Genomic DNA, 414,573 nt, shown 5'->3' with positions numbered 1-414,573 from the left:
GTTCGGGTTCGGGTTCGGGTTCGGGTTCGGGTTCGGGTTCGGGGGAAGGCTGAGGCACAGGCGAAGCAGGCGCAACAGGCTCAGGTTCGGGCTCCGGCGTGGGATCGGGCTCGGGCACCGGGATCGGGTCCGCCTCGACCGGGATGTCGGGCTCCGGCGCGCGCGGCAGGCCGTCGGCGTCCGGCGCGTCGGAGGGCTCCATCGGAACGGTGGTTTCTTCGACCAGGTGCGGTGTGTCGTCCGTCGGCGCCTCGGACGGGTCGGTCTCCCGCGTGGCGGGGAAGCTGTCGACCGGGGGCGGGGTGTCGCCGGGGTCCGGGACGGGATCCTCGGGCACCGCCGGGCGTGGCTGTGCCGGGGGCGCGGCGCGCGGGGGATCCTCCGGGGACGGATCGGCCTCGCCCCCCTCCTCGACAATCGCATCGAGCCCTTCCTCCAGCTTGGAGGAAGATTTGAACATCCGGCTTTTGAGCTTCTTGAAAAACGACATCGGGGGCCTTCTCGCGGGTCTGCGCTTGCCACTGACACCTAATCCCACATGGCCGCGAGGGGAAGAGCACGCGGGCCTCCGCCTGCGGGGGATCGACGCCGACCCGCCCCTGTGGCAGGCTGATCCGATGATCCGCCCTGTCCTCGCCTGTCTCGCCCTCACGCTCCCCGCCGCGGCACTGGAGGAGAGCCCGCCGCTCTCCGGTCCGGAATTCGCCGCACGCGTGACCGGCAAGACCATCTATTTCGAGCAGCACGGGTTTGCCTATGGGGCGGAGACCTACAAGCCCGACGGCAGGGTCATCTGGCGGTTTTCCGGGGAAGAGTGCCGCTTTGGGCAGTGGTACCCGCAGGGGGACGCGATCTGCTTTGTCTACGAATACGCGCCGACCGAGCCCCAGTGCTGGCATTTCTTCGACCAGCCCGACGGCTTGGTCGGGCGTGCGCTGGGGGCCGATCCCGCGGACGATCTGGTCGGACGGCTCGAAAGCCCGGCGCCCCTGATCTGCGACCGGCCTTATTTCGGGGCCTGAGCGCGGGAGGGGGCGCTGCCCCCGACGTGCTGCGCGCGCCTCCCCCGGAGTATTTGCGCAAAGATGAAGATGCGGGTTTCGGTCAGAAAAGCGAGCCTTGGTCGTCCTGGGCGGATTTCGACCGGCCCTTTCGAGGCCGGGCGCCCTCGGGGGAGGCGTTCGGGATCACGGTCACGCGGCCATCGGCGAATTGTACCTCCAGGCTGGGATGGGTTGCCGCGGACGCGGCGGTGGTGATGATGCTGTCCTGGTCGCGGACAACGGCATAGCCACGTTTGAGGGTCGCCTCGTAGCCCACGGTGGCGCGCACCCGGTCGAGCCCGTCAAGTGTTCTGCGCCAGGTCCGGACCTGGGCCGTGCCTGCCCGGGACAGGCGGGCCGAGAGGGCCTCCAGCCGCTGCTGATCGCGGGCGCGTCCCTGGGTCAAAATCTCGCCCCGCAGCCGGGCCACGCGTGTTCTCAGGCGCTCCGCCTGCGCGGCCACCGCGCGCGGCAGGGCCGCGTCGAGCCGCGCGCTGGCCGCACGCAGATCCTTGCGCTCGGCCTCGATCCGGCCCGCGAGGAGCCGGGGGCGCAGCACCGCCGCGGCCTGGGTGAGCGCGCCGCGCTTGGTCTGGGTGGCACTGCGCAGCGCCGCGGGCAGGCGCGCCGTTGCATGGTCGAGCCGCTGGCGCGGGGTGCTCAGCAAATCCTCGCTGCGCGGCAAAGCCCGCGACAGGTCACGCACCCGCTGCGCCCGCGCGCGCACCCCGCCGGTCAGCCCGGTCAGCATCCGCGACCCCAGGCTGTCCAGGGCGGCCAACAGGTCGAGCCGCACCGGCACGGCGCGCTCGGCCGCTGCCGTGGGCGTGGGCGCGCGCCAATCGGCGGCGTAATCGATCAGCGTCGTGTCCGTCTCGTGCCCCACGGCGGAGATCAGGGGGATATCGCTCTCGGCCGCCGCGCGGACCACGATTTCCTCGTTGAACCCCCAGAGATCCTCCAGGCTGCCGCCGCCGCGCGCCACGATCAGCAGGTCCGGGCGCGGCAACGGCCCGCCGGGGCCAAGCGCATTGAAGCCGCGGATGGCATTCGCCACCTCGGGCGCGCAGTTCTGCCCCTGCACCGCCACCGGCCAGATCAGCACCTTGCGCGGGCAACGGTCGCGCAGCCGGTGCAGGATGTCGCGGATCACCGCGCCCGAAGGGCTGGTCACGACCCCGATCACCTCGGGCAGGAAGGGCAGCGGCTGCTTGCGCGACGCCTCGAACAGGCCCTCTGCCGTCAGTGCGGCCTTGCGCTTCTCCAGCATTGCCATGAGCGCGCCGACCCCGGCCACCGCGATCCGGTCCACGTTGATATTGTAGCGCGAGGCGGGCGCATACGCGCTCAGCTTGCCCTCGGCCACGACCTCCAGCCCCTCTTCGGGCATCACGCCCAGGCCCGACACCTGCCCTTTCCAGGTGGTGCAATTGATCACGGCGCGGGCATCCTTGAGGTCGAAATAGAGGTGGCCCGACTTGGCGCGCATCACCCGCCCGATCTCGCCCCTGACGCGGACGCGGCCAAATTCGCCCTCCAGGGTGCGCTTGATCGCGCCCGACAACTCGGACACCGTGAATTCCGGCGCGTTCTGCCCCGGCTGGGGATCGTCGATCAGATCGAAATCGGACATCTCGCCTCGCTTGCCTCGCCCTTCCGCGCACCTTAGAACGCCGCAACCTCCGGCGAAAGACAAAGGACGCAGGCCCCATGAACATCCTCATCCTCGGCAGTGGCGGGCGCGAGCACAGCCTGGCCTGGGCCGCGGCCCAGAACCCCAAATGCGACCGGCTGATCGTGGCGCCGGGCAATGCGGGCATGGCCGAGATCGCCGAGTGCGCCATGCTGGATATCGAGGATCCGGGTGCCGTGGCGAGCTTTGCCGCCGATGCGGCCATCGATTTCGTGATCATCGGGCCGGAGGCGCCGCTGGCCGCGGGCGTGGCCGACCGGTTGCGCGAGGCGGGGGTCTTGTGTTTCGGGCCTTCGGCCGCCGCAGCACAGCTGGAGGCATCGAAAACCTTCACCAAGCAGATCTGCGATGCCACCGGGGCCCCGACCGCCGCCTATGCCCATTTCACCGACGCCGCCGCCGCGCGCGCCTATGTCCAGGCGCAGGGCGCGCCCATCGTGGTCAAGGCCGACGGGCTGGCCGCAGGCAAGGGGGTGATCGTGGCGATGACCGAGGCCGAGGCACTGGCCGCCGTCGACGACATGTTCGGTGGGGCCTTCGGCGGCGCGGGCGCCGAGGTGGTGATCGAGGAATTCATGACCGGCGAGGAGGCGTCCTTCTTCGTGCTCTGCGACGGCGAGACGGTGCTGCCGATCGGCAGCGCCCAGGACTACAAGCGCGCCTTCGACGGCGACAAGGGGCCGAACACGGGCGGCATGGGCGCCTATTCTCCGGCGCCGGTGCTGACCGATGCCATTGCCGCGCAGGCGCTGGACGAGATCATCCGCCCCTGCATGGCCGAGATGACGCGACGCGGCATGCCCTACCAGGGTGTTCTCTACGCCGGGCTGATGATCGCGGACGGGCGCGCGCGGCTGGTGGAATACAATGCGCGTTTCGGCGACCCGGAATGCCAGGTTTTGATGATGCGGCTGGGGGCGCAGGCGCTCGACCTGATGCTCGCCTGTGCCGAAGGGCGGCTGGACGCCGCACAGGTGACCTGGGCCGACGATCACGCCCTGACCGTGGTCATGGCGGCGAAGGGCTATCCCGGGGGCTACGAGAAAGGTACGGAGATCCGCGGGCTGGACGATCTGGTCGAGGACAGCTTCCGCATGGTCTTTCACGCCGGCACGAAGCGGGCGTCCGGTCGGCTGGAGGCCCATGGCGGGCGGGTGCTGAACGTCACCGCCCGGGCCGATACCCTCGCCGAAGCCCAGGCCAGCGCCTACGCGATGGTCGATGCGATCGACTGGCCCGAAGGGTTCTGCCGCCGCGATATCGGCTGGCGGGCGCTCTAGGGGGGCACTGCCGAAACCGGCTGCGGACTCCGCAACGTAGTGCCCTGCGCAAAATGGCTGCCGTGCGCATGTTCGCGCATGCAGGTCCGGGTTGCGCGCGGCGCGCCAGCGGCAATGGGGTTGAATGGAGGATCGGATTCGCGTCCAATTCCGCGCGTAGCCTGCGAAAGTTCAAAGCCTGTGAAGTACGCCATTACCACACTCTATACCGGACGGTCCCGGAAAGCGGTCCGGTTCCGGTATGGACTTATGGTGTTCGACCTGCTGACGGTCGTTTACTTCATTCTTGCCACACCCTTTCCGGTCTCGCCCGCGCAGAGCCTCTTGCACATGCTGCTCGCGCTGATCATCGCGCTGGACCTCGCTTGCCGGGTTCTGATCGCGCAAGATCGGGTGCGCTACATGCTGCGGATCTACGTTCTGGCCGATATCGTGGTGTTGGGAGCGCTGCTGCTCAACCCGATCACGGCGGTCAACCTCGCCTTCCTGCGGATCTTGCGGGGACTGCGGTTGGGGCATTCGGAGTACCTTTTGGCGGATCTCCGGCGTGACTGGCGGTTCTTTCGCGAACATGAGGACGCCCTTGGCGCGGCGCTGAACCTCGTGGTGTTCGTGTTCGTTACCGCGGCGGGGGTGTTCACGTTTTTCGTCGGGCTGCAGGGCGGTGTGCCGGGGTATATCGACGCGATCTACTTCACGGTGACGACCTTCACCACCACGGGCTACGGGGACATCACCCCGACGACCGTAACCGGCAAGCTGGTCTCCGTCGGGATCATGATCATCGGGGTCTCGCTGTTCTTGAACCTTGCGCGGGTGATCTTCCTGCCGAGCAAGGTGCACCATGTGTGCGGCGGCTGTGGGCTGAGCCGACACGAGCCGGACGCGGTCCATTGCAAACATTGCGGCGCCGGGATCACGATCGAAACCCGCGGGTTCTCGTAAGACCGGCACCCGGGGTCGGGGCGTGCCATCCACACCGCCGGCTCAGCGGTCGGCACACGCGAGGGCTTGCGCAAAGCCGTCCGATGAAGGCACAAAGGGTAACGCGGTCTCGCGAAGCTGCCCGTCGATCAGGTCAAGCGCGACCGTACCGCGCCAATCGCCCCGCGCCACGATCATTTCCGGCCCCGCCCCGCAATCCCGAATGCCGCCCGAGATGAAATCCTCGCCGATGCGATGGTTGGTCAGACCCGGCTGTTGCGCGACCTCGGACAGCCGCCCTTCCGCGTAACGCCAGACACGCAGGATCCTGGCCAGGTGCGGGCGGTCGATATAGGCGATCTCGATTGCCCCATCCCCGTCCAGGTCTGCTGCCCCGATCGGGGCCAGCCATCGGTTGGTCTGGCCGATATGCGGGGTCGCCGCGATCTTGCCACCGGGGCCATAAATCGCCAGCTGCGCGCCGAGATCGCGATGGCTCTCGACCACGATCACCTCTGCCTTCCCATCGTCATCGAGATCCACGACCCGGGGCGCAAGATCCTCGAACACTGAATGCGCCGGCAGCACGATGCGCAGGCGGCGCCCCTCGGAGGTGTCGAGGATGAGCGCGCCATACTCGATGGCATCTCCAAGCACGCCATGGGCGTAGCGCGTCGTTTCTTCGGCGTACCGGGCGCTCACAACGCCCTCCGCCGCCACCGGAGCGCCTGCAACGCCCGCCAAGAGCGCCGCGGCCTGCAGCGCGCCGCGGGCGATCCGGTGCCATGGGCGCCACGGGCGACGCGGCGCCCGGGTCGGCATCAGATCTGCTTTTCGGGCATCTGGACCACGAGCCCGTCCAGCGCCTCGGACACCTTGATCTGGCAGGTCAGGCGCGACCGGACCGGGTCCGGCTGATAGGCAAAATCGAGCATGTCTTCTTCCATCGCTTCCTTGCCCGGCAGCTTGCCGACCCAGTCGGGATGGACATAGACATGGCAGGTCGAACACGCACAGGCGCCGCCGCAATCGGCCTCGATGCCGGGAATGTTGTTGTCCCGCGCGCCTTCCATCACGGTCAGGCCATTGGCCACGTCAACCACATGCTCGGTGCCGTTGTGTTCCACGTAGGTGATCTTCGCCATGCTGGCCCCATCCTCATTCTGCATTGGACATTCCGGTTGGACATAATTCAGTGCGCAGGGATTTGCCAGCCTTGCAACGCAGGACAAATGTTCTTTATATGTTCCGAATGTCGATCACTCTCGCCCCGGCCTCCTGGCCACGCCCCCCGGCCTGCGTTCCGGCGCAGCTGCTGGACCGCCCGCCGAACGGTGCGCGGGTGCGGGTGGCCGGGCTCGTCCTGCTGCGCCAGAGACCCGGCACCGCCCATGGGGTCATCTTCATCACGCTGGAGGATGAGACCGGCACCATCAACGTGGTGGTCTGGAACGCGATCTACGAGCGGTTTCGCCGGGCCGTGATCGCGGGTCGGATGCTGCGCGTGACCGGACGCATTCAGCGCGAGGGCGCGGTATTGCACCTGATCGCCGAGGATATCGAGGATTGCTCGCACCTGCTCGACGACCTGCTGCGCCCCGAGATCTGTCGCGCCGCGGATCAGCCCTAGCCGCGCCCGGCTCCGGTTCACGCGCCCCTTCTCTGCCCGGATCGGCCATCGACCCAAAGAAAAACGCCCCCGGCAGGACCGGGGGCGTCTGCGTCACCTGTCTTGGCCGCGATCAGCTCAGCGAAAGGGCCACGAAACGGGGGTCGCCATCCCGGCGCACCAGCACGAGGATGGACTTGCGCCCCGCCTCCTTGGCGGCCTCGACCCGCTCTTCGAACTCTTCGATGGTCGTCACACGGACCTGTGCGGCCTCGACGATGAGATCGCCCGCGCGCAGACCCTTGTCGAAGGCCTCCGAGGTCTCGTCGATATCGGCCACGACAAGCCCGGTATCGCTCGCCGCGATCCCGAGCTGCTCGCGCAGCTCATCGGTCAACTCGCTGACGGTCAGGCCCATGATCTCCTTCTCGAGGATCTCTTCATCCGCAGGCGCGGAAGCCGGGATCGCCCGCTCCGCCTCTTCGCGACGCCCAAGGGTCACCAGCAGGGTCTGGGTTGCGCCGTCGCGGAACACCACGACGCGCACGGCCTTGCCGACCGCTGTGTTGCCGACGATCTGGACCAGCTCACGGGTGTCCTCCACGTCGCGCCCGTCGAAGGTGAGGATCACGTCCCCCGCCTCCATCCCGGCATCGAGCGACGGGCCGTCCGGCACATCGGTCACGAGCGCCCCGGCGGCCTGCTCCAGCCCGAGGGCTTCGGCCACGTCGTCGGTCACGTCCTGGATGCGCACGCCCAGCCAGCCGCGGCGGGTCTCGCCGAATTCCTTGAGCTGATCGACCACGTTGGTCACGACACCGGCTGCCATGGAAAAACCGATCCCGATAGAGCCACCGTTGGGCGACAGGATCGCGGTGTTCACGCCGATGACTTCACCGTCCATGTTGAACAGCGGTCCGCCCGAGTTGCCCCGGTTGATCGCCGCGTCGGTCTGGATGTAATCGTCATAGGTGCCCGAAAGCGCCCGGTTGCGCGCCGAGACGATCCCGGCCGAGACCGAGAAACCCTGGCCCAGCGGGTTGCCCACGGCCATCACCCAATCGCCCACGCGGGCCGCATCGCTGTCCCCGAAGGTGACGAACGGCAGCGGCGTGTCGCTTTCGACCTTCAAGAGCGCGATATCGGTGTTGGGGTCGGTGCCGACGACCTCTGCCGCCAGCTCTTCACCGGAGAAGAACTCGATCAGGATCTCGTCGGCCTGCTCGATCACGTGATTGTTCGTGACGATATAGCCGTCCTCGGAGATCACGAAGCCGGAGCCGAGCGCGTTGGAGCGCCGCTGCCGGGGTGCGGGGCGACCATCCTGCTCCTGCCGATCCATGAAATCGCGGAAGAAGTCTTCGAGGGGCGAGCCCTCGGGCACCATCGGTTGCGGGCCGCCCGGGGTGGCGACATTGGTCGAGGTTGTGATGTTGACAACCGCCGGGCTCACACGCTCGGCGAGGTCGGCAAAACTGCCGGGGATTTCACGGGCCTGCACGATCAGCGTCTGCGCGAGCAGCAGGGCCAGCGCAAGCAGCGCCCCGGCGGCGGCCTGCGCCGCACGGGGCACGCCCGCGGGCGTTGCGACCTTCGCCAGGATCCGGGCCTGGGGTCGCTGAGGGTCTGTTCTATTCACTCTTGGGGTCCTCCTGAAACTCCGCCACGGGAAAGCGGGTCATTTTCGTATTCCGGGGATCTGGCCCGGATTGCCACAGATATTCTCATCGTGGCGCGTCGTTTCAACCTTGGCAGGTCTCTCGGCCCGTCACGTCGGTGTGAAAAGAGTGTTCCACGGCGGGATCATCCCGCCAAGGTCTTTCCAAGTGCTACGATCAGAACACCTAGGGCGATTGCGCCCAAACCCAAGGTGCGGCGGGTGCTCAGGGGCATCCGCGCGAACATTTCCAGCAGGTCCTCGATACGCGAAGGGGCCAGTGCGAACACCAGCCCCTCGATCACAAGCACCAGCCCGAGGGCGGTCAGAAAGACGTCCATTACGGGACAGGACGCCCCGACACGGCGTCAGAGCCGTCGAGATAGTCGAAGAACTCGCTGTCCGGCGCGATCACCATGGTGGAGTTGTTGCCCTGCAGCGCCCGCTCATAGGCGGTCATCGAGCGATAGAACTCGAAGAAGTCAGGGTCGGCCCCGAACGCCGCCGCGAAGATGGCGTTCCGACGGGCGTCGGCCTCACCTCGGGTGATGTCCGCTTCCTTCTGGCTCTCGGACACCAGTTCGACCACGGTCCGGTCGGCCTGGGCGCGAACCCGCTGTGCGGCCTCTTCACCGCGCGCGATCTCGTCCGCGGCCTCCCGTTCCCGTTCCGCCCGCATCCGCGCGAAGGTCGCGTCGAGGTTCTGGGTGGGCAGGTTGGTCTGCTTCAGCCGCACGTCGACGACCTCCAGCCCGATATCCGCCGCACGGCTGCGCACCCCGGCAGTGATCCGCGCGGCAAGCGTGCCACGATCCGCCGAAAGGATGGTGTTCGACGTCACCCCGTCCGAACCGAGAACGGCCCGGATCTGCGGGTTGAGGATGCCTTCGAGCCGCTGCTCGGCCGCCCGCATGCCGCCGACACCGACCGCCTGCCGGAACTGAACCACATCCGCGATCCGGTAGCGCGCGAACGCGTCGACCACGAGGCGCCGGTCATCCGAAGGCGTGACTTCGATCTGCTGTGTATCGAGGCTCAGGATCCGGTCATCATAGCGCACGACTTCCTGGATGAACGGGATTTTGAACGCGAGTCCGGGCTCTTCCTTCACGGCCTTGATCTGACCGAACTGCAGCACCAGGGCCTTTTCGCGTTCGTCCACGATAAAGACCGAGTTGATCGCAACGAAGCCGACGACGGCCAGGGCGATCAGGCCAATGGGTCCCTTTTTCATCAGTTCGTCTCCCCTGCACTGCGGCGCAACTCGTTGATCGGCAGATAGGGCACAACGCCCTGGCCGCCCGACGCGCCCTCATCAAGGATCACCTTGTCGATCCCGCCAAGCACACGTTCCATCGTCTCGAGATAGAGACGCTTTCGGGTCACTTCCGGTGCGTTCTGATACTCGGCCAGAACTGCGGTGAAGCGGCTGGCTTCACCCTCGGCTTCGTTGACGACCTGCGCCCGGTAGGCTTCGGCCTGTTCGAGAAGCTGTGCAGCCTCACCCCGCGCGCCCGCGAGCACCCGGTTGGCATAGGCATCCGCCTGCCGTTCGAGACGGTCGCGTTCCTGCTCGGCGGCCTGCACTTCGCGGAACGCATCGATCACCTGCTCGGGCGGGTCTGCCCGGTCGAGGTTGAGACGCACGATGTTGATGCCGCTGTCGTAACTGTCGAGCGTGGTCTGGATCAGGTCCTGCACCTGTTTGGCGATCAGTTCGCGATCGCGGTTCAGGATCGGTGCCAGTTCGGATCGTGCGATGACCTCGCGCATGGAGGCCTCGGAGACCGCGCGCACGGTCTGTTGCCCGTCACGCAGGTTGAACAGGAAAGCCGCGGGATCGGAAATGTTCCAGACCACGTCGAAGTCGATGTCCACGATGTTCTCGTCCGTGGTCAGCATCAGACCGTCCTCGCCACGTGCACCGTTCCGCGACGTGCCGATCTCTTCGGTGTTTTCCCGCGTGACCGGCAGCACTTCTGCGGTCACCAGCGGCCAGGGCGCGAAGTTCAGACCCGGGTTGCCCACCGCGGAGAACTCGCCGAGGAACAATTCCACCGACTGCTCTTCCGGACGCACCGTGTAGAACGAGGAATAGAGCCACAGGCCCAGGATCGCGATCCCGGCCAGCCCGACCGTTCCCTTGGTGATCCGCGGACCGCCGCCGCCCGGGCCACGCCCGTTCGACCCGCCGCCGCGACCGCCCATGAGAACCCGGAGCTGCTCCTGGCCCTTCTTCATGATTTCGTCGATTTCGGGAATCTGACCGTTGTCACCCGGTCCGCCAGGCCGTCGCCCGCCACGATTGTCTCCGCCTCGGTTGTCTCCACCGTTGCGACCACCCCCGCCGCCCCAGGGTCCACCGTTGTTATTCGCCATCCGATTTCCTTGTCGTAGTCATAACTTCATCAGTCCCTTCAGGACATGGTTGTGCGCGCCCGATTATCAAGCACTTCGCACCGGTGATTTCATTGTGACCAGTTCCTCCGAGATCGTCGGATGCACGGCGCAGACCCGGTCGAAATCCGCCTTCGTGGCCCCCATTTTCACCGCGATACCCGCAAGCTGGATCATCTCGCCCGCATGCTCGGCCACGATGTGGCAGCCCAGCACCTTGTCGGTGGCCTTGCTGACCACGAGTTTCATGAGCACGCGGTCGGTCTTGCCCGCGAAGGCTTCGCGCATCGCCCGGAAGGAGGTGCAGTAGATATCCACCGGCTCCTGTTCGCGGGCTTCCTCCTCGCTCATCCCGATCGTGCCCAGCTCGGGCTGGGTGAAGATCGCGGACGGGATCAGGTCGTGGTCGGGCTTGGTCGGGTTGCCCTTGAACACGGTCTCGACGAAGGCCATGCCCTCGCGGATCGCCACCGGGGTCAACTGGACCCGGTTGGTCACGTCCCCGATGGCGTAGATCGACGGCACGCTGGTCTGGGAATAGGCATCGACCAGGATCTCGCCGCGACGCCCGGTCTCGACCCCCGCGGCCTCCAGCCCGAGCCCTTCGGTCGACGGATCGCGCCCGGTGGCAAACAGCACCTGGTCGTAAACTCCGGTCATGCCGTTGGTGGCCTTGACCCAGATCGGCCCGCCCTTTCGCGCCTTCGGCGTCAATGCCTCGGCCTCCTGGGCGGGCGCGCCCATGGCCGGGTCGGTCCCGGTCAGGGTAGTGGCGTTTTCTGCATCCGCCGCCGCGCGCATCTCGACGATATTGGTGCCCAGATGCAGCCCGATCCCCTTCTCGCGCATGGATTCCGCGACGAGCCCGCGCGCCTCGTCGTCGAAGCCCCGCAGAACCTGCGCCCCGCGGTAGAATTGCGTGACCTCCACGCCCAAGCCGTTGAGGATGCAGGCGAACTCGCACGCGATATAGCCCCCGCCGATGATCAGGATCGACTTGGGCAGGGTTTCGAAATTGAAGATATCGTTGGAGGTGATGCCCAACTCCGCGTTGGGAATGTCCGGCCGCACGGGGTGGCCGCCGGTGGCGATCAGGATATGCTTGGCGGTCTTCGTGCCCCCATCGGCCAGCGCCACGGTATGCGGATCCTTGAGGGTGGCGCGGGTGTCGAAGACCTCCACTTCCGAGCCCTTGAGCAGGCCACGATAGACCTGCTCCAGCCGGTCGAGCTCGCTGTGCAGCTTGTCCCGGAAGGGCACCCAGTCAAAAACCCCGTCTGGCACGTCCCAGCCGTACGCCCGCGCCTCGCCCGGCATTTCGCGATAGCCGGACGCGAAAACCATCAGTTTCTTGGGCACGCAACCGCGGATCACGCAGGTCCCGCCCATGCGGTACTCTTCGGCCAAAGCCACCTTCGCCCCTTCGGCGGCGGCGACCCGCGCGGCCCTGACGCCGCCGGAGCCTCCTCCGATGACGAACAGATCATAGTCAAAACTCATGGGGCCGCTCCTGTCTTGCCGTGCCGACCCGCCCGGCCTGCCTCTTTACAGGTCGGAGAATACGTTGCCGGTCGCGGTGACTTCAACCTGCTCTTGGTGCACCGAGCCCTCGTTGATATCGCGCAACTCCACCGACCCGTCGCTCTTGCCGATGACCACCACGTCACAGATGTCGAGGAAAAGCCCGTTCTCCACCACCCCTGGCAACTGGTTGAGCACCAGCGAGACCTGCCGGGGGTTGCCGATCCGCTCGAGGTGCAGATCGACGATGAAATTGCCCTCGTCGGTGACATAAGGCATGCCGTTTTCCATCCGCAGGATAGCCTCGCGCCCACCCACATCCACGTTGACGAGGGTTTCCTCGATCAATGTCCGCGTCGTTTCCCAGCCGAAGCGAATCACCTCCACCGGCAGCGGGAAGGCCCCAAGCGTGGCGACCGCCTTGGACGCATCCGTGATCACGATCATGCGATCGGATGCCGTTGCGACGATCTTTTCCTGCAAGAGCGCCCCGCCACCGCCCTTGATCAGGTTCAGGGTCGGGTCAAACTCATCCGCCCCGTCGATGGTCAGATCGAGCCACTTCACCTCGTCCAGCGTCGTGACATGCAGCTTGAGATCCCGCGCCAGCTCCGCCGTGCGGGTGGAGGTGGCCACGCAGGTGATGTCCATCCCCTCCTGGTCGACGGTCTCGGCCAGGTGGCGCACCATCCAGGCCGCCGTGGACCCCGTCCCGAGTCCGACCCGCATCCCGTCCTCGACAAAGCCCACCGCGCGCTTCGCGGCGACGTACTTGGCGCGGTCGATGGGGGACATTTCTCCGGACATGGCGGGGGCTCCTGACTGTGCGTGACGGCTTTATGCGCGAAAACCGGATGGGGCGCGAGAGTGTGTATGGATTTCCGGAAGGTCAAGCGCGGATGGGGCGAATTTTCAGCCCATGTCCCGCGACCACGGCGGCGCACTCAGCCGCATCTCGACCAGGGCCCGCACCTCGCTGGCCGGCACGATGATCAGGCAGCAGGGCGCCGAGACTGCGAAAGTGACCTCTCGGGCCGTTGTTTCATTGGAGGTTCCGACCCGCCGCAGCGGATCGAGCACCTCGCCCGCCAGCGGCCAGCGCACGCCCGCGCTTGTCACCTCCACCGGAGCCAGGGGAAACAGCGACAGCCGCGTGCCCGGCGGCAGGCGCATCCGCCCCTCGGGGGGCATCAGTGTCACCGCATCGGTTTCCGACAAAAGCACGACGCGACGCGACGCATGCACGGCCAGGCTATGCAGGCAGGCCAACTCGTGATCCACGCGCCCGCCCAGGAACCCGACCCCAACGCTCAGGTCGCAGTCGGTGCTCCGCAACGCCTTGTCGAAATCCGTGCTGTCCTGCTCGGCGATCCGGGTCACGGGGACCTGCGCGAATGCCTCGGGAAGCGCGGCGGGCTGGCTGTCCAGATCGCCGATGATCCGCGCAGGCACCTGCCCCGTCGCGACGGCATGGGCCACACCCCCATCCACGGCGACGAGAATCGGTGCGATCGCCAACGCCCGCGCAATCACCTCCGGCGTCGCCGGTCCGGCCCCCAAATGTGTCACGAATGTGGCCGGGTTTTCATTGTTTTGCCGCATTCGGCGATAATTTGGAGTTCCTTAACGAACTGCAACCACATTAGAGCGCGATCACCACCGGTTTCCGGTTTTTGTTTGTGAAATGGAAATAGCCGCGGGTAGATTCTCGAGGCTGGCTCGGGGGAAGGAAGTGAGCAGGCAGATGGTTGGACAGAGCAAGATCCTGACAGTGTCGTACGGCACCTTTTCCTGCACGCTCGAAGGGTTCGACGATCCGTTTTCGGCCATGAAGGACATCGCGGAGTATTTTCGCGACCTCGCGGCCGACGACCGGTATTTCGGTGCCGAGCCCCCGACACCGGATGTGCAGATGCTACACGCCATTGCGGAAAACGCCTCCCGCAAATCCGTAAAGGCCGAAATGCAGGGTGATGCCGTGCATCTTCGCCAGGCTTCCACCCACCCGACCGAGGAACAGACCGAAGCGCGCATGCCAGACGAGGCCGACGACAGCGCGACAGGGGATGACACGGCGGTCGCTGACGTCGCTGACCTGGTCTCCGAGCCCGCGGTATTTGTCGAGAGCGATATGCCCGATCTCTCAGACCTGGCAGCGGGCGAGGTCGCGCTCTGGCAGCAAGATGCCGCCGCCGAGATGCCCGCTGCCGAAAGCTCCGAGGCGCCGGCCTCCCCGGCGGCGGAGGTCTCGCAGCTGTTCCAGATGCCCTCGACGGACCTTCCGGAGCCCGCCCTCAATGCGCGCAGCATCGCCGATGACAGCGGCCTGAGCGCGACCAGCATCGCCGCGAAGCTGCAGCGGATCCGCTCCGTGGTGGCAGCCAATGTGACAACGTCCCCGGCCTCGGCAATGCCCGGTTTCGAGGACGTCGAGACGGACGATCTGACCGACGAGGTCCCCGTTCGGACCAGCCCGGCGGCACAGGCAATCGACCAAGAGGACGAAGAGGCGGGCCGGGCGGCGCCCGACCCCGAGACCGTGGCCGGGACCGACCCGTCCCACGCCGAAGAGGTCGACGTGGCGGCGACCGTGGCCCTTCCTCCTGCCGCGGACGAGGACGACCAGTCCGCGCCTGCGGCCTTTCGTCCCGAAGAAGACGCGGTCGACGTGGACGATCCAGAGATCGCGTCGGCGCCCCCTGAAACGCCGGACCATGCCGATTGGGTCTCAGAGGTGCAGGATGACAGCCACGAGGATGCGATCGAGACCGCTCCGGCACCCGTGGGGGACACAGAACCCGACGCATGGGAAGAGGACGCTCCAGACGTGCTCTTCCCCGCGTCGCGCGGACTGACGGAAGAAGACCTCGAGGCTGCAGCGCGCCTGACCAGGGGGCGCGGCGCCCCCCGGCCAGAGGCCTTCCAACTACATGTGACCGCTTCCGAGGGCGCGGATTTCGACGACACCGAAACCGCCCCCGATGAGGCAGATGCCGAGAACATCGGCGCCGATCAGGACGAGAACGTGGTTTCCGAAACGCCCGGCGACGCGCTGGTGGATCGTCTCCTCGCGCAATCCGAAGGTGCCTTGCAGGAGGACGGCACGCAGCGCCGGCAGAACGCGCTATCGCACCTCAAGGCCGCCGTTGCCGCGACCCTGGCCGACCGGCTTGGCTCCAAGCGCAACACGGACTCGGCGCCCGAACCGGACAATGATCATGCCTTTCGCGAAGACGTGGCGGCCATCGTCGCCACGGACGCAGCCACAGATTGCGAGAGCAATATCGCCCCGCTCGTCCTGCGCCCACAGGCACGTGTGGACAGCGACCCCGAGGCAAGCGCGGTGCGCCCACGGCGCATCACCCGCTCTGCCCTGAATGCCCAGGACAGTACCCGCGCCCAGGACAGCGGCTTTGCCGAGTACGCCGAGACCGTGGGCGCGACGGAGTTGCAAGACCTGCTGGAAGCCGCGGCAGCTTATCTCAGCACCGTCGAGGGCAAGACTCATTTTTCGCGTCCGGAAGTCATGCACATGGTCATGCGCCATGACCGCGACCGTAGTTTCAGCCGCGAAGCCTCCCTGCGCAGCTTCGGCGACCTGCTGCGCAACGGCACGATCGCCAAGATCGACCGGGGCCAGTTCGTGATCTCGACCAACTCGCAATTCGTCGCCAACGGCTGACCGCGCCCGGCATTGGCGAAAACCGTCCTCAGGTCAGGCCGGTCAGCGACCGTCCGTTTCCGGCGGCGCATCCGGGTCGGCCTTGCCCACCCCCTTGAACACGAACTTGAACGGCAAGGCCCAGACGATTCCGAGTGCCACGTAGATCAGCAGCTCGACCAGGATCGAGGGGCGCTCGAACAGCTCCACCACGTTCACCGCCGCGACGATGTAGACGGGCAGGCCCACCAACAGGATGACCAGCGACCACCGCTTCCGCGCCTTGTAGGACAATGCCATGTTGGGGTTCGCCTCCTGCCGGTCTCAGTCCGCGAAGGGGTCGGTCACCAGGATGGTGTCGTCCCGTTCAGGTGACGTGGATAGTAGGGCCACGGGACACTGGATCAACTCTTCGATCCGGCGAACGTATTTCACCGCATTCCCAGGCAGGTCCGCCCAACTGCGCGCGCCCTCGGTGCTTTCCGACCATCCGTCCATCTCTTCGTAGATCGGGGTGCAGCGCCCCTGCTGGTCCGCGGCCGTGGGCAGATAGTCCAGCACCTTGCCATCCAGATCGTAGCCCACGCAGATTTTCAGCGTCTCGAACCCGTCCAACACATCGAGTTTCGTCAACGCGATCCCGTTCACCCCGGAAGTGGCACAGGTCTGCCGCACCAGCGCCGCATCGAACCAGCCGCAACGCCGCTTGCGCCCGGTGGTCGTGCCGAACTCGTGCCCCCGCTCGCCCAGCCGCTGACCATCCGCATCGTCAAGCTCGGTCGGGAACGGCCCCTCGCCCACCCGCGTGGTATAGGCCTTCACGATCCCCAGAACGTAGTCGATCGCCCCCGGACCGATCCCGACCCCGGTAGCCGCCTGCCCGGCGATCACGTTCGACGAGGTCACGAACGGGTATGTCCCGAAATCGATGTCCAGAAGCGCGCCCTGCGCCCCCTCGAACAGGATCCGATGCCCGGCCTTGCGCTTCTCGTTCAGCACCTTCCAGACCGGCGCTGCATAGGTCAGGATCGCCGGGGCAATCTCCTTGAGTTGCGCGATAAGCCCATCGCGGTCCACCGCTTCGATCCCCAAGCCGCGCCGCAGTGGGTCATGGTGCTGCAACGCGCGGTCCACCCGCGCCTCCAGCGTGGCATCATCGGCAAGATCCGCGACCCGCACGGACCGCCGCCCCACCTTGTCTTCATAGGCCGGACCGATCCCGCGTCCGGTCGTGCCGATCTTGGTGCCTTTGGAAGCCGCCTCTTCGCGGGCGCGGTCCAGCTCGCCATGGATCGGCAGGATGAGCGGCGTGTTCTCCGCGATCATCAGCGTCTCGGGCGTGATCTCCACCCCCTGGGCGCGCACGGTCTCGATCTCGGCCACCAGGTGCCAGGGATCGAGCACGACGCCGTTGCCGATCACGCTCAGCTTGCCGCCGCGCACCACGCCCGAGGGCAGCGCATGCAGCTTGTAGACGGTGCCGTCGATGACCAGGGTATGGCCCGCATTGTGCCCCCCCTGGAACCGCGCGATCACGTCCGCACGTTCCGAGAGCCAGTCCACGATCTTGCCCTTGCCCTCGTCGCCCCATTGCGCGCCCACGACCACTACATTCGCCATCTCGGCCCTCTTGCGTTGTGTCTTGCAAACCCGCGTTGGTATATCGACGCGCCGAAGAGGTGGAAACCGCTAAATCCATCGCAACGCGCAAGCCGAGCCGCGAATAGCGGAGATCTGGATACCCGGGGCATCTCGGGGCTTGCGAGCCGCACCGCAACGCCTTAGGTAGCCGGGGTCCGCATAACGAGGCCGAACCGTCCATGGAAAACGTCATCCTGATCGTCCACCTGCTCCTTGCGCTCGCGCTGATCGGCGTCGTGCTGCTCCAGCGGTCCGAAGGCGGTGGCCTGGGCATGGGCGGCGGCGGTGGCGGCGGGGCCATGACCGGCCGGTCCGCGGCGACGGCCCTCGGCAAGATGACCTGGATCCTCGCCGTCGCATTCATCGGCACCTCGATCACCTTGACAATTCTGGCGGCGGCGAACTCGAACAACGCCTCGGTGCTCGACCGGCTGACCGACCAGCCTGTCCCGCCCCCGGTCGAGAGCAACGAGCTTCTCCCGCCCGCATCCGATCTGCTGCCGCCGGCAGCAACGGACCAACCGGCGCTGCCACCGCGGGCAGAGTAACGCAATCCCTAGGGAAAAAGTTAACGCGGGCCGCAGGATATTGCGGTCCGGTTGCCAAACTCGGGCGAATCTTCTATAGGTCAAATCCCGTGGAGACACGGGTTCGGGGGTGCGAAACCCCCGCGTCCTTTCCAGCAAAATCATCGGAAGACCCCGGCTGACGGGGCAGGACTTGGGGGACTCGGGCCCATATGGCACGCTTTGTATTCATCACGGGCGGAGTCGTCTCTTCGCTGGGCAAGGGACTGGCCTCGGCAGCCCTCGGCGCACTCCTTCAGGCCCGCGGCTTCTCGGTCCGCCTGCGCAAGCTCGACCCCTATCTGAACGTCGATCCCGGCACCATGAGCCCGTTCGAGCATGGCGAAGTCTTCGTCACCGATGACGGCGCCGAGACCGATCTGGACCTCGGCCATTACGAGCGCTTCACCGGCGTGGCCGCGCGCAGGACCGATTCCGTCAGCTCCGGCCGGATCTATTCGAATGTTCTCGAAAAGGAACGGCGTGGCGACTACCTCGGCAAGACGATCCAGGTCATCCCCCATGTCACCAACGAGATCAAGGACTTCATCTCGATCGGCGAGGACGAGGTCGATTTCATGCTCTGCGAGATAGGCGGCACCGTGGGCGACATCGAAGGGCTACCCTTCTTCGAGGCGATCCGCCAGTTCGGCCAGGACAAGCCCCGCGGCCAGTGCATCTTCATGCACCTCACCCTGCTGCCCTATATCGCGGCCTCGGGCGAGTTGAAGACCAAGCCGACACAGCACTCGGTCAAGGAGTTGCGCTCCATCGGCATCGCACCCGATGTGCTGGTCTGCCGCTCCGAGGGGCCGATCCCGCAGAAGGAGCGCGACAAGCTCGCACTCTTCTGCAACGTCCGGCCCGAAAGCGTGATCGCTGCGCAGGACCTCAAATCGATCTACGAAGCCCCCCTCGCCTATCACCGCGAAGGCCTGGACCAGGCCGTGCTCGACGCCTTCAGCATCTCGCCCGCGCCCAAGCCCGACCTGACGGTCTGGCACGACGTGGCCGACCGGATCCACAACCCCGAGGGCGAGGTGAACGTCGCCATCGTCGGGAAGTATACCCAGCTCGAGGATGCCTATAAATCCATTGCCGAGGCGCTGACCCATGGCGGCATGGCCAACCGGGTGAAGGTGAAATCCGAATGGATCGACGCCGAGATATTCGAGCGCGAGGACCCGGTACCGCATCTGGAAAAGTTCGACGCGATCCTCGTGCCCGGCGGCTTCGGCGAACGGGGCACCGAGGGCAAGATCAAGGCCGCCCAATTCGCGCGCGAGCACAAGATCCCCTATCTTGGCATCTGCCTCGGCATGCAGATGGCGGTGATCGAAAGCGCCCGGCACCTGACGGACCTGACCGATGCTGGCTCGGAGGAATTCGACCACGAGGCGGGCAAGCGCCGCTTCACCCCGGTGGTCTATCACCTCAAGGAATGGGTGCAGGGCAACCACAAGGTCGAACGCAAGGTCGATGACGACAAGGGCGGCACCATGCGGCTCGGGGCCTATACCGCGAAGCTGGTCGAGGGTTCGAAAGTCGCGCAGATCTATGGCAGCACCACCATCGAGGAACGGCACCGCCATCGCTACGAGGTCGATATCCAGTATCGCGACCAGTTGCAGGCCGAGGGGCTGATCTTCTCGGGCATGTCCCCGGACGGGCGTTTGCCCGAGATCGTCGAGGTCAAGGATCACCCCTGGTTCATCGGCGTGCAATTCCACCCGGAGCTGAAATCCAAACCATTCGCGCCGCACCCGCTCTTTGCCGATTTCGTGCGCGCCGCCAAGGAGGTCAGCCGGTTGGTCTGATCCCGCCCGGACCTTGGGGGGCGCTGCCCCCGGAGTATTGCAGGAACGATGAGGACACGCATGCGGCTGCCCTTCCATGTCTATGACGTCTTCACCGACACGCCCTTCGCGGGCAATCCGTTGGCGATCGTCGAGGATGCGGGCGGGCTGAGCACCGCGCAGATGCAGACCATCGCGCGGGAGTTCAACCTGTCGGAGACGATCTTCGTGATGGCCCCGGCCGATCCGGCCCATGCGGCACGGGTGCGGATCTTCTTTCCCACGGACGAGATCCCCTTTGCCGGGCATCCCACCATCGGCTGTGCGCTGCATCTGGCAGGCCAGCGCGGTCTGTCAAAGCTGGTGTTGGAGGAAGAAGCAGGTCTTGTCCCGGTCACGATCACCGGCGAACGGGCCGAGTTCACCGCGCCCGTGTTGCCCGAACCCTTGGGCGGCCCCGTGGACCCGGCGCTGGCCGCCCGCGCCGTGGGCCTTGACCAGGTCGGGTTCGGCGCCCATCGCCCCGCGGCCTGGATCGGCGGGCCGGGCTTTGTCTACCTGCCGGTCCCGGATCGCGCGACCCTGGCACGCGCCCGGCCCATCGAGCCCCATTGGACGGCGCTGATGGAGGCCTGCGCGGTCGACAGCGCCTATCTCTACTGCCCGGCGGAGGATGGGTACGCTGCGCGGATGTTCTCGCCCACGGCAGGCATCCCAGAGGATCCGGCCACCGGATCGGCCAGCGCGATCCTCGCCGCCCAACTGTTGGCCAGCGGCGCGCTCGGCGAGGGCACCACGAGCCTCAAACTGACACAGGGCGAGGACATGGGCCGGCGAAGTTCAATCGGATTCTCGGCGGATGTCGCTTCGGGCGCGTTGACCGCCATCCGGATCAGCGGTCAGGCGGTGCCGATCTCAAGCGGCCATATCCGTGTGCCGTGACCGCCCCGACGGCGCAGTCACCAAAATCGCGTCAGAGCAGGACGCGGATGAACAGAAGGTTCGGCACGATCATGGCGAACCAGATGCAGAACCACTTCGCCCCGGAGGAGATCTTGCCGAACCGGCCGGGCCCCTCGGCGGCCGCGCCGTAATTCATCGCAGCCGACATCCAGGCGTAACCCGACGCTTCCTTGCTGCGCTTTTCCGCCTCGATCGAGGCCCGCGCCGCAGCGTATTTCTCGGCGTAAGGGTTTTCCGACAACGCCAGCTTACGATCTTCAAGATTGGACATGACCACTCCGTACAACTATCCCTTGTGGGGAAATGTTGCGGAACCTTCCTGGGTCAAGGGTGCCCGACATGGAATAACCGTGAACAGCTTGTCGCAGGTGCCCTTTGCGCAGAAACCCGCCATGACCCCTCCGCATTTCTTCGGCTACGGCTCGCTGGTGCATCGCGGCACCCATCGCTACCCGGTCCAGGGCCATGCCCGGGTCCGCGGCTGGCGCCGGGTCTGGCGGCATTCGCGCCACCGCGAGGTTGCATTCCTGACAGTCACGCGCGCCCCGGGCAGCGAGATCGCGGGGCTCGTCGCCGCCGTGCCGGGCGCGGACTGGGCCGCCCTCGACGCGCGGGAGCATGCCTATGACCGGGTGCGCCTTTCGGGGTCGGAGGTCAGAGATGCCGACGCGCTCGCCCTGCATCTCTACGAGGCCAGTGCGCATCACACCACGGCCCCCAGCCTGCGACACCCCATCTTGTTGAGCTACCTCGACACGGTGATCGGCGGCTACCTGGCGGAGTTCGGGCGCGCGGGAGCCGAGGCGTTTTTCGACACCACCGACGGCTGGGATGCGCCCATCCTCAACGACCGGGCGGCGCCGATCTATCCCAGGGCACAGCCCCTCCCCGCCCGGGATCGCGGCCTCGTGGACAGTACGCTGCGCTCCCTCTTTGCCCAGGTGCAACCGCCTGAAGCGCTGCGCCCCTCGGCCCAAGGTTGAACCAGTCTCAGAGCGTCGGCTTTTTCTGCAGAAGCCGCATGACATCGGCCATTTCCGGCCCGCGCTCCAACCCTGTGACCGCCTTGCGCAGGGGCATGAACAGCCCCTTGCCCTTGCGGCCCGAGGCCGCCTTCACCTCGGCGGTCCAGGCGCCCCATGTCTCTGGCCCGTAGGGCGGCTCGGGCAGGCGCGCGAAGGCGTCGGCGACAAACGCCCGGTCCTCCTCGGCCACCAGTGGCGCACCACCGTCGCGGAACAGCTGCCACCATCCGGCAAGGTCCGCGCGCGTGGTGATATTGGCCCGCGCCACCTCCCAGAAGAGCTCCGCCTGCGCGGCGGGCACGCCCAGGGCCGCGATTTCATCGGCGACCTCCGCAAACGGCGTCGCGTGCAACACCCGCGCGGTCAGCGGGAACAGGTCCGCACGGTCGAACTTGGTTGGTGCTGCTCCAAAGGTGCTCAGATCGAACCCCTCGATCAGCGCCTCAAGGCTGCCTGCCACTTCCACCGGCTGGGACGAGCCGAGCCGCGCCATCAGGCTCAAGAGCGCCATCGGCTCCACGCCTTCGGCACGCAGGTCACGCAAGGCCAGCGTGCCGAGACGCTTCGAGAGCGCCTCCCCCTGCGGCCCGGTCAGCAGCGAGTGATGGGCAAACTCCGGGTGCCCATGCCCGAGCGCTGCCATGATCTGGATCTGGGTAGCGGTGTTCGTCACATGGTCCGAGCCGCGCACCACATGGGTCACGCCCATCTCGGTGTCGTCCACCACCGACGCGATCGTATAGAGCACCTGCCCGTCACCCCGGATCAGCACCGGGTCCGACACCGAGGCCGCATCGATCGAGATGTCGCCAAGGATGCCGTCGGTCCAGGTGATCCGTTCGTGATCCAGCTTGAACCGCCAAACCCCCTGCCCCCGCTCGGCGCGCAACGCCGCCTTCTCGTCCTCCGACAAGGCCAGGGCTGCGCGATCATAGACCGGCGGCTTGCCCATGTTCAGCTGCTTCTTGCGCTTGAGGTCCAGTTCGGTCGGCGTCTCGAACGCCTCGTAGAACCGGCCCGCCGCGCGCAGCGCATCCGCCGCCTCGGCATAGCGGTCGAGGCGTCTCGACTGATACTCGATCCGGTCCCAGGTCAGCCCGAGCCAGGTCAGGTCCTCCTGGATCGCGTCGACGTATTCGGGCTTCGACCGCTCCGGGTCCGTGTCGTCGATCCGCAGGATGAAGGTGCCCCCGGCCTTGCGGGCGATCATGTAGTTGAACAGAGCGGTGCGCAGGTTGCCCACATGCAGGTATCCGGTGGGCGACGGCGCGAAACGGGTGGTGGTCATGGGTATCTCCTTGCCCGGTCCCTTGCCACTATCGGGCGGGCTTGTCCACGGGGGCCGGGTCAGTCCACCGGCAGGCCAGAGGGCACCGTCTCCGGCCGCCCGAGGGGCCGCGCCTCCGCCGTCCGCCCGGTCAGCGCGTGCAGGAAGGCCACAAGATCCGCCACCTGGGCATCGTCCAGCGCGACGGGCGCGATATCCCGCGCCGCCGCCTGCCGCGCCATCTCCGCCCGGTCGGACCGGATCACGAAATCGATCTCGGCCAGCCAGGGTGCCTCGGGCAGTTGCGCATCCTGCGGTCTCCAGGCCGCCCCCATCCCACCCGGGTCGAGATGGTGGCGCACGATCCCCTCCAGCGTCCGGTAGGCCCCGTTATGGCCGTAGGGCCCGGTCAGCGCGACATTGCGCAGGGGCGGCGTGCGGAACCGGTAGGCATCCTCCAGCCGGTTGCTCTCCCCCACCCGGCCCATGTCACGCGGGATCGGATCCCATTGCCGCGTGCGCCCCGGACCGAAGGCCGGCAGGCCCAGCGCATGAAACTTCTGGTCGCTCAGCAAGGGCCCGGAATGACACGTCACGCACCCGGCCGCCCCGTAGAACAGCGCCATCCCCCGCGCCGCCGCCGGATCGAGCGCGCCCGTATCCCCGGCCAGGTAGGCGTCGAACGGGCTGTCGTAATTGGCCCATTCCGTGCCGATGAACGCCGCCAGCGCATTGGCGATCTCGACAATCGTGACCTGCTCGGGCGTCTCGACATGGTCGAACGCATCCACGAACATCGCGCCGTATTCCGGGATCGTCCGCACCCGCTTGGCCAGGATCGGCCAGGCCGCGTCGATCCGGTCATGCACCGCACCGGCGATCTCGTTCTCCTTGGGATTTCCCGCCATCTCGAACTGCGCCACCAACGGCAGCACCGCCTGTGCCGCAAGGATATGGTCGAACCCCGTGGGCAGCCATTCCTGCGCAGGCGAGTTGAACCCGTTGCCATAAAGCTCCGACACCTCAAGCCGCCCGTCATGGAACAGCACCCGGATGTCCTTGTGCCCGAGATTCCACAAGGCGGGTGCGTTGCGCGGGATCCGCTTGCGGATACGGTTTGCGCCGGTTCCTGCCGTCCGCTCCGGCCCGACACCCACGCCCCCCTCGCCGATCCCCAGGCTCAGCCCGTCGCCGCCCGCGTGGTCATGGTGGTGACAGGTCCCGCAAGCGATGTTCCTGTTGCCCGACAGGATCTTGTCGTAAAACAGAAGCTGACCGATCCGGGCCTGATCCGGGTCGAACGCGTGGAAATCCGCAGGCGACAGCGGCGGCGGCACCTCCGCCACCGCCGGCCCGGCACAAAGAAAGGCGAGGATATGCAGCGCGCGCTTCATTGGGCGATCATGGCGGTTTCGTTGACCCTTGCAAGCCCGACCCTGGCCGATCTCGAACCCGCCCGCGACCTGATGGAGGAAGGCCGCTTCGCCGAGGCCAAGGCGCTGCTCTGGCCCGCCGCACGGTCCGGCAATGCCGAGGCCGAGGAACTGATCGGCGTGATGTATGCGCTCGGGCTGGGCGTGGCGCAGGACTACACCCGCGCCTTCGAATGGTATCTGCGCTCTGCCATGAAGGGCCATGCGGGCGCGCAATCGGGGGTCGGGTGGTACTACGAGACGGGCCTCGGCATGCCCGCGCCCGACCTTGTCCGCGCCTATATGTGGTACGTGCTCAGTGCGATCGGCGGCGACCCGGACGCCGCCGACAGTCAGGAAGAGGTCCGCAAGAAGATGACGCCCGAGCAGGTGGCGCAGGCCCACGCGCTTGTGGATGACTACAAGGTCTGGATGTATCCATTTCGCTAGGGAGGTCGCGATGGCAGTGCAGGTGATCGGTTCCGTGTTCCAGGGCGTTGGCAAACCTGGCGATTTCGGCTGGATGGTGGCGCAGGACGCCTACAAGTCCGCGTTCTTCATCTTCAACGACAACGAGGAGCAGTTTCTCGACTTCCACGACCATGCCGCCGGGGCACGCCCGCCCGGCGCCTGCGCTCCCGGGGCGGGCAACGGCGTCCTGCGACCCTGGCAATGCGAAACCCCGCCCCGGGCGGGCGGCATCCCCACCGGCAGTCACGGCATGGGCTATGCGGCACTCACCCCGAAGGTTCAGGCGCTGATTGACCGCGCGGTCGACGCGATCGCCGCAACCATCGCGGAACACGGCTTTACCGAAGTGTATTACAGCTCCGATGGCGCGGGCGGGCTGGGCGCGTCCACCTTCGCACCCGCGCAGGAGGTCAAGGACTACATCGTCGCCCAGATCGCCTCGCTCGCGCAGACCTGAGCCCCGCGCCCATGAAAAAGGGCAGACCCACGGCCTGCCCCCCTCAACTTCGCCTGCCCGAACCGGGCGGGGTAGATGATCACTTCGCGCCGCGCGCGGCCATGCGCTCGGCAATTCCGTCCGCCGACAGGGACGATTTCGGTCCCCCCTGCTGGCGCAGCTTCTCCGTGGCCCGTGCACTGATATAGCCGAAAGCCACCACGAAGCCCAAAGTTCCGAAAGTCAGTATTCCAAGTCCGAAGTCCATGTCGTCCTCCTGTTGGTCATGCTGTCTGTACGCAGCGAAATGGAGGATGGATCTCAAAAGTCAAAAATTTTTTCGAATGTTTTCAATAGCATGCAATGGTGTACCGAAAACTCAGTTTATAATCAGTACTACAGCCATGAAAAACACCAGCATCCCGATCCAGCCGAACTGCGCCGCCAGAAGGCTCGTCACCAACAGTCCCGACAGGGCCAGAACGGTCACGCGGCGTTGCTTGTGGGCGGGAAGATCGCGCAGGGTTTTGTCGACCTCGGGCTTACCGCAGAGCCGGGCGATCCCGGAGACAAGGGCAAAGGCCACGACACGGGCGCGCTGGCCTAATCCGGACATCAGGGCTCTTATCTCCTCCGCCATGGCGCCACAGTACGAAACCGGGCGCCCGAGCGCAAAGACAAACATTCCCGGCAGATACAGGATAACGCCGAAGGGGCGCACCCGTGGCGCGCCCCCCGCAAACCCTTGACCGGCTTCAATTCAAGTCGGCGTCGCGCGCCGCGTTGACCTCGGCCTCGGCCTCGGCAACGGCCTCGTTCAACGCGTTGAACACCTCTTCCCCGCGCCCGACATTGGCCTTGAACCAGTCAAACACTGGGGCCGCGGCCTCCTTGAATGCCGCCTTCTCTTCGGGCGTGGGCACATAAAGGTCCCCGCCCCCGGCGACGAACTCCTCATAGGCGGGGATCGACTTGCGCTTGGGCGAGGCGAAGGTCGCCTGCTGCAACGCGTAGAACCCATCCACCACGACCCGGCGCAGATCCTCCGGCATGGACAGGAACCGCTCGTTGTTCATCCACCACAGCGCACCCATATAGGCGTGCCCGTCCAGGGTCAGGTATTGCAGACCCGCATCGGGGAATTTCATCCCCATGATATCGGTGATGCCGTTCTTGGACCCCTCGACCACGCCGGTCTGCAGCGAGGTGAACAGCTCCGGCCACGGGATCGGGGTGGGCGCGGCGCCCAGCACGCGCACCAGTTCCTGCGGCAGATCGGCCACCACGGTGCGGATCTTCAGCCCCTCCATGTCCGAGGGTGCCGCGATCCGGCGCTGGGTGTTGGCGAAGTTGCGCCAGCCGCCGGTGTTGCCGATGGTCATCAGACGGATCATGCCGCCGCTGTCCTCCAGCGCCATCTCGCGCACCTTGCGGGTGAAATCCCCGGCCAGAACCGCCTCGGCGATGCGGTCGTCCGCCATCAGGTAGGGCAGGTCAAGCACCTGAACATACGGGAAAATCCCCGACGCACCGCCAGAGGTCGAGATGTAGATGTCAATCGAGCCGTCGGCCACGCCCTGCAAGCATTCCGCGCCGTTGGAGCACAGCTGCGTGCCGATGAACAGTTCCACCGCGATGGCCCCGTTCGACGCGCTCTCGACATAGTTCCTGAACACCACGAGGCCGTCGTAATCCTCGTCGTTCTCGTTGGAATTGGCGGTGGCGCGCAGGGTATATTCCTGCGCCGTGGCCGCCAGCGGCGCGGACAGGAGCATCGCTCCGGCCAGAAGCGCCTTCAGGGTGGTTTTGAACATTTCGTTCCTCCTCGGTTGGTCTTTGTCTGTTTCGGCCGCCCGCACCTCACTGCGCAAAGCCGGTGAGACGCGGAATGGTCATGGAAATCGCGGGGAAATAGGTGATCAGGAAGATCACCAAGATCTCCACCGCCAGGAAGGGCAGGATCGCCTTGGCGATGCGCTCGACCCGTTCGCCCGAGACCGAGCTTGCCACGAACAGGACAAGCCCCATGGGCGGCGTGGCCAGCCCCACGGTCAGGTTCACGGACATGATGATTGCGAAATGGATCGGATCGACCCCCAGATCGACGAAGATCGGGCCGAGGATCGGGCCGAGGATGATGATCGCCGGCCCCGCATCGAGGAACATCCCCACCACGAACAGCAACAGGTTGATCAGCAACAGCAGGATCAGCGGATTCTCCGACAGGCTCAGCATGAAATCCGCCATGATCTGCGGCGCGTAGGACAGGCTCACCACCGTCTTGAACGCCATCGCCGCCCCCACCAGGAGCAGCACCACCGCCGACGTGATCCCGGCGCGACCCAGGATATCCGGCAGGTCCGAGACCTTCAGCGTCCGCATCACGAAGAACCCGATGATCAGCGCATAGGCCACCGCCACCGCCGCAGCCTCGGTCGGGGTGAACACCCCCGCTAGGATACCGCCCAGGATGATCACCGGCGTCATCAGCGGGAAGAACGCCTTCAGGCTCGCCTGCCCCCGCTGGCCCCAGGTTGTCTTGGCCGATGCGACGGGGAAGTCGTACTTGTCCGCCATCAGTTTCACGACCCCCATCAGGCCGACACCCACGAGGATACCGGGCACGATCCCTGCCAAAAACAGGGCCGCGACGCTCTCCCCCATCACATAGGCATAGATGATCATGATCCCCGAGGGCGGGATGATCGGCCCGATCACCGAGCTTGCGGCGGTGATCGCGGCGGCAAACCGGCGGGTATAGCCCTGCTTCTCCATCGCCGGGATCAACATCGAGCCCAGCGCCGAGGTGTCCGCCACCGCAGAGCCCGAGAGCCCCGCGAACAGCATCGAACTGAGGATGTTCACATGGGCCAGTCCGCCCCGGAAATGCCCCATCAGCGCCTGGGCAAACTCCACCAGCCGCAACGTGATCCCGCCCCGGTTCATCAACTCGCCTGCCAGCATGAAGAACGGGATCGCCATCAGCGGAAAGCTGTCCATCCCGTTATAGACATTGCGATAAAGCAGCGTGATGTCCCGCTCCTGCCCGTTCAGCCACAGCAGCAGCCCGGGGGCTGCAAGCAGGCCGAAAAAGACCGGCAAGCCGATCATGAGGAACAGCAGGAACAGCGGCAGGAACCAGATCAACATGTCATTCGGCCCCTATGGTTTCGGTGCCGGGGATCTCCGGCAAATTCTCCGCACCGCCCAGAAGGGAAATCACGGCCCGCAGGATGAGCTCGATATTGGCCGAGATCATCATGATGATCCCCACCAGCAGGGAGGCCATCATCCAGCTGCGCGGCACCCGGAACCATTCGGTGAAACTCAGGTTCGTCGGCAGGTAGAGCGAAGCAGTGGCGAACCGCCCGCCAAAGCCCGTGACCTCGGACCAGCCGATCTGCGCCGCGATGACCAGCACCAGCAGCATCACGAACAACAAGAACAGCGACAGCAACGCGCCCAGACGCACCGGCAGCAGCCGCACCACCATGTCGATGGCCACGAACCCGCCGCGCCGGAACGCCGTCGGCGCCATCAACCCGGTCATCCACAGCATGGCAAACCGCGCGGCCTCGTCCGGCCAGGGCAGGGCATTGTTCAGAACATAACGGAAGAACACCTGGATCAGGATCGCCACGACCATGGCCGCCACGCAGATCACGCCAAGCCCGCGCCCGACCTTGAAGAGGGCCTCGTTGACGATCCGGAACGGTGCAAGCACCGCCAGCAATGCGCCCATGGCGCGTCCTCCTCCCATGGCGCGGGCGGGGATCGTTGCGTGCCCCCGTCGCCGCGAAAGATGTCGGCCTAGTGACCGACGAACCGTCCGAACATGCCCTCGCTGAAGACCAGCGCCTCACCGTCCCGGTAGCCTGCCTCGATCACCTCGCCGACCACGATCATGTGATCGCCCGCATCATGTGTCTGCACGGTCTTGCACTCGAACCGCGCCAAACAATCGGCCAGGAGCGGCACCGCATGCGGGCATGGATCCAGCGCCAGCCCCTCGAACGCATCGGCCCTCTGGGCAAAGCCCCGCGCAACATCCATCTGGCCCTGCCCGAGGATGTGGATGGCAAAGCGGGGCGCTGTCGCGAACGTCTCGAACCGGCTGGAGTATTTGGCCGGACACCACAGCAACAGCGGCGGGTCGATCGACACGCTGGAAAAACTGTTGGCGGTGATCCCCATCGGCCCCTTCGGCCCCTGCACGGTCACCACGGTCACGCCGGTGGGAAACCGACCCATCGCGTTTCGGAACTCGCGCGCGGTGTCCGGTCCGGGGGTAAAGGGCGCAAGGCGGGGTGTATCGGTCATCTTCGGGGCTGCTCCATCTGCCATGTCAGGGAACCTCCGCCCCGTTGGCCGCCTCGTATAGGGCGAACCAGGTCTCGCGGTCCATCTCCACTTTCAACGCATCGGAAAAGGCGGCGATGCGGTCAAGCCTGTTCGTCCCCATCACCGGCACAATTCCCGCCGGATGCGCCAGCAGCCAGGCCACCGCCACCGCCGCGCGGTCCACCCCCTGGACGCGCGCCACCGCATCCAGCGCCTTGCCCGCCGCGTGATCCCCGGTCATCAGGCTGCCACCGCCCAAAGGCGACCAGGCCATGGGCGCGATGCCCCGCTCCTGCAGGAAGGCGATATCGCCGTTGGTGAAGGCCGCATTGGCGGTCAGGCTGATCTCGATCTGGTTGGTGACGAGCGGCGTCTCCATCGCCGACTGCAAAAGCGTCCAGTCGTGCAGCTTGAAATTGGACACGCCCACCGCGCCGACCTTGCCCGAGGCCACGAGCCCGTCCAGCGCCGCGCCGGTCTCGCGCGCGTCCATCATCGGGTCCGGGCGGTGGATCAGCAGCAGGTCGATCCGCTCGATGTTCATCAGCCGCAGGGAATGGTCGACCGAGGCCTCGATATGCGCCCGCGACGTGTCGTAATGCTTCACCCGCGCACTGGCATAGCGACCCACGGGGGCCACGATATCGCATTTCGTCACGATCTCGCACTTGGCCCGCAGGTCCGGGGCGGCCTTGAAGGCCGCGCCGAGCAGCTCTTCGGCCATGTACCCACCATAGATATCCGCCTGGTCCAGCGTCGTCATGCCCTGGGCCAGACACGCCTCGATCTTGGCCTGGATATGGGCGGGCGAGGTGTCGGCATCCTCGTCCAGCCGCCACATGCCGTAAACGATCCGGCTCAGGCTCAGGTCGGGGGTGAGTTGGGTGCGATCCATCAACAGCGCTCTCCGGCAGCAAGGGGTGTGGCCGGCGGGCTGGCGGGCACACGCCCATAGGCCTCCGGCAGGGAACAGGTTTTCAGATGCGGCAGCACGAGGCGCCCGAAATGCGCGGCTTCCTCCAGGTGGGGGTAGCCCGAGAAGATGAAGGCGCGAATGCCCATCTTCTGATAGGCCTCTATCTCCGACAGGACCTGGTCGGCGGACCCGACGAGTGCTGCCCCGCAGCCCGAGCGCGCCCGCCCGATCCCGGTCCACAGATGCGGCTCGACATAGCCGTATTCGTCCGCGATATCGCGATTCTTGGCCTGGTGCGACACGCCCAGCGATCCGGCGTCCAGCGCCCGCTCCCGGATGGCACGCCCATAGTCGTCGTCGAGCTTCGAGGTGATGTGCTCGGCATATTCCTTGGCCTCGGCCTCGGTGTCCCGCACGATCATGTGCACCCGCAACCCGTAATCGAGCGTCCGGCCCTTCTCGGCCGCGCGGGCATGCACCGCCTCCATCCGGCCCTTGATCTGGTCCTTGGGCTCCGGCCACATCAGGTAGACATCGCAATGCTCGGCACACAGATCCAGCGCATCCGGCGAATACCCCCCGAAATACAACAGCGGCCCGCCGGTCTGGTACGGCTTGGCCGGGTCCGTGGTCAGCCCCTTGAACTGGTAAACCTCGCCCTCATGGTTGATCTCGTCCCGTGTCCAGGCCTGTTTCAGGATCTCCACCACCTCGCGGGAGCGCTGATAGCGATAGGGGCTCGGCTCCTTCTGGCCGGGGAAGTCCGAGCTGATGATGTTGACCGTCAGCCGCCCCTGCAGCATGTGATCCAGCGTCGCGATGGTCCGCGCCAGCATGATCGGCTGCATCTCGCCGCAGCGCACGGCCGCCAGCAGGTTGATCCGATCCGTGATCGGTGCACACCCCGCCACGAAGCTCAGCGTATCCTGCCCCACCTGGTAGGAGGACGGGCACAGGATATTGCGAAAGCCCAGCCGCTCCGCGGTCTTGACGATCTCCGAACAATGGGCCCAGGACGACCGCAAATCCCCCTCCGGCACCCCGAGAAACCGGTAATCATCCGAACACAAGGCCGCGAACCAGGACACCTCGGCAGCATCGAGATCGGCGGATGTGACGGGAACGACGGTCATGGGGGAGGCTCCGAGCGAAGTGCGATTTCCCTTTGCGTAGCACCCGCCATGATGTAGATCAATCCTGTATCAATTATTTGCCATCGTGACACCCTCGCCCCATGCCGCCCCTCTCCGCCCTCCCCAAACACATGCAGATCAGCGAAGTCCTGATCCGCGACATCACCGCCGGGCGGCTGGCCGAAGGCGCGCGTCTGCCACCCGAGCGGGATCTGGCGGTGCAGATGGGCACCTCCGTCGGCACCCTGCGCAAGGCGCTGGCGCACCTGACAGAACAGGGCCTGCTCCACCGGGTGCAGGGCTCGGGCAATTACGTGCGCAAGGGCGGCCCGGCGGCGGGGGTCTATGCCATGTTCCGGCTCGAACGGCGCTCGGGCGGCGGCCTGCCCCGGGCCGAAATGCTCGACCGCGCGCTGATGGACAAGCCCGCCGACCTGCCCGCGTTCGGTCGCGTTCCCGCCGCCACCCGGTTCCGACGGCTGCGCGCGCTGGACGACCAGCCCGTCGCGGTGGAAGAGATCTGGCTCGATGCCAGCGCCGGGAGCCTCGCCGAAGGCCCCCTCTCCGAATCGCTCTATCGCAGCTACACCGCCCGGCTCGGGCTCACGATCCAGCGGGCCGAGGACCGTGTCCGGCTGGCCCCGTTTCCCGCCTGGACCCCGCCGCAACTGGCCGCCCCCGACACCATGGCGGGCTTCGTGGAACGCTTCGCCTGGGCCGGCCCCGGCCCCGCCATCGAATATTCGCGCACCTGGTTCGACGGGACGCGCGCCCATTATGTCCAGCGCCTGAGTGAGACCGCATCCCAATGACAGACACCAAGACATACGGCCTGATCGGGGCCGGCATGATGGGCCAGGAACACCTGCGCAACCTCGCCCTGCTGCCCGGCGCGCAGGCAACCGCGCTGTTCGATCCCGATGACACGATGGCCACCGCCGCCCTTGCGCTGGCCCCCGGCGCGGTGCGCGCATCGAGCCTGGCCGAGATGCTGGCGATGCCGGCGCTCGATGCGCTGGTCATCGCCAGCCCCAATTTCCGCCATATGGAGCAGCTCGCCGAGATCGCCGCGACCCGGCCCCTGCCGCTGCTGGTGGAAAAACCGCTCTATACGGACCCCGCGGACCTGCCGCGGCTCAAGGCGCTGGTGGCGGCCTATCCCGCGCCGATCTGGGTGGCGATGGAATACCGCTACATGCCCCCGATCGCGGCCTTCCTCGACCAGCTGCAGGCCGCAACGGGCGGCGTGCGGATGCTCACCATCCGCGAACACCGCTTCCCCTTCCTGGCCAAGGTCGGCGACTGGAACCGCTTCAACCGCTACACCGGCGGCACCTTTGTCGAGAAATGCTGCCACTTCTTCGACCTGATGCGCCTCGCTCTCGGGGCGGAGCCGACCCGCATCCTGGCCAGTGCCACGCCCCCGCTGAACCATGCCGACGAGTGCTACGACGGCGCGCGCCCCGACATCCTCGATGCCGGCTACGCGATCTGCGAATTCGACAGTGGCGCCCGCGCCATGCTGGAGCTGTGCATGTATGCCGAGGGCGCGCGCTACCAGGAAGAGCTCAGCGCCGTGGGCCCCGCGGGCAAGATCGAGGCCCGCGTGCCCGGCCCGGGCCGGTTCTGGCCCGCGGATCTCGGCGCGCCGCCGACACCGCTGCTGGAACTGAGCCCCCGCGCCCCGCAACGCCCCGAGCTGCGCGAGATCCCCGTCGACCCGACCCTGCTGGCCGCGGGCGACCACAACGGCGCGACGTTCTACCAGCACCGCGCATTTCTGGACCTGCTCCGGGGTCAGCGGACAACCCCCGAGGTCACCGCCGAAGACGGCTGGCGCGCCGTCGAAATGGGCCTCGCCGCCCAGCGCTCGATTGCAACCGGCCTGCCCGTCAGCCTCGTTCAGGACCCGGTAGAGATCAGCGCGTAACGACCCCGGACAAAACCAGGTCGCCCACCAGCGCCGGACGCGCCAGCCGATGGGTCGGTGCGAAATCCGGAATCGGGCGGCTCTGGTACCCGCCCTCGACAAAGGCGAAATCCACCTGTGCGGCCCGCGCGGTCTTGTAGTCCGTCTCGCTGTCCCCGACATAAAGCGTCCGCGCCGGATCGGCGCTCAGCCCCGTGATCGCATGGTGCAAGGGCGCCGGATCGGGCTTCAGCACCGGCAGGGTGTCACCACCCACGATCACCGGGAAGAACCCCCCCAGCCCGAGCCGCGCCGACAGATCCCGCGCCGGGGCTTCGGGCTTGTTGGTGCACAGCGCCATCGGCAAACCGGCCGCCCGCAACGCCCCCAGCATCTCCATCACCCCCGTATAGACCGCCGTCTCGTGATCCACCCCGGTCTCGTAGCGGCGCAGGAACTCGGCCAGCGCGTCGTCTTCGCCCTCGATCCCGCCCGTGGCGCGCAGGCTGCGCTGCACCAGGATCCGTGCGCCCGACCCGATGAAGGAGATCACCTCCGCCAGACTCAGCGCGCGCCGCCCCCTTGTCGCCAACACGCCGTTGATCGCCCGCGCCATGTCCGGCGCACTGTCGACCAGCGTCCCGTCCAGGTCGAACACCACCGCGTCATACCGCATCGCAAACCCTCCGCATCCGTTTCCCCCGCTCCTGCCGCGCGCGCAGGACGGGCGCAAGCGCGAAACCGACCCGCCCGGTGGCTCCGACACATGGACCCGAGCGCTCCCCTGGGCAGCACAGCATCCCGAGGCCCCCTAAAGCGGCCAGACCACCAGGATCGTCGGGATCGACACGGCGATGATCAACACCTCCAGGGGCAACCCCATCCGCCAGTAATCCCCGAACCCGTACCCCCCGGGCCCCAGGATCAGCGTGTTGTTCTTGTGCCCGATGGGCGTCAGGAACGCCGCCGAGGCCGCCACCGCCACCGCCATCAGGAACGGGTCGGGCGACGCGCCCAGCACTCTTGCCATCTCGATCCCCACCGGGGCCGCCACGATGGTCGTCGCGGTGTTGTTGAGCACATCCGAAAGGGTCATCGTCACCACCATCAGCACGGTCAGCACCGCCCAGGCCGGCAATCCCTCGGTCAACCCCAGCAGAGCCCCCGCCAGCAACTCGGTACCGCCGGAGCTTTCCAGGGCCGCCCCCAGCGGGATCATCGAGCCCAGAAGCACCACGACCGGCCACTCGATATGCGTGTAAAGCTCCGCCACGGGCAGAATCCGCAACAGCACATAGGCCATCGCCACGATCCCCAGCGCCACGGGCAGATAGACCAGCCCGAGCGCCGCCACGGCAACCGCCGCCGCGAAAATGCCGATCGCAGCCCAGGTCTTGGCCCCTTGCGTCACCCGCACGCCCCGGTCCGCCAGCGGCAGCACCCCGAGCCAGTCGAGAACCTCGTCCTTCGCCTCGCTGGGCACCAGCAGCAGCAGGATATCCCCCGGTGCCACTTCGGTCTTGCGCACCTGCCGCGAAATCCGCGTGCCCTGCCGCGCAATCCCCATCAGCACGGTCCGTCGCCGCCAGGCCAGGCCGATGGCCTCGGCACTGCGCCCCACGATCCGGGCGGTATCGGGCACCACGGCCTCGACGAAACTGACGCCGCTGCCATCCGCCTGCAAATCCTCCAACCGTCGCGCGTCGGAAAAATCCAGCTTCAGCGCCGTGCGGAACTCGTCCAGCGCCTCGGGCTGCGCCTCCAGCACCAGCGCATCGCCCGCCGCGAGCTTGAGATGCCGCGCCGCGAACCGCCGCTTGCCATTCCGGATCACACCCAGCAGGGCCACGTCCGCCCGCTCCGCTTCGGGATAGACATCGCTCAGGGGGGCACCGATCAGCGCGCTCTCCTCCGGCACGGTCAACTCGGCGATATAGTCCGCGAACTGCTCCAGACCGCCGCCCGAAACCGTCGCCCCCTCCCGGCTGGGGATCACCCGCCATCCCACCAGCGCCACGAAGGCCAGCCCGGCGATGGCCGCCACCCCGCCCACGGGTGCGAAATCGAACATCGCGAAGGGCGCGCCCACGGCTTCCTCGCGGATCGCGGCGATGATGATGTTGGGCGGCGTACCGATCAGCGTCACCATCCCGCCCAGGATCGTCGCGAAGCTCAGCGGCATCAGGCTCAGCCCCGCGACCCGCCCCGCCTTGCGCGCGGTTGCGATATCCACCGGCATCAACAAGGCCAGGGCCGCCACGTTGTTCATGAACGCCGACAGAACCGCGCCCACCGCCCCCATGATCGCGATATGCGCCGCCAACCCGCGCGTCGCATCCACCAGCGTCCGCGTGATCAGCAACACCGCGCCGGACCGCACCAGCCCCGCCGACACCACCAGCACCAGCGCCACCACCAGCGTCGCGGGATGGCCGAACCCGGAAAACGCGGCCTCCGTCGGCACCACGCCCAGAACCACGCCCAGCAACAGTGCGCTGAACGCCACCACGTCATACCGGATCCGCCCCCAGAGCAGGAAGGCAAACACCAGACCGAACAGGCTGAACAAGAGGATCTGGTCCGAGGTCATCCCCGCACCCTACCCCAACGCCCTGCGGCGGCAACCCACCCGCGCGCCAAGCCTTGCCCGCTTCCCGGCCAGCCCCTATAACCGCGCGCAAACCGCACCCAACCAGACATGAGGCACCCATGGCAGGCCACTCCAAATGGGCCAATATCCAGCACCGCAAGGGGCGCCAGGACAAGCTGCGCGCCAAGCTGTTCTCGAAACTGTCCAAGGAGATCACCGTCGCCGCGAAGATGGGCGATCCGGACCCCGACAAGAACCCCCGCCTGCGCCTCGCGGTGAAAGAGGCCAAGTCGCAATCGGTCCCCAAGGACGTGATCGAACGCGCGATCAAGAAATCCCTCGGCGGCGAGGGCGAGAACTATGACGAGATCCGCTATGAGGGCTACGGCCCCGGCGGCGTCGCGGTGATCGTCGAGGCGATGACCGACAACCGCAACCGCACCGCATCGACCGTACGCTCGACCTTCTCGAAGAACGGCGGCAACCTGGGCGAGACCGGCTCGGTCAGCTTCATGTTCGAACGCAAGGGCCAGGTCAGCTACCCGGCCGAAGCGGGCGATGCCGACACCGTGATGATGGCTGCGATCGAGGCCGGCGCCGAAGACGTGGAAAGCGACGAGAGCGGACACATCATCTGGTGCGCCGACACCGACCTGAACGAGGTCTCCACAGCACTTGAGGCCGAACTGGGCGAGAGCGAGAGCACCAAGCTCGTCTGGCGCCCCACCACCACCACCGAGCTCGACCTCGAAGGCATGCAGAAGCTGATGAAACTGCTCGACGCGCTGGAGGACGACGACGACGTCCAGAACGTCACCGCCAATTTCGAAGCCTCCGACGAGGTCATGGCCCAACTCTGAAAACGGCTTGCAGAGAAAGACAAAGGCCCGGGACTGCCCGGGCCTTTCGCATTTCAGAAATCGGTTCTCAGGCCAGCGCCGTGTCCGTGAAGATGAACTGGTCGAACAGCGCCGCCGCATCCCGGACGCCGAAGAAGGTCACCGACCCGGCCTCGTCGTCGAAGGTCACCGTGGTGCGGTTGCGCGACACCTCGGCGTAATCCTCCAGGAATTCCGTCTCGGTCAGCGCGTCGCCGCCCACCAGCGCGAAGTCCACGTAGAACAGGTCGTCCAGGATCGCGTCCCGGCCAAAGATGCGGTCATTGCCGACCTCGCCCGCGAAGTAGAACGCGTCCACCCCGCCATTGCCGACCATGATGTCGTTGCCGGTGTTGCCGAAGAACACATCCGCCAGATCGCCGCCGATCATGATGTCGTTGCCCGCGCCGCCATCGGCCACGAAGGACCCGCCCGGCACCTCGTCCGATACGGTGATCCGGTCGCGCCCGACCCCGCCATAGGCCTCGATCCGGCCGCCCTCGGCGATGATCGTGTCGCCGCCGCGTCCGCCGAAGACGAAATCATCCTCACCGCCGATCAGCGTGTCGCGGCCCAACAGGCCATAGATCGCGTCCGACTGCCCGTCCACGCCGCGCAGCTCATCGGCGAAGCGCACCAGATCGGGCGCCTCGTCCCCGACGATCGAGTTGTCGAACAGGATGCCCACATCCACCGCATCGCGCAGCTCGCGTGTCAGATCGATCAGGTCGCCCACCGCCTCGTTCAGCGGCGCGGTCAGCTCGGCCAGCAGACTGTCGAACTGCGCGTTCAGGTCCTCGATCGCCTGCTGGATCGGGTTGAACGGCGCCAGCAGATCCGAAATCAGCCCATTGATCGCGTCGTCGATGGAGCCAAGGCTCAGCCCGATCACACCGAGGACGGCATTTGCCGCGGCCTCGACGGCGTCCACAATGAACCCTGCGAAATCCCCGATGGACTTCAGAACGTCGAGCACGTTGAAGCTGACGAACCCGATGCCGATGTTGAAGTCGAGCGCATCCTCGACATCGTTGAGCAAGTCGGTGATCGGGTCGAACACCGTTTCTAGAGCGGCCTTCAACCCGGTGGCCAAGCTCAGATCCGGGATCGCGTCGGCAATCGCATTTGCCGCGTTCTCGGCCAGGGCGGCCACCGCACTGATCGTGCCGAGCACCTCGTTTCGCAGCGCCTCGTACTCGTCGACCGCCGTGTTGAAATCCTCCAGCTGCGTCGGCAGGCGGAACACGTCGCCGCCAAGGAAGGCCTGATCTCCGAGGCTGGCCTCCAGCCGGGCCGCCTCATCCTCCACGACGATGAAGGCGGTCGCAGCCAGGGTCACGGTTGTCACGGCCACCGATACCGCCTCGCTTCCGTCCTCCACCGCGTCGCGCACCGGCTCCAGCCGGTCGTCGATCCTATCCATCGTCTGGCGCGTGGTTGTGATCGTCGTCTTCAACCCTGTCGATGCGGTCTGAAAGGCGGACACTGCGCTTCCGATACCGAAAGGCAGCGCCTTGAGCGCGTTGATGACGGTTGTCGGGATCGACAGGGCATCGTTTGCCGCATCGAGCGCCGAAGAAATCTGCGCCGGGATGCCGAGGAAAGCATCCACCGCCTCCAGCGCATCGGCCACATCGCCCGTCACATCCTGGATTGTCGCCAGATCGCCCTCAATGAGGGCCGCATTATCGATATAGTTCTGAAAAAAGGACATGGTGTTTCCCCGGAATGGAATTTGACGATGGACGGTTCATAGAAATCTCGTTCAAACGGTAAACTGAATTCAAATCATCTGTAAACCTGTCTGTATGGTCAATTTCCGATGGGGCATTCACCCCAAGAGGAGGAAGCCATCAAACGCGCTCGTGTCATGGACCCCGACAAACAGGATCGAGCCTTCGTCCGTCGTGATGGTCGTCCCCGAAAGGCCCACCTCCGCATTGTCCGCGAGAAACGCCTCCGGATCGAACACCTTGTCCTCGATATACGGCTCCCCGGCCGCGCGTGCGAGAATGAAGAAGGCGCTTTCATACCCGATGATCCGATCGTTCCCGTCGCCGCCGTCGATCCGGTCGACCCCGCGCAACCCTAAGATCGCGTCCGCGCCATCGGTCCCGCTCAGATCGTCGAATATCCGCTCCGGGAAGTTGCCCTCGCCCTGGTCGCCCTCGATCACGTTATTGAAGAGATCGACACCGAAAAGCGTCAGTTTGCCCAGCGCGCTCGCCGCCGCCCCGAGCGTGTCCAGCACCTCGCCCAGCAGATCCCCGAGGGGGGCACCGCCGCGACCAGCGTCGCCTCAAGTTGATCGACGATGTCCAGAACCGGTGCGAGCGGCGCCAGCAGGTCCGATAGCAGCCCGTTGATCGCCCCGAACACATCGAAACCCAACAGGTCGAGGAAACCGGTCACCGCGTCCTCGATCACGCCAAGCGCAAAGCCCAGAACATCGCGCGCATCGTTCAGCACACCGGCGAGCTTCGACGGGGTCGCGGTCAGGGTGTTGATGGAAAAGGCGACCTCGAACCCGGTCTCGGCGGCCGATCTCAACCCGGCGATATCGCCGTCGATCGTGCGCACCTTGCCCAGAATCACGGACAGTGATGACGTGAATAAAATCCTGAAATCAAACGTACAGGGGCCAATTCCCGGAAAATAATACGTCGACATGCGCGTTTCGCGCCATTCGTGTCAAGTTGGCTAAAGGGGCCAGATCAACGGGATCACCGCGCTGGCAATAAGTCCTGTACTCAAATTCAGGGGAATGCCCACCCGCATGAAATCCGTGAATCGATAACCGCCGGGGCCGAAGACCAGTGTATTCGTCTGGTACCCGATCGGGGTGGCAAAACTGGCCGAGGCCGCGATCATCACCGCCACCACCAGGGGCCGCGGGTCCACGCCCAGCGCGGTGGCCAGCCCGATGGCGATGGGCGTGACCACCACCGCCACGGCATTGTTCGACACCAGTTCGGTCAGAACCGAGGTCAGCAGGTAGATCGCCCAGATGATGAAGAACGGCGGCAAGGCCATCAGGCTGGGCGCGACCGCGTTCACGATCAGCGCCACGGCGCCCGAGGCATCGAGGGCCGCGCCCACCGCCAGCATCGCAAAGATCAGCGCCAGAAGCCGCCCGTCGATGAAGGAAAACGCCTCCTCCGCGTCGATGCACCGGGTCAGCAGCACCACCGCCACCGCAACGATCGCCGCCATCAGGATCGGCGCCACCCCCGCCGCCGACAGCCCCACGACCGCGATCAACGCCAGAAGGGCAATCGGCGCATGCTTGCGGCGATACGCCCGGGCCGAGGGCTGCGCGATATCCACCAGGCCCACATCCGCCGCCAGCCGCTGGATGTCCGCCGGCGCGCCCTCCAGCAGCAGCGTATCGCCCACCCGCACCACCAGGTCGTCAAGCTGCCGCCCAATATTCTGGTTCCGCCGATGCACGGCCAGGGGATAGACCCCGTAACGCCGCCGCAGGCGCAGCTGGCCGAGCGACCGGCCCACCAGCCCGCAGCCCGGCGTGATCAGCGCCTCCACGGTCGTGGTCTGCACCGAGCTCAGCTTGTCCACCGCCGACTCCGGCGGCTGCGCAGTCTCCACCGAGCGGACCGCCTTGAGGCTCAGAAGCTCCGCCATCTCCGTGCGCAGCACGACCCGGTCGCCCGCCTGCAACGTCACCTCGCTCAGGTCCCGCCGCAGGGACGCATCGCCACGCAGCACATCGATCAGCCGCACGCCCTCGCGCTTGAACAACTCCACCTCCCGCACGGGCCGGTCGATCAGCGCGCTGTCCTCCGGGATCGCCACCTCGGTGAAGAACTTCATCTTGGACTTGTTCGACAACAGCATCGCCATGCTGTCCCGATCCGGCAGCAGTTTCGGCCCCAGCAGCGTCAGGTAGATCATCCCCCAACCCACCACGATCAGACCCAGGGGCGTGACCTCGAACATGGTGAACGCCTCAAGCCCGTTGGCCCGCGCCACCCCGTCCACCAGCAGGTTGGTCGACGTCCCGATCAGGGTCAGCGTACCCCCCATGATCGCGGCATAGCTCAGCGGGATCAGGATTTTCGACGCCTTGATGCCCAGCGTCTGGCTCAGTTGCACGAAAACCGGGATCATCACGACCACGACGGGCGTGTTCGACACCACTGCCGAGGAAAGCACCACGAAGGAAATCAGCACCGCCACCGACAGCTTGGGTCGCTCCTCTGCCCGGGCCTGGGCCAGCGACGTGAACCAGTCGAGCGCGCCGGTACGCACCAGCGCCCCCATCACGATGAACATCGCCGCGATGGTCCAGGGCGCCGGGTTCGACAGCACCGCCAGCGCATCCGCATAAGGCAACACCCCCAGCGCCAGGAGCAGCGTCGCCCCCCCGATCGCCACCACCTCGGTCGGATAGATCTCGCGCAGGAACAGCACGAACATCGCCCCCACCACGCAAAGCGCGAGGATCGCGTCTTGGGTACTGGTCAGGCCGAGATCGATCATGGGTCGGTTCCGTTACGCCGCGCCGGGGCAGCGCGGGCAGCCGCTCCAGTCTGCGAAGCGGCACCGGCGGGGGCAAGGGCTGATTTCGGCCGCGGCGTGACCAGCATCAGCCCCAGCGCCATCAGCGCCGCCGCCCCCCAGACCGCGCCCGCATAACGCTCGTCCAGCAGCCACATGGCCCAGGCCAGCCCGAAACCGGTCACGAGGTAGCTCACCTGCACCGCAAAGACCGGCCCGGCGCGCCCCACCAGCCAGACATAGCTGCTGTAGACGATGCCATGGACCACCGCCGAAGCGATCAGCGCCAGCTCCGGCGCGCCCCAGGGCGGGCGCGGGTCGATCCACTGGCCGCTGCCCAGCGCCAGCGGCAGGGCGATGACCGTGCCCAGCACCGAAGCCCCGAACAGCAATTGCACCGGGTCGAGCCCCAGCCGCCCCCATTTCGCGACCACGTTGCCCTCCAGCGCATAGAAAAGCGGCGCGATCAGCGCGACAGGCACCCACCACAGCTGCCCCGGCTCCGGCAGCGCCGTGCCCGGCAGCACGATCAGCGCCACGCCCCCAAGGCCCAGCGCCAGCCCCGCCAGCCGCGCCAGCGATGGCCGGTCGAGCCCCAGCGCCAGCGCGATGGGAAAGGCCAGCATCGGCACCAGCGACAGCAACAATGACAGGATCCCCGAGGGCAGTTTTGCCAGCGCCGCGTAGGACGCCGCATTGGGAATGACCGTCCCGATCAGCGCGATCACGACATAAAGCCGCATCTGCGCCGCTCCCAGGGGCAGCCCCTTGCCCCGCGCGAAGGTCACCGCCCCCAGCACCAGCGCCCCGATGGCCAATTGCCAGAACACCAGGCCGAAGGGGCCGTGCCCGCTCGACGTGGCGATCTTGCTCAGGGGTTGGGTGATGCCCCAGCCCGCGCCCAGCACCACCAGGATCGCCGTCAGCCAGAGCCGGGTTTTCACGGCGCGTCCGGCAAGGGCGCTGGGCCCGCCGGTGCGAGCCGCCCGCCTTGGCGCACCATCTCGACCCGGACTGCCTTGCCGGTCCGATCATCAGTCTCGACATACAACCCCGAGAGCGTCGCCGCCCCCATCGCGGGCGTGAACCGTCCCTTGGGCATGCCCGTCACGAAGCGCCGCAAGGGCTCGGCCGGGTCCATCCCGATGATCGAGTTGTAATCGCCGCACATCCCCGCATCGGCCTGAAACGCGGTGCCCCGGGGCAGGATCTGCGCATCCGCCGTGGGGATATGGGTGTGCGTGCCCACCACGACCGACGCGCGCCCGTCGCAGAAATGCCCCACCCCCATCTTTTCCGAGGTGGCCTCGCAATGAATGTCGACCAGTGCGGCCTGCACCAGCCCGCCCAGCGTGTGGGTCCGCAGCACCGTGTCGAGCGCCGAGAACGGATCGTCGAAGGGCCGCTTCATGAACACCTGGCCCAGCGCCTGCGCCACCAGGATCTTGCGCCCGCCCGGCGCGGTATAGACCCGGTGCCCCTTGCCCGGTGCGTCCTTGGCGTAGTTCAACGGCCGCAGGATCCGCGGCTCCCGCTCGATGAATTGCAGCATGTCCTTCTGGTCGAAGGCATGATCGCCCAGGGTGACGCAATCGGCCCCCGCCTCCAGCAGCCCCTTGGCGTGATCCGGCGTCAGGCCCGCCCCGTTGGAGGCGTTCTCGCCATTGACCACGGCGAAATCGATCTTCCACGCCGCCTTCATCCGCGGCAGGGTCTCCGCCACCGCCGCCCGACCGGCCCGGCCCATCACATCGCCAAGAAACAGGATACGCATGTGGCCCAGCGTTATGCCGCGCGGCAGCAGCGTGCAAGCGCCCTAATGGCGCAGCCCGTCGAAGACCAGCGCCCCCGCCTCGGTCACGACCCCGTCGAGCGGGATGTCCGTGGCCTCCACCGGCAAGGGGGCATCCGTCTGCTGCGCGGCATAGGCCAGCCCGAGGGCCAGCACCGGCCCCGTGCTGCGCAGTTTCGCCAGCGTCCGGTCATAGAATCCCCCGCCATAGCCCAGCCGCCCACCCGTGGCATCGAACGCCACCAGCGGCACGATCACCACCTCGGGCACCATGGGCTGCGCGGCGCGGGGCACCTGCGCGCCGAAAGGCCCCGCCACCATCTCCGCCCCGGGGGTCCAGCGATGAAAATCCAGCGGCATGCCCATTGCCGCGATCACCGGCACGCCGATCTCGCGCGCCGCCGCCAACCGGGTCATGGCCGGCAGGGGCGAGATCTCCGTCCGGATCGGCATGTAGCCCGCCACCGGCCCCGCCCGCCCCGCCAGCAGGTCGCACAGCACCTCGGTCGCCGCCGCCACACCGGCAAACCCCGCCGCCCGATCCGCGTCGAACGCCACCTTGCGCCGGGCAAAGCCGGTCTTGCGGGCCTCCGCCTTGGCCAGGGCCAGCGCCGTCATAGCAGGATCATCGAGGCCAGCCCGAGGAACACGAAGAAACCCACGACATCCGTCACCGTGGTCACGAAGGTGCCCGAGGCCAGGGCCGGGTCGATCTTCAACTTGTCGAGAGCCAGCGGAATGAGCAGCCCGGCAAACCCCGCCACCCCGAGGTTGATCACCATCGCCACCGCGATCAACCCGGCCAGGACCGGCGTGCCGAACCACACCAGGCTGACGGCCCCCATGATCACCGCGAACACCGCGCCGTTGAGCAGGCTCGCCGTCACCTCGCGCCGCAGCACCCGCCAGGCGTTCGAGCCGGTCAGGTCCTTGGTCGCGATCGCCCGCACCGCCACGGTCAGGGACTGCGTGCCCGCATTCCCGCCCATGGAGGCCACGATGGGCATCAGCACGGCCAGTGCCACGACCTGGGTCAACACCTCTTCGAAGAGCGAGATGACCAGCGACGCGATGATCGCCGTGGCCAGGTTCACCCCCAGCCAGGGAAAGCGCTGCCTGGTGATCTCCCAGGTGCTGTCGGAGACGGACTCGTCGCCCACCCCGGCCAGGCGCAGAATGTCCTCGTTATGCTCCTCGTCGAGCACCACCATGGCGTCGTCGATGGTGATCACGCCGACCAGACGCTCGTTTTCATCCACCACCGGCGCGGAAATCAGGTGGTACTGGTTGAATGCATAGGCGACCTCGCTCTCGGGCTGGGTCACGGGGATCTTGCGGAAACTGTCCTCGGTCAGGTCCTGCAGCGGCACATCCCGGTGCGCGCCCATGATCCGGCCCAGGGTGACATAGCCCGTGGGCCGCATCCGCGGGTCGATCAGGATCACGTGGTAGAACTGCTCCGGCAGGTCGTCCTCGGCCCGGATATGGTCGATGGTCTCGCCCACGGTCCAATGCTCCGGCGCCTTGACCAGCTCGCGCTGCATCAGGCGCCCGGCGGAATACTCCGGGTATTGCAGCGACTGCTCGACCGCGACCCGGTCCGGCGCCTCCAGAACGTCAAGGATCGCGGTCTGCTGGGCCGCATCGAGATCCTCGACCAGGTCGACCACGTCGTCGCTGTCGAGATCGCGCACCGCATCGGCCAGTACCGCCTGGGGCAGCGCGTCGATCACGTCCTCGCGCAGGCCCTCGTCCAGCTCCGACAGGACGGCGCCGATCTCGTCCGAGGTCCAGATCGCCAGAAGCGCGCGCAACCGGGACCCGCCGATCTGCTCGAACAGGTCCGCGATATCCGCCGGGTGCAGCGGCTCCAGAACCTCGGCCACCCGGGCCGGGTCTTCCGCGTCCAGCGCATCGAACAAGGTCTCCACCACGTCCCTGCGCAGGGCGTAATCCTCGTCCGCGGTGTCTTCGACAAGCTCCTGGCTGTCCGCCATATCGCCTCCGGGCCGCCCCGCTGCCGGGGTCATTGCGATCTGGGCAAACCATAGCCCCCGCGCACCCGAATGGCGAGGGAGCGGGCCGGGGAAATTTGCAGATTTACCTCGCGCGGCAGCGCTCCTAGGCTGCGCGGATGGACGATTTCCTGCTGTTGGGCCAGACCCTCGCCTTCACCGACAATCCCCTGCGCTGCCCCTGGGCGGACTGCGTGCGCACCGAGCGGCATGGTGGCCTGCGCGTGACCGGCGGGATCATCACCGCACTGGGTCCGGCCGAGGTGCTGCGCGCCGCGCACCCGGCCCTGCCGGTGGTCGATCTGGGCGCGGCGCTGATCCTGCCGGGCTTCGTCGATGCCCATGCCCATTACCCCCAGACCGCGATGATCGCGAGTTGGGGCAAGCGGCTCATCGACTGGCTCGACACCTATACCTTCCCCGAAGAGCTGCGCTTCGCCGATCCGGACTATGCCGCCAGAAGCGCGGCGCGGTATTTCGACCTGACCCTGTCCCACGGGACCACCACGGTCTGCAGCTATGCCACCGTGCATCCCGCAAGCGTGGAGGCCTATTTTGTCGAGGCCCGGCGCCGGGGCCTGCGGGCGCTTGCTGGCAAGACCTGCATGGATCGCAACGCCCCCGAGGGGCTGCGCGACACCCCCCAGACTGCCTATGACGACAGCAAGCGGCTGCTGGAGCGCTGGCACGGGGTGGATCGGCTGTCCTATGTGATCACGCCGCGGTTCTCCCCCACCTCCAGCCGGGACCAGCTCGCCGCCCTCGGCGCGCTCTATGCCGAGCATCCCGACTGCCTGATGCAGACCCACATCTCCGAGCAGACCGACGAGATCGCCTGGGTAGCGGAGCTGTTTCCCGAGGCGCGCGATTATCTCGACACCTACGAGGCGGCAGGCCTCCTCGGCCCGACGGGCCTCTTCGGCCACGCGATCCACCTCACCGCGCGGGAGCGAGACCGGCTGGCAGAAGTCGGCGCGGCGCTGGTCCATTGCCCGACCTCGAACAGTTTCATCGGCTCTGGGCTCTTCGACATGGCCGGGCTCGCGTCCCGCTGCCCGGTGGGGCTGGCCACGGATACCGGGGGCGGGTCGAGCTTTTCCATGCTGCGCACCATGGCGGCGGCCTACGAGATCGCGCAGTTGCGAGGGATGGCCCTGCACCCGGCGCAGTTGTTGTGGCTGGCCACCGCCGGGTCGGCGGAGGCGCTGCGGCTCGGCCACCGGATCGGACGGCTCGCGGTGGGGATGGAGGCGGATCTCGTGGCGCTGGATCTGGCCTCCACCCCGGCCATCGCCCAGCGCGCGGCGGAGGCGGAGGACCTGTGGGAGGCGGTGTTCCCGACGATCATGATGGGCGACGACCGGGCCGTGGCCGGGGTCTGGGTGGCTGGGGCACGGGTGAGCTGAGAACGTACGCCGCGCGGCGCGTTAACTTGTCAGGTTTTGCACCGCGCTGCGCGCGTCGAGCTGGTGGGTATTGCGCCGCGCGGCGCGCGTCGCCGGGGCGGGGGCGCTGCCCCCGCACCCCCGGAGTATTTTTACACAAATGAAGAGGAAAACGCCTGGGGAGAGGTGCGGCGGCAGCTCAACAGGCCCGGGCCAGGGTCAGCACCCAGATGTTTCCGGGTCCGCGTCCGGCCCCGGCGGCGCGGGGGTTCGGGCTGAGCATGTTGGACCGGTGACCTTCGGAGCGGGTCCAGCTTCCGAGAACGCTGCCCGCGTCCGGCTGCCCCTTGGCCAGGTTCTCCGCCGCATAACAGGCGTCGTAGCCCGCCGCCCGCATCCGGCGCAGCGGGGTGGAGCCATCTGGCGCCCTGTGGTCGAAATAGCCTTTTTGCGCCATGTCGGCGGCATGGGCCATGGCCGCCGCCGACAGCGCCGGATCTTCGGCCAAGGCTGCCACGCCGACGGCCGACCGCGCCTCGTTCACCGCGGCGATCAGATCCGGCGCGGGCAGCGCGCGGCTCGGCCCGGGTTGCGTCGGCGCCTGCGGCGCGCTGCAGCCCGCCAGCCCCAGCGCCAGAGCCCAAAGCGCCCGCCTCATGCCATCAACCTCGCCAGGCGGCGGGCTTGCTCCGCCGCCAGCGCCCGGGCATCCCGATGCACCAGTTGCCCCGCACGCACCACCGCGCGTCCCTCGACCAGCAGGTCGCGCACACGCCCCGGCCCCGACAGCAGCAGCGCCGCCACCGGGTCCCAGGCGCCGGCTGCCTCCAGCCCCGACACGTCCCAGATCGCCAGGTCCGCGCGCTTGCCCAGCGCCAGCTGGCCCAGATCGTCGCGACCCAGCACCTGCGCGCCGCCGCGCGTGGCGATCTCCAGCATCTCGCGCGCCGCCATGGCATCCGCCCCGGTCTGCACCCGCTGCAGCAGTAGCGCCATGCGCGCCTCGGCGATCAGGCTGCCCGCGTCATTCGATGCCGACCCATCTACGCCCAGCGCCACCGGCACGCCCGCATCCCGCATCGCCCGCACCGGCGCGATGCCGGAGCCGAGCCGACAGTTCGAGCACGGGCAATGGGCCACCCCGGTGCGCGACCGGGCGAAAAGCTCGATCTCCGCCGCATCGAGTTTCACGCAATGGGCATGCCAGACATCCGGCCCGGTCCAGCCCAGATCCTCCGCGTACTGGCCCGGACGACAGCCGAACTGCGCCTCGGAATAGGCGATGTCCTCGACGTTCTCGGCCAGATGGGTGTGCAGCCGCACACCCTTGTCCCGCGCCAGCAGCGCCGCGTCGCGCATCAGCTCCCGGCTGACCGAGAAGGGCGAGCACGGCGCCACCCCCACCTGCACCATCGCCCCAGGCGACGGGTCGTGGAAGGCGTCGATCACCCGGATGCAATCCTCGAGAATCGCCGCCTCGTCCTCCACCAGCGCGTCGGGGGGCAGACCGCCCGCGCTCTCGCCGATGCTCATGGCGCCGCGGGTGGGATGAAACCGCAGCCCGATATTGGCCGCCGCCTCGATCGTATCCTCCAACCGCACGCCGTTGGGATAAAGGTAGAGGTGATCCGAACTCAGCGTACAGCCGGTCAGCGCCAGCTCCGCCAGGCCTACCTCCGCCGACACCCGCATATCCTCCGGCCCCATCCGCGCCCAGATCGGATAGAGCGCCTTCAGCCACCCGAAAAGCAGCGCGTCCTGCGCCGCGGGCACCCCCCGGGTCAGGGTCTGGAAAAGATGGTGATGGGTGTTGATCAGCCCCGGCGTCACCACGCAGCCCGCCGCGTCGATCACCTCCGCCCCGTCCGTGGCCAGTCCCGGCCCGATCTCGGCGATCACCCCGTCCCGCAGGCGCAGATCGCACTCGGGCAGCTCACGCCGCGCGTCGTCCATGGTGACCAGCACCCGGGCATTCCGAACCAGGATCTCGGTCATGCCGGCACCTTGCGCAGGATCTCCAGGGCGGCGGCATGCACCTCCGGCCCGCCCGCCGCCAGCACCCGGCCCCCGCCATGGGCCGGACCGCCCTGCCAGTCGGTGACGATCCCGCCCGCGGCCTCGATCACCGCGATGGGCGCGCAGATATCATAGGGTTGCAACCCGGCCTCGATCACAAGGTCGATCTGCCCCGCCGCCAGCAACCCGTAGGCATAACAATCCATCCCGAACCGCGTCAGCCGACAGGCCCGGGCGACGGCCTCGAACCCGGCGCGCTCCGCCGCGGTGCCGATCTCGGGAAAGGTGGTGAAAACCGTGGCCTCGGACAGGCCCGCCACCCGGCGCGTGGCCAGCGGCAAGCTGCCGTGCGGGCCGTCGAGGCGCGCGCGTCCGGCGCCGCCCATGAACCGCTCGGCCGTGTAGGGCTGGTCGATGATCCCGATCCGCGGACCGTCGCGATCGCTCAGCGCGATCAGAACGCCCCAGGTGGGTGTGCCGCTCATATAGGCCCGGGTGCCGTCGATCGGATCGAGCACCCAGGTCAGGCCAGATGTCCCCGCCTGCGCGCCGTACTCTTCGCCGAGAATGCCGTCATCGGGCCGTTCGACCGCCAGCAGATCGCGCATCGCGCGCTCCGCCGCCCGGTCCGCCTCGGTCACGGGATCGAACGCGGCCACCCCAGCCTTGTTCTCGATCCCGAGCCCGTGCTGCCGGAACTGCGCCAGGGTCGGACCCCGTGCTGCCTGCGCAAGAGCCTCCGCGACCTGCCACAGCCGGTCCGCCGGAAAGCCCCACTCTTCGCCTGTCTTGCCCATCGGGTCCGCTCCGCGATGTTTCCACCGCGCTACAGACCGCCCCGGGTCAGGTCAAGCCTCAGGCCGCGTCGCTGAGCACGCGCGCCAGGTCGAACAGGCGGCGGCGCTGGGTCTCGGGGATCGCGTAGTAGGAGCGGACGAGCTCCAGCGCTTCCTTGTCCGACAGCAGGTCGCCCGGCATGTCGATATCGTGGGTCTGGGCCACCTGTGCCGCGCCCAGCCCTTCGAAGAAGAAGCTCACCGGCACACCAAGGGAGGACGCGATTTCCCACAAACGAGACGCACTGACCCGGTTCATCCCGGTTTCGTACTTCTGGATCTGCTGGAATTTGATCCCCACCTTGTCGGCCAGTTGCTGCTGGGTCATGCCCACCATCCAGCGACGGTGCCGCACACGCTTGCCCACATGGACATCAACGGGATGTTTCATTGAACGCTCCTTTTCTCCTGAGGGTTTAACAAGCAAGAACCATGCCAAGCTCGCCAACCTTGGAAAAAAATTCCCGAAACCAACTACAAACGGCGACTCGCCCTGAGAAAATGTACCAGTTCTGAAATGCCAAGGTGCTAACGCGGCGCGCCCCAAGCGGGTTATCGCCGGTCGGTACGAGTCGCCCTATAGGTGTTTCGCATTTTGCATTGCATTTTGCAATACATCTCTAGGTAGATTCCCGTTTTGCGCATTTGCCGCCCGCAAGCACGCCCGGATCGTCGCGGCCACGGCGCTGGCTGTCGCCCCAGCGGCGGGCTAGGGTGCCGCCAACCCTGACCCGGAGACCCCGATGCGCGCCTTTCGCACCCATGCCCATGATGCCCCCCCCGCCCTCGAAGACATCCCCGTCCCCGATCCCGGCCCGGGGGAGTTGCGCCTGCGGATCGCGGCCTGCGGGCTGAATTTCGCCGACCTTCTGATCGCCAGGGGCCAGTACCAGGAGCAGCCGCCCCTGCCCCTCACCCTGGGGATGGAGGTCGCAGGCACCGTGGACGCGCTCGGCCCCGACACGACCGGGCCGGCGCCGGGCACCCGCGTCGCGGTGTTCGGCGGGCAAGGCGGGCTGGCCGAGTACGGCGTCTTTCCGGCGGCCCGCTGCGTCCCGCTGCCCGACGGCATGCCGGAGACCGAGGCGGCGGGCTTCCAGATCGCCTATGGCACCTCCCACCTCGCGTTGAGCCACACCGCACGGCTGCAACCGGGCGAGACGCTGCTGGTGCTCGGGGCTGCGGGCGGCGTCGGGCTGACGGCGGTGGAAATCGGCAAACTCATGGGCGCCACCGTCATCGCCAGCGCCCGCGGCCCCGCGAAACTCGACCAGGCGCGCAAGGCCGGGGCCGACCACTTGGTCGACAGCGACACCGACGACCTGCGCGAGGCGGTCAAATCCCTGGGCGGCGCGGACGTGGTCTATGACCCGGTGGGCGGGGCGGCCTTCACCGAGGCGCTCCGCGCCTGCAAGCCCGAGGCGCGTATGCTGTTGATCGGCTTTGCCTCCGGCGATCTGCCCGAGATCAAGCCCAACCACCTGCTGGTCAAGAATGTCTCGGTGCAGGGCTTTTACTGGGGCGGATTTCTCAAGTTCAACCCGACCGCCCTCACCGACAGCCTGGCGCAGCTGTTCGACTGGTACGCCCAGGGCCGCCTCAAACCCCATGTCAGCCACACGCTCCCGCTCGACCGGGCGGCGGAGGGGCTGGAGCTTCTGCGCAGCCGTCGCTCCACCGGCAAGGTCGTCATCACCCCCTGACACAGCCTCCCCGGCCCCGCACCCGATGCCCGCACGCCGCGCCCAAGCCCCAGATGACAGCCCCCACCCCAAACGCCCCCGCACCCCTCGACCGCCTGGCGCACGCTGATGTTCTCGGCGTAGGTCGCGGACTCCGACGACTGTGCAACTCGCCGCACGATGCCTGAAAGGCCAATCTTGGAGCTTGTTTCTTGACGCCTCCGCAGGCCAGACTCAGCCAGCGCTCACGGGGGAAAGCTCATGAAAGAAACGATCTTGCCAGCAGTGGCCGACGCGAAATCTCCAGCCGGAGCTGATATTCGTTTCATAATGGATGGGACTACAGGGAATATGATCCACAGCACCGTTCCGCCTGGTCGAATCAATCGAGCGACTATCCATGAAACGGTTAGCGAATTCTGGTATGTACTGGAAGGTGATGGCGAAATCTGGCGGCGCGACGCTGAGCAGGACCGGGTGACGCAGCTCGTGCCGGGTGTCTCAATCGATATTCCCGTGGGAACAGCGTTCCAATATCGAAACGTCGGAGAAGTGCCGTTGAAATTCATTTGCATTTCCATGCCCCCATGGCCGGGTGATCACGAGGCCTCTCACCTTGAAGGACCATGGCAGCCCAACGTGGGCACATCTTAGGAGCGTAGCGCCCTTCTTCTCGGCCCAGAAGCCGTCTGTCATTCAGTTAGCACAAAGCGTAAAGGTCAGCGCGCGGCCTGGGTCACCGCATCCTACGCGACCAGCTGACGTCAACAAATCCCCAACGCCCCAGCCCTCGACCGTTTACGCGACACGCACCAGAGGCACGCCAGGGACACGCGCCTCAACGGCCCGGCATCACAGCTGCGCATAGGCCTGCCGCACCAGCCCCGCCAGCGCGTCGCGCACCGGATCCTGCCCGCCCTTGTGCCCATAGAGCACGATCTTCTTCGTGGTCAGCTTGGGCAACTCGCCCCCATGGGCGATCCGCTCCAGATGGGCGGGCTCGGTGCCCTCCAGCACCGCATGCACCCCCATATCCGCCGCGACGATCGGCTCGATGGTGCGCGCCGATTCCGCCTGCACCCGCATGGTCCACTCGATCCCCGCCGCATCCAGCGCCCGCTGCACGGAATCGCGAAACAGGCAGCTCTGCTCGAAGGCCAGCGGCAGCGGCCGCTTGCGCCAGGCCTGACCGCCAACCGCCCCCAGCCAGATCAACGGCAGCTCCACCAGCGCCTCGCCGCCCGGGCCTGCCGCATCCTCCGTGGTCAGGATCAGATCGCAGCTCCCATCGGCCAGGTATTCCTTAAGCTGCACCGTGAAGCTGGAAATCAGATCGACCCGCACCCGTGGAAATTCCTGCGTGAACCGCGCCAGCACCTGCGGGATCGCCGGATAGACGATGTCGTGGGGCACGCCCAGCGCGATCTGCCCCTCGAAGGCATGATCCGTCATCCGCGCATAAACCTCGTCGTTCAGCGCCAGCATCCGCCGGGCATAGGACAACAGCTGATCGCCCGTGGGCGTCAACGCCACCCCCCGCCCCGTCCGGTCCAGAAGCGCCAGCCCGAGGTTCTCCTCCAGCCGCTTGAGCTGCATGGATACCGCCGATTGCGTCAGGTTCAGCATCCCCGCCGCCTTGGTCACGCCGCCGGATTCCGCCACGGACACGAAAGAGCGCAGGGCCGTCAGGTCGAGATTACGTGGCATCCATCACATTCCTTGAACTAAGCTATCACAATCATTCGTTTCAAAAATCTATCATGCTGCGCCATATACATCAACGTACTCGATACAAGGCGCTCCACCCATACGATTCCGGAAAGGAAAGACCCATGCCCGCACACACCCTCTCCCGCCCGATCCGCGGCCAGGCCGCCCTGCCGTCGCTGTCCCGCCGGGCCCTGTCCGCGCTTGTCGGGCTGTGGCGCACGCGGCGGGCGCTGCGCGATCTCGACGACCGGATGCTGCGCGACATCGGCGTCTCCCGCAGCGAGGCCCTGACCGAAGCCCGGCGCCCGATCTGGGACGTGCCCACCGGCTGGCGCCGCTGATCCGGCAAAAACCTGCGCGAAAAACACGCATTTTTTCCCAGCCCGTGTAAAAATTGAGAAAATCGCAGGCCACCCGGGGCCGATTGTCCCGGGTGAACCCTTGAAAATGCGCCCTCCTTGGCCAATATTTAGCCCAACCGGGCCGCGCCATCGGTCCGTTCTTTTTCAAGGAGGGTTCTATGGCACAATATGACACGATCCGCACGGCCGGCGCAGGCGTGCGCACCGCGCAGATCGATGAGGGCCTGCGCGCCCATTTCAACAAGGTCTACGGCCTGATGTCCGTCGCCATGGTGCTCACCGGCGCCGTGGCCTGGGCGGTCGGCACGAACGAAGCCATGCTCGCCGCGATCTTCGCAACCCCGATGAAGTGGGTCGTGATGTTCGCGCCGCTCATCATGGTCTTCGCCTTCTCGGCCATGATCAACAAGATGTCCGCCGCCGCGGCCCAGGTGTTCTTCTACACCTTCGCGGCCGCCATGGGCCTGTCGATCAGCTTCATCTTCGCGGTCTATACCGGCGTCTCCATCGCCTCGACCTTCCTCGTGACCGCGATCGCCTTCGCATCGCTCAGCCTCTTCGGCTACACCACGAAGAAGGATCTCAGCAGCTGGGGCCGCTTCCTGTTCATGGGCGTGATCGGCCTGATCGTGGCTTCGATCATCAACCTCTTCCTCGGCTCCCCGGCGATCGCCTTCGCCGTGTCCAGCCTCGGGGTGCTGATCTTTGCCGCCCTGACCGCCTACGACACGCAGCGCATCAAGACCGAGTATATCGAGCATGCGCAGTACGGCGACCAGGAATGGCTGAACAAGTCCGCCATCATGGGCGCGCTCAGCCTCTACATCAACTTCATCAACCTGTTCATGTTCCTGCTGCAGTTCCTCGGCAATCGCGAGTAACCCCAGCGACAGGCAGACACAGGAAAGCCGGCCCTCGGGCCGGCTTTTTCGTTGCGCACGCCAACTTGCTCAAAGGCAGCTCAACGCCGCCGCATAGCGCGCCCCGCTCTGCCAGACCGGCCCCGTGGCGCTGCACAGGGTCACCGAGGGTGCAAGCGACTTGAACGCTTCCGACAGATCGAAGGCCGCCGCCCCGTCCGTCACCGTGCCGACGAGGAAGTCCTGCCCGTCATAGCGCACCTGGGCCACGTCCAGAATCTCTCCGCTGACCTTCATCGCCACGCCGGGCGCGGCGCTGCCCGCCTCCATCGCCCGCGCCGCCGCCAGATCGGACGAGACCGGCATGCCGTCGCCCGAACTGAACGCGTAGCGCGGCGCCGGTTCCACGTAATCGGCAATCGCCGCCTGCTCCGCCCGCTTGGCCGCGATTGCCGTGCTGGTGGCCCCGACCGGGTGCTTGTCAAACGCCTCCGGCGGCGGTGGCGCGCAGGCCGCGAGCAGCCCGGCAACGGGCAAGGCGAGACAGGGATAGATGCGGCGCATGGGCGGGCCCTCCGGGTTGAAACCGCACCACAGCACCATGCAAAAACGGCAGCCCCAAGGCGCAGCCATGGCAAAACCTCACGGATCGCGCCGCATCTGCACCGCCGGAACCCCGATCTTCGTCAGGCCAGGCGGCCCCGACGGGCCACGCACCGCCCGCGGGCCCAAGGCCGCGTAAAACGGCACCGCCATCAGGGTCGAGACCGCCTCGCTCCGCGCGATCCGCGCCATGGCAATCACGCGCTGCCTGTCCCCCCCCGAAAATGCGAAAGCCGCGCTCGGAGGCGCGGCTTGTCGGGTCGGATCGCAAGGGCGGGCAGATTACTTGATCTTGCCTTCCTTGTATTCCACGTGCTTGCGCGCGACCGGGTCGTATTTCCGCACGACCATCTTCTCGGTCATAGTGCGGGCGTTCTTCTTGGTCACGTAGAAATGGCCGGTATCCGCGGTCGAGTTGAGGCGGATCTTGATGGTGGTCGGCTTCGCCATGTCGCGGTCTCCTGGCAGAATGGGCGGGCGAGAGTCGTCCCACGACCCCCGAACAGATTGAACCCCGGCTTTTACCGGCACCCGCGCGGCTGTCAACCGCGATTCGACACCGATCCCGCCGCGCGCCGGTGCCTATCCGGCCCGGGACCGCATATGGGCCACGCGCCGCGCGGCCGTGATTTCGCGCAGCGCCACCAGAACCGCCGACTTGCGCGCCGGACCCGTGCCCGTCTCGCCCAGGGGCAAGGGGCTCAGCACCGCCTCCCAGAACTGGGCACTGCCCGGATCGGGCATCCGCGAGATCTGGATGGTCAGTTCGCGCAGCTCGGTCACCGCCATCTCCAGCGCGCCCAGCGCCAGGGGCCGGCTCTCCTTCGGCCACAGGGAGGTCCAGCGCGCCCCGCGCAGATCGTCGCCGCCGGGGAACGCATCCGCGCCGGACACCGCCAGGATGGTGCCGTTGTCACTGATCAGAAGCAGGCTCTGCCCCAGCTTGGCGGCCATCACATCCAGCAGGCCGTGCACGAAGCTCAGATGGATGGATTCGCTCTTGGTCGAGGTCGCAGGATCCAGCGCAAACAGGCCCGAACGCGGACCAAAATTGCCGGGGATGTCTTCCATTCTGTCCTCTCGGGCTGCTGGACAGGATGGAGTGTAACACAAAACTGACAGTTTGACAGTCTAAAAAAGTTTACAGTATGCGCGGAGGGGCCTGTAAGCCGGATTCTGTCCCGGGGGCGGACCCCCGTGGATGACCATTCCTCTGGGCGACCGATTGCCCGGCCGCTCTAGCTGCCAACCCGGACCTCTGGGCTGAAGCGGCCCCGCGCCTTGCGACGCGACGAGGTCCCTATTTGGCATTGCTCCCGGTGGGGCTTGCCGTGCCGGGGCTGTTACCAGCCCCGCGGTGGGCTCTTACCCCACCGTTTCACCCTGACCTGCCCTGTGGCAGGCGGTCTGTTCTCTGTGGCGCTTTCCGTCGGATCGCTCCGCCCGGGCGTTACCCGGCACCGTCTCTTCGTGGAGTCCGGACTTTCCTCTCGAACCGAAACATCGGCCCAAGCGGCCATCCAGCCCCCCGCGCCCGGTGGACCTAGCCCGAGACAGGCGGCGGGTCAACGGGCCAGCGCGCGGCCAGGTCCGCCGCAAGCCCCATGTCCTCGGGCGCCAGTGGCCCCGTCGCCCCGGGCCGGAACCGCGCCCGGAAGGCCGCAAGCCGGGTCTCCGCGTCCACCTCCGCCGTCATCCCGAACCGGGCGAGGTCCGCTGCGAAACGCGCAGGATCCGGCGCCGCGCCCGCCGCCGCCCCCTCGGGCCAGATCGACAGCCCCCGCCGCGCCAGCCGTCGCCAGTCGAACCGCGGGCCGGGGTCGATCTTGCGGCCCGGGGCGAGGTCGGAATGCCCGATCACCCCTTTGCGCGGGATGCCATGTCGCGTGAGTATATCGCCCAGCAGCCCCTCCAGCGCATCCATCAGCGGCGCGCTGAACGGGCTGGTCCCGTCATTGTCCAGCTCGATCCCGATCGATGCGGAGTTCACATCCGTGCAGCCGCCCCAGGCCCCCGCCCCCGCGTGCCAGGCGCGCAGATGCTCCGGCACCAGCCGCATCACCGCCCCGTCCCGGGCGATCACGTAATGGGCCGAGACCTGCGCCCGGGGCGCACAAAGCCAGTCCGCCGCCCCCTGCGCATCCGCCATCGCGGTGTAATGCAGCACCACCAGCCGCGGCACCGCCCCGTCCCGGCGCGGCCCGCAATTGGGCGAGCGTTGCTCGGCAATGGGGATCAGTTGCGCACCGCCATCCGGAACGGCGTGGGATCCCAGCCGCAGGCATAGCCGTCACCATCGGGGTCCAGACCGCGGCGATCCCGCTCCGGCCCGCCGCCCTCCAGGAACACCTGCTGGGCCTCGTTCGGGTTGGAATAGCGGTTGCAGTTGCTCCCCGAGCCCATCCGCAGGGTCGAGCGCGGATAGACCGCCCGCCCCACCGGATGCGACGTGGCCAGCGCGAACTCCACGATTGCCGCAAGGTCGCCCGAGGGCCGCTCCGGCAGCGCGGTGGGCTGGATCACCTGGAACATCTCGCGTTGCGCGGCGAGACGCTGCTGGTCGGCCTCGATCGAGACCCGGTCCGATACCGCGTCGAAATCGTTCTCGTCGGAGATCCCCGCGCCCCGGCGCAGCAGATCCGGGTCCGGCGCCACCGCCGCCGCGCCCTCGGCCACCACCGGCGTGCCGTCCTCCGCGAACGCCATCGGCTGACCGCTGACAAGGGCCGCATCCCGCGCCCGTTGCTCCGCGGTCATCACGTCGTTCGGCGGCACCGAGCTGCAGCCCGCCACAAGGACCAGCAAGCCCCCCCCAATCAAACCGGATAAACCGCGCATTTCCAAAGACCTCTGATCAGCGTTTGTGCCAACTTACCACCAGCGGTTCGGCTTTGCCACAAAGCCAGCCGCCTGCTCCAGCGCGTAGGCCGTGTTGAGCAGGTCGCCCTCTTCCCAGGGCCGCCCGATCAGTTGCAGGCCCAGCGGCAGCCCCTGCTTGTCCAGCCCCGCGGGCACCGAGATCCCCGGCAGCCCGGCGAGGTTCACGGTCACCGTGAACACGTCGTTGAGATACATCTGCACCGGGTCCGCCTCGGCCATCTCGCCCAGCCCGAAGGCCGCGGACGGTGTGGCCGGCGTCAGGATCGCGTCCACGCCCGCGGCGAACACCTCGTCGAAATCCCGCTTGATCAGGGCGCGCACCTTCCGCGCCCGGTTATAATAGGCATCATAGAACCCCGCCGACAGAACGTAGGTCCCGATCATGATGCGGCGCTGCACCTCGTGCCCGAAGCCCTCGGCGCGGGTCTTTTCGTACATCTCGGTAATGCCGTCGCCCTGGGCGAGCTTGGCCCGATGCCCGAACCGCACCCCGTCATAGCGCGCCAGGTTCGACGACGCCTCGGCGGGTGCGATCACGTAATACGCAGGCAGCGCGTATTTCGTGTGCGGCAGGGTGATAGCGCGCAACTCCGCGCCCGCGTCGCGCAGCATCTCGGCGCCGCGGGACCAGAGCGCCTCGATCTCCTCGGGCATCCCGTCCATGCGGTATTCCTTGGGAATGCCGATCACCTTGCCGCGAATGTCGCCGGTCAGCATCGCCTCGAAATCCGGCACCGGCAGGTCGGCAGAGGTCGAATCCTTGGGGTCGTGCCCGGCCATTGCCCCCAGCATGATCGCACAGTCGCGCACATCCTTGGTCATGGGCCCCGCCTGGTCCAGCGACGAGGCAAACGCCACGATCCCCCAGCGCGAGCAGCGGCCATAGGTCGGCTTGAGGCCGGTGATCCCGACGAAGGCCGCGGGCTGGCGGATCGACCCGCCCGTGTCGGTCCCGGTGGCCGCGAGACACAGATCCGCCGCCACCGCGGAGGCCGAGCCACCGGACGACCCGCCCGGGGTCAGCGCCGTATCCTCGTTGCCGCGCCGCCACGGGTTGACCGCGTTGCCATAGGTCGAGGTCTCGTTGGACGAGCCCATGGCGAACTCGTCCATGTTCAGCTTGCCCAGCATCACCGCGCCCGCGGCGAAGAGCTGGCTGGTCACGGTGCTCTCGTATTCCGGCTTGAACCCGCCCAGGATCGCGGAGGCCGCCTGGGACGGCACGCCCTTGGTGCAGAAGAGATCCTTGATCCCCAGCGGGATGCCGCACATGGCGGGCGCATCTCCGGCCGCAAGCCGCGCATCCGCCTCCTCGGCCTGGGCGCGGGCCAGGTCGGGAGTGTTGTGCACGAACGCGCCCAGCGCACCCGCGCCCTCCACCTCCGCCAGGCAGGCCTCGGTCAACTCGGTGGCGGTGATCTCGCGGGCGCGCAGCTTGTCGCGGGCCGCGGCGATGGTCAGGGAGGACAGCTCCGACATGAGTCTACTCCACAACCTTGGGCACGGCGAAAAACCCCTCGCGGGCATCGGGCGCATTGGACAGGACCGCCGCCTGCTGGTCGCCATCGGTGACCACATCTTCGCGGCGTTTCAGGCGCATGGGCGTGACCGAGGTCATCGGTTCGACATCGTCCACGTCGACCTCGTTGAGTTGCTCGATGAACCCGAGGATGTGATTGAACTCCCCCGCCAGGGCGGGCAGGGCGTCGTCTTCGACCTTGATCCGGGCGAGCTTCGCGACCCGGCGGGCGGTCTCGATATCAATGGACATGGGGGTGTGGCTCCGGTCAGCACTGTTTGGGCGGGTTTAGCCTTGGGATGCGGGGCCTGCAAGCATGTGGCGGCGATAGACCTCGATCATCCAGCCGAGCATCACGCCGTTGAGGACATGCCACAGGAAATGGGTGCCCAGCGGGACTGCGGCGCAGAGCGGTTCGTCGATGGAACGGAAGGTCAGCGAGACGCAGAGGATCCCCGCCCCGATGGCGAGGCCGCGCGCGGTCCCGGGGGCGCGGCGGCGCAGCAGGATCGCATAGGCGAAGATCAGGACCGGCAGCGGCCAGTAGAAGGACGAGATGGCGAAGAAGGGGAGGGCCTCGAACACCGGGGTCAGGGCGGCGGTATAGGGGATATAAGCCGAGGCGCCGAGGGCCGAGGCCCATGCGCGCCAGCCCCAGAAGTCCCGGTTCGCCGCGAAAATATAGACCAGGGTGAAGCCCACGATGGGGATCACGTCGGCCAGGGCCGCCCAGACCTGCGCATGGGTGTGAAACAGGTAACTGCCCACCCCGATGGCCGCGAGCAACCCGCAGAGCACCCGGCCCAGGGGCAGGGATGCGGCGCCGATCCGCCGCCACATCACCCAGGCGGCGATCAGAAACGCGGCATTGGTCAGCGCATTGACCGGCTCGGCCCAATAGGACGGGTCCACCCGCTCGCAATAGCCGTCGATCTGCCGCAGCAGGCCTTCCATTCTGGTCCCTCCTTGCTAGGCTGGCAGCTAGGTGCAAGAGGGAGAGAGACCAGATGAAAATCACCTGGATGGGGCATGGCAGTTTCCGGATCGAGATCGCGGATCAGGTGCTGCTGATCGACCCGTGGATCACCGGCAACCCGGTGTTTCCGGCGGATCGGCGTGACGCGGCGCTGGCGGGGGCGACCCATATCCTGATCACCCACGGGCATGGCGACCACACCGCCGATGCCGTGGCGCTGTCGAAGGAGCTCGGCGCGCCCATCGTGGGGATCTACGACCTGATGAGCTATTGGGCCGAGACCGAGGGGGTCGAGACCGTGGGCTTCAACAAGGGCGGCACGGTCATGCTGGGCGATGTGGCGGTGACCATGGTGAACGCGGTGCATTCCTCGTCGCTCGGCACGGATCACGGGCCGATGTATGCGGGCGCCGAGGCGGGCTTCATGATCAAGGGCGAGGGCCGGACGGTCTATGTCTCGGGCGACACGGATGTGATGGCGGACATGAAGGTGTTCAACGACCTGCACCAGCCCGAGATCGGCATCCTCGCCAGCGGCGGGCATTTCACAATGGACATGGAGCGTGCGGCCTACGCGGCACGGACCTTCTTCGATTTCAAGACGGTGATTCCGTGCCACTACAAGACCTTTCCCCTGCTGGCGCAATCGGCCCAGCCGCTGATCGACGGGCTGCCGGGCACGGATGTGCGCACGCCGGAGGTGATGGAGACGATCGAGCTGTGAGGTGGGGGTTGAAATGATCTGTGGAAGGGTCAATATGTCCTCAACCGAAACATGCAGGAGGCCAGACCATGCCCCGTGAAGGTGCCATTCTGTGACTGCCGAGCAGGCACAACAGATCATCCAGCTTTTGGAGAACGGGCCGCCAACGCAATGGTGGCCCTTTCTGTTGGTGCCGATCGCCACGGCGCTCGGCGCTGTTCTGGGCGTTGCAGCCGCCAGCTTCGCCATCGTCACGCAACGCTCGATTTCGAAACGCAAGAACACGCTCGACGTCATCATGCAATTCGAGTCCGACCCCGTCTATCGGGCCGCGGTCAGGACCTATCGCCAGTTCCGCGAAGGCAGGATCACGGTCGATGCGTTGCTCGAACCCAGGACCGATGCCGACCAGACCTACAAGGATCACATGAACACCTTTTGGAACTGGCATGAGGCGGTGGCGCTCGGTATTCGCCGGGATACGCTCGACGACGAGATCCTGATGCGCTGGTGGGGAGAGCCAATGGTTGTGACCTGGAACCATTCGGTGGTCGCGATCAACAGGTTTCGCAAGGTGAACAACACAAAGCGCCAGTTCAAGAATTACGAGGTCGTCGCGCGCGAATTCGCGAGACGGCTGCAGAAGATCAGCGCCCTGCCCCCGGCCTTCAAGGAACCGGAGCAACGCAACGCGTTGCCTTTCCGGCTACGGGATCGGTGGTTCGGACTGCGACCGCCACCGATTGCGGAATAGCGCTGCTGGCGAGAAGGTTAAGAGCCGGACGGCAGTCCGGGGCTGATCCGCCGACAAGTTTTTTCGCAAAACCGGGCTGGATCAAGGGCTTCCAGAGATTTGTTTCGCGCGCGAAACATTACGGTTCTTGAATAGGTTACCGCATGACGGGCCGTGCCATGGGCCGTCAGGGGCGTCGCGCGGCGAAAAAATCCTTCAGCAGCGCCTCGGCTTGCGCCGCGGCGATGCCGTCGATGACCTCGGGCACATGGTGGCTCTGGGGGTGGGAGAAGACCCGCGCGCCATGGGCCACGCCGCCGGATTTGGGGTCCGCGGCACCATAGACCAGCCGGGCGATGCGCGCCGCGGCGATGGTGGCGGCGCAGATCGCACAGGGCTCCAGCGTGACGTAGAGCACCGCGCCGGGCAGCCGCTCGGACCCGGCGGCGGCGCAGGCGGCGCGGATCGCCAGCACCTCGGCATGGGCGGTGGGATCCGACAGCTCGCGGGTGCGGTTGCCGGCGCGCGCCAGCACCTTCCCCGCGGGATCGATCAGCACCGCGCCCACGGGCACCTCGCCGCGGGCGGCGGCGGCGCGGGCCTCGGCGAGGGCGATGTCCATATGGCGGGCGAAGGGCGACATGGGGAGGGTGATGCCGCGAGATCGCCCCGCTTGGCAAGGTGGAGAGGGCTTTCGCGCGGCGCCGGTCTCGGCTAAGCCCGCAGCATGGCTGACAACACCACTCCCCCCGGCGACCGGATCGCCAAGGTTCTGGCCCGCGCGGGCATCGCCTCGCGCCGGGAGGCGGAGCGCCTGATCGCCGAAGGTCGGGTAGCGGTGAACGGCAAGACCGTCGACAGCCCCGCGCTGAACGTGACGGAGGCCGACAAGATCACCTTCGACGGCACGCCCATCGCCGAACCGGAGCCGCCGCGCCTGTGGCGGTATCACAAGCCCGTGGGCCTGGTGACGACCGCGAAGGACGAGAAGGGCCGGGAGACGGTGTTCGACGCCCTGCCCGCGGACCTGCCCCGGGTGATGAGCGTCGGGCGGCTGGACCTGAATTCCGAGGGGCTGCTGCTGCTGACGAACGATGGCGAGATCAAGCGGCGGCTGGAGTTGCCCACCACGGGCTGGCTGCGGCGCTACCGGGTGCGGGTCAAGGGCGCGCCCACGGAGGACGACCTCGCCCCCCTGCGCGCGGGGATCGAGGTGGAGGGCGAGCGGTTCAAGCCGATGGAGGCGCGGCTCGACCGGCTTCAGGGGGCCAATGCCTGGCTGACCCTGGGGCTGCGCGAGGGGCGCAACCGCGAGATCCGGCGCGCCATGGGGGCGCTGGGGCTGGTGGTGAACCGGCTGATCCGCATCAGCTATGGCCCGTTCCGGCTGGGCGAGTTGAAACCGGGCGAGGTCGAGGAGATCAAGGGCCGCATCCTGCGCGAGCAATTGGGGCTGGAGAGCCCCGAGCCGCCCGTGGGCACCGCGCAGGCCAAGCCGAAACGCGGCCCAGGGCGCAAGCCCGGTGCAACGCCCGGTGGGAAGCCGACGGGAAAGCCCAGTAGGGCGCCGAATGCACGGCCGGGTGCCAAGCCGGGCGGCAAGCCAGGTGCGAAACCGGACCCCAAGCCGGGCGCGCGGGCCGGATCGGCCCGGCGCAAGGCCCCGGCGCGGCCGCGTCCGGAGCGGGGCCGTTAAGGCGGGGACAGGGCCAACACCGCCACGGGGCGGGAGTGGAGCCCAAAACCTTCCCCGCGGGGAAGGTTTCACTGCAATTTCAAGGCTTTATGTTGCGCATTCCGAGAAACCTGCGCGCGGGGCGTTAACCTTTGGCCCGGGTCCGGGCAGGCGGCGGCCTGTCCGCGGCGACCGAAATCCTGCCCGCTGGGCGAGAATCTCCCCTAGGCAGGGTTGCGGGCTAGGCGCTGGACGCGACACCGCCTATATTGAGGACAAACAGGGATCAGGGGCGAGATATGAGTGCGAGCGGGTTGCAGATTCTGGCCTATACGCTGTTGGCGGCGCTGATCCTCTATGCCGGTCTCGGCGGGGGGTTGGGATGAGCCAGCGGTTCGGCGGCAAATACAGCCCCGGCGGGTCGGGCGACCAGACGCCGCCCGTGGCCCCGGTGGCCCATGCGCGCCGCTCCAGGGTGGGCGCGCGGGTCAATGCGCTGTTTTTCCTGCCGCTTCCTCTCGGGTTCACGGCCTTTGGCAAACCCGCGGCCGAGATGTCCTACAGCATCGGGGGGCTTGTCCTGTTGCTGGGCGCGGCCTGGATGCTGCGCGAGGGGCTTCTGGCCGAGGAGGCCTATGACGCGCGCAAGGTGGCCAAGCGCCCCGCGATCCCGCGCAAGATCTTTGCCGCGGTGATGTGCGGCGTGGGGCTGGCCTTTGCCGGGCTGTCCAACGGGGTCGGCGCGATGGGCGCCGGGCTGTTCGCGGCGCTCGGCGCGGGGCTGCACCTGGCGGCCTTCGGGATCGATCCGCTGCGCGACAAGGGGGCGGAGGGGGTCGATGCCTTCCAGACCGAGCGCGTGGCGCGGGTCGTGGACGAGGCGGAGGCCTATCTCAAGGCGATGTCGGATGCGATCCTGCGGTCCGGCGACCGGCAGCTGGAGGTCAAGGTCGAGGCGTTCAAGGCCACCGCGCGGGAGATGTGCCGCCAGGTGGAGGAAGACCCGCGTGACCTGACCGCGGCGCGGAAATACCTGGGCGTGTATTTGATGGGCGCGCGGGACGCGACGGTGAAGTTCGCCGATCTCTATGCTCGCAACCGCGATGCCAGCGTGCGCGCAGATTATGTCGCCTTGCTCGACGATCTGACCGCGAATTTCACCGCGCGCAGCCAGGCGATGCTGCTCGATGACCGCTCGGACCTCGATGTGGAGATCGAGGTGCTGCGCGACCGGCTCGCCCGCGAAGGTGTGCGGGCCTGAGTCTTGACCCAGAACGATTGCAACCGGAGGACCCCATGTCAGACACCATTCGCGCCAAGGCCGAGGCCGCGCTCGCCGATGTCGAGGAAGTGACCGCCGCGGTCCTGCCGGAGCCGGCCACGGCGCTGGTCCCGCTGGCCGAGGCCGAGGCGCCCCTCGCCGCCGATATTCGCCGCGCGATGGACGAGATCGACATGGGCGACACCCAGTCGATCGTGCAGTTCGGCTCGGCGGCCCAGGCGGAGTTGCAGCAGATCAGCCAGTCGATGCTGGCCGGGGTGCGCAACAAGGATGTGGGCCCGGCGGGCGACAGCCTGCGCAACATCGTCACCACGATCCGGGGGTTTTCCATTTCCGAGCTGGATGTGCGGCGCGAGCGCAGCTGGTGGGAGAAGCTGACCGGCAAGGCCGCGCCCATGGCGAAGTTCGCGGCGCGCTACGAAGAGGTGCAGGGCCAGATCGACCGGATCACCGACGACCTGCTGGCCCATGAGCACACGCTGCTCAAGGACATCAAGTCGCTCGACAAGCTCTATGAGAAGACGCTGGAGTTCTACGACGAGCTGGCGGTGTATATCACCGCAGGCGAGGAGAAGATCGCCGAGCTGGACGCCACCACCATTCCCGCCAAACAGGCGGAGGTCGAGGCCGCGCCCGAGGACGACCAGGTGATGCGCGCCCAGGAGCTGCGCGATCTGCGCGCGGCAAGGGACGACCTGGAGCGGCGGGTGCATGACCTGAAGCTGACGCGGCAGGTCACGATGCAATCGCTGCCGTCGATCCGGCTGGTCCAGGAGAACGACAAGTCTCTGGTCACCAAGATCAACTCGACGCTCGTGAACACCGTGCCCCTGTGGGAGACGCAGCTGGCCCAGGCGGTGACGATCCAGCGGTCGCGCGAGGCCGCCGAGGCCGTGCGCGGGGCCAATGACCTGACCAACGAGCTGTTGACGGCGAATGCCGAGAACCTGCGCCAGGCCAACAAGGTGGTGCGCGAGGAGATGGAGCGCGGGGTGTTCGACATCGAGGCCGTGAAGCAGGCCAACGCCACCCTGATCGGGACCATCGAGGACAGCCTGAAGATCGCCGACGAGGGCAAGGCCCGCAGGGCTGCCGCCGAGGAGGACCTGCAGAAGATGGAAGCCGAGCTGCGCGACACGCTGGCCTCGGCCAAGTCCCGCGGCGACAAGACGGGCTACAACGCCGGGAGCGCCGTGCCCAAGGCATGATCGCGCGCTGGAATACGTGGCGCGCGGGTCTCGCGGCGCTTTGTGCCGGGCTGGCCCTGGCGGGCTGTGCGTTGGAGCCGGTCGCGCCCGTCACCTCCCCCGCGCCCACGCCGCGGGCTGTGCCGCCCGTGGTGTCGGAGGAGTCGCTGGAGGCCGCCGAGTTCTATGCCCGGTTCCAGCAGCGCCAGTTGGCCGCCGGGCTGATGCGCACCGACGGGGGTGGGCCGGACACGCCCTATAACGCGCGACAGCTGGCGGAGAATTTCGAGCGGATCGCGCTCTTTGACGAGTATACCCTGCGCGCGGGCCGGTTCGTGGCCGAGCAGTCCGAGAGCCGGTTGCGCCGCTGGGCCGGGCCGGTGCGGGTGCAGGCGATCTTCGGCCCCGCGACCCCGCCGGAGCGCAAGGCCCAGGACAGTGCCGCCTTGCGCGACTACACGCGGCGGCTCGCGCGGCTGACGGGGGCGGATATCCGCACCGGCACGGGGGGCGGCAACTACCATGTGCTGTTTCTGAACGTGGACGAGCTGCGCGCGGCGGGGCCGCTGTTGCGCGAGTTGATCCCGCAGATCGACGATGCGACCTTGCGCGACATCACGACGCTGGACCGGTTCACCTTCTGCTCGGTCTACGCGATCTCGACCCGGGCGGAGCCGTATACCTACACCACCGCCGTGGCGATCATCCGCTCCGAGCACCCGGACCTGATGCGGCTGTCGTGCATCCACGAGGAGATCGCCCAGGGCTTGGGGTTGGCCAATGACAGCCCCGATGCGCGGCCCTCGATCTTCAACGACGACGACGAGTTCGCGTTGCTCACCTCCCATGACGAGCGGCTGTTGCAGATGCTCTACGATCCCCGGCTGACCCCCGGTCTTACCCCCGAGGAGGCGCGCCCGCTGGTGCGCCAGATCGCCAGTGAAGTGATGGGCGGCGCAAGTTGAGCCCTGTGAAAGGACCCCTGCCATGAGTATCTTCGACTTCCTCTCCGGCCAGTTCATCGACGTGATCCACTGGACCGACAACACCCGCGACACGATGGTCTGGCGGTTCGAGCGGCAGGGCCACGAGATCAAGTACGGCGCCAAGTTGACCGTGCGCGAGGGGCAGTCGGCGGTGTTCGTGCACGAGGGGCAGCTGGCGGATGTGTTCACGCCGGGGCTCTACATGCTCGAGACCAACAACATGCCGATCATGACCAGTCTGCAGCACTGGGATCACGGCTTTCGTAGCCCGTTCAAATCCGAGATCTATTTCGTCAACACGACGCGGTTCAACAACCTCAAATGGGGCACCAAGAACCCGATCATGCTGCGCGATCCGGAGTTCGGGCCGGTGCGGATCCGGGCCTTCGGGACCTATTCGGTGCGCGTGGTGGACCCGGCGCGTTTCCTGTCGGAGATCGTGGGCACCGATGGCGAGTTCACCATGGATGAGATCAGCTTCCAGATCCGCAACATCATCGTGCAGGAGTTCAGCCGGGTGATCGCGGGTGCCGGCATTCCGGTGCTGGACATGGCCGCCAACACCGCCGAGCTGGGCAAGGGGGTGGCCACGGCGATCTCCGAGACCATCGCGGGCTACGGGCTGTCCTTGCCAGAGCTTTACATCGAGAACATCTCGCTGCCCCCGGCGGTGGAGGCGGCGCTCGACAAGCGGACCTCGATGGGTCTGGTGGGGGATCTGGGCAAGTTCACGCAATACTCGGCCGCCGAGGCGATGACGGCCGCCGCCAAGGCCGGCGGCGACAGTGGCATGGGGGCGGGCCTGGGGGCCGGCATGGGCATGGCCATGGGCGCGCAGATGGCCCAGGCCGGGCCCTGGGGCGCGCGCCCTGCCCCGGCCCCTGCGGCGGCCGCCCCGGTCGCGCCGCCGCCCCCGCCGGTGGAGCATGTCTGGCACATCGCCGAGGGCGGCCAGACCAAGGGCCCGTTTTCCAAGGCCGATCTGGGGCGCATGGCCGCCGAGGGCGGGCTGACCCGCCAGACCCATGTCTGGACGCCCGGGCAGGACGGCTGGATGCGGGCAGAGGATGTCACCGAGCTGGCGCAGCTTTTCACCATTCTGCCGCCCCCGCCCCCGCCGCCGGGCGCGTAACCGCCCATGAGCGACGAGACCACGGCCCCGGCCGAGCCTTCGATGGAGGAGCATCGCTTCCCCTGCGAGGCCTGCGGCGCCGATATGCGGTTCGAGCCGGGCGCGGACCGGATGGTCTGCGATCATTGCGGGAACGTGGCCGAGATCGAGGGGCTGGGCCCGTCGCCCCGGGGGATCGCGGAGCAGGACTACCGCGCCGCCCTGCGCCGCCCCGAGGGGCTGGAGCAGGAGGTCACGCGGGTGCTGTCCTGCCCCAACTGCGCCGCGCAGATCGAGTTCTCGCCCGAGGTGCATGCCGCCGAATGCCCCTATTGCGCAACGCCGGTGGTCACCGATACGGGCGCGCACCGGCATATCAAACCGCAGGCCATCGCCCCCTTCGTGCTGAGCGAAGACGCCGCCCGGAGCGCCATGACCGCGTGGCTCGGACGGTTGTGGTTCGCGCCCAACGGGCTGGCGGCCTACGCCCGCAAGGGGCGGCGGATGAGCGGCGTCTATGCCCCGTTCTGGACCTATGACGCGGCGACCCGCAGCCGGTATTCGGGGGAACGGGGCACGGTCTATTACACCACGCGGACGGTGATGCGCGACGGCAAGCCGACCACGGTGCAGGTGCAGAAGGTGCGCTGGCGGCGGGTGTCGGGCGCGGTGGCGCGGGCGTTCGACGACCTGCTGGTGCTGGCGGCGCGCAGCTTGCCCAAGGGGCTGACCGATGCGTTGCCGCCCTGGCGGCTGTCGGATCTCGTGCCGTACACGCCCGAGCTGATCGCCGGGTTCCGGGCCGAGGGCTACACCGTCGCGCTGGAGGACGGGATGGACGAGGCCCGCGCCGAGATGGACCGGATGATCGCCCGCGACGTGCGGTTCGATATCGGCGGGGATCGCCAGCGGATCCACGGGATCGAAACGCAGGTCTCGGACGTGACCTTCAAGCACATCCTGCTGCCGATCTGGGTGGCGGCCTACAAGTACAACGGCAAGAGCTACCGTTTCGTGGTCAACGGGCAGACCGGCAAGGTGGCGGGCGAGCGGCCCTATTCGATCTGGAAGATCGCCGGGGCGGTGGTGCTGGGCGCCCTTGTGGCGGGCGCCCTGGGGTATATCGCCGCGATGTCCGGTTGAGCCGCGTCAGCCCCTGGAGATCGGGATCTTGCGGGTGCCGCCGGTCTTCTCGGGGCTCTTCTTGCCGACGCTGACGGTCAGCACGCCATCCTTCATCTCGGCCGCGACGGCCTCTTCATCGGCATCGGGCGGCAGGCGGAAGCTGCGCGAGAAGCTGCCATACTGGCGCTCGGAGAAGTACCAGGTCTCGCCGCTCTCCTCGCGTTCGGATTTCTTCTCGCCCTTCACGGTGACGACGCCGTCATGGACGCTGAGCTCCACGTCGTCTTCGGCCACGCCGGGCAGTTCCATGCGGATGGTGTAGGCGGTGTCCTTGACGCTGGCCTCGGATGCGGGGGCCACCCATTCCGCGAGCTTCGACCCCATTGTCCGGAAGGGATCGGCAAGGCTCGGCCAGAAGCCGGTGGCGTGGGATTTCTCGACCATCTTGTCCTCCTTTTGTGCTGGACTCACTCCCGCGCCCATATGCGGCCGTTTGCGCGGCAATGTCCTTGATTCAGGTTAAATCCCAAGGATCAGCGGGACTGTGTTAGCGCTAGCGATTCGCGCGGCGGCGCGGTATTGCGGGGCAGGACAGGACGGAGGGTTCCATGATCTTGTGTGCGGGCGAGGCCCTGATCGACATGCTGCCGCGGGCGCTGCCGGACGGTACGGCGGGGTTCGCGCCGGTGGCGGGCGGAGCGGTGTTCAACACCGCGGTCGCGCTGGGGCGGCTGGGGGCGGATGTGGGGTTGGTGACGGGGCTGTCGCGGGACCTGTTCGGCGAGGTTCTGATGACTGCGCTGGCGGCTGCGGATGTGGACAGCGACATGGCGGTGCTGTCGGACCGCCCCACGACCCTGGCCTTCGTGACCCTGACCGACGGGCATGCGCAATACGCGTTCTACGACGAGAACACCGCCGGACGGATGCTGGCCCCGGCGGATATGCCCGACCCGGGGCCGGAGGTGGGCACGCTGTTCTTCGGGGGGATTTCCCTGGCGGTGGAGCCCTGTGCCGCGGCCTATGAGGCGTTGTGCCTGAAGGCCGCCGCGGGGCGGGTGGTGATGCTGGACCCGAATATCCGGCCCGGGTTCATCAAGGATGAGACGACGTTCCGGGCGCGGATCGACCGGATGCTGGCGGTGACGGATATCGTGAAGGTGTCGGACGAGGATCTGGCCTGGCTGATGGGGCCGGGGGATCTGGCCGAAAGTGCCGCGGCCCTGCGCGCGCGGGGGCCGGCGGTGGTCTGCGTGACCCGGGGCGGCGCCGGGGTGGAGGCCCATACCGCCACCGGCATCACCCATGTCGCCGCCGAAGCGGTGGAAGTCGTGGATACGGTGGGTGCGGGCGACACGTTCAACGCGGGCTTCCTGGCGGGGCTGGCGGAGGCGGGCGCGCTGGACAAGGCCCGCCTGCGGGCGCTGGACGCACCGGTGCTGACATCGGCCCTGCGGCTGGGCGCGCAGGCCGCCGCGATCACCGTCAGCCGGGCGGGCGCGAACCCGCCCTGGCGAGACGAGTTGCCACGATGAGGGCCCTGATCCAGCGGGTCACCGAGGCGTCGGTGCGCGTGGAGGGGGCGGTGATCGGGCGGACAGGGCCGGGGCTGCTGGTGCTGGTCTGCGGGATGCCCGGCGATACGGACCGGAACGTGGCGGCACTCGCGGGCAAGATCGCGAAGCTGCGGATCTTTCGCGACGCGGAGGGACGGATGAACCGGTCGCTGCTGGACGTGGGCGGCGGGGCACTGGTGGTCAGCCAGTTCACCCTGGCGGCGGACACCTCCCGGGGCAACCGGCCGGGGTTTTCCGCCGCCGCGCCACCGGAAGAGGGCGAGAGGCTCTACGAGGCCTTCGCTGCGGCCCTGGCGGAGACCGGCGTGGCGGTGGAGACCGGGCGGTTCGGCGCGGACATGGCCGTGGCCCTGGTCAATGACGGGCCGGTCACGATCTGGATGGAAGGGTAGCGCCCGGGGACCAAGGCGTTTCGAAACGCCTTGGACAAGCGCCTTGCAAGGCGCTTGGGACGCGATTTGCAAATCGCGTGACCAAGCCCGTTCGAACGGGCTTGATCGCCGCGGCGGCCGTCAGCCGAACATGTCGGTGGTGATGCCCGCGTACCAGCCGAGGCTTTCCTCGTAGGTGGCCTTGCGCAGCGCCGCATCCTCCCCGGTGTTGGAGATGAAGCCGGAGGTCTTGGCGATCTTCTCCTCCGTCGCCTCGTAGGACGCACCCACCTTCACCCCGTCCTCGGTGGCGATCAGCGACCAGCAGGTGTTGGAGAACTTCGCCGGGAACACGCGGCTGTCGGTGAGCGCGCCGCGCACGGCCATGGCCGCGACCTTGGCCTGGCTGTTGGCGGAGTAGCCGGATTTGGGCATGTCGCCCTGCTGGCTGGCATCGCCGAGCACGTGGATATTCTCATCCTCGCGGCTCTGCATCGTCGCGGGCACCACCGGCGCCCAACCTTCCTCGTTGGTCAGGTCCGCAAGCTCGGCGATGCGACCGGCTTTCTGGGCCGGGATCACGTTGCAGACATCGACCTTTTCGACCACGCCGTCGACCACGACCTCCATGGCGTCGGGCCGGACCTCGACCTTGTCGCCGCCGAAATCCGGGCCGATCCGTTCAACCATGCCGGCATAGTGCTTCTGCCAGCCTTCCTCGAACAGCGCCTGTTTGGAGTATTTCTCCTTGGGGTCGACGATCAGGATCTTGGCGGTCGGGTTCGTCTGGGTCAGGGCATGGGCAACCATCGAGATCCGCTCATAGGGTCCGGGCGGGCAGCGATAGGGGTTGGGCGGCGCGACCATGGCATAGGTGCCGCCCTCGGGCATGGCCATGATCTGCGCCTTGAGCAACTGCGCTTGCGTCCCGCCCTTGTAGGCATGGGGCATCGCGTTCTGGGCCGCCAGGTCCCAGCCGGGGATCGCGCCGTCCTTGAAGTCGATGCCGGGGCTGAGGATCAGCCGGTCATAGGGGACCGAGCCGCCGCCCGCCAGCGCCACGGTCTTGGCGTCCCGGTCCACGCCGATGGCCCAGTCATGGACCACGTTGATCCCGTACTCGGATGCGAGCTTGCCATAGGAATGGCCCAGATCGTCATAGTCCTGGAACCCGCCGATATAGAGGTTCGAGAAGTAGCAGGTGAAATAGGTGCGCTGGGGCTCGATCAGGGTGACGTCGATCGCGCCCTGGCTGTCCTTGGCGATATAGCGCGCTGCCGTGGCCCCGCCGGAGCCGCCGCCGACCACGACCACGCGCGGGCGACCCTGGCCGCGCACCATGGGCGCCGCGAGGCTGGCCGATACGGCGGCGCTGGTGGCGATGAAGTGGCGTCTTGAAAGTGCAGTCATGGTCTTCCTCCCGATGCGACCCTGACCTGTCCCCTAGTCAGGATCCTTGAAAAAGGCTGCGAGCGCGGCAATCTCCTCGTTGCTCAACCGGCCGGCGATCATCTGCATGACCGGATGCGGGCGCAGCTTGGTCTTGTATGCGTGCAATGCGAGCACAAAATCCTCTTCCGGCCAATAGGTAATGGAGGGAATTCCCTGATCTGTCCCGTCAATCTGGTGACAGGAGGTGCATTCGGACGAAAGATAGGCCCCCCACTCCGCATCCCCTTGCAGCGCCAGCACATCCGGCGGCAACTCGGGCACCGACGGCAGGGCCGTCGGTTCGGCCTCGGGGATGTCGGCGGGACTGGCGGTGAAGTCGCGCATGTAAGCCAGAAGGTCGGCGCGGTCCTGCGCCTCCGGCATGCCGCGGTAGCTCATCCGGGTGCCCGATACCAGCGCGCGGGGATTGGCGATATAGGCGTCGAGCGTGCGCAGGTCCCAGATCAGCCCGTCCGCCCCCATGCGCAGCATCCCGTCGGAATAACTGAACCGTTCGATGCTGCCGGCGCGGCGGCCGTAGATCTCGTTCAGGTGAGGGCCCACCCGGCTTTCGGCGCCGTCGCCGATCTGGTGGCAGCTTGCGCATTGGCGAAAGAGTTGCGCGCCGCGCTCCGGGTCACCGATTTCGTCCGCGGGGGCGGCACCGGTCAGCCCGACCAGCGCCGCCGCCCACAGCAGGGGTGTCAGCTTACCCTGCATTCCGTCACTCCTGCGCTTGCAGGAAGGCCACGATGGCCGCGAGGTCCTCGTCCTTGCGCAGGCCCGGGAAGGACATCTTGTTGCGCGGAAGGAATTCCTTGGGTTTGGCCAGGAACGCCTTGAGGGTTTCCGCATCCCAGACGAGGCCTTCCTCCGCGCGCTCTTCGAGGGCCTTGGAATAGCGGAAATCCGCAACGGCCCCGGCGGGCTGCCCGACGATTCCGGTCAAGACCGGGCCAACGCGGTTCTGGGCGCCCTCGCCCACCTGGTGACAGGCCGCGCACCGCTTGAACACCTTTTCGCCGGCGGCCACCAGTTCGGGGTCGGGTCCGGCGGGGGCGGCGGCCTGGATGACCTCCGGCTCCGGAGCCGGGGCGGCGGCGCTGTCATCCTCCGGGGTCACGTCGAGGACGCGGGCGCGCATGGTGATTTCGACGCTGTCCTTGCAGTCGGTCATGCAGGGCGCGGTGCTGAAGACGGGGTATTCGGTCTCGGCCCGGTCATCGACGATGAAGCCGTCCGCGTTGGGCATCTCGACCTCGAGGAAATTCTCGTGGGACAGGACGAAATCGTCCTCCACCAGGAAGTTCGAATAGAGAATGTAGGCGACGATCGCATAGACCTCGTCATGGGTCAGGGATTGCGCGTTGCCATAGGGCATGGAGCGATGCACGTAGTCCCAGGCGGTCGACAGGTAGGGCCAGTAGGAGCCCACGGTCTTGACCGGGTCCTCGTCGGCCAGGGTGTCGTCGCCGCCCGCGAGTTCGGGCCAGTTGTCCACGCCTTCGGCAAAGACCCCATGGCAGACCGAGCAGTAATCCACGAACAGCTCTTCGCCATCGGCGACGGAGCCGGAGCCGGGCGGCAGGCCGCGCCCGTCGGGGCGCACGTCCAGATCCCAGGCCTTGATCTCGGCCTCGGTCGCGGGGCGGCCCAAGCCGAGCGTGTCGGCCAGCACCGGCGGCGCGGCGAGGGTCAGCGCGCACACAAAGGCCGGGGCGGCGGCGGTCAGGAGCTTAGGAAACCTCGACATTCTCTGCCTCCCCGGTTTCGCGCACCCACCAGGTCTGGATGCCGTTGTTGTGGTAGATCGAGTTCAGCCCGCGCATCTCGCGCAGCTGGTTCTTGGTGGGCTGGACGTAGCCGGTGCTGTCATGGGCGCGCGATTGCAGCAGCATTTCTTCGCCCTGCCAGTCGTGGTCGAGATAGAACCGGGTCAGCGCCTTGTCGGTGCCCGGGGCGGCGAGCCGCGCCTCTTGCCAGTTCTTGCCGCCATCGAGGCTGACATCGACGCGGGTGATGGACCCGCGGCCGGACCAGGCCAGCCCGGTGATCACCAGCGGCCCCTTGCCGTGGGTGATGGGGGCCTGCGGGCTGGGGGAGGTGACGACGGATTTCGCGTCCATCTCCCATGTCCATTTGCGGGCGGTGCCGTCCTCGAGCACGTCGGTGTATTTGCTGGTTTCCTCGCGGCTTTCCACGGGGCCGTCCATCACCTCGACGCGGCGGAGCCATTTGACCCACATGTTGCCTTCCCAGCCCGGCACCACCAGGCGCACCGGGTAGCCGTGTTCCTTGCGCAGCGCCTCGCCATTGGCCTTGAACGCGACGAGCACGTCGTCGAGCGCCTTGACCATGGGGATGGAGCGGCCGTTGGACGAGGCATCGGCGCCTTCGACGAAGACCCATTTGTCGGCGAGATCCCCGGCCGCATCGAGTCCGGCCTCGTTCAGCAGGGTGCGGAGCGGGATGCCGGAATATTCCATGTTGTGGATCATGCCGTGGGTGAACTGCGCGCCGTTGAGCTGCGCGCCGGCCCATTCCATGCCCGTGTTCGCGGCGCATTCGCAGAAATAGACGTGGTTTTCGCGCGGGAAGCGTTCGAGATCGGCGTAGGTGAACACCAGGGGGGTGTCCACCAGCCCGTTGATCATAAGCCGGTAGTCTTCCTTGGGCAGGTTGATGGCGCCGGAATGGTGCCGCTCGAACGCGCAGCCTTGGGGGGTGATCGTGCCGTCGAGGGCATGGATCGGGGTGAAGTTGATCGAGCTGATCGTGTCGGCGGTCAGCCATTCGACATTGCGGCGGACCACGTCGCTCTCGTATTCGATGGGCATCCCGTAGGGGGTGGCGTCCACGCCGTCGCCGAAGCTCTGCGCCCAGGGCTGCACCTCGGTGATCAGCGGGTCGTCCGCGGCGCGGGCGGCCCCGGCGGTAGCGGCCCCGGCGGTGACGGCGGCGGCGCCTTTGAGGAACCCGCGGCGTCCTGGATCAGAGGGGTTTGATGTGCTCATGCTGTCCTCCCGAAAACATGATCGGAATGATATTCAGATGTTTGAATAAGTAAAGCGATCATGCGCCGATGACCTTCACGCTCTGGTTCGGGTCGACCGAGACCGTGCCCTTGCGCTTGATGTAGCTCTCTACCACGTCCCAGATCGGCGGGCCTTCGGTGCCTTCGTTCACGCTCGCCCAGCCGGAGACCACATAGGTCTTGGCCGGGTCGATTGCCTCGCCGGTCTTCAGGAGGGTCATGTTGGTGATCCGCTGCCCCTGGGGTTTGGAGATGTCGATCTGGTAGCCCATGCCGCCGACGCGGACCATGTCGCCGCCCTGCTGATAGTAGGGGTCGGGGTGAAACAGGTTGTCGGCCACGTCTTCGAGGATGATGTGGAGGAATTCGCCCGTCATTTCAGAACGGTAGGCATTGGGGTAGGACATCGCGGTGGCGTTGAAGAGATCCTCGCGGGTGATGTCGTCGCCCGGCAGCAGGCTCGGGCCCCAGCGGAAGCCGGGGCTGAGCGCGATGTCGGCCTCGCGTTCGTCGATCAGCGCGTTGCAGATCAGGTCGTCCCAGGTGCCGTTGAAATTGCCGCGCCGGAACAGCAGGCTGTCGGTGGTGCCCAGCACTTCGCGCAGATCCGCCTCGAACGGGGCGCGCTCGGCGTCGATCATCGCGGTCATCGCCGGATCCGGCGCGATCACGTCGGAGAACACCGGGATGAGTTTATAGGCGAAGCCCTGGATCCCGCCGTCGCGCACGTCGAGGTCGAGGCGGCTGACAAACTTGCCGTTGGAGCCCGACGCGATCAGCATCGTGCCGTTCACCAGCACCGGTTCGGGCAGCGCGTCATGGGTATGGCCGGTGAGGATCACGTCGATCCCGTCCACGTTGCCGGCCATCTTCTTGTCCACGTCGAAGCCATTGTGGCTGAGCACGACGACCACGTCGGCCCCGGCGGCGCGGACCTCGGCCACCATTTCGCGCATCCGGTCCTCGCGGATGCCGAAGCTGAGATTGGGGAACATCCAGCCGGGATTGGCGATCGGCATATAGGGGAAGGCCTGGCCGATCACGGCGATCTTCGCGCCGCCGCGCTCGAACATCTGGTAGGGCTCATAGGCGGGTTCGTCCCATTCGGCGTCAAAGATGTTGGCGCCGAGGAAGGGGAAATTGAGGTGGTTCTCGACGATGTCGTTGACCCGGTCGATGCCGAAGGTGAATTCCCAATGGCTCGTCATGGCGTCGGGGCGCAGGGCGTTCATGATGTTGACCATGTCCTGCCCATCCGTGCGCAGCGCGGTGTAGGAGCCGTGCCAGGTGTCGCCGCCATCGAGCAGCAGCGCATCGGGCCGGTCGGCGCGGATCGCGTTCAGGATCGTCGAGACCCGGTCGAGCCCGCCCATCCGGCCATAGGTCCGGGCCAGGGCGGTGAAGTCGTTATAGGTCAGGGCATAGGCCTCGGGCGTGCCGGGGGCGATGTCGAACAGCTTGAGAAAATCCTGCCCCGTCACATGGGGCGGCATCCCGGCATTGTCGCCGACGCCGAGATTGATCTCGGGCTCGCGGAAATAGATCGGCTTGAGCTGCCCGTGGATGTCGGTGATGTGGATCAGGGTGACATTGCCCGTGGTGTCGAATTGCAGAAGATCGTCCTGGGACATTGCCTGCTGGGCGGCGAGGCGGGACCAGTTGCCCACACCCGACGCGCCGTAGATGGCGGAGGCGGCAACGGTGGCCTGGAGAAAGTCACGGCGGGAAATCATCGGGGCGGCTCCTGCGGTTGTGTCGGCATGATCCGGGCGTGCGGTGCGGAGGTCTCCCTCCGCGCCCGGGGCTGGGTTTGCGGTGTCGGATTGGGGTCGGTGGGCCGGGCGCTGCGGGCGCGCCCGGCACGGGATCAGTTGCGCACGGCCGGGGTTTCGACCGAGAGGCCATTGCCGCGGGAGGCGACGTACAGCTCCAGCGCGATGAACTCGGGCGAGCCCATGCCGAAGGTTTCGGCCCGCGTATCCCTGATGCAGCCGCGGAAGCGGTTGTGCTGGGACACGAGGTCGGCCTGTTTCAGCCGGTAGACCGGGAAGCCGTTGGTCATGCCCATGCTCAGGTGGTCGGCGCGGATGTAGTTGTCGTAATTGTCCTCGTGACAATTCGCGCAGGCCAGTTCGAGCTGCCCGTAGCGGGTATAGTAGATCTCCTTGCCCTTCTCCCAGGTGGACTGGGCGGGCCCGTCGATCGCCACATCCATGGGCATTCCGCGCGATTGCAGGCCGATCAGGGCGGTCATGTTGCGCATGTCGGCACTGTTCCAGCCCCAGGCCTCGGCCTCCATCCGGTTGGTGCGGCAGTCGTTGACATACATCTCCATGGTCCAGACTTCGCCGGCGTCCTCGTTCCACTTGGGCAGCTTGGCGCGCAGGCCCTTCATGCTCTCGGGACCGCTGTGGCAGTCGGCGCAAGCCTTTTCCGCGGCGCCTTCGGCGGTGTTCCAGGCATCGATCGCCTTGTCGACGAAGATCATGCCCGGATTGTCGAAATCGTCCATCTGGAGCGACTTGGTCTCATCCGTCCGGAAGGTCCAGCCGGACCGGATGGTCGACATGTTTTCCAGGTGCGCCGGGGCGGCGGTTTCGGTGACCAGCTTCTCTTCGCCGTTGATCACCAGCTCGTCGATGGCATGGGCCGCGGTGCCGAGACCGAAAGCTGTCACCGCGGTAGCTATGCTGAAGGCGGCCTTGAGCGACAGTGTCTTCATGTGTTTCCTCCCAGAAAGGCGCGGCCGGGGGGTCCGGCCGCGCGGGCCTTCAGCTGACGGCGATGGCGTTGGTGGTCTCGTAGACCGAGCCGTCGTCGTCATACCATGTGAAGGTGAATTCACCGGCCTCCGGAACCTTCGCGTCAAACTCGAAATACGGGTTGGTCGAGATCGCGGGCGCCATGTCCACGTCGATCACGGTCTCGCCGTTGAAGCTCGCCACGAAGCGGTTGATGATCGAGCGCGGGATGGTGTTGCCATCGCTGTCCTTGCGCTGCCCGGATTCCATCTTGTGCGAAATCAGGGTCTTGATCGTGATCGTGTCCCCGGCAGAGGCCGACTTCGGGACTTTCACGCGGGGTTTTACACCTTTTGCCATGTTCCTGGTCTCCTCTGGTTAGCCGCCGCAGCCGCCGATGGTGACTTTGACGGTCTTGGTTTCCTGGGCGAAGGTGCCGTCGGCCATTCTGGCGATGGCGACCACGTCCTGGGTCCCGGCGAGACGGATCCGCGTGGAGGCGGATTGCTGGCCCGCCAGCGCGCCGAACTTGAACTCGGCCACTGCGGGGGTCGGGTTGCCCATGGCGAGCACGAGGATCGCCTCGGCCCCCGGAGCCTCCACGGAGATCGGCACGGTGTTGCCGTTCTCGGCAATCTCCGGCGCGGTCAGGGTGACACCGCCGGTGCCGACCTCGGCGCCCCCGGTGAATTCGTCGATACTGGCCTTGACGGCCGCGGACACGACCCCGGGCAGCACTGCGGCAAGCGCAGCCCCGGCGCCAATGGCCATCGTTTCACGTCGCGTGAACTCCATTGGTTTTCTCCTTGTCTGGGAGCGATCCGGGCGGATCACTCCGTCAGGGTCATCAGGTAGGCGACCACATCTTCCACTTGTTGCGCGGTCAGAAGCGTTTCAAGCTGTTCGGGCGTTGCCGCCTTGCCGGTGAACGCGTTGCCGGGCCGGATGTAGCCGGATTTCTTGTAGTAGGAGGGCATGATCGTGCCCTCGAACGTCATCTTGGCATTCGCCACGATGCCACGCAGCTGCGCCTCGGTCCAGCGGTCCCCGGCGCCGTCGAGCATGGGGCCGACTTCCCCGTGGAAGGGAATGTCGCTCATGTCGGAGACCATGTGGCAGGCCACGCAATTGCCCAGGGCCCGGGAGGCCATGACCTCGCGCCCCGCGGCGGGATCGCCCGGCGTGCCCGAAAGCGACTGCTCGATCTCGCCATACTCGGTAAATGCAACCTGTTCCGCCATGATCTCAGCCGTGGCGGGTCCGGTGGCGAAGGCCAGACCGGCAATGGTGCCGATCAACGCTTGGCGCTTCATACGCTTCCTCCCAAGATTGTCGTCGGCGATCAGGATAAGCGCCGCGTGCAACGGTATGCAACAAAAAATTCAATTTTTTGCATATGTCGCATTGCAGCATCGCCAGGGCATTCTAATTACTCGGTATTTTGCTCCATGAACTTGCGGGCGTGGTACTTCTGGAAAGGCTCGTCGGTGGTATAGCCCTCTTCGAGAATCCAGGTCAGCATGTTGAGCGTGGTCCATTTCCCGAAGGCCCCGGGGATGGTGGCGACGGCCGCCTGGGCGGCGCTGGCGCCCTCGGGCACCTCTTCGGGAAAGAACATCAAGGTGGGCGTGAAGAGCGCCCCCCATTTGCGCACGGCGTCCTTCTCGGCCAGCGCCTCGCCGTCGAAATCGGTGATCTCCACATCGCCGAACATGTTGATCTGCACCACGAAGAACTGGTCGTTCAGCAGCGCGTCGATCTCGGGGATGGGGAACACCTCCTTGTGCATCTTGTCGCAATAGATGCAGCCGCGCTGCTCGATGATCAGCGCCAGGCGCTTGCCCTCGGCATTGGCCTCGGCGAGATCCTCGCGCAGGTCCTTGAACGTGTCCTTCATCCAGGCGGTCTTGTGCAGCCCGTCATCCCCGAGCTGCGCGGCCAGTCCCGGCAGCGTCCAGAGCAGCGCCGCGGCGCAGAGTGTCAGAAAACGTCCCATGGTATCCTCCCCTTGTGGGATGCGGCCTCAGCCCAGGGCGGGCAGATAGTTCAGCATCCAGTTCGCGATGATGTTCATGCTGTTGGTACCGATCAGCACGGCGAACAGCACGAGGAAAACGCCGGTGGCCTTCTCGATCCGGCCGAGGTGGCGGCGAAAGCCGCGCATCCAGCGCAGGAACGGGCCGATGAACAGCGCCGCCAGCACGAAGGGCAGCGTCATGCCCACCCCGTAGACCGTCAGCAGCAACATGCCGCGCGTCATGCCCGTCCCCTCCGTCGCCACGGTGAACAGGATGGCCGCCAGCACCGGGCCGACGCAAGGGGTCCAGCCGAACGCGAAGGCCAGCCCGATCAGGTAGGCGCCGAGGAAGCTCATGTTCGTGGTGGAGCCGGCCTCCATCCGGAACTGGCGATAGAGAAAGCCGATTCGGATCACGCCCAAAAAATGCAGCCCCATGGTGGCGATCAGGGCCGCCGCGACCCAGCGCAACACATCCATGTACTGCCCCAACACCTGTCCGAAGGCCGAGGCCCCTGCCCCCATCGCCACGAAGATCGTGATCACCCCCGCCGAGAAGGCCAGCGCCGAGAGCACCGCGCGGGTGCGGATCGCGGGCGTGATCTCGGTGTCCTGTTCGAGCTGGTTCATGCCCACGCCCGCCATGTAGGACAGATAGAAGGGTACGATGGGCAGGATGCAGGGCGACAGGAAGGACAACAGGCCCGCAAAGCCCGCACCGAGGATCGAGACGTCGAACATGGCGCGGTTCCTTGATCAATTCACATATTCAAATTATGTTATTTGAAATTGGCCCCGTCAACTGGGCTGCGATCACCCGGAATGTCCATGCCCCGCTTCCTACTCCCGTTGATCTCGCTTGCCCTGATCCTGACGGGGGGACCGATGCGTGCGCAATCGCTGGAACTGGTGATGGTCGAGCAGGTGGGCTGCAGCTATTGCGCCGCCTGGCACCGGGAGATCGGGCCCGCCTATCCCAAGACCGACGAGGGGCGCGCGGCGCCGCTGCGGGTGATGCAGCTGCGAGATATGCCGGGCGAGCTGGATCTGGCGCAACGGGCGCGGTTCACGCCGACTTTCCTGCTGATCTCGGAGGGGCGGGAGATCGCGCGGCTGGAGGGGTATCCGGGGGCGGATTTCTTCTGGCCGATCCTGGCGAAGATGATCGAGGACGCGTCGCCTGCGACGCAAAATGAAGCGCCCGGCTCAGGGCGCGGGGAGGACCAATGAACCATCTGAAAACACTCGCGATTGCCATGACCGTTGCCGCCGGTGCGGCGGGGGCGGCCAGCGCCCAGGACGACAGCGCCTTTGTCGAGTTCAAGGTGCTCAAGCCCGAACTCGCGATGGCCGCGGCCACCGCGGCGATGGATTACTGCCGCGCGGGCGGCTACCAGGTCGGCGTGACCGTGGTCGACCGGTTCGGCGTGCCACAGGCCTTCGTGCGCGACCGGTTCGCGGGCGCCCATGTCTGGGAGACCGCCACGCGCAAGGCCTGGACCGCCGTGAGCTTCCGGAGCGGCACGACCGAGCTCGACGCCGCCACCAAGCCCGGCACGCTCGCCGAAGGCATCCGCCATATCAGCCAGGCCCTGCCCCTGGGCGGCGGGCTGATGATCGAGGAGGGCGGCGGGTCGCTGGTGGGCGGGATCGGCGTGTCCGGCGCGCCGGGGCCGGATATCGACGATGAGTGCGCGCAGGCGGGAATTGACGCCATCGCCGATGAGATTGCATTCTAGGCCCCAAGAGAGGCGCGACACATGGCATTGCCCGAAGTCACCGACGACATCAGCGACGCGGAGATGGACAAGATCCTCGCCAACGCGACCCTTGCGGCAAATTTCCTCAAGGCGATCGGGCATGAGGGCCGGTTGATGATCCTGTGCCACCTGGCTTCGGGCGAGAAATCGGTGAACGAGCTGGAAACGCTGCTTGCCGCACGGCAGGCGGCGGTGTCGCAGCAGTTGTCGCGCCTGCGGCTGGAGGGGCTGGTCACACCGCGGCGCGAGGGCAAGACGATCTATTACAGCCTGACGGATGATCGCTCCCGGGCGATCATCGAGTTGGTTTATGAGTTGTTCTGCAAGGAGACCTGAGGCCCCGGCAGAATGAGTTCATGGATCCATGGGAACGGGAGGAGACCATGGAGATGATGTCCGGCACCATGCTGGCCGCCCTGATCGGCGTTGCGGGGGGTCTTGCCCTGGGCGTGGCCGCCCGGGTGGGGCGGTTCTGCACCCTCGGGGCCATCGAGGATGCGCTTTACGGCGGCAGCGGTGCGCGACTGCGGATGTGGGGCGCAGCACTGGGGCTGAGCATTCTGGGCTGCGCGGGGTTGACCGGGGCCGGACTGCTGGTTCCGGCGGAGGTGTTCCTGGTGCGCGACGGGTTCTCGCCCGTGGCGGTGATTTTCGGCGGGACGCTTTTCGGGTTCGGCATGGCCCTGGCGGGCAATTGCGGCTACGGCGCGCTGGCGCGGCTGGGCAACGGCGATATCCGGGCCTTCGTTCTGGTCGGGGTGCTGGGGGTGACGGCCTATGCGGCGCTGTTCGGGCCGCTTTCGGGGCTGCGATTGTGGATCTTCGAGTTGCCGGTGCTGCGCTTCGAGGCGGCGGTGACGCTGGACGCTCTGATCGGCGGCGTCCTGTCGGTGCCGCCCTGGGCAGTGGGCGTCGGGGCCGGGATCGGCCTGTTGGCGGTGGCGCTGCACGGGGCCGAGGCGCGCGGGCCGGTGCTGCGCTGGGGCGCGGTGGTGGCGGCGGCGATCGTGTCGGGCTGGGCCGGGACCGGGTATCTGGCGCAAACGAGTTTCGAAGTGATCGGGGTACGGTCGCACAACTTCTCGGCCCCCCTTGGCGAAACCCTGGCCTATTTCATGCTGTCCGACGTGCGGCCCCTGTCCTTCGCGGTGGGCTCGGTCCTGGGCGTGGTCGCGGGGTCGGTGCTGGGCAGTCTGTGGCTGGGACAGTTCCGGTGGGAGGCCTGCGAGGACCCCCGCGAGCTCAAGCGGCAGCTGATGGGCGCGGTGTTCATGGGGTTCGGCGCGACGCTCGCCCTGGGCTGTTCCATCGGCCAGGGATTGTCGGCCTTCGCGATCCTGACCGTGAGCGCGCCCCTGGCCGCGGCGTCGATCTTCGCGGGGGCGGCGCTGGGCTTGCGGGTGCTGATCGAGGGTTGGCCCGTGGGCGGGTCGCGCGGGATCTAGGGCGCGCCCGGATCAGTGCAGATCCTGCGACCGGGGCGGGCCCGGCGGCGGTGCCGGCCGGTAGATCGTGTGCTGCGCCCGGCCGCGGTTCTTGGAGGCGTAGGTCGCCTCGTCGGCATCCGACAGCATCTTGTCGATTTCCACCGGGTCATAGAATTCCGAGATCGTGATCCCGATGCTGGCCGAGATCCGGCAGGGCTTGCCGTCGTAATAGAACGGCTCTTCGAGCCGCGCGATGATGCGGTCCGCAACCCGGGTCATCAGGCCCAGATCATTGCAGTTGCGCAGGACGAGCACAAACTCGTCGCCGCCCACCCGGAACGAGAAATCCTCCGACCGGGTTTCCTCGCGCAGGATGCGGGCCACTTCGAGCAGCACCATGTCCCCCGCCGCATGGCCGAGCGTGTCGTTGACCGACTTGAAGTAATCCAGGTCGATCAGCATCAGGCCGAAGCCGTCCCGGGGCGGATTGGCGAGCAATTGCTCGAATGTCAGGTCCATGGCCCGGCGGTTGTGCAACCCGGTCAGCGTGTCGGTCAGCGCGCGGCTTTCGGCGACCGTCTTGGCCTCTTGCAAGCGCGCCACCAGGTTCTTGGAGGCGCTCATCGCGGCGGAGTTCGCCTCGATCAGGTAGAGCGCCTCGGCGGCCAGATCGGAGGCGGCGAAATCCGTCAGGCTGAGATCGAAGCGGCGCACCGCATCCTGGATCGAGATGCCGAAGGAGAGGTTGAGAAAGGCACCGTTTCCGTCCGGCGGGGCCACGACAACGCCCTTGAGCGGAATGCTCGGCTCCTCCTTGACGCGCAGCTTGAGCTGGGCCCCGTTCATGCGCAGCAACTGCTCCAGCCGGGTGACCCTGCGCGGGCGCACAACCTCCAGATGGTCGAAGAAATGCGAGCCCGCGATCTGCGTGTCCGGCAGGAGTTTCTGCAAGGTGCGGCCGCATTGCAGGATGTCGCCCGCGGGACCGACCCAGACATGGAGGGGCATCAGCGTGTCGAGCGCATCGCGGGACAGGCACAGAACCTGTTGCGGTTTCGTCGGGGCGGTCATGTCGGCAAGGCCCCGAGGCTGAATTCACGCCCGGGGGAGAATTCCTTGTCGAGCAGTGTCACGCTCAGCCCCGGGGGGGCGCCTTCGTCGCTGGGCGCGAGGAACGCGAGCACGCCATAATCATCGGCCATGGCGCGCAGCACTCCGGTGATCACCGGCAGGGCAAAGTCGCGGTGCCAGATGCAGCGCACCTCGAACGCGTTGCGGCCCTGGGGGGCCACCTCGAACACCGGCAGGTCGAGATCGGGCACGGCGAGGCGGGCGCGGTCATGCAGGTCGTCGAGGCCGTCGACGAAGTCGTGGAAGGTCGCGCCGTTGAACCGCAACAGCCGCCGTACACCGGGCACGGACGGGTGCGAGACGAGAAACGTGCCCAGGTCTTCGAGAAACCCGCTGCTTTCCTTTTCCAGAACCTCCAGACACACGGCAAGGGTCCGGTCGGTCAGCGCGTCCGGGTACATCAGCATCGACTCGAAGCGATTGTCCGGTATCTCGGCACGCATGGCGATCTGCGACCATGTCTCGGCACCGTAGGTCTCGCGAACAAAAAGCTCGAGCGATTTGTTGATCAATCCGTGCATGAAATGACTCCTTGCGCGCCATCCTAGGCGCAGGAGTCTTAACAAAGCGCCAAGAAACGCCGCCGCGAATGCGATCAATTCAAATCATCGATGGGAGGGTTTCAGTCGCCCGATGGGAAGAGGCGCGTCGCGCCGATGACCAGCCCGCGGCGGCGTGGCACTTCGAGCGTATAGTCCCCCTGCCGGGTGGCGCGCACCAACTCACGTGCCTCGTCACTGGTCTGGCGGCGGGTGACGTAGTTCACCGGCTCGCCCGCCGCGTCGAGCCCCACCATGGTGGCCGACACGAAGCGCGCCCCCTGCACCAGCAGCACGATCGCCTCGTCTCCGGGAAGGTCCGGCGCGCTCTCGCCGATCACCGCCACGCAACTGTCCGGCCCGGCGCGGCAGGCGGCCAGCCAGGTGGCGATCTGGTCTGCATCGAGCGCGTCCCAAAGCGGTTCGGGCCAGCTCGCGCCCGCGGGCATCAGCGGCAGCAGTCGCGCCAGGGCCGCGCGCTGTTCTTCCGGGGTCTCCAGGGCGACGGGGGTGGCGCTCTCGCGCAGGGCGTCGTCCAGCAGGATCTGCAGGTCCCGGTCGGCCTGGGCGCGGAGCGTTTCCAGCGCCGCCTGCCCCGCCACCCCCCAGTCGCGCGCCATGTCGCGCACGGGCAGTTGCGTGGCGTCCGTCTGGCCGGCGCTGAACAGGGCCAGCTGGCTCTGGGCGGCGATCCGCTGCGGGTTCAGGAGCGGTGAGAGGGAGGCCGCGGCCAGCGCAATCCCGATGAGCGCGGCATGGATATTTCCCTGGCGGATCCGTGGATCCCAGTTGCCACGCCGCACGACCGCCCAGAAATAGAGCAGCGCATAGGTCAACGCCACGGCGCAGATGCAGGCCGCCGCGACCCGCTCGGGCGTCCAGCCGTATTGCGCCACGCGCAGCCAGACCGCATAGGCCCCGAGCCCCGCCAGCACCGGCATCAGGCAGCAGGCGAGTTGCACGGTCCAGCGCAAGAGCCAGGTCAGGCCAGCCTCGCTCGGCTCGCAATCGAGCGCGGAGGTCACAAGGGTCGCAAGCCCGAAGGTCATGGCCAGCAGGGTCGCTGCCGCACTCAGCCCAGAGAACACCTGGTCCAGCCCTTCGAGCGGGACACGCACCACGAACACCACCACCACCGCCGTCACCGGGACCAGGAGCAGTTGCAGAAGACGCAGCAGGAGCAGCGGCGACAGGTAGCGGCGCATCTCGTAGAGCACGGCGAGCGCGAGGCCGATCACGAGGCCGGAGAGCCCGAAGACAAACGGCGCTTGATCCACCAGCCGGTCGAGCAAGGTGACCCCCACCAGCGACAGAAGCAGGCTGCAGATGAAATAGACGCCCCAGAACACCCCCAGGAACACCGCTGCCGCCGCCGCCCGGATCACCAGCCGCCAGGATTCGTTGAACAGGGTCGGGTAGTCCCGCGGCATGCCGCGGTCCGCCGCGATCAGGAACGGGAGCGGCACGGTCAGCAGGATCGCGAAGGCCAGCAGCACGATGGGATCGTCCGCCAGCGCCTCGACCGAGACATAGCGGAAGCTCGCCCAGAGCAGCAGCGCCGCCGGCAGCGTCGCCATCAGGCAGGCCCAGGCCATCGCGCGGCCGATCAGCATCGGGCCGGACATCATCAGGGTGGCGGAGAAGAACCCCAGGGCGGCGGCGCTGATTGCCAGCTCGAGCCGGGGTGCGCCGAGCTGCGTGATCACGAAGGTGTCGAGCGACCACAGCGCCAGACCGGTGACCAGCCCCAGAAGGCCCAGGGTGGCGCGAAACGCCGTTTGATCGAGCTTGGGTTCCATACCTTTCGGGATACCGTGCGCGGCGGCGAACCGAAAGCTCAGAAATCCGTGGGCGCGCCGCCTTCGGCTTTGCGGCGGGCGACGAAATCGCTCAGTTCCTCGCGGATGGCGGGGTCCATGGGGGGCGGGGTGAACTCGGTCAGGATCTCCTTGTAGATCCGGTGGGCGCGCGCGACCGTCCAGGTGGCGCCATCCCGTTCCCAGGCTTCGAAATTGCGCCAGTCCGACAGGAAGGGCTGATAGAAGGCGGTCTCGTAGCGGTCCTGGGTGTGCTGGATCCCGAAGAAATGGCCCGAGGTACCGACCTCTGCCATGGCGTCGAAGGCGAGATCGTCGGGGGTGGTGGCGGTCAGATCGGGGCTGAAATAGCGCGCGATCTGCTGGAGCATTTCGCAATCCATGATGAACTTCTCGGGGCTGGCGATCAGGCCGCCTTCGAGCCATCCGGCGGCGTGGTAGACCATGTTGGCCCCGGACTGCACCGCGGACCACAGGGAATTGGACGTCTCCCACATCGCCTGCCCATCGGGCACGTTGGCGGCGCAGACCCCGCTGGCGCGCATCGGCAGGCCGTAGAACCGGGCCATCTGGCCGGTCATCTGGGTGGCACGCATGTATTCCGGGGTGCCGAAGGCGGGCGCGCCGGATTTCATGTCCACGTTCGAGGTGAAGGTGCCCAGCGCCACCGGGCAGCCGGGCCGGACGTATTGCGCCAGCGCGATGGCGGCGAGCGCCTCGGCCACCGATTGCGCCACCGCCCCCGCGAGGGTTACCGGGGCCATGGCCCCGGCAAGGGTAAAGGGCGTCACGATCAGCGCCTGTCCCCGCCGGATGCAGCGCAGGGCGCCGTCGATCATCGGCTGGTCATGCTTGAGCGGCGAGGTGGAGTTGATGTTGGTATACATGTGCGGCCTGGCGGCGAATTCCGCCTCCGTCAGCCCGCCCGCGATGCGCACCATCTCCATCACGTCCTCGACCCGTTCCTTGCCGAGGCTGTAGGCATGGGCGACCTTGTCGGTCAGGGTGAGCTTGTCAAAGAGCACATCGAGGTGGCGCACAGAGGCGTGGACATCCACCGGCTCGACCGGGTAGCCGCCCACAACATGGATGCAGTTGAAATACTGGCACAGCTTGAGCAGGTTGCGGCATTGCGCCCGCGTGCCGGGGGTCTTTCCGGTTTCCATGTCCCAATAATTCGGCGGCGACGAGACGTTGACGAACACCATGTGCTGGCCGCCGATGGTGATCTCGCGGTCCGGGTTGCGGGGGGTGAGGGTGAATTGCGCAGGCGCGCGGGACAGCATCTCCAGAACGAAATGGCGGTCCATGCGGACCAGCTCCCCGGTCACGTGGCAGCCGGCCTCGCTGAAGATCTCCAGCGCTTCGGCGTTCAGGAAGGCGATGCCGATCTCTTCGAGCACGCGCATGGCGGTGTCGTGGATCGCGGCGACCCCTTCGGAAGCGAGCGGTTCGGTGGGCGCGTCGGGGTTTCGGGGGACGTGGAAGGGCAGCTGTTCGATGGCATGGGCGCGGATGCGGCGGGCATTGGCGGCCCGGCCACCGCTGCGCTTGCGCCTGGGGGTTGCGTCATTGGCCATGTCAGAGGTCCTTCGCTGGAACCCCTTCATCAAACGGCGGGACGGAACGGGGTGCGGGCCTGTCTGCGACGCGGAGCGTCGGTTTCGGCCGCAGACCCGGCCGGGCGGGCCTAGGCCAGCGCCTGGCGGGCCCGGACCGGCAGGCGTTGTTCACCCACCCAATCCGGCAGGTGGCCCACATGGGGCAGAACGCGGTCGGACATGGGCGCCAGCTCTTCGGCGGGGGCCACGCCGGAGAGCACGCCGATGGTGCGCATCCCCGCCGCGCGCCCGGCGCGCAGGTCGTGCAGGCTGTCGCCCACCATGGCCACTTCGTGGGGGGCCAGGCCGAACTGGTCGCAGAAGGCGAGCAACATGCCCGGGTCGGGTTTCGCGCCGAAGCCGCTGTCATAGCCGAGCACCAGGTCGAAATGGTCCAGAACGCCCGCGTCGCCCAGATGGGCGCGCGCGCCTTCCTCGGAATCGTTGGTGGCCAGCCCCAGGAGCAGGTGACGCGCGGCGAGCCAGTCCATCAGCGGCGGCAGCGGCGCGGCCTCGGCCAGGGTCACGGTGTTGGCGCGGGCCTGAAGCTCCAGCAGCACGTCCTCTTCCTCCCGCTCAGGCAGGTGGGGGGTGAGCAGGACGGCGATCTCGGCGCTGGTTCCGGCGATCGCAGGGCTGTCGGGATGGAACTGCCGCAGCATCAGGTCATAGCCCACCGCATCGGCCAGCCGCATCGCCAGCGCCCCGTCGCCCCTGGCGAGATGAAGCAGCGCATCGGCGGCCCAGCCGCTCCACGTTTCGTGGAAGTCGAACAGCGTGCCGTCCTTGTCGAATATGATGGCACGCAGCACGGCGTCACCCCTTGTCCTGACGGCGCCGCGCCCCTGCGCGCCTGCCGGTTTGCCACCCCTTTCGCCGGGTCCGGACCGCACGGTCCCCAGTGCAGGGAGAGAGGCGCGCCACGTCCGTGGCGAGCCGAGACGCGTGTGCCGCATATGGCCCCCATGGCGCGTCGCGGCAGCCCATGGGCGGCAGAATGCCGCGTTTTTCAACGACTTTCGCGATGCGTACCACAGGATACTGCCGCATTCCATGACATCGTGCAAAAGCGAAACATTCCGCGCCGCGAATCGTGCGGAACGCGCCCGGCGCGTTAACCTTTCGGTCCGGAAAGGGTTAACGAATGCGCGCCGCGCGCGGGCCCGTGATCTCACGAATGCGCGAGGTCCGCGCTCAGGTCCAGTGCATCTGCGCCCCGCCCGGCAGGGCCGCCAGGGCGCGCATCGGCGCGTCGTAGGCCCGCCCCTGGGCATCGCAGAACCCGATCACCCAGGCATCGTCCATCAGCAGAAAATCCAGAACGGAAACAAGGAATTGCGGGTCCTGCGCCTGGGCTCGGACGGTGGCGACATCACTGCCCGTGGCCCCCAGGAACACCCCCATGAGATCCTCCTGAGACGCGATCCAGCCCAGGGCTTCGAGGGCGAGGGCTTCGGCTGCTTCTTGCTGCATCGGGAACTCCTTCGGGCGGTGGCAACACTTTGTTAACCAAACGGGCGCTAACAGTCATGACCACAACGTAAATCGGAGGTGAACATGTCCGGCAAGATCCTCGTAGTCGATGACGTTGCGACGAACCGGATCGTCATGAAGGTCAAGCTCGCCACCGCATGTTACGATGTCCTGCAAGCCGACAACGGCGCCAGCGCGATAAAGATGGCGCACGAGGCCCAGCCGGACCTGATCCTGCTCGATGTGCTGATGCCGGACATGGACGGATACACGGTGTGCGAACGGCTGAAAGCCGATCCCGAGACCGCCCATATCCCGATCATCATGATCACCTCGCTCAACGATACCGAGGCGCGGGTGCGCGGGCTGTCCTGCGGCGCGGACGAGTTCCTGACCAAGCCGGTGACGGAGTTGACCCTTCTGGCGCGGGTGCGCAGCCTGCTCCGGGCCCATTCGCGCGAGACCGATTTCCCGATACCGGTCGCGGGGGCGGCGGCCCAGGGGTTCGCGGAAGGGCCCGCGCCGTTCAAGCTCGCCCAGACCGATTGTGTCGGGCTGCTGCTGGCAGAGGGCGGGATGGGACCGGGTTGGGCCAACGGGCTTGCCGGGCTGATCCGCGAGGATATCCGGATGTTCACCCTGTCCCAGGCCCTGGAGGCCAGCAAGGACCAGCCGGAAGTCTTCATCATCGAGGCGGATCCGCGGCGGCTGGGCTCCAGCCTCGGCATCCTGACCGACCTGCGGTCGCGCCCGGCCACGCGGCAAAGCCGACAGATCTTCATTCTGCCCCAGGGCGAGACCGAACTGGCCGCGCGGGCGCTGGACCTGGGGGCCGATGACGTGGTCTTCGCCCCCATCGCGGTGGAGGAAATGGCCGTGCGCCTGCGCGCCCAGCTCCAGCGCAAGCGGGCGAACGACCAGTGGCGCAGCGAGGTGTCCGACCGGCTGCGCCAGGCGGTGATCGACCCGCTGACCGGGCTCTACAATCGCCGCTTCGCGCTCGGGCAGCTGTCCAACATCGCGCAGGAGGCGCTCAAGACCCATCGCACCTTCGCGGTACTGCTCCTGGATTTCGACCATTTCAAGAAGATCAACGACGCCTATGGCCATGCCGCCGGCGACAAGGTTCTGGCCGAGACCGCGACGCTGCTGCGCACGCGGCTGCGCTCGCTCGACGTGATCGCGCGGATCGGGGGCGAGGAATTCCTGATGGTCCTGCCCGACACCGATCTCGACGAGGCCCGGCGGGTGGCGGAGCGGTTGCGCGCCAGCATCGACGACCATCCGATCGCCCTGCCCCATGGCAAGGGCAGCATTCCCGTCACCATCAGTATCGGGCTGGCGATCGGCGGAGCGGCGGCGCCCGAGGCCAGCGTGTCCGAATTGCTGGAAACCGCGGACCGGGCGCTCTATGCGGCCAAGTCCGAAGGCCGCAACCAGGTCTCGGTCGGCACGGTCCGCTCGGCCGCCTGAGGCCCGGCACCCCGTCACGCCAGCGCGCCGCCGCCCTGGCGGCAGGCGCTCCGAACCGCTTGCCGCCCGCAGAGTGCCGGACCGGCCCTGGGCGGTCTTGGAGCAACCGGACAAGCGCGACAGCGCTTCGCGACATCCCGCCGCAAGTCAATCTGTCAGGCAGCTTTCTTGAAAGCGCTTTTGTAAGGTGGGGATGCGAACAGGGGTTTGGGAGCTCCGGAATGACACATGACACCGACACGGAGGAGCGTCTGCTCCGTCCGTCCTTGGTCCGCGGGTGGCGGCGGCGCTGCCCGAATTGCGGCTCGGGGCCGATGATGCGCAGCTACCTGAAGGTCCGCGGCAGCTGTGCTGTCTGCGGCCAGCAGCTTGACGGGCACCGCGCGGATGATGGGCCGGCCTATCTCACGATCCTGATCGTGGGGCACCTGATGGCGCCGCTGCTGCACTGGTATTTCGTGACCTTCCGGCCCGATCCGCTGAACATCGTGGCGATCTTCTCGGTGGGCTGCGTGGCCTTGTCGCTCTACTTGCTGCCGCGTCTGAAAGGGGCCATGATCGGCTACCAATGGGCGCGCCGGATGTATGGCTTCCGCGGGGTGGAGGAGACTCCCTCCTGAGCCCAGGCCGCGCCGGAGGAGCCATGGACAAGACTGCAATCCGCCATGCCGCGACGGTGATCCTGATCCGCGACGAGGACAGCGACACGCCCCGCGTCCTGATGGGGCAGCGCGGCGAAAAGGCGGCGTTCATGCCGTCGAAATTCGTCTTTCCCGGCGGGGCGGTGGACCCGGAGGACAGCGCGCAATCCCTGTTTCAGGACACCCATGCCACCTGCCGGGAGAAGCTCGCCAAGGATGCCCGCGGATGCACACCCGAAGCTGTCTTCGCCGCGGCCATAAGGGAGCTTTGGGAGGAGACCGGGCTGCGGCTGGGTCGGCCAGGGCGGCCTGCGGCGCATGGCGCGCTGCAAGACAGCTGGGCCAGCTTCCTGGCCAGCGGGGCGGCGCCGACCGCGGCCCCCTTGCGCTTCGTCTTCCGGGCGATCACGCCACCGGGCCGCCCGCGCCGGTTCGATGCGCGATTCCTGTTGGCCCCGGCCAGCGCGCTGATGGACGATCCGGACGATTTTTCCAAGGCCTCGGACGAGCTGAGCCATTTGCACTGGGTGCCCCTGCGCGAGGCACGGGCGCTGGATCTGCCGTTCATCACCGAGGTGGTGCTGGGCGAGGTCACGGCGGCCCTGCCCCGGCTCGACCCGCCCGAGACCGTGCCGTTCTTTCACCACGACGCGCAGCTGTCGCGGTTCGAGCGGCTGTGATCGCGCGAACCTAGAACGGCATCGGATGCGCCCTGTGGGCGGCGTCGATCTCGGCCAGCACCTCCGGCGACAGGCGCAGGTCCAGACCGTCGAGGATATGGGCCAGCTGGTCCCGCGTGGTCGCGCCGAAGATCACCGAGCCCATGAAGGGCCGCTGCGCGCACCACGCGAGCGCCATATGGGTCATGTCGAGCCCGTGGGCCTCGGCGATGGCGGCATAGGCGTCGACCGCGCCCCAGACCCGGTCCGTCACCCGCCCGCCCAGCGCGCCGTTGAGCGACATGCGGGAGCCTTCGGGCACCGCGCCACCCCGGTACTTGCCCGTCAGCAGCCCCGTGGCCAGGGGCGAGAAGGCCAACAGCCCGACCTCTTCGTTGACCGACAACTCCGCCAGATCGGTGTCGTAGAGCCGTGCGAGCATGGAATACTCGTTCTGGATCGACACCACCCGGGGCAGGCCGTGGGTCTCGGCCACGCGCAGCCATTGGGCGGTGCCCCAGGCGCTCTCGTTGCTCAGCCCGATATGGCCGACCTTGCCCGCGGCCACGAGGCGGTCGACGGTTTCCAGCACCTCCTCGATATGGGCGAGCGTGTCGGACTTGGTCTGCCCACTCGGATCGAAGGTCCAGTTCTGCCGGAAATGGTAGGAGCCCCGGTTCGGCCAGTGCAGCTGGTAGATGTCGATATGGTCGGTCTGCAACCGGCGCAGGGAGGCTTCCACCGCCGTCTCGATGGTTGCGCGCGAGATCGGTGCGCCGTCACGCACCGCCTTCAGCCCCTCGCCGGAAACCTTGGTGGCGAGCACGTAATCGCCGCGCCGCCCCGGGTTGGCCGCGTTCCAGGCCCCGATGATGGTTTCGGTCAGGCCCACGGTCTCGGCCGAGACCGGGTTGACCGGGTACATCTCGGCGGTGTCGAGGATGTTCAACCCAGCCTCCAGCGCCATGGTGATCTGGGCATGGGCGTCGGCCTGCCCGGTCTGGGTGCCAAAGGTCATGGTGCCGAGGCAGAACCGGGTGACGTCCGGCCCGCCGCGGCCGATGGGGTGTTTTTGCATCTTGTCTCTCCGTCGCTCCGGCGGACCCTACCGCCCTGCCCGGCGGGTGCAACCCGTCCGGCGCGAGGCTTGCCAGCGCCCGGGGCGGGCGGCACAAGGGCCCATGGCCCTGTGGATTCCCGTCACCATCTTCGCTGCCTTCGCCCAGAACCTGCGCTTCATGTTGCAGCGGCATCTGAAGGTGACGGGCCTGTCCACCGGGGGCGCGACGTTTTCACGGTTTTTGTTCTCGGCCCCGCTGGTGGCGGTGATCGCGCTTGGCTACGGCGCGGTGCGGGGGCTGGAGTTTCCGGCACTCGGCCCGCGCTTCTGGGTGGCGGCAACCCTCGGGGGCACGGCGCAGATCCTCGCGACCATGTGCGTCGTGGCGCTCTTTGCCCATCGCAGCTTCGCCATCGGGATCACCTTCAAGAAGACCGAGGTGATGCTGACCGCGCTGATCGGGTTCGTGGTTCTGGGGGAAGCGGTCAGCCTCGGCGCGGCGCTGGCCATCGCCATCGGCTTCGTGGGCGTGGTGATCCTGTCGGATCCGCCCGAGGCGGTGGGCGACTGGCGGCGGCTGTTCAACCGGGGCGCGGCGCTCGGGCTGGCCTCCGGCGCGCTGTTCGGGGTGTCGGCGATCGGGTACCGCGCGGCCTCGCTGGAGATTGCCAGCGACGATGTAATCCAGCGCGCCAGCGTCACCCTGATGTGCGTCACGGCGTTTCAGACCGCGCTCATGGCCGGCTACCTCGCCTGGCGAGAGCGCGGCGAGATCACTCGGGTCGTCGCCTCCTGGCGGGTCTCGACCCTGGTGGGGCTGTCCTCGCTGGCCGGATCGCTGGCGTGGTTCACCGCCTTCACCCTGCAGAACGCGGCCTATGTGAAGGCGCTGGGGCAGGTGGAGCTGGTGTTTTCCTTCCTCGCCACCACCTTCGTGTTCCGCGAGAAGACCACCGGGCGGGAGGTTCTGGGCGTCGCGGCCATCGTGGCGAGCGTACTGGTACTGGTGCTGACGGTTTGACTTGCGCGCACCGGGCGGCACAGCCACCCTCGGCGCGCAGGAGGGGCGGGCATGGACAGAACGACGGCGATCATCGGCAGCGGCAGGATCGGGAGCGGGTGGGCCGCGCGGTTTCTCTTGTTCGGCTGGCATGTGCGGGTTTTCGATGCAGACCCGGGGGCGCAGGCGCGGCTGACGCAGGTGATCGAGGCGGCGCGGACGAGCCTGCCGGGGCTCTATGATACGCCCCTGCCCCCGCCCGGACGGCTCAGCCAGCACGGGAGCATCGCCGAGGCCGTGGCGGGCGCGGGCTGGGTGCAGGAGAGTGTGCCCGAGGACCTGTCCCTGAAACGGGAGGTCGTGCGGGAGGTGCAGGCCCATGGCCCGGAGGCGATCGTCGCCTCCGCCACCTCGGACATCCCGCTGGAGGCATTGCGTGAAGGCGCGTCCCGCCCGGAGCGGGTCGTGATCGCGCGGGCGGTCGCGCCGGTCTACCTGCTGCCGCCGGTGGTGCTCGAGGCGCGCGATGCCGCCTGCGGGGCCCAGGCCGAGGCGGTTCTGCGCGGCATCGGGATGACGCCTCTGCAGGGGGAGGAAACCCTCGGCCCGGAGGCCGCGCAGATCGCCGCCGCCCTGGGGCTGGCCGCGGAACAAGGCCCCGTGACAGATGCCCGGCGCGACGCAACCCTGGTGGGCGTCCTGCGCGTCCTGAAGGCCGAAGGCCGGGGCGTCGGGGCCGCATTGGCCGCGACCGACCGCGCCCGGATGCCCGCGCCGGGGGCCGAGAGCGCGCCGCTGCTCACGGCGGCCCGCGTGGTGCCCGCGGATTGGGCGGATTACAACGGACACATGACCGAGGCGCGGTACCTGCACGCCTTCGGCAATGCCACCGACAGGTTCATGGAACTGATCGGGGTGGACGCGGCCTATCTCGCGTCGGGGGGCAGCTTCTTCACCGCCGAGACCCATATCCGGCATCTGGGCGAGATGCAGATCGGCGCGGCATTCGAGATCCGGACCACCTGCCTGGCCGGGGCGGGCAAGCGGATGCATCTGTGGCACGAGATGCGCTGCGACGGGCGGCTGGTGGCCACGGGGGAGCATATGCTGATCCATGTCAGCCTGCGGACTCGCCGCCCGGCCCCTCCGGCCGCGCAGGTGGCGGCCAACCTGGCGCGCATCGCCGCCGCCCATGCCCGGCTCGCCCGGGCCGAGGGGGTGGGCCGGGCCATCGGCGATCCGCGCTGAATTCGGGCGGGGCGGCGGATGAGACATTGAGAACATAAAGTGAACAATGTACCCTGCCCCCATGGCGATTCACGACCTTACCACCGCCGGCCTGCGGCCCGGCAGCCTGCAGGCGCAGCCCCGTCCGGGCTTGACCGTCCTGCCGCAGATGCGTCTGGCCTACCGCCGGGTGCACGAGGTGACGGGGCTGGCGCGCCGGTTTCTCGCCGTGCTGACCGCGGCGGCCACGGAGCGGGGGCCGGTGCTGTGGATCCGGCCCGACTGGGACCGGGAGGGGCTGAACCCCGACGGGATCGCGGCCCATATCAATCCCGCCCGGCTGCTGACGGTGCATGTCCGGCGGGCGCAGGACCTGCTGTGGTGCACCGAGGAGGCGCTGCGCAGCGGGGCAGCGGCTCTGGTGGTCGCGGAACTGCCCGAACCGCCCGCCCTGACGCCCGTGCGGCGGCTGCACCTGGCCGCCGAGCAGGGCAGCGCGCGGGAGGGGGTGACGCTCGGGCTGCTGGTCACGCCCGGCACGGGCGGGGCCGCGGGGGTCGAGAGCCGCTGGTCGCTTGCCCCGCGCCACCGCGGCGGGCGCGCCGCCTGGGAACTGACGCGGCTGCGCGACCGCACCGCCCCCCCGGCCGCCTGGACCTTGCGGCGCGGCCCGTCCCGCGACACCCCCTGGATCACGGATGCGACACCCGGGCCCGGCTGACTTGCGCAGCCCCCGCTGCCCGTGACAGCCTGGGCGCATGCACCGGCGTGGTTTCTTCCTCGGGGCGCTGCTCTGGCCCCTGGCCGGATGGGCCGCCCCCCGCCCCTACCGGCTGGGCCCCGGCAGCACCGTGGCCTTCACCTATCGGCTGTCGGGCATTGCCAGCGGCGGACAGATCCCGATCCGCGACGCGGATCTGCAGCTGGATTTCGCGACCGTGGGCAATTCGCGCGTCACGGTCACCATGGACGCGACCGGGGCCCGCACCACCCTGCCGCTGGCCGACACCGCGATGAAGGGGCCCTCGGTGCTCGACACCGCCCGGTTTCCGACGATCACCTATGCCAGCACCGCGATGCGCCGGACCGAGACCGGCGCAGAGGTTCTGGGCGACCTGCGGGTCCGCGACGTGACCGCCCCGGTGGCGCTGACCGCGCGGTTCTTCCGCAAACCGGACCGTGCGCCGCAGGACCTGGCCGAACTGGTGATCGAACTGACCGGAGGACTGAGCCGCGCGGCCTTCGGTGCGACCGGCTTCGCCGACCTGGTCGACGACCGGATCGACCTGCGCATCCTGGCCGAGATCACCCGGCAGGGCTGACCCGGCGGCCCGGCACCGACCGCGGCGGCGATTAACAAAGCTTAAAGGATTTGCGGGGCATGGTTAACGGAACCTGAAGCCCGGAGGCCCCCATGACCACGCGCGCCCATACCGTTGCCTTCGAGGGCGTGGAGGCGCGCCCGGTGGAGGTGCAATGCGCCCTGTCCGCGGGCATCCCCAGCTTTGCCATCGTGGGCCTGCCGGACAAGGCGGTCTCGGAGGCGCGCGAACGGGTGCGCGCGGCGATGTCGGCGCTCGGCCTCGCCCTGCCGTCGCGGCGAATCACGATCAACCTGTCGCCTGCGGACCTGCCCAAGGAAGGCTCCCATTTCGACCTGCCCATCGCGCTGGCGCTGATGGCGGCGCTGTCGATCATCCCCGCCGAGGCGGTCGATCAGACCGTCGCACTGGGGGAGCTGTCCCTCGACGGCACGCTGGTGCCGGTGCTGGGCGCGCTGCCCGCGGCCCTCGCAGCGGCGGAGGCCGAGCGCAGCCTGCTCTGCCCGGAGGGCTGCGGGCCGGAGGCGGCCTGGGTCGGCGGCACCCAGGTGATCGCGGCGGGATCGCTGCTGAGCGTGATGCGCCATTTCACCGGCGCGGCGCCCATCGCCCCCGCCCGCCCCGGCGAGGTCGAGACCGCCGGACACCTGCCCGACATGGCGGATGTGAAGGGACAGGAGCGCGCCAAGCGCGCGCTGGAGGTGGCCGCCGCCGGGCGGCATCACCTGATGATGGTGGGCACGCCGGGCTCGGGCAAGTCGATGCTGGCCAAGCGCCTGCCCAGCATCCTGCCGCCGCTGAGTGCGGCGGAGGCGCTGGAAACCTCGATGATCCACTCGCTGGCGGGGTTGATCGACGCGGGCGGGATCTCGCGGCTGCGCCCCTTCCGGGAGCCCCATCATACCGCCTCCAAGGCGGCGATCGTCGGGGGCGGCAAGGGCGCCAAGCCGGGGGAGATGTCGCTGGCCCATAACGGGGTGCTGTTCATGGACGAGTTTCCCGAATACCCCCGCGACGTGCTGGAAACCCTGCGCCAGCCCATCGAGACCGGCGACGTGGTGGTGGCGCGCGCCAACGCACATCTGCGCTACCCCTGCCGGTTCCTGCTGGTGGCGGCGGCTAACCCCTGCAAATGCGGGATGATGTTCGACCCGGCCCAGGCCTGCGGGCGCGCCCCGGGCTGCGGGACCGAGTATCTGAGCCGGATCTCCGGGCCGCTGCTGGACCGGTTCGACATCCGGCTGGACATCCCGCCGGTCAGTTTCTCGGACCTGGACCAGCCCGCGCCCGCCGAAGGCTCGGCGGCCATCGCGGCCCGGGTCAGCGCGGCCCGGGAGATCCAGACCGCCCGGTTCGCCGAGACACCCGACATGCGGGTCAATGGCGACATGGAGGGCACCCTGCTCGAAGAGGTCGCGGCCCCGGACGCAGAGGGGCGCACCCTGCTGCAGGACGCGGCCCAGCGCTTCGGGCTGACCGCGCGCGGCTATCACCGGGTGTTGAAGGTGGCGCGCACCATCGCCGATCTGGAAGGGGCGGAGCAAGTCCAGCGCCCGCACCTGGCCGAGGCGCTGAGCTACCGGATCGTCACCCGGGAAATGGCCTAGGCGGCGGCCCGGCGGGCCTCGATCGCGTCCCAGATCAGGGCCGCGCCGTTGGTGCCGTCGAACCGCTCCAGCTCCTGCAGGCCCGTGGGCGAGGTTACGTTGATCTCCGTCAGGAAGGGGCCGATCACGTCGATGCCGACAAATACCTGGCCCTTCTCGCGCAGGAACGGACCGATCCGGTCGCAGATCTCGCGATCGCGATCCGTCAGGGCCACGGGCTCCGGCCGCCCGCCCACATGCATGTTCGAGCGGGTCTCGCCCGCCGCGGGCACCCGGTTGATGGCGCCGATGGGCGCGCCGTCCACCAGGATGATCCGCTTGTCGCCCCTGGCCACGTCCGGCAGGAACTGCTGCATGATCAGGGGCTCGCGGTTGATCGCCGAGAACAGCTCATGCAGGGAGTTGAGGTTGCGATCCTCGGGGGTGAGCCGGAAGACGCCCGCGCCGCCATTGCCGTAGAGCGGCTTGAGGATGACATCGCCGAACTCGGCCTTGAACTTCTTCAGGTCGTCGAGATTGCGGGCGACCATCGTGGGCGGGGTGAGGTCGGGAAATTGCAGCACCAGCAGCTTCTCGGGCGCGTTGCGGACCCAGAACGGGTCATTGACCACCAGCGTTTGGGACCCGACCATGTCGAGCAGATGGGTCGTGGTGATGTAGCCCATGTCGAAGGGCGGGTCCTGGCGCAGCCAGACCACGTCCATGGTGGACAGATCGACCGTCTCGCGCGCCCCGAGAAGGGCGGGCTGGCCCGCGACCCGCTGCACCCGGCAGCTGTGCCCTGTGGCCTTCAGCGCGCCCAGGTCATAGGTCAGGTCCGCCGGGCCGTAGACAAAAAGCGAATGCCCGCGCGCCTGGGCCTCTTCGGCCAGCCGGAAGGAGCTGTCGGCGGCAATGTCGACCTCGGTGATCGGGTCCATCTGGAAAGCGACGTTCAGGCTCATGGCGGCTCCTCTGACTTGGCTTGCCTGTCATGGCGCGCTTGTCGGTCGGGTGCAATGGCCCTGGCGGATCGCGCATTCACATGGTGATGTTCGCAAGCACACGGAACCGCCCGCTGCCCTCCACGACCGCAAGGTCGAACCGCATCTCCAGCCCCGCCAGATCGGGGCTGCGGTCGAGGAATTCGAGCGCGGTATTCTGGATGCGGGTCAGCTGCGCCAGGCTGAGGCTTTCGATGGCGCGGGTATAGCTGGCACTGGACTTGACCTCGACGAAGACCAGAAGGTCACCCCGCCGCACGATGAGATCCACCTCCCCGCCGCTGCCGCGCCAGCGGGTGGCGAGCACGTCGCAGCCCCGGTCGCGATAGGCCCGTTCGACCCGCGCCTCGGCGGCAGCGCCCGACAGCATGGCACGGGTGCCGCGCGCCTGACGGGCGCGCGCGAGGGGCGACAGATCACGGGTCTGGACGGCAATAGTCATGCGCGACAGTGTGGGGGCAAGACCTTAAGACCCGTTTAAGAGCGCCAGCGCCTTTTGATACACCTGCTTGCGCGGCAGCCCGGTCTGGGCGCAGACCTCGGCCACCGCATCCTTGGTGGAGTGCCGCGCCAGCGCCGCCTGCAGCAGCGCCGTCAGGTCGTCTTCACCGATTTCGCCCTCCGCGCCCGGCCCCACCAGCACCACGATCTCGCCCTTGGGCGTCGCGGCCTCGGCGTACCGCTCGGCCATATCGCCCAGCGGGGCCGCCGCGACCTGCTCGAAGAGCTTGGTCAACTCCCGCGCCACCACGGCGTCGCGACCGGGGCCGAGAATCTCCGCCATGTCCGCGAGGCTCTTTTTCAGCCGCTTGGGGCTCTCGTAGAAAATCAGCGTTCCGGGCACCGCCCCAAGCGCCCGCAGCGCCTTGCGCCGCCCGCCAGCCTGGGACGGCAGGAAACCGGCAAAGAAGAACCGGTCCGTGGGCAGGCCGGACAGGCTCAGGGCCATGATCGCCGCTGCCGGTCCCGGCGCCGCGCTCACCGCCACCCCCGCCTCACGGGCCGCGCGCACCAGGTCGTAGCCGGGATCGGCGATCAGCGGGGTTCCGGCCTCGGACGCATAGACGACACGCTGGCCTTCGGTCAGATACGCCAGCACCTTCTGTCGCGCCGGCGGGCCGGAATGATCGTGATAGGCCAGCAGCGGGCGCCCCGCGAGCGGCACCCCGTGGATCTCCATCAGCCGCCGCAAGCTGCGCGTGTCCTCGGCCACCAGCACATCCGCCTCCCGCAGGGCATCCAGCGCGCGCAGGGTGATGTCCCGGGCATTCCCGATCGGGGTCGAGACGAGCAGCAGTCCCGCTTGCAGGGTTTGAGCCAAGGAACGCCTCCGGTTTGAGAGCCCGCGCAGAGCCGTTTACATAGCCGCCCCCGGCCTCTAGGTTCGGCCAGCGAGTGACCCAACCCCACCCAGGCCGCGCGGAGGCTGCCATGTTCAATCGTTTCTTCTCAAGGCGCAAGGCTCTGCGCGCCGGCGTCGCGGCGGCGGCGGCCACGGTCGCGCTTGCGGCCTGCGATGTGCCGGTGGGCGGCGGCGGCGGCGGGCCGTCGATCAATGCCCGCGCCCCCGTGCCCGTCGCACTTCTCGTCCCCTATGGCACCGAGAACGCGAGCGAGGTCAATCTTGCCCGCTCTCTCGAGAACGCGGCCCGGCTGGCGATTGCCGACCTCGACGGGGTGGAGATCGACCTCAAGGTCTATGCCACCGCCGGCAGCCCCGAGCAGGCGGCGACCGTCGCCCGCGAGGCCGTGGCGGACGGGGCGCGCATCCTGCTCGGGCCGGTCTTTTCGGCGGCCGCGAATGCCGCCGGCGTGGCGGTCGCACCCCGCGGGATCAACGTGCTGAGCTTTTCCAACAACACCGCCATCGCGGGCGGCAATGTCTTCGTGCTGGGCAACACATTCGAGAATACCGCGCGCCGGGTGGTGTCTTACCTGGCCAGCCTGGGCAACCGGTCGGTCCTCGTCGCCTACCCGCAGAGCCAGGTCGGCACCGTGGGCCGGGACGCGGTCGTGCAGGCCATCGCGACGACCGGGTCGCAGAACGCCGGCACGTTCAGCTACGAGCCGTCCCAGACCGGGGTGATCAACGCGGTGCCCGAGATCGCCGGCGCCGTGCGCGCCAGCGGGGCCACCGCTATCGTTCTGGCGGATGACACCACCGGGGGCGTGCCGCTGCTGTCGCAACTGCTGCTGGAGAACGGGGTCGATCCCACCGAGACCCAGTTCGTCGGCCTGACGCGCTGGGATCAGCCCGCGGCCACGCTGGAGCTGCCCGGACTGCAAGGCGGGCTGTTCGCCCTGCCGGACCCGGCGCTGACCAGTCTTTTCCAGGATCGCTACGTGGCTGCCTTTGGCGCGCAGCCGCACCCGATCGCGGGGCTGGCCTATGACGGGATCGCGGCCATCGGCGCATTGGTGAAATCGCAGCAGGGCCAGGCCCTGACCACCTCGGCCCTGACCCAGGGCGCGGGGTTCGCGGGCGTGTCCGGCACCTTCCGCCTGCGCGCGGACGGCACCAACGAGCGCGCGCTCGCCGTGGCCCGGATCGTCGACCGCTCGGTCACCATCGTCTCCCCCGCCCAGCGCAGCTTCGGCCTCGAAGGCGGGTCCTGACCCGGTGCCCGCGCAGGCCGTCGATGTCGCCCTGTCCCCGCCCCCGGCCAGCACGGCGCCGGCGGGTGGGATCGGCCTGGCCAACCTGCCGCTCGTCGCCCCCGCCGAAGAGATCTTCGACACCGCCACGATCCGGGCCGAGGCCGACCGGCTGAGCCAAGCGGAGGGCGCCTCCGCGAGCGCGGTCCGCAAGGCGGTGGTCGGATTGCTCAAGGACGCCCGCAAACAGGGCCTTGCCACGATCCGGGCCGGGCTCGACGCCGCCCCGTTCAGTGCCCGCGAGACCGTGCGCGCCTATGCCTACCTGACCGACGGGCTGGTCACGACCGCCCTGCACGTGGCCCAGACCCACCTGCACCCGCTGCCCACCCCGACCGATGGCGAACGGCTCAGCGTGCTGGCCGTGGGCGGCTACGGGCGGGGCGAGATGGCGCTTCATTCCGATGTCGATCTGCTGTTCCTGACTCCCTACAAGATCACGCCCTGGGCCGAGAGCGTGATCGAGACCACCCTCTACATGCTGTGGGATCTCAAGCTGAAGGTCGGCCATGCCTCGCGCACGGTGCGCGACTGCCTGCGGCTGGCGCGCGACGACTACACGATCCGCACCGCCCTGCTGGAAAACCGGCTGCTCTATGGCGACGCGGAGCTCGCGGCCAAGCTGCGCAAACGGCTGAAGTCCGAGCTCTTTCAGGGCACCTCCCAGGATTACATCGAAGCCAAGCTGGAGGAGCGGGAGCAGCGCCACACCCGCCAGGGCGGGCAGCGTTTCATGCTGGAGCCCAACGTCAAGGAAGGCAAGGGCGGGCTGCGCGACCTGCAATCGCTCTACTGGATCGCGAAATACGTCCACGGGGTCGAAACCGTCCAGGAGCTCGAGAACCTCGGCGTCTTCACCCACGAGGAACGCGTGCTTTTCGATACCGCGGAAACCTTCCTCTGGGCGGTGCGGTGCCACCTGCACATCGTGTCGGGCCGGGCCACGGACCAGCTGACCTTCGACATGCAGGTCGAGGTGGCCGACCGGCTGGGCTTTGCCGACCGGGACGGGCGGCGCGGGGTCGAGCATTTCATGCAGCTCTATTTCCGCCACGCCACCAGCGTGGGCGACCTCACCCGCATCTTCCTGACCGCGCTGGAGGCCAGCCACGCCAAACGGGAGCCCCGCCTGATCGGGATGATCAAACGCTCCCGCCGCAAGAAGGTGAAAGAGGCCTATGAAGTGCGCCAGAACCGTCTGGCCATCGCCGACCCCGAGACCTTCTTCCGAGACCCGATCAACATGCTGCGCATCTTCGAGGAAGCGCTGCGCACCGGCTACCTGCTGCACCCGGACGCGATGCTGCGGATCAAGGCGAACCTGTCGCTGATCGACAATCGCGTGCGATCCAACAAGGAGGCCAACCGGATCTTCTTCGACCTGCTGTTGAAACACGGCAACCCCGAGCGTGCCCTGCGCCGGATGAACGAGCTTGGCGTGCTCGGCGCGCTGATCCCCGAGTTCCAGAAGATCGTCGCCATGATGCAGTTCAACGTCTACCACCAGTACACGGTGGACGAGCACATCATCCAGTGCATCTCGAACCTGGCCGAGATCGAGCGTGGCGAGCTGGTCGAGAGCCTGCCCGTGGCCAGTCGCATCCTCAAGCAGGGGGTGAACCGCAAGGTGCTCTATACCGCGCTCCTGCTCCATGACATCGGCAAGGGTCGGCCCGAGGACCATTCGGTCGTCGGCGCGCAGATCGCCCGCCAGGTCGCGCCGCACATGGGCTTCAACCCGCGCGATTGCGAAACCGTGGAATGGCTGGTGCGCTATCACCTGCTGATGTCCGACATGGCGCAGAAACGCGATCTGGCCGATCCGCGCACCATCCGCGATTTCGCCAAGGCAGTGCGCACCCGCGAACGGCTCGACCTGCTGACGGTGCTGACCGTGTGCGATATCCGCGGCGTCGGGCCCGGGACCTGGAACAACTGGAAGGCGCAGCTGATCCGGTCGCTCTACTGGATGACCGCCGAGGCGCTGGAAAACGGGCTCGAGGACCTGAACCGCGAAACCCTGGAGACCGACGCCAAGCGCGCCCTGCGCGCTGCCCTGTCGGACTGGCCGCGCAAGGACCTGCGGCTGGAGACCGGGCGCCATTACGGCCCCTACTGGCAAGGCCTGCCCGGCGATGCCCATGTCACGCTGGCGCATCTGCTGCGCGGGATCGAGGATGACCAGGTCCGGCTCGACCTGACGCTGGACGCGGACCGCGACGTGACCCGCGTGTCCTTCGCCATGGCCGATCACCCGGGCATCTTCGCCCGGCTCGCGGGGGCCCTGGCCCTGGTGGGGGCCAACGTGGTGGATGCGCGCACCTACACCACCAAGGACGGCTATGTCACCGCCTGTTTCTGGGTGCAGGACGCCGATGGCAAACCCTATGACGAGTCGCGCCTGCCCCGCCTGCGCAAGATGATCGACAAGACCCTCAGCGGCGAGGTCGTCACCAGCCAGGCCCTGGTCAGCAAGGACAAGGTCAAGAAACGCGACGCCCAGTTCCGCTTCCCGACCTCGATCAGTTTCGACAACGAAGGCTCCGAGATCTACACCCTGATCGAGGTCGACACCCGCGACCGCCCCGGGCTGCTGTTCGATCTGGCCAAGGCGCTGGCCGATGCCAATATCTACGTCGCCTCCGCCCAGATCGCGACCTACGGGGCGCAGGTGGTCGACACGTTCTACGTCAAGGACATGTTCGGCCTGAAGCTGCATGGCGAGGCCAAGCAGAGGACCATCGAGAAGCGCCTGCGCGAGGCAGTGGAACACGGCGCGGAGCGCGCGCGGACATGACTTGGACGACCCGGGCCCGCACGCAAGGAGCGGCCGCGTGAAACCGATCCGGCTGCTGGCGGGGTTCATGACCGTGGGGCTGTGGACCATGGGAAGCCGGGTGCTGGGCTTCGTCCGCGATATCCTGATCGCGGGGCTCCTGGGCGCGGGGCCGGTGGCGGACGCGTTTTTCGTGGCGTTCTCCCTGCCCAACATGTTCCGCCGGTTCTTCGCCGAGGGCGCGTTCAACATGGCCTTCGTGCCCATGTTCTCCAAACGGGTCCAGAGCGGCGACGACCCCGAAGGCTTCGCCCGCGACGCCCTGTCGGGGCTGGGGCTGATCCTGATCCTGTTCACCCTGGTCGCCCTGGCGGCGATGCCCTGGCTGGTGCTGGCCATGGCGTCGGGGTTCGTCGGGGACGCGCGGTTCGACCTGGCCGTGGGCTTCGGGCGGATCGTGTTCGTCTACGTCCTGTTCATCTCGCTCGCGGCGCTGCTGTCGGGGGTGCTGAACGCCACCGGGCGCTTCGCGGCGGCCGCCGCAGCGCCCATCCTGCTCAACGTGATCCTGATCGGCGCGCTCTTGCTGGCCCAGACCGGCTGGCTGGCCGAGGCGTTGACCCTCGACGCCCCGGACGGTGCCGAGATCGCCGGGCTGCACCACGGCACCCTGCTGGCCATCGGCGTCGTGCTGGCCGGGATCGCGCAGCTCTGGCTTCTGTGGCGCGCGGCGGCGAAGGCGGGCTTCCCGCTGCGCCCGCGCCGCCCGCGCATGACGCCGGAACTGAAACGGCTCGCCATCATCGCCGCCCCCGCCGCCCTCGCGGGCGGCGTGGTGCAGGTCAACCTGCTGGTGGGCCGCCAGGTGGCGAGCTTCTTCGACGGGGCCATCGCCTGGCTGAACTATGCCGACCGGCTCTACCAGCTGCCGCTGGGGGTCGTGGGTATCGCCATCGGGATCGTCCTGCTGCCGGACCTGTCGCGCAGGCTCCAGGCCGGCGATACCGCGGGCGGGCAGGACGCGTTCAACCGCGCGGGCGAGATCTGCCTCGCCCTGACGGTGCCCGCCGCCGTGGCGCTGCTCTGCATCCCCGAGGCGTTGGTCTCGGTCCTGTTCGAACGCGGGCGCTTCACCGCCGAGGACAGCGCCGCGACCGCGCTAGCCGTAGCGGTCTACGGGGTCGGCCTGCCCGCCTTCGTGCTGCAAAAGGTGTTCCAGCCGCTGTTTTTCGCCCGCGAGGACACCCGCAGCCCCCTGCGCTATGCACTCTGGGCGATGGTCGTAAATGCCGGCATCGCGATCGGACTGGCCCCGGTGATCGGCTATATCGCCGCCGCCCTCGGGGCGTCCCTAGCGGGCTGGGCGATGGTCTGGCTGCTCTGGCGCGGCTCCCGCCCCCTGGGGGAGGCCGCGGCCTTCGACGCCCGGTTCAAGGCGCGGATCGGACGGATCGTTCTGGCGGCCCTGGCCATGGGCGCGGTCCTGCTGGGCGCGCAAGAGCTGCTGTCGGAGGCTTTGCGCACGCCCACCCTGCGCTACGGCGCGCTGGCCGCCCTCGTGGCTCTCGGGATCGTCAGCTATGGCGCGGCCGGGCATCTGCTGGGCGCCTTCCGGCTGGCCGAGATCAAGCGCGCCCTGCGCCGCAGGCCCTGACCCGTCGAAGGCCCGGGGCCCCCGCCAAACCGCATCGCGCGGCGCCACGACAGCGAGGAGCGCGGCAAGCGCGTCACCATAGCGAGGAGCGCGCGCAAGCGCGTTACCATAGCGAGGAGCGCGCGCAAGCGCGCGACGAGCAGCCCGAAAGCAAGACGCCCCGGCCTAACGCCCGCGCAGCTTGGCCATCACCCGGCCCCACCCCCCCGGCGCGATCAGGAAACACAGCCCGAACCCCGCCACGAAACCCGACAGGTCCGCGACCCAATCCATCCCCACCTCGAAGAAGATCGCGAAGAACAGCTGGATGCCCAGAAGCATCCCGATCAGCGTGAAGGCCCGATATTGCTGCCCGCCCGTGGCGATCAGCGACACCCACAGCAGGAAGGTATAGGCCCCGATCAGCCCATAGACCCCCGGATACCCCCCGATCAGCGGCAGATCCTCGTTCAGAAACAGCCCGTAGACCAGCGCGCCCACCACCGCCGAAACCCAGAAGATCGTCAGGAACGCAAGCCCCCCGAACACCTCGGACACCATCTTGCCCATGGCCAGCACGAAGATCACCACGAAGACCGCATGGGTGAAGCTCGCGTGGATCAGCGGATAGGTCACGACCCGCGCCAACTGCTCTGGCGGGAAGCGCCCGTTGGCCAGCATCCAGTCGAACACCTGGTCGACGAAGCCGAAATCCCGGATCGCCGCGATCCGCCAGCCCACCGCCTCCGGGCCGCCGAGGATGCCGCGCGCGCCCAAAGAGAACAGAGCCTCGATCCCCAGGATCACGACCGCGAGCGCCACCACCAGCGGCGGCAGCGGGTTGAAGGGCGATTGCGGCTCGGGGGTCATGGACAGGCCCTCTGGTTGACGACAGCTTGGGCCATGGGTAAGCGACGCACCGGGGCGCGTCCAGCCCGCGCCGCGCCTGCCAGATCAAGAGGGACCGCCATGACCGAGCCTGCCAGCAGCTTCACCCCCCGGGTCTTTTCCGGCATCCAGCCCTCGGGCGGGCTGACCCTGGGCAACTATCTCGGCGCGATCAAACGCTTCGTCGACATGCAGGACAGCGGCATCCAGACCCTCTATTGCATGGTGGACCTGCACGCGATCACCGTCTGGCAGGACCCCGCCGCCCTGACCCGCAACACCCGCGAGCTGGCCGCGGGCTACCTCGCCGCCGGGATCGACCCCGCGCGCTCGATCCTGTTCAACCAGTCCCAGGTGCCGGAGCACGCGCAGCTCGGCTGGATCTTCAACTGCGTGGCGCGCATGGGCTGGATGGGCCGGATGACACAGTGGAAGGACAAGGCGGGCAAGAACGCCGAGAACGCGTCCCTGGGCCTCTTCGGCTACCCGGCGCTGATGGCCGCCGACATCCTGGTCTACCACGCCACCCATGTGCCCGTGGGCGAGGACCAGAAACAGCATATCGAGCTGACCCGCGACATCGCGGCCAAGTTCAACCACGACTACGGCGTCGACTTCTTCCCGATGACCGAGCCGGTGATCGAGGGGGCCGCGACCCGCGTGATGAGCTTGCGCGACGGGTCCAAGAAGATGTCGAAATCCGACCCTTCGGACATGAGCCGGATCAACATGACCGACGATGCCGACGCCATCGCCAAGAAGATCCGCAAGGCCAAGACCGACCCCGAACCCCTGCCCGAGACCGTCGAGGGGCTGAAGGACCGGCCCGAGGCGCGCAACCTTGTGAACATCTACGCCGCCCTGTCGGACCAGAGCGTCGAGGCGGTTATCGCCGCCCATGCCGGCGCGCAATTCGGCGCGTTCAAGCCCGCGCTGGTGGACCTCGCCGTGGAAAAGCTCGCCCCGATCTCCTCCGAGATGGCCCGGCTGATGGACGACCCGGCCGAGATCGACCGGCTGCTGGGCAAGGGCGCGGCCCAGGCTCGCGAGATCGCCACCCCGATCCTGCAAAAGACCTACGACATCGTGGGCATGGTCCGCAGCTGACCGGATAAAAGGCGTGTCATGCGGCGTGCTCAGCCTCCCCTCGCATGCATGCGCGGGGCGCAGGGGGGCCTGCCCATCTCCTTGAAAACCCTGGATTGCTGGCCCCACCCCACAAGGCCATCCCCCGCATCCGCCGTGAAACCCTGCCTGGTCCGCATATCCGTCATGCACGAGGGGGTTGGCAAACATCCGCGCATCCGCTAGGTATCGGCCTCCCAACTGACATGGAGGTACCATGGCGTATGTGAACGCATCACCGCAATCTGTGCGGTCTCAGCCGACGACCGCGTCGGACAAGAAGGGTCCTGCCAACGGGGCGACGAAAACGCCCGCAGGACCTGGAACGATGGATTACCAACTGGGCTTCGCCGCAGGCTGAGGTCCGACTGACGAGTACACGCGAGGCGGTCACAGGGATCGCCTCGCGCCATACCCCCCCAATCCCCCCGAAAATCGATGGACCTTGCCCCGCGGCGCCACTAGCGTGCCCGACGGGAGGGAGCGCCATGGCAACCGGGACCAATATCCGCACATATTTCGAAGGCCGCTGGCACGACGGCGACGTGCCGATCATGCGCGCGGCCGATCACGGCTCCTGGCTGGGCTCGACCGTGTTCGACGGCGCCCGCTGGGTCGACGGGGTCGCCCCGGATCTCGCCGCCCATTGCGCGCGGGTGAACGCCTCCGCCGAGGCGCTGATGATCACGCCGACGGTCACCACCGAGGAGATGGTCGAGATCGCGCTGGAGGGGGTGAAATCCTACCCGCCCGAGGCGGCGGTCTATATCCGGCCGATGTATTGGGCGCTCGATGGCGGGCACCTGGCGATCGTGCCCCGCGAAAACGCCACGGGCTTTGCCCTCTGCCTCGAAGAGATCCCCATGGCCCCGCCCGACACCGCCACCACCCTGACCCGCACCCGGTTCCGCCGCCCGGTGCTGGAGGACAACCTGACCAACGCCAAGGCCGGCTGCCTCTATCCCAACAACGCGCGGATGCTGGCCGAGGCCCGCGCCAAGGGCTTCGGCAACGCCCTGGTGGCCGATGCCATGGGCAATGTCGCCGAAAGTGCGACCTCCAACCTGTTCATCGTGCGCGACGGGGTGGTCCTCACCCCCATCCCCAACGGCACGTTTCTGGCCGGGATCACCCGGGCCCGCCACATCGCCAACCTGCGCGCCGACGGGGTCGAAGTGCGCGAGACCGTGCTGAGCTTCGAGGACGTGGCCGAGGCCGACGAGGTTTTCCTGTCGGGCAACATGATGAAGGTCACCCCTGTGACCGCCTTCGACGACCGGCAGTACCAGATCGGCCCGCTGACCCGCCGCGCGCGGGCGCTTTACTGGGACTGGGCGCACGCGAACTGACCGCGCGCCCAGCCCGCCCCCAAGCCCGTTGCCAAGCCCGCCCCCATTCGCCATGATCGCCGCCGGACAGGAGGCCCCGATGCGCAAGTTTCTCGTCGTGCTCGATGACAGCCGCGAATGCCTGAATGCCATGCGCTTTGCCGCCATGCGCGCGGCCAATACCGGCGGCGGCGTGCAGATCCTGTCGGTGATCCCGCCCGATGAATTCAACCACTGGATCGGCGTGGGCGAGGTCATGCGCGAGGAAAGCCGCGAGCGCATCACCGCCCATTTCGAGGTCTTCGCGAAATGGATGCGCGACAAGCAGAATGTCGACCCCGAACTGGTGATCCGCGAGGGCGAGCCGGTGGACGAGATCCTCGCCCAGATCACCGACGACCCGGAGGTCGGCGTGCTGGTGCTCGGCGCCGGGAGCGGGCGCAAGGGGCCCGGCCCGCTGGTCTCGGCCCTGGTGAAATCCGCAGGCACCCTGCCCGTGCCCCTGACCATCGTGCCGGGCGAGCTGAGCAAGGACCAGCTGGAGGCGGTGTGCTGACCTTTCACGGGACAGTTTAGAATCGTTCCAAGTTCTTGACCGAACGCCCCGGGCAGCGCATATAGGGTATAGCTGCACGGAGGCACCCCATGTTCATTCAGACCGAGTCGACACCGAACCCCGCCACGCTCAAGTTCCTGCCCGGGCAGACCGTGCTGGAAACGGGCACGGCCGACTTCCCATCCGCCGAGGCCGCCGGATCCTCGCCGCTCGCCGGCCGCATCTTCGCGGTCAATGGCGTGACGGCCGTGTTCTTCGGCACCGACTTCGTCACAGTGACAAAGGACGAGGGCGTCGAATGGGACCACATCAAACCCGCCGTGCTCGGCGCGGTGATGGAACATTACCAGTCCGGCGACGCGGTGATGACCGGCGAGGCCAGCGCACCCGCGGGCCATGCCGCCCATGACGGCCCGGATTCCGAGATCGTCGGACAGATCAAGGAACTGCTTGACACCCGCGTGCGTCCCGCCGTGGCCCAGGATGGCGGCGACATCACCTTCCACGGCTTCGATCGCGGCATCGTCTATCTGCACATGCAGGGCGCCTGTGCGGGCTGCCCGTCCTCGACCCTGACGCTCAAGATGGGGATCGAGAACCTGCTGCGCCACTACATCCCCGAGGTGCTGGAGGTCCGCCCCGTCGCGGCCTGACCCCTTGGACCCTGTTCTGGCCTTCGATACAGCGGCCGCGCATTGCGCGGCTGCTTTGCTGTGCGGCGACCGCATTGTCGCGATCCGGCACGAGCCCATGGCCAAGGGCCAGGCCGAACGCCTGCTCCCCCTGCTCGAAGAGCTGCTGGCCGAGGCCGGGATCGGCTGGCGCGACCTCGCGGCCCTCGGCGTCGGGATCGGCCCAGGCAACTTCACAGGCATCCGCATCTCCGTCGCCGCCGCGCGCGGCATCGCCCTTGCCCGGGGCATTCCCGCCATGGGCGTCTCGGGGCTGGAGGCGCAGGTCTACGGCACGGGCCGCGCGGCCCTGGCCAGCCTCGATGCCCGCCGGGATGCCGCCTATGTCCAGGCCTTCGACGCGATGGGCCAGCCGCTGGCCCCGCCGGATATGGGCGATCCCGCCACCCTGGCCCTGCCGGACCTGCCCGCACCGCCGCTCTGCCTCGGCCCGGCCGCCGCGGCCCTTGCCCTGCGCACCGGCGGCACCTCCGGCACACCTGCCACACCGCAGGCCGAGGCCATCGCGCGCATCGCCGCCGCCCGGGCGCAGCCCGCCCTGCCGCCGCCCATCCCGCTCTATATCCGACCCGCCGACGCTGCCCCGGCCAAACCGGCCCCGGCCCTGTTGCGCCCGCGATGACCCCGGCGCAGATGGCCACGCTCCACGCGGCCTGTTTCACCACCCCGCGCCCCTGGAGCGAGGCGGAGATCACCGAAACCCTCGCGCGCCCGGGCAGTTTCACCATCACCGCCCCCCATGGCTTCGCCCTGGCCCAGGTCGCCGGCCCGGAGGCGGAGCTTCTGACCCTCGCCGTCGCCCCCGCCGCCCGCAGGCAAGGCATCGCGTGCGCGCTCATGGCCCGGTTCCACGCCACCGCCCGGGCCCGGGGCGCGCAGGAGGCCTTCCTCGAAGTGGCCGCGGACAACACCGCCGCGCGCGCCCTCTATGCCCGGCTCGGCTATGCCCAGGCAGGCCGCCGCAAGGGCTATTACCGCGGCCCGGACGGGGCGCGGCAGGACGCGCTCGTGCTGCGCTGCCCCCTGCACGACAGCTGACGCCGGGTCACGCGCCCAAGGCACGGGCAATCGCCCCCAAATCCCGCAATCTGGTCCAGAATCCTGTTGACCCTGCCGGGACGCGCCGCCTTACTTGGCGGGATCACTCGATCTGCCTGTGCTCGCAGGGTGACCCGTATCAAGAGGCACCCGCAGCCTGACATCAACTGGGAGTTACCACATGACCATCCTGCAGAAACTGCTCGGCGCGACCGGCGCACTGGCGCTCTCGACCGGAGCCGCGCTGGCCGAACCCGCCCTGATCTTCGACCTCGGCGGCAAGTTCGACAAATCCTTCAACGAGGCCGCCTTCAACGGCGCCCAGCGCTGGGTTCAGGAGACCGGCGGCACCTACCGCGAGATCGAGCTGACCTCCGAGGCCCAGCGCGAGCAGGCCCTGCGCCGCTTCGCCGAGGCCGGCAACAACCCGATCGTGATGACCGGCTTCGCCTTCGGCAACGTGCTGGGCGAGGTTGCCCCCGACTACCCCGAAACCAGCTTCGCGATCATCGACATGGTCGTGGACCAGCCCAACGTGCGCTCGGTCGTGTTCAACGAACACGAGGGCAGCTACCTGGTGGGCATGATGGCCGCCATGGCGTCCGAGACCGGCACCGTCGGCTTCATCGGCGGCATGGACATCCCGCTGATCCGCAAGTTCGCCTGCGGCTACGCCCAGGGCGTGAAGGCCGCCAACCCCGACGCCACCGTGATCCAGAACATGACCGGCACCACGCCCGCGGCCTGGAACGACCCGGTCAAGGGCGGTGAGCTGACCCGCGCCCAGATCAGCCAGGGCGCCGACGTGGTCTATGCGGCCGCCGGTGGCACCGGCGTCGGCGTGCTGCAGACCGCGGCCGACGAGGACATCCTGTCGATCGGCGTGGACAGCAACCAGAACTACCTGCACCCGGGCGAGGTTCTGACCTCGATGATGAAGCGCGTCGACAACGCGGTCTTCGCCGCCATGTCCGACGGCCCGGGCTTCGAGACCGGCATCCGTGTCCTGGGTCTCGCCGAAGACGGCGTGGGCTATGCGCTCGACGAGTTCAACGCCGAGCTGGTCACCGACGAGATGCAGGCCGCCGTGGAAGAGGCCAAGGCCAAGATCATCGCAGGCGAGATCACCGTGCATGACTACATGTCCGACAACACCTGCCCGGTGATGTAAGCCACCGATCCGACACAAGAAACATGCGCGCGGGACACCCCCCGCGCGCAGGACTGACCAACGGGGTGGGCTCCATGTCCGACACGCAAGCACCTGCGATCGAGCTGCGCGGGATCTCCAAGGCCTTCGGACCGGTGCAGGCCAACAAGGACATCTCGATCCGGGTCATGCCCGGCACCATCCACGGCATCATCGGCGAGAACGGCGCAGGCAAATCCACGCTGATGAGCATCCTGTATGGCTTCTACAAGGCCGACGCGGGCGAGATCTTCATCAAGGGCCAGAAGACAGAAATCCCCGACAGCCAGGCCGCGATCCGCGCGGGCATCGGCATGGTGTTCCAGCATTTCAAGCTGGTGGAAAACTTCACCGTGCTGGAAAACGTCGTGCTCGGCGCCGAGGAAGGCGCGCTGCTGCGCCCCTCGCTCGCCAAGGCGCGCAAGCTGCTGCGCGAGCTGTCCGAAGAATACGAGTTGAACGTGGACCCCGACGCCCTGATCGAGGATCTCAGCGTCGGGCACCAGCAGCGGGTGGAAATCCTCAAAGCGCTCTACCGCAAGGCCGACATCCTGATCCTGGACGAACCCACGGGCGTGCTGACCCCGGCCGAGGCCGACCACCTCTTTCGCATCCTCGAAGGGCTGAAGGCCGAGGGCAAGACCATCATCCTGATCACCCACAAGCTGCGCGAGATCATGGAAACCACCGACACGGTCTCGGTCATGCGCCGCGGCGAGATGACCGCCACCGTCAAGACCGCCGAGACCAGCCCCGAACAACTCGCCGAGCTGATGGTGGGACGCAAGGTGCTCTTGCGCGTCGACAAGACCCCCGCCCAACCCGGCGCCCCGATCCTGACCGTGGACGACCTGCGCGTGGTGGACGACCAGGGCGTCGAACGGGTCAAGGGTATCTCGCTGCAGGTCCGCGCGGGCGAGGTGCTGGGCATCGCCGGGGTCGCCGGCAACGGGCAGTCCGAACTGCTCGAGGTGCTGGGTGGCATGCGCCCGGCCACGGGCCGCGTCACCGTCAGCGGCCAGCAGATCGACCTGACCGGCAAGCATTCCAACGGCAAGACCCGGCGCGCGCGTGGCATCGCCCATGTGCCCGAGGACCGGCAGGCCGAGGGCCTGATCATGGACTACCACGCCTGGGAAAACGTCGCCTTCGGCTACCATGACGACCCGGCCTACAATCGCGGCCTCCTGATGGACAACCGCGCCGTACGCGCCGATGCCGAGGGCAAGATCGCCCGCTTCGACGTGCGCCCGGCCGATTGCTGGCTGGCGGCCAAGAATTTCTCCGGCGGCAACCAGCAGAAGATCGTGCTGGCCCGCGAGATCGAGCGTAACCCCGAGCTTCTGCTGGTCGGCCAGCCCACCCGCGGCGTCGATATCGGCGCGATCGAATTCATCCATCAGCAGATCATCGCCCTGCGCGACGCGGGCAAGGCGATCCTGCTGGTCTCGGTGGAGCTGGAGGAAATCCTGTCGCTCTCGGACCGGGTCGCGGTGATGTTCGACGGGCGCATCATGGGCGAACGCCCCGCCGCCGAGACCAACGAGAAGGAGCTGGGCCTGCTCATGGCCGGGATCACCGAACCGCCCACCGACAAACCCCTGATCCAGGTGGTCGAGGAAAACCTCGCCGCCGCCGCGGAGCACAGCTGATGGAGCGGATGCCGAAATGGGCCGACGCGCTGCTGGTGCCACTGCTCAGCGTCCTGATCGCCTTCGTCATCTCCGGCCTCGTGATAGTGGCCATTGGCGAGAACCCGTGGGAGGCCCTGAAACTCATGGTCACCGGCGCGCTCGGCTCGACCTATGGCTGGGGCTATACCCTTTATTACGCGACGAATTTCATCTTCACCGGCCTCGCGGTCGCCGTCGCCTTCCACGCGCGGATGTTCAACATCGGCGGCGAGGGGCAGGCGATGCTCGGCGGGCTCGGCGTGGCGCTGATCTGCCTCTATATCCCCTGGCCGCACTGGGCCATGGCGCTGCCCGCGGCGGTGATCGGCGGCGCGGTGTTCGGCGCGGCCTGGGCGGCGATCCCGGCCTACCTGCAAGCCAAGCGCGGCAGCCATATCGTGATCACCACGATCATGTTCAACTTCATCGGCGCGGCGGTGCTGAACTACCTGCTGGTCAACCAGCTGCGCCCGCAAGGCAGCATGGACCCCTCCACCGCGAAATTCCCCGAGGCCACGCATCTGCCCACGCTCCACGACCTGTTGGCCCCGCTGGGCATCGAATTCTCCCGCGCCGCGCCGGTCAATATCAGCCTGCTGGTGGCGCTGGTGGCGTGTTACCTGTTCTGGTTGCTGATCTGGCGGACCAAGCTCGGCTACGAGATCCGCGCCTATGGCAACTCCGAGACGGCGGCGGTTTATGCCGGGATCTCGCCCACCAAGATCATCATGGTGGCGATGCTGATCTCCGGCGGGCTGGCGGGGATGATGGCGATCAACAACGTCATGGGCGAGGCCGAGCGGCTGGTCCTGAACGCGGTCGAAGGCGCGGGCTTCATCGGCATCGCCGTGGCGCTCATGGGCCGCTCGCACCCGGTGGGCGTGCTGCTGGCGGCGATCCTCTTCGGCTTTCTCTACCAGGGCGGGGCGGAACTGGCGCTGTGGACCAACATCCCGCGCGAGCTGATCGTGGTGATCCAGGCGCTGGTGATCCTGTTCACCGGGGCGCTGGACAACATGGTCCGGATGCCCATCGAAAAGGCCTTCCTCGCCGCGCACCGCCGCAAGACCGCCCGCCGGTCGGAGCCCGCGGAATGATGGCCGAGTATCTGCCCGCCCTGCTGGCCGCCTGGGGCGTGCAACTGGTCGGCGTGATGTCGCCGGGCCCGTCGGTGGCCCTGCTGCTGGGCGTCGGCACGGCGCAAGGGGCACGCGCGGCCCTGCTGACCTGCGCCGGGATCGCGTCCGCCTCGCTGGTGCTGTCGGTCGCCACGGTGCTCGGGCTGACCGTGATCTTCGCCCAGCTGGCCGAGGCGATGGTGATGCTGAAACTGGTCGGCGCGGCCTATCTGGCCTGGCTCGCTTGGGGCGCGGTCCGGCGCGCGGTGACCCTGCCGCCCCTGCCCGCCCCCGTGGCCACCCGCGCCACCGCCACCCGGCTGGCGCGCCGGGGCTTCCTGTTGCAGGTCTCCAACCCCAAGGCGATCCTGTTCTGGATCGCCATCGCCAGCCTGGGCGGCCTCGCTGGTGCGCCCTGGCCCGTCATCCTGATCTTCGTCGCGGGCGCCTTCCTGAATTCGTTTCTCGGCCACGCCGCCTGGGGCCTCGTTTTCGCCGCCCCGCCCATGCGCCGCGCCTACCTGTCCGGGCGCCGCTGGGTCGAAGGCGCGCTGGCCGGCTTTTTCGCCTTCGCCAGCTTCAAGCTGCTGACCACGAGGATCTGAGCCCATGGATTTCGCCACCCTCCTGCAAGTCCTCGACAGCACGATCCGTCTCGCCACGCCGCTCCTGCTCGCTTGCCTGGCGGGGCTGTTTTCCGAACGCGCGGGGATCTTCGACATCGGGTTGGAGGGCAAGATGCTGGTCGCGGCCTTCCTGTCGGCGGCCATGGCGGCGATCACCGGCTCGGTCTGGATCGGGCTCTTTGCGGGCGTCTTCGCGGCGCTGCTCTTCTCGGCGGTCCACGGGCTGGCCTCGATCACCTTCCGGGGCAACCAGCTGATCTCCGGCGTGGCGCTGAATTTCCTTGCCGCGGGGCTGACCGTCCTGATCGCGCAGAGCTGGTTCAGCCAGGGCGGGCGCACCCCCTCGCTCATCGGCGGTGCGAGGTTCGAGCCGATCACCCTGCCCTTCGCCGAAGCGCTGCAGAACGTCCCCATCCTCGGGCCGATCTACTATGAACTGATCTCGGGTCACACGATCCTGGTCTATGTCGCCCTGCTGGCCGTGCCTGCAACCTGGTACATCCTCTTTCGCACCCGGTTCGGCCTGCGCCTGCGGGCGGTGGGCGAGAACCCGGCGGCCGTGGACACGGCGGGGATCTCGGTCGTGGGCCTGCGCTACGCCGCCGTGGCGATTTGCGGGCTGCTCTGCGGTCTCGCGGGGGCGTATCTGGCCACGGGCCTCTCGGCGGGCTTTGTCAAGGACATGACCGCCGGGCGCGGCTACATCGCGCTGGCGGCGCTGATCTTCGCCAAATGGCGGCCCTGGTACGCGCTCATGGCCTGCCTGCTCTTCGGCTTTCTCGAAGCCATCGCCAACCGGTTCCAGAACATCGAGATCCTGAGCATCCCGATCCCGGTCCAGCTGATGCAGGCCCTGCCCTATATCCTGACGGTCGTGATCCTCGCCGGTTTCGTGGGCAAGGCGATCCCGCCCCGCGCCGGCGGCGAGCCCTATGTCAAGGAACGCTGAGCCCGTAGGCAGTCTCGCCGCATTGCGTAAAACCCGCCGGGGCGCGTAAGGAGAGACATGCAGATCTACCTCCCCATAGCCGAGGTTTCGGTGAATGCGTTCCTGCTTCTGGGACTGGGGGGGATCGTGGGCGTGTTGTCGGGGATGTTCGGCGTGGGCGGCGGATTCCTGATGACACCGCTGCTGTTCTTCATCGGCATCCCGCCCGCCGTGGCCGTGGCGACCGAGGCCAACCAGATCGTCGCCTCGTCCTTCTCGGGTGTGCTGGCCCACCTGCGCCGCCGGACCGTGGATCTCAGGATGGGCACCGTCCTGCTGGTGGGCGGGCTCTTCGGGGCCGGGATCGGCGTGGTCCTGTTCAACTACCTCAAGGCGCTCGGCCAGGTCGATCTGCTGGTCAAGCTGTGTTACGTGGTCTTCCTGGGCGTGGTCGGCGCGCTGATGTTCGTCGAGAGCCTGAACGCCATCCGCAAATCCCGGAAATCCGGCGGAGCGCCCCCCGCAAGGCGGCAGCGCAACTGGGTCCATGCCCTGCCGTTCAAGATGCGCTTCCGCACCTCGGGGCTCTACATCTCGGTGATCCCGCCCCTGATCGTGGGCTTCGCGGTGGGCGTGCTGGCGGCGATCATGGGCGTGGGCGGCGGGTTCATCATGGTGCCCGCGATGATCTACATCCTCGGAATGCCCACCAAGGTGGTCGTGGGCACGTCGCTCTTCCAGATCATCTTCGTGACCGCCTTCACCACGCTGCTCCATGCCACCACGAACTTCACCGTGGACATGATGCTGGCGGTGCTGCTGCTGATCGGCGGGGTGGTGGGCGCGCAGATCGGCACGGCCCTGGGCACCAAGCTGAAGGCCGAACAGCTGCGCATCCTGCTGGCGATCATCGTGCTGGCGGTCTGCGGCAAGCTCGCCTTCGACCTGCTGGTGATGCCGAGCGAGCTCTACTCCATCGGCGAAGGGGGGCACGGATGATCCGCCTCGCCGCCGCCCTGCTGCTGTTGCTGGTCGCGCTGCCCCTGCGCGCCGAAGAGGTCGTCGCCGATCTCAGCCAGACGCGGGTGGCGATCACCGCCAATTTTGACGGCTCCGAGATCCTGATCTTCGGCGCCGTGAAACGCGAAAGCCCGATCCCACCGGCAAACGACCTGGGCGTCATCATCGCCGTCGAAGGCCCGCCGGAGCCGGTCACGATCCGCCGCAAGTCCCGGGTCGCGGGCATCTGGGTGAACACCGCCGCCGCCGAGATCGACGCCGCCCCCACCTTCTACGCCGTGGCGACCTCCGCCCCGCTGCGCAGCATCCTGAGCGAGACCGAGGACCTGCGCCACCGGATCACCACCCGCAATGCGATCCGCGCCATCGACAGCGGGGCCGCCGAAGAGCTGGATCTCTTCACCGACGCGCTGGTGCGTATTCGGGCCAGCGAGGACCTCTACCAGACCCGGGAGTCGGCGGTGGTCCTGCGGGCGCAGACCCTGTTCTCGACCGAGTTCACCCTGCCCGCGAACCTGACCGAAGGTAGCTACCGCACCCGGATCTTCCTGACCCGGGACCGGGAGGTGATCGATGCCTATGAGACCGCGATCGACGTGCGCAAGGTGGGGCTGGAGCGGTGGATCTACAATCTCGCCCATGACCGGCCGCTGATCTACGGGCTGCTGTCGATCGCCATCGCCATCGCGGCGGGCTGGAGCGCGTCCGCCGTGTTCCGCTACATCCGCGGCTGACATCGGCCCTGGCCCCCGCGCGGGGCCAAGAATTTTAAGTAAAATTCTTCGCCCCTGCGGCACCGTTTGCGCCTGCGGCACGGGCAGCGGGGGCCAAGGATTTTGCAAAATCCTTCGCCCCCGCGGCGCTCATCCGCGTCCGATATAGGGCATTTTCGTCGCCATCAGCGTCATGAACTGGACATTGGCCTCAAGCGGCAGCCCCGCCATCTGCCACACCGCGTCCACCACCAGATCGGTCTCGATCATCGGCACCGGCGGCTCCCCGCGCGCCCGGCCCGCCGCGTCGATCCCCTCCAGCAGCTCCGTGCGCGCATTGCCGATATCGATCTGCCCACAGGCAATGCCCAGCGCGCGCCCATCCAGCGACAGCTGCTTGGTCAGCCCGGTGATCGCGTGTTTCGTCGCGGTATAGCACACCGCCCCCTCCCGCGGCACATGGGCCGAGATCGACCCGTTATTGATGATCCGCCCCCCCGCCGGGTCCTGCCGCCGCATCTGCCCGAAGGCCGCCCGGGCGGCGAGGAACATCCCCGTCAGGTTCACCGCCACCGCCCGGTCCCAGTCGGCCAGCGGCACCTCGTCGATCATCGCGGCGGGCACGAAGATGCCTGCGTTGTTGAACAGCACATCGAGCCGCCCGACCGCCGCCTCGAAGCTGGCAAAACCCGCCGCCACCGCCTCCGGATCGGCCACATCCGCGACCAGGACATGCCCGTTCGCGCGGCCTGCCCGCACCTCCTGCAGCGCCGCCGCCCGCCGCGCCAGAAGCCCGACCTCCCAGCCCTCGGCCAGGAACCTGTCGGCCACGGCGGCCCCGATGCCGCCGCTCGCCCCGGTGATCAGGATCGTCCCGCTCATGGCTCCACCTCCTCCTGCTCCAACACCAGCGGCGCAGGCGCCGCCTTCAGATCCGCCGTGCCAAGGGGGGCGTCCGGCCGCGCCAGCCGCGCCCGCGTCACCCAGATCAGCCGCTCCTGCGCCCGGGTGATCGCCACGTAGGCCAGCCGCTTCCACAACGGTTGCCCCGCCTCCACCCGCCCGGCCCAGGCCGCCGCCGACAGGTCCGGCGCGAAGACCTGCACCGTGTCCCACTGGCTGCCCTGCGCCTTGTGGATCGTCACCGCCGCCCCGTGCAGAAACGTCGCCCCCATCCGCGCAGCATAGGGGATGAACGGCTCCTCCTCGTCGGGCATCTCGATCTTCACGATCGAGGCGGCGCTGACCTCGGGCGCCTCGGCGCCCACCACATGCAGCTTGGAAAACCCGGGCTTGCGACCGGGCCCGAGATAGATCACCTGCGCGCCCTTGATCAGCCCCCGCGCCTCCAGGTCGATCCGCTTCTTGCGATGCTTCAGCGGCAGCTCGATCCCGTCGCAGATCAGCGGCTCGCCCTCCAGCAGCGCATCCGCCGGCGCACCGTAAGCCGCCCGGAACGCATGGATCATCCGGATCCGCGTCGCGTTGCGCCAGACCAGCGCCGGGGACCGCGCCATCAGCGCCGCCTCCACCCGGCCCTGCACCACCACCCGGTCGTCGCGGGACGCAGCCTCTTCGACCATCCGCTCGAACCGGTTGAAATCCACCTCCGGGTCGGCCAGCGCATGGGCGAGATCGAGGATCGGGTTGTCCTTGGCCTGCCGGTGCACCCGGCTCAGGGTCAGCTGCCGCTCCGCGGGCAGGGTCTCGAACACCATCTGGCCCGACTGGCCCACGGGGGCGAGCTGTGCGGGGTCGCCGAACAGGCACAGCGTGGGGAAGATCTCGCGCAGATCGTCGAGCTGGCGCGCGTCGAGCATCGAGGATTCGTCCACGAATCCAATGTCCAACGGGTCCTCGCGCCGCTTCCAGCCGGTGATGAAATCCGACCCCCGCAGCCCCGCCGCCGCCAGCGCCCCGGGCACCGATTTCTGCGCCTCGAAAAATGCCTTGGCCCGGTCCAGCGCGGCCTCCGACAGCCCCTCGACCACCGGCCGGTCGCCGCTGCCCGCGAGCCATTCGGCGATCTTTTCGTATTCCGGATCGTAGACCGGGGTGTAGAGGATCCGGTGAATGGTCGTCGCCGGCACCCCCCGCATCCGCAGCACCCAGGCGGCCTTGTTGGTCGGCGCCAGGATCGCCAGGGTGCGCCGGTCCTTGCGCCGCCGCCCCTCCCAGTCGCCCGAGACGATCTCGACCCCGGCCCGGATCAGATCCTCCGCCAGCCGCGCCAGGAGCAGCGTCTTGCCGGACCCCGCCTTGCCCAGAACCGCCAGCACCGAGGACGCCGCCCCCTCCCGCGGGGGCATCAGCGTCTCGTCGGCCAGGTCCACCCCGGCGGCGGCCAGAGCGTCGGCCACGCGGTCATAGGCATCTGCCTGATCATCGGAGAACTGGATGGCGGGGAGGGTCATGGCGAAACGCTAAACCACCCGTTCCCTCCCCGCCAGCGCGAATGCCCCCTCAGGCCGCCAAGCTGGGGCCAAACGCGCGTTCGTACCAATGGGCGGAGACCTCGCGGCTGATCCCGGACCGGGCCGAGAGCCGCTCGCGCAGATCCGCATCCATCGACCACAGACCGACAGCGACGGCACTGCGGCCCTCGCCCTCCTGCCCGAGGATTTCCGGAATCCAGCCCAGGCGCCGGTAGACCAGCGTCATCCGGGCGTCGAACACGCCGACCGAGTGCGACAGACCCGAGGACAGGCCGAACTCCGCGCCCGCCAGCATCAGCGCGCCCGCGACCCGGCCATCGGCCTTGGGCGAGAGGCAAAACCGCGTGCATTCCCAGATGAAGGGCGACTGGATCGCGACCCCGTCGGTCAGGTGCAGGAAATGATCGTTGATCATGGTCGGCCCGGTGGTGGGCAGGATCCGCATGGATCCGCCATGGGTGCCATCGGGCAACTCGTAGATCACGTAGATCGGGTTTTCCGCGTCATACGCGTCGCGCTCGAACCCGTCGGCATCGACGGTGACATCCCATTGCAGGCGCGTCTTGAACTGCTCCGCCCGGTCGCGGAACATGCTGTCGCGGAGACGGGGATAGGTATCGAGCTGGTCGGCATAGACGAAACGGATCATGGGGGCGGCCCTCTTGTTGCGAAAACGAGAGGAAGAAACGCCCGGACCCGGTTAAGGATTTCCTAGCGGTCGCAAGCAAAAAAATCTTGCACATAGGGGTGTTTAGACGACGATCAGCCCCCTGACCATCGCCCGTGCCACCGCGTGGGTGGTGTTCGCGGCCCCCAGTTTGAACCGCGCACTTTCAATGTAAACCCTTAGAGTATGCTCGGAAATCTTCAGCTTCTCGGCCACCTGTCCCCGGCTCAAACCGTTGGCAAGGTGGGTGAGGGCATCTGATTCCCTGGGCGACAGGGGCTTGGCCGTCGGATTTATGTCTTCTTCGAGCTCCAGCGCGCGCTGATTGATGAAATGCGCCGCCAGGATGAAGGTTTTGAGGTACTCCTTCTGGTATGATTCCCACGCCGCATCCGTGGCGCGATTGTTGACCGAGAACACCGCGAACTGCCCGTTCGGGCCCCGCACCGGCACCGACAGCCCCTGGTTGCCGACCCCGGTTTCGAGCGCCTCGCCCATGAACTCCCGTGCCGCCTTGGGAGACCAGTCGAGCTGCTTCCAGTCCACGGGATGAAACCGCTGGTAGGTGCCCTTGATGACCGGATCGACCCGGGCATAGTCCATTTCGATGTAGCGTTTGACCCAGGGCGCGTCATAGGTCATCGCGCCGTATTTGTTCCCCGATGCATCCAGACAGTGATAGGCGAAATTCTCGACCTCCAGGCTTTCTCGCAACCCGAAGAGACGCGCCTGGACGTCATCCAGCGACTTTGCTTCCTGCAAATCTTCCAGAAACGATTCCAACCCTTGGTGCATTTGTCTCCACAGCCTTCGGGTGCACCTCGTCCGTTTGCGCAATCTCCGTCGCGGCAACCAGAATCGTATCATCCAGTTGTTCGGCCAGAGCGGTAAGGCCGTTTTGCGTAGCAAAGCTGCGAAGGTCTGCGAGGACGTCCACGATCCAATCTTGTGCCATCAGTGTTTCTTTCCAAAGGTTAACGAAACATTAACACAACTATAGCACGAGGGATTTAGTGGAAGTATTCGCGAAATATACCTCCCCAAAAATGGCGAGGGGCCGATCCGGCAACCCTTTGAGTTCGGGTGGTCCAGGGGTGTGGGCCATGAAAGAAGGCTCGCAGCACCTTCCGTGCCACGAGCCTTTCATTGATTCGTTAAGATTTTATTAGGCGGTTTTACTCGCCTCAAGCGTGTCCTCGAAGGTCCGCAGCCCCGTCCGCGGCGCCTGGACCAGCACGCTCATGTTGCCCGGCTTGTGCTCGTTGCGCATCATCTTCATATGCGCCTGGGGCAGCTCCTCCCAGGGGAAGACCTCGGACATGCACGGATCGAGCCGCCGCTCCAGCATCAGCTTGTTGGCCGCCGAAGCCTGCTTGAGATGGGCGAAATGGCTGCCCTGCAGCCGCTTCTGGTGGCTCCACATGTGCCGGACGTCGAAGGTACAGTTATACCCGGACGTGCCGGCACAGATCACCACCATGCCGCCGCGCTTCACCACGAAGGTCGAGACCGGGAAGGTCGCCTCGCCGGGGTGCTCGAACACCATGTCGACATTGTTGCCCTTGCCGGTGATCTCCCAGATCGCCTTGCCGAACTTGCGCACCTCGGTGAACCAGTCCTTGTAGGCCTCGGTCCCCACCTCGGGCAGACGGCCCCAGCAGTTGAAATCCTTGCGGTTGATGACGCCCTTGGCGCCCAGCTCCATCACGAACTGGCGCTTGTCCTCGTCCGAGATCACGCCGATCGCATTGGCGCCCGCGGTATTGATCAGCTGGATCGCGAAGGATCCGATCCCCCCCGACGCGCCCCAGACCAGCACGTTCTGGCCGGGCTTGAGGTCATGGGGCTCATGCCCGAACAGCATCCGGTAGGCCGTGGCCAGGGTCAGGGTGTAGCACGCGCTCTCTTCCCAGGTCAGGTGCCTGGGCCGCGGCATCAGCTGCTGCGACTGCACCCGGGTGAACTGCCCGAACGAGCCGTCCGGCGTCTCGTAGCCCCAGATGCGCTGGCTCGGCGACAGCATCGGGTCACCGCCATTGCACTCCTCGTCGTCGCCATCGTCCTGGTTGCAGTGGATTACCACCTCGTCGCCCACCTTCCAGCGGGTGACCTTGTCGCCCACGGCCCAGACGATCCCGGCGGCATCCGAGCCGATGATCGCATAGGGTGCCTTGTGGCCGAGAAAGACCGATTGCGGCGTGCCGAGGCAGGCCCAGACGCCGTTGTAATTGACCCCTGCCGCCATCACCAGCACCAGCACCTCGTGGCTATCGGGGACGGGCGTGTCGACCACCTCCTGCTGGAGCGCCGTGACCGGCTCGCCATGGCGCTCCTGCCGCAGCACCCAAGCATGCATCTGCTTGGGCACATGCCCCAGGGGGGGCATCTCGGCCATGTCATACAGGTCTTTGATCGGTGCGTCATAGGACACGAGGGCCTGGTCGGTATCGAGTGCCATGGGGGCCTCCAGGAAACAGAGTTGGTATTCCGCAGCGCAGAATCGCAATGCTGCGGCGCTTTTGAGGGGAATATGGGGCGCGCAGCAACAATGCAAACGAAAAACGGATCGTTTGTGTAATTTTATGTCGCGATCACGTATTTTTCTGGCGTCTCGGGGGCTTCGGGCGGCGGTGTCTGTCGTCCCGGCAAGGTGTTGGCATAATAGCGCAGCATCGGACCGGCCTCGGCGGCCACGGTGATCCGTCCGTTCTCCCGGGTGACCAGCCCCCGGCGCAGCAGCACCCGCAGGCCATCCTCCAGCGTGAAATCCGCCGGCGCGCTCGCATCGGTCAGGGGCACCGGCGTTGCCCCCGTCATCCGGTCGCGGAACGCCGCGTCGAGGGCGGCCTCCTCCAGCTCCGGCGGCCCGGCCAGCAGCAGGTCCGCCACCAGCGGCACCGGCAGGATCGGCACGCTGGCCCCGACCCGCGCCATCAACTCGCGGCCCAGGTCCTCCACCCGCCCGCCCGCCAGCATCGCCGCCCGCAGCGAGACCGGCGCCCCGAAGGACACCGCCGCATGGCCGAAGCGTTGCCGCCCGGCCAGGATCGGCCAGACCTCCGGCAGCACCGCGCCGATCACCCGCCGCCAGGACAGCTTGAACCGGCCCTTGGGCGGCGCAGCCACCAGCGCCGCGTCCTCGAACACCCGGTCGTAGTTCAGCCCCACGGGCACGAAGACCACGTCGCGCCCCTTCTCCGGATCGAACCCGTCCCACAGGTAACTCAGCAGCCCCAGCTTCGGCGCCCCCAGCCGCCCGTCCCGCGACAGCCCGCCTTCGGGGAAGATCGCCTGGGTCACCCCGTTGTCCCGCGCCATCTGCACATACCGGGCCAGCACGCTGCGATAGAGCGGGGTGATCTTGCGCCGCCGGATGAAATACGCCCCCGAGGCCCGCACCAGCCAGCGCAACGGCCAGATCCGCGCCCATTCGCCGACCGCATAGGACAGGGTCGTATTGTCCGCCACCAGCCAGGTGACCAGCACGTAATCCATGTTGGAGCGATGGTTCATCACGAACACCACCGTCGCCTCGGGCGGAATGCCCGCGACCGACATCTCCACCCGCTCGATCCGCACCCGGTAGAGCGCCTGGGTCAGCCAATGACCGATCCGGATCGCGAAGCCGAAATAGGTCGCCGTCGAGAACCCCGGCACGATCTCCCGCGCATAGCGGCGCGCCTTCTCGAAGGCCACGTCCTCGCGCACGCCCTCGGCCTTGGCATGGGCCACCACCGCCTCCATCACCTGCGGGTCATAGAGCAGCCGGTTGATGTTGTCGGCCCGCCGCATCAGCTTGAAGGGCTCGATGGGCCGCGCAAGCCGCGTGTTGAGCTGCGCCACCGCGCGCTCGAACCGCCGCCGGAAGAACCAGCGCACGGACGGAAACAGGAAATGGGACGCAAAGGTCACCGCCGCGAAGGCGATCAGCAACGCGAACTGCCAGAACGGGATGTCGATGGTCTGCGTCATTACAAGAGCTTGTATCACAAAGCCCGAACCGGGGAACTCGCCCGATGTCATAGGCCCCCTGATTTTCCACCCTGCCCGCCACCACCGCAGCCCGGCACCCACGGCCGGTGCGCGATGTTTGGGTTCGGCTCCGCGCCGAAGATGCAGTATGCTGTCGCGCAGAACGCGCTCTCTCCGCAGCGCAGCGAATTGACAAAGACATAAAGTTCCAGATAAATGCGCCGAAACGCAAGATCGTTGCCGCCGGTGATTCACGAGGATGCCCATGACCGAGACCAAGAAAGACCGCCCCTGGCTGTTTCGCACCTATGCCGGGCACTCCACGGCGGAGGCCTCCAACGCGCTCTATCGCGGCAACCTCGCCAAGGGGCAGACCGGGCTGTCGGTGGCCTTCGACCTGCCGACCCAGACCGGCTATGACAGCGACCATGTCCTGAGCCGGGGCGAGGTCGGCAAGGTCGGCGTGCCGGTGGCGCATCTGGGCGACATGCGGGCGCTCTTCAAGGACATCCCCCTGGACCAGATGAACACCTCGATGACGATCAACGCGACCGCGCCGTGGCTGCTGGCGCTCTACATCGCCGTGGCCGAGGAACAGGGCGCGGACGTGACGAAACTGCAAGGCACGGTGCAGAACGACATCATCAAGGAATACCTCTCCCGCGGCACCTATATCTGCCCGCCCAAACCGTCCTTGCGGATGATCACCGACGTGGCCGCCTATACCCGCGAACACCTGCCCAAATGGAACCCGATGAACGTCTGCTCCTACCACCTGCAAGAGGCGGGCGCGACCCCGGAGCAGGAGCTGGCCTTCGCGCTGGCCACCGCCACCGCCGTGCTCGACGATCTCAAGGGCAAGGTCCCGGCCGAACATTTCCCGGCCATGGTGGGCCGGATCTCGTTCTTCGTGAACGCGGGCATCCGCTTTGTCACCGAGATGTGCAAGATGCGCGCCTTCGTCACCCTGTGGGACGAGATCTGCCGCGACCGCTACGGCGTCGAGGACCCGAAATTCCGCCGCTTCCGCTACGGGGTGCAGGTGAACTCCCTGGGCCTGACCGAGCAGCAGCCGGAAAACAACGTCTACCGCATCCTGATCGAGATGCTGGCAGTGACCCTGTCGAAAAACGCCCGCGCCCGCGCGGTGCAACTGCCCGCCTGGAACGAAGCCCTCGGCCTGCCCCGCCCCTGGGACCAGCAATGGTCGCTCAGGATGCAGCAGATCATGGCGCTGGAAACCGACCTCCTGGAGTTCGACGACCTGTTCGACGGCAACCCGGCGGTGGACCGCAAGGTGGCCGAGCTGATGGAAGGCGCGCGCGCCGAACTGGCCACCATCGACGGGATGGGCGGGGCCGTGGCCGCGATCGAATACATGAAATCCCGGCTGGTGGAGGCGAACTCCGACCGGCTCGGCCGGATCGAGGGGGGCGAGACCGTGGTGGTCGGCGTCAACAAGTACCAGCAGGGCGAGCCCTCGCCGCTGATGGATGCCGATGGCGGGATCATGGTGGTGGACCCCGCGGTGGAGGCCGACCAGATCGCCCGGCTCCAGGCCTGGCGCGCCGCCCGCGACGAGGACGCGGCGCAAAAGGCGCTGGCCGATCTGCGCGAGGCCGCGCTTTCGGGGGCCAATGTCATGCCCGCCTCCATCGCGGCGGCCAAGGCCGGGGTGACCACGGGCGAATGGGGGCTGGAGATCCGCAAATCCTTCGGCGAGTACCGCGCGCCCACGGGCGTGTCGGCGAACCCGTCGAACCGCACCGAGGGGCTGGACGAGATCCGCGACGCGGTCTCGGCGGTGTCGGCCAAGCTGGGCCGCAAGCTGAAATTCCTGGTGGGCAAGCCCGGCCTCGACGGCCATTCCAACGGCGCCGAGCAGATCGCCGCCCGCGCCCGCGATTGCGGCATGGACATCACCTATGAGGGCATCCGCCTGACGCCCGAGGAAATCGTGCGCGCCGCGCGGGAACAGGACGCCCATGTGGTCGGCCTGTCGATCCTGTCGGGCTCCCACATCCCCCTGATCGAGGAACTGATGGGCCGGATGCGCGAAGCCGACCTGACCCATATCCCGGTGATCGTGGGCGGGATCATCCCCGAGGACGACGCCGAGCGGCTGCGCGCCATGGGCGTGGCGAAGGTCTACACGCCGAAGGATTTCGAGCTGAACCGGATCATGTTCGACATCGTGGGCCTGGTGGACGACACCCCGATCGCGGCGGAATAGGCCACCCGCCGGACAAGGCGTTTCGAAACGCCTTGGACAAGCGCCTTGCAAGGCGCTTGGGACGCGATTTGCAAATCGCGTGACCAAGCCCGTTCGAACGGGCTTGCCCGAGGCTCAGTGGGACAGGATGCCCAACAGATCCTCGTAGCTGTAGCTTTCCGCCACGGTGATGTCGCTCTCGGGCGCGAAATCCGCATCCATCGGCAGGCACCCGACCCCGCAGATCTGGCGCGCCATCCGCTCCGAGCCGTCGATATACCACAGCCGCCCACCCGGCGTGGCCACATAACCGTCGATCCCGTCCGCGGCGTCCGACGCCATGTCGATGTCGCTCGGGATCTCCGACCAGGCCTCCGGGTCGTAGCCCCCATGGGTGTGGTAGGACGCCACCGGATCGAACCGCCGCGGCCAGGGCGGCAGGCAGCTGTCCGCCGTCCCACGCCGCGCCCGGCTCGCCACCAGCTCCCCCTCCGCAGTGTAGCCGATATAGCCGCAATACTCGCGGTCCCACCGGAAGGACCTGGCCTGCAACGCCGCCAGCACGCCCTTGACGAAGGCCAGCTCCGCCGCGGGCGCCGGACCGCTCTCCGCCGCCAGCGGCCCTGCCAGCAGGGCAAACACCCAAGTCAAACTCCATCTGGGCATTGTCCGCGGCCTCCCTATACTGGCCCCGACCCTACCGCGCCGCGCGCGCCCCGCAAAGGACCTCTGCCCCATGCTCAAACCCCTGCTCACCGCCCTTCTTTTCGCCCTGCCCGCCGCGGCCCAACCGGTCGAGGACCTGCCCGCGCCCCTGCAAGCGGCGATCGAGACCGCGCGCGCCGATTGCGCCGCCTTCGACAACGGCACCCTCGACGTTCCGCCCGAGGCCATCACCCGGACCGATCTGACCGGCAACGGGACCACCGACATGGTGCTCGACCTGGGGCAGGTGCACTGCTCTTCGGCGGTCACCCTCTATTGCGGCACGGGCGGCTGCCCGGTGGTGTTCGCCGTGGAGGAGACGGCAACCGAACGGCTGTCCAAAGGCTGGACCGTGCAGCGCTTCGCCCATCTGACCGTGGTGCTGAACCAGGTCCATGGCAGCGCCTGCGGCGGCACCAACCTCACCCCCTGTGTCGAGGCGCTGGTCTGGGACACCGAGGCGCGCCGCTTCACCAGCCTGGCGGATCCCGGCAATCCTTAACGCTTCGTGACCCGGGCGCGCGGAGGTGCCCGACACTTGCCCGACAGAAGTCCGACACGGGGCCGACGCCGATCCGACGGGGTCGGGCGGGTCTTTTCGCCGGGGCCGCGCGCGGTATACTCGGTGCGAACGAAAGGGACCAGACCATGACCATCCATATCGGCGCCGCCCCCGGCGACATCGCGGAAACCGTGCTGATGCCGGGCGACCCCCTGCGCGCGAAATGGGCCGCGGAGACGTTCCTGGACGACCCGGTCTGCGTCAACGAGGTGCGCGGCATGCTCGGCTTCACCGGCACCTGGCGCGGGCACCGGGTGACGATCCACGGCTCCGGCATGGGCATGCCCAGCCTGTCGATCTACGCCAACGAGCTGATCACAGAGTACGGCGCGCAGACCCTGATCCGCATCGGCTCCACCGGCGCGATGCAGAACCACGTGGCCCTGCGCGACGTGATCCTGGCGATGACCTGTTCGTCGATTTCGACCCCGTCCTCGGGCATCTTCCGCGAGCTGAACTTCGCCCCCTGCGCCGATTGGGGCCTGCTCAAGGCCGCCGAGGCCGCGGCGGGGGCGAAGGGGACGAAAACCCATGTGGGCGGGATCTATTCCTCGGACGTGTTCTACGACGAACGCCCTGATCTGACGGAACAAATGATCCGCCACGGGGTGCTGGGCGTCGAGATGGAGGCAGCCGAGCTCTACACCCTCGCCGCCCGCCACGGCCGCCGGGCGCTGGCGGTGCTGACGGTCTCGGACCACCTGCTGACCCACGACGCGCTACCGTCGGCGGAGCGGCAATCGAGCTTCGGCGACATGGTGGAGATCGCGCTGGAGGCGGCCTTCGCATGATCCGCGCGGCTCTTATCGCGGCGCTGCTGGCGCTCACCCCGCCGGCGGCCGCGCAACAGGGCTGGGGCGATCTCGACGGGCTGCTGCGCGCGCAACTGCTGCCGCCCCAGGCCTCGTTGGTCGGGGCGTTCTGGCTGCCGGACCATGCCGACCCGGGCCAGGCGCGCCGGGCCCTCGGCATCGCGTTTTTCGAGGTGGCGAATGGCGGAAATTCCACCAATATCGCAACGGGTTACTTCCTGGGGACCGGCGCTGGATGGGCCTTTGCCAATCCCGTCTCCGGCCTCTTCGGGCAAGGCCCGCGCGACGTTGTGTATTATGACGACCGGGTCGAGCTGACCACCACCATGCCCAACCCCGGCGACCCCCGCTGCTGCCCCACCGGCGAGGCGCGCTGGTCGGTGAACATCGCCACCGGCACCGCCACGCGCCTGCGCTAGATATCCTTGCGCAGACAGACCCGGGGCTGCTTGTCATCCCCGGTGATCGCCACCGCCCCGCAAGCGGCACAGCGCCAGTCGGTCTTGCCCCGCCGCCGCCAGCGGCACATCCGCGTGCGCCGCGTCCGCAGCAGGTACATCAGCAGGAACACGATCAGGATCGCGATCGGAAAAAACGCCATCTTTCAAACCCTTGCCTCGCGCAGCGCCAACCCCGGAACGCGAAAACGGGGCCATTGGCCCCGTTCGCGTCACTCGCGGATCGGCGCGGCCCTCAGACCTGGCGCTCGACCATCATCTTCTTGATCGCGCCGATCGCCTTGGCGGGGTTCAGGCCCTTGGGGCAGGTCTTGGCGCAGTTCATGATCGTGTGGCAGCGATAGAGCTTGAACGGGTCTTCGAGGTCATCCAGACGCTCCCCCGTCGCCTCGTCGCGGCTGTCGATGATCCAGCGATAGGCATGCAGCAGGGCCGCCGGGCCGAGATAGCGGTCGCCGTTCCACCAGTAGCTCGGGCAGGAGGTGGAGCAGCAGGCGCACATCACGCACTCGTACAAGCCGTCGAGTTTCTTGCGGTCGTCGATGGACTGCCGCCACTCGGTCGCGGGGCGGTTTGTCTTGGTCTCCAGCCAGGGCATGACCGAGGCATGCTGCGCGTAGAAATGGGTCAGGTCCGGGATCAGGTCCTTGACCACGGGCATGTGCGGCAGGGGGTAGATCTTCACGTCGCCCTTGATCTCGTCCATGCCGTAGATGCAGGCCAGCGTGTTGGCGCCGTCGATATTCATCGCGCAGGACCCGCAGATCCCCTCGCGGCAGGAGCGGCGGAAGGTCAGGGTCGGGTCGATCTCGTTCTTGATCTTGATCAGCGCGTCCAGAACCATCGGCCCGCAGGTGTCCATGTCCACCCAGTAGGTGTCCACCCGGGGGTTTTCCCCGTCATCGGGGTTCCAGCGATACACCTGGAACTTGCGCAGGTTGGTCGCGCCCTCGGGCTTGGGCCAGGTCTTGCCCGTGCGGATCTTCGAGTTCTTCGGCAGGGTCAGTTGTACCATGGTCGTTTCCTTCGGTTCACTGGCTGTCGTTACGGTGAGCCATGTTTTCGAGATGGAGGTAAGTCCGCAGAGCGTCGCAGCGGCGTGCCCACATCCGGGGTCTTGTACGCGTACTGCCATATTTCATCCGCGACATGTCCCGGATTTGACTGCGTAAACTGATAGATCGTGTCTTCGAATTCTTCGACCCCGAGCCATTCGCGCGGTCGCGGCAGACATATGCATGCGAGGTCCTGCTGGAAAGCCCAGAGCGCAAACCGGACATCGACGAACTTCTGCGACGTCTCCATGAAGTCGAAGGGCGGCATGTGTTCCGATTTGAGAACGACGGTCCCTGTACCGAGTTGATCGACGCGGAGGGGCCGCTCAACCACGTTCCAGAACGTGTGGACACGGCGGTATCGCATCACGGTGTCCGGGGCCAGGGGCGGATACTTCCAGAACTTCAGGCGCTTCAGGCCCGGCTTGCGATAGTAAACACCGTGATAACCGTAAACCGCACGGGGCGTCTCGCATGCGGTGGCACGCGCGAGGGTCGTCGCGACATAGTCGTCGGGATAGTGCAGATCATCGTCGATCAACACCACCCACTCTGCGTCTTCGACACTTGGCCAGAACTTGCCGGTATCTTTCAGATCCCGGTCGATCAGAATGGGCACGACATTGTCATAGTCCAGCAGGTTGACCGGAACCGTATCGTATTCGTTCAGGACCACGTTGAGCCGATCGACCTGCGGCGCGATGCTGGCAACGACACGACCGAGCGCGTGAGCCCGCGGAGGATAGGTGGCGAGGTTTGCGACGATCATGCGTCGCTCCGCCGGTAACGAGCGATTTCGGCACTGGTCCCATGCTGAAAATAGCAATGCGGGGCGTCGAAAGGAATGGGCCGGGCACGACCGGAGCCGAAGGGCAGAAAACACAAAGCGCCCGAGAGCCTGGCAAGCTTGAACCCGATCTTGCGTGTCAGTTTACTCTGGAAAATGCCGATATTGGCCAACCAGGTGAGTGTTGCCGACGTTGCCCACACGAATTTCCACTCCGGCGCCATGTCGCAATCGCGATACTTGAGGTTTGCGAGGTTCCCCAGAAACCGCGGCAAGGCGGCCCCGCGCACAACGAAGAGGGATTGTTGCAGGGGTTGGGGCGTACCGGCACCGGAGCCGAACATGTGATCCGCGGTCATGGCCGCAATGCAGGCCTCGATCAGACCGTCGCCTTTGAGAAGGCAGTCTTGCTCCACATAGACGAAAAATTCGCAATCGGAGGCGAGAGCATAGTTTCCCGAAACCAGGACGGAGCGGGTCCATCCGCTCCAGCCGCCGACGTGATTGGTCGAGTGTCGCGCATTGAAGGGCAGTTCGATCCAGCGCACCTTGTCGCGGAGTTCCGGGGCGGGCTTCAGGGGGGCGGCCGAGTCGACAACGACGATTTCGGACGCCGCCACCGAAGAGGTGACACTCTCGAGCCAGAGCTCGAAAAACGGCACGGACCGGATCATGGCGTCGCCCAGTTCCTTGCGGTCGGGAAACTCGTCGGAGAACGCGCGCTCGGATGACCACCAGCCGCTCCCGACCACAATCCTCGGCGGCTTTGGGTCCTGCGCGCCCTGATTTGCGCCAGACATCGTCAATGGTCCTGTCTCGCGGTGATGTGCTTGAGCTTCAAGATGTCCGAGGGATCGGAATGGTAGTGCACATTCGGGTAAAACGGCTCGAGCGAGGATTTGAAGATCGATTCCAGTTTCCGGGTGCGGCTTGCATAGAGGTGGACTTCGCGCCCGAGCAGGGCGGCGCCGATGCCGACATGCAGACGGTTGGTGTGAATGACCTCGTAGGCGCCGATCCGATCCAGAAACAGATCCGGGTCCGACAGATGCGTGCCTTCGTTGCTCAAATCGATGTTGCCCTCCGGCAGGTCCAGCTCCAGCCGCTCCACATCGTTGCGCAACATTATTCCGACGCCCTTGCCCGGTGCCCGGGGCGCCGGGTCCAGATAGAAGGCCATGTCGTGGCAGAAGGACGCCTCCGGCATGGCCTCGTAGCTTTCGAGCATGTCCCTGCGCCAGAAAATCGTCCGATCGGGATCAAGTTCCGGGCGAAACGGGAAGGAGGAGGGCATCACGAGCACATTCCTGAAGCGCGCCGCCGCGACCCCGAGCTCTGCCGGGCGATTGTAGAAGTCGCGATAGGCACCGGAGCCGGTGATGATGGCCTTGGGGTGGAGCCCCCGCATCGCCGCGAGGATGCGATGACGCAACTTGTCCTTGCGCAACCGCGCGATCGGCACCGGAACGGTCGCTATACCGAGATCCGACAGGAAGGCCCGTTGTCCCGCGTGGATGAGTGCGTCGCCCCAGTTTCCCGAATTGACGATTTCCACCACACGGTCTCCGCCGGCGAATTTACGGACATCGTCGGCCAATTCCAGAAAACAGGGCTGATCCCGCAAAGACAAACTGCCTTGCCTCCATCACGTCGAAAGGTGCGTGTGGCGCAGCTCGGAGGGTTTCTCCCACAGGGCTGCGCTCACACGCATGGCGACACCGGACAGGCGCCTGCGGCGGACAAGTCCAGCCTACCGCGCGCAGGTGATCGCGCCATTAATACACCCGCGCCTTGGGTGCGATTTTCTTGAGGTCGATGCCGCCCTCGTTGTGGCCCAGCAGCGGGTTGAGGTGGACCGGGCGGTAGTCGAGGTCGACCTTGCCGTTCACGTAGGCCAGCGTGTGCTTGCGCCAGTTCTCGTCGTCGCGGTCGGCGTAATCCTCGTGGGCGTGGGCGCCGCGGGATTCCTTGCGAGCCTCGGCGGACACGATGGTGGCCAGTGCGTTGGGCATCAGGTTGGTCAGCTCCAGCGTCTCCATCAGGTCGGAGTTCCACACCAGCGAGCGGTCGGTGACCTTGATGTCGTCCACCTTGCCCGCGACGCCGTACATCTTCTGGACCCCTTCGGCGAGGGTCTTGTCGGTGCGGAACACGGCGGCGTCGGCCTGCATGGTCTTCTGCATCTCGAGGCGCAGCTCGGCGGTCGACACGTTGCCCTTGGCGTGGCGCAGCCCGTCGAAGCGCGCGAGTGCGGCGTCGATGGAGGCCTGGTTCAGGGTCGGGTTGGACGCGGTCGGGTCCACGACCTGCCCGGCCTTGATCGCCGCCGCCCGGCCGAAGACCACAAGGTCGATCAGGGAGTTGGACCCGAGCCGGTTGGCCCCGTGCACCGAGGCACAGCCCGCCTCGCCCACGGCCATCAGGCCCGGCGCGATGCGGTCGGGATCCTCGGCGGTGGGGTTCAGCACCTCGCCCCAATAGTTCGTGGGGATACCGCCCATGTTGTAATGGACCGTCGGCAGGACCGGGATCGGCTCCTTGTTGACGTCCACCCCGGCGAAGATGCGGGCGCTCTCCGAGATACCCGGCAGGCGCAGGGCCAGGGTTTCGGGCGGCAGGTGGTTGAGGTGCAGGTGGATATGGTCGCCGTCGGGGCCGACGCCGCGGCCCTCGCGGATCTCCATGGTCATGCAGCGGCTGACCACGTCGCGCGACGCGAGATCCTTGTAGGTGGGCGCGTAGCGTTCCATGAACCGCTCGCCCTCGGAGTTGGTCAGATAGCCGCCCTCGCCGCGGGCGCCCTCGGTGATCAGGCACCCCGCGCCGTAGATGCCGGTGGGGTGGAATTGCACGAATTCCATGTCCTGCAGCGGCAGCCCCTGGCGCGCGACCATGCCACCGCCGTCGCCGGTGCAGGTATGGGCGGAGGTTGCCGAGAAATAGGCACGTCCGTAGCCGCCCGTGGCCAGCACTGTCATCTTGGCGTTGAAGACATGGATCGAGCCGTCATCGAGCTTCCAGCAGACGACGCCCTGGCACTGTCCGTCCTCGGACATGATCAGGTCGATGGCGAAATACTCGATGAAGAACTCGGCATTGTTCTTGAGCGACTGGCCGTAGAGCGTGTGCAGGATCGCATGGCCCGTGCGGTCGGCGGCGGCACAGGTGCGCTGCACCGGGGGGCCTTCGCCGAACTCGGTGGTATGGCCGCCGAAGGGCCGCTGGTAGATCTTGCCCTCTTCGGTGCGCGAGAAAGGCACGCCGTAATGTTCCAGCTCGTACACCGCCTTGGGCGCCTCGCGGGCGAGGTATTCCATGGCGTCGGTATCGCCCAGCCAGTCGGAGCCCTTGACGGTGTCGTACATGTGCCACTGCCAATGGTCGGGGCCCATGTTGGACAGCGAGGCGGCGATACCGCCCTGGGCCGCCACGGTGTGCGAGCGGGTCGGAAAGACCTTGGAGATGCAGGCGGTGCGCAGCCCCTGCTCGGCCATGCCGAGGGTCGCGCGCAGGCCCGCGCCACCGGCCCCGACGACCACGACGTCATAGTTATGCGTCTCGTATTCGTAAGCAGACATCAAGTGCTCCCTGGGGTCACAGCGCGAGGCGGGCAATGGCGAATAGGCCGGTGGCCATGGCGCCGTAGCTCACGCAGGTCATTGCAATTATCAGCGCCTTCCGGGTGGTGCCCTGGGCGTAGTCCTCGATCGCGACGGTCACGCCATGACGGAAATGGTCGAAGCCCACGACGAGCATCAGGGCCGTGACGATGGCCGGGAAGGGGCGTGCGAGATAGGCGATCACCTCTTCATAGGGCGCGCCCACGACGCGGCCGAAGGTGAACAGAAAGAGCGGCACGAGGAGCAGCAGCCCGACGGAGCTGACCTGCATGTGCCAGTGGTGTTCGGTCCCGGATTTCGCGGAGCCGAGACCCATGGCGCGTTTGCGGTCGGTCATAAATCCCATGTCAGCTTCCCTCAGAGCGCGATGACGGTGATCACGGTCAGGACGACGGAACCGCCGATGACCATGTAGCCGAGCGCATAGGCATCCTTCAGCTCGAACCCGTACCCGGCATCCCAGATCAGGTGCCGGACGCCGGCGAGCGTGTGATACCATAGCGCCCAGATCGAGCCGAGAAAGACCAGCTTGCCGAACCAGGAGGTCACGATGCCGTCGACGAAGGCGAAGTATTGCGGCCCGGCGGCGGCGGCGATCAGCCACCATACGCAGAGCAACGCGCCGACCAGCAACGCATTCCCCGTGATCCGGGTGAGGATCGAGGTGACGGAGGTCAGCTGCGGGCGATAGATCTGGATATGCGGGGACAGGGGCCGGTCCCCCCGGTTCACGTCAGCCATGACGGCACCTCATCTTGAGTCTCTCGAACGGGGCTAGTTGCTAGTATGCATAGTGAATTTTGTCCGGCTGTCACCTGAACTCGCCCGGATGCGGCGCGGTACTTTGGCGCAACCGGAGCGTTTTCCGCGATTTGTGATCACGGTTATAAACCACGTGATCACATAATTGAGACCCCTGTGCAGAGCCGGGGCAAGCGCGGTTTTTTGCGGAAAATCCGCCCAAAGCACAGGGTTGTCATCGGAATCCCGGATACCCATGCTACATTCTGCCGCAGCAACGCAAATCACAGGAGCGAACGATGATCCACACACGCCTTTGCGCGGCAGCGCTGATCGGGGCCCTCGGGCTCGGGGCCGGGGTACCCACAATCGCCGTGGCCCAGGACAGTTTCGAGAACCAGCTCAAGGCGCGGCAGGGTCAGTTTCGCCTGATCGCGCTGAACCTCGGGGTTCTGGGAAACATGGCCAAGGGCGATATCCCCTATGATGCCGAGGCGGAGCAGGTGGCGGCGGACAACCTCGTGACCGTGGCGGCGATCACCCAAGGCTTGCTATGGCCCGAAGGTTCGGATGCCATGAGCATCGACGGCACCCGCGCGATGCCTTCGATCTGGGAAGACAATGCAGATTTCGTGGAGAAATGGGAGGCGGTTGCGGCAGCGGCCGATGGGCTCGCCGCCGTGGCGGGAGATGGGCAGGCGGCGCTTGGCCCCGCGCTCGGGCCGATGGGGGCCACGTGCAAGTCCTGCCACGAGGCGCATCGCGAACCGGACAGCTAAGTCACGGACATGAAGCGATTTCTCGCATTTGCAGGGCTGCTTTTGGCGGCTGGGGTTTCGCTCGGGTTGTTTTTCACCCGGGCGGTGCCCGTGCCGGAGGAGCGCTTTGCCGCGCTGACCGGCGACGCGGAAGCGGGTGAGGCGGTCTTCCACGCGGCGGGCTGCGCGTCATGCCACGCGGCCCCGGGCGCGTCCGGCGAGGCGCGGCTGGTTCTGGCCGGGGGGCAGCGCTTCGCGTCGCCATTCGGGACCTTCGTGGCGCCCAATATCTCGCCCCATCCGGAGGCCGGGATCGGGGACTGGTCGCAGGCGGATTTCGCCTCGGCGGTGCTGGCCGGGGTCGCGCCGGACGGCTCGCATTACTACCCGGCCTTCCCCTATACCGCCTATGCGCTGATGGAGGATCAGGACGTCGCGGACCTCTGGGCCTATATGCAGGGATTGCCTGAAACCGATACGCCCAACGCCCCCCACGAGCTGGGCTTTCCGTTCAATATCCGGCGCAGTGTCGGGGCGTGGAAGCTGCTGTCGCCGATGCCGGACTGGGTCGGGCCGGAGGTGCCGGGCGACGGGCGCTACCTGGTCGAGGCCCTGGCCCATTGCGCCGAGTGTCACACACCGCGGGACGGGTTGGGTCGGCTGGACAGGGCGCGCTGGATGGCAGGGGCACCGAACCCGTCGGGCAAGGGGCGCATTCCGGGGATCACCCCGGCGCAGCTCGATTGGTCGGCGGGCGACATCGCCTATTATCTGGAGACCGGCTTCACCCCGGATTTCGACAGCGCAGGCGGGCATATGGCGTCCGTGATCACAAACATGGCGCAGCTGACCGCGGCCGACCGGGAGGCCATCGCCGCCTATGTGAAGGCGCTGCAACCGGCGGAGTGAGCCCTGTGGGCGGCGCGGTGCCGCCGGGGCCGAGAAAGCGCCCGGCGGCCCTTGTGCCGGGGCCCGCAGCCCCCATCTGTGTCACAGGCCTCGACGACCCTTTTTCACAGGAGACGCAGACCATGGCAGACGAGAAGACGAACCCCCAGACGCCGCCAGCAACGCAGGCACAGGACCTGATGGCGAAGCTGAAGGCACCGATGACGATCACCGCGCCCACATGGGCCTTTGCAGGCGGCGGGCTCTTTGCGCTGCTGATGCTGTTCATCGCGCTGGACTGACCCTGGATCGGCCCCGGACGCCCGGGGCCGCCGCCTTCACTGGGGCATGAGCGCCCAGTAATCGAGGTCGAGCAGGACGCCTGACAGGTACTTGCCGTCCTCTCCCTTCAACGCCCCCACGGAACCATCCTTTGTCGCCACGAGCCGCAGGCGCAGCGCCCCGACGCCCGGCGCGCCGGTCTCGGCCACATCCAGCACTTCGGACCAGGCCCGCACGGTATCACCGGCAAAGCACGGGTTGGCATGGCTGCCGCCGTTGATCGCCACGATCATCTGGGCATTGGCGAGGCCATTGAAACTGAGCGCGCGCGCCATGGACATCACGTGCCCGCCATAGATCAGCCGTTTGCCGTCGGCGCGCGGGGTCACGTCGAAATGGGTCTTGGAGGTGTTCTGCCACAGCCGGGTCGCCATCATGTGTTCGGCTTCCTCGATGGTCACCCCGTCCACATGGTCGATGATCTCGCCCACCGCATAGTCGCGCAGGCGGTGCGGCTCACCCGACAGAACGGTGTCGTAGTCGGCAAAGGTCAGCCCCTCGGGCACCAGCAGGGTCGCGGGATCGACCGCCGCGGCAAGCTCCGGCACCACGGTATCCGGCGCGGGCGCAGCGAGGTCGTTCTTGCGCACCATCACCCAGCGCACGTAGTCGAGCACCAGCTCGCCACGTTGATTGCGCCCCTCTGTGCGGACATAGACCACACCGGTCTTGCCGCTGGAGTTCTGTTTCAGCCCGATCACCTCGGACCGGGCGCGCAGGGTGTCGCCGCGCCATGTGGGCCGGTGGAAGCGCCCCTCGGCATAGCCCAGGTTGGCGACCGCATTCAGCGACACATCGGGCACGGATTTGCCGAATACCGTGTGGAAGGCGATCAGGTCGTCCATCGGGCTTTCGGCCAGACCGCAGAGCTTGGCGAATTCGTCCGAGGAATAGATCGCGTGCCGCGCCGGGTAGAGCGCGTGGTAGAGTGCCCGCTCGCCGCCGGAGACGGTGCGCGGCACGGCGTGCTCGATCACCTGGCCGACACGGTAATCCTCGAAAAAGCGGCCCGGGTTCGTCTTGGCCATCACTGGTCTCCTAGTTTCATGTCGGGGCTGTAGGGGCGGTCGATCTCCTTGGTGACCGCCTGGCCGCAGCGCATGACCCCATGGGCGGCGTCGAAGGCATAGGTCGGGGGGCCGTAAAGCTCCCACCCCTTGGCGAGGGCGTCGGACACCTTGTGACAGAAGGCCGAGGTGTCGTCCTCAGTCAGAAACCGGTATATCTTCATGTTATCAGAGTCTTATGCAGGGAACGGCCAGACGCCGAGCCAGGCATGGATGCCGCCGATCACCAGGTAGAGGACGACCGTGATCACAGCGAGGCGGATCTTGGTCTTCATCCCGGCCGTCTCGGGCGGGGTCCAGTCGGGCTCGGCCTTGTTGATCAGGATCACTTCGCCCACCGCCCAGGCCAGCAAGCCGCCGAAAAGCACGATCGAGGCCAGATCGCCATTGACCAGCAGGTGCGCGAGCGCCCAGATCTTGACCCCGGTCAGTTGCGGGTGCCGGATCTTGTTGGCGGGCCAGGCCTTCGCGCCCTTGGCCGCACTCGATCCGTAGACCCAGAGCGCGAACAGCATCAGCGTATTGTTCACATGGGTCATGAAGGCGGGCGGCGACCAGAGAAAAACGAACTCCGCCCCGCGGTAACCGATCACCATCAGCACGATGCTGGCGACGATGGCGACGGCGACGACGGCCTTGCCCTTGTCCCCCATCGCGGCGCGCTGCGCCGGCATCAGCCGCTTGAAGTAGTGGGCCCCGGCCCAGAGGGCGAGACCGGCGATCAGGACAAGAAAGTACATGGTTTACTCCGCGGCTATGGCTTGGATTGCCTCCGCTTTTGCCAGAAGTTGCCGTGCGGTGGCAACGTGCAGATTTTCCACGATCTTGCCGTCGACCACGGCGACGCCCTGGCCGCGTGCCGCGGCCTGCTCGAAGGCGAGGATCTGGCGCGAGGCGAGGGCGAGTTCGGAGTCCGACGGGGCGAAGACGGCGTTGGCAATGGCCACCTGGGCGGGGTGGATCAGGGTCTTGCCATCGAACCCCATGTCGCGGCCCTGCGCGCACTCGGCCTCGAGACCTTCGTCATCCTTGAACGCGTTGTAGACCCCGTCGACGGCCACGAGCCCGTGGGCCCGCGCGGCCAGAAGGCACAGGCCGAGCCCGGTCAGCATCGGCAGGCGATCGGGGCGAAAACGGCTGTCGAGTTCCTTGGCCAGATCGTTGGTGCCCATCACGAAGCCCGCCATGCGCGGGGCGGCGGCGATCTGCGCTGCGTTGAGCATGCCGAGCGGGGTTTCCATCATGGTCCAGATGGTGGTCTCGGCGGTCTCGGGACGGGCATCGAGCCTGTCGGCGAGCGTCTCGACATCCGCGGCGGTGTTCACCTTGGGCAGCAGGATCGCCTCGGGGCGCGCGGCGGCGATCACGTCGAGATCCGCCTGCCCCCAGTCGGTGTCGAAGCCGTTGATGCGCACGATCTTCGCCCGCGGGCCGTAGTCGGTCTCGGCCAGCGTCCGGGCCAAAAGGTGGCGGGCATTGGCCTTTTCCTCCACCGCGACGGCGTCTTCGAGGTCGAAAATGATGGCGTCGACCGGCAGGCTTTGCGCCTTGTGCAACGCGCGCTCTTTCGATCCGGGAATATAGAGCACCGAACGGTAGGGGCGGGCGCGATGATCGACGGGGCGGTCCATGATTCTCTCCACAGCGAAATTTCGCGAAAAGAACCTCAGGTGGGACAATTTTGCAAGAATATTTCTGCTGCGATGCAGAAAGTGCCGCGGAGCGGGGCGGTTCACCCGGTATGGTGGACGCGCAGGACCATCGCGCGGCGCGTTAACCAGTTCTGAGGCAATCTCTGTGCAGGATGATCCCATGCGTCGGACTTTGGAGGGATGAGCGGTTCGCAGGGACCGTGCGATACAAGCGGGTGGTCCGACATGGCTTAACCAAGACGCAGCTTCCGGCCCCGGTCTGGATCTGCAACGAAAGGTAGACCCATGAAGACCCAGTTGAAGACCCTCTGTTTCGGCCTGCTCTCCACGCTTCTGCTGACCGGCGCCGCGCTTGGCCAGACCAGGGCGCTGCCTTGCGCGGAGCGCGAAAAGGTCGTACAGCGCCTGACCACGAATTACGGCGAGACCGTGCAAAGCATGGGCCTTGGCGCCAATAACGGCGTGATGGAGGTGTTCGCCTCGGAAGAGACCGGTACCTGGACGATCACGGTGACCATGCCGAACGGCCAGACCTGCCTGATCGCCTCCGGCCAGGCCTTTGAAGGGTCCGACGTGATGGACCGGATCGCGGCGGGCGACGACGTCTAGCCCCCGCCGCGTCACACGCACGCCGGTTGGAAACTCCGCCCCCAGTCCAGCCGGCTTGCGCACGCCAGCGGTCCTGTTCCGGGCCGCTGAATTTTGCCGATTTTGCCTCGGCCAAGGGGGACTGCGAAAATGGAATCGGTTCGGCCACCACGAGCGATCGCGATTGCGGGCATGCCATGGCACGCAACCCGGGCGATGGGTCGCACATTCTTGCCCTGGACCAATTCTCAACGATTTCGGGATCTTGGCCGCGCGCGCCCCGACCGACAGGCGCTTGGGGCGTTCCGCCGCGCGCCCGATGCCTTGTAAGGCCATGCCCCAAAGGCTAGGACGCGGCCAAGATCAACGAAAGCCGGAGAAATTTCCATGGCCCGACCCAAGATCGCCCTTATCGGCGCAGGTCAGATCGGTGGCACCCTTGCCCACCTCGTCGCACTCAAGGAACTCGGGGACGTCGTGTTGTTCGACATCGCGGACGGCACCCCCCAGGGCAAGGCACTGGATATCGCCGAAAGCGGCCCGGTGGAGCGTTTCGACGCCAGCCTGAAGGGCACCACGGATTACGCCGACATTGCGGGCGCGGATGTCTGCATCGTCACCGCCGGTGTGCCGCGCAAGCCGGGCATGTCGCGCGATGACCTGTTGGGCATCAACCTCAAGGTGATGAAATCCGTGGGCGAAGGCATCGCGGCCAACGCGCCGGATGCCTTCGTGATCTGCATCACCAACCCGCTGGATGCGATGGTCTGGGCGTTGCAGCAATTCTCGGGCCTGCCCAAGGAGAAGGTCGTCGGCATGGCCGGTGTGCTGGACAGCGCGCGGTTCCGCCACTTCCTGGCCGAGGAATTCAATGTGTCGATGAAGGATGTGACCGCCTTCGTGCTGGGCGGGCATGGCGATACCATGGTGCCGCTGACACGCTATTCCACCGTGGCGGGCATCCCGTTGCCGGACCTGGTGGAGATGGGCTGGACCAGCCAGGAGAAACTCGACGCGATCGTGCAGCGCACCCGCGATGGCGGCGCCGAGATTGTCGGCCTGCTCAAGACCGGCTCCGCCTTTTATGCTCCGGCCGCCTCGGCGGTGGAGATGGCGGAAGCCTATCTCAAGGACCAGAAGCGCCTGCTGCCTTGTGCGGCGTACTGCGACGGCGAGTTCGGCCTGAACGACATGTATGTCGGCGTGCCGACCATCATCGGGGCGGGTGGTATCGAGAAGGTCGTCGACATCAAGCTCGGCAAGGACGAGCAGGCGATGTTCGACAACTCCGTCAACGCGGTGAAGGGCCTGATGGAAGCCTGCAAGGGCATCGACGACTCGCTGGTCTGATCCTCGGGAAATGCCGGAAACATAGGGGGGCTACGGGCCCCCCTTTGCATGCGCCGAGGTTGCACCAACCGGGCACCACGCTTAGAGCTGACCACAAGAACGGGTGGGGGCAGATGCCGAAATCGCAATGGGACATCGTAGCGCTCGCGCAAGAAGCGCCGGATCTGATCCTGGCGTGGGCGGCCTATCACCTCAACCTCGGGGTGCGTCGGATCAACCTCTTTCTCGATACCTCCATACCGCGCGTCGAGGCGGTGCTGGGCAATCACCCAAGGGTACGGCTTGCCGTGTGTGACGACGCATTCTGGCAAAATCACCCGGCCGGGGCGCGCCCTCCGAAGCAAGGTCCAAGACAGAAGGCGATCTTGCAGGATGTGGTTGATCATTCCACGGCGGACTGGGTTTTCCATATCGACGTGGACGAGTTTCTCTGGACGCCGGATGACTTGGACGAGTTGCTCGCGGCACAGCCGCCGGAGATCGAGCATGTTGCCACGCGGGCGCAAGAACGTGTCTATCTGGGCCCTCCGGATCCGGGCAATATTTTTGACGGAGCCTTTCGGGTGCAGACCACGCGCAGGTATCTGGAGGATGCGGAGGCAGCGGACGGGGCGGCAACGCCCTACCTGCAGCGAGGCATGACTGCATACTGCGGCGGGAAATCCGCGTTCCGTCCTCGGATTGGCCTCGCTGTAGGCATACATGGCCCCAAACCGCCCAAGCCTGCGACGGGTCGCCTGCTCGATACTCTGGATCTGCTCCATTTCGACGGCCTGACTCCGAAGCACTGGGTGAACAAACGCCTCAGACTGCTCAGGCAGCAGCCAAACGCCCGTAGAAACGAAACTGAGCATCGGCAGCGTCAATTGTTGAAAATGGACACGCTTCAGGGCGACCCGGAAGCCTTGCGGGAATTCTATCTGCTTCTGAAGCAGTACACTCCCGAACGCGCCGGCACGTTGGAAGCCATGGGACTGCTCAAGACCCATGCCTTCGATCCAACGATTGGCATTGCAACCGAGTTCCCAGGCGTTGATCTAGACCTGAGCATGGACGCATTCGATACGTTCAAAATCGCATGAATCCGCGCAGTTTCTTGCGACTCACCTGACCGCGCCCGGCCCCTGACGCAGCTTGCATTCCTCCCCCTGCGGAATTCGTGATCACAGTTTTCAAGCGTGTGATCACAAATGTCGAAAAATTCTAGGATGCGGCGAAATGGCGTTTTGCTGCGCCTCATCCCTGTGCAACACCCGAACAAATACAAGCAGAACGGGACAGTTTCATGAACATTCATGAGTACCAGGCGAAAGCCCTCCTCCGCAGCTACGGCGCGCCGGTTTCCGATGGGCGCGTGGTTCTGAGGGCCGAAGAGGCCAAGACCGCCGCCGGCGAGATGGACGGGCCGCTTTGGGTGGTGAAGGCGCAGATCCATGCGGGCGGACGCGGCAAGGGCTCGTTCAAGGAAGCCGATGCAGGCGAGAAGGGCGGCGTGCGCCTGGCCAAGTCGGTCGAAGAGGCCGCCGAGGAAGCCAAGAAGATGCTGGGCCGGACGCTGGTGACGCACCAGACCGGGCCCGCGGGCAAGACCGTCAACCGCATCTATATCGAAGACGGGTCGGGGATCGAGACCGAGCTCTACCTCGCCCTGCTGGTGGATCGCGGCACGTCGCGGATCTCGTTCGTCTGCTCGACCGAGGGCGGCATGGATATCGAGGAGGTCGCAGCCTCCACCCCCGAAAAGATCCTGTCCTTCGCCGTGGATCCGGTGACCGGCTATCAACCCTATCACGGCCGCCGCATTGCCTTTGCGCTCGGGCTGAGCGGCGCGCAGGTCAAGCAATGCGTCAAGCTGATGGGCCAACTCTACCAGTGCTTCGTCGAGAAGGACATGGAGATGCTGGAGATCAACCCGCTGATCGTGACCGACAGTGGCGATCTGAAATGCCTGGACGCGAAGATGGGATTTGACGGCAACGCGATCTATCGCCACCCGGACATCGCCGAGTTGCGCGACGAGACCGAGGAGGATCCCAAGGAGCTCGCCGCCTCGAAATACGACCTGAACTACATCGCCCTCGACGGCGAGATCGGCTGCATGGTGAACGGCGCGGGCCTCGCCATGGCGACCATGGACATCATCAAGCTCTACGGTTCGGAGCCTGCCAACTTCCTCGACGTGGGCGGCGGTGCGACCAAGGAGAAGGTGACCGAGGCGTTCAAGATCATCACCTCGGACCCGCAGGTCAAAGGCATCCTCGTGAACATCTTCGGCGGCATCATGCGCTGTGATGTGATTGCCGAGGGCGTGGTGGCCGCCGTGAAAGAGGTCGGTCTGCAAGTGCCGCTGGTGGTGCGCCTGGAGGGGACGAATGTCGAGAAGGGCAAGGAGATCATCAACTCCTCCGGCCTGAACGTCATCGCCGCCGAGAACCTTCGGGACGGCGCCGAGAAGATCGTCGCAGCTGTCAAGGGCTGACGCCAGCGGTCATGGCCGCGGGTCTTTCGGGGCCCGTGGCATCCCCTGCATAACAGAACGCCTCCGATGTTGACCCAGACCCGGCCCCTTCCCCGCCTCGCGCCTGCCCGTTCCGGGCGGTGCCTGGCCATGGGTGCGCTCCTGTCGGTACTGGCGGGTACCTCCGCCATGGCGCAGGGTTTCGATGCCAACGCGGTCGCGCAACGGGCTTGGACTGCTTTCAAATCCGCCTGCGGCCAGGCGGTGACCGATCCGCAAGGCTACCTCGACAGCGCGCCGGCGGCTGCCCCCCCTGGTGTGCGCGCAGTGGCGGGGAGCCCCGATGGCAAGGTCGTCTCGACGATGTTGTTCCGCAACGGGGTCGAGGAAAGAGTGCAGTTTCTTGGCTTCTCCGACCGCATGGTGGTGTTCTGCCATATCAGCGCGTATGACGCGATCATCCAGACGGGTATGTCCGCCGAACTGACGGAACGAGTCCTCGCAAACCCCGAACTCATGAACGATCCGGCATTCCTCGCCCAAATGGAGCGGGAGATGAACGCCGCGGAGATGCCGGATATGCGGGTCGCTGACACGGCGATCGGAGCTGCCTTGGCGCAACAACTCGCACAGGAACCCGGGGTGAGTATCTCGGGCGGCGCGATGCCTCTTACCGCGCTGGAAACTTATGCCGCACCGCTTTTTGGCGACCATGCCGATGTTTCAGCGCAGAACTACCACGCTTTCGCAATCGAAACCCGCTTCGAAAACGTGCCCGTCCATGCCATCGCCGAAGTACAACATGGCGGCCTCTGGATCGGGCTGAGCCACACGATCGGGAGCGGACAATGACTCGCTGGGCCATGATCGTGACGGCGGCCCTGGCGGCATCCCCTGCTCCGGCAGTGACCCGGCTCGAGGCAGCGGCTGCGAACGTGCAACTGGGCTTGCAGCTGTGCATTTCCAACGGCCGGGTGCCGGAGGCCGCGATTGCTGCGTTTCAGGCCGCGGGCTTCTCCTACGAGATCGAGGATTTCGGCGGTGGCCCGACGGATATCCTGCATTGGTTCTACGCCCCGGGCAACACCGCACATATCGCAGTGATCGGCGATCCCGCGCGCCCGGAATGCCGAGTCACCACCGAGCAGTTCGGTGTCACGCATGGCGTGCCCTTCGTGGGCCAGGTGCTGGGGCAGCTTTACCCGGGCTTTTTCGAGCCCGGCAATATGGAGAACACGCCGCCCATCGTGCCAGGCGGAGCCAACCCGAGTTACCGCAAGTGCACCGGATTTGTCGGCTGGAACGGACAGCGCCCCATCGTCATCGAGATCGGCAATGCCGGCCAGGATCCGGTCTGCGTCGAAGATGGCACCATGCAAGTGATGGTGATGTTGTGATCCGGCGCGCGCTCATCTCTGGGCTCATGGCCCTCGGGTTGACGGGTCCCGCGACTGCATTGACCATGCAGGAGGCAGCCGCGATCAACATGGAACTGGCGTTTCGCCTGTGCGATGTGCGCGGCGTTGAGGCCTGGCTCAACGGCCTGCGCGCAGCCGGGTTCGTCGAGACCGTCGTCCATGAAGGCGGGCCAGATGTCACCCATACCTTTCGCGCCCCGGCCGATACGGTAGTGGTGGAGGTCTACTACGGCAATTTACCTGCCGAGTGCCGCATCTTCTCGAACCATATCGGCGTTACTGCCGTGTCGCAGATGCTCGACCGGCTCATTCCTCAAATGCGTCCCGGTTATATCCGGGGCGCGGACACCGGTCCGGTCGATGCGCGCACGGGTCGCCCTGTCCAATGCGTGTTCTATGACGAACCGAACAATGAAATCGGGCAGCGCATCGGCGTTGTTAGTGCCCGCGACCAGTCCAGCCAACCCTGCGTCGAGGATGGCACCAGCAAACTCTACAGCATTCCCAAGGTTTGAGGACGGAATGCACTTGATCCCGCTTCGATCTCCAAAGGCCCGCAACCGGGTCGCCCCCACCGAAACACCCGTCGGCCCCGCGTCGGCGACACTGCAATAAACGACCCGAAGGACACCCAATGGCCGTACTTATCGACGAAAACACCAAGGTTATCTGCCAAGGCTTCACCGGCAGCCAAGGCACCTTCCATTCCGAGCAGGCGATCGCCTACGGCACCAAGATGGTCGGCGGGGTGACCCCGGGCAAGGGCGGCCAGACCCACCTGAACCTGCCGGTGTTCAACTCGGTCCACGAGGCCAAGGCCGTGACCGAGGCGAATGCCACCGTGATCTATGTCCCGCCGCCCTTCGCCGCCGACTCGATCCTGGAGGCGATCGATGCCGAAATGGAAGTGATCGTCTGCATCACCGAAGGTATCCCGGTGCTGGACATGATGAAGGTCAAGCGCGCGCTCGAAGGCTCCGCCAGCCGCCTGATCGGGCCGAACTGCCCCGGTGTGATCACGCCGGATGCCTGCAAGATCGGCATCATGCCCGGCCATATCCACAAGCGCGGCACCGTGGGCGTGGTCTCGCGCTCCGGCACGTTGACTTACGAGGCGGTCAAACAGACCACCGATGTGGGCCTGGGCCAGTCCACCTGCGTCGGCATCGGCGGCGACCCGATCAAGGGGACCGAGCATATCGACGTGCTGGAATGGTTCCTTGCCGATGACGAGACCGAGAGCATCATCATGATCGGCGAGATCGGTGGCTCCGCCGAGGAAGAGGCCGCGCAATTCCTCGCCGACGAGAAGAAGCGCGGCCGCTGGAAGCCCACCGCGGGCTTCATCGCGGGCCGCACCGCGCCTCCGGGCCGCCGCATGGGCCATGCAGGCGCCATCGTCGCCGGCGGCAAGGGCGGCGCCGAGGACAAGATCGAAGCCATGCAGAGCGCGGGCATCGTGGTGGCAGAGAGCCCGGCGGGCCTAGGCGAAGCCGTGCTCAAGGCGATCGGCTGACATGGGCCAGGGCGCCCGACATACCGCACACGGCACGTCCCCTTCGGGGGACGTGCGCGATGCTTTCAAACGGGACGGCGGCGCTGCCTCGTTTCAAGGCATCGGCGCCGCACCCCGCGGCACCGACAGATCACCACGGGCCCACACGCGCGATGCTGCGGACCCACGCCCAAGTGAGGGGGGACACCAATGACCGACCAATCTCCGAACGACCTCTTCCATGCCTCGAGCTTCATGCAGGGGCACAACGCGGCCTACCTTGAGCAGCTCTATGCCCAGTATGCCAACGATCCCAACGCGGTCGACGCCGCCTGGGCGGAGTTCTTTCGCGCGCTCGGGGATGCCGAGCTCGACGTGAAGGCCGAGGCACAGGGCCCGTCCTGGGCGCGCCGCGACTGGCCGCCGACCCCGAATGACGACCTGACCGGCGCGCTGACGGGCGAATGGCCCGCCGCCCCGGTGACCGAGACCAAGGCCGCCGGCGAGAAGATCGCCGCCAAGGCCGCCGAGAAAGGCATCCAGGTGTCCGACGACCAGATCAAGCGCGCGGTGCTCGACAGCATCCGGGCGCTGATGCTGATCCGGGCCTACCGGATCCGGGGGCATCTGGCCGCGGATCTCGACCCGCTGAACATGCGCGATGAAAACCTGCAGCCGGAGCTCGACCCGAAATCCTACGGCTTCACCGATGCCGACATGGATCGACCGATCTTCATCGACAACGTGCTGGGCCTGCAGGTCGCCTCCATGCGCCAGATCGTCGAGATCGTGAAGCGGACCTATTGCGGCACCTTCGCGTTGCAATACATGCACATCTCCGATCCCGAACAGGCCGGGTGGCTCAAGGAGCGGATCGAAGGGTTCGGCAAGGAGATCGCGTTTACCCGCGAGGGCCGGAAAGCGATCCTGAACAAGCTGGTGGAGGCCGAGGGCTTCGAGAAGTTCCTCCATGTGAAATACATGGGCACCAAGCGCTTCGGGCTGGATGGCGGCGAGGCGCTGGTCCCGGCGATGGAGCAGATCATCAAGCGCGGCGGCAGCCTGGGCGTCAAGGAGATTGTCATCGGCATGCCCCACCGCGGCCGCCTGTCGGTGCTGGCCAACGTGATGTCGAAGCCCTACCGCGCGATTTTCAACGAATTCCAGGGCGGATCGTTCAAGCCCGAGGATGTCGACGGCTCGGGCGACGTGAAATACCATCTCGGCGCATCGTCGGACCGGGAATTCGACGGCAACACGGTGCACTTGTCGCTGACCGCGAACCCCTCGCACCTGGAAGCGGTGAACCCGGTGGTTCTGGGCAAGGCACGCGCCAAGCAGGATCAACTGGGCGATCCCGAACGGGTGGGCGTGCTGCCCATCCTGCTGCACGGGGACGCGGCCTTCGCGGGCCAGGGCGTGGTGGCGGAATGCTTCGCGCTGTCGGGCCTGCGCGGGCACAAGACCGGTGGCACGATCCATATCGTGGTGAACAACCAGATCGGGTTCACCACCGCGCCGCATTTCAGCCGCTCCAGCCCCTATCCCACGGACAACGCGCTGGTGGTGGAAGCCCCGATCTTCCACGTCAACGGCGACGATCCGGAGGCGGTGGTCCATGCGGCCAAGGTCGCGACCGAGTTCCGCCAGAAATTCCACAAGGACGTGGTGCTGGACATCTTCTGCTATCGCCGTTTCGGGCATAACGAGGGCGATGAGCCCATGTTCACCAACCCGATCATGTACAAGCGGATCAAGGGCCACAAGACGACCCTGCAGCTCTATACCGACCGGCTGGTCAAGGACGGGCTGATCCCCGAGGGCGAGATCGAGGACATGAAGGCCGCCTTCCAGGCGCATCTGAACGAAGAGTTCGAGATCGGCAAGGATTACAAGCCGAACAAGGCCGATTGGCTGGACGGGCGTTGGTCGCATCTGAACACCGACAAGGAAGACTACCAGCGCGGCCAGACCGCCATCAAACCCGAGACCATGGCCGAGGTCGGCGAAGCGCTGATCCGGGTGCCCGACGGGTTCCCGATGCACAAGACCGTCGGACGGTTGCTGGAAGCCAAGGCCAAGATGTTCGAGACCGGCGCGGGCTTCGACTGGGCCACGGCGGAGGCGCTGGCCTTCGGCTCGCTCCTGACCGAGGGCTACCCGGTCCGACTGTCGGGGCAGGATTCCACCCGCGGCACCTTCTCGCAGCGCCATTCGGGCATCGTGAACCAGGAGACCGAAGAGCGCTACTACCCGCTGAACCACATCCGCGAGGGGCAGGCTCGCTACGAAGTGATCGACAGCGCCCTGTCGGAATACGCGGTACTCGGGTTCGAGTATGGCTATTCGCTCGCCGAGCCCAATGCGCTGACCATGTGGGAAGCGCAGTTCGGCGATTTCGCCAACGGTGCGCAGATCATGTTCGACCAGTTCATCAGCTCGGGCGAGCGCAAATGGCTGCGGATGTCCGGCCTGGTGATGCTGCTGCCCCACGGGTTCGAGGGCCAGGGGCCCGAGCACTCCTCGGCGCGGCTGGAGCGGTTCCTGCAGATGTCGGCGGAGGACAACTGGATCGTGGCGAACTGCACCACACCGGCGAACTACTTCCACATCCTGCGGCGGCAGTTGCACCGGACCTTCCGCAAGCCGCTGGTCCTGATGACGCCCAAGTCGCTCCTGCGGCACAAGCTGGCGATCTCGAATGCCGAGGATTTCACCACCGGGTCGAGCTTCCACCGGGTGCTGTGGGACGACGCGCAGAAGGGCAACTCGGATACCACGCTGCGACCGGACGACAAGATCAAGCGTGTCGTGCTGTGTTCCGGCAAGGTCTATTATGACCTGCTGGAGGAACGCGACGCCCGCGGGATCGACGATATCTACCTACTGCGTCTCGAGCAGTTCTATCCCTTCCCGGCGCTGGCCATGATGAAGGAGCTGGAGCGCTTCAAGGGCGCGGAGATGGTCTGGTGCCAGGAAGAGCCGAAGAACCAGGGCGCCTGGACCTTTGTCGAGCCGAACCTCGAATGGGTGCTGAGCCGCATCGGCGCCAAGCATACCCGCCCGGTCTATGCCGGACGCGCGGCCTCGGCCTCGCCCGCCACGGGTCTGGCCAGCCAGCACAAAGCACAACAAGCCGCGCTCGTGAACGAAGCGCTTACGATTGAGGGATAAGAATATGTCTGTAGAAGTCCGCGTCCCGACGCTGGGGGAAAGTGTCACCGAAGCCACGGTGGCCACCTGGTTCAAGAAGCCCGGCGATACCGTCGCGGTGGACGAGATGCTCTGCGAGCTGGAGACCGACAAGGTGACGGTGGAGGTCCCCTCCCCCGCCGCCGGCACCCTGGCCGAAATCGTGGCCGCCGAGGGCAGCACCGTGGGCGTCGATGCCCTGCTGGCCTCGATCGGCGAAGGCTCCGGTGCAGCGGCGGCTGATGCGGCCCCGGCGGCCCCGGCCGAGAGCGGCGGCGAGAGCGTCGACGTGATGGTCCCGACCCTGGGCGAGAGCGTGACCGAGGCCACGGTGTCGACCTGGTTCAAGAAGATCGGTGACACGGTTGTCCAGGACGAGATGCTGTGCGAGCTGGAAACCGACAAGGTGTCGGTCGAGGTGCCTGCCCCGGCGGCGGGTGTTCTGACCGAGATCCTGGCGCCCGAGGGCGCCACGGTGGAGGCCTCGGCCAAGCTCGCCGTGCTCGGCGGGGCCGGCGCGGTCGCGGCCCCTTCGGAACCGGCTCCCGCACCGGCGGCGCCCACCGCCCAGGGCAAAGATGTGGAGGACGCGCCCTCGGCCAAGAAGCTGATGGCGGAGAACAACCTTGCCTCTGGCGATGTTCAGGGCACGGGCCGCGACGGGCGCGTGATGAAGGGCGACGTGCTGGCCGCACTGGCCGCACCGAAAGCCGCCGCCCCGGCCCCGTCCGCCGCCCCGCGCGCCCCGGTGGCCGCCGAGGACGCGGCGCGCGAAGAGCGGGTCAAGATGACCAAGCTGCGCCAGACCATCGCCAAGCGCCTGAAGGACAGCCAGAACACCGCCGCGATGCTCACCACCTACAACGAGGTGGACATGACCGAGACCATGGCGCTCCGGAAAGAGTACAAGGACCTGTTCGAGAAGAAACACGGCGTTCGCCTAGGCTTCATGTCATTCTTCACCAAGGCCTGCTGTCATGCCCTGAAGGAGGTGCCCGAGGTCAATGCCGAGATCGACGGCACCGACATCGTCTACAAGAACTTCGTCCATATGGGCATCGCCGCGGGCACGCCCCAGGGCCTCGTGGTGCCAGTGATCCGGGACGCGGACCGCATGAGCTTTGCCGAGATCGAGGCGGCCATCGCCGAAAAGGGCCGCCGCGCCCGGGACGGCAAGCTCAGCATGGCCGAGATGCAGGGCGGGACCTTCACGATCTCGAACGGCGGCGTCTATGGCTCGCTCATGTCCTCGCCGATCCTGAACCCGCCGCAGTCGGGCATCCTCGGCATGCACAAGATCCAGGACCGGCCGATGGTGATCAACGGCGAAATCAAGATCCGCCCGATGATGTACCTGGCCCTCAGCTACGACCACCGGATCGTGGACGGCAAAGGGGCGGTGACCTTCCTCGTGCGCGTGAAAGAGGCGCTGGAGGATCCCCGGCGGCTGCTGATGGATTTGTAACCCGTAGAGCGGGGCATCATGCCCCGCTCTTGTCTTCTGGGGGTAGAAATGAATCGAAAACTAGCCGGTGTCTTGGCCTTCGTGGCTTCGCTCATAATTGGATGGGTTTTCTCTCGGATCGTCTTGGCAGTGATGGTCGCCAATGCGCCCGCAGGAATGTCAGAGGGCGAGCGGCTTTCTTATTCCGGTATTGTTGGTCTGCTAAGCGGAGCGGTGGTTATCGCCTGCCTTTTCATCGGATCGCGCCTAATCAAACGACATTACGACGAATAAATGACCACCGAACTTACCGTCCTCGCCCTCGCCGCCCTGCTCCAGGTCGTGCAATTCATCCTCTACTCGGTCGCCGCCAATATCCAGGTGGGCCCCAAACGCGCCATGAGCCCAAGGGACGAACCGATCGTTTTGACCGGCCTTGCGGGACGGCTGCAGCGCGCGATGAACAATCATTTCGAGGGGCTCACCCTCTTCACCATCGCGGTGGTCGTCGTCACCCTCTCGGATCAGTCCACCCCGTTCACCGCGCTCTGCGCCCATGCCTACCTGATCGCGCGCATCCTCTATGTGCCCGCCTATGCCCAGGGCCTCGCCCCCTGGCGATCCGTCATCTGGATGGTCGGCTTCATCGCCACCGTGGTCATGCTGCTCTCGGCCCTTCTGTGACTTCATTTGTGCAAAAATACTCCGGGGGAGTCGCGCAGCGACGGGGGCAGCGCCCCCTCGACCCCGCCCGCCCCATGAAAGGACCTCACCATGGCAAGCTATGACGTTATCATCATCGGCTCCGGCCCCGGAGGCTATGTCGGCGCGATCCGCTGCGCGCAGCTGGGCCTCAAGACCGCCTGCGTGGAAGGGCGCGACACCCTGGGCGGCACCTGCCTGAACGTAGGCTGCATCCCGTCCAAGGCGCTGCTCCATGCTTCCCACCAGGTCCACGAGGCCGAGCACAATTTCGAGAAGATGGGCATCAAGGTGCCCGCGCCGAAAATCGACTGGAAAACCATGCTGGCCTACAAGGACGACGTGATCGGCCAGAACACCAAGGGCATCGAGTTCCTGTTCAAGAAGAACAAGGTCGACTGGCTGAAGGGCTGGGCCTCGATCCCGGAGGCAGGCAAGGTCAAGGTCGGCGACGAGATCCACGAGGCCAAGCACATCATCATTGCGTCTGGCTCCGAGCCTGCCTCGATCCCCGGCGCCGAGGTCGAGATCGACGAAAAGGTCGTCGTTACCTCCACCGGCGCGCTGGAGTTGGGCAAGATCCCCAAGCGCATGGTCGTGGTCGGCGGCGGCGTGATCGGGCTGGAGCTTGGCTCGGTCTATGCGCGGCTCGGCACCGAGGTCTCGGTGATCGAGTTCATGGACGGGATCACCCCGGGCCAGGACCTCGAGGTTGCCCGCCAGTTCCAGAAGATCCTCACCAAGCAGGGGCTGAAATTCATCACCGGCGCTGCCGTGCAGAAAGTCGCCGCAACCAAGAGCAAGGCGACCGTCACCTACAAGATGCGCAAGGATGACAGCGAGGACAGCCTGGAAGCCGACGTGGTGCTCGTCTCCACCGGGCGTAAACCGTTCACCGAGGGGCTCGGGCTCGACGCCTTGGGGGTGAAGATGACCGAGCGGGGGCAGATCGCCACCGACGGCAGCTACCGCACGAATGTGCCGGGGGTCTATGCGATCGGCGACGTGATCGAGGGGCCGATGTTGGCCCACAAGGCCGAGGACGAGGGCATGGCCGTGGCCGAGATGATCGCCGGGCAGCACCCCCATGTGAATTACGGCGTGATCCCCGGGGTGATCTACACCCATCCCGAGGTCGCCAGCGTCGGCAAGACCGAGGAACAACTCAAGGCCGAGGGCGTCGCCTACAAGGTGGGCAAGTTCTCCTTCATGGGCAACGGTCGGGCGAAGGCCAATTTCGCCGCCGACGGGTTTGTCAAGCTGCTGGCGGACAAGGCGACCGACCGGATCCTCGGCGCCCATGTGATCGGCCCCATGGCGGGCGACCTGATCCACGAGGTCTGCGTCGCGATGGAGTTCGGGGCGGCGGCCGAGGACCTGGCCCGCACCTGCCACGCGCACCCGACCTATTCCGAGGCCATGCGCGAAGCGGCCCTGGCCTGCGGCGACGGGGCGATCCACGCCTGACATCCGGGCATCGAGGCGCCGTAGGGCGCCTCGACCAAGCCGCTTGCAAGCGGCTTAAGCCCGTTCCAACGGGCTTGGCCCCGGCGGCGACCCGTCAGATCGACAGGCAGATGTATTTCATCTCGAGATACTCGTCGATCCCGTGGCGGGACCCTTCGCGCCCAAGCCCCGATTGCTTGACCCCGCCGAAGGGCGCCCCTTCGGTCGAGATGATGCCGGTGTTGATCCCGACGATGCCGTATTCCAGCGCCTCGGACACACGGGTGATCCGGCCGATGTCGCGGGCGTAGAAATACCCCGCGAGCCCGAAGATCGTGTCATTGGCCATGGCGATGACCTCGTCCTCCTCCGTGAACCGGAAGAGCGGCGCGACCGGGCCGAAGGTTTCCTCCTGCGCCACTTTCATCTCCTGCGTCACGCCGGTCACCACCGTGGGGGTGAAGAACGTGCCGCCGAGGGGATGTGTCTTGCCCCCGGTCACGACCGTTCCACCCTTGGCGCGCAGGTCGTCGAGATGATCCTGCACCTTCTCCACCGCGGGCATATTGATCAGCGGGCCGATGGTCACACCCTCGGCCGCGCCATCCCCGACCTTCAGCTCCTCCACCGCGGCGGCCAGCTTCTCGGCGAAGGCGTCATAGACCCCGTCCTGCACATAGATCCGGTTGGCGCAGACGCAGGTCTGGCCCGCGTTGCGGAACTTGCAGGCCATCGCCCCCTCGACCGCCTTGTCGAGATCGGCATCGTCGAACACGATGAAGGGCGCGTTGCCGCCCAGCTCCATCGAGCATTTCTTCACCTGATCGGCGGCTTGCGCCAGCAGGATGCGCCCCACCTGGGTCGAGCCGGTGAAGGTCAGCTTGCGCACGGTATGGTTCTCGCAGAATTCCTTGCCAATGGCCGAGGAATCACTGCTCGGCAGCACGGCGAAGAGCCCTGCAGGGATCCCCGCCCGTTCGGCCAGAACCGCCAGCGCCAGCGCCGAGAGCGGCGTGTCCTCGGCCGGTTTTGACAGGAAGGCGCAGCCGGCCGCCAGCGCAGGCGCGGCCTTGCGCGTGATCATGGCCACGGGGAAGTTCCAGGGGGTGATGGCCCCCACCACGCCGATGGGCTGGCGGATCACCTGGATGCGGGCGTCCGGCAAATGACCCGGGATGGTCTCGCCATAGACGCGCTTGGCCTCTTCGGCGAACCATTCCACGAAGGACGCGCCATACATCACCTCGCCCTTGGCCTCGGCCAGCGGCTTGCCCATCTCGGCGGTCAGGATCCGCGCCAGGTCGTCGGCATTCTCGACGATCAGGTCGAACCAGCGGCGCAGCACCTGCGCGCGGTCCTTGGCGGTGCGCGCGGCCCAGGGCTTCTGCGCGGCGTCCGCGGCAGCGATGGCGCGGGCGGTCTCGGCCCGGCCCAGATCGGGCACATGGGCGATCACGTCGCCGCGCGCCGGGTTGGTCACCGGGAAGGTTGCGCCGCTGTCCGCATCCGTCCAGCCACCCGCGAAATAGGCCTTGCTGGCCAGGAGCGCGGGATCCTTCAGGTGTTCCCGCAATTCCGTCACTGTATCGAGCATTCTGGACCCTCCCACGTCTGATGTGTCACACCCACAGCTAACCGGGCGACCGGACAAGGACAAGAGAGGCGCGGATGGACTGGACGGCGGCATATGACAACGCGAGCTTCATCCCCGGGGCAAGCGCGTATGTGGAGCGTTGGCCACGGGCGGCGGCCGCATTCCGCGAGGGCGCGCGCGGCGAGATCGGGATCGCCCATGGCGCTCATCCGCGCGAGAAGCTGGACCTGTTCCTGCCCGAGGGCCCGCCCGAGGGCCTCGTGGTGTTCGTCCATGGCGGATACTGGCGGCGGTTCGACCGCACGGACTGGTCCCATTTTGCCGCCGGGCCGCTGGCGCGGGGCTGGGCCGTGGCCATGCCCGGCTATCCGCTCTGCCCCGAGGTGACGATCCCCGAGATCACCGCCTCGGTGCGCGGCGCGATCGCGTTGGCCGCGCGGCATGTGGCGGGGCCGATCCGGCTGACGGGCCATTCCGCGGGCGGGCACCTGGTGGCCCGGATGCCCGCGGCCGGGCTCGCGCCCGAGGTGCTGTCGCGGGTGGCGCGGATCGTGCCGATCTCGCCGGTCAGCGATCTCGCGCCGCTGTTGAGGACCGAGATGGCCGAAACCCTGCGCCTGACCCCGGAAATCGCGGCGGCCGAGAGCCCTCTGCACGCCCCCGCCCCCGATTGCCCGGTCACCGTCTGGGTCGGGGCCGAGGAACGGCCGGTTTTCCTCGACCAGGCCCGCTGGCTGGCCGAGGCCTGGGGCGCGCAGCATCGCATCGCCGCGGGGCGGCACCATTTCGACGTGATCGACGATCTGGCAGAGCCTGACGGCCCGCTGACGAGCGCGCTGCTGGCCTAACCCGGCAGGTCCGACCAGCAGGGCAGCAGGTCGCCCGCCTTTGGCGTCGCGGCGTACACCCCACGGGCGATGGCGCGGGCGAGGCACAGGGCCGCCGCATGGCCGATCATCAGCGGATCGCCCGCCTTGTCCCCGTGGGAGGCCGCAAAGACCAGATCGCCGTCCATGGGCGTGTGCGACGGGACCAGCGCCCGGGCCATCCCGTCATGGGCGGCCACCGCCATGCGGGTGCAGTCGGCCTGGCTCAGCGCCGCGTCGGTGGCAACGATGGCGATGGTCGTCGCGGTCTTGTGCCCACCCTTGATTGCAGGCAACGCCGCGGGATCGACCGCGCCCATGCCCAACCCGCCGAATTCCGTACCCATCTCGAACGGGGCCGCCCAGAAATGCCGCCCCGGACCCATGGTCGCCGAACCCAGCGCATTGACGGCCACGAGCGCGCCCACGCACACCCCGTCCGGCAGCACCACCGAGGCAGAGCCAAGCCCGCCCTTCAGCGTCGCGGTCAAGGCCCCGGTCCCTGCCCCGACGGTGCCCAGCGCGAACTCGGGTGCTGCGGCGTCCAGCGCCTCGCGCCCCAGCCAGTTATAGGGGTTCACCATCCAGTCCTTGTCGCCGCCATTGAGCAGATCGAAGAGGATCGCAGCGGGCACGATCGGCACGCGCTGCCCGCCCACGTCGAACCCGCGCCCCGCCGCGCGCAGGGCATCCGCCACGCCCGAGGCCGCGTCGAGCCCCAGGGCCGAGCCGCCCGACAGCACCAGCGCATCCACCTGCTCCACCGTCTTGTCCGGGGCCAGAAGGTCCGTCTCCCGCGTGCCGGGGGCACCGCCCATGACATGCACCCCGGCGGTGAAGGGGGCGTCCGCGGTCAGCACCGTGACCCCGGATTTCACGCCCGCGTCCTGCGCATGACCCACACGCAGCCCCGCCACATCGGTGATCAAGTTGCGCGGACCGGGCCGCATCCGCGCGCTCATGCCCGCAGGACCCGCCCCCGCGCCGGGCCGAGGGCGCTCAGGCGGGCGCTGCCCTCGAAGAACCCGGCCTCCGGCAGTACCAGAACCAGCGTGTCATCCTCGTCCAGCGCCACCAGCAGGCGGGTGACCGTTTGCGGCGGAAAGAACCCCTCCAGCCGCCGCCGGATGCCGCGATCCTGCAGCACCTCCACATGGCCGAGGTCGAGATCCGGCGCCACATCGAGCAGATGCGCGAAAACCAGCGGCTGACTGTCGAACCGCCCCGCGAACACCGCGATATCCACGTCGACCTGGCGCGCGCCGGTCATATGCACCGGCCCCCGTCCACTTCCATGGCGACCCCGGTGATCATGCTGGCCTCGTCCGAGCACAGGAAGGCCGCCGCGTTGCCGAGGTCTTCGGGCTGCGAAAACCGGCCCAGGGGGATCGTGGCGAGGAATTTCGCGCGCATCTCCGGCGTGTCCTCCCCCATGAAGGAGGCGAGCAGGGGCGTCTCCCCCGCCACGGGGTTGAGCGCGTTGACGCGGATGCCGAAAGGCGCCAGTTCCACCGCCATCGCCTTGGTGGCGGTGATCATCCAGCCCTTGGAGGCGTTGTACCAGTTGAGCTTCGGGCGCGGGCTGACCCCGGCGGTCGACGCGATGTTGAGGATCGCGCCGCTGCCGCGCGCCTTCATCGCGGGCACGAAGACCCGGGCGCTGAGATAGACCGACTTGGCGTTGACGGCGAGCACGCGGTCGAACTCCTCCTCGGTCACCTCTTCCATGGGTTTCGGCAGATGGGTGATGCCCGCATTGTTGACGAGGATATCGGGCGCGCCGTGGGCCTCGGCCAAAGCGGCCATGCTGTCCGCGTCAGAGACATCGACCTGCGCCGCCGTTCCGCCATATTCTTCGGCCACGGCCTCGGCCGCGCCCTTGTTGATGTCGGCCACGATCACCTGCGCGCCCTCAGCGGCGAATTTGCGCACGATCCCGGCGCCGAATCCCGACCCGCCCCCGGTGACGATCGCGGTTTTTCCTTCCAGTCGCATGAGCAGCCCTCCCTCAAGGCACAGGGTGCAAATCTGCGACGGGCAGCGCAAGGCGAAACGCAAAACGGGCGCGCTTGCGCACGCCCGTCACGAGGTCGGTAAAAGCCGCGGCTCAGGCGGCGACGGTGCCTTCGACCGCCGGGGTGCTGTTGCCGATGGCAATGCGCCGGGGTTTCAGCGCCTCGGGCACCTCGCGCTTGAGCTCGATGTCGAGCATCCCGTTGACGAGGCTGGCACCGGTCACATGGACATGGTCGGCCAGGTGGAAGCGCCGCTCGAACGCGCGGGTGGCGATCCCGCGGTGCAGATAGGTGCGCTCGGCATCATCCTCGGGCTTCTTGGCGGTGACGATCAGCGCGTTCTCGCGCACCTCGATGTTCAGGTCGTCTTCGCCGAACCCGGCGGCTGCGATCGAGATCCGATAGGCGTCGTCGTCGGTCTTTTCGATGTTGAAAGGCGGATAGCTCGGCTGGTTGCCGGCATCGGCGCGCATGACCCGGTCCACGAGGTCGGCGAAGTGATCAAAACCGACGGTGGCACGGTAAAGCGGGGACATATCAATGGTTCGCATGGTCATCCTCCTTGAGCGATGTTCACGATGTGCGAGGCCCCCCGTCCGGGGCGACCCCTGTCAAATCGCCGGACCCGTGTGGCGTCCGACATCCGGAACGTGGGAAGGGAATCTCAGGCTTTCAAGGGCCCGGCGCGGCTCAGGGGCGCAGAAATTTCGCCCCGGCCCCGTCCATCGCGCGCTCTCGCGTCAGGGTGCGGATTGGCGGGGCCTCGCGCTTGAACACCCCGTCGGTCTCGGACAGGTGCGCGCGCAGATCCTCCACTGCGGTCTCGACCTTCACGGCCAGGGCCACCCGTTCCTCGTTGTAGATCGACTTGGCCGAGACCACCGACACCACCCGCGGCACCCCGCCGAGCCAGCTCAGCACCGGTGCCCCGGAAGAGCCGAAATCCACATCACAGGACAACACCTGCACCGCCGCCTCGCGTTCCAGCACCCGGCAGGATTGCTGCAGCGACGGCACCTCCTCGCGGTCGCGGGCATAGGACACCAGCGCCACCTGGGTCAGCCAGCACGGCGTCTGGTCGACGATCAAAGGGGTGATGTTGGATTGCCGGATCGGCTGGGCCAGTTCCAGGATGGCGAGGTCGGTCGCGACCCGCTGGATCGTGTCGGGGTCGCCGTAGGTATAGTCCGGATGCACCGCGGCGCGCCGGATGCTGCGATAGGCCGCCGCCCGTCCGTTGCGCAGCCCCGGCTTGAAGGTGATCTCGGTCGCGGGCACCCGGGCGCCGCTGCGCTTGTCATAAAGGCAATGGGCCGCCGTCAGCACCAGGTCCATGGTGACCAGCGTGCCGGTACAGAACCCCCGCCCGCCGATATCGAGCCGCCCCACCGCCTGGTAGGCGCGGATCTTGTCGGCGGTCTCCAACGCCTCCAGAGGCTTGTCCTGCGCCGCCAGCGGCCCGCCCATCAGGCCGAGCAGCACCAGCAGCGCGGCGCGCAATCCGATCATCCCAGTCTCCATCCTCTGCCGACCGTCGGGTTGCGCTGTCCTACACCCCGAATGGGGCAGAACTCAGGCAGCCTCCACCGTACCCAGCGCAGCAGGTTTCGGTCCGCCCGTCGCCCAGTCGATAAGCTCGACCGTATGCACGATCGGGATGCCGGTGCCAGAGCCGATCTGCATCATGCAGCCGATATTGCCCGCGGCAATCAGATCCGGCGCCTTGGCCTCCAGAGTGGCGACTTTCCGCGCCTTCAGTTCCTTGGAGATGTCCGGTTGCATCAGGTTGTAGGTCCCGGCCGAACCGCAGCACAGATGCGCGTCCTCCGGCTCCACCACCTTGAACCCGACCCGCCGAAGCAAGTCCTTGGGATAGGTCTTGATCTGCTGGCCATGCTGGAGCGAGCAGGCCGCGTGATAGGCCACGGTCAGGCCCTGGCTGAAGCGATCCTGTTCGGGCACTTCCAGGTCGATCAGCACCTCGGAGATGTCCCTGGCGATGGCGGCCACCGCGGCGGCCTCTTGGGCCAGCGCCTCGTTGCGGAACATGTGGCCGTAATCCTTCACCGTGGTGCCGCAGCCCGAGGTGTTGATGACGATGGCGTCGAGGCCTTCGCCCGCCATCTCGCGGTGCCAGGCGCGGATGTTGTGGGCCGCGGTCGCATGGCTCTCGGCGGTCTTGCCCATGTGGTGGGTCAGCGCCCCGCAGCAGCCCTGCCCTTCCGCGATCACCACCTCGCAGCCGAGCCGCCGCAGCACCCGGATCGTGGCATCGTTGATATCGGTGTTCAGCGCCCGCTGGGCGCAGCCGGTCATCAGCGCCACGCGCTTGCGGCGCGGGCCAATGGCCGGGAAGACCTGCGGGTCGTCGTTGCGGCTGACCGGCGGGATGGTCTTGGGCGCCATCTCCACCATGGCGCGCAGGCGCTTTTCGGGGATCAGGCCCGCGAAGGGGCGCGCGATCTTCGCGCCCAGCATCGCCACCCGGAACCGCATCGGATAGGGCAGGATCCGCGCCAGCGTCCAGCGCAACATGCGTTCGTACAGGGGCCGCTTGTAGGTGTTCTCGATATACTCCCGCGCGTGATCGACCAGGTGCATGTAATGCACCCCCGAGGGGCAGGTGGTCATGCAGGCAAGGCAGCTCAGGCAGCGGTCGATATGCTTGACAGTCTGCGGGTCCGCGGGCCGGTCGTTCTCGATCATGTCCTTGATCAGGTAGATCCGGCCCCGCGGGCTGTCGAGCTCGTCGCCCAGTACCTGATAGGTCGGGCAGGTCGCGGTGCAGAACCCGCAATGGACGCAGCTGCGCAGGATCTCGTTGGACCGGGCCGTGGCCGGATCCTTGAGCTGCTCGGGGGTGAAATGGGTTTGCATGAATGTCTCCCTGGCGGTGCGGTCAGGCCATCAGGCCGGGGTTGAGGATGCCCTTGGGGTCGAATTTCGCCCGCAGGCCTGCGCTGATCGCGGCGAGGGGCGCGGGTTCGGGCTGGAACACGGGCTGGGCGGCGCGGGTCGCCTCGGCGGCCCGGATCAGGGTCGCGTGTCCGGAAAAACCGCCCGGCAGACCGGCCAGCGCGCCGCGCACATCCCGGCCCGGCGCCACATGGGCCCAGACGAGCCCGCCGCCCCAGTCATAGATCACGTCACCGCCCAGGGCCGCCCCGACGGCAGGCCCATCGCTCGGCTTGACCGAGATGCGCCAGACATCGCCCGCGGTGCCATGGAACGCCGCCACGTCGCGGATCGCGACCCAGGTCGAACGGCTCGCCGCCGGGTCGGCCTCGACGCGCACCGGCCCGAATTTGCCCAGAAGTTCCGTCAGCTTCCCTGTCCGGTAGGTGACCGAAGTCTCGAACCCCTCGATCCGCACATGGGTCTCCGGCCCGTCCGCACCGTGCGGCAGATGTGCCGCCCCGCTCACCTCATAGGGCGCGCCCAGCGCCCTGGACAGCGCCGCCACCGCGGTCGCATCGTCCAGCCCGGTGACCGTCAGCGTGGCCTCGGTCTCGGTCTGGGGCAGCACCTTGAAACTGACCTCGGTCAGCACCCCGAGGGTGCCGTGACTGCCTGCCATCAGCTTCACAAGATCATAGCCGGTCACGTTTTTCATCACCCGGCCGCCGTTCTTGACCACCGCCCCTTCGCCCGTGACGAAGCGCACCCCGATCAGGCTGTCGCGGCAGGCCCCGGCCTGGATCCGGCGCGGGCCCGAAACATTCCCCGCCACGACCCCGCCGAGGGTCGGCTCCCCGGCACTGCCCAGCAGCCCCCGGTGGTCCATCGGCTCAAACGGCAGGCGCTGCCGCTCCGCCGCAAGCGCGGCCTCCACCTCTGCCAGCGGCGTGCCGGCCTGCGCCACCAGCGTCAGCGCGCCGGGCTCGTAAAGCCCGATCCCCGACAGGGCCGCCGTGGACAGAACCTCCCCCGCCACGGGCTTGCCGATGGGCCGCGTCCCGCCGCCCCGTATGCGCAAGGGCGCATCGGCACCTGCGATCACCTCGGCCAGTTCGGCCTCGCTCCCCGGTGTCTGCATGACCCCGTCCCTTCATCTTTGCAAAAATACTCCGGGGGGACGCCCGAGGCGCGCGGGGGCGGCGCCCCCTCCCCCGATGCCCCGCTCAGGCCGCCGCACGCCCCCGGCGCGCCTCGGTCACCGCCAGGGGAAACACCTTCGCCGGGTTGAGCAGCCAGGCCGGATCGAACACGTCCTTGACCCGCAGCTGCATCTCCATGTCCGCACCCGTGAACTGGGCCCCCATCAGGTCGCGTTTCTCGATCCCGACCCCATGCTCCCCGGTCAGGCAGCCGCCGACCTCCACGCAGAGCTTCAGGATCTCCGCCCCGAACGCCTCGCACAGTTCCAGATCCCCCTCCTTGTTCGCATCGAACAGGATCAGCGGATGCATGTTGCCGTCGCCCGCATGGAACACGTTGCCCACCTGCAACCCGTACTCCTTGGACATCTCCCCGATCCGGCGCAGCACATAGGGCAGTTCCGAGACCGGGATCGTGCCGTCGAGGCACATGTAATCGTTCAACTGCCCGATGGCGCCGAAGGCCGATTTCCGACCCAACCAGATCTTGGCGCTTTCCTCGGCCGACTGGCTCTGGCGCAGCTCCACCGGGTTGTGCTTGCGCGCAATGTCGAGGATCACGCCGAGCTGCGCGTCGATCTCCGCCTCGGAGCCTTCGACCTCCACGATCAGCAGCGCCTCGCATTCCGGGTAGCCCGCCTTGGCGAAATTCTCGCAGGTCTCGATGCAGAGCTTGTCCATGAACTCGATCGCCACGGGCAGCACGCCGGCCTTGATGATGTCGGCCACGCAGGCCCCCGCGACCTCGTTCTCGTCAAAGGCGATCAGGACCGGACGCGCGCCTTCGGGCTTGCGCAGGATGCGCAGCGTCGCCTCGGTCACCACGCCCAACTGTCCTTCGGAGCCGCAGATCACCCCCAGCAGGTCGAGCCCCCCCGCATCCAGATGCGCACCGCCAATCTCGACCACGGTACCATCCATCATCACCATGGTGACCCCCAGCAGGTTGTTGGTCGTCACCCCGTATTTCAGGCAATGGGCCCCGCCGGAATTCATCGCGATGTTGCCGGCGATGGCGCAGGCCAGCTGCGAGGACGGGTCGGGCGCATAGAAGAAATCCTCTTCCTCCACGGCGCCGCTCACGCTCAGATTCGTGCGCCCCGACTGCACCCGGATGATCCGGTTGTCATAATCGGTCTCCAGCACCTTGTTCAGCCGGGCCACGCCGAGGATCACGCAATCGGCGGTGGGCAGGGCCCCGCCCGCAAGCGACGTGCCCGACCCGCGCGGCACCACCGGCACCCCTTCGGCATGACATATCTTCAGGACCGCCGCGACCTCCTCGGTGCTCGACGGCAGGACCGCGGCCAGCGGCGGGCACTTGTAAGCGGTGAGCGCATCGCATTCATAGGCGCGGGTCTCATGCGGCTCATGGATCACCGCCTCCCCTGGCAGAACCTCTTGCAGCAACGCCACGACCCTGTCCTTCTTGGCCAGGATCCCCGCATCCGGTGTCGGCATCTCCATGATTTGCTCTCCCCAATCTCGATTGGTAAGAAAATATAACCAATTCAGAATTTGGCAAGCGTTTTCTTCCCCCAGGTCGGAGCCTGCGCCCGAAACACCTGCCCCGGAACGCAAAAGACCCGCCGAAGCGGGCCTTTACGCGATGGCGCTGCGGTCAGCGCCGGATGATCGACGGGATGCCGAGGTTCTCTTCCACGATCAGCTTGCCGCCGGGGATCACCGATTTGTCCCGCTTGCCGCCGCTCAGCAGGGGAAAGGGGAGCCGGGCGGTCACCGGCCCATCCTTGCGCAGGCGCGGCTTGGTGATCAGCCCCTCGCGCAGCAGTGGCATGGGCCAGAAGGACATTTTCTTGCCCCCGGAAATCACCGAACTGGAATGCGGTTTGCGCTTGGACAGAAGCGGCATGATCCCGGCGGTCACCGGCCCCTTGCGCTCGTGGGTCTCGCGGACCCGCGTGAAGAACAGCGGATGATCGTCAAGCACCGAAGACATCGGCTCGATCTCGTCCTTCACCCAGTTCTCTTCCTCGACCGCCCCCATGTCGACCGTATCGGCAGCATCGAGGATCTCACGGGCGATGGTCTTGGCGGTCAGCGGCTTATAGGTCGCCTTCACCACGAATACCGCACCGCCATCGGCCATCTTGGAGGTATAGGCCCGGGCCGTCTCTTCGGCGACGCCAAGCGACACCATCGCGTCGGTCACCGAAGCCACCGTATGATCCTCGCCCATGCGCACCACGTGGGTATCGCGCCGGGGAAACCGCGCGCGCTCGAACGTTTTGGCGACCTTGTTGGCCCCCGCCTCGGCGCTGAAGAGCCGTGAAATTACTGTTGCCATGGTGGTCTTTCTCCTCCCGGGTTGCCCGCGGCTTTCGCACGCCGAAGGTCAGGACTGAATGGCCCGACGTACAAGGCGCGCTCCGAGAGGGAGTGCAACGAGCACGGCCAAGGCCAGGAACAGGATCTCGATTCCGAATACAACATTGTAGGGCGTGTGGACGGCAAGTCCCTCCTCGCCCGGCAGATTGACAAGCACATCGCGCAGGATGCCGGCCAGCGCCACGCCGATCCCGGCGCAGGTCGCCTGCACCGCGCCCCATGCGCCGAGCGCCAGGCCAATCTGGCCCTTGGGTGCGCGCTGGATCGTGGCGGTCAGGGTGGCATGGCCGAACAGGCCCGCACCGATCCCCGTGGTCAACGTCCCCGTCAGGAAAAGTGCTGTGCCGAAGCCCTGCGAGGCGGCGATGATCGCCGCAAATCCCGGAATGCCGATGCTGGCCGCCACCCGGGCCAGCGCATCGGGCGCCAGGCCCCGGCTCAGGACGCGCGAGGCGATGGCAAAACCGATCAGGGAACCGCCGGCCAGCAGCGCGGTCAGCTTCGTGGTCTGCGCCACCGACAGGCCGAGGGCCTGCCCGCCATAGGGCTCAAGCAATACATCGGCCATGCCGAACCCGAAGGTCCCAAGCCCGATCACCACCAGCAGGCGCAGCGTCCCCGGCACGGCCACCAGCCGGTCCCATGCCTCGCGGAACGTGACCCTCGGCGCGGCCTTCTGCGCGGCGGCCCGGTCCCGGTTGCGCGCCTCCTGCTTCCACATGGCGGTCAGGTTCAGCGCAACGGTCACCACCGCACTGCCCTGGATCACCTGCACCAGGCGGCCTGGCGTGTAATTCTCCAAAAGCAGGCCATAGACCAGCGCACTCGCCACCATCCCGAAGAGCAGCATCACATACATCAGGCCCACGACCTTGGGATGGTCCTCGTCCGGCACCAGGTCCGTGGCCAGCGCCAGCCCCACGGTCTGCACCATGTGCAACCCCGCACCGACCAGCAGGAAGGCAAGGCCCGCGGCCGCCATCCCGATCCATCGGGGCAGGTCCCCGGACTCGCCATAGCCCGACAGCACAAGCAGCGCGAAGGGCATGATGGCGAACCCGCCGAACTGATAGAGCGTGCCTTTCCAGATATAGGGCACACGCCGCCAGCCCAGAGCCGAGACATGGGCGTCGGAGCGATGCCCGATCAGCGTGCGGAAGGGCGCGAACAGCAAGGGGAGCGCGAGCATCCCCGCGACCAGCGTGGCCGGCACGTCAAGCTCCACGATCATTACCCGGTTCAGGGTGCCGACCAGCAGAACGAGCGCCATGCCCACGGTGACTTGAAACAATGACAGCCGCAGAAGGCGGCTGAGGGAAACCTCCGGCGTCGCGACATCCGCAAACGGCAGGTAACGCGGCCCGAGGGTCGCAATCCGTTGCAGGGCAAGTGCCTTGAGGTTGAGGGACATGAATTTCTCCGTCAGGTCTCCGCCCGGGGCTCGGTCATACCCGGGGCGGAGATATTTCTGCCGTGCCCCTTCAGTAGGACGACGGCGGGACGGTCGGCGAGGCGGAGGCCAGGGTCTCGCCCTGCAGCACGGCCGTCCGGGTCGTTCCGTCCGGCATGACGATCAGAACCTGCTGGGCTCCGTTCACATCCGGAAGAACATAGGACGCCTTGGCGGTCGCGGCCTCTTGCTGCTGCAACAGGGCTGCGGAATCCCCGGAGCCGAGCTCATTGCCGGACAGGAAGTCGGACACCCAGGAGGTGTTGCTCAGAACCGCCACATGGACCGCGAAGGAGCCGACAGCCACAGCGCCGAGGAAAACCGGTACGCCCACGGCGGGCGGAACGACGAGCCACATCTTTGCATTGTTCATGACGTGACCCCCTTATCCGAGCCAGGGCGTGGCGGCCGCCACGAGAAAATGCGCAAGCAGCGCGATCACACCGAAAACGCGCGTACCATCGATGAGATAGCTATGCACTTCTTCGGCTTCTTCGAGTGTCAGACCTGTCGGCCAGACCTTATCGGTGTCATCAGCCATGCTGATCTCCTCCGTTATTCAGTTTCCGAGGGGGACTCACTGGTGCCGAGGTCTGGGTTCAGAACCGGATCGTCCCACGACTGGCCAAGCATGCGGCCAATCGACCTTCGCAGTATGTCATAGTTGATAGACATTGCAATCTGTAAGTTTTGATTTACACATTTACACCCTTTCATCCACTGGCGCATTTTATCGCAATGAATTCAGGGACAACCAGCTTTTGCAAAATGAAAATATCTGGCTTTGACTCGGGTTAAGGAGGAGGTTTTCGCACTCAACCGCTCATCAGAACGGCATTCGCCCAAGGCGGCTGCGGGAAACCGAGTCGCTGAACCCCAGAACAGACAGGGCCCACAGGAGGGTGGGCCCTGACGGGTCGATCCATTGATGGAAACCGGGCCTAAGGCGCGGTACCGATGGAGAAAAACATCGTCTCCCCGGAATGATCCTCGACCCCGTCATTATCGGTGGACACGAAGATCTCTCCGGTTTGCAGGATCGCGAGCCCCTCGACCTTGTCGAGCACGTAACCACCCGTCGCAGTCAGATCCGGCAGCAGGTCGCGCATCAGTTCCTTGGACACGGTGGGCATATCGTCTCCGTCCAGCGTGGCGGGCACCATCTCGGCCAGCGGCACGCGGTAGACCCGTTTGGTGACTGCCTCCAGCCCGTGCCGGTTGTCCCGCTCCACGATATAGACGTGATCGCCATGGGCGCTGATCTCCGACAGGCCGACCCAGCCCGTCTCCGGCGCTGCCTTGGGATAAAGCACCGCGCCCCATTCCTCGGTCTCCAGGTTGTAGGACACCAGCTTGGCGTGGTGCTCGGGATCGTCCGCCCACTCCCGCTGCACGGCCATCCACAGGGTATCTCCAACCTTGGTGATGCCCTCGAAGCCAAAGCGCCGCTCCACCGCCATCAGCTCCGGCGGAAGACCGATTTCCGCCTGGATCTCGCCCTGGGCGGAGACGTGGTAGAGCGCATGGGGCACAACACGGTCCGTGCGCCCTTCGGAGGCGACCCAGAAGCCGCCTGCGCCGTCCAGCGTGATACCTTCGAGGTCGAGCTTCTGTGCCGGACGGCCCGCGCGAGTGACCGGCGTCGCGGCGGTGATCCGCGCCGGGGTGGTAGAGGCGTCGATGGTGTAGATCGTCGGCTGGAAGCCATAGAAGCTGTCATTCACCGCGTAGATCGTGCTGCCTTCCCCGGCGACCATGCCCGAGATCGCCCCCCAACCGATGAGTTCTCCCGCGCCTTCAGAGGTCAGCTGCGGATAGGCCGCAGGGGCTTCCTGGTATTCGTAGAGCATCACATGGGCACGCGCCGCGCCGTCCTCGAGCCCGTCATACTCGTTGGCCGTGGCCAGCAGGCCCCGGGACGGGATCGCCACCGCCCCTTCCGGAGAGATGCCGGAAGGCAGAAGCTGCTTGAGCACCGGTGCCGCCGGGTCGCTCACGTCATAGACCCCCACGACCGAGGCCCGCTCCGCCATGACAAAGACGAACGGCGTGCCGTCGAATACCCCGAATTCTATTCCCTCTGGCTCAACCCCCTTGGCATCCCAGCGCCGGTCCGGGTAATGCCCGATCTGCACAATGGCATGCTCGAAGGACGCGCCGGTTTCGAACAGCTCGGTGCCATCCTTGGCGAAGATCGTCATCCCCCGCGCCCCGCCATCCATGTCGCCCTCATTGGCGATGGCGAAATGGGTATCATCGATCCACTGCACCCCGTCGGGCTCCCGCACCCGGTCCGGCTGGCTCTCGGTGAAGATCAGCGCGCCGCGTTCATCCGTGGCGTCGATCCCGTCCAGATCCACCGACCCGGCGGAGAAATGCGAGACGATCGACCCGTCCCGCGCAACCACGACGATATGGTTGTTCTCCTGCAGGGTCACGACCGTCTCGCCGAGCCCGTTGATATCCACGAATTCCGGCTCCGGGTCCTCTCCCGCCACATCCGCAAGCCCCGTGAGGTCCGCGCGGATCAGGCTGCCACAATCGAGGCTGCCATCGACAACGTCGATCATGACCAGGTCGCCCGCCGGCATCTGCGGTACGCGGCCCTCTCCCAGGTCCTCGTCACGCTCGTTCTCGATGGCCACGGCGATGAACGACCCGTCCGGCGCCTTCCCGGTGCTGTCGGGCTGCCCGCCGAGGTCGCAACGGGCCAGTTCGGTCATGCTCGTCACGTCGATGGCCTTCACCATGCCCGACGGCTCGGTGTAGCTCTCGGAGGTGTTGATCCCCACGAACGCCGTTGTGCCGATGATCGACACGGCCGTCGGCTCGCCATCCATCGCCATGGTGCCCAGGGGCTGCGGGTTCGCCGGGTCGGTGATGTCGATCGCCCCGAGCACCCCCGCCGGACTGTCGGTGTAGACCAGCACCATGCCATCGGCGGTGGCATCGATGATCTCGGCAGAGGTTTCTTCCGGCACCGCCCCGTCGAAGTTGGCCGTGACCGGAAAGGACGCGATCCGGTTGAAATTCATGTCGGCCAGTGCGGGCCCGGCGGTGAGCGCGCAGGCGGCGCCACTCAGCAGAACGGATTTTTTCATGTGATTCCCCAAGGTTTAGCGCCTTCGGGATGCAACGGTTCTGTAACAACGGCCCTTCAGATTTGTATCAGTTGCGTGAAAGCCGCGCTGGCGCATTCGTGAGCCCCGCGCGCTCCGACCTGTGGCAGGATCGCGGGGCCCTGATGATGGAGACCCCCATGCCCCGACCCCTGATCCCCGCGCTGGCCCTGGGCCTGCTCTGCACCGCCCCGCTCTGGGCCAGCCCCTCGGTCATCGAGACCGCCGAAGCCCAGCGTAGCGGTGCGGGCTGGCGCATCTCCGTCACCCTGAGCCATCCGGATACCGGCTGGGACCATTACGCGGACGGGTGGGAGGTGCTGACCCCCGACGGCGTCTCCCTGGGCACACGGGTCCTCGCCCATCCCCATGTGGAAGAGCAGCCCTTCACCCGCAGCCTCGGCGGGGTGCGCGTGCCCGAAGGCGTGACCGAACTGGTGATACGCGCCCGGTGCAACCTCGATGGCTACACCGGCACGCCCTTTACCCTGCGCTTGCCGGACTGAGCCTCAACCGGCCTTGGGCGTGCTTCGCCGCCCTTCGCGCAGCCAGGCGGCGATGGTCAGGAGCGCCACCAGCGCCAGGAACAGCCACGCGGCGATGAGCGGGCTGATCCGCAGGTCCGTGGTCAGCGCCGCCTCCCGCGGGGTCAGGCCGATCCAGCCGCGCCCGGCGGCGTTTCGGCCCTCGCCCACATCGCGCAGCCGCGGCACACCGTTCTCCAGCGCCAGCACCCCGCCCCGGGTCGCATCCACCGCCGCCGCGAGCTTTTCGCCGCTGGCCAGGGTTTCCTCGAACTCCCGCGGCGCAGACGGGCCGAGGCCCACCACCGCGTCCAGCTCCCCGTCGCTCAGACGGTAGAGGCCAGGCTCGGCGCCGGTGAACTCCGCGCTCCAGCGCCCCGGCGCGATCTCGGTCAGGGGCACGACCGTTTCGACCCCGTCCGGGCCGATCACCGTCACCTCCCGCTCCCCGTCGGTCAGGGCGCGGCGGGTGATGGTCATGGTCTGACCCTCGGCGGTGGCGGTCAGCGCCTCCTCCTCCAACTCGGGCTCCTTCATCATCCAATGGGCCAACCGGCGCAGCAGCTCCAGCTGCGGCCCGCCGCCCTCGTAGCCCCGCGACCACAGCCAGGCGTGATCCGACGCCAAGAGCGCCACGCGCCCCTCGCCCACCCGGTCCAGCATCAGGAGCGGCCGGTCGCCCGGGCCCGTCATCACCACCTCGCCCGCCATCGGCTCCACCTCGATCAGGCGGAACCAGCGGCCCCAGGGCGCTTCCCCCTCGGCCAGGTTGGTCGGCGCAAGCCCGGCGGTCACCGGATGCCGGTTGCCCACGTCGCTGATCTCCGGCGTGAAGCCTTCCTCGATCACCCGTGCCGTGGGCTCGCCGGGGATGATATCCGCCAGCGGCGAGCGATAGATCGAATTGGCCGAGGCGAAATCCGGCCCCGCGGCCACCAGGACCGCACCGCCCGCTTCGACATATTGCGCAATGTTCGCGAGGTAAATCTGCGGCAGGATCCCGCGCCGCCGATAACGGTCGAAGATGATCAGGTCGAAATCGTCGATCTTCTCCAGGAACAGCTCCCGCGTCGGGAACGCGATCAGCGACAATTCCGAGACCGGCACACCGTCCTGTTTCTCCGGCGGGCGCAGGATGGTGAAATGCACCAGGTCCACCGCACTGTCGGATTTCAGCAGGTTGCGCCAGGTCCGCTCCCCCGCATGGGGCTCGCCCGAGACCAGCAGCACCCGCAACCGGTCACGCACCCCGTTGATCTGCACCACGGCGGCGTTGTTGCGGTCGGTCAACTCGCCCTCGGCCTCGGGCACGGTCAGCTGCACCACGTTCATGCCGCCATGGTCGAGCGACAGCGGCACCGTGATGTCCCGGCCCACGGGCACGTCCACAGCAAAGGGCTCCCCCCCGTCCACGGCGATCTCCAGCGACACCTGCCCCTGGGCGGCGGCGGGCACATCGCCCTGGTCCTCGATCCGCACGGTCAGCTCGACCTCTTCGCCCAGGATGCCGAAGGCGGGCGCGGTTTTGACCACGAGGCGGCGGTCCCAGTCGCCCTCCCGCCCGGTCAGCAGCAGGTGCAAGGGCGCCGGCAGGTTGGGCATCGGGCCGAGGTCATGGACCTGCCCGTCGCTCAGCAGGATCGTGCCCGCCAGCCGCGCCTGCGGGATCTCCGACAGCGCCTCGGTCATCGCCGCGACCAGCAGCGTACCCGCATTGCCCGGCCCGTCGCCCACCCGGACCACGCGCAGCTCGGTATTGGTGCGGGCGGTGATCTCGGCGCTCAGCTCTTCCAGCGCCGCCTCGGTCTGCTCGGTGCGGTCGGAAATCCGCTGGCTCGCGGTCTCGTCCACCACCACCAGCACGATATCGGTCAGCGGGCTGCGATCCTCTTCCTGCAAGGACGGGTTCGCCAGCGCCAGGAGCAGCGCCGCCGTCGCCAGCCCGCGCACCCAGGCGCCCAGAAGCCCGCGCGCCCCCGCAAAGAGCAGAAGCGCCGCCATCAGAGCGCCGAGCGCGCCCAGCACCGCCCAGGGCAGATAGGGGTCGAAGATCACCGTGCCGCTGTTCATTGACCCAGCCTTTCCAGAAGTGCCGGCACATGGACCTGGTCGGATTTGTAGTTGCCGGTCAGCACATGCATGATCAGGTTGACGCCGAACCGATAGGCCAGCTCGCGCTGCTGGCGGCCCGAGAAGCCGCGCCCGACCGGCACCATGGCGCGCCCGGCCTCGTCCACCGCCCAGGCCGCCGCCCAGTCATTGCCGCCGATCACCACCGGCGTGACCCCATCATTGAGGTTGCGAAACGGCATGCCCTCGACCTGCTCCGCGTCGGGCGGCGCGGCCTCCACCCAGAGCGTGCGGTTGTTGTGACGTCCGGGGAAGTCCTGCAGCAAGTAGAACGTCCGCGTCAGAACGTGATCGGCCGGCAGAACCTCCAGGGGTGGCACGTCCAGCGGGGCCGCCAGCCGCCGCAGCGCCCGCATCCCCCGGCTGTCATTGCCGAATTGCGCCACATCCGCATCCCGCGTATCGAACAGGATCATCCCGCCCCCGCGCAAGTAGCGGTTCAGCTTGGCGTAAGCCTCCGCAGAGGGCAGCGGCTGGCTGTCCGATACCGGCCAGTAGAGGAACGGGAAGAACGCAAGCTCGTCGGTCTCCAGGTCCACGGTGATCGGATCGTCCGGCTCGATCGAGGTGCGCTGGGTGAGGATTTGCGACAGCCCCCGCAGCCCCGCATAGGCGATCTCGTCGAGCCGCGGATCGCCCGTGCGCACATGGGCCAGCACCACCGCCGTGGTCGCCTCCAGCGCCAGCACGTCATCCGGGATGCCCTCCTGCGCCGTGGCGGGGGGCGTCCCCAGCCCGAGCAGCACGACCACCAGGGCCGCCGCCGCGGCCCCATGGGCCTGCCGCAGCCGTCCAGACAGCCACAGAGCCGCCAGGATATCCAACGCCAACAACGCCAGCGCCGCCGTCAGCAAGAAGCCCGCCAAGGGTTGATCCCGCTGCGCTTCCAGCCCCTCGACCGTGATCGATGGGGGCCAGACGGACGGCGCCAGTACGGCCCCGGCCCCCAGCACATTACGCGCCAGCCGCCGGTCATCCCCGGCATAAAGCCCCGGCGGCACCTCCGCGCTCAGGGGGGCCTCCGCCAGATCCTCGCCCGGGATCCCGGCCAACTGCCCGGCCTCCTCCAGCGTCCCGAAGGGCCCCAACAGCTGCTCGGGCACCCATGTGGTGCCCGCCAGCGCCTCGGCGGTCAGCGCCGTGGGCCGCGACGACACCGCCAACCGCTCCAGCATCTGCACGAACAGCCCCGAGAGCGGCAGGCTCGACCATTCCGCATTCGCGGTGACATGGAACAGAACGACCTGCCCCTGCCCCAAGGCCTTGCGGGTGACCAGCGGTGTGCCGTCGGTCAACGCCGCAACCACCCGATCGGGCAGGTTCGGATCCGGCTGCGCCATTACCTGAGCGGTGACCGCCACATCCTCCGGCAGGGGCAGGCCGAAGAAGGGGGAGCTTGAGGAAAAGGGCCGCAGCGCCTTGGGCTCGCCCCAGCTCATCGCGCCCCCGACGGACCGCCCGCCCGCGCGCAGGCGCACCGGCATCAACGGGTCCTCTTCGAGCCGCGAGACATCGGACGCCGCCAGCCGCGGCCCGGCAAATCGCACCAGCAGACCGCCGTTTTCCACCCACTCCGTGATCCCCTCGGCCTCGGTCGGGGCCAGTTGCGCCACATCCGCCAGGATGATCACATCCGGGTTCGCCGGCAGCGCATCGACCAGCGGCACCTCCAGCAGGTCGGCCGTCGGCTCCAAAGCTCGGCGCAGGTAGTGCAGCGGCGTCAGCAGCTCCAGCCCCTCGCGGTCGTCCCGCCCGGCGAAGAGCGCGATCTCCCGCCGCCGCAGGGCGTCATCGGCGAGGCTCACCGCCCCGGCGGTGGTCTGCCCCGTCACCTCGAACCGGGTCACCCGGTTGCGCAGCTCCGGCGGCAGGTCGAACACCGCCTCCTGGGTGGCCTCACCGGCCTCGAACACCACTTCGGTGCGGCCCAGCTCCCGGGTCACCCCGTTCGGGCCGGGGCCGCGGGCGATCACCGTCACCGGACGCTCCCCGGCGGGCGGGGACCGCAGCACTTCGACCCGCACCTCACCATCCTCGATCCGCGCCGGGCTGATCCCGAAGACCGCGCGCGGGCTTTCGAACACACGCACCGCGCCGCGCGCCTCCAGCGCCGCGCGCACCGCGTCCCGCTCCGGCCAGTCCAGCCCGTCCGACATCCAGAACGTGTCGAAATCGCCTTCGACCGCCTCCAGCCAGGCCAGAACCTCCGGCCCGTTCACCGGCCAGGGCTTGGGCTGCACACCGGGCAGGCGCGCGCGCTCGGCCTCCGGCGCGCCGAAGGCGATCTCCGCCGGTGGCAGGTCGGTCAGGGTGACCAGCGCCACCGGGCGGCCATCGCGCGCCGCCTCTTCCAGCAACGCTTCCAGCCGGTCCTGCCGCGCCGACCAGTCCCGCGCCGAGGCCCAGCTGGCATCGGCCGCGATCAGCAACGGGCCGGTCCCCGGCGTCCGCTCGTCGGGGTTCAGGATCGGGCCCGCGAAGCCCAGGATCATCGCCGCCACTGCCAGCGCGCGCAGCAACAACAGCCACCAGGGCGTCTTGTCGGTCTCGCTCTCCGGGTCGTTCAGCCCCAGCAGGAGCGCCACACCGGGAAACCGCCGCGTGATCGGCGCAGGCGGCACCGCGCGCAGGATCAGCCACAGGATCGGCAGCGCCAGAAGCAGCAGCAGCAGACCGGGCGACGCAAAGGCGATGGGTCCCAGAGTGAACATCAGCGTACCTGTTCCAGTGCATGATAGAGCCAGAGGAGCGGGTCCTCCGGCGGATGATCGGTGTGGTGAATGTCCAGCCGCCAGCCCGTGCGCCGCGCCAGCGTCTGCAGCCAGTCCTTCCGCTCCGCCAGCCGCTGCAGATAGGCCTCGCGCAGGCCCTTGGCCTTCAGCGTCTCGAACCGGATCGCGCCCGACATGCTCTCGAACACCGTGCGCCCGTCGAAGGGAAACGCCTCTTCATCGGGGTCCAGCACCATGACCAGCGCCCCCTTCACGCCCCGGTCGGCTGCCGTGGTCAGCGCCTTCTCCACCGGGGCCGTGTCGCCGAGGAAATCCGACAGGAATACCGCCCGGGCGCCGGCGGGCATCACCCGGGCGACCGGCTTGCCGTAATCCTCGGGGTGCTTGGGGTCCATCAGGGCCGCGGCCAGACGGATCAGCTGCGAATTGCCCGCCTTGGGCGGCTCCGGCAGGTTCATCAGCCCGACCCGCTCCCCCGACCGGATCGCCAGGATCGCAAGCGCCATGCCGATGGTCTGCGCCCGGCGCAGCTTCGACGGACGGTTGCGCCCGCCGGTAAACCCCATGGACTGCGCATCATCGACCCAGAGCATCAGGCTCTGCGCCGCCTGCCATTCCTTTTCCCGCACGAAGGGGCTGTCGGCCCGCGCGGATCGGCGCCAGTCGATCGACCGCACGCCGTCCCCGGCCTCCGCCGGGCGGTACTGCCAGAACTCGTCCCCGGTCCCGGCCCGCTTGCGCCCGTGATTGCCCAGCATGATGGTCGCGGCCAGATGTTCCGCCGCCACCATGAGCGGCGGCAGGGTGCCCGAAACCGTTTCCGAACGGTGGCGCAGACTGTCGGGAGTATGGCGCGCCTCGGAGAAGCCCGTCTTGCTCACGCGGCCCGCTCGATCCGGGTCACGCCGTGGGTGACATTCTCGATGACCTCCTCGAGGATCACGCCCTCGGCCCGCGCGGCAAAGCTCAGCGCCATTCGATGCGACAGGATCGGCCGCGCCAGGGCCGCGACATCCTCCGCCGACGGGGCCAGCCGCCCGTCCAGAAGCGCCCGCGCCCGCACGCACAGCATCAGCGACTGCGCCGCCCGCGGCCCCGGCCCCCAGGAGACCGAGCGGTTGACCGCGTCATGGGCCTCCGGCTCGTTCGGCCGACACGCGCGCACCAGGTCCAGGATCATCTCGACCACCGCGTCGCCCACGGGCATCCGGCGCACGACCTCCTGGGCGTGGATCAACTCCGCCCCGGTGAACACCGGATGCGCGGTCGCGCCGTCGATGCCGGTGGTGGCCATGAGGATGCCCTTCTCGGTCTCGCGGTCCGGGTAATCCACGTCGATCCTGAGCAGGAAGCGGTCGAGCTGCGCCTCGGGCAGCGGATAGGTGCCCTCCTGCTCGATCGGGTTCTGGGTGGCGAGCACATGGAACGGCGCGGGCAGCGGGCGTTCCTGGCCCGCGATGCTCACATGCTTTTCCTGCATCGCCTGCAACAGCGCCGACTGGGTCCGGGGCGAGGCCCGGTTGATCTCGTCCGCCATCAACAGCTGGCAGAAGATCGGACCTTCCAGGAACCGGAAGGACCGCGCGCCATCCGCGCCGGTTTCCAGCACTTCGGAGCCGAGAATATCCGCCGGCATCAGGTCTGGCGTGAACTGCACCCGATTCGCGCTCAGCCCCATTACCGTGCTCAGCGTATCGACCAAAAGCGTCTTGCCGAGCCCCGGCAGACCCATCAGCAGGGCATGCCCCCCGGACAGCATCGCGTTCAGGGACAGGTCCACAACCGTAGGTTGCCCAATGATTTGCGTGGCGATGCTGGCCTTGGCCTCGGCCAACTTTTCCCCCAGCCGTTCGATATCTTTAACCAGGGTCTCTGCGTCAGCCATGTCCGCTCCTTGCCATTGCCTTATATGGTCACCTTACAGGAAAGTATGGCCCCACTGACAAATGGCAAAAACTATGAGCGGACAAAACATCGTGACCCCCACCGCGGACGGGCTGGCGGCCTCGGCGCGCGCCGCCTCTAAAAAGGGCCCGCCGCCGGTGCATCTGTGGAACCCGCCCTTCTGCGGCGATCTGGATATCCACATCGCCCGCGACGGGACCTGGTTCTACCAGGGCAGCCCGATCGGACGCGCGCCGCTGGTGCGCCTGTTCTCTTCGATCCTGAAGGTCGAGGACGGGAAATTCTACCTCGTCACCCCGGTCGAAAAGGTCGGCATCACCGTAGAGGACGCGCCCTTCGTGGCCACGGATTTCGACGTCACCGACCCCGGCCCGGACCAGGTCATCACCTTCACCACCCATGTGGGCGACACCGCCGACGCGGGCCCCGACAACCCGATCCGGGTCACGCGCCACCCCGAAACCGGGGAGCCCGCACCCTACGTCCATATCCGCCGCGGGCTGGAGGCGCTGATCGACCGCAAGAGCTTCTACCGGCTGGTGGAGATCGGCGAGACCGCCGCGCTCGACGGGACCGACTGGTTCGGCATCCGCTCCGGCGGGCGGTTCTTCCCGATGATCCCGACGGCGGAGCTGGCCGAGGACTGACGCGATTCGTCGCCGCCCGTGCGTGCCACCGCGCCACGGGGCCGAAGTCAGGAGGCCGAAGTCAGGGGGCGATCCGGCGCCACTGCCCCGGGGCCAGTCCGTCGAGGGTCCAATCCCCGATCTGCGTGCGGATCAGGCGCAGGCAGGGCAGGCCCACGGCGGCACACATGCGCCGCACCTGCCGGTTGCGGCCCTCGGTGATGGTCAGGCGCAGCCAGGCATCGGGCACGGTCTTGCGCAGCCGCACGGGCGGGTCGCGCGGCCAGAGCCAGTCCGGCGCCGGAAGCTCGGCGACCTTGGCGGGCCGCGTCGGCCCGTCCTTGAGACTGACCCCCTCGCACAGACGGTTGATCGCGTCTTGGCTCGGGCGGCCTTCCACCAGCGCATAGTAGGTCTTGGACATCTTCGCCCGCGGCTCGGTGATCCGCGCCTGCAGGCGCCCGTCATCGGTCAGCAGCAGCAAGCCCTCGCTATCCCGGTCGAGCCGCCCGGCGGCATAGACGCCCGGCACATCGATCCAGTCCTTCAACCCGCGCCATTTTCCCTCGGGAGTGAATTGCGACAGCACATTCATGGGCTTGTTGAAGGCGATCAGCATGCTCGCAAGTTCCGTGTCCACCGCGCGCGGGTCAAGCGCGTTCGAACGCGCTTGGAAGGGCTTTGCAAAGCCCTTGACCGGCGCTGACCCGACCGTCGCGCCTCCCGGCTGGCGGTGCGCCTCCGGCTGCCGCCGGGCCGCTCAACGGCTTTCGAAAGCCGTTGGCCCGCGCCACCGGCGCCCTAATGCGCCTCCGCCCAGCTTCGCCCCTGGCCCGCATCCACCGTCAGCGGCACATCGAGATGCACCACCGGCGCGGCGGCCCCCTCCATCACCTGGCGCACCGCCGGAATCACCCGGTCCACCGCGTCTTCCTCCACCTCAAAGATCAGCTCGTCATGGACCTGAAGCAGCATCCGCGCCGGCAGGTCGGCAATCGCCGCGGGCATCCGCACCATCGCGCGCCGGATGATGTCCGCCGCCGTTCCCTGGATCGGCGCGTTGATCGCCGCGCGCTTGGCGAACCCCGCCTGGGGCCCCTTCGCGCCGATCTCCGGCGTGTGGATCTTCCGCCCGAACAGGGTCTGCACGTATTTATGCTCCTTCGCGAAGGCGACCGTGTCGTCCATATAGGCCCGGATGCCGGGGAATCGCTCGAAATAGGTGTCGATGAAGGCCTGCGCCTCGGCCCGCGGGATCCGCAGATTCCGCGCGAGGCCAAAGCCCGAGATCCCGTAGATCACCCCGAAATTGATCGCCTTGGCCTGGCGCCGCACCTCCGGCGTCATCTCGTCCAGCGGCACATCGAACATCTCCGACGCGGTCATCGCATGAATGTCCAGCCCGTCCCGGAACGCGGTCTTGAGCGCGTCGATCCCGGCGATATGGGCGAGGATGCGCAGCTCGATCTGGCTGTAGTCGAGCGACACGAGCACATGCCCCGGCTCCGCCACGAAGGCCTCGCGAATGCGCCGCCCCTCCTCGGAGCGCACGGGGATGTTCTGCAGGTTCGGATCGGTCGAAGCCAATCGCCCCGTATTCGCCCCGGCAATCGAGTAGGACGTATGCACCCGCCCGGTCTCGGGGTTGATATGATCCTGCAAGGCGTCCGTGTAGGTCGATTTCAACTTCGACAGCTGCCGCCAATCCAGCACCCGGCGCGGCAGGTCATGCTCTGTCGCCAGATCCTCCAGCACATCCGCCGGGGTCGAATACTTGCCCGACTTGCCGGTCTTGCCCCCCTCGAACCCCATCTTCTCGAACAGGATCTCGCCCAATTGCGCCGGACTGCCCACGTTGAAACTCTCCCCCGCCAGCTCGTGGATCTCCGCCTCCAGCCCGGCCATCTTCTGCGCGAACGCATTCGACATCCGGCTCAGCGTGTCGCGATCGACCTTGATCCCGCGCATCTCCATCTCGGCCAGAACCGGCACCATGGGCCGCTCCATCCACTCGTAGACGCGGGTGACCTGCGCCAGGTGCAGGCGCGGCTTCAACCGCTGCCACAGACGCAGCGTGATTTCCGCATCCTCGGCGGCGTATTTCGTCGCCTCCTCGATGGGCACGAAATCGAAGGTGATCGCGGATTTGCCGGTGCCCAGCAGGGTCTTGATCGGGATCGGCGTGTGGTCGAGATAGCGCTCCGACAGCGCGTCCATCCCGTGCCCGTGCAACCCGGCATGGAGCGCGTAGCTCAGCAGCATCGTGTCGTCGATGGGCGCCACCGTGATCCCGTTCCGGGCGAGGATCTTGGCATCGTATTTCATGTTCTGCCCGATCTTCAGGACCGCAGGGTCCTCCAGCACGGGCTTGAGAATCCCAAGCGCGGTCTCGAAATCCAGCTGCCCCTCGGCCAGCTTCGCCTCCCCGCCGAACAGGTCGTCGGCCCCGCCACCGTCCTTGTGCGCCAGCGGCAGGTAGGCCGCGCGCCCCGGCTCCACGCAGAGCGACACGCCCACCAGATCCGCGCGCATCTCGTTGAGGCCCGTGGTCTCGGTGTCCACCGCCACCACCCCGCGCGCATGGATCGCGTCGATCCAGCTTTGCAGGGTTTCCGCGTCGCGGATGGTGACATGCTCCGACGCGCTCAGGGGGGGGTGCTCCTCCGCCTCTGGCGAGGCCGTCGTCGCTGCGGGCTCCGCCACGGCGGGCGCCTCCACCCCCAGGGCGGACGAAATCCGCTTGGTCAGGGTGCGGAATTCCATCTCGGCCAGAAAACCGAGCAGGGTCTCCGGCTCCGGATCGCGCACCTCAAGGTCCTCGATGGTGAAATCCAGCTCCATGTCGCAATCGAGCTGCACCAGCCGCTTCGACAGCTCGATCTGGGCGCGATGCTCGATCAGGGTCTGGCGGCGCTTGGGCTGCTTGATCTCCCCGGCCCGGTCCAGAAGCTCCTCGAGCGAGCCATACTCGTTGATCAGCAACGCCGCGGTCTTGATCCCGATCCCCGGTGCGCCGGGCACGTTGTCCACCGAATCCCCGGCCAGCGCCTGCACATCGACCACCCGGTCGGGGCCCACGCCGAATTTCTCGAACACCCCGTCCACGTCGATGGTCTTGTTCTTCATCGCATCCAGCATCTCGACCCCGCCGCCGACCAGCTGCATCAGGTCCTTGTCGGAGCTGATGATCGTGCAGCGCCCGCCGGCCTCGCGCGCCTGGCAGGCCAGCGTCGCGATGATATCGTCCGCCTCGAACCCCTCCATCTCCTTGCAGGCGATGTTGAACGCCTCGGTCGCGGTCCGGGTCAGGGGGATCTGCGGGCGCAGGTCCTCGGGCATCGCCTCGCGGTTGGCCTTGTACTGGTCGTAAAGATCATTGCGAAAGGTATGGCTGCCCTTGTCGAAGATCACCGCCACATGGGTCACATCGCCCCCAGCGTTCCCTTCGACATAGCGCTGCAGCATGTTGCAGAAGCCCGACACCGCCCCGATGGGCAGCCCGTCGGACTTCCGCGTCAGCGGCGGCAACGCGTGATAGGCGCGGAAAATGAACGCCGATCCGTCGATCAGATGCAGGTGATGTCCCTTGCCGAATGCCATGCCTTGCCCCCTCGTCGCACTACGTGGACAGCGATATAGTCTTGCCGCGGGATTGGCGAGGGGTCAGGTGACCGGGGCGGCGGTCTGGACCATGTGGACGAAGATCGCGATGAAGTAGAGCACACTCGCCACCACCACGAAGCCGTGCCAGATCGTGTTGTGATAGGGCATCCGCTTGGCCAGCAGGAAAGGCACTCCGACCGAATAGAGCACCCCGCCCACCGCCATCAGAACGATCACCGGCATCGACAGGGTCGCCAGCAGGGTCTGCCCCCCGACCACGATCGCCCAGCCCAGCACGAGGCACAGAACCGCGCAGGGCAGCACCGAGCCGCGCCCGCGCAGGGCGGCGAGGACAACGCCGAGCGCCGCCCCGCTCCAGATCGCGGTCAGCAAGCCGAACCCGGTGCCCGAGATCAGGGCAAAGGGCGTGTAAGTCCCTGCGATCTTGACGAAAATCGCACTCTGGTCGAGCGTGCGCAGGCGCATCACGCAGTCCGAACAGCGCACGTGGTTGTACAGGTACGAACACAGCAGCATCACGATCAGGCTGCCGCCATAAACCGCCAGACCGGTGACCGGCCCCGCCCCCAGCTGCCACACCGCGCCCAGGGTGATCAGCACCGGCACCGCCGCCAGCGCCGCGCCCAGCGCGCCCAGATGAACCGCCGCGTCGCTGAGAACCTCGGCGCGGGAATAGGGGCGTTCTGGGTCGTGAAAATGCGTCATGAAAGCCAAGATAGCACGATTTCGCACCAGGTCCGCGCTTGACCAAACGGCAATCTGCCCTCAGCGCAGGTGCAGAACGTGGGACAAGCGCACCGCGTAAGGCGTCGGCGTCCAGATGCCGAAGCGTTGGCCCGCGGCGCGCAGCATGGTGCCGACCCAGGTGTTGCAGGTCCGCAGGGCATTGAACCGCCCCTCCGCCGCAAAGAACCACCCGGACCGCCCCGGCTTTGGCCCCGCGACCAGCCCCGGTGCGCTGCCCGGTCTGGTCGCGAAGTTGCCGCGGATCGCCGCCAGGAGCCGCGCATATTCCGGCCCGCTCACCCGGACCTCGCGCCACCGCGCGCCCCAGTCCACCGGCCCGTAAAGGCCCACGCGCAGCACCGACGCATCCCCGGTCACTGCCCGGAAGAGCGCCGCCGCCGAGACATCGCGCCAGGTGCCCACGGTGGTGTAGAACGCCTCCGACCCCCAACCGACGACCATCCAGGCGAGTTCCGGCGCGTCCACCGGCACGCCCGCCGCGGCCAGGGGCGCGAAGGCTTGCCGTGTCTCGGACGTCATCGGCAGGACGAAGTCATAATGGATCGGCCCGCCGATCAATCCGATCGTCACTTCCGGGCCGCGCGTCGCGGCGGGGCTGTCGTCCGGGTCGGGTCCGGCGGGCACCAGCGCGCCCAGAAGCGCCGCGCCCAGGTACAGGCCCAGCACCCCGACCGCGCCCACGGCCAGGTGGCGCAGCCCCCTCATCGGGGCTGCGCGGGACCGACCCCGTCAGGCGACGTCGATCTTCCCTTCGAAATCCTTGTGGATGTATCGCGCATCGCAATAAGGGCACTCGACCCAGCCATGCTCCTGCGGGATCTGCAGCCAGACACGCGGATGCCCCAGCGCCCCCTCGCCGCCATCGCAGGCGATCCGCCATTGGGTGACGATCTTGGTCTCGGGGACGGCGGTGGGCATGGGGCGGCTCCATCAAGGGCTGGCATCACAAAGGCTTGCCACGGGGCGCGACCGCCCCTAGGTCGGGCGCATCATACGTCTTGCGCGCGCACGGACAAGCCGCCGCCGCGCAGGGAACGGACGAAGGGACGCCATGTCACAGCCAGACCAGAGCCAAACACGCCCCCCCGCAATCGAGATCACCGGCCTGCGCAAGACCTACCGGGCCGCCAACGGCCAGCCTGCGAAAGAGGCGCTGAAGGGCGTGGACCTGACAATCCCGGCCGGCTCCATCTTCGGGCTGCTGGGCCCGAACGGCGCGGGCAAGTCGACGCTGATCAACATCCTCGCCGGGCTGGTGCGCAAAACCGCCGGACAGGTGCGGATCTGGGGCTTCGACCAGGACGTGAACCCCCGCCAGAGCCGCGCGGCCATCGGCGTGATGCCGCAGGAGCTGAACCTCGACCCGTTCTTCACCCCCCGCGGCGCGCTCGACATGCAAAGCGGGCTCTACGGGGTGCCGCGCTCGGAATGGCGCACCGACGAGATCCTCGCGCTGATCGGGCTGTCGGACAAGGCGGACGCCTATTCCCGGTCGCTGTCGGGCGGGATGCGGCGGCGGCTGCTGCTGGGCAAGGCGCTGGTGCACACCCCCCATGTGCTGGTGCTCGACGAGCCCACCGCCGGCGTGGATATCGAACTGCGCCAGATGCTGTGGCGCAACGTGCGCAAGCTGAACGAACAGGGCATGACGATCATCCTGACCACCCATTACCTCGAAGAAGCCGAACAGATGTGCGACGAGATCGCGATCATCAACCACGGCGCCAAGATCGCCCAGGACAAGACCCCGACCCTGCTCAGCCGACTGGATGCCAAGACGCTGGTGATCTCCCCCGAGGACGGCCATGACGGCACCCTGCCCCGGATCGACGGGGTGCAGGCCGAGGCCCGGCCCGACGGCACCCTGGGCTTCACCTACCGGCGCGGCCAGATCCCGGTGGAGACGATCCTGCAGGCGGTCCATGACGCGGGCATCCGCATCCGCGAACTGGCCACCGAAGAGCCCGACCTCGAAGACGTGTTCCTCGCCCTGACCCACAACGCCCAGGCCGCCTGAGCCGGGTCCAAGACCCTTAAGCAAGGGTCTTGGTAAAATCCTTCGTCAAGGATTTTACTCGCCCAGGGCCTCCAGCCGCGTGCTCAGCTCCGAGGCGTTGAACAGCCGCTGCACCGCCTCGGCATAGTTCATCTCCGGCGCGAAGCGGCCGTTCTCCAGGAAATGCACCGTCTGGGCGATCACCTTGGGGTCGTTCATCATCAGGGTATGGGACACCGGCAGGATAATGTGATCGGCCATCCCCGCCACCTTGGTCCGCGCCACCGTGACCTTGCCGTCATCGGGCCCCGGCAACAGCTGCGAGAAGAGCGGGTTCCAGCTCGACGTGCCCGCGATCACCCCGGTCTCGAACCCCACCGGGCCCAGCCGGTTCGGCAGGCTGTCGGGCCCGGTGCCCAGCTGCCGCCCCGCAGGCCCGTTCACCCACTGGAAGATCGCCCAGTCGCCCAGCGCATCCACCAGCTCCGAGCCCTGGTTCGGCGGCGCCAGCATCACCACCCGGCCCAGGTTCTCCAGGGGCGCCACCGCTGCCTGCGCCCGCACCAGGATCCCGCCCATGGAATGGCTGACCACATGCGCCTTCCGGGGCGCGCAGGCGCCCAGGGCGGCGGGCACAATCTGTGCCGCCAGTTCCTCCACCGTCGCCTCGGTGGACGGATAGGTGGGCGAGACCACCGCATGGCCCAGCCCGCGCAGCACCGCCTCCATCACCGTGAAGGACGCGTCACTCCGCGCCAGCCCGTGCAGCAGCACGACACAGGCCGCCGAGGCCGTTTGCGGCATCAGCAGGCCGAAACACAAAAGAAGCGCACGGAAAGTCATGTCCACACCCTACCCGCCCGTCCGGGCCAAGGCGAGGGGCTTGCCAAGCCCGTTACGCAGCGACACTGTCGGCCCATGCCCGCGCCCTCACCCCGCCTCGCCGCCCGCGCCGTGATCCTGCGCGACAACCGGCTTCTGCTGGTCAATGCCTACCCGGACGGGCGCAGCGACCTGTGGAGCGCCCCGGGCGGCGGCGTGGTCCCCGGCACCTCCCTGCCCGAGAACCTCGCCCGCGAAGTGCACGAAGAAACCGGGCTCCGGATCGCCGTGGGCGCCCCCTGCCTCGTGAACGAGTTCCACGATCCCGCGGGCAGTTTTCACCAGGTGGACATCTATTTCCGCGCCACGATCCTGTCCGGCACCCTCGACGCGGCCTGGCAGGACCCCGAAGGCATCGTGACCGAGCGCCGCTTCGTCACCCGCACGGAACTCGCCCGCCTGCGCGTGAAGCCCGACAGCCTGGCGCAGGTCGCCTGGGGCCAGGGCCTGCTCTACGACCCGCTGGAGCCGATCGTCCGCTAACCGCGCCGCAGGGACAGGGCCACGCCGCCCAGCACCAGCACCGTCGCCAGCACCGAGAGCAGCGTGATCGCCTCGCCCAGCAGGAGCAGCCCGCCCAGGGACGCGATCACCGGCACGGTCAGTTGCGCGACCGCCGCCCGGCTCGCACCCAGCTGCGGCAGCACCGTGTACCACAGGGCATAGCCCAGCCCCGAGGTCACCGCTCCGCAGATCACCGCCAGGACGATCCCCCACAGGCTGATCGCCACCCCGTCGGGCCAGATCGCCACCACCAGCAGGCATAGCGGCAGGGTCAGCACGAAATTCGCCGCCGTGTCCGCCAGGGGCTCGGTGCTGCCCCGCCCGTGCAGCGAATAGATCCCCCAGCCCACCGCCGCGAGGCTCATCAGCGCAAGGCCCAGCGGGTCCGGCCGCCCCACCGCCCCGGGCCACAGCAACAGCGCCAGCCCCGCCAGCGCCAGGCCCGCGCCCAGCCACCGCGTCACCGGGATCGCGTCGCGCGACAGCAGCGCACCCGCGAACATGGTGATCTGCACCCCGCCGAACAGAATGAGCGCCCCCAACCCCGCATCGAGGCTGAGATAGGCATAGGAAAAACCCGCCATGTACAGGGCAAGGCTCCCCACCCCGATCCACCGCCCGGGCTTGCGCAGCCGCAAGGGCCGGGTCCGCATCACCAGCAAGGCCAGCACCAGCGCGCCGGAGCCCAGCCGGATCGCCGCAAAGGCCGCCGGGCCGATCTCCCCCCCGGCCAGGGCCGCGCGGTTGAGCAGGGAATTGGCCGCAAACGCGGTCATGGTGAGCGCGACGAGCAGGAACAGTCGCAAAGGGGAAGCGCCGGTCATGGGCCAGCATGATCACAGGGCCGCGCCCCGCGCAAGACGGCGTCACAACGCCCCAGCCGGACCACAGGTCCGGCCCCCGGGCGACGCCCGCAGGGCGGCGCAATGCCTCGGAGTTTCGATGCCGTGGGACCGCCTGGGGTGCCGGAACTCGAAGCCGCGCAAGGCACCCGCTCGCCAGCATCCCGCCGGACCGCAGGTCCGGCTCCCGGCGACGCCCGAAGGGCGGCGCAAAACCTCCCCCGCGCGGCCGCTCAGCCCAGCAGGCGGTCGGCGAACGCGCCCGCCAGGAAGGACACCGTGCCCCCCGCGAAACTCGCCGCCACCTGCCCGGTCGCGGCCTCCAGCACCGTCAGGTCCGCCCGCGCGCCCGCCACCAGCCGCCCGCGATCCCGCAGCCCGAGGATCTCCGCCGGGCGGGTGCTGACCATGCGCCAGACCTGCGCCAGCTCCGGTCCCGTTCCGCCCGCGAGCAGCAAGGCCGCCGCCCGCACCGATGGGTAGTGATAATCCGAGACCAGCGCATCACAGAGCCCCTCGGCGATCAGGTCCCGGGCCGAGGCATTGCCCGCATGGGACGCCCCGCGCATCACGTTGGGCGCGCCCAGGATCACCGGCTCGCCCGCCGCCCGCGCGGCCCGGGCCGCCTCCGCCGTTTCGGGAAACTCCGCGATGGTGGCGCCCAATGCCCGGGCCTGCGCCCTCGCCGCCGCGCTCCGGTCATCGTGACTGCCCAGCAGCACGCCCTCCGCCCGCAACGCCGCCGCCAACTCCGCCAGCCGCGCGGGCACCTCGGCGCGGCGCGCGTGCAGACCCTGCATCAGCGCCAGATGCGCCTCCGGGTTCCGCCCGCTCTTGAGCGCCTGCCCGGTCAGCCGCGGCGGCCGCCGCCCCTCCGCCAGACGCCGGTGGGGCAGGTGGTCGTTGAACACCACGTAGCCGATCCCCTCGGCCCGCAGAAACGCCTGCACCTCCGCGTAATCGTCGACCAGGTGGGTCTCCAGCCGCAGCTGCATCCGCATCTGCGTGCGCAACACCGGCGCCATGTCCCGCAACGCCGCCGCCAGGGCGCGGGCAAACTCCGGCGCGCGCAGCCCCCCTTCCCAGGACCAGAACTGCGCCAGCACGGCGGTGGTGATCCCCGTCGCCGCCAGCTCCGCATCCAGCGCGCGCAGCCCGTCGGCCATGCTGCGCAACGCGCCGCGACGCGGCGCCAGGTGCCGCTCGAACCCGTCGCCATGCAGATCCACGATCCCCGGCAGCAGCACGAACCCCTTCAGGTCCACGCGCCGCGCGGCCGGGCCCGGCGCGCCCAGGCGTCCGCTCGCCATGGCCAGCCCCGGCAGGGGGCCCTCCACCGGATCGAGGATCAGACCGTTTTCGAAGACAAGCTCCAGCATGGACCGCGTCATGCGCCGGACACCGCCCGAGGGCAAGGGCTCAGTTGCGCAGAAAGACCGACGGGTAATCCACGTCGAACGCGGCCCCGCTCAACCCCGGCGCGAAGGCCAGCATCATCAGGTTGTTCTTCGGATACGCACTGCGCAGCTTGGCCGCAGCACCCAGGGAAAACCCGAATCGTTCGTAGTAGTCCGGATCGCCCAGAACCAGCAGCGCGGGCGCCTCGGCCTGCCGCAACCGGTCGATGCCCACCCGCACCAGGGCCGAGCCGACGCCCATCCGGCGCCGGTCCGCCCGCACCGTCAGGGGGGCGAGCGCATACCAGCCCTCGGGCCGCGAGAGCCTCGGGAAGGCGGCATGGCCGATCACGTGCCCGCGCTCAATGGCGACCAGTTCCAGACCCAGCGCATCCTCCGCACGCAAGTCCTTGATCAAACGGTCCTCGCGCGAGCCTTCGAAGCTGGTCTCCACCAGGATCGAGATCGCAAAGGCATCCGCCCGACCCGCTTCTCTCAACTCGAATTCAACCAAAGTGACACCTCCGGCACAGCTTGCGCGGGAAACCCACGGGGCGCAAAGCAAAAAAACCGGCGACTGCCGCTTTCTCCGCGCGCGCCCCGAAACGTCGATCGGACCGATCGGGCGCGCGCATGAAAAAAGGGGCCCCGAAGGGCCCCTTCCATCCGGAATGTCCGGCAGCTTACATCATGCCGCCCATGCCGCCCATGTCGGGCATGCCGCCACCGGCGCCGGCACCTTCCTTGGCGGGCTTGTCGGCCACCATGGCTTCGGTGGTGATCAGCAGACCGGCGATGGAGGCCGCATCCTGCAGCGCGGTGCGCACCACCTTGGCCGGGTCGATCACGCCGAACTTGAACATGTCGCCATATTCTTCGGTCTGCGCGTTGAACCCGAAGGCCAGGTCACTGCTTTCGCGGATCTTGCCGGCCACGACGGACCCGTCGACACCTGCGTTCTCGGCGATCTGGCGCAGCGGAGCTTCCAGCGCCTTGCGCACGATGTTGATGCCGATGTTCTGGTCGTTGTTCGCGCCTTCCAGACCGTCGAGATGCTTGGCCGCCTGGATCAGGGCCACACCGCCGCCGACGACGATGCCTTCCTGCACAGCCGCGCGGGTCGCGTTCAGCGCATCGTCCACACGGTCCTTGCGCTCTTTCACTTCGACCTCGGTCATGCCGCCGACACGGATGACAGCCACACCACCGGCGAGCTTGGCCACACGCTCCTGCAGCTTCTCACGGTCGTAATCCGAGGTGGTCTCCTCGATCTGGTTGCGGATCTGGGCCACGCGGGCTTCGATCTCGGCCTTGGCACCGGCGCCGTCGACGATGGTGGTCTCGTCCTTGGTGATCGACACGCGCTTGGCGGAACCCAGCATGTCGATGGTCACGGACTCGAGCTTCATGCCGAGGTCTTCCGAGATCACCTGGCCACCGGTCAGGATCGCGATGTCCTGCAGCATGGCCTTGCGACGATCGCCGAAGCCCGGTGCCTTGACGGCCGCGATCTTCAGACCGCCGCGCAGCTTGTTGACCACGAGGGTGGCGAGCGCTTCGCCTTCCACGTCTTCCGCGATGATCAGCAGCGGCTTGCCGGACTGGATCACCGACTCAAGCAGCGGCACCATCGGCTGCAGCGACGAGAGCTTCTTCTCGTGCAGCAGGATGATCGCGTCTTCCAACTCGGTGGTCATCTTGTCGGGGTTGGTCACGAAATAGGGGCTCAGATAGCCACGGTCGAACTGCATGCCCTCGACCACGTCGGTCTCGGTCTCCAGACCCTTGTTCTCCTCGACGGTGATGACACCCTCGTTGCCGACCTTCTGCATCGCATCTGCGATCTGCTGGCCGATCTCGCTCTCGCCGTTGGCGGAGATGGTGCCGACCTGCGCCACTTCGGCGCTGTCGTTCACGGGACGGGCGGCGGATTTGATCGCCTCGACAACCTTGGAGGTCGCCAGGTCGATCCCGCGCTTGAGGTCCATCGGGTTCATGCCCGCGGCAACCGACTTCATGCCTTCCTTGACGATGGCTTGCGCCAGCACGGTCGCGGTGGTGGTGCCGTCGCCGGCCTCGTCATTGGTGCGCGAGGCGACTTCCTTGACCATCTGCGCGCCCATGTTCTCGAACTTGTCTTCCAGTTCGATTTCCTTGGCGACGGAGACACCGTCCTTGGTGATGCGCGGCGCGCCGAAGCTCTTGTCCAGAACCACATTGCGGCCCTTGGGGCCCAGGGTCACCTTCACCGCGTCTGCGAGGATGTTGACACCCTTGAGCATGCGGTTGCGGGCGTCGATGTCGAATTTGACGTCTTTAGCAGCCATGTTGTTCGCTCCTTGAGTCTATGTTTGTGATCAGTCGAGGCGTTCAGGCGGCCTTGGCCGCGGCTTCGTCGGTGATGATCCCGAGAATGTCGCTCTCTTTCATGATCAGCAGCTCTTCGCCGTCCACGGTCACCTCGGTGCCGGACCACTTGCCGAAGAGGATCTTGTCGCCTTCCTTGACGTCCATGGGGATCCGGTCCCCATCGTCATCCTTGGCACCTGCGCCAACGGCGATCACCAGGCCCTCGGCGGGCTTTTCCTTGGCGCTGTCGGGGATGATCAGCCCGCCTGCGGTTTTTTCTTCGCTTTCGACGCGACGGACCAGAACACGGTCATGAAGCGGTGTGAATGCCATCTGTAGGCTCCTTCGCTCAGTGTTTCTCCCTGACCCCCTGCGGGGCCATTAGCACTCACTTCGTCCGAGTGCTAACGCGCCGTAGTTAGAGACGCCGCAGCAGCCTGTCAACGGGGACGATGGGCAAAATTGTGCATGGAGCCCGGGCAGGCCGCGCGCTCTGCGTGACACCCCAAGCGGGCGACCATCCCGGCCAGCGCCCCGCCCGGGCACGGCCTCGCCCGGCACAGAACCGCCCACGGGTTTGACCGACCCGGCCCGCGCTGGTACCGTTGTCCCCTATTTGAGCCACCGCGGACCTTTTTTCGTCCGCTATTTTTCAAGTCATTTCCGGTGCCGAGACGGCGCCCGAAATCCTTTTCAAGGAACTCGTTTCATGACCAAGCAACCCACCCCCCGACAGCTCGACTACGACACCGCCCGCGCGCAACTGGTCGAGGACGCCGCGACCGTCGCCATCCACGGCATCGCCCTGAAGGAAAGCGATGCCAAGGCCACCGCCCGCGGCTTCTGGGAGACGCATTTCCCGATCCTGTGGTGCCTCTGCGTTCAGGATTCCCCGGACAACCCCTGCCCCTGCACCGGCCCCATCGTCTGGCTGCCCCGGGACGGTGTGGTGCGCAGCGAGCCCGCCCTGCGCCGGAGCGACGAGGGCCGCGCCATCGACCGGTACCGCGTCACCCGGGGCGCCAAGGTGCTCGTGGACCGCATCGAAAGCCTGCCGGTCGAGGCCCTGCTGCGCGACCCCGCGCCCAAACCGGGCGGCTGCGGCTGCGGCACCACGGGGTCGGCCGACCTCCTGACCCTCCCCGCCCCGCGGGAGACCACCGCCGAGAGCGGCATTACAATCTACCGGGTCGCGGTGGACGAAACCGGCCCGAGCGTCACGATCACCGGTCTCGATCCCCAGGGGCGCGAACTGGCACGCCATGTGACCCGCCAGACCGACGACATGACCGCCGAGTTCGAGATCACCCGCGGCGCGCTTTGTCTGCGCGGCGCGCTGAGCCTCTCCGAAGGCCGGGATGGGCGCGGCCATATCGCCGGGCAGATCGACGGCGCCGCGTTCGACCTGCCCATCGACCGGACCGGGGCCTGCGCCCCCGCGCGCGAGCTGCCCCTGGACAGTGCCCGGCTGGCGCTCCTGGTCCAATGGGGCCGGATCGCCCAGCCGCTGATGGGCCTCGCCAACCCCGGCGGGTCCGAGACCGCGAAAAAGAGCTGCTTTTCCTGCTCGGTGCTGCTGGCGGGCGTCGCGGTCGGCGCGGGGTGCTGCGTGGCGGGTAACCCGGCCTGCTGCGCCGCCACCGGGATCGGCGGGTCGTCCTTCATCGACGGCTGTCGCGGCGCCTGCGCCTGACCCGGACAGGGGGCGCTCGCCGCCCCCTACCCCTCCCAGCTATAGGCCCAATGGGTCAGCCCGGCGCGGCCCGCATCGGTCAACCCGTAGACCCCGCCGCCCAGGCGTTCGAACCAGCCGTAATGGTTGTTGCGCATCAGGCTCGTGGCCCCCGCCACCCCGGTCGCCGCCGCCACGTCCCGCCCACGCGACGCCCCCTGCTCGGCCAGGTACGCGGCACACCGCAACGCATCCTGCCGGTAGGCCGTCACGATCCCGTGCCGCGTGGCCCCTCCCTCGTTCGGATCCCCCGCCAGCCGCGCGAACTCCCGCAGCAGCTTGGCCCGCCTGGCCTTCGACGGACGCGGCGCATAAGGGCCCGGATCGCACTGCACCTCCACCGCCCCGTCCGCCCGCACCGTGATCAGCCCCAGCCCAAGCCGCCGGCAAAGGGCGCGGTTGTCCTTCAACGCCCGCTTCGCCCGGGGCCCCCGGGGCTTGGGCACGGCGATATAGACCAGATCGCTGACCGCCAGCCGCGCCACCGCCTGATGATAGAGGCCGAGCGCAAAGCCCGTCTTCAGCTCCACCAGCACCGGCGCCTCGTCCCCGCGCACGGCCACGATATCCACCGCGCCCACCTCGCCCTTCACCGCGTAACCCTGCGCCTCCAGCAGCGCCTTGATCGGCCCGTACAACTCGGTCTCGCGCATCCCGCTGCCCCACCCGTCCTGCAATCCCACCCTGCCAGCCCGCGTCCCGAGAAGGAAACCACAAAGACACCCCCCCCCCCGACGGACAAAACCCTGACCTTGATCTCAATCAAGATGGCCAATTTTAACTGATAGCGAAGCGTTAGCTTTGAGGGCCGAGGATACATCCAACCGGATTTCGAAAGCCCGCTCCATGATCTACACCCTGACCAACCTGATTGATCTCGCCGCCTCCCTCGGGCTGATCTTCGTGCTGGGCTTCGCCTATTCCCGCGTGAAACGCATGATGCGCCACCCCAGGGGGAGCGAGGCGTTCCTCGGTGCGATCTTCGGTCTCTCGGCAATCACACAGATGCTGCGCCCGTTCGAGCCGATGGAAGGTCTGCTGATCGACCTGCGCAACATCCCCATCGCCCTGGCCGGGGCGTTTCTCGGCTGGCGCGGGGCGGCTGCCTGCCTGGCCGTGACCGTGGCGACCCGGCTCTATGTGGGGGGCGTCGGCATGTGGGCCGGAGCACTCGGCATGGTCCTCGCACTGGCCGCCGGGATCTACTGGGCGCGCAAGACCAAGGGGGCGGAGCGGCGCGGCATCCTCGCCCTGCTGTCGCTGGCGCTCCTGATGTCCGCACACCTGGTCGCCGCCCTGATCCTGCCGGAGGCCGCGCGCACCCTGTTCCTGGCCGACGCCGCCCTGCCGATCTTCCTTGTGAACATGATCGCCATGCCGATCGCGGCCAGCATCCTCGAACGGGAACGCCGGCTGGTGCTGGTCGAAGACCGGCTGCGCGCGTCGGTCCACCACGACCCCGACAACGGCCTCGCCACGCCCGAGGTGTTCCAGCGCGACTGCGCGGTGCAGGCCTGCGCGCGGGACGATGGCGGCTTCACCGCGGCCCTGGCCCTGCGCCTGCGCTCGCCGTCGGGCCTCGCCCCCTGGCGCAGCGCCCGCACCAGGAAACAACTGCTCGCCGCGATCCATCTGCGGCTGAAATCCGAATGGCCCGAGGCCGAGCTGGCCTGCGGCTATGGCGACAGCACCCTGCTGGTGGCCCTGCCGCGGGACGCGCTGCTCGCGCCGGAGGAAACCCTGGCGATGGCCCGGCGGATCGTGACGGATGCGCCCTATGACCAGGGACACATGCGCGCCCGCATCAGCGCCGATGTGCAGATGCTGACGCTGCCGCACTCAGATTCCCTGCGCCCGATCCTCGACCGGCTGTCCTTCGCCAATGCCAGCGGCGCGGTCCGGACCCCGGCAGCCCCCTCTGCACAGACCCGGGGCGCTGCAGACCCCGATCCCGCGGCCTTGCGCACTGCCAATCACGGCTCCCTCGACCGGATCTTCGCCAAGGCGGAGATGCTGATGACCACCCGGCAGCCCCGCCACCACAGCCAACGCCGCACCGATACCGGCTCTGACGCCGCCTGACCGCGCCCGGGCCGGTCGGGCCACCTTTCCCCAAGGGCGCGGCCCGCGCGGGTCGCCGCGCCCTGCCCGGGGGCCAAAATGCCGCCCCCCGCCGTGGTGACAGGCACCGGACACGCTCCTATAAGGCGCGCAACCACACCTGACAGACGGATCCTTCCCATGACGATCAAAGTATTCGGCCACAAATCTCCCGACACCGATTCCACCGGCTCGCCGCTGATCTGGGCCTGGTATCTGAGCGAGATCAAAGGCACCCCGGCCGAAGCCGTGCTTCTGGGCACGCCCAACACCGAAGCCGCCTTCATGCTCGACCGCTGGGGCTTCGAGCAGCCCGCAATCATCGAGGACGTGGCCGAAGGCGACGCGGTGGTCGTGGTCGACACCAACAACCCCGCCGAGCTGCCCGCGGGCATCAACGACGCAGACCTGCAGCAGATCATCGACCACCACAAGCTCGTGGGCGGGCTGGAGACCAAGGGCCCGATCGACATCCGGATCGAGCCGGTGGCCTGCACCGCCACGATCATGTGGAAGATGATCGGCAAGGACATGGCCCAGGCCCCGACCGCCATCAAGGGCGCGATGCTGTCCTGCATCCTGTCGGACACGCTGGAATTCCGCTCGCCCACCACCACCCAGGAAGACAAGGCCGTCGCCCATGCCCTGGCCGACGAGCTGGGCATCGACATCCCGTCCTACGCGGCCGAGATGTTCGCCGCCAAGTCCGACGTCTCGGCCTTCTCGGACGCGGAGCTGCTGCGCATGGACAGCAAGGCCTACGAGGTGGGCGGCACCAAGTTCCGCGTCTCGGTGCTCGAGACCACTTCGCCGGGCACCGTGCTCGACCGCAAGGCGTCCCTGATGGAGACCATGCCGACCGTCGCCTCCGAGGACGGGGTCGACCAGGTGCTGCTCTTCGTGGTTGACATCCTGAACGAGGAATCGACCCTGCTGGTGCCCAACGACCTGGTGCGAAACGTGGCCTCCAGGAGCTTCGGCGCCGAAGCCGCGGGCGACACCGTGGTGCTGCCCGGCGTGGTCAGCCGCAAGAAGCAGATCATCCCGAACCTCAAGGTCTGACCGGGTCCGGTCCCGGGCTTCCCAGGGGCGCCTTCGGGCGCCCTTTTCGCGCGCCCCGCGCCGCCGCCGCGACCAAGGTTTTTGGAAAAACCTTGCAAGGCCCTTGCAAGGGCCTTGGCCCCGCTCGGCAGGCCCGCGCGGCTGCGGCGGGCCGGGCGCAGCCGCCCCGTTGCGCAATCCCGCTTGCACCGCGCGGAGATGCCCGACAAAAGTCCGACAGATGTCCGACACCTGTCCGACGGGGGGCCGCACCGCCTCCGACGCCTGAATTTTCGCTCGAAAAGGACGCCCCATGACCCGCCTGATCGCCTCTCTCGCCGACATCGCCGCCCAGTATGACGCGCTCTTCGTGGACCTCTGGGGCTGCGTCCATGACGGCATCACCCCCTTTCCCGAGGCCATCGCCGCCCTGCGCGGGTTCAAGCGCGGCGGCGGCACCGTCCTGCTCCTGACGAACTCCCCGCGCCCCCGCGCCGGGGTCGAGCAGCAGCTTGCCAGCATCGGCGTGCCTGAGGATTGCTGGCATACCATCGCCACCTCCGGCGACAGCGCGCGGGCCGCCATGTTCCGCGGCGTGGTGGGCGAGAAGGTCTATTTCATGGGCGAGGATCACGACCAGCGCTTCTTCGAGCCGCTCGCCCTCATCGAAGATCCGGTCACGATCACCCAGGTGCCCCTGCAGGAGGCCGAAGGCATTGTTTGCACAGGACCTTTCGACCCCACCGCCGACCCGTCGGTGAACCGCGCGGACTTCCTCTATGCCAAGCAGAAGCGGATGAAACTGCTCTGCGCCAACCCCGATATCGTGGTCGATCGCGGCGCGCGGCGGGAATGGTGCGCAGGTGCGCTGGCGCAGCTTTATACCGAGATGGGGGGCGAGAGCCTCTATTTGGGCAAGCCCCATCCGCCGATCTACGACCTCGCCCGCGCGCGGCTGGCCGAGCTTGGCCCCGTCCCGGCCAATGACCGTATCCTGGCCATCGGGGACGGCATCGCCACGGATATCCAGGGCGCCCAGGGCGAGGATATCGACTCGCTCTTCATCACCGGCGGGTTGGCCGCCGCCGAGACCGGCACCACCGACCAGCCCGATCCCGACAAGCTCGCAGCCTTCCTCGCCCGGAGCCAGGTCACCCCCACCTACGCCATTGCGAAACTGAGATAACCGCAATCGGGCGAGTAACTTTATTTCAAGATCCGCACAAAAATCGTCGCAATCTTGCCAATGCAGTTGCAGAAAGTTCGATTCTGGCCTATATCCGCCTCAAAGGAACTGGAGAGACAGATGTTGGACAACACGCCACGCGGTACAATCTGCATCGAAGACATCGAGATCGGCATGACCCGGTCCCTGCGCAAGATCATCTCCGATCGCGATATCGAGATGTTCGCGGAGGTCTCGACGGACCGCAATCCGGTCCACCTGGACGAAGAATACGCCCAGGACACCCGGTTCGAAGGCCGCATCGCCCATGGCATGCTGACCGCCAGCCTGATCTCCGCCGTGATCGGGGAGCAGCTGCCGGGGCACGGCACGGTCTATCTCGGCCAGTCGTTGAAGTTCATGGGGCCCGTGCGGCCCGGCGACATGGTGTTCACCGAAGTGACCGTGACCGACATCAACTTCCCCAAGCGTCGGGTCTCGCTGGAGACCAAATGCTACGTGGACGACAAGGTGGTCCTGAAGGGCGAGGCCCTGGTGATCGCGCCGAGCCGGAAGTTCGACTGACCCACGACCAGTGCTTGCGCCCTGAGCGCACGCGGGCTACCTCAGCCCCATGATGAGGATTGTGCGCGACGCCGAGTATGTGCGCCCCGAGGATCGGGGGGCCTGTGCTGCCATCGGCAATTTCGACGGGGTTCACCTGGGCCACCAGAGCATCCTGACCCGCACCCGCGAGATCGCGCAAACGCTGGACGCGCCCGTGGGCGTGATGACCTTCGAGCCGCATCCGCGTGAGTATTTCGCCCCGGAGGCCCCCCCCTTCCGATTGATGTCCGAGACCGCCAAGGCGCATCGGCTGGAAAAGCTGGATGTCGACATCCTGTACCAGTTGCCCTTCGATGCCTCCCTTGCCGGGCTGACGCCGCGGGACTTCGCGCAGTGCATTCTCGTGGACGCGCTCGGGCTGCGGCACGTTATCGTGGGCGCGGATTTCTGTTTCGGCAAGGGGCGCAAGGGCACGGCCGAGAACCTGCGCAGCTTCGGGGCCGAAATGGGGTTTGGTGTGACCATCGCCGATCTCTTGCAGGACAACAGCCTCGTGGTCTCGTCCACCTCGATCCGCACGGCGCTGGCCGAGGGCCGGCCCGAGGATGCCGCCCGGATGCTGGGCCACTGGCACCGGATCGACGGACCGGTGGAGCATGGGGAGAAGCGCGGACGCACCCTCGGCTATCCCACCGCCAACATGTCCATCGCAGGACTGCACCCGCCGAAATTCGGGGTCTACGCGGTGCTGGTCGATGTGCTCGACGGCCCCCATGCGGGCCATTACCACGGGGCAGCCTCCATGGGGGTGCGTCCGATGTTCGGCGGCGCGGTTCCGAACATCGAAACCTTCCTGTTCGACTTCAAGGGCGACCTGTACGGTGCGCAATTGTCGGTCGCGCTGGTCTCCTTCCTGCGGCCAGAGGCCAATTTCGACGGGCTCGACGCGCTGATCGCGCAGATGGACGCGGACTGCGCCAAGGCGCGCGACATCCTCGCCCGGATCGAGGCCGCCGCGTGAGACGCCGCAAGGCCAGGCGCCCGGCCAAGGAAACCCTGCGGCCGAGGTTCTGGGAAACCGTGCCGCTGGCCGAGATGACAACGGCGGAGTGGGAGGCGCTGTGCGACGGCTGCGGCCGGTGCTGCCTGCTGAAGCTGGAGGACGCGGACACCGCCGAGGTCGCCTTTACCCGGGTCAGCTGCCGGTTGCTGGACACCGACACCTGCCGCTGCGGGCAGTACGAGCTGCGCAAGCAATTCGTGCCGGATTGCGTGGTGCTGACGCCGGAAAACCTCGACCAGATCGCCTACTGGATGCCGGAGACCTGTGCCTATCGGTTGCTCTACGAGGGGCAGCGGTTGAAGACATGGCATCCGTTGATCTCGGGGCGGGCCGAAAGCGTGCGGGAGGCGGGGATCTCCGTCGCGGGCTGGGCCGTGCCCGAGTTCGAGGTCGCCGAAGACGAGCTTGAGGATTACCTGATCGACCCGGACGACGCCGGGGCCTGAGCGCCGGGCGGCAGACGCTCGATCGCGGCCGCGACAGCCCCCGGATGGGTCAGGGGCAGCATGTGCCCCGCCCCTTCGATCACCTGCGCCATCCCATCGGGCAGATGGGCCACCAGCGCCTGCTGGATCGCCGGGATGATGGGCGGCGAGCGGTCCCCGGCCAGCACGAGACAGGGGCAGGCCACCTCCGCCAGGCGCGGGAGGATAGCGTGGATATCCTGCACCAACGCGGGCTCGGTGCGCGGGATCAGCGGGATCTGGGCGATCATGCGGGCGCGCTGCATCAGTGACAGGTTTTGCCAGGCATCAGGTCCGCTCCAGCGGTCGTAGAAAAGCCGTGCGGCGCGCGGCCAGTCCCCGCGCGCGAAGGCGGCGCTTTCCGCCTCGGTGTCGGCGGCGAAGGCGGCGAAGACCGCGGGCGCATGCACGCGGGCGGCGGCGAAAAAGACCGGTTCGATCAGAACCAGCGTGCGCAGCCTGTCGGGCCGTGCCAGCGCAAGGCGCAGGGCGATGACCGCGCCGAGGCTGTGCCCGATCACGTCCACCGGACCGGGCCGATGGTCGAGCAGCGCCGCGGCCATCGCCAGTGCCTGATCGGTGGGCTCCTGCGCATCGTCCCAAGGGCCCGACTGGCCATGGCCGGGCAGATCGGGCGCGATATGGTGCCTGTGCGGCAGGGCGGCGCGCAGGGGCCGCCAGGCCGCCCCCTGGGCCAGCGCGCAATGGAGAAACAGGGTGTTCTGCCCGGCCCCGCCCTCGTCCCAATGGGTCCAGGTGCCGGCCAGCCGGGTGGCGGGCATCAGAGGCGCCCGTCGAGATGCGCCTCCAGATCATCGAGCCGGTCCTGGCCCCAGAAACGCTGATCGTCCTCGGTGATGAAGAAGGGTGCGCCGAACACGCCGCGGGCGACCGCGTCTTCGAGGTTCCGGGCATAGGCCTCCGCCCCGCTGAGCAGCCCGCTGTCCGCAAGGCTCGGGTCGAACCCGGCCTGCGACAGGCAGTCTCTGATCACATCGTCCTGGGCGATGTCCTTCTCCCCGGCCCAGCAGGCGGCGGTCAGGGCGTTGACGAGCTTGCCCACATCGCCGCCACCCGCGGCCTGCGCCGCAATGATCGCGTAGGAGCTGGGCGCGGGATTGGTCGGCCAATGGGCGGGCTTGAGGTTCAGGGGTAGGCCGGTTTTCTTCGATTGGCGGGCCAGTTCCTGCAGGCGGTATTCCTGCCGCGAGGGGTGGCGGTCCTTGGGCGGCACACCGCCCGTGCGCCCGAAGAGCGCCATGATGTCGAGGGGCTTGTAGACGACCGTCAGGCCGTGATTTGCCGCGATCTTTTCGACCCGTTCTCCGGTCAGGTAGGTGAACGGCGAGATTGTCGCGAAATAGTAGTCGAGCTGTGCCATGTAGTTCCCTTTTGCCCCCGGCGCGGGACAGCCGCCCCGCCCGCCTAGGCAAGACCGTATGGCAGTGGTAAGCGGTGTCAACTCCGCCGCAAGGTGAGTCCCCGGCAAAGTGGCCCGCAAAGGACAAAGACCAGATGCCTGCACAAATCTCTCCGAAAATCATCTCGGGCAATGCAAACCAGGAACTCGCACATGCCATTTCGCGCCGCATGTCGGCCTATCGCGGCATGACCGTGGGGCTGGTGGATGCGCGGGTCGAGCGGTTCAACGACGGCGAGATATTCGTCGAAGTGTTCGAGAACGTGCGCGGCGAGGACATGTTCATCATCCAGTCGACCTCGAACCCGGCCAATGACAACCTGATGGAGCTGCTGATCATGTGCGACGCGCTGCGGCGGTCCTCGGCGGCGCGGATCACGGCGATCATCCCCTATTTCGGCTATGCACGGCAGGACCGGCGCACCAAGGCCCGCACCCCGATCACCGCCAAGCTGGTGGCGAACATGATGGTCGAGGCGGGGATCGAGCGGGTGCTGACCATGGACCTGCACGCGGCCCAGATCCAGGGTTTCTTCGACATCCCCGTGGACAACCTCTATGCGGCGCCGATCTTCGCGCTGGACGTGATGCACAATTTCGCAGGCCGGCTGGACAACGTCACGGTGGTCTCGCCGGACGTGGGCGGCGTGGCCCGCGCGCGGGAGCTGGCCCAGAGGATCGGGTGTGGCCTCGCGATCGTGGACAAGCGCCGGTCGCAGCCGGGCGTGGTCGAGGAGATGACCGTGATCGGCGAGGTGGAGGGCCAGACCTGCATCATCGTGGATGACATCTGCGACACGGCCGGAACCCTGTGCAAGGCGGCGGACCTGCTGATCTCCGAGGGGGCGTCGGAGGTGCATTCCTACATCACCCACGGCGTGCTCTCGGGCCCCGCGGTGGAGCGGATCACGAAGTCGAACATGAAGAGCCTGGTGATCACCGACTCCATCGGCGCCACGGACGCGGTGAAGGCCGCACCCAACATCCGCATCGTGCCCACGGCGCCGGTCTTTGCCCAGGCGATCCTGAACATCTGGAACGGGACGAGTGTGTCATCCCTGTTCGACACGGACACGCTTCATCCGATCTATGAGGGCATGTACGCCAACGCCAGCTGACCCGGCGGGTCAGTCCACCATCCAGTCATCCTCGTAAGCCAGCTCGCCGATGGCAAGCCATGTGGCGTGCAGGCGCGCGACGCGCGTGTCGCCCCAGGTCCGGAACACCAGGTCGAAACCGGTGGCGGTCACCTCCTGGGCTTGCAGATCGGCACGCTGGTTGGACGCATGATCCATGTCCCACAGGGCGAGGCCCACATGGACAACGGGCCGGGTGCGAAACGGCTCGTCAAACCGGATCGCACGGCGCACCTCGCGCTGTCCCTCGCCCGTCCACATCTCGCCCCCGTCCTCGAAATCGGAAAACAGCGAGACATAGCCCTGATCGACCCCGATCAAATGGTTCCGCAGCCGCTTCATACTGGTACGCTCCTCCACCCGTGACGCCCTTTTCGCAAGACCGACGGGGAAGAACAAGAAAAAGCCCCGCCGAAGCGGGGCCCTGTCATCTTGCTGTCTTGGGGGCTCAGACCATGTCGGCGAGCAGCTTGACCATGTCGTCGACCAGCTTCTCGGCCACGTCCTTATGCTCGCCTTGCGCTTCGCTCGCCTTGGCGCGCGCCGCTTCGAGATGCTCTTCGAGCGCGGCACGGGCATCGGCCCCGGCGGGATAGGCCCGCTCGGCCAGAACCGTGGTGCCCTCGGCGCTGATCTCGGCAAAGCCGCCGGTGACCGCGAAGCTCTCGCGCCCCGACGGCCCGACGGCCGTCAGGATGCCCGGGCGCAGGGTCGTGATGGTCGGCGCATGATCGGCCATCGCCGTCATATCCCCATCGGCCGCAGGGATCTGGACCTCGGTCACCTCGAGCGAAGCAAGGCTCCGCTCGGGGCTGACGAGATCGAATTGCAGGGTGTTTGCCATGATACCCTCTTAGGCCGCGTCCGCGGCCATGCGCTCGGCCTTGGCGATCACTTCGTCGATGCCGCCCACCATGTAGAACGCCCCTTCGGGCAGGTGGTCGTATTCACCGGCGACAACCGCCTTGAACGAGCTGATGGTGTCCTCGATCGGCACCTGCACCCCGTCGGAGCCGGTGAAGACCTTCGCCACGTCGAACGGCTGGCTGAGGAAGCGCTGGATCTTCCGGGCGCGGGCCACGGTCAGCTTGTCCTCTTCGCTCAGCTCGTCCATGCCGAGGATCGCGATGATGTCCTGGAGCGACTTGTAGCGCTGCAGGATCCCCTGCACGTCGCGGGCCACCTGGTAATGCTCTTCGCCGACGATGCCCGGATCGAGGATCCGGCTGGAGCTGTCGAGCGGGTCCACCGCGGGGTAGATGCCCAGCTCGGAGATCGCGCGCGACAGAACGGTCGTGGCGTCCAGGTGGGCGAAGGTCGTGGCGGGCGCCGGGTCGGTCAAGTCGTCCGCGGGCACGTACACGGCCTGGATCGAGGTGATCGAGCCGCCCTTGGTCGAGGTGATGCGTTCCTGCATCGCGCCCATGTCCGTGGCCAGCGTCGGCTGGTAGCCCACGGCCGAGGGGATACGCCCCAGAAGGGCCGACACTTCGGAGCCTGCCTGGGTGAAGCGGAAGATGTTGTCCACGAAGAACAGCACGTCCGTGCCGGACTGGTCGCGGAACTGCTCGGCCAGGGTCAGGCCGGTCAGTGCCACCCGGGCGCGGGCCCCCGGAGGCTCGTTCATCTGACCATAGACCAGGGCCACCTGGCTTTCGGACAGGTTGTCGGGCTTGATCACGTTGGATTCGATCATCTCGTGGTAGAGGTCGTTGCCCTCACGGGTCCGCTCGCCCACCCCGGCGAACACGGAATAGCCCGAGTGCACCTTGGCGATGTTGTTGATCAGCTCCATGATGAGAACCGTCTTGCCCACGCCGGCACCGCCGAAGAGGCCGATCTTGCCGCCCTTGGAATAGGGCGCCAGCAGGTCGATCACCTTGATGCCGGTCACGAGGATCTCGGACCCGGTGGACTGTTCGCTGAACTCGGGGGCGGGCTGGTGGATCGCACGGCTTTCCGAAGCCTCGACCGGGCCCTTCTCGTCGATCGGCTCACCGATGACGTTCATGATGCGGCCCAGGGTCGCGTTGCCCACGGGGATGGTGATCGGGCCGCCGGTGTCGGTCACTTCCGCGCCGCGCACGAGACCCTCGGTCGCGTCCATCGCGATGGTCCGCACGGTGTTCTCGCCCAAGTGCTGGGCCACTTCCAGAACCAGTTTCTTGCCGTTGTTCTCGGTGTTCAGCGCGTTCAGGATCTCCGGCAGGGTATCCTCGAACTGCACGTCCACAACGGCGCCAATGACCTGGGTCACCTTGCCTTTTGCGTTTGCCATGGTGTGTCTCCGGTTCTCTAGAGCGCCTCGGCGCCCGAAATGATTTCGATAAGCTCGTTGGTGATGACGGCCTGGCGGGAACGGTTGTACTCGATCGTCAGCCGCTCGATCATGTCGCCCGCGTTCCGGGTCGCGTTGTCCATTGCGGACATGCGCGCGCCCTGCTCGGACGCCCCGTTCTCCAGCAGCGCCGCGAAGATTTGTGTCGCCACGCCGCGCGGCAGCAGGTCGGCCAGGATGGCCTCTTCGGAAGGCTCGTAGTCGTAGAGCGTGGCGTCCGTGTCCGCGCCCCCTTCGAACGAGGCCGGGATGATCTGCTGCGCGGTCGGGATCTGGCTGATCACCGACTGGAAGCGGTTGAAGAAGATCGTCGCCACGTCGAACTCGCCCGCGTCGAAGCGGCCCAGCACATCGGCGGCGATGTCGGCGGCATTGTCATAGGACACGCGTTTGACCTCCGACAGGTCCACATGGCCGATGAAATGCTTGCTCAGGTCGCGCTTGAGCTGTTCGCGGCCCTTCTTGCCCACGGTCAGGATCTTGACCGTCTTGCCTTGGGCGACCAGCTTCTCGGCATGGACGCGCGCCAGCTTGGCGATGGACGAGTTGAAGCCGCCGCAGAGGCCCCGCTCCGCCGTCATCACCACCAGCAGGTGGGTCTGATCGCTGCCGGTGCCCACAAGCAGCCTGGGTCCCGAGTCACTGTCACCGACCGATGCCGCGAGCCCCGCGAGAACGGCGTTGAACCGTTCCGTGTAGGGGCGCGAGGCCTCGGCCGCGTCCTGCGCCCGCCGCAGTTTCGCGGCGGCCACCATCTGCATGGCCTTCGTGATCTTGCGTGTGCTTTTGACACTCTCGATCCGGTTTTTGAGGTCCTTGAGATTTGGCATGCTCAGGAACCCTTACGCGAAGGTCGCGGCGAATTCGTCGAGCGCTGCGCGGATCTTGTCTTCGGCCTCACCCTTGATCTTGGGATCTTCCTTGGTGATGTAGTCCAGCAGGCCCTTGTGCTTGCCGCGCAGGTGCGCCAGCAGGCCCTTCTCGTAACGGCCCACGTCCCCCACGGGGATCTTGTCGAGGTAGCCCTTGGTGCCGGCGAAGATCACGCAGACGATCTCGGCATTGGTCAGCGGCGAGTATTGCGGCTGCTTCATCAGCTCGGTCAGGCGCGCACCACGGTTCAGCAGCTGCTGGGTGGCGGCGTCGAGGTCGGAGCCGAACTGCGCAAAGGCCGCCATTTCGCGGTACTGCGCCAGTTCCAGCTTCACCGGGCCAGCGACGGATTTCATCGCGTTGGTCTGGGCCGAGGAGCCCACGCGCGACACCGACAGACCGGTGTTCACGGCCGGGCGGATGCCTTGGTAGAACAGCTCGGTTTCCAGGAAGATCTGGCCATCGGTGATCGAGATCACGTTGGTCGGGATAAAGGCCGACACGTCGCCGCCTTGCGTTTCGATGATCGGCAGCGCCGTCAGCGACCCGTTGCCGTGATCGTCGCCCAGCTTCGCCGACCGCTCCAGCAGGCGGGAGTGGAGGTAGAACACGTCACCCGGGTATGCCTCGCGGCCCGGCGGGCGGCGCAGCAGCAGCGACATCTGGCGATAGGACACGGCCTGTTTGGATAGATCATCGTAGATGATGAGCGCGTGGCGGCCATTGTCGCGGAAGAATTCCGCCATGGAGGTCGCGGCATAGGGTGCGAGGAACTGCATCGGCGCCGGGTCGGAGGCGGTGGCGGCCACGACGATGGAGTATTCGATGGCACCAGTTTCCTCGAGCTTCTTGACCAGCTGCGCCACGGTGGAGCGCTTCTGGCCGATGGCCACGTAGACGCAGTAGAGCTTCTTGCTCTCGTCGTCGCCGGCGGCGTCGTTATAGGCCTTCTGGTTCAGGATCGTGTCGAGCGCCACGGCGGTCTTGCCGGTCTGGCGGTCGCCGATGATCAGCTCGCGCTGGCCGCGCCCGATCGGGATCATGGCGTCGACGGATTTCAGGCCGGTCGCCATCGGCTCATGCACGGATTTGCGCGGGATGATGCCCGGCGCCTTCACGTCCGCGATGCTGCGCTCGGTGGTCTCGATCGGGCCCTTGCCGTCCAGCGGGTTGCCCAGGCCATCCACGACCCGGCCCAGCAGCGCGTCGCCCACGGGCACGTCCACGATGGACTTGGTGCGCTTGACGATGTCGCCTTCCTTGATGTCCCGGTCCGAGCCGAAGATCACGACACCCACATTGTCGATTTCGAGGTTGAGGGCCATCCCGCGGATGCCGCCCGGGAACTCGACCATTTCACCGGCCTGCACGTTGTCCAGCCCGTGGACCCGTGCAATCCCGTCGCCGACGCTGAGCACGCGGCCCACCTCGGCGACTTCGGCTTCCTGGCCAAAGTTCTTGATCTGCTCCTTGAGGATCGCAGAGATTTCGGCAGCTTGGATTCCCATTTACCCGACCTCTTTCATAGTATTCTGGAGTGCATTGAGCTTCGCGCGGATCGACGTGTCGATCATCTTCGAGCCCATCTTGACGACAAGACCGCCGATAAGGCTGTTATCGACGGTCGCATTAACTTTGACGGTTTTATCGGCGGACGCACTGAGTACCTTGGTCAGCTCGTCCAGGTTCGCCTTGCTCAGGGGCTGGGCCGAGATCACGTCCGCGGTCATCTCGCCCTTTTCCTCGGCGATGAGCGCGCGCAGGCTCGCCACCAGTTGCGGCAGCACGAACAGGCGGCGCTTGGACGCCATCAGCGCCAGCGCGTTGGTCAGCATGGGGGCCAGTTCGAGCTTCTTGGCGATCGCGCCGATGGCACCGGCCTGCTCGTCGCGGCTGTAGACCGGTGACGAGATCAGGTCGCGGAACTCTGCGCTCTCCTTGAGGGCCGCATCCAGCAGGTCGGCCCCTGCCTCCAGCGCACCGATGTTGTTTTCTTCCTTGGCCAGTTCAAAGATCGCCGTCGCATAACGATCAGCGATACCGGAGGAGATCGAAGCTGAGTCTGACACGTCCACCCTTCCGCTGTCTGTGCCGCTCCGGATGGAGGTATCGGAGCAAGCAGCTAGAGAACTTACGAAATCGCAAATTCGAGAAATTCTCGGCGGATTTAGCAGACGCGTATGGGTGCCGCAACAGGCATGGTGCTCCGGATCACCCCGCCGGAGCACCTTATTATACAGGCCCTGAGGAATACGCCCGCCGAGCGCGACACTTTGAAGCTTTGGTATTGCCGAAACCGGCGGGCATGTTAGCGCCGCAAGGGTGAATCGGCTGCGCCGACCCGCGACGGGTGCGTCAGACCGGTTTCGCGCCCGGCGCCGGGATCCCCTCCAGCACCCGCAACGGCCGCCGCAGTCCCTTGGACCGGTCGGCTTTCAGCGGCTCGAACACCTGCTTGGACACCTCCACCAGGAACACCCCCCCGCCCAGCACCGCCGACAGGTTCTGCCCGGTTTTCTCGACCATCCGCGTGGATCGCAGCCAGAAACGCTTCTCGCTCGGCGGGGTGAAGAGCGCGCTGGCGTGGCGTTCGTTGACAAATCCGTGCTTGGTCAGTTGCGCCTCAAGTTGCCCGAGACTGTAGGGGCGGCCATACCCGAACGGCGTGCCGTCCTTGCGCGCCCAGAGCCCCGCGCGATTGGGCACGATGAACATCGCCCGCCCGCCCGGAGACAGCACCCGCCAGCATTCCTCCAGCAGATCCGTGGGGGTCTCGGACGTCTCCAGCCCATGCAGCAGCACCAGTTTGTCCACGCCGCCGGTCTCAAGCGGCCAGGAGCGTTCGTCGCACAGAACCGAGATATTCGGCATTCCCGCCGGCCAATGCATCACCCCCTGCGGCCCGGGCATCAGCCCGATCACGCGCCGCGCAGCGGTCAGGTAGGGTCGCAACAGCGGCACGGCGAAGCCGAAGCCGACCACGGTCTGCCCCTCGGCATCGGGCCAGTGATACAGCAACGCATCGCGGATCGCCCCCTGCGCCACGCGGCCGAGACGGGTGCGATAATAGAATTGCCGCAAATCCAGAACGTCGAGATGCACAGGCGCACTTTCAGTTGATCGCACAAGGGGTTCGGCCCGTCCGACGCCGCAGCGCCACTACACAATATGTACACTCTGGGCTGCGTTGCGAAAACCCACGCCCGCGCGTGCGCTGCGTGCGAAGTGTCGCGCGCTGGAACGCGATGCAGGGTGGCGCGCTCAAATTCTGCACAATTTTTAGGCACATCGTGCGGACTGGTTTATCTCCATCTGCCGGCCGCGCAACCGGCCCGCCCCCGCACACCGCGCGCAAAACGAAGGATTTCCAACGCTAAGCGCTGCTTTTGGAGCCCTTGCCGCGTTTTTCCGACCCGCCGAATGACGAGAATTGGCCTTTGGTCAGATGCCCTTATCGCCCGCGCGGACCCGCTTTGCTGAAAAAAGCCTTGAAGCGCGCCGAAGAACACCGAAGTTTAACCTATAAGGGAAATGGTTGTGACGTCCTCCCTCGCGTCCCGGCCCCAGTGAAAGGAGCCCCCGGTGCCTTCGTTTTCGAATACGCTAGAACAGGCCATCCACACCGCGCTCGCCCAGGCCAATGCGCGTCGTCATGAACTGGCGACGCTTGAGCATCTGCTTTTGGCGCTGATCGACGAGCCGGACGCGGCCAAGGTCATGAAAGCCTGCAATGTCGACCTGGACGCCCTGCGCCAGACCCTCGAGGCCTTCATCGAGGAAGATCTCGCAACACTCGCCACGGATGTTGAGGGATCCGAAGCCGTGCCCACCGCTGCGTTCCAGCGGGTGATCCAGCGCGCCGCGATCCATGTGCAGTCCTCGGGCCGCCAGGAAGTGACCGGCGCCAACGTGCTGGTCGCGATCTTCGCGGAGCGCGAGTCCAATGCCGCCTATTTCCTGCAGGAGCAGGACATGACCCGTTATGACGCGGTGAATTTCATCGCCCATGGCGTGGCCAAGAACCCCAGTTTCGGCGAATCCCGGCCCGTGTCGGGCGCGTCGGACATGGAAGAAGAGGCCAGCGCCAGCACCGATCAGGGCGGGGACGAGAAGGAGTCCGCGCTTGCCAAGTACTGCGTGGACCTGAACGCCAAGTCGCGCAAGGGTGACGTCGACCCGCTTATCGGGCGCGACAGCGAGGTGGAGCGCTGTATCCAGGTGTTGTGCCGTCGGCGCAAGAACAACCCTCTTCTGGTGGGCGATCCCGGCGTGGGAAAGACCGCCATCGCCGAGGGCCTGGCGCGCAAGATCGTGCAGGGCGAAACGCCCGAGGTGCTGCGCGGTGCCACAATCTACAGTCTGGACATGGGGGCGCTGCTGGCGGGCACCCGCTATCGTGGCGATTTCGAAGAGCGGTTGAAGGCCGTTGTTACCGAACTTGAAGACCACCCGGACGCGGTACTCTTCATCGACGAGATCCACACGGTGATCGGGGCCGGGGCAACATCCGGCGGGGCGATGGACGCCTCCAACCTGCTCAAGCCCGCGTTGCAGGGCGGCAAGTTGCGCTGCATGGGCTCGACCACCTACAAGGAGTTCCGTCAGCATTTCGAGAAGGATCGCGCGCTGAGCCGCCGGTTCCAGAAGATCGACGTGACCGAGCCCTCGGTCGAGGACACGGTGAAGATCCTCAAGGGCCTCAAGCCCTATTTCGAGGATCACCATGCGATCAAGTACACCTCCGACGCAATCAAGACCGCGGTGGAGCTGTCGGCGCGTTACATCAACGACCGGAAACTGCCGGACAAGGCCATCGACGTGATCGACGAGGCCGGGGCCGCGCAGCACCTGGTGGCCGAATCCAAGCGCCGCAAGACCATCGGCGCCAAGGAAATCGAGGCCGTGGTGGCCAAGATCGCCCGCATCCCGCCGAAAAACGTCTCCAAGGACGATGCGGAGGTGCTGAAGGATCTCGAGGTCTCGCTCAAGCGCGTGGTCTTCGGCCAGGACAATGCGATCGAGGCGCTCAGCTCCGCGATCAAGCTGGCCCGCGCGGGCCTGCGCGAGCCGGAAAAGCCCATCGGCAACTACCTCTTCGCGGGCCCCACGGGTGTCGGCAAGACCGAGGTGGCCAAACAGCTCTCCAGCACGCTGGGGGTGGAGCTTTTGCGGTTCGACATGTCGGAATACATGGAGAAACACGCGGTTTCGCGCCTGATCGGTGCACCTCCGGGCTATGTCGGGTTCGACCAGGGCGGTCTTCTGACCGACGGGGTCGACCAGCACCCCCATTGCGTGCTCCTGCTCGACGAGATCGAGAAGGCGCACCCGGATGTCTACAACATCCTGCTGCAGGTGATGGATCACGGCACGCTCACCGACCATAACGGGCGGACCGTGGATTTCCGTAACGTGATCCTGATCATGACCTCCAACGCGGGGGCCGCGGAACAGGCCAAGGCCGCCATCGGCTTCGGGCGCGACCGGCGCGAGGGCGAGGATACCGCCGCGATCGAGCGGACCTTCACGCCCGAGTTCCGCAACCGCCTGGACGCAGTGATCAGCTTCGCGCCGCTCGGCAAGGAGATCATCATGCAGGTCGTCGAAAAGTTCGTGCTCCAACTCGAAGCACAACTGCTGGACCGCAACGTCACCATCGAGCTGAGCGAGGAAGCGGCGACGCTGCTCGGCGACATGGGTTACGACGACAAGATGGGCGCCCGCCCCCTGGGCCGCGTGATCCAGGAGCAGATCAAGAAGCCGCTGGCGGAAGAGTTGCTCTTCGGCAAGCTGGCCAAGGGCGGCATCGTCAAGGTCGGCGTGAAGGACGGCAAGATCGATCTGCAGATCGCGCCGATCGGCGCACCCCGGATCTCCAGCAAGAAGCCCCCGCTTCTGACCGCGGACTGATCCCGGACCACAGCACCCTTAAACGCCCGGCCCCCGCGCCGGGCGTTTTCATTTCTCGGTGAACTTCAACTCGATTCGGCGGTTGAGCGCCCGGCCCTCCGGCGTATCCTCCAAGCTCACGGGCTGGTACTCGCCGAACCCGGTGGGCGCGAGCCGGTCAGGCGGGATGCCCTGGTCCTCAATCAGGAACCGCGCGACCGACAGCGCCCTGCCCTGGCTCAGTTCCCAGTTATCGGCGTATTTGCCGCCGCCCGTCACCGGCACGTTGTCGGTGTGCCCGTCCACACGCAGCACCCAGTCGATGCCTTCGGGGATGCGGTCCGCCACGCTGCGCAGGATGCCCGCGACCTTCGCAACCTCCGCCTGCCCCTGGGGCGAAAGCGCCACTTCGCCCGTGTCGAACAGCACCGAGGACGAGAACACGAACCGGTCGCCTTCGATCCGGACGCCCTCCTGACCGCCGAGCAGATCACGCAACTCGCCAAAAAACTCCGAGCGATAGCGCGCGAGATCCTGCGCCTCGGCCTCCAGCCGCCGCCGCTCGGCCTCCTCCAGGTCGGCGCGGGCGCGTTGTTCGGCGGCGACCCGGGCCAGGGCGGTGTTCAGCTCCGTCCCCAGCGCCTCGATCTGTACCTGCGCTTCGGCATCGCGCGCACTCGCCTCGTCAAGAAGCCCCTGCAGACTGTTGAGCTGGGTACGCAGGGCGGCGACCTGCTCGTTGAGCACGGCGACCCGGCGCGCGTCCTGCGCCGACTGGGCCTCCACCCGGCGCAACTGCTCCTGCGCCAGGCCCAGCAACAGCCGGTCGCGCTCGGCTTCGGTCAGCCGCTGATCCAACGTGTCGGCCTGTGCCCGCGCCTCCGCCAACTCGCCCGACAGCGCCTCGCGTGCGAGTTCCGCTGCGGCCAGCTTGGTCAGCGTATCCTCCGCCTCCTGCCGCCGCGCCTCCAGCGCCAGTGTCATGGCGGTCAGCTCCGCATCCGCGTCTTGCAGCCGCGCGCGCAGGGCCTCGGCCGCCGCCGCCTCCGCCAGGCGAGCCGCTTCGGCCTCCGACAGCGCGCCTTCGCTTTCGGCCAGCCGGGCGCGCAGGGCCTCCGCCGCGGCCAGTTCTTCGAGACGCGCCGCCTCGACCGCGTCGAGCTCGGCTGCCTGGTCCACGACCTGCGCGCGCAACTCTTCGAGCCGGGCCAGGCCTTCGAGACGGGCGAGCTCCGCCTGGTCGAGGGCGGCCTCCCGGTCCGCGAGGGTCGCTTCCAGGTCCGCGAGGTCCGCGCGCAGGCTGGCGTCGGTTTCTTCAGCCGCCGCCAGCTGCGCCATCAGGGTGCTCAGCCGGGTCTCCTGCGCCGCCGCGTCGTTGCGCAGATCCGCCACTAGCGCCTCCAGCGCGTCGGAGCGGGCGGCCGCGAGGCGGGCGGCCTCCTCCTGCGCGTCCACTTCCGTGCGCAGCCGCGCGAGCGCGAGGTTCAGCGCCTCCGCTTCGCTCAGGGCCACGTCGCGCGCGGCCTCCACCTGCGCCAGTTCCGCCGAAAGCGCATCGCGATCCGCGCCGGTCTCTGCCAGTTGCGCGCCGAGACTGCGATTGTCCGCCAGCAGGGCCGCCACCCGGTCCTCGAACCCCGAAATCCGCGCATCTCGCTCGGCGATCTCCGCCTCGGCGGTGGCGACCTGCGCGGTGAGCGTGGCGATCATCGTTTCCCGCGCCCGGGCCTGGGCTTCGGCATCGTCGAGCGTGGCTGACAAGGCGCCCACGGTCTCGGTCAGGGTCTCGGTCCGCTCCCGCTCCAACCCCAGCGCATCGGCGAGGTCCGACAGTTGCAGGCTCAGGCTGTCGAGCTCGTCATCCTTGACCTCGATCTGCTCGCTCAGCACCGATTGCATCACCATGAAGATCGTCAGCACGAAGAACAGCACCAGCAGCAGCGCCGTCATCGCATCGACGAAGCCGGGCCAGATATTGCCCGTCGCGCGCTGGTTGAAGCGTCGCACAAACGCCATCGGTCAGCGCTCTTCCGGGGGATCGCCCGGGCGGCGGGCCCGCTGGAACGCATCCTGGGGGTCGAAATCGTCGTGCAGGACAGTGCGCAGGGCCTCCGCCGCCACGGCCGCCGGGTCGCCCGCGCGCGCGGCCTGTTTCACCGTCATGTTCAGCGAGGCGAGATCGCCGCGCAATTCCGCCACGGTTTCCTGCCGTCCGGCGGACATCTCCTCGAAGATCCGCAGAAGCTGCACATCGATGCTGCGCAGGCGCATCCGGCTTTCGGCGTCGATGCCGCCCTCGCCCGCGGTGATCTGCTGCTCCAGCAGGTTGGCGATCCGTTCCTGGCCCGCGGCCACCCGTTCCAGCGCCTCGGTGGTCTGGTCGTTGCGCCCCAGCTGCGAGGTCAGCGCCGTGACCGACTGCGCCACCCCCACGAGGCGCTGGTCGAGCCGCGTGGCCCGTTCATCCGATTGCACGAACAGGTCCTGCAGCGACTCGATCTGCGCCACCATGTGATCGAGCACCTGGGCCACGATATCCATGTCGAACCCGCCGCCCTCGACCTCCGACGACGCGAACCCGACCTTGGTGATGGTCGACAGCCATTCCTCCAGCTCCCGGTAGAACCGGTTCTGGCCGTGGCCCACGAACAGCTCCAGAAGCCCCACCACCAGCGAGCCCGCAAGACCCAGCAGCGACGAGGCGAACGCAGTGCCCATCCCGCCCAGCTGCGCCTCCAGCCCGGTCATCAGGCGGGAAAACACCGCCACCCCGCCCTCGCCTTCGGACGGATCGAGGGAGCGGATCGTGTCGACCACCGCGGGCACCGTGGTGGCCAGCCCGTAGAACGTGCCGAGAAGGCCCAGAAAGATCAGAAGGTTGACGATGTAACGCGTGATGTCGCGCGCCTCGTCGATCCGGGTTGCCACGGAATCGAGGATGGACCGCGACGAGTTCGCGCTGAGCTGCATCCGCGCCTTGCGCGCGCCCAGCAGGTTCGCCAGCGTCCCCACCAGCCGCGGCGCGGTGTCCCGGGTGGCCGTCGGCACGTTGTTGGCGAACCCCTCGATCCAGCGCGTCGCCGCCGAAAGCTGGTAAAGCTGCGCCAGACAGGACATGAGCCCCACCACGAAGACCAGAACGATCACCCCGTTGAGATAGGGATTGGCAAGGAAGATCGGCGCGACCCGCGGATAGGCCACCCACCCCCCGATCCCCACCAGGACCAGGACGAGCAGCATCAGCAGAAGCTGCCGTGTGGGCCGACTGAAGGACGGTCGGGCCCGCATTGCCGGATTTTCCATTCTCTCTGCCTTCTTCACCTTATGGCGCTGCACGATAGGGGCTGCGGGCGATGTTGCAAAGTGCGCGTTTGCTGCACCGCCAAAAGCGGCTCAGACCGGGTCGGTCAACTCCCGCACACGCTCCGCCAGCCAGGCGAGATCCGGGTCATGCAGCCCGATCTCGCGCAGATGCGCCTCGGTATTCCACAGGTATTCGGTGTTCGGCCCGCGCCCGCCCACGGCGCGCGCGATGATGCGGGCCTGCTCCTCCAGGGCCAGGTCGCCGCAATACTGCACGTGATCGCGGTCCACCACATACGTGACCGCCCGCACCGCGCGCCCGTCATGGAGGGTCAGCTCGCTTGTGATCTCGAGATAGGCCGACGAGACCAGCTCCCGCTCTCGCAAATCCGCCATGGTCTGCGCCTCGGCCCCCGGCGCCACGCGGAAGGCGACGCCGTTGCAATGCCCCTGCCCCGCCGCGTCCAGCGCGAGGACCAGACCCGGATCAGTCTCGGTCCCGCGGTGGTGGATAGAGCGCATGCAGAACGACCGGTGCCAGCCGTCCAGCCGGGCGATCTGCTGCTCGGCGACGGGAAATTCCGGGTTCCAGATCAGCGATCCGTATCCGAAGACCCACAGGGGCGTGTTCATGCGCTGGTCCTCCGTTGCGCGCGCGGTTAAACATCAGCCCGTGCGCCGAGGAAAGGGAAAACCTGCATGAAATGGCTGCTTGGGATCACCGTGACCGCGGCGCTGGCCTGGTGTGCCTACTGGTATCTGGGCGCCTCCGCGCTGGAACGCAACCTGACCGCCTGGTTCGAGGACCGGCGCGCCGAGGGCTGGCAGGCGGAGTATTCCGACCTGTCCGTGCGCGGCTTTCCCAACCGGTTCGACACCGAACTGACCGACCCGGCCTTCGCGGACCCCGAGACCGGGCTGGCGTGGCAGGCGCCGTTCTTCCAACTTCTGGCGCTCAGCTATCAGCCGAACAAGGTGATCGCGGTCTTTCCCAACACCCAGGAGATCCTGACACCGTTCGGGCGCACGCAGCTCGACAGCACTCAGATGCGCGGATCGCTGCATCTCGGGGCGGCGGCGGGCATGCCCCTGCGCAGCGCGGTCTTCGTGGCCGACGCGCCGGAGTTCACCGCCGGGGAGGCCCGGCTGCGGGCGCAGACCCTGCGTCTGGCCATGCGCGAGACCGAGGGCACCGATCTGACCTATGACATCGGGCTCGAGGCGCTGAGCCTCGCCCCGCCCGTGGCCCTCAAACGGCGCCTCGATCCGGGTGATCTGCTGCCCCCCGCGCTGGAGACCTTGCGGCTCGACGCGGTGATCCGCTTCGACCGGGAATGGGATCTGCGCGCGCTCGAAGACCGCCGCCCGCAACCCACCGCCATCACCCTCAACGAGGCGCGCGCGGCCTGGGGGCCGCTGGGCCTGCGGGCGGCGGGTGCGCTCGACATCGACGCGCAAGGCCGCGGCACGGGGGAGATCACGATCAAGGCCACCAACTGGGAAGAGATCCTGCGTCTCGCCGAACGCTCCGGGCTGGTGCCGCCCGCGGTCCTGCCCCTGCTGGAGACCGGGTTGCGGGCGCTGGCGGGCCTGTCGGGGCCCGAGACCTCGATCGACGTGCCGCTGACCTTCCGCGACGGCCAGATGCGGTTGGGCTTTCTCAACCTGGGCCAGGGGCCGCGTTTCCGGCTGCGCTAGCGGCAGTAGGGGCCGCCCCGGTGGCGGGCCACGTCGAAATGGAAATGATCCCTGTGGAACCGGTCGCTTTCGGGGCCGAGCACGGTGCCGAAGGGCCCGCAGGCGCGCTTGTGCATCTGGCGCAACATCTTGCCGTAGCGGCGGTCGTTCCACCCCTTCTGCAAGGTCACCACGGTCCCGTCCTTCAGCACGATCGCCGAGATGTCGATCGCCTTGCCCTTGCCATGCTCCGAGATCTTCGCGCCGGGCTTATGGTTGCGGGTGCGGCAGCTGTAATGGGCCGCGACGCGCAGTTCCGCGACCCCGCCACCGGTGCGCCGCACGGATTTCTTGACGCCGGTATCCACCCATTTGCGCAGGGCCTCGGCGGTCTCGCAGGTCATGGTCGCCGCCGTGGACAGGCGCACGCCGGACACCTCGACCACCTGCACCGGATTGCGCACCCCGCATCCGGGCAATGTGCCGGGGATCGACGATGCCGTGCGTCCCAGGATCTTGCGGCTGCCGCAGATGCGACCGATTTTCGACGGCCCGCCCGGGGGACGGGTGACTTCGCGCGACACCTGGCGCGGCACGAACGCCCCCCGCGGCGCGGGATGGGGAGAGAGACGAAGTCCCCCCGCCTGACCCAGCGCAGGCTCGGTGGCGGTTTCGGGGGCCGCGCGGGGCGCGGGGGCAAGCCGCGCGCCCACCTGGGCAAGGATCAGGGCTTCGGCCCGCGGCGTTGGATGGGGCGAACGGTCGAGCGCGGCCGCGGGCGAGGCGAGCGCAAGCACCAGCGCCCCCAGCATCCCGATCCGCGCCGCCCTCATTCGGCGCGCGCCTTGGCCTTCGACGCCACCGCGCGCCCGAAATCCGGCGCGTCCGTGTCCTGGCCCGCGTCGATGATGCCCCGCCGGATCGCGCGGGTCCGGGTGAAATAGTCGTGCAGGTGGTCGCCATCCTCGGTGCGGATCGCGCGCTGCAGCGCGAACAATTCCTCGGTGAACCGACCGAGGATTTCCAGCGTCGCGGCTTTGTTGCTCAGGAACACGTCGCGCCACATGGTCGGGTCCGAGGCCGCGATCCGGGTGAAGTCCCGAAACCCCGCCGCCGAATACTTGATGACCTCGCTGTCGGTCACCCGACGCAGGTCGTCGGCCACACCGACCATCGTATAGGCGATGAGATGTGGCGCGTGGCTGGTGACCGCGAGCACCAGGTCGTGATGCTCGGCGTCCATCACGTCCACATTGCTGCCCAGCCCCTCCCAGTACCGGGTGAGGCGCGCGACCTCGGCGGGGTCGGACCCTTCGACCGGCACCAGGAGGCACCAGCGGTTGTCGAAAAGCTCCGCAAAGCCCGACCGGGGCCCGGAATGCTCGGTCCCCGCAACCGGATGCCCGGCGATGAAATGCACGCCTTCGGGAATATGGGGGGCGACCGCCTCGATCACCGCGGCCTTGACCGAGCCCACATCGGTGACCACCGCGCCCGGTTTCAGCCCCGGCGCGATCTCGGCGGCGACCGCGCCCATGACGCCCACGGGCACGCAGAGCACCACGAGATCGGCGTCGCGGGCGGCCTCCAGCGCGCTGTCGCAGACCTCGTCCACCAGGTTGATTTCCCGGGCGATTTTCCGGGTCTCCGCACTGCGGGCATAGCCGGTGATGGTCTCGGCGAGGCCTGCCCGGCGCATGCCGTGGGCCATGGACCCCGCGATGAGGCCCAGGCCGATCAGGGCGACCTTCGGGTAGATCACGGCGCTCATGCCGCCTGCGCCTTGAAGGCGGCGACGGCGTCCACGAGCGCGCGGCAGCCTTCCGCGTCGCCCACGGTCATGCGCAGGGCGGCGGGCAGCTTGTAGCCCGAGACGCGCCGGACGATGATCCCGCGCGCCTTGAGAAAGTCGTCGCAGGCGCCTGCCTCCTCCGGGCTGGCGAAACGGGCCAGCACGAAATTGGCCGAGGAGGTATCCGAGGGGATGCCGAGGGCGGCCAGTTCGCTGGCCAGCCAGCCGCGCCATTTGGCGTTCTCGGCGCGGCAGGTCTCGGTATAGGCGCGGTCCCGCACGGCCGCCTCCGCCGCCGCCAGCGCCCCTGTCGACAGGTTGAACGGCCCCCGCACGCGGTTGAGCACATCAATGACGTGGCGCGGCCCGTAGCCCCAGCCGACGCGCAGGGCACCCAGCCCGTAAATCTTTGAAAACGTTCGGGTCATCACCACGTTCTCGCGGCTCTCGACCAGCGCCTTTCCGGCGTCGTAATCCGGCACATATTCCGCGTAAGCCCCGTCCAGAACCAGCAAGCACCCCTCCGGCAACCCGTCCGCGAGACGGGCCAAGGCGTTGCCACCGATCATGGTGCCGGTGGGGTTGTTGGGGTTGGCGATGAACACCAGCCGGGTGCGGTCGGTCACCCCGGCGAGGATCGCGTCCACATCCGTCACGCGCTCCCGTTCCGGCACTTCGACGGGGGTGCCGCCGGCGGCCAGGGTGCTGATGCGGTACATGGCAAAGCCGTGTTCGGTATGGATCACCTCGTCACCCGGCCCGACATAGGCCTGGCACAGGAACGCGATGATCTCGTCCGACCCGGCGCCGCAGATTATCCGTTCGGGATCAAGGCCATAGACCTCGGCGATTGCACCGCGCAGGCCCGCGTGATCGGTGGAGGGATAGCGGTGCAACTCCCCCGCAGCCGCCTTGTAGGCGGCGATCGCGGCGGGGCTGGGGCCCAGCGGATTCTCGTTCGAGCTGAGCTTGATGACGGTGTCGAGACCGTCCACTTTCGACGCCCCACCCTCGTAGAGCGCGATGTCCATGATGCCGGGCTGGGGGGTGATCTGGGTCATGTCGGCCTCGCGTCGGACAAGTGTCGGGCATGTGTCGGGCAAATTGTCTGACAATCCGCTCCCTCCTACCGCGCCAGGGTGTTCTGCAGCGCCCAGGGCTCGTCGAGCGCGAGGTCCTCCGGAAACGGGCTGTCGCGGTCGGTGAGCGGCGTCCAGTCGGTGTAATGCCCCTCGACCGGGCCGAGATAGGGCAACTGCACCTCCAGGCAGCGGGCATGGTCCATCTCGTCGGTCTCGACGATGCCCGCGCGCGGGTTTTCCAGCGCCCAGACCATGCCCGCGAGCACGGCGGAAGTCACCTGCAGCCCGGTAGCGTTCTGGTCCGGCGCGAGCGACCTGGTTTCCTCGTTGGACAGGCGCGAGCCATACCACAGCGCGTTCTTCGCGTGCCCGTAGAGCAGCACGCCCAACTCGTCGATCCCGTCGGTGATCTCGTCCACATCCATGATGTGGTGCTCTGTCTGGATCTCGCCCGAGCCGAACATCTCGTGCAGCGACAGCACCGCGTCGTCGCAGGGATGGTAGGCATAATGGCAGGTCGGCCGGAACTCGGGGTGATCCCCCGCGCCCACGGTGTAGTAATCGGCAATCGAGATCGCCTCGTTATGGGTCACGAGAAAGCCGAATTGCGGCCCGCGCGTCGGGCACCAGCTGCGCACCCGGGTGTCGGCGCCGGGCTGTTCGAGCCAGATCGCCGCCTTGCAGCCGGTCTCGTGGCGATGGGCGTTCTCGGGCATCCAGGGCTCGAACGTGCCCCAACCCATTTCCGACGGCTGGTAGCCTTCGGCGATGAACCCCTCGACCGACCAGGTGTTCACGAAGACCATGTGCGGCTTGGGCTCGGCGCGAACCTGCGTGTCGCGCTCGGCGATATGGACGCCCTTGACGCCCAGATCGCGCATCAGTGCGGCCCAGCCCTCGCGGGTGCTCGGGGCCTGGGTCCCGTGGCCCAGATCCTCGGCCAGCTTCATCAGCCCGGCCTTGACGAACCAGGACACCATGCCCGGGTTGGCTCCGCAGCAGGACACGGCGGTGGTCCCGCCGGGGTTCGCGGCCTTCTCGTCCCGCACCGCCTGGCGCAGGGCGTAGTTGGTGCGCGCGGAGTTGTCGGCGGTCTCGAAATACCAGCCGGCCCAGGGTTCGACCACGGTGTCGATGTAAAGTACCCCGATCTCGCGACAGTGCTTCATCAGGTCGAGCGAGGAGGTATCCACCGACAGGTTCACGCAGAACCCCTTGCCGTCGGGAAAGAGCGCGCTCAGCTCGTCGCGGTAATTCTCGGGCGTCAGGGCCAGCTGCTTGCAGGGAATGCCCCGGGACCTGAGCAATTCCACCCGCTCCGGCTTGGGCTCCACCACCAGGAGCTGGTCCCGGTCGAAGTCGAAATGCCGCTCGATCAGCGGCAGCGTCCCCCGCCCGATGGAGCCGTAGCCGATCATCACCAGCGGGCCGTCGATGCGGCCGTAAATCGGATAATCGGTCATGGGGGCTCTCCTGCTTCGGTCTGTTGGCGGACGCAAAAAGGGCCGCGCGGGGGTCGCGCGGCCCTTGAGGCAATTATGCGCGAACGGTTTAGTTCTGTGCGTAGTATTCGATCACGAGGTTCGGTTCCATCATCACCGGATAGGGCACATCTGCAAGGCCCGGTGTGCGGACGAAGGTCGCTTTCATCTTGTTGTGGTCGGCGTCGACATAGTCGGGCACATCGCGCTCGGGCAGCTGCGTCGCCTCGAGCAGGGCGGCCATTTGGCGGGACTTCTCGCGCACCTCGACGACGTCGCCTTCCTTGACCCGGTAGGAGGGGATGTTCACCCGCTCGCCGTTCACGAGGACATGGCCGTGGTTCACGAACTGGCGTGCGGCGAAGATCGTGGCGACGAACTTGGCGCGATAGACCACCGCGTCGAGGCGACGCTCCAGCAGGCCGATCAGGTTCTCACCGGTGTCGCCCTTGACCCGCTCGGCCTCGGCATAGATGCGGCGGAACTGCTTTTCGGTCAAGTCGCCGTAATACCCCTTGAGCTTCTGCTTGGCGCGCAGCTGGAGGCCGAAGTCGGACATCTTCTGCTTGCGGCGCTGGCCGTGCTGGCCGGGGCCGTATTCGCGGCGGTTCACCGGGGATTTCGGACGGCCCCAGATGTTTTCGCCCATGCGGCGGTCGATCTTGTACTTGGCAGACGTGCGTTTTGTCACGGCTGGTCTCCTTCAGTTTATGTTTTGCCCCTTCAACTTGACCGAAAACCGGTTCCCACTTTTCGGGTTGAAGGGCGCGGATGCCGACCAACCGTTGAATGCGAACCGCGGCCAAACTGGAGCGGCAATGTGAAGGGCGTTGTCCTCTGGAATGATCCGGTTGCCCGGGTCCCGACAGGCATCCCCTCGCGGGGGCCACCAACACCAATGAGTGCGCGCTTATACGCAGGGCCGTGGGGGAGTCAACGGCAACCGGGGGCTGCGGCGAAAAATGTCGTCCCCGGGGCGGGCAGGGCGCAAGGCGATTGCAATCGCCTTGTCAAGCGCCTTGCAAGGCGCTTGGTCGCCGCGGATCGGTCAGCCGCACTTGGAGAAGCCGCAATCGGTGCAGGTGTTGCAGCCCTCGATCATGCGCAGGGCATGGCTGCCGCAGTTCGCGCAGGCCGGGCCGCGCGGCGCCTCGCCCACGGCCATCACCTCGGCCTGGGGGTCGGTCTTCAGGCCCATCCCCTCGCCTTCGAGAAACCCCGTGGCGATCATGTGCCGCTCGATCACCCCGCCGATGGCCGCGAGGATGGAGGGGACATACTTGCCTTCCATCCAGGCGCCGCCGCGCGGGTCGAACACGGCCTTGAGCTCTTCGACCACGAAGGACACGTCGCCCCCGCGCCGGAACACCGCCGAGATCATCCGTGTCAGGGCCACGGTCCAGGCGAAATGCTCCATGTTCTTGGAGTTGATGAACACCTCGAAGGGGCGGCGGTGGCCGTTGATGATCACGTCGTTGATGGTGATGTAGATCGCGTGGTCCGTCAGCGGCCATTTGAGCTTGTAGGTCTGCCCCTCCAGTGCCTTGGGCCGGTCGAGCGGCTCGGAGATATAGACCACGTCGCCGTCGAGGCGCGCCTCGGAGACCGGCTTGACCTCGCCCTTTTCCGCCTCGCTGTCCTTGGTGGCGCTGTCCGACACGCTCAGCACCGAGCCCGTCACGGCATTCGGGCGGTAGGTCGTGCAGCCCTTGCAGCCCTGGTCCCAGGCGGCCATGTAGACGTCCTTGAAGTCGTCGAAGCTGATATCCTCGGGGCAGTTGATCGTCTTGGAGATCGACGAATCCACCCATTTCTGCGCCGCCGCCTGCATCCGGACATGGTCCTGCGGGGCCAGGGTCTGGGCGTTGACGAAGTGGTCTGGCAGGTCCGCATCGCCGAACTTCTCGCGCCAGAGCTGGACGGCATAATCCACCACCTCTTCCTCGGTACGCGAGCCGTCCTTTTGCAGCACTTTGCGGGTGTAGCTGTAGGCAAAGACCGGCTCGATCCCCGAGGACACGTTGCCGGCATAGAGGCTGATCGTGCCGGTGGGCGCGATCGAGGTCAGCAGGGCGTTGCGGATCCCGTGCTCGGCAATCGCAGCGCGCACGTCCGCGTCCATCGCCTGCATCGTGCCTGACTGCAGATAGGCGTCGGCGTCGAAGAGCGGAAAGGCACCCTTTTCGGTCGCCAGTTGCACCGACGCCAGGTATGCGGCGCAGGCGATCCGGTGCAACCAGCGCTCGGTCTGACGCGCCGCCTCCGCCGATCCATAGCGCAGCCCCACCATCAACAGCGCATCGGCCAGCCCCGTGACCCCCAGCCCGATCCGGCGCTTGGCGCGGGCCTCGGCGGCCTGCGCCTCCAGCGGGAAGCGGGAGGCATCGACCACGTTGTCCATCATCCGCACGGCGGTGACGACCAGCTCCTCCAGCGCGTCTTCGTCCAACGCGGCGCCCTCCCCGAACGGGTCCGCGATCAGCCGGGCGAGGTTCACCGAGCCCAGCAGGCAGGCGCCATAGGGCGGCAGCGGCTGCTCGCCGCAGGGGTTCGTCGCCGCGATGGTCTCGCAATAGCTCAGGTTGTTGGCCGCATTGATCCGGTCGATGAAGATCACCCCGGGCTCGGCATACTCGAAGGTCGCCTTCATGATCTTGTTCCACAGGTCGCGGGCCTCGACCGTGTGATAGACCTTGCCGTCGAACACCAGGTCCCAGGAGCCGTCGGCCTTCACCGCCTCCATGAACGCATCCGTGACCAGCACCGAGACGTTGAACATCCGCAGCCGCGCCGGATCGGACTTGGCGGCGATGAACGCCTCGATATCCGGGTGGTCGCAGCGCATGGTGGCCATCATCGCCCCGCGCCGCGAGCCCGCGGACATGATCGTCCGGCACATGGCGTCCCAGACATCCATGAAGGACAGCGGCCCCGAAGCATCCGCCGCCACGCCCTTGACCGCCGCGCCCTTGGGCCGGATGGTCGAGAAGTCATAGCCGATGCCGCCGCCCTGCTGCATGGTCAGGGCGGCCTCTTTCAGCCCCTCGAAAATCCCGCCCATGTCGTCCGGCACCGTGCCCATGACGAAACAGTTGAACAGGGTGACCGACCGCTCGGTCCCCGCGCCGGCGGTGATCCGGCCCGCGGGCAGGAACTTGAAATCCTCCAGGGCGGCGTAGAATTTCGGCTCCCACGCGTCCGGATCGGCCTCCACCGCGGCGAGCGCCCGGGCGATCCGGCGCCAGCTGTCCTCGACCGTCACGTCGATGGGCGTCCCATCCGCCTCCTTGAAGCGGTATTTCATGTCCCAGATCGTCTCCGAGATCGGCGCGGAAAAGCGTGTCATGGCAGCGATTCTTTCTGATGAACGGCCTTTTACAATAGCCCAGAGACCACAAAATACACAACAGGTTGCAGATGCCGCCGATCAAACTACGATATGCAGGGTGGACGGAGACGCCCCCTGTGGACGACTCTGGGGATAAGTGTCGTGGCAACCGGGGACAAGCCTGTGGACAAGACGGTACATCTGATCAAGCTCTGCGTCGGGGCGGAGAAGGTCGAGGATCTGACCGACTGGCAGGCCTCGCCCCGCGCCAAAGGCCCCGACGGGTTGCCCCGGCATGTCACCCGGATGTGGCCCAAACGCGAGGCGGAGGTTCTCAACGGCGGCTCGATCTACTGGGTGTTCAAGGGCATCGTTCTGGCGCGCCAGCGGATCCTGCGGCTGGACGAGGTCACCGGCGGCGACGGCATCCGCCGCTGCAGCATCGTTCTGGACCCGAAGGTGCACCGCACCGAAGCCGCGCCCAAGCGCCCGTTCCAGGGCTGGCGCTACCTGCCGCCCGAGGATGCCCCGGCGGACCTGTCCAGTGCGCAGCGCCGCGAAGAGACCCTGCCCCCGACACTGAAACTGGCGCTGGCTGAGATCGGCGTGCGCTGACCGGGCGACTGGCAAGGCAATTCGAATTGCCTTGGAGCCGGCGCTGCGGCCGAAGCTGTTGCGCACAGACCCCAAGGATCATCCGGCAGGCTCGGGCCCGATTTCAAGACCGACCCGGCGTAGCTCGGCCTGCGCTGCCGGTGCCGCTGGCAAGGCAATTCGAATTGCCTTGGCCCAGCCCGACGGCTGCGCCGCGGGACGGTCCGGGGCGCTCAGCCCGCGTGCCGGTCCCAGCGGGCGAGCGCGGCGCGCGCAGGCCCAATATCGCCGATCTCCCGCGCCACCCAGTCCGCGTCGTGATAGGTGTCGAAATACCGCTCCCCGGCGTCGCACATCACCGTGACGATCGAGCCTTCGGTGCCTGCCACCTGCATCCGGTCCGCAATCTGCAGTGCGCCCCAGAGGTTCGTGCCCGTGGACCCGCCCACCTTGCGCCCGATCCGGTCCGACAGCCACAGGGCGGTGGCGACGCTGGCGGTATCGGGCACCTGCAGCATGGTGTCGATCACGTCGGGCTGAAAGGATTTCTCCACGATGGGTCGCCCGATCCCCTCGATCCGGCTGGAGCAGGCCCGGCTGAGCGTGGCATCCCCGCTCATGTAGCTGTCGTAGAACACCGAGTTCTCGGGATCGACCACCACCAACTGCGTCTCGAAGCCGCGGTAGCGGATGTAGCGCCCCAGGGTGGCCGAGGTCCCGCCGGTGCCCGCGCTCATCACCAGGGCGGCGGGGATGGGGAAGCGTTCGCGCGCCATCTGGCGAAAGATGCTCTCGGCGATGTTGTTGTTGCCGCGCCAGTCCGTCGCCCGTTCGGCATAGAGGAACTGGTCCATGAAGTAGCCGCCGGTCTCTGCGGCGAGTGTGGTGGCGGCGGCGTGCATCTCGGGCGCGCTGTCGACGAAATGGCAGGTGCCGCCGAAGCGCGTGATCTCGGCGATCTTGCTGCGCGCGGTCCTGCGCGGCATCACCGCGATGAAGGGCAGGCCGAGCATCTGGGCGAAGTAGGCCTCGGACACCGCGGTGCTGCCGGAGGAGGCCTCGATCACCGGGCGGCCTGCGCACAGCTGGCCGTTGCAGAGCGCATAGAGGAACAGGGATCGCGCCAGCCGGTGTTTCAGGCTGCCGGTGGGATGGGTGCTCTCGTCCTTGAGGTAGAGGTCCACGCCGCGCAGCCCGGGCAGCTCGAGCTTGAACAGGTGGGTGTCGGCGGAGCGCTGGACATCCGCTTCGAGCTTGCGGACGGCCTCGGCGACCCAGTCGCGGGTACTGGCGGCGGCGCTCAGCTGCATGCGATGTGATCCGCGCCCTCGGCGGCGACCAAGGCCGTTGCAACGGCCTTGCCAAGCGCCTTGCAAGGCGCTTCACCCAACGGAGACATTGTCGATCAGGCGGGCCCCGCCGAGTTGGGCGGCAACGAAGATCCGCGCCGTGCCGGGGTCCGGGGTTTCTGCCGGCGTCAGCGTCGTGGCGTCCCGGCATTCGAGGTAGTCGATCCGGGTGAATCCCTTGTCCAGCAGGCCGCGCGCCGCCGCCTCGCACACGCCGGTCGCCCCGTGACCCGCCGCGACCCGTGCGGCCGCGTCGCGGATGGTGCGGTAGAGGATCGGCGCGATCTCGCGCTCCGCCTCGGTCAGATAGGCGTTGCGCGAGCTGAGCGCGAGCCCGTCCTCGGCCCGCACCGTGGGGATGCCGACGATCTCGGTCGGGAAGTTCAGGTCGCGCACCATTTGCCGGACCACGGCGAGTTGCTGCCAGTCCTTCTGGCCGAAATAGGCGCGATCCGCCTGGCCCAGGTTCAGCAGCTTCGCCACCACCTGCGTCACCCCGTCGAAATGCCCGGGCCGCGCGGCACCGCAGAGCGGCGCGGTCAGGCCCGCGACCTTCACCGTGGTGCCGAAGCCTGCAGGATACATCACGTCGCGGGTGGGGGCGAAGACCACGTCCACCCCGAGCTCACGCAGCATCTGCAGATCCGCGTCGAACGTGTCGGGATAGGCGTCGAGATCCTCTGTCGGCCCGAATTGCGTCGGGTTCACGAAGATCGTCGCGATCACCTTGCCGCATTCCTCCCGCGCCGCGCGCGCCAGGGCCATGTGCCCATCGTGGAGCGCGCCCATGGTCGGCACCAGGCCCACGGTCTCGCCCGCGCGGCGCCACATCCCCTGCAGCATCCGCAGGGAGGCCACATCCCGCATCACATCCGTCATTGGAACACTCCGTCCGTCGCGTCGTCCCGCCCCATGGCCGCCCCCAGAGCCCGCATCGCGGCGCGCGCCGTGGGGTCCCAGTCGGCCATGCGCGAGGCAAACAGGGTGGCCTGGGATTTCAGGACAGGCTCCCCCTTCAATATCTTGAGGTGATTGGCGCGCAAGGTCTCCCCCGTCGAAGTGATGTCGGCGATCGCCTCGGCGGTCAGGTTGGCGACCGTGCCCTCGGTGGCGCCCTGGCTGTCGACCAGCTGGTAATCGGCGACGCCATGGGCGCTCAGGTGGCTGTGGACCAGGCGGTGGTACTTGGTGGCGATGCGCAAACGAAAGCCGTGATTGGCGCGGAACTGGGCCGCGACGGCGTCGAGATCGTCCAGCGTTTCCACGTCGATCCAGCATTTCGGCACCGCGAGGATCAGGTCCGCATGACCGAATCCCAGGGGCGCGATGCTGCGGACCTGGCGCATCCAGTCGGGCAGCTTTTCCTGCACCAGATCGGTGCCGGTCACGCCGAGATGGATGCGTCCGGCGGCGAGCTCGCGCGGGATCTCGCCCGCCGACAGGAGCACCAGCGCCACGCCGTCGACCCCGTCGACCGAGCCGGCATATTCCCGCTCCGAGCCCGTGCGCTGCAGGGTGATGCCGTGCCTGCCGAACCAGTCGAACGTCTTGTCCATCAGCCGCCCCTTGGACGGCACGCCGAGCTTGAGGGTCATGTCCGGGCCTCCTCCAGCTGCGCCAGCAGGCCCGGGCGGATCACGCCGCCCACCGCCGGGATCGCACGGCCCTGGCCCAGCACCGCCGTCAGCGCGTCGTAGCGCCCGCCCGAAGCGACGGGGGCCATGTGGGGGCGCGCGCGGGCGAAGATGCCGAAGACGAAGCCGTCGTAGTATTCCAGCGACGCGCGCCCGTAGGTGCCGTCGAATTCCAGGGTTTCGGGCGTCTGTCCGAGGGCCGCCAGCGCGTCCAGCCGCGCCTCCAGCCCGTCGAGCGCGGGGGTCAGCTCGGGGATGTCCACCGCGAGATCGCGCAGCCGCTCCAGCGCCATGGGCGCGGATTCGCGCAGGCGGGAGATATCCTCCAGCACCGCGACCTCCGCCGCCGGGATCGGCGGGGCGGCCAGGTCGGCCTGCAGGGTTTCGACCCGGGCCAGCACCTCCGCCGGGCTGCGCAGGCCCATGTCTGGCCCATGCGCGGCCAGTACCTCAGCCACGCCCCGGTCGGCCACGGCCCTGGCCAGCGCGCGTCGCCCTTCGGGCACGGGCAGTCGCCCGCCGAACCGGTCGAGCAGCGCCCGGAACCGTCGGGGACGCCAGATGTGGCGGCGCAGGGCGGCCTTGCGTTCGTCGGTGGTGGACAGCCCCGAGATCGCCGCGCGCAGGATCGCGATGTCACCGATCACCGGCCGGGTCGGGATCGCGCCGAACTGGGCGCGCAGCAGGGCGAAGACCTCCGCATCGGCGGCCGCGGGGTCAGCGCCGTCGAAAACCTCGTAGCCCACTTGCAGGAACTCGCGCGGGCGCTCGACCCCGGCCTCCTGCTTGCGGAAGACCTCCCCGGCATAGGCGTAGCGCGCAGGCTCCGCCCCGCCCGCCATGTGCATCTGCACCACGGGGACGGTGAAATCCGGGCGCAGCATCTGTTCGCCGCGCACCGGGTCGGCGGTGACATAGGCGCGGTGGCGGATGGTCTCGCCGTAGAGGTCGAGCAGGGTTTCGGCCGGCTGGAGGATGTCGGTCTCCACGGGCACTGCCCCCGCGTCCTGGAAGGCCGCGAAGAGGCGCGCGGCCACGGCGCGATCCCGTTGGGAAATGGTCACGGCTCAGGCCCCGCGCGCGAGAATGGCCTGCACCTCGGCCACAAGGTCGGCCACGGGAACCTCCCGTTGGGCCGGTTGCGATTTCCATTCATCGAGGCTGGCGCTTTCTGCGATCTGCGCACCGAGCACGAGGTCCTTGATCTGGACCACGCCGCGGGCGGCCTCGTCACTGCCCTGGATGACGGCCACGGGGGCGGCGCGCTTGTCCGCGTATTTGAGCTGGTTGCCGAAATTCTTGGGGTTCCCGAGGTAGAGCTCGGCCCGGATGCCCGCGCCGCGCAGGGTGCCGACCATGGCCTGGTAGTCGGCGATCCGTTCGCGGTCCATGACGGTGACGATCACGGGCCCGGGGGCCGCCGCCTGGGCCTGTCCCTTGGCGCGCAGGGCCGCGAGCAGCCGGTCGACGCCGATGGAGACCCCCGTCGCCGGCACCGCCTGCCCGGTGAAGCGCTTGACCAGGTCGTCATAGCGCCCGCCACCCGCGACGGAGCCGAATTGCACGGTCTGGCCCTTGTCGTTCTGGACCTCGAAGGTCAGTTCCGCCTCGAAGACCGGACCGGTGTAGTAGCCCAGCCCGCGCACGACGGAGGGGTCGATGACGATGCGATCGGGGCCGAAGCCCTGGGCCTCCAGCAGTTTGGCCATTGTCTGCAACTCGGCGACCCCGTCAGTGCCCGCCTGCGATCCCACGACCAGATCGGCCAGCGCGGCGCAGGTCTCGGCCCCGCTCTCGCCCTTGGCGGCCATGAAGGCCATGATGCGCTCGGCCTGCGCGTCGCTCAGACCCGCGCCGTCGGTGAAATCGCCGCTCTCGTCCTTGCGGCCCGTCCCGAGCAGAGCACGCACGCCCTCCGGCCCGAGCCGGTCGAGCTTGTCGATGGCGCGCAGCACGATGCCACGCGCGGTCGCGTTCTCGTCACCGGCAAGGCCCGCGGCCTCCATCACGCCATTGAGCACCTTGCGGTTGTTGATCCGCACGATGTAATCGCCGCGGGGGATCCCCACGGCCTCTAGCGCGGTGGCGAGCATCGCGCAGACCTCGGCATCGGCGGCCACGCTGGGCGCGCCCACGGTGTCCGCATCGCATTGATAGAACTGCCGGAACCGGCCCGGGCCGGGTTTCTCGTTGCGCCAGACAGGACCCATGGCGTAGCGCCGATAGGGGCTGGGCAGGTCGTTGCGGTACTGGGCGGCGACCCGGGCGAGCGGCGCGGTCAGGTCGTAGCGCAGCGCCAGCCAATCGGCGTCGTCTTCCTGCCAGGCAAAGACGCCTTCGTTGGGCCGGTCCACGTCCGGCAGGAACTTGCCCAGCGCCTCGACCGTCTCGACGGCGGAGGTTTCCAGCGGATCGAACCCGTACAGGTGATACACCTCAGCGATCTTGTCGAGCATGGCCTTGCGTTCGGTCACCTCAGCGCCGAAATAGTCGCGAAAGCCCTTGGGCGTCTGGGCCTTGGGGCGCGGGGTCTTCTTGGGCTTGGCCATTCTCGGGTCCCTCGGATCTGGTGGGGCTGCGTTTAGCGGAGGCGGGCCGAGGGAGCAAGGCGGGCACGGACCCGCAGAGGAGGACGCCATGACACAGCACGATACCGCCAGGCTGGAAGAGAAGCTGGCCCATCTGGAAAAGACCGTGGACGAGTTGTCCGAGGTGGTGGCGGGCCAGGCCAGGCAGATCGATCGGATGGAGCTGCAACTGCGCCGGTTGCGCGACCAGAGTGCCGCGCGGGAGGCCGAGGGCACCGGCGGCGTGATCCTCGCCGACGAACGCCCACCGCATTACTGAACCCACCGAAAACAAGAATGCCCCGCCCTGTTGGACGAGGCATCCCTCAAGTCACGGCCATCGGCGTCCCCGCCTGTACCGTGACCTGAGTGTGGAACGATTCCGGTTGCTCAAGTCTTAAAATATCCCCGCCGGAGGCTCCGGCCGCAGGACGGATCGGCCTAGCGCAGCTGGGCCGAAGAAGCGGTTTCCAAACCGCTTTGCCCCGGCTGGGCGCGGCACGCCCTCACATCTCCTCGACCAGCGCGACACCGGCGAGGCTCTTGAGCGCGCCCTTGATCTGCGGGTTCACGGGCAGGGCCTCGCCGAGCAGGACGTCGACCTCGCCCGGCAGGTCGGGATCGATCAGGGCCAGGGTGACCGGGCCGCGGGTACGGACGCTCGGGTCTTCGGCCATCCGGCCCAAAAGCCCCGCGATATTGGGCAGGGCGGCCTCGGCCTCCACGAAGACGCGCAGGCCCATCATCGCGCCGCGCGCATCGGCCACCGCGTCGTCGATGGGGGCGGCGGACCGGCAGAGCAGCTTCAGCTGATCCGCCTCCAGGGTCGCTTCGACCTGCATCACCACGTTCTTGCCGGTCTCCAGGTGATCGCGGACCTTCTCCAGCGTATCGGAGAACACCGTCACCTCGTAGAGCCCCGTGGGATCCGAGGCCTGCACGAAGGCGAACCGGTTGCCGCGGGCCGATTTCCGCTCCTGCCGGCCTGCGATGGTGCCCGCGATCTTGGCCACGGCGGCGCCGGTTTCCACCTTGCGCGCGAGGGCTTCGAGCGTGACGACGCCCTTGCGTTTCAGCGCGCCCATGTAGTCGTCCAGCGGGTGCCCCGAGAGATAGAAGCCGATCGCCTTGTGTTCTTCGGCCAGCCGTTCGGCGGGCAGCCAGTCGTCGCAGGGCAGGATGCGCGGTTCGGGCAGATCCTCTCCCGCCTCCCCGAAGAGCGAGACCTGGGCCGAGGCGCGTTGTTCGTGGATCGCGGCCGAGTAGGCCACGAGGCCGTCGAGGCTCTGGAACACGCGGCGGCGGTTCGGGTCGAGCTGGTCGAAGGCCCCGGCACGCGCCAGCATTTCCAGCGGGCGCTTGCCGACCCGTTTCAGGTCAACCCGCCGCGCCAGGTCAAAAAGCGTCGCGAAGGGTTTGTCGCCGCGCCCGGTCACCACCAGTTCCATCGCGTCGGCTCCGACGTTCTTAAGCGCGCCGAGCCCGTAGACCAGCTTGCCCTCGGCCACGGAGAAGCTCGCGCGCGAGCGGTTGACGCAGGGCGGGATGATCTCAAGCCCCAGGCCGCGCCGGACCTCTTCGGCATAGACGGCCAGCTTGTCGGTCAGGTGGATATCGCAGTTCATCACCCCGGCCATGAACTCCACCGGGTGGTTCGCCTTCAGCCAGGCGGTCTGGTAGCTGACCACCGCATAGGCTGCCGCGTGGGACTTGTTGAAGCCGTAATTGGCGAACTTGTCCAGAAGGTGCCAGACCTCCAGCGCCTTGTCCTTGTCGACGCCGTTCTCGGCCGCCCCGGCGAGGAACTTGGGCCGCTCGGCATCCATCGCCTCCTGGATCTTCTTGCCCATGGCCCGGCGCAGCATGTCCGCGCCGCCCAGGGAATAGCCCGCCATCTCCTGAGCGATCTGCATCACCTGTTCCTGGTAGACGATGATGCCCTGGGTCTCGTCGAGGATGTGATCCACGGTCGGATGGAGCAGGTCGCGCTCCGACAGGCCGTTCTTGACCTCGCAATACTTGGGGATGTTCTCCATCGGGCCGGGTCGATAGAGCGCCACGAGCGCGATGATGTCCTCGATGCAGGTGGGTTTCATCCGGCGCAGGGCGTCCATCATGCCCGTGCTTTCCACCTGGAACACGGCGACGGTCTTGGCCGAGGCATAAAGTTTGTAGGACGCCTCGTCATCCAGCGGGATCGCGTTGATGTCGTTCTCGGTGCCCGGCGCGGGAGAATACAATTCAGTGCCGTCGGCGGCCACATGCAGGTCGCGCCCGGTGGCGCGGATCAGCTTCACCGCGTTCTCGATCACGGTCAGGGTTTTCAGCCCGAGGAAGTCGAACTTCACCAGCCCCGCCTGTTCCACCCATTTCATGTTGAACTGGGTGGCGGGCATGTCCGAGCGCGGATCCTGGTAGAGCGGCACGAGCTTGTCGAGCGGCCGGTCGCCGATCACCACCCCGGCGGCGTGGGTGGAGGCGTTGCGCAAGAGCCCCTCGACCTGCATGCCGTATTTCAGCAGCCGATCGACGACCTCCTCGGCTTTCGCCTCCTCGGCCAGGCGCGGCTCGTCCTTCAGCGCCTTCTCGATCGAGACGGGCTTGACGCCCTCGACCGGGATCATCTTCGACAGCCGGTCCACCTGCCCGTAGGGCATCTGCAGAACCCGGCCGACGTCGCGCACGGCGGCCTTGGACAGAAGCGCGCCGAAGGTGATGATCTGGCCCACCTTGTCGCGGCCGTATTTCTCCTGGACGTAGTGGATCACCTCTTCGCGGCGATCCATGCAGAAGTCGATGTCGAAATCGGGCATCGAGATCCGCTCCGGGTTCAGGAACCGCTCGAACAGCAGCGAGTAGCGCAGCGGGTCGAGATCGGTGATCGTCAGCGCATAGGCCACAAGGCTGCCCGCGCCGGAGCCGCGCCCGGGCCCCACGGGAATGCCGCGATCCTTGGCCCATTTGATGAAGTCGGCCACGATGAGGAAATAGCCGGGAAACCCCATCCCCTCGATGATATCGAGCTCGAATTCCAGCCGCTTTTCATACTCTTCCACCGGGGCCGCGTGGGGGATCACCGCGAGCCGCGCCTTGAGCCCTTCGCGGGACTGGCGGCGCAGTTCCTCGACCTCGTCCTCGGCGAAGCGTGGCAGGATCGGGTCGCGCTTGTAGGCCTTGAAGGCGCAACGGCGCGCGATCTCGATGGTATTCTCCAACGCCTCGGGCAGGTCCGCGAACAGCGTCGCCATCTCGGTCTGGGACTTGAAGTAATGCTGATCGGTCAGGCGGCGGCGCGGGGCCTGCTGGTCGACATAAGCGCCCTCGGCGATGCAGATCAGGGCATCATGGGCCTCGTACATCCCCGGATCGGGGAAATAGACGTCATTGGTCGCCACCAGCGGCAGGTTCATATCGTAGGCCAGATCGAGGAACCCCGGCTCGGTCTCGGCGCAGAGCGGATCGCCCGGGTGGCGGTGCAACTCCACATAGAGCCGGTCGCCGAAGATCTCGGCCAGGCGCGCCATCAGGGCCTGTGCCTTGGGCCTTTGGCCTGCCGACAGGAACCGCCCCACCGGGCCGCGCGGCCCGCCCGTCAGGCAGATCAGGTCGCTGCCATTGGCGGCGAGTTCCTCCACCGTGACTTGGGGCAGCTGGCCGCCCTTGTCCACATAAAGACAGGTGTTGAGCGCCATGAGGTTCTCGTAGCCCGCCTCGGTCTGGGCCAGCAGGACAACGGGCGCAGGCGCGCGCGGACGCTCGCCCGGGGCGGCCGGGTCGAACGCGACATCCACCTGGCAGCCGATGATCGGCTGGATGCCGGCCTTGGACAGAGCCTCCGACGCCTCCAGGGCGGCGAACATGTTGTTGGTGTCGGTGATCGCAATCGCGGGCATCTCGGCCGCGGCGACGAGATCGGGCAGCTTTTTCAGCCGCATGGCCCCTTCGAGCAGGGAGTATTCGGTGTGCAGGCGGAGATGGATGAATCGGGGGGGCTGGGTCATGCCGCGACCCTAGCGCGACATCTGGTGGCCCGCCAAGAGCCTGCCGCGAGATATGCGCGTCGGCAGGGGTCATTCCAACCTGCGCCCAGAGGGCTGCCGGAGGTCTGGGCGGGCCTTCCGCCTGCAAACCCACTTGCCAAACTGGGTTTTTCCCGCTTTCCTCGGGTGCATTCACGGCCCGGTCTACGCCGCATCGACCGGGCACGACAGAGACCCAACCTGGTAACGCGGCGGGCAATATATTCATGGAGACCACGTTTCTTCTGAACGGAGAGACCGTGCGCGTGGCAGACGAGGCGCCCACGCGCACCTTGCTGGACTGGCTGCGCGAACGGCGCGGGCTGACCGGCACCAAGGAAGGCTGCAACGAGGGCGATTGCGGGGCCTGCACGGTGATCGTGAGCGATGCGGACGGCCCGCGGACCCTGAATGCCTGCATCCTGTTCCTGCCGCAGCTGCAGGGCAAGGCGGTGCACACGGTCGAAGGGATCAGCGGCCCGGATGGCAGCCTGCACCCGGTGCAGGCGGCGATGGTGGCCCATCACGGCTCCCAATGCGGGTTCTGCACCCCCGGCTTCATCGCGGCCATGGCCTGCGCCCACACGAGGGGGGAAACGGATCACGCCGACCAGCTGGCGGGCAACCTTTGCCGCTGCACCGGATACGCCCCGATCCTGCGCGCCGCCGAAGCCGCCGCCGAAGCCCCGGTGCCGGACTGGATGGCCGAGCCCGCCCTGCCGCATGTCCGGGAGGACAAGAACTTTAAGGCGGTCCGGGAGGACACAAGCTTTAACGCGGTCCGGGAGGACACGACAGCGGGCGCGGAGGCGGGCGTGGATGCGCTCTGGGCGCAGCCGCGCTCCTCCGACGCGCTCGCCGCATGGTATGCCGAACATCCCGACGCCACCCTCGTGGCCGGGGCGACGGATGTGGGGCTGTGGGTCACGAAACAGCTGCGCGAGCTCGCCCCGATTGCCTTCCTGAACCGCTGCGACGACCTCAAGACGATCGAGACCACGGACACCCACTGGCGGCTCGGGGCCATGGTCACGATTTCCGCGCTGCTGGAAACCGTCCGCGCGGAGCACCCGAGCTTTGCCGAGATGCTGCGCCGCTACGGCTCGGTGCAGGTGCGCAACGCCGCGACCCTGGGCGGCAATATCGCCAACGGCTCGCCCATCGGGGACAGCCCGCCGCCGCTCATCGCGCTCGGCGCCATCCTGCACCTGCGCAAGGGCGACGGCCGCCGCGAGATGCCGCTTGAAGACTTCTTCCTCGCCTATGGCAAGCAGGACCGCGCCCCGGGCGAATTCGTCGAGGCGATCACAATCCCGCGCGGCCACGACGGCTTGCGGGTCTACAAGCTGTCGAAACGAATGGACCAGGATATCTCCGCCGTCTGCGGCGCGTTCAACATCACCCTGGCCGAAGGCCGGGTGACCGGGGCGCGCATCGCGTTCGGCGGCATGGCGGGCACGCCCCACCGGGCCAAGGCTGTTGAAACAGCCTTGATCTCCGCCCCCTGGTCGCTGGAGACCGTCACCGCCGCCGCCGAGCGGATGGGCGACGACTACGCGCCGATGTCGGATATGCGTGCCTCGGCGGCCTATCGGCTCCGGACAGCGCAGAACATGCTGGTCCGCTATTTCCACGAGACCGAAGGCACCCGAACCGACCTGCGGGAGGTGGCGTCATGAGCGTCGCCAAACCCCTGCCCCATGATGCCGCCGCGCTCCATGTCACCGGGGCGGCGCGCTATGTCGACGACATTCCCACCCCCGCCAATGCGCTGCACCTGGCCTTCGGGCTGAGCGAGATTGCCCATGGGGAGATCACCGCGATCGATCTCTCGGAGGTGCGCGCCGCCCCGGGCGTGGTCGCGGTTCTGACCGCCGATGACCTGCCGCATCACAACGACGTCTCCCCCTCGCCCCTGCCGGAGCCGATGCTGGCCACGGGCCAGGTGCATTACGTTGGCCAGCCCATTTTCCTGGTGGCCGCCGAGAGCCATCTTGCCGCGCGCAAGGCGGTGCGCCGGGCGAAGATCGTCTATGCGGAAAAACCGGCGCTTCTGAGCATCGACGACGCGCTTGCGGCCGGGGCGATCTTCGAGGACGCCCCGCGCCATTACACCAAGGGCGATGCGGACGCCGCGCTCGCCGCGGCCCCGAAGGTGATCGAAGGGCGGATCGAGATCGGCGGGCAGGAGCATTTCTACCTCGAAGGGCAGGCCGCACTCGCCCTGCCGCAGGAAGGCGGCGACATGGTCGTGCATTCCTCGTCCCAGCACCCGACCGAGATCCAGCACAAGGTGGCCGAGGCCCTGGGCGTGCCTATGAACGCCGTCCGGGTGGAGGTGCGCCGCATGGGCGGCGGGTTCGGCGGCAAGGAAAGCCAGGGCAATGCGCTGGCCTGCGCCAGCGCGGTGGTTGCGGCCCTGACCGGACGGCCCGCCAAGATGCGCTATGACCGCGATGACGACATGGTCATCACCGGCAAGCGCCACGATTTCCGCATCGACTACAAGGTCGGCATCGACGAAGAGGGGCGCATCCTCGGGCTCGCCTTCGAGCAATACTGCCGCTGCGGCTGGTCGCTCGACCTCAGCCTGCCCGTGGCGGACCGGGCGATGCTGCATGCGGATAATGCCTATCATCTGGAGCATGTCTCGATCCGGTCCCACCGGCTGCGCACAAACACCCAGTCCAACACCGCCTTTCGCGGCTTCGGCGGTCCGCAGGGCATGGTCGGGATCGAGCGGGTGCTCGATCACGTGGCCTTCGCGGTCGGGCGCGATCCGCTCGAAGTGCGGCGCCTGAATTACTATGCCGAAGCGGGGGGCTGTCTGCCCCCCACACCCCCCGAGGATATTTCCGGACCTGAGAAAGCAGAGGCTCCGCCGGTTCAGACCACGCCCTATCACATGGAGGTGGAGGATTTCATCCTGCACGGGTTGACGGATCGGCTGGCCGAGACCGCGGATTACGGGGTGCGCCGGGCCGAGATCCGGGCGTGGAATTCCGAAAGCCCGATCCTCAAGCGCGGGATCGCGCTGACGCCGGTGAAGTTCGGTATCTCTTTCACGCTGACCCATCTCAACCAGGCGGGGGCCCTGGTGCATGTGTATACCGATGGCTCGATCCACATGAACCACGGCGGCACCGAGATGGGGCAGGGCCTGTTCCAGAAGGTCGCACAGGTGGCCGCGGCCCGGTTCGGGGTCGATGTCGGCGCGGTGAAGATCACCGCCACGGATACGGGCAAGGTGCCCAACACCTCCGCCACGGCGGCCTCGTCGGGCTCGGACCTGAACGGCATGGCGGTGCAGGCGGCCTGCGACACGATCCGCGACCGGATCGCGGCCTTCCTCGCCGAGGAGCATCAGGCCGATCCGGCCACGGTGCGCTTCGCGGATGGTCTCGTCCATGTGGGCGGCGCGACCTATGGCTTCGCCGAGGCGGTGCAGAAAGCCTACATGGCCCGGATCAGCCTGTCGGCCACGGGGTTCTACAAGACGCCCAAGATCGTCTGGGACCGGATCAAGGGCACCGGGCGGCCGTTTTTCTACTTCGCCTATGGCGCGGCAGTGACCGAGGTGGTGGTGGATACGCTGACCGGCGAGAACCGCATCCTGCGCACCGATATCCTGCATGATTGCGGCGCCTCCCTGAACCCCGCGCTCGATATCGGGCAGATCGAGGGCGGCTATGTGCAGGGCGCGGGCTGGCTGACCACGGAGGAACTGGTCTGGGACGATCGGGGCCGGCTGCGCACCCATGCGCCCGCCACCTACAAGATCCCCGCGACCGGGGACACGCCGCCGGTATTCAACGTGTCACTATGGGAGGGCGAGAACCGCGAAGAGACCGTGTACCGCTCCAAGGCCGTGGGGGAGCCGCCCCTGATGCTGGGCATCTCGGCGCTCATGGCTCTGTCGGACGCGGTGGCGGCCTGCGGCGACGGGACGGTCTATCCGGCACTCGACGCGCCCGCCACGCCGGAGCGGTTGCTCTGGGCGATCGAGCGGGTGCGGGCATGAGCTTGGACGCGGACGCCCTGCGCGCCGCGGTGGCCGCCCATGGCGCGGTCGCCCGGGTGGTGGTCGCAGGCATCAAGGGTTCGGTGCCGCGCGAGGTGGGGGCGGCGATGCTGGTCTGGGAGGACGGGCAATCCGGCACCATCGGTGGCGGCGCGCTCGAATTCGAGGCCGCGGCCCGCGCCCGGATAGTGCTGCGCGACGGCACCGACCGGCTGGACCACGCGCCGCTCGGCCCGGGGCTGGGCCAATGCTGCGGCGGGGCGGTGACCCTGCTGACCGAGCGCTTCGATGCGGCCCGGCTGGATCATATGGAGGGCGCGATCTTCGCCCGCCCCGCCCCCGGTGGCCCGGCGGAGATGCCGCTCAGCGTCCGCCAGGCGCTGCGCACTGCCCGGGGCGAGGGGCATGCCGCGTCGCTGACCCTGCGCGCAGGCTGGGTGCTGGAGCCGATGGCGCGCGCCACACGGCCGCTCTGGATCTACGGGGCCGGACATGTGGGCCGGGCCCTGGTACACACGCTCGCCCCCCTGCCGGATTTCGCGATCACATGGGTGGATACGGGGCCGGAGCGTTTCCCAGAGGCCCTGCCCGCGGGTGTCACGGTCCTGCCCGCCGCCGACCCGGCACTGGCGGCGGGGCGCGCGTCCGAGGACGCGGTGCACCTGATCCTGACCTATTCCCATGCGCTCGATCTCGCCCTGTGCCATGCGCTGCTGTCCCGGCCCGCGGCGGGGATCGGGTTGATCGGGTCGGCGACGAAATGGGCGCGGTTCCGGTCGCGGCTGCGCCAGCTGGGCCATGCGGATGCCCAAATTTCGCGCATCACCTGCCCGATTGGCGACCCGGCCTTGGGCAAATACCCACAAGCCATTGCGGTGGGCGTGGCTTCCAGCCTACTTTCCGGGCAGATGATGCAATCCTCCGCATACCCTGCGTCCGCTGAGGCCGCTGCCCGATGACGGCCCTCTTGCGCGTCGCGGGGCTGACCAAGGCCTATCCCGGCGTGGTCGCCAATGACGACGTCTCGTTCGAAATCGCCGAGGGCGAGGTCCATGCCCTGCTGGGCGAGAACGGCGCGGGCAAATCCACCCTGGTCAAGATGATCTATGGCCTCGTGCGCCCGGATAGCGGAACCATGACCTTTGGCGGTGTGCCTTTCGCCCCGCCAGAACCGCGCGCCGCGCGCAGCGCCGGTGTGGCGATGGTGTTCCAGCATTTCAGCCTGTTCGAGGCGCTGACCGTGGCCGAGAACATCGCCCTCGGGATGGAGGACCCGCCGAAGATGCGCGACCTCGCCGCCCGGATCACCCAGGTCAGCCAGGCCTACGGCCTGCCGCTGGACCCGTCGCGGCTGGTCGGCACGCTCAGCGCGGGCGAGCGCCAGCGGGTGGAGATCATCCGTTGCCTGCTGCAGGAGCCCAAGCTGCTGATCATGGACGAGCCGACCTCGGTGCTGACCCCGCAGGAGGTCGACATCCTTTTCGCGACGCTGCGCAAGCTGCGCGACGAGGGCACAGCGATCCTCTATATCTCCCACAAGCTCGAAGAGATCCGCGCGCTATGCGACAGCGCCACGATCCTGCGGCTGGGCAAGGTAGTCGCCACCTGCGACCCGCGGGAGAAATCGGCGCGCGAGCTGGCCGAGATGATGGTCGGCAAGACCCTGCAGCAGACGAAATCGGCCGGCAACGCCTTTGGCGCGCCGGTGCTGGAATTGCGCGGTCTGTCGCAACCGGCCACGACGCCCTTCGGCACCCCCCTGCGCGACATCTCGCTGGAGGTGCGCGCGGGCGAGGTGCTGGGCATCGGCGGGGTGGCCGGGAACGGGCAGGACGAGCTGCTCTCGGCGATCTCGGGGGAGCGGCGGGCCGAGGACGCGATCTTTTTGCACGGCACACCAATCTCGAAGATCGGCCCGGCGGCGCGGCGCCAGCTTGGCGTGCTCAGCGGCCCCGAAGAGCGCCTCGGCCACGCCGCCGCCCCGGACATGAGCCTGACCGAAAACGCTCTGCTGACCGGGTCGGTGCGCGAGAAGCTGACGCGCAACGGCTTTCTCGACTGGGCCAAAACCCGGGCTTTTGCCGAACGCATCATCGAAACCTTCGATGTGCGCACCCCCGGCCCCGAGGCCGCGGCCCGGGCCCTGTCGGGCGGCAACCTGCAGAAATTCGTGATCGGGCGCGAGGTGCTGCAGCGGCCCGAGGTGCTGATCGTGAACCAGCCGACCTGGGGAGTGGACGCTTCCGCCGCCGCCGCGATCCGGCAGGCCCTCCTGGATCTGGCCGCGGGCGGCACCGCCGTGGTGGTGATCAGCCAGGACCTGGACGAGCTGATGGAGATCTCCGACACTTTCGCCGCGCTGAACGGCGGACGGCTGAGCGCCAAGGTCCCCGCCGCGGGCCTGACGGTGGAGCAGATCGGGCTCATGCTGGGCGGTGCCCATGACATGGACCTGCCCGACCCGAACGCGGAGGCGGTCCTCCATGCCTGACCGCTCCATCCGCGGCATGAGCGCCAAACTGAAGTCCCTGAATATCCCTGCCGGCGGCCCCCAGCCTTGCGACGCGGTGGCGCCACGGGATCTGTGCGCGACACGCTCGCCCGCACGCGGGGCGATACGTGTCCCGCCCGCGCCCGCCGCCCGCAGCGAAGCGGCAAGAATTTTACTTAAAATTCTTGCGCCAGTCCCACGCGATGACCGAGGCGGCCGCCGATGATCCGGCTCGAAAAGCGTCCCAACCCGTCCCGGCTCTGGACCGCGCTGACCCCGGTCGTGGCGGTGGTGCTGACCATGATCGCGGGCGGCATTCTCTTCGCGGCGCTCGGCAAGGACCCGTTCGAGGCCCTGCGCACGATCTTCTGGGATCCGCTGTTTTCCGAGCAATTCGCCGCTTTTTCGCGCCCGCAGCTGCTGATCAAGGCGGGGCCGCTGATCCTGATCGCGATCGGGCTCAGCCTTGGGTTTCGGGCGGGGATCTGGAATATCGGCGCCGAGGGGCAGTACATCATGGGTGCGCTCTGCGGCGCCGGTCTCGGCCTGGCCTTCTATCCCACGCAGAGCGCGCTGATCTTCCCGGCCATGGTGGTGGCGGGCGCGCTGGGGGGCTGGGCCTGGGCGATGATCCCCGCGGTGCTCAAGATCCGCTTCGGGACCAATGAAATCCTCGTGTCGCTGATGCTGGTCTACGTGGCCGAGGCGCTGCTGGCCTCGGCGGCCCTGGGTATCCTGCGCAGCCCCGAGGGCGGCGGCTTCCCGGGCTCGCGCAACCTGTCGCAGATCGACGCCATGGCCAATCCCGAGCTGATCGCCGGGACGGGCATGCATTGGGGCGTGGTGACAGGCTTTGCCGCCGTGATCGCGGCCTATGTGCTGCTCAATCGCCATATCCTGGGCTACCAGATCAAGCTCACCGGCCAGGCGCCCCGGGCGGCGCGCTTTGCCGGTGTGAACCCGTCCATGCTGGTCGCGCTCTGCCTCGGGGTCTCGGGCGCGCTGGCGGGGCTGGCGGGACTGTTCGAGGTGACCGGCCCGGCCGGCCAGATCTCGATCGATTTCAACTCGGGCTACGGGTTCACCGCGATCATCGTGGCCTTTCTCGGGCGCCTGCATCCCGTCGGCATCCTGCTGGCGGGGCTGCTGATGGCGTTGACCTATATCGGCGGCGAACTCGCGCAGTTCATGCTGGGCATCCCCGCGGCCGCGATCCAGGCCTTCCAGGGGATGCTGCTGTTCTTCCTGCTGGGGGTCGACGTGCTCTCGAACTACCGCATCCGCATCGGCAAGGGCGCGCCGGCATGATCCCTCCGGAAGGAACAGACTGATGGACGCCATCAACCCGGTCATCCTGATCGCCTCGCTGATCGTAGCCTCCACCCCGATCCTGCTGGCCGCCCTGGGCGAGCTGGTCTGCGAAAAGGCGGGGGTGCTGAACCTCGGGGTCGAGGGGATGATGATCTTCGGCGCGATCTGCGGCTTCGCCATCGCGGTGGAGACCGAAAGCCCCCTGCTCGGCTTTCTGTGCGCGGCGCTGGCGGGGGCGGCCCTGTCGATGATCTTCGGGGTGCTGACGCAGTTTCTGCTGTCCAACCAGGTGGCGACGGGTCTTGCGCTGACGCTCTTCGGGCTGGGGTTCTCGGCGCTTGTCGGGCAGGGCTATGTGGGGCTGAAGGCCCCGGCCACGCCCGCGGTGCCCTTCGGCCCGCTGGCGGACCTGCCCGTGGTCGGACCGATCCTGTTTTCCCATGACGCCATGGTCTATGCCTCCATCGCGCTGGTGGCGGCGGTCTGGTACGTGCTGGCCCATACCCGCGCGGGCCTGATCCTGCGCGCGGTGGGCGAAAGCCACGACGCCGCCCATGCGCTCGGCTACAAGGTGGTGCGCATCCGCCTGCTGGCGATCGCCTTCGGCGGGGCGCTGGCGGGCTTGGGCGGTGCGTATCTGAGCCTCGTGCGCGTGCCGCAATGGACCGAGGGCATGACCGCCGGCGCGGGCTGGATCGCGCTGGCCATCGTGGTCTTCGCCAGCTGGCGGCCCTGGCGGATCGTGCTCGGCGCCTATCTCTTCGGCGGGATCAGCGTGCTGCAACTCAACCTGCAGGCCGCGGGCATCAAGATCCCGGTGGAGCTTCTGTCCATGAGCCCCTATGTGATCACCATTGTGGTGCTGGTGCTGATGTCCCGCGACCGCACGCGCACCGCGCTCAACGCGCCCGCCGCTCTCGGGCGCAGCTTCCACGCCTCCAGCTGATCCGCGCGAACTGCCCGTTTTCCGGGCACCCGCATAGCGATCCGGCAGGCCAGGCGCCGCCCCCTCTTGCCGCGCCCTCAGGGGCCTGTAGGATGCGACCGTCACCCGCGTCCGCCCGGGGACGCAGAACAAGAACCGGATTTACAGGGAACATGCGTATGAACTTCCGTCTCGCACTCAAGGGCGCCGCCCTTGCCGTGGCTACCGGCCTTGCCGGCATGGCCTCGGCCCAGGATGAGCCGCTCAAGGTCGGCTTCATTTATTGCTGCCCGATCGGCGATCTCGGCTGGAGCTACCAGCACGATGTGGGCCGTCAGGCCATCGAAGAAGAGTATGGCGACAGGGTCGAAACCATCTTCCAGGAGAGCGTTTCCGAAGGCGCCGATGCCGAGCGGGTGATGACCCAGATGGCCCTGTCCGGTGCGGACATCATTTTCGCCACCTCTTTCGGGTTCATGGACGCGACCAACAACGTGGCCGCCCGCTTCCCGGATGTGCAATTCGAGCACGCCACCGGCTACAAGCGCGAGCATCCGAACGTCACCACCTACAATTCGCGGTTCTATGAAGGCCGCGCCGTGGTCGGCCATATCGCGGGCAAGATGACCGAGACCAACAAGATCGGCTATATCGCCTCCTACCCGATCCCCGAGGTCATCATGGGGATCAACTCGTTCTTCCTGCACGCCCAGAAGGTGAACCCCGATGTGGAACTGACCGTGGTCTGGGTCTACTCCTGGTTCGACCCGGCCAAGGAAGCCGACGCCGCCCGCGCCATGATCGAGCAGGGCGTCGACGTGATCACCCAGCACACCGATTCGACGGCCCCCCAGGCCGCCGCCGAAGAGGCCATCGCCGCGGGCACCCGCGTCTTCACCTTCGGGCAGGCCTCCGACATGCTGCCCTACGCGCCCGCCCCGCGGATCGCGTCGATCATCGACAACTGGAACCCCTACTACATCAAGCGCGTGGGCCAGCTGCTCGATGGCACCTATGAGAGCATGGAAAGCTGGGGCGGGATGCCGGAGGGCGAGGTCGTGATCGGCGAGATCACCGACGAGGTCCCCGCCGACATCAAGGCCGAAGCCGAGGCCATGATCGCCGCCATCACTGCGGGCGAATACCACCCCTTCACCGGCCCGATCATGAAGCAGGACGGCAGCGTCTTCCTGGCCGAGGGCGAAGTCGCCACGGATGAGCAACTCCTGACCATGAACTTCTACATCGAGGGCATCGACGGCGACATCCCGAACTGATCCCGCGCCCCAGACACACGAAACCCGCCGTCACCCCGACGGCGGGTTTCTTAATGCAACGGCCCGAACCACGGATGGCGAAGGTCAGCCCTTCTTCATCGGGCAGGTGTTGATCCCCAGCATGGAATAGGCCGGGCAGTATCCCGCCAACCCGGTCAGCAGCGGGACGATCCCGATCAGGCCCCACAGGGTTTGCGGACCGACAAAGACCAGCGACAGCAGGACGAGACCGGCGATGACGCGCAGGGCGCGGTCGAGGGTACCTTCATTCTTGGGCATGGACGTGTTCCTCTTGGATTGAATCGACTTCCTGACCCGATCTTACACAATCCTGCGCCGCCCGTCGGTGACAAGGTCACAAAGGTTCCTGCGCCACAGGCGGCAACCTTCGGTGTTCCCGAACCACGCCGGAGCAGGGCGCGCACCGCGCGGGCGCGGCAGCGAACCTCAGCGGTAGGTCTCGTCCTCGGCCGGGAAGCTGCGCGCGCGTACCTCGGCGGCATAGGCCCCCGCGGCCCGGTCCACCTCGCCGCGCAGATCGGCGAACTTGCGCACGAATTTCGGCGCCCAGTCCCCCAGCCCCAGCATGTCCTCCATCACCAGGATCTGCCCGTCGCAGGCCGCCGAGGCGCCGATGCCGATGGTCGGGATCGGGCAGGCCGCAGACACTTGCGCCGCAAGGGGCTCGACCATTCCCTCCAGCACCACGGAAAACGCCCCGGCCTCGGCCACGGCGGCGGCATCGGCATGGTGGAGGGGCCAGCTGTCTTCGTCCCGACCTTGCGTCTTGAACCCGCCGAGCGTGTTCGAGGACTGCGGCGTCAGCCCGATATGGGCCATCACCGGAATGCCGCGCGCGGTCAGAAACCCAATCGTCTCGGCCATCCGCGCGCCCCCTTCCAGCTTGACCGCCTGACAGCCGGTCTCGGCCATGATCCGCGCCGCGGACCGGAAGGCCACCTGCGGGCTCTCCTCGTAGGAGCCGAAGGGCATGTCCACCACCACGAGCGCCCGGGCCGTGCCCCGCACCACCGCCGCCCCGTGGGCGATCATCAACTCCAGGCTCACGGGCAGGGTCGTCTCGAACCCGTGGCTGACCATGCCGAGGCTGTCCCCCACCAGCAGCACATCGCAATGGGCATCGAGGATACGCGCGAACTGCACATGGGAGGCGGTGAGCGCCACGATCGGCTCCGCCCCCTTGCGCGCGGCGATCTGGGGGACGGTCAGGCGGCGGATGGGGGCCGATTCTGGGGGCTGTGCGGACATGGGATAACCTCCGGTTTCGGGCAGCTTTCCCCACGTCCGTCGCACCCTCAAGCGCGCTTATCCGCGCAGCCTGCGGCGCGCCAGCCCGGCGCCCTCCCGGCCCCTCCGGCACCAGCCCCCGCGCAGGCCCTCGAAACATCCCGCCTTGTCGCAAATCGGCCCGACATGGTCGGCTGAACGCCCCATGCTTTGCAGAGCGCTGTAGACTGCCCCGCAGGACAGTCGGAGGAAGCCCCATGAAAACCCAAGTCAAGGCGCTCGTCGTGGGCGGCGGTGCGGTCGGCACCGGGATCGCCTATCACCTGGGCAAGGCGGGGTGGGACGTGCTGCTCTTGGAGCGTGATGAGCTGACCTCGGGCTCCACCTGGCACGCAGCGGGGCTCTTGCCGCTCTTCAACATGTCCTACGCGACGTCGCATATCCACGACTATTCGGTGAAGTTCTACAAGGGACTGGAGGCTGAGACCGGCCTGAACCCGGGCTTTGCGGTGGTGGGCAACCTGCGCATGGCCCAGACCCAGGCGCGGATGGACGAATACATGCTCTATGCCGCCACCGCCGAGACCGTGGGCATCCCCCATGAATGGCTGACCCCGGCCCAGATCAGGGACCGCTACCCGCTGGTGCGGACCGAGGATCTGAAGGGCGCGATCCTGCACCCGACCGATGGCTACATAAACCCGGCCGATGTGACCCAGGCCATGGCCAAGGGCGCGCGCCAGCACGGGGTCGCGATCGAGCGGAAGTGGCAGGTCGATGCCTACGCCTGGCAGGGGGATCATTGGGCGGTGACGGTGACCAAGATGGCCGACCGGGGCGGCAACCTCGTGCCCACGGACGAACAGCAGGTCATCCGCGCCGAGCATGTGGTGACCGCCACCGGCAACCACGCTCAGCGCACCGCGCAACTGCTGGGCATCAAGATCCCCGCGATCCCGGTGGAACACCAGTATATCGTCACCGAACCCGACCCGGCGCTGGTGCAGTGGCGCAAGGACAACCCCGAGCACCCGGTGCTGCGCGACGCGGACGCGAAATGGTACGTGCGCGAGGAACGCGGTGGCTGGATCCTCGGCCCCTACGAGCAGGGCGCGCCCGCGCGGTTCAAATACGCCGTGCCCGAGAGCTTCCGCGCGGACCTCTTCCCCCTCGATCTGGAGCGGATCGAAGAGGAATACATGTCCATGATCCACCGGATTCCGACTTCGGAAACCGTGGGGCTCAAGGACGACTACAACGGCCCGATCTGCTACACCCCCGACGGCAACCCGCTGGTCGGCCCGGCGCCCGGCTTGCGCAACATGTGGCTGGCCGAAGGCTTCAGCTTCGGCATCACCGCGGCGGGGGGCACGGGATACTACCTCGCGCAGATGATGACCGAGGGCGAGGCGGAGATCGACATGGCCTCGCTGGATCCACGCCGCTACGGGTCCTGGATGACCACCGAGTATGCCGCGACCAAGAACGAGGAATGCTATGCCCATGTCTTCATCCTGCACCACCCGGATGAAGAGCGCGCCGCCTGCCGCCCCCTGCGCACCGCCCCCGCCTATGACCGCCAGAAAGCGCTCGGCGCCCAGTTCGGGCAGGTCAACGGCTGGGAACGGCCCAATTACTACGGCCCCTTGGACGCGCCCGACAACTTCGATCACGACGCGCGGTCCTTCCGGCGCGGCGGCTGGTGGGACCATGCCCGGGCCGAGGCCGAGGCTGTGCGAAGCACCGCCGGGCTGATCGACGCCACCGCCTTTGCCAAGCACCGGGTGTCGGGGCCGGGGGCGACCGCGTTCCTGGACTGGTTCACCACCAACACCCTGCCGCGCATGGGCCGGATCAACCTGACCTACGCCCTGACCGGGGCCGGGACCACCCGCACCGAATACACGATCCTGCGAACGGGCGAGGACGACTATACCCTGATCTCCGCCGGGGCCTGGCACGCCTATGACCAAGACTTTCTGACCAAGGCAATCGAGGACACAGAGCCCCGTTTTGGCCGCATCACCCTGCAGGACACCACGACCCAGACCGGCGTCTTCGCCCTCGCCGGACCGAGGGCGCGCGACATCCTCAAGGCGCTGATCCGCGACCCGGACCCCGAGACGGCCCTCTCGAACAAACGCTTCCCCTGGCTCGCCACCCGCGAGATCGAGCTGGGCATGTGCCCCCTGCGCGCCGTCCGCGTGGCCTATACCGGCGCGCTGGGGTGGGAGCTGCATCACCCGATCGAGATGCAGACCTATCTCTGGGACCAACTGATGGCCGTCGGCGCGGCGCATGGCCTGAAACCCGTGGGCGCGCGGGCGCAGAACTGGCTCCGGCAAGAGAAATCCTACCGCGCCTTCGGCACCGAACTGGGCCGCGACGCCACTCCGCTGGAAGCCGGGCTGGACCGTTTCGTGGACCTGTCCAAGGACTTCCACGGCAAGGCGGCGATGGTGGAAACCGGGATTCGGTCGCGCTGCGTCACCCTGCTGATCGACGGGCCGGACGATGCCGACCCCTGGGGCCGCGAGGCGCTCTATGCCGGTGACACCCGGGTCGGCCGCCTGACCTCGGGGGGCTACTCCGTGGCCTTCGGCAAATCCATCGCCATGGGCTACGTCACCCCCGACCACGCGGCCCCGGGGACCAAACTCAAGGTCCGGATGTTCAACGCTCTCTGGGATGCGGAGGTCACCGAAGACAGCCCCTTCGACCCGCAAAACGCCACCATCCGCGCCGACGGCTGAAGCGCGCCTTCCATAAGGGCCCAAGTCCGGACATATCCCTACCGGAGGCCGCTGACGTCGCAGCCGGGCGCGTTCGCCGTGGGGCGCGAAACGGGTAAGGTGCCAAGCGGTTTCGAAACCGCTTGCCAGCACCCGGCCGGAACGCTGAGCGGCGGCGACAAGGCGCGGGACTTGTCCAGACCGCACCACGCGTGCTCCCCCGTTTCGTCACATTTAACGGTTTCGCTCTATACCGGTCGCGACTCTCTCTTGCGGCCCCGGAGACCGCCATGACCCTGATGACCCGCGTCGATGCGGCCCTGGCCGCGACCAAACCCGCACTGACCGGGCTTGCCTGCGATGCCCATGTCCGTACCCCCTGCGGCGAGCGGCGGGTGGAATTCCTGCGCCCCGGCGACCTGATCGTCACGCGCTCCGACGGGCTGCAACCCCTGCGCCACATCCTGCGCACCCGGGTGTCGCTCGCCGAGATGCGCGCCGATCCCGCGCTCGCCCCGATCCGGCTGACCCCGCGCGCCCTCGGCCCGCTGATGCCCGTCCGCAGCCTCGCACTTGCCCCGGACCACCCGGTGCGCGTGCCGGCCCACCTGCTGGGGCAGAGCGTCCCCGACCCGACCCTGCGCCTGACCGCGCGCAGCCTGGCCGACTATTTCGACGAGATCTTCGTGGACATGTCGGCCAACGGCGCGATCTATCACGGCCTGGTCTTCGACCGCCCCCAGGCACTGATGGTCAATGGCGTGCTGGTCGAAAGCGCGACGCCCGACGCGTCAAGCCTGCGTCACATGGACGAGGACACGCGCAAGGCCCTCGAGCGGCTCTTTCCGCACCTGCGCAGCAAACCCGTGCGCCTCGCGCTCTGAGCCCCGCTCAGGTCACTTCTCGGCCAGCGCGTCCCAGGCCGCCATCGCCTGCGCGGCATACATCAGCGACGGCCCACCACCCATCTGCACTGCCACGCCGAGCACATCGGCCAGCTCCTGCCGGGTGCCGCCCGCCTTGGCCAGCCCTTCCACATGAAACCCGATGCAGGGCGCGCAGCGTTGCGACACGGCAATTCCGAGCGCCACGAATTCGCGGGTCTTGAGGTCGAGTTCCCCACTCTCCTTGGAGGCCTTTGTCAGCGCCCCGAAGCCCCGCGCGGTCTCGGGGATCGCCGCGTTCAGGGTTCTCAGATCGCCACGGACCTCGTCCATATACGCCGTCCAGTCCATACCATTCTCCCTTCCGATGTTTCCAACAGGACATGACCCGGCCGCAGGCCGCACACCTTGATCACGATCAATCGCCCCGCCGGGCTCAGAGCATCGACGGCACCACCAGGTCCGGCGGGCGGTGACCGTCATCGAAGGTCTTGATGTTGATGATCACCTTCTCGCCCATCTCGGCGCGGCCCTCTTCCGTGGCCGAGCCCATATGGGGCAACAGAACGACGTTGGGCAGCTCGCGCAGGCGCGGGTTGACCTCGTGGCCATGCTCGAACACATCGAGCCCCGCGCCCGCGATGTCGCCCGCGCGCAACATCCGGGTCAGGGCGTTCTCGTCGATCACCTCCCCGCGCGAGGTGTTCACGATCACCGCCGAGGGCTTCATCAGCTTCAGCCGCCGCGCATTCATCAGATGGAAGGTCGACGGCGTGTGCGGGCAGTTCACCGAAATCACGTCCATCCGGCTCACCATCTGGTCGAGGCTCTCCCACCAGGTCGCCTCCAGCTCTTCCTCGATCCCCTTATGGAGCCGCCGACGGTTGTGGTAGTGGATCTGCATCCCGAAGGCCTTGGCCCGCCGCGCCACCGCCTGCCCGATCCGGCCCATGCCGAGGATACCCAGCCGCCGCCCGGCGATCCGTCCCCCCATCAGCGCCGTGGGGCTCCAGCCGGTCCAGGCCCCCGTTTGCATCAGCGCGAGCCCCTCGGGAATGCGCCGGGTCACCGCGAGGATCAGGGCGAGCGTCATGTCGGCGGTGTCGTCGGTCAGAACCCCGGGGGTGTTCGAGACATGGATGCCGCGCTGCCGCGCCGTGGCCACGTCGATATGATCCACCCCGGCCCCGTAATTCGCGATCAGCTTCAGCCTGTCGCCAACCCCGGCCAGCATCGCACCGTCGATATGGTCGCTCACCGTGGGGACCAGCACATCCGCCCGCCGCATCGCGGCCTGCAGCGCGTCGCGCGACATCGGCGTGTCGCTCTCGTTCAACTCCACGTCGAACAACTCCTTCAGCCGCGTTTCCACCGCTTCGGGCAACCGTCGCGTGACGACAACACTCAGGCGCTCACCGGGCATCGGCCCACCTCCACACTTTGCAATCTGGCGCCATAGTGGCAATAAGTGGAGAACAGGGGCAAGCAGATAGACCCCGTCGCGCAATAAAATGACCGGGCCGATTTTCCGGCCCCACGAGCAGTCGAGGCCCAAGATGATCCACCGCGCGCCCGCCGGGTGTCTCCGTGTCCTGTGTGTCACGCTTGTGCTGCTGTCCGGGGCGCTCGCCGTGGCCGGCCCGGTCCGGGCCGCCGATCCCGCGGCGCCCACCGCGGCCGAGGCCGAACCGCGCACCGGGCCGGTGACCAACCTGCCCCTGCCGCGCTTCGTGTCGATGAAGGCCGCCGAGGGCAATGTACGCCGTGGCCCGTCCCTGACCCACCGGATCGACTGGGTGTTCAAGCACCGCAACATGCCGCTGGAGATCACCGGCGAGTACGGTCACTGGCGCCGGGTACGCGACCGCGACGGCGCGGGCGGCTGGATGCACTACTCGTTGCTGAGCGGCGCGCGCACGGTGATCATCGAGGAAGATCTCGCCCCCGTGCTGAGCCAGCCCAATGAAGATGCCCAGGTCCGCGCACGGGCCGAACTCGGCGTGATCGCCCGGCTTGAAGGCTGCGAGAACGCCTGGTGCCGGGTCCGGGTCGGGCGCACCCGCGGCTGGATGCAGGAAGCCCAACTCTGGGGCGTGACCCACACCCCGCCGCCCGTCGCTCTGCCCGAAGGCGAGGCCTATTCCGGCTTGGCGATGACCAGGTAATACAGCTGGTCGCGGTAGTAGATCACACTCCGCGTCACCCGGAAATGCACGATCAGGTTGTTGTTGACGCCGATCTGCGTCTCTTCCGTCAACATCCGCCGGTCCACCACCGCGTCCTGCGGCTGGCTGAGATCGAGCACGAGGCCGGAATAGGCCTCCAGGCTGATCGCCGCGCCGAGGAATTGCCGCTCTCCGAACAGGGACCGGGCCGCCCGGTTGGCGAAGGTCACATTGCCGTTCTGGCGCACCACCATGACCGGGTCCGGCACCGCCTCCAGCCCGGCGCGCAGATCGTTATCGGCCACGTTCAGCACCAGCAGCTGCGCGACCTCACCCGCGGTATCATAAAGCGGCACGATCAACCGCCGCCAGATCCGCGCGAACACGTCCGAGGGCGGCTCATGCAGGCTCTTGACCCACTGCCCCCGGGCGATGACCGCCTGGTAGAGTGCCCGGAAGAAGCTGGAGATATAGCCGCCAATCTCGGAGGTTCGCCGCCCGCTCATATCCCGGCCATAGGTCGCGGCAACCTCGTCGCCGTAATGCAGATAAGTGAAATCCACCGGCGCCCCCTCTGCATCGCGCACCGGCGCCAGTACCATCATCCAGCCCTTGTAATGGGCCAGATCCGCCGCCTCGAACGCCGCGAGGGTCAACCGCCCGTCATCGCCGCAGAGCTTGCGCAACTCGGCCGCGAAGGATCGGATCACCGGGTGGCGCAGGTCGCGCGCCTGGGGGTCCCAGATCAGGATCGGTGCGCTGGCGTCCTGGGCCGCGAACAGCATCCGCAGTGCATCGGTCCGTCCCTCGATGATCTCCCGGCTCAGCGCCGCGATTTCCGAGGGGTCGGAGGGGACGGCTGGGTCGGGAACGCTCTCGGGCATGGTGGCACACTCTGTGAAACGACGACTGCGGCCAATATACCACGGCAGACCTTTTGCGGGGGATTAATCTTCCCGGCCCTGCCTGCGCCGCAGGATCACGCGGCCTTGTCCAGCCCCCGTCCCTTGAGCAGGGCCTCGACCCCCGGCATCCGGCCGCGGAACGCGCGGTATAGCCCGTCTGCCTCCGCCGATCCGCCCGCCGACAGGATATGCGCCTCCAGCTTGGCGGCGGTGTCGGGGTCGAAGGCGCTGCCGGCCTCCTCGAAGGCCGCGAAGGCATCGGCATCCATCACCTCGGACCACATGTAGCTGTAATACCCCGAAGAATAGCCGTCGCCCGCGAACACATGGGCGAAATGGGGCGTTGCGTGGCGCATCCGGATCGCGTGGGGCATGCCCAGCTTGGCCAGCACCTCCGCCTGCCGCGCCATTGGGTCCGCGGGGGCCGCGCCCTCGTGGAAATCCAGGTCGACCAGGGCCGAGGCCACATATTCCACCGTCTGGAACCCCATGTCATAGGTTGCCGCGGCCAGCATCCGCGCCAGCAGGTCGGCGGGCATCGGCGCGCCGGTCTCCGCATGGACCGCGAAGGCGCGCAGCACCTCGGGCACCTCCAGCCAATGCTCGTAAAGCTGGCTCGGCAGCTCCACGAAGTCCCGCGCCACCGAGGTGCCCGAGATCATCGGATAGGTCACGTCCGACAGGATATGATGCAGCGCATGGCCGAACTCATGAAACAGCGTGCGCGCATCGTCGAACGACAGTAGCGCGGGCTGCCCCTTGGCCGGCTTGGCGAAGTTGCACACGTTGGTGACAATCACGCGGGTATCCCCGTCGAGCTTGTGCTGCGCGCGCAGCGACCCGCACCAGGCCCCCGACCGCTTGCCCGCCCGTGCGAAGTAATCCCCCACGAACACCGCCATCAACCGCTCGCCGCGCCGGATTTCCCAGGCGCGTGCGTCCGGGTGGGCCAGCGGTGCATCGATGGGGGCAAAGGACAGCCCGAACAGGCGCGCGGCACAATCGAACGCCGCCTCGATCATCTTGTCGAGTTGCAGGTACGGCTTCAGCTCCGCCTCATCCAGGTCATGCTCCGCCTGCCGCCGCTTTTCGGAGTAATAGCGCCAGTCCCAGGCCTCCAACGGCCCGTTGACCCCATCCTCCTGCATCATCGCGGTCAGCACCTCGGCATCGGCCTCCGCCGCCGCCTTGGCCGGGGCCCAGACCGCCATCAGCAGATCGCGCACCGCCGCCGGGGTCTTGGCCATCTCCGGCTCCAGCTTGTAGTCCGCGAAGCTGTCGTAGCCGAGCAGTTTGGCGCGCTCCTCCCGCAGGGCCAGAACCTGTGCCGCGATGCCGCGATTGTCCGTGGGGCCATCATGCTCGCCCCGCGCAACCCAGGCCTCATAGGCCTTTTCGCGCAAATCCCGGCGCGGGCTGAATTGCAAAAACGGCACGATCAGCGACCGCGACAGGGTCACGACATGCCCGTCCATCCCGCGCTCCTCGGCCGCCGCGCGCGCCGTGGCGACGACGAACTCCGGCAGCCCCTCCAGATCGACGTCGGCCAGCGGCATCACCCAATCGCGCTCATCCGCCAGCAGGTTCTGGGTAAACTCCGTCCCCAGCATCGCCAGCCGCGCCTTGATCTCCGTCATCCGGTCCTTGTCGGCCCCGGTGAGGGCCGCGCCCGCCCGGGTGAAGTCCTTGTAATACAGCTCCGCAACCCGCGCCTCTTCGGCCCCGAGGGCCTCGCGCCCCTCCCAGACCGCCGCGATCCGGGCAAAGAGCGCCGCGTTGGAGATCACTTCGGAATTATAGGCGCTCAGCTTGGCGCTGAAGTCCTTCTGTAGCGCCTCGCGCGCGGGCGTGCTGTCCGTGGCGGCGACGTGGTAGAACACCCGCACCACCTGCCCCAGCTTGCGCGCCCCGGCCTCCAGCGGGCGGATCGTGTTGTCGAATGTCGGGGCCTCGGCCGACCCGGCGATCGCCGCGATCTCGGCCCGCGCCTCGGTCAGCGCCGCCTCCAGCCCCGGCGCGAAATGGGCATCCTCGATCCGGTCGAAGGGCGGCAGGCCGTAGGGCGGGGTCCAGGTGTCGAGAAGCGGGTTGGTCATGGGCGGGTCTCCTTTGGGATGAACCTAGGACGCCCGCGACCCGGCAACAACCACAGCCCTGAAAACAAGCGGTATCAGACCCGGGCGCGCGATCCTGGCTCAGATATGCCCGCAGACCGGGCAGTCGGCGCGGCGCTTGAGCTTCACGGTCCGGGTCTCGGCGTTCAGCGCATCGTAGAGCATCATGCGCCCACTCAGCCCCGTGCCGGCATCGGTCAGCTCCTTCATCGCCTCCAGCGCCATCATGGTGCCGATCACTCCCGGCAGCGGCCCTGCGACCCCCGCCTCGGCGCAGGAGGGGGCGAGGCCGTCCGCCGGCGCCTTGGGGAAGATGCAGGCATAGCAGGGCGCGCCGCGCACCGGATCGAACAAGCTGATCTGCCCCTCCCACTGGGCAATCGCGCCGGAAATCAGGGGCTTGCCCGTGGCGACAGCCGCCTTGTTGACCAGGGTTCGGGTCTCGAAATTGTCATTGCCGTCGAGGATCAGGTCGTATTCGGCAAAAAGTTCTTCGGCGATCTCCGCCGTCAGCCGCCGGTTGTAGGGGCGCACGGTGATGTGCGGATTGAGCGCGGTCATCGCCATCTCGGCGGAAAAAACCTTGGGCATGCCTGACCGCGCATCCGTATGGATCACCTGCCGCTGCAGGTTGCTCAGGCTCACGGTGTCGTGGTCGATCACCCCGATGGTGCCGACCCCGGCCCCCGCCAGATAAAGCAGCACGGGCGAGCCCAGCCCCCCGGCCCCCACGACCAGCACCTTGGCCTCCTTCAGCCGCTTCTGGCCCAGCCCGCCGATCTCGCGCATCACGATGTGGCGGGCGTAGCGGTCCAGTTCCACGTCCGAGAACGGGCCGGTCTGCCGGGTTTCCGAGGGCGGCGGGGCCTGCACCCGTGCCCGCACCCGGCGCAGCCCGGCGCGGTAGAGCACCACCAGCACCGCGAACCCGCCAAGGATCAGCCAGAGCGCGGGCGACCCACCGGTCATCACCCGCAAGGGCGTGCCCTCGGGCAACAATACCTGGATGCCCAGCACCGCCACGTAGAGCAGACCCAGCAGCAGCCAGCGCGCCTGCGATGGCAGCCCGGCGCGGCGCGCCACCAGCCAGATGGTCAGGGCAAGAAAGAAGACGAAAAACATCGCGCTACCCCCGCCCTGTCGAGCCGAAGCCGCCCGCGCCGCGCGCGGTCTCGTCCAGCCGGTCCACCGGCGCGAACACCGCCTGGACCACCGGCGCGATCACCGCCTGGGCGATCCGGTCGCCATGGTGCAACGTCACCGCCTCGGTCCCGATCACCGTCAACAGCACGCCCAGGGGACCGCGATAATCGCTGTCGATGGTGCCCGGCGTGTTGGGCAGGCTCAGCCCATGTTTCAGCGCAAGGCCAGATCGCGGCCGGATCTGCATCTCGTAGCCCGCCGGGATCGCCACCCGCAGCCCCGTGGGCACGATCACCCGGCAGAGCGGCTGGATCTCGACGCCTTGATCGCGGATCTCGGGCGGCAGGTTGGCGCGCAGGTCCGCACCCGCCGCTCCGGCCGTCTCGTAGCTGGGCAAGGGGATTGCCTCATCCGCCCAAGGCTCGCGCAGCACCTCGATCATCAGGCTCATGCAAGCGCCTCGGCGATCCGGGCGGCGAGCTTCGCGGCCACCTGCGCCTTGTCCATGCGCGGCCAATCCTCGGCCCCCGCCTCGGTGATCAGGGTCACGGCATTCTCGGTGCCGCCCATGATCCCCGTGGCGGGTGAGACGTCATTGGCCACGATCCAGTCGCAGCCCTTGCGCAGCCGTTTCGCGGTGGCATGGGCGGTCACATCGTCGGTCTCGGCGGCGAACCCCACGACCAGCGCGGGCCGTTGCGGCCCCTTGGACACCGTGGCCAGGATATCCGGATTTTCGGCGAAACTGAGGCTGGGCAGCGTACCTGCCGCGTCCTTCTTCATTTTCGATGTGGCTGCCTCCGTCACTCGCCAGTCCGCCACCGCGGCGGCAAAGACGCCCGCATCCGCGGGCAAGGCCGCCTCCACCGCCGCAAGCATTTCAACGGCCGTTTGCACCCGCGTGACCGCCACGCCCGCGGGGGGCGGCACATCCGCGGGGCCGGTGACGAAACTGACCCGCGCGCCCAGATCCCGCAAGGCAGCCGCAATCGCCGTGCCCTGCGCCCCGGAGGACCGGTTGGCGATGTAACGCACGGGATCGATCGGCTCATGGGTCGGGCCGGAAGTCACCAGCACATGCCGTCCCGCCAAGGGCCCCTCCGACAGGGCCGCCTCGATGGCCGCCACGATGTCCTCGGGCGCGCTCATCCGTCCGGGGCCGAACTCGCCACAGGCCATCTCCCCCTCGTCCGGCCCCACCACCAGCACGCCGTCGCCCTGCAATGTCGCAAGGTTGCGCCGGGTCGCGGGGTGGTCCCACATCCGCACGTTCATCGCCGGTGCGATCAGCACCCGCTTGTCCGTCGCCATCAGAAGCGTCGAGGCCAGGTCGTTGGCCAGCCCGCCTGCCATCTTGCCCATCAGGTCCGCCGTGGCAGGGGCCACCACCACCAGGTCCGCGGCCCGGCTCAGCTCGATATGGCCCATCTCCGCCTCGTCGGTCAGGTCGAACAGGTCGCGATAGACCTTCTCGGCGGCCAGGGCCGAGGCGCTCAGGGGGGTGACGAATTCCTCGGCGGCCCGGGTCAGCACAGGTGTGACCGACGCCCCCACCCGGCGCAATTGCCGCGTCAGGTCGAGCGCCTTGTACGCCGCGATACCGCCCCCGATGATCAGGAGAATGCGTTTGCCTGCCAGCATGTTGGCCGCCCTTTTTGCGCGATTTCCCAAGGTGTAGGCCCGGCTGGCCCGGAACTCAACTACACGCTACCGGAAGGCCGCGCACGGATCGTCGCGCTCTGTCGGTGCGGTCACGAGCCAGCCGTCGAAGGGCGGCGCCTCCTCGGGCGCGGACTCAAACTGGCCCAGCGCATAGACCGTCACCTCGGGCGCAGCGCGGTTGAGGTACCAGGGCACCCCCCAGTCGGTGCGCGCATGGCCGTTGCCGGTGATCAGGACCACGGGCGGACCATGGGCCTCCAGCGCCTGCAAAACCGTGTCGGCAAAGGCCGCGTCGCGCAACCGCTGCGCGCCCACCATGCCGCCCAGCATCTCGGCGGGCAAAGCATCGCAATGGGCCTCCATCTGCATCGCTTCGCGCTCGGCCTGCTGGTCCTCGGGCAAAGGCTGATCAAGCCCGTAGCGCGCGGGATCGCCCCCGGCCTCGGCAAAGCTCTCTGCCGGGCCCTTGGCGACCGATCCGCGCACCAACGCCCGAGGCAGCGCCGCACCATAAAGCGGCACATCCGGCGCGGCCTCGAAGATCGGCCAATACATCTCGAAATCGGGCCAGCCGCTGTCGGCCCAGCCCAGCGCCGCGCCGAGGGTCTCGACATCCATCCAATCCAGCTCGGTCAGGCCCTGCACCTGCCCGGGCGACAGCATCTCGAAGACCAGCGCCCTGGGCGCGATCGCCGCCACCGCCGTGGCCTGGTTCAGGTGATGGATCGGGCTGTCATGCAACTCGCCCAGGATGATCACATCCGCCCGGGGCAGCTGCGTGAGGTCCTCAGACAGCAACTCGCCCGCCGGGAGGGGGCGGGCGAGCAGGAGGAGAGCCGGAAGGATCAGGCGAAGAATTGGCGAACCTCGGAAGACTGGTTCATCAGGTTCTTGCGCATCTTGCCGAAGGCGGCCGCTTCGAGCTGCCGCACACGCTCTTTAGACAGGCCCAACTCTTGGCCGAGGCTTTCCAACGTCCGGGGCTGGTCGCGCAGCTTGCGCTCGCGCACGATGAAGCGTTCCCGCTCGTTCAGTGCGTCCATCGCCGTGATCAGCCAGCCGCGCAGGGTCTCGATATCATGATCCTGCTCGACCAGTTCGGCGGCTTGCGCGCCGGTGTCTTCCAGCGTGTCGATCCATTCGCGGCCCTCGTCCTCGGTCGACTGGGTGGCGTTCAGGGAATAGTCGGAGCCCGCGAGGCGTCCTTCCATCATCTCGACGTCATGCAGAGGCACACCGACCTCGGTGGCAATCATCTGGCGCAGCTGGTGCCGGTCGAGGGGCTCGCCCGCCGAGGCCGCTTCGCGCTCCAGACGGGCCTGAACCCGGCGCATGTTGAAGAACAGAGACTTCTGGGACGAGGTGGACCCCGTCCGCACCATCGACCAGTTCCGCATCACGTAATCCTGGATCGACGCCTTGATCCACCACACCGCATAGGTCGAGAACCGCACACCGCGATCCGGGTCGAACTTGTCAGCGGCCTTCATGAGGCCCAGACCCGCTTCCTGGATCAGGTCGTTCATCGGGGCGCCGTAGCGCTTGAATTTCGCCGCCATGGAGATCGCAAGGCGCATGTACGCGGTGATGAGGCGGTGCAGCGCCTCTTCGTCCCGCTGATCGCGCCAGGCATAGGCCAGCCTCAGCTCCGTTTCCGCGTCGAGCAATTCGGCCTGCATCGCACGCCGGGACAAACTCATTTCACCTGAATATCCGTCTAGCGCCATATCAACCCCCTGCGGACATTGCGTCCTGTTTTCTCGCTTGGCATAGGAGGTACGCGGGCAAGTCCAAACCGGATCACCAAAAATGACGATATTTTTCAAAAGGAGCCGGTTTTGACCATGAATCTGCCGCGGTTGACCCTGGTTCTCGGGGGGGCTGCATCCGGAAAATCCGTTTTTGCAGAAGGCGTTGTGTCGAAAACCAGCCGCCCCCGGGTCTATGTCGCCACCGCCCAGGCATTCGATGCCGAAATGGCCGAAAAAATCGCCGCCCATCGCCACAATCGCGGCCCGGGCTGGCGCACGCTGGAGGCGCCGCGCGACATCGGCGCAGCCCTCGCGCAGGTCGACGCCGCGGAGGTCGTGCTGCTCGATTGCGCCACGCTCTGGCTCAGCAACGTCATGCTCGCCGACGAGGTCGAGACCCCCATCGCTGTGGAGGAGTTCTTCGAGGCACTGGAAAACTGCCCCGCCCCCGTGGTGGTTGTCAGCAACGAAACCGGCATGGGGATCGTGCCCGAACATCGGCTCGGGCGGGACTTCCGCAACGCGCAAGGCCGGCTGAACCAGCGGCTCGCGGCCCGCGCCGAGACGGTGGTTTTCGTCGCCGCCGGGTTGCCGATGTTTCTCAAGGGTGCGCCATGACCCAGGACTGGTACTGGGTGCGCCACGGCCCGACCCATGCAAAGGGCATGGTCGGCTGGACCGACCTGCCCGCCGATCTGGGCGACACCGCCGCCCTCGCCCGGCTGGCGGCCTACCTGCCGGCCGCGGCGCGGGTGGTGTCTTCGGACCTCACCCGTGCGGCGACCACGGCGGACGCGATCGCCGCCGGCCGCCTCCGCCTGCCCCACGCCCCCGCCCTGCGGGAGATGCATTTCGGCGCCTGGGAAATGCGCCACCACGCCGAGATCGAGGCCGAGGACCGCGACCGCATCTTCGCCTTCTGGGACCAGCCCGGCGATGTCGCCCCCCCCGGCGGCGAGAGCTGGAACACCCTGCGCACCCGGGTCGACGGTTGGGTCGACGCCCAGGCTGCCCCCGGCCCCCTCGTCGCCGTGGCGCATTTCGGCGTGATCCTGACCCAGGTGCAGCGCGCGCTCGGCGTCACTGCGCGGGAGGCCTTCGCCCACAAGATCGACAACCTTTCGGTCACCCATCTGCGCCGCACGGGCACCGCCTGGCAGGTCGAGACGATCAATCATCTGCCCTGAGCGGAGTGGGAAACCTCCCGCATCGGATTACATGAATTTTTAACGCAGGTTACCTTGCGTCATCGGCGCGATTGGTCATATGGTCGCAGCGCTTGGGGAGGGCCACCGCGCATGCCCGCGGATACCAGAGACGGGCACAACACGCGGCGGGCCATCGTTTTTTGGGAGAGACGCAATGGACAACCACAGCCACACAGACACCCCCGCCGATGCGGGCCCGCAGGACGCGCCGACCCGCAAGGACCGGCGCCGCTTCCTGCGGACCGCGGGGCTGGCCACCGCGGGCGCGGTCGCGGGCCTGACCATCCCGTTCGAGCGGCACATGCCCAGGGGGATGACGCTCGCTGCCTTCGCCGATGACAGCCCGCTTGCCGGCAAGGACGGGCTGACCCTGCTGGGCGACCGCCCGGTGAACGCGGAAACGCCCGCGCATCTGCTCGACGACGCCATCACGCCGACCGAGCGCCACTTCATCCGCAACAACGGCCTCTTGCCCGACAGCACCTCGCCCGAGGGCTGGACCCTGACCGTGGACGGCTTCGTCGACAATCCGATGACCATGACCATCGACGATCTGCGCAACAATTTCGAGGTCGTCACCCGTGCCCTGCACATCGAATGCGGCGGCAACGGCCGGGCGGCCTTCGATCCGCCCGCGCGTGGCAACCAGTGGACCGTGGGCGCGGTGGGATGCTCGGAATGGACCGGCGTGCGGCTCAAGGACGTGCTGGAGGCCGCGGGCGTCCAAGACGCCGCCGTCTATACCGGCCACGAGGGCGCGGATATCCACCTGTCGGGCGATCCGGACAAGTTCCCCCTCTCGCGCGGCATCCCGATCGAGAAGGCGCTGGACGAAACCGTGCTGATCGCGTTCGAGATGAACGGCGAGGCGCTGCACCCGATGAACGGCGCGCCTTTGCGGCTGGTGGTGCCGGGCTGGCCGGGCTCGTGCTCGCAGAAATGGCTGACCCGGATCTGGGTCCGCGACCAGGAGCATGACGGCGAGAAGATGGGCGGCCAGTCCTACCGCGTGCCCGCCTATCCGGTGGCCCCGGGCACGGATGTTCCCAACGAGGACATGGTCGTGATGGGCGCGATGCCGGTGAAATCGCTGATCACCTTCCCGATGAACGGCGCGGAGTCGGGCATGGAAACCGAGGTGCGCGGCCATGCCTGGGTCGGCGACCGCACCATCGAGCGGCTCGAGGTGTCCATCGACTTCGGCGCGACATGGGCCGAGGCCGATCTCGACGCGCCGGTGAACCCGGGCGCCTGGCAGAACTGGCGCACATCGGTCAGCTTCCCCCAGGCAGGCTATTACGAGGTCTGGGCCCGCGCCACCGACAGCGAGGGCGTCTCGCAACCCCACGCCATTGCCTGGAACCCCCGCGGCTACAACAACAACAGCCTGCACCGCGTCGGCCTGATGGTCAGCTGACCCCGACCGACCCGCAAGCCACCGGCGCAGCCCCGCGCGGGCTGCGCCGCTCCCTGCCAAGGACGACGAGACATATGCGACTGACCAAGACCACATTCTGGGGCGCGGCCCTGCTGCTGGCCTGCGGCGCGGCCATGGCCGAGATCACCGTCACGGACGATGACGGCAACTCCGAGGTGATTTATGACGTGGGCAAGCTCCATGTCGCGCCGGGGGCGCAGATCACCTATGATTACTGCACCGCCTGCCATTCAGAGATGATCATCGCCCAGCAGGGCCAGACCCGCGAGGGCTGGGACGAGATCCTCGTCTGGATGGTGGAGGACATGGGCATGGGCGAAATCGTCGAAGAGGATCGCGACCTGATCCTCGATTACCTCGCCACCTACTACAATCCCGACCGCCCCCACTTTCCCCAGAACTGACCGGGCCGCGCGGGCCTTGACGCGCCCGCGCCTCCGTCCTCTTGTGCGGGCCGGAGGACCCCGATGCAGAACACCCAGGTCATACTCGCCCGCCGCCCCGTGGGCGTGCCGCAGCCCGAACATTTCGACATCACCCGAACCCCCGTGCCCGACCCGGCAGAGGGCGAGGTCCTGATCCGGATCACCCACTGGTCGGTCGATCCCGCCCAGCGCGGCTGGGCCAATGACGTGCCCAACTACTCGCCACCCGTGGCGCTCGGCGATCCCATGCGCGCCTTCGCGGTGGGCGACGTGCTGGCCTCGCGGCATGCCGGTTACGCCGAGGGCGACGTGGTCGAGGGCCTCTTCGGGTGGCAGACCCATGCCTGCCTCCCCGGCGAGACCATTGCCCGCAAGGTGACCGAGACCGACCTGCCACGCAGCTACGCGCTCGGCATTCTCGGGCTGAACGGCACCACCGCGTATTTCGGCCTGCGGGAGACCTGCGCGGCCCGGGCAGGCGACACCGTGGTTGTCTCCACCGCCGCGGGGGCGGTCGGCTCCGCCGTGGGTCAGATCGCGCGGCTCATGGGCTGCCGCACCGTGGGGATCGCCGGCGGGCCCGAGAAAACCGCCCTCTGCACCGAGGCCTTCGGCTACGACGCCACCATCGACTACAAGGCACAGGATGTGGGCGCCGCCCTCGCCGATGCCTGCCCCGACGGGGTCGATTGCTATTTCGACAACACCTGCGGGCCGATCTCCGATGCGGTGATGGGGCATCTGGCCCAAGGCGCGCGGATCACCATCTGCGGCACCGCCGCCATCACCGAATGGGATCCGATCCCATCCGGCCCCAGGGTGCATCGGCAATTGCTGGTCGCCCGCGCCCGGATGCAGGGGTTCCTGATCTTCGACTACCGCGACAGGCTGGCCGAGGCGCGCGCAGCGCTGGCGGACTGGCTCCGCGCCGGGCAGATCACCACCCGCGAGCATATCCTCAAAGGCCCCGAGGCCGCGCCCGGCGCCATCTCCATGCTCTATCGCGGCGAGAATACAGGCAAGCTGCTGATCGCGGTCTGAACCTTCATCACGGATCGTGATGCCCGGCGTCACGCAAAAGCGTTTTCCAACGCCCCCCGCCCGCCCCTAGGCTCGCCCCATGACCTATCGCCTCCTGATCGCCGATCGCTCCTATTCGAGCTGGTCCCTGCGCGGCTGGCTCAGCCTCGCCGCGTTCGAGTTGCCCGTGAGCCTCACGGAAACCCGCATGTACCTGCCGGGTTTCCGCACCGACCTCGCCGCCTTCGCGCCCGAGCTGACCGGGGCCGCCGCCCCGCGCACGGTCCCGATCCTGCGCCTGCCCGAGGGCGGGCTTTTGACCGACAGTCTCGCCATCGCCGAGACCCTGGCCGAGCGTCACCCGGAAGCCGGGCTCTGGCCCGCCGACCCGGTCGCCCGCGCCCTCGCCCGCAGCCTCGTGGCCGAGATGCACAGCGGGTTCTCCGCCCTGCGGGAGGCCTGCCCGATGAACCTGCGCGTGGCCTATACCGACGTGCCCGTGTCCGACGCGGTCCGCGCGGACCTCGACCGGCTGGAGGCGCTTTGGGAAAGCTGTTCGGGCCTGTCGCGCGGCGGCGCGCCATGGCTTTTCGGGGCCTACAGCCTCGCGGATGTGTTCTTTGCCCCCGTGGCCATGCGCATCGCGGGCTACGGTCTCGGCGTCGGGACGGACGCACAGGCCTATGTCGCCGCCCATCTGGCGCATCCCCTCCTGCGCGACTGGCGCGCCAAGGGCCTCGCCCAACCCGAACAACCCACCTACCGCCGGGACTACACCACCGTGGACTGGCCCGGCTGACCGCCTACTGCGCCAGCAGCTTCAGCCCCTGCGTCACATCCATCCGCACCGACAACCGCAAACCCGGCTCGTCGCCCGCCTTCAGCGCCGCGATCATCAGCTTGTGGAAATGCGGCGGCTCGGTGCGCCGCAACCGGCCGTACAGCTTGCGCATGGTCGGACCCAGTTGCAGCCACACGGTCTCGGCCATGGCCAGGATCGCGGGCGCCTGGGCCCGTAGATACAAGGTCCGATGGAATTCGAGGTTGGTCCGCAGATAGCCCACCGCGTCCTCCCGCGCGATGGATTGCGCGATGCTCGCCTGGATCATCTCCAGCCGTTCGATCAGCGCCAGGTGCGCCCGCGGCAGGGCCCGCGCCGCCAGTTCCGGCTCCAGCAGCGCGCGCAGGGCTGCCAGCTCCTCGATCCGCTCGTTCGACAGCTCCGGCGTCGACACCCGGCCCGAGGCGGTCAGGGTCAGCGCCCCCTCCGCCGCCAGACGCCGCACGGCCTCCCGCGCGGGGGTCATCGACGCACTGTATTCCCGCCCGATCCCGCGCAGGGTCAGCGGTGTGCCCGGCGCCAGCTCGCCATGCATGATCCGCGTGCGCAGGGACCGGTACACCCGGTCATGGACATGGGGCGCCGCCGGGGCCGGATCGTTGGGACGCGAAGACAGGAGCATGGGCGCATCAGACCCCCGCCCCGGGGCCAGGTCAATCCTTGAACCGGTAGCGGTGCAGCCCCGCGCCCTCCTGACGCAGCCAGTCGCGATGGACGGCATAGTCCGGGCAGATCCGCGCCACCACCCGCCAATAGGCCGCCGAATGGTTCATCTCGACCAGATGCGCGACCTCATGCGCGGCCACGTAATCCAGCACCTCGGGCGGCGCCATGATCAGCCGCCAGGAATACATCAGCCGCCCCGCCGACGAACAAGACCCCCAGCGCGACCGCGTATCGCGCAGGCTGATCCCACTGAACGCCCGTCCCACCAGGTCGGCATAATGCGCGCTCGCCTCCGACAACCGCGCCTGGGCCTGCGCCTTCAGCAATCCCGCGACATAAGCACCGGGCGAGGCCGCCCGCACCGGCACCTCGATGAAATCGCCCGCCAGCCCGCCGCGCCGCGCTTCGGTCTCCACCACCCGGGCCAACCGGCCCTCCAGCGGCAGCCGCGTGCCGATCCCGACCCGTTGCGCAGGCAGCTGCGTGGCCAGTTGCGCGCGCAGCCAGTCCTCCTGCGCGCGCAGGAAAGACAGCGCCCCGCGCTCGGTCCCGCCCCGCGGCACGGTCAGGGTCACCCGCCCGTCCAGCCGCGAGATCCGCAGCCCGTACCGCTTGGCCCGGGCCGAGCGTTTGACCGACACGGCGATCGGCGGGGGACCCGGCAACTCGTACTCGGTCATGGACAGCGCGCTCCTCTCTCTTGCAAAAGCCTTTGACATGCCCATCCGCTTGTGGCAACCGACCCCGATCCGATCCGGCACCCGATGCAAAGAGGACCTGCAATGCCCAAGGAAGACTGGGGCGTAAAACGCCTGTGCCCGACCACCGGCAAGCGATTCTACGACCTGAACCGCACCCCGATCATCAGCCCCTATACCGGCGAGGAAGTGGTGATCGAGACCGGGCGCAAATCGTCCGTATCCCTGACCCGGGACAAGAAGGCGGTTCCCGCCGCCAAGAAGGAAGAAGAGACCGCGACAGATGATGTCGTCGAACTCGACGATGCAGAGGTCGAACTCGACGACGACGTGCTCGACGATGACGATGACGACACCGTCGCGCTCGACGATCTGGCCGACGTGGCCTCGGACGGCGACGACGACGACTGACCGGCTGGCGCGGGTCTCCAGGGGGGTGAAAAACCCTCTTGCACTCCCCGCGCCGCTTACTTAAACAACGCCAGCGGATGCGACAGCATTCGCGCATTTGGGGCCTTAGCTCAGCTGGGAGAGCGCCTGCATGGCATGCAGGAGGTCAGCGGTTCGATCCCGCTAGGCTCCACCACCCCCCCCCCGACATCGAAGTCACGCGACCCGCTCCGGGGTGCTGATGCAGCATTCGGATTGTCCGCGCCGCGCCCCGCCCGCTCACTTCAGCGCGCCGACCGCCTTCGCCCCGCCATGGTAGGCCAGCTTGCCCGCCCCGATCGCCCCTTTCGCGACGACCTTGGTGGTCCCCGCGGCAACGCCCACGGAGCCGTCGATCACCTGGTCGGTGGAGCAGGCCGAAAGGCCCAGCAGCGCCGCGCACAGCACGGCCAGAACGGGTTTGGAAGCGGCAATCTTCGTCATCATCTCCACGATCTCCATCGGGCAGCAGGGTTGGGAAGTCTCCGCCCGAGGGGCGTGGCCGAGGCCTGCTTCCATGGGCACGACCTACAACGCGGCTTGAAGCAAGAAAAACGAATTGGAATTATGTTTGAAACGAGTTTTGATGATATAAAGTCCCGATGGACATCATTCTCATCCGCACCTTCCTCGAAGTCGCCGCCACCGGCTCCTTCGTGAACGCCTCCGACCGGCTGTTCGTGACCCAATCCGCCGTGAGCCTGCGCATCCAGCGCCTCGAAGACACGCTCGGCAAACCGCTCTTCTCCCGGTCCAAGGCAGGGGCCGAGCTGACCCCGGCCGGCCGCGCGTTCGAGCCCTACGCCCTGTCGCTGCTGAAGGTCTGGGAAGAAGCCCGCCAGCAGGTCGGCGTCCCCGAGGGCTTCACCCAGTCGCTCACGCTCGGCGCGCAATACTCCCTCTGGCCCCGGCTCGGCTTTCCCTGGATCGACGGTCTGCGCGCCGCCGCCCCGACCCTCAGCCTGCGGGCGGAACTCGGGATGCCAGACCGCCTCACCCGGTTCCTGGTCGAAGGCGTGATCCAGGCGGCCCTGGTCTACACCCCTCACCTGCGCCCGGGCCTCGCCGCCCGCAACCTGATGGAAGAAGATCTCGTGCTCGTCGCCTCGTGGCAGGCCGGGCTCGACGATCTGGCTGCGCGCTATGTCTTCGTCGACTGGGGGCCGGAGTTTCACCATGCCCACACCCTCGCCCTGCCGGAGCTGACCAATCCTGGCCTGACCCTGGCTCTCGGGGCCATGGCGCGGGATTACCTGCTGTCGCGACAAGCCGCAGCCTACCTGCCAGCCCGCGCCATTGCCGCCGATCTGGAGGCCGGGCGCCTGCACCTCGTGCCCGACGCGCCACGGTTTCCCTACCCGGTCTGGGTGGTCTGGCGCGAGGACGTGCCCGCCCCCCTGCGCGAAACCGCCGACACCGCACTCGACACCATCGTCGCCCGGGTGGACGCCACCCAGGAAACCGTGCTGGCGGAGTTGTCCGAGATCAGCACCGCCCCCTGACGCCCCCTGCCCGCCGCGAAACATGCCTTCATCTGTGCAAAAATACTCCGGGGGGGGGCGCGACCGCGACGGGGGCGGCGCCCCCAACCTCCGTTGACGCCCGCGCCCGCCCGGGCCACAAACGCGCGATGATCACCCGCACGCATCAAAAGGACGACGCCGCCTCCACGGCCGTCTATTCCCCCTGCGAGCACTACCGCTACGCGTTGACCCGGACATGGGACGCGCACGGGCGGCGCATCCTGTTCGTGATGCTGAACCCCTCCACCGCCACCGAGGTGCAGAACGACCCCACGGTCGAGCGCTGCGAGCGCCGCGCCCGCGCGCTCGGCTATGGCGCGTTCCGGGTCTGCAACATCTTCGCCTGGCGCGACACCGATCCCCGGGCGATGCGCGCGGCCCGCGACCCGGTGGGCCCTGGCAATGACGCGGCGATCACCGACGGGGCCGCCTGGGCCGACGCGGTGCTTTGCGCCTGGGGCACCCACGGCGCGCATCTGGACCGCGGACCGCAGGTCACGCAGCTGCTGCGCGGCACGGGCAAACCGCTCTTGCACTTGGGGCTGAGCAAGGCGGGCCACCCCAAGCACCCGCTCTACATCGCCTATACGCAACAGCCCGAACCGTGGGAGTTTTGCAATGATTGACGGCTTCACCCGCTCCCGCTTCGCCACCAACGGGATCACGCTCTCGGTCCACCAGGCGGGCCGCGGCACCCCGCTGATCCTGCTCCACGGCTATCCGCAGAACCATGCCTGCTGGTCCCGTATCGCCCCCACCCTGGCGGAGCATTTCCACGTGATCATCCCCGACCTGCGCGGCTACGGCGACAGCGACGCGCCCCCCGACAACGCAGATCACAGCACCTATGCCAAGCGCACCATGGCGCGCGACATCACCGGGCTGATGGATGCGCTCGACCTGCCCCGCGCTCATATCCTCGGTCATGATCGCGGCGGCCGCGTGGCCTACCGGCTGGCGCTCGATGCGCCCGACCGCGTCGACCGGCTGGGCATCATCGAGATCGTGCCGACCGGCGCCTTCTGGGCCAATTGGGACGCAACCCTCGCGATGAAGGCCTACCACTGGACCTTCCTCGCCCAGCCCGCGCCCCTGCCCGAGCGGATGATCGGCGCGGACCCTGTGGCCTATATCGACTGGACCCTGGCCGCCTGGACCCGGGCGAAATCGCTCGACGTGTTCCCGCCCGAGGCCCTCGACAGCTACCGCGCCCAGGCCCGCGACCCGGCCCGCATCCACGCGATGTGCGCCGACTACCGCGCCGGGGCCACGTTCGACCGGGCGCTCGATGACGCGGACGCCGCAGCAGGGCGCAAGATTAGCGCGCCGCTGATGTTCCTCTGGGCCAAGGGCGGCTTTCCCGCCCAGACCGGCGATCCCGCAAATCACTGGCGCGCCTGGGCCACGGATGTACGAGACGCGTCCTGCGTCTCGGGCCATTTCGCCATGGAGGAGGCGCCCGAGGACGTGCTCGCGACCTTCCTGCCGTTCTTCAAGGGATCCTAGGTCTTGGCCGGATGCCGGTCGGTCCACCACAACAGCACCAGCGCGATGATCCCGACCATGGCCAGCACAGAGACCAGCGGCTCGGTCGTGCCATTGGCGACCACGATGCCGGTCAGGGCCCAGATCACCGCGACACTGTATTCCGGCGTGTCGGCCCGGCGGCTCTGGGTCCAACGCGCGATGAAAAAGGCCAGCGACACGCCCACCACCGCCCAGAACAGCGCCCCGAACCCCACCCCGTAGCCCGCCGCGACCGTGGCGAGCGACACGCAGGCCGCCGCACTCACCCACCCGGCATAAAGCGCGATAGGCGTGCGCAGCCAGAGCCGGTCGCGAAGCGGCGCGCGCAGCAGCGCGATGACCGCCGGGATCAGCATGGCGAAGATCAGCACCGCCGCCCCGATCGCCGAATGGGTCGCAAGCCAGAGCCAGGGCGTGCCCGCCGCGAGGCTGACCATCAGCGGCCAGCGCACATGGTCCCAATCTTCGGCCATGGGCCGCTTCCAGAGCCCGAAGGCCGCCGACACCACCAGCCAGACATAAAGCACGCCCCAGATCGCGAAGGCATAACCCGCGGGCTGCACCGGGGGGCGCACCTGCGGGATCGGCAACTGTTCGGCGCGAAACCCGCTGAACGGCTCGGTCACCAGGGGCGAGAGCACGAAGGACAGGGTCAGGATAGCGGTCGCGATGGCGGGAAACTTGGACATGCTCCACCCTAACATCTGTCCACCCGCACGGTCCATCGCCGCGGGGCCAAGGATTTTGAGAAAAATCCTTGTCAAAATCCTTGCTCAAGGATTTTGCCCGCGCTGGGCAGATCGGGGCTTTTCACCGGCCCGGTTTTTGCCTATACGCCCGCATCCGCGCCGCGCTGCGCGGGTTCCACGAGCCTTGCTGGACGACATCCCGGCCTGCGCTGACCCTGAAACCTCTATCGAAGGAGACACCGATGTCGATCACCGCCGAAGAAAAGGCCCGCCTGATCAAGGAATACGCGACCAAGGAGGGCGACACCGGCTCCCCCGAAGTGCAGATCGCGATCCTGTCGAGCCGCATCGCCACCCTGACCGAGCACTTCAAGTCGCACAAGAAGGACAACCACTCCCGCCGTGGCCTTCTGATGATGGTGGCCCAGCGCCGCAAGCTGCTCGACTACGTCAAGGGCAAGGACGAGGCCCGCTACCAGAAGCTGATCTCCTCCCTGGGCCTGCGCCGCTAAGCGCCCCTCGGACTGAGATTTCGAAGCCCGCTCCGACCCGAGCGGGCTTTTTGCTGTGCGGAGCGTCCGAGACGAAACGAGACAGCGAAATCTGCGCCTCACGCCCAGCACACCGCGAAGGACAGTCCGAACATCAATGTCATGATCGGACCCCAGAGCCTGCGTTCCGCGGCCGACGGTGTGATCCAGTTCAGCACCATGCTGACCCCGGTCACGGCAACAGCGCCCCACCCGGTCCAGCGCGGCCAGCCCGGCCAGTGCCCATCCGCAGACAGGATCGCCAGCGCCATGGCCACCAGAAGGACGATGGACAGCGCGGCCACCATCCGTCCGGACCGTGGCAAGGCCCCCTCGACCTGCCCGCCTTGCGTGAGACGCCCCCAGGGAGCTCCGAGGATCAGCGCGACCTGAAAGCCGATCACACCAAGGATCAGTGCACCGTAGATAACCGCCATCCCAATTTCCCCCGCTCCGCGTGTGATCGGCTCGCCCGCTCACTCCAGCAGAATGTCCGCCACCACCGGGTAATGATCCGTGGGCCATTCGCCGGGAAACCGCGTCCGCAGGACAACCGGCGGCCCGGCGGCATCCATCGGCCCGGCCAGAGCGATGTGGTCGATGGCGCCGAACAGATTCAGCCCCCGGTTGAAGTGATAAGTGGCCCCGGCCACGGGCAGGAAGGTCCAGCCGGCGTCCTCCAGAATGCCGTGGGTGGCCGAGCCCAGACGCGCGTTGATATCGCCCAACAGCACGACCCGCTCCCCCGCTGCCAGAGCGGGGGCAAACCGGTCGGCCACCAGCGCGGCCGACAGCCGCCGGTTCGAGATGCTTCTGAACTCGAAATGAACGTTCACCACCCGGAAAACCCGCCCGGTCACCCGGTCGCGGAACCGCGCCCAGGAGGCAAAGGCCGGGAACGACCCGTTGAAGGTCGGCGCATAGATCACGTCCGGGGTGTCGGCGAAGAAAAACCAGCCCTCCTCCAGCGCCTCAAGCCGGTCCGCGCGGTAAAAGATCGGCTGGGTCTGGGGTGTGTCCCGCCAGTTCCCGTGATGGGTCGCGGCGAAACCCAGGTTCTGCGCCAACAGCCAGTCGCGAGCGAGGTTCACGCTGCCATCGGAGCCGCGCAGGAAACTCTCCATCTCCTGAAAGCCCACGAGATCGGCCTCCAGCGCCTTGAACGCCGCGTCCAGCGGACCCTTGCGCCGCTCCCAGTCGCCGCGCGACCAGGCGCCCTCGGCCCGGCCCAGCACAATGTAATGCACGTTGTAGCTTGCCAGCCGCAGCGCGCCCTCGGGACGCGGTGGCAGGGTTTCGGCACCGGAATTGCGCACCAACTGCGTACAGGCCACCAGCCCCAGGGCCAGAACCAGTCCCGTGATCGCCCTCAGAACCCCCGTCAAACCGCCCCGCCCTTTCCGGCCCGGACCTGCGCGAAATCCGCACGTCCCGTTAGCGCACCCAGATTGCAGGTTTTCTTACGGGCGCAAAAGGTGTATCCGCGAGAAATCTGAGACGTGACGCTCGGGCCCCGGCGTGATGCGAAGGACAGGGGTCGGCGGCAATGGGGCCGCCATAGGACTGGGAGACCCGGAAGGCCGGGAGTGCTCCCCTACAGGAAAAACAGATGTTCAACCAAGTCAAGAAGACCATGGAATGGGGGGAAGATACGCTGACCCTCGAAACGGGCAAGATCGCCCGTCAAGCCGATGGCTGCGTCATCGCCACCTATGGGGAGACCTCCGTGATGGCCGCAGTGACTTACGCGCGGTCGCAAAAGCCGGGGCAGGATTTCTTCCCGCTGACCGTGCATTACAACGAGAAATATTACGCGGCCGGCAAGATCCCCGGCGGCTTTTTCAAGCGCGAGGCGCGCCCGACCGAGAAAGAGACGCTGACCAGCCGTCTGATCGACCGGCCCATCCGCCCGCTGTTCGTGGACGGGTTCAAGAACGAGGTGCTGGTGATCTGCACCGTGCTGTCCCATGACCTCGAAAACGATCCCGACATCGTGGCGATGATCGCGGCCTCGGCGGCGCTGACCATTTCGGGCGTGCCCTTCATGGGCCCGATTGCCGGGGCACGCGTGGGCTACGAGGATGGCGAATATGTCCTCAACCCGGTCGTGGACGACATGCACGACCTGCGCAACAATCCCGACCAGCGTCTCGACCTGGTGGTTGCGGGCACCAAGGACGCGGTGATGATGGTCGAATCGGAGGCTTATGAGCTGTCCGAGGCGGAAATGCTGGGCGCGGTGAAGTTCGGGCACGAGCAGATGCAGCCGGTCATCGACCTGATCATCGAGCTGGCCGAGACTGCGGCGAAAGAGCCGTTCGATTTCCAGCCCGCCGATTACTCGGAGCTCTATGCCAAGGTCAAAGCGGCTGGCGAAGACCAGATGCGCGCCGCCTTCGCGATCACCGACAAGCAGGAGCGGGTCACCGCGATCTCTGCGGCCCGCGACGCGATCCTCGCCACCCTGAGCGACGAAGAGCAGACCGATCCGAACCTCGGCTCCGCCCTGAAAAAGCTGGAATCCAGCATTTTGCGCGGTGACGTGGTCAAGAACGGGCGCCGGATCGACGGGCGCGCGCTGGACACGGTGCGTCCGATCCAGTCCGAAGTGGGCATCCTGCCCCGGACCCACGGCTCGGCGCTGTTCACCCGCGGCGAAACCCAGGGCCTCGTGGTCACCACCCTGGGCACCGGTGATGACGAGCAGTTCATCGACGCGCTGCACGGCAACTTCAAGTCCAACTTCCTGCTGCACTACAACTTCCCGCCCTATTCGGTCGGCGAGGTTGGTCGCTTCGGTCCTCCGGGACGGCGGGAGATCGGCCATGGCAAGCTGGCATGGCGCGCGCTGCAGGCGGTTCTGCCGGCGGCGACGGACTTCCCCTACACCATTCGTCTGGTGTCGGAGATCACCGAATCCAACGGCTCGTCCTCGATGGCATCGGTCTGTGGCGGGTCGCTGTCCATGATGGATGCGGGCGTACCGCTGAAGGCCCCCGTGGCCGGTGTGGCCATGGGTCTGATCCTCGAAGAGGACGGCTCCTACGCGGTTCTGACCGACATCCTGGGCGACGAGGATCACCTCGGTGACATGGACTTCAAGGTCGCGGGTACCGAAGAGGGCATCACCTCGCTGCAGATGGACATCAAGGTCGCGGGCATCACGCCCGAGATCATGGAGAAGGCGCTGGAGCAGGCGAAAGCCGGGCGTCTGCACATCCTGGGCGAGATGTCCAAGGCACTGAGCGAGGGCCGCTCGCAGTTCTCGGAACATGCCCCGCGCATCGAGACCATGCAGATCCCGACCGACAAGATCCGCGAAGTCATCGGCTCCGGCGGCAAGGTCATCCGCGAGATCGTGGAGACCTCGGGCGCGAAAGTGGACATCAACGACGATGGCATCATCAAGATCGCGTCCGCCAATGGCGAGGCGATCAAGAAGGCCTACGAGATGATCCATTCGATCGTGGCCGAGCCCGAAGAGGGCAAGGTCTATACCGGGACCGTGGTGAAGATCGTCGATTTCGGCGCCTTCGTGAACTTCTTCGGCAAGCGTGACGGGCTGGTGCATGTCAGCCAGATCGAGAACCGCCGCCTGAACCATCCTTCGGACGTTCTGAAGGAAGGCCAGGAGGTGAAGGTCAAGCTTTTGGGCTTCGACGATCGCGGCAAGGTGCGCCTGTCGATGAAAGTCGTGGACCAGGAGACCGGCGAAGAGATCAAGAAAGAAGCGCCTGCCGACTGAGCGCGCTCTGGCGCGGCCCCGGACGGGGTTGCGCCGCGAAACACTCCGGCACCCTCGGCCTCGCGCCGGGGGTGCTGTGGTTTTCAGACCCGGGCACGGAACCGCTTGGCCCTTGGCGGCGTTCCCGGTCTGGGCCATGTTGCCTTGCAAAGGGCGGGCGTCCCGGCCTGCCCCCCGAAACGACGGACCCAAGACCGCTTCATGCATACCCCCTCTGCCCCGATGGCGCTCTGCGCCGCACGATTTGTTTTCTTGCGCGGCTTCCTTGTCGCGGTTGCGACCCTGCTGGCCCTGGTGCTGGGAAGCTGGACCGCCAGCGCCCAGTCGACCTTCCCCATCCCGGGGATGACCGGCAACAGCAGCACCGAGGCCCCCGCCGAGGACGCCCCTGCCGAGGCCACCACCCCGGCGGACCCGACCCAGGCCCTGATCGAGCTTTTGCAGGACGAGGCGGCGCGCGCCGCGTTGATCGCACAGCTGGAACAGGCCGCCGCCGGCACCGCGGCCGCGCCCGAGGGAAGCGCCACCGCTCCGGCCGCCGCCGCGCCCGAGGCCACAACCACAACCACGAGCACCGTCGGCAATTTCTCGACCCGCCTGATCCAGGACCTGCGCACCACCATGGCGGACAACCTGCGCGGCTTCATGGCGCGGGTGGAACGCATCCCAACGACCCTCGGCCTCGCGATCCGGGGGCTGAATTCGGATCTGTTGCTGACCATCGTGCGGGATCTGGTCGAGGCCGTGCTGGTCACCTACGGCGCGCTGATACTGCTGCGGCTTGCGATGCGCCCCTTGCTGCGGCTGATCGGGCGCAAGGCAGTCAGTACCAACTGGTTGTATCGCTTCATCCTGAGGATCATCGGCACGGGCTTGCTGGCCTTGGCAATCCCCATCGCGCTGGTGATCGGCGTGGCGGTCGTCAGCGTTTCGGTCGTTGCCGAGAACGGCGCTTCCCTGAACACCGCGCAGGCTGCCTTCTTCGCCGCTTTCGCGCTGGTCGAGATGCTGAAGCTGCCATCGCGCTTCGTTTTGACCCCCCGGACCGACCAACTGCGCTTCATCGATGTGAGCGACAAGGCCGCCCGGCAGATCCAGCGGCTGATCGCCTTCGCCATCGGTTTGGCGGCCTACGGGCAACTCGTCGCCGTGCCGGTGGTGACCGAGCAGACCTCGGTCTTCATCGGGCGGGCGGTGGCGACCCTGCTGGGGGCGATCGTGATCGTCTACCTCGTAGGCGTCGTTCTGGCCTATCGCAAGAAGGTGGGCGCCTGGCTGACGCGCTACAGCAAGGAGGACGTCACCCTTGACGAGGTGCTGTCCTATTTCGCGCTGCGCTGGCACTGGCCGGTGCTGGCCTACCTGGTCTACGTCCTCGTGGTGGTGCTGACGCGGCCGGGTAACGTGCTGGGTCCGCTCGCGGCGGACACGGTGCGGGTGGTGCTGATCCTCGGGATCGGCGGCACGGTCACCATGCTGGCGCGCCGCGCCACCCAGCGCCGGGTGCGGCTGCCGGAGATGGTCGATAGCCGACTGCCCCTGCTGGCGAGCCGGTTGAACCGGCTGCTTCCCGCGGGGCTGGTCGTGGTACGGATCGCGGTTGTGATCCTGGTGGTGCTGTCGATCCTGGACGTGGTCGAGTTGTTCGATTTCTCGGGATATCTGGGCTCGGACGCGGGCGGTGCCATGGTGGGCGCGATCTTCGGCGTGGCGCTGGGGCTGGTGTTCGTCGCGGTCGTCTACCTGGCCGTGTCGTCTTGGGTCGACTACCAGCTCAACCCGTTCGTCGGGAAACCGCCCACCCCGCGGACAGTCACGCTGCTGACGTTGCTGCGCAACGCGGTGACCATTGCGCTGGTGATCTTCGGCGGGATGTTTGCCCTGTCGCAATTGGGTCTGAACATCGGGCCGCTGCTGGCCTCGGCCGGGGTTCTGGGGCTGGCGATTTCCTTCGGTGCGCAGAAGCTGGTCGAGGACATCATCACAGGCATCTTCATCCAGTTCGAGAATGCCATGAACGTGGGCGACGTGGTGGATGTGGGCGGCGTCGTGGGCACTGTGGAGAAACTGACCGTGCGATCGGTCACCCTGCGCGACTTGCAGGGCGTGGTGCACATGATCCCGTTCTCCTCGGCTTCGATGATCTCGAACTACATGCGGGAATTCTCGTACTATGTCTGCGACATGGGCGTGGCATATCGCGAGGATATCGAGATGGCGAAACAGGCCATGTTCGACGCCTTCGAGGAGTTGCGCGCGGATCCCGACCAGGGCGGCTTCCTGATCGAAGATCTGGAGTGGTTCGGGCTGAATTCCTTCGGCGACAGCGCGATCGTGCTGCGAGCGCGGATCAAGACCCAGCCGGGCAAGCAATGGGGCGTGGGCCGGGCCTATAACCTGCTGCTGAAGAAGATCTTCGACGATCGCGGCATCGAGATCCCGTTCCCGCACCAGACGATCTATTTCGGCGAGGACCGCAAGGGCAAGGCACCGCCGATCCATGTGATGATGCAGACCGGCGATGCCGCGGCGTCTCAGGCGCATCCGGTGACCGAGGCGATCCCGGACGCGCGCGGCCCCGAGCAGCTGGACATGGACGAGACGCGGCGCAGGCAGGTGCCCCCGGACCGCGGCGACGAGACCATCCCCGGCCAGGAGGACGACGACGGGGCGGGCCGCTAGGGCCTGCGCCAGATGTTAACGCCCGGGCCCTGAAAGGGGCCTGGAGCGCCGACAAATTTTTTCGCGGAATTGTGGGATTCCAAGACCTTCCAGAGATTTGTTTCGCATGCGAAACATTCAATTTCCTGAATAGGTTAACGCCCGTCAGGCCGGTTCCGAAAACGCGTCGGCGAATTGCTCGCGCAGCACGTTTTTTTGCACCTTGCCCATGGTGTTGCGCGGCAGCGCGTCCATCACCACCAGCTTGCGCGGCTGCTTGAACCGGGCGAGCTGTCCGGCGAGGCGTGCCGCCACCGCCTCGGTGTCGATCCGCGCGCCCGGTTGGGGGACGAGGATGCCGACGACGCTCTCGCCGAAATCGGGGTGCGGCGCGCCGATCACGGCGGATTCGAGCACTCCGGGGGCCTCGTCGAGGGCCAGCTCCACCTCCTTGGGGTAGATGTTGTAGCCGCCCGAGATGATCAGATCCTTGCCGCGTCCGACGATCTGCACATAGCCCTGGTCGTCGATCAGGCCGAGGTCGCCGGTGATGAAGAACCCGTCCGCGCGCAGCTCGGCGGCGGTTTTCTCGGGCATCTGCCAGTAGCCCTGGAACACGTTCGGCCCGCGCACCTCGATTTGGCCGATCTCGCCCTGGGGCAGCTCGGCGCCGGTGTCGGGGTCGCAGACCTTCAACTCCACCCCCGGCAGCGGGAAGCCCACGGTGCCCGCCCGGCGCGCGCCGTCATAGGGGTTGGAGGTGTTCATGTTGGTCTCGGTCATGCCGTAGCGTTCGAGGATGCGATGACCGGTGCGGGCCTCGAACTCCCGGTGGGTTTCGGCCAGAAGCGGCGCGGAGCCGGACACGAAGAGCCGCATATGGGCGACGAGGTCGCGATCGAACCGGTCCTCGGCCAGCAGGCGGGTGTAGAAGGTCGGCACGCCCATCATCGTGGTGGCGTGCGGCAGGTTGGCGAGCACCGCCTCGGCGTCGAATTTCGGCAAGAAGATCATCGACCCGCCCGCCAGCAGCGTGATGTTGGTGCCCACGAACAGCCCGTGGGTATGGAAGATCGGCAGGGCGTGGAGCAGCACGTCCTTGTCGGTGAAGCGCCAGTAATCGACCAGCACCTCGGCGTTGCTGAGCAGGTTGCGCTGGCTCAGCATCGCGCCCTTGGACCGGCCCGTGGTGCCGGAGGTGTAGAGGAAGGCGGCGAGGTCGTCCTCGGTCCGGGCCACGGTCTCGAACGTGGCGGGGGCGGTGGCGGCGGCGTCGGGAAAGCTGCCGGTGCCATCAGCGGCGAGCGTCAGGAGCTGCGCGCCCGCCTCGGCCGCGACGGGGGTGAGACCCGCCTCCGCGCGCGGATCGCAGAGCACGAGTTTCGCGCCGGAGTTGCCGACGAAATAGCTGATCTCGGCCGGGGTATAGGCGGTGTTGAGCGGCAGGAACACGATGCCCGCCTGCACGCAGCCCGCATAGACCGCCAGCGCCTCGGGGGATTTTTCGACCTGCAGGGCCAGCCGGTCGCCGGGGGCAAGGCCCAGCCCGGTCAGGGTGGCGGCGTAACGGGCGGCGAGCTCCACGAAGCCGCCATGGGTGAGGGTGTCGCCGCCGGGCAGGTGCAGGAAGGGGGCGTCACTGCCGGCGTTGCGTCCGAAAAGGGCATCATAGAGCGGGTTTGTCATGTCTCAGGTCGTCTCCGTCTGCTCGGGTCTCGGCATGGGCGCGCGCTTGGCGAGGCTGACCATATCGCGGCTGGCGGCGATGGTGCCGTCATCGTGGAACCTGGCGTGGTTTTCGGCGATCCGGTCGAGGTCGTAAAGGTAGTTCACCATGACACCGCCCGATTGGCGTCGGCCATTGTCGGAGGTATCGGCCCCCGAATGGACCGCATGGACCAGCGCGCCGTTGCCCAGGTGGAAGCGCGCCACCGGGTCGCGTGGGGCTGTGCCACGGCCCTTGGCCTTCAGCAGGTAATGGGCGGCGAGCGCGGCCTGGGCGGCGCCATCGTCGGGCCAGTCGAGGCCGGTCTCGGCTGTCCAGGCGCACAGGCCCGGGATCGGCGAGAGGGTGACGAAGCGGGTGATCTGGGGCAGGTCGCGTTGCAGGTCGCGGACCACCTGCTTGATCAGGAAATTGCCGAAGGAGATGCCCGCCAGCCCGTCCTGGCAGTTCGATATCGAGTAGAAGGTCGCGGTGGTGGCCTGGCCCGGGTCGATCTGCGCGCGATCCTCTGACAGAAGCGCCTGGATCGAGCCGGGCACCGCGGTGGTCAGGGCGACCTCGACGAAGATCAACGGCTCGTCGGGCATGGAGGGGTGAAAGAAGGCAAAGCAGCGGCGGTCCGCAGGCTCCAGCCGCCGCCGCAGGTCATCCCAGGAGTGGATTTCATGCACCGCCTCGTAGGCGATGATCTTCTCCAGGATATGGGCCGGGCTTTCCCAGGTTATCGGGCGCAGCACCAGAAAGCCGCGGTTGAACCAGCTCTTGAACAGGTGGCGGAAGTCCAGGTCCACACGTTGCAAGCCCGGGGCGTCGGGGATCATGCTCAGCAGGTCGGCGCGCATCGCCACGAGTTGCGCCGTGGCGCCGGGCACCTGGTTGAGGCGGCGGGCAAGCTCCTGCCGCGGGGGTTCGGAGAGGGCTGCGAGGCTGCGGTAGGCCTGCGGATCCCGGCTCTCGGCGTAGGCCGCCAGCGCGTTCGCGAGCGCCGTGGTGTCGAGATCCATTTCCTCGGCCAGGAAGGTGAACCAGGCCAGACGTTCGTCCCGGTCCGCGGCGGCATAGCGGTCCAGAAGCGCCCTTGCCAACTCGCCCCCCGGCCCTTCGGCCCGCGCCTCTACCAGCGCGCGGGACAGCTCCGGCAGGGCGCGCGGATCCGGGGCCCCCGCGCGGTAGCGCCGCTCGAAGAGCGTGCCGAGAAGGTCGGCCATCACGCTCAAAAGCCCGGCCCCATCACCGCGTCGGGCAGCCAGGTGGCGATGCCCGGGAAGACACACAGGATCAGGATTGCCAGCACCATGCAGGCGACGTAGGGCAGCGAGCCCACGAGGATCGTCTTGAGCTTGATATCCGGGGCAATGCCGTTGATCACATAGAGGTTCAGCCCCACGGGCGGGGAGATCAGGCCGATCTCCATGTTGATCGTGAGGATCACCGCGAACCAGATCGGGTCGAACCCGGCGGTGGTGATGATCGGCAAAAGCACCGGCGCCGTCATCAGGATCACCGCCACGGGCGGCAGGAAGAAGCCCGCCACCAGCAAAAACAAGTTGATCGCGCCCATCAGGACCCAGCGATTGACCTCCAGCGTGCCGATCCATTCGGCGATGGCCTGGGTGATGAACAGGCTCGACAGCATGTAGGAAAAGACCCCGGCGGCGGCGATGATGAACAGGATCATCACGCTTTCCTTGGTGCTGTCGCGCAGCACTTCCCAGAGCTTCACGGGCGACCAGAGCTTGTAGATGATCATCGCGATCAGCAGGCACAGCAGCGCGCCCACAGCGGCGGTCTCGGACGGTGTGGCGACGCCGCCATACATGGCGTAGAGCACACCGATGATGATGACGATGAAGGGCAGGACGCGGGGCAGGATCTCGAACTTCTGCTTCCAGGTGTAGACGGTCGCGGTCAGCACGGCGGTATTACCCGACCGCCAGGTGGAATAGAGCGACCAAAGCATGAACAGCCCCACCAGCAAGAGCCCCGGAAACACGCCCGCGAGGAAAAGACGGCCGATCGAGGTCTCGGTCGCGATGCCGTAGACGATCATCGTCACCGAGGGCGGGATCAGGATGCCGAGCGTGCCGCCCGCGGCGATGGAGCCTGCCGCGACCTCATCGGGGTAGCCGCGCTTGCGCATTTCGGGGATGCCCATCTTGCCGATGGCGGCACAGGTCGCCGGGCTGGATCCGGACATGGCCGAGAACAGCGCGCAGGCCCCGAGGTTGGAGATCACGAGGCCCCCGGGCACGCGGGTCAGCCACCGCTCCAACGCCTCGTAGAGGTCGGCGCCCGCCCGGGTGGAGGCGATCGAGGCGCCCATGATGATGAACATCGGGATCGAGAGCAGGGCGAAATTGTCGAGCTTGCCGAAGAAGATCTCGGGCATGAGTTCGAGCGAGCGCATCCCGTCGAACACGATCAGGAAACCGGCCGAGACGATCAGCAGGCCGATGGCCACCGACACGCCGGAGAAGAGCACAATGATGGTGGCGAACGCGACCAGCGCGCCGAGGGTAAGCGGGTCCATCAGGCGTCCTCCCCGAGACCGAAGGGGGTGTCGATGCGCAGCAGGACCGCGACGAGATCGGCAATCAGTTGCAGCATCAGCAGGCCGAACCCGAGGGGGATGGCGAGGTAGGGGATCCACAGCTTGGGGCCCCAGACCGTGTCCGAACGCCAGCCACGCTCCCACGCGAAGTGCCAGTATTCATAGCCGTAGAACAGCATCACACCGATGATCGCAATCGAGACACAAAGAGTGAAGATCGCCATGACCCGGCGCAGGCGACGGCCCATCATCAGCGGGATCAAGTCGACATTCACATGACCGCGCAGACGTTGCACGTAAGGCAGGCCCATCAGGGTCGCGCCCACCATCAGGTAGACCACCGCCTCGGTCTGCCACACGGTGGAGCCGTTCAGCACGAAGCGGATGAAGATCATCTGGCAGGTGATTCCGACGGCGATGACGATCATCGCTGCGGACAACCAACCTGCGAGTGTGGAAAGCGCCGCCACGGCCTTCAGGAACAGGTTGTCGCCTGTCCGGGCCTCGGCGGCAGTGCTTTGCCCTGCCATGGGTCTACCTCGGATGTTGGGGGTGTCTTGGGTGGGGCGGGCCCGCAGGGGCGCCGCCCCGAGAGGATCACTCGACCGCGAGGGCCTTGTCCAGAAGCTCTTGCCCGCCGGGGGTGTCGGCCACGAAGGCCGCGTAGGAGGTTTCCTGTGCGAGGGCGCGCCAGGCGTCGAAATCGGCCTGGGTCATCTCGGCGATCTCGACGCCGGCCTTCTCGAATACCTCGCGGGAGGCGGCGTCTTCCTTCTTGGCCTCTTCGAGGTAGAACGCCTCGGCCTTCTCTGCGGCGGCGAGCAGGGCCTCCTGCTGCTCCGCGGTGAGGCCCTCGAAGGTGGATTTGTTCATCAGGAGCGGCTGGTACATGAACCACAGCGCGTAGTCGCCCGCCGGGGTGTAGCAGGCGACCTGCTCGTAGATCCGGAAGGACACGAAGGACGAGGACGAGGTGTTCGCGGCGTTCAGAACGCCGGTCTGCATGGCGTTGTAGATCTCGCCCGAGCCCATGGAGGCGATCGACGCCCCTGCCCCGGCGAGCATCTGCTCGAAGGCGCGACCGGCGGCGCGGGTTTGCAGGCCCTGGACGTCTTCGGGCTTGGTGATGCACTTGTCCTTGCCGGCGAAACCGCCCGCGAGGTAGCCGTGGACCAGAACCATGACGTCATCCTCGGCCATCTTGGCCTCGATCGCCTCCATGAACGCGCTTTCGTTCAGGCGCGCCGCGTGATCGTGATTCTTCACCAGGCCCGGCATCAGGGTCAGGTTGAAGGCCGGCTGCTGGCCGCCTGCGTAGCTGAGCGGGAAGACGGTCATGTCGAGTTGGCCGCGCGACAGGGGCTTGTACTGCTCCCGCGCCTTGAAGAGCGACTGGGACCCGAAGATCTTGATCTCGAGATCCACGTCCGCCGCGGCGACCTCGTCGGCCACGATCTGGGCGACCTGGTGGCGGATGTCCTGGTTGGACCACTGGTGCGACAGGCGCAGTTCCGTGGCGCCGGCCATGGTCGCGACCCCGAGGGCCGATGCGGCGACCGCCGCAAGCAAAGTATGTTTCATGGATTTTCCTCCCGTTAAGTCTCGCCCTGTGACGAGTTGCGATCAACGTGACCTAGATCGCATGCCAAGTCAAGCAAACTGTATACAATTTACACGCTATTGCATTTCATGCGGGCTTGGCCCATGGTCAGGGGATGGACACGCGCCGCGCAGACACCATTGCCCAGGAACTGGAGAACATGATCCTCACCGGAGGGTTCTCGGACGGCGACCGATTGAACGAGATCAAGCTGGCAGAGCATTTCGGCGTATCGCGCACCCCGATTCGCGAGGCGTTCTATCACCTCGGGACGGCGGGTCTGGTGGAACAAATTCCGCGCAGAGGCGTGTTTGTCCGCCATCCCGGGCCAATGGAGCTGATCGCGCTGTTCGAGTACATGGCCGAGTTGGAGGCCGCCTGCGGCCGCCTGGCCGCCCCCCGGATCAGCGACGCTGCGCTGGACGATCTGGAGCAGGCCAACGCCACCTGCGAGGCGGCGGTGGAAGCCGCGGACAGCGATGGCTACTACCGGGAGAACGAGCGCTTCCACCACATCATTTACGCCGAATCCGGGAACAGTTTTCTGCAAAACGACGTAATACGTCTGCACAAGCGCCTCAAACCCTTCCGCAGGATCCAATTGCAGCTGCGCGGGCGGCTGTCGCAGTCCATGGCCGAGCACCGCGCGATCGTCGCCGCCCTGGCCGCCGGAGACGCGATTGCCGCCGGGGAGGCCCTGCGCAGCCATGTCGCCGTGCAGGGCGAAAAGTTCCATCATGTGCTCGCCAGCATGCAGAAAGTGGCGGAGTAAACCCACCCCTGTCGCAGCGTCGGGACTTCAAAACCGGCGCATATCGGACTAGGCCAGTTGCCGGTCCACGAGGTTCGGGCCGTGTAACGCGTTGCCAGGTGCCCAGAATGACAGAGATCTTTACGGACCGGATGATCGCATCGGTCCTGCAAGAGGCCGCATCGGCACCCCGGATCGACTATGACGTGGCGCGGGCGCTGGCCAAGGCCTACCCCGAGGCAAGCGGTCTGGCGCTGGTCTTTGCCATCGCCTCCGCCGCGAGCGGGTTGGAGGACATGGCGGGCGATCCCAAGGCCGCCGGGCTCTACAGGCTGGCGGCGATGGTGGCGGCGGACCTTTTCGCCTTCGAGGCGCGCGGGCAGGCCATGCCGAACGGGGCCGCCCTGCTCAAGCTGTGGCTGAGCGAGTTGCCCTGATCAGGCCATGACCCCGGTCGCGGCCTCTGCAGCGGCCCGGATCGCGGCGATATTGGCCCCGTAAGGCGCGGGATCGGCGACCGAGCCGCCCTTGAACACTGCCGAGCCTGCGACCAGCACATCCGCCCCGGCCTTGGCCACCAGCGGCGCGGTCTGAGGCGTCACACCTCCGTCGATCTCGATATGGATGGGGCGGTCGCCGATCATGGCGCGCAGGTCGCGGATCTTGGCCGACATGTCGAGGAACTTCTGCCCGCCGAAGCCCGGGTTCACGGTCATCACGCAGACGAGGTCGACCATGTCCAGCAGATGGCCCACATCCCCAAGCCCGGTGCCCGGGTTGAGCGCGAGCCCCGCCTTGGCCCCGGCCCCGCGGATCGCTTGCAGGGTGCGGTGAATATGGGGCCCGGCCTCCAGATGCGCGGTGATCACGTCCGCACCCGCATCGGCGAAGGCGTCGATATAGGGGTCCACCGGCGCAATCATCAGATGCACATCCATCACCCCCTTGATATGGGGCCGGATCGCGGCACAGGTCGCAGGACCGAAGGTGATGTTGGGCACGAAATGGCCGTCCATCACATCCACATGGACCCAGTCGGCGCCCTGGGCTTCCACCGCCGCGCATTCGGCCCCGAAATTGGCGAAATCCGCGGCGAGGATGGACGGGGCGATCTTGATGGAACGGTCAAAGGGCATGCGCATTCTCCTGTTGGCGCGGCTATAGCCCGGCGCACGCCCGGGATCAACAAACCCGCCACGCTCCTTCTTCCCGAAATACACCGGGAGCAACGCGCCCTGACCCGCGCGCCTCAGGCCCCGGCGGGGATCACACGGAGCGACACGATCTTGTAGGGCGTCAGTTCCAACGTGACCTCCCGGCCGCGCATGGCCACCGGGCCGATGTCGTCCTCAAGGATGGTGACGGCGCGCACCTCGCCCAGGTTGAACCCGAAACGTAGCGTGACGGGGCCGCGCGTGCGCTCGTTCTCGAAGAGACGCACGATATAGCCCTGCCCGTCCTCGGCCCGCTTGACCGTGTCGATCACGGTCGAAAAGCCCGAGACGCCGACCATCTGCACCAGGGCTGCGTCCCCCTGCCCCGCCGCGACGGGTCGGCAAAGCACCGGATTGTTGAGGATATAACCGCTCTCGGTCACGTCGGAGCGCCAATTGCCTTCATGCGGCAGGAGCGCATAGGTCATCTCGTGGCGGCCGCGGTCCTGCACCGGGTCGGGCATGGTGGCGGATTTCAGCAGGCTCAGGCGCATCACGTTGTGGTGGATGTCGTAGCCGTATTTGCAATCATTGAGCAGGGCGACGCCATAGTTGCCTTCGCTCAGGTCGGCCCATTTGTGCCCGACGCTCTCGAACCGGGCCCAGTCCCAGCTGGTGTTGCGGTGGGTGGTGCGTTCGGTATTTCCGAACTGGATGTCGTAGGTGGCACGGGGAGAGAAGACCTCCACCGGGAAGGCGCATTTGAGCAGGATGTGAGAGGTTTGCCAGTCCACGTCGGTCTTGAACTCGATCCGCTTGGAGTTGTGGTGCAGGCTGATGCGCTGGGTGATTGTGGAGCCGCGCCAGTGGTGTTCGACCTCCAGTGACGCGCGCAGGGGGCCACGTTCGGTGATGGCGAAGCGGACGGGCGCGTCGATCACCTCGCAGCGGTCTTCGTAGAAGATGTCGATATCCCAGGCATCCCAGACCATGGGTCGGTCCTCGAACGCAAGGAGCTGGTTGCCGAAGGCGTCTGCGGCGAGCACCTCGCGCAGGGCGGTCTTGTCGAAGACCGACACGAGCTGCCCATTGGGCGCGACATGGACCCGGATCAGGTCGTTTTCCAGAACGGCGCCGTCGGGGAAGTCGGTGATGCGCAGCGACGTGGGCTCGGGCGCCTCGGCGCAGGACCCGAGGCCGAGCGCGGCGTAACCCGGCAGGGCGGGCAGATCGATCAGTGTGCCATCGGCCACCGGTTGGGTGCGCAGGGGGCGGTTGGTGCGCAGGTCGCACAGCCCCGCCACCGGTTCGGCGAGCCAGCCGATCCGGTCCACGGAAAACCCGGTGGGGTTCACGGCCATCACCTGCGCCTCGGGCGGCATCCGGGTGGTGAGGGCGGCAAGGGCCGTATCGCGCGCGGCGGTGCCGATCTCGGTCACTTTGGCGTAATCGCGGGTCGCATCCTCGAAAACCTCGGTGATCGAGGTGCCGGGCAGGATATCGTGGAACTGGTTCAGCAAGACGAGTTTCCACGCCTCTTCGAACGCGTCGCCCGGATAGGGGTGGTCGGTGACAATCCCCGCGAGGCTCGCGAGGAACTCGGCGTCGTGCAGCAGCACCTCCGCCTTGCGATTGGCGCGCTTGATCCGGGCCTGGCTGGTCAGGGTGCCGCGGTGCAGTTCCAGGTAGAACTCCCCGGACCAGGTGGGCAGGTCATGGGCGGCGTTTTCCTCGACGCGCTCGAAAAACTCTCGCACGGTGCCCATGCGCACCGAGGGCGTGCCGGGCAATTCGGCATAGGCGCGGGCCGCCTCGATCAATTCGCGGGTCGGCCCGCCCCCGCCATCGCCGTAGCCGAAACAGGTGATCAGTTCCTGGTGCAGGTGTTTCTGGCGGAAATTGTCCCAGGTGCCGAAGACCTCGCGCGCGGTCATCTCGGCCTTGTAGGTGGTGGGATGGGGCAGGTATTGCACGGTGGAGGGGGTCGTGAGGAAGTGGCTGAGGACGCGCGAGCCGTCGATGCCTTCCCACCAGAACAGCTGGTTGGGCATCTGGTTGTACTGGTTCCAGTTCAGCTTGTTGGCGACGAACCACTTCAGCCCGGCCTGTTGCATCAGCTGCGGCAGGGCGGCGGTGAAGCCGAACGTGTCGGGCAGCCAGAGCACGGGGGTCTCGGCGGTTTCGCCGAACTTGTCGATGAAATAGCGCCGCCCGTACATCAGCTGCCGCACAAGGCTCTCGCCGCCCGCGAGGTTGCAATCCGGCTCGACCCACATGCCGCCCATGGGCTCCCACCGGCCCTCGGCAACGCGGGCGCGGATTCCCTCGAAGACCTGCGGATAGTCCTGCTCGGCCATCTCGTAGAGGACAGGTTGCGACGCGCTGAAATGGTAGTCTGGGTATTCCTCCATCAGTTTCAGAACGTTGGAGAAGGTCCGGCCGCATTTGCGCCGGGTCTGGTCGACCTGCCACAGGTAGGCGATGTCGATATGGGCGTGGCCGATGGCGAGGATGTCCACCTCCATCCGGCCCTTGTAGCCCTCCAGCGCGTCGCGCAGGATCGCGAGCGCGCCCGGAACGCTGTCGTAGAAGGCGTCGGAGCGGATGGGGTCGCGGGTGTCGAGGGCCTTGAAACATTGGTCTAGCGCCCGCAGGATCCGGCCCCGGGCGGTGTTGCCCTCTTCCATGTGGCCCGCGACGTCCAGCGCGCGGGTCACGAGCGCGACCAGCTTGCGTGTGGGGGCGTCGATCTCGACCACGGCGCAGGGCTTCATGAAGAGCTTGGTTTTCGAACTGCGGTCCGGGGGCCAGCCGCTCAGCCCGGTCCAGCCATGGAGCGCGAGCGTGTGGGGCGCGCCGTCGCAGAGGCCTCCGTCGAGGTAGATCTCGTGGTGCTGGCGGTCGGCGGAGGCGTGGCTGACCCCGTCGATATAGGCCAGCCCTTCCGGGTGGCAGAAGATGTCGCCCGCCACCCCGAGCGGCAGGTGCAGGGCCACGGGGCCGTGGGTGCCGAAGCCCGCGGGCACGGCGAAATTCGAGCGCAGGACGAAATCCTGGCTCCACTCGCCCCAATAGCTGTCGAAGGGGATTTCCTCCCAGCCGGAGGCGTCCACGTCCGCGCCCACGGGGGCGTCCGCCAGAGGACCGGGCAGCGGCAGGTAGCGAAAGGGCGGGATCGGGACGCGGCGGCGGTGGACGAGCGGGGCGATCAGCGGCAGGCGGCTGAGAATTTTCTGCTCGGTCCAGAAGATCTGGTGCTTCATGTGGGTCGGGGGGCCTTTGCGGGACTAGCCGGTGTGGAGGGTGAAACCGGGCACCTGGCCGCGGATCACGGTCTCGGTCGCGCGGGCAATCTCGGCAAGGCGGCGGGCGTCTGCCTCTTCATCGGCCTGGCCCCAGTCGCGGCTGACATCGGGCCATGGGATCGCCTCGATCAGCATGCGGGTGTAGGGGTGCTGCGGGTCGCCGATCACGGCCTTGGGCGGGCCGGCTTCGACCACGTGGCCGTGGTAGAGGACCATGACATAGTCGCTGACATGGTAGGCGGTGGCGAGGTCATGGGTGATGTAGAGGATCGAGATGCCGTAGCGGTCCTTCAGGTCGTAGATGTTTTTCAGGATCGTGGCGCGCAGGCTCGCATCGACCATCGAGACCGGCTCGTCCGCGATCAGCAGTTTCGGGGAGAGCATGAGCGCGCGCGCCACGATCAGGCGCTGGCGTTGGCCGCCCGACAGCTCGTGCGGGAAGCGACGCAGGATGAGCGCGCCGTCGAGGCCCACGGCCTCGCAGGCCTCCAGCATCTTGGCTTCGATCTCGTCGTCGGAGGTGCCGAGGCCGAGGCGCTTGTAGGGGAACTTGAGCGCGTGATCGACGCGGTAGAACGGGTTGAAGCAGGCATAGGGGTCCTGGAACACGGCCTGCACGTTCTTGCGGAATTCCAGCCGGTCGGCGGCGGAGTGTTTGGCGATGTCGGCCCCCTCGAACAGGACCTGCCCCGCGGAGGGGGGATTGAAGCCGAGCATCAGGCTGCCCATGGTGGACTTGCCGGAGCCGGACTGGCCGACGATGGAGATGATCTTGGGGGTCTCGCCATCGAGCGCGAAGCTCATGGGGTGGAGCGCGGTGACGTCGCCATAGGTTTTCGACACGGATTTGAACTCCAGCAGCGGGACGCCTTCCTTGCCGCGTTTCACGGGGGCAGCGTTGACCTCTGCATCCAGAAAGCTGTCGCCGCCGACCAGTGGGACCGACGAGATCAGCTCGCGGGTATAGGGGTGTTTCGGGGCCTCCAGGATCTGTTTGACGTCCCCGTGTTCCACGAGCACCCCGTCCTTGAGCACGGCCAACTCGTCGACCGATTGCGCCATCAGCCCCATGTCATGCCCGATCAGGATCAGGCCGGAGCCGATGCGGGCCTGCACGTCCTTGAGCGTCTGCATCACGTGGCGTTGGGTCACGACATCGAGCGCGCTGGTCGGCTCGTCCGCGATGATCAGCTCGGGGTTCAGGGACACGCCCAGCGCGATGCAGACCCGTTGTTTCATGCCCCCCGACAGCTCATGCGGGTAGAGCCGCCCGGTGCGCGCAGGCAGGCCGACGCTTTCCAGGCAGGCATCCGAGCGGGCTTTGAGCGTTGCCGCGTCGGTCTTGCCCTCATGGGCGACGATGCCATCCCAGATCTGGTTCTCGATCCGCATGATCGGGTTGAGGGAGTTCATCGCGCCCTGGGGGATGTAGCTGACGCGGGAAAGGCGCGTGAGGCGCATCTGCTCCTCGTCCAGCGACAGGATATCGGTATCGCCAAGCTGGATCGTGCCATTGGCCACGCGCCCCGAGCCGCCCAGCATGCGCATCACCGACAGGGCGGTTGTGGTCTTGCCCGAGCCGCTCTCGCCGATGAAGCCGACACGGATGCCGGGGCGGATGTTCAGGGACAGTTTCGTGACCGCATGGACCACCCCGCGCGCGGTGGGGAAGTCGATGGAAAGGTCCGTAAGCTCGAGGACATGCTGGTTCATCGGGGCCCTCAGATCTTGCGCAGGCGCGGGTTGGAGACCTCGTCGAGGCCGAGGTTGATCAGCAGGAGCGCGATGAACATGGTCGCCAGCAGGGCCGTGGGCAGGCCCCACCACCACCACAGGTTCTGGATCAGCGCCCCGGAGTTGATCGCGTCGTAGATCACCCGGCCCAGCGTCGGGATCCGTTGCGGGCCGAGGCCCAGAACCTCCAACCCGACGGCGGTGACGATGGCGGTGGTGACGTTGGCGATGAACGAGCCAAACAGGTACGGGATCAGGTTCGGCAGCATCTCGCGGAACATGATGTGGAAGGTCGAGGCCCCGCTGAGCTGCGCCATTTGCACATAGCCCGAGCGTTTCATGGACAGCACCTGCGCCCGGATCAGGCGGGTGGGCGATTGCCACATGAACCCCGCGATCAGGAAGGCCATCATCACGAGGCTCACATCCCCAAAAGACGCCTGGAACACCACAAGGATCAGGAGCGGCGGGATGGTGATCATCACGTCCGACAGCACGCGGATCGTGTCGTCCACGCGGCCGCCGACGAAGCCTGCGGTAAAGCCCAGGAAGATGCCAAGGCTCATGCCGATCACCGAGGCAATCGCCCCGATCATCAGGGTGTTGGGCGTGCCGATGATCAGCATCGCCAGCATGTCGCGCCCGGCCCCGTCGGTGCCCAGCGGGTAATCGGCGATCCCTTCCTGACGGCGCAGGTTCTCGAACCCCAGGGGCGGCAGTTTCAGGGGCGTGGAGCCGGTGAAAACGAGGTCCGTATCCCACAGCATCCGCCCAATGATCCCTCCGAGGATGATCACCAGCAGGATGCCCGCGCCCCAGAGAAGTTTCGGGTTCAGCCACGGATTATCGAAGCGATTGAAGCGGGAGACCGGGTCGAGATTGGCTTCGGCGGTCTGCTGGTTCGGGGCCTGCGGGTCGGGTGTCACGGTCATGTCGCGGCCTCCTCGGACAGGCGGATGCGCGGGTCGATCAGCGGGTAGATCAGGTCCACGAGGAACACCGAGAGCGCGGTCATCAGGATGATGATGTAACTGACGCCCTGGATCACCGCGAAATCCTGATCGAGGATCGCGTCGTACAGAAGCTTGCCCATGCCGTTATAGCCGAAGATCCGCTCCACCAGGATCTGCCCAGAGACCAGCAGCCCGATCTTCAGCGCAAATGCCGTGATCTGCGGCAGGATCGCGTTGCGCACCATGTATTTGTAGAGGACGTAGCGCGGCTTCAGCCCCTTGGCCTTGGCGAGGTTGACGTAATCCTCCCCCTGCACCGAGATCATCAGCCCCCGCATCCCGAGCGTCCAGAACCCGAAAGTCACGACGATGATCGAGAGCGCCGGAAGGGTGCCATGCTCGATCACCGACGAGATGAACGCCCAGTCCCAGCCGGGCTCCACCGTCAGCCCGTAGCTGCCCGTGAGCGGCAGCCAGCGCAGGGTGATCGAGAAGATATACATCAACAACAGCCCCGACAGGATCGGCGGGATCGAGGTGAAGATCATGAAGGTGGGGATCACGACCTTCCAGATCTTCGGCGTGCGCTCCCAGACCATGAAAGCGCCCAGCGCATTGCCGATCACGAAGGTAATGACCACCGACAGGATCATCAGCCCGAGCGTCCAGGGCAGGGCCTGCGCAATCAATACCGAGACCGGCGTCGGGAAGGAGGCGGTGGAGATGCCAAGGTTGAAGGTCAGCAGGTTGCCCATGTATTTGAGGTACTGGACGATGAGCGGGTCGTTCAGCCCGAAGTCGGCCCGCAACTGGGCGAGGATCGCCTCGCTGTCGGCCACGGCCCCGCCACCGGCGGCCATGCGCGACAGCATGATCTCGGCCGGGTCCACGGGCGAGAACCGCGGGATCAGCCAGATCAGCGTGGCCGCGATGAACACCGTCAGCACGAAGGTGATCGTGCGATTGATCAGATAGGATCGCGGGATGCCGAACATGGCCGTCTCCTCCTGGGTGTCACCGGGTCTGCGCCGGGGGCGGCGCGGGGCTGGGATGCCTGGCCTGCGGGTGCCGCGGCACCTGGGGTTTGGGGCGCACCGGGCTCCCGACGCTGCGGCGGGCCATCCCGCGGGACGGGGCCGACTGGCTTGCGCCCCCGGCCCCGGCCTGGATCACTCGACCTTTTCGAGGTTGTGGATGATCTGGTGCGTGTGGTTCCACCAGAAGAACGGGTGGTTGTAGTAGTTCTCCGACGTGGGCCAGCCGGTCCAATAGGTGGTATTCATCGGCAGGAGCTTCGCCGACTGCACCAGCGGGATGAACGGCATTTCCGCATCCAGATACTGATAGGCCTCCGCCACCAGCTCGGGCACTTCCGGGTCGCCCAGGGGTCGTTTCGCGATCTCGTCGACGATCGCACTGTAGGCCTCCGCCGCCGGGCCGTCCCACCGGGCGGTGTTGTTGAAGCCCGGGGAGCGTTCGCCCACCGGCACCACGTCCTTGACCGTATAGCGGCCCATGGACGCCCAGGGCTCGTTCACCGACCCGCAGGACAGCCAGCTATAGGACATCTCGAACGTGCCGAAGGGCAGCACCTCGCCCCAGAACACGCCGTTCTCCACCGGCACCGACCGCGCCTGGATGCCCGCGCGGGTCAATTGCTCGGCCACCACGTCGATGGTGCGGGTATACTCGGTGGAGGCCGAATTCACGTGGATGTCCACGCTGAGGACCTCGCCATCCTTCTCGTAGAACCCGTCGCCGTTCTTGGCCCAGCCCTCGCCCTCGATCAGGGCCGCCGCAGCCTCCAAGTCCGGCTCGTCCGACAGGCCAAAGCCCGCCGCCTTCACGGCGTCGATGAACGGCGCCATGGAGCCGTATTGCGCGAACATCGTCTCCGACGCCACGGTCGCGCCCTCGGCGGCGACATTCACGATCTGGTTGCGGTCGATGATCAGCGACACGGCCTTGCGCATCGCGGCACTGTCCCAGGGGGCGACGGTGGTGTTGATCTCCAACTGCCGCGCGCAGGGGTCGGCGGCGGCATAAGGGTAGTCGGAATACCAGGCGATCACATTTGGGTTCTGGAAGCGGATCGCCTCGAACGTGCCGACGGAGACGTTCTGTGCCGCGTCCATCTGGTTCGTGGCGATCAACTGCGCGCGGCTCTCCTCGCCCCCCGTTTCCAGAAAAATCAGGCGCAGGGGCTCGGGCAGGTCCATGAAGCCGGTCTTGGCGCCCCACCAGTCGTCGTTGCGGTCCCAGATGGCCCGGTTCGTAGCGCTGGAGGTGTAGGTATAGGGCCCGGTGCCGATGGGCGGAAAGAAGGCGAAGGTGGCGGGATCCTGCCCGGCCCAGATGTGCTCAGGCATGATCAGGAACGACCCGAAGATCCGCACCCCGAAATTTTCCACCAGGAACCGCGGGTTGGGAGCGTTCAGATTGAAGCGCACGGTCAGGTCATCGATCTTCTCGACGCTGGCGACCTGGGCCCGGATGGTGGCCGCCTCGCGCGAGGAGATCTCTTCGTTCTCCAGCGCCATGTTGACGGTGAAGACCACGTCATCGGCGTTGAACGCCTCGCCATCGGACCACTCCACGCCCTCGCGCAGGGTGACGGTGAACTCATCGTTGGTCTCGTTGCCCTCGAACCCGCTGGCGAGCCAGGGTTCGAGTTCCCCCGTGCCGTAATTCAGGATGAAAAGCGGCTCCCACATGGCCTGGTGCGCGCCATGCATCCGCTTGGTCCCCGGGGTGAACCAGTTGAAATTCTCCGGGTCCTTGATGGTGCGGTCCAGGTCGAAGATCACCGTGTCCTCGCGGGCAACATCCTGGGCGAGTGCCGCGCCGGATGTGGCCGCAAGGACCAGGGCGGAGACCGTGAGCAGCGTGCGTCTAAGGGTCATGTCTGTTCTCCTGTTGTCATCTCCGGCCATGGCGCCGGTTGTTCTTTTGAAAGCGCTTTGCAGTCAGAATGTCGCAGGCTGCGCGCGCAGTTCAAGCGCTGAGTTCCCCACAGCTGGTCAGCCGCCTGGTCGCAGGTAGTCCATCACCAGAACGCGGGTCGTGTCAGGCAGGGTGTCGGGGGTGATTGTGGCGTGGGGGCCAAAGGCGAAATCGACCTGGGCCTCGTCGAAATGGCTCAGGAAGCTTTCGATCCACATGGTATTGCGCGGCCGGTAGGTGAGCGTGCGAAAATGCATCGGGATGACCAGTTTCGGCTTGGCCGCGTCGATCATCTTCATCAGGTCGGGCAGCGCGATGGTCAGGTAGCCGCCCGCCAGCGCCAGCAGCACATCGGTGCCCTCGAAAAACGCGATCTGGTCATCGGTGAGCGGGTTTCCCACATCGCCCATATGGGCGATCTGCATCCCGTCCATCTCGAAGCGGTACATGCCGTTCTGGCCGGGCACCCCGCGGGGGTGATGCTCCCACTCGGCGGCGGCGATGGCGCGGATTTCGCGGCCCGAAACGGTCTGGACCCCGCCGTGATCGAGCGCCACGTTCAGCGCATTGCACACCGCGGGTGCGCCCGAGATCAGGTCGGCACGGCAATGGGCATCGTCGTCGTCGGAGGAGATCACGACCAGATCCGCGGTCTCAGTGATGGGCGCGTAGCCTACGCCTTCGGGCGTGTAGGGGTCGGTTATGACCGAAGCACCGGCGGCATCCGTCAGCTTGAACGCCGCATGGCCGAACCATGTGATCTGCATGCCCGCCCTTCCCCTCCCAAAGTCGGTGCGTAATGGTGCACGATGATTTTGCATAGGTATGCAACCATAGGCCGCAAGACAAAGCAACCCTCTTCGTGACCTCTGGTCCGCGCGGGCGGGACGTGGTTTCGTGGCCGGGACGATCCCCGGAGAGAACGCGAGGCAGGACATGAGTATGACCTATTGGCTGGCAATCGGGGCGATTGCCCTTGGCGGTGCGGGCATTGCCCTGCAGGCGCCGATCAACTCGCAGCTGGCGCGGGCCTCCGGGGACCCGGTGGTGGCCGCGGCGATCTCCTTCGGGGTGGGGTTCGTGGTGCTGAGCAGCATCGTCGCGGTGCGGGGCACCGTGCCCGGCTGGAGCGCCATGGGCGGGTTGCCCTGGTGGGCGTGGTGCGGCGGGGCGCTGGGGGCGGTCTATGTCTGGGCCGCGGCGTGGAGCGTGGACCGGATCGGGGTCGTTACGCTGGTGGCGGCGCTGGTCTTCGGGCAATTGCTGACAGCATTGTTGCTAGATGCCATCGGGGCGTTTGGCATGGCGATGCGCGAGGTCAGCCCGACGCGCATCGCCGCCGTGGTTCTTGTCGGCGCCGGGCTGCTTCTCTCACGGCTGTGAACCGCGGGCTCAGTTGCCGCCCAGGTTGCGGGGGCTGTTTTCCGGCGAGACATCGTTGCCCCGGGGCCGCGCATGGTGGCGCCAATGGCCCGTCGGATCCGTGCCGCGGCAGAGGATCGCCTCGATCCCCCGTGCCCAGACCGGGTCGGTGATGCGCACCTCCGGCGGGCAGTAGCGGATCGTCAGACCGCAGCGGCGCCGGTCGCTCAGGTTCGCGGCCGAACCATGGGCCAGCATGTCCGCGTGAACCGACATCTCGCCCGCGCGCAGGGCGTTCGTGACCGGTGCGCCCAGGCGCTCGGCATCCACCAGTTCCTTGTTCAGCACCCCGCCCTCGGACGCCCGCCAGTCCAGCGCGCCCTTGTCGTGGCTGCGGGGAATGAATTGCATCGCCGCGTTCTCGGCATCCGCGTCGTCGATGGCCAGCCACACCGTCACCGTGCGCGCGGGCGCCAGATGCCAGAAGGCGGCGTCCTGATGCCAGGGGACGTGTTTCGGATCGCCCGGCAGCTTGCAAAAGAAATGCGACGCCCAGCAGATCACGTTGGGCCCCACCAGGTCCTCGACCACATCAAGGATCGCGGGGCCCGTGCAGAGGTCCCAGATCGCCTGGGCACGGGCCTGGTAGCAGTTGATCGCATAGGCGCCTTCGCGCCCGAGCCCCGCCAGAAGCCCGTCGAAGGTCACGCGATTCGCCTCCGCGACGCTGGGCGGGAAGGCGCGCAGACCGGTGAGGTAGCCCTCGCGGTTGTAGTGGTCGATCTGGGCCGCGGTCAGGGTCGCCGGGGCCAGGGTACGGACAGGGGCAAAGGACAGGTCGGGGGGCGTGTCGAGCATGGCAAGGCTCCTTTCCCGGTTAGTATTTCTCTGGTAGAGCAACGGATCCGACTGTAAATTGCCCAAAATATCCTCTGTGTTGACACCCGATGCCCCTGATCCTGCGCCATCGCGATTACCTGTCGCCGCCCGTGGCATGCCATTTCGCGCGCGTGACACTGGAGGACGGACCGATGCCCGCCCCCCATGGCCAGGATTTCCATGAGCTGTTCCTTGTCACCGGCGGCACGGTCCGACATCGCATCAACGGGACGCGGGAGGCGCTGCCCGCTCGGTCCCTGTGCTTCGTGCGTCCGAAAGATCGCCACGGGCTCGGCGGCCCGGCCAGTCTGATCAACCTGCTGGTGGCCCCCGACAGCCTCGCCCACTTGGTCGCGCGCTACCCGGAGTTGGATGGGCGCACGTTCTGGAGCGATGCGGCGCGCCCCGTGACCCTTGCCCTCGACGCCGACCAGGCGGGGATGTTGGCCCGGGCGCTGGCGCGCCTGGAGGAAGGCCCGCGCAGCCGTTTGGCGGTGGAGGCGCTGCTGCTGGAGTTGCACACGCGCATCCTCCGCCCGTTGCCCGCCCTGCCCGGGGGCCTGCCCGGCTGGCTGACCCGAACCCTGCGCGCTGCCGAGGACCCCGCCGTTTTCACCCGCGGCCCGAAGGCGCTGGCGGAGGTCGCGGGCAAGTCGCCTGCTTATCTCGCCCGGGCATTCCGAACGCATCTGGGCGCCAGCCCGACCGAATGGATCAATGCCCGCCGAATGGCCCATGCATCGCGCCTTATGACCAGCACTGATATGAGCCTGACGCGGATCGCGGAGGCCTGCGGAATCGAGACGCCAAGCCATTTCCAGGCGCTCTTCAAGGCCCATTACGGCACGTCGCCCGCGCGCTGGCGCCGGGCCCATCGCCACGAGGTGGTCCAGCCCGCCCGCCCGGCCCCGCGCGGGTGACGGTGCGGCGTGCTTGCGCCTTCTCCGCCCCCATGTCAGCCTTCGCAGGGAGAAGAGGAGACCATGCCGTGAGCAGCACCCCCACGGACACCCCGACCACGGGCCAACAGATCGACCTGCACCGGGGGCACCTGCCCGACACGGTTCTGCCCCGCAATCCGGGGCTTCCGCTGGACCTCGACTGGGTGCGGTCGGTGGCGGTGAACACCTCGGCCGTGGAACGCCGGGCCGCAAGCCTGCCCGGGCGGAGATCGGTCAAGAAGGACCATCAGGCGGCCTGGCTGCTGAAGGCGGTCACGCTGATCGATCTGACCACGCTGGCGGGCGACGACACGCCTGGCCGGGTGCGGCGGCTATGTGCCAAGGCGCGCCAACCCGTGGCGCCCGATGTTTTGGCCGCGCTCGGCATGGGGCCGGTCACCACCGGGGCGGTCTGCGTCTATCACGAAATGGTCCACGTGGCGGTCAAGGCGCTGGAGGGCTCGGGCATCCCCGTCGCCGCCGTCTCCACCGGGTTTCCCGCCGGCCTGTCGCCCTTCCACCTGCGCGTGGCCGAGATCGAGGAGAGCGTTGCGGCGGGGGCTGCCGAGATCGACATCGTGATTTCGCGCCGCCATGTCCTGATGGGCAACTGGCAAGCGCTCTATGACGAGATGCGGGCGTTTCGCGCGGCCTGCGGCGACGCCCATGTGAAGGCGATCCTGGCCACGGGCGAGTTGGGGGACCTGGGCAACGTCGCCCGCGCGAGCCTTGTCTGCATGATGGCGGGCGCGGATTTCATCAAGACCTCGACCGGCAAGGAGAGCGTGAATGCCACCCTGCCCGTGAGCCTCGTGATGATCCGGGCGATCCGGGACTATGAGGCCGCGACGGGGGTGAAGGTCGGCTACAAGCCTGCGGGCGGGATCTCCAAGGCCAAGGATGCGCTGGTCTACCTCAGCCTGATCAAGGAAGAGCTGGGCGATCGGTGGCTGCAGCCGGATCTGTTCCGGTTCGGGGCCTCGTCTCTCTTGGGCGATATCGAGCGGCAGTTGGAGCACCACGTCACCGGCGCCTATTCCGCGACGCACCGGCACGCGCTGGGCTGAGGGCGCGGCTTGAGTATTTTCAGAACAATGAAGGGGGCGGTGCGATGACGGTCAAGGAGATCTTCGAGACCATGGAGTACGGCCCCGCGCCCGAGGATGACGGGCCCGCGCAGGCCTGGCTCGATCGCCATGGCCGACGCTTCGGTGTGTTCATCGGCGGCACGTTTCAGGCACCGGGCAAGACCTTTGCCACCCGCAATCCGGCCCGGGGCACGGAACTGGCGCAGGTCACCCAGGGCACGGAGGCGGATATCGAGGCCGCCGTGACCGCCGCGCGCCGCGCGCAGCCCGCCTGGGCGCGATTGGGCGGGCAGGGCCGGGCGCGGGTGCTCTATGCAATTGCGCGACTCTTGCAGAAACATTCACGCCTTTTCGCGGTGCTGGAGACACTCGACAACGGCAAGCCCATCCGCGAGAGCCGGGACATCGACATTCCCCTGGCGCAGCGGCACTTCTACTACCATGCGGGCATGGCCGCGCTGATGGAGGACGAACTGCCCGACCGGGTGCCGGTGGGGGTCTGCGGGCAGATCGTGCCGTGGAACTTCCCGCTGCTGATGCTGGCGTGGAAGATCGCGCCCGCGCTGGCCATGGGCAACACGGTGGTGTTGAAGCCTGCGGAATGGACGCCCCTGACGGCATTGCTTTTCGCCGAGATCTGCGGCGAGGCGGGGGTGCCGCCGGGGGTGGTGAACATCGTCACCGGCGACGGGGCGACGGGGGCCGCGCTGGTGTCGCATCCCGGCGTGGACAAGATCGCCTTCACCGGCTCGACCGACGTGGGCCGGGAGATCCGGCGCGCCACGGCAGGCACGGGCAAGGCGCTGACGCTCGAGCTGGGCGGAAAGTCGCCCTACATCGTGTTCGAGGATGCGGATCTCGATTCGGCGGTCGAGGGGCTGGTGGACGCGATCTGGTTCAACCAGGGGCAGGTGTGCTGCGCGGGCTCGCGACTGCTTGTGCAGGAAGGCATCGCAGAGGCGTTCTACGCCAAGCTGCGCGCGCGGATGGCGACCCTGCGCATCGGCGATCCGCTCGACAAGTGCATCGACGTGGGCGCGATGGTGGACCCGGCGCACTGCGCCAAGGTGGCCGAGATGGTCACGGGCAGTAACGGGGAGGTGCACCAGCCCGGCACGGTTCCGGCGGAGGGCGCGTTCTATCCACCCACCCTGATCACCGGGCTTGAGCCCGCCGATCCGCTGATGCGGGACGAGATTTTCGGGCCTGTGCTGGTCGCGACCACCTTCCGCACGCCCGCCGAGGCGGTGGAGGTGGCCAATGCCACGCGCTACGGACTGGCCGCGACCCTGTGGTCTGAAAATATCAACCGCGCCCTGGACATCGCGCCGAAGCTGGCGGCGGGCGTGGTCTGGGTGAATGCCACCAACCTGTTCGACGCAGCAGCGGGGTTCGGCGGGGTGCGCGAGAGCGGCTTCGGGCGGGAGGGCGGCTGGGAAGGCCTGCGCGCCTATACCAAGCAAGCGGCGCCCCCCAAGGCGCTGGTACCGGTGGCGGCGATCCCGGCCCCGGCAGCGCCGAAGCCCGGCGGTCTCGATCGCACCGCCAAGATGTATATCGGCGGCAAGCAGGCCCGGCCTGACAGCGGGTACTCCCGCCCCGTCTGGTCCCCCAAGGGCGTACTGCTGGGCCATGCACCCGAGGGCAGCCGCAAGGACATCCGCAACGCCGTCGAAGCCGCCACCGGTGCTGCAAGCTGGGGCCGGACCACCGGGCATCTGCGGGCGCAGATCCTCTACTACGTGGCCGAGAACCTGTCCGCCCGCACCGAAGAATTCGCCACCCGGATCGCCGAAATGACCGGCAGCCGCGCCCCCCGCGCCGAAGCAGAGGTGTCGGCGGCCATCGACCGGCTTTTCACCTATGCGGCCTGGGCGGACAAGTATGATGGGGCGGTCAAGCCGGTGCCGATCCGCGGGGTCGCCCTGGCCATGCCGGAACCCGTCGGCGTGATCGGGGCCTTCGCGCCGGATGACGCGCCGCTCCTGGGTGCGGTGTCGATCCTCGGGGCTGCCCTTGCGATGGGCAACCGGCTGGTGCTGGTGCCGTCCGAGCCCTTCCCGCTGGCGGCAACCGACCTCTACCAGGTGCTCGACACGTCGGATGTGCCCGCGGGCGTGGTCAACATCGTCACCGGCGCGCATGAGGCCCTGGCCAAACCGCTGGCCAGCCATCTCGGCGTCGACGCGGTCTGGAGCTTCTCAGGTGCGGACATTTCCACCACGATCGAAGCGGAGGCCGCAGGCAACCTCAAGCGAACATGGGTCAATCACGGCCGGGCGCGCGACTGGATGCAGGCGGACGCGCGCAGCTTCCTGGCGCAAGCGACAGAAACCAAGACGATCTGGGTGCCCTACGGCGCCTAAGCCCCGCTCCACCTCCCTTGGCCCCCGTTAAGGTTAACGCGCCCCCGCATCCGGACCCGTCCCTTGGTCGACCGGAGGCGCGCAGCCCTTTTCATCTTTGGAAAAATACTCCGGGGTCCGGGGCAGCGCCCCGGTTCCTCGGTCGCCAGTTCCGCCGACGTCAGGCGCGACCGCGTACCCGATCCCACCAACGCGCGACCCGCCCGCCGGTCCGGTCAGCCTTGTCCTCGGCCCGGTGCATGGCGATCACCACGTCATCCACCAGCGGCTCAATCCGGTCCTCGTGGAAATTCACCCACCAGCGCCAGATCCGCAGCCCGATCAGGGCCAGCACGAGGAAGAACGCGATGTTGAACCACGGGATGATCCGCGGATCTGGCGTGTCCGTCACCGTCAGATGCACCGCGTTCGGGAAGATCGAGAAGAAATTGGACCGCCAGCCGTAGTGCCGGATGATCACCCAGGTCGGCTCCTCGGCGGTGGAGACCAGGTCCTTGGCCGCCGCATTCAGGTCGCTCGAGTCGAACTTGAAATAGAACGGCCAGCTCCAGTTCGTGTCCTCGTTGCGATAGACGATCTGCTTGCCGTTGGGCCGCACCGCATCGATGAAGCGCACATCGCGATTGTCCGCCACCGGCGCGCCACTGTCGGGCTGGGCCCAGAAGATCCGGTTGTTGTCGGTGAAGTCGATCCGCCGCTCATAGGCGTCCACGATCCGCACCACGTCGTGCTGGGGCAGCACATAATGCAGAAGCCCCCCTATCAGCACCAACAATGTGAGTTTCAGCGTCCAGCGCAGATAGGTCCAAAACATGTCAGTCCCAATTCGTCAAAATCGCCAGCATGCCCACGAGGGCAGCCGGAAAGGCATAGACGCCCCAGATCAACCGCTGGCGCAGCGACCGCTCCAGGGGGGCCAGCCCCTCTTTTTCATAGGCCGCCCATGTGCCGGGTTGGCCTTCCTCGATCCACCGACGTTCCAGTTCCGCCGATTTCCGTGACCGCTGTAGCATGGCCGCCACGATGTGTGCCACTGCCAGCACCATAAAAACGATCAATCCAACCCGTGCGACGGCCATGTCGTGCTCCCTGCCCTGTGGATGTTGCCTGCAGCATATGTGGGGCGCGCGGGCTGGATCGCAACGGCGCTTGAGCCTGCCCGGCCCGGGGCCTAGGCTGCGGCCATGCCCGACGATATCCCCCTGACCGATGCGGTGAGCGCCCGGCGCGCCGATCTGGTGGCGCTGACCCGGGATCTGATCCGGATCCCGACCCTGAACCCGCCTGGCCGGCACTATCACGACATCTGTGCCTTTCTGGAGGCACGACTCGCGCCTCTGGGGTTCCGGTGCGAGCTGGTGCGCGCCAAGGGTGCCCCCGCCGACAGCGAACGCTACCCCCGCTGGAACCTCGTGGCACGCTACGAGGGCGGGGGCCCGGGCGACTGCGTGCATTTCAACTCGCACCATGACGTGGTGGAGGTTGGCCATGGCTGGACCATGGACCCGTTCGGCGGGGAGGTGCGGGACGGCCGCGTCTATGGCCGCGGGGCCTGCGACATGAAGGGCGGGCTGGCCGCCTCGGTTATCGCGGCGGAGGCGTTCATCGCCACCCACCCGGAGTTTTCCGGCGCCATCGAGATCAGCGCCACCGCGGACGAGGAATCGGGCGGCTTCGGCGGGGTGGCATATCTGGCCGAGCGGGGCTGGTTCTCGCCTGAGCGTGTGCAGCATGTGATCATCCCCGAGCCGCTCAACAAGGACCGGATCTGCCTCGGGCATCGCGGCGTCTGGTGGGCGGAGGTCGAGACCAAGGGCCGGATCGCCCATGGCTCCATGCCGTTTCTCGGCGACAGCGCGATCCGCCACATGGGCGCGGTGCTGCACGAGATCGAGACGGTGCTCTATCCCCTGCTCGCCACCAAGCGCACCGAGATGCCCGTGGTGCCCGAGGGCGCGCGACAGTCCACCCTGAACATCAATTCCGTCCATGGCGGCGAACCGGAGCAGGACGCGGATTACACCGGCCTGCCCGCGCCCTGCGTCGCGGACCGCTGCCGGATCGTGCTGGATCGGCGGTTTTTGATCGAAGAGGATATTGCCGAGGTAAAGGCCGAGATCACGCAGCTGCTGGAGCGGGTGAAGGCCACGCGGCCCAGTTTCGAGTATGAGATCCGCGAGCTTTTCGAGGTGCAGCCCACCATGGCGGACCGGGACGCGCCCGTGGTCCGCTCGGTCGCGGCGTCCATCGAGCGGGTGCTGGCGCGGCAGCCCGATTACGTGGTCAGCCCGGGCACATATGACCAGAAACATATCGACCGGATCGGGCGGCTGAAGAACTGCATCGCCTATGGGCCCGGCATTCTCGACCTGGCGCACCAGCCGGACGAATGGGTGGGGATCGACGACATGGTCGACAGCGCCAAGGTGATGGCCCTGACGCTGCAGGACCTGCTTGTGGTGCCGCAGCCGGGTTCGTAACCTCGCGCAGGGCAAAGGAGGGGGCCATGCTGGACAGACCGACATACGATCCGGGATTTCCCGGCGACGAGATCCTGATCGGCGGGGTCTGGCAACGCTGCGCCGACACGCTGGAGGTGATCGACCCGTCCGATGGCACGCCATTGGCGCAGATCGCCCGCGGGGGTGCTGCAGAGATCGACCGGGCGGTTGCGGCGGCCCGGGCCGCACTGGACGGCGATTGGGGCCGGATGAGTGCGACCGAGCGCGGGCGGTGCCTCACCCGACTTGGCGCGCTGGTGGCGGGTGAGGTCGACCGCCTGGCGGAGATGGAGGCCCGCGACGTGGGCAAGCCCCTGTCCCAGGCCCGCGCCGATGCCCTGGCGCTGGCGCGGTATCTGGAATTCTACGGCGGGGCCGCAGATAAGGTCATGGGGGAAACGATCCCCTATCAGAGCGGCTATACCGTCTACACCCTGCGCGAGCCGCACGGGGTCACCGGGCACATCGTGCCGTGGAACTACCCGATGCAGATCATCGGCCGTTCCGTGGGCGCGGCCCTGGCCATGGGCAATGCCTGCGTGTTGAAACCGGCCGAGGATGCCTGCCTGACCGCGCTGGCCTTCGCACGACTGGCCGAAGCCGCAGGGCTCCCCCCCGGCGCGCTGAACGTGGTGACCGGGCTCGGGGCCGAGGCGGGCGCGGCCCTGTCGGATCACCCGGGCGTGGATCACCTGAGTTTCACTGGCTCGGTCCCCGTGGGCGCGGAAGTGCAGGCGACCGCGGCGCGTCACATCACACCGGTGACACTGGAGTTGGGCGGCAAGTCCCCGCAGATCGTGTTCGCCGATGCCGATCTCGACGCTGCCCTGCCGTTTCTGGTGAAAGGCGGGGTGCAGAACGCGGGCCAGACCTGTTCGGCGGCGGCGCGCATCCTCGTGCAGACGGACGTATTCGACGCGGTCGCGGACCGTATGGCGGAGGCCTATCGCGCCCTGACCGTGGGTCCGGCCCTGAGCGATCCGGCAGTCGGGCCGCTGATCTCGCCGAAGCAGAAGGCGCGCGTCTCGGCAATGCTGGCGCAGGCCGAACCGGACCAGATCCTCGCCACCGGGCATCTGCTGCCAGAGGCGCCCGAGGGCGGGTGTTACGTCTTGCCCCACCTGCTGGGCGGGATTGCCGCCGATCACCCGCTGGCGCAGCAGGAAATCTTCGGCCCGGTGCAGATCCTGATGCGCTTCGAGACCGAGCAAGAGGCGATCGCGCTGGCCAATGGCACGGAGTTTGGCCTCGTCGCGGGCATCTGGACCCGCGACGGCGCGCGCCAAATGCGGATGCCGAAGCGACTGCGCGCCGGGCAGGTCTTTGTGAACACCTATGGCGCGGGCGGCGGGGTCGAGCTGCCCTTCGGCGGGGTGGGCAAGTCCGGCCATGGGCGCGAGAAGGGGTTCGAGGCGCTTTTCGGCTTCTCGCAACTCAAGACGGTGGCGACCCATCACGGCTAGGGACCCGCGCGGGCCACGGGCCAAGCCGCTTCGAAGCCGCTTGCAGCCCTTCGCGGACAGGGCAGCCCATTTGTGACGCCCCGATCGCGCAACGACTCAAGCCGAATTACGGCCGCTCCTGCGCCGAGTGCCCACAACCGGGCGCCCAAGCGGTTTCGAAACCGCTTGCCCCGGCACCGTCCCTAGAGCAGCCCCTCGGCGACGAAACGCGCGCGGACATCCGTCTTGGGACGCGCGCCGAAATGGCTGATCACCTCGGATCCGGCAATCACGCCCATGCGGCCACAGACCTCGAGGCTTTTGCCCGTTGCCAGCCCGTAGAGGAACCCGGCGGCGAACTGGTCCCCTGCCCCGGTCGCATCCACCGGCACAACCCGTGTGACCGGCACCTCGACGCGCGCGTCGCCGCGGATCACCACCACCGGGTCACCCGACCGAGTGCAGACCACAAGCTCGCAGACCGACGCAGCGCGGGCCAGCGCGGCCCCGAGGTCCTCGGTCTCGTACAGCGCCATGTATTCATGCTCGTTTCCGATGACGAAGTTCAGCTCATCGGCCACGAGGCGCTGGAAATCCGCCCGGTGCCGGTCCACGCAGAACGGATCGGACAGGGTGATCCCCGCATGCCCCCCCGCCCCGCGCGCATAGCGCGCCGCGGCCTCGAACGCGGCCTTTCCGGGCACCTTGTCGAAGAGGTAGCCTTCGAGAAACAGCAGCCCGACCTGGGCAAACACCGCCTCCGGCACATCTTCGGGGCCGAGATCGGCACCGGCACCGAGATAGGTGTTCATCGACCGCTCCCCGTCCGGGGTCACGAAGATCATCGAGCGGGACGTGGGTGCCTCCACCTGCTGTGGCGGGTTCGGAAAGGCGGTGCCCTCGGCCTCCATCCCCTGTGCATAGAACCGGCCCAGCGTGTCGTCCTTCACCCGCCCGATAAACGCGCAGCGCAAGCCCAGTTCGCCCAATCCGGCGAGCGTGTTGGCCACCGACCCGCCCGGAGCCTGCACCCGGTCGGACATGGCGGCATAAAGCATCTCGGCCCGGGGCCGTTCGACCAGTTGCATGATGCCTTTCTCGATCCCCATATGGTCGAGAAAGCTGTCATCGGTCTGGGCCAGAACATCGACAATGGCATTGCCGATCCCCACCACCTGGTAAGGGTCCTTGGAAGTGTCACTCATTCGGTCTTGTCCTCGAATTGGCAGAGATCGCGGATCAGGCAGGCCCCGCAGGCCGGTTTGCGCGCCTTGCAGATGTAGCGGCCATGCAGGATCAGCCAGTGATGGGCGTGGTGCTGGAAATCGACGGGGATGTGGTCTTCGATGGCGCGCTCGACCGCGACCACATCCTTGCCCGGGCAGATGCCGGTGCGGTTGCCGACGCGGAAGATATGGGTGTCCACGGCCTGGCTCGGATGCCCCCACCACATGTTGAGCACCACATTGGCGGTCTTGCGGCCCACCCCCGGCAGGCTTTCGAGTGCCGCGCGGGAATTCGGCACCTCACCGCCATACTGCTCGACCAGAATGCGGCTGAGCTTGATGACGTTCTTGGCCTTGTTGCGATACAGCCCGATGGTCTTGATATGCTGGATCACGCCCTCTTCGCCCAAGGCCAGCATCTTCTCGGGCGTATCGGCGATCTTGAACAGGGCCTCGGTGGCCTTGTTCACGCCCGCATCCGTGGCCTGTGCCGAAAGCGCTACGGCCACAACCAGGGTGTAGGCGTTGACATGGTTCAACTCGCCCTTGGGCTCGGCCTCGGCGGCCTGGAACCGGGTGAAGATCTCGCGGATCGTATGATAATCGAGTTGCTTGGCCATCCGCGCCGGTATGCCCAATGCGCCCGCGCGGGGCAAGCGGGCCAAATGCGCAAAATTCGGGTCGCGGGGGCGCGGGGGGCGGATTACCTTGGGCGTCACAGGAGGCCCGAGATGAGTGACCCCGAGACCGCAGACGACCGCTACCATTACGGCGTGATCCGCCGCGCCATCGAAGAGATCGATGCCGCCGGGGGCACACCCCTGCCGCTCGACGATCTGGCGGGCCGGATCGGGATGAGTCCGGCCCATTTGCAGCGTACGTTTTCGGCCTGGGTCGGCGTGTCGCCCAAACGGTATCAGCAATACCTGACGCTCGATCATGCCAAGGCCCTGCTGGCCGACCGCTTCACCACCCTGGAGGCGGCGGGGGAATTGGGCCTGTCCGGCTCCGGGCGGCTCCATGATCTTTTCGTGACCTGGGAGGCCATGAGCCCCGGCGAGTTCGCCCGCAAGGGGGCGGGGCTGACGATCCGCTGGGGCTGGTTCGACAGTCCGTTCGGACCCGCGCTGGTCATGGGCACCGACAAGGGGATCTGCGGCATCGCGTTCGCCGCCGAAACCGGCACCGACGCCGCCATGGCCGACATGGTCGCGCGCTGGCCCAAGGCGCGGTATGTGGAGGACCCGACGCGGCTCCGGCCCTGGGCGGTGGCGGCCTTCGGCGCGGGGGATGGAGATCTGGCCCGCGCGCCTCTCTACCTGATCGGGGCGCCATTCCAGATCAAGGTGTGGGAGGCGCTGCTGCGAGTCCCTTCGGGCCATGTCACAACCTATTCGGAGATTGCCGAAGCCATCGGATCCCCCCGGGCCGTGCGCGCCGTGGGCACCGCCGTGGGGCGCAATCCGGTCAGCTGGCTTATCCCCTGCCACCGCGCGTTGCGCAAATCAGGCGGACTGGGCGGCTATCACTGGGGCCTGCCGGTCAAACGCGCCATGCTGGCCCAGGAGGCCGCGCTTCTGGAACAGGCCGGCTGAACCGGCAAAAGGGCGCCGCGACTGTGGGCTTGCGCCGTCTGCTATTGAATATCCGGCGCGACTGACCCGATATGCGGACAAACAAAACCTATCGAGGACGAGCCCTATGCGAGTACATGTACCCCTGATCGCCGCCTGTGCGAGCCTGCTTGCGCTGAGCGCCTGCACCGTGACCGAAGACAACCGCCGCATGGCCACCGGCGCGGCAATCGGGGCTTTGGCCGGGGGCGCGCTCGGGGCGACCGAGGATCGGGAAAAGGCCCTGATCGGTGCCGTGGTCGGGGCGGGCGTTGGCGCGGCCATCGGCGACATGCTGGACCGCCAGGCCCGGGACCTGCAGGCCGAACTCGGCAATGACGCTGTGCAGATCGTCAACACCGGCTCCGAGCTGGTGGTGACCATGCCGCAGGATATCCTGTTTGCCGTGGACAGTGCGGTGGTGCAATCCACCCTGCAATCGGATCTGGCGGCGCTTTCGCGCAACCTGCTCGACTATCCCGACACCACGGTGCAGGTCGTAGGCCACACCGACAACACCGGTTCTGCGGGCTACAACCAGGAGCTGTCCCAGCGGCGCGCCAGCGCGGTCGCGGCGATTCTGTTGCAGAACGGGGTGCCGTCGTCGCGGGTCGTCGCCTTCGGACGGGGCGAGGATCAACCCATCGCATCGAACCTGGACGAGGCCGGGCGCGCACAGAACCGCCGGGTGGAGATCATCATAACGCCCCGCTAAGCGCTTGCAGCGCGCCCCCAGTGGTCATATCAATTGACCAATCAGGGAGCGCGCCATGCCATTCCAGCGTATCCAGTCGGAAAAACTCTCGCACTCGGTCATTCGCCAGATCGAACAACTCGTTCTGCGCGGCATTCTGCGGCCCGGAGAGCGGCTCCCCTCGGAGCGAGAGCTGTCCGAGAAGCTCGGTGTCTCCCGTCCGTCCCTGCGCGAAGCACTGGCCGAGTTGCAGACCCGTGGGCTGCTGGAGACCCGCGCGGGTGCGGGCGTATTCGTGGCCGATGTGCTCGGCTCCGCGTTCTCGGACGCGCTGATCCAGCTTTTCGCCAAGCATGACGAGGCGGTGTTCGACTATCTTGCCTTCCGCCGCGACCTGGAGGGGCTGGCGGCGGACCGGGCCGCGCGGCTCGGCTCCGAGACGGACCTCAAGGTGGTCGACACGATCTTCCGCAAGATGGAAGCGGCCCACTCCAAGCGCAACCCGGACGAGGAATCCATGCTCGACGCGGAGTTCCACCTGGCGATTGTCGAGGCCAGCCACAACGTGATCATGCTGCACATGATGCGGTCGATGTTCGACCTGCTGCGCGAAGGCGTGTTCTACAACCGCAAGATCATGTTCAAGCAGCGCGCCACCCGGGATCAGCTGCTAGAACAGCACCGGGCGATCAACGCCGCCTTGCAGGCCCGCGATCCCCAGGCCGCGCGGGAGGCGGTGCAGCACCATCTGGATTTCGTCGAAGGCTCCCTCGCGGACTGGCGCCAGATGGAAAAGAACGAGGAAATCGCGCGCCAGCGCTACGAGCACGAACAGGCCCGCTGAGCCCCGAACAGCAAAAAACCCGGCACGGAGGCCGGGTTTTCCACGTGGTTCCGTGATGCGGATCAGTGCAGCTTGGCTTTCACTTCCTTGATCGCATCGGCGTTCAGCGCATTCAGCTCGGCCTTGCCCAGCTTGGACGAGATCACGTCCGCAGCGGCGGCAATCGCGACCGTTACGGCCTTGTCCTTGACCTCTTTGATCGCAGCGGCCTGAGCCGACGCCAACTGGTCCTCGGCGGTGGCCAACCGGCGTGCGATGGAAGCTTCGAGGTCGACCTTCGCCTGAGCCGCTGCGGCCTCGGCATCTTCCTTGGCCGTAGCCACGATGGCATCCGCCTGGGCTTGCACCTCGCGCTGCTTGCGCTCGTAGGAGGCCAGCAGCGTCTGCGCTTCTTCGCGCAGGGCCTTGGCCTCTTCCAACTCGGCCTTGATGCCCTCGGCCCGCTTGTCGAGCATGCCGCTCAGGATGCCGGGGATCTTGAAATAGACCAACACCCCGATGAAGGCGATGAACGAGATCAGGACGATGAAGTCGGTATTCGCCAGCGAGAAGAAAGGCCCCTTCGCTGCCAGCGCCGGTGTGGCGCTGAAGGTCAGCAGGGCAGGCAGGAGTAACTTTTTCATGCCATTACCCTTTCACACGCTCAGCCACGGCAGCGGAGACATCCGCATCCTTGGCACTGGGCAGCAACGCGGCGACCAACGCTTGCGCAGTGTCCGTCGCGACCTCGGTCACGCTGGCCATGGCGCCTTCGCGGATCTCGGCGATGGCCTTCTCCGCTTCGGCGGACTTGGCCGCGATCTCCGCATCCGCCTTGGCAGTGGCCACATCGAGATCCGCCTGGATCTCGGCCCGCGCTTCGGCGACGATCTTCTGCGCTTCGGCACGGGCATCGGCCAGCGCCTGATTATAGGCTTTCTCCGCCTCGACCGCCGCGAGCTTCAGCTCTTCGGCCGCCGCCAGATCGTTGGTGATCGTGCCGCTGCGTTCCGCCAGAACGGATCCGATCCGCGGCAGGGCCACTTTCGTCAGGATCAGGTAGATCGCGACGAGCGTGATGATCAGCCAGAAAATCTGGTTGGGAAAGGTCGAGAAGTCGAGCTGGGGCATCCCCGGCGCGGCCTCGACGGCCCCTGTTGCTTCGGTTGCCATACGTCCCTCCTTGGCCCTCAATCCATCGGATCAGCCCGTTTGAGGCTGACCCGACCGTAAGGATGGCTTGGGAAAGATCAGACGGCGAACATCAGCAGCAGAGCAACGAGGAATGCGAAGATCCCCAGAGCTTCTGCGAACGCGATGCCGATGAAGAGGGTCGCGGTCTGGCCGGCGGCTGCCGACGGGTTCCGCAGAGCACCTGCCAGGAAGTTGCCTGCCACGTGGCCCACACCGATTGCGGCTGCGCCGGAACCGATTGCTGCCAGGCCTGCGCCGATATGTGCGAGTTCGCCTTCCATGATATGTCTCCTTACGATGGAATTGCTGAGTTGCGGAGGCGGGGGTCGCCCCCGCCGGTTGTCTTAGTGATGCGGGTGCAGTGCGTCCTTGAGATACACGCAGGTCAGGATGGTGAAGACGTAGGCCTGGATGGCCGACACCAGAACTTCGAGCCCGTAGATCGCCATGACGCCGATGATCGCGATGGGGGCTACGGCCGCCACCTGGGCAAAGCCCGCGAACACCTTCAGAACCGCGTGGCCGGCCATCATGTTGCCCGCCAGACGAATGGAGTGGCTGACCGGACGGACGAAGTAGGAGATGATCTCGATCACCGCGAGGATCGGGCGCAGCGCCAGGGGCGCGGAGGCCACCCAGAAGAGGCTGAGGAAAGAGGCCCCGTTCTTGACGAACCCGATCACCGTGACGGTGATGAACACCGCTAGCGCCAGCACCGCGGTCACCGCGATGTGCGAGGTGGTGGTGAAGCTCATCGGGATCAGCCCGAGGAAGTTGGCCACCAAGATGAACATGAAGAGCGTGAAGATATACGGGAAATACTTGATCCCGTCCTTGCCGGTCACGTCCTCGACCATCTTGTAGACAAACCCGTAGGCCAGTTCGGCAATCGACTGCGCCCGGCTCGGAACCACAGCGCGCCCGCGGGTCCCCGCCACCAGCAGAAGCGCGATCGCCGCCACGGCCAGGGCCATCCACAAGGTCACGTTGGTCGGGGTGTAGAAGTGCACCGGTCCATCCCCAAACAGGGGAGACACGATGAACTGATCCATCGGATAGAATGTGAGGCCGGTGCCTTCTTCGGTCGCCACGTTTCAGTCCCCTTCGTCTTCGGCGGAACGCTCCGCCTTCAGTCTCTGTGCCTGGATCTCGTTCGAGGAGCGGATCATCGTCTGCACCCCCGCCGCAAACCCCAGCAATGTAAAAAGCACCAGGAGGATCGGCGTTGTGCCGAACAGGCTGTCCAGCCCGTACCCGATGCCGAAGCCGATCCCGAGACCGGCCACAAGCTCCACCACCATGCGCCAGGCGTGTTGCGCCAGGCTGTAATGTTCGTCCTTCGCCGGAGCAGGGGCCTGCGCCTTCTTGGCCGCCGCGATCCTCTCCTCCAGCGCCCGCAGGCGGTGCTCCTCAGGCCCGTCAGCCATACCGCACGTCTCCGCGTTGTTGCGCGCAAGCTAGGCCGAGGGATGGGGCAGAGTCAACGCGCTGCGTCGCGGCGCGCGAAACCCGTAACAATTTGATATTATGAAAAAATATATAGGTGCGACAAGCTGGCCGCCTGGTCGTCAGCGCCGCCTCGTCCCCTCGGCACATTCAACCATCCGGTTGATCTTGACCGACATGCCCACCACCGGGCGCGCCGCCCCTCCCTTCATCTGTGTGAAAATACTCTGGGGGAGACGCGCACAGCGCGGCGGGGGCAGCGCCCCCGAACGGCCCGCAGGGCCAGGTATCTCCTGCGCCGCAGGCGCGCCAATCAAGACGGGTCAGCTCACCCGGGTGAAGGACCAGTCCAGCTCCGTGGCATAATCCAGAAGCCGCCCGGTCAGCACGATCTGCCGGGTAGCGCGGGGCTTCAGCCGCCCGCGTTCGAGCGCGACGCTGGGGGCAAGCGCCATCCGCGCCCCCCGCGCCCGGAAGATCCACACCTCGTCACCGCCCGGCAGCAACGACACCGCGGTGCCCCCCATGTCGACCTGCGCCTCCACCTCGGGGGCCAGGTGGAACCGCACCGTGAAGGCCAGCCCCGCGCCGCCCGCTGCCGTCATCGCCCGGTCGCAGCGCAGGCGTGCGCCGGGCTCCAGCGCAGCCAGCGTATCGGTGCCCTCCAGCATCCGCCCATCGGCCATCAACTGCACCTGCCTTGCATGGGTCAAACCGTGGGTCGGGTCATAACCGTTATGGGTCAGCAGCAGCCCGCGCAGATGCGGCGACGTATCGAACGCCTCCACCGTCACCCGCGTGGGCACGTCGAGAAGGGCCTCGTCCTGGCCCCGCCGCCGCGCCCGCGGCTCCAGCCGGGAGGAAGAGGTGCCGTCGATCCCCAGGGTAGAATGGGACGCAGTCGCACGCCCGGCCCGGCGCCACTCCGCCCCGAAACTCGCCCCCGAGCCGCAATTGATCACGATCGGGAACCGGCCCGAGGTCATCTCGAAGGCGAGCGTGCTGGCATGGGCCGAGAGCGCCCCTGCCCCCCGCGGCGGCACCGCGGCATCGAGGATCACCGTGGTGCTGCCCGCCGCCAGCCGGGCATAGCCCATCACCAGCGTCGCATCCGAGGTCTCGACAATCCCGGTCCGGGCCAGCGCCTGCGCCACCTGCTCTGCCGCGCCGCGCCCGCCGCCGTGGCAACGCACCAGCCCGCCATCGCCGTGACGCAGCGCACGCAAGGACGGCGCGATCCGGGCGATGGCGCGCACCTGCTCCACGCTCGGGCTGCGGCCCCGCTCCTCCAACGCGTCCGCGGCCCAGGTCAGCAGGAGCAGCACCTCCAGCATGTCTTCGGGGTTGCGAGAGGCGAGCCCCCCCTGCCCGTCGATTTCCGCCGCGCAGGCCCGGTCGAGGGCGGCGGCGGCGGCATCCACCCGCCCCTCCAGCCCGCGCAGGCTCATCCCCGCATAAATCATCCCGGCCAGCGCCTCGAACCGCGCGCGCCCCGACGCGGCGGTCTTCCAGCGGCGGCTGAGAAACACGCCCTGCTGCCCGAGCGACCGGAAGAACCCCGGCGACAGGCGCGATCCTTCCCCGCCCAGCAACATCACCGCATGGGAAATCCAGCGCATCATCCGCCGCGCGGTCAGGTCCGGGGTCCAGCCCGGCCCACGCCCGGTCCCGTAACGCGCGATCCACTCGCCCAGCGCAGTCTGCGCCAGCCCTTGTGCCGCCGGGCCGCCCAGGGCCGCGAGATCATCCAGCCATTTGAAATCATGCAGCAGCAGCGCATCGCGCCCCGGCGCGTTCTCGGCAATCTCCCACAGCGACACGCCCGGCGCGGTGATCACCTCCCCATTGATCAGGTGATTGCCCGCCAGCAACTGCCGCCCCCGCGCCGGATCGCCGAAGCTCGTGGGCTCCGGCGTCGAGACGAAGGCCGTGGCCGGACGCCCGAACCGCGCCAGCCGGGCATGGAACCCGTCCATGACCCTGTGGCCGAGGGAGCGCGAGCCCGTCGACCGTGAAAGGTCCTGTTGCAGACTGCCCGCCATTGCCCCTGTCTTTTCGGTGGTTTTCTCAGCTGTGGTGTTGCGTCGGGTCCTGTCGCCCGGGGCGCACTCTAGGATGTGCCAGACCCCGAGTCATGGCCAAAACGCGCCTCACCCCGGTTTTGCGAGCGCCGCGATGAAGAACCCGTCCAGCCCGCCGCGCTCGGCCCAGAAATCCGGTCGCAGGCGCAGGGCGCCCGTGTCGGTCAGCCACTCCGCCGCGCTACCGGCCAGGTCGCTCAGCGGCACTTGCGCCAGGCCCGGATGGCGCGCCAGCGCCGCGGCGACCTGGTCTTCCCCCTCGGCAGGCAAGAGCGAACAGGTGGCAAAGACCAGGCGCCCACCGGGCCGCAAGAGCCCCACCGCCCGGTCGATCAAACCGGCCTGCAACGCCGTCAGGTCCGACAGATCGCTCAGGTCGCGCAGGAAGGGCAGATCCGGGTGCCGCCGGATCGTCCCCGTGGCCGAGCAAGGCGCATCGAGCAGGATCGCATCGAACGGCGTTTCGGCGGCATAGGTCAGCCCGTCCGCGATCACGACCTTCGCCGCCAGCCCCGTTCGAGCCAGGTTCTCCCGCAGCCGCGCCACACGTGCGCCCGAGATATCGAGCGCAGTAACCTGCGCCCCCGCCGCGGCCAGTTGCAGGGTCTTGCCCCCCGGTGCCGCGCACAGGTCCAGCACCCGCGCCCCGGCCACGGGCCCGAGCGCACGCGCGGGCAGGCTCGCCGCGGCATCCTGCACCCACCACGCGCCCTCGGCATAGCCCGGCAGTTGGCTGACCTGCCCCGCATCGGACAGGCGCAGCCCCTCCGTGGGCAGCACCACCGCCCCGAGCCGATCAGCCCAGAGCGCGGCTTCGGACGGATCGCGCAGGGTCAGGTCCAGTGGCGCCCCCGCCCCGTGGGCGGCCTCGAAACCGGTAACGGTCTTGTTGCCCCAAATCTTGACCAACCCCTTGCGGAACGGCTTGGGCAGTTGCGCGGGCGGGGCCGCGGCCCAAAGCGCGGGGCCGAGATCGGCGACCTTGCGCAGCACCGCGTTGACCAGCCCCGGTGCACGGCTTTGCGGGTCCTCGGCCCTAGCCAGGTCGACCGCGGCATGGACGACCCCATGCGGCGCCTCGCCCAGCGCGCAGAGCTCATAGGCGCCGAGCCGCAGGATATTGTGGATCGCGGGATAGGGCGGCATGCGCAGGTGCGGCCCGAGCATCTGGTCGCAGGTCCGCAGGTGGCGCAGCACGCCGGTGGCCAGCCGCTGCGCCCGGGCACGCTCCGCCGGGGCACAATCCGCGAAGGGCCCCTTGGGGTGGGCGGTCTGGTCGGCCAGGGACATGCGCTCGGACAGAACACCCGCCAAAAGGGCCAGGGCGGCGGCCCGTGCGGGATCGAGGGCGGGGGTGGCCACGGCTGCGTCTCCTTGTTGCACCGCGCTTGTCTGCGGATCGCGCGGGGGTATATCAACCCTAGGCGCGAGACAAGCAGCCCACGCCCCGAGACGGAGCCCTGCCATGACCGACAGCGAAACACCCGACCAGCCCCCGGCCCTCAGCCCGGAGGAAGCCGCGCGCCGCGCAGCCCTGCCAGAACCCGCGCGCCGGGCGCTCGCAGAAGCCGATGCGCGCAAGGCCAAGGAAAAAGCCCGGGAGTTTCCCCCCGAGCTTGGCGGTCGGAACGGGCCAGAACCCGTGCGCTATGGGGATTGGGAGAAAAAGGGCATCGCGATCGATTTCTGATCGCGCAGCCCGTCGGGGTCAGTCGAGCCGGAAATCCGCCCGATCGCCCGCCCCCTGGTCTGCGATGAACCGCACCTCATCACCTTTCACGGCGACAAGCTGACAATTCGGCGCGATGGAGTTGTCGCCATAGGTCATCTCGCGACAGAAATACCCATTCTGCCAGCTCCACGCGCCGGTCACCGGCTTGCGCAGGGCGGTCCCGGCAATCTCCCCCTCGGGGCGGACCTGCAGCTTGATGGCATTGCGCAGGTAGAAAGGCCGCACAATTGCCAGTTCGCGCCCGGCGACGATCTCCACGAATTCGGTTTCGCTCTGCACGCGCTGGAAGTCGTCACTGGCCAGGCTGGGCGTGCCGAGCACAAGTGCTGCGGCCATCGCCGCCAAGGCCGTCAGAGGCTTCTGGAAACCCATGTTTTTGCTCCTTCACGCGGGTGATTCATCAGGATTACGCAAAGATGTGCCGTCTGGATGACTTTTCCCGTCACGGGACCGTGAGTTCTGCCGCACTCGGCGCTATTCCGCCGCCCGGACCGAAGCGAGACGGGACGCGGGCGAGGGGTCCGGTGCGGGTGCGGGTTCGGGCAGCGGCGGCGCGGCCGCTCTGAAGAGCCGCGCTACCAGGTCGAACGCCCGGGCTTGTGCGATGAACACCGCCGGAACCGCCAGCAGGATGATCGCCGTGCCGAAGAGCACCCCGTAGCCGATGGACACCGCCAGCGGGATCAGGAACTGCGCCTGCAGCGAGGTTTCCATGATCAGCGGAAAGACCCCGAGGAAGGTCGTGAGCGAGGTCAGCAGGATCGGCCGGAACCGGTCCTTCGTGCCCTCTATCACCGCGGCGCGCAGGGCGTGGCCCTTGTCCAGATACTCATTGTAGAGGTCGATCATCACCAGGGAGTTGTTGATCACCACACCGGCCAGCCCGATGATCCCGAAGATCGACAGGATCGTCAGGGGCAGCCCCATGATCATGTGCCCCATCACTGCCCCGATCAGACCCAGCGGGATCGCGACCATCACCACCAGCGGCTGCACGTAAGACCGGAACACAAGCGCCAGCAGCGCGAAGATCACGAAGAGCGCCACGGCCAGCGCCTTGCCCAGGGCCGTGCCTGCATCGCCCTGGGTGCGCTGTTCGCCGCCGAATTCCACGATCAGGCCTTCGTAACGCGCCGCGAGGGGCGGGATCAGCTCGGCGGTGATCAGCGCGTTGGCCTCGCTGGACGTGATGACCGAGGCATCCACATCGGCGGTGACCGTGGTGATGGTGCGGGCGTTGCGGCGCAGGATCTCGGTGGGGGCAAGCCCCTCGGTGATCTCGGCCACATCGCCCAGCGCGATCAGGTCGCCCGCGGCGGTGCGGATCTTGAAGTCCAGAAGGTCCGCGAGGCTGTCACGCTGGTTCGCGGGCAGGCGCACGAAGACCCGCACATCGTCCCGGCCGCGCTGCACCCGCGTCGCCTCGATCCCGAAGAAGCCGTTGCGCATCTGACTGGCCAGGTCCGACAGGGTCACGCCGTAGATACGGGCATCCTCGCGCAGGGACAGCTTGTACTCCAGCCGCCCGGCCGACAGGTCATCGCGGATCGAAAACACACCGGGAATACCCCGCAGCCCCTCGCGCAATGCGTCCACCACCGGCGCAATGTCCTGGCCGTCGGGCAAGGACAGCTCCACCGCGATGGCATCGCCCGCGTCGATCAGGGCCGACGACACATCGAGCACCTTGATCCCGGCGATATCGCCGATCTCGTCGCGCCAGGCGGCGACGTAATCCCGGGTCGGCCAGTCGCGCAGCTCGGGATCGGTGACGCGCACCACCACGTTGGCCAAGGTCGCCCCCGTCGTGGCCGTGCCGCCCGCAGGACCACCGCCCCCGGCGCCCTGCCCGATCACAACGGCGATATTCTCGACCACCGCCGCCTCGTCCATGGGCAGGTTCGCCGCGATCCGGTCGCCCGCCCGCACGGCGGCGAGACGGACCTGCTCGGCCACGGTTTCGGTGCGATCGAAGGTGGTGCCGTCGACCATCTCGATATTGGCGGTGACGAACTTGCCGTCGATCGCCGGGAAGAAATTGAACTTCACATATCCATGGGCCAGCAACCCGACGGTCACGATCATCATGCCGATCACCGCCCCGATGGGCACCAGCCAGTAGCGCGTGGCAAACCGCAGCGCCGCGTCGAAGGGCCGGGCGATGAACCATTGCAGGCCCCGGTCGATCACCCGGCGCACCGCGTTCAGCCCGCGCAGCACGATATTGGGGCGATAGCTCGGCGACACGTCCAAACGGCTGAGGTTGCGCGGCAGGATGAAGAGCGCCTGCAACAGGCTCAAGAGCAGCACTATGATCACCACCGCCGGAATATCGCCCAGGAACTTGCCCAGCGTGCCCGGCATCTCGAAGAGCGGCATGAACGCCACCACCGTGGTGAGCGCCGAGAACACCACCGGCACCGCCACGCGCTGGGTGCCCTTGACGGCGGCCTCCATGGGGCTCAGCCCCGCCTCGCCGTTCTTGTAGATGTTCTCTCCGATCACGATGGCATTATCCACCACGATCCCGATGGCCAGGATGAAGCCAAAGAGCGAGATCATGTTGATCGACATGCCGATGGTGTTCAGCACCGCAAAACTGGCGGCAAAGGCGACCGCGATCCCCGCCGCCGCCCAGAAGGCCAGCCGGAAATCGAGAAACAGCGTCAGGCACAGCACCACCAACGCCAGGCCCAGCACCGCGTTCTCGATCAGCAGGTCGAGCCGGCTCTGCAACTCGTCCGCATCGTTCTGCCAGAGGGTCACGTCGACCCCTGCCGGCAGGGAGGCGCGGAAACTCTCGTCCAGATGCACCTTCACATCCGCCACGATATCCAGAAGCTGCTCGTCGCCCACGCGGAACACGTTGACCGTGGCCGACGGGTTGCCGCCGAACCGGGCGGAGATATCGCTGTCCTCGAACCCGTCGATCACCGTCGCGATGTCGCGCAGAAACACCTTGGCGCCTGCATCATTGGTCAGCACCACGATGTTCTCGAAATCGGCGCGGGTGTAGTTCCGCCCGAGCGTGCGCAGGGGGATCGACAGGGTCGCGGTTTCGATCTCGCCTCCCGGCAGTTCCAGCGAATTCGCAGCGACGATCTGGCTGACCTGCGCGAGTGTCAGCCCATAGGCATTGAGCGTGTCGCGGTCCACCTCGATGGAAATCTCGTAATCGCGCAGGTTCGCCGTTTCGACAAAGGACACCGAGGGCAGCTGGGTCAGCTCGGATTTGAGCCGCTCGGCCTCTTCCTTCAGCACCTGTTCCGGCACCGGGCCGTGAATCGCGATCTCCAGAGCGCGGGAGCGGTTGGAGCGTTGGGTGACGGTCGGCTCCTCGGCATCCTCGGGGAAGGTGGTGATGCGGTCGATCTCGGTCTTCACCTCGTCGAGCTTCTCGGCCACGTCCGCCCCCAGCAGCAGGGCCACCGACACCTGGCCGGAGCCTTCGCGCGCCGTGGCGGTGACCTCGTCCACGCCGTCGATGCCGCTGATCTGGTCCTCGATCGGGCGGATGATGCTCTGCTCGATCTCGCCCGGGGAGGCCCCGGGATAGACCACGCGGATATCGACCACTTCGAGGGTGAAGTCCGGAAAGGTCTTCTGCGGGATGGCGAACAGGCTCAGAAGCCCGACCACAAGCACCAGCACCATGGTCAGGTTCGCGGCGACCGGGTGTTCGGTCATCCATTTGATCACCGGGTTCATCGGGGCTGCTCCGTCAGGGCGGCGGTGCGTTCGGCCACCGCCGCGCGGCGCAGCGCCATGCCCGCCACCGCCGTGTCGAGCGGGCTGGTGATCAACTCCGCCCCTTCGGGCAGCGCGCCCAGCCGCACGAAGCTCTGCTCGCCATCCACGTGGATCAACGCGGCGGGCACAACGGCAAGCGCCCCGGCGTCATAGAGCCAGATCGCGCCGCCATCTCGCAGGGCGGTGGAGGGGATCGCATAGGCGCTCGGCACCTCGGCCCCGCTGATGGTGACATTGGCAAACGCGTTGATCAGCGCCGGTGGCGCGCCCGACGGCAGCGCCCCCGCGGCGGTCGCCCCGGTCTGCGCCTTGAGCCGCACGGTGACGTTGAGCGACCGTGTCCGGCTGTCGAGCGCGGCGTCCACGCGGGCGACCTCCGCCGCCCAGGTCACATCCTGCCCGGCGAAACGCGCATGGACCTCGGCCGGGACCGCCGCACCTTCGAACAGGCCCGGGATCAGCGCGGCATCCGCCTGGCGCAGCGGGACGGTCACCTCCAGCGCGCCATCGCTGTAGAGCACCGCGATCTCCTGGCCCGGGCTGACCACGGCGCCGATCTCGGCGGTCTTGCGCAGCACGCGCCCCGCAAACGGGGCTGCGATCCGCGCGTTGTCCAGGGTGACAAGCGCGGTTTCCCGCGCCGCCCGCAGGCTGTCGAGGGTCGCGGTCAGCTCCGACTGCTGGCTGAGAAGCGAATCGAGCGCCTCTTGCGAGATGATGCCCCGTTCGCGCAGGGTCTCGCCCCGCGCCAGCTGCGAGACCACCAGATCGAGCCGCGCCTGGGTGGAGGCGATATTGGCATCGGTCTGGGCCAGGGCCGCCTGCGCCGCGCGCTCGTCGAGTTGCACGAGGATATCGCCCTCGGCAAAGGCCCCGCGGGTGTCGATGGCCGGATGCAGCGTCACGATCCGGCCTTGGGTCTGGGACGACAGGGCCACCTGCCGGAACGGGGTGATGAAGCCCTCTCCCCGGATCGGCAAGGCCCCGTCATAGGGGGTCAGCACCTCGGTCGCCACAAGCGCCACGGGCCGCTCCACTGGCTGCGGCGCGACCACGTCCCGGTTCGCGCCAAGATACTGGAAGCCCAGAACGCCCCCACCCACGAGGCCCACCGAGAACACGATCCAGAACAGGTCCTTGAGCAGGGAAAACGGGCGCGACATGGGTTCGACCTCCGGCGGCGGCTTGGGGTTGCCTCGACTTAATGACTTGCGCGTCATTAAATCAAGTGCCAAACTGACCCAGTAGTCATTTTTACGTGCGTTGGAACACAGGGGCTGTGCGGAAGGCATATGTGCCCGGCGACCGCAACGCCGCGAAGGAAGGAAAGGACATGACCGACCTGACAGACGCACCGAATTCCGCCGCCCCGCCGCGGCGTCGCCGCAAGGACGCGCGCCCGGCCGAGATCGTCGAGGCCGCCTTCAAGGTGTTCTGCGCCCATGGCTACGGCAAGGCGCGGGTGGACGAGGTCGCCCGCGAGGCCGGAATCGCCAAGGGCACGGTCTATCTGTATTTTCCCAACAAGCAGGCCCTGTTCCAGGCCGTGATCGAGGCCAAGGTCAGCGCCGCGCTGTCGCGTGTGGGCGACCTTGTGGACGGGTTCGAGGGGCCGACCGAGGCGCTGCTGCGCGGGATGCTGCGACAGATGTACGAGAACATCGTGCTGTCCGATACACGTCTGCTGATGCGGATCATCATCGGCGAGGGGCATCAGTTTCCCGAGATCAGGACGCTCTACTACGAAAAGGGCATCCGTCCGGGCATGACCGTACTCGACCGGGTGGTGCAGCGCGGCATCGACCGGGGGGAGTTTCGCGACGGCCCGATTCGCGAGTTTCCGCGCCTGGTGATGGCCCCGGGCCTGATGGCCGCGATCTGGGGCATGACCTTCGCCGAGAACGAGCCGATCGACATGGACCGCTATTTCGAAGGCCACCTGGACCTGGTGCTGAACGGGCTGAAGGCCTGAGCCCTATTCCGGCGCGCCGCGCCCGGCCGCCAGCTTGCGGAACACCGCAAGGATATCGAGAGCGGTTGCGCTTTCCACGTGCCCGGCAGTGGTCTCTTCCCGGCTCCACATCCACGACTCCGCCGGGTCATGGCGCATGTCCCAGCCTGGAAAGAGCCGGTCGCTGATCGGCAGGGTGGCAAGCTTGCGCACCTCCAGGTGGCGGTCGTCGCGGGCGATGCGGGCAAAACAGGCCTGTACCGCCTGCTCGGGACCTTCGAGCAGCTGGCAATAGAGATCCGCCCGACAGATCAGCGCACCGGTCAGGTTGTCCTGCCGGTTGCGCGCCCGTGCATCCACGAGGATGCCTGCAAGCGCCGCGGCGTCGTAACCGAACGGGCGGGAGACATAGGCGATCTGGATCAGGGACATCTGCGCGGGCTCCTGCGCTGCTCGCGCAGCCTGTGAGCCCCGCTGGGGCACACTAACACAACGCCTCGGGAAATGCGCGGCTTGAGTGGCGAACGGCCCCGCCGGGCCGCGCCCATGCTCAAAGACCGAGCACATCCATCATGTCATAGGCGCCCGGCCCCTTGTCCTGCCCCCAAAGCGCCGCCTTCAGCGCCCCGCGCGCGAAGACCGAGCGGTCCGACGCCACGTGGCGCAGGGTGATCCGCTCGCCCTCGGCGGCAAACAGCACATCATGCTCGCCCACGATGTCGCCGCCCCGGATGGCCGAAAAGCCGATATCGCCCCGCTTGCGTTCCCCGGTGATCCCGTCGCGGCCCCGGTCGGAGACATCCGCCAGCGCGACGCCCCGGCCCGCTGCCGCCGCCTCGCCGAGCATCAGGGCCGTGCCCGAAGGCGCATCGACCTTGTGGCGGTGATGGGCCTCGATCACCTCGATGTCGTAATCCGCATCGAGCGCCGCCGCGACCTTCTCGGTCAGCTTCACGAGCAGGTTGACGCCGAGGCTCATGTTGCCCGCCCGCACGATCACCGCATGGCGCGCAGCCGCCTCCAGATGGGCGAGATCCGCGGGCGAAAACCCGGTAGTGCCGATGACATGCACCGCGCGGGCCTGGGCGGTCAGCTCCGCATGGGCCACGGTCGCGGCGGGGGAGGTGAAATCGATGACCGCCTGTGCGGTCGCGAACGCCTCCAGCGGGTCGTCGGTCACGGTCACCCCGATCGGCGCCCCGCCCAGCGCCACGCCGATATCCGCACCGATCCAGTCATGGCCGGGCCGCTCGGTCACGCCCACCAGCCGTGCCGCGTCCGACCCACGCACCGTCTCGATCAGCATCCGGCCCATCCGGCCAGAGCCCCCTGTCACCACGATCCCCGGCACATCGCTCATCTTGTGTCCCCTTCGGTCTGTCCCGCCCCTCCTAGCGCGACGCGGCGTCCCGCGCAAACGCACGTGTTGCATGGGGCGCGCGGGGCGGGTACACGGGCGGCTCGAAAGGATCCCCACCATGGCACGTTCGCGATTTGATACCGGCTCCGGCCCGTCCCAGCGCCAGTTGCGCGTGGGGGAGTTGATCCGGCGCACCCTGTCTTCGGTGCTGAACCAGGGCGATATCCACGACCCGGACCTGAACCGGATGTCGATCACCGTGGGCGAGGTTCGGACCTCCCCGGACCTGAAGGTGGCGACCGCCTATGTGCTGCCGCTGGGCGGGCACGGGGCACAGGACGCACTCGATGCCCTGCGCCGCAACCGGCACGAGCTGCGCCGCGCGGTCAGCAAGGAGCTGACCCTGAAATTCTCGCCCGAGCTGCGGTTCCAGATCGACGAGACCTTCGACCGGATGGACGAAACCCGGCGACTGCTGAGCCAGGATCACGTCCGGCAGGATCTCGACAAGCCGGACGAGGACTGAGCCATGGGACGGCGCAAGAAGGGCCGCGCGGTCTCCGGCTGGATCGTGATCGACAAACCCGCGGGACTGAGCTCCAACGCGGTGGTGGGCAAGGTCCGCTGGGCCTTCGATGCGCAGAAGGCGGGCCATGCGGGCACCCTCGACCCCGAGGCGACGGGCGTTCTGGCCATAGCACTCGGCGAGGCGACCAAGACCGTCCCCTTCGTGACCGACGCGCTGAAGGCCTACGAATTCACCGTGCGGCTGGGCCAAGCCACCAACACCGATGACGGCGAGGGAGAGGTGACCGAGACCAGCGATGCGCGCCCCTCCGATGACGAGATCCGCGCCGCCCTGCCCCCCTTCGAAGGCGACATCCTTCAGGTTCCGCCGCAATTCTCGGCCGTGAAGATCGATGGGGAGCGTGCCTATGCCCGCGCCCGCGCCGGGCAAGAGATGGAGATTGCGGCCCGCCCGCTCTATGTCGACAGCCTCACCTTCATCGCCCGCCCCGACCCCGACCACGTCACGCTCGAGATGGTCTGCGGCAAGGGCGGCTATGTCCGGTCCATCGCTCGCGACCTGGGCCGTGCGCTCGGCTGCTTCGGCCATGTCAAATCCCTGCGCCGCACCTGGTCGGGGCCTTTCGAGCTCTCCGATGCGACCGCGTTGGAGACGCTTGAAGACCTGGCCAAGGACCCCGCACTCGACGCTCACCTGATGCCCGTGGAAACCGGGCTTGCAGACCTGCCGGAATTGCCCTGCACCCCCGAGGGGGCGGCGCGGATGCGCAACGGCAACCCGGGCATGGTGCGCGCCTCGGACGCGGAATATGGCGAGACCGCCTGGGCCTCGTATAACGGCGCGGCCGTGGCCGTGGGCACCTACCGCGCCGGGGAATTGCACCCCACCCGCGTGTTCCAACACGGAGCCTTGTGATGGACGACCTTCTCCCGAACGTGCCGGTCTGGCTGGCGCTGCTGCTTCTGAATGTCGGGGCCTTCGCCCTTTTCGGGCTGGACAAGCGGCAGGCGGTGCAGGGCGGCGCCCGGATCGAGGAACGCCGCCTGATCCTGCTGGCGATCATCGGCGGCAGCCTGGGCGCAAAGCTCGGGCAGATCGTGTTCCGCCACAAGAGCGTCAAGCCCGGCTTTAGGCATATCCTGACCGGCATCCTTGTCGCGCACGCCGCGCTCGCCCTCTACCTCGCGCAGTAGCCCCGGCTTTTTCCGGGGCGTTCGAGGTTTGCCCTTCCCTCACCGCGTGACATTGGCAACACTGGACAGCAACGGCCCGCCAGAGGCCGTGCATCCTGTCCAACAGCACGAGGGAGGTGCCCATGCGCGCCGCGATTTTCCTGTCCACCGTCCTGCTCGGGGCCAGCGTCACCACGGCCCTCGCCACCGATGCCGCCACCTGCGAAGGGCTGCGCAACACGGTGTTTTCCGGCGGCCATGTCACCTCCGCCCGGGTGATCCCCGCCGCCGAGACCCTGCCGGAGTATTGCGAGGTGCGCGCCACCGCGCTGCCCGCCATCTCGATCGAGGTGCGCCTGCCGCTCTCGGGCTGGAACGGCAAGTATTACCAGGCAGGCTGCGGCGGGTTCTGCGGCATCCTGGGCCGGGCCGATGCCAGCGCGGGCTGGATCAACGCCATGCGCCCGGGGCTGGAGCGGGGCTATGCCACGGCGACCTCCGACAGCGGGCACCATGGGCTGTCGGTCGTGGACGCCGCCTGGGCCGACAACAACCCCCATGCGGAGCGCGACTGGGGCTATCGCTCGATCTCGGAAACCCACCGGGTGGCGCAGGTGATGCTGGAGGTCTTCTATGGCAGCGGCTCGGAGCAGGAGATTTTCCAGGGCTGTTCCACCGGCGGGCGCATGGCCCATATGGCTGCGCAACGGTTCCCGGAGATGTTCGACGGCATCATCTCCGGCGCGCCCGCGATGAATTACACCGATCTGGTAGGCACCAAGATGTCCTATCTGATGCAGGTGAACCTCGATGCGGACGGCAACCCGATCCTCGGCCCCGGCAAGGACGGGCTGATCGGCGACGCGGTGATGGCCCAATGCGACGCCGTGGACGGGGCCGAGGACGGGGTGATCGCCGACCCGCGCGCCTGCGAGGTCGACCTGTCGGGACTGCAATGCACCGGGGCAGCGGGCGATGACTGCCTCACCGAAGCGGAGTTGGACGTGCTGGCCAAATGGCGGCAGGGTCCGGTGAACGCCGCCGGAGAGCAGCTTTACCCGGGCGGCATTCCCGAAGGGTCCGAGCCGTTCTGGTGGCTGTGGCTCACCGGCAACGCCGATGGGGGCGGGCGGCTCGTGAGTGCCTTCGCCGATAATTTCGGGGCCTACATGGCCTTCGACCAGGACCCGGGCCATGGCTGGACCGCCGCCGATTTCGACTTTGAAACCGACCCCGCCCGGATGTCCCGGTCCGCGGGCTTCTACAACGCCGACAGCCCGGACCTGAGCGCGTTCCGCGCCGCGGGCGGCAAGATGATCGTCTGGCACGGCTGGGCGGATGCGATCGTCACGCCCTACAAAACGGTCGATTGGTACGAGAAGGCGGCGGAGGCCGCGGGCGGCGAGGAGACGCTGGCCGAGAACGTGGCGCTCTTCATGGTGCCGGGGCTCGACCATTGCGGGATCCTCGCCGGGCCGAGCGGTCTGACCCAGGCCGGGCTCGACCCGATGACGCCGCTGGAGGCATGGCTGGCGGACGGCACCGCCCCCACCAGCATCCTCAGCGCGAACTGACAAGCCCCGGGGGGGCAAGCCCGGCCCTTGGCACCGATCATGCCCTCCCCTAGGGTCCGCCCATGAGCCAGTCACCCTCCGCCCTCCTGCCCGCCGAGATCCGCGCCACGCGGCCCCTGACCGTGGTGGTCGCCGCCTGCACAAGGCGCAGGCCGAAGATGCTGGAGCGGTTGCTTGGCTCCTACGCCGCGCTGGAGGTGCCGGAGAACGTCACGCCGATCTTCCTCGTGGTCGAGAATGACGAGACCGCCCGGAGTACCGAGGTGATCGCGGCCTTCGAGGACAAGCTGCCCGGGCCTCTGCACGCCGTTCTGGAAACCGTGCCGGGTATCCCCATGGCACGCAATCGCGGGCTGGTGGAGGCCGCCGCCCTCGGCGCGGACCTGGTGCTCTATGTCGATGATGACGAGACCGTGGCGCCCGACTGGCTGACCGAGATCGTGGCCGCCTGGCGCGGCGGCACGGCCGAGCTGATCGGCGGCCCCGTGCGGCTGACCGAGCCGCAGGCCCCTCTCAGCGGACCCCAGAAAACCGTCTTCGATGGCATGGTCAAACGCTTCGCCACCAAGGAGGCCCGCGCGGTCGACCGCATGAAGGCCGGGCAGGCCGACCGGGTGACCGTGGTCACGAACAACTGGCTTTGCGACATGCGGCTGGTGCGCGACCTCGGCCTGCGCTTCGACGAGGCGCTGCAATTCACCGGCGGGTCCGACACCAAGTTCTTCCGCGACGCCCGAGCCCACGGGGTCGAGACCGGCTGGGCCCCTGCCGCCATCGTTTATGAAACCGTCCCGCCCGAACGGCTCACCTTGCCCTATCAGTACACGCGCGGCCGGGACCAGTCGGCCACCTCCTTCGGCCAGAAAGTTGCCGAAGGCAAATGGGCCAGTGCGGCCACCAGCATCCTGATTTTGCTGCCGCTCAAGGCGCTGTCGCTGGTCCTGATCGCCCTGTCGCTGCCGGTGACGCGCAGCTACGGGCTGGTATCGCTCTTCCGGCAGGCAGGCTGGATCGCCGGACGCCTGACCCGGCTCTTCGGGCGCGCCTCGAAGCTCTACGTCAAGACGACGGGAAACTGAGCCTCAGCCGGGGATATACACCGCCCGGAAATCGTTGACATTGGTGTGGGTCGGGCCGGAGACGACCAGCCCCCCCGCCTTCTCGAAGAACGAATAGGCGTCATGCGCCTCCAGATACTTCCGCGCCTCCGCCTTGTGGGCTGCCACGCGCGGCACCCAGAGCGCGCCTGCGTTGTCCTCGGACCCGTCGATCCCGTCGGTGTCGCAGGCAATGGCCGACACCCCCTCCGGCGCATGCAGCCCAAAGCTCAGCAGGCACTCGGAATTGCGCCCGCCCCTGCCCGCACCGCCCCGCACCGTGACGGTCGTCTCGCCCCCCGACAAAAGCACCGCAGGCCCTGTCACCGGATGACCATGGGTCACCGCGGCCCGCGCGATCCCGGCCAGAACGATGCCCAGCTCCGCCGCCTCGCCCTCCAGCGCGTCGCCCAGGATCAGGGGCGTGACCCCCTCGGCCCGGGCCGTGGCCGCCGCCGCCGCCAGCGCCATCTGCGGCGTGGCGATCAGGTGGCACTCGGCCGCGGCAAAGGCCGGGTGCGACGGGTCGGGCGTCTCCGCGGCCGGGGTCTGCAGGTACGCCGCCACCGCATCCGACAGCGCCAGGTGATAGCGCGCGGCAATCGCCCGCGCCTCGGTCGCCGTGGTCGGGTCCGCCACCGTCGGCCCCGAGGCGATGATCGCCGGATCGTCCCCGGGTACGTCCGAGATGGTCAGCGTCACGGTGCGCGCGGGCCAGGCCGCCACCGTGAGCCGCCCGCCCTTGATCCGGCTGAGATGCTTGCGCAGGCAGTTCATCTCGTCGATCGCCGCCCCCGAAGACAAAAGCGCCTCGTTCACCGCCTGCTTGTCGGTCAGGGTCAGCCCCTCGCCGGGCGCCGCCATCAATGCCGAGCCGCCGCCCGAGATCAGGCAAAGCGCGAGATCCCCCTCCCCCAACCCCGACACGAGGTCAAGGACCCGGCCCGCCGCGGCCTCCCCGGCGGCATCGGGGACCGGGTGGCGCGCCTCGACGATTTCGATGCCCTGGGTCGGCAACGCCCCGCCATAGGGGACGATCACGATCCCCTCGCAGGGGCCCCAGGCCGCCTCGACCGCCTGCGCCATCCTGGCAGAGGCCTTCCCGGCCCCGACCACCACCACCCGCCCCGCGGGCTTGGCGGGCAGGAAGTTCGGCACCGCGAGGCCCGGATCCGCCGCCGCCACCGCCGCCCGGAACAGCCCGCGCAGGAAAGGTTCCGGATCGGCGATCATACGTCCTGGCCGTCCATCTTGCGGAACCGCTGGATCAGGCTGGAGGTATCCCAGCGCCCGCCGCCCATCTGCTGCACCTCGCCGTAGAACTGATCGACCAGCGCCGCCACCGGCAGGGAGACCCCCATCGCCTTGGCCTGATCGAGCGCGATGCCCAGGTCCTTGCGCATCCAGTCCACGGCGAAGCCATGGTCGAACTCGTTGTCGATCATCGTCTCGTGCCGGTTGGCCAATTGCCACGACCCGCCCGCGCCCTGGCTGACCAGTTGCGCCACCTTCTTGGCGTCGAGCCCGGCCTTCATGGCAAAGAACAACCCCTCCGAGATCGACTGAACCAACCCGGCGATGCAGAGCTGGTTGACCATTTTCGTGAGCTGCCCTGCGCCCGCCGCGCCGAACAGGTCCGTGGCCTTGGCATAGCTGTCCATCACCGGCTTGGCCCGGGCATAGTCGGTCTCGGTCCCGCCGCACATCACCGCAAGCTGGCCGTTCTCCGCCCCCGCCTGCCCGCCGGAGACCGGGCCGTCGACGAAGCCGACGCCCTTCTCGGCGGCCGCGGCCGCGATCTCGCGTGCGACCTCGGCCGAGGCGGTGGTGTGATCCACCAGGATCGCGCCGGAGCCAAGCGCCGCGAGCGCGCCCTCCGCGCCGAACACGACCGAGCGCAGGTCGTCATCGTTGCCCACACAGGTCATCACGAAATCGCACCCCTCGGCGGCGGCGCGCGGGGTCAGGGCGTGACTGCCACCGTGCTGGGCGACCCAGGCCTCGGCCTTGGCGGTGGTGCGGTTATAGACCACCACCTCGTGGCCCGCCGCCTTGAGATGCCCCGCCATCGGATACCCCATCACCCCGAGCCCGATGAATGCCACTTTCGCCATTGGTCTTCTCCCTTGAGTTCCGGTCCCCCGGCAGTATTGTCAGACAATCTGTAGCCAACCGGAGCGTCGGGCGCCAGCCCCGTTCCGGTCAATGCCTGCAAGCCTAGCCCGGGAGCGCCCATGTTCGACCCCATCGCCCAGACCCCCCGCTACCGGCTCGTGGCCGAAGCCATCGCCGGCAAGATCACCGAAGGCGTCTTTCCCACCGGCGAGAAACTGCCCCCCGACCGGGTGCTGGTCGAAGAGTTGGGCGTCAGCCGCGCAACCCTGCGCGAGGCGCTGATCGCGCTGGAGGTGAAGGGCTATATCGAGACGCGGTTCGGGTCCGGGGCCTATGTGCTCGGCCCGCCCGGTGCCGTCGCGGAGGATGCGGACCAGAAGCTCGCCGCCGTGGTGCCCGTCGCCCCGGTGCCGGGGCCGTTCGAGGCGCTGGAGGCAAGGCGCCTGATCGAAGGGGAGCTGGCCGCGCTCGCCGCGCAAGCGATCACGCCCGCACAGCTCGACACGCTCTGGGGCTGCCTTCAGGCGCTGGAGAGCGCTGGGAGCGGCTGGGACGCCGAAGCCGACGCCCGGTTCCACGAGGTGATCGCCACGGCGGCGGGCAACACGGTCCTGGCTCGTCTGGCGGCGCAATTCTGGCGCGACCAGACCGAAAACCCCCTCTGGACCGCGATCCGGAGTGCCGTGGCCGACAGCAACCTGCGCCCGCAGTTGGTGGCCGAACACGAGGCGATCATCGAGGCGCTGACCGAAGGCGCGCCGGAGGCCGCGCGCGCCGCCATGCACGCCCATCTGGACAATTTCGCCCGGACCCTGCTGGCCCAGTGGGACGCGCCCGAGGAAGGCAGCACCGAGGCCGCCCCCCATGCGCGCCTGCGCGACAGCCTGGGGCAGGCGGGCTGAGCCTCAGGCGTATTGGTCGATATATTCCCTTAGAATCGCAGAGAAATCCGGGTTCACCGGGAAATCGAGCGCGGCGGCGGTGTCGGTCACGAAGGCCTCCGGCCAGCTCTGCACGATCCGCGCGATGGCGGGGTCCGGGTTACGGCTCACCAGGGCGCGGGCGTCGGGTCCGGCCTGCTGCTCCAGCGCGGCGAGCATCTCGCCCACGGTCACGCTGATCCCGCGCAGGTTCAGCACCGGGTGCGGCGCGATCCGGTCCCAGTCGAGGGCGGCGGCATGGGCAAGCCCGGCCACCGTCACGTCCGGAGAGGCGATCCAGACCCGCGTGCCGTCGGGCACCGGGCAGTTCGCAGCCTGCCCCGCCAAAGGCTCCCGCAGGATGCCCGACAAAAAGCCCGAGGCGGCCGCATTGGGCGCGCCGGGGCGGATCGACACCGTGGGCAGGCGCAGGGAGGTGCCGCGCAGGAACCCTTTGCGGCTGTAGTCGGCAAGCAGCAGTTCGACCATCGCCTTTTGCGTGCCGTAGCTGGAGGCCGGGCGCAGCACGAAGTCCTCGGGCACCACGTCCGGGAAGGGCGGGCCGTAGACCGCAAGCGACGATGCGAAGACCACGCGGGGCCTTGTTTCCAAGGCCCGGAGCGCCTCGAACAGGGCCCGCGAGGCATCGAGATTGACCGCGTAGCCGGTGTCGAATTCCGCCTCCGCCTGGCCTGAGACCACGGCGGCGAGATGGAACACCAGGTCCGGGGCGAGGGCGGCAAGTTCCGCCGCCGCGCCCGCCGCGCCGAGATCGGCGGCAAGGCATTGGCAGGGCAGGCCGGGGACCGGGGCCGGCGCGACCCGGTCGACAAGGACCAGATCGGTGATGCCGGGCACGGCGCCTTGGGCTATTTGGGTGCTGAGTTTCGCGCCGAGCATGCCCGCCGCGCCGATGATCATGGCCCGCATGGGTGCCTCCTCCGTGCTGTCGGTATCGCCCTCGGGAGATAGAGCAGGGCGGCGTCCGTGTCTGTAAATTTTTTACAGATTTGACCATGCCGCCGTGCGGGCGTGAAACCGGCAGAAGAGCATAAGTCCCTCCAAAATCGACAAAAATCGGCGTCGGATACCTGTCGGACTTTTGTCGGGCAAGTGTCGGGCATCTGTCGGGCATGTCGCCCGACAAGACGCCGACCGGGCCTGAAACCCGGCTCAGCCGCCGATCAGTTCGGACTGCGCGACGATCACCTCTGCCTGCTTGATCGAGGCGATGTCCACCAGCCGACCCTTGTAGACCGTTGCCCCTTCGCCATTGGCCTTGGCCTGCTCCATGGCCGCGAGGATCTCGCGGGCCTCGGCCACGGCCTCGGCGGAGGGGGTGAAGACCTCGTTGGCGATGGCGACCTGCTTGGGGTGGATCGCCCATTTGCCGACCATGCCCAGCGTGGCCGACCGGCGGGCCTGGGCGCGGAAGCCCTCGTCATCGGAGAAGTCACCGAAGGGGCCGTCCACCGGCAGCACGCCGTGGGTGCGGCAGGCGGCGACGATGGCGGCCTGCGCCCAATGCCAGGGGTCGGACCAGTGCTTCGCGCCTTCGTGGAGCATGTAGTAATTCTCCTGCGTCCCGCCGATGCCCGTGGTCTGCATCCCCATGGAGGCGGCGAAGTCCGCCGCGCCGAGGCTCATGGCCTGGAGGCGCGGCGAGGCGGCGGCGATATCCTCGACATGGGCGATGCCGGCGGCACTTTCGATGATGACCTCGAAGCTGATCTTCCTGGTGCGGCCCGCGGCGGCCTCGGCGGCGGTCACCAGCGCGTCGACGGCATAGATGTCCTCGGCGCAGCCCACCTTGGGGATCATGATCTGGTCAAGGCGTTCGCCCGCCTGTTCCATCAGGTCGACCACATCGCGGTACCAGAACGGGGTATCGAGGCTGTTGATGCGGACGGAGAGGGTCTTGGTGCCCCAGTCGATATCGCCGATCGCCTGGATGACGTTCTTGCGCGCCTGCGCCTTGTCATCGGGGGCGACGGAATCCTCAAGGTCGAGGTTGATGACGTCGGCAGCACTTGCGGCCATCTTCTCGAAGATCGCGGGGCGGGAGCCGGGGCCGAAGAGCTGGCAACGGTTGGGACGGGCGGGGGCCGGGGGCTGGAGGCGGAAGGACATTGGGGCGTTCCTGTTGCACTTATATTTCGCGTAGGGTTCGCTGCGGGATAGAATATTGCGCCATGGCTCGCAAGCGTAATTTTGCGGGCGCAGCATTGCAGGTGCGGCGCGTACCACCGGCGCGGGGACAGGTAGGCTGGCGTGGGGCTCCCGGGGGCGCTGCCCCCGTGTATGCTTTCATCTGGATTGTACCCCCCTGTTCACTGGGTTTGAACCCGGAAGAAACCCCAAGAACCCGGAAGTTCTTGGATGGGAGGGGGCGGTTGTCAGGTCAGATCAGGGCGCAGTTTTCGGTTCCACCAGTCGTTGATTGCGCTCTTTCCGACGCGGCGCTCGGGGGGAAAGTGCTCGGCCACCTCTGCGGCAAGTTGGACAAAGCCTGTGTTGTGGATGCGGTCCATAAGGAAGGCTTCCAGTTCCGGGTCGCTGTCTATCTTCGCAGGCACGCCGGTTCGATGGTTCGCAAGATGTGCGTTGCCGCGCGGTGTGGCTGCGTCCAACTCGTGCGAGTGAAGCACCTTTGAAAGGCTGTTTAAGGCGCGTTTTTGAGCGATCTGCGCGGCATCGGTTTTCGCCTGGGCGGCCTGTAGGTCGGCAAGGGCGATTGCGAGAAGCGCGTCTTTGGTATTGGCCATGGTTTCTCCTGGTCTTGAGGCACCTGCGGGCAGCGCGGGAACTTCGCTCAGACGGCTCGCGCCGCCTTCCGACCCTCGCGAAGCGGAGATTGCGTGCGCTCCCCGCAGGTTTCGGCCCGCCGGACATGTGTTCGGCGGGTGTCTCGTCAGCGGACTTCGAAGTCCGAGGGCTTCAGACCGAGCTGGTCGCAGAGGGACTGGACGACCGTCTCAGGCGGGGCCGACGCGTCGGCTGCCAGACCGGGGATTGCTGCCCGCTTGAAGAGATGGCCATAGGCCGGGGTCGTAGATGCAATGAAGTCCTCGAAGCTGTCGGGGTCCTGCGCACATAGCGCCGTAGCCCAGCTCCGCATGGCGGGCGTGATATAGCCCGCATGCAGAGCCTCGGTGACGCGCGCTTCGACCAGGTGCTCGGAGAGGGTCGCCTTGGTGGCCCCCCGGTCCTGCATCAGCTCCTTCAGGGCGGCGATGGGGACATACTTCGCCGGATCCGGTTCCGCCGTTTCGGCCTTGCTGCGCAGCTCGGCAATTGCCGCCATGATCGCATCCGCGTCGGCGACGGGTTCCAGCTCCAATGCCTCGGCAATCGCAGCCAGGGCGGAGGTGTCTTCGGGGTCGGTCATGTCGTCTCCTTCGCTGGCAAGGGCAGTCAGGTCGAGATTGGGGCGGTGCACCAGGCTCGCGCCCTTGAGCCGCGTGATCCTGCCGCCCGTCTTGGTGTGCATCAGGACCGGGCTCAGGAAGCGGTACTCGCGCGCCTCCAACATCTCGCGCGCCTTCGCGGTCCAGCTCACATCGCCCCAGATGCCATCGGGGCGCACTTCGAGCCTCTTGATCCAACCGGCGGCGGGCACGGGGCCGTTCTTCTGCCGGGCCGGGTCGTCGCCCTGGTGTTCGTAGTCGATGGGCAGGTCGATCCCGCCCTGGTGAAAGAGCGCGACCAGCCCCGGCCATGTCCCGCGCCGTGGTCAGCACCTCGGCCACATCCCCCAAGCCGCCATAGCGTTTCGCGACCTTGGCGAGTACCTTGACGATTGCCGGGTCGGTCAGCCCAGCGGCCCGGCAGAACGCGTCCACGTCCGCTTCGCTGGCGTGGTGAATGACCACGCGGGGATGGGTGCGGCGCTGGAGCTGGTCCGCGCCCTTGAGCCCGTCCAGAAGCCGCCGGTCCCCGATGAACGCCACGCCGAAGCCGCCCTTCTCGGACAAGGCACGCAACCATTCCAGCACCATCCAGTTGTCCGGCCCGCGCGGGTTTTCCTGTACAAGGTATTGCGCCTCGTCGATCATCACGAAGCTCTCTGGCCCCAGCGCCTCGGCGATCTCGTCACCCACGCGCGGCATGTTGCGCGAGTTGGGCTCAGGCAGCGCCGATAGAAGGTCGGGTAGGACGGCACATGCCAGCCCTGCATTGCTCCGATATCGCGCACGTCCCGCATGGCAGACTTGAGAGGCCAATCAGGCCCTGCATCGCGGATCAGCGTCATGAAAGTGCGCCAGGCCGGATCGAACGGCTGGCGTGCAGTCGTGCCTTTGTAGTCGTCCAGCAGCGCAGGCGCGAAGTTGATCGGATCGACCCCTTCGACGGCCCGTAAAATGGCCTTCAAACGAGGCTTTGAGAGCCCTTTTACGCCGAACTTCTCATGCACGATCCGCAGCCGGTCCGACCAGTTCACGTCCAGTCCGAGCGCTACCAGAACCCGCGCCACCGCCGCCCGCCGCTCCGCCCGGTCCCGCCGCGACGGCGACGCCGCAAGGAACGCCTCATGCGCCGCCGCGTCATAGCTGCCAGGGGAAAGGTGCAAATGCTCCAGCTCGCGCGTCAGATAGGCAAGACGCTCTGGCGCGGGAAGGTCGTAGAGCCGGACGAACTCCGGGTTTCGACCATCAGACCTGTCGGTGATGGTCGCAATTCCATTACCTTGAAACCACGACTTAGCTGAGGTGCGATGGAAAGGTATTTCACCAAGTCCATTTTCGCGCACGACTTCGCAGACCATGCATTGAAATCATTGAACATTTTTTTCGAGTTCGCGCGCAAACCCGGCTGAAATCGCCCTCTCATAACCCCTTGAAATCATTACACCCGATTTTTCAGGGGGTTCAAACCCTGTGAAAGCCGTCACTGCCCCCGGCGCCATGCGGCGCCTCCCCCGGGATATTTCGAGACTTGAGACGGTGCGAGGCGCGGGGTCGGGGCAGCGGCGCGGGGTCGGGGCGGGACGTTGGGGTGCGGGGCCTGCGGTTACTCCGCCGACGCCGTGCGGCCAGCCGCGCGAGCGGCAGGGGCGTCGAACCCGGCCTCGGCCATGAGCGCGTCGGAGGCGGTCTCGATCCGGGTTTCGATCTCGGCCATGAACGCCTCGATGGACAGGTCCGGGCCGAGCGGGTCAAGGAATTCGACCACCGCCAGCCCCGGCTTGCGCAGCACCGCCGAGCGGGGCCAGAACACGCCCACATTGGTGGCCGCGGGCACGCAGGTCTGACCCAGGCGGGTGTAGAGCGCGCCGACGCCGGTTTTGTAGGGCTTGTCCGCCCCGGCGGCCACGCGCGTGCCTTGCGGGTAGATCACCAGCTGGCCCTTGGGCGCCTCGGGGTCGGTGACGCCCGCCACCATGTCCTGGATCGCCTTGCCGCGCTTGCCCCGGTCGACGAAGACGCAGCCCACGCGCCGTGCGTACCAGCCGAGCATCGGGGTGCGGCGCAGCTCTTTCTTGGCGATGAAGCGGGGGGCGGGAATGACCGAGCAGATCAGGATGATGTCGAAGAAGCTCTGGTGTTTGGCGGCGATGATCAGCTCGCCCTGGGGCACCGTGCCCCGGATCTCAGATTTCAGGCCGATCATCCAGGCGGCCGACCAGCGCACGTAGCGGCAATAGGTGCGGATCGCGGCATAGGCCGCCGGGCGGTGGAAGATCGCCACCGGGGTGAACCAGCAGAACAGCAGGAACATCGCCACATACATCTGGATGTTGAACAGGAGCGAGCGGATCAGTTGCATCAGGCGAGCTTTCTGAGCATGCGCAGCGCGGCGAGGCGCGTGGCGAGATAGGCGGTGGCGGCGGCCAGCAGCGGCACGAGGACCGGCAGGCCCCAGGCAGCACCCGAGAAGCCGAGATCCGACAGGAAGCTGTCCTGCGGCCCCGAGGACGGCACCAGCAGCAGGGCGAGGGTCGCCAGCAGGCTGCCCGCCGCGGCCCCGATCAGGGCGCGCAGGGTGAAGCGGCGCATGAAGGCGCGGGCGATGAAGATGTCGCGCGCGCCCACCAGGCGCAGGACGGTGATGACCTGGCCATTCGCCGCGAGGGCCGCGTTGGCCGCCAGGGTGATCATCGCGGCCATCGCCCCGCCGATCAGCAGCGCCGAGACGAGGCCCAGGGCGCGCAGCCGGTCGGCGGCGTCCACCAGCGGGCGGCGCCAGCGGGTATGATCGTCGAGCACGGCGGCGGGGGCTTCGGCCGCGAGCCGCAGGCGCAGGTTCTCGGGGCTGTAGCCCTGGGCGGTTTCGGTCACTTCGATCAGCCGCGGGATCGGCAGGGTGTCGAGCGGCAGGTCGGGGCCGAGCCAGGGCTCCAGCAGGGCCTGTTGCTCGGCCCGGTCCAGCACGCGGGCCTCGGCCACGCCGGGGGTGGTTTGCAGCACGTCGAGCACGGCGCGGGTCTGCGCCTCCACCTGGCCCGGGGGGGCGGCGATGCGGATGGTGGCGGTGCGCGAGAGCGCCTCGGACCAGCGGTCGGCCAGTTGGCCCGCCGAGACCGCGAGCGCGAGGGCGAAGACCGCGAGAAACGCCATGGCGGCGGCGGTGAACACGGTGAGCGACGCGGTGAAGCCCGTGGGCGGGACCACGTCATCGGCGGAGAGGTCGATCTTGGGCGCGTCGGCGTGTGTCGTCACAGGTCGGTCCCCGCCTGTTGCAAAGTCCCGCCCGCAAGGCGCAGGACGCGGGCGGTGGTCATGGTCTTGGCCTGCCGGATCAGGGCCATGTCGTGGGTGGCCAGCAGGATCGCCTTGCCCATGCGGTTGAGCTCCACCAGCAGGGTGAGCAGGCGCTGGGACATCTCCCAGTCGATATTGCCCGTGGGCTCGTCCGCGAGGATCACGTCCGGGTCCATCATCACCGCGCGGGCGAGCGCGGCGCGCTGACGTTCGCCGCCCGACAGTTCGGGCGGCCGGGCGTCGGCGCGGCCCGACAGGCCCACCCATTTGAGCAGTTCGGCCAGGTCGCCCTCCGACACCGCGCGGCCCGCCACCGAGAGCGGCAGGGCGATGTTGTCGGCGACGCTCAGGTGGTCGAGGAAGCGGCAGTCCTGGTGGACGACGCCGATCCGCTGGCGCATGTCGGCGATCTCGTCCCGGGCGAGGGTGGTGCCGGGTTTGCCGAAGCAGGTGACGGTGCCGTCCTCGGGGGCGAGGTCGAGGTAGCACAGGCGCACCAGGGTGGTCTTGCCCGCGCCGGAGGGGCCGGTGAGGAAGTAGAAATCCCCCGGTTGGACATCGAGAGCCACGCCGCCGAAAAGCGGGCGGTCGCCGTAGCGGAACGCCACGTTGTCCAGTGTGATCATGGGTGGGGGTCTCCCTCGTGCTGCCTGTCTGTAGCGCATGTCTCTTGGCAGTTGCAATTGCGTGCGGTGGGGTCGATCATGGTGGCCGAGGGGTTCGGATGCGGCCATACCAGGGGACGCGCCGGACAGAAACGAGCGGTCAGGATCGAGACGGTGGGCAGAGAATGCGGCTGACCTGTCCCAATTGTCGGGCACAATACGAGGTGGCGGACAGTGCCATACCGGCACGGGGCCGGGATGTGCAGTGTTCCAGCTGCGGGCACGGGTGGTTCCAGCTGCCCGATGCGGGCCGGACGGCCGAAGCGGAGGCGCGGATGGCGCCGCGCCCGGAGCCGGAAACCCCGCGGGCGGCCCAGCGGGAGCTCGATCCGGCGATCGCGGATGTCCTGAAGGCCGAGGCGGAGCGCGAGGCGCAGCAGCGGCGGCGCGAAACCGCCGATCTGGTGGAAACTCAGCAAGAACTTGCCCTGGACGACCCGCCTGCCCCGGCGGAGACGCCCGAGGCGGCGGAAGACAGCACGGCCCCGGCGCCAGCGCGGTTCGCCGAGGCCAAGCGGTCCGAGGTGCCCCGGCGCGACCTGTTGCCGGATATCGAGGAGATCAACTCCAGCCTGCGAGCCAAGACCCTGACCAAGGCCGCCGCCGCCAACCGGCTGACCGAGGCGGAAGTCGAAGCGCAGAAGCGCAGTGGGCGCGGCTTCCGGCTGGGATTCGCGAGCGTGCTGCTGGTGGCGCTGTTTGCGGTGCTGGTCTATGCCAATGCGCCCGGAATCAGTGCGCGCCTGCCCGCCACGACGCCGTACCTGGAGGCCTATGTCGGCCAGATGAACGCGGGGCGGCTGTGGCTCAATGGCAAGCTGATGGATGCCGGTGCGGCGATCGAAGGAATGCTGACCGGGTCCGAGGGGTAAAGCGGTCTGTTCGGGGGCGCTGCCCCCGAGCCCCCGACGTATTTCTGCAAAGATGAAGAGGGCGCGCGCTGCCGTGGCGCAGGGCGAGGCGATGCGGGGCGGCTGCGGATCCGTGGGCTTTCCCGGCGGCGAGCCTTGGGCAACATGGGCGATGCCCTGCGCCGAGCGTGGGCGGCGGGGCCTGCCCCCCGGTTCAAGGCGCGCGCGGGGCGGGAGGGGGCGTTCCGGGGCCGCGGACCGGGCCGCCTGCCCCGGATACACCCCCCGGGCCTGCGGGCCCGGCGCGCGGGTCAGAAGCGGTCGAGCAGGCGTTTGAGGTAGTCGAGCTCGGCATCCGGGCGCTCCTGCTCGCCGGAGCGGCGGCGGATTTCGTCCAGAAGCTCCTGCGCGCGGCGGTAGCGGTCCTCGCCCTGGAGCAGGTTCTCGTCGGTCCCGAGCCGTCCCTGGTTGCCATTGTCGCGGCCGAGCGGGTCGCGTTGCTGGCCCGGGCCCTCGTTGGCGGCCTGGCCCTGCTGGCCACCCGGCTGCTGCTGTTGCTGCTGCTGGGCCATTTGCTCCCCGAGGTTTTCCATGCCTTCGCGGATGGCATCCATGGCGTCGGACTGGTTGTCGAGCGCTTCGGCCAGGTCGCCCCGTTCCAGCGCGTCGGCGGCGTCGTCCATGCTGCGCCCGGCGCGGTCGAGCGCGTCGCGCGCGGCATCGCCCAGCTCGGTGCCGGCCCCGGGCAGGTTCTGGGCCTGCTCGTCGAGGATGTCGCCCAGCTGGCCCTGGCGGCGGGCGAGGCTCTCGGCGTCTGGCATGCCCTGCCCGTTCTGGGCCTGGCCCTGGCCCGGGGTCTGACCCGGCTGCTGCTGACCTTGTCCCTGGCCCGGCTGCTGACCCTGGCCGAATTGCTGGCCTTGCTGGCCCTGGCCCTGCTGCTGGCCGGGTTGCTGGCCCGGCTGCTGGCCCTGCTGCTGTCCTTGCTGCTGGCCCTGTTGTTGTCCCTGCTGCTGACCTTGCTGGCCCTGCTGGTTCTGCATGTCGTTGAAGGCTTCGTCCGCCAGATCCTGCTGCTGGCGCAGGGTTTCCTGCAGGCCTTCCATGGCCTGCTGGCCCTCGCCCTGCTGGCCTTGCTGGCCCTGCTGGGCCATCTGCATGTTCTGCATCATCTGCATCATCTGGTCGAGCAGCGCCTGCGCCTCGTCCATGCGGCCCTCTGCCATCAGTTGCTGGAGCCGGTCGAGCATGTCCTGCAGCTGATCACCGGTGATTTCCTGCATGTCCTGGGGCGTCTGGGCCTGCTGCTGGCCGTTTTCCTGGTCGCGCTGAAACTGCTCGGCCATCTCGCGCATCATGTTCTGCATCGCCTCGCGCAATTCCTGCATCAGCTCGGCGATCTCTTCGTCCGTGGCGCCGTTTTCCATGGCCTCCGACAGACGCTCCTGCGCGCGGCGGAGGCGTTCGGCGGCGTTGGCGAGATCGCCTTCTTCGAATTGCAGGGCGGCATTCCAGAGGGCCTCGGCCACCTCTTCCTGCAGGACCGGCGTGACCTCGGTCTCCAGCCCGACGATAAGGCGGGAGAGCGCGGTGCGCAGCATCAGGTAGGCGGTGTCGTTGGTGATGAACCCCTCGGGGCGGTGGCTGACGGCGCGCAGAAGCTGGCTGACGCGTTCGGCATTGTCGCGGGTCCACAGCAGATCGCGGCGCTGTTCGATGATGGCCTGCGCCATGGGGTCGAAGAAGCGGCGACCGGGCAGGAGCATTTCGAAAGGTTCGGCCACGCCTTCCTGGCGCAGGTCGTCCTGGGCGGTGAAGGTGAGTGTCACGGGCAGGTTTGCCCAAGGGTGTTCGGAGAAGTTGTCGACCAGCACCTCGGTGAAATCCGAGCGGTCGCCGGAGATCGAGAGCGGGATGTTGACCTCGATGGTCTCGCGCGGCTCGGGCGCGGCGGTGAGCCCGTGGGTGCGGGGCACGTTGGGCAGGTCGAGAGTGATCCGGGCGGTGCCACCGACCACGGCGTAATCGTCCTGGGCCGCGAAGGGCAGCTCCATCTCGCCCATGGCGGTGCGGGTGACCGAGCCGTCCACGGCGATGGTGGGAGGCTCGTCCGGCAGCACGGTCAGATCCCAGCTGCGCCCGCCCTCGCCTTCGATGGCGAGCGTGCCGTCACGGGCGACGATCACCTCCTGGGCGAGATCGTTGGAGGGTGCGGCGGGGGCGTCGGACACATCCTCGCGCACCGACAGCGCGCCCTCGTTGCTGTAGAGGCGCAGGGTAATGCGGCTGCCCTCGGGGACCGCCAGGGCGGCGCCGGTGAGGTCGTTGAGATAGAGGCTCGGCTTGCCGGTATAGGCGGGCGGTTCGATCCAGCCTTCCCAGGCCGGGCCGGTGGCGAGCGCCTGCCCGCCGGGGGTCAAGGCGCGGTCGAGGTCGCGCACCTGCCCCAGCCCGCCGAAGAGTAGCGCCACCGCGAGCCCGGTCGCGCCCACGTAGCGCAGGGCATAGGGATCGCGGTCGGCCAGGCGCAGGTTGGGCAGGACCGCCTTGGCGCCGCGGGCGCGTTCGGCGATGCGGCGCAGGTGCGCGTCCCAGACCGCGCGGGAGCCCGCGTCGGTCGCCCCGATGGCCTGCAGGTCGCGCAGGGTCTCGATCGGGCGGCCCGGGACGGTCTGGTCGAGGCGGGCCTCCGCCTCGGCCCGGCTGGGCAGGCGGAACTGTCGCAGCCCGTGCCAGAGCGCGCCCCCGGCGGCGAGCAGGAAGAGGACGGTCGCGATCCAGATCGCCTCGAGCGGCGCGCTCAGCCCCGCGCCGAAGATCACCACCACGAGGCCGAGCGCCAGCACGCACCAGAGCGGCCAGAAGGCGCGCGCGAACCGCTCTGCCGTCATGCCGATCTGGGTCAGGCGGCGCGGCCAGGTCAGGTGCCGGAGGGCGCTGTCCTTGTCGGTTGCAAAATCCTCGTCACGCGGTGCCGCGTTGGGGTCTGGCATGGGTCATTCCTGCTCGGCGGGGACGGGAGTATCCACCAGCCATGCAGGAATGGTATCGCGATTTATGATTTCGTCAAAGCTGGGCCGCTGACGGATGACAGCGAATTGATCCCCGTGGACCAGAACTTCCGGGATCAGGGGGCGGGTATTGTATTCCGACGCCATGACGGCGCCGTAGGCCCCGGCGGAGCGGAAGGCCACCAGATCGCCCTCGGTGAGGGGCACCATTTCACGGCTCTTGGCGAAGGTATCGCCGCTCTCGCAGACGGGGCCGACGATGTCGTAGGGGGTCGTGGGCGTGCCCGGGGCGGCCTCGCGGACCGGGACGATGTCGTGGTAGGCGCCGTACATCGACGGGCGGATCAGGTCGTTCATTGCCGCGTCGAGGATCAGGAATTGCCGGTCCTCGCCCTGCTTGACGTAGATCACCTCGGATACCAACAGTCCCGCATTGCCGGAGATCAGGCGGCCCGGCTCGATCTCGATCTCGCAGCCCAGATCGCCCACCGTGCGCTGGATCAGCGCGCCGTAGTCGGTGGGCAGGGGCGGGGCCTCGTTGGTGCGGGCATAGGGGATGCCGAGGCCGCCGCCGAGGTCGAGGCGGGTGATCTCGTGCCCGTCGGCGCGCAATTGCCGGGTCAGCTCGGCCACCTTGGCATAGGCCAGCTCGAACGGTTCGAGCTCGGTCAGCTGGCTGCCGATATGGACGTCGATGCCGATGACCTTGATCCCCGGCAGGCGGGCGGCCTGGGCATAGACTTCGCGGGCGCGGGAGATCGGGATGCCGAACTTGTTCTCGGACTTGCCGGTGGCGATCTTCTCGTGGGTCTTGGCGTCCACATCCGGGTTGACGCGGATGGTGATCGGGGCCTGCATCCCGAGGCCCTGGGCGACGGCGGAAAGCCGCTGCATCTCGGGTTCGGATTCCACGTTGAACTGGCGGATGCCGCCGGTCAGGGCCGTGCGCATCTCGTCGGCGGTCTTGCCGACGCCGGAGAACACGATCCGGTCGCCGGGCACGCCGGCGGCCCGCGCGCGGGCGTATTCGCCGCCCGAGACCACGTCCATGCCCGCGCCGAGATCGGCAAGCAGCTTGAGGATCGCCTGGTTGGAGTTCGACTTCATCGCAAAGCACACAAGGTGCGGGCCCCAGGAGAGCGCCTCGTCGAAGAGCTTGAAATGCCGGGTCAGGGTCGCGGTGGAATACACGTAGAACGGCGTGCCCACCGCGTCGGCGATGGCGGAGACCGGGACATCCTCCGCATGGAGCTGGCCTTTGATATAGGTGAAATGGTCCATCGGGCGGGTCCTTGGTGGTCTCAGGCAGAGGGGTGGGGCCGGGCGCAAAATCCTTGAGAAAGGATTTTGCCAAGGATCTTACTCAAGATCCTTGGCCCCGCGGATCGGTCCCGCGCGCAGGAACAGATAGAGCGGCAGCCCGCAGGACACACCGATGCAGAAGGTCGCGGGCACCGCGATCAGGCCGATCCAGTTCCGCCGCATCACGGTTTCCGACACCACGAACACCGTGAGCGCGATCGCCGCGATGGTCAGGTCCCAGGTCAGCCCGGTGGTCGAGTCGTTCACATACCACGCGTCGATCAGACCCGAGAGGCCGGTGCCCGTCGCCTGCATGTAGGAGATGAAATAATACATCGGGTGGATCGCGCCCCAGATGGCGAGGGCGAGGTAAAGCCAGCGAAGCGGGGTCATGGTCATTGCTCCCGGTAGATCACGCCAGCCTGGGCGCTGCCGGACACGGTCACGCCCGTGGTCCGCTCAGGCGCCGGGTCGGGTGCCGTGGGCGGGCCGTCGACGCCGCAGGCGGCAAGGGCCGCGACGAGGCACAAGGCCAAGGCGCGGATCACAGCCCGATCCCCACGCGGGCGCGGCCGAGGCTGACCCCGGCATAGGGAGAGACGTTCACGCCATCGGTGCCGATGCTCACACCGGCGCCGACCCGGGGGTTCGTCACGTTGCAGCCCGCGAGCGCGAGGCAGAGGGCTGCGGCCAGGCAGGCTTTGGTCAAACTCATCCCAGTCTCTCCTTCCAGCGCGCAACCTGCGCGCGCACTTGGCTCGGGGCCGTGCCGCCGTAGCTTGTCCGGCTGGCGACCGAGTTATGGACCCCCAGCACCTCGAACACATCGGCCCGGATCGCGCCATGGACCGATTGCATCTCCGCCAGGCTCAGGTCCGGCAGGTCGCAGCCCTTCGCCTCGGCCATGGCCACCAACGTGCCCGTGACATGATGTGCATCGCGGAAAGGCAAGTTCAACTCCCGCACCAGCCAGTCGGCGAGATCCGTCGCGGTGGAGAAGCCGCTGGCCGCTGCATCCTCGAGGCTGGCGCGGTTCGCGGTCATGTCGCGGACCATGCCTTCCATGGCCGCCAGCGCCAGCATCAGCGTGTCGGCGGCATCGAAGACCTGTTCCTTGTCCTCCTGCATGTCCTTGGAATAGGCCAGCGGCAGCCCCTTCATCACCGTCAGCAGCGCCACATTGGCCCCGACAATCCGGCCGATCTTGGCGCGGATCAGCTCGGCGGCATCCGGGTTCTTCTTCTGCGGCATGATCGACGAGCCGGTGGAGAACCGGTCCGACAGAGTGACGAAGCGGAATTGCGCCGAGGACCAGATCACCAGCTCCTCGGCCATGCGGCTGAGATGCATCGCGCAAATGCTGGCGGCGGCGAGGAATTCCAGCGCGAAGTCCCGGTCCGACACCGCGTCGAGCGAATTGGCCGCCGGGCGGTCGAAGCCCAGCGTCTGCGCGGTCGCGTCGCGGTCCAGCGGAAAGGACGTGCCCGCCAGCGCCGCGGCGCCGAGGGGGCATTCGTTCATCCGGGCGCGGGCGTCCTGCATCCGGCCGCGGTCGCGGGCGAACATCTCGACATAGGCCATCATGTGGTGGCCCCAGGTCACCGGCTGCGCGGTCTGCAGGTGGGTGAAGCCCGGCATGACCCAGTCGGCCCCGGCCTCTGCCTGGGCGAGGAGCGCGCGCAAGAGCGCGAGGAGCCCTGCATCCGCCGCGTCGAGCTGGTCGCGCACCCAGAGCTTGAAATCCGTCGCCACCTGGTCGTTGCGCGACCGGCCCGTGTGCAGACGGCCCGCGGGTTCGCCGATCAGCTCTTTCAGGCGGGCTTCCACGTTCATGTGGATGTCCTCCAGCGCCGCTGAGAAGGCGAACTGCCCTGTTTCGATCTCTGACAAGACCGTGAGCAGGCCTTCCCGGATCGCCTCGGCGTCTTTACTGGAAAGGATGCCTTGCTGTGCGAGCATGGCCGCATGGGCGCGGGAGCCATCGATATCCTGCCGCGCCAGGCGCCGGTCGAACCCGATCGAGGCATTGATCGCCTCCATGATCGCGTCCGGCCCGGCGGCGAAGCGGCCGCCCCACATGGCGTTGGATTTGGTGTCGGACATGGTACGGCCCCGTGAAACGTAGGAAGGATGAGACATGCGCTGGATCGCGTCCGCCGTGCTATATATGGCCGTTGCCCTTGGTGCAAACGCCGAGACCGCAGGAGCGCCGGCGCTCGATATCGCGGCGCTGGAGGCGCTGCGCGAGGGCCAGATGGAAAAGCTGCGCTTTCACGAGGCGCCCCGGGCGCGGTCGGATCTGGCCTTCATGCGCGCCGATGGCAGCGAATCGAGCCTTGCGGCCTATGACGGCAAGGTCGTGGTGCTGAACTTCTGGGCGACCTGGTGCGCGCCCTGCCGCAAGGAGATGCCGGGGCTCGACCGGCTGAACCAGGCCTTGGGCGGGGACGATTTCGCGGTGGTGACCCTGGCCACGGGGCGGAACTCCCCCACGGGGATCGCGAAATTCTTCGAGGACACGGCCTTGCAGACGCTCCCCCAGTACCGCGACATCAAGCAGGGCATCGCCCGCGAGATGGAGGTGCCGGGCCTGCCGACCACGGTGATTCTCGATCGCGACGGGCGGGAGATCGCCCGCATGACCGGGGAGGCGGAGTGGGACACGCCCTCGGCCAAGGCGATCGTCACGGCCCTGATCGGCGCGGACAGCTAGGCGAGGCGCGCCACGCGGGCGTGGGAGGGGCAGGTGACCAGGTGGTCGTTGACCATGCCCGTCGCCTGCATGAAGGCATAGACGATGGTCGGCCCGCAGAACTTGAAGCCGCGCGCCTTCAGGTCGCGCGACAGCGCGCGGGAGATATCGGTCTGGGCGGGCACCTCCGCAAGGCTTTGCCAGCGGTTCTGCAGCGGCGCGTCGCCGACGAAGCCCCACAGGTAGGGCGAGAAGCCCTGCGCGGCTTCGATCCCGAGATAGGCTTGGGCATTGGTGATCGTCGCCTCGATCTTGCCCCGGTGCCGGACGATGCCGGGGTCTTGCAGCAGGCGCTCCACCTCCGCCGGGCCCCAGCCCGCGATCACCTCGGGGTCGAACCCGGCGAAGGCGGCGCGGAACGCCTCGCGCTTGCGCAGGATCGTGATCCAGCTCAGGCCCGCCTGGAACCCGTCGAGCACCAGTTTCTCCCACAGGGCCCGGGGGTCGCGGTCGGGCACGCCCCATTCGGTGTCGTGATAGGCCACATAGAGCGGGTCCTGCCCGCACCATCCACAACGCTCCGCCATCCTGTCCTCCCGATCTGCGGCATTTGAACTGAATTTGGAACAAACCGGGAAGATTCATGGCGAATTAAGGACTCATGCGCAAGGATCGCCCCGTAACGATTGGAGCTGCCCATGCCGCCGAAGCAACCGCCGAAACGCCCCGGACCCCGGAATCGCAACCCCCAGAACACGCCCCTTGCCGAAGCGGTGGCCCAGCGGGACAAGTCCGTCATCGCCCTAGTGAAACAGGCCGTCAACCACAAGAACGCCCTTCTGGCCTTCCAGCCGATCATGCAGGCCGGACGGCAGAACAAGGTCGCCTACCAGGAGGGGTTGATCCGCATCCATGATGACAGTGGGCGGCTCATTCCCGCAAAGGACTTCATCACCGTGGTCGAGGAAATGGAGCTTGGCCGACAGATCGACTGCCTCGCGCTGGAGCGGGGGTTGGAGGCGCTGCGCCTTGTGCCGACCTTGCGGCTGGGGATCAACATGTCCGCGCGCTCCATCGGGTATCCGGAATGGACCGAGACCCTGGAACGGGGCCTCGCCAAGGACCCGACCATCGCCGAGCGGCTGATCCTGGAGATCACCGAGCAGTCCGCGATGACCATCCCCGAGATCGTGACCGTGTTCATGCGCGATCTGCAGCGCAAGGGCATCACCTTCGCGCTGGATGATTTCGGGGCCGGGCACACGTCCTTTGCCTATCTGCGGGACTTCTTCTTCGACATCCTCAAGATCGACGGCAAGTTCATCCGCAACATCTCCCTGAGTGCGGACAACCAGGTCCTGACCCAGGCGCTGATCTCCGTGGCCGGACATTTCGACATGTTCACGGTCGCGGAATCGGTGGAGAACGCTGCCGACGCGGCCTTCCTGACCGCGGCCGGGATCGACTGCATGCAAGGTTATCTTTTCGCCGCGCCCAGCACCAAACCCGCCTGGCTGGACCAGCCCCAGCGCCTGCGCGCCTGAGCCTGAAAACGGGCAGCACACAGACCCGGCACAGCCCGCTGCAAGGCGGGCTTGCACGGACCGCATGGGCACCGCACCCCGCGCAATGCGGGCAAACGCGGCCCGCCGCGACAGCCAACCCCTTGTAAGCAAGCCGCTTCTCGGCCCACGACGCGCGGATCCCCCATCGCGCGCCGCGGGACCGTTCCGCGCCAGTGAGACACGATGTCAGGTGCCCGCAGGCACGTTCCTCCACTAGAGCAGTGTGGACGCTCCGTCATGCACCGCAAGCAGCCGGCCGAAACCGGGCGCCTGGAAGACCAAAGAGGGACCTTTACAGATGACAAATGTCGTAATCGCATCCGCCGCGCGTACTGCCGTCGGCAGCTTCGGCGGATCCTTTGCCAACACGCCTGCCCATGACCTGGGCTCCGCCGTGCTCGAAGCGCTGGTGGCGCGCGCCGGGATCGAGAAGGGAGAAGTCTCCGAGACCATCCTCGGCCAGGTGTTGACCGGCGGCCAGGGCCAGAACCCGGCGCGCCAGGCGCATATCAACGCAGGCCTGCCGCAGGAAAGCGCGGCCTGGGGTCTCAACCAGGTGTGCGGCTCGGGCCTGCGCGCCGTCGCCTTGGGCGCCCAGCACATCCAGCTCGGCGATGCGGAGATTGTCTGCGCCGGCGGCCAGGAAAACATGACGCTCAGCCCCCACGTGGCCAACCTGCGCGCGGGCCAGAAGATGGGCGACATGAAGTTCATCGACTCGATGATTCGCGACGGCCTCTGGGACGCGTTCAACGGCTACCACATGGGCCAGACCGCCGAAAACGTCGCCGAGAAGTGGCAGATCAGCCGCGAGATGCAGGACGAGTTCGCCGTCGCCAGCCAGAACAAGGCCGAGGCCGCCCAGAAGGCCGGCAAGTTCGATGACGAGGTGGTGGCCTTCACCATCAAGACCCGCAAGGGCGACATCGTCGTGGACAAGGACGAGTACATCCGCCACGGCGCGACCATGGAGGCCATGCAGAAACTGCGCCCGGCCTTCACCAAGGACGGCTCGGTCACGGCGGCCAATGCGTCGGGGCTGAACGACGGCGCGGCCGGCGTGCTGCTGATGTCGGCGGAGAATGCCGAGAAGCGCGGGATCACCCCGATGGCGCGCATCGCGTCCTATGCCACCGCCGGGCTCGACCCGTCGATCATGGGCGTCGGGCCGATCTATGCCTCGCGCAAGGCGCTGGAGAAGGCCGGGTGGAAGGTCGACGACCTGGACCTGGTGGAAGCCAACGAAGCCTTCGCCGCGCAGGCCTGTGCCGTGAACAAGGACATGGGCTGGGATCCGGCGATCGTGAACGTGAACGGCGGCGCCATCGCCATCGGTCACCCGATCGGCGCCTCCGGCGCGCGGGTTCTCAACACCCTGCTGTTCGAAATGCAGCGGCGGGATGCCAAGAAGGGCCTTGCCACGCTGTGCATCGGCGGCGGCATGGGCGTGGCGCTCTGCGTCGAGCGCCCCTGACCTGATCCCGGGTGGCCCGACGGGCCACCCCCCCTTCCGGCGGGATCCTGAACGCACCCGTCCCGGCCGGACAAAAAACTGACCTCGAGGAGGACATATCATGGGACGTGTTGCACTAGTGACCGGTGGCTCGCGTGGCATTGGCGAAGCGATTTCCAAGAAACTGAAGGCGGACGGTTATACCGTGGCCGCCACCTATGCGGGCAATGACGAGAAGGCCGCGGCCTTCACCGAAGCCACGGGGATCAAGACCTACAAGTGGAACGTGGCCGACTACGAGTCGAGCAAGGCCGGCATCGCCCAGGTCGAAGCCGATCTCGGCCCGATCGAGGTTGTCGTCGCCAATGCGGGCATCACCCGCGACGCGCCGTTCCACAAGATGACTCCCGAGCAGTGGCACGAGGTCATCGACACCAACCTGACCGGCGTGTTCAACACGATCCACCCGGTCTGGCCCGGCATGCGCGAGCGCAAGTTCGGCCGGATCATCGTGATCTCGTCGATCAACGGCCAGAAGGGCCAGTTCGCCCAGGTGAACTATGCCGCGACCAAGGCGGGCGATCTGGGCATCGTGAAGTCCCTGGCCCAGGAAGGCGCGCGCGCCGGGATCACCGCCAATGCGGTCTGCCCGGGCTATATCGCCACGGAAATGGTCATGGCGATCCCCGAGAAGGTGCGCGAGTCGATCATTGCGGGCATCCCGGTGGGCCGTCTGGGCGAGCCCGAGGAGATCGCGCGCTGCGTGGCGTTCCTGGCCTCCGATGACGCGGGCTTCATCTCGGGCTCGACGATCTCGGCAAACGGGGCGCAGTTCTTCGTCTGAGCGCGTTTGCGCGTTAGGGTTGGGCCGGTCCCCGCGCGCGGGACCGGCCCATTTTCATGCCGTAACCTCCATGGCGGGACGAGCGGCATGAAACGGGTTGGCCCACGCCAAAAGACGGGCGAAAGCGGCGGAGCGGGCCTGGCGCCCACGGGCGATGGCGGCTTGGGTCGTCAGGGTAGCGGTGGCATGGGTCATCGGGCATGTCCTTGTATGAATTTCTGAACTGTCCTGAATATGAGCGCCTGCATTGGTGGTGACAAACGAGACTTTTCCCGGCCTCGGTTAAGGTATACTTATGTGGAATGCATGATCGCCTCCCCCCGCTGACCGCCCTGCGCGCCTTCGACGCCGCCGCGCGGCATATGAGTTTCGCCAAGGCGGCGGCGGAGTTGAACGTCACGCCTGCCGCCCTGAGTTTTCAGATCAAGGGGCTGGAGGAGCATCTGGGCGCGCCGCTCTTTCGGCGGCTGAACCGGGCGGTGGAGTTGACCGAGGCGGGCAAGGCGCTGGCCCCCGGGGCCGCGGACGGGTTCGATGCGCTGCGGCGGGCCTGGATGGCGACGCGGCGGAGCCTGGACGCAAGGACGCTGACAGTGACGGCGGGACCTGCGTTCACGGCGAAGTGGCTGGCGCCGCGGCTGTTCGATTTCGCCCAGAAGCACCCGGATATCGAGCTGCGGTTTTCCGCCAGCCTGCGACTGGTGGATTTCGACCGGGACGACGTGGATCTCGCGATCCGATTCGGGATGGGCGGTGACGACGCGGGAGTCTACAGCCGGGTGTTGGTGCGCGAGTGGTTGGCACCGATGGTGGCGCCGCATCTGGCGGAGCGGCTGCGCGTTCCTGCGGACTTGCTGAAGCTGCGGCTTCTGGATGACGGCAACCTGGATTTCGTGCGCCCGCCCTGCGACTGGGCCGCGTGGTTCCGTGCCATGGGCGTTGCCGATCCGCCGGAGTTGACGCCGCAATTCAGCCAGGCCGACCATGCGATCGATGCGGCCGAGACCGGGGGCGGAGCGATCCTGGGCCGGATATCATTGACAACCAAGGCGCTGCAGGACGGGCGGCTGGTGATCCCGTTTCCCACGGCCCTGACCACCAGGGCCCATTACCGGGTGCTCTGCCCGGCGGGCGCGGAGCAAAAGCCCCAGGTTCAGGCGTTCCTGTCCTGGCTGTTCGATAATGTGGGGGAGTTTGCGGCCCATGACCGGCAGATGAGCTTCATCGACGCGGGCGATGTGGGCACCTGAGGGTCGGCCGGGAAACTGCGGCCCGGTGCTGGACCGAACCGCAGGCTAAGGGGGAAGGGTCAGTTCGCTTGCAGACGCTCGATCTCTTCCTTGAGACGTAGCTTCTGCTTCTTGAGCGAGGCAATCGTCAGACTGTCTGTTGCGGCGCTGCGTTGCGCGTCATCCACACGAGCGGAAAGCGATTGGTGTTTCCGGCGGAGTTCCTCGAGATGCGAACTCACGGTCATGGGCGTCCTCCTTGTTGACGTGGACAGTATGCGAAGTGCAGCACAGATGCCGAGTCGTGTCACGAGAAACAGGTGCGCGATTTTGTATCGAACTGTCAGCAGGCCGGGTCGGAGAGCGACAGCGCGCCACCCTCGCGCAGTAGGTGCCGGGCGATGTCCGAGCCGTCCTCGCCATCGCGCAGGTGCCGCGATCCGTCATGGAGCACCAGCGGCGCACGCAGGGTGAAGGGGGCGCGGCCCTCCTTGATGCCCTGCAAAACAAAGCGCTTGGCCGGACGGCCCGCGCGCGCAACCAGAGGTTGCAATCGCAGCGAGCCAAGCACGCGGGGTACCGCCGCCATGACCTCGGGCAGCCGGTCGGTCCGGGCGATCAGGGTGACCGTGCCCCGGGGCCTGGTGCGACGGACTGCCGCAGCCAGCCAGTCGGTCAGATCCCCCCTGTCCCGCAGGGCAAGATCGCGGCCCGCATCGGCCGGTGCGGTACTGGCCTCGGCGGCGAAATAGGGCGGGTTGAAGAACACGTGGTCAAAGCTGCGCTGCCGCAGGTCGGGCGGCAGGTCGGTCGCGTCGCCCTCGATCACCTCCAGGGGCAGGTCGTTGCGGGACGCGTTGGCGCGCGCCAGGGCGGCGTAGCCCGGTTGCAGCTCGACCCCCGTGCAGGCCGCCCCCGTGCGCGCCATCAGGCACAGGGCCACCGCACCGACACCGCAGCCCAGATCGAGGCAGCTTTGCCCGGCCCGCGCGGGCACCGAGGCGGCCAGAAGCACCGGGTCGGTCCCCGCGCGGTAGCCCTGCAAGGGTTGTTCGAGCACCAGCCGTCCGCCGAGGAACCCGTCGAGCGAGGTCTCAACGCAGGCCGAGGGCATCACGCGGACCGGTCCTCGCTGATGGGGATGTCGTTGTCGATCATCACCGCCCGGGCGCGGAACATGTCGCGCTGCCGCACCATCAGGCGCCGCGGCAATACGCCGATGGATCCTTCGAGGACGCTCATGTGGACGTCCATCTGGAAGCAGTCTATACCCTCGCCTTGCAGCAGAGCGGAGGCATAGGCGATGATCGTGGGATCGTTGGTGCGCAGAAGCTCTCTCATGTTAGCGAGATAAGAGTAGCCGGGCTCGGATGTCGAGCCGATTGACGGAGCCGTGATGAGCTTGGATACCCCTGCCGCAACCAAACCGCATGAGCGCCTCGCGACCCACCTGGCCGAAGACATGGACGCGGTGAACGTGCTGATCCGGGAGCGGATGGCCTCGGAACACGCGCCGCGCATCCCCGAGGTGACAGCGCATCTGGTCGAGGCCGGCGGCAAGCGGCTGCGCCCGATGCTGACGCTGGCGACCGCGCGGCTCTGCGGCTACACCGGGCCTTACCATGTGCATCTCGCGGCGACGGTGGAGTTCATTCACACCGCGACGCTGCTCCATGACGACGTGGTGGACGAGAGCAACCAGCGGCGCGGGCGGCCCACGGCGAACCTTTTGTGGGACAACCAGTCGAGCGTGCTGGTGGGCGATTACCTGTTCGCGCGGTCCTTCCAGTTGATGGTCGAGACCGGCTCCCTGCGGGTTCTGGACATCCTGGCGAACGCGGCCGCGACGATTGCCGAGGGCGAGGTGCTGCAACTGTCGGCGGCGCAGGACCTGGCGACGGACGAGGACATCTACCTCAAGGTGGTGCGGGGCAAGACCGCGGCGCTGTTCTCGGCGGCCACCGAGGTGGGGGGCGTGATCGCGGGCGCCGACGAGGCGCAGGTGCGCGCGCTCTTCACCTATGGCGATGCGTTGGGCATCGCGTTCCAGATCGTCGACGACCTGCTGGACTACGGCGGGGACAGTGCCAAGACCGGCAAGAATATCGGCGACGATTTCCGGGAGCGGAAGCTGACCCTGCCGGTGATCAAGGCGGTGGCCAAGGCGGATGCGGAAGAGCGCGCCTTCTGGAGCCGGGTGATCGAGAAGGGCGACCAGCGCGACGGGGATCTTGAGCATGCGCTCGCGCTTCTGGACCGGCACGGCGCGATGGCGGCGACCCGGGCCGATGCGGTGGCCTATGCCGCCCAGGCCAAGGCCGCGCTGGAGGCGGTGGCGCCCCATCCGTTGACCGACATGCTGCGCGATCTGGCCGATTACGTGGTGGCGCGGGTCACCTGAGCAAGGTCGGCGCGACCCACCAGTCCGGGTGCCGGGTTGAGAGGGTTTCCGCCGCCGCCTGCGCCTGTGCAGGGGTTTCGAAGAGACCGAAACAGGTCGCGCCGGAGCCGGACATCCGGGCCAGCAGGCAGTCCGGATCGCCCGCGATCTCCGCCAGAACGCTGTCGATCACGGGGGCCGCGGCGCGGGCGGGCGGCTCCAGGTCGTTGCGCTGGGTGGCGAGCCATCGGGCGCAATCGGTCGGCGTTGCAAAGCCGGGCAGGTCGGCGGGCATGGGCGGATTTTCCTTTTGACGCAGGCCCCTGAACACGGCCGGGGTCGGCACGTCCACGCCAGGGTTGACCAGCACCGCGGGCAGCGGCGGCAGGCCCGCCACGGGGGTGAGCGCTTCGCCGATGCCGGACATGCGGGTCGCCTGCCCTCGCAGGCAGACGGGCACGTCGGCGCCCAGGGCCGCGCCATCATCGGGCAGCGCGCAGCCCATCGCCTGCGCATGGACCCGGAGCGCGGTCGCGGCATCGGAGGACCCGCCACCGATCCCCGCCGCCGCGGGCAGGTGTTTTTCCAGATGGATCGCACCGCGCGCCGCCCCGAGATGGGCCGCGGCCTTCAGGATCAGGTTTTCGGGCCCCGTGGGCACGCCCGCCGCGCGCGGGCCCGACACGGTCAGCCCGAGGGCCGCGTCGGGGTCGAGCACCAGCCGGTCGCCGATATCGGCGAAGACCACGAGGCTGTCGAGCAGGTGATAGCCATCTTCACGCTGCCCGGTGACATGCAGGGTCAGGTTGATCTTCGCCGGGGCAAAGCCCGCGATCGGTCGCGACCCCGGGGCGCGCCCCTCAGTCGGTGGCGACATGGATGGGGTCGGCCCCCTCTTCGATCAGCACCGCATCGAGCCCGACCTGCAGTTTGCGGCGGATACGCTCGGCGTCTTCTTCCTCGGGATCGAAGGACAGGGCGCGCTTCCACTGGAACTCCGCCTCACGCTTGCGGTTCACGGCGTAGTAGACGTCGCCCAGGTGGTCGTTGATGATCGGGTCGAGCGGCTCGAGCGCGACGGCGCGTTCCATCAGCGGCACGGCCTCCTCGTAGCGTTCCATCCGGTAGAGCACCCAGCCGAGGCTGTCGGTGATATAGCCATTGTCGGGCCGGGCGGCGACGGCTTCTTCGATCATGGCGAGGGCTTCGTCCATGTTCTCGCCCATCTCGACGAAGGAATAGCCGAGATAATTCAGCACCATGGGCTGGCCCGGATTGAGTTCCAGCGCGCGGCGCAGGTCGACCTCCGCCTCGTCCCAGTCGCCGATCCGTTCATGGGCGATGCCGCGGGCGTAGTAGAGCACCCAGTCGTCCTGGCCCTGGGCTTCGGCGATGGCGATGGCGGCATCATAGGCCTCGGCGGCTTCGGCGAAATTCTCCATCCGGCGGTGGGTGTCGGCGAGCGCCGCATGAACCCGGGCCACGTCGCCATGGGTTTCGACCAGCTGGGTCAGCACCTCGATCGCGGCGTCGGCCTTGCCCGCCTCGCGCAGCACGTTGGCGCGGCCGATCTCGGCGGTCAGGAAGGCGGGGCTGTCACGGGGGACCTTGTCATAGACCTGGTTGGCCAGATCGAACTGTTCCAGGTCTTCCAGCAGGCTCGCGGTCAGCAGGAGCGCGTCGATATGTTCCGGCGCAAGGATCTGGGCGAGGCGCGCATAGAGCAGTGTGAAGGCATCCGCCGCCTGACCGTTCAGCGCGATCGCCACGGTGAAGAAGGTCTCGGCATAGCCCGCGGCGGGGTCCGGCACCACGTCGAAGACCAGGGTGCCTGCGTCGAGCGCGTCGAGGATAGCGGCCCCGCGCGGGTCGTCCGCGCCGATCCGGGTCTCGATCAGGGTGCGGGCCTCGTCGGCGCGGTCGAGCTGGGCCAGTACCTGGGCGTGGGCGATGATCGCGCGGCCCGAGAGGCTTGCGGCGATGCTGCCGTCTTCGAGGAAAAGCGCATCGGCACCTTCGAAATCGCCCACCTGCGCGAGCGCCATGGCCTTGTGGTAGATCCCGAAGGCACGGGTGCGGGGGTCGTCGATCATCTCGTCGAAGGCGGCGAGCGCCTCGGCGGGCCGTCCCCGGTCGAGCGCGCGCCACCCCGCGACCAGCAGGTCGCCCACGGGGCCGACGCTGGGCACATCCATGTCGAGGCTGCCATCGGGGCCAAGCACATCGGCCGCGAGGATCAGGTTGGCGATCTGGTTGGTCGGATACCCCTCGGCCAGTTTCAGGGCGATGGGATAGGCGCTGGCCTGGTCACCCAGGGCGAGAAAGGCAATCGCGGCGCTTTCCATCAGCGCCGGGTTCGCCCGGTCACGCATCAGGGCGCGGGCGTAGTAGCGGGCAGCATCGCGATAATCGCTGTTCAGGCTCGCAGCCCGACCCGCGAGATAGGCGCCCGCAACCCCATCGGGCGCGGCCTGGACCGGCGGGGCGAGGGGCAGCGCAAGGGCCGCGGCCAGAACCCATCCGAGTGTGCGTTTCGCCTTTCTATCCATGACTGCGCCTTTCAATGGGGAAGGGAGATACGCCAAAGCGTAGCGGCGCGGCGCAGCACTGTCCATCCGCGCAACCGCCCCTGCCGGGCGCGACAGGGGCGGATCACGGGATCGTCACGGCATCATCACGAGGCACAGGCACCGCAGCGGGCGCCTTGGGCTCACATGTTCGGGTAGTTGGGGCCGTCTCCGCCCTGGGGGGTGGTCCAGACGATGTTCTGGGCGGGGTCCTTGATATCGCAGGTCTTGCAGTGGACGCAGTTCTGGAAGTTGATGACGAACCGGGTCGGCTTGCCCTCTTCGCGGACGAACTCGTAGACCCCCGCCGGGCAATAGCGCGCCGAGGGGCCGGCGTAGTCGGGCAGGTTCTTGCCCACGGGAATGCTGGCATCCTTCAGGGTCAGGTGCGCGGGCTGCGCCTCTTCGTGGTTGGTGAAGGAATAGGCCACGTTGGTCAGCCGGTCGAAGGACAGCACGCCATCGGGTTTCGGGTAGTCGATGGGCGTGAACCTGGCCGCCTTGCCGGTGGCCTCGGCGTCGGTCTTGCCGTGCTTGACCGTCCCGAACAGGGAAAAGCCCAGCGTGTTGGTCCACATGTCGAGCCCGCCCAGGGTCAGGGATGCCGTCAGCCCGTATTTCGACCAAAGCGGCTTGACGTTGCGCACCTTCTTGAGGTCCTGGCCCACCGGGCCATAGCGCAACTCGCCCTCGTATTCCTTCAGGGTATCGCCGGACCGGCCCGCCGCCAGCGCGGCATGGGCCGCCTCCGCCGCCGCCTTGCCCGACAAAATCGCGTTGTGGTTGCCTTTGATCCGCGGCACGTTCACCAGCCCCACGGAACAGCCCAGCAGCACCCCGCCCGGAAAGCAGGCCTTGGGCATGGACTGGTACCCACCCTCGGAGATCGCGCGCGCGCCGTAGGCCACCCGCTTGCCGCCCTTGAGCAGCTCGGCCACCATCGGGTGGTGTTTGAACCGCTGGAATTCCATGTAGGGGAACAGGTACGGGTTTTCGTAGTTCAGGTGCACCACGAAGCCCACATAGACCTGGTTGTTGTCCAGGTGATAGATGAACGACCCGCCGCCCGCGTTCTTGCCCAGAGGCCAGCCCATGGTGTGCACGACCCTGCCTTCTCGGTGCTTCTCGGGGTCGATCTCCCAAATCTCCTTCATGCCAAGGCCGTATTTCTGCGGCTCGCGGCCCATGGACAGGTCGTATTTCTCGATCACCTGCTTGCTGAGCGATCCGCGCACGCCTTCGCCCAGCATCACGTATTTGCCGTGCAGCTCCATGCCCGGCTCGTAGCTGTCGCCGGGCGTGCCGTCGGGGTTCTTGCCGAACTCGCCGGCGACCACGCCTTTGACTTCGCCGTTCTCGCCGTAAACCAGCTCCGAGCAGGACATGCCGGGGAAGATCTCGACGCCCATTTCCTCGGCCTGCTCGGCCATCCAGCGACAGACATTACCCATCGAGACGATGTAGTTGCCGTGGTTGTTCATCAGCGGCGGCATGGGGAAGGTCGGGATGCGCATCGCGCCCGCCTCGCCCAGCATGTAGAACTTGTCCTCGCGCACGGGCACGGTGATGGGCGCGCCGCGGTCCTTCCAGTCAGGAAGCAGCGCATCGAGACCGACGGGATCCAGCACCGCGCCGGACAGGATATGCGCGCCGACCTCTGAGCCTTTTTCCAGCACGACGACGTTCAGATCCGCGTCCAGCTGTTTCAGACGGATCGCCGCCGACAGGCCCGCCGGGCCCGCTCCGACGATCACCACGTCGTATTCCATCGCTTCACGCTCGATCTGGGTCATTCGCTCTCACACTGGCTAGCCCCGAGGGGGATTGAAATAATATTGCGCCACGAGATAGCGGGCGCGTCCGGAAGGGTCAATTGTGACGCTGCGCTGCAACGAATTCTGACGTGGGAACACGCCCTGCAAACCGGCCTTGCGTGGGCGCGGGGCATGATTATGGTTCTTGTTTCAGGTTTCGACTCGAATTCTCAGGAAAGACCCATGGAAAAAATCCCCATGACCCGCCGGGGTCATTCGGCGTTGGATACGGAGCTGAAACAGCTCAAGAGCGTGGAGCGCCCCGCCGTGATCCGGGCGATTGCCGAGGCGCGCGAGCATGGTGACCTGTCCGAGAATGCCGAGTACCACGCCGCGCGCGAAAAGCAGAGCTTTATCGAAGGGCGGGTGAAGGAGTTGGAGGCGCTGTTGTCGCGCGCACAAGTGATTGACCCCGCGACCCTGTCGGGCGCGGTCAAGTTCGGCGCCACCGTGACCATCGTCGACGAGGACACGGACGAGGAGAAGACCTACCAGATCGTGGGGGAGGCGGAGGCCGATATCGAAAAGGGCCTGCTGAACCTCAAATCGCCCATCGCCCGCGCCCTGATCGGCAAGGAGGAAGGCGACAGCGTCGAGGTCCGCACCCCGGGCGGCACGAAGTCTTACGAAATCCTCGAGATCGCGTACAAGTAACCGCGACGGCACAAAAAACGGAAACGAGCATGGCGCAGCAGTCGAAAGGGACCGGTCAGGACCTTGGCGGGTTCGGCATGCCTGGCGCCCGCCACGGGATCACCGCGATCGAGATCATCGCGCTGGGGCTCAGCCTGGTCTGGCTGGTGATGGTGCTGATCCTGTTCTTCGTGCTCGACCTCGGCGCAAGCATCGCCGCCACCGGGGCCGGGGCGCTGGGGATCGTGATGATCCTGTTGGCGGTGTTCCTGCCCATCGCGCTGATCTGGGTGGCGGCCTCCGTGGCGCGCACGGCGCGGATCATGCGCGACGAGGCCGACCGGCTGCAGGGGGCCATTGCCGCCATGCGCGAAACCGTGGTGCAGCAGGCCCGCAGTCAGGGCGCCATGCCGCCGACGGTCGCCCAGAAGATCGACCAGATCGCCCAGACCGCCAAGCAGACCGAGACCGCATTGGTGACCTTCGCCAGTGCGCGGACCGGCCCGGCGCAATCCTCCGAGAGCAAGGCCGCCCTCGCCGAGCCGCAGGTCAAGCGCCTGCCGCGCGAGACGCAGCCATCGCTCGGCTTCGACACGCCGGAGGACCTGCGGGAGCCGATTTCCGTGTCCGAATTCATCCGCGCGGCGAATTTCCCCGAGACCACGGAGGACAAGGAAGGCTTTCGCGCCCTGCGCCGCGCGCTGGAGGATCGGGATGCGGGCAAGCTGATTCGGTCGGCGCAGGATGTGCTGACCCTGTTGTCCGAGGACGGGATCTACATGGACGACCTGACCCCGGATCGGGCCAAGCCCGATGCCTGGCGCCGCTTCGCCGAGGGCGAGCGCGGGCGGACGGTCGCGGCCCTGGGGGGCATCCGGGACCGGTCCTGCCTCGCGCTGAGTTCCGCGCGGATGAAGTCCGACCCGATCTTTCGCGACACGGTCCACCATTTCCTGCGCCATTTCGACCGGACGTTTTCGGCCTTCGCGGCCCATGCCACGGATGAAGAGATCATCAAGCTCGCCGATACCCGCTCGGCGCGCGCCTTCATGCTGCTGGGGCGGGTGACCAAGACCTTCGAGTGAGCGCGCTTGCCCCGGCCGCGCCGGTGGTCTAGCAGGCGCCGGTATCGGCAACACGGTGATCCCATGTCCAGCCTCTATCTCCAGGGCCTGCGCCAAGGCGCGCCCTTTCTGCTCGTGACCGTGCCCTTCGGCATGCTCTTCGGTGTGGTCGCCACCGAGGCGGGGCTGAACATCGCCGAGGTGATGGGATTCAGCCTCCTGGTGATCGCGGGGGCCGCGCAGTTCACGGCCGTGCAGCTTCTGAGCGAGAACGCCCCGGTGATCATCGTGCTGGCCTCGGCCCTGGCGGTGAACCTGCGCATGGCGCTCTATTCCGCGTCGATCGCGCCGCATCTCGGCCCCCTGCCCGTCTGGCAGAAGGCGATTTGCGCCTATTTTCTGGTGGATCAGACCTATGCCGTCTCTGTCGCCCGGTTCGAGAACGACCCCGCATTGCCCCTGCGGGAGCGGTTCGCCTTCCATCTCGGCGCGGCCTCGCTGATCTGCCTGTGCTGGTACCCCGCGACCTGGACCGGGGCGGTCCTGGGGGCGCGGATACCGCCGGAAATGGCGCTGGATTTCGCCCTGCCGATCACCTTCCTCGCGCTGGTGGCCCCGGCCCTGACCAGCCTGGCCCATGTGGTCGCGGCCTTCACCGCGACCGTTCTGGCGCTGGCCTTTGTCGGCCTGCCCTTCAGCCTGGGCACCATCTTTGCGGCGGGCTGCGCGATGCTCGTCGGCGCCCGGGTGGAGCTGTGGCAGACCCGCCGCCGGGAGGCTGCCCGATGATCGACATCTCGCCCGTCACGCTCTGGGGGCTGATCGTGCTGCTTGGGATCGGGACTTTCCTGATCCGCTATTCCTTCCTCGGTCTGATCGGCGACCGGGAATTGCCGGAATGGCTGTTGCGGCACCTGCGCTACACCTCGGTCGCGGTGTTCCCGGCCCTGATCGCGCCGCTGGTGGTCTGGCCCGCCGCCACGGGCGGGGAGGCCGAGCCCGCCCGCATTTCAGCCGCCGTCGTCACCCTCGCGGTCGGGGTGCTGAGCCGGAATGTCCTGCTCTCGATCATCTGCGGGATCGCGACGCTTTACGGGATGCTGGCGCTCTTGGGCTAACACCTACGCGAGTTTGACTTTTTTCTGCGCCGGAAACGATTATCTCTTACGCTATACAGAGCAGGTCCGCTCATAGCCCGGAGACCCCTAGCCATGCGATTCCTGACCCGCAGCCTTGTGGGCCTTGTGCTTCTGTCCCTGACATTGGGGCTTCTGGGGCTGGGCGGGCTGATCCTGTCCGATGCGATCACCGCGCGCAATGCCGATGCCCCGGCGAGCAGCACGGCCCGCGAGCGGGTCTATGCCGCAAGCGTGATGACCCTGGAGCCGGAGGTCGTCACCCCGGTCCTGACCGTTTTCGGAGAAATCCGCAGCCGCCGCACCCTGGAGCTGCGCGCCTCCAGCGGCGGCGTGATCACCGCCCTGCACCCCTCGTTCGAAGAGGGCGGGCGCGTGGCGGCGGGCGAGGTTCTGGCCCAGATCGACCCGGCGGATGCGGACACCGCCTTGCAGAAGGCGCGCAACGACCTGGCCGAGGCGCGCGCGACGCTGGCGGATGCGGAACGCTCTTTGGTGCTGGCGACCGATGACGTCGCCGCGGCACAGGCGCAGCTGGACCTGCAGCGGCGGGCGCTGGCGCGGCAACGCGACCTTCTGGCCCGCGGCGTCGGGACCGAAGCCAATGTGGAGGGGGCCGAACTGGCCGAGGCCGCCGCCCTGCAATCACTGCTGTCGCGCCGCACGGCACTGGCCGCGGTGGAGGCCCGGATCGACCAGGCCCGGACCCAGATCGCCCGGCGCGAGATCGAGGTGGCCGAGGCCGCCCGCGACCTGGAGGATACCACCCTGACGGCGGCCTTCGACGGCACGCTCAGCGGCACTGCCGCCGTGATCGGCGGGCGCGTGGCGGCGAACGAGAAACTGGCCGATCTGATCGACCCCACGGCGCTGGAAGTGGCCTTCCGCACCTCCGCCACCCAGTACCTGCGCCTGTTGGACGACAGCGGGCGGTTGCGGGACACCGAGGTGGAGGTCACGCTCGAGGTGCTGGGGGAGGCGATCCGCGCCACGGCGCAGCTCAACCGCGCCGCGGCACGGGTCGGCGAGGGGCAGACCGGCCGGCTGCTCTTCGCCCGTCTGGACGACGCGCCCGCCTTCCGCCCCGGCGATTTCGTGACCGTCACCGCCCCGGAGCCGCCGGTGGAGGACGCGGTGGTGCTGCCCGCGACCGCCGTGGCCCCCGATGGCAGCGTTTTGCTGCTGGGCGCGGAGGACCGGCTGGAGGTCGGCCGGGTGGAGATCCTGCGCCGTCAGGGCGACGAGATGATCGTGCGCGTCGGCGGCCATGCGGGCCGCGAAGTGGTGACCGAGCGCGCGCCGGTCCTGGGCGCTGGGATCAAGGTCCGTCCGATCCGGGCCACGCCGGAGGGGGCGTTGACCGCCGCCAGTACCGAGATGCTCACCCTCGACCCGGACCGCCGCGCGCGCCTGATCGCCTTCGTGGAGGGCAATGACCGGATGCCCGCAGAGGCCAAGGCCCGGCTGGTGGCGCAACTGGCCGAGGACCAGGTGCCGGCCGCCGTGGTCGCGCGGCTTGAGAGCCGGATGGGCAGCTGACATGGGCGCTCTGGGCGGAATTCTCACCTATTTCACCCGGCACCGGACGGCGGCGAACCTGCTGCTGCTGATGCTGCTGGCCATCGGCTTCGCAGTGATCCCCCAGATGCGGACCCAGTTCTTTCCGGACGTGGTGGTCGACGACATCACCGTGCAGGTCAGCTGGGACGGCGCCGGGGCCGAGGATGTGGACCGCGCCATCGTGTCCCTGCTGGAGCCTGCCCTGCAGGCGGTCGAGGGCGTGACCGAAAGCGACGCCACCGCCCGCGAAGGTAGCGCAAGGATTTCGGTGGAGTTCGAGCCCGGCTGGGACATGAGCCGCGCCACCGACGATGTGCGCGCCGCCATGGATGCGATCACCGACCTGCCCGAAGACGCCGAGGAGCCGGTGATCCGGCGCAACAACTGGCGCGACCGGATCACCGACGTGGTGGTGCACGGCCCCGTGGGTGTGGACCAGTTGGCGCGGTTCTCAGACGAATTCGTCGCCCGCCTTTTCGAGGCCGGGGTGACCCGCACCACGATCCGCGGCATCGCCGCCCCCGAGACCCTGGTGGAGGTCGCCACGCTCGACCTGATCCGCCACGACCTGACCCTGCGCGAGATCGCCGACGTGATCGCGGGCGCGGTGGACAGCGCCCCTTCCGGCGACATCGCCGGGGGCAGCGCCCGGGTGCGCACCGGCACAGAGACCCGCAGCGCCGAGGACCTCGCCGCCCTGCCCCTGCGCACGGATGCGGACGGCAACGTGCTGACCGTGGGCGATGTGGCGACGATCTTCGTCGGCGGCGTGGACCGGGACCGGGCCTATTTCGTCGGCGCGAATCCGGCCATCTCGGTCCGCGTCGACCGCTCCGAGGAGGGCGACGCGATCGCCATCCAGGCCCAGGTGGCCGAGGTCGCCGAAGCGCTGGAACGGGACCTGCCCGCAGGGGTCCGGATCGAGCTGATCCGCACCCGGGCGGAGCAAATCTCCAGCCGCCTGAACATCCTGGTGGATAACGGGCTGCTGGGCCTCGCACTTGTTGTGGGTCTGCTGTTCCTGTTTCTGAACGCGCGCACCGCCTTCTGGGTTGCCGCCGGCATCCCGGTTGCGATGATGGCGGCGATGTCGCTGATGTATCTCGGCGGGCTCACCCTGAACATGGTGTCGCTCTTTGCGCTGATCATCACCTTGGGGATCGTGGTCGATGACGCCATCGTCGTGGGCGAGCATGCCGATTACCGCGCGCGGTACATGGGCGAGGACGGCCCGACCGCCGCCGCCAATGCCGCCATCCGCATGGCGCCCCCGGTCTTCACGGCCACGATCACCACGGTCATCGCGTTCTTCGGTCTGACGGCCATCGGCGGGAGTTTCGGCAACCTGATCTATGCGATTCCCTTCACGGTGATCGCGGTGCTGCTGGCCAGCCTGGTGGAGTGTTTCCTGATCCTGCCGAACCACATGGCCCATGCGCTGGCCCATTCCGCCAGGGAACACTGGTACGACTGGCCCTCGCGCCAGGTGAACCGGGGCCTTGACTGGGTGAAACGGGTGCTGTTCCGCCGCCTGATCGCCTTCTGCATCGCTGCGCGCTACCCGGTCTTTGCCGGGGCCATCGTGCTGCTCCTGGCGCAGGCGGCGCTGTTCGTGCGGGGCGACGTGACATGGCGCTTCTTCAACGCGCCCGAGCGCGGCTCGATCACCGGCAATTTCGCCATGCTGCCCGGCGCGACCCGCGAAGACACGTTCGAGGCCATGCGCCTGATCCAGCAAGGCACGGACGAGGTTGCCGCCCGCTACGAGGCCGAGCATGGGCTCAATCCGCTGGCCTTCGTGCTGACCGAGGTGGGCGGCACCACCGGGCGCGGCCTTGCCGGCGCCGACAGCAAGGATACCGACCAGCTGGGCTCCATCGCCATCGACCTGATCGACGCCGACCTGCGCCCCTATTCGTCCTTCACATTCCTTGCGGACCTGCAGGACGCCGTCCCGCGCCACCCGATGCTGGAGACCCTGAGCTTCCGCGGCTGGCGTTCCGGTCCCGGGGGCGACGCGATCTCGGTGGAGTTCTACGGGGCGGAAACCGAGACCCTCAAGGCCGCGGCGGAGGCGCTCAAGACCCGGCTCGCGATCTACCCGGAGGTCTCGGCGCTGGAGGACAGCCTGGCCTATGACAAGCAAGAGCTGATCCTCGATCTGACCCCCACGGGCAGCCAGCTGGGCTTCGACATCGACGCGCTGGGGCGCGAGTTGCGCGCGCGGCTCAACGGGATCGAGGCGGCGACCTATCCCGTGGGCACCCGCACCGGCGCGATCCGGGTGGAACTGCCCGCCGCCGAGATCGGTCCGGATTTTCTCGACCGGATGCTGCTGCGCACCCCCACGGGCGCCTATGTGCCCCTGGCGGATATCGTCTCGGTCCGCAGCCAGGAGGGGTTCTCCCGCATCCAGCGCGAGAACGGGCTTCGGGTGGTCTCGGTGACCGGCGACATCTCGGAGGACGACCCGGTCCGGGCCGCCGAGATCAACACCCTGCTGATCGAAGAGCACCTGCCCCGCATCCAGGAAGAATTCGGCGTCAACTACGTTCAGACCGGCCTCGCGGAGCAGGAGCGCGCCTTCCTGACCGACGCCACCATCGGCTTCCTGCTCTGCCTCGTGGGGATCTACCTGTGCCTGGCCTGGATCTTCTCCAGCTGGACGCGGCCCGCTGTGGTGATGGTGGTGATCCCGTTCGGGTTGATCGGGGCGATCTGGGGGCATTACGTCTGGGACGTGCCGCTGTCGATGTTCTCGGTGGTGGGCCTGATCGGCATGGCGGGGATCATCATCAACGATTCCATCGTGCTGGTGAGCACGATCGACGAATACGGCAAGGAGCGGGGCCTCGTCCCCGCCATCATCGACGGGACGGTGGACCGGCTGCGGCCCGTGTTGCTGACCACCCTGACCACGGTGCTCGGCCTCACGCCGCTGCTCTACGAAGGCTCGCAGCAGGCGCAGTTCCTCAAGCCCACGGTGATCACGCTGGTCTACGGATTGGGGTTCGGGATGGTGCTGGTGCTGATCCTCGTGCCCGCCTTCATGGCGATGCAGCAGGATATCGGCCGGCAACTGGCCGCCCTGCGCCGGGCGCTCGGCGCGCCGCTGCGCGCCGGGGGCGCCGGGCGCGCGGCCATCCTGGCCACGGCCCTCTGCGCCGGCTGGGCCGCAGCCACCTTCGGGGTGTCCGCCGTCACCGGAGCTCTGCCTGCCCCGCTGGCGGACATGCTGCCCGCGGGCCTCTCGGCGCCCATGGCCACCTTCGTCGCCTTCCTGGGCGGGGTCTGTGCCATCGCGCTTGCAACCTGGTTGCTCAGCGCGCTGATCCTGGGCTTGCGGGGTCGCGCCCGTCTGAGGGGCGAGACGCGTCCAACCGCTTGAGCCTCAAAACAACCGCGCCGCTGGCAGGCCGGACCGCAGGTCCGGCCCCCGGCGACGACCGAAGGTCGGCGCAACACCTCTCGGAGACACCGGCACCACCGCGGCCCGGCTACCCGCCGCAACCGCGCCGCTCGTAAGCCGTTCCCTCGGCAAGGACCGTCATCCGCACCCCGCTGCGGTCGATGGGGACAGGCCCGTCATGGGCGGCATAGATCTTTACATCCGCAATCAACTGGCCGCCCTCGCGATGGGTCTCCGCGTGGGACACCCAGAGGGTCGGGTCCGCCAACTCGATCACGGCCACCTCGCCAGGCCGCGCAGGCTCGGCGATCGCCGCCCGCAGACGCAGCCCGTCCTCGGTGGGCGTAAAGACACAGCTGATCGCGCCCGCATGCAGCTTCGGCTCCTGGGCCAGTGCCGCCGCGATCATCGCGCTGCTTTGGCCCGGCGCCGTCAACTCCGCCTTCAGTCGGACCTCCACCGGCACGCAGACCTCTTCGCAGACACCGAAATGCAGCGCCCCGTCGAGCTGGATCGGCGCGTCGCCCTGCACGGTTTGCAACTGGAGCGGAAAGACCACCTCGTCCACGTAACCGATCGACCGCAGCCCATCGACGTCGAATACTACCGGCGCGGGCAGGCGCGGCGTGAACCCGGCGAGGTTACCCGACGCCGCCAGATCGAAGAGCGGCGGGATGCCCCCATCGCCGGGCGTGCGCCAATAGGTTTTCCAGCCCGGCTGCATCCGGATGCGGATCCCGGCGAAATGGCTGCCATCGGCCTCCCGCCAGCCCGGGAGCACGTCCACCTGCACCAGGTTCGCCCCCGTGAATTCCTGCGCGACCCCGCGCTGCGGCAGGAGGCCGGCAAAAGCCAGCGCGCAAAGGGTCGGGGCAATCAACAACCAGTCTTTCATCATCCGAGCGATCCTAGCCCCCCGCCCCGGGAACGGAAATCACGAAAAGGCGATAGCGTGCCTTCGTGTGGTGAGACAAACCGCCTATTGTAACCCGTAAAGCCCCATCCCATTTTCGCCCTATGCAAGCGCAGCATCCTCAGGACGGGCTCCGTGGAAAGCTCCTCATCGCCATGCCGGGCATGGGAGATCCGCGATTCGAGCACTCGGTCGTCTATATCTGTGCCCATTCCGATGACGGCGCCATGGGCCTGATCATCAACAAGCCCACGCCGGAATTGAAGTTCAGCGATCTGCTGGAACAGTTGCAGATCTCGCCGCCACCCGCCGAGGCGCCGGAGGTGCTGGTCCATTACGGCGGCCCGGTCGAGGGCGGGCGGGGCTTCGTGCTGCATACCGGGGACTATACCGGCAACAGCTCCACCCTGCAGGTCGACGACCGGTTCGGCATGACGGCAACGCTTGATGTGCTGGAGGATCTGTCCCAAGGCACCGGGCCGCGTCGCTGCTTCCTCGCGCTCGGCTACGCAGGCTGGGGACCGGGACAGCTGGAGAACGAGTTGCAGCGCAATGGCTGGCTGACCTGCGATGCCGCCCCTGAACTGGTGTTCGAGGCCGCGGCGGAGCAGAAATGGCAGATGGCGCTCGGCACGCTGGGGATCGATCCGCTGATGCTGTCGGCCACGGGCGGGCGGGCCTGAGGGACGGGCCAGATCGGCCCGGAATGCGCACCTGCCGCGCCGGCCCGGTTTGGGGCCTCAGTCCTCGCCTTCCGCCCTCGGGGCCGCCGCTCGGCGGAGCCTGTCATTGATCGCCGCACCGAGCCCGGTTTGGGGCACCGGGGCCACGGCGATCCGGCGCCCTTCGGCCAGGGCATCCATCGCCCGCAGGGCCGCGAAGAGCCGCGCCGCCGCCTCGGCCAGCTCGCCGCTCTCCGAGAGGCTCATGTCGCCCGGGCAGTCCGGGCCGAAGCCGAGCCAGACCTCTCCATCCTGGCGCGCGGTTGCGTTTAGCCGCACAGGCGCGTCGGGCGCGTAATGCGAGGCCAGCTGCCCCGGCGCTGTGGGCTGGGTCGCGGACCCGGCCCCCTCGGCAATCGGTGCGCCCAGAACCTGCGCCAATGCCTCCGCGGTCACGCCGCCGGGCCGCAGGAGCATCGGGGTCTCCCCCGCCAGGCTGACGATGGTCGACTCCAACCCCACCGGGCAGGCGCCCCCATCGAGCACCGCCGCGATTTTTCCGTCGAGCCCGTCCAGAACATGGGCCGCGGTGGTTGGACTGACCCCGCCGGAAGGATTGGCCGAGGGCGCGGCCACCGGCCCGTCGAAGCCGCGCAGCAGCGCCTGGGCGGCGGAATGCGCGGGCACCCTTACGGCCAGCGTCTCCAGCCCCGCGGTCACCAGCGGGGAAATCCCTGCCTCCGCGCGCATGGGCGCCACGAGGGTGAGCGCCCCGGGCCAGAAGGCCTCTGCCAGAGCCAATCCCGCCGGAGGCAGGTCCACCAACCGGCCGGCCGCCGCGAGGTCGGGCACATGGACGATCAACGGGTTGAAACTGGGCCGCCCCTTGGCCGCGAAGATACCCGCCACCGCCCGGTCGGAGCGCGCATCGCCGCCGAGCCCGTAGACCGTCTCGGTCGGAAACGCCACGAGCCTCCCCGCGCGCAACAGCGCCGCGGCCCGTGCAAGGCCCGCCCCATCCGCGCCCAGGCGCTCGGTCCTTGCGGTTTCAGCCATGCCGTGACGTCGCGTTCCGTTTGAGGGTCATGGCCCTGCTCCATAAGCTGCCGTTCGGGGACCAGCGCATAAACCGCTGCCGCGCCCCTGCCAAGCCCGCACACCCTGCCCATTCGGGAGAGACCATGCCGTATACCGCACCGCTGAACGATCTGCGCTTCCTGCTCGACCACGTGGTGGGCTTCGACGCGGTGCAGGCGACCGACCGTTTCGCCGAGACCACGCCGGACGTGACCGAGGCGATCCTGACCGAGGCCGCCAAGCTCTGCGAGGGGGAGCTTGCCCCGTTGCAGCGCGCGGGCGATCTGCACCCTGCGCGCCTGGAGAATGGGGTGGTGCGGACCTCGCCGGGCTTTGCCGAAGGTTACCGCGCGATCGCCGCTGGCGGCTGGGTGGGGATGTCGGCCGACCCGGCCTATGGCGGGATGGGCCTGCCCATGGCACTGGCCACTTGCATGAACGAGATGATGTCCTCGGCCTGCCTTTCGCTGCAGATCGCGCCGATGATGACCCAGGGCCAGATCGAGGCACTGGAGGCCCATGCCTCCGATGCACTCAAGGCGCTTTACCTGCCCCGGCTGACCTCCGGCGACTGGGTGGGCACCATGAACCTGACCGAACCGCAGGCGGGTTCGGATGTGGGCGCACTGACCACGAAGGCGGTGCCCAAGGGCGACGGGACCTACGCGATCACCGGCCAGAAGATCTATATCAGCTGGGGCGACAACGACTTCACCGGCAATGTCTGCCACCTGGTGCTGGCGCGCCTGCCGGACGGGGCGCCGGGGACCAAGGGGATCAGCCTGTTCCTCGTGCCGCGGCACCTGCCCGACGCGACGGGCAATCCGGGGGTGGCCAACGCGCTGAAGGTGGTCAGTCTCGAACACAAGCTGGGCCTGCATGGCAGCCCCACCGCCGTGATGCAGTACGAAGGCGCGACCGGCTGGCTCGTGGGGCCGGAGCATGGCGGGATGCGCGCGATGTTCACCATGATGAACAACGCGCGGCTCGGCGTCGGGGTCCAGGGCATCGGCGTGGCCGAGGCCGCCTACCAGCACGCACTGGCCCATGCCCGCGACCGTAAACAGGGCCAGACCCCGGTTGCCGACGCAGACAGCATCCTCGCCCATGCGGATGTGCGCCGGATGGTGATGACCATGCGCGCCGAGGTTTTCGCCGCCCGCGCCATCGCGCTCTCGACCGCGGTGGCCACCGACATGCACCACGCCACCGGGGCGGAAAGCTGGGCTGCCCGCGCCGCCCTGCTGACCCCGATCTGCAAGGCCTACGGGACCGACACCGGCATCCGGGTCGCCGATCTCGGCCTGCAGGTCCATGGCGGCATGGGCGTGATCGAGGAAACCGGGGCCGCGCAATACCTGCGCGACGTGCGGGTGACCGCGATCTACGAGGGCACCAATGGCATCCAGGCCATGGACCTTGTGGGCCGCAAGCTCGCCGATGGGGGCGAGGCCATGTCCCGCCTGCTGGACGAGATCGAGGCGCTGGCAGAATCCGCGCGCGGGAGCCTGCCGGACGTGGCCGAGCCGGTCTGGCAAGCCTGCGAGACCCTGCGCGAGACGACCGAGGCGCTGGTGGCCGAGACCCGGCTCAATGCCCGCTTCGGCGGGGCACAGCCGTACCTGATGGCCGCGGCCCGGGTGCTGGGCGGGCATGCCCATCTCGCCGCCGCCATTGCCGAGGGTGGCCGCGGCCCGCGCAGCGCGCTTGCGCGGTTCTTCGTCGGGCGGCTTCTGCCCGAACACGGCGCCCTTGCCGCCCAGGCCCTTGCGGGGGATAAGGACCTCTACGCCCTGGACCCGGAAGACCTCGTCGCCTGATGAACATGCCCTTCGGCCCCCTGCGGACCCCGTTCGAGACCGCGCCGGACACCGGCACCGCCCGCGAGATCGCCGAGGGCGTGTTGTGGATGCGTCTGCCCCTGCCAATGGTGCTGAACCATGTGAATGTCTACGCACTGGACGATGGCGACGGCTGGACGCTGGTGGATACGGGACTTTTCAGCCGCAAGAGCCGCGCGATCTGGGGCGACCTGCTGGCCGGACCGCTGGCGGGCAAACCCGTGCGCCGGGTGATCGTCACCCACCACCACCCGGACCACATGGGCTGCGCGGGCTGGTTCCAATCCGAGCATGGTGCCGAGCTGATCACCACCCGCACCGCCTGGCTGATGGCCCGGATGCTGCAACTGGATGCCCAGGACCGGCCCACGCCCGAAACCCTGACCTTCTGGCGCCGGGCCGGGATGGACCCCGAGATCCTTGCAAGGCGCGCGGCCGAACGGCCGTTCAACTTCGCCGATACCGTGGCCCCCATGCCACTCGGCTTTACCCGCATCCGGGAGGGCGACACCGTCACAGCCGGGAGCCGCCGCTGGCACGTCCGGATCGGCCATGGCCACGCGCCCGAACACGCAACCCTGTGGAGCGCGGATTGCAACCTCGTGCTGGGCGGCGACCAGCTGCTATCGACGATTTCCCCCAATATCGGGGTTTACGCCACCGAGCCCGAGGCGGACCCCCTGTCCGGCTGGCTCGACAGTTGCACCCGCCTCGCGACGCATGCGACCGAGGATCACCTGGTTCTGCCCGGTCACAAGCTGCCGTTCACCGGTCTGCCCAAGCGGCTCGACCAGCTGATCGACAACCACCACCAGGCGCTGGCCCGGCTGCAAGCGTTTCTGGCCGAAGCGCCGCGTACCGCGCCCGACTGCTTCGGCCTGCTGTTCAAGCGGAAGATCACCAGCGACACCTACGGCCTCGCGCTCGTCGAAGCGGTGGCGCATCTCAACCACTTGCACGCCACCGGGCGGGCGCGCTGGACCGAGCGGCCGGATGGCGTGCGCCTGTGGCACGCTGTCGCGGACTGACCCGCCCGCTGCGGTGTGCGGCCCCGTCCCTCGTGACACGGACGCACGGATCGGCTAGTCGAAGGACGACACGCGAACGGGAGAGACACCATGGCAGAAGAGCACAAGCACGGTTCGATGGACATTTCCGAGCAGGAAAAGACCTTCCACGGGTTCCTGGCCATCACCAAGTGGACAACGATCTCGATCATCGTCTTCCTGATCCTGCTGTACATGATCAACGGCTGATCCCGGCGCAACATGAGGTTCCGTATCGCGGGCGCCCTGGGGGCGTTGACCCTGTTGGCGGCCTGCGCGGCGGAGTCGGAATGGGCAAGTGACGCCGAGGTGAACCAATCGCGCTACGCGGATGGCGGGACCGCGTCGGTCACCTTGTTGACGGTTATCCGCAACAGCACCGGCGAGGGTGGCCATACGGCCGTTCTGATCGACGGCGCGGAGCGCGTGATCTGGGATCCGGCGGGCACCTGGTGGCACCCCTGGTCGCCCGAGCGCAACGATCTGCACTACGGCATCACCCCGCAGCTGGAGACCCACTATATCGACTACCATGCCCGCGAAGCCTGGCGCGTGGTGGAGCAGCGCATTGAGGTGCCCCAGCAGACAGCCGATGCGATGATCGCCGCCTTCGCTGCCAATGGTGCCGCGGGCTGGGCCAACTGCGCACGGGTCACATCCGACATCCTGCGGGACTACCCGGGGTTCGAGACCATCCGCTCCACCTGGTTCCCGGTGGATATCATGGAAGACTTCGCCGCCCTGCCCGGCGTGACGACCACCACCTATTTCGACGACGACGACCTCGACCGGACCAACCCGCTGCGCGTGGTTCCGGGCGGCGCGGGCTGACCCGCGCGGCGCAGGCGGGCGGATCTATTTCCGGCGCAGATGCTCGTCCAGACGCGGCAGGATTTCCACGAAGTTGCAGGGGCGGTGGCGGTAGTCGAACTGCCATTGCAGGATCTCGTCCCAGGCGTCCTTGCACGCGCCGGTGCTGCCCGGCAGGGCAAACAGGTAGGTGCCGTTGGCCACCCCGCCGCAGGCCCGCGACTGCACCGCCGAGGTGCCGATCTTCTTCATGGAAACCATGGTGAAGACCGTCCCGAAGGCCTCGATCTCCTTCTCGTAGACATCCCGGTGCGCCTCGACCGTCACATCCCGCCCGGTAAGACCCGTGCCGCCCGTGGTCAGCACCACGTCGATTTCCGGGTCCGCACACCAGGCGCGCAGCTGATCCGCGATCTCGGCGCGCTCGTCGCGCAGGATCTTGCGGTCGGCCACGCGGTGCCCGGCGCCCTCGATCCGGTCCACCAGCGTCTGCCCCGAGCGGTCCTCCTCGATAGACCGCGTGTCGGACACCGCCAGCACCGCGATTCGCATGGGCAGAAAGGTCTTGCTCTCGTCGATACGGCTCATTCGGTCCCTTTCAGTCTGGCTTGAAGGTCGAGCAGATCTGCCCAGGCCGCGCGTTTCTGGGCCGGCTGGCGCAGCAGGAAGGCCGGGTGGAACATCGGCAGGGCCGGTCGGTCCATGGCCTCGGTCCATTGGCCGCGCAGCCGGGTGATTCCCTTGCGCCCCAGCACCGCCTGGCAGGAGATATTGCCCATCAGAACGAGGATCTCCGGGTCCGCCAGCGTCACATGGCGCTGCACGAAGGGCATCATCATGGCGATCTCGTCGGGGCGCGGGTCGCGGTTCTGGGGCGGGCGCCAGGGCAGGATGTTGGTGATGTAGACCGCATGGCCTGGATCCGGCGCGTCCCGAGCCAGGCCGATCGCGGCCAGCATCTTGTCCAGAAGCTGCCCGGCCCGCCCGACGAATGGTCGCCCCTCCCGGTCCTCCTCGCGACCCGGCGCTTCGCCGAGGATCATCACCCGCGCCCCGGGCCGCCCGTCGCTGAAGACGAGGTTCCGCGCGCCCTTGCGCAGCTCGCAATGGGGATAGGCGGCGAGCGCGTCGCGCAACGCCTCCAGACTGCCCGATTGCGCGGCAGCCCCGCGCGCGGCGGTGACCGCCATCTCGGGCCCGTCCGGCGCAGGGGCGGCGGCCACGGACGGCGCCGCGGGGGCCGCTGCCGGCGCTTTCGGGCGCTCCGGCTCCACCGCGACGGTCCGGTCCACGGGCGCGTCGCTGATGGCCTCGGTGGCGCCAAGTTCCACCTGCCATTCCAGCGCCGCGCGCAAGGTGTGATAGTCCAGCTCCTGCTCCATGGCGCGACCCTATCCAAGCCCGCACCGCGCGGCAATCGCAACCCGCGCGCCCCCTTGCCCGCGCCTGCGGCCTCCGCCTATAAGCGGGCAAGTCAGGACAGGGGCAGCCATGACACTCCGCGCGCGTCATCTTCTGGGGATCGAACACCTGGCCCCGGACGAGATCGTCACGCTGCTGGACCTCGCGGATCGCTACGCAGACCTGAACCGACGCCCGGACAAGCATGGCGACGCGCTGGCTGGTCTCACCCAGATCAACATGTTCTTCGAGAACTCGACCCGCACCCAGGCCAGTTTCGAGATCGCGGGCAAGCGGCTCGGCGCGGACGTGATGAACATGGAAGTGCGCGCCAGTTCGATCAAGAAGGGCGAGACCCTGATCGACACGGCGATGACCCTGAACGCCATGCACCCGGATCTGCTGGTCGTCCGGCATCCCCATTCCGGGGCGGTCAACCTCTTGGCGGAAAAGGTGAATTGCGCGGTTCTGAACGCAGGCGACGGGCGGCACGAGCATCCGACGCAAGCTCTGCTCGATGCGCTGACGATCCGGCGCGCCAAGGGCAAGCTGCACCGGCTCAACGTTGCGATCTGCGGCGACATCGCCCATTCCCGGGTCGCGCGCTCCAACATCCTGCTGCTGGGCAAGATGGAGAACCGCATCCGCCTCGTGGGGCCGCGGACCCTGATGCCCGCCGAGATCGCCGAGCTTGGCGTCGAGGTGTACGAGGACATGAAGGCCGGGCTGGACGGGGTCGACGTGGTGATGATGCTGCGGCTCCAGAAGGAGCGGATGGATGGCGGTTTCATCCCGTCGGAGCGCGAATATTACCACCGCTACGGGCTGGATGCCGAGAAGCTCGCCTATGCCAAGCCCGACGCCATCGTCATGCATCCCGGTCCGATGAATCGCGGGGTCGAGATCGACGGCACCCTGGCAGACGACATCAACCGCTCCGTCATCCAGGAGCAGGTCGAGATGGGCGTGGCCGTGCGCATGGCCGCGATGGACCTGCTGGCGCGCAACCTGCGCGCCGCACGAGAAGGAGTTCCCGCATGACGACAGAGGTCCTGCGCCCGGATCGCACCGCGTATCTGCGCGCCTACGCCACCATGGCGGCGTTTGCCATGGCGATCGGGATGGGCGTGCTCTGGGCGCTGGGCAACCCGTACCCCTGGACCGGGGCGGTGGGGGGCCTTGCGGCGATTGCCCTGCGCGGCTGGTATCTCGGCTCCGAAGAGCTGGCGATCGAGTGGACCCTGACCGACGACCGGCTCGAAGGGCCCGGCTGGCGCAAGATGGCGCTGCGGGACATCACGCTGGTGCGCACGCTGGGCAGTTCGGTGCAGGTCATCACCGCCAGCGGCGACAAGCACCTGATCAAGTACCAGGAAGATGCCAAGGCGGTGCAGGCCCGGATCGAGGCCGCGGTGGGCGTGGCCAAGGCCCGCCCCGCCCCCGCCGCAGAGCCCGACGCATGATCGAGGTGCCCGCCCACGAGACCGGCATCGTCCGGGTCTTCGCCGTGAATGGCGACAGCCGCGGCTGCGGGACGGCCCAGAGCTTCCTGACGCGGCTGGAACAGGACCCGGAGGACATCGCCGCCGAAGCCGTGCGCCTGCGCGAGATGCTGGGCGCAGACCAGATCGACCCGACCTATACCGAGACCTTCGCTGTCAAGGACGTCGCTGATCTCGGCCTGAGCCGGTATATCGCCACTGCCATGGACGTCCCGATGGAGACGCTGGCCCCCGACCGCGCGCGCCTCGATGCGCTGGAGGGCGAGGTACTGATCGTGCTCTCCCGGGCACTCGGCGATACCGCACAAACCCTCACGCCGGGGGCGGACCTGACCTTTATCGGGGCCTACAAAATGGCGGAGGTGCCACTGACCGGACCCGTGAAGGCACCCCCGCCGGACCCGATGCCTGCGCCGACGCCCGTCGACGAAATCGACGCGCCTGAGGAAATCTCCACCGGGCGCCGGACCCTGATCGTGGGCGCGGCCCTGCTGATCGCCGCGCTGCTGGTCATGATCGTCGGGGGGAGCAACTGATGGCGCCTGCGAAACCCCTCGCCCTGATCCATGCGCGGATCGTGGACCCGGGCACCGGAGAGCTCCGCGAAGGCGGGCTCTTGCTGCGCGACGGGATGATCGCCGCGCATCTCGGACCCGCAGACCGGCTCCCGGCCGACACCGAGGTACTCGACTGCGGCGGCAAGTGCCTGGCCCCCGGCATCGTCGATATCGGCGTGAAGGTGGGCGAGCCCGGAGAGCGCCACAAGGAGAGCTTCCGCACCGCGGGGCGCGCGGCGGCGGCCGGCGGCGTGACAACCATGGTCACCCGCGCCGACACCACCCCGGCCATCGACAGCCCCGAAACCCTCGAATTCGCCGCCCGCCGCGCAGCGGAGGCCAGCCCCGTGCGCCTTGCGCCCATGGCCGCCCTGACCAAGGGCCGACAGGGCCGCGAGATGGTCGAGATCGGTTTTTTGCAGGATGCGGGCGCCGTGGCCTTTTCCGACGGCGACCACGTGGTCGCGGACCCCAAGGTGTTCCAGCGCTGCCTGGCCTATGCCACCAGCCTCGGCGCGCTGGTCATGGCGCATCCGCAGGACCCGGGGCTGAGCGCCGGTGCCGCCGTGACCTCGGGCAAGTTCGCCACCCTGCGCGGCCTGCCCGCGGTGTCCCCCATGGCCGAGCGCATGGGGCTGGAGCGCGACCTCGCCCTGGTGGAGATGACGGGTGCGCGCTATCACGCGGACCAGATCACCACCGCCCGCGCCCTGCCCTCTTTGCGCCGCGCGCGCGAGATCGGCCTGGACGTGACGGCGGGCATCTCGATCCACCACCTGACCCTCAACGAATTCGACGTGGGCGACTACCGGACCTTCTTCAAGGTCAAGCCGCCCCTGCGGGCCGAGACCGACCGGGTCGCCATGGTCGCCGCCGTGGCCGCCGGAGAGATCGACATCATCTCGTCGATGCACACGCCCCAGGACGAAGAGAGCAAGCGCCTTCCCTTCGAGGAAGCCGCCTCGGGCGCGGTCGGGCTGGAGACCCTGCTGCCCGCGGCCCTGCGGCTCGTGCATTCGGGGGAGTTGACCCTGCCGCAGCTCTGGCGCGCGCTGTCGCTGAACCCGGCGAACCGGCTGGGCCTGCCGCAAGGGCGGCTCGATCCGGGCAGTCCGGCGGACCTGGTGCTGTTCGATCCGGATGCGCCCTTCGTTCTCGACCGCACGAGGCTACACTCGAAATCCAAGAACACGCCCTTCGACGGCGCCCGGCTGCAGGGGCGCGTGCTGCGCACCTATGTCGACGGCAGGCCCGTCCACGTGCGGGACGGGCACTGATGCCCGAGCTGACCACCGCCTCCGGCCTGCTCGCCCTTGTCGGGCTCGCGGCCTACCTGCTGGGTGCGATTCCCTTCGGCCTGCTGATCGCGAAACTGTTCGGCCTCGGCAATCTGCGCGAGATCGGGTCGGGCAATATCGGGGCGACCAACGTGCTGCGCACGGGCAGCAAACCGGCCGCGGCGGCGACCCTGATCCTCGACGCGGGCAAAGGGGCCTTCGCGGTGATCCTTGCGCGCGTTCTGGTGGGCGAGGACGCCGCCCAGATCGCCGGGGCGGCGGCCTTTCTCGGCCATTGCTTCCCGGTCTACCTGAAATTCAAGGGCGGCAAGGGGGTGGCCACCTTCTTCGGCACCGTGATCGCCCTGTCCTGGCCGCTGGGGCTTGCGGCCGGTGCGGTCTGGCTCGCCACCGCCTATACCTTCCGCATCTCATCGCTTTCGGCCCTGATGGCTGCATTGATGACCCCGATCTTCGCCTGGGGTTTCGGCCAGCGGGAATTGGTCGTTTTGAGCCTGTTCCTCGGCTTTTTGATCTGGATCCGCCACAGAGAAAACATAATCCGCCTGCTTTCTGGAACCGAACCGAGGATCGGAGCCAAGAAGAGGTAGAGATGGGATTCCTGCGCGCCATCGCATCCGCATTTGTCAATGTCGTGAACTTCGGAGGGCGCGCGACGCGGGCCGAGTTCTGGTATTTCCAGCTCTTCATCTATGCCCTGACGATCGGCGGGGTCCTGTTCGTGATCTTCGCTCTTCAGCCCGAGCAGATCGCCCGCCTCGGCGCCGCAACGGACGACAATCCGTGGTATTTCGGGGTTTCCGTATTTCTGTGGATCCAAAGCTGGTCGCTGCTGGTGCGGCGCCTGCACGACACGGATCGCTCCGGATTCTGGTCGCTGATCGGGTTCGTGCCGATTATCGGGCTGCTGGTGCTGCTGGTCTTCGCGGTCCAGCCAGGAGACCGGGGCAACAACCGCTTCGGCCCGCCGCGGGGCGGCGCGCGCCCGGCCCGCAGCCGGTTCGCGCGTCCGGACGTCACGCCGGGCAAGACCGAGGAAGACCGCAAGGCCGAGGTCCGCGCGCTCTACCAGGCGCGGGTGAAGTGCCTGACGAACTGACCACCCGGCCCCGCGCTCAGTAGCTGTAGGCGGCGTAGATCTTCGACAGGTCGCCGCCCCAATCCCCGTGGTAATGGGCCAGCAACTCGTCCGCCGGAACACGCCCGCTCTCGATACTGTCCTTGAGCGCGTTGAGGAAATGGGTCTCGTCCGGGATCATCCCGCCCGCTCCCGGCATGGCCCGCGCCGCCAGCCCCGCCTCGGCGATCGAGACCACTTCGCGCGCCAGGTCGTGCATCCGCAGATCGCCGACCTGCGCCTGCAACCCGTCGACCGAGGCGGCCACGCGCAAGGCCTCCCGCGTCTCCGCATCCCAGCCCTTCACCAGGTCCCAGGCCGCGTCCAGCGCGCCCTGATCATAGGTCAGGCCGACCCAGAACGCCGGCAGCGCACAGAGCCGCCGCCAGGGACCGCCATCGGCCCCGCGCATCTCGATGAATTTCTTGATCCGTGCCTCGGGGAAGATCGTTGTCAGGTGATCGGCCCAGTCGCTGAGCGTCGGCACCTCGCCGGGCAGAGCGGGCAGTTTGCCATCGAGGAAATCACGGAACGACTGGCCCAGCGCGTCGATATACTGCCCGTCGCGATAGACGAAGTACATCGGCACATCAAGGGCATAGTCCACCCAGGCATCGAAGCCAAAGCCGTCTTCGAACACGAAGGGCAGCATGCCGGTGCGGTCGGGGTCGAGATCACGCCAGACGCGGCTGCGCCAGCTCTTGTGGCCATTGGGCTTGCCATCGAGAAACGGGGAGTTCGCGAACAGCGCCGTGGCCACGGGCTGCAAGGCGAAGGCCACGCGCAGCTTCTGGACCATGTCCGCCTCGGAGGCGAAGTCGAGATTCACCTGAACCGTGCAGGTCCGGTACATCATGGTTTTACCCATGGTCCCCACCCGGTCCATGTAGTCGGTCATCAGCCGGTAGCGCCCCTTGGGCATCACCGGCATGTCTTCGTGAGACCAGATCGGCGCCGCCCCGAGCCCGATGAACCCGACGCCGATCTTCTCGGCCACGTCCTGCACCTCGCGCAGGTGGCTGTTCACCTCGTCGCAAGTCTCGTGGATGGTCGCCAGCGGCGCGCCCGACAGCTCCAGTTGCCCCCCGGGCTCCAGGCTGACATTGGCCCCGTCCTTTTCCAGCCCGATGATGTTGCCGGCTTCCATCACCGGCGCCCAACCGAAGCGGTCACGCAGCCCTTCGAGCATCGCCTTGATCGAGCGCGTCCCATCATAGGGCAGCGGCTTCAGGGTATCCTTGCAGTAGCCGAACTTCTCATGCTCGGTGCCGATGCGCCACGCATCCTTGGGCTTGCAGCCGTCGCTCAGATACTCGGCCAGTTGCGCGCGGCTTTCGATCGGGCCGCCGCCGGATTGGGGTATGGACATGGGGGTAAGCTCTCCGCGGGCCGATGCGAGTTTTGTCAGGACGTGTCCCGTTGCGTCCGAGAAGTCAAGCGCGGGGCCGTGCCGGACATTGTGCGCTGCCACACAATGAACGACCCGTCCGGGCCGGTTTCCAACTGCTGGAGCACATGGGCCATCCGAAACCCGGGCAAGGCGGCAAAGGCATCGAAAAGCTGCTCCTCCCCCGCCGCGCCGTGGGGAATGGCGAGCGCCGTCCCGTCCTCGCCCTGCAAGAGCCAGGCCCGGCGCGCCCCCTCCCGGCGCAGGCGCAGCACCATGAGCGCATCGAGCCCCATCGCCCCGCCCACCACCGGGCCGAGATAGGTGATCTGCCGCTCGTCCACCGACACCACACCCGGCGCGCTGTCGTCTGCGACGAACCGCAACCGCCGCCAGGCAATCGCGCCGAAACCCACGCTCGCCACAACGGCCAGCGCGCCCACCGCCTTGACCACCGGCCCCGGCGATTGGGTCATCCAAAGACCGACGGCGAGCACCGCAAGGCAAGCCAGAAGTTCACGCCCCTTGTGCAGGCGCGCCGCGACTTCGGGGCGGATGAAGCTCATCGCCAGTCCCCGTACCGCATTTGCCAGAGTGTGAGCGCCGCGACCGCCGCCGTATCCGCCCGCAGGATCCGCGGGCCTAGGCGCATGGACTGTGCCTGCGGCATGGCGCGCAGGCGGGCGCGCTCGGGCTCGGAAAACCCGCCTTCCGGACCGATGAGGATCGCCCAGGGCCCGTCCGGCAGCGCGGGCGTATCCGCCGCCGCCGCCGCCCCCTCCTCCGCAAGGGCTTCGTCGCAGAACATCAGGGACCGATCCGATGGCCAGTCCGACAACAGCCGGTCCAGACCCACAAGATCCGCCACCTCAGGCACGAAGGTGCCGCCGCATTGCTCGGCCGCTTCGACCGCATGGGCCTGCAGCCGGTCGCGGCGAATCCGTTCCGCATTGGTGAAGGCAGTCTGCACCGGCACGATCCGGCGCGCGCCCATCTCGGCGGCCTTCTCGACGATGAAATCCGTGCGCGCCTTCTTGATCGGCGCGAAACAGAGCCACAGGTCCGGCGGATCGCGCTGCGGCGCGGTCTGGGTCTCGACCTCCAGCACGCCACCGCGTTTCCCGGCCTCGACCACCCGCGCGGCCCAGGCCCCGGCATGACCATTGAACAGGGTCACGACCTCGCCCACGCCCCGGCGCATCACCCCGAACAGGTAATGGGCCTGGGCGCCCGACAACGGAACCGTTTGCCCCTGACCCAGAGGGTGCTCTACATAAAGCCTGATCTTTCCAGCCGACATGGCGCAAACCATATGGGGGGCGATCCCGATGAGCAACGAGGCGCAGACACCAGACGGCGGAACCGTCGCCGACGCGCCCGCGGATAACTGGGTCGACCGCTACGCGCCGCCCGCAACCCGCCCCTACCTGCGGCTCAGCCGCGCGGACCGGCCGATCGGCACCTGGCTTTTGCTGATCCCCTGCTGGTGGGGCGCTCTTCTGGGGGCGGCGGCGGGTGACGGGTTCGACCGCGGCACTGCCTGGATCATGGTCGGCTGCGGGATTGGCGCCTTCCTGATGCGCGGCGCGGGCTGCACCTGGAACGATATCACCGACCGCGACTTCGACGCAAAGGTCGCGCGCACGCGCTCCCGCCCGATCCCGTCGGGTCAGGTCAGTGTCCGGGGCGCGCTGGTCTGGATGGTGGTGCAGGCGCTGCTGGCCTTCGGCATCCTGCTGAGCTTCAACATGCCCGCCATAGGGCTGGGCATCGCCTCGCTGGCGCTGGTCTGCGTCTATCCCTTCGCCAAGCGGTTCACCTGGTGGCCGCAGATCTTCCTGGGGCTTGCGTTCAACTGGGGTGCGCTGCTGGCCTGGACGGCCGAGACCGGTACTCTGCTCGATGCGCCCAGCGTGCTGCTCTATGTCGCCGGGATCGCCTGGACCCTGTTCTACGACACGATCTACGCCCATCAGGACACCGAGGACGATGCCCTGATCGGCGTGAAATCCACCGCGCGGCTTTTCGGCGATCGCTCGCGGCGGTGGCTGGGGCTGTTCCTGATCGCGGCAACCGTGCTGGCGGGCGGGGCCGTCATCGCGGCGCTGGCCCCACTGGATGCGCCCCTGGCGCTCGCGCTCGGGCTCGGCGGGGTCTGGGCTTTCGGATGGCATATGGTGTGGCAGCTGCGGCAGCTCGACCCGAACGACCCCGGCAACTGCCTGCGGCTGTTTCGGTCCAACCGGGACGCCGGTCTGATCCTTGCGCTGTTTCTCGCCCTGACCTTGCTCGCTTGATTGCACCCGGACGCCGGGGACGATAGGACCAGACCACTCGAACAAAGCACCCCGTTCCCCATGTCCAAGCGTCGATACCTGCCGCTCCTTGCCTTGTCCGCTGCGGCCCTCGCATCGGTTTTCACCGCGCGCCTGCTCGTCGAGCAGGTCGAGACACGCACCCTCGCCTCGGTCGAGGAGGTGCTCTTCACCGAAAATGCCGAGTTTGCCCAGGCCGCCATCGATGGCACCCATGTCACGCTCCTCGGCACCGCCCCGGACGAGGCGACGCGCTTTGCCACCCTCTCGGCGGTGGGGCGCGTGGTGGCCCCCGACCGGATCATCGACGAGATGACGGTGGCGGCCTCAACCCGCATCGCACCGCCGGACTTCTCGCTGGAGCTTTTGCGCAACGCGGACGGGATCTCGCTGATCGGGCTGGTCCCGGCTGATATGGATTCCGACTCCCTGGGCGCCGAGCTGGCCGGGCTGGGCCCGGTGTCGAACATGGTCGAAACCGCGGACTTCCCGATCCCGGGGCGCTGGCTCGGGGCGGTCGGCTATGCCCTGGAAGCGGCGGCGGAGATTCCGCGCGCAAAGATAAGCGTCACGCCGCAATCGGTCCATATCAGCGCCCTCACCGACAGCGCCGCCGAGAAGACCGCGCTGGAGACCCGCCTGCGGCGCACGGCCCCCGCGGGCGTCGCCGTCACGCTCGATATCGCGGCCCCCCGCCCGGCGATCACGCCTTTCCTGCTGCGCTTCACGCTGGATGACCGCGGGGCGCGATTCGATGCTTGCGCGGCCGAAACCGAGGCGGGGCGCGCCCGCATCCTCGCCGCCGCCGCGGAAACCGGCGCCCCGCGTGAGACAACTTGCGTGCTCGGCCTCGGCGCCCCGTCGCAGAACTGGGCCGAGGCCGCCACCCTCGGCATCCGGGCCGTCGCAGCCCTCGGCGGCGGGGTCGTGACCCTGTCGGATGCCGATGTCACCCTTGTCGGTCGCGAAGACACGAATGCCGCCCTGTTCGAGCGCGTGGCAGCCGAGTTCGAGGCGGATCTGCCGGCGGTGTTCTCCCTCACCAGCACGCTGCCGCGCCCGGAAGCCCCCCGCCCGGGCATCTTCGATCCAAACCTGACACGCTTCACCGCGACGCTCAGCCCCGAGGGACTGGTGCAGCTGCGCGGCCATGTAACGGACACGATCCGCAAGGAGGTGACCGCCACCATGGCCAAGGCAATGTTCGGTGCCCCGAATGTCTATTCCGCCACCACCGTGGCCGAGGACGTGCCCGAAGGCTGGTCCGTGCGGGTGCTTGCGGGGCTCGAGGCGCTCGGGCATCTGCACAATGGCAGCGTGACGATCACGCCCGAATTCATGCGCATCGGCGGCCGCACCGGGGTGGAGGATGGCCCCGCCGAGATCGCCGGCCTGCTGGCCCGGCGCCTGCCGGAAGAGTCCGATCTGCGGCTCGACGTCACCTACGATCCGATCCTCGATCCGGCCACGGCCCTGCCGACACCCGAGGAATGCTACGCCCGCATCGACGCGATCCAGGCCGAGGGCAAGATCACCTTCGAGCCGGGCTCGTCCCAGATCGCCGCCGAGGCCGAGGCCATCATGGACCGCATCGCACAGGTGCTCGTGGACTGCAGCCATGTCGAATTCGAGATCGCCGGGCACACGGACAACCAGGGGCGGGAGGTGATGAACCTCAATCTCAGCCAGGCGCGCGCCGACGCGGTGCTGGCCGCCCTGTCGGAACGGCGGATCCTGACCGGCAATCTCGTCGCCCGGGGATATGGCGAGGCCATGCCGATCGCAGATAACAGCACCGCCGAGGGCCGAGAGGCCAACCGCCGGATCAGCTTTACCGCCCCGACGCCGCCCGTAACCTCCCCCACCGCCGAGACCGAAACAGGAGACCCCCAGTGAACCAGACGGAATTCATCGCCGCCACCGCGATCATCCTGTTCGTGGTGTTCCTGCTCGGCTGGTTCACCCACTGGGCCATCGCCCGGTTCTCGCGGGTCACCAAGGCGGAAATGGGGGAGCTGGAATCCATGGCGCAATCCCTGCACGAGGCCGAAGAAGAGCGCGACCAGGCGCTCGTGCTGCTGGAAGAGCGGGAGCGCGAACTGAGCGCGCAGATGGCCCAGACCGAGGCCGAACTGGCCGCCGCGATGGAAGGCCTGCGCGATGCGCGCCGCGAGACTCAGGACCTGCGCAGCCAGATCGAGAAATCAGCGCGATCCGGGCGCTGAGCGCGGCTTACCAGCGTGTCAGGGCGGCTTCGTCTTCGTCCGTGGCCGCAACCCAGGACGCGCCCGCGCCGCTGATTTCCTTCTTCCAGAACGGCGCCCGGGATTTCAGGTAATCCATCAGGAACTCCGCCGCAGCGAAGGCATCCACCCGGTGTGGGGCGGCCGTGGCCACCATCATGATCCGGTCGCCCGGACCCATCCGGCCATAGCGATGGATGACCAGCGCATCGCCCAGCGACCAGCGCGCTTTGGCTTCGTCGACGATCTTGCCGATCGCGCGCTCGGTCATGCCTGGATAGTGCTCGATCTCCATAACGTCGAGATCGCCGGTCGCCACGTCCCGCACCACGCCCGTGAAACTCACGATGGCGCCCATATCCGTGCGCCCCGCCGCGAAGCTGTCCAGCTCTGCGCCCAGCGCGAAAGGGGCTTGCTGTACCCGAACGGTCATCTCACCCCCCGGTCATGGGCGGAAAGAACGCCACTTCCCGGGCATCCGTCAGCTCCGCATCGAATTCGGTCAGGTCCTGGTCGACCGCCACGCGGATGGCCGAGAGATCGGAGAACGCGAGATCGTAGCGATCCTCCCGCGCGCGCAATTCCGAGACCAGCTCCGCCACGGTCCTGGCCTCCGTCTCGATCCGCTCCTGGGACAGGCCGATGCGTTCGCGCAGCCAGGCGAAATACAACACGTCGAGTTTCATGGCTTCTCCGATAGAAAAGGCAGTGATTTCCTGAAGTAGTCCGCACCGGTGATAAGTGTCAAAAGCGCCGCGATCCACAACAGCCCCATGCCGAGGACACCGGCCGGCCCTCCCACCGACATGGTCGCCCACACGAGGTTCCAGTCCTGCGGCCCGTTGTCGAGTGCCGCCTGGTACGCATCGCGGGGCAACGCCGCAAAGGCCGCAAGATGCATGTAATCGAGCGCGATGGCCCCCATCAGCACCGCGATCGCCACCATCTGTGCCGTCGTCTTCCATTTGGCCAGCTTGGTCACCGACAGCTTGCTGGCATCCGCACCCAGGAATTCCCGCAGCCCGGACACGAACACCTCCCGAAACAGGATGATCGCCGCCGGAATGATCACCAAAGGGTCGAGCCCCGAGAGCGCCATGACCACCGCAAGCGCCGTGATCACCATGGCCTTGTCCGCGATCGGATCCAGCATCGCCCCGAAGCGCGAGGTCTGTGCCCAGGTCCGCGCGATCCAGCCATCGAGGAAATCCGTCAGCGACGCACCGATGAACAACGCCAGCGCCACCCAATCCGCAAGCGGTCGGGGCAGCAGGGCAAAGACGATTGCCACCGCCGGAGCGGCCAGCAGCCGCGCTACAGTCATGAGGTTCGGGATCGTCCATCGCATGCGCCACCTTGTAACGGCTCTACGATGTGGCGGAAAGGGGAACCGGCGTCGGCGGGGCGCTCACACGCGCCGTGCTCCGCCATCCCTCTCGGCGGAGCTCTGCCGGTTTCGGGTCTCGATGCGGAAATGGCTGCGGCACGCGACTATCACAAGTAGGCTTGTACCATCCCCCTACGCCTCACGCGCCGCAGCTTTCCGTTTCAAAGCTTCCGCCGAGGCGAAATGCATGCCCCGGTGCCGAGAGGCTAGCATAGGGTTCGCAGCGTTCAAAAAATTAACTGCCATCACGGCAGGCGATTCAACCTATGGGGGAAGCAGGCGGCTATTTTGTGGCTGGTCCGCGCAACAACACTAGGGATTAGGTGGAATCGTTTCCTCAAAGCGCCAGAATCACGCGGTGGATCATTGCGTTTTGCGAATCACCTGCACCACGTCGTTAACTTTCAGAAGGGTGGTTTCGACCGAAACGTCATGCCCACACCGCCATCCGGATGCCGCAATCGCAGGGACTCCGAATGCAGCATCAGCCGCGGGAATGCCCGTGCCGCGCCCTCCGCGTAGAACGGATCCCCGAGAATCGGATGCCCCAACGCTTGCATATGGACCCGCAACTGGTGCGAGCGCCCGGTTTTGGGAAAGAGCCGCACGCGCGTTTCCGCCTCGGACCGCTTCAGGACGCGCCAATCGGTCACGGCGGCCTTGCCCGTTTCGGGATCGACCTTCTGCAAGGGACGGTTCGGCCAGTCCACGATCAGCGGCAGATCGACCGTCCCCGTCGCCTCCGCAACCTGCCCCCAGACCCGCGCCACATAGCTCTTCTTGATCTGGCGTTTTTCGAATTGCAGGCCGAGGTGCCGCTGGGCATGGGCGGTCAGCGCGAACACCATCAGCCCCGATGTGTCCCGGTCCAGCCGATGCACGAGGAGCGCGTCGGGAAACGCCCCCTGCACCCGGCTCAGCAGGCAATCAGCCAACTCGGGCCCGCGCCCGGGCACCGACAAGAGCCCGGAAGGTTTCTCCACCAGCAGCAGATGCGCATCCTCGTGGACCAGGCGCAGCGGCTCCTGGGGCGGAGCATAGGTATCGGGCGGGATCGGCGGCATGAGGGCGGATTACGCCACAGCCGGGCAAAGGAACAGGGCTTTATTGCCCGCCAGCCCCGCCCTGCATAGGGTGCGCCGCAGGAGGCCCCCCATGAGTTTCGACGCCTGGACGATCTTCGCGCTCTTCTGGGCGCTGTTCGTCACGACCCCCGGACCGAACGCGGTCAACTGCATGTCCAACGGGATGACCCACGGGTTTCGACGGTCGCTCTGGGGCGTGCTGGCGATCCTTACGCAGGCCAGCCTGTTTCTCGCCCTGTCGGCCCTTGGCGTGACCGCCCTGATCACCGCTGCACCGGACGTGTTCCGCTGGGTCCAGCTTGCCGGAGCGTTCGTGTTGGTGGCCCTCGGCATCCGCGCATGGCGCACCGCCCGGGATCCGGTCAAACCCCAGGCCGGGGCCGGGTCGATCTATGGCCGGGCCTTCCTGATCGCGACCTTCAACGCTAAGAGCCTCGCAGGCTACATCGCCGCCTTCTCGCAATTCGTCCAACCCGACGTGCCGATCCTGTCGCAGATGACCGTGATCGTGCCCACGGCGCTGACGCTCACGGCACTGTCCTATACCGGCTACACCGCCCTCGGCGCGGGGCTTGGGAAACTGGCGATGGGGGCGATCCTGAACTTCTGGGTGCGCCGCGGCCTGGCCTTGTGTTTCATCGGCTACGGGATCGCCCTCGGCGCCTACGCACCGGGAGGAAGGACATGACCGATCCGAGCAGGCCAAACCTTGCAACGCGCAGAGACCCCGCCCTGGAGGGCAGGAGCATGCGCCTCACGCAGCCGTGGCTTGACGCACCGGCCCGGCCGGCACCTTCTGGACTCGTAAAGATCGGACTCCCATGGCGACACGACGACAATTCTTGACCGGGGCCGCGATCCTCGGCGGCGGCTACGCGGCGCTGCGCTACGGGGTGCCGGCGCTCACCGACCTGTTTCGCGGCCTGCCTGCGCTGGAGCCGCTGGCAGCGCCCGAGGGCTTTCGCACGATGCCGCTCGGCCCGGTGACCCGGGGGCTCGACCCGATGATCGGGCTGGAGCCTGCCACAGTGACAGAGCTTGCGCCCAACGTGCTGCGCGGGCGCCTCTGCGATGCACTCTTTGGAATAGACGCCGTGCCCGAGGGCGTCGTCCCCATCGCGTCCTTTTCCGACTATGCCTGCCCGTTCTGCCGGGTGCTGACCCCGCGCCTTCAGGCGCTGGAGGAGACCTCCGGCGGAACCATCCGGATCAAATGGCACGAATTGCCCCTCCTCGGTCCGGCCTCCGCCGACGGGGCGCGCGCCGCCCTCGCCGCCGGACTGCAGGGGCGCTATGCCGACGCTCATGCGCGCCTGATCCGGGCCGGTTTCCAGCCAAGCGAGGCCTATCTCCGCGTTCTTGCCACAGATCTCGACCTCGACGCGGACCGCCTGCTGCGCGACATGGACAGCCCTCAGGTCACCGCTGCCCTCACTGACAGCCGGGCGCTGGCGCAGCTTTTTGGCCTGGTGGGCACCCCGGCCCTCTTGGTCGGGCGCACACTGGTGCAGGGCGAAGTCAGCGCCCGCACGCTCGACCGCCTCATCGCCCTGGAGCGCAGGGACGGCCCGATCCCCAGCTGCAGTTAACCCGCTATTGCTGGAGGATTTCACCCCGCAGAACCCGCAGCGCCACACTCTCGGGGTTTGCAACCAGTGCTGCGTCCACAGCATCTCTCGCCGCCGCCATATCCCCGAGCGCGGCATAGATGCGCACGATAATCGACCAGGCTTCTTCGCGCTGCGGATCGAGGTCAACCGCTTCGGAGAAAGCCGAAAGGGCGGCAGGCATGTTCCGCATCGTCAAGCCGACACCGCCGAGGATGATCTGGATCTCCGGGAAATCCGCCTTTGCCCGCAACGAAGACTGCCATTCCGACATCGCGGCTCCGAGCGCTTGCGTGGTCTGCGGCGGAACAACCCGCATGTTCAGATCGAGGAATTCACGGGCTGCCGCCATCCGCACGCTTCGGACCGGATCTGACAGCAGGGGCGCAAGGCGCTCCACCCGAACCGGCGCGGGTGCCGCACGTTGGATCGGCACCGCCGCGGCCCGCACCAGCGGATCAGGATCGCGCAGAGCCATCGCCATGCGATCCGCCAGCTCCGGGCCCGCCATCGGATGCAGCAGCTCCAGCGCCGACGCCCGCACGATCCCCGGCAGATCGAGGTATTCGGTCAGCGCCACGATGTTCTCCGCCGTACTCTGCGGCGCGATCCGGGCGCGGGCGAAGACCTGGGCGAAATGCGGACCGCGATGGATGCTGTCGGGAAAGCGCGCCTCCAGCTCGGCCGCCATTTCCTCGGCGCTGCGATCCGTGTGACAATCGTTGCAGGCATTGGGCGCGCCGGTCTCGACAGTCAGGTCCGGGCGCGGCACCCGGAAGGAATGGTCGCGCCGCCCGTCGATCCCCATGTAGTCGCGCTCGATCATGTGGCAGCTCTTGCACTGCGCCCCTTCGCTGCCGACCTCGTGGAAGTGGTGGGACGGGTCGTCATACTCCGCCAGCCGCAGGGTCGGGAACTCCGGGTTCCCGGCCGTCGAATGGCACTGGGTGCACAGGTCATTGGTCTCGGTCAGCCGCTGCGCCGAATGCGCATCGTGGCAATCGGTGCAGGCCACCCCGGCGGCGTACATCTTGGACTGGATGAACGAGCCATAGACATAGACCTCTTCCAGGATCTGCCCGTCCGGGTGATACATCCCGTCCCGCAAGAGGCTGAGCCGATAGGCATCGTGATAAGGCGTGCCGGGCAGCGGATTGCCCTCCTCGAACGCCTCGCGCCGGGAATGGCAGGCTGCGCATTGCTGGATCTCCGCCTCCGCACCGGCCGCGAAATCCATGGTCAGCCCGGTCTCGCCCACCCGGTCCCAGCGGGTCGGATCGTAATCGCCCCCCGGCAGGGCCCAACTCACATGGGCCTCCCCCGGTCCGTGGCAGGCCTCGCATCCCACGCCGATCTCCGCCTGGGTGCTGGTGTAGGTCCGCGTCGCCGGGTCGTACCCCTTCTTGTAGCCCGTGGCATGACACTCGGCGCAGCGCGCGCCCCAGTTCTTGTAGGGCCCGGTCCAGTGCAACCCGTCCGAGGCCGGCAAGTCCTGATCCGGATAGAGGTGATACCACGCGCCCCGCTCGATATCCCAGACCACGTCGAAGGACTGGATCTTCCCCGGCTCCGTCTCGATCAGGTATTGCTGCAACGGTGCGATCCCCGCAACGCTGTGCACCGGGTATTTCTGCAACCTGCCATCCGGCCCGTCGGAGGTGATGTAGAACACGCCGTCCTCGGTGGTGAAGGTCGTGCGCACGCCGTTATGGACGAATTCCGCATCGTCGAAATCGCCCAGCACATGCAGCGCATCGGGCGGCGTCCAGGCCAGGTCGTGATGGGAGCCTTGCCAGGCCTCATACGCCTCCTGGTGGCAATCCGCGCACACCGCCGTGCCGATATAGTCCGGCACGCGCGGGTCTTCCGCCCGCGCGATCGAGGCCGTGAGGACCACGCCAAGCGCCAGGAAAACTGTCATCACGGAAAAACCCATGCGCGCGATACCCGTTGTCATTCCATCAAAAACCGGCGCAACGCCGCGCGCTCGATCACCCGCATACGCCCATATCCGATCTCGACCAACCCGGCAGCGCTCAAATTCCTGAGATGCCGTTGCACCGTCGGCGTCGACAACGCCACCATCGACGCCAACCGATCCTGCGCCACCTGTATCCAGTCCCCCGGGTTCACCTGGCGCTCGTCCACGTTCAACAGAAACGCCGCAAGCCGCTGTGCCGCGTTGGGCGTGACGAGATTCGCGATCAGCGACAGCGCCACATTCAGGTTCAGATGGCTCAGCGCATAAAAATCGCGCAGCAGGTCGGGATGCTCCCGCACCAGGTCATCGAGTTGCGCCTTGGGCAGAAACAGCGCATCGACCTCGGTCTCCGCGATCACGGTGACAAGCCGGGTCTGATCGGAAAAGAGCGCGGCATCCCCGATCCAGAAGCCGGGCGTCGCCAGGTAAACCGTCTGCGCTGCGCCCACGTCATTGGGAATCGACACGCTGACATTGCCTGCGACGATGCCATACACGCCCCGCGACGAGTCGCCGAAATGGTACAGGGCCTCGTCCTTGGCGAAATGGCGCGGCCGCCCGCAGGACAGGATGCGGCGCTGAGAGGCCTGCGACCGCCCGGCCAGCCAGCCATGTTTCTGCAACAGATCCGCGTCAGACAAGGCGCACCGCCCCCTTCGAGAAAAAATTGGAAATCCATCATTTGATGGAGTTTTCGCCCTGATGGCGTGTCACCATACGGAAACGGTGGCGGCTTGGCGACATCAACGCTTAGGAAACTGAAACAAACGATGGGCGCGAAGGCAACGTGAAACAGGGCGGCGATGGCACCGGCGTCAAAATCCGCGACCGCGAGAATTACCTCGCGGCGAACACCTGCGGTCATCCGAAAGGCCGGCCCGGCCCTGAGGCTATGACCATGGGAAGTATCGCGTTACCTTCACGGGGCGACATGCGTCACAAGAAGAAACACTCAACAAGGAGAATACATATGGTCAACTTAGGAAGGCTGCGGCGCTGCGCGCTGGGGGCGGTCTTGCTGGGCATTTCGGCAAGTGTCGCCGCCGCCCAGGAGGCGGACAAGCCGAACATCCTGGTCATCTGGGGCGACGACATCGGTCAATCCAACATCTCGGCCTACACCATGGGCCTGATGGGCTACCGCACGCCCAACATCGACCGGATCGCCGAAGAAGGCATGATCTTCACCGACTATTATGGCGAGCAGTCCTGCACCGCGGGCCGGTCCTCCTATATCATGGGCCAGTCAGTGTTCCGCACGGGCCTCTCCAAGGTCGGCCTGCCCGGTGCCGAAGAAGGCATGCAGGTCGAGGATCCCACCATCGCCGGCCTGCTCAAGGCCCAAGGCTACGCCACCGGCCAGTTCGGCAAGAACCACCTGGGCGACCGGGATGAGCACCTGCCGACGAACCATGGCTTCGACGAGTTCTTCGGCAACCTCTATCACCTGAACGCCGAGGAAGAGCCCGAGAACGAGGACTACCCGGGCGATCTCGTGCTCGAAGACGGCCGCACCTTCCGCGAGGCGTTCGGGCCCCGCGGCGTGATCAAGTCCTCCGCCGACGGCACCATTGAGGACACCGGCCCCCTGACCAAGGAGCGGATGGAAACCGTGGACGACGAGACCGTCGCCGCGGCGATCGACTTCATCAAGCGCCAGGAAGAGGCGGGCAACCCCTGGTTCGTCTGGTGGTCGGGCACCCGGATGCACTTCCGCACCCATGTCAGCGACGAGCGTCGCCAGATGGCCAACGAAATCGTCGGCAAATCGGTGGACGAATACACCGCCGGCATGATCGAACATGACATGCATATCGGTCAGTTCCTCGACCTGCTGGACGAGCTCGGCATCGCCGACGAGACCATCGTGCATTACTCCACCGACAATGGCCCGCACATGAACACATGGCCGGATGCGGCAATGACCCCGTTCTGGGGTGAGAAAAACACCAACTGGGAAGGCGGCTGGCGCGTGCCCTCCATGGTCCGCTGGCCCGGCCTGATCGAACCCGGCTCCGTGTCGAACTCGATCATGCACCACATGGACTGGCTGCCCACCTACCTGGCCGCAGCCGGGCGTCCGAACATCAAGGAAGAGCTGCTCGACGGGATCACCGTGGCCGAGGTCGGCGGCGGGCGCGACTACCGCGTGCATCTCGATGGCTACAACTTCCTGCCGTATTTCTCGGGCGAGGTTGAAACTGGCCCCCGGAGCGAGATCTTCTACTTCTCCGATGACGGTGATCTGATGTCATTGCGTTACAACGACTGGAAACTCACCTTCCTTGAGCAGGAAGCTTGGGCCACCCTTCGTGCTTGGCAGGAGCCGCTCACGGAGTTGCGCGCGCCTCTCATCTTCAACCTGCGGCGCGATCCCTATGAGCGTAGCTACCGGACATCGAACACCTATTACGATTGGTGGCTCGACCGCGCTTTCCTGCTGGTGCCGGCGCAGCAGTATGTGGCGCAGTTCCTGGCGACCTTCGAGGAGTATCCGCCGCGTCAGAAAGCAGCCAGCTTCAGCCTCGAAAAGGTCATGGAAAAGCTGTCCGAGCCGAGCGGCGCGCGCTAAGCCGCACCGACACGAAGGGGCCGCGTTCTCGGGCGCGGCCCCTTCCTCTCCCCACACTCGAAATTCCGGAGGATCCCATGCGGGCGCTCTGCAAAGCTGTCTTGGTTCTGGCACTGTCGGCGGTTCCCGCCCTCGCCGATCCCCTGCCGTCCTGGAACGATACCGACACCAAATCCGCGATCATCGGCTTCGTGGACCGCGTGACCGACCCGGCCTCGCCCGACTACGTCCCCCCTGCCGACCGCATCGCGACCTTTGACAATGACGGCAACCTCTGGGCCGAACAGCCGGTCTATTTCCAGCTGATCTATGCGCTCGACCGGGTGAAGGAGCGCGCCGAGGCCGACCCGTCCATCCTGTCCACCGATGCGCTCAAGGCCGCCGCCGAGGGCGATCTCGAAACCCTCGCCGCGGGCGGGATTGAAGGGCTGCTCGAAGTCCTCGCCGTCAGCCATGCAGGGATCTCGGTCGAGGATTTCCAGGCCGACGTGAACGCCTGGTTCGACAGCGCGCGCCATCCCACCACCGGCATGCGCTATGACGAGATGATCTATCAGCCGATGCTGGAGCTGCTCAGTTACCTGCGCGACGAGGGGTTCCAGACCTGGATCGTCTCCGGCGGCGGCGTCCATTTCATCCGCGCCTTCGCCGAGCGGGCCTACAACATCCCTCCCGAGCAGGTCATGGGCTCCGCAGGCCCCACCGAATACGTCGATGGCCAGGTCATGAAACTGCCGGGTATCGACTTCGTCGACGACAAGGAGGGCAAGCCCGTCGGCATCGACAGCCGCATCGGCAAACGCCCGATCTTCGCCAGCGGCAATTCCGACGGCGATTTCGCCATGCTGGAATACACCACCTCCGGCGACGGGCCTGCGTTTGGCCTGCTGTTGCACCACACGGATGCAGAGCGCGAGTTCGCCTATGACCGCGAAGGCCATATCGGCGTGCTGAACCGCGGCCTCGACGAAGGCCCCGACCGGGGCTGGGTCATCGTCGACATGGCCCGCGACTGGTCCCGCGTCTGGCCGTAACTATGTCGTGGGCGGCGTGATACCCGACCCACGCCCCCTCTCGGACCCCGACCCAAGGCAGCAAGACGATGACAGCACGAGACCAGATCGAAACCCTGCGCACCCGGATGGGCCAGTCCATCATCGGCCAGCGGCGCGTCATAGACCGGCTGGTGATCGGCCTTCTGGCCAATGGCAACCTGCTGATCGAAGGGATGCCGGGCCTCGCCAAGACCCGCGCGGTGAAGGCCATGGCGGGCGGGCTGGAGGCCAAGTTCGGCCGCATCCAGTTCACCCCGGACCTGCTGCCTTCCGACGTCACCGGCACCGAGGTCTACCACCAGACCGACACCGGCGCCGAGTTTCGCTTCGAGCCGGGCCCGATCTTCGCCAACATCGTGCTGGCCGACGAGATCAACCGCGCCCCGGCCAAGGTGCAGGCCGCCCTGCTGGAGGCGATGGAGGAACGCCAGGTGACCGTGGCGGGCACCACCCACCGCATGGAGCCGCTCTTCATCGTCATGGCCACCCAGAATCCGGTGGAGCAGGAAGGCACCTACCCCCTGCCAGAGGCCCAGATGGACCGCTTCCTGATGCATGTGCAGGTCGACTACCCCACCCCGGAGGAAGAAGCGCAGGTCATCGCCCTGGTGCGCGGCGAAGACGCCGGCAGCGCCCCCGACCCCGCCGCCCCCCTGCCGCAGCAGACCGTCTTCGATGCACGGGCCGAGATCGGCGCGATCCATGTCTCCGAGGCCATGGCCCGCTACATGGCCGACCTGGTCACCGCCACGCGGACCCCGGCGGCCCTCGACGCGGATCTCGCGCGCTGGATCGACCTTGGTGCCAGCCCTCGCGCCTCGCTGGCGCTGGACAAATGCGGGCGCGCCCATGCCTGGCTGGAGGGGCGTGAATATCTCGACCCCACGGACATCCAGGCGGTCGCGCCGGACGTGTTCCGCCACCGGCTCACACTCAGCTTCGAGGCCCAGGGCGAAGGGATCGTGCCCGACACTGTCACCGCGCGCCTGCTCGACCTGGTGGCCCTGCCCTGAAGGAGGACCCGATGCGCCCGGGTCTCGACACCCGCATCCATGTGGACCTGCCCCACCTGCAATCCCTGCGCAGCGGGGCGGCGGCCCTGCGCTTTCTGCCAAGGCAGCCCGTGAAATCGATCCTCAACGGCCGCCACGCCTCGCGACTCAAGGGGCGCGGGCTGAACTTCGAAGAGCTGCGCCATTACACCCAGGGCGACGACATCCGCACCATCGACTGGAAGGTCACGGCCCGCACCCGCAAACCCTATATCCGCGTCTATACAGAGGAACGCGACCGCGCCGCGATGCTGCTCGTGGATCAGCGCATGTCGATGTTCTTCGGCAGCGTCCTGAACATGAAATCCGTCACCGCCGCGGAGGCCGCCGCCATCGCCGCCCACGCGATCCGCAAGCAGGGCGACCGCGTCGGCGGCATCGTCTTCGCCGACGAAGAGGTGATCGAGCATCGCCCCACGGGCACGCCGCGCGCCCTGCACCGCTTCCTCGCGTCGCTGGCCAATGCCAACCAGGCCCTGTCGGCGGATTACGCGCCACACTCCAGGCTGACCCTGAACCAGACCCTCGCCGCCACCGCCCGGATCGTGAAGACCGGCGGGCTGGTCATGGTGTTCAGCGATTTCGACGCCTGGGACGAGACCACGGAAACCCTGCTCCGCGACATCAAGCGGCGCAATGACGTGGTGGTCGTGACCGTCACTGATCCAACGCTCGACACGCTGCCCGCAGACCTGTCCTTCGTGGTCTCCGACGGCCAGTTGCAGGCCCAGATCGACCTCGGCGCCTCCGACACCCGCGCCAAGCTGCAGGACTTCGCGTCCGCACGCCTCGATGCGTTGATGCGCCTGACCACGAAGTTCGGCATCCCCGTCCTGCCCCTGACAACCGCCCGGGAAACCCTGCCGCAGATGCTGGAGCTGATGGGCGCACGGGGGATGCGGACATGAACGACACGCTCGACACCCAGAACCTGGTGGACCTGTTCGACGCGCTCACCCCGATTGCCGAGCCTGCTCCGATCTCGCTCGCCCCCCAGACCGCGGGCTGGTGGGTGCTCGGCGCCGCGCTGCTCACCGCACTCGCGTTTGCGGTTGTGGCCTGGCGGCGCCACCGCCGCGCGACGGCCTATCGGCGTGCGGCCCTCAAGGCGCTCGCGGATGCGGGCGAGGACCCGGTGCAGATCGCCGCCCTTCTGCGCCGCACGGCGCTCGCCGCCTTCCCCCGGGCCGAGGTGGCCGGCCTGCACGGGCCCGATTGGCTCGCCTTTCTCGACCGCACCGCCCCCGGCACCGGGTTCGCGGCCAGCCCCGAGGGCACGGCACTGACCCAGGCCCCCTACCGGCAGGCGCCGCCCGCCAAAAGGTTGGCGACCAAGGCCCGACACTGGATCACCCGCCACGAGGGGGCGCAGCCATGAGCCTGACCCTCGCCGCGCCCTGGGTGCTCTTGTTGCTGCCCCTGCCGCTCCTGGTCTGGCGCTTCGCACCGCCGCACCGGGACCGCAGCCGCGCCACCCGCATCCCGTTCTTCCGGCAAGTGACCGAGGCCGTGGGCAGCCCCGCCTCCGACGGGGCGCTGATCCTCGCCCGCTCCCGCCTGCAACTGGTGGCCGCGAGCCTCGTCTGGATCCTGCTCATCACCGGTCTTGCCCGCCCCGAACGTCTGGGGGAGCCGATCACGATCACAAGCGCCGCGCGCGACCTGGTGCTGGCGGTCGATATCTCCGGCTCCATGGACGACCGCGACATGACCGCCCCGGACGGCACCCGCCTGCAACGCCTGCAAGCGGTCAAGGACGTGGTCGGCGCCTTCGTGGCCGAGCGCGAGGGCGACCGGATCTCGCTCATCGTCTTCGGCGCGAAACCTTTCATCCAGGCCCCGTTCACCGAGGATCTCGACAGCGTGGTCGAACTGCTCAACCAGGTGCAGACCGGCATGGCCGGGCCGAACACCGCCATCGGGGACGCCATAGGCCTCGCCATCCGCAGCTTCGAAGACAGCGAGATCGACGAACGCCTGCTGATCCTGCTCAGCGACGGGGCCGACACCGCCTCTACGATGACCCCGATCAACGCCGCCCAAATCGCGGCGCAAGAGGGGATCACGATCTACACCATCGGCGTCGGCAACCCCGATGGCAGCGGCGAGGAACGGCTCGACCCCGCGACCCTGGAAGACATCGCGACCCGCGGCGGCGGGGCGTTCTACTTCGCGGACGATGTCGAGGGCCTGTCGGAGATCTATGCCGAGATCGACGCGCTGAACCCCCGCGTCACCGACAGCGCGAGCTACCAGCCGCGCGAACCGATGGCCCATATCCCCTTCGCGCTGGCCCTGCTGATCGGCCTCGGCACGGTCGGGTTCCTCCATGCCACGCGCCGACCGGAGGCTGCGGGATGAGCCTGCTCGACGCCTTCCACCTGATCCGCCCCTGGGCGTTGCTGGCCGTGCCGGTGATCGCGCTGCTGTGGTGGCGCATCCGGCCCAAGCCCCAGGCCGCCACGCAGGCCACTACCGGCCTCGCGCCGCACCTGGCCGAAGCCCTGGCGACCGGGACCTCCCGGCGGCGGCGGCTTTATCCGATCGACGGGGTCGCGGCGGCGCTGGTCCTTTTGACCCTGGCGGTCTCCGGGCCCACCTGGTCGCGCCTGCCCGACCCGTTTCAGGCCGAGACCGCGCCCCTGGTGGTGGTGCTGAAACTCACCCCGTCCATGACCGAAACCGACCTGTCGCCCACCCGGCTCGACCGCGCCCGGTTCAAGATCCTCGACCTGGTGGCCCGCCGCGCGGGCGCGGAAACCGCGCTCATCGCCTATGCCGGCAGCGCCCACCGGGTCGTGCCCCTGACCACCGATCCCGGCATCCTGACCAGCTTTCTCAACGGGTTGAGCCCGGCGGTGATGCCGGTGGAAGGCGACGACCCCGCCGCCGCCCTGTCCCGCGCGACCGATGAACTCGCCCGCGCCGAGGCCGCCGGGGCGATCCTGATGGTGCTCGACGACATGGCCCCCGACGCGATCCCGAACATCGCCGCGATGGACCTGCCGCCGATCACGATCCTGGCCGCCGCGCCCGATACCGTGACCCTGCCGCAACTCGACGGGCTGCCCGGCGCGACCGTGGTTCGCCTCAGCCCCGATGACAGCGATCTCGACCGGATCGAACGCGCCCTGGTCTCCGCCTACCGCGCGGCGCAATCCGAGGACGACACCCAACTCTGGGAGGATCGCGGCTGGTGGCTCGCCTGGCCCGCGGCCCTCCTCGTGCTGATCTGGTTCCGCCGCGGCTGGACCATGCGGTGGGCGGCGCTGGCGGTCCTCGCCACGGGCCTGTCGACGCCGCAAACCGCCCGGGCCGACGGCATCTCCGACTGGTTCTGGACCCCGGACCAGCAGGGCCGCCGTGCCTTCGAGGCACGGGACTACGACCGCGCGGCCGCGCTGTTCGAAGACCCGATGTGGCGCGCGCTGGCGCTCTTCCGTGACGGCCAGTACGAGGCCGCGGCCGAGGCCTACGCCGCCCTCGACAGTGCCGAGGCCGCCTTCGGCGAGGGCATGGCCCGCCTGCGCAACCGCGAATACCGCGCCGGGGTGCGCGCCTTCGAACATGCGCTGGAGCTGCGCCCGGACTACCCCGAAGCCGCTCAGAACCTCGAAGTCGCCCAGGCCATCGTGGCGCTGGTGGAAAGCACCCAGTCCCAGTCCGACACCGGCGAGGAGACCGGCATCGGCGCCGACGACGTGGTCATGGACAACGAAAGCGGCCTCGGCGAACAGACCGAGGTGGAACGTTCCGGCGCGGGCGACGGGGTCCAGAGCGCCGAGGAATGGATGCGCTCCGTGGACACCGATGTCAGCGACTTCCTCGCCACCCGTTTCCGCATCGAATCCGCCGAGGCCCCGGAATGATGCGCGCCCTTCTCTGGCTCTGGATAGCCCTTCTCCTGCCGTCCGCCGCCGCGGCCCAGGACCCGCAAGTGCGGCTCGAACTTGCGGCGGAGGAGACCGAGATCGGCCAACCGCTGATCCTGCGGCTGACCGTGCTCGTGCCCAGCTTCATGCCCGACCCGCCATCCCTGCCCAGCTTCGAAATCCCCGACCTGATGGTGCGGCTCAACGATCGCGCCACAACCCCCACCAGCCAGCAGGTCGATGGCGAAACCTGGTCCGGCATCACCCGCAGCTACAGCCTTTATCCGATGATCCCCGGCCCCTTCGTGCTTCCTCCGCAAGAGGTCGCGATCACCTATGCCGCGGACGGCGCGACCCCGGAAACCACCACGGTGATGACCGAGGAAATCCGGTTCGAGGCGATCCTGCCCGAGGGGGCCGAAGGACTGGACCCGCCCCTGATCGCCTCCGACCTGACCGCGACGCAGCAGATCACCCTCCCCGAAGGCGACTTGGCCGTGGGCGACGCGATCACCCGCCAGATCGTGGTGAAGATCGAAGGCACCCCGCCACTCTTCATCCCGCCCCTGATGGGCACCGAGGGCACCGAGGCCCTGCGCCCCTACCCCAAGGAGCCGGTACTGGAGGAGTCCGAGAACCGCGGGATCCTGTCGGGCACACGCACCGAAACCGTCACCTACGTGGCCCTGGCCGAAGGCACCGCCACCCTGCCGCCCCTCAGCCTGTCCTGGTACAACCTGTCCTCCAAGGCGGTGGAAACCATCGAGCTCGACGGCACCATGGTCGAGGTCGCCGCCGGTCCCCCCGCCCCATTCCGTCCGGACCCGGGCCAGATCGCGGGCTGGCTTCTGGCCCTGATCGCCATGGGCAGCGCGGCGTTTTTCGGCTGGCGGCGGTTCGGCCCCGGCCTGCGCGCGCGGGCAAGGGCCCGCCGCGCGGCGCGGCAGGTCTCCGAGGCGCACCTCTACAAGACCCTGGAACAGGCCGTCGGGGCCCGCGACCTCACCTTGAGCCTGCAGGCGCTGCGCCTTTACGAAACGCACCACCCCGAGGCCCGAAGGCCCGCCGATCTCGACGCGGCCCTCCACGCGGTCACGGAAATCAGGTTCGGCCGCGCCACGCTCGATCAAGGCGCGATCACCGCCCGCTGGGCCGCGCTGCACAAGGCCCTGCCGGGCCTGCGCCCCCACCGCGTGCACAAGGCCGAACAGACCCTGCCAGCGCTCAATCCGTTCTAGGGCGCGCACGCCCCGCGCTCAGGGCCCATCATAGGTCCAGCGATATTGGGGCGGCGTCGGCCCCTTGTTGCGCCCACCCTGTTGCTGCTGCTCCCAGGCATGGGCGAGGATCCCCACCGACCGCGACAAGCAGAACAGCCCCCGTGCGAGTGGCGGGGCAAAGCCCAGCTCGGCATAGATCACCGCCGTTGCGCCGTCGATATTCATCGGGATCGGCCGACCCTTGCGTGCGGCCAGTTCCGCCGCCACCGCTTCGCCCAGCGCCATGAACGCGCCGGAACACGCGCCTGCGGCGACCGCCTCCCGGGTCAGCGCCATAAGCCGCGGTGCGCGCGGATCGACCGGTGTGTGAAACCGGTGGCCATAGCCCGGAATGATCTTGCCCCGCGCCGCGATCCAGCCGTCGAGCCCCGCCGCGACGCTTTCAGCCCGCTGCAGCGCATGGAACATCTCCACCGCCTGCTCGCCTGCGCCGCCATGCACATCGCCCAGCATGTTGACCGCCGTTGCCATGGCATTGTTCAGGGGCAGACCACAGGTCACCGCCATCCGCGCCGCCGCGATGGACGGCGCCTGCGGCCCGTGATCCACCGCCGAGACCAATGCGGCCTCGAACAGCCGCGCCTGCGCCGCATCGGGCCGGTCGCCCCGCACCATCAGCCAGATCATCTCCGCAAGGCCGACCTGTCCGATCAACTCCTGGATCGGGGTGCCGCGCAGATGGATGCGCCCCGGCTCCATGTCGATGATCTCGGTCCGCCACCAGTCGGCCACATCGCTCATATCACGCCCTCCGCGCGCAAGGCTGCTATCTCCGCCCCGGGCAGTCCCAGTTCTGCCAGAACCCGCTCCGTATCCGCGCCCAAGGTCGGGGGCGGCGCATCCGGGACCGGACGCCGCCCATCCACTCGACAGGGGGCGCCCGCAAGCGGCAAGCGTTCCTCTGCCAACGCCACTTCCGCGATCAACCCCGACTGCTCGGCCAGCGCCTCGGGCACGGTCATCACCTGCCCCGCGGGCACACCGAGCGCGTTCAACTCCGCCACCCAGTCCCGCGCCGCCCGGGTGGTCAACACGCGCTCCAACTCCGCGCGCAGGGCGTCGCGATGGGCCTTGCGCGCCTCCCGCGTGGCATAATCCGGATGGCGCAGCAGCGCCTCCAACCCCAGGTGCCGGGCGAGGCTTTCCCACTGGCTGTCCCGGTTCGCGGCGATGTTGATCGGCTGATCCGCGGTCGCGAAGGTGCCCGAGGGGGCAGAGGTCGTATTCTCATTGCCATGGGGTGCGGGCGCGACCCCCCCGATCAGGTAGTTCGACACGACCCAGCCCATGCTCGACAGCAGCGCCTCTGTCATCGACACGTCCAGAAACGCCCCACGGGGCCGGGCATTCAGCGCCGCGGCAATGGCGAAAGCCGCGGTCATGCCTCCGAACGTGTCGGCCACCGGATAGCCCACCCTGCAAGGCGCAGTCTCCGGCGCGCCGGTGATCGACATCACCCCCGAAACCCCCTGCACGATCTGGTCGTAGGCCGGGTCATCCTTGCGCGGCCCGTCCTGCCCGAACCCGGAAATCGCGCAATAGACCAGCTCGGGATTATCCAGCCGCAGCACGTCGTAGCCGAGCCCCAACCGGTCCATCACCCCGGGCCGGAAGTTCTCCACCAGCACGTCGGACCCCGCCACCAGCCGCCGCAGCAACGCCTTGCCCTGCGGGTGCTTCAGGTCGAGGGTCACCGAGCGTTTCTGCGCGTTCTGCGCCAGGAAACTGATCCCCATATTGGCCGCGTTGCGCGCCGGATCCGCCCCAAGCTGCCGGGCCAGATCACCGCTGCCGGGGCGCTCGACCTTGATCACCTCCGCCCCCATCAGCGCCAGCTGATAGCCGCAATAAGGCCCGGCCAGCACATTGGTCAGGTCCAGCACCCGCACCCCGGCAAGGGGCGCGGGCGCGCGTGTCTCAGTCCCCATCGGCCACCCCGGCCGCCCGGGCCTTGGCCCGGCGGTTGCGGTAGCTCGGCAGGATGATCAGCAGCGCCGCGATCACCAGCAGGCCAAGGGTCATAGGCCGCTCCCAGATGAAGCTGATCCCGTCGTAAAGCTGCATCGCGCGGGAGAAGTTGTTCTCCAGCAGCCCCCCGAGGATGAACCCGATCAGCAGCGGCGCGAGCGGGTAATCCGCGAATTTCAGGATGGTCGCGCAGATCCCGAAACCCACCAGCAACAGCAGTTCGGTCGCGTTGTTTTGCCCGATATAGGCCCCCATCAGCGTGAAGAACAAAATGAAGGGGATCAGGTAGTTCCGCGGCACCGACAGGATCTTGGCGATATAGGGGATCAGCGGCAGGTTCAGGATCAGCAGGACCAGATTGCCGATGAACATCGACATGATCACCGCCCAGAAGATCTCCGGCGCGTCGATCATCAACCGCGGCCCCGGCGACACGTTCAGCGCCAGCAGCGCACCGAGCAGGATCGCCGTGGTCCCCGACCCCGGAATGCCCAGTGTCAGCAGCGGCACGAAGGACCCGGTGCAGGCCGCGTTATTGGCGGTCTCCGGCGCGGCCAGCCCCTTGACCGACCCCTTGCCGAACTCGGCCTGCTCGTCCTTCGACGCGATGTTGCGCTCCACCGCGTAGCCCAGGAACGAGGCAATGGTGGCCCCCGCCCCGGGCAGCACGCCGATGAAGAACCCCTGAACCGACTGCCGCCCGATCACCGGCGCGATGGACCGCGCCTCCGCCCGGGTGATGCGCAGGTCCTTGATCTCGCCACCGCCCTGGCCCGAGGCCGCGCGCAGCGGGTTCATCACCAGGAACAACGCCTCCGGCAGGGCGAACATCGCCATCGCCAGCGTGATGAACCCGAACCCCGATTGCAGGTCCATCAACCCCATGGTGAAGCGCGGGCTGGCGAACAGCGCCCCCTCGCCCACCGTGGCCATGATCAGCCCCAGGATCGTCATCAACAGCGCCTTGGCCACCTGCCCCGTGCCCGCAAAGGCCGCAATCGCCGACAGCCCCACCACCATCAGCGCGAAATACTCCGCCGAATGGAACAGCAATGCCACCGACGACAGCGCCGGCGCGAACACCATCAACAGGATCGCGCCGATGGTACCACCGGCAAACGACGCGATGGCGGCGATGGTCAGCGCCTTGCCCGCCTTGCCTTGCTGCGCCATCGGGTAGCCGTCGAAACTGGTGGCGACCGTGCCCGCCACCCCCGGCGCATTCAGCAGGATCGACGAGGTCGAGCCGCCGAAAATCGCACCGTAATACACCCCGGCCAGCAGGATCAGCGCCGCCGACGGATCGCCGAGCGAGATCGCCACGGGGATCATGATCGCGATGATCGACATCGGGCCGAGCCCCGGCAGCATGCCGATGAAAGTGCCGATCAGGCAGCCGCCGATCACCATCGCCAGGTTCTGGATCGAAAAGGCCGTCTGCAGGCCGATCAGGAGTCCCTCAAGCATCTCTCACACCCCCAGGAACATCGGCAGCGGACGCAGGAAGATGCCCAGCACCTCCTGCACCAGGTACCAGATCGCCCCGGTCGCCACGACCGCCACACCGATCATCACCGGCCAGTTCCGCTCGCCGAGGATCACCGAGCCGAGGATCAGAAAGGACGTGGTCGACACCAAAAACCCCGCCGGACGCAGCAGCAGCGCATAGCCCACCATCAGCCCCAGCAGCAGGGCCGCCTGCCCGATCTTGTAATCGCCCAGCCGCCGGTAATCGATGTCGCCCGCCTTGGGTGGCTTCTGCGGCCCTTCGAGCCCCAGCAGGATCACCAACGCGGCCAAGGCGCCCAGCACCGACAGAACCTTGGGAAATGTCGAGGGCCAGATCGGATTGCGCCGCATGAACGGGGCAAGATCGGCATCCATCGTGAACCAGGCCGTGTAGCCGTAGATCAGGCACACCCCCAGCAAAACAAGCGCAATCCAGCGATCGAGCGCCATGTCCATCCCTCCCGTAAAGTCGTTTGAAACGGGGCGGGCGGGTTATGCTCCCGCCTCACCCCAAGGTCATGCGCCCGGGCTCAGAGGAAGCCGAGCTTCTTCATCAGATCGCCGATCTGGGCTTCCTGGGCTTCGAGGAAGCTCTGGAAATCCGCGCCGCTGTTGTGGATGTTGACCCAGCCGTTGCGGGCCCGAACCTCTTCCCACTCGGGGGTGTCGTACATCTTCTCCAGCGTCGCCTGGTAGGCCGCAAGCTGCTCCTCCGGCAGGCCCGGCGCCGCGAAGAACCCGCGCCAGTTGACGAAGGTCGTATCGATGCCCTGCTCGACCATCGTCGGGGCGCTGTCATAGGCGGCCACGCGCTCCGGCGCGGTCACGCCGATGATCTTGACCTCGCCGGCCTCGGCCAGGTCGATCGCTTCGGAAAACCCGGTGGACAGGGCCGCGATTTCGCCCGACAGCAGCGCCGCCATGGCCTTGCCGCCGGCGTCATAGGGGATGTACTTCACACCCAGCGCATCCTTGCCCGCCGCTTCCATTACCATGGCCGCCACCAGGTGATCCATCCCGCCGGGCACCGAGCCGCCGCCGACCGCGGTCGCGTTCGGGTCCGCGTCATAGGCCGCGATCAGGTCCGCCATGGAATTGATCGGGCTGTCCTTGCCGACCACGATGGCCGCGTAGTCGCCGATGGTGCCGGCCACGAGGGTCAGGTCGCGGAAGCTCTGGGAAATCTCGCCCGTCAGCGACCGGATCACGATGGGGGTCGAGTTGACCATCAAGGTGCCATGGCTGCTGTTGGCGTTCTCGATCAGATAGGCGATGGCCTTGCCGCCGCCGCCGCCGGACATGTTCTCATAGGACGCCGAGCCCACCAGACCGGCCTTGGTCAGCGCCTCGCCCGTGCCGCGTGCGGTGCCGTCCCAGCCGCCGCCTGCGCCACCGGGGATCAGGAAATGGATGCTCTCCAGCATCTGCTCCCCTTCCGCATGGGCCCCGCCGGTCATCGCAAGTGCCGCGGCCGCCGCGATCAGCGTCCGACGCGTGAATTCGAGTGTCATGTGTGTCCTCCCATTTGACAAAAGCGGCCTGCGCCGCCCATGAACCCTGTGTGGCACTCGAAGCTGACACAAACCTGACACGCCGGAGAAAACTGGACCCGATGCGATTCCTGCTGATCGAGGACCATGCCCCGCTCGCCCGGGCCGTGGTCGACCGGCTGAGCCTCGACGGTCATGTTGTCGATCACGCCGACAGCATGACCGAGGCCTGGGATTTCATGGCGACCACCTCCTATGACCTGATCCTGCTGGACATCATGCTGCCCGACGGGGATGGCCGCGCCTTCCTGCGCCGCTGCCGCGAGACCGCCGAGGCGACCCCGGTCATCGTGTTGACCGCACGCTCCGAGGTCTCCGACCGGGTCAGCATCCTCGATCTCGGGGCCGACGACTACATGGTCAAGCCGATCGATTTCTCCGAACTCGAAGCCCGGTGCCGGGCGGTCCTGCGCCGCCGCGGCGGGTCGGCGGCCAACCGGCTCGCCCTCGCGGACCTGGTGTTCGACGCGCTCGCGGGCACGCTCGAGACCGCGGGCGGCGTCGTCCAGCTCCGCACCCGGGAGCTGCGCCTGTTCGAGACCTTCGCCAACGCGCCGGGACAGATCTTCTCGAAACCGGCCCTGGTGGACCGGCTGTTCTCCTTCGACGAGGATGTGACCGAGAACGCGATCGAGGTCTATGTCGCCCGCCTGCGGCGACACCTGGAGCACAGCTCAGTCCGGATCACGACCGTGCGCGGGCTCGGCTACAAGCTGGACCTGCCATGATCGCCCTGCTGCGCCCGACCACGTCGATCCGCCAGCGCCTGCTGACCTACCTGCTGGCGGGGGCGGCGGCGACGGCCGTGATCCTCTATTTCGTGGTGCAGTCCGTAGCCCGCCAGCTGGCCCAGGAAAGCCTCGACAACATCCTGACCGCCTCGGCAGTCTCCATCGTGGACAATACCCGCGTGCGGGGCGGCGAGATCAGGGTGGATATCCCCTACTTCGCCTTCTCCATGCTGGGCAGCACCACCGATGAACGCGTGTTCTACGCCATCTGGCTGGGTGACGAATTCCTGACCGGCTATGGCGGCCTGCCCCGTGACCGGGACACCGGCGCCACATCCCTGCGCTCGGCGGAATTCCTGGGCGACGAGGTTCGGATCGCGACGATCCGGCGCCCGTTTTCCGTGCTGGAGGGGTCCTCGACGCTCGAAGTGTCCGTCGCCCAGACCCTGAAGGGGCAGCGCGCCACCCTGGGGCGGATCTCCGCCATGGCGGTGGGGATCGGCGCGGGCTTCTTCGTGCTGACCGCGGCGTTGGCGCTGGTGGTCGCGAACATGACCATCCGCCCGGTCAACCGCCTGACCCGCTCCCTGTCCCGGCGCGGTCCCGCCGACCTGCGCCCGGTCAGCGCCGAGGTGCCGCGCGAAATGGCCCCGCTCGTGGCGACCCTCAACAGCTTCATGACGCGGCTGCAGACCTCGCTATCGCGGTCCGAGGATTTCATCGCCGAGGCTGCGCACCGGGTCCGCACCCCGCTGGCCATCGTCCGCACCCAGGCCGAGATCGGCATGCGCCGCGCCGAGACCCCCGAGAACCGCCAGAACCTGCGCGAAGTGATCCGCGCCATCGACGAGACCTCGCGCACGGCCGGCCAGCTGCTCGATCACGCCATGGTCAGCTTCCGCGCGGATTCGCTCGATGACGAAGACGTCTCGCTCAGCGCGCTGGCCCAGGACGCGGTCGCCCGGGTCCGCCCCATGGCCGAGCTGAAGGAGATCGAGATCGCCGTCGCCACCCATGGCGACCCCCATCTGCGCGGCGACCTGATCCTGTTGCAGAACGCCCTGGCGAACCTGCTGGACAATGCGCTGAAATACACGCCTCCCGAGGGGCGCATCGACATCGCCATCCACCGCACCGACACCGGCCCGGTCCTGACCATCGCCGATGACGGCCCGGGCTTTCCCGAAAACCCCACCGCCCCGCTGACCGACCGCTTCGTGCGCGGCCCAGATGTGGGCGACATCGTCGGCTCCGGCCTCGGCCTGACGATTGCCGAAGAGGTCATTCGCGTGCACGGTGGCACCCTCTCCCTGTCCAACAGACCCGAAGGTGGCGCATGCGTCTCGGTATCCTTTCCATCTGCCTGAGCCTGACGGCCCTGCCCGCCGCCGCGCTGGAGATCGAGGATTACCAGCGTTTCGGCCCGGAGGACGCCTCCACGACGCTCGAAATCATCTCCACCGCGGACACCGCCTTCTTCAAGCCGAACATCGAGGCCTTCCTCGCGGGCCGCACCGACCTCGCCGTGGCCTACACGGTCGTCAGCTCCGCCGACCTGATGGCCGAGCTGGAAACCGGCGCGCGCGACTTCGACCTCGCGATTTCCAGCGCCATGGACCTGCAGATCAAGTTCGCCAATGACGGCGGTGCACTGGCCCATCGCTCCGACATCACCGCGGGGCTGCCCGACTGGGCCGCCTGGAACGACGAGGTCTTCGCCTTCACCCAGGAACCCGCCGCCATCGTCGTGTCCAACGCCGCCTTCGCGGACATGGCGATCCCCCGCAATCGCCAGGACCTGATCGCCACCCTGCGCGAGAACCCCGAGCGGTTCCGCGACCGCGTCGGCACCTATGACGTGCGCCGCTCCGGGCTGGGCTACCTCTTCGCCACCCAGGACGCCCGCACATCCGAAACATACTGGCGCCTGACCGAGGTGCTCGGCGGCCTGAACGCCAAGCTCTATTGCTGCTCGTCGGACATGATCGACGCGGTGGTCTCGGGCGAGCTGGCCATCGCCTACAACGTGCTGGCCAGCTACGCCCTGAAACGCGCGGACCGCGACGCCTTCACCGTGGTGCTGCCCGCGGACTTCACCACGCTGATGCTGCGCTCGGTGCTGATCCCGGCCCGCGCGCCCAACCCGGCCCTCGCCGGGCAGTTCATCGACCGACTGCTGGCGCGCAGTTTCGACGGCAGCGCCCTGCGCCCTGTCCAGCCCACCCCGGGCGAGGGCACCCTGCGCCGGATCGACCTCGGCCCGGCCCTTCTGGTCTATCTCGACCGGTTCAAACGGCGCGGCTTCGTCGAGGAATGGGAAAGCGCGATCCTGCAGTAACCCCCTGTTTCCCGATAACTATTCCGACCGAAACCAATCCGGACCCGCCCCCGGACCAATTCATACTAAAAATTTAGTTTGACAAGACGATCTCCGGGACGGCACGCTTGGGCGGTCTGGTGGAGGCCAGACAAGACCATTTGGGAGGAGACCGATGCGCAAGTATCTACTCTCCGCCGTGGCAGCTGGCGCTGTCATCGCGGGGCAAAGCGGAGCTATGGCCGACGAGGCCGCGGCCCAACGCTGGATCGACGAAGAATTCCAGCCATCCACGCTCAGCAAGGAAGAGCAACTCGAAGAGATGCGCTGGTTCATCCAGGCGGCCGAACCGTTCGCCGGGATGGAAATCAACGTGCTGTCGGAAGGCATTCCGACCCACAGCTACGAATCCGAGGTCCTCACCCGGGCCTTCGAGGAAATCACCGGCATCAAGGTCAACCACCAGATCCTCGGCGAGGGCGAAGTGGTCCAGGCGGTGCAGACCCAGATGCAGACCGGGCGCAACCTCTATGACGGCTACGTCAATGACAGCGACCTGATCGGCACCCACTCGCGGCTGCAACTGGCCTACAACCTGACCGAGCAGATGGCGGGCGACTGGGCGGCGACGACCTCGCCGACACTGGATCTCGAAGACTTCATGGGCATCCAGTTCACCACCGGCCCGGACGGCAACCTCTACCAGCTGCCCGACCAGCAATTCGCGAACCTCTACTGGTTCCGCAAGGACTGGTTCGACGACGAAGCCAACAAGGCCGCGTTCAAGGAAAAATACGGCTACGAGCTGGGCGTGCCGGTGAACTGGTCCGCCTATGAGGACATCGCCGAATTCTTCACCAACGACGTGCAGGAAATCGACGGCGTCCGCATCTACGGCCACATGGACTACGGCAAGCGCGCCCCGGACCTCGGCTGGCGCATGACCGACGCGTGGCTGTCGATGGCCGGCGCCGGCGACGTGGGCGAGCCCAACGGCGTCCCCGTGGACGAATGGGGCATCCGCATGGAAGCGGGCACCTGCAACCCGGTCGGCGCCTCCGTCACCCGCGGCGGGGCGGCCAATGGCCCGGCGGCGGTCTACGCGATCCGCAAATGGGACGAATGGCTGCGGAACTACGCGCCTCCGGGGGCGGCCAGCTACGACTTCTACCAGTCGCTGCCCGCGCTCAGCCAGGGCAACGTCGCCCAGCAGATCTTCTGGTACACCGCCTTCACCGCCGACATGGTGAAGCCGAAATCCGAAGGCAACAACACCGTGGATGACGACGGCAACCCGCTATGGCGGATGGCCCCCTCGCCCCACGGCCCCTACTGGACCGAAGGCCAGAAGGTCGGCTACCAGGACGTCGGCTCCTGGACCTTCCTGAAATCCACCCCGTCCGACCGGGCACAGGCGGCCTGGCTCTATGCCCAGTTCGTCACCTCCAAGACCGTGGATGTGAAGAAGTCCCATGTGGGCCTGACCTTCATCCGCGACAGCAGCGTGCGCCACGAGAGCTTTACCGAACGCGCGCCCAAGCTCGGCGGCCTGGTGGAATTCTACCGCTCCCCGGACCGGACCGCATGGTCGCCCACGGGCATCAACGTGCCGGACTATCCCAAGCTGGCGCAGATCTGGTGGCAGCAGATCGGGGACGTGAACTCCGGTGCCTTCACCCCGCAGGAAGCCATGGACCGTCTCGCCGAGGAGATGGACATCACCATGGCCCGGATGCAGCAGGCTGACGAGGCCGCCGGTGTCTATGGCGGCTGCGGCCCGCGCCTGAACGAAGAGCGCGACGCCGAGTACTGGTTCAGCCAGCCCGGCTCGCCCAAGCCCAAGCTCGCCAACGAGAAGCCCCAGGGCGAGACCGTCAACTATGACGAGCTTGTCGCCCGCTGGCAGGCGCAGTGACGCCATGAACCCGGGGGCCGCCGTATCGCGGCGGCCCTCCCCTCTCTGGGATTGGAACAGGGCGCATCGCGCATGATCGAGCTGCAGGAAGTGACCAAGCGCGTCGGGCGCGTCACCCATATCAAACCCACCTCGCTGGTCTTTCATCCCGGCGAATTCAACGTCCTTCTGGGCGCCACGGGCACCGGGAAAACCTCGCTGATCAAGCTGATGGCCGGTCTCGACCCCATGGCCTCGGGCAAGGTCCTCATGGGCGGGCAGGACGTCACGAAGCTGAACACGCAGAAACGCCAGATCAGCCTCGTCCACCAGTTCTTCGTCAACTACCCCCATATGTCGGTCTTTGAAAACATCGCCTCCCCCCTGCGGGTCGCAGGCATGGCCAAGAGCGAAATTCAGGGCCGCGTGGAAGAGGCCGCCGACCTTCTGCAACTGCGCCCGATGCTCCACCGCAAACCCAACGAGCTGTCAGGCGGCCAGCAGCAGCGCACGGCCCTGGCCCGCGCCATCGCCAAGGACAGCCGCGCGGTGTTCCTCGACGAGCCGCTCGCCAATCTCGACTACAAGCTGCGCGAGGAACTGCGCGAGCAACTGCCCGAGCTGTTCGCCGGGCGCGGGGCGGTCGTGGTCTATGCCACCTCCGAGCCCGAAGAGGCGCTGATGCTCGGCGGGCGCACCGCGCTGATGGATGACGGGCGCGTGACGCAATTCGGCCCCACCGCGCAGGTCTATCGCGAGCCCGAGAACCTGACCGCCGCGCGCGTGTTCTCCGACCCGCCGATCAACGCCGCCGAGATCACCAAGCAGGGCGCGCAGGTGCGGATGCAGAACGGCGCGGGGTGGGAGGTCTCGGGCCCGCCCGCCGCCCTGCCCGACGGGCGCTACACCGTCGCCGTGCGCCCCCACCGCGTCACACCCCAGCGCAGCCATGACGCCGAGGTCGAGCTGCGCGGCACGGTGCTGGTCACCGAGCTGTCAGGGTCGGAATCCAGTGCCCATTTCCGCCTCGGCGACACCGACTGGGTCTCCCTCGCCCATGGCGTGCACCCCTACAAGGTCGGCGAAGAGCACGTCTTCTACATGAACCCCGAGAACTGCCGGTATTTCGGCACCGATGGAAAGAGGGTGGCCTGACATGGCGCAGATCCGACTGTCCAAGCTGCGGCACAGCTACGTACCCGCCCCCAAGGGCCCCGAGGACTACGCCCTCAAGGAGATCGACGTGACCTGGCGCGACGGCGGCGCCTATGCCCTGCTCGGCCCCTCGGGCTGCGGGAAATCCACGCTTCTCAACATCATCTCGGGGCTTCTGACCCCCTCCGAGGGGCAGGTCCTGTTCGACGACCGCGACGTCACCGGCCTGCCCCCCGACCAGCGCAACATCGCCCAGGTGTTCCAGTTCCCGGTGATCTACGACACCATGACCGTGCGCCAGAATCTCGCCTTCCCGCTCAAGAACCGGGGCGTGGACGCCGCCACCATCGAGGCCCGCGTGGGCGAGATCGCCGAGATGCTGGAGGTGACCGACATGCTCGACACCAAGGCGTCCAACCTCGGCCCCGACAACAAGCAGAAGATCTCCATGGGCCGCGGCCTCGTGCGCGACGACGTGAATGTCGTGATGTTCGACGAGCCGCTGACGGTCATCGACCCGCACCTGAAATGGAAACTGCGCTCCAAGCTCAAGGAGCTGCACCAGAAGGTGCGCGCCACCATGATCTACGTCACCCACGACCAGACCGAGGCGCTGACCTTCGCCGACGAGGTCGTCGTGATGCAGGACGGCGAGGTGGTGCAGATCGGCACCCCCGTGGAGCTCTTCGAGCGCCCCCAGCACACCTTCGTCGGCCATTTCATCGGCTCGCCCGGCATGAATGTCCTGCCCTGCGAGCTGCGCGGCGACCACGCGGTGTTCGAGGGCCACGAGGTCGCGCTCGAAGGCCCCGCCACCGGCACCGGCGGCACGCTCAAACTCGGCATCCGGCCCGAATACGTCCGCCTGGGCGAGACCGGCCTGCCCGCGCAGCTGGTCAAGGTCTCCGACGTGGGCCGGCACTTCGTGCTCGACGCCATGGTCGGCAACACCCGCGTCAAGGCGGTCAGCGAAACGCCCCCGCCCCCCACCGGAAGCCCCGTCAATCTCAGCTTCCGCCCCGAACACACCCGCGTCTATCGCGACGGATGGATCGCCACGGAGGCCCGCCCATGAAAACCGAAAACCAGAAAGCCTGGTTCTTCGTGCTGCCGGTCCTGTTCCTGGTGGCCTTCAACGCGCTCGTCCCGATGATGACCGTGGTCAACTACTCGGTGCAGGAAACCTTCGGCAACAACACCTTCTTCTGGCAGGGCCTGGATTGGTTCGAGCAGATCCTCCGCTCCGACCGCTTCCAGGCCGCCTTGGGACGCCAGTTCATGTTCACCGCGATCATCCTGGCGATCGAGATCCCGCTGGGCATCATCGTGGCCCTGTCCATGCCGCGCAAGGGGATCTGGGTGCCCGTCTGCCTCGTGCTGATGGCGCTGCCGATGCTGATCCCGTGGAACGTGGTGGGGGCGATGTGGAACATCTTCGCCCTGCCCAAGATCGGGATGCTGGGGTACTTCATGAACGATGTGCTGGGCGTGAATTACGACATGACCCAGGACCCGCTGGCGGCCTGGATCACCGTGATCGTCATGGATGTGTGGCACTGGACCTCGCTTGTGGTGCTGCTGTGCTACGCGGGCCTGGTGTCGATCCCCGACGCCTACTACCAGGCGGCCAAGATCGACGGCGCCTCGCCCTGGGCCGTGTTCCGCTATATCCAGCTGCCCAAGATGAAGACCGTGCTGACCATCGCGATCCTGCTGCGCTTCATGGACAGCTTCAACATCTACACCGAACCCTTCGTGCTCACCGGCGGGGGGCCGGGCAACTCCACCACGCTGCTGTCCATCGACCTGGTGAAGATCGCCCTGGGGCAGTTCGACCTCGGCCCGGCGGCGGCCATGAGCCTGATCTACTTCGCCATCACCCTGCTGGTGAGCTGGGTCTTCTACACCCTGATGACCAAGGATGACCCGAAATGAGAAAACGCAGTCTCATCCCGATCTTCTACATCCTGTTCCTGATGCTGCCGATCTACTGGCTGGTGACGATGTCGTTCAAGACCACGAACGAGATCCTGGCGGGCTTCACGCTCTTCCCGCAAACCTTCACGCTGGACAGCTACATCACCATCTTCACCGACCCGACCTGGTACTGGGGCTATATCAACTCGATCATCTACGTGTCGCTGAATACCGTGCTGTCGGTGGCGGTGGCCCTGCCCGCGGCCTATGCCTTCTCGCGCTACCGGTTTCTTGGCGACAAGCAGCTGTTCTTCTGGCTGCTCACCAACCGCATGGCGCCCGCGGCGGTCTTCGCCCTGCCGTTCTTCCAGCTCTATTCCTCGGTGAAGATCTTCGACACCCACCTCGCCGTGGCGCTCGCCCATACACTGTTCAACGTGCCCCTGGCGGTCTGGATCCTCGAAGGGTTCATGCGCTCGATCCCCAAGGAACTCGACGAGACCGCCTATGTCGACGGCTACTCCTTCCCGCGCTTCTTCATCAAGATCTTCCTGCCCAATATCGGCGCGGGCGTAGGCGTGGCGGCGTTCTTCTGCTTCATGTTCTCCTGGGTGGAGATGCTGCTGGCCAAGACCCTCACGGCGGTCGAGGCCAAGCCCATCGCCGCGGTGATGACCCGCACGGCCTCCAGCGCGGGCTACGAGCTGGGCCTGCTGGCCGCGGCCGGAACGCTGACCATCATCCCCGGCGCGATCGTGATCTATTTCGTGCGCAACTACATCGCGCGCGGCTTCGCGATGGGGAGGGTGTGATGCGCGCTCTGATCCTGATGCTCCTGACCCCCGGCATGGCCGCCGCCCAACAGGCCGGCTGGGGCAATGTCGGCCAACCCGAAGAGAAAGGCTTCTCCTGGACCGACCCGCTCTGGCCCGACTTCTGGATGGCCTGGACGCCCGCGACCCTCGCCGTCTTCATCGGCATCTTCTCGGCCATCGCCGTTATCGGCCTGATGGAGGGGTTCAAGTACAAGGACGGGTTGGAGCGCAAGGGCGTGCTCGGCCTGACCACCACCCTGGGCGACCGGCTTTTCATCACCCTGCTCGGCTCGGTCTACATCTTCCTCGCCTGGCTCGGCTTTATCGGCCAACCGATCTGGACCCCGCTTGCCCTCGCCATCGCCTGGGGCATCTTCACCTTCTGGAAGGTCTGAGCGACCGCCGCCCCCGAAACCACCCAGGCCCGGAACCCATGCGCAAGAAAAAACCCGCCCACCTGCTGACCGATGTCGAACTGGAATTCATGACCGAGCTCTGGGCCCTGGGCGAGGGCGGCGTGCGCGACGTGCTGGACCGGCTGCCACCGGAGCGCAACCTCGCCTATACCTCCGGGGCGACCATCCTGCGCATTCTCGACGACAAGGGGTTCGTCTCCAGCCGCAAGGAGGGCAAGACGCTCATCTATACCCCCGTGCTGGAAAAGGACGCCTATCAGACCCGGTCGCTGCAAAATCTGTCGCGCACGCTTTTTGACGACACACCGGCCAGTCTTGTGGCACGGTTGGTGGATGATGCGGGGCTGAGCGCCTCGGATCTGGAGGATATTCGGGCGCTGGTGGAGAGGAGGCTCCAGGATGACGGCGATGACCCCCGCGATTGATTTGTTCATTGACGCGAATATTTTGCTGCTGCTGGCTTTCTGCCTCTGGCGTGTTGCGCAATTTTTTCTGCAGCGCACGGCCCTGCGCCACGACCACGGGTTCCAGGCCGGTTTGCTCAAGACGGTGCTGCTGATCACCCTTCTGAGCCCGATTCTCGGCCTCGGTTTCACCAGTTTGGGAAACTATCTCGCCCCCGACACTCCAACGACGCTCAGCGACATTGCCGTGGCGGCATATCTCGGCGGCAGCATCGCGATGCCTGCGGTGGACTTCGAGGCCCTGCTGAATACCCGCAGAACATTTGTGGAAACCTTCTCCGCGGGGAAGGTTTCCTGGGCCGCACCGCTGCTGGCGGGCTTCGCGGTGGTGAGTGTTGCGTTGACCCTCCGGCTGCTGCGTTCCGCCCTCTGCGTCCGGCGCACCCTGGCCGACAGCTACCTGTGGCGGCGCACCGGGCGGGTGGATATCCGGCTCTCGGATCGAATCACCGTGCCCTTCGCGGCACGCGGTTTGCGGCGGCGGCATGTGGTCCTGCCCACCAGCCTGCTGACCCGGCCCCGTGACCTGCGCGTGGTGCTCGCCCACGAGTTCCAGCATCTGCGCGCGGGCGACGTGGAATGGGAGCTGGCGCTGGAAGCCCTCCGTCCCCTGGTGTTCTGGAACCCGGCCTTCATCTTGTGGAAACGCGCGTTCGAGAAACTGCGCGAGCTGAGCTGTGACCAGAGGGTCCTCGCCTCTCGCTGCATCACGCCGCACGAGTACGCGGCCTGTTTGCTGACCTTCTGCGCGCGTCGCCGGACCGGCCCCGCCCTTGCCCGGGTGGCCTTCGTGTCGGTGGCGCCGAACACGCCCAAGCGCGTATTGGAGCATCGCATCCTGTCGCTCTACCGCCTGCCCAGCTTCCGCCACACCCGGCCCATGCTGGCCGCGCTGGCGCTGGTCCTTGCCCTGGGCATCGGCAGCATCGCCGCCACCGTGCGCGCCCCGGGTGACTGGAGCCAGGATCGCCTGATGCTGTCGACCATCGTCAATCTCGAACGCCTCGACGCCATCACCCGGCAGCAGGGCCGCGCCACCGCGGCCAGCGGCCTGCTCGGCGTCGCCCCCATGTCCCGCTAGACACCCCATCTTCCCCGTCGGGAAGGGCTGTTCACGCCCCCCACCCCGCTCCCGCCCCGAAACGCCCGCTCACGAAACATGTGATCCGCGTGTGTC

The 414,573-nt window shown here is 67.4% G+C and carries 416 protein-coding genes, 1 tRNA gene, 1 other RNA gene and 2 pseudogenes; 184 read left to right on the top strand and 236 right to left on the bottom strand.

The features are described 5' to 3' along the window. Window positions 1–460 (bottom strand): annotated as a pseudogene (locus PVW48_RS10135) (signal recognition particle-docking protein FtsY); the annotation flags it as partial. Between the two features lie 157 nt (window positions 461–617). On the opposite strand from PVW48_RS10135, the gene PVW48_RS10130 reads away from it, so the two are divergent. Further along, window positions 618–1,022, top strand: coding sequence for a hypothetical protein (locus PVW48_RS10130; protein ID WP_274581239.1), 405 nt, complete (start codon window positions 618–620; stop codon window positions 1,020–1,022). An 82-nt stretch (window positions 1,023–1,104) separates the two neighbouring features. Here the strand turns inward: PVW48_RS10130 and xseA are convergent, their stop codons facing one another. Next, the gene (gene xseA / locus PVW48_RS10125; RefSeq protein ID WP_274581238.1) at window positions 1,105–2,676 is read right to left on the bottom strand and encodes an exodeoxyribonuclease VII large subunit; all 1,572 of its coding nucleotides are present in this window, start codon (window positions 2,674–2,676) and stop codon (window positions 1,105–1,107) included. A gap of 77 nt (window positions 2,677–2,753) precedes the next feature. On the opposite strand from xseA, the gene purD reads away from it, so the two are divergent. Continuing rightward, a complete protein-coding gene (purD, locus tag PVW48_RS10120) occupies window positions 2,754–4,016 on the top strand; it encodes a phosphoribosylamine--glycine ligase (protein ID WP_012179389.1) in 1,263 nt (420 codons plus the stop codon). Window positions 4,017–4,196: 180 nt separating this feature from the next. Then, a complete protein-coding gene (locus tag PVW48_RS10115; RefSeq protein WP_050757848.1) occupies window positions 4,197–4,961 on the top strand; it encodes a potassium channel family protein in 765 nt (254 codons plus the stop codon). Between the two features lie 42 nt (window positions 4,962–5,003). Here PVW48_RS10115 and PVW48_RS10110 read toward each other — a convergent pair whose 3' ends face one another. Together PVW48_RS10110 and PVW48_RS10105 are read right to left on the bottom strand one after the other, a co-directional pair. Continuing rightward, complete coding sequence (locus PVW48_RS10110) at window positions 5,004–5,762, bottom strand: FG-GAP repeat domain-containing protein (protein ID WP_274581236.1); 759 nt, start codon at window positions 5,760–5,762, stop codon at window positions 5,004–5,006. After that, window positions 5,762–6,085, bottom strand: a complete 324-nt coding sequence (locus PVW48_RS10105; protein ID WP_012179392.1) for a 2Fe-2S iron-sulfur cluster-binding protein — start codon at window positions 6,083–6,085, stop codon at window positions 5,762–5,764. Before PVW48_RS10105 ends, PVW48_RS10110 begins: the two co-directional genes overlap by 1 nt. Window positions 6,086–6,192: 107 nt before the next feature. Between PVW48_RS10105 and PVW48_RS10100 the strand changes: the two genes are divergently transcribed. Next, complete coding sequence (locus tag PVW48_RS10100; RefSeq protein WP_245533014.1) at window positions 6,193–6,570, top strand: OB-fold nucleic acid binding domain-containing protein; 378 nt, start codon at window positions 6,193–6,195, stop codon at window positions 6,568–6,570. Between the two features lie 112 nt (window positions 6,571–6,682). On the opposite strand, the gene PVW48_RS10095 is transcribed toward PVW48_RS10100, so the two are convergent. The 7 genes from PVW48_RS10095 to PVW48_RS10065 form a co-directional block, all read right to left on the bottom strand. Further along, the gene (locus PVW48_RS10095) at window positions 6,683–8,188 is read right to left on the bottom strand and encodes a DegQ family serine endoprotease (RefSeq protein WP_443112672.1); all 1,506 of its coding nucleotides are present in this window, start codon (window positions 8,186–8,188) and stop codon (window positions 6,683–6,685) included. A 164-nt stretch (window positions 8,189–8,352) separates the two neighbouring features. Further along, window positions 8,353–8,547: a DUF2065 domain-containing protein gene (locus PVW48_RS10090; RefSeq protein WP_012179395.1), complete on the bottom strand. Its 195-nt coding sequence runs from the start codon at window positions 8,545–8,547 to the stop codon at window positions 8,353–8,355. Next, window positions 8,547–9,440, bottom strand: a complete 894-nt coding sequence (hflC, locus tag PVW48_RS10085; protein WP_012179396.1) for a protease modulator HflC — start codon at window positions 9,438–9,440, stop codon at window positions 8,547–8,549. The genes PVW48_RS10090 and hflC overlap by 1 nt, the downstream gene beginning before the upstream one ends. Continuing rightward, the gene (gene hflK, locus PVW48_RS10080; RefSeq protein WP_274581235.1) at window positions 9,440–10,585 is read right to left on the bottom strand and encodes an FtsH protease activity modulator HflK; all 1,146 of its coding nucleotides are present in this window, start codon (window positions 10,583–10,585) and stop codon (window positions 9,440–9,442) included. The genes hflC and hflK overlap by 1 nt, the downstream gene beginning before the upstream one ends. A 66-nt stretch (window positions 10,586–10,651) precedes the next feature. Next, a complete protein-coding gene (locus tag PVW48_RS10075; RefSeq protein WP_274581234.1) occupies window positions 10,652–12,103 on the bottom strand; it encodes an FAD-dependent oxidoreductase in 1,452 nt (483 codons plus the stop codon). 45 nt (window positions 12,104–12,148) lie between these two features. Beyond that, window positions 12,149–12,931, bottom strand: a complete 783-nt coding sequence (rpiA, locus tag PVW48_RS10070; RefSeq protein WP_012179399.1) for a ribose-5-phosphate isomerase RpiA — start codon at window positions 12,929–12,931, stop codon at window positions 12,149–12,151. A gap of 105 nt (window positions 12,932–13,036) precedes the next feature. Continuing rightward, a complete protein-coding gene (locus tag PVW48_RS10065; protein WP_157865337.1) occupies window positions 13,037–13,693 on the bottom strand; it encodes a thiamine diphosphokinase in 657 nt (218 codons plus the stop codon). A 175-nt stretch (window positions 13,694–13,868) separates the two neighbouring features. Between PVW48_RS10065 and PVW48_RS10060 the strand changes: the two genes are divergently transcribed. After that, window positions 13,869–15,806, top strand: coding sequence for a hypothetical protein (locus tag PVW48_RS10060; protein ID WP_274581233.1), 1,938 nt, complete (start codon window positions 13,869–13,871; stop codon window positions 15,804–15,806). Window positions 15,807–15,848: 42 nt separating this feature from the next. Here PVW48_RS10060 and PVW48_RS10055 read toward each other — a convergent pair whose 3' ends face one another. Together PVW48_RS10055 and PVW48_RS10050 are read right to left on the bottom strand one after the other, a co-directional pair. Continuing rightward, complete coding sequence (locus PVW48_RS10055) at window positions 15,849–16,085, bottom strand: DUF2842 domain-containing protein (protein ID WP_012179402.1); 237 nt, start codon at window positions 16,083–16,085, stop codon at window positions 15,849–15,851. Between the two features lie 24 nt (window positions 16,086–16,109). Then, window positions 16,110–17,405: an adenylosuccinate synthase gene (locus PVW48_RS10050; protein WP_274581232.1), complete on the bottom strand. Its 1,296-nt coding sequence runs from the start codon at window positions 17,403–17,405 to the stop codon at window positions 16,110–16,112. Window positions 17,406–17,605: 200 nt separating this feature from the next. Between PVW48_RS10050 and secG the strand changes: the two genes are divergently transcribed. The 3 genes from secG to PVW48_RS10035 all read left to right on the top strand — a co-directional run bounded on the left by secG (window position 17,606) and on the right by PVW48_RS10035 (window position 20,730). Further along, window positions 17,606–17,974, top strand: coding sequence for a preprotein translocase subunit SecG (secG, locus tag PVW48_RS10045; protein WP_274581231.1), 369 nt, complete (start codon window positions 17,606–17,608; stop codon window positions 17,972–17,974). Window positions 17,975–18,165: 191 nt separating this feature from the next. Further along, window positions 18,166–19,809 (top strand): CTP synthase, encoded by a 1,644-nt coding sequence (locus tag PVW48_RS10040; RefSeq protein ID WP_012179405.1) that lies wholly within the window; start codon window positions 18,166–18,168, stop codon window positions 19,807–19,809. 60 nt (window positions 19,810–19,869) lie between these two features. Then, entirely contained in the window at window positions 19,870–20,730 is an 861-nt protein-coding gene (locus PVW48_RS10035; RefSeq protein ID WP_274581230.1) for a PhzF family phenazine biosynthesis protein, read from the top strand. A 31-nt stretch (window positions 20,731–20,761) separates the two neighbouring features. On the opposite strand, the gene PVW48_RS10030 is transcribed toward PVW48_RS10035, so the two are convergent. After that, complete coding sequence (locus tag PVW48_RS10030; protein ID WP_012179407.1) at window positions 20,762–21,022, bottom strand: hypothetical protein; 261 nt, start codon at window positions 21,020–21,022, stop codon at window positions 20,762–20,764. 121 nt (window positions 21,023–21,143) lie between these two features. Between PVW48_RS10030 and PVW48_RS10025 the strand changes: the two genes are divergently transcribed. Further along, the gene (locus tag PVW48_RS10025) at window positions 21,144–21,734 is read left to right on the top strand and encodes a gamma-glutamylcyclotransferase family protein (RefSeq protein WP_274581229.1); all 591 of its coding nucleotides are present in this window, start codon (window positions 21,144–21,146) and stop codon (window positions 21,732–21,734) included. Window positions 21,735–21,741: 7 nt separating this feature from the next. Here PVW48_RS10025 and gltX read toward each other — a convergent pair whose 3' ends face one another. Together gltX and PVW48_RS10015 are read right to left on the bottom strand one after the other, a co-directional pair. After that, window positions 21,742–23,064, bottom strand: a complete 1,323-nt coding sequence (gltX, locus tag PVW48_RS10020) for a glutamate--tRNA ligase (protein ID WP_274581228.1) — start codon at window positions 23,062–23,064, stop codon at window positions 21,742–21,744. 59 nt (window positions 23,065–23,123) lie between these two features. Beyond that, complete coding sequence (locus PVW48_RS10015) at window positions 23,124–24,437, bottom strand: cytochrome-c peroxidase (RefSeq protein WP_274581227.1); 1,314 nt, start codon at window positions 24,435–24,437, stop codon at window positions 23,124–23,126. 9 nt (window positions 24,438–24,446) lie between these two features. Here PVW48_RS10015 and PVW48_RS10010 point away from each other — a divergent pair, with 9 nt between their 5' ends. Then, the gene (locus tag PVW48_RS10010; RefSeq protein WP_443112673.1) at window positions 24,447–24,905 is read left to right on the top strand and encodes a tetratricopeptide repeat protein; all 459 of its coding nucleotides are present in this window, start codon (window positions 24,447–24,449) and stop codon (window positions 24,903–24,905) included. 10 nt (window positions 24,906–24,915) lie between these two features. Further along, window positions 24,916–25,383, top strand: coding sequence for a hypothetical protein (locus tag PVW48_RS10005; RefSeq protein ID WP_274581225.1), 468 nt, complete (start codon window positions 24,916–24,918; stop codon window positions 25,381–25,383). 79 nt (window positions 25,384–25,462) lie between these two features. Here the strand turns inward: PVW48_RS10005 and PVW48_RS10000 are convergent, their stop codons facing one another. From PVW48_RS10000 to PVW48_RS09965, 8 genes are all read right to left on the bottom strand, one after another. After that, the gene (locus PVW48_RS10000) at window positions 25,463–25,630 is read right to left on the bottom strand and encodes a hypothetical protein (RefSeq protein ID WP_157865338.1); all 168 of its coding nucleotides are present in this window, start codon (window positions 25,628–25,630) and stop codon (window positions 25,463–25,465) included. A gap of 111 nt (window positions 25,631–25,741) precedes the next feature. After that, window positions 25,742–26,002, bottom strand: coding sequence for a hypothetical protein (locus PVW48_RS09995; protein ID WP_274581224.1), 261 nt, complete (start codon window positions 26,000–26,002; stop codon window positions 25,742–25,744). A 115-nt stretch (window positions 26,003–26,117) separates the two neighbouring features. Then, on the bottom strand, window positions 26,118–27,176 hold the full coding sequence (locus PVW48_RS09990) for a TRAP transporter substrate-binding protein (protein ID WP_274581223.1): 1,059 nt from the start codon (window positions 27,174–27,176) through the stop codon (window positions 26,118–26,120). 46 nt (window positions 27,177–27,222) lie between these two features. After that, a complete protein-coding gene (locus PVW48_RS09985) occupies window positions 27,223–28,512 on the bottom strand; it encodes a TRAP transporter large permease (RefSeq protein ID WP_012179414.1) in 1,290 nt (429 codons plus the stop codon). Window position 28,513: 1 nt separating this feature from the next. Beyond that, window positions 28,514–29,104 carry a TRAP transporter small permease gene (locus PVW48_RS09980; protein WP_012179415.1) on the bottom strand — a complete coding sequence of 197 codons (591 nt, stop codon included), beginning with the start codon at window positions 29,102–29,104 and terminating at the stop codon, window positions 28,514–28,516. 68 nt (window positions 29,105–29,172) lie between these two features. Further along, window positions 29,173–29,682, bottom strand: coding sequence for a flavin reductase family protein (locus PVW48_RS09975; RefSeq protein ID WP_044028903.1), 510 nt, complete (start codon window positions 29,680–29,682; stop codon window positions 29,173–29,175). Window positions 29,683–29,707: 25 nt separating this feature from the next. Continuing rightward, the gene (locus tag PVW48_RS09970; RefSeq protein WP_274581222.1) at window positions 29,708–30,598 is read right to left on the bottom strand and encodes an aldo/keto reductase; all 891 of its coding nucleotides are present in this window, start codon (window positions 30,596–30,598) and stop codon (window positions 29,708–29,710) included. Beyond that, the gene (locus tag PVW48_RS09965; RefSeq protein ID WP_274581221.1) at window positions 30,598–31,752 is read right to left on the bottom strand and encodes an LLM class flavin-dependent oxidoreductase; all 1,155 of its coding nucleotides are present in this window, start codon (window positions 31,750–31,752) and stop codon (window positions 30,598–30,600) included. The genes PVW48_RS09970 and PVW48_RS09965 overlap by 1 nt, the downstream gene beginning before the upstream one ends. Before the next feature lie 131 nt (window positions 31,753–31,883). Here PVW48_RS09965 and PVW48_RS09960 point away from each other — a divergent pair, with 131 nt between their 5' ends. Continuing rightward, window positions 31,884–32,564 (top strand): GntR family transcriptional regulator, encoded by a 681-nt coding sequence (locus PVW48_RS09960; RefSeq protein ID WP_443112671.1) that lies wholly within the window; start codon window positions 31,884–31,886, stop codon window positions 32,562–32,564. Beyond that, the gene (locus tag PVW48_RS09955) at window positions 32,561–33,682 is read left to right on the top strand and encodes a Gfo/Idh/MocA family protein (RefSeq protein WP_274581219.1); all 1,122 of its coding nucleotides are present in this window, start codon (window positions 32,561–32,563) and stop codon (window positions 33,680–33,682) included. The genes PVW48_RS09960 and PVW48_RS09955 overlap by 4 nt, the downstream gene beginning before the upstream one ends. On the opposite strand, the gene gph is transcribed toward PVW48_RS09955, so the two are convergent. Together gph and PVW48_RS09945 are read right to left on the bottom strand one after the other, a co-directional pair. Further along, window positions 33,672–34,337, bottom strand: a complete 666-nt coding sequence (gene gph / locus PVW48_RS09950; RefSeq protein ID WP_012179421.1) for a phosphoglycolate phosphatase — start codon at window positions 34,335–34,337, stop codon at window positions 33,672–33,674. The two genes, PVW48_RS09955 and gph, sit on opposite strands and share 11 nt — an antisense overlap. Window positions 34,338–34,472: 135 nt before the next feature. Next, window positions 34,473–36,251, bottom strand: a complete 1,779-nt coding sequence (locus PVW48_RS09945; RefSeq protein ID WP_274581218.1) for an SLC13 family permease — start codon at window positions 36,249–36,251, stop codon at window positions 34,473–34,475. 119 nt (window positions 36,252–36,370) lie between these two features. On the opposite strand from PVW48_RS09945, the gene PVW48_RS09940 reads away from it, so the two are divergent. Beyond that, entirely contained in the window at window positions 36,371–37,111 is a 741-nt protein-coding gene (locus PVW48_RS09940; RefSeq protein ID WP_012179423.1) for a YebC/PmpR family DNA-binding transcriptional regulator, read from the top strand. A gap of 67 nt (window positions 37,112–37,178) precedes the next feature. Here PVW48_RS09940 and PVW48_RS09935 read toward each other — a convergent pair whose 3' ends face one another. The 8 genes from PVW48_RS09935 to mgtE all read right to left on the bottom strand — a co-directional run bounded on the left by PVW48_RS09935 (window position 37,179) and on the right by mgtE (window position 45,436). After that, a complete protein-coding gene (locus PVW48_RS09935; protein WP_274581217.1) occupies window positions 37,179–38,843 on the bottom strand; it encodes a calcium-binding protein in 1,665 nt (554 codons plus the stop codon). Between the two features lie 117 nt (window positions 38,844–38,960). After that, complete coding sequence (locus PVW48_RS09930) at window positions 38,961–39,380, bottom strand: hypothetical protein (protein ID WP_274581216.1); 420 nt, start codon at window positions 39,378–39,380, stop codon at window positions 38,961–38,963. Beyond that, window positions 39,335–39,724, bottom strand: coding sequence for a hypothetical protein (locus PVW48_RS09925; protein ID WP_274581215.1), 390 nt, complete (start codon window positions 39,722–39,724; stop codon window positions 39,335–39,337). The genes PVW48_RS09930 and PVW48_RS09925 overlap by 46 nt, the downstream gene beginning before the upstream one ends. Window positions 39,725–39,829: 105 nt before the next feature. Further along, window positions 39,830–41,629 (bottom strand): SLC13 family permease, encoded by a 1,800-nt coding sequence (locus PVW48_RS09920; RefSeq protein WP_274581214.1) that lies wholly within the window; start codon window positions 41,627–41,629, stop codon window positions 39,830–39,832. After that, on the bottom strand, window positions 41,626–42,591 hold the full coding sequence (locus PVW48_RS09915) for a DMT family transporter (protein ID WP_274581213.1): 966 nt from the start codon (window positions 42,589–42,591) through the stop codon (window positions 41,626–41,628). Before PVW48_RS09915 ends, PVW48_RS09920 begins: the two co-directional genes overlap by 4 nt. Then, window positions 42,588–43,421: a TIGR00282 family metallophosphoesterase gene (locus tag PVW48_RS09910; RefSeq protein WP_274581212.1), complete on the bottom strand. Its 834-nt coding sequence runs from the start codon at window positions 43,419–43,421 to the stop codon at window positions 42,588–42,590. Before PVW48_RS09910 ends, PVW48_RS09915 begins: the two co-directional genes overlap by 4 nt. 42 nt (window positions 43,422–43,463) lie before the next feature. After that, window positions 43,464–44,057 (bottom strand): 5-formyltetrahydrofolate cyclo-ligase, encoded by a 594-nt coding sequence (locus PVW48_RS09905; RefSeq protein WP_274581211.1) that lies wholly within the window; start codon window positions 44,055–44,057, stop codon window positions 43,464–43,466. Then, the gene (gene mgtE / locus PVW48_RS09900; protein WP_012179431.1) at window positions 44,054–45,436 is read right to left on the bottom strand and encodes a magnesium transporter; all 1,383 of its coding nucleotides are present in this window, start codon (window positions 45,434–45,436) and stop codon (window positions 44,054–44,056) included. Before mgtE ends, PVW48_RS09905 begins: the two co-directional genes overlap by 4 nt. Window positions 45,437–45,573: 137 nt before the next feature. Here mgtE and guaD point away from each other — a divergent pair, with 137 nt between their 5' ends. Beyond that, on the top strand, window positions 45,574–46,860 hold the full coding sequence (gene guaD, locus PVW48_RS09895) for a guanine deaminase (RefSeq protein ID WP_274581210.1): 1,287 nt from the start codon (window positions 45,574–45,576) through the stop codon (window positions 46,858–46,860). A gap of 178 nt (window positions 46,861–47,038) precedes the next feature. On the opposite strand, the gene PVW48_RS09890 is transcribed toward guaD, so the two are convergent. From PVW48_RS09890 to PVW48_RS09875, 4 genes are read right to left on the bottom strand one after another with little or no spacing between them, the layout of a single operon-like run. Next, window positions 47,039–47,497, bottom strand: coding sequence for a CAP domain-containing protein (locus tag PVW48_RS09890; protein WP_274581209.1), 459 nt, complete (start codon window positions 47,495–47,497; stop codon window positions 47,039–47,041). Next, entirely contained in the window at window positions 47,494–48,834 is a 1,341-nt protein-coding gene (locus tag PVW48_RS09885; RefSeq protein ID WP_274581208.1) for an 8-oxoguanine deaminase, read from the bottom strand. The genes PVW48_RS09890 and PVW48_RS09885 overlap by 4 nt, the downstream gene beginning before the upstream one ends. After that, window positions 48,831–49,652, bottom strand: coding sequence for a histidinol-phosphatase (hisN, locus tag PVW48_RS09880; RefSeq protein WP_274581207.1), 822 nt, complete (start codon window positions 49,650–49,652; stop codon window positions 48,831–48,833). The genes PVW48_RS09885 and hisN overlap by 4 nt, the downstream gene beginning before the upstream one ends. A gap of 58 nt (window positions 49,653–49,710) precedes the next feature. Next, the gene (locus PVW48_RS09875) at window positions 49,711–50,082 is read right to left on the bottom strand and encodes a helix-turn-helix domain-containing protein (protein ID WP_012179436.1); all 372 of its coding nucleotides are present in this window, start codon (window positions 50,080–50,082) and stop codon (window positions 49,711–49,713) included. Window positions 50,083–50,434: 352 nt separating this feature from the next. Between PVW48_RS09875 and PVW48_RS09870 the strand changes: the two genes are divergently transcribed. Next, complete coding sequence (locus PVW48_RS09870; protein ID WP_274581206.1) at window positions 50,435–51,394, top strand: NADPH:quinone oxidoreductase family protein; 960 nt, start codon at window positions 50,435–50,437, stop codon at window positions 51,392–51,394. Between the two features lie 240 nt (window positions 51,395–51,634). Then, entirely contained in the window at window positions 51,635–52,027 is a 393-nt protein-coding gene (locus PVW48_RS09865) for a cupin domain-containing protein (protein ID WP_274581205.1), read from the top strand. Between the two features lie 198 nt (window positions 52,028–52,225). On the opposite strand, the gene PVW48_RS09860 is transcribed toward PVW48_RS09865, so the two are convergent. After that, window positions 52,226–53,080 carry a LysR family transcriptional regulator gene (locus PVW48_RS09860; RefSeq protein ID WP_274581204.1) on the bottom strand — a complete coding sequence of 285 codons (855 nt, stop codon included), beginning with the start codon at window positions 53,078–53,080 and terminating at the stop codon, window positions 52,226–52,228. 125 nt (window positions 53,081–53,205) lie between these two features. Between PVW48_RS09860 and PVW48_RS09855 the strand changes: the two genes are divergently transcribed. Next, entirely contained in the window at window positions 53,206–53,424 is a 219-nt protein-coding gene (locus tag PVW48_RS09855; RefSeq protein WP_012179439.1) for a DUF1127 domain-containing protein, read from the top strand. A gap of 179 nt (window positions 53,425–53,603) precedes the next feature. After that, a complete protein-coding gene (locus tag PVW48_RS09850) occupies window positions 53,604–54,326 on the top strand; it encodes a Bax inhibitor-1/YccA family protein (RefSeq protein WP_012179440.1) in 723 nt (240 codons plus the stop codon). 69 nt (window positions 54,327–54,395) lie between these two features. On the opposite strand, the gene PVW48_RS09845 is transcribed toward PVW48_RS09850, so the two are convergent. The 10 genes from PVW48_RS09845 to PVW48_RS09800 all read right to left on the bottom strand — a co-directional run bounded on the left by PVW48_RS09845 (window position 54,396) and on the right by PVW48_RS09800 (window position 60,261). Further along, window positions 54,396–54,908 carry a hypothetical protein gene (locus tag PVW48_RS09845; RefSeq protein ID WP_274581203.1) on the bottom strand — a complete coding sequence of 171 codons (513 nt, stop codon included), beginning with the start codon at window positions 54,906–54,908 and terminating at the stop codon, window positions 54,396–54,398. Window positions 54,909–54,947: 39 nt separating this feature from the next. Then, complete coding sequence (locus PVW48_RS09840; RefSeq protein WP_274581202.1) at window positions 54,948–55,109, bottom strand: hypothetical protein; 162 nt, start codon at window positions 55,107–55,109, stop codon at window positions 54,948–54,950. An 81-nt stretch (window positions 55,110–55,190) separates the two neighbouring features. Continuing rightward, window positions 55,191–55,358, bottom strand: coding sequence for a 50S ribosomal protein L33 (rpmG, locus tag PVW48_RS09835; RefSeq protein ID WP_012179442.1), 168 nt, complete (start codon window positions 55,356–55,358; stop codon window positions 55,191–55,193). A gap of 132 nt (window positions 55,359–55,490) precedes the next feature. After that, the gene (locus PVW48_RS09830) at window positions 55,491–55,979 is read right to left on the bottom strand and encodes a PAS domain-containing protein (RefSeq protein ID WP_274581201.1); all 489 of its coding nucleotides are present in this window, start codon (window positions 55,977–55,979) and stop codon (window positions 55,491–55,493) included. Window positions 55,980–56,056: 77 nt separating this feature from the next. Then, window positions 56,057–56,440, bottom strand: an RNA gene (gene rnpB / locus PVW48_RS09825) — RNase P RNA component class A. A gap of 11 nt (window positions 56,441–56,451) precedes the next feature. After that, entirely contained in the window at window positions 56,452–57,081 is a 630-nt protein-coding gene (locus tag PVW48_RS09820; protein WP_274581250.1) for an N-acetylmuramoyl-L-alanine amidase, read from the bottom strand. Between the two features lie 62 nt (window positions 57,082–57,143). Further along, on the bottom strand, window positions 57,144–57,713 hold the full coding sequence (locus tag PVW48_RS09815; protein WP_274581200.1) for a hypothetical protein: 570 nt from the start codon (window positions 57,711–57,713) through the stop codon (window positions 57,144–57,146). A 66-nt stretch (window positions 57,714–57,779) separates the two neighbouring features. Next, window positions 57,780–59,267 (bottom strand): Asp-tRNA(Asn)/Glu-tRNA(Gln) amidotransferase subunit GatA, encoded by a 1,488-nt coding sequence (gene gatA, locus PVW48_RS09810; protein WP_274581199.1) that lies wholly within the window; start codon window positions 59,265–59,267, stop codon window positions 57,780–57,782. A gap of 4 nt (window positions 59,268–59,271) precedes the next feature. Then, window positions 59,272–59,559 carry an Asp-tRNA(Asn)/Glu-tRNA(Gln) amidotransferase subunit GatC gene (gene gatC, locus PVW48_RS09805; protein ID WP_012179447.1) on the bottom strand — a complete coding sequence of 96 codons (288 nt, stop codon included), beginning with the start codon at window positions 59,557–59,559 and terminating at the stop codon, window positions 59,272–59,274. Window positions 59,560–59,595: 36 nt separating this feature from the next. Then, entirely contained in the window at window positions 59,596–60,261 is a 666-nt protein-coding gene (locus tag PVW48_RS09800; RefSeq protein WP_274581198.1) for a ceramidase domain-containing protein, read from the bottom strand. 53 nt (window positions 60,262–60,314) lie between these two features. Here PVW48_RS09800 and PVW48_RS09795 point away from each other — a divergent pair, with 53 nt between their 5' ends. Together PVW48_RS09795 and PVW48_RS09790 are read left to right on the top strand one after the other, a co-directional pair. Continuing rightward, the gene (locus PVW48_RS09795) at window positions 60,315–61,007 is read left to right on the top strand and encodes a metal-dependent hydrolase (RefSeq protein ID WP_012179449.1); all 693 of its coding nucleotides are present in this window, start codon (window positions 60,315–60,317) and stop codon (window positions 61,005–61,007) included. Window positions 61,008–61,098: 91 nt separating this feature from the next. Further along, window positions 61,099–61,740 carry a DUF4760 domain-containing protein gene (locus PVW48_RS09790; RefSeq protein WP_274581197.1) on the top strand — a complete coding sequence of 214 codons (642 nt, stop codon included), beginning with the start codon at window positions 61,099–61,101 and terminating at the stop codon, window positions 61,738–61,740. A 166-nt stretch (window positions 61,741–61,906) separates the two neighbouring features. Here PVW48_RS09790 and PVW48_RS09785 read toward each other — a convergent pair whose 3' ends face one another. Then, window positions 61,907–62,362: a nucleoside deaminase gene (locus PVW48_RS09785; protein ID WP_012179450.1), complete on the bottom strand. Its 456-nt coding sequence runs from the start codon at window positions 62,360–62,362 to the stop codon at window positions 61,907–61,909. Window positions 62,363–62,446: 84 nt separating this feature from the next. On the opposite strand from PVW48_RS09785, the gene PVW48_RS09780 reads away from it, so the two are divergent. From PVW48_RS09780 to PVW48_RS09755, 6 genes are all read left to right on the top strand, one after another. After that, the gene (locus PVW48_RS09780) at window positions 62,447–63,415 is read left to right on the top strand and encodes a pseudouridine synthase (RefSeq protein WP_274581196.1); all 969 of its coding nucleotides are present in this window, start codon (window positions 62,447–62,449) and stop codon (window positions 63,413–63,415) included. Window positions 63,416–63,776: 361 nt separating this feature from the next. Further along, on the top strand, window positions 63,777–64,655 hold the full coding sequence (locus tag PVW48_RS09775) for a 5-bromo-4-chloroindolyl phosphate hydrolysis family protein (RefSeq protein ID WP_012179452.1): 879 nt from the start codon (window positions 63,777–63,779) through the stop codon (window positions 64,653–64,655). A gap of 35 nt (window positions 64,656–64,690) precedes the next feature. After that, entirely contained in the window at window positions 64,691–65,884 is a 1,194-nt protein-coding gene (locus PVW48_RS09770; protein ID WP_274581195.1) for a toxic anion resistance protein, read from the top strand. Beyond that, complete coding sequence (locus PVW48_RS09765) at window positions 65,881–66,828, top strand: DUF2927 domain-containing protein (protein WP_274581194.1); 948 nt, start codon at window positions 65,881–65,883, stop codon at window positions 66,826–66,828. Before PVW48_RS09770 ends, PVW48_RS09765 begins: the two co-directional genes overlap by 4 nt. Window positions 66,829–66,850: 22 nt before the next feature. Then, a complete protein-coding gene (locus PVW48_RS09760; RefSeq protein ID WP_274581193.1) occupies window positions 66,851–67,981 on the top strand; it encodes an SPFH domain-containing protein in 1,131 nt (376 codons plus the stop codon). Window positions 67,982–67,987: 6 nt separating this feature from the next. Then, a complete protein-coding gene (locus tag PVW48_RS09755; RefSeq protein ID WP_274581192.1) occupies window positions 67,988–69,103 on the top strand; it encodes a TFIIB-type zinc finger domain-containing protein in 1,116 nt (371 codons plus the stop codon). Window positions 69,104–69,109: 6 nt separating this feature from the next. Here PVW48_RS09755 and PVW48_RS09750 read toward each other — a convergent pair whose 3' ends face one another. Next, on the bottom strand, window positions 69,110–69,529 hold the full coding sequence (locus tag PVW48_RS09750) for an Hsp20/alpha crystallin family protein (RefSeq protein ID WP_274581191.1): 420 nt from the start codon (window positions 69,527–69,529) through the stop codon (window positions 69,110–69,112). 164 nt (window positions 69,530–69,693) lie between these two features. On the opposite strand from PVW48_RS09750, the gene PVW48_RS09745 reads away from it, so the two are divergent. Continuing rightward, window positions 69,694–70,620, top strand: coding sequence for a carbohydrate kinase family protein (locus PVW48_RS09745; RefSeq protein ID WP_274581190.1), 927 nt, complete (start codon window positions 69,694–69,696; stop codon window positions 70,618–70,620). Further along, complete coding sequence (gene dtd / locus PVW48_RS09740) at window positions 70,617–71,054, top strand: D-aminoacyl-tRNA deacylase (RefSeq protein WP_274581189.1); 438 nt, start codon at window positions 70,617–70,619, stop codon at window positions 71,052–71,054. Before PVW48_RS09745 ends, dtd begins: the two co-directional genes overlap by 4 nt. A 120-nt stretch (window positions 71,055–71,174) precedes the next feature. On the opposite strand, the gene PVW48_RS09735 is transcribed toward dtd, so the two are convergent. The 11 genes from PVW48_RS09735 to PVW48_RS09685 all read right to left on the bottom strand — a co-directional run bounded on the left by PVW48_RS09735 (window position 71,175) and on the right by PVW48_RS09685 (window position 80,997). Then, entirely contained in the window at window positions 71,175–72,443 is a 1,269-nt protein-coding gene (locus tag PVW48_RS09735) for an NAD(P)/FAD-dependent oxidoreductase (RefSeq protein WP_274581188.1), read from the bottom strand. 33 nt (window positions 72,444–72,476) lie between these two features. Continuing rightward, window positions 72,477–73,184, bottom strand: coding sequence for a c-type cytochrome (locus PVW48_RS09730; RefSeq protein WP_012179461.1), 708 nt, complete (start codon window positions 73,182–73,184; stop codon window positions 72,477–72,479). Window positions 73,185–73,188: 4 nt separating this feature from the next. Beyond that, on the bottom strand, window positions 73,189–74,217 hold the full coding sequence (locus tag PVW48_RS09725; protein ID WP_274581187.1) for a c-type cytochrome: 1,029 nt from the start codon (window positions 74,215–74,217) through the stop codon (window positions 73,189–73,191). Next, window positions 74,201–75,478: a sulfite dehydrogenase gene (soxC, locus tag PVW48_RS09720; RefSeq protein WP_274581186.1), complete on the bottom strand. Its 1,278-nt coding sequence runs from the start codon at window positions 75,476–75,478 to the stop codon at window positions 74,201–74,203. Before soxC ends, PVW48_RS09725 begins: the two co-directional genes overlap by 17 nt. Window positions 75,479–75,536: 58 nt before the next feature. Beyond that, window positions 75,537–77,231 carry a thiosulfohydrolase SoxB gene (soxB, locus tag PVW48_RS09715; RefSeq protein ID WP_274581185.1) on the bottom strand — a complete coding sequence of 565 codons (1,695 nt, stop codon included), beginning with the start codon at window positions 77,229–77,231 and terminating at the stop codon, window positions 75,537–75,539. 134 nt (window positions 77,232–77,365) lie between these two features. Next, window positions 77,366–78,220, bottom strand: coding sequence for a sulfur oxidation c-type cytochrome SoxA (gene soxA / locus PVW48_RS09710; RefSeq protein WP_274581184.1), 855 nt, complete (start codon window positions 78,218–78,220; stop codon window positions 77,366–77,368). A 49-nt stretch (window positions 78,221–78,269) separates the two neighbouring features. Further along, window positions 78,270–78,599, bottom strand: coding sequence for a thiosulfate oxidation carrier complex protein SoxZ (soxZ, locus tag PVW48_RS09705; protein WP_012179466.1), 330 nt, complete (start codon window positions 78,597–78,599; stop codon window positions 78,270–78,272). 18 nt (window positions 78,600–78,617) lie between these two features. Then, window positions 78,618–79,034, bottom strand: coding sequence for a thiosulfate oxidation carrier protein SoxY (soxY, locus tag PVW48_RS09700; RefSeq protein ID WP_274581183.1), 417 nt, complete (start codon window positions 79,032–79,034; stop codon window positions 78,618–78,620). A gap of 35 nt (window positions 79,035–79,069) precedes the next feature. Then, complete coding sequence (gene soxX, locus PVW48_RS09695) at window positions 79,070–79,552, bottom strand: sulfur oxidation c-type cytochrome SoxX (RefSeq protein ID WP_012179468.1); 483 nt, start codon at window positions 79,550–79,552, stop codon at window positions 79,070–79,072. Window positions 79,553–79,668: 116 nt separating this feature from the next. Further along, the gene (locus tag PVW48_RS09690; protein ID WP_012179469.1) at window positions 79,669–80,235 is read right to left on the bottom strand and encodes a thioredoxin family protein; all 567 of its coding nucleotides are present in this window, start codon (window positions 80,233–80,235) and stop codon (window positions 79,669–79,671) included. Between the two features lie 27 nt (window positions 80,236–80,262). Then, window positions 80,263–80,997: a cytochrome c biogenesis CcdA family protein gene (locus PVW48_RS09685; protein WP_012179470.1), complete on the bottom strand. Its 735-nt coding sequence runs from the start codon at window positions 80,995–80,997 to the stop codon at window positions 80,263–80,265. A gap of 87 nt (window positions 80,998–81,084) precedes the next feature. Here PVW48_RS09685 and PVW48_RS09680 point away from each other — a divergent pair, with 87 nt between their 5' ends. Genes PVW48_RS09680 through PVW48_RS09665 form a run of 4 tightly spaced genes read left to right on the top strand, consistent with a single transcriptional unit; the run spans window position 81,085 to window position 83,461 of the window. Then, the gene (locus PVW48_RS09680; RefSeq protein WP_274581182.1) at window positions 81,085–81,486 is read left to right on the top strand and encodes a thioredoxin family protein; all 402 of its coding nucleotides are present in this window, start codon (window positions 81,085–81,087) and stop codon (window positions 81,484–81,486) included. Continuing rightward, window positions 81,483–81,995, top strand: a complete 513-nt coding sequence (locus tag PVW48_RS09675; RefSeq protein WP_274581181.1) for a GlcG/HbpS family heme-binding protein — start codon at window positions 81,483–81,485, stop codon at window positions 81,993–81,995. The genes PVW48_RS09680 and PVW48_RS09675 overlap by 4 nt, the downstream gene beginning before the upstream one ends. A gap of 21 nt (window positions 81,996–82,016) precedes the next feature. Beyond that, the gene (locus PVW48_RS09670; RefSeq protein ID WP_012179473.1) at window positions 82,017–82,352 is read left to right on the top strand and encodes an ArsR/SmtB family transcription factor; all 336 of its coding nucleotides are present in this window, start codon (window positions 82,017–82,019) and stop codon (window positions 82,350–82,352) included. A gap of 20 nt (window positions 82,353–82,372) precedes the next feature. Beyond that, window positions 82,373–83,461: a YeeE/YedE family protein gene (locus PVW48_RS09665; RefSeq protein WP_274581180.1), complete on the top strand. Its 1,089-nt coding sequence runs from the start codon at window positions 82,373–82,375 to the stop codon at window positions 83,459–83,461. A 12-nt stretch (window positions 83,462–83,473) separates the two neighbouring features. Here the strand turns inward: PVW48_RS09665 and PVW48_RS09660 are convergent, their stop codons facing one another. The 6 genes from PVW48_RS09660 to PVW48_RS09635 form a co-directional block, all read right to left on the bottom strand. Continuing rightward, entirely contained in the window at window positions 83,474–84,514 is a 1,041-nt protein-coding gene (locus PVW48_RS09660) for a diguanylate cyclase domain-containing protein (protein WP_012179475.1), read from the bottom strand. After that, window positions 84,511–85,095 carry a heme NO-binding domain-containing protein gene (locus PVW48_RS09655; protein ID WP_012179476.1) on the bottom strand — a complete coding sequence of 195 codons (585 nt, stop codon included), beginning with the start codon at window positions 85,093–85,095 and terminating at the stop codon, window positions 84,511–84,513. Before PVW48_RS09655 ends, PVW48_RS09660 begins: the two co-directional genes overlap by 4 nt. A gap of 101 nt (window positions 85,096–85,196) precedes the next feature. Next, the gene (locus PVW48_RS09650; RefSeq protein ID WP_274581179.1) at window positions 85,197–86,912 is read right to left on the bottom strand and encodes a DUF4153 domain-containing protein; all 1,716 of its coding nucleotides are present in this window, start codon (window positions 86,910–86,912) and stop codon (window positions 85,197–85,199) included. Between the two features lie 38 nt (window positions 86,913–86,950). Next, the gene (locus PVW48_RS09645; RefSeq protein WP_274581178.1) at window positions 86,951–88,510 is read right to left on the bottom strand and encodes a trimethylamine methyltransferase family protein; all 1,560 of its coding nucleotides are present in this window, start codon (window positions 88,508–88,510) and stop codon (window positions 86,951–86,953) included. 110 nt (window positions 88,511–88,620) lie between these two features. Beyond that, entirely contained in the window at window positions 88,621–89,343 is a 723-nt protein-coding gene (locus PVW48_RS09640) for an HAD family hydrolase (protein ID WP_274581177.1), read from the bottom strand. A gap of 382 nt (window positions 89,344–89,725) precedes the next feature. After that, window positions 89,726–90,004 carry a DUF3572 domain-containing protein gene (locus tag PVW48_RS09635; RefSeq protein WP_012179480.1) on the bottom strand — a complete coding sequence of 93 codons (279 nt, stop codon included), beginning with the start codon at window positions 90,002–90,004 and terminating at the stop codon, window positions 89,726–89,728. Between the two features lie 84 nt (window positions 90,005–90,088). Here PVW48_RS09635 and PVW48_RS09630 point away from each other — a divergent pair, with 84 nt between their 5' ends. The 3 genes from PVW48_RS09630 to PVW48_RS09620 all read left to right on the top strand — a co-directional run bounded on the left by PVW48_RS09630 (window position 90,089) and on the right by PVW48_RS09620 (window position 92,798). Then, window positions 90,089–91,477 (top strand): diguanylate cyclase, encoded by a 1,389-nt coding sequence (locus tag PVW48_RS09630; RefSeq protein ID WP_012179481.1) that lies wholly within the window; start codon window positions 90,089–90,091, stop codon window positions 91,475–91,477. Window positions 91,478–91,698: 221 nt separating this feature from the next. Next, a complete protein-coding gene (locus PVW48_RS09625) occupies window positions 91,699–92,097 on the top strand; it encodes a DUF983 domain-containing protein (protein ID WP_012179482.1) in 399 nt (132 codons plus the stop codon). A 23-nt stretch (window positions 92,098–92,120) separates the two neighbouring features. Next, complete coding sequence (locus PVW48_RS09620) at window positions 92,121–92,798, top strand: NUDIX hydrolase (RefSeq protein ID WP_274581176.1); 678 nt, start codon at window positions 92,121–92,123, stop codon at window positions 92,796–92,798. A gap of 10 nt (window positions 92,799–92,808) precedes the next feature. Here PVW48_RS09620 and PVW48_RS09615 read toward each other — a convergent pair whose 3' ends face one another. Beyond that, entirely contained in the window at window positions 92,809–93,855 is a 1,047-nt protein-coding gene (locus PVW48_RS09615; protein WP_274581175.1) for an aldo/keto reductase, read from the bottom strand. Between the two features lie 103 nt (window positions 93,856–93,958). Here PVW48_RS09615 and PVW48_RS09610 point away from each other — a divergent pair, with 103 nt between their 5' ends. The 5 genes from PVW48_RS09610 (at window position 93,959) to PVW48_RS09590 (ending at window position 98,993) form a co-directional block, all read left to right on the top strand. Then, window positions 93,959–94,858, top strand: coding sequence for a DMT family transporter (locus tag PVW48_RS09610; protein WP_274581174.1), 900 nt, complete (start codon window positions 93,959–93,961; stop codon window positions 94,856–94,858). Between the two features lie 51 nt (window positions 94,859–94,909). Beyond that, window positions 94,910–96,085: a thioesterase family protein gene (locus tag PVW48_RS09605; RefSeq protein WP_274581173.1), complete on the top strand. Its 1,176-nt coding sequence runs from the start codon at window positions 94,910–94,912 to the stop codon at window positions 96,083–96,085. Window positions 96,086–96,146: 61 nt separating this feature from the next. Continuing rightward, on the top strand, window positions 96,147–96,785 hold the full coding sequence (locus tag PVW48_RS09600; RefSeq protein WP_274581172.1) for an ImuA family protein: 639 nt from the start codon (window positions 96,147–96,149) through the stop codon (window positions 96,783–96,785). A gap of 37 nt (window positions 96,786–96,822) precedes the next feature. After that, window positions 96,823–97,386 (top strand): YceI family protein, encoded by a 564-nt coding sequence (locus tag PVW48_RS09595; RefSeq protein WP_274581171.1) that lies wholly within the window; start codon window positions 96,823–96,825, stop codon window positions 97,384–97,386. Between the two features lie 92 nt (window positions 97,387–97,478). Continuing rightward, window positions 97,479–98,993: a YifB family Mg chelatase-like AAA ATPase gene (locus tag PVW48_RS09590; protein ID WP_274581170.1), complete on the top strand. Its 1,515-nt coding sequence runs from the start codon at window positions 97,479–97,481 to the stop codon at window positions 98,991–98,993. On the opposite strand, the gene gshB is transcribed toward PVW48_RS09590, so the two are convergent. From gshB to rsmI, 3 genes are all read right to left on the bottom strand, one after another. Beyond that, on the bottom strand, window positions 98,990–99,937 hold the full coding sequence (gene gshB / locus PVW48_RS09585) for a glutathione synthase (RefSeq protein WP_274581169.1): 948 nt from the start codon (window positions 99,935–99,937) through the stop codon (window positions 98,990–98,992). The two genes, PVW48_RS09590 and gshB, sit on opposite strands and share 4 nt — an antisense overlap. 76 nt (window positions 99,938–100,013) lie before the next feature. Continuing rightward, window positions 100,014–100,418 (bottom strand): YraN family protein, encoded by a 405-nt coding sequence (locus PVW48_RS09580; RefSeq protein WP_012179491.1) that lies wholly within the window; start codon window positions 100,416–100,418, stop codon window positions 100,014–100,016. 24 nt (window positions 100,419–100,442) lie between these two features. After that, window positions 100,443–101,297, bottom strand: coding sequence for a 16S rRNA (cytidine(1402)-2'-O)-methyltransferase (gene rsmI / locus PVW48_RS09575; protein ID WP_274581168.1), 855 nt, complete (start codon window positions 101,295–101,297; stop codon window positions 100,443–100,445). 110 nt (window positions 101,298–101,407) lie between these two features. On the opposite strand from rsmI, the gene PVW48_RS09570 reads away from it, so the two are divergent. From PVW48_RS09570 to murJ, 3 genes are read left to right on the top strand one after another with little or no spacing between them, the layout of a single operon-like run. Beyond that, window positions 101,408–102,592, top strand: a complete 1,185-nt coding sequence (locus PVW48_RS09570) for a penicillin-binding protein activator (RefSeq protein WP_012179493.1) — start codon at window positions 101,408–101,410, stop codon at window positions 102,590–102,592. Between the two features lie 4 nt (window positions 102,593–102,596). Continuing rightward, a complete protein-coding gene (locus PVW48_RS09565; RefSeq protein WP_274581167.1) occupies window positions 102,597–105,428 on the top strand; it encodes a [protein-PII] uridylyltransferase in 2,832 nt (943 codons plus the stop codon). A gap of 37 nt (window positions 105,429–105,465) precedes the next feature. After that, window positions 105,466–107,061 (top strand): murein biosynthesis integral membrane protein MurJ, encoded by a 1,596-nt coding sequence (gene murJ / locus PVW48_RS09560; protein WP_274581166.1) that lies wholly within the window; start codon window positions 105,466–105,468, stop codon window positions 107,059–107,061. A 165-nt stretch (window positions 107,062–107,226) separates the two neighbouring features. On the opposite strand, the gene PVW48_RS09555 is transcribed toward murJ, so the two are convergent. After that, entirely contained in the window at window positions 107,227–107,910 is a 684-nt protein-coding gene (locus PVW48_RS09555) for a rhomboid family intramembrane serine protease (protein WP_012179496.1), read from the bottom strand. A 99-nt stretch (window positions 107,911–108,009) separates the two neighbouring features. On the opposite strand from PVW48_RS09555, the gene trpS reads away from it, so the two are divergent. From trpS to PVW48_RS09490, 13 genes are all read left to right on the top strand, one after another. Continuing rightward, window positions 108,010–109,035, top strand: coding sequence for a tryptophan--tRNA ligase (trpS, locus tag PVW48_RS09550; RefSeq protein ID WP_274581165.1), 1,026 nt, complete (start codon window positions 108,010–108,012; stop codon window positions 109,033–109,035). A gap of 506 nt (window positions 109,036–109,541) precedes the next feature. Then, entirely contained in the window at window positions 109,542–110,402 is an 861-nt protein-coding gene (locus PVW48_RS09545) for a branched-chain amino acid aminotransferase (RefSeq protein ID WP_274581164.1), read from the top strand. Window positions 110,403–110,481: 79 nt separating this feature from the next. Beyond that, window positions 110,482–110,937: a universal stress protein gene (locus tag PVW48_RS09540; protein ID WP_012179499.1), complete on the top strand. Its 456-nt coding sequence runs from the start codon at window positions 110,482–110,484 to the stop codon at window positions 110,935–110,937. Window positions 110,938–111,026: 89 nt separating this feature from the next. Continuing rightward, window positions 111,027–111,590, top strand: a complete 564-nt coding sequence (locus tag PVW48_RS09535) for a NifU family protein (RefSeq protein WP_012179500.1) — start codon at window positions 111,027–111,029, stop codon at window positions 111,588–111,590. Window positions 111,591–111,594: 4 nt separating this feature from the next. Further along, on the top strand, window positions 111,595–112,251 hold the full coding sequence (tsaB, locus tag PVW48_RS09530; RefSeq protein ID WP_012179501.1) for a tRNA (adenosine(37)-N6)-threonylcarbamoyltransferase complex dimerization subunit type 1 TsaB: 657 nt from the start codon (window positions 111,595–111,597) through the stop codon (window positions 112,249–112,251). Then, complete coding sequence (gene rimI, locus PVW48_RS09525) at window positions 112,248–112,667, top strand: ribosomal protein S18-alanine N-acetyltransferase (RefSeq protein WP_274581163.1); 420 nt, start codon at window positions 112,248–112,250, stop codon at window positions 112,665–112,667. The genes tsaB and rimI overlap by 4 nt, the downstream gene beginning before the upstream one ends. A gap of 181 nt (window positions 112,668–112,848) precedes the next feature. Continuing rightward, window positions 112,849–113,838, top strand: coding sequence for a BMP family lipoprotein (locus PVW48_RS09520; protein WP_274581162.1), 990 nt, complete (start codon window positions 112,849–112,851; stop codon window positions 113,836–113,838). Between the two features lie 74 nt (window positions 113,839–113,912). After that, window positions 113,913–115,508 carry an ABC transporter ATP-binding protein gene (locus PVW48_RS09515; RefSeq protein WP_274581161.1) on the top strand — a complete coding sequence of 532 codons (1,596 nt, stop codon included), beginning with the start codon at window positions 113,913–113,915 and terminating at the stop codon, window positions 115,506–115,508. Beyond that, window positions 115,508–116,626 (top strand): ABC transporter permease, encoded by a 1,119-nt coding sequence (locus PVW48_RS09510; RefSeq protein WP_274581160.1) that lies wholly within the window; start codon window positions 115,508–115,510, stop codon window positions 116,624–116,626. The genes PVW48_RS09515 and PVW48_RS09510 overlap by 1 nt, the downstream gene beginning before the upstream one ends. After that, the gene (locus PVW48_RS09505) at window positions 116,623–117,252 is read left to right on the top strand and encodes a LysE family translocator (RefSeq protein ID WP_274581159.1); all 630 of its coding nucleotides are present in this window, start codon (window positions 116,623–116,625) and stop codon (window positions 117,250–117,252) included. Before PVW48_RS09510 ends, PVW48_RS09505 begins: the two co-directional genes overlap by 4 nt. Window positions 117,253–117,256: 4 nt before the next feature. After that, the gene (locus tag PVW48_RS09500) at window positions 117,257–118,222 is read left to right on the top strand and encodes an ABC transporter permease (protein ID WP_274581158.1); all 966 of its coding nucleotides are present in this window, start codon (window positions 117,257–117,259) and stop codon (window positions 118,220–118,222) included. Between the two features lie 57 nt (window positions 118,223–118,279). Then, window positions 118,280–119,200 carry a sulfite exporter TauE/SafE family protein gene (locus PVW48_RS09495; RefSeq protein ID WP_274581157.1) on the top strand — a complete coding sequence of 307 codons (921 nt, stop codon included), beginning with the start codon at window positions 118,280–118,282 and terminating at the stop codon, window positions 119,198–119,200. Continuing rightward, a complete protein-coding gene (locus PVW48_RS09490; RefSeq protein ID WP_274581156.1) occupies window positions 119,197–119,955 on the top strand; it encodes a TIGR02186 family protein in 759 nt (252 codons plus the stop codon). The genes PVW48_RS09495 and PVW48_RS09490 overlap by 4 nt, the downstream gene beginning before the upstream one ends. 129 nt (window positions 119,956–120,084) lie before the next feature. Here the strand turns inward: PVW48_RS09490 and PVW48_RS09485 are convergent, their stop codons facing one another. The 7 genes from PVW48_RS09485 to PVW48_RS09455 form a co-directional block, all read right to left on the bottom strand. Then, window positions 120,085–120,816, bottom strand: coding sequence for an SDR family oxidoreductase (locus PVW48_RS09485; protein WP_274581155.1), 732 nt, complete (start codon window positions 120,814–120,816; stop codon window positions 120,085–120,087). Then, window positions 120,813–122,348, bottom strand: a complete 1,536-nt coding sequence (locus tag PVW48_RS09480) for an AAA family ATPase (protein WP_274581154.1) — start codon at window positions 122,346–122,348, stop codon at window positions 120,813–120,815. The genes PVW48_RS09485 and PVW48_RS09480 overlap by 4 nt, the downstream gene beginning before the upstream one ends. A 49-nt stretch (window positions 122,349–122,397) precedes the next feature. Continuing rightward, window positions 122,398–123,018: an acyl-homoserine-lactone synthase gene (locus tag PVW48_RS09475; RefSeq protein WP_012179512.1), complete on the bottom strand. Its 621-nt coding sequence runs from the start codon at window positions 123,016–123,018 to the stop codon at window positions 122,398–122,400. Window positions 123,019–123,120: 102 nt separating this feature from the next. After that, window positions 123,121–123,819, bottom strand: coding sequence for a helix-turn-helix transcriptional regulator (locus PVW48_RS09470; RefSeq protein ID WP_274581153.1), 699 nt, complete (start codon window positions 123,817–123,819; stop codon window positions 123,121–123,123). Further along, entirely contained in the window at window positions 123,773–123,991 is a 219-nt protein-coding gene (locus PVW48_RS09465; protein WP_157865342.1) for a hypothetical protein, read from the bottom strand. The genes PVW48_RS09470 and PVW48_RS09465 overlap by 47 nt, the downstream gene beginning before the upstream one ends. A 210-nt stretch (window positions 123,992–124,201) precedes the next feature. Further along, complete coding sequence (ccrA, locus tag PVW48_RS09460) at window positions 124,202–125,494, bottom strand: crotonyl-CoA carboxylase/reductase (RefSeq protein ID WP_012179514.1); 1,293 nt, start codon at window positions 125,492–125,494, stop codon at window positions 124,202–124,204. Window positions 125,495–125,616: 122 nt separating this feature from the next. Beyond that, window positions 125,617–127,008, bottom strand: a complete 1,392-nt coding sequence (locus PVW48_RS09455) for a 1-acyl-sn-glycerol-3-phosphate acyltransferase (RefSeq protein WP_274581152.1) — start codon at window positions 127,006–127,008, stop codon at window positions 125,617–125,619. Window positions 127,009–127,267: 259 nt separating this feature from the next. On the opposite strand from PVW48_RS09455, the gene PVW48_RS09450 reads away from it, so the two are divergent. Continuing rightward, complete coding sequence (locus PVW48_RS09450) at window positions 127,268–129,241, top strand: protein meaA (protein ID WP_338020470.1); 1,974 nt, start codon at window positions 127,268–127,270, stop codon at window positions 129,239–129,241. A gap of 114 nt (window positions 129,242–129,355) precedes the next feature. On the opposite strand, the gene PVW48_RS09445 is transcribed toward PVW48_RS09450, so the two are convergent. Further along, window positions 129,356–129,886, bottom strand: coding sequence for a DUF4329 domain-containing protein (locus PVW48_RS09445; protein WP_274581150.1), 531 nt, complete (start codon window positions 129,884–129,886; stop codon window positions 129,356–129,358). A 70-nt stretch (window positions 129,887–129,956) separates the two neighbouring features. Here PVW48_RS09445 and PVW48_RS09440 point away from each other — a divergent pair, with 70 nt between their 5' ends. The 3 genes from PVW48_RS09440 to PVW48_RS09430 all read left to right on the top strand — a co-directional run bounded on the left by PVW48_RS09440 (window position 129,957) and on the right by PVW48_RS09430 (window position 131,718). After that, complete coding sequence (locus tag PVW48_RS09440) at window positions 129,957–130,427, top strand: hypothetical protein (RefSeq protein ID WP_274581149.1); 471 nt, start codon at window positions 129,957–129,959, stop codon at window positions 130,425–130,427. 146 nt (window positions 130,428–130,573) lie between these two features. Continuing rightward, complete coding sequence (deoD, locus tag PVW48_RS09435; RefSeq protein ID WP_274581148.1) at window positions 130,574–131,278, top strand: purine-nucleoside phosphorylase; 705 nt, start codon at window positions 130,574–130,576, stop codon at window positions 131,276–131,278. Then, complete coding sequence (locus PVW48_RS09430; protein ID WP_274581147.1) at window positions 131,275–131,718, top strand: hypothetical protein; 444 nt, start codon at window positions 131,275–131,277, stop codon at window positions 131,716–131,718. Before deoD ends, PVW48_RS09430 begins: the two co-directional genes overlap by 4 nt. Here PVW48_RS09430 and PVW48_RS09425 read toward each other — a convergent pair. From PVW48_RS09425 to sdhC, 8 genes are all read right to left on the bottom strand, one after another. Further along, a complete protein-coding gene (locus PVW48_RS09425; RefSeq protein ID WP_012179521.1) occupies window positions 131,715–131,900 on the bottom strand; it encodes a hypothetical protein in 186 nt (61 codons plus the stop codon). The genes PVW48_RS09430 and PVW48_RS09425 overlap by 4 nt on opposite strands. A 92-nt stretch (window positions 131,901–131,992) precedes the next feature. Then, window positions 131,993–132,772: a succinate dehydrogenase iron-sulfur subunit gene (locus PVW48_RS09420; protein WP_012179522.1), complete on the bottom strand. Its 780-nt coding sequence runs from the start codon at window positions 132,770–132,772 to the stop codon at window positions 131,993–131,995. A gap of 29 nt (window positions 132,773–132,801) precedes the next feature. After that, window positions 132,802–133,581 carry a hypothetical protein gene (locus PVW48_RS09415; RefSeq protein ID WP_012179523.1) on the bottom strand — a complete coding sequence of 260 codons (780 nt, stop codon included), beginning with the start codon at window positions 133,579–133,581 and terminating at the stop codon, window positions 132,802–132,804. Further along, window positions 133,578–134,399 carry a hypothetical protein gene (locus PVW48_RS09410; protein WP_274581146.1) on the bottom strand — a complete coding sequence of 274 codons (822 nt, stop codon included), beginning with the start codon at window positions 134,397–134,399 and terminating at the stop codon, window positions 133,578–133,580. Before PVW48_RS09410 ends, PVW48_RS09415 begins: the two co-directional genes overlap by 4 nt. Before the next feature lie 2 nt (window positions 134,400–134,401). Further along, window positions 134,402–135,154, bottom strand: coding sequence for a polysaccharide pyruvyl transferase family protein (locus PVW48_RS09405; protein ID WP_274581145.1), 753 nt, complete (start codon window positions 135,152–135,154; stop codon window positions 134,402–134,404). 220 nt (window positions 135,155–135,374) lie between these two features. Beyond that, entirely contained in the window at window positions 135,375–137,177 is a 1,803-nt protein-coding gene (gene sdhA, locus PVW48_RS09400) for a succinate dehydrogenase flavoprotein subunit (protein ID WP_274581144.1), read from the bottom strand. A 16-nt stretch (window positions 137,178–137,193) separates the two neighbouring features. Then, window positions 137,194–137,565, bottom strand: coding sequence for a succinate dehydrogenase, hydrophobic membrane anchor protein (gene sdhD / locus PVW48_RS09395; protein WP_274581143.1), 372 nt, complete (start codon window positions 137,563–137,565; stop codon window positions 137,194–137,196). A gap of 11 nt (window positions 137,566–137,576) precedes the next feature. Beyond that, window positions 137,577–137,960, bottom strand: a complete 384-nt coding sequence (gene sdhC / locus PVW48_RS09390; RefSeq protein WP_274581142.1) for a succinate dehydrogenase, cytochrome b556 subunit — start codon at window positions 137,958–137,960, stop codon at window positions 137,577–137,579. A gap of 299 nt (window positions 137,961–138,259) precedes the next feature. Between sdhC and PVW48_RS09385 the strand changes: the two genes are divergently transcribed. From PVW48_RS09385 to PVW48_RS09375, 3 genes are all read left to right on the top strand, one after another. Next, entirely contained in the window at window positions 138,260–138,739 is a 480-nt protein-coding gene (locus tag PVW48_RS09385) for a c-type cytochrome (protein WP_274581141.1), read from the top strand. Window positions 138,740–138,748: 9 nt separating this feature from the next. After that, window positions 138,749–139,627: a cytochrome c gene (locus tag PVW48_RS09380; RefSeq protein ID WP_274581140.1), complete on the top strand. Its 879-nt coding sequence runs from the start codon at window positions 138,749–138,751 to the stop codon at window positions 139,625–139,627. Between the two features lie 122 nt (window positions 139,628–139,749). Beyond that, entirely contained in the window at window positions 139,750–139,908 is a 159-nt protein-coding gene (locus PVW48_RS09375) for a hypothetical protein (protein WP_274581139.1), read from the top strand. Between the two features lie 36 nt (window positions 139,909–139,944). Here PVW48_RS09375 and PVW48_RS09370 read toward each other — a convergent pair whose 3' ends face one another. From PVW48_RS09370 to PVW48_RS09355, 4 genes are read right to left on the bottom strand one after another with little or no spacing between them, the layout of a single operon-like run. Beyond that, window positions 139,945–140,976, bottom strand: a complete 1,032-nt coding sequence (locus PVW48_RS09370) for a MaoC family dehydratase (protein ID WP_274581138.1) — start codon at window positions 140,974–140,976, stop codon at window positions 139,945–139,947. Continuing rightward, the gene (locus PVW48_RS09365) at window positions 140,976–141,179 is read right to left on the bottom strand and encodes a DUF1737 domain-containing protein (protein WP_012179533.1); all 204 of its coding nucleotides are present in this window, start codon (window positions 141,177–141,179) and stop codon (window positions 140,976–140,978) included. Before PVW48_RS09365 ends, PVW48_RS09370 begins: the two co-directional genes overlap by 1 nt. 12 nt (window positions 141,180–141,191) lie before the next feature. Next, window positions 141,192–141,755, bottom strand: coding sequence for an NnrU family protein (locus PVW48_RS09360; RefSeq protein WP_012179534.1), 564 nt, complete (start codon window positions 141,753–141,755; stop codon window positions 141,192–141,194). A gap of 3 nt (window positions 141,756–141,758) precedes the next feature. Then, window positions 141,759–142,646: an HpcH/HpaI aldolase/citrate lyase family protein gene (locus PVW48_RS09355; RefSeq protein WP_012179535.1), complete on the bottom strand. Its 888-nt coding sequence runs from the start codon at window positions 142,644–142,646 to the stop codon at window positions 141,759–141,761. A gap of 306 nt (window positions 142,647–142,952) precedes the next feature. On the opposite strand from PVW48_RS09355, the gene PVW48_RS09350 reads away from it, so the two are divergent. The 12 genes from PVW48_RS09350 to lpdA all read left to right on the top strand — a co-directional run bounded on the left by PVW48_RS09350 (window position 142,953) and on the right by lpdA (window position 156,781). Continuing rightward, window positions 142,953–143,276 (top strand): hypothetical protein, encoded by a 324-nt coding sequence (locus PVW48_RS09350; RefSeq protein ID WP_012179536.1) that lies wholly within the window; start codon window positions 142,953–142,955, stop codon window positions 143,274–143,276. 366 nt (window positions 143,277–143,642) lie between these two features. Continuing rightward, entirely contained in the window at window positions 143,643–144,605 is a 963-nt protein-coding gene (mdh, locus tag PVW48_RS09345; RefSeq protein ID WP_012179537.1) for a malate dehydrogenase, read from the top strand. A gap of 113 nt (window positions 144,606–144,718) precedes the next feature. Next, window positions 144,719–145,687 carry a glycosyltransferase family 2 protein gene (locus tag PVW48_RS09340; RefSeq protein ID WP_274581137.1) on the top strand — a complete coding sequence of 323 codons (969 nt, stop codon included), beginning with the start codon at window positions 144,719–144,721 and terminating at the stop codon, window positions 145,685–145,687. A 203-nt stretch (window positions 145,688–145,890) separates the two neighbouring features. Continuing rightward, on the top strand, window positions 145,891–147,084 hold the full coding sequence (gene sucC / locus PVW48_RS09335; protein WP_012179539.1) for an ADP-forming succinate--CoA ligase subunit beta: 1,194 nt from the start codon (window positions 145,891–145,893) through the stop codon (window positions 147,082–147,084). 129 nt (window positions 147,085–147,213) lie between these two features. After that, window positions 147,214–147,915, top strand: coding sequence for a hypothetical protein (locus PVW48_RS09330; RefSeq protein ID WP_012179540.1), 702 nt, complete (start codon window positions 147,214–147,216; stop codon window positions 147,913–147,915). Beyond that, a complete protein-coding gene (locus PVW48_RS09325) occupies window positions 147,912–148,460 on the top strand; it encodes a hypothetical protein (RefSeq protein WP_274581136.1) in 549 nt (182 codons plus the stop codon). Before PVW48_RS09330 ends, PVW48_RS09325 begins: the two co-directional genes overlap by 4 nt. A gap of 26 nt (window positions 148,461–148,486) precedes the next feature. Next, window positions 148,487–148,996 (top strand): hypothetical protein, encoded by a 510-nt coding sequence (locus PVW48_RS09320; RefSeq protein ID WP_274581135.1) that lies wholly within the window; start codon window positions 148,487–148,489, stop codon window positions 148,994–148,996. A gap of 119 nt (window positions 148,997–149,115) precedes the next feature. Beyond that, on the top strand, window positions 149,116–149,997 hold the full coding sequence (gene sucD / locus PVW48_RS09315) for a succinate--CoA ligase subunit alpha (protein ID WP_012179543.1): 882 nt from the start codon (window positions 149,116–149,118) through the stop codon (window positions 149,995–149,997). Window positions 149,998–150,186: 189 nt separating this feature from the next. Then, window positions 150,187–153,150, top strand: coding sequence for a 2-oxoglutarate dehydrogenase E1 component (locus PVW48_RS09310; RefSeq protein ID WP_274581134.1), 2,964 nt, complete (start codon window positions 150,187–150,189; stop codon window positions 153,148–153,150). A 4-nt stretch (window positions 153,151–153,154) separates the two neighbouring features. After that, a complete protein-coding gene (odhB, locus tag PVW48_RS09305) occupies window positions 153,155–154,633 on the top strand; it encodes a 2-oxoglutarate dehydrogenase complex dihydrolipoyllysine-residue succinyltransferase (RefSeq protein ID WP_274581133.1) in 1,479 nt (492 codons plus the stop codon). Window positions 154,634–154,906: 273 nt separating this feature from the next. Continuing rightward, on the top strand, window positions 154,907–155,296 hold the full coding sequence (locus PVW48_RS09300; protein ID WP_012179546.1) for an MAPEG family protein: 390 nt from the start codon (window positions 154,907–154,909) through the stop codon (window positions 155,294–155,296). 90 nt (window positions 155,297–155,386) lie between these two features. Next, window positions 155,387–156,781, top strand: coding sequence for a dihydrolipoyl dehydrogenase (gene lpdA, locus PVW48_RS09295; protein ID WP_274581132.1), 1,395 nt, complete (start codon window positions 155,387–155,389; stop codon window positions 156,779–156,781). A gap of 94 nt (window positions 156,782–156,875) precedes the next feature. Here the strand turns inward: lpdA and PVW48_RS09290 are convergent, their stop codons facing one another. Next, window positions 156,876–158,354: an NAD-dependent succinate-semialdehyde dehydrogenase gene (locus PVW48_RS09290; protein ID WP_274581131.1), complete on the bottom strand. Its 1,479-nt coding sequence runs from the start codon at window positions 158,352–158,354 to the stop codon at window positions 156,876–156,878. Window positions 158,355–158,428: 74 nt separating this feature from the next. Here PVW48_RS09290 and PVW48_RS09285 point away from each other — a divergent pair, with 74 nt between their 5' ends. Continuing rightward, a complete protein-coding gene (locus PVW48_RS09285) occupies window positions 158,429–159,202 on the top strand; it encodes an alpha/beta hydrolase (RefSeq protein WP_274581130.1) in 774 nt (257 codons plus the stop codon). Here the strand turns inward: PVW48_RS09285 and PVW48_RS09280 are convergent. The 13 genes from PVW48_RS09280 to PVW48_RS09220 form a co-directional block, all read right to left on the bottom strand. Then, the gene (locus PVW48_RS09280; protein WP_274581249.1) at window positions 159,199–160,170 is read right to left on the bottom strand and encodes a P1 family peptidase; all 972 of its coding nucleotides are present in this window, start codon (window positions 160,168–160,170) and stop codon (window positions 159,199–159,201) included. The two genes, PVW48_RS09285 and PVW48_RS09280, sit on opposite strands and share 4 nt — an antisense overlap. A gap of 8 nt (window positions 160,171–160,178) precedes the next feature. Next, the gene (locus PVW48_RS09275) at window positions 160,179–160,490 is read right to left on the bottom strand and encodes a hypothetical protein (RefSeq protein ID WP_274581129.1); all 312 of its coding nucleotides are present in this window, start codon (window positions 160,488–160,490) and stop codon (window positions 160,179–160,181) included. Continuing rightward, the gene (locus tag PVW48_RS09270) at window positions 160,487–161,215 is read right to left on the bottom strand and encodes a glucose 1-dehydrogenase (RefSeq protein WP_012179552.1); all 729 of its coding nucleotides are present in this window, start codon (window positions 161,213–161,215) and stop codon (window positions 160,487–160,489) included. Before PVW48_RS09270 ends, PVW48_RS09275 begins: the two co-directional genes overlap by 4 nt. Window positions 161,216–161,327: 112 nt before the next feature. Continuing rightward, entirely contained in the window at window positions 161,328–161,786 is a 459-nt protein-coding gene (locus tag PVW48_RS09265; RefSeq protein WP_012179553.1) for an Hsp20 family protein, read from the bottom strand. Between the two features lie 139 nt (window positions 161,787–161,925). Beyond that, entirely contained in the window at window positions 161,926–162,744 is an 819-nt protein-coding gene (locus PVW48_RS09260) for a trypsin-like serine peptidase (RefSeq protein WP_274581128.1), read from the bottom strand. 63 nt (window positions 162,745–162,807) lie between these two features. Continuing rightward, window positions 162,808–164,112 carry a glycolate oxidase subunit GlcF gene (gene glcF, locus PVW48_RS09255; RefSeq protein ID WP_274581127.1) on the bottom strand — a complete coding sequence of 435 codons (1,305 nt, stop codon included), beginning with the start codon at window positions 164,110–164,112 and terminating at the stop codon, window positions 162,808–162,810. Between the two features lie 22 nt (window positions 164,113–164,134). After that, complete coding sequence (locus tag PVW48_RS09250) at window positions 164,135–165,271, bottom strand: FAD-binding protein (protein WP_274581126.1); 1,137 nt, start codon at window positions 165,269–165,271, stop codon at window positions 164,135–164,137. 85 nt (window positions 165,272–165,356) lie between these two features. After that, window positions 165,357–166,799 (bottom strand): FAD-linked oxidase C-terminal domain-containing protein, encoded by a 1,443-nt coding sequence (locus PVW48_RS09245; RefSeq protein WP_274581125.1) that lies wholly within the window; start codon window positions 166,797–166,799, stop codon window positions 165,357–165,359. 154 nt (window positions 166,800–166,953) lie between these two features. Continuing rightward, entirely contained in the window at window positions 166,954–167,640 is a 687-nt protein-coding gene (locus PVW48_RS09240; RefSeq protein WP_012179558.1) for a hypothetical protein, read from the bottom strand. A 48-nt stretch (window positions 167,641–167,688) separates the two neighbouring features. Beyond that, on the bottom strand, window positions 167,689–169,092 hold the full coding sequence (locus tag PVW48_RS09235) for a PucC family protein (protein WP_274581124.1): 1,404 nt from the start codon (window positions 169,090–169,092) through the stop codon (window positions 167,689–167,691). 70 nt (window positions 169,093–169,162) lie between these two features. Further along, complete coding sequence (locus tag PVW48_RS09230) at window positions 169,163–169,504, bottom strand: light-harvesting protein (protein ID WP_012179560.1); 342 nt, start codon at window positions 169,502–169,504, stop codon at window positions 169,163–169,165. Window positions 169,505–169,516: 12 nt separating this feature from the next. Next, entirely contained in the window at window positions 169,517–169,672 is a 156-nt protein-coding gene (gene pufB / locus PVW48_RS09225) for a light-harvesting antenna LH1, beta subunit (protein ID WP_012179561.1), read from the bottom strand. Between the two features lie 400 nt (window positions 169,673–170,072). Next, window positions 170,073–172,232, bottom strand: coding sequence for an esterase-like activity of phytase family protein (locus tag PVW48_RS09220; protein WP_274581123.1), 2,160 nt, complete (start codon window positions 172,230–172,232; stop codon window positions 170,073–170,075). A gap of 143 nt (window positions 172,233–172,375) precedes the next feature. Between PVW48_RS09220 and PVW48_RS09215 the strand changes: the two genes are divergently transcribed. Then, complete coding sequence (locus PVW48_RS09215; protein WP_338020471.1) at window positions 172,376–172,756, top strand: hypothetical protein; 381 nt, start codon at window positions 172,376–172,378, stop codon at window positions 172,754–172,756. Between the two features lie 3 nt (window positions 172,757–172,759). Here the strand turns inward: PVW48_RS09215 and PVW48_RS09210 are convergent, their stop codons facing one another. The 4 genes from PVW48_RS09210 to PVW48_RS09195 are packed head-to-tail and all read right to left on the bottom strand — an operon-like array spanning window position 172,760 to window position 179,521. Beyond that, entirely contained in the window at window positions 172,760–174,844 is a 2,085-nt protein-coding gene (locus PVW48_RS09210; RefSeq protein WP_274581122.1) for a hypothetical protein, read from the bottom strand. Next, window positions 174,841–177,615, bottom strand: coding sequence for a DUF4159 domain-containing protein (locus PVW48_RS09205; RefSeq protein ID WP_274581121.1), 2,775 nt, complete (start codon window positions 177,613–177,615; stop codon window positions 174,841–174,843). Before PVW48_RS09205 ends, PVW48_RS09210 begins: the two co-directional genes overlap by 4 nt. Beyond that, on the bottom strand, window positions 177,615–178,517 hold the full coding sequence (locus tag PVW48_RS09200; protein WP_274581120.1) for a DUF58 domain-containing protein: 903 nt from the start codon (window positions 178,515–178,517) through the stop codon (window positions 177,615–177,617). Before PVW48_RS09200 ends, PVW48_RS09205 begins: the two co-directional genes overlap by 1 nt. Beyond that, on the bottom strand, window positions 178,514–179,521 hold the full coding sequence (locus PVW48_RS09195; protein WP_012179567.1) for an AAA family ATPase: 1,008 nt from the start codon (window positions 179,519–179,521) through the stop codon (window positions 178,514–178,516). The genes PVW48_RS09200 and PVW48_RS09195 overlap by 4 nt, the downstream gene beginning before the upstream one ends. A gap of 73 nt (window positions 179,522–179,594) precedes the next feature. Between PVW48_RS09195 and PVW48_RS09190 the strand changes: the two genes are divergently transcribed. Then, window positions 179,595–180,188, top strand: a complete 594-nt coding sequence (locus PVW48_RS09190) for a DUF1285 domain-containing protein (RefSeq protein WP_274581119.1) — start codon at window positions 179,595–179,597, stop codon at window positions 180,186–180,188. A 61-nt stretch (window positions 180,189–180,249) separates the two neighbouring features. Here PVW48_RS09190 and PVW48_RS09185 read toward each other — a convergent pair whose 3' ends face one another. The 5 genes from PVW48_RS09185 to PVW48_RS09165 form a co-directional block, all read right to left on the bottom strand. Continuing rightward, window positions 180,250–180,786, bottom strand: a complete 537-nt coding sequence (locus tag PVW48_RS09185) for a pseudouridine synthase (RefSeq protein ID WP_274581118.1) — start codon at window positions 180,784–180,786, stop codon at window positions 180,250–180,252. A 182-nt stretch (window positions 180,787–180,968) separates the two neighbouring features. Then, window positions 180,969–183,767, bottom strand: a complete 2,799-nt coding sequence (gene polA, locus PVW48_RS09180) for a DNA polymerase I (protein ID WP_274581117.1) — start codon at window positions 183,765–183,767, stop codon at window positions 180,969–180,971. A gap of 63 nt (window positions 183,768–183,830) precedes the next feature. Next, window positions 183,831–184,496: a PAQR family membrane homeostasis protein TrhA gene (gene trhA, locus PVW48_RS09175; protein ID WP_274581116.1), complete on the bottom strand. Its 666-nt coding sequence runs from the start codon at window positions 184,494–184,496 to the stop codon at window positions 183,831–183,833. 60 nt (window positions 184,497–184,556) lie between these two features. Continuing rightward, window positions 184,557–185,243 carry a TIGR02117 family protein gene (locus tag PVW48_RS09170; RefSeq protein ID WP_274581115.1) on the bottom strand — a complete coding sequence of 229 codons (687 nt, stop codon included), beginning with the start codon at window positions 185,241–185,243 and terminating at the stop codon, window positions 184,557–184,559. A gap of 24 nt (window positions 185,244–185,267) precedes the next feature. Next, window positions 185,268–185,456: a zinc-finger domain-containing protein gene (locus PVW48_RS09165; RefSeq protein WP_274581114.1), complete on the bottom strand. Its 189-nt coding sequence runs from the start codon at window positions 185,454–185,456 to the stop codon at window positions 185,268–185,270. Between the two features lie 133 nt (window positions 185,457–185,589). Between PVW48_RS09165 and PVW48_RS09160 the strand changes: the two genes are divergently transcribed. Then, complete coding sequence (locus PVW48_RS09160) at window positions 185,590–186,555, top strand: ABC transporter ATP-binding protein (RefSeq protein ID WP_012179574.1); 966 nt, start codon at window positions 185,590–185,592, stop codon at window positions 186,553–186,555. 54 nt (window positions 186,556–186,609) lie between these two features. Here PVW48_RS09160 and PVW48_RS09155 read toward each other — a convergent pair whose 3' ends face one another. Continuing rightward, window positions 186,610–187,377: an alpha/beta fold hydrolase gene (locus tag PVW48_RS09155; protein ID WP_274581113.1), complete on the bottom strand. Its 768-nt coding sequence runs from the start codon at window positions 187,375–187,377 to the stop codon at window positions 186,610–186,612. A gap of 75 nt (window positions 187,378–187,452) precedes the next feature. Between PVW48_RS09155 and PVW48_RS09150 the strand changes: the two genes are divergently transcribed. Further along, window positions 187,453–187,899, top strand: a complete 447-nt coding sequence (locus tag PVW48_RS09150; protein WP_274581112.1) for an NUDIX domain-containing protein — start codon at window positions 187,453–187,455, stop codon at window positions 187,897–187,899. On the opposite strand, the gene PVW48_RS09145 is transcribed toward PVW48_RS09150, so the two are convergent. The 5 genes from PVW48_RS09145 to groES form a co-directional block, all read right to left on the bottom strand. Beyond that, window positions 187,896–188,744, bottom strand: a complete 849-nt coding sequence (locus PVW48_RS09145) for a DMT family transporter (RefSeq protein WP_012179577.1) — start codon at window positions 188,742–188,744, stop codon at window positions 187,896–187,898. The two genes, PVW48_RS09150 and PVW48_RS09145, sit on opposite strands and share 4 nt — an antisense overlap. A 251-nt stretch (window positions 188,745–188,995) precedes the next feature. Continuing rightward, window positions 188,996–190,141, bottom strand: coding sequence for an alpha-D-ribose 1-methylphosphonate 5-triphosphate diphosphatase (locus PVW48_RS09140; protein WP_274581111.1), 1,146 nt, complete (start codon window positions 190,139–190,141; stop codon window positions 188,996–188,998). A 40-nt stretch (window positions 190,142–190,181) separates the two neighbouring features. Then, the gene (locus PVW48_RS09135; protein WP_274581110.1) at window positions 190,182–190,658 is read right to left on the bottom strand and encodes a GNAT family N-acetyltransferase; all 477 of its coding nucleotides are present in this window, start codon (window positions 190,656–190,658) and stop codon (window positions 190,182–190,184) included. Between the two features lie 184 nt (window positions 190,659–190,842). Next, window positions 190,843–192,486: a chaperonin GroEL gene (groL, locus tag PVW48_RS09130; RefSeq protein ID WP_012179580.1), complete on the bottom strand. Its 1,644-nt coding sequence runs from the start codon at window positions 192,484–192,486 to the stop codon at window positions 190,843–190,845. Window positions 192,487–192,529: 43 nt separating this feature from the next. Continuing rightward, on the bottom strand, window positions 192,530–192,841 hold the full coding sequence (groES, locus tag PVW48_RS09125) for a co-chaperone GroES (protein ID WP_012179581.1): 312 nt from the start codon (window positions 192,839–192,841) through the stop codon (window positions 192,530–192,532). 376 nt (window positions 192,842–193,217) lie between these two features. Between groES and PVW48_RS09120 the strand changes: the two genes are divergently transcribed. Further along, entirely contained in the window at window positions 193,218–194,201 is a 984-nt protein-coding gene (locus PVW48_RS09120; RefSeq protein WP_274581109.1) for a hypothetical protein, read from the top strand. 26 nt (window positions 194,202–194,227) lie between these two features. Here the strand turns inward: PVW48_RS09120 and PVW48_RS09115 are convergent, their stop codons facing one another. Then, complete coding sequence (locus tag PVW48_RS09115; RefSeq protein ID WP_274581108.1) at window positions 194,228–194,893, bottom strand: DUF2161 domain-containing phosphodiesterase; 666 nt, start codon at window positions 194,891–194,893, stop codon at window positions 194,228–194,230. A 193-nt stretch (window positions 194,894–195,086) separates the two neighbouring features. Here PVW48_RS09115 and PVW48_RS09110 point away from each other — a divergent pair, with 193 nt between their 5' ends. The 6 genes from PVW48_RS09110 (at window position 195,087) to PVW48_RS09085 (ending at window position 200,622) form a co-directional block, all read left to right on the top strand. Further along, a complete protein-coding gene (locus PVW48_RS09110; protein ID WP_274581107.1) occupies window positions 195,087–196,322 on the top strand; it encodes a LytS/YhcK type 5TM receptor domain-containing protein in 1,236 nt (411 codons plus the stop codon). A 159-nt stretch (window positions 196,323–196,481) separates the two neighbouring features. After that, window positions 196,482–197,402, top strand: coding sequence for a manganese-dependent inorganic pyrophosphatase (locus tag PVW48_RS09105; protein ID WP_274581106.1), 921 nt, complete (start codon window positions 196,482–196,484; stop codon window positions 197,400–197,402). A 292-nt stretch (window positions 197,403–197,694) separates the two neighbouring features. Next, entirely contained in the window at window positions 197,695–198,567 is an 873-nt protein-coding gene (locus PVW48_RS09100; protein WP_274581105.1) for a TIGR01459 family HAD-type hydrolase, read from the top strand. Window positions 198,568–198,687: 120 nt separating this feature from the next. Next, complete coding sequence (locus PVW48_RS09095; RefSeq protein ID WP_012179587.1) at window positions 198,688–199,131, top strand: MaoC family dehydratase; 444 nt, start codon at window positions 198,688–198,690, stop codon at window positions 199,129–199,131. 52 nt (window positions 199,132–199,183) lie between these two features. Next, on the top strand, window positions 199,184–200,134 hold the full coding sequence (locus PVW48_RS09090) for a bifunctional riboflavin kinase/FAD synthetase (protein WP_044028948.1): 951 nt from the start codon (window positions 199,184–199,186) through the stop codon (window positions 200,132–200,134). 74 nt (window positions 200,135–200,208) lie between these two features. Continuing rightward, complete coding sequence (locus tag PVW48_RS09085; protein WP_157865426.1) at window positions 200,209–200,622, top strand: YcgN family cysteine cluster protein; 414 nt, start codon at window positions 200,209–200,211, stop codon at window positions 200,620–200,622. Here the strand turns inward: PVW48_RS09085 and PVW48_RS09080 are convergent. Both PVW48_RS09080 and PVW48_RS09075 read right to left on the bottom strand, forming a co-directional pair. After that, a complete protein-coding gene (locus tag PVW48_RS09080) occupies window positions 200,589–201,422 on the bottom strand; it encodes an alpha/beta fold hydrolase (protein WP_274581104.1) in 834 nt (277 codons plus the stop codon). The genes PVW48_RS09085 and PVW48_RS09080 overlap by 34 nt on opposite strands. Beyond that, window positions 201,422–202,021: a 2-hydroxychromene-2-carboxylate isomerase gene (locus tag PVW48_RS09075; protein WP_274581103.1), complete on the bottom strand. Its 600-nt coding sequence runs from the start codon at window positions 202,019–202,021 to the stop codon at window positions 201,422–201,424. Before PVW48_RS09075 ends, PVW48_RS09080 begins: the two co-directional genes overlap by 1 nt. Before the next feature lie 134 nt (window positions 202,022–202,155). Here PVW48_RS09075 and PVW48_RS09070 point away from each other — a divergent pair, with 134 nt between their 5' ends. Beyond that, complete coding sequence (locus PVW48_RS09070) at window positions 202,156–203,178, top strand: ribose-phosphate pyrophosphokinase (RefSeq protein WP_012179592.1); 1,023 nt, start codon at window positions 202,156–202,158, stop codon at window positions 203,176–203,178. Window positions 203,179–203,187: 9 nt separating this feature from the next. On the opposite strand, the gene PVW48_RS09065 is transcribed toward PVW48_RS09070, so the two are convergent. The 7 genes from PVW48_RS09065 to PVW48_RS09035 all read right to left on the bottom strand — a co-directional run bounded on the left by PVW48_RS09065 (window position 203,188) and on the right by PVW48_RS09035 (window position 209,509). Next, window positions 203,188–203,538 carry an H-type lectin domain-containing protein gene (locus PVW48_RS09065; RefSeq protein ID WP_012179593.1) on the bottom strand — a complete coding sequence of 117 codons (351 nt, stop codon included), beginning with the start codon at window positions 203,536–203,538 and terminating at the stop codon, window positions 203,188–203,190. Window positions 203,539–203,644: 106 nt separating this feature from the next. Continuing rightward, window positions 203,645–204,040: a F0F1 ATP synthase subunit epsilon gene (locus PVW48_RS09060; protein ID WP_012179594.1), complete on the bottom strand. Its 396-nt coding sequence runs from the start codon at window positions 204,038–204,040 to the stop codon at window positions 203,645–203,647. A 9-nt stretch (window positions 204,041–204,049) separates the two neighbouring features. Next, window positions 204,050–205,474, bottom strand: coding sequence for a F0F1 ATP synthase subunit beta (gene atpD / locus PVW48_RS09055; protein WP_274581102.1), 1,425 nt, complete (start codon window positions 205,472–205,474; stop codon window positions 204,050–204,052). Window positions 205,475–205,491: 17 nt separating this feature from the next. Beyond that, window positions 205,492–206,364 (bottom strand): F0F1 ATP synthase subunit gamma, encoded by an 873-nt coding sequence (locus PVW48_RS09050; protein ID WP_274581101.1) that lies wholly within the window; start codon window positions 206,362–206,364, stop codon window positions 205,492–205,494. Between the two features lie 12 nt (window positions 206,365–206,376). Then, complete coding sequence (atpA, locus tag PVW48_RS09045; protein WP_274581100.1) at window positions 206,377–207,915, bottom strand: F0F1 ATP synthase subunit alpha; 1,539 nt, start codon at window positions 207,913–207,915, stop codon at window positions 206,377–206,379. Further along, the gene (locus PVW48_RS09040; RefSeq protein ID WP_274581247.1) at window positions 207,916–208,476 is read right to left on the bottom strand and encodes a F0F1 ATP synthase subunit delta; all 561 of its coding nucleotides are present in this window, start codon (window positions 208,474–208,476) and stop codon (window positions 207,916–207,918) included. Window positions 208,477–208,762: 286 nt separating this feature from the next. After that, complete coding sequence (locus PVW48_RS09035) at window positions 208,763–209,509, bottom strand: class I SAM-dependent methyltransferase (RefSeq protein WP_274581099.1); 747 nt, start codon at window positions 209,507–209,509, stop codon at window positions 208,763–208,765. Window positions 209,510–209,989: 480 nt separating this feature from the next. Here PVW48_RS09035 and clpA point away from each other — a divergent pair, with 480 nt between their 5' ends. Further along, complete coding sequence (gene clpA, locus PVW48_RS09030; protein WP_012179600.1) at window positions 209,990–212,317, top strand: ATP-dependent Clp protease ATP-binding subunit ClpA; 2,328 nt, start codon at window positions 209,990–209,992, stop codon at window positions 212,315–212,317. A 48-nt stretch (window positions 212,318–212,365) separates the two neighbouring features. On the opposite strand, the gene PVW48_RS09025 is transcribed toward clpA, so the two are convergent. The 3 genes from PVW48_RS09025 to PVW48_RS09015 all read right to left on the bottom strand — a co-directional run bounded on the left by PVW48_RS09025 (window position 212,366) and on the right by PVW48_RS09015 (window position 216,232). Beyond that, window positions 212,366–214,312: a peptidoglycan -binding protein gene (locus PVW48_RS09025; RefSeq protein ID WP_274581098.1), complete on the bottom strand. Its 1,947-nt coding sequence runs from the start codon at window positions 214,310–214,312 to the stop codon at window positions 212,366–212,368. Window positions 214,313–214,315: 3 nt separating this feature from the next. Further along, window positions 214,316–215,599, bottom strand: coding sequence for a hypothetical protein (locus PVW48_RS09020; RefSeq protein WP_012179602.1), 1,284 nt, complete (start codon window positions 215,597–215,599; stop codon window positions 214,316–214,318). 90 nt (window positions 215,600–215,689) lie between these two features. After that, window positions 215,690–216,232: a gamma-glutamylcyclotransferase gene (locus PVW48_RS09015; protein ID WP_274581097.1), complete on the bottom strand. Its 543-nt coding sequence runs from the start codon at window positions 216,230–216,232 to the stop codon at window positions 215,690–215,692. 66 nt (window positions 216,233–216,298) lie between these two features. On the opposite strand from PVW48_RS09015, the gene PVW48_RS09010 reads away from it, so the two are divergent. Next, window positions 216,299–217,297 carry a DUF2125 domain-containing protein gene (locus PVW48_RS09010; RefSeq protein ID WP_274581096.1) on the top strand — a complete coding sequence of 333 codons (999 nt, stop codon included), beginning with the start codon at window positions 216,299–216,301 and terminating at the stop codon, window positions 217,295–217,297. On the opposite strand, the gene PVW48_RS09005 is transcribed toward PVW48_RS09010, so the two are convergent. The 6 genes from PVW48_RS09005 to PVW48_RS08980 form a co-directional block, all read right to left on the bottom strand. Further along, window positions 217,294–218,109: an extensin-like domain-containing protein gene (locus PVW48_RS09005; protein WP_274581095.1), complete on the bottom strand. Its 816-nt coding sequence runs from the start codon at window positions 218,107–218,109 to the stop codon at window positions 217,294–217,296. The two genes, PVW48_RS09010 and PVW48_RS09005, sit on opposite strands and share 4 nt — an antisense overlap. Then, window positions 218,106–219,047, bottom strand: a complete 942-nt coding sequence (locus PVW48_RS09000) for a prephenate/arogenate dehydrogenase family protein (RefSeq protein WP_274581094.1) — start codon at window positions 219,045–219,047, stop codon at window positions 218,106–218,108. Before PVW48_RS09000 ends, PVW48_RS09005 begins: the two co-directional genes overlap by 4 nt. After that, window positions 219,044–220,129, bottom strand: a complete 1,086-nt coding sequence (hisC, locus tag PVW48_RS08995; protein WP_012179607.1) for a histidinol-phosphate transaminase — start codon at window positions 220,127–220,129, stop codon at window positions 219,044–219,046. The genes PVW48_RS09000 and hisC overlap by 4 nt, the downstream gene beginning before the upstream one ends. Window positions 220,130–220,194: 65 nt before the next feature. Further along, on the bottom strand, window positions 220,195–221,613 hold the full coding sequence (locus PVW48_RS08990; protein ID WP_274581093.1) for a homospermidine synthase: 1,419 nt from the start codon (window positions 221,611–221,613) through the stop codon (window positions 220,195–220,197). 88 nt (window positions 221,614–221,701) lie between these two features. After that, a complete protein-coding gene (gene rpsD / locus PVW48_RS08985) occupies window positions 221,702–222,322 on the bottom strand; it encodes a 30S ribosomal protein S4 (RefSeq protein WP_274581092.1) in 621 nt (206 codons plus the stop codon). A 357-nt stretch (window positions 222,323–222,679) separates the two neighbouring features. Then, window positions 222,680–224,977, bottom strand: coding sequence for an adenosylcobalamin-dependent ribonucleoside-diphosphate reductase (locus PVW48_RS08980; protein ID WP_274581091.1), 2,298 nt, complete (start codon window positions 224,975–224,977; stop codon window positions 222,680–222,682). A 165-nt stretch (window positions 224,978–225,142) separates the two neighbouring features. Here PVW48_RS08980 and PVW48_RS08975 point away from each other — a divergent pair, with 165 nt between their 5' ends. Then, window positions 225,143–225,574: a DUF1489 family protein gene (locus tag PVW48_RS08975; protein ID WP_274581090.1), complete on the top strand. Its 432-nt coding sequence runs from the start codon at window positions 225,143–225,145 to the stop codon at window positions 225,572–225,574. A gap of 212 nt (window positions 225,575–225,786) precedes the next feature. Here PVW48_RS08975 and PVW48_RS08970 read toward each other — a convergent pair whose 3' ends face one another. The 5 genes from PVW48_RS08970 to hisS all read right to left on the bottom strand — a co-directional run bounded on the left by PVW48_RS08970 (window position 225,787) and on the right by hisS (window position 231,085). Continuing rightward, on the bottom strand, window positions 225,787–226,863 hold the full coding sequence (locus tag PVW48_RS08970) for a PLP-dependent cysteine synthase family protein (protein WP_274581089.1): 1,077 nt from the start codon (window positions 226,861–226,863) through the stop codon (window positions 225,787–225,789). 72 nt (window positions 226,864–226,935) lie between these two features. Next, entirely contained in the window at window positions 226,936–227,781 is an 846-nt protein-coding gene (gene panC / locus PVW48_RS08965) for a pantoate--beta-alanine ligase (protein WP_274581088.1), read from the bottom strand. Further along, window positions 227,778–228,497, bottom strand: a complete 720-nt coding sequence (hisG, locus tag PVW48_RS08960) for an ATP phosphoribosyltransferase (protein WP_012179614.1) — start codon at window positions 228,495–228,497, stop codon at window positions 227,778–227,780. Before hisG ends, panC begins: the two co-directional genes overlap by 4 nt. Further along, window positions 228,494–229,600: an ATP phosphoribosyltransferase regulatory subunit gene (locus tag PVW48_RS08955; RefSeq protein WP_274581087.1), complete on the bottom strand. Its 1,107-nt coding sequence runs from the start codon at window positions 229,598–229,600 to the stop codon at window positions 228,494–228,496. Before PVW48_RS08955 ends, hisG begins: the two co-directional genes overlap by 4 nt. 3 nt (window positions 229,601–229,603) lie before the next feature. Continuing rightward, complete coding sequence (gene hisS, locus PVW48_RS08950) at window positions 229,604–231,085, bottom strand: histidine--tRNA ligase (RefSeq protein ID WP_274581086.1); 1,482 nt, start codon at window positions 231,083–231,085, stop codon at window positions 229,604–229,606. Between the two features lie 88 nt (window positions 231,086–231,173). Here hisS and PVW48_RS08945 point away from each other — a divergent pair, with 88 nt between their 5' ends. Further along, window positions 231,174–231,383 carry a SlyX family protein gene (locus tag PVW48_RS08945; RefSeq protein ID WP_012179617.1) on the top strand — a complete coding sequence of 70 codons (210 nt, stop codon included), beginning with the start codon at window positions 231,174–231,176 and terminating at the stop codon, window positions 231,381–231,383. A gap of 226 nt (window positions 231,384–231,609) precedes the next feature. Here PVW48_RS08945 and dnaE read toward each other — a convergent pair whose 3' ends face one another. After that, a complete protein-coding gene (gene dnaE / locus PVW48_RS08940; RefSeq protein ID WP_274581085.1) occupies window positions 231,610–235,104 on the bottom strand; it encodes a DNA polymerase III subunit alpha in 3,495 nt (1,164 codons plus the stop codon). A 245-nt stretch (window positions 235,105–235,349) separates the two neighbouring features. Here dnaE and xdhA point away from each other — a divergent pair, with 245 nt between their 5' ends. The 7 genes from xdhA (at window position 235,350) to PVW48_RS08905 (ending at window position 245,147) form a co-directional block, all read left to right on the top strand. Then, entirely contained in the window at window positions 235,350–236,801 is a 1,452-nt protein-coding gene (gene xdhA / locus PVW48_RS08935; RefSeq protein ID WP_274581084.1) for a xanthine dehydrogenase small subunit, read from the top strand. Then, window positions 236,798–239,143: a xanthine dehydrogenase molybdopterin binding subunit gene (gene xdhB / locus PVW48_RS08930; RefSeq protein WP_274581083.1), complete on the top strand. Its 2,346-nt coding sequence runs from the start codon at window positions 236,798–236,800 to the stop codon at window positions 239,141–239,143. The genes xdhA and xdhB overlap by 4 nt, the downstream gene beginning before the upstream one ends. Next, window positions 239,140–240,102, top strand: coding sequence for a xanthine dehydrogenase accessory protein XdhC (xdhC, locus tag PVW48_RS08925; RefSeq protein ID WP_274581082.1), 963 nt, complete (start codon window positions 239,140–239,142; stop codon window positions 240,100–240,102). Before xdhB ends, xdhC begins: the two co-directional genes overlap by 4 nt. Further along, window positions 240,099–241,634: an ABC transporter ATP-binding protein gene (locus tag PVW48_RS08920; protein WP_274581081.1), complete on the top strand. Its 1,536-nt coding sequence runs from the start codon at window positions 240,099–240,101 to the stop codon at window positions 241,632–241,634. The genes xdhC and PVW48_RS08920 overlap by 4 nt, the downstream gene beginning before the upstream one ends. Before the next feature lie 222 nt (window positions 241,635–241,856). Beyond that, complete coding sequence (locus PVW48_RS08915) at window positions 241,857–242,942, top strand: ABC transporter permease (RefSeq protein WP_012179623.1); 1,086 nt, start codon at window positions 241,857–241,859, stop codon at window positions 242,940–242,942. Between the two features lie 22 nt (window positions 242,943–242,964). Next, window positions 242,965–243,891: an ABC transporter permease gene (locus PVW48_RS08910; protein ID WP_012179624.1), complete on the top strand. Its 927-nt coding sequence runs from the start codon at window positions 242,965–242,967 to the stop codon at window positions 243,889–243,891. A 158-nt stretch (window positions 243,892–244,049) separates the two neighbouring features. Next, the gene (locus PVW48_RS08905) at window positions 244,050–245,147 is read left to right on the top strand and encodes a BMP family ABC transporter substrate-binding protein (RefSeq protein ID WP_443112670.1); all 1,098 of its coding nucleotides are present in this window, start codon (window positions 244,050–244,052) and stop codon (window positions 245,145–245,147) included. An 84-nt stretch (window positions 245,148–245,231) separates the two neighbouring features. Here PVW48_RS08905 and PVW48_RS08900 read toward each other — a convergent pair whose 3' ends face one another. Both PVW48_RS08900 and panB read right to left on the bottom strand, forming a co-directional pair. Further along, window positions 245,232–245,426, bottom strand: a complete 195-nt coding sequence (locus PVW48_RS08900) for a YgaP family membrane protein (protein WP_012179626.1) — start codon at window positions 245,424–245,426, stop codon at window positions 245,232–245,234. A 168-nt stretch (window positions 245,427–245,594) separates the two neighbouring features. Continuing rightward, the gene (panB, locus tag PVW48_RS08895; RefSeq protein WP_274581079.1) at window positions 245,595–246,416 is read right to left on the bottom strand and encodes a 3-methyl-2-oxobutanoate hydroxymethyltransferase; all 822 of its coding nucleotides are present in this window, start codon (window positions 246,414–246,416) and stop codon (window positions 245,595–245,597) included. A gap of 236 nt (window positions 246,417–246,652) precedes the next feature. Between panB and PVW48_RS08890 the strand changes: the two genes are divergently transcribed. Together PVW48_RS08890 and PVW48_RS08885 are read left to right on the top strand one after the other, a co-directional pair. Further along, complete coding sequence (locus PVW48_RS08890; protein WP_274581078.1) at window positions 246,653–249,148, top strand: GcvT family protein; 2,496 nt, start codon at window positions 246,653–246,655, stop codon at window positions 249,146–249,148. Between the two features lie 269 nt (window positions 249,149–249,417). After that, window positions 249,418–250,011 carry a Hint domain-containing protein gene (locus tag PVW48_RS08885; RefSeq protein WP_012179629.1) on the top strand — a complete coding sequence of 198 codons (594 nt, stop codon included), beginning with the start codon at window positions 249,418–249,420 and terminating at the stop codon, window positions 250,009–250,011. A 12-nt stretch (window positions 250,012–250,023) separates the two neighbouring features. Here PVW48_RS08885 and PVW48_RS08880 read toward each other — a convergent pair whose 3' ends face one another. Together PVW48_RS08880 and PVW48_RS08875 are read right to left on the bottom strand one after the other, a co-directional pair. Further along, the gene (locus tag PVW48_RS08880; protein WP_012179630.1) at window positions 250,024–250,362 is read right to left on the bottom strand and encodes a carboxymuconolactone decarboxylase family protein; all 339 of its coding nucleotides are present in this window, start codon (window positions 250,360–250,362) and stop codon (window positions 250,024–250,026) included. 85 nt (window positions 250,363–250,447) lie between these two features. Continuing rightward, a complete protein-coding gene (locus tag PVW48_RS08875) occupies window positions 250,448–251,434 on the bottom strand; it encodes a 2-hydroxyacid dehydrogenase (RefSeq protein ID WP_012179631.1) in 987 nt (328 codons plus the stop codon). A gap of 133 nt (window positions 251,435–251,567) precedes the next feature. Here PVW48_RS08875 and PVW48_RS08870 point away from each other — a divergent pair, with 133 nt between their 5' ends. Then, a complete protein-coding gene (locus PVW48_RS08870) occupies window positions 251,568–252,176 on the top strand; it encodes an SH3 domain-containing protein (protein ID WP_274581246.1) in 609 nt (202 codons plus the stop codon). Here PVW48_RS08870 and PVW48_RS08865 read toward each other — a convergent pair. The 7 genes from PVW48_RS08865 to PVW48_RS08835 form a co-directional block, all read right to left on the bottom strand. After that, on the bottom strand, window positions 252,149–253,060 hold the full coding sequence (locus PVW48_RS08865) for a PAS domain-containing protein (protein WP_012179633.1): 912 nt from the start codon (window positions 253,058–253,060) through the stop codon (window positions 252,149–252,151). The two genes, PVW48_RS08870 and PVW48_RS08865, sit on opposite strands and share 28 nt — an antisense overlap. Window positions 253,061–253,155: 95 nt before the next feature. Then, entirely contained in the window at window positions 253,156–255,177 is a 2,022-nt protein-coding gene (locus PVW48_RS08860; protein ID WP_274581077.1) for a M3 family metallopeptidase, read from the bottom strand. A gap of 99 nt (window positions 255,178–255,276) precedes the next feature. Then, the gene (locus PVW48_RS08855; protein ID WP_274581076.1) at window positions 255,277–256,317 is read right to left on the bottom strand and encodes a HesA/MoeB/ThiF family protein; all 1,041 of its coding nucleotides are present in this window, start codon (window positions 256,315–256,317) and stop codon (window positions 255,277–255,279) included. 4 nt (window positions 256,318–256,321) lie between these two features. Then, a complete protein-coding gene (gene dut / locus PVW48_RS08850; RefSeq protein ID WP_274581075.1) occupies window positions 256,322–256,789 on the bottom strand; it encodes a dUTP diphosphatase in 468 nt (155 codons plus the stop codon). After that, the gene (coaBC, locus tag PVW48_RS08845; protein WP_274581074.1) at window positions 256,786–257,979 is read right to left on the bottom strand and encodes a bifunctional phosphopantothenoylcysteine decarboxylase/phosphopantothenate--cysteine ligase CoaBC; all 1,194 of its coding nucleotides are present in this window, start codon (window positions 257,977–257,979) and stop codon (window positions 256,786–256,788) included. The genes dut and coaBC overlap by 4 nt, the downstream gene beginning before the upstream one ends. A gap of 66 nt (window positions 257,980–258,045) precedes the next feature. Continuing rightward, window positions 258,046–258,798, bottom strand: coding sequence for a ChaN family lipoprotein (locus PVW48_RS08840; protein ID WP_274581073.1), 753 nt, complete (start codon window positions 258,796–258,798; stop codon window positions 258,046–258,048). Window positions 258,799–258,845: 47 nt separating this feature from the next. Continuing rightward, a complete protein-coding gene (locus tag PVW48_RS08835; protein ID WP_012179639.1) occupies window positions 258,846–259,727 on the bottom strand; it encodes an RNA polymerase factor sigma-32 in 882 nt (293 codons plus the stop codon). 117 nt (window positions 259,728–259,844) lie between these two features. Between PVW48_RS08835 and cobU the strand changes: the two genes are divergently transcribed. The 6 genes from cobU (at window position 259,845) to PVW48_RS08805 (ending at window position 264,641) form a co-directional block, all read left to right on the top strand. Further along, entirely contained in the window at window positions 259,845–260,369 is a 525-nt protein-coding gene (gene cobU, locus PVW48_RS08830; protein ID WP_274581245.1) for a bifunctional adenosylcobinamide kinase/adenosylcobinamide-phosphate guanylyltransferase, read from the top strand. After that, on the top strand, window positions 260,366–260,938 hold the full coding sequence (locus tag PVW48_RS08825; RefSeq protein WP_274581072.1) for a histidine phosphatase family protein: 573 nt from the start codon (window positions 260,366–260,368) through the stop codon (window positions 260,936–260,938). Before cobU ends, PVW48_RS08825 begins: the two co-directional genes overlap by 4 nt. A 175-nt stretch (window positions 260,939–261,113) precedes the next feature. Then, window positions 261,114–262,376, top strand: a complete 1,263-nt coding sequence (locus tag PVW48_RS08820) for a sulfite oxidase (protein ID WP_274581071.1) — start codon at window positions 261,114–261,116, stop codon at window positions 262,374–262,376. Window positions 262,377–262,450: 74 nt separating this feature from the next. After that, window positions 262,451–262,801 (top strand): hypothetical protein, encoded by a 351-nt coding sequence (locus PVW48_RS08815; RefSeq protein ID WP_012179643.1) that lies wholly within the window; start codon window positions 262,451–262,453, stop codon window positions 262,799–262,801. 63 nt (window positions 262,802–262,864) lie between these two features. Next, window positions 262,865–263,863, top strand: coding sequence for an NADP-dependent oxidoreductase (locus PVW48_RS08810; protein WP_274581070.1), 999 nt, complete (start codon window positions 262,865–262,867; stop codon window positions 263,861–263,863). Between the two features lie 79 nt (window positions 263,864–263,942). Further along, a complete protein-coding gene (locus tag PVW48_RS08805; protein ID WP_274581069.1) occupies window positions 263,943–264,641 on the top strand; it encodes a glutathione S-transferase in 699 nt (232 codons plus the stop codon). A gap of 4 nt (window positions 264,642–264,645) precedes the next feature. Here the strand turns inward: PVW48_RS08805 and PVW48_RS08800 are convergent, their stop codons facing one another. Together PVW48_RS08800 and PVW48_RS08795 are read right to left on the bottom strand one after the other, a co-directional pair. Then, window positions 264,646–265,305: a GntR family transcriptional regulator gene (locus PVW48_RS08800; RefSeq protein ID WP_012179646.1), complete on the bottom strand. Its 660-nt coding sequence runs from the start codon at window positions 265,303–265,305 to the stop codon at window positions 264,646–264,648. Between the two features lie 31 nt (window positions 265,306–265,336). Then, window positions 265,337–266,029, bottom strand: a complete 693-nt coding sequence (locus PVW48_RS08795) for a M48 family metallopeptidase (protein ID WP_274581068.1) — start codon at window positions 266,027–266,029, stop codon at window positions 265,337–265,339. Between the two features lie 102 nt (window positions 266,030–266,131). On the opposite strand from PVW48_RS08795, the gene PVW48_RS08790 reads away from it, so the two are divergent. After that, complete coding sequence (locus PVW48_RS08790; protein WP_012179648.1) at window positions 266,132–266,458, top strand: TIGR02300 family protein; 327 nt, start codon at window positions 266,132–266,134, stop codon at window positions 266,456–266,458. 99 nt (window positions 266,459–266,557) lie between these two features. Further along, window positions 266,558–266,633 (top strand) — tRNA-Ala (locus tag PVW48_RS08785). An 83-nt stretch (window positions 266,634–266,716) separates the two neighbouring features. On the opposite strand, the gene PVW48_RS08780 is transcribed toward PVW48_RS08785, so the two are convergent. Further along, entirely contained in the window at window positions 266,717–266,923 is a 207-nt protein-coding gene (locus PVW48_RS08780; protein ID WP_274581067.1) for a hypothetical protein, read from the bottom strand. A 155-nt stretch (window positions 266,924–267,078) separates the two neighbouring features. On the opposite strand from PVW48_RS08780, the gene PVW48_RS08775 reads away from it, so the two are divergent. The 3 genes from PVW48_RS08775 to PVW48_RS08765 all read left to right on the top strand — a co-directional run bounded on the left by PVW48_RS08775 (window position 267,079) and on the right by PVW48_RS08765 (window position 269,505). Continuing rightward, window positions 267,079–267,978, top strand: coding sequence for a LysR family transcriptional regulator (locus PVW48_RS08775; RefSeq protein ID WP_274581066.1), 900 nt, complete (start codon window positions 267,079–267,081; stop codon window positions 267,976–267,978). A 128-nt stretch (window positions 267,979–268,106) separates the two neighbouring features. Continuing rightward, window positions 268,107–268,625 (top strand): DUF1643 domain-containing protein, encoded by a 519-nt coding sequence (locus PVW48_RS08770; RefSeq protein ID WP_274581065.1) that lies wholly within the window; start codon window positions 268,107–268,109, stop codon window positions 268,623–268,625. Beyond that, entirely contained in the window at window positions 268,618–269,505 is an 888-nt protein-coding gene (locus PVW48_RS08765; RefSeq protein ID WP_012179653.1) for an alpha/beta fold hydrolase, read from the top strand. Before PVW48_RS08770 ends, PVW48_RS08765 begins: the two co-directional genes overlap by 8 nt. Here the strand turns inward: PVW48_RS08765 and PVW48_RS08760 are convergent. After that, complete coding sequence (locus PVW48_RS08760; RefSeq protein ID WP_012179654.1) at window positions 269,502–270,215, bottom strand: hypothetical protein; 714 nt, start codon at window positions 270,213–270,215, stop codon at window positions 269,502–269,504. The genes PVW48_RS08765 and PVW48_RS08760 overlap by 4 nt on opposite strands. A 242-nt stretch (window positions 270,216–270,457) precedes the next feature. Between PVW48_RS08760 and rpsO the strand changes: the two genes are divergently transcribed. Next, window positions 270,458–270,727 carry a 30S ribosomal protein S15 gene (gene rpsO / locus PVW48_RS08755; protein WP_012179655.1) on the top strand — a complete coding sequence of 90 codons (270 nt, stop codon included), beginning with the start codon at window positions 270,458–270,460 and terminating at the stop codon, window positions 270,725–270,727. 98 nt (window positions 270,728–270,825) lie between these two features. Here rpsO and PVW48_RS08750 read toward each other — a convergent pair whose 3' ends face one another. Then, a complete protein-coding gene (locus PVW48_RS08750; RefSeq protein WP_012179656.1) occupies window positions 270,826–271,182 on the bottom strand; it encodes a hypothetical protein in 357 nt (118 codons plus the stop codon). Window positions 271,183–271,221: 39 nt separating this feature from the next. Next, window positions 271,222–272,130 carry an endonuclease gene (locus tag PVW48_RS08745; protein WP_274581064.1) on the bottom strand — a complete coding sequence of 303 codons (909 nt, stop codon included), beginning with the start codon at window positions 272,128–272,130 and terminating at the stop codon, window positions 271,222–271,224. 224 nt (window positions 272,131–272,354) lie between these two features. Between PVW48_RS08745 and pnp the strand changes: the two genes are divergently transcribed. Both pnp and PVW48_RS08735 read left to right on the top strand, forming a co-directional pair. Continuing rightward, window positions 272,355–274,490 carry a polyribonucleotide nucleotidyltransferase gene (gene pnp / locus PVW48_RS08740; protein WP_012179658.1) on the top strand — a complete coding sequence of 712 codons (2,136 nt, stop codon included), beginning with the start codon at window positions 272,355–272,357 and terminating at the stop codon, window positions 274,488–274,490. 201 nt (window positions 274,491–274,691) lie between these two features. After that, window positions 274,692–277,172: a mechanosensitive ion channel domain-containing protein gene (locus tag PVW48_RS08735; protein WP_274581063.1), complete on the top strand. Its 2,481-nt coding sequence runs from the start codon at window positions 274,692–274,694 to the stop codon at window positions 277,170–277,172. Window positions 277,173–277,316: 144 nt separating this feature from the next. Here PVW48_RS08735 and PVW48_RS08730 read toward each other — a convergent pair whose 3' ends face one another. The 5 genes from PVW48_RS08730 to dctP all read right to left on the bottom strand — a co-directional run bounded on the left by PVW48_RS08730 (window position 277,317) and on the right by dctP (window position 283,009). After that, window positions 277,317–278,837: a malonate--CoA ligase gene (locus PVW48_RS08730; protein ID WP_274581062.1), complete on the bottom strand. Its 1,521-nt coding sequence runs from the start codon at window positions 278,835–278,837 to the stop codon at window positions 277,317–277,319. 3 nt (window positions 278,838–278,840) lie between these two features. Beyond that, window positions 278,841–280,094 (bottom strand): malonyl-CoA decarboxylase domain-containing protein, encoded by a 1,254-nt coding sequence (locus PVW48_RS08725; RefSeq protein ID WP_274581061.1) that lies wholly within the window; start codon window positions 280,092–280,094, stop codon window positions 278,841–278,843. Further along, a complete protein-coding gene (locus PVW48_RS08720; RefSeq protein WP_012179662.1) occupies window positions 280,091–281,407 on the bottom strand; it encodes a TRAP transporter large permease in 1,317 nt (438 codons plus the stop codon). Before PVW48_RS08720 ends, PVW48_RS08725 begins: the two co-directional genes overlap by 4 nt. Next, window positions 281,407–281,958, bottom strand: coding sequence for a TRAP transporter small permease subunit (locus tag PVW48_RS08715; RefSeq protein ID WP_274581060.1), 552 nt, complete (start codon window positions 281,956–281,958; stop codon window positions 281,407–281,409). Before PVW48_RS08715 ends, PVW48_RS08720 begins: the two co-directional genes overlap by 1 nt. Before the next feature lie 67 nt (window positions 281,959–282,025). Then, window positions 282,026–283,009, bottom strand: coding sequence for a TRAP transporter substrate-binding protein DctP (dctP, locus tag PVW48_RS08710; RefSeq protein WP_012179664.1), 984 nt, complete (start codon window positions 283,007–283,009; stop codon window positions 282,026–282,028). Between the two features lie 134 nt (window positions 283,010–283,143). On the opposite strand from dctP, the gene PVW48_RS08705 reads away from it, so the two are divergent. Together PVW48_RS08705 and PVW48_RS08700 are read left to right on the top strand one after the other, a co-directional pair. Further along, window positions 283,144–283,800, top strand: a complete 657-nt coding sequence (locus tag PVW48_RS08705) for a GntR family transcriptional regulator (RefSeq protein ID WP_012179665.1) — start codon at window positions 283,144–283,146, stop codon at window positions 283,798–283,800. 107 nt (window positions 283,801–283,907) lie between these two features. Continuing rightward, complete coding sequence (locus PVW48_RS08700) at window positions 283,908–284,216, top strand: hypothetical protein (RefSeq protein ID WP_012179666.1); 309 nt, start codon at window positions 283,908–283,910, stop codon at window positions 284,214–284,216. Here the strand turns inward: PVW48_RS08700 and rpe are convergent, their stop codons facing one another. The 7 genes from rpe to PVW48_RS08665 all read right to left on the bottom strand — a co-directional run bounded on the left by rpe (window position 284,217) and on the right by PVW48_RS08665 (window position 294,635). Continuing rightward, window positions 284,217–284,915: a ribulose-phosphate 3-epimerase gene (gene rpe / locus PVW48_RS08695; protein ID WP_012179667.1), complete on the bottom strand. Its 699-nt coding sequence runs from the start codon at window positions 284,913–284,915 to the stop codon at window positions 284,217–284,219. 113 nt (window positions 284,916–285,028) lie between these two features. Next, window positions 285,029–288,196, bottom strand: coding sequence for an alpha-mannosidase (locus PVW48_RS08690; protein WP_274581059.1), 3,168 nt, complete (start codon window positions 288,194–288,196; stop codon window positions 285,029–285,031). Between the two features lie 24 nt (window positions 288,197–288,220). After that, on the bottom strand, window positions 288,221–289,951 hold the full coding sequence (locus tag PVW48_RS08685) for an ABC transporter ATP-binding protein (RefSeq protein ID WP_274581058.1): 1,731 nt from the start codon (window positions 289,949–289,951) through the stop codon (window positions 288,221–288,223). Window positions 289,952–289,959: 8 nt separating this feature from the next. Further along, window positions 289,960–290,904 carry an ABC transporter permease gene (locus PVW48_RS08680; protein WP_274581057.1) on the bottom strand — a complete coding sequence of 315 codons (945 nt, stop codon included), beginning with the start codon at window positions 290,902–290,904 and terminating at the stop codon, window positions 289,960–289,962. Next, the gene (locus PVW48_RS08675) at window positions 290,901–291,920 is read right to left on the bottom strand and encodes an ABC transporter permease (RefSeq protein ID WP_012179671.1); all 1,020 of its coding nucleotides are present in this window, start codon (window positions 291,918–291,920) and stop codon (window positions 290,901–290,903) included. The genes PVW48_RS08680 and PVW48_RS08675 overlap by 4 nt, the downstream gene beginning before the upstream one ends. Before the next feature lie 174 nt (window positions 291,921–292,094). Then, window positions 292,095–293,828 carry an ABC transporter substrate-binding protein gene (locus PVW48_RS08670; RefSeq protein ID WP_012179672.1) on the bottom strand — a complete coding sequence of 578 codons (1,734 nt, stop codon included), beginning with the start codon at window positions 293,826–293,828 and terminating at the stop codon, window positions 292,095–292,097. Window positions 293,829–293,945: 117 nt separating this feature from the next. Continuing rightward, window positions 293,946–294,635 (bottom strand): MBL fold metallo-hydrolase, encoded by a 690-nt coding sequence (locus PVW48_RS08665; RefSeq protein ID WP_274581056.1) that lies wholly within the window; start codon window positions 294,633–294,635, stop codon window positions 293,946–293,948. Between the two features lie 175 nt (window positions 294,636–294,810). On the opposite strand from PVW48_RS08665, the gene PVW48_RS08660 reads away from it, so the two are divergent. Further along, window positions 294,811–295,251, top strand: a complete 441-nt coding sequence (locus tag PVW48_RS08660) for a DMT family transporter (protein ID WP_274581055.1) — start codon at window positions 294,811–294,813, stop codon at window positions 295,249–295,251. Window positions 295,252–295,260: 9 nt separating this feature from the next. On the opposite strand, the gene PVW48_RS08655 is transcribed toward PVW48_RS08660, so the two are convergent. Beyond that, a complete protein-coding gene (locus PVW48_RS08655; protein WP_274581054.1) occupies window positions 295,261–296,088 on the bottom strand; it encodes a phytanoyl-CoA dioxygenase family protein in 828 nt (275 codons plus the stop codon). An 89-nt stretch (window positions 296,089–296,177) separates the two neighbouring features. Between PVW48_RS08655 and PVW48_RS08650 the strand changes: the two genes are divergently transcribed. The 3 genes from PVW48_RS08650 to PVW48_RS08640 all read left to right on the top strand — a co-directional run bounded on the left by PVW48_RS08650 (window position 296,178) and on the right by PVW48_RS08640 (window position 300,504). Beyond that, window positions 296,178–297,029 (top strand): helix-turn-helix transcriptional regulator, encoded by an 852-nt coding sequence (locus PVW48_RS08650; protein WP_274581053.1) that lies wholly within the window; start codon window positions 296,178–296,180, stop codon window positions 297,027–297,029. A 110-nt stretch (window positions 297,030–297,139) separates the two neighbouring features. After that, window positions 297,140–298,117, top strand: coding sequence for a deoxyribose-phosphate aldolase (gene deoC / locus PVW48_RS08645; protein ID WP_274581244.1), 978 nt, complete (start codon window positions 297,140–297,142; stop codon window positions 298,115–298,117). A 44-nt stretch (window positions 298,118–298,161) separates the two neighbouring features. Beyond that, the gene (locus tag PVW48_RS08640) at window positions 298,162–300,504 is read left to right on the top strand and encodes an aldehyde dehydrogenase family protein (protein WP_274581052.1); all 2,343 of its coding nucleotides are present in this window, start codon (window positions 298,162–298,164) and stop codon (window positions 300,502–300,504) included. Window positions 300,505–300,664: 160 nt separating this feature from the next. On the opposite strand, the gene PVW48_RS08635 is transcribed toward PVW48_RS08640, so the two are convergent. Both PVW48_RS08635 and PVW48_RS08630 read right to left on the bottom strand, forming a co-directional pair. Then, complete coding sequence (locus PVW48_RS08635; RefSeq protein ID WP_274581051.1) at window positions 300,665–301,318, bottom strand: DUF1523 family protein; 654 nt, start codon at window positions 301,316–301,318, stop codon at window positions 300,665–300,667. Between the two features lies 1 nt (window position 301,319). Next, window positions 301,320–301,583, bottom strand: a complete 264-nt coding sequence (locus PVW48_RS08630; protein WP_044028055.1) for a hypothetical protein — start codon at window positions 301,581–301,583, stop codon at window positions 301,320–301,322. 105 nt (window positions 301,584–301,688) lie between these two features. On the opposite strand from PVW48_RS08630, the gene PVW48_RS08625 reads away from it, so the two are divergent. Beyond that, window positions 301,689–302,984 (top strand): acetylornithine deacetylase/succinyl-diaminopimelate desuccinylase family protein, encoded by a 1,296-nt coding sequence (locus tag PVW48_RS08625; protein WP_274581050.1) that lies wholly within the window; start codon window positions 301,689–301,691, stop codon window positions 302,982–302,984. Window positions 302,985–303,010: 26 nt separating this feature from the next. Continuing rightward, window positions 303,011–304,468, top strand: a complete 1,458-nt coding sequence (locus tag PVW48_RS08620) for an aldehyde dehydrogenase family protein (RefSeq protein ID WP_274581049.1) — start codon at window positions 303,011–303,013, stop codon at window positions 304,466–304,468. 182 nt (window positions 304,469–304,650) lie between these two features. Here PVW48_RS08620 and PVW48_RS08615 read toward each other — a convergent pair whose 3' ends face one another. Together PVW48_RS08615 and nth are read right to left on the bottom strand one after the other, a co-directional pair. Beyond that, window positions 304,651–305,652 carry an adenosine kinase gene (locus PVW48_RS08615; protein ID WP_274581048.1) on the bottom strand — a complete coding sequence of 334 codons (1,002 nt, stop codon included), beginning with the start codon at window positions 305,650–305,652 and terminating at the stop codon, window positions 304,651–304,653. Continuing rightward, entirely contained in the window at window positions 305,649–306,293 is a 645-nt protein-coding gene (gene nth / locus PVW48_RS08610) for an endonuclease III (protein WP_274581047.1), read from the bottom strand. The genes PVW48_RS08615 and nth overlap by 4 nt, the downstream gene beginning before the upstream one ends. Before the next feature lie 111 nt (window positions 306,294–306,404). On the opposite strand from nth, the gene PVW48_RS08605 reads away from it, so the two are divergent. The 3 genes from PVW48_RS08605 to PVW48_RS08595 all read left to right on the top strand — a co-directional run bounded on the left by PVW48_RS08605 (window position 306,405) and on the right by PVW48_RS08595 (window position 308,824). After that, window positions 306,405–307,268, top strand: coding sequence for a bifunctional helix-turn-helix domain-containing protein/methylated-DNA--[protein]-cysteine S-methyltransferase (locus PVW48_RS08605; RefSeq protein ID WP_274581046.1), 864 nt, complete (start codon window positions 306,405–306,407; stop codon window positions 307,266–307,268). Window positions 307,269–307,374: 106 nt separating this feature from the next. Continuing rightward, window positions 307,375–308,001 carry an OmpA family protein gene (locus PVW48_RS08600; RefSeq protein ID WP_012179686.1) on the top strand — a complete coding sequence of 209 codons (627 nt, stop codon included), beginning with the start codon at window positions 307,375–307,377 and terminating at the stop codon, window positions 307,999–308,001. A 55-nt stretch (window positions 308,002–308,056) separates the two neighbouring features. Continuing rightward, window positions 308,057–308,824, top strand: coding sequence for a FadR/GntR family transcriptional regulator (locus tag PVW48_RS08595; RefSeq protein WP_274581045.1), 768 nt, complete (start codon window positions 308,057–308,059; stop codon window positions 308,822–308,824). A 62-nt stretch (window positions 308,825–308,886) separates the two neighbouring features. Here the strand turns inward: PVW48_RS08595 and PVW48_RS08590 are convergent, their stop codons facing one another. The 7 genes from PVW48_RS08590 to PVW48_RS08560 form a co-directional block, all read right to left on the bottom strand. Next, on the bottom strand, window positions 308,887–309,447 hold the full coding sequence (locus PVW48_RS08590; protein ID WP_012179688.1) for a F0F1 ATP synthase subunit B: 561 nt from the start codon (window positions 309,445–309,447) through the stop codon (window positions 308,887–308,889). Window positions 309,448–309,451: 4 nt separating this feature from the next. Continuing rightward, the gene (locus PVW48_RS08585; protein ID WP_012179689.1) at window positions 309,452–309,976 is read right to left on the bottom strand and encodes a F0F1 ATP synthase subunit B'; all 525 of its coding nucleotides are present in this window, start codon (window positions 309,974–309,976) and stop codon (window positions 309,452–309,454) included. 77 nt (window positions 309,977–310,053) lie between these two features. Further along, the gene (locus PVW48_RS08580) at window positions 310,054–310,278 is read right to left on the bottom strand and encodes a F0F1 ATP synthase subunit C (protein WP_012179690.1); all 225 of its coding nucleotides are present in this window, start codon (window positions 310,276–310,278) and stop codon (window positions 310,054–310,056) included. Between the two features lie 63 nt (window positions 310,279–310,341). Beyond that, on the bottom strand, window positions 310,342–311,088 hold the full coding sequence (locus tag PVW48_RS08575) for a F0F1 ATP synthase subunit A (protein WP_274581044.1): 747 nt from the start codon (window positions 311,086–311,088) through the stop codon (window positions 310,342–310,344). A gap of 3 nt (window positions 311,089–311,091) precedes the next feature. After that, window positions 311,092–311,424 carry an AtpZ/AtpI family protein gene (locus PVW48_RS08570; protein ID WP_012179692.1) on the bottom strand — a complete coding sequence of 111 codons (333 nt, stop codon included), beginning with the start codon at window positions 311,422–311,424 and terminating at the stop codon, window positions 311,092–311,094. A 342-nt stretch (window positions 311,425–311,766) separates the two neighbouring features. Next, window positions 311,767–313,485, bottom strand: coding sequence for a heparinase II/III family protein (locus tag PVW48_RS08565; RefSeq protein WP_274581043.1), 1,719 nt, complete (start codon window positions 313,483–313,485; stop codon window positions 311,767–311,769). A 108-nt stretch (window positions 313,486–313,593) separates the two neighbouring features. Further along, window positions 313,594–314,886, bottom strand: coding sequence for an RsmB/NOP family class I SAM-dependent RNA methyltransferase (locus PVW48_RS08560; RefSeq protein WP_274581042.1), 1,293 nt, complete (start codon window positions 314,884–314,886; stop codon window positions 313,594–313,596). A 103-nt stretch (window positions 314,887–314,989) separates the two neighbouring features. Here PVW48_RS08560 and PVW48_RS08555 point away from each other — a divergent pair, with 103 nt between their 5' ends. Next, window positions 314,990–315,214 carry a DUF1674 domain-containing protein gene (locus PVW48_RS08555; protein ID WP_012179695.1) on the top strand — a complete coding sequence of 75 codons (225 nt, stop codon included), beginning with the start codon at window positions 314,990–314,992 and terminating at the stop codon, window positions 315,212–315,214. Window positions 315,215–315,232: 18 nt separating this feature from the next. Here the strand turns inward: PVW48_RS08555 and PVW48_RS08550 are convergent, their stop codons facing one another. From PVW48_RS08550 to PVW48_RS08540, 3 genes are all read right to left on the bottom strand, one after another. After that, window positions 315,233–315,628 (bottom strand): hypothetical protein, encoded by a 396-nt coding sequence (locus tag PVW48_RS08550; RefSeq protein WP_012179696.1) that lies wholly within the window; start codon window positions 315,626–315,628, stop codon window positions 315,233–315,235. Between the two features lie 102 nt (window positions 315,629–315,730). Beyond that, window positions 315,731–318,964 (bottom strand): efflux RND transporter permease subunit, encoded by a 3,234-nt coding sequence (locus PVW48_RS08545; RefSeq protein ID WP_274581041.1) that lies wholly within the window; start codon window positions 318,962–318,964, stop codon window positions 315,731–315,733. Then, window positions 318,961–320,169 (bottom strand): efflux RND transporter periplasmic adaptor subunit, encoded by a 1,209-nt coding sequence (locus PVW48_RS08540; protein ID WP_274581040.1) that lies wholly within the window; start codon window positions 320,167–320,169, stop codon window positions 318,961–318,963. The genes PVW48_RS08545 and PVW48_RS08540 overlap by 4 nt, the downstream gene beginning before the upstream one ends. A 170-nt stretch (window positions 320,170–320,339) precedes the next feature. On the opposite strand from PVW48_RS08540, the gene PVW48_RS08535 reads away from it, so the two are divergent. Next, entirely contained in the window at window positions 320,340–320,978 is a 639-nt protein-coding gene (locus tag PVW48_RS08535) for a TetR/AcrR family transcriptional regulator (protein ID WP_274581039.1), read from the top strand. Between the two features lie 3 nt (window positions 320,979–320,981). Here the strand turns inward: PVW48_RS08535 and PVW48_RS08530 are convergent, their stop codons facing one another. Next, window positions 320,982–321,389 (bottom strand): BLUF domain-containing protein, encoded by a 408-nt coding sequence (locus tag PVW48_RS08530; protein WP_012179700.1) that lies wholly within the window; start codon window positions 321,387–321,389, stop codon window positions 320,982–320,984. 118 nt (window positions 321,390–321,507) lie between these two features. Next, window positions 321,508–322,317, bottom strand: a complete 810-nt coding sequence (gene dapB / locus PVW48_RS08525) for a 4-hydroxy-tetrahydrodipicolinate reductase (protein ID WP_274581038.1) — start codon at window positions 322,315–322,317, stop codon at window positions 321,508–321,510. A gap of 118 nt (window positions 322,318–322,435) precedes the next feature. Here dapB and rbfA point away from each other — a divergent pair, with 118 nt between their 5' ends. From rbfA to PVW48_RS08500, 5 genes are all read left to right on the top strand, one after another. Then, a complete protein-coding gene (gene rbfA, locus PVW48_RS08520) occupies window positions 322,436–322,843 on the top strand; it encodes a 30S ribosome-binding factor RbfA (RefSeq protein WP_012179702.1) in 408 nt (135 codons plus the stop codon). A gap of 3 nt (window positions 322,844–322,846) precedes the next feature. Further along, on the top strand, window positions 322,847–323,761 hold the full coding sequence (truB, locus tag PVW48_RS08515) for a tRNA pseudouridine(55) synthase TruB (RefSeq protein ID WP_274581037.1): 915 nt from the start codon (window positions 322,847–322,849) through the stop codon (window positions 323,759–323,761). Further along, on the top strand, window positions 323,761–324,039 hold the full coding sequence (locus PVW48_RS08510; protein ID WP_012179704.1) for a DUF1294 domain-containing protein: 279 nt from the start codon (window positions 323,761–323,763) through the stop codon (window positions 324,037–324,039). Before truB ends, PVW48_RS08510 begins: the two co-directional genes overlap by 1 nt. Before the next feature lie 122 nt (window positions 324,040–324,161). Next, window positions 324,162–325,592 carry a tannase/feruloyl esterase family alpha/beta hydrolase gene (locus PVW48_RS08505; protein ID WP_274581036.1) on the top strand — a complete coding sequence of 477 codons (1,431 nt, stop codon included), beginning with the start codon at window positions 324,162–324,164 and terminating at the stop codon, window positions 325,590–325,592. 62 nt (window positions 325,593–325,654) lie between these two features. Next, window positions 325,655–326,671, top strand: coding sequence for a glycosyltransferase family 2 protein (locus tag PVW48_RS08500; RefSeq protein WP_274581035.1), 1,017 nt, complete (start codon window positions 325,655–325,657; stop codon window positions 326,669–326,671). A gap of 3 nt (window positions 326,672–326,674) precedes the next feature. Here PVW48_RS08500 and PVW48_RS08495 read toward each other — a convergent pair whose 3' ends face one another. Further along, window positions 326,675–327,922: a glycerate kinase type-2 family protein gene (locus PVW48_RS08495; RefSeq protein ID WP_274581034.1), complete on the bottom strand. Its 1,248-nt coding sequence runs from the start codon at window positions 327,920–327,922 to the stop codon at window positions 326,675–326,677. Continuing rightward, a complete protein-coding gene (locus tag PVW48_RS08490) occupies window positions 327,919–328,803 on the bottom strand; it encodes an NAD(P)-dependent oxidoreductase (RefSeq protein WP_274581033.1) in 885 nt (294 codons plus the stop codon). The genes PVW48_RS08495 and PVW48_RS08490 overlap by 4 nt, the downstream gene beginning before the upstream one ends. A gap of 120 nt (window positions 328,804–328,923) precedes the next feature. On the opposite strand from PVW48_RS08490, the gene PVW48_RS08485 reads away from it, so the two are divergent. Then, a complete protein-coding gene (locus PVW48_RS08485; protein WP_012179709.1) occupies window positions 328,924–329,706 on the top strand; it encodes a FadR/GntR family transcriptional regulator in 783 nt (260 codons plus the stop codon). Between the two features lie 3 nt (window positions 329,707–329,709). Here PVW48_RS08485 and denD read toward each other — a convergent pair whose 3' ends face one another. From denD to PVW48_RS08445, 9 genes and pseudogenes are all read right to left on the bottom strand, one after another. Next, window positions 329,710–330,654 (bottom strand): D-erythronate dehydrogenase, encoded by a 945-nt coding sequence (gene denD, locus PVW48_RS08480; protein ID WP_274581032.1) that lies wholly within the window; start codon window positions 330,652–330,654, stop codon window positions 329,710–329,712. Window positions 330,655–330,897: 243 nt separating this feature from the next. Then, window positions 330,898–331,854 (bottom strand): L-malyl-CoA/beta-methylmalyl-CoA lyase, encoded by a 957-nt coding sequence (locus tag PVW48_RS08475; RefSeq protein WP_274581031.1) that lies wholly within the window; start codon window positions 331,852–331,854, stop codon window positions 330,898–330,900. 266 nt (window positions 331,855–332,120) lie between these two features. After that, window positions 332,121–332,489 (bottom strand): hypothetical protein, encoded by a 369-nt coding sequence (locus PVW48_RS08470; RefSeq protein WP_274581030.1) that lies wholly within the window; start codon window positions 332,487–332,489, stop codon window positions 332,121–332,123. A gap of 146 nt (window positions 332,490–332,635) precedes the next feature. Then, entirely contained in the window at window positions 332,636–333,433 is a 798-nt protein-coding gene (locus PVW48_RS08465) for a phage protease (protein ID WP_274581243.1), read from the bottom strand. Between the two features lie 13 nt (window positions 333,434–333,446). Further along, window positions 333,447–333,722 (bottom strand): annotated as a pseudogene (locus PVW48_RS20125) (hypothetical protein); the annotation flags it as partial. A 56-nt stretch (window positions 333,723–333,778) separates the two neighbouring features. Then, window positions 333,779–334,489, bottom strand: coding sequence for a hypothetical protein (locus PVW48_RS08460; protein ID WP_274581029.1), 711 nt, complete (start codon window positions 334,487–334,489; stop codon window positions 333,779–333,781). A 245-nt stretch (window positions 334,490–334,734) separates the two neighbouring features. Beyond that, window positions 334,735–335,490 carry a lysophospholipid acyltransferase family protein gene (locus PVW48_RS08455; protein ID WP_274581028.1) on the bottom strand — a complete coding sequence of 252 codons (756 nt, stop codon included), beginning with the start codon at window positions 335,488–335,490 and terminating at the stop codon, window positions 334,735–334,737. Next, window positions 335,490–336,383 carry a cell division protein FtsX gene (locus PVW48_RS08450; RefSeq protein ID WP_012179716.1) on the bottom strand — a complete coding sequence of 298 codons (894 nt, stop codon included), beginning with the start codon at window positions 336,381–336,383 and terminating at the stop codon, window positions 335,490–335,492. Before PVW48_RS08450 ends, PVW48_RS08455 begins: the two co-directional genes overlap by 1 nt. Beyond that, on the bottom strand, window positions 336,380–337,051 hold the full coding sequence (locus tag PVW48_RS08445; RefSeq protein WP_274581027.1) for a cell division ATP-binding protein FtsE: 672 nt from the start codon (window positions 337,049–337,051) through the stop codon (window positions 336,380–336,382). Before PVW48_RS08445 ends, PVW48_RS08450 begins: the two co-directional genes overlap by 4 nt. A 164-nt stretch (window positions 337,052–337,215) precedes the next feature. On the opposite strand from PVW48_RS08445, the gene PVW48_RS08440 reads away from it, so the two are divergent. Beyond that, window positions 337,216–337,962, top strand: coding sequence for a zinc-ribbon domain-containing protein (locus PVW48_RS08440; protein ID WP_274581026.1), 747 nt, complete (start codon window positions 337,216–337,218; stop codon window positions 337,960–337,962). A gap of 290 nt (window positions 337,963–338,252) precedes the next feature. On the opposite strand, the gene PVW48_RS08435 is transcribed toward PVW48_RS08440, so the two are convergent. The 6 genes from PVW48_RS08435 to argH all read right to left on the bottom strand — a co-directional run bounded on the left by PVW48_RS08435 (window position 338,253) and on the right by argH (window position 344,357). Beyond that, the gene (locus tag PVW48_RS08435; protein ID WP_274581025.1) at window positions 338,253–340,934 is read right to left on the bottom strand and encodes a DUF4175 domain-containing protein; all 2,682 of its coding nucleotides are present in this window, start codon (window positions 340,932–340,934) and stop codon (window positions 338,253–338,255) included. A 3-nt stretch (window positions 340,935–340,937) separates the two neighbouring features. Next, entirely contained in the window at window positions 340,938–342,233 is a 1,296-nt protein-coding gene (gene lysA / locus PVW48_RS08430; protein WP_274581024.1) for a diaminopimelate decarboxylase, read from the bottom strand. 78 nt (window positions 342,234–342,311) lie between these two features. After that, window positions 342,312–342,647 carry a DUF2834 domain-containing protein gene (locus PVW48_RS08425; RefSeq protein WP_012179721.1) on the bottom strand — a complete coding sequence of 112 codons (336 nt, stop codon included), beginning with the start codon at window positions 342,645–342,647 and terminating at the stop codon, window positions 342,312–342,314. A 2-nt stretch (window positions 342,648–342,649) separates the two neighbouring features. After that, window positions 342,650–342,802 (bottom strand): hypothetical protein, encoded by a 153-nt coding sequence (locus PVW48_RS08420; protein WP_203426287.1) that lies wholly within the window; start codon window positions 342,800–342,802, stop codon window positions 342,650–342,652. Beyond that, window positions 342,799–342,969 carry a hypothetical protein gene (locus PVW48_RS08415; protein ID WP_012179722.1) on the bottom strand — a complete coding sequence of 57 codons (171 nt, stop codon included), beginning with the start codon at window positions 342,967–342,969 and terminating at the stop codon, window positions 342,799–342,801. Before PVW48_RS08415 ends, PVW48_RS08420 begins: the two co-directional genes overlap by 4 nt. Continuing rightward, a complete protein-coding gene (gene argH, locus PVW48_RS08410) occupies window positions 342,966–344,357 on the bottom strand; it encodes an argininosuccinate lyase (protein WP_274581023.1) in 1,392 nt (463 codons plus the stop codon). Before argH ends, PVW48_RS08415 begins: the two co-directional genes overlap by 4 nt. 34 nt (window positions 344,358–344,391) lie before the next feature. Here argH and PVW48_RS08405 point away from each other — a divergent pair, with 34 nt between their 5' ends. After that, window positions 344,392–344,967: a TlpA disulfide reductase family protein gene (locus PVW48_RS08405; protein ID WP_012179724.1), complete on the top strand. Its 576-nt coding sequence runs from the start codon at window positions 344,392–344,394 to the stop codon at window positions 344,965–344,967. Here PVW48_RS08405 and PVW48_RS08400 read toward each other — a convergent pair. Continuing rightward, window positions 344,964–345,533 (bottom strand): DNA-3-methyladenine glycosylase I, encoded by a 570-nt coding sequence (locus PVW48_RS08400; RefSeq protein ID WP_274581022.1) that lies wholly within the window; start codon window positions 345,531–345,533, stop codon window positions 344,964–344,966. The two genes, PVW48_RS08405 and PVW48_RS08400, sit on opposite strands and share 4 nt — an antisense overlap. 111 nt (window positions 345,534–345,644) lie before the next feature. Between PVW48_RS08400 and PVW48_RS08395 the strand changes: the two genes are divergently transcribed. The 3 genes from PVW48_RS08395 (at window position 345,645) to phbB (ending at window position 348,808) form a co-directional block, all read left to right on the top strand. Continuing rightward, the gene (locus tag PVW48_RS08395; protein WP_274581021.1) at window positions 345,645–346,490 is read left to right on the top strand and encodes an EAL domain-containing protein; all 846 of its coding nucleotides are present in this window, start codon (window positions 345,645–345,647) and stop codon (window positions 346,488–346,490) included. A gap of 319 nt (window positions 346,491–346,809) precedes the next feature. Continuing rightward, complete coding sequence (locus PVW48_RS08390) at window positions 346,810–347,985, top strand: acetyl-CoA C-acetyltransferase (protein WP_012179727.1); 1,176 nt, start codon at window positions 346,810–346,812, stop codon at window positions 347,983–347,985. A gap of 100 nt (window positions 347,986–348,085) precedes the next feature. After that, window positions 348,086–348,808, top strand: a complete 723-nt coding sequence (gene phbB / locus PVW48_RS08385; RefSeq protein ID WP_012179728.1) for an acetoacetyl-CoA reductase — start codon at window positions 348,086–348,088, stop codon at window positions 348,806–348,808. Between the two features lie 54 nt (window positions 348,809–348,862). Here the strand turns inward: phbB and PVW48_RS08380 are convergent, their stop codons facing one another. Further along, on the bottom strand, window positions 348,863–349,003 hold the full coding sequence (locus PVW48_RS08380; protein WP_274581020.1) for a hypothetical protein: 141 nt from the start codon (window positions 349,001–349,003) through the stop codon (window positions 348,863–348,865). Window positions 349,004–349,110: 107 nt separating this feature from the next. On the opposite strand from PVW48_RS08380, the gene gcvA reads away from it, so the two are divergent. Further along, on the top strand, window positions 349,111–350,058 hold the full coding sequence (gene gcvA, locus PVW48_RS08375; RefSeq protein WP_274581019.1) for a transcriptional regulator GcvA: 948 nt from the start codon (window positions 349,111–349,113) through the stop codon (window positions 350,056–350,058). A gap of 59 nt (window positions 350,059–350,117) precedes the next feature. Here gcvA and PVW48_RS08370 read toward each other — a convergent pair whose 3' ends face one another. The 3 genes from PVW48_RS08370 to PVW48_RS08360 all read right to left on the bottom strand — a co-directional run bounded on the left by PVW48_RS08370 (window position 350,118) and on the right by PVW48_RS08360 (window position 351,378). After that, window positions 350,118–350,285, bottom strand: a complete 168-nt coding sequence (locus PVW48_RS08370; RefSeq protein ID WP_012179730.1) for a YdcH family protein — start codon at window positions 350,283–350,285, stop codon at window positions 350,118–350,120. Window positions 350,286–350,380: 95 nt separating this feature from the next. Next, a complete protein-coding gene (locus tag PVW48_RS08365; RefSeq protein ID WP_274581242.1) occupies window positions 350,381–351,151 on the bottom strand; it encodes a tRNA1(Val) (adenine(37)-N6)-methyltransferase in 771 nt (256 codons plus the stop codon). Then, window positions 351,151–351,378, bottom strand: coding sequence for a putative signal transducing protein (locus PVW48_RS08360; protein ID WP_012179732.1), 228 nt, complete (start codon window positions 351,376–351,378; stop codon window positions 351,151–351,153). Before PVW48_RS08360 ends, PVW48_RS08365 begins: the two co-directional genes overlap by 1 nt. A gap of 55 nt (window positions 351,379–351,433) precedes the next feature. Between PVW48_RS08360 and PVW48_RS08355 the strand changes: the two genes are divergently transcribed. After that, the gene (locus PVW48_RS08355; RefSeq protein ID WP_274581018.1) at window positions 351,434–352,438 is read left to right on the top strand and encodes a polyprenyl synthetase family protein; all 1,005 of its coding nucleotides are present in this window, start codon (window positions 351,434–351,436) and stop codon (window positions 352,436–352,438) included. On the opposite strand, the gene PVW48_RS08350 is transcribed toward PVW48_RS08355, so the two are convergent. The 3 genes from PVW48_RS08350 to PVW48_RS08340 form a co-directional block, all read right to left on the bottom strand. Continuing rightward, on the bottom strand, window positions 352,431–353,294 hold the full coding sequence (locus PVW48_RS08350; RefSeq protein ID WP_274581017.1) for a 4-(cytidine 5'-diphospho)-2-C-methyl-D-erythritol kinase: 864 nt from the start codon (window positions 353,292–353,294) through the stop codon (window positions 352,431–352,433). The genes PVW48_RS08355 and PVW48_RS08350 overlap by 8 nt on opposite strands. Next, window positions 353,278–354,966: a tetratricopeptide repeat protein gene (locus tag PVW48_RS08345; protein ID WP_044028059.1), complete on the bottom strand. Its 1,689-nt coding sequence runs from the start codon at window positions 354,964–354,966 to the stop codon at window positions 353,278–353,280. The genes PVW48_RS08350 and PVW48_RS08345 overlap by 17 nt, the downstream gene beginning before the upstream one ends. A 161-nt stretch (window positions 354,967–355,127) precedes the next feature. Next, window positions 355,128–356,777: an electron transfer flavoprotein-ubiquinone oxidoreductase gene (locus tag PVW48_RS08340; protein ID WP_274581016.1), complete on the bottom strand. Its 1,650-nt coding sequence runs from the start codon at window positions 356,775–356,777 to the stop codon at window positions 355,128–355,130. Window positions 356,778–356,981: 204 nt separating this feature from the next. On the opposite strand from PVW48_RS08340, the gene greA reads away from it, so the two are divergent. The 6 genes from greA (at window position 356,982) to PVW48_RS08310 (ending at window position 364,579) form a co-directional block, all read left to right on the top strand. Next, window positions 356,982–357,452, top strand: a complete 471-nt coding sequence (gene greA, locus PVW48_RS08335; RefSeq protein ID WP_044028061.1) for a transcription elongation factor GreA — start codon at window positions 356,982–356,984, stop codon at window positions 357,450–357,452. Window positions 357,453–357,481: 29 nt separating this feature from the next. Next, the gene (locus PVW48_RS08330; protein WP_083768399.1) at window positions 357,482–358,516 is read left to right on the top strand and encodes a hypothetical protein; all 1,035 of its coding nucleotides are present in this window, start codon (window positions 357,482–357,484) and stop codon (window positions 358,514–358,516) included. A 63-nt stretch (window positions 358,517–358,579) separates the two neighbouring features. Continuing rightward, a complete protein-coding gene (locus tag PVW48_RS08325) occupies window positions 358,580–359,284 on the top strand; it encodes an AzlC family ABC transporter permease (RefSeq protein WP_274581015.1) in 705 nt (234 codons plus the stop codon). Next, complete coding sequence (locus PVW48_RS08320) at window positions 359,281–359,613, top strand: AzlD domain-containing protein (protein WP_012179740.1); 333 nt, start codon at window positions 359,281–359,283, stop codon at window positions 359,611–359,613. The genes PVW48_RS08325 and PVW48_RS08320 overlap by 4 nt, the downstream gene beginning before the upstream one ends. A 93-nt stretch (window positions 359,614–359,706) precedes the next feature. After that, window positions 359,707–361,170: an efflux RND transporter periplasmic adaptor subunit gene (locus PVW48_RS08315; RefSeq protein WP_274581014.1), complete on the top strand. Its 1,464-nt coding sequence runs from the start codon at window positions 359,707–359,709 to the stop codon at window positions 361,168–361,170. A 1-nt stretch (window position 361,171) separates the two neighbouring features. Next, complete coding sequence (locus tag PVW48_RS08310) at window positions 361,172–364,579, top strand: efflux RND transporter permease subunit (RefSeq protein ID WP_274581013.1); 3,408 nt, start codon at window positions 361,172–361,174, stop codon at window positions 364,577–364,579. Between the two features lie 109 nt (window positions 364,580–364,688). Here PVW48_RS08310 and PVW48_RS08305 read toward each other — a convergent pair whose 3' ends face one another. Then, window positions 364,689–365,498: a protein-disulfide reductase DsbD domain-containing protein gene (locus PVW48_RS08305; protein WP_012179743.1), complete on the bottom strand. Its 810-nt coding sequence runs from the start codon at window positions 365,496–365,498 to the stop codon at window positions 364,689–364,691. A 119-nt stretch (window positions 365,499–365,617) separates the two neighbouring features. Between PVW48_RS08305 and PVW48_RS08300 the strand changes: the two genes are divergently transcribed. After that, window positions 365,618–366,196: a YqgE/AlgH family protein gene (locus PVW48_RS08300; protein WP_012179744.1), complete on the top strand. Its 579-nt coding sequence runs from the start codon at window positions 365,618–365,620 to the stop codon at window positions 366,194–366,196. Window positions 366,197–366,253: 57 nt separating this feature from the next. Here the strand turns inward: PVW48_RS08300 and PVW48_RS08295 are convergent, their stop codons facing one another. Continuing rightward, a complete protein-coding gene (locus PVW48_RS08295; RefSeq protein ID WP_012179745.1) occupies window positions 366,254–367,231 on the bottom strand; it encodes an L-threonylcarbamoyladenylate synthase in 978 nt (325 codons plus the stop codon). Between the two features lie 125 nt (window positions 367,232–367,356). On the opposite strand from PVW48_RS08295, the gene PVW48_RS08290 reads away from it, so the two are divergent. From PVW48_RS08290 to PVW48_RS08275, 4 genes are all read left to right on the top strand, one after another. Next, a complete protein-coding gene (locus PVW48_RS08290; protein ID WP_274581012.1) occupies window positions 367,357–369,072 on the top strand; it encodes an acyl-CoA dehydrogenase in 1,716 nt (571 codons plus the stop codon). Further along, on the top strand, window positions 369,072–370,121 hold the full coding sequence (locus tag PVW48_RS08285; RefSeq protein WP_274581011.1) for an MBL fold metallo-hydrolase: 1,050 nt from the start codon (window positions 369,072–369,074) through the stop codon (window positions 370,119–370,121). Before PVW48_RS08290 ends, PVW48_RS08285 begins: the two co-directional genes overlap by 1 nt. 90 nt (window positions 370,122–370,211) lie before the next feature. After that, window positions 370,212–370,349 carry an aa3-type cytochrome c oxidase subunit IV gene (locus PVW48_RS08280; protein ID WP_012179748.1) on the top strand — a complete coding sequence of 46 codons (138 nt, stop codon included), beginning with the start codon at window positions 370,212–370,214 and terminating at the stop codon, window positions 370,347–370,349. 12 nt (window positions 370,350–370,361) lie between these two features. Continuing rightward, complete coding sequence (locus PVW48_RS08275) at window positions 370,362–370,970, top strand: hypothetical protein (protein ID WP_274581010.1); 609 nt, start codon at window positions 370,362–370,364, stop codon at window positions 370,968–370,970. A 24-nt stretch (window positions 370,971–370,994) separates the two neighbouring features. Here the strand turns inward: PVW48_RS08275 and moaB are convergent, their stop codons facing one another. Continuing rightward, window positions 370,995–371,537, bottom strand: coding sequence for a molybdenum cofactor biosynthesis protein B (gene moaB / locus PVW48_RS08270; RefSeq protein ID WP_012179750.1), 543 nt, complete (start codon window positions 371,535–371,537; stop codon window positions 370,995–370,997). After that, window positions 371,534–372,331: a uracil-DNA glycosylase gene (locus PVW48_RS08265; protein ID WP_274581009.1), complete on the bottom strand. Its 798-nt coding sequence runs from the start codon at window positions 372,329–372,331 to the stop codon at window positions 371,534–371,536. The genes moaB and PVW48_RS08265 overlap by 4 nt, the downstream gene beginning before the upstream one ends. 109 nt (window positions 372,332–372,440) lie before the next feature. On the opposite strand from PVW48_RS08265, the gene PVW48_RS08260 reads away from it, so the two are divergent. The 6 genes from PVW48_RS08260 to PVW48_RS08235 are packed head-to-tail and all read left to right on the top strand — an operon-like array spanning window position 372,441 to window position 376,806. Further along, entirely contained in the window at window positions 372,441–373,391 is a 951-nt protein-coding gene (locus PVW48_RS08260; protein WP_274581008.1) for an aspartate carbamoyltransferase catalytic subunit, read from the top strand. Further along, on the top strand, window positions 373,388–373,813 hold the full coding sequence (locus PVW48_RS08255; protein WP_012179753.1) for a hypothetical protein: 426 nt from the start codon (window positions 373,388–373,390) through the stop codon (window positions 373,811–373,813). Before PVW48_RS08260 ends, PVW48_RS08255 begins: the two co-directional genes overlap by 4 nt. Beyond that, window positions 373,810–374,388 carry a hypothetical protein gene (locus PVW48_RS08250; RefSeq protein ID WP_274581007.1) on the top strand — a complete coding sequence of 193 codons (579 nt, stop codon included), beginning with the start codon at window positions 373,810–373,812 and terminating at the stop codon, window positions 374,386–374,388. Before PVW48_RS08255 ends, PVW48_RS08250 begins: the two co-directional genes overlap by 4 nt. After that, complete coding sequence (gene pyrC, locus PVW48_RS08245; RefSeq protein ID WP_274581006.1) at window positions 374,388–375,686, top strand: dihydroorotase; 1,299 nt, start codon at window positions 374,388–374,390, stop codon at window positions 375,684–375,686. The genes PVW48_RS08250 and pyrC overlap by 1 nt, the downstream gene beginning before the upstream one ends. Next, complete coding sequence (gene plsY, locus PVW48_RS08240) at window positions 375,686–376,297, top strand: glycerol-3-phosphate 1-O-acyltransferase PlsY (RefSeq protein WP_274581005.1); 612 nt, start codon at window positions 375,686–375,688, stop codon at window positions 376,295–376,297. The genes pyrC and plsY overlap by 1 nt, the downstream gene beginning before the upstream one ends. Before the next feature lie 2 nt (window positions 376,298–376,299). Then, window positions 376,300–376,806, top strand: a complete 507-nt coding sequence (locus PVW48_RS08235) for a DUF805 domain-containing protein (protein WP_274581004.1) — start codon at window positions 376,300–376,302, stop codon at window positions 376,804–376,806. Between the two features lie 16 nt (window positions 376,807–376,822). Here PVW48_RS08235 and PVW48_RS08230 read toward each other — a convergent pair whose 3' ends face one another. Genes PVW48_RS08230 through PVW48_RS08220 form a run of 3 tightly spaced genes read right to left on the bottom strand, consistent with a single transcriptional unit; the run spans window position 376,823 to window position 379,511 of the window. Beyond that, complete coding sequence (locus PVW48_RS08230; RefSeq protein ID WP_274581003.1) at window positions 376,823–378,193, bottom strand: glutamate--cysteine ligase; 1,371 nt, start codon at window positions 378,191–378,193, stop codon at window positions 376,823–376,825. 35 nt (window positions 378,194–378,228) lie between these two features. Then, window positions 378,229–378,777, bottom strand: a complete 549-nt coding sequence (locus PVW48_RS08225) for a hypothetical protein (protein ID WP_274581002.1) — start codon at window positions 378,775–378,777, stop codon at window positions 378,229–378,231. Beyond that, window positions 378,774–379,511 (bottom strand): 16S rRNA (uracil(1498)-N(3))-methyltransferase, encoded by a 738-nt coding sequence (locus PVW48_RS08220; protein ID WP_274581001.1) that lies wholly within the window; start codon window positions 379,509–379,511, stop codon window positions 378,774–378,776. The genes PVW48_RS08225 and PVW48_RS08220 overlap by 4 nt, the downstream gene beginning before the upstream one ends. A 28-nt stretch (window positions 379,512–379,539) precedes the next feature. Between PVW48_RS08220 and ubiA the strand changes: the two genes are divergently transcribed. Genes ubiA through PVW48_RS08205 form a run of 3 tightly spaced genes read left to right on the top strand, consistent with a single transcriptional unit; the run spans window position 379,540 to window position 382,751 of the window. Further along, a complete protein-coding gene (gene ubiA, locus PVW48_RS08215) occupies window positions 379,540–380,508 on the top strand; it encodes a 4-hydroxybenzoate octaprenyltransferase (RefSeq protein ID WP_274581241.1) in 969 nt (322 codons plus the stop codon). 60 nt (window positions 380,509–380,568) lie between these two features. Then, window positions 380,569–382,422, top strand: a complete 1,854-nt coding sequence (locus tag PVW48_RS08210; RefSeq protein WP_274581000.1) for an OmpA family protein — start codon at window positions 380,569–380,571, stop codon at window positions 382,420–382,422. Then, entirely contained in the window at window positions 382,419–382,751 is a 333-nt protein-coding gene (locus PVW48_RS08205; protein ID WP_012179763.1) for a hypothetical protein, read from the top strand. Before PVW48_RS08210 ends, PVW48_RS08205 begins: the two co-directional genes overlap by 4 nt. A gap of 7 nt (window positions 382,752–382,758) precedes the next feature. On the opposite strand, the gene PVW48_RS08200 is transcribed toward PVW48_RS08205, so the two are convergent. From PVW48_RS08200 to PVW48_RS08185, 4 genes are all read right to left on the bottom strand, one after another. Next, a complete protein-coding gene (locus PVW48_RS08200) occupies window positions 382,759–383,202 on the bottom strand; it encodes a molybdenum cofactor biosynthesis protein MoaE (protein ID WP_012179764.1) in 444 nt (147 codons plus the stop codon). A gap of 1 nt (window position 383,203) precedes the next feature. Then, window positions 383,204–383,455: a molybdopterin converting factor subunit 1 gene (moaD, locus tag PVW48_RS08195; protein WP_012179765.1), complete on the bottom strand. Its 252-nt coding sequence runs from the start codon at window positions 383,453–383,455 to the stop codon at window positions 383,204–383,206. Then, complete coding sequence (pgsA, locus tag PVW48_RS08190) at window positions 383,452–384,117, bottom strand: CDP-diacylglycerol--glycerol-3-phosphate 3-phosphatidyltransferase (RefSeq protein ID WP_012179766.1); 666 nt, start codon at window positions 384,115–384,117, stop codon at window positions 383,452–383,454. Before pgsA ends, moaD begins: the two co-directional genes overlap by 4 nt. Before the next feature lie 443 nt (window positions 384,118–384,560). Continuing rightward, window positions 384,561–385,220 carry a pseudouridine synthase gene (locus PVW48_RS08185; RefSeq protein ID WP_012179767.1) on the bottom strand — a complete coding sequence of 220 codons (660 nt, stop codon included), beginning with the start codon at window positions 385,218–385,220 and terminating at the stop codon, window positions 384,561–384,563. Between the two features lie 91 nt (window positions 385,221–385,311). On the opposite strand from PVW48_RS08185, the gene PVW48_RS08180 reads away from it, so the two are divergent. Together PVW48_RS08180 and PVW48_RS08175 are read left to right on the top strand one after the other, a co-directional pair. After that, window positions 385,312–385,929 (top strand): LysE family translocator, encoded by a 618-nt coding sequence (locus tag PVW48_RS08180; protein ID WP_012179768.1) that lies wholly within the window; start codon window positions 385,312–385,314, stop codon window positions 385,927–385,929. Window positions 385,930–386,062: 133 nt separating this feature from the next. Continuing rightward, window positions 386,063–386,830 carry a DsbA family protein gene (locus tag PVW48_RS08175; protein WP_274580999.1) on the top strand — a complete coding sequence of 256 codons (768 nt, stop codon included), beginning with the start codon at window positions 386,063–386,065 and terminating at the stop codon, window positions 386,828–386,830. Between the two features lie 4 nt (window positions 386,831–386,834). On the opposite strand, the gene PVW48_RS08170 is transcribed toward PVW48_RS08175, so the two are convergent. Both PVW48_RS08170 and PVW48_RS08165 read right to left on the bottom strand, forming a co-directional pair. Then, the gene (locus PVW48_RS08170) at window positions 386,835–388,805 is read right to left on the bottom strand and encodes a multiheme c-type cytochrome (RefSeq protein ID WP_274580998.1); all 1,971 of its coding nucleotides are present in this window, start codon (window positions 388,803–388,805) and stop codon (window positions 386,835–386,837) included. Continuing rightward, entirely contained in the window at window positions 388,802–389,470 is a 669-nt protein-coding gene (locus PVW48_RS08165; RefSeq protein WP_012179771.1) for a Crp/Fnr family transcriptional regulator, read from the bottom strand. The genes PVW48_RS08170 and PVW48_RS08165 overlap by 4 nt, the downstream gene beginning before the upstream one ends. A 329-nt stretch (window positions 389,471–389,799) precedes the next feature. On the opposite strand from PVW48_RS08165, the gene PVW48_RS08160 reads away from it, so the two are divergent. From PVW48_RS08160 to PVW48_RS08125, 8 genes are all read left to right on the top strand, one after another. Further along, window positions 389,800–391,401 (top strand): arylsulfatase, encoded by a 1,602-nt coding sequence (locus PVW48_RS08160; RefSeq protein WP_274580997.1) that lies wholly within the window; start codon window positions 389,800–389,802, stop codon window positions 391,399–391,401. Between the two features lie 77 nt (window positions 391,402–391,478). Then, window positions 391,479–392,435: an HAD family hydrolase gene (locus PVW48_RS08155; protein ID WP_274580996.1), complete on the top strand. Its 957-nt coding sequence runs from the start codon at window positions 391,479–391,481 to the stop codon at window positions 392,433–392,435. 68 nt (window positions 392,436–392,503) lie between these two features. Further along, complete coding sequence (locus PVW48_RS08150; RefSeq protein WP_274580995.1) at window positions 392,504–393,469, top strand: AAA family ATPase; 966 nt, start codon at window positions 392,504–392,506, stop codon at window positions 393,467–393,469. A gap of 11 nt (window positions 393,470–393,480) precedes the next feature. Continuing rightward, complete coding sequence (locus PVW48_RS08145; protein WP_012179775.1) at window positions 393,481–394,416, top strand: DUF58 domain-containing protein; 936 nt, start codon at window positions 393,481–393,483, stop codon at window positions 394,414–394,416. Further along, window positions 394,413–394,886 (top strand): DUF4381 domain-containing protein, encoded by a 474-nt coding sequence (locus PVW48_RS08140; protein WP_274580994.1) that lies wholly within the window; start codon window positions 394,413–394,415, stop codon window positions 394,884–394,886. The genes PVW48_RS08145 and PVW48_RS08140 overlap by 4 nt, the downstream gene beginning before the upstream one ends. After that, complete coding sequence (locus PVW48_RS08135) at window positions 394,883–395,869, top strand: VWA domain-containing protein (RefSeq protein ID WP_274580993.1); 987 nt, start codon at window positions 394,883–394,885, stop codon at window positions 395,867–395,869. Before PVW48_RS08140 ends, PVW48_RS08135 begins: the two co-directional genes overlap by 4 nt. Further along, window positions 395,866–397,377 carry a vWA domain-containing protein gene (locus PVW48_RS08130; protein ID WP_274580992.1) on the top strand — a complete coding sequence of 504 codons (1,512 nt, stop codon included), beginning with the start codon at window positions 395,866–395,868 and terminating at the stop codon, window positions 397,375–397,377. The genes PVW48_RS08135 and PVW48_RS08130 overlap by 4 nt, the downstream gene beginning before the upstream one ends. Beyond that, window positions 397,374–398,618: a hypothetical protein gene (locus PVW48_RS08125; RefSeq protein ID WP_274580991.1), complete on the top strand. Its 1,245-nt coding sequence runs from the start codon at window positions 397,374–397,376 to the stop codon at window positions 398,616–398,618. Before PVW48_RS08130 ends, PVW48_RS08125 begins: the two co-directional genes overlap by 4 nt. Window positions 398,619–398,636: 18 nt before the next feature. Here the strand turns inward: PVW48_RS08125 and PVW48_RS08120 are convergent, their stop codons facing one another. The 5 genes from PVW48_RS08120 to PVW48_RS08100 all read right to left on the bottom strand — a co-directional run bounded on the left by PVW48_RS08120 (window position 398,637) and on the right by PVW48_RS08100 (window position 403,648). Continuing rightward, window positions 398,637–399,401, bottom strand: a complete 765-nt coding sequence (locus PVW48_RS08120; protein ID WP_274580990.1) for a citryl-CoA lyase — start codon at window positions 399,399–399,401, stop codon at window positions 398,637–398,639. Then, a complete protein-coding gene (locus PVW48_RS08115; protein WP_274580989.1) occupies window positions 399,398–400,588 on the bottom strand; it encodes a CaiB/BaiF CoA transferase family protein in 1,191 nt (396 codons plus the stop codon). The genes PVW48_RS08120 and PVW48_RS08115 overlap by 4 nt, the downstream gene beginning before the upstream one ends. Beyond that, window positions 400,578–402,095: a tripartite tricarboxylate transporter permease gene (locus PVW48_RS08110; protein ID WP_012179782.1), complete on the bottom strand. Its 1,518-nt coding sequence runs from the start codon at window positions 402,093–402,095 to the stop codon at window positions 400,578–400,580. Before PVW48_RS08110 ends, PVW48_RS08115 begins: the two co-directional genes overlap by 11 nt. 3 nt (window positions 402,096–402,098) lie before the next feature. Further along, window positions 402,099–402,587, bottom strand: a complete 489-nt coding sequence (locus PVW48_RS08105; protein ID WP_274580988.1) for a tripartite tricarboxylate transporter TctB family protein — start codon at window positions 402,585–402,587, stop codon at window positions 402,099–402,101. 80 nt (window positions 402,588–402,667) lie between these two features. After that, window positions 402,668–403,648: a tripartite tricarboxylate transporter substrate binding protein gene (locus PVW48_RS08100; protein WP_012179784.1), complete on the bottom strand. Its 981-nt coding sequence runs from the start codon at window positions 403,646–403,648 to the stop codon at window positions 402,668–402,670. Window positions 403,649–403,749: 101 nt separating this feature from the next. Here PVW48_RS08100 and PVW48_RS08095 point away from each other — a divergent pair, with 101 nt between their 5' ends. The 11 genes from PVW48_RS08095 (at window position 403,750) to PVW48_RS08045 (ending at window position 414,477) form a co-directional block, all read left to right on the top strand. After that, a complete protein-coding gene (locus tag PVW48_RS08095) occupies window positions 403,750–404,415 on the top strand; it encodes a response regulator transcription factor (protein ID WP_274581240.1) in 666 nt (221 codons plus the stop codon). Then, entirely contained in the window at window positions 404,412–405,785 is a 1,374-nt protein-coding gene (locus tag PVW48_RS08090) for a sensor histidine kinase (RefSeq protein ID WP_274580987.1), read from the top strand. The genes PVW48_RS08095 and PVW48_RS08090 overlap by 4 nt, the downstream gene beginning before the upstream one ends. Then, window positions 405,755–406,756: an ABC transporter substrate-binding protein gene (locus PVW48_RS08085; protein WP_274580986.1), complete on the top strand. Its 1,002-nt coding sequence runs from the start codon at window positions 405,755–405,757 to the stop codon at window positions 406,754–406,756. Before PVW48_RS08090 ends, PVW48_RS08085 begins: the two co-directional genes overlap by 31 nt. 154 nt (window positions 406,757–406,910) lie before the next feature. Continuing rightward, on the top strand, window positions 406,911–408,650 hold the full coding sequence (locus tag PVW48_RS08080; protein ID WP_012179788.1) for an ABC transporter substrate-binding protein: 1,740 nt from the start codon (window positions 406,911–406,913) through the stop codon (window positions 408,648–408,650). 72 nt (window positions 408,651–408,722) lie between these two features. Further along, the gene (locus PVW48_RS08075) at window positions 408,723–409,784 is read left to right on the top strand and encodes an ABC transporter ATP-binding protein (RefSeq protein WP_274580985.1); all 1,062 of its coding nucleotides are present in this window, start codon (window positions 408,723–408,725) and stop codon (window positions 409,782–409,784) included. 1 nt (window position 409,785) lies between these two features. Then, window positions 409,786–410,859, top strand: a complete 1,074-nt coding sequence (locus tag PVW48_RS08070; RefSeq protein ID WP_012179790.1) for an ABC transporter ATP-binding protein — start codon at window positions 409,786–409,788, stop codon at window positions 410,857–410,859. Continuing rightward, window positions 410,856–411,719, top strand: a complete 864-nt coding sequence (locus PVW48_RS08065) for a carbohydrate ABC transporter permease (protein WP_274580984.1) — start codon at window positions 410,856–410,858, stop codon at window positions 411,717–411,719. The genes PVW48_RS08070 and PVW48_RS08065 overlap by 4 nt, the downstream gene beginning before the upstream one ends. Then, a complete protein-coding gene (locus tag PVW48_RS08060; RefSeq protein ID WP_012179792.1) occupies window positions 411,716–412,513 on the top strand; it encodes a carbohydrate ABC transporter permease in 798 nt (265 codons plus the stop codon). The genes PVW48_RS08065 and PVW48_RS08060 overlap by 4 nt, the downstream gene beginning before the upstream one ends. Further along, entirely contained in the window at window positions 412,513–412,911 is a 399-nt protein-coding gene (locus tag PVW48_RS08055) for a DUF2160 domain-containing protein (protein ID WP_274580983.1), read from the top strand. The genes PVW48_RS08060 and PVW48_RS08055 overlap by 1 nt, the downstream gene beginning before the upstream one ends. A 38-nt stretch (window positions 412,912–412,949) precedes the next feature. Continuing rightward, the gene (locus PVW48_RS08050; protein ID WP_274580982.1) at window positions 412,950–413,357 is read left to right on the top strand and encodes a BlaI/MecI/CopY family transcriptional regulator; all 408 of its coding nucleotides are present in this window, start codon (window positions 412,950–412,952) and stop codon (window positions 413,355–413,357) included. After that, window positions 413,332–414,477, top strand: a complete 1,146-nt coding sequence (locus tag PVW48_RS08045) for a M56 family metallopeptidase (protein WP_274580981.1) — start codon at window positions 413,332–413,334, stop codon at window positions 414,475–414,477. The genes PVW48_RS08050 and PVW48_RS08045 overlap by 26 nt, the downstream gene beginning before the upstream one ends. Window positions 414,478–414,573 lie beyond the last annotated feature (96 nt).

The sequence above is a fragment of the Dinoroseobacter sp. PD6 genome (assembly GCF_028807315.1).
Taxonomy (GTDB): domain Bacteria; phylum Pseudomonadota; class Alphaproteobacteria; order Rhodobacterales; family Rhodobacteraceae; genus Dinoroseobacter; species Dinoroseobacter shibae.
The sequence above is the reverse complement of the archived record's forward strand: the minus strand, read 5'-3'. Positions and strand labels throughout refer to the sequence as shown.

Bases quoted from the DNA above. Each gene is read 5' to 3' on its own strand.
- PVW48_RS10130 (WP_274581239.1), top strand. From the start codon at position 618: ATGATCCGCCCTGTCCTCGCCTGTCTCGCCCTCACGCTCCCCGCCGCG.
- xseA (WP_274581238.1), bottom strand. From the start codon at position 2,676: ATGTCCGATTTCGATCTGATCGACGATCCCCAGCCGGGGCAGAACGCG.
- purD (WP_012179389.1), top strand. From the start codon at position 2,754: ATGAACATCCTCATCCTCGGCAGTGGCGGGCGCGAGCACAGCCTGGCC.
- PVW48_RS10110 (WP_274581236.1), bottom strand. From the start codon at position 5,762: ATGCCGACCCGGGCGCCGCGTCGCCCGTGGCGCCCATGGCACCGGATC.
- PVW48_RS10105 (WP_012179392.1), bottom strand. From the start codon at position 6,085: ATGGCGAAGATCACCTACGTGGAACACAACGGCACCGAGCATGTGGTT.
- PVW48_RS10100 (WP_245533014.1), top strand. From the start codon at position 6,193: ATGTCGATCACTCTCGCCCCGGCCTCCTGGCCACGCCCCCCGGCCTGC.
- PVW48_RS10090 (WP_012179395.1), bottom strand. From the start codon at position 8,547: ATGGACGTCTTTCTGACCGCCCTCGGGCTGGTGCTTGTGATCGAGGGG.
- hflC (WP_012179396.1), bottom strand. From the start codon at position 9,440: ATGAAAAAGGGACCCATTGGCCTGATCGCCCTGGCCGTCGTCGGCTTC.
- hflK (WP_274581235.1), bottom strand. From the start codon at position 10,585: ATGGCGAATAACAACGGTGGACCCTGGGGCGGCGGGGGTGGTCGCAAC.
- PVW48_RS10075 (WP_274581234.1), bottom strand. From the start codon at position 12,103: ATGAGTTTTGACTATGATCTGTTCGTCATCGGAGGAGGCTCCGGCGGC.
- rpiA (WP_012179399.1), bottom strand. From the start codon at position 12,931: ATGTCCGGAGAAATGTCCCCCATCGACCGCGCCAAGTACGTCGCCGCG.
- PVW48_RS10060 (WP_274581233.1), top strand. From the start codon at position 13,869: ATGGTTGGACAGAGCAAGATCCTGACAGTGTCGTACGGCACCTTTTCC.
- PVW48_RS10055 (WP_012179402.1), bottom strand. From the start codon at position 16,085: ATGGCATTGTCCTACAAGGCGCGGAAGCGGTGGTCGCTGGTCATCCTG.
- PVW48_RS10050 (WP_274581232.1), bottom strand. From the start codon at position 17,405: ATGGCGAATGTAGTGGTCGTGGGCGCGCAATGGGGCGACGAGGGCAAG.
- secG (WP_274581231.1), top strand. From the start codon at position 17,606: ATGGAAAACGTCATCCTGATCGTCCACCTGCTCCTTGCGCTCGCGCTG.
- PVW48_RS10040 (WP_012179405.1), top strand. From the start codon at position 18,166: ATGGCACGCTTTGTATTCATCACGGGCGGAGTCGTCTCTTCGCTGGGC.
- PVW48_RS10035 (WP_274581230.1), top strand. From the start codon at position 19,870: ATGCGGCTGCCCTTCCATGTCTATGACGTCTTCACCGACACGCCCTTC.
- PVW48_RS10030 (WP_012179407.1), bottom strand. From the start codon at position 21,022: ATGTCCAATCTTGAAGATCGTAAGCTGGCGTTGTCGGAAAACCCTTAC.
- PVW48_RS10025 (WP_274581229.1), top strand. From the start codon at position 21,144: ATGACCCCTCCGCATTTCTTCGGCTACGGCTCGCTGGTGCATCGCGGC.
- gltX (WP_274581228.1), bottom strand. From the start codon at position 23,064: ATGACCACCACCCGTTTCGCGCCGTCGCCCACCGGATACCTGCATGTG.
- PVW48_RS10015 (WP_274581227.1), bottom strand. From the start codon at position 24,437: ATGAAGCGCGCGCTGCATATCCTCGCCTTTCTTTGTGCCGGGCCGGCG.
- PVW48_RS10010 (WP_443112673.1), top strand. From the start codon at position 24,447: ATGGCGGTTTCGTTGACCCTTGCAAGCCCGACCCTGGCCGATCTCGAA.
- PVW48_RS10005 (WP_274581225.1), top strand. From the start codon at position 24,916: ATGGCAGTGCAGGTGATCGGTTCCGTGTTCCAGGGCGTTGGCAAACCT.
- PVW48_RS10000 (WP_157865338.1), bottom strand. From the start codon at position 25,630: ATGGACTTCGGACTTGGAATACTGACTTTCGGAACTTTGGGCTTCGTG.
- PVW48_RS09995 (WP_274581224.1), bottom strand. From the start codon at position 26,002: ATGGCGGAGGAGATAAGAGCCCTGATGTCCGGATTAGGCCAGCGCGCC.
- PVW48_RS09990 (WP_274581223.1), bottom strand. From the start codon at position 27,176: ATGTTCAAAACCACCCTGAAGGCGCTTCTGGCCGGAGCGATGCTCCTG.
- PVW48_RS09985 (WP_012179414.1), bottom strand. From the start codon at position 28,512: ATGTTGATCTGGTTCCTGCCGCTGTTCCTGCTGTTCCTCATGATCGGC.
- PVW48_RS09980 (WP_012179415.1), bottom strand. From the start codon at position 29,104: ATGGGCGCATTGCTGGCGGTGCTTGCACCGTTCCGGATCGTCAACGAG.
- PVW48_RS09975 (WP_044028903.1), bottom strand. From the start codon at position 29,682: ATGACCGATACACCCCGCCTTGCGCCCTTTACCCCCGGACCGGACACC.
- PVW48_RS09970 (WP_274581222.1), bottom strand. From the start codon at position 30,598: ATGGATCGCACCCAACTCACCCCCGACCTGAGCCTGAGCCGGATCGTT.
- PVW48_RS09965 (WP_274581221.1), bottom strand. From the start codon at position 31,752: ATGACCGTCGTTCCCGTCACATCCGCCGATCTCGATGCTGCCGAGGTG.
- PVW48_RS09960 (WP_443112671.1), top strand. From the start codon at position 31,884: ATGCAGATCAGCGAAGTCCTGATCCGCGACATCACCGCCGGGCGGCTG.
- PVW48_RS09955 (WP_274581219.1), top strand. From the start codon at position 32,561: ATGACAGACACCAAGACATACGGCCTGATCGGGGCCGGCATGATGGGC.
- gph (WP_012179421.1), bottom strand. From the start codon at position 34,337: ATGCGGTATGACGCGGTGGTGTTCGACCTGGACGGGACGCTGGTCGAC.
- PVW48_RS09945 (WP_274581218.1), bottom strand. From the start codon at position 36,251: ATGACCTCGGACCAGATCCTCTTGTTCAGCCTGTTCGGTCTGGTGTTT.
- PVW48_RS09940 (WP_012179423.1), top strand. From the start codon at position 36,371: ATGGCAGGCCACTCCAAATGGGCCAATATCCAGCACCGCAAGGGGCGC.
- PVW48_RS09935 (WP_274581217.1), bottom strand. From the start codon at position 38,843: ATGTCCTTTTTTCAGAACTATATCGATAATGCGGCCCTCATTGAGGGC.
- PVW48_RS09920 (WP_274581214.1), bottom strand. From the start codon at position 41,629: ATGATCGATCTCGGCCTGACCAGTACCCAAGACGCGATCCTCGCGCTT.
- PVW48_RS09910 (WP_274581212.1), bottom strand. From the start codon at position 43,421: ATGCGTATCCTGTTTCTTGGCGATGTGATGGGCCGGGCCGGTCGGGCG.
- PVW48_RS09905 (WP_274581211.1), bottom strand. From the start codon at position 44,057: ATGACGGCGCTGGCCCTGGCCAAGGCGGAGGCCCGCAAGACCGGCTTT.
- mgtE (WP_012179431.1), bottom strand. From the start codon at position 45,436: ATGGCGGACAGCCAGGAGCTTGTCGAAGACACCGCGGACGAGGATTAC.
- guaD (WP_274581210.1), top strand. From the start codon at position 45,574: ATGGACGATTTCCTGCTGTTGGGCCAGACCCTCGCCTTCACCGACAAT.
- PVW48_RS09890 (WP_274581209.1), bottom strand. From the start codon at position 47,497: ATGAGGCGGGCGCTTTGGGCTCTGGCGCTGGGGCTGGCGGGCTGCAGC.
- PVW48_RS09885 (WP_274581208.1), bottom strand. From the start codon at position 48,834: ATGACCGAGATCCTGGTTCGGAATGCCCGGGTGCTGGTCACCATGGAC.
- hisN (WP_274581207.1), bottom strand. From the start codon at position 49,652: ATGGGCAAGACAGGCGAAGAGTGGGGCTTTCCGGCGGACCGGCTGTGG.
- PVW48_RS09875 (WP_012179436.1), bottom strand. From the start codon at position 50,082: ATGAAACATCCCGTTGATGTCCATGTGGGCAAGCGTGTGCGGCACCGT.
- PVW48_RS09870 (WP_274581206.1), top strand. From the start codon at position 50,435: ATGCGCGCCTTTCGCACCCATGCCCATGATGCCCCCCCCGCCCTCGAA.
- PVW48_RS09865 (WP_274581205.1), top strand. From the start codon at position 51,635: ATGAAAGAAACGATCTTGCCAGCAGTGGCCGACGCGAAATCTCCAGCC.
- PVW48_RS09860 (WP_274581204.1), bottom strand. From the start codon at position 53,080: ATGCCACGTAATCTCGACCTGACGGCCCTGCGCTCTTTCGTGTCCGTG.
- PVW48_RS09855 (WP_012179439.1), top strand. From the start codon at position 53,206: ATGCCCGCACACACCCTCTCCCGCCCGATCCGCGGCCAGGCCGCCCTG.
- PVW48_RS09850 (WP_012179440.1), top strand. From the start codon at position 53,604: ATGGCACAATATGACACGATCCGCACGGCCGGCGCAGGCGTGCGCACC.
- PVW48_RS09845 (WP_274581203.1), bottom strand. From the start codon at position 54,908: ATGGTGCTGTGGTGCGGTTTCAACCCGGAGGGCCCGCCCATGCGCCGC.
- rpmG (WP_012179442.1), bottom strand. From the start codon at position 55,358: ATGGCGAAGCCGACCACCATCAAGATCCGCCTCAACTCGACCGCGGAT.
- PVW48_RS09830 (WP_274581201.1), bottom strand. From the start codon at position 55,979: ATGGAAGACATCCCCGGCAATTTTGGTCCGCGTTCGGGCCTGTTTGCG.
- gatA (WP_274581199.1), bottom strand. From the start codon at position 59,267: ATGTCGGAGCTGTCCTCCCTGACCATCGCCGCGGCCCGCGACAAGCTG.
- gatC (WP_012179447.1), bottom strand. From the start codon at position 59,559: ATGTCCATTGATATCGAGACCGCCCGCCGGGTCGCGAAGCTCGCCCGG.
- PVW48_RS09800 (WP_274581198.1), bottom strand. From the start codon at position 60,261: ATGGAAGGCCTGCTGCGGCAGATCGACGGCTATTGCGAGCGGGTGGAC.
- PVW48_RS09795 (WP_012179449.1), top strand. From the start codon at position 60,315: ATGAAAATCACCTGGATGGGGCATGGCAGTTTCCGGATCGAGATCGCG.
- PVW48_RS09785 (WP_012179450.1), bottom strand. From the start codon at position 62,362: ATGTCGCCCTTCGCCCGCCATATGGACATCGCCCTCGCCGAGGCCCGC.
- PVW48_RS09780 (WP_274581196.1), top strand. From the start codon at position 62,447: ATGGCTGACAACACCACTCCCCCCGGCGACCGGATCGCCAAGGTTCTG.
- PVW48_RS09775 (WP_012179452.1), top strand. From the start codon at position 63,777: ATGAGCCAGCGGTTCGGCGGCAAATACAGCCCCGGCGGGTCGGGCGAC.
- PVW48_RS09770 (WP_274581195.1), top strand. From the start codon at position 64,691: ATGTCAGACACCATTCGCGCCAAGGCCGAGGCCGCGCTCGCCGATGTC.
- PVW48_RS09765 (WP_274581194.1), top strand. From the start codon at position 65,881: ATGATCGCGCGCTGGAATACGTGGCGCGCGGGTCTCGCGGCGCTTTGT.
- PVW48_RS09760 (WP_274581193.1), top strand. From the start codon at position 66,851: ATGAGTATCTTCGACTTCCTCTCCGGCCAGTTCATCGACGTGATCCAC.
- PVW48_RS09755 (WP_274581192.1), top strand. From the start codon at position 67,988: ATGAGCGACGAGACCACGGCCCCGGCCGAGCCTTCGATGGAGGAGCAT.
- PVW48_RS09750 (WP_274581191.1), bottom strand. From the start codon at position 69,529: ATGGTCGAGAAATCCCACGCCACCGGCTTCTGGCCGAGCCTTGCCGAT.
- PVW48_RS09745 (WP_274581190.1), top strand. From the start codon at position 69,694: ATGATCTTGTGTGCGGGCGAGGCCCTGATCGACATGCTGCCGCGGGCG.
- dtd (WP_274581189.1), top strand. From the start codon at position 70,617: ATGAGGGCCCTGATCCAGCGGGTCACCGAGGCGTCGGTGCGCGTGGAG.
- PVW48_RS09735 (WP_274581188.1), bottom strand. From the start codon at position 72,443: ATGACTGCACTTTCAAGACGCCACTTCATCGCCACCAGCGCCGCCGTA.
- PVW48_RS09730 (WP_012179461.1), bottom strand. From the start codon at position 73,184: ATGCAGGGTAAGCTGACACCCCTGCTGTGGGCGGCGGCGCTGGTCGGG.
- PVW48_RS09725 (WP_274581187.1), bottom strand. From the start codon at position 74,217: ATGTCGAGGTTTCCTAAGCTCCTGACCGCCGCCGCCCCGGCCTTTGTG.
- soxC (WP_274581186.1), bottom strand. From the start codon at position 75,478: ATGAGCACATCAAACCCCTCTGATCCAGGACGCCGCGGGTTCCTCAAA.
- soxB (WP_274581185.1), bottom strand. From the start codon at position 77,231: ATGATTTCCCGCCGTGACTTTCTCCAGGCCACCGTTGCCGCCTCCGCC.
- soxA (WP_274581184.1), bottom strand. From the start codon at position 78,220: ATGAAGACACTGTCGCTCAAGGCCGCCTTCAGCATAGCTACCGCGGTG.
- soxZ (WP_012179466.1), bottom strand. From the start codon at position 78,599: ATGGCAAAAGGTGTAAAACCCCGCGTGAAAGTCCCGAAGTCGGCCTCT.
- soxY (WP_274581183.1), bottom strand. From the start codon at position 79,034: ATGGAGTTCACGCGACGTGAAACGATGGCCATTGGCGCCGGGGCTGCG.
- soxX (WP_012179468.1), bottom strand. From the start codon at position 79,552: ATGAAGCGCCAAGCGTTGATCGGCACCATTGCCGGTCTGGCCTTCGCC.
- PVW48_RS09690 (WP_012179469.1), bottom strand. From the start codon at position 80,235: ATGGGACGTTTTCTGACACTCTGCGCCGCGGCGCTGCTCTGGACGCTG.
- PVW48_RS09685 (WP_012179470.1), bottom strand. From the start codon at position 80,997: ATGTTCGACGTCTCGATCCTCGGTGCGGGCTTTGCGGGCCTGTTGTCC.
- PVW48_RS09680 (WP_274581182.1), top strand. From the start codon at position 81,085: ATGCCCCGCTTCCTACTCCCGTTGATCTCGCTTGCCCTGATCCTGACG.
- PVW48_RS09675 (WP_274581181.1), top strand. From the start codon at position 81,483: ATGAACCATCTGAAAACACTCGCGATTGCCATGACCGTTGCCGCCGGT.
- PVW48_RS09670 (WP_012179473.1), top strand. From the start codon at position 82,017: ATGGCATTGCCCGAAGTCACCGACGACATCAGCGACGCGGAGATGGAC.
- PVW48_RS09665 (WP_274581180.1), top strand. From the start codon at position 82,373: ATGGATCCATGGGAACGGGAGGAGACCATGGAGATGATGTCCGGCACC.
- PVW48_RS09660 (WP_012179475.1), bottom strand. From the start codon at position 84,514: ATGACCGCCCCGACGAAACCGCAACAGGTTCTGTGCCTGTCCCGCGAT.
- PVW48_RS09655 (WP_012179476.1), bottom strand. From the start codon at position 85,095: ATGCACGGATTGATCAACAAATCGCTCGAGCTTTTTGTTCGCGAGACC.
- PVW48_RS09650 (WP_274581179.1), bottom strand. From the start codon at position 86,912: ATGGAACCCAAGCTCGATCAAACGGCGTTTCGCGCCACCCTGGGCCTT.
- PVW48_RS09645 (WP_274581178.1), bottom strand. From the start codon at position 88,510: ATGGCCAATGACGCAACCCCCAGGCGCAAGCGCAGCGGTGGCCGGGCC.
- PVW48_RS09635 (WP_012179480.1), bottom strand. From the start codon at position 90,004: ATGCAGCAAGAAGCAGCCGAAGCCCTCGCCCTCGAAGCCCTGGGCTGG.
- PVW48_RS09630 (WP_012179481.1), top strand. From the start codon at position 90,089: ATGTCCGGCAAGATCCTCGTAGTCGATGACGTTGCGACGAACCGGATC.
- PVW48_RS09625 (WP_012179482.1), top strand. From the start codon at position 91,699: ATGACACATGACACCGACACGGAGGAGCGTCTGCTCCGTCCGTCCTTG.
- PVW48_RS09620 (WP_274581176.1), top strand. From the start codon at position 92,121: ATGGACAAGACTGCAATCCGCCATGCCGCGACGGTGATCCTGATCCGC.
- PVW48_RS09615 (WP_274581175.1), bottom strand. From the start codon at position 93,855: ATGCAAAAACACCCCATCGGCCGCGGCGGGCCGGACGTCACCCGGTTC.
- PVW48_RS09610 (WP_274581174.1), top strand. From the start codon at position 93,959: ATGGCCCTGTGGATTCCCGTCACCATCTTCGCTGCCTTCGCCCAGAAC.
- PVW48_RS09605 (WP_274581173.1), top strand. From the start codon at position 94,910: ATGGACAGAACGACGGCGATCATCGGCAGCGGCAGGATCGGGAGCGGG.
- PVW48_RS09600 (WP_274581172.1), top strand. From the start codon at position 96,147: ATGGCGATTCACGACCTTACCACCGCCGGCCTGCGGCCCGGCAGCCTG.
- PVW48_RS09595 (WP_274581171.1), top strand. From the start codon at position 96,823: ATGCACCGGCGTGGTTTCTTCCTCGGGGCGCTGCTCTGGCCCCTGGCC.
- PVW48_RS09590 (WP_274581170.1), top strand. From the start codon at position 97,479: ATGACCACGCGCGCCCATACCGTTGCCTTCGAGGGCGTGGAGGCGCGC.
- gshB (WP_274581169.1), bottom strand. From the start codon at position 99,937: ATGAGCCTGAACGTCGCTTTCCAGATGGACCCGATCACCGAGGTCGAC.
- PVW48_RS09580 (WP_012179491.1), bottom strand. From the start codon at position 100,418: ATGACTATTGCCGTCCAGACCCGTGATCTGTCGCCCCTCGCGCGCGCC.
- PVW48_RS09570 (WP_012179493.1), top strand. From the start codon at position 101,408: ATGTTCAATCGTTTCTTCTCAAGGCGCAAGGCTCTGCGCGCCGGCGTC.
- PVW48_RS09555 (WP_012179496.1), bottom strand. From the start codon at position 107,910: ATGACCCCCGAGCCGCAATCGCCCTTCAACCCGCTGCCGCCGCTGGTG.
- trpS (WP_274581165.1), top strand. From the start codon at position 108,010: ATGACCGAGCCTGCCAGCAGCTTCACCCCCCGGGTCTTTTCCGGCATC.
- PVW48_RS09545 (WP_274581164.1), top strand. From the start codon at position 109,542: ATGGCAACCGGGACCAATATCCGCACATATTTCGAAGGCCGCTGGCAC.
- PVW48_RS09540 (WP_012179499.1), top strand. From the start codon at position 110,482: ATGCGCAAGTTTCTCGTCGTGCTCGATGACAGCCGCGAATGCCTGAAT.
- PVW48_RS09535 (WP_012179500.1), top strand. From the start codon at position 111,027: ATGTTCATTCAGACCGAGTCGACACCGAACCCCGCCACGCTCAAGTTC.
- rimI (WP_274581163.1), top strand. From the start codon at position 112,248: ATGACCCCGGCGCAGATGGCCACGCTCCACGCGGCCTGTTTCACCACC.
- PVW48_RS09520 (WP_274581162.1), top strand. From the start codon at position 112,849: ATGACCATCCTGCAGAAACTGCTCGGCGCGACCGGCGCACTGGCGCTC.
- PVW48_RS09515 (WP_274581161.1), top strand. From the start codon at position 113,913: ATGTCCGACACGCAAGCACCTGCGATCGAGCTGCGCGGGATCTCCAAG.
- PVW48_RS09510 (WP_274581160.1), top strand. From the start codon at position 115,508: ATGGAGCGGATGCCGAAATGGGCCGACGCGCTGCTGGTGCCACTGCTC.
- PVW48_RS09505 (WP_274581159.1), top strand. From the start codon at position 116,623: ATGATGGCCGAGTATCTGCCCGCCCTGCTGGCCGCCTGGGGCGTGCAA.
- PVW48_RS09500 (WP_274581158.1), top strand. From the start codon at position 117,257: ATGGATTTCGCCACCCTCCTGCAAGTCCTCGACAGCACGATCCGTCTC.
- PVW48_RS09495 (WP_274581157.1), top strand. From the start codon at position 118,280: ATGCAGATCTACCTCCCCATAGCCGAGGTTTCGGTGAATGCGTTCCTG.
- PVW48_RS09490 (WP_274581156.1), top strand. From the start codon at position 119,197: ATGATCCGCCTCGCCGCCGCCCTGCTGCTGTTGCTGGTCGCGCTGCCC.
- PVW48_RS09485 (WP_274581155.1), bottom strand. From the start codon at position 120,816: ATGAGCGGGACGATCCTGATCACCGGGGCGAGCGGCGGCATCGGGGCC.
- PVW48_RS09480 (WP_274581154.1), bottom strand. From the start codon at position 122,348: ATGACCCTCCCCGCCATCCAGTTCTCCGATGATCAGGCAGATGCCTAT.
- PVW48_RS09475 (WP_012179512.1), bottom strand. From the start codon at position 123,018: ATGATCCGTTTCGTCTATGCCGACCAGCTCGATACCTATCCCCGTCTC.
- PVW48_RS09465 (WP_157865342.1), bottom strand. From the start codon at position 123,991: ATGGCACAAGATTGGATCGTGGACGTCCTCGCAGACCTTCGCAGCTTT.
- ccrA (WP_012179514.1), bottom strand. From the start codon at position 125,494: ATGGCACTCGATACCGACCAGGCCCTCGTGTCCTATGACGCACCGATC.
- PVW48_RS09455 (WP_274581152.1), bottom strand. From the start codon at position 127,008: ATGACGCAGACCATCGACATCCCGTTCTGGCAGTTCGCGTTGCTGATC.
- PVW48_RS09450 (WP_338020470.1), top strand. From the start codon at position 127,268: ATGCCCATGACCGAGACCAAGAAAGACCGCCCCTGGCTGTTTCGCACC.
- PVW48_RS09445 (WP_274581150.1), bottom strand. From the start codon at position 129,886: ATGCCCAGATGGAGTTTGACTTGGGTGTTTGCCCTGCTGGCAGGGCCG.
- PVW48_RS09440 (WP_274581149.1), top strand. From the start codon at position 129,957: ATGCTCAAACCCCTGCTCACCGCCCTTCTTTTCGCCCTGCCCGCCGCG.
- deoD (WP_274581148.1), top strand. From the start codon at position 130,574: ATGACCATCCATATCGGCGCCGCCCCCGGCGACATCGCGGAAACCGTG.
- PVW48_RS09430 (WP_274581147.1), top strand. From the start codon at position 131,275: ATGATCCGCGCGGCTCTTATCGCGGCGCTGCTGGCGCTCACCCCGCCG.
- PVW48_RS09425 (WP_012179521.1), bottom strand. From the start codon at position 131,900: ATGGCGTTTTTTCCGATCGCGATCCTGATCGTGTTCCTGCTGATGTAC.
- PVW48_RS09420 (WP_012179522.1), bottom strand. From the start codon at position 132,772: ATGGTACAACTGACCCTGCCGAAGAACTCGAAGATCCGCACGGGCAAG.
- PVW48_RS09415 (WP_012179523.1), bottom strand. From the start codon at position 133,581: ATGATCGTCGCAAACCTCGCCACCTATCCTCCGCGGGCTCACGCGCTC.
- PVW48_RS09410 (WP_274581146.1), bottom strand. From the start codon at position 134,399: ATGTCTGGCGCAAATCAGGGCGCGCAGGACCCAAAGCCGCCGAGGATT.
- sdhA (WP_274581144.1), bottom strand. From the start codon at position 137,177: ATGTCTGCTTACGAATACGAGACGCATAACTATGACGTCGTGGTCGTC.
- sdhD (WP_274581143.1), bottom strand. From the start codon at position 137,565: ATGGGATTTATGACCGACCGCAAACGCGCCATGGGTCTCGGCTCCGCG.
- sdhC (WP_274581142.1), bottom strand. From the start codon at position 137,960: ATGGCTGACGTGAACCGGGGGGACCGGCCCCTGTCCCCGCATATCCAG.
- PVW48_RS09385 (WP_274581141.1), top strand. From the start codon at position 138,260: ATGATCCACACACGCCTTTGCGCGGCAGCGCTGATCGGGGCCCTCGGG.
- PVW48_RS09380 (WP_274581140.1), top strand. From the start codon at position 138,749: ATGAAGCGATTTCTCGCATTTGCAGGGCTGCTTTTGGCGGCTGGGGTT.
- PVW48_RS09375 (WP_274581139.1), top strand. From the start codon at position 139,750: ATGGCAGACGAGAAGACGAACCCCCAGACGCCGCCAGCAACGCAGGCA.
- PVW48_RS09370 (WP_274581138.1), bottom strand. From the start codon at position 140,976: ATGGCCAAGACGAACCCGGGCCGCTTTTTCGAGGATTACCGTGTCGGC.
- PVW48_RS09365 (WP_012179533.1), bottom strand. From the start codon at position 141,179: ATGAAGATATACCGGTTTCTGACTGAGGACGACACCTCGGCCTTCTGT.
- PVW48_RS09360 (WP_012179534.1), bottom strand. From the start codon at position 141,755: ATGTACTTTCTTGTCCTGATCGCCGGTCTCGCCCTCTGGGCCGGGGCC.
- PVW48_RS09355 (WP_012179535.1), bottom strand. From the start codon at position 142,646: ATGGACCGCCCCGTCGATCATCGCGCCCGCCCCTACCGTTCGGTGCTC.
- PVW48_RS09350 (WP_012179536.1), top strand. From the start codon at position 142,953: ATGAAGACCCAGTTGAAGACCCTCTGTTTCGGCCTGCTCTCCACGCTT.
- mdh (WP_012179537.1), top strand. From the start codon at position 143,643: ATGGCCCGACCCAAGATCGCCCTTATCGGCGCAGGTCAGATCGGTGGC.
- PVW48_RS09340 (WP_274581137.1), top strand. From the start codon at position 144,719: ATGCCGAAATCGCAATGGGACATCGTAGCGCTCGCGCAAGAAGCGCCG.
- sucC (WP_012179539.1), top strand. From the start codon at position 145,891: ATGAACATTCATGAGTACCAGGCGAAAGCCCTCCTCCGCAGCTACGGC.
- PVW48_RS09330 (WP_012179540.1), top strand. From the start codon at position 147,214: ATGGGTGCGCTCCTGTCGGTACTGGCGGGTACCTCCGCCATGGCGCAG.
- PVW48_RS09325 (WP_274581136.1), top strand. From the start codon at position 147,912: ATGACTCGCTGGGCCATGATCGTGACGGCGGCCCTGGCGGCATCCCCT.
- PVW48_RS09320 (WP_274581135.1), top strand. From the start codon at position 148,487: ATGGCCCTCGGGTTGACGGGTCCCGCGACTGCATTGACCATGCAGGAG.
- sucD (WP_012179543.1), top strand. From the start codon at position 149,116: ATGGCCGTACTTATCGACGAAAACACCAAGGTTATCTGCCAAGGCTTC.
- PVW48_RS09310 (WP_274581134.1), top strand. From the start codon at position 150,187: ATGACCGACCAATCTCCGAACGACCTCTTCCATGCCTCGAGCTTCATG.
- odhB (WP_274581133.1), top strand. From the start codon at position 153,155: ATGTCTGTAGAAGTCCGCGTCCCGACGCTGGGGGAAAGTGTCACCGAA.
- PVW48_RS09300 (WP_012179546.1), top strand. From the start codon at position 154,907: ATGACCACCGAACTTACCGTCCTCGCCCTCGCCGCCCTGCTCCAGGTC.
- lpdA (WP_274581132.1), top strand. From the start codon at position 155,387: ATGGCAAGCTATGACGTTATCATCATCGGCTCCGGCCCCGGAGGCTAT.
- PVW48_RS09290 (WP_274581131.1), bottom strand. From the start codon at position 158,354: ATGCTCGATACAGTGACGGAATTGCGGGAACACCTGAAGGATCCCGCG.
- PVW48_RS09285 (WP_274581130.1), top strand. From the start codon at position 158,429: ATGGACTGGACGGCGGCATATGACAACGCGAGCTTCATCCCCGGGGCA.
- PVW48_RS09280 (WP_274581249.1), bottom strand. From the start codon at position 160,170: ATGCGGCCCGGTCCGCGCAACTTGATCACCGATGTGGCGGGGCTGCGT.
- PVW48_RS09275 (WP_274581129.1), bottom strand. From the start codon at position 160,490: ATGACCGGCGCGCGCCAGGTCGACGTGGATATCGCGGTGTTCGCGGGG.
- PVW48_RS09270 (WP_012179552.1), bottom strand. From the start codon at position 161,215: ATGCGACTGGAAGGAAAAACCGCGATCGTCACCGGGGGCGGGTCGGGA.
- PVW48_RS09265 (WP_012179553.1), bottom strand. From the start codon at position 161,786: ATGCGAACCATTGATATGTCCCCGCTTTACCGTGCCACCGTCGGTTTT.
- PVW48_RS09260 (WP_274581128.1), bottom strand. From the start codon at position 162,744: ATGATCGGATTGCGCGCCGCGCTGCTGGTGCTGCTCGGCCTGATGGGC.
- glcF (WP_274581127.1), bottom strand. From the start codon at position 164,112: ATGCAAACCCATTTCACCCCCGAGCAGCTCAAGGATCCGGCCACGGCC.
- PVW48_RS09250 (WP_274581126.1), bottom strand. From the start codon at position 165,271: ATGCAGACACCGGGGAGCGAGGCCGAACTGGCCGAGGTGATCGCAGGT.
- PVW48_RS09245 (WP_274581125.1), bottom strand. From the start codon at position 166,799: ATGGAGATGCCGACACCGGATGCGGGGATCCTGGCCAAGAAGGACAGG.
- PVW48_RS09240 (WP_012179558.1), bottom strand. From the start codon at position 167,640: ATGGCAACAGTAATTTCACGGCTCTTCAGCGCCGAGGCGGGGGCCAAC.
- PVW48_RS09235 (WP_274581124.1), bottom strand. From the start codon at position 169,092: ATGTCCCTCAACCTCAAGGCACTTGCCCTGCAACGGATTGCGACCCTC.
- PVW48_RS09230 (WP_012179560.1), bottom strand. From the start codon at position 169,504: ATGAACAATGCAAAGATGTGGCTCGTCGTTCCGCCCGCCGTGGGCGTA.
- pufB (WP_012179561.1), bottom strand. From the start codon at position 169,672: ATGGCTGATGACACCGATAAGGTCTGGCCGACAGGTCTGACACTCGAA.
- PVW48_RS09220 (WP_274581123.1), bottom strand. From the start codon at position 172,232: ATGAAAAAATCCGTTCTGCTGAGTGGCGCCGCCTGCGCGCTCACCGCC.
- PVW48_RS09215 (WP_338020471.1), top strand. From the start codon at position 172,376: ATGATGGAGACCCCCATGCCCCGACCCCTGATCCCCGCGCTGGCCCTG.
- PVW48_RS09210 (WP_274581122.1), bottom strand. From the start codon at position 174,844: ATGAACAGCGGCACGGTGATCTTCGACCCCTATCTGCCCTGGGCGGTG.
- PVW48_RS09205 (WP_274581121.1), bottom strand. From the start codon at position 177,615: ATGTTCACTCTGGGACCCATCGCCTTTGCGTCGCCCGGTCTGCTGCTG.
- PVW48_RS09195 (WP_012179567.1), bottom strand. From the start codon at position 179,521: ATGGCTGACGCAGAGACCCTGGTTAAAGATATCGAACGGCTGGGGGAA.
- PVW48_RS09190 (WP_274581119.1), top strand. From the start codon at position 179,595: ATGAGCGGACAAAACATCGTGACCCCCACCGCGGACGGGCTGGCGGCC.
- PVW48_RS09185 (WP_274581118.1), bottom strand. From the start codon at position 180,786: ATGCTGATCGCCTTCAACAAGCCCATGAATGTGCTGTCGCAATTCACT.
- polA (WP_274581117.1), bottom strand. From the start codon at position 183,767: ATGGCATTCGGCAAGGGACATCACCTGCATCTGATCGACGGATCGGCG.
- trhA (WP_274581116.1), bottom strand. From the start codon at position 184,496: ATGACGCATTTTCACGACCCAGAACGCCCCTATTCCCGCGCCGAGGTT.
- PVW48_RS09170 (WP_274581115.1), bottom strand. From the start codon at position 185,243: ATGAGGGGGCTGCGCCACCTGGCCGTGGGCGCGGTCGGGGTGCTGGGC.
- PVW48_RS09165 (WP_274581114.1), bottom strand. From the start codon at position 185,456: ATGCCCACCGCCGTCCCCGAGACCAAGATCGTCACCCAATGGCGGATC.
- PVW48_RS09160 (WP_012179574.1), top strand. From the start codon at position 185,590: ATGTCACAGCCAGACCAGAGCCAAACACGCCCCCCCGCAATCGAGATC.
- PVW48_RS09155 (WP_274581113.1), bottom strand. From the start codon at position 187,377: ATGACTTTCCGTGCGCTTCTTTTGTGTTTCGGCCTGCTGATGCCGCAA.
- PVW48_RS09150 (WP_274581112.1), top strand. From the start codon at position 187,453: ATGCCCGCGCCCTCACCCCGCCTCGCCGCCCGCGCCGTGATCCTGCGC.
- PVW48_RS09145 (WP_012179577.1), bottom strand. From the start codon at position 188,744: ATGACCGGCGCTTCCCCTTTGCGACTGTTCCTGCTCGTCGCGCTCACC.
- PVW48_RS09140 (WP_274581111.1), bottom strand. From the start codon at position 190,141: ATGCTGGAGCTTGTCTTCGAAAACGGTCTGATCCTCGATCCGGTGGAG.
- groL (WP_012179580.1), bottom strand. From the start codon at position 192,486: ATGGCTGCTAAAGACGTCAAATTCGACATCGACGCCCGCAACCGCATG.
- groES (WP_012179581.1), bottom strand. From the start codon at position 192,841: ATGGCATTCACACCGCTTCATGACCGTGTTCTGGTCCGTCGCGTCGAA.
- PVW48_RS09120 (WP_274581109.1), top strand. From the start codon at position 193,218: ATGACCAAGCAACCCACCCCCCGACAGCTCGACTACGACACCGCCCGC.
- PVW48_RS09115 (WP_274581108.1), bottom strand. From the start codon at position 194,893: ATGCGCGAGACCGAGTTGTACGGGCCGATCAAGGCGCTGCTGGAGGCG.
- PVW48_RS09110 (WP_274581107.1), top strand. From the start codon at position 195,087: ATGATCTACACCCTGACCAACCTGATTGATCTCGCCGCCTCCCTCGGG.
- PVW48_RS09105 (WP_274581106.1), top strand. From the start codon at position 196,482: ATGACGATCAAAGTATTCGGCCACAAATCTCCCGACACCGATTCCACC.
- PVW48_RS09100 (WP_274581105.1), top strand. From the start codon at position 197,695: ATGACCCGCCTGATCGCCTCTCTCGCCGACATCGCCGCCCAGTATGAC.
- PVW48_RS09095 (WP_012179587.1), top strand. From the start codon at position 198,688: ATGTTGGACAACACGCCACGCGGTACAATCTGCATCGAAGACATCGAG.
- PVW48_RS09090 (WP_044028948.1), top strand. From the start codon at position 199,184: ATGAGGATTGTGCGCGACGCCGAGTATGTGCGCCCCGAGGATCGGGGG.
- PVW48_RS09085 (WP_157865426.1), top strand. From the start codon at position 200,209: ATGACAACGGCGGAGTGGGAGGCGCTGTGCGACGGCTGCGGCCGGTGC.
- PVW48_RS09080 (WP_274581104.1), bottom strand. From the start codon at position 201,422: ATGCCCGCCACCCGGCTGGCCGGCACCTGGACCCATTGGGACGAGGGC.
- PVW48_RS09075 (WP_274581103.1), bottom strand. From the start codon at position 202,021: ATGGCACAGCTCGACTACTATTTCGCGACAATCTCGCCGTTCACCTAC.
- PVW48_RS09070 (WP_012179592.1), top strand. From the start codon at position 202,156: ATGCCTGCACAAATCTCTCCGAAAATCATCTCGGGCAATGCAAACCAG.
- PVW48_RS09065 (WP_012179593.1), bottom strand. From the start codon at position 203,538: ATGAAGCGGCTGCGGAACCATTTGATCGGGGTCGATCAGGGCTATGTC.
- PVW48_RS09060 (WP_012179594.1), bottom strand. From the start codon at position 204,040: ATGGCAAACACCCTGCAATTCGATCTCGTCAGCCCCGAGCGGAGCCTT.
- atpD (WP_274581102.1), bottom strand. From the start codon at position 205,474: ATGGCAAACGCAAAAGGCAAGGTGACCCAGGTCATTGGCGCCGTTGTG.
- PVW48_RS09050 (WP_274581101.1), bottom strand. From the start codon at position 206,364: ATGCCAAATCTCAAGGACCTCAAAAACCGGATCGAGAGTGTCAAAAGC.
- atpA (WP_274581100.1), bottom strand. From the start codon at position 207,915: ATGGGAATCCAAGCTGCCGAAATCTCTGCGATCCTCAAGGAGCAGATC.
- PVW48_RS09025 (WP_274581098.1), bottom strand. From the start codon at position 214,312: ATGGCGTTTGTGCGACGCTTCAACCAGCGCGCGACGGGCAATATCTGG.
- PVW48_RS09020 (WP_012179602.1), bottom strand. From the start codon at position 215,599: ATGGAAAATCCGGCAATGCGGGCCCGACCGTCCTTCAGTCGGCCCACA.
- PVW48_RS09015 (WP_274581097.1), bottom strand. From the start codon at position 216,232: ATGAACACGCCCCTGTGGGTCTTCGGATACGGATCGCTGATCTGGAAC.
- PVW48_RS09010 (WP_274581096.1), top strand. From the start codon at position 216,299: ATGAAATGGCTGCTTGGGATCACCGTGACCGCGGCGCTGGCCTGGTGT.
- PVW48_RS09005 (WP_274581095.1), bottom strand. From the start codon at position 218,109: ATGAGGGCGGCGCGGATCGGGATGCTGGGGGCGCTGGTGCTTGCGCTC.
- PVW48_RS09000 (WP_274581094.1), bottom strand. From the start codon at position 219,047: ATGAGCGCCGTGATCTACCCGAAGGTCGCCCTGATCGGCCTGGGCCTC.
- hisC (WP_012179607.1), bottom strand. From the start codon at position 220,129: ATGACCCAGATCACCCCCCAGCCCGGCATCATGGACATCGCGCTCTAC.
- PVW48_RS08990 (WP_274581093.1), bottom strand. From the start codon at position 221,613: ATGACCGATTATCCGATTTACGGCCGCATCGACGGCCCGCTGGTGATG.
- PVW48_RS08980 (WP_274581091.1), bottom strand. From the start codon at position 224,977: ATGACACGCTTTTCCGCGCCGATCTCGGAGACGATCTGGGACATGAAA.
- PVW48_RS08970 (WP_274581089.1), bottom strand. From the start codon at position 226,863: ATGCAGCTGAGCGCCGCCGCCAGTACCCGCGACTGGGTCGCCGAGGCC.
- panC (WP_274581088.1), bottom strand. From the start codon at position 227,781: ATGACGGATGTGATGCGGGATGTGGCCTCCCTGCGGATGCTGCAGGGG.
- hisG (WP_012179614.1), bottom strand. From the start codon at position 228,497: ATGACCCTCAAGCTCGGCGTGCCGTCCAAGGGGCGGCTGATGGACAAG.
- hisS (WP_274581086.1), bottom strand. From the start codon at position 231,085: ATGGCCAAGCCCAAGAAGACCCCGCGCCCCAAGGCCCAGACGCCCAAG.
- PVW48_RS08945 (WP_012179617.1), top strand. From the start codon at position 231,174: ATGACACAGCACGATACCGCCAGGCTGGAAGAGAAGCTGGCCCATCTG.
- dnaE (WP_274581085.1), bottom strand. From the start codon at position 235,104: ATGACCCAGCCCCCCCGATTCATCCATCTCCGCCTGCACACCGAATAC.
- xdhA (WP_274581084.1), top strand. From the start codon at position 235,350: ATGGAGACCACGTTTCTTCTGAACGGAGAGACCGTGCGCGTGGCAGAC.
- xdhB (WP_274581083.1), top strand. From the start codon at position 236,798: ATGAGCGTCGCCAAACCCCTGCCCCATGATGCCGCCGCGCTCCATGTC.
- xdhC (WP_274581082.1), top strand. From the start codon at position 239,140: ATGAGCTTGGACGCGGACGCCCTGCGCGCCGCGGTGGCCGCCCATGGC.
- PVW48_RS08920 (WP_274581081.1), top strand. From the start codon at position 240,099: ATGACGGCCCTCTTGCGCGTCGCGGGGCTGACCAAGGCCTATCCCGGC.
- PVW48_RS08915 (WP_012179623.1), top strand. From the start codon at position 241,857: ATGATCCGGCTCGAAAAGCGTCCCAACCCGTCCCGGCTCTGGACCGCG.
- PVW48_RS08910 (WP_012179624.1), top strand. From the start codon at position 242,965: ATGGACGCCATCAACCCGGTCATCCTGATCGCCTCGCTGATCGTAGCC.
- PVW48_RS08905 (WP_443112670.1), top strand. From the start codon at position 244,050: ATGAACTTCCGTCTCGCACTCAAGGGCGCCGCCCTTGCCGTGGCTACC.
- PVW48_RS08900 (WP_012179626.1), bottom strand. From the start codon at position 245,426: ATGCCCAAGAATGAAGGTACCCTCGACCGCGCCCTGCGCGTCATCGCC.
- panB (WP_274581079.1), bottom strand. From the start codon at position 246,416: ATGTCCGCACAGCCCCCAGAATCGGCCCCCATCCGCCGCCTGACCGTC.
- PVW48_RS08890 (WP_274581078.1), top strand. From the start codon at position 246,653: ATGAAAACCCAAGTCAAGGCGCTCGTCGTGGGCGGCGGTGCGGTCGGC.
- PVW48_RS08885 (WP_012179629.1), top strand. From the start codon at position 249,418: ATGACCCTGATGACCCGCGTCGATGCGGCCCTGGCCGCGACCAAACCC.
- PVW48_RS08880 (WP_012179630.1), bottom strand. From the start codon at position 250,362: ATGGACTGGACGGCGTATATGGACGAGGTCCGTGGCGATCTGAGAACC.
- PVW48_RS08875 (WP_012179631.1), bottom strand. From the start codon at position 251,434: ATGCCCGGTGAGCGCCTGAGTGTTGTCGTCACGCGACGGTTGCCCGAA.
- PVW48_RS08870 (WP_274581246.1), top strand. From the start codon at position 251,568: ATGATCCACCGCGCGCCCGCCGGGTGTCTCCGTGTCCTGTGTGTCACG.
- PVW48_RS08865 (WP_012179633.1), bottom strand. From the start codon at position 253,060: ATGCCCGAGAGCGTTCCCGACCCAGCCGTCCCCTCCGACCCCTCGGAA.
- PVW48_RS08860 (WP_274581077.1), bottom strand. From the start codon at position 255,177: ATGACCAACCCGCTTCTCGACACCTGGACCCCGCCCTACGGCCTGCCG.
- PVW48_RS08855 (WP_274581076.1), bottom strand. From the start codon at position 256,317: ATGTTTTTCGTCTTCTTTCTTGCCCTGACCATCTGGCTGGTGGCGCGC.
- dut (WP_274581075.1), bottom strand. From the start codon at position 256,789: ATGAGCCTGATGATCGAGGTGCTGCGCGAGCCTTGGGCGGATGAGGCA.
- coaBC (WP_274581074.1), bottom strand. From the start codon at position 257,979: ATGCTGGCAGGCAAACGCATTCTCCTGATCATCGGGGGCGGTATCGCG.
- PVW48_RS08835 (WP_012179639.1), bottom strand. From the start codon at position 259,727: ATGGCGCTAGACGGATATTCAGGTGAAATGAGTTTGTCCCGGCGTGCG.
- cobU (WP_274581245.1), top strand. From the start codon at position 259,845: ATGAATCTGCCGCGGTTGACCCTGGTTCTCGGGGGGGCTGCATCCGGA.
- PVW48_RS08825 (WP_274581072.1), top strand. From the start codon at position 260,366: ATGACCCAGGACTGGTACTGGGTGCGCCACGGCCCGACCCATGCAAAG.
- PVW48_RS08820 (WP_274581071.1), top strand. From the start codon at position 261,114: ATGGACAACCACAGCCACACAGACACCCCCGCCGATGCGGGCCCGCAG.
- PVW48_RS08815 (WP_012179643.1), top strand. From the start codon at position 262,451: ATGCGACTGACCAAGACCACATTCTGGGGCGCGGCCCTGCTGCTGGCC.
- PVW48_RS08810 (WP_274581070.1), top strand. From the start codon at position 262,865: ATGCAGAACACCCAGGTCATACTCGCCCGCCGCCCCGTGGGCGTGCCG.
- PVW48_RS08805 (WP_274581069.1), top strand. From the start codon at position 263,943: ATGACCTATCGCCTCCTGATCGCCGATCGCTCCTATTCGAGCTGGTCC.
- PVW48_RS08800 (WP_012179646.1), bottom strand. From the start codon at position 265,305: ATGCTCCTGTCTTCGCGTCCCAACGATCCGGCCCCGGCGGCGCCCCAT.
- PVW48_RS08795 (WP_274581068.1), bottom strand. From the start codon at position 266,029: ATGACCGAGTACGAGTTGCCGGGTCCCCCGCCGATCGCCGTGTCGGTC.
- PVW48_RS08790 (WP_012179648.1), top strand. From the start codon at position 266,132: ATGCCCAAGGAAGACTGGGGCGTAAAACGCCTGTGCCCGACCACCGGC.
- PVW48_RS08780 (WP_274581067.1), bottom strand. From the start codon at position 266,923: ATGATGACGAAGATTGCCGCTTCCAAACCCGTTCTGGCCGTGCTGTGC.
- PVW48_RS08775 (WP_274581066.1), top strand. From the start codon at position 267,079: ATGGACATCATTCTCATCCGCACCTTCCTCGAAGTCGCCGCCACCGGC.
- PVW48_RS08770 (WP_274581065.1), top strand. From the start codon at position 268,107: ATGATCACCCGCACGCATCAAAAGGACGACGCCGCCTCCACGGCCGTC.
- PVW48_RS08765 (WP_012179653.1), top strand. From the start codon at position 268,618: ATGATTGACGGCTTCACCCGCTCCCGCTTCGCCACCAACGGGATCACG.
- PVW48_RS08760 (WP_012179654.1), bottom strand. From the start codon at position 270,215: ATGTCCAAGTTTCCCGCCATCGCGACCGCTATCCTGACCCTGTCCTTC.
- rpsO (WP_012179655.1), top strand. From the start codon at position 270,458: ATGTCGATCACCGCCGAAGAAAAGGCCCGCCTGATCAAGGAATACGCG.
- PVW48_RS08750 (WP_012179656.1), bottom strand. From the start codon at position 271,182: ATGGCGGTTATCTACGGTGCACTGATCCTTGGTGTGATCGGCTTTCAG.
- pnp (WP_012179658.1), top strand. From the start codon at position 272,355: ATGTTCAACCAAGTCAAGAAGACCATGGAATGGGGGGAAGATACGCTG.
- PVW48_RS08735 (WP_274581063.1), top strand. From the start codon at position 274,692: ATGCATACCCCCTCTGCCCCGATGGCGCTCTGCGCCGCACGATTTGTT.
- PVW48_RS08730 (WP_274581062.1), bottom strand. From the start codon at position 278,837: ATGACAAACCCGCTCTATGATGCCCTTTTCGGACGCAACGCCGGCAGT.
- PVW48_RS08720 (WP_012179662.1), bottom strand. From the start codon at position 281,407: ATGGACCCGCTTACCCTCGGCGCGCTGGTCGCGTTCGCCACCATCATT.
- PVW48_RS08715 (WP_274581060.1), bottom strand. From the start codon at position 281,958: ATGGCAGGGCAAAGCACTGCCGCCGAGGCCCGGACAGGCGACAACCTG.
- dctP (WP_012179664.1), bottom strand. From the start codon at position 283,009: ATGAAACATACTTTGCTTGCGGCGGTCGCCGCATCGGCCCTCGGGGTC.
- PVW48_RS08705 (WP_012179665.1), top strand. From the start codon at position 283,144: ATGGACACGCGCCGCGCAGACACCATTGCCCAGGAACTGGAGAACATG.
- PVW48_RS08700 (WP_012179666.1), top strand. From the start codon at position 283,908: ATGACAGAGATCTTTACGGACCGGATGATCGCATCGGTCCTGCAAGAG.
- rpe (WP_012179667.1), bottom strand. From the start codon at position 284,915: ATGCCCTTTGACCGTTCCATCAAGATCGCCCCGTCCATCCTCGCCGCG.
- PVW48_RS08690 (WP_274581059.1), bottom strand. From the start codon at position 288,196: ATGAAGCACCAGATCTTCTGGACCGAGCAGAAAATTCTCAGCCGCCTG.
- PVW48_RS08685 (WP_274581058.1), bottom strand. From the start codon at position 289,951: ATGAACCAGCATGTCCTCGAGCTTACGGACCTTTCCATCGACTTCCCC.
- PVW48_RS08680 (WP_274581057.1), bottom strand. From the start codon at position 290,904: ATGACCGTGACACCCGACCCGCAGGCCCCGAACCAGCAGACCGCCGAA.
- PVW48_RS08675 (WP_012179671.1), bottom strand. From the start codon at position 291,920: ATGTTCGGCATCCCGCGATCCTATCTGATCAATCGCACGATCACCTTC.
- PVW48_RS08670 (WP_012179672.1), bottom strand. From the start codon at position 293,828: ATGACCCTTAGACGCACGCTGCTCACGGTCTCCGCCCTGGTCCTTGCG.
- PVW48_RS08665 (WP_274581056.1), bottom strand. From the start codon at position 294,635: ATGCAGATCACATGGTTCGGCCATGCGGCGTTCAAGCTGACGGATGCC.
- PVW48_RS08660 (WP_274581055.1), top strand. From the start codon at position 294,811: ATGACCTATTGGCTGGCAATCGGGGCGATTGCCCTTGGCGGTGCGGGC.
- PVW48_RS08655 (WP_274581054.1), bottom strand. From the start codon at position 296,088: ATGCTCGACACGCCCCCCGACCTGTCCTTTGCCCCTGTCCGTACCCTG.
- PVW48_RS08650 (WP_274581053.1), top strand. From the start codon at position 296,178: ATGCCCCTGATCCTGCGCCATCGCGATTACCTGTCGCCGCCCGTGGCA.
- PVW48_RS08640 (WP_274581052.1), top strand. From the start codon at position 298,162: ATGACGGTCAAGGAGATCTTCGAGACCATGGAGTACGGCCCCGCGCCC.
- PVW48_RS08635 (WP_274581051.1), bottom strand. From the start codon at position 301,318: ATGTTTTGGACCTATCTGCGCTGGACGCTGAAACTCACATTGTTGGTG.
- PVW48_RS08630 (WP_044028055.1), bottom strand. From the start codon at position 301,583: ATGGCCGTCGCACGGGTTGGATTGATCGTTTTTATGGTGCTGGCAGTG.
- PVW48_RS08625 (WP_274581050.1), top strand. From the start codon at position 301,689: ATGCCCGACGATATCCCCCTGACCGATGCGGTGAGCGCCCGGCGCGCC.
- PVW48_RS08620 (WP_274581049.1), top strand. From the start codon at position 303,011: ATGCTGGACAGACCGACATACGATCCGGGATTTCCCGGCGACGAGATC.
- PVW48_RS08615 (WP_274581048.1), bottom strand. From the start codon at position 305,652: ATGAGTGACACTTCCAAGGACCCTTACCAGGTGGTGGGGATCGGCAAT.
- nth (WP_274581047.1), bottom strand. From the start codon at position 306,293: ATGGCCAAGCAACTCGATTATCATACGATCCGCGAGATCTTCACCCGG.
- PVW48_RS08605 (WP_274581046.1), top strand. From the start codon at position 306,405: ATGAGTGACCCCGAGACCGCAGACGACCGCTACCATTACGGCGTGATC.
- PVW48_RS08600 (WP_012179686.1), top strand. From the start codon at position 307,375: ATGCGAGTACATGTACCCCTGATCGCCGCCTGTGCGAGCCTGCTTGCG.
- PVW48_RS08595 (WP_274581045.1), top strand. From the start codon at position 308,057: ATGCCATTCCAGCGTATCCAGTCGGAAAAACTCTCGCACTCGGTCATT.
- PVW48_RS08590 (WP_012179688.1), bottom strand. From the start codon at position 309,447: ATGAAAAAGTTACTCCTGCCTGCCCTGCTGACCTTCAGCGCCACACCG.
- PVW48_RS08585 (WP_012179689.1), bottom strand. From the start codon at position 309,976: ATGGCAACCGAAGCAACAGGGGCCGTCGAGGCCGCGCCGGGGATGCCC.
- PVW48_RS08580 (WP_012179690.1), bottom strand. From the start codon at position 310,278: ATGGAAGGCGAACTCGCACATATCGGCGCAGGCCTGGCAGCAATCGGT.
- PVW48_RS08570 (WP_012179692.1), bottom strand. From the start codon at position 311,424: ATGGCTGACGGGCCTGAGGAGCACCGCCTGCGGGCGCTGGAGGAGAGG.
- PVW48_RS08565 (WP_274581043.1), bottom strand. From the start codon at position 313,485: ATGGCGGGCAGTCTGCAACAGGACCTTTCACGGTCGACGGGCTCGCGC.
- PVW48_RS08555 (WP_012179695.1), top strand. From the start codon at position 314,990: ATGACCGACAGCGAAACACCCGACCAGCCCCCGGCCCTCAGCCCGGAG.
- PVW48_RS08550 (WP_012179696.1), bottom strand. From the start codon at position 315,628: ATGGGTTTCCAGAAGCCTCTGACGGCCTTGGCGGCGATGGCCGCAGCA.
- PVW48_RS08545 (WP_274581041.1), bottom strand. From the start codon at position 318,964: ATGAACCCGGTGATCAAATGGATGACCGAACACCCGGTCGCCGCGAAC.
- PVW48_RS08540 (WP_274581040.1), bottom strand. From the start codon at position 320,169: ATGTCGCGCCCGTTTTCCCTGCTCAAGGACCTGTTCTGGATCGTGTTC.
- PVW48_RS08535 (WP_274581039.1), top strand. From the start codon at position 320,340: ATGACCGACCTGACAGACGCACCGAATTCCGCCGCCCCGCCGCGGCGT.
- PVW48_RS08530 (WP_012179700.1), bottom strand. From the start codon at position 321,389: ATGTCCCTGATCCAGATCGCCTATGTCTCCCGCCCGTTCGGTTACGAC.
- dapB (WP_274581038.1), bottom strand. From the start codon at position 322,317: ATGAGCGATGTGCCGGGGATCGTGGTGACAGGGGGCTCTGGCCGGATG.
- rbfA (WP_012179702.1), top strand. From the start codon at position 322,436: ATGGCACGTTCGCGATTTGATACCGGCTCCGGCCCGTCCCAGCGCCAG.
- truB (WP_274581037.1), top strand. From the start codon at position 322,847: ATGGGACGGCGCAAGAAGGGCCGCGCGGTCTCCGGCTGGATCGTGATC.
- PVW48_RS08510 (WP_012179704.1), top strand. From the start codon at position 323,761: ATGGACGACCTTCTCCCGAACGTGCCGGTCTGGCTGGCGCTGCTGCTT.
- PVW48_RS08505 (WP_274581036.1), top strand. From the start codon at position 324,162: ATGCGCGCCGCGATTTTCCTGTCCACCGTCCTGCTCGGGGCCAGCGTC.
- PVW48_RS08500 (WP_274581035.1), top strand. From the start codon at position 325,655: ATGAGCCAGTCACCCTCCGCCCTCCTGCCCGCCGAGATCCGCGCCACG.
- PVW48_RS08495 (WP_274581034.1), bottom strand. From the start codon at position 327,922: ATGATCGCCGATCCGGAACCTTTCCTGCGCGGGCTGTTCCGGGCGGCG.
- PVW48_RS08490 (WP_274581033.1), bottom strand. From the start codon at position 328,803: ATGGCGAAAGTGGCATTCATCGGGCTCGGGGTGATGGGGTATCCGATG.
- PVW48_RS08485 (WP_012179709.1), top strand. From the start codon at position 328,924: ATGTTCGACCCCATCGCCCAGACCCCCCGCTACCGGCTCGTGGCCGAA.
- denD (WP_274581032.1), bottom strand. From the start codon at position 330,654: ATGCGGGCCATGATCATCGGCGCGGCGGGCATGCTCGGCGCGAAACTC.
- PVW48_RS08475 (WP_274581031.1), bottom strand. From the start codon at position 331,854: ATGTCCTTCCGCCTCCAGCCCCCGGCCCCCGCCCGTCCCAACCGTTGC.
- PVW48_RS08470 (WP_274581030.1), bottom strand. From the start codon at position 332,489: ATGGCCAATACCAAAGACGCGCTTCTCGCAATCGCCCTTGCCGACCTA.
- PVW48_RS08460 (WP_274581029.1), bottom strand. From the start codon at position 334,489: ATGGTCTGCGAAGTCGTGCGCGAAAATGGACTTGGTGAAATACCTTTC.
- PVW48_RS08455 (WP_274581028.1), bottom strand. From the start codon at position 335,490: ATGCAACTGATCCGCTCGCTCCTGTTCAACATCCAGATGTATGTGGCG.
- PVW48_RS08445 (WP_274581027.1), bottom strand. From the start codon at position 337,051: ATGATCACACTGGACAACGTGGCGTTCCGCTACGGCGACCGCCCGCTT.
- PVW48_RS08440 (WP_274581026.1), top strand. From the start codon at position 337,216: ATGCGGCTGACCTGTCCCAATTGTCGGGCACAATACGAGGTGGCGGAC.
- PVW48_RS08435 (WP_274581025.1), bottom strand. From the start codon at position 340,934: ATGCCAGACCCCAACGCGGCACCGCGTGACGAGGATTTTGCAACCGAC.
- lysA (WP_274581024.1), bottom strand. From the start codon at position 342,233: ATGGACCATTTCACCTATATCAAAGGCCAGCTCCATGCGGAGGATGTC.
- PVW48_RS08425 (WP_012179721.1), bottom strand. From the start codon at position 342,647: ATGACCCCGCTTCGCTGGCTTTACCTCGCCCTCGCCATCTGGGGCGCG.
- PVW48_RS08415 (WP_012179722.1), bottom strand. From the start codon at position 342,969: ATGAGTTTGACCAAAGCCTGCCTGGCCGCAGCCCTCTGCCTCGCGCTC.
- argH (WP_274581023.1), bottom strand. From the start codon at position 344,357: ATGTCCGACACCAAATCCAACGCCATGTGGGGCGGCCGCTTCGCCGCC.
- PVW48_RS08405 (WP_012179724.1), top strand. From the start codon at position 344,392: ATGCGCTGGATCGCGTCCGCCGTGCTATATATGGCCGTTGCCCTTGGT.
- PVW48_RS08400 (WP_274581022.1), bottom strand. From the start codon at position 345,533: ATGGCGGAGCGTTGTGGATGGTGCGGGCAGGACCCGCTCTATGTGGCC.
- PVW48_RS08395 (WP_274581021.1), top strand. From the start codon at position 345,645: ATGCCGCCGAAGCAACCGCCGAAACGCCCCGGACCCCGGAATCGCAAC.
- PVW48_RS08390 (WP_012179727.1), top strand. From the start codon at position 346,810: ATGACAAATGTCGTAATCGCATCCGCCGCGCGTACTGCCGTCGGCAGC.
- phbB (WP_012179728.1), top strand. From the start codon at position 348,086: ATGGGACGTGTTGCACTAGTGACCGGTGGCTCGCGTGGCATTGGCGAA.
- PVW48_RS08380 (WP_274581020.1), bottom strand. From the start codon at position 349,003: ATGACCCATGCCACCGCTACCCTGACGACCCAAGCCGCCATCGCCCGT.
- gcvA (WP_274581019.1), top strand. From the start codon at position 349,111: ATGCATGATCGCCTCCCCCCGCTGACCGCCCTGCGCGCCTTCGACGCC.
- PVW48_RS08370 (WP_012179730.1), bottom strand. From the start codon at position 350,285: ATGACCGTGAGTTCGCATCTCGAGGAACTCCGCCGGAAACACCAATCG.
- PVW48_RS08365 (WP_274581242.1), bottom strand. From the start codon at position 351,151: ATGCCCTCGGCCTGCGTTGAGACCTCGCTCGACGGGTTCCTCGGCGGA.
- PVW48_RS08360 (WP_012179732.1), bottom strand. From the start codon at position 351,378: ATGAGAGAGCTTCTGCGCACCAACGATCCCACGATCATCGCCTATGCC.
- PVW48_RS08355 (WP_274581018.1), top strand. From the start codon at position 351,434: ATGAGCTTGGATACCCCTGCCGCAACCAAACCGCATGAGCGCCTCGCG.
- PVW48_RS08350 (WP_274581017.1), bottom strand. From the start codon at position 353,294: ATGTCGCCACCGACTGAGGGGCGCGCCCCGGGGTCGCGACCGATCGCG.
- PVW48_RS08345 (WP_044028059.1), bottom strand. From the start codon at position 354,966: ATGGATAGAAAGGCGAAACGCACACTCGGATGGGTTCTGGCCGCGGCC.
- PVW48_RS08340 (WP_274581016.1), bottom strand. From the start codon at position 356,777: ATGACCCAGATCGAGCGTGAAGCGATGGAATACGACGTGGTGATCGTC.
- greA (WP_044028061.1), top strand. From the start codon at position 356,982: ATGGAAAAAATCCCCATGACCCGCCGGGGTCATTCGGCGTTGGATACG.
- PVW48_RS08330 (WP_083768399.1), top strand. From the start codon at position 357,482: ATGGCGCAGCAGTCGAAAGGGACCGGTCAGGACCTTGGCGGGTTCGGC.
- PVW48_RS08325 (WP_274581015.1), top strand. From the start codon at position 358,580: ATGTCCAGCCTCTATCTCCAGGGCCTGCGCCAAGGCGCGCCCTTTCTG.
- PVW48_RS08320 (WP_012179740.1), top strand. From the start codon at position 359,281: ATGATCGACATCTCGCCCGTCACGCTCTGGGGGCTGATCGTGCTGCTT.
- PVW48_RS08315 (WP_274581014.1), top strand. From the start codon at position 359,707: ATGCGATTCCTGACCCGCAGCCTTGTGGGCCTTGTGCTTCTGTCCCTG.
- PVW48_RS08310 (WP_274581013.1), top strand. From the start codon at position 361,172: ATGGGCGCTCTGGGCGGAATTCTCACCTATTTCACCCGGCACCGGACG.
- PVW48_RS08305 (WP_012179743.1), bottom strand. From the start codon at position 365,498: ATGATGAAAGACTGGTTGTTGATTGCCCCGACCCTTTGCGCGCTGGCT.
- PVW48_RS08300 (WP_012179744.1), top strand. From the start codon at position 365,618: ATGCAAGCGCAGCATCCTCAGGACGGGCTCCGTGGAAAGCTCCTCATC.
- PVW48_RS08295 (WP_012179745.1), bottom strand. From the start codon at position 367,231: ATGGCTGAAACCGCAAGGACCGAGCGCCTGGGCGCGGATGGGGCGGGC.
- PVW48_RS08290 (WP_274581012.1), top strand. From the start codon at position 367,357: ATGCCGTATACCGCACCGCTGAACGATCTGCGCTTCCTGCTCGACCAC.
- PVW48_RS08285 (WP_274581011.1), top strand. From the start codon at position 369,072: ATGAACATGCCCTTCGGCCCCCTGCGGACCCCGTTCGAGACCGCGCCG.
- PVW48_RS08280 (WP_012179748.1), top strand. From the start codon at position 370,212: ATGGCAGAAGAGCACAAGCACGGTTCGATGGACATTTCCGAGCAGGAA.
- PVW48_RS08275 (WP_274581010.1), top strand. From the start codon at position 370,362: ATGAGGTTCCGTATCGCGGGCGCCCTGGGGGCGTTGACCCTGTTGGCG.
- moaB (WP_012179750.1), bottom strand. From the start codon at position 371,537: ATGAGCCGTATCGACGAGAGCAAGACCTTTCTGCCCATGCGAATCGCG.
- PVW48_RS08265 (WP_274581009.1), bottom strand. From the start codon at position 372,331: ATGGAGCAGGAGCTGGACTATCACACCTTGCGCGCGGCGCTGGAATGG.
- PVW48_RS08260 (WP_274581008.1), top strand. From the start codon at position 372,441: ATGACACTCCGCGCGCGTCATCTTCTGGGGATCGAACACCTGGCCCCG.
- PVW48_RS08255 (WP_012179753.1), top strand. From the start codon at position 373,388: ATGACGACAGAGGTCCTGCGCCCGGATCGCACCGCGTATCTGCGCGCC.
- PVW48_RS08250 (WP_274581007.1), top strand. From the start codon at position 373,810: ATGATCGAGGTGCCCGCCCACGAGACCGGCATCGTCCGGGTCTTCGCC.
- pyrC (WP_274581006.1), top strand. From the start codon at position 374,388: ATGGCGCCTGCGAAACCCCTCGCCCTGATCCATGCGCGGATCGTGGAC.
- plsY (WP_274581005.1), top strand. From the start codon at position 375,686: ATGCCCGAGCTGACCACCGCCTCCGGCCTGCTCGCCCTTGTCGGGCTC.
- PVW48_RS08235 (WP_274581004.1), top strand. From the start codon at position 376,300: ATGGGATTCCTGCGCGCCATCGCATCCGCATTTGTCAATGTCGTGAAC.
- PVW48_RS08230 (WP_274581003.1), bottom strand. From the start codon at position 378,193: ATGTCCATACCCCAATCCGGCGGCGGCCCGATCGAAAGCCGCGCGCAA.
- PVW48_RS08225 (WP_274581002.1), bottom strand. From the start codon at position 378,777: ATGAGCTTCATCCGCCCCGAAGTCGCGGCGCGCCTGCACAAGGGGCGT.
- PVW48_RS08220 (WP_274581001.1), bottom strand. From the start codon at position 379,511: ATGTCGGCTGGAAAGATCAGGCTTTATGTAGAGCACCCTCTGGGTCAG.
- ubiA (WP_274581241.1), top strand. From the start codon at position 379,540: ATGAGCAACGAGGCGCAGACACCAGACGGCGGAACCGTCGCCGACGCG.
- PVW48_RS08210 (WP_274581000.1), top strand. From the start codon at position 380,569: ATGTCCAAGCGTCGATACCTGCCGCTCCTTGCCTTGTCCGCTGCGGCC.
- PVW48_RS08200 (WP_012179764.1), bottom strand. From the start codon at position 383,202: ATGACCGTTCGGGTACAGCAAGCCCCTTTCGCGCTGGGCGCAGAGCTG.
- moaD (WP_012179765.1), bottom strand. From the start codon at position 383,455: ATGAAACTCGACGTGTTGTATTTCGCCTGGCTGCGCGAACGCATCGGC.
- pgsA (WP_012179766.1), bottom strand. From the start codon at position 384,117: ATGCGATGGACGATCCCGAACCTCATGACTGTAGCGCGGCTGCTGGCC.
- PVW48_RS08185 (WP_012179767.1), bottom strand. From the start codon at position 385,220: ATGCCGCCGATCCCGCCCGATACCTATGCTCCGCCCCAGGAGCCGCTG.
- PVW48_RS08180 (WP_012179768.1), top strand. From the start codon at position 385,312: ATGAGTTTCGACGCCTGGACGATCTTCGCGCTCTTCTGGGCGCTGTTC.
- PVW48_RS08175 (WP_274580999.1), top strand. From the start codon at position 386,063: ATGGCGACACGACGACAATTCTTGACCGGGGCCGCGATCCTCGGCGGC.
- PVW48_RS08170 (WP_274580998.1), bottom strand. From the start codon at position 388,805: ATGACAACGGGTATCGCGCGCATGGGTTTTTCCGTGATGACAGTTTTC.
- PVW48_RS08160 (WP_274580997.1), top strand. From the start codon at position 389,800: ATGGTCAACTTAGGAAGGCTGCGGCGCTGCGCGCTGGGGGCGGTCTTG.
- PVW48_RS08155 (WP_274580996.1), top strand. From the start codon at position 391,479: ATGCGGGCGCTCTGCAAAGCTGTCTTGGTTCTGGCACTGTCGGCGGTT.
- PVW48_RS08150 (WP_274580995.1), top strand. From the start codon at position 392,504: ATGACAGCACGAGACCAGATCGAAACCCTGCGCACCCGGATGGGCCAG.
- PVW48_RS08145 (WP_012179775.1), top strand. From the start codon at position 393,481: ATGCGCCCGGGTCTCGACACCCGCATCCATGTGGACCTGCCCCACCTG.
- PVW48_RS08140 (WP_274580994.1), top strand. From the start codon at position 394,413: ATGAACGACACGCTCGACACCCAGAACCTGGTGGACCTGTTCGACGCG.
- PVW48_RS08135 (WP_274580993.1), top strand. From the start codon at position 394,883: ATGAGCCTGACCCTCGCCGCGCCCTGGGTGCTCTTGTTGCTGCCCCTG.
- PVW48_RS08130 (WP_274580992.1), top strand. From the start codon at position 395,866: ATGAGCCTGCTCGACGCCTTCCACCTGATCCGCCCCTGGGCGTTGCTG.
- PVW48_RS08125 (WP_274580991.1), top strand. From the start codon at position 397,374: ATGATGCGCGCCCTTCTCTGGCTCTGGATAGCCCTTCTCCTGCCGTCC.
- PVW48_RS08120 (WP_274580990.1), bottom strand. From the start codon at position 399,401: ATGAGCGATGTGGCCGACTGGTGGCGGACCGAGATCATCGACATGGAG.
- PVW48_RS08115 (WP_274580989.1), bottom strand. From the start codon at position 400,588: ATGGGGACTGAGACACGCGCGCCCGCGCCCCTTGCCGGGGTGCGGGTG.
- PVW48_RS08110 (WP_012179782.1), bottom strand. From the start codon at position 402,095: ATGCTTGAGGGACTCCTGATCGGCCTGCAGACGGCCTTTTCGATCCAG.
- PVW48_RS08105 (WP_274580988.1), bottom strand. From the start codon at position 402,587: ATGGCGCTCGATCGCTGGATTGCGCTTGTTTTGCTGGGGGTGTGCCTG.
- PVW48_RS08100 (WP_012179784.1), bottom strand. From the start codon at position 403,648: ATGACACTCGAATTCACGCGTCGGACGCTGATCGCGGCGGCCGCGGCA.
- PVW48_RS08095 (WP_274581240.1), top strand. From the start codon at position 403,750: ATGCGATTCCTGCTGATCGAGGACCATGCCCCGCTCGCCCGGGCCGTG.
- PVW48_RS08090 (WP_274580987.1), top strand. From the start codon at position 404,412: ATGATCGCCCTGCTGCGCCCGACCACGTCGATCCGCCAGCGCCTGCTG.
- PVW48_RS08085 (WP_274580986.1), top strand. From the start codon at position 405,755: ATGCGTCTCGGTATCCTTTCCATCTGCCTGAGCCTGACGGCCCTGCCC.
- PVW48_RS08080 (WP_012179788.1), top strand. From the start codon at position 406,911: ATGCGCAAGTATCTACTCTCCGCCGTGGCAGCTGGCGCTGTCATCGCG.
- PVW48_RS08075 (WP_274580985.1), top strand. From the start codon at position 408,723: ATGATCGAGCTGCAGGAAGTGACCAAGCGCGTCGGGCGCGTCACCCAT.
- PVW48_RS08070 (WP_012179790.1), top strand. From the start codon at position 409,786: ATGGCGCAGATCCGACTGTCCAAGCTGCGGCACAGCTACGTACCCGCC.
- PVW48_RS08065 (WP_274580984.1), top strand. From the start codon at position 410,856: ATGAAAACCGAAAACCAGAAAGCCTGGTTCTTCGTGCTGCCGGTCCTG.
- PVW48_RS08060 (WP_012179792.1), top strand. From the start codon at position 411,716: ATGAGAAAACGCAGTCTCATCCCGATCTTCTACATCCTGTTCCTGATG.
- PVW48_RS08055 (WP_274580983.1), top strand. From the start codon at position 412,513: ATGCGCGCTCTGATCCTGATGCTCCTGACCCCCGGCATGGCCGCCGCC.
- PVW48_RS08050 (WP_274580982.1), top strand. From the start codon at position 412,950: ATGCGCAAGAAAAAACCCGCCCACCTGCTGACCGATGTCGAACTGGAA.
- PVW48_RS08045 (WP_274580981.1), top strand. From the start codon at position 413,332: ATGACGGCGATGACCCCCGCGATTGATTTGTTCATTGACGCGAATATT.